This window comes from Lysobacter sp. TAB13, from assembly GCF_052113885.1.
Lineage (GTDB): Bacteria > Pseudomonadota > Gammaproteobacteria > Xanthomonadales > Xanthomonadaceae > Lysobacter > Lysobacter gummosus.
This window is the reverse complement of record NZ_JBFRDR010000002.1, coordinates 1-437,500: the sequence shown is the minus strand read 5'-3', so window position 1 is coordinate 437,500 and position 437,500 is coordinate 1. Positions and strand designations below refer to the sequence as shown.

At 66.7% G+C, this 437,500-nt stretch carries 348 protein-coding genes, 9 pseudogenes and 1 riboswitch; of the genes and pseudogenes, 155 read left to right on the top strand and 202 right to left on the bottom strand.

All coding sequences use genetic code 11. The features are described from left to right. Positions 1 to 522 precede the first annotated feature (522 nt). On the bottom strand, positions 523 to 1,746 hold the full coding sequence (tyrS, locus tag AB4Y92_RS04610) for a tyrosine--tRNA ligase (RefSeq protein ID WP_235112014.1): 1,224 nt from the start codon (positions 1,744 to 1,746) through the stop codon (positions 523 to 525). Positions 1,747 to 1,940: 194 nt separating this feature from the next. Here tyrS and AB4Y92_RS04605 point away from each other — a divergent pair, with 194 nt between their 5' ends. Together AB4Y92_RS04605 and AB4Y92_RS04600 are read left to right on the top strand one after the other, a co-directional pair. Next, positions 1,941 to 3,410: a M23 family metallopeptidase gene (locus AB4Y92_RS04605; RefSeq protein WP_441818579.1), complete on the top strand. Its 1,470-nt coding sequence runs from the start codon at positions 1,941 to 1,943 to the stop codon at positions 3,408 to 3,410. A gap of 216 nt (positions 3,411 to 3,626) precedes the next feature. After that, positions 3,627 to 4,805 carry an anhydro-N-acetylmuramic acid kinase gene (locus tag AB4Y92_RS04600; RefSeq protein WP_441818578.1) on the top strand — a complete coding sequence of 393 codons (1,179 nt, stop codon included), beginning with the start codon at positions 3,627 to 3,629 and terminating at the stop codon, positions 4,803 to 4,805. 100 nt (positions 4,806 to 4,905) lie between these two features. Here AB4Y92_RS04600 and AB4Y92_RS04595 read toward each other — a convergent pair whose 3' ends face one another. The 3 genes from AB4Y92_RS04595 to AB4Y92_RS04585 all read right to left on the bottom strand — a co-directional run bounded on the left by AB4Y92_RS04595 (position 4,906) and on the right by AB4Y92_RS04585 (position 7,534). Further along, positions 4,906 to 5,244, bottom strand: a complete 339-nt coding sequence (locus tag AB4Y92_RS04595; RefSeq protein ID WP_386816693.1) for a hypothetical protein — start codon at positions 5,242 to 5,244, stop codon at positions 4,906 to 4,908. Positions 5,245 to 5,361: 117 nt separating this feature from the next. Continuing rightward, positions 5,362 to 6,771, bottom strand: coding sequence for an AmpG family muropeptide MFS transporter (locus AB4Y92_RS04590; protein WP_441818577.1), 1,410 nt, complete (start codon positions 6,769 to 6,771; stop codon positions 5,362 to 5,364). Continuing rightward, positions 6,761 to 7,534, bottom strand: coding sequence for an exodeoxyribonuclease III (locus AB4Y92_RS04585; RefSeq protein ID WP_441818576.1), 774 nt, complete (start codon positions 7,532 to 7,534; stop codon positions 6,761 to 6,763). Before AB4Y92_RS04585 ends, AB4Y92_RS04590 begins: the two co-directional genes overlap by 11 nt. A 56-nt stretch (positions 7,535 to 7,590) precedes the next feature. Between AB4Y92_RS04585 and AB4Y92_RS04580 the strand changes: the two genes are divergently transcribed. From AB4Y92_RS04580 to AB4Y92_RS04570, 3 genes are all read left to right on the top strand, one after another. Beyond that, positions 7,591 to 8,166, top strand: a complete 576-nt coding sequence (locus AB4Y92_RS04580) for a GNAT family N-acetyltransferase (protein WP_441818575.1) — start codon at positions 7,591 to 7,593, stop codon at positions 8,164 to 8,166. Next, the gene (gene pyrE, locus AB4Y92_RS04575; RefSeq protein WP_235112025.1) at positions 8,163 to 8,825 is read left to right on the top strand and encodes an orotate phosphoribosyltransferase; all 663 of its coding nucleotides are present in this window, start codon (positions 8,163 to 8,165) and stop codon (positions 8,823 to 8,825) included. The genes AB4Y92_RS04580 and pyrE overlap by 4 nt, the downstream gene beginning before the upstream one ends. 150 nt (positions 8,826 to 8,975) lie before the next feature. After that, positions 8,976 to 9,626 carry a hypothetical protein gene (locus AB4Y92_RS04570; RefSeq protein ID WP_441818574.1) on the top strand — a complete coding sequence of 217 codons (651 nt, stop codon included), beginning with the start codon at positions 8,976 to 8,978 and terminating at the stop codon, positions 9,624 to 9,626. A 498-nt stretch (positions 9,627 to 10,124) separates the two neighbouring features. On the opposite strand, the gene AB4Y92_RS04565 is transcribed toward AB4Y92_RS04570, so the two are convergent. The 4 genes and pseudogenes from AB4Y92_RS04565 to coaBC form a co-directional block, all read right to left on the bottom strand. Beyond that, positions 10,125 to 12,440, bottom strand: coding sequence for a phosphomannomutase/phosphoglucomutase (locus AB4Y92_RS04565; protein WP_441818573.1), 2,316 nt, complete (start codon positions 12,438 to 12,440; stop codon positions 10,125 to 10,127). 265 nt (positions 12,441 to 12,705) lie between these two features. Beyond that, entirely contained in the window at positions 12,706 to 13,164 is a 459-nt protein-coding gene (dut, locus tag AB4Y92_RS04560) for a dUTP diphosphatase (RefSeq protein ID WP_441818572.1), read from the bottom strand. 58 nt (positions 13,165 to 13,222) lie between these two features. Beyond that, the gene (locus AB4Y92_RS04555) at positions 13,223 to 13,504 is read right to left on the bottom strand and encodes a hypothetical protein (RefSeq protein ID WP_057941371.1); all 282 of its coding nucleotides are present in this window, start codon (positions 13,502 to 13,504) and stop codon (positions 13,223 to 13,225) included. 28 nt (positions 13,505 to 13,532) lie between these two features. Continuing rightward, a pseudogene (coaBC, locus tag AB4Y92_RS04550) lies at positions 13,533 to 14,749 on the bottom strand (bifunctional phosphopantothenoylcysteine decarboxylase/phosphopantothenate--cysteine ligase CoaBC). Between the two features lie 193 nt (positions 14,750 to 14,942). Here coaBC and radC point away from each other — a divergent pair. From radC to AB4Y92_RS04530, 4 genes are all read left to right on the top strand, one after another. Continuing rightward, the gene (gene radC, locus AB4Y92_RS04545; protein WP_441818571.1) at positions 14,943 to 15,617 is read left to right on the top strand and encodes a RadC family protein; all 675 of its coding nucleotides are present in this window, start codon (positions 14,943 to 14,945) and stop codon (positions 15,615 to 15,617) included. 205 nt (positions 15,618 to 15,822) lie between these two features. Continuing rightward, positions 15,823 to 17,511, top strand: a complete 1,689-nt coding sequence (argS, locus tag AB4Y92_RS04540; protein ID WP_441818570.1) for an arginine--tRNA ligase — start codon at positions 15,823 to 15,825, stop codon at positions 17,509 to 17,511. After that, entirely contained in the window at positions 17,512 to 18,411 is a 900-nt protein-coding gene (locus AB4Y92_RS04535; RefSeq protein ID WP_441818569.1) for an SPOR domain-containing protein, read from the top strand. Between the two features lie 336 nt (positions 18,412 to 18,747). Beyond that, complete coding sequence (locus AB4Y92_RS04530; protein WP_441818568.1) at positions 18,748 to 19,161, top strand: hypothetical protein; 414 nt, start codon at positions 18,748 to 18,750, stop codon at positions 19,159 to 19,161. A gap of 131 nt (positions 19,162 to 19,292) precedes the next feature. Here AB4Y92_RS04530 and AB4Y92_RS04525 read toward each other — a convergent pair whose 3' ends face one another. The 3 genes from AB4Y92_RS04525 to speA form a co-directional block, all read right to left on the bottom strand. After that, positions 19,293 to 20,171 carry an NAD(P)-dependent oxidoreductase gene (locus AB4Y92_RS04525; protein WP_057941366.1) on the bottom strand — a complete coding sequence of 293 codons (879 nt, stop codon included), beginning with the start codon at positions 20,169 to 20,171 and terminating at the stop codon, positions 19,293 to 19,295. A gap of 255 nt (positions 20,172 to 20,426) precedes the next feature. Next, entirely contained in the window at positions 20,427 to 20,678 is a 252-nt protein-coding gene (locus AB4Y92_RS04520; protein ID WP_057941365.1) for a YciI family protein, read from the bottom strand. A 17-nt stretch (positions 20,679 to 20,695) separates the two neighbouring features. Continuing rightward, entirely contained in the window at positions 20,696 to 22,585 is a 1,890-nt protein-coding gene (gene speA / locus AB4Y92_RS04515; RefSeq protein ID WP_441818567.1) for an arginine decarboxylase, read from the bottom strand. A 278-nt stretch (positions 22,586 to 22,863) separates the two neighbouring features. On the opposite strand from speA, the gene speE reads away from it, so the two are divergent. After that, positions 22,864 to 23,715: a polyamine aminopropyltransferase gene (gene speE, locus AB4Y92_RS04510; RefSeq protein WP_441818566.1), complete on the top strand. Its 852-nt coding sequence runs from the start codon at positions 22,864 to 22,866 to the stop codon at positions 23,713 to 23,715. A 261-nt stretch (positions 23,716 to 23,976) separates the two neighbouring features. Here the strand turns inward: speE and AB4Y92_RS04505 are convergent, their stop codons facing one another. Beyond that, positions 23,977 to 25,047: a YeiH family protein gene (locus AB4Y92_RS04505; protein WP_441818586.1), complete on the bottom strand. Its 1,071-nt coding sequence runs from the start codon at positions 25,045 to 25,047 to the stop codon at positions 23,977 to 23,979. Positions 25,048 to 25,153: 106 nt separating this feature from the next. On the opposite strand from AB4Y92_RS04505, the gene AB4Y92_RS04500 reads away from it, so the two are divergent. Next, the gene (locus AB4Y92_RS04500; protein WP_441818565.1) at positions 25,154 to 26,059 is read left to right on the top strand and encodes a LysR substrate-binding domain-containing protein; all 906 of its coding nucleotides are present in this window, start codon (positions 25,154 to 25,156) and stop codon (positions 26,057 to 26,059) included. A 142-nt stretch (positions 26,060 to 26,201) separates the two neighbouring features. Here AB4Y92_RS04500 and AB4Y92_RS04495 read toward each other — a convergent pair whose 3' ends face one another. Beyond that, complete coding sequence (locus AB4Y92_RS04495) at positions 26,202 to 26,540, bottom strand: P-II family nitrogen regulator (protein ID WP_057941360.1); 339 nt, start codon at positions 26,538 to 26,540, stop codon at positions 26,202 to 26,204. A gap of 351 nt (positions 26,541 to 26,891) precedes the next feature. On the opposite strand from AB4Y92_RS04495, the gene ubiK reads away from it, so the two are divergent. The 7 genes from ubiK (at position 26,892) to AB4Y92_RS04460 (ending at position 32,584) form a co-directional block, all read left to right on the top strand. Next, positions 26,892 to 27,158: a ubiquinone biosynthesis accessory factor UbiK gene (gene ubiK, locus AB4Y92_RS04490; protein WP_057941359.1), complete on the top strand. Its 267-nt coding sequence runs from the start codon at positions 26,892 to 26,894 to the stop codon at positions 27,156 to 27,158. A 10-nt stretch (positions 27,159 to 27,168) separates the two neighbouring features. Further along, positions 27,169 to 28,692, top strand: coding sequence for a YifB family Mg chelatase-like AAA ATPase (locus AB4Y92_RS04485; protein ID WP_441818564.1), 1,524 nt, complete (start codon positions 27,169 to 27,171; stop codon positions 28,690 to 28,692). 68 nt (positions 28,693 to 28,760) lie between these two features. Continuing rightward, positions 28,761 to 29,249 (top strand): hypothetical protein, encoded by a 489-nt coding sequence (locus AB4Y92_RS04480; RefSeq protein WP_441818563.1) that lies wholly within the window; start codon positions 28,761 to 28,763, stop codon positions 29,247 to 29,249. 160 nt (positions 29,250 to 29,409) lie between these two features. Further along, positions 29,410 to 30,240 carry a helix-turn-helix domain-containing protein gene (locus tag AB4Y92_RS04475; RefSeq protein ID WP_441818562.1) on the top strand — a complete coding sequence of 277 codons (831 nt, stop codon included), beginning with the start codon at positions 29,410 to 29,412 and terminating at the stop codon, positions 30,238 to 30,240. 110 nt (positions 30,241 to 30,350) lie between these two features. Next, positions 30,351 to 30,506, top strand: a complete 156-nt coding sequence (locus AB4Y92_RS04470) for a hypothetical protein (RefSeq protein WP_441818561.1) — start codon at positions 30,351 to 30,353, stop codon at positions 30,504 to 30,506. A gap of 4 nt (positions 30,507 to 30,510) precedes the next feature. Then, positions 30,511 to 31,392: an alpha/beta fold hydrolase gene (locus AB4Y92_RS04465; RefSeq protein WP_441818560.1), complete on the top strand. Its 882-nt coding sequence runs from the start codon at positions 30,511 to 30,513 to the stop codon at positions 31,390 to 31,392. A gap of 181 nt (positions 31,393 to 31,573) precedes the next feature. Further along, a complete protein-coding gene (locus AB4Y92_RS04460) occupies positions 31,574 to 32,584 on the top strand; it encodes an alpha/beta fold hydrolase (protein ID WP_441818559.1) in 1,011 nt (336 codons plus the stop codon). A gap of 72 nt (positions 32,585 to 32,656) precedes the next feature. Here AB4Y92_RS04460 and AB4Y92_RS04455 read toward each other — a convergent pair whose 3' ends face one another. Then, positions 32,657 to 33,724 carry an NAD(P)H-dependent flavin oxidoreductase gene (locus tag AB4Y92_RS04455; protein WP_441818558.1) on the bottom strand — a complete coding sequence of 356 codons (1,068 nt, stop codon included), beginning with the start codon at positions 33,722 to 33,724 and terminating at the stop codon, positions 32,657 to 32,659. Between the two features lie 127 nt (positions 33,725 to 33,851). Next, positions 33,852 to 35,039 (bottom strand): putative peptide maturation dehydrogenase, encoded by a 1,188-nt coding sequence (locus AB4Y92_RS04450; protein ID WP_441818557.1) that lies wholly within the window; start codon positions 35,037 to 35,039, stop codon positions 33,852 to 33,854. 37 nt (positions 35,040 to 35,076) lie between these two features. Here AB4Y92_RS04450 and AB4Y92_RS04445 point away from each other — a divergent pair, with 37 nt between their 5' ends. Next, positions 35,077 to 35,436, top strand: a complete 360-nt coding sequence (locus tag AB4Y92_RS04445) for a hypothetical protein (protein ID WP_441818556.1) — start codon at positions 35,077 to 35,079, stop codon at positions 35,434 to 35,436. Further along, positions 35,397 to 35,762, top strand: coding sequence for an NHLP-related RiPP peptide (locus AB4Y92_RS04440; RefSeq protein ID WP_235112047.1), 366 nt, complete (start codon positions 35,397 to 35,399; stop codon positions 35,760 to 35,762). The genes AB4Y92_RS04445 and AB4Y92_RS04440 overlap by 40 nt, the downstream gene beginning before the upstream one ends. Here the strand turns inward: AB4Y92_RS04440 and AB4Y92_RS04435 are convergent. The 4 genes from AB4Y92_RS04435 to aceB all read right to left on the bottom strand — a co-directional run bounded on the left by AB4Y92_RS04435 (position 35,693) and on the right by aceB (position 42,875). Beyond that, the gene (locus AB4Y92_RS04435) at positions 35,693 to 38,323 is read right to left on the bottom strand and encodes a putative peptide modification system cyclase (protein WP_441818555.1); all 2,631 of its coding nucleotides are present in this window, start codon (positions 38,321 to 38,323) and stop codon (positions 35,693 to 35,695) included. The two genes, AB4Y92_RS04440 and AB4Y92_RS04435, sit on opposite strands and share 70 nt — an antisense overlap. Positions 38,324 to 38,346: 23 nt before the next feature. Beyond that, the gene (locus AB4Y92_RS04430; protein ID WP_441818554.1) at positions 38,347 to 39,396 is read right to left on the bottom strand and encodes a GGDEF domain-containing protein; all 1,050 of its coding nucleotides are present in this window, start codon (positions 39,394 to 39,396) and stop codon (positions 38,347 to 38,349) included. Positions 39,397 to 39,864: 468 nt separating this feature from the next. Continuing rightward, positions 39,865 to 41,166, bottom strand: a complete 1,302-nt coding sequence (gene aceA / locus AB4Y92_RS04425; protein WP_057941339.1) for an isocitrate lyase — start codon at positions 41,164 to 41,166, stop codon at positions 39,865 to 39,867. A 77-nt stretch (positions 41,167 to 41,243) separates the two neighbouring features. After that, the gene (gene aceB, locus AB4Y92_RS04420; protein ID WP_441818553.1) at positions 41,244 to 42,875 is read right to left on the bottom strand and encodes a malate synthase A; all 1,632 of its coding nucleotides are present in this window, start codon (positions 42,873 to 42,875) and stop codon (positions 41,244 to 41,246) included. A 135-nt stretch (positions 42,876 to 43,010) separates the two neighbouring features. Between aceB and AB4Y92_RS04415 the strand changes: the two genes are divergently transcribed. Then, on the top strand, positions 43,011 to 43,979 hold the full coding sequence (locus AB4Y92_RS04415) for a LysR family transcriptional regulator (protein ID WP_215057559.1): 969 nt from the start codon (positions 43,011 to 43,013) through the stop codon (positions 43,977 to 43,979). A 226-nt stretch (positions 43,980 to 44,205) separates the two neighbouring features. Here the strand turns inward: AB4Y92_RS04415 and AB4Y92_RS04410 are convergent, their stop codons facing one another. Then, positions 44,206 to 46,851 (bottom strand): collagenase, encoded by a 2,646-nt coding sequence (locus AB4Y92_RS04410; protein WP_441818552.1) that lies wholly within the window; start codon positions 46,849 to 46,851, stop codon positions 44,206 to 44,208. A gap of 614 nt (positions 46,852 to 47,465) precedes the next feature. Between AB4Y92_RS04410 and AB4Y92_RS04405 the strand changes: the two genes are divergently transcribed. Then, positions 47,466 to 48,173 (top strand): GntR family transcriptional regulator, encoded by a 708-nt coding sequence (locus AB4Y92_RS04405; RefSeq protein WP_441818551.1) that lies wholly within the window; start codon positions 47,466 to 47,468, stop codon positions 48,171 to 48,173. A 225-nt stretch (positions 48,174 to 48,398) separates the two neighbouring features. Here the strand turns inward: AB4Y92_RS04405 and AB4Y92_RS04400 are convergent, their stop codons facing one another. Together AB4Y92_RS04400 and arfB are read right to left on the bottom strand one after the other, a co-directional pair. Beyond that, positions 48,399 to 49,037, bottom strand: coding sequence for a 1-acyl-sn-glycerol-3-phosphate acyltransferase (locus AB4Y92_RS04400; protein WP_441818550.1), 639 nt, complete (start codon positions 49,035 to 49,037; stop codon positions 48,399 to 48,401). Positions 49,038 to 49,049: 12 nt separating this feature from the next. Continuing rightward, complete coding sequence (gene arfB, locus AB4Y92_RS04395) at positions 49,050 to 49,454, bottom strand: alternative ribosome rescue aminoacyl-tRNA hydrolase ArfB (protein ID WP_057941335.1); 405 nt, start codon at positions 49,452 to 49,454, stop codon at positions 49,050 to 49,052. A 204-nt stretch (positions 49,455 to 49,658) separates the two neighbouring features. Here arfB and AB4Y92_RS04390 point away from each other — a divergent pair, with 204 nt between their 5' ends. Continuing rightward, positions 49,659 to 50,354, top strand: coding sequence for a hypothetical protein (locus AB4Y92_RS04390; protein ID WP_441818549.1), 696 nt, complete (start codon positions 49,659 to 49,661; stop codon positions 50,352 to 50,354). 61 nt (positions 50,355 to 50,415) lie between these two features. Here the strand turns inward: AB4Y92_RS04390 and AB4Y92_RS04385 are convergent, their stop codons facing one another. Continuing rightward, positions 50,416 to 51,174 carry a pseudouridine synthase gene (locus tag AB4Y92_RS04385; protein WP_441818548.1) on the bottom strand — a complete coding sequence of 253 codons (759 nt, stop codon included), beginning with the start codon at positions 51,172 to 51,174 and terminating at the stop codon, positions 50,416 to 50,418. A 110-nt stretch (positions 51,175 to 51,284) separates the two neighbouring features. Here AB4Y92_RS04385 and AB4Y92_RS04380 point away from each other — a divergent pair, with 110 nt between their 5' ends. Then, a complete protein-coding gene (locus AB4Y92_RS04380; RefSeq protein ID WP_441818547.1) occupies positions 51,285 to 54,092 on the top strand; it encodes a M16 family metallopeptidase in 2,808 nt (935 codons plus the stop codon). Positions 54,093 to 54,312: 220 nt separating this feature from the next. Here the strand turns inward: AB4Y92_RS04380 and ubiB are convergent, their stop codons facing one another. Then, entirely contained in the window at positions 54,313 to 56,001 is a 1,689-nt protein-coding gene (gene ubiB, locus AB4Y92_RS04375; RefSeq protein WP_441818546.1) for a ubiquinone biosynthesis regulatory protein kinase UbiB, read from the bottom strand. Between ubiB and AB4Y92_RS04370 the strand changes: the two are divergent. Continuing rightward, a pseudogene (locus AB4Y92_RS04370) lies at positions 55,973 to 56,131 on the top strand (DUF6053 domain-containing protein); the annotation flags it as partial. The gene ubiB and the pseudogene AB4Y92_RS04370 sit on opposite strands and share 29 nt — an antisense overlap. 39 nt (positions 56,132 to 56,170) lie before the next feature. Here the strand turns inward: AB4Y92_RS04370 and AB4Y92_RS04365 are convergent. From AB4Y92_RS04365 to AB4Y92_RS04340, 6 genes and pseudogenes are all read right to left on the bottom strand, one after another. Then, positions 56,171 to 56,833, bottom strand: a complete 663-nt coding sequence (locus AB4Y92_RS04365; protein WP_441818545.1) for a ubiquinone biosynthesis accessory factor UbiJ — start codon at positions 56,831 to 56,833, stop codon at positions 56,171 to 56,173. Positions 56,834 to 56,896: 63 nt separating this feature from the next. Next, on the bottom strand, positions 56,897 to 57,058 hold the full coding sequence (locus AB4Y92_RS04360) for a DUF1328 domain-containing protein (RefSeq protein ID WP_083512241.1): 162 nt from the start codon (positions 57,056 to 57,058) through the stop codon (positions 56,897 to 56,899). A gap of 80 nt (positions 57,059 to 57,138) precedes the next feature. Next, positions 57,139 to 58,149 (bottom strand): 2-alkyl-3-oxoalkanoate reductase, encoded by a 1,011-nt coding sequence (gene oleD, locus AB4Y92_RS04355; protein WP_441818544.1) that lies wholly within the window; start codon positions 58,147 to 58,149, stop codon positions 57,139 to 57,141. A gap of 126 nt (positions 58,150 to 58,275) precedes the next feature. Next, a pseudogene (locus AB4Y92_RS04350) lies at positions 58,276 to 58,389 on the bottom strand (hypothetical protein); the annotation flags it as partial. Between the two features lie 12 nt (positions 58,390 to 58,401). Continuing rightward, on the bottom strand, positions 58,402 to 60,066 hold the full coding sequence (gene oleC / locus AB4Y92_RS04345; protein WP_441818543.1) for an olefin beta-lactone synthetase: 1,665 nt from the start codon (positions 60,064 to 60,066) through the stop codon (positions 58,402 to 58,404). A 7-nt stretch (positions 60,067 to 60,073) separates the two neighbouring features. Beyond that, positions 60,074 to 60,976, bottom strand: coding sequence for an alpha/beta fold hydrolase (locus AB4Y92_RS04340; RefSeq protein ID WP_441818542.1), 903 nt, complete (start codon positions 60,974 to 60,976; stop codon positions 60,074 to 60,076). A gap of 417 nt (positions 60,977 to 61,393) precedes the next feature. On the opposite strand from AB4Y92_RS04340, the gene AB4Y92_RS04335 reads away from it, so the two are divergent. Beyond that, positions 61,394 to 62,248 (top strand): HpcH/HpaI aldolase/citrate lyase family protein, encoded by an 855-nt coding sequence (locus AB4Y92_RS04335; RefSeq protein ID WP_441818541.1) that lies wholly within the window; start codon positions 61,394 to 61,396, stop codon positions 62,246 to 62,248. 89 nt (positions 62,249 to 62,337) lie between these two features. Next, positions 62,338 to 64,782, top strand: coding sequence for a sodium:solute symporter (locus AB4Y92_RS04330; protein ID WP_441818540.1), 2,445 nt, complete (start codon positions 62,338 to 62,340; stop codon positions 64,780 to 64,782). Between the two features lie 113 nt (positions 64,783 to 64,895). On the opposite strand, the gene AB4Y92_RS04325 is transcribed toward AB4Y92_RS04330, so the two are convergent. Then, entirely contained in the window at positions 64,896 to 65,702 is an 807-nt protein-coding gene (locus AB4Y92_RS04325; protein WP_441818539.1) for a phytanoyl-CoA dioxygenase family protein, read from the bottom strand. Positions 65,703 to 65,887: 185 nt separating this feature from the next. On the opposite strand from AB4Y92_RS04325, the gene AB4Y92_RS04320 reads away from it, so the two are divergent. From AB4Y92_RS04320 to AB4Y92_RS04305, 4 genes are all read left to right on the top strand, one after another. Further along, complete coding sequence (locus AB4Y92_RS04320) at positions 65,888 to 66,769, top strand: LysR family transcriptional regulator (protein WP_235112094.1); 882 nt, start codon at positions 65,888 to 65,890, stop codon at positions 66,767 to 66,769. 321 nt (positions 66,770 to 67,090) lie between these two features. Continuing rightward, complete coding sequence (locus AB4Y92_RS04315) at positions 67,091 to 69,367, top strand: TonB-dependent receptor (RefSeq protein WP_441818538.1); 2,277 nt, start codon at positions 67,091 to 67,093, stop codon at positions 69,365 to 69,367. Between the two features lie 196 nt (positions 69,368 to 69,563). After that, positions 69,564 to 71,126, top strand: coding sequence for a serine hydrolase domain-containing protein (locus AB4Y92_RS04310; RefSeq protein WP_441818537.1), 1,563 nt, complete (start codon positions 69,564 to 69,566; stop codon positions 71,124 to 71,126). Then, positions 71,123 to 72,085 carry a ribokinase gene (locus AB4Y92_RS04305; protein ID WP_441818536.1) on the top strand — a complete coding sequence of 321 codons (963 nt, stop codon included), beginning with the start codon at positions 71,123 to 71,125 and terminating at the stop codon, positions 72,083 to 72,085. Before AB4Y92_RS04310 ends, AB4Y92_RS04305 begins: the two co-directional genes overlap by 4 nt. Here AB4Y92_RS04305 and AB4Y92_RS04300 read toward each other — a convergent pair. Then, positions 72,064 to 72,129: pseudogene (locus AB4Y92_RS04300) on the bottom strand (hypothetical protein); the annotation flags it as partial. The gene AB4Y92_RS04305 and the pseudogene AB4Y92_RS04300 overlap by 22 nt on opposite strands. Positions 72,130 to 72,159: 30 nt before the next feature. Between AB4Y92_RS04300 and AB4Y92_RS04295 the strand changes: the two are divergent. The 3 genes from AB4Y92_RS04295 (at position 72,160) to AB4Y92_RS04285 (ending at position 77,580) form a co-directional block, all read left to right on the top strand. After that, positions 72,160 to 74,340: a formylglycine-generating enzyme family protein gene (locus tag AB4Y92_RS04295; protein WP_441818535.1), complete on the top strand. Its 2,181-nt coding sequence runs from the start codon at positions 72,160 to 72,162 to the stop codon at positions 74,338 to 74,340. Between the two features lie 3 nt (positions 74,341 to 74,343). Next, positions 74,344 to 76,230, top strand: a complete 1,887-nt coding sequence (locus tag AB4Y92_RS04290) for a glycoside hydrolase family 127 protein (protein ID WP_441818534.1) — start codon at positions 74,344 to 74,346, stop codon at positions 76,228 to 76,230. A gap of 132 nt (positions 76,231 to 76,362) precedes the next feature. Beyond that, positions 76,363 to 77,580: a CaiB/BaiF CoA transferase family protein gene (locus AB4Y92_RS04285; RefSeq protein ID WP_441818533.1), complete on the top strand. Its 1,218-nt coding sequence runs from the start codon at positions 76,363 to 76,365 to the stop codon at positions 77,578 to 77,580. A gap of 199 nt (positions 77,581 to 77,779) precedes the next feature. On the opposite strand, the gene AB4Y92_RS04280 is transcribed toward AB4Y92_RS04285, so the two are convergent. From AB4Y92_RS04280 to AB4Y92_RS04230, 11 genes and pseudogenes are all read right to left on the bottom strand, one after another. After that, complete coding sequence (locus tag AB4Y92_RS04280) at positions 77,780 to 78,487, bottom strand: phospholipase D-like domain-containing protein (RefSeq protein WP_441818532.1); 708 nt, start codon at positions 78,485 to 78,487, stop codon at positions 77,780 to 77,782. 11 nt (positions 78,488 to 78,498) lie between these two features. Continuing rightward, complete coding sequence (locus AB4Y92_RS04275) at positions 78,499 to 83,847, bottom strand: DNA repair ATPase (protein ID WP_441818531.1); 5,349 nt, start codon at positions 83,845 to 83,847, stop codon at positions 78,499 to 78,501. Positions 83,848 to 83,954: 107 nt separating this feature from the next. Then, a complete protein-coding gene (locus AB4Y92_RS04270; protein ID WP_441818530.1) occupies positions 83,955 to 85,997 on the bottom strand; it encodes a hypothetical protein in 2,043 nt (680 codons plus the stop codon). 80 nt (positions 85,998 to 86,077) lie between these two features. After that, positions 86,078 to 86,758 carry a hypothetical protein gene (locus tag AB4Y92_RS04265; protein ID WP_441818529.1) on the bottom strand — a complete coding sequence of 227 codons (681 nt, stop codon included), beginning with the start codon at positions 86,756 to 86,758 and terminating at the stop codon, positions 86,078 to 86,080. A 52-nt stretch (positions 86,759 to 86,810) separates the two neighbouring features. Further along, positions 86,811 to 87,524: a PspA/IM30 family protein gene (locus AB4Y92_RS04260; protein ID WP_441818528.1), complete on the bottom strand. Its 714-nt coding sequence runs from the start codon at positions 87,522 to 87,524 to the stop codon at positions 86,811 to 86,813. Continuing rightward, positions 87,524 to 88,150, bottom strand: a complete 627-nt coding sequence (gene bacA / locus AB4Y92_RS04255; protein ID WP_441818527.1) for a biofilm formation regulator BacA — start codon at positions 88,148 to 88,150, stop codon at positions 87,524 to 87,526. Before bacA ends, AB4Y92_RS04260 begins: the two co-directional genes overlap by 1 nt. A gap of 298 nt (positions 88,151 to 88,448) precedes the next feature. Beyond that, complete coding sequence (locus tag AB4Y92_RS04250; protein WP_441818526.1) at positions 88,449 to 88,811, bottom strand: hypothetical protein; 363 nt, start codon at positions 88,809 to 88,811, stop codon at positions 88,449 to 88,451. 353 nt (positions 88,812 to 89,164) lie between these two features. After that, positions 89,165 to 90,187, bottom strand: a complete 1,023-nt coding sequence (locus AB4Y92_RS04245; RefSeq protein ID WP_057945198.1) for a 3-oxoacyl-ACP synthase III — start codon at positions 90,185 to 90,187, stop codon at positions 89,165 to 89,167. Positions 90,188 to 90,452: 265 nt separating this feature from the next. Beyond that, positions 90,453 to 90,773 (bottom strand): annotated as a pseudogene (locus AB4Y92_RS04240) (DUF4156 domain-containing protein); the annotation flags it as partial. 108 nt (positions 90,774 to 90,881) lie between these two features. Continuing rightward, positions 90,882 to 90,977 (bottom strand): annotated as a pseudogene (locus AB4Y92_RS04235) (hypothetical protein); the annotation flags it as partial. Positions 90,978 to 91,106: 129 nt separating this feature from the next. Then, positions 91,107 to 93,992, bottom strand: a complete 2,886-nt coding sequence (locus AB4Y92_RS04230) for a M16 family metallopeptidase (protein WP_441818525.1) — start codon at positions 93,990 to 93,992, stop codon at positions 91,107 to 91,109. Between the two features lie 196 nt (positions 93,993 to 94,188). On the opposite strand from AB4Y92_RS04230, the gene AB4Y92_RS04225 reads away from it, so the two are divergent. Further along, a complete protein-coding gene (locus tag AB4Y92_RS04225; RefSeq protein WP_441818524.1) occupies positions 94,189 to 94,668 on the top strand; it encodes a tRNA (cytidine(34)-2'-O)-methyltransferase in 480 nt (159 codons plus the stop codon). Between the two features lie 130 nt (positions 94,669 to 94,798). On the opposite strand, the gene AB4Y92_RS04220 is transcribed toward AB4Y92_RS04225, so the two are convergent. The 4 genes from AB4Y92_RS04220 to AB4Y92_RS04205 all read right to left on the bottom strand — a co-directional run bounded on the left by AB4Y92_RS04220 (position 94,799) and on the right by AB4Y92_RS04205 (position 98,578). Continuing rightward, complete coding sequence (locus AB4Y92_RS04220) at positions 94,799 to 96,091, bottom strand: phage tail tip lysozyme (protein ID WP_441818523.1); 1,293 nt, start codon at positions 96,089 to 96,091, stop codon at positions 94,799 to 94,801. A 36-nt stretch (positions 96,092 to 96,127) separates the two neighbouring features. Further along, positions 96,128 to 96,736: a hypothetical protein gene (locus tag AB4Y92_RS04215; RefSeq protein ID WP_441818522.1), complete on the bottom strand. Its 609-nt coding sequence runs from the start codon at positions 96,734 to 96,736 to the stop codon at positions 96,128 to 96,130. A gap of 290 nt (positions 96,737 to 97,026) precedes the next feature. After that, complete coding sequence (locus AB4Y92_RS04210) at positions 97,027 to 98,103, bottom strand: L-dopachrome tautomerase-related protein (RefSeq protein WP_441818521.1); 1,077 nt, start codon at positions 98,101 to 98,103, stop codon at positions 97,027 to 97,029. 70 nt (positions 98,104 to 98,173) lie between these two features. Then, the gene (locus AB4Y92_RS04205; RefSeq protein WP_441818520.1) at positions 98,174 to 98,578 is read right to left on the bottom strand and encodes a hypothetical protein; all 405 of its coding nucleotides are present in this window, start codon (positions 98,576 to 98,578) and stop codon (positions 98,174 to 98,176) included. A gap of 96 nt (positions 98,579 to 98,674) precedes the next feature. On the opposite strand from AB4Y92_RS04205, the gene AB4Y92_RS04200 reads away from it, so the two are divergent. Next, the gene (locus AB4Y92_RS04200; RefSeq protein ID WP_441818519.1) at positions 98,675 to 99,583 is read left to right on the top strand and encodes a LysR substrate-binding domain-containing protein; all 909 of its coding nucleotides are present in this window, start codon (positions 98,675 to 98,677) and stop codon (positions 99,581 to 99,583) included. A 311-nt stretch (positions 99,584 to 99,894) separates the two neighbouring features. Here AB4Y92_RS04200 and AB4Y92_RS04195 read toward each other — a convergent pair whose 3' ends face one another. Further along, entirely contained in the window at positions 99,895 to 102,369 is a 2,475-nt protein-coding gene (locus AB4Y92_RS04195) for a M4 family metallopeptidase (RefSeq protein WP_441818518.1), read from the bottom strand. A gap of 743 nt (positions 102,370 to 103,112) precedes the next feature. Between AB4Y92_RS04195 and AB4Y92_RS04190 the strand changes: the two genes are divergently transcribed. The 5 genes from AB4Y92_RS04190 to AB4Y92_RS04170 all read left to right on the top strand — a co-directional run bounded on the left by AB4Y92_RS04190 (position 103,113) and on the right by AB4Y92_RS04170 (position 109,405). Then, positions 103,113 to 104,309, top strand: coding sequence for an aminotransferase-like domain-containing protein (locus AB4Y92_RS04190; protein WP_441818517.1), 1,197 nt, complete (start codon positions 103,113 to 103,115; stop codon positions 104,307 to 104,309). 80 nt (positions 104,310 to 104,389) lie between these two features. Beyond that, positions 104,390 to 105,625, top strand: a complete 1,236-nt coding sequence (locus AB4Y92_RS04185) for a cytochrome P450 (RefSeq protein ID WP_441818516.1) — start codon at positions 104,390 to 104,392, stop codon at positions 105,623 to 105,625. A gap of 184 nt (positions 105,626 to 105,809) precedes the next feature. Next, positions 105,810 to 107,183 (top strand): CoA transferase, encoded by a 1,374-nt coding sequence (locus tag AB4Y92_RS04180; protein ID WP_441818515.1) that lies wholly within the window; start codon positions 105,810 to 105,812, stop codon positions 107,181 to 107,183. After that, positions 107,102 to 108,076 (top strand): NAD(P)-dependent oxidoreductase, encoded by a 975-nt coding sequence (locus tag AB4Y92_RS04175; protein WP_441818514.1) that lies wholly within the window; start codon positions 107,102 to 107,104, stop codon positions 108,074 to 108,076. Before AB4Y92_RS04180 ends, AB4Y92_RS04175 begins: the two co-directional genes overlap by 82 nt. Positions 108,077 to 108,112: 36 nt before the next feature. Next, positions 108,113 to 109,405, top strand: a complete 1,293-nt coding sequence (locus AB4Y92_RS04170) for a Rieske 2Fe-2S domain-containing protein (RefSeq protein WP_441818513.1) — start codon at positions 108,113 to 108,115, stop codon at positions 109,403 to 109,405. Positions 109,406 to 109,501: 96 nt separating this feature from the next. Here AB4Y92_RS04170 and AB4Y92_RS04165 read toward each other — a convergent pair whose 3' ends face one another. The 12 genes from AB4Y92_RS04165 to AB4Y92_RS04110 form a co-directional block, all read right to left on the bottom strand. Then, a complete protein-coding gene (locus tag AB4Y92_RS04165; RefSeq protein WP_441818512.1) occupies positions 109,502 to 110,734 on the bottom strand; it encodes an MFS transporter in 1,233 nt (410 codons plus the stop codon). 9 nt (positions 110,735 to 110,743) lie between these two features. Next, positions 110,744 to 111,583 carry a Rossmann-like domain-containing protein gene (locus AB4Y92_RS04160; protein ID WP_441818511.1) on the bottom strand — a complete coding sequence of 280 codons (840 nt, stop codon included), beginning with the start codon at positions 111,581 to 111,583 and terminating at the stop codon, positions 110,744 to 110,746. A 109-nt stretch (positions 111,584 to 111,692) separates the two neighbouring features. Further along, positions 111,693 to 112,979 (bottom strand): ATP-grasp domain-containing protein, encoded by a 1,287-nt coding sequence (locus tag AB4Y92_RS04155; protein ID WP_441818510.1) that lies wholly within the window; start codon positions 112,977 to 112,979, stop codon positions 111,693 to 111,695. Between the two features lie 25 nt (positions 112,980 to 113,004). Continuing rightward, positions 113,005 to 114,057, bottom strand: coding sequence for a pyridoxal-phosphate dependent enzyme (locus AB4Y92_RS04150; RefSeq protein ID WP_441818509.1), 1,053 nt, complete (start codon positions 114,055 to 114,057; stop codon positions 113,005 to 113,007). 20 nt (positions 114,058 to 114,077) lie between these two features. Further along, positions 114,078 to 115,013, bottom strand: a complete 936-nt coding sequence (locus AB4Y92_RS04145; protein ID WP_441818508.1) for a GHMP family kinase ATP-binding protein — start codon at positions 115,011 to 115,013, stop codon at positions 114,078 to 114,080. 46 nt (positions 115,014 to 115,059) lie between these two features. After that, positions 115,060 to 116,994: a TonB-dependent receptor domain-containing protein gene (locus tag AB4Y92_RS04140; RefSeq protein WP_441818507.1), complete on the bottom strand. Its 1,935-nt coding sequence runs from the start codon at positions 116,992 to 116,994 to the stop codon at positions 115,060 to 115,062. A gap of 3 nt (positions 116,995 to 116,997) precedes the next feature. Next, positions 116,998 to 118,524, bottom strand: coding sequence for a DUF3526 domain-containing protein (locus AB4Y92_RS04135; protein WP_441818506.1), 1,527 nt, complete (start codon positions 118,522 to 118,524; stop codon positions 116,998 to 117,000). Beyond that, the gene (locus AB4Y92_RS04130) at positions 118,521 to 119,924 is read right to left on the bottom strand and encodes a DUF3526 domain-containing protein (protein WP_441818505.1); all 1,404 of its coding nucleotides are present in this window, start codon (positions 119,922 to 119,924) and stop codon (positions 118,521 to 118,523) included. The genes AB4Y92_RS04135 and AB4Y92_RS04130 overlap by 4 nt, the downstream gene beginning before the upstream one ends. Then, the gene (locus AB4Y92_RS04125; RefSeq protein WP_441818504.1) at positions 119,921 to 120,667 is read right to left on the bottom strand and encodes an ABC transporter ATP-binding protein; all 747 of its coding nucleotides are present in this window, start codon (positions 120,665 to 120,667) and stop codon (positions 119,921 to 119,923) included. Before AB4Y92_RS04125 ends, AB4Y92_RS04130 begins: the two co-directional genes overlap by 4 nt. Further along, complete coding sequence (locus tag AB4Y92_RS04120) at positions 120,664 to 122,847, bottom strand: TonB-dependent receptor (RefSeq protein ID WP_441818503.1); 2,184 nt, start codon at positions 122,845 to 122,847, stop codon at positions 120,664 to 120,666. Before AB4Y92_RS04120 ends, AB4Y92_RS04125 begins: the two co-directional genes overlap by 4 nt. A gap of 432 nt (positions 122,848 to 123,279) precedes the next feature. Beyond that, the gene (locus AB4Y92_RS04115; RefSeq protein WP_441818502.1) at positions 123,280 to 124,062 is read right to left on the bottom strand and encodes a peptidoglycan-binding domain-containing protein; all 783 of its coding nucleotides are present in this window, start codon (positions 124,060 to 124,062) and stop codon (positions 123,280 to 123,282) included. Positions 124,063 to 124,319: 257 nt separating this feature from the next. Continuing rightward, a complete protein-coding gene (locus tag AB4Y92_RS04110) occupies positions 124,320 to 125,084 on the bottom strand; it encodes a 2OG-Fe(II) oxygenase (protein ID WP_441818501.1) in 765 nt (254 codons plus the stop codon). Positions 125,085 to 125,441: 357 nt separating this feature from the next. Between AB4Y92_RS04110 and AB4Y92_RS04105 the strand changes: the two genes are divergently transcribed. After that, entirely contained in the window at positions 125,442 to 126,056 is a 615-nt protein-coding gene (locus tag AB4Y92_RS04105; protein ID WP_441818500.1) for a porin, read from the top strand. A gap of 145 nt (positions 126,057 to 126,201) precedes the next feature. Here AB4Y92_RS04105 and AB4Y92_RS04100 read toward each other — a convergent pair whose 3' ends face one another. The 7 genes from AB4Y92_RS04100 to AB4Y92_RS04070 form a co-directional block, all read right to left on the bottom strand. Next, on the bottom strand, positions 126,202 to 127,071 hold the full coding sequence (locus tag AB4Y92_RS04100) for a hypothetical protein (RefSeq protein WP_441818499.1): 870 nt from the start codon (positions 127,069 to 127,071) through the stop codon (positions 126,202 to 126,204). 67 nt (positions 127,072 to 127,138) lie between these two features. Further along, a complete protein-coding gene (locus AB4Y92_RS04095; protein ID WP_441818498.1) occupies positions 127,139 to 127,447 on the bottom strand; it encodes a hypothetical protein in 309 nt (102 codons plus the stop codon). Between the two features lie 297 nt (positions 127,448 to 127,744). After that, on the bottom strand, positions 127,745 to 128,785 hold the full coding sequence (locus AB4Y92_RS04090) for an NAD(P)H-dependent glycerol-3-phosphate dehydrogenase (RefSeq protein WP_441818497.1): 1,041 nt from the start codon (positions 128,783 to 128,785) through the stop codon (positions 127,745 to 127,747). 29 nt (positions 128,786 to 128,814) lie between these two features. Further along, positions 128,815 to 129,327, bottom strand: a complete 513-nt coding sequence (secB, locus tag AB4Y92_RS04085; protein ID WP_441818496.1) for a protein-export chaperone SecB — start codon at positions 129,325 to 129,327, stop codon at positions 128,815 to 128,817. A gap of 294 nt (positions 129,328 to 129,621) precedes the next feature. Then, the gene (locus tag AB4Y92_RS04080) at positions 129,622 to 130,059 is read right to left on the bottom strand and encodes a rhodanese-like domain-containing protein (protein WP_057941295.1); all 438 of its coding nucleotides are present in this window, start codon (positions 130,057 to 130,059) and stop codon (positions 129,622 to 129,624) included. 214 nt (positions 130,060 to 130,273) lie between these two features. Continuing rightward, positions 130,274 to 130,696: a hypothetical protein gene (locus AB4Y92_RS04075; RefSeq protein ID WP_441818495.1), complete on the bottom strand. Its 423-nt coding sequence runs from the start codon at positions 130,694 to 130,696 to the stop codon at positions 130,274 to 130,276. A 48-nt stretch (positions 130,697 to 130,744) separates the two neighbouring features. Beyond that, the gene (locus AB4Y92_RS04070; RefSeq protein ID WP_441818494.1) at positions 130,745 to 131,203 is read right to left on the bottom strand and encodes a YiiD C-terminal domain-containing protein; all 459 of its coding nucleotides are present in this window, start codon (positions 131,201 to 131,203) and stop codon (positions 130,745 to 130,747) included. 117 nt (positions 131,204 to 131,320) lie between these two features. Between AB4Y92_RS04070 and AB4Y92_RS04065 the strand changes: the two genes are divergently transcribed. The 3 genes from AB4Y92_RS04065 to AB4Y92_RS04055 all read left to right on the top strand — a co-directional run bounded on the left by AB4Y92_RS04065 (position 131,321) and on the right by AB4Y92_RS04055 (position 134,597). Further along, positions 131,321 to 132,130, top strand: a complete 810-nt coding sequence (locus AB4Y92_RS04065) for a uroporphyrinogen-III synthase (protein WP_441818493.1) — start codon at positions 131,321 to 131,323, stop codon at positions 132,128 to 132,130. Positions 132,131 to 132,301: 171 nt separating this feature from the next. After that, a complete protein-coding gene (locus AB4Y92_RS04060) occupies positions 132,302 to 133,300 on the top strand; it encodes a uroporphyrinogen-III C-methyltransferase (RefSeq protein WP_441818492.1) in 999 nt (332 codons plus the stop codon). A 46-nt stretch (positions 133,301 to 133,346) separates the two neighbouring features. Continuing rightward, on the top strand, positions 133,347 to 134,597 hold the full coding sequence (locus AB4Y92_RS04055) for a heme biosynthesis HemY N-terminal domain-containing protein (protein ID WP_441818491.1): 1,251 nt from the start codon (positions 133,347 to 133,349) through the stop codon (positions 134,595 to 134,597). Positions 134,598 to 134,660: 63 nt separating this feature from the next. On the opposite strand, the gene AB4Y92_RS04050 is transcribed toward AB4Y92_RS04055, so the two are convergent. From AB4Y92_RS04050 to AB4Y92_RS04040, 3 genes are all read right to left on the bottom strand, one after another. Next, entirely contained in the window at positions 134,661 to 135,119 is a 459-nt protein-coding gene (locus tag AB4Y92_RS04050; RefSeq protein WP_441818490.1) for a helix-turn-helix domain-containing protein, read from the bottom strand. 1 nt (position 135,120) lies between these two features. Continuing rightward, a complete protein-coding gene (locus tag AB4Y92_RS04045; RefSeq protein ID WP_441818489.1) occupies positions 135,121 to 135,435 on the bottom strand; it encodes a hypothetical protein in 315 nt (104 codons plus the stop codon). Between the two features lie 343 nt (positions 135,436 to 135,778). Beyond that, positions 135,779 to 137,359: a CocE/NonD family hydrolase gene (locus AB4Y92_RS04040; protein WP_441818488.1), complete on the bottom strand. Its 1,581-nt coding sequence runs from the start codon at positions 137,357 to 137,359 to the stop codon at positions 135,779 to 135,781. Positions 137,360 to 137,849: 490 nt separating this feature from the next. Between AB4Y92_RS04040 and AB4Y92_RS04035 the strand changes: the two genes are divergently transcribed. Continuing rightward, positions 137,850 to 138,770 carry a hypothetical protein gene (locus AB4Y92_RS04035; protein ID WP_441818487.1) on the top strand — a complete coding sequence of 307 codons (921 nt, stop codon included), beginning with the start codon at positions 137,850 to 137,852 and terminating at the stop codon, positions 138,768 to 138,770. A 248-nt stretch (positions 138,771 to 139,018) separates the two neighbouring features. Here AB4Y92_RS04035 and AB4Y92_RS04030 read toward each other — a convergent pair whose 3' ends face one another. Then, positions 139,019 to 139,753 carry a hypothetical protein gene (locus tag AB4Y92_RS04030; protein ID WP_441818486.1) on the bottom strand — a complete coding sequence of 245 codons (735 nt, stop codon included), beginning with the start codon at positions 139,751 to 139,753 and terminating at the stop codon, positions 139,019 to 139,021. A 121-nt stretch (positions 139,754 to 139,874) separates the two neighbouring features. Here AB4Y92_RS04030 and AB4Y92_RS04025 point away from each other — a divergent pair, with 121 nt between their 5' ends. Beyond that, entirely contained in the window at positions 139,875 to 141,329 is a 1,455-nt protein-coding gene (locus AB4Y92_RS04025; RefSeq protein ID WP_441818485.1) for a sulfatase-like hydrolase/transferase, read from the top strand. Positions 141,330 to 141,394: 65 nt separating this feature from the next. Here AB4Y92_RS04025 and AB4Y92_RS04020 read toward each other — a convergent pair whose 3' ends face one another. Continuing rightward, positions 141,395 to 142,672 carry an acetyl-CoA C-acetyltransferase gene (locus AB4Y92_RS04020; protein ID WP_441818484.1) on the bottom strand — a complete coding sequence of 426 codons (1,278 nt, stop codon included), beginning with the start codon at positions 142,670 to 142,672 and terminating at the stop codon, positions 141,395 to 141,397. A gap of 115 nt (positions 142,673 to 142,787) precedes the next feature. Here AB4Y92_RS04020 and AB4Y92_RS04015 point away from each other — a divergent pair, with 115 nt between their 5' ends. Beyond that, entirely contained in the window at positions 142,788 to 143,705 is a 918-nt protein-coding gene (locus tag AB4Y92_RS04015; protein WP_441818483.1) for a hypothetical protein, read from the top strand. Positions 143,706 to 143,781: 76 nt separating this feature from the next. Here the strand turns inward: AB4Y92_RS04015 and AB4Y92_RS04010 are convergent, their stop codons facing one another. From AB4Y92_RS04010 to AB4Y92_RS03975, 8 genes are all read right to left on the bottom strand, one after another. Further along, the gene (locus tag AB4Y92_RS04010; protein ID WP_441818482.1) at positions 143,782 to 144,486 is read right to left on the bottom strand and encodes a hypothetical protein; all 705 of its coding nucleotides are present in this window, start codon (positions 144,484 to 144,486) and stop codon (positions 143,782 to 143,784) included. A gap of 35 nt (positions 144,487 to 144,521) precedes the next feature. Then, the gene (locus AB4Y92_RS04005) at positions 144,522 to 145,004 is read right to left on the bottom strand and encodes a GNAT family N-acetyltransferase (RefSeq protein WP_441818481.1); all 483 of its coding nucleotides are present in this window, start codon (positions 145,002 to 145,004) and stop codon (positions 144,522 to 144,524) included. Positions 145,005 to 145,214: 210 nt separating this feature from the next. Further along, positions 145,215 to 145,790 (bottom strand): superoxide dismutase family protein, encoded by a 576-nt coding sequence (locus AB4Y92_RS04000; protein WP_441818480.1) that lies wholly within the window; start codon positions 145,788 to 145,790, stop codon positions 145,215 to 145,217. A gap of 243 nt (positions 145,791 to 146,033) precedes the next feature. After that, positions 146,034 to 147,437 carry a nitrogen regulation protein NR(I) gene (gene ntrC / locus AB4Y92_RS03995; protein WP_441818479.1) on the bottom strand — a complete coding sequence of 468 codons (1,404 nt, stop codon included), beginning with the start codon at positions 147,435 to 147,437 and terminating at the stop codon, positions 146,034 to 146,036. Continuing rightward, positions 147,434 to 148,489 carry a two-component system sensor histidine kinase NtrB gene (locus AB4Y92_RS03990; protein WP_441818478.1) on the bottom strand — a complete coding sequence of 352 codons (1,056 nt, stop codon included), beginning with the start codon at positions 148,487 to 148,489 and terminating at the stop codon, positions 147,434 to 147,436. The genes ntrC and AB4Y92_RS03990 overlap by 4 nt, the downstream gene beginning before the upstream one ends. 178 nt (positions 148,490 to 148,667) lie before the next feature. After that, the gene (locus AB4Y92_RS03985) at positions 148,668 to 149,984 is read right to left on the bottom strand and encodes a TniQ family protein (RefSeq protein ID WP_441818477.1); all 1,317 of its coding nucleotides are present in this window, start codon (positions 149,982 to 149,984) and stop codon (positions 148,668 to 148,670) included. Further along, the gene (locus AB4Y92_RS03980; protein ID WP_441818476.1) at positions 149,977 to 150,999 is read right to left on the bottom strand and encodes an ATP-binding protein; all 1,023 of its coding nucleotides are present in this window, start codon (positions 150,997 to 150,999) and stop codon (positions 149,977 to 149,979) included. Before AB4Y92_RS03980 ends, AB4Y92_RS03985 begins: the two co-directional genes overlap by 8 nt. After that, positions 150,999 to 153,419, bottom strand: a complete 2,421-nt coding sequence (locus AB4Y92_RS03975) for an integrase catalytic domain-containing protein (protein ID WP_441818475.1) — start codon at positions 153,417 to 153,419, stop codon at positions 150,999 to 151,001. Before AB4Y92_RS03975 ends, AB4Y92_RS03980 begins: the two co-directional genes overlap by 1 nt. Before the next feature lie 589 nt (positions 153,420 to 154,008). Between AB4Y92_RS03975 and AB4Y92_RS03970 the strand changes: the two genes are divergently transcribed. The 4 genes from AB4Y92_RS03970 to AB4Y92_RS03955 all read left to right on the top strand — a co-directional run bounded on the left by AB4Y92_RS03970 (position 154,009) and on the right by AB4Y92_RS03955 (position 160,409). Beyond that, positions 154,009 to 154,902: a hypothetical protein gene (locus AB4Y92_RS03970; RefSeq protein WP_441818474.1), complete on the top strand. Its 894-nt coding sequence runs from the start codon at positions 154,009 to 154,011 to the stop codon at positions 154,900 to 154,902. A 671-nt stretch (positions 154,903 to 155,573) separates the two neighbouring features. Then, positions 155,574 to 157,520: a Z1 domain-containing protein gene (locus AB4Y92_RS03965; protein WP_441818473.1), complete on the top strand. Its 1,947-nt coding sequence runs from the start codon at positions 155,574 to 155,576 to the stop codon at positions 157,518 to 157,520. A gap of 13 nt (positions 157,521 to 157,533) precedes the next feature. Then, a complete protein-coding gene (locus AB4Y92_RS03960; RefSeq protein ID WP_441818472.1) occupies positions 157,534 to 159,312 on the top strand; it encodes an ATP-dependent nuclease in 1,779 nt (592 codons plus the stop codon). A gap of 71 nt (positions 159,313 to 159,383) precedes the next feature. Then, positions 159,384 to 160,409: a DNA cytosine methyltransferase gene (locus tag AB4Y92_RS03955; protein ID WP_441818471.1), complete on the top strand. Its 1,026-nt coding sequence runs from the start codon at positions 159,384 to 159,386 to the stop codon at positions 160,407 to 160,409. Between the two features lie 926 nt (positions 160,410 to 161,335). On the opposite strand, the gene AB4Y92_RS03950 is transcribed toward AB4Y92_RS03955, so the two are convergent. The 6 genes from AB4Y92_RS03950 to arsH all read right to left on the bottom strand — a co-directional run bounded on the left by AB4Y92_RS03950 (position 161,336) and on the right by arsH (position 166,003). Further along, positions 161,336 to 162,295, bottom strand: a complete 960-nt coding sequence (locus AB4Y92_RS03950; RefSeq protein ID WP_441818470.1) for an alpha/beta fold hydrolase — start codon at positions 162,293 to 162,295, stop codon at positions 161,336 to 161,338. Positions 162,296 to 162,462: 167 nt separating this feature from the next. Beyond that, on the bottom strand, positions 162,463 to 163,191 hold the full coding sequence (locus tag AB4Y92_RS03945; protein WP_441818469.1) for a LytR/AlgR family response regulator transcription factor: 729 nt from the start codon (positions 163,189 to 163,191) through the stop codon (positions 162,463 to 162,465). Continuing rightward, the gene (locus AB4Y92_RS03940; protein WP_441818468.1) at positions 163,188 to 164,249 is read right to left on the bottom strand and encodes a sensor histidine kinase; all 1,062 of its coding nucleotides are present in this window, start codon (positions 164,247 to 164,249) and stop codon (positions 163,188 to 163,190) included. Before AB4Y92_RS03940 ends, AB4Y92_RS03945 begins: the two co-directional genes overlap by 4 nt. Positions 164,250 to 164,255: 6 nt before the next feature. Further along, on the bottom strand, positions 164,256 to 164,564 hold the full coding sequence (locus AB4Y92_RS03935) for a hypothetical protein (RefSeq protein ID WP_441818467.1): 309 nt from the start codon (positions 164,562 to 164,564) through the stop codon (positions 164,256 to 164,258). Positions 164,565 to 164,805: 241 nt separating this feature from the next. Then, positions 164,806 to 165,225, bottom strand: coding sequence for an arsenate reductase (glutaredoxin) (gene arsC, locus AB4Y92_RS03930; protein WP_441818466.1), 420 nt, complete (start codon positions 165,223 to 165,225; stop codon positions 164,806 to 164,808). Between the two features lie 7 nt (positions 165,226 to 165,232). Further along, positions 165,233 to 166,003, bottom strand: coding sequence for an arsenical resistance protein ArsH (gene arsH, locus AB4Y92_RS03925; RefSeq protein ID WP_441818465.1), 771 nt, complete (start codon positions 166,001 to 166,003; stop codon positions 165,233 to 165,235). A 40-nt stretch (positions 166,004 to 166,043) separates the two neighbouring features. On the opposite strand from arsH, the gene AB4Y92_RS03920 reads away from it, so the two are divergent. The 3 genes from AB4Y92_RS03920 to AB4Y92_RS03910 all read left to right on the top strand — a co-directional run bounded on the left by AB4Y92_RS03920 (position 166,044) and on the right by AB4Y92_RS03910 (position 170,485). Then, a complete protein-coding gene (locus AB4Y92_RS03920) occupies positions 166,044 to 166,388 on the top strand; it encodes an ArsR/SmtB family transcription factor (RefSeq protein ID WP_441818464.1) in 345 nt (114 codons plus the stop codon). A gap of 402 nt (positions 166,389 to 166,790) precedes the next feature. Next, entirely contained in the window at positions 166,791 to 169,589 is a 2,799-nt protein-coding gene (locus tag AB4Y92_RS03915) for a TonB-dependent receptor (RefSeq protein WP_441818463.1), read from the top strand. Positions 169,590 to 169,678: 89 nt separating this feature from the next. Next, positions 169,679 to 170,485, top strand: a complete 807-nt coding sequence (locus tag AB4Y92_RS03910) for a rhamnogalacturonan acetylesterase (protein WP_441818462.1) — start codon at positions 169,679 to 169,681, stop codon at positions 170,483 to 170,485. Here the strand turns inward: AB4Y92_RS03910 and AB4Y92_RS03905 are convergent. Beyond that, positions 170,482 to 172,068, bottom strand: a complete 1,587-nt coding sequence (locus tag AB4Y92_RS03905) for a carboxylesterase/lipase family protein (RefSeq protein WP_441818461.1) — start codon at positions 172,066 to 172,068, stop codon at positions 170,482 to 170,484. The genes AB4Y92_RS03910 and AB4Y92_RS03905 overlap by 4 nt on opposite strands. 7 nt (positions 172,069 to 172,075) lie before the next feature. Continuing rightward, positions 172,076 to 173,245 carry a pectate lyase family protein gene (locus AB4Y92_RS03900; protein ID WP_441818460.1) on the bottom strand — a complete coding sequence of 390 codons (1,170 nt, stop codon included), beginning with the start codon at positions 173,243 to 173,245 and terminating at the stop codon, positions 172,076 to 172,078. Positions 173,246 to 173,639: 394 nt separating this feature from the next. Here AB4Y92_RS03900 and AB4Y92_RS03895 point away from each other — a divergent pair, with 394 nt between their 5' ends. Beyond that, the gene (locus AB4Y92_RS03895) at positions 173,640 to 174,707 is read left to right on the top strand and encodes a LacI family DNA-binding transcriptional regulator (protein ID WP_441818459.1); all 1,068 of its coding nucleotides are present in this window, start codon (positions 173,640 to 173,642) and stop codon (positions 174,705 to 174,707) included. 369 nt (positions 174,708 to 175,076) lie between these two features. Further along, the gene (locus tag AB4Y92_RS03890) at positions 175,077 to 175,517 is read left to right on the top strand and encodes a cupin domain-containing protein (RefSeq protein WP_441818458.1); all 441 of its coding nucleotides are present in this window, start codon (positions 175,077 to 175,079) and stop codon (positions 175,515 to 175,517) included. Between the two features lie 30 nt (positions 175,518 to 175,547). Here the strand turns inward: AB4Y92_RS03890 and AB4Y92_RS03885 are convergent, their stop codons facing one another. Next, positions 175,548 to 176,603 (bottom strand): LacI family DNA-binding transcriptional regulator, encoded by a 1,056-nt coding sequence (locus AB4Y92_RS03885; RefSeq protein WP_441818457.1) that lies wholly within the window; start codon positions 176,601 to 176,603, stop codon positions 175,548 to 175,550. A 525-nt stretch (positions 176,604 to 177,128) separates the two neighbouring features. Between AB4Y92_RS03885 and AB4Y92_RS03880 the strand changes: the two genes are divergently transcribed. The 3 genes from AB4Y92_RS03880 (at position 177,129) to AB4Y92_RS03870 (ending at position 180,592) form a co-directional block, all read left to right on the top strand. Next, the gene (locus tag AB4Y92_RS03880; protein WP_441818456.1) at positions 177,129 to 177,923 is read left to right on the top strand and encodes a pectate lyase; all 795 of its coding nucleotides are present in this window, start codon (positions 177,129 to 177,131) and stop codon (positions 177,921 to 177,923) included. A 180-nt stretch (positions 177,924 to 178,103) separates the two neighbouring features. Continuing rightward, positions 178,104 to 179,603: a pectate lyase family protein gene (locus AB4Y92_RS03875; protein ID WP_441818455.1), complete on the top strand. Its 1,500-nt coding sequence runs from the start codon at positions 178,104 to 178,106 to the stop codon at positions 179,601 to 179,603. 359 nt (positions 179,604 to 179,962) lie between these two features. Further along, positions 179,963 to 180,592 (top strand): DNA-3-methyladenine glycosylase, encoded by a 630-nt coding sequence (locus AB4Y92_RS03870; RefSeq protein WP_441818454.1) that lies wholly within the window; start codon positions 179,963 to 179,965, stop codon positions 180,590 to 180,592. A gap of 74 nt (positions 180,593 to 180,666) precedes the next feature. Here AB4Y92_RS03870 and AB4Y92_RS03865 read toward each other — a convergent pair whose 3' ends face one another. Beyond that, positions 180,667 to 182,121: an XVIPCD domain-containing protein gene (locus tag AB4Y92_RS03865; RefSeq protein ID WP_441818453.1), complete on the bottom strand. Its 1,455-nt coding sequence runs from the start codon at positions 182,119 to 182,121 to the stop codon at positions 180,667 to 180,669. A gap of 87 nt (positions 182,122 to 182,208) precedes the next feature. Here AB4Y92_RS03865 and AB4Y92_RS03860 point away from each other — a divergent pair, with 87 nt between their 5' ends. Continuing rightward, positions 182,209 to 182,772: a hypothetical protein gene (locus AB4Y92_RS03860; RefSeq protein ID WP_441818452.1), complete on the top strand. Its 564-nt coding sequence runs from the start codon at positions 182,209 to 182,211 to the stop codon at positions 182,770 to 182,772. Positions 182,773 to 182,814: 42 nt separating this feature from the next. Here the strand turns inward: AB4Y92_RS03860 and AB4Y92_RS03855 are convergent, their stop codons facing one another. Beyond that, entirely contained in the window at positions 182,815 to 183,555 is a 741-nt protein-coding gene (locus AB4Y92_RS03855; RefSeq protein WP_441818451.1) for a FadR/GntR family transcriptional regulator, read from the bottom strand. Positions 183,556 to 183,865: 310 nt separating this feature from the next. On the opposite strand from AB4Y92_RS03855, the gene AB4Y92_RS03850 reads away from it, so the two are divergent. Further along, entirely contained in the window at positions 183,866 to 186,082 is a 2,217-nt protein-coding gene (locus tag AB4Y92_RS03850) for an alpha-galactosidase (protein ID WP_441818450.1), read from the top strand. A gap of 13 nt (positions 186,083 to 186,095) precedes the next feature. Here AB4Y92_RS03850 and AB4Y92_RS03845 read toward each other — a convergent pair whose 3' ends face one another. The 10 genes from AB4Y92_RS03845 to AB4Y92_RS03800 form a co-directional block, all read right to left on the bottom strand. Beyond that, a complete protein-coding gene (locus AB4Y92_RS03845) occupies positions 186,096 to 186,992 on the bottom strand; it encodes an aldose 1-epimerase (protein ID WP_441818449.1) in 897 nt (298 codons plus the stop codon). 16 nt (positions 186,993 to 187,008) lie between these two features. Further along, the gene (locus AB4Y92_RS03840) at positions 187,009 to 188,208 is read right to left on the bottom strand and encodes a glycoside hydrolase family 27 protein (protein WP_441818448.1); all 1,200 of its coding nucleotides are present in this window, start codon (positions 188,206 to 188,208) and stop codon (positions 187,009 to 187,011) included. A gap of 29 nt (positions 188,209 to 188,237) precedes the next feature. Further along, a complete protein-coding gene (locus AB4Y92_RS03835; RefSeq protein ID WP_441818585.1) occupies positions 188,238 to 189,800 on the bottom strand; it encodes a sodium/sugar symporter in 1,563 nt (520 codons plus the stop codon). A gap of 95 nt (positions 189,801 to 189,895) precedes the next feature. Then, positions 189,896 to 190,780, bottom strand: coding sequence for a 2-dehydro-3-deoxygalactonokinase (locus AB4Y92_RS03830; RefSeq protein ID WP_441818447.1), 885 nt, complete (start codon positions 190,778 to 190,780; stop codon positions 189,896 to 189,898). Continuing rightward, on the bottom strand, positions 190,777 to 191,700 hold the full coding sequence (locus AB4Y92_RS03825; RefSeq protein ID WP_441818446.1) for an SMP-30/gluconolactonase/LRE family protein: 924 nt from the start codon (positions 191,698 to 191,700) through the stop codon (positions 190,777 to 190,779). The genes AB4Y92_RS03830 and AB4Y92_RS03825 overlap by 4 nt, the downstream gene beginning before the upstream one ends. After that, positions 191,700 to 192,848 (bottom strand): galactonate dehydratase, encoded by a 1,149-nt coding sequence (dgoD, locus tag AB4Y92_RS03820; protein ID WP_441818445.1) that lies wholly within the window; start codon positions 192,846 to 192,848, stop codon positions 191,700 to 191,702. Before dgoD ends, AB4Y92_RS03825 begins: the two co-directional genes overlap by 1 nt. Next, complete coding sequence (locus AB4Y92_RS03815) at positions 192,845 to 193,462, bottom strand: 2-dehydro-3-deoxy-6-phosphogalactonate aldolase (protein ID WP_441818444.1); 618 nt, start codon at positions 193,460 to 193,462, stop codon at positions 192,845 to 192,847. Before AB4Y92_RS03815 ends, dgoD begins: the two co-directional genes overlap by 4 nt. An 11-nt stretch (positions 193,463 to 193,473) precedes the next feature. Next, positions 193,474 to 194,259 (bottom strand): SDR family oxidoreductase, encoded by a 786-nt coding sequence (locus tag AB4Y92_RS03810; RefSeq protein ID WP_441818443.1) that lies wholly within the window; start codon positions 194,257 to 194,259, stop codon positions 193,474 to 193,476. Beyond that, positions 194,256 to 197,474, bottom strand: a complete 3,219-nt coding sequence (locus AB4Y92_RS03805; RefSeq protein WP_441818442.1) for a glycoside hydrolase family 2 TIM barrel-domain containing protein — start codon at positions 197,472 to 197,474, stop codon at positions 194,256 to 194,258. The genes AB4Y92_RS03810 and AB4Y92_RS03805 overlap by 4 nt, the downstream gene beginning before the upstream one ends. A 74-nt stretch (positions 197,475 to 197,548) precedes the next feature. Then, positions 197,549 to 200,281, bottom strand: coding sequence for a TonB-dependent receptor (locus AB4Y92_RS03800; RefSeq protein WP_441818441.1), 2,733 nt, complete (start codon positions 200,279 to 200,281; stop codon positions 197,549 to 197,551). Between the two features lie 788 nt (positions 200,282 to 201,069). On the opposite strand from AB4Y92_RS03800, the gene AB4Y92_RS03795 reads away from it, so the two are divergent. From AB4Y92_RS03795 to AB4Y92_RS03745, 11 genes are all read left to right on the top strand, one after another. Then, complete coding sequence (locus tag AB4Y92_RS03795; RefSeq protein ID WP_441818440.1) at positions 201,070 to 201,933, top strand: TetR/AcrR family transcriptional regulator; 864 nt, start codon at positions 201,070 to 201,072, stop codon at positions 201,931 to 201,933. Between the two features lie 170 nt (positions 201,934 to 202,103). Continuing rightward, the gene (locus AB4Y92_RS03790) at positions 202,104 to 202,676 is read left to right on the top strand and encodes an RNA polymerase sigma factor (RefSeq protein ID WP_187313115.1); all 573 of its coding nucleotides are present in this window, start codon (positions 202,104 to 202,106) and stop codon (positions 202,674 to 202,676) included. A 139-nt stretch (positions 202,677 to 202,815) separates the two neighbouring features. Further along, positions 202,816 to 203,895, top strand: a complete 1,080-nt coding sequence (locus AB4Y92_RS03785; RefSeq protein ID WP_441818439.1) for a FecR family protein — start codon at positions 202,816 to 202,818, stop codon at positions 203,893 to 203,895. 443 nt (positions 203,896 to 204,338) lie between these two features. After that, positions 204,339 to 205,022, top strand: a complete 684-nt coding sequence (locus AB4Y92_RS03780) for a hypothetical protein (protein WP_441818438.1) — start codon at positions 204,339 to 204,341, stop codon at positions 205,020 to 205,022. Between the two features lie 253 nt (positions 205,023 to 205,275). After that, a complete protein-coding gene (locus AB4Y92_RS03775; RefSeq protein ID WP_441818437.1) occupies positions 205,276 to 205,839 on the top strand; it encodes a hypothetical protein in 564 nt (187 codons plus the stop codon). 3 nt (positions 205,840 to 205,842) lie between these two features. Next, complete coding sequence (locus AB4Y92_RS03770) at positions 205,843 to 207,702, top strand: XVIPCD domain-containing protein (RefSeq protein ID WP_441818436.1); 1,860 nt, start codon at positions 205,843 to 205,845, stop codon at positions 207,700 to 207,702. Between the two features lie 317 nt (positions 207,703 to 208,019). Then, entirely contained in the window at positions 208,020 to 211,421 is a 3,402-nt protein-coding gene (locus tag AB4Y92_RS03765; protein WP_441818435.1) for a TonB-dependent receptor domain-containing protein, read from the top strand. A gap of 178 nt (positions 211,422 to 211,599) precedes the next feature. Continuing rightward, entirely contained in the window at positions 211,600 to 212,184 is a 585-nt protein-coding gene (locus AB4Y92_RS03760) for a hypothetical protein (RefSeq protein WP_441818434.1), read from the top strand. A gap of 238 nt (positions 212,185 to 212,422) precedes the next feature. Next, positions 212,423 to 213,337 carry a hypothetical protein gene (locus AB4Y92_RS03755; protein ID WP_441818433.1) on the top strand — a complete coding sequence of 305 codons (915 nt, stop codon included), beginning with the start codon at positions 212,423 to 212,425 and terminating at the stop codon, positions 213,335 to 213,337. Positions 213,338 to 213,405: 68 nt separating this feature from the next. Then, complete coding sequence (locus tag AB4Y92_RS03750) at positions 213,406 to 214,389, top strand: hypothetical protein (protein ID WP_441818432.1); 984 nt, start codon at positions 213,406 to 213,408, stop codon at positions 214,387 to 214,389. 36 nt (positions 214,390 to 214,425) lie between these two features. Next, a complete protein-coding gene (locus AB4Y92_RS03745) occupies positions 214,426 to 215,391 on the top strand; it encodes a hypothetical protein (RefSeq protein ID WP_441818431.1) in 966 nt (321 codons plus the stop codon). A 75-nt stretch (positions 215,392 to 215,466) separates the two neighbouring features. On the opposite strand, the gene AB4Y92_RS03740 is transcribed toward AB4Y92_RS03745, so the two are convergent. Together AB4Y92_RS03740 and AB4Y92_RS03735 are read right to left on the bottom strand one after the other, a co-directional pair. Further along, the gene (locus AB4Y92_RS03740; RefSeq protein ID WP_441818430.1) at positions 215,467 to 215,871 is read right to left on the bottom strand and encodes a hypothetical protein; all 405 of its coding nucleotides are present in this window, start codon (positions 215,869 to 215,871) and stop codon (positions 215,467 to 215,469) included. 228 nt (positions 215,872 to 216,099) lie between these two features. Continuing rightward, the gene (locus AB4Y92_RS03735) at positions 216,100 to 218,301 is read right to left on the bottom strand and encodes a carbohydrate-binding protein (protein WP_441818429.1); all 2,202 of its coding nucleotides are present in this window, start codon (positions 218,299 to 218,301) and stop codon (positions 216,100 to 216,102) included. Between the two features lie 328 nt (positions 218,302 to 218,629). Between AB4Y92_RS03735 and AB4Y92_RS03730 the strand changes: the two genes are divergently transcribed. Then, positions 218,630 to 219,061 (top strand): hypothetical protein, encoded by a 432-nt coding sequence (locus tag AB4Y92_RS03730; RefSeq protein ID WP_441818428.1) that lies wholly within the window; start codon positions 218,630 to 218,632, stop codon positions 219,059 to 219,061. A gap of 592 nt (positions 219,062 to 219,653) precedes the next feature. Next, on the top strand, positions 219,654 to 220,067 hold the full coding sequence (locus AB4Y92_RS03725) for a hypothetical protein (RefSeq protein ID WP_441818427.1): 414 nt from the start codon (positions 219,654 to 219,656) through the stop codon (positions 220,065 to 220,067). Positions 220,068 to 220,136: 69 nt separating this feature from the next. Here AB4Y92_RS03725 and AB4Y92_RS03720 read toward each other — a convergent pair whose 3' ends face one another. Next, on the bottom strand, positions 220,137 to 220,817 hold the full coding sequence (locus AB4Y92_RS03720; protein WP_441818426.1) for a hypothetical protein: 681 nt from the start codon (positions 220,815 to 220,817) through the stop codon (positions 220,137 to 220,139). 230 nt (positions 220,818 to 221,047) lie between these two features. Here AB4Y92_RS03720 and AB4Y92_RS03715 point away from each other — a divergent pair, with 230 nt between their 5' ends. Further along, on the top strand, positions 221,048 to 221,824 hold the full coding sequence (locus tag AB4Y92_RS03715; RefSeq protein WP_441818425.1) for a trans-aconitate 2-methyltransferase: 777 nt from the start codon (positions 221,048 to 221,050) through the stop codon (positions 221,822 to 221,824). A 98-nt stretch (positions 221,825 to 221,922) separates the two neighbouring features. On the opposite strand, the gene AB4Y92_RS03710 is transcribed toward AB4Y92_RS03715, so the two are convergent. The 3 genes from AB4Y92_RS03710 to AB4Y92_RS03700 all read right to left on the bottom strand — a co-directional run bounded on the left by AB4Y92_RS03710 (position 221,923) and on the right by AB4Y92_RS03700 (position 226,962). Beyond that, a complete protein-coding gene (locus AB4Y92_RS03710; RefSeq protein ID WP_441818424.1) occupies positions 221,923 to 224,988 on the bottom strand; it encodes a TonB-dependent receptor domain-containing protein in 3,066 nt (1,021 codons plus the stop codon). Positions 224,989 to 225,176: 188 nt separating this feature from the next. After that, a complete protein-coding gene (locus tag AB4Y92_RS03705; protein WP_441818423.1) occupies positions 225,177 to 226,283 on the bottom strand; it encodes a FecR family protein in 1,107 nt (368 codons plus the stop codon). Further along, entirely contained in the window at positions 226,261 to 226,962 is a 702-nt protein-coding gene (locus tag AB4Y92_RS03700) for an RNA polymerase sigma factor (RefSeq protein WP_441818422.1), read from the bottom strand. The genes AB4Y92_RS03705 and AB4Y92_RS03700 overlap by 23 nt, the downstream gene beginning before the upstream one ends. 129 nt (positions 226,963 to 227,091) lie before the next feature. Here AB4Y92_RS03700 and AB4Y92_RS03695 point away from each other — a divergent pair, with 129 nt between their 5' ends. Both AB4Y92_RS03695 and AB4Y92_RS03690 read left to right on the top strand, forming a co-directional pair. Further along, positions 227,092 to 228,153 carry a cyanophycinase gene (locus AB4Y92_RS03695; RefSeq protein ID WP_441818421.1) on the top strand — a complete coding sequence of 354 codons (1,062 nt, stop codon included), beginning with the start codon at positions 227,092 to 227,094 and terminating at the stop codon, positions 228,151 to 228,153. A gap of 43 nt (positions 228,154 to 228,196) precedes the next feature. After that, complete coding sequence (locus AB4Y92_RS03690) at positions 228,197 to 229,255, top strand: isoaspartyl peptidase/L-asparaginase family protein (protein WP_441818420.1); 1,059 nt, start codon at positions 228,197 to 228,199, stop codon at positions 229,253 to 229,255. 159 nt (positions 229,256 to 229,414) lie between these two features. On the opposite strand, the gene AB4Y92_RS03685 is transcribed toward AB4Y92_RS03690, so the two are convergent. The 4 genes from AB4Y92_RS03685 to AB4Y92_RS03670 all read right to left on the bottom strand — a co-directional run bounded on the left by AB4Y92_RS03685 (position 229,415) and on the right by AB4Y92_RS03670 (position 233,641). Next, positions 229,415 to 230,281 carry a DNA alkylation repair protein gene (locus AB4Y92_RS03685; RefSeq protein ID WP_441818419.1) on the bottom strand — a complete coding sequence of 289 codons (867 nt, stop codon included), beginning with the start codon at positions 230,279 to 230,281 and terminating at the stop codon, positions 229,415 to 229,417. A gap of 123 nt (positions 230,282 to 230,404) precedes the next feature. After that, the gene (locus AB4Y92_RS03680) at positions 230,405 to 231,373 is read right to left on the bottom strand and encodes a TerC family protein (RefSeq protein WP_441818418.1); all 969 of its coding nucleotides are present in this window, start codon (positions 231,371 to 231,373) and stop codon (positions 230,405 to 230,407) included. Between the two features lie 372 nt (positions 231,374 to 231,745). Further along, positions 231,746 to 233,224, bottom strand: coding sequence for an alpha-L-fucosidase (locus tag AB4Y92_RS03675; protein WP_441818417.1), 1,479 nt, complete (start codon positions 233,222 to 233,224; stop codon positions 231,746 to 231,748). 42 nt (positions 233,225 to 233,266) lie between these two features. Further along, positions 233,267 to 233,641 carry a hypothetical protein gene (locus AB4Y92_RS03670; RefSeq protein ID WP_441818416.1) on the bottom strand — a complete coding sequence of 125 codons (375 nt, stop codon included), beginning with the start codon at positions 233,639 to 233,641 and terminating at the stop codon, positions 233,267 to 233,269. Here AB4Y92_RS03670 and AB4Y92_RS03665 point away from each other — a divergent pair. Continuing rightward, on the top strand, positions 233,619 to 234,953 hold the full coding sequence (locus AB4Y92_RS03665) for an alpha-L-fucosidase (protein ID WP_441818415.1): 1,335 nt from the start codon (positions 233,619 to 233,621) through the stop codon (positions 234,951 to 234,953). The two genes, AB4Y92_RS03670 and AB4Y92_RS03665, sit on opposite strands and share 23 nt — an antisense overlap. A gap of 240 nt (positions 234,954 to 235,193) precedes the next feature. Next, complete coding sequence (locus tag AB4Y92_RS03660) at positions 235,194 to 235,652, top strand: hypothetical protein (RefSeq protein WP_441818414.1); 459 nt, start codon at positions 235,194 to 235,196, stop codon at positions 235,650 to 235,652. Positions 235,653 to 235,744: 92 nt separating this feature from the next. Here the strand turns inward: AB4Y92_RS03660 and AB4Y92_RS03655 are convergent, their stop codons facing one another. From AB4Y92_RS03655 to AB4Y92_RS03635, 5 genes are all read right to left on the bottom strand, one after another. Continuing rightward, complete coding sequence (locus AB4Y92_RS03655; RefSeq protein ID WP_441818413.1) at positions 235,745 to 237,493, bottom strand: DNRLRE domain-containing protein; 1,749 nt, start codon at positions 237,491 to 237,493, stop codon at positions 235,745 to 235,747. 468 nt (positions 237,494 to 237,961) lie between these two features. Next, the gene (locus AB4Y92_RS03650) at positions 237,962 to 238,738 is read right to left on the bottom strand and encodes an FKBP-type peptidyl-prolyl cis-trans isomerase (protein ID WP_441818412.1); all 777 of its coding nucleotides are present in this window, start codon (positions 238,736 to 238,738) and stop codon (positions 237,962 to 237,964) included. A 37-nt stretch (positions 238,739 to 238,775) separates the two neighbouring features. Further along, a complete protein-coding gene (locus AB4Y92_RS03645; RefSeq protein ID WP_441818411.1) occupies positions 238,776 to 240,413 on the bottom strand; it encodes a multicopper oxidase family protein in 1,638 nt (545 codons plus the stop codon). A gap of 167 nt (positions 240,414 to 240,580) precedes the next feature. Beyond that, positions 240,581 to 241,069 carry a hypothetical protein gene (locus tag AB4Y92_RS03640; protein ID WP_215057684.1) on the bottom strand — a complete coding sequence of 163 codons (489 nt, stop codon included), beginning with the start codon at positions 241,067 to 241,069 and terminating at the stop codon, positions 240,581 to 240,583. A gap of 987 nt (positions 241,070 to 242,056) precedes the next feature. Then, positions 242,057 to 245,251, bottom strand: coding sequence for an efflux RND transporter permease subunit (locus AB4Y92_RS03635; protein ID WP_441818410.1), 3,195 nt, complete (start codon positions 245,249 to 245,251; stop codon positions 242,057 to 242,059). Positions 245,252 to 245,516: 265 nt separating this feature from the next. Between AB4Y92_RS03635 and AB4Y92_RS03630 the strand changes: the two genes are divergently transcribed. Together AB4Y92_RS03630 and AB4Y92_RS03625 are read left to right on the top strand one after the other, a co-directional pair. Further along, positions 245,517 to 246,104, top strand: a complete 588-nt coding sequence (locus AB4Y92_RS03630; protein ID WP_441818409.1) for a TetR/AcrR family transcriptional regulator — start codon at positions 245,517 to 245,519, stop codon at positions 246,102 to 246,104. Positions 246,105 to 246,454: 350 nt separating this feature from the next. Next, complete coding sequence (locus AB4Y92_RS03625; RefSeq protein ID WP_441818408.1) at positions 246,455 to 247,129, top strand: hypothetical protein; 675 nt, start codon at positions 246,455 to 246,457, stop codon at positions 247,127 to 247,129. 17 nt (positions 247,130 to 247,146) lie between these two features. On the opposite strand, the gene AB4Y92_RS03620 is transcribed toward AB4Y92_RS03625, so the two are convergent. Then, positions 247,147 to 247,521, bottom strand: coding sequence for a hypothetical protein (locus tag AB4Y92_RS03620; RefSeq protein WP_441818407.1), 375 nt, complete (start codon positions 247,519 to 247,521; stop codon positions 247,147 to 247,149). Here AB4Y92_RS03620 and AB4Y92_RS03615 point away from each other — a divergent pair. From AB4Y92_RS03615 to AB4Y92_RS03600, 4 genes are all read left to right on the top strand, one after another. Beyond that, entirely contained in the window at positions 247,520 to 249,271 is a 1,752-nt protein-coding gene (locus AB4Y92_RS03615; RefSeq protein WP_441818406.1) for an ABC transporter permease, read from the top strand. The genes AB4Y92_RS03620 and AB4Y92_RS03615 overlap by 2 nt on opposite strands. A gap of 62 nt (positions 249,272 to 249,333) precedes the next feature. Further along, on the top strand, positions 249,334 to 250,656 hold the full coding sequence (locus tag AB4Y92_RS03610; RefSeq protein ID WP_441818405.1) for an ABC transporter ATP-binding protein: 1,323 nt from the start codon (positions 249,334 to 249,336) through the stop codon (positions 250,654 to 250,656). 64 nt (positions 250,657 to 250,720) lie between these two features. After that, entirely contained in the window at positions 250,721 to 251,437 is a 717-nt protein-coding gene (locus tag AB4Y92_RS03605; RefSeq protein ID WP_441818404.1) for an MgtC/SapB family protein, read from the top strand. Continuing rightward, positions 251,413 to 251,562 carry a DUF6053 domain-containing protein gene (locus AB4Y92_RS03600; protein WP_441818403.1) on the top strand — a complete coding sequence of 50 codons (150 nt, stop codon included), beginning with the start codon at positions 251,413 to 251,415 and terminating at the stop codon, positions 251,560 to 251,562. Before AB4Y92_RS03605 ends, AB4Y92_RS03600 begins: the two co-directional genes overlap by 25 nt. 16 nt (positions 251,563 to 251,578) lie before the next feature. On the opposite strand, the gene AB4Y92_RS03595 is transcribed toward AB4Y92_RS03600, so the two are convergent. From AB4Y92_RS03595 to AB4Y92_RS03555, 9 genes are all read right to left on the bottom strand, one after another. Next, entirely contained in the window at positions 251,579 to 252,490 is a 912-nt protein-coding gene (locus AB4Y92_RS03595) for an alpha/beta fold hydrolase (RefSeq protein ID WP_441818402.1), read from the bottom strand. Positions 252,491 to 253,351: 861 nt separating this feature from the next. Then, complete coding sequence (locus AB4Y92_RS03590; protein ID WP_441818584.1) at positions 253,352 to 254,611, bottom strand: RNA polymerase sigma factor; 1,260 nt, start codon at positions 254,609 to 254,611, stop codon at positions 253,352 to 253,354. 164 nt (positions 254,612 to 254,775) lie between these two features. After that, entirely contained in the window at positions 254,776 to 255,216 is a 441-nt protein-coding gene (locus AB4Y92_RS03585; protein ID WP_441818401.1) for a VOC family protein, read from the bottom strand. Between the two features lie 158 nt (positions 255,217 to 255,374). Beyond that, on the bottom strand, positions 255,375 to 255,803 hold the full coding sequence (locus tag AB4Y92_RS03580) for a YciI family protein (RefSeq protein WP_441818400.1): 429 nt from the start codon (positions 255,801 to 255,803) through the stop codon (positions 255,375 to 255,377). A gap of 279 nt (positions 255,804 to 256,082) precedes the next feature. After that, positions 256,083 to 258,851, bottom strand: a complete 2,769-nt coding sequence (locus AB4Y92_RS03575) for a TonB-dependent receptor (protein ID WP_441818399.1) — start codon at positions 258,849 to 258,851, stop codon at positions 256,083 to 256,085. A gap of 742 nt (positions 258,852 to 259,593) precedes the next feature. Beyond that, positions 259,594 to 262,362: a TonB-dependent receptor gene (locus tag AB4Y92_RS03570; RefSeq protein ID WP_441818398.1), complete on the bottom strand. Its 2,769-nt coding sequence runs from the start codon at positions 262,360 to 262,362 to the stop codon at positions 259,594 to 259,596. A 363-nt stretch (positions 262,363 to 262,725) separates the two neighbouring features. Continuing rightward, positions 262,726 to 263,040 (bottom strand): hypothetical protein, encoded by a 315-nt coding sequence (locus AB4Y92_RS03565; RefSeq protein WP_441818397.1) that lies wholly within the window; start codon positions 263,038 to 263,040, stop codon positions 262,726 to 262,728. A 67-nt stretch (positions 263,041 to 263,107) separates the two neighbouring features. Then, positions 263,108 to 263,305 carry a hypothetical protein gene (locus AB4Y92_RS03560; RefSeq protein WP_441818396.1) on the bottom strand — a complete coding sequence of 66 codons (198 nt, stop codon included), beginning with the start codon at positions 263,303 to 263,305 and terminating at the stop codon, positions 263,108 to 263,110. A gap of 86 nt (positions 263,306 to 263,391) precedes the next feature. Continuing rightward, positions 263,392 to 263,748, bottom strand: coding sequence for an ArsR/SmtB family transcription factor (locus AB4Y92_RS03555; protein WP_057941224.1), 357 nt, complete (start codon positions 263,746 to 263,748; stop codon positions 263,392 to 263,394). A gap of 344 nt (positions 263,749 to 264,092) precedes the next feature. Between AB4Y92_RS03555 and AB4Y92_RS03550 the strand changes: the two genes are divergently transcribed. Further along, positions 264,093 to 265,208, top strand: a complete 1,116-nt coding sequence (locus tag AB4Y92_RS03550) for a glycosyltransferase family 4 protein (RefSeq protein WP_441818395.1) — start codon at positions 264,093 to 264,095, stop codon at positions 265,206 to 265,208. A gap of 254 nt (positions 265,209 to 265,462) precedes the next feature. Here AB4Y92_RS03550 and AB4Y92_RS03545 read toward each other — a convergent pair whose 3' ends face one another. Next, a complete protein-coding gene (locus tag AB4Y92_RS03545; RefSeq protein WP_215121772.1) occupies positions 265,463 to 265,687 on the bottom strand; it encodes a hypothetical protein in 225 nt (74 codons plus the stop codon). Between the two features lie 475 nt (positions 265,688 to 266,162). On the opposite strand from AB4Y92_RS03545, the gene AB4Y92_RS03540 reads away from it, so the two are divergent. Beyond that, positions 266,163 to 267,392: an MFS transporter gene (locus AB4Y92_RS03540; RefSeq protein WP_441818394.1), complete on the top strand. Its 1,230-nt coding sequence runs from the start codon at positions 266,163 to 266,165 to the stop codon at positions 267,390 to 267,392. Positions 267,393 to 267,402: 10 nt separating this feature from the next. On the opposite strand, the gene AB4Y92_RS03535 is transcribed toward AB4Y92_RS03540, so the two are convergent. Then, positions 267,403 to 268,515 carry an acyltransferase family protein gene (locus tag AB4Y92_RS03535; protein ID WP_441818393.1) on the bottom strand — a complete coding sequence of 371 codons (1,113 nt, stop codon included), beginning with the start codon at positions 268,513 to 268,515 and terminating at the stop codon, positions 267,403 to 267,405. A gap of 217 nt (positions 268,516 to 268,732) precedes the next feature. On the opposite strand from AB4Y92_RS03535, the gene AB4Y92_RS03530 reads away from it, so the two are divergent. Together AB4Y92_RS03530 and AB4Y92_RS03525 are read left to right on the top strand one after the other, a co-directional pair. Continuing rightward, a complete protein-coding gene (locus AB4Y92_RS03530) occupies positions 268,733 to 268,951 on the top strand; it encodes a hypothetical protein (protein WP_441818392.1) in 219 nt (72 codons plus the stop codon). Between the two features lie 92 nt (positions 268,952 to 269,043). Next, positions 269,044 to 270,309 (top strand): hypothetical protein, encoded by a 1,266-nt coding sequence (locus AB4Y92_RS03525; RefSeq protein WP_441818391.1) that lies wholly within the window; start codon positions 269,044 to 269,046, stop codon positions 270,307 to 270,309. A gap of 43 nt (positions 270,310 to 270,352) precedes the next feature. Here the strand turns inward: AB4Y92_RS03525 and AB4Y92_RS03520 are convergent. From AB4Y92_RS03520 to AB4Y92_RS03450, 15 genes and pseudogenes are all read right to left on the bottom strand, one after another. Continuing rightward, a pseudogene (locus AB4Y92_RS03520) lies at positions 270,353 to 270,397 on the bottom strand (DUF6053 domain-containing protein); the annotation flags it as partial. Positions 270,398 to 270,422: 25 nt separating this feature from the next. Then, positions 270,423 to 271,172, bottom strand: a complete 750-nt coding sequence (locus AB4Y92_RS03515; protein WP_441818390.1) for a DUF6683 family protein — start codon at positions 271,170 to 271,172, stop codon at positions 270,423 to 270,425. A gap of 86 nt (positions 271,173 to 271,258) precedes the next feature. Beyond that, on the bottom strand, positions 271,259 to 271,570 hold the full coding sequence (locus AB4Y92_RS03510; protein WP_441818389.1) for an EscF/YscF/HrpA family type III secretion system needle major subunit: 312 nt from the start codon (positions 271,568 to 271,570) through the stop codon (positions 271,259 to 271,261). A 152-nt stretch (positions 271,571 to 271,722) separates the two neighbouring features. After that, the gene (locus AB4Y92_RS03505; RefSeq protein ID WP_441818388.1) at positions 271,723 to 272,199 is read right to left on the bottom strand and encodes a hypothetical protein; all 477 of its coding nucleotides are present in this window, start codon (positions 272,197 to 272,199) and stop codon (positions 271,723 to 271,725) included. Between the two features lie 105 nt (positions 272,200 to 272,304). After that, positions 272,305 to 273,090 (bottom strand): hypothetical protein, encoded by a 786-nt coding sequence (locus tag AB4Y92_RS03500; protein ID WP_441818387.1) that lies wholly within the window; start codon positions 273,088 to 273,090, stop codon positions 272,305 to 272,307. Positions 273,091 to 273,101: 11 nt separating this feature from the next. After that, positions 273,102 to 273,599 (bottom strand): hypothetical protein, encoded by a 498-nt coding sequence (locus tag AB4Y92_RS03495; RefSeq protein ID WP_441818386.1) that lies wholly within the window; start codon positions 273,597 to 273,599, stop codon positions 273,102 to 273,104. Beyond that, entirely contained in the window at positions 273,596 to 274,948 is a 1,353-nt protein-coding gene (locus AB4Y92_RS03490; RefSeq protein WP_441818385.1) for a FliI/YscN family ATPase, read from the bottom strand. Before AB4Y92_RS03490 ends, AB4Y92_RS03495 begins: the two co-directional genes overlap by 4 nt. A gap of 52 nt (positions 274,949 to 275,000) precedes the next feature. Next, a complete protein-coding gene (locus AB4Y92_RS03485; protein WP_215059541.1) occupies positions 275,001 to 275,747 on the bottom strand; it encodes a FliH/SctL family protein in 747 nt (248 codons plus the stop codon). 52 nt (positions 275,748 to 275,799) lie between these two features. Next, positions 275,800 to 276,447, bottom strand: a complete 648-nt coding sequence (locus tag AB4Y92_RS03480; RefSeq protein WP_441818384.1) for a hypothetical protein — start codon at positions 276,445 to 276,447, stop codon at positions 275,800 to 275,802. Next, positions 276,444 to 277,205, bottom strand: coding sequence for a type III secretion system inner membrane ring lipoprotein SctJ (sctJ, locus tag AB4Y92_RS03475; protein ID WP_441818383.1), 762 nt, complete (start codon positions 277,203 to 277,205; stop codon positions 276,444 to 276,446). Before sctJ ends, AB4Y92_RS03480 begins: the two co-directional genes overlap by 4 nt. A gap of 67 nt (positions 277,206 to 277,272) precedes the next feature. Further along, positions 277,273 to 277,695, bottom strand: a complete 423-nt coding sequence (locus AB4Y92_RS03470) for a hypothetical protein (RefSeq protein ID WP_441818382.1) — start codon at positions 277,693 to 277,695, stop codon at positions 277,273 to 277,275. Between the two features lie 182 nt (positions 277,696 to 277,877). Next, on the bottom strand, positions 277,878 to 278,267 hold the full coding sequence (locus tag AB4Y92_RS03465; protein WP_441818381.1) for a hypothetical protein: 390 nt from the start codon (positions 278,265 to 278,267) through the stop codon (positions 277,878 to 277,880). Between the two features lie 180 nt (positions 278,268 to 278,447). Next, on the bottom strand, positions 278,448 to 279,899 hold the full coding sequence (locus AB4Y92_RS03460; RefSeq protein ID WP_441818380.1) for an FHA domain-containing protein: 1,452 nt from the start codon (positions 279,897 to 279,899) through the stop codon (positions 278,448 to 278,450). A gap of 127 nt (positions 279,900 to 280,026) precedes the next feature. Further along, complete coding sequence (locus AB4Y92_RS03455; protein ID WP_441818379.1) at positions 280,027 to 282,090, bottom strand: FHIPEP family type III secretion protein; 2,064 nt, start codon at positions 282,088 to 282,090, stop codon at positions 280,027 to 280,029. Between the two features lie 397 nt (positions 282,091 to 282,487). Then, positions 282,488 to 282,991, bottom strand: a complete 504-nt coding sequence (locus AB4Y92_RS03450; RefSeq protein WP_441818378.1) for a flagellar biosynthetic protein FliO — start codon at positions 282,989 to 282,991, stop codon at positions 282,488 to 282,490. Positions 282,992 to 283,156: 165 nt separating this feature from the next. Between AB4Y92_RS03450 and AB4Y92_RS03445 the strand changes: the two genes are divergently transcribed. The 6 genes from AB4Y92_RS03445 to sctT all read left to right on the top strand — a co-directional run bounded on the left by AB4Y92_RS03445 (position 283,157) and on the right by sctT (position 288,336). Continuing rightward, positions 283,157 to 284,248 carry a sensor histidine kinase gene (locus tag AB4Y92_RS03445; protein WP_441818377.1) on the top strand — a complete coding sequence of 364 codons (1,092 nt, stop codon included), beginning with the start codon at positions 283,157 to 283,159 and terminating at the stop codon, positions 284,246 to 284,248. A gap of 215 nt (positions 284,249 to 284,463) precedes the next feature. Next, the gene (locus tag AB4Y92_RS03440) at positions 284,464 to 285,066 is read left to right on the top strand and encodes a response regulator transcription factor (RefSeq protein ID WP_441818376.1); all 603 of its coding nucleotides are present in this window, start codon (positions 284,464 to 284,466) and stop codon (positions 285,064 to 285,066) included. Next, on the top strand, positions 285,059 to 286,171 hold the full coding sequence (gene sctQ / locus AB4Y92_RS03435) for a type III secretion system cytoplasmic ring protein SctQ (protein WP_441818375.1): 1,113 nt from the start codon (positions 285,059 to 285,061) through the stop codon (positions 286,169 to 286,171). Before AB4Y92_RS03440 ends, sctQ begins: the two co-directional genes overlap by 8 nt. A 3-nt stretch (positions 286,172 to 286,174) precedes the next feature. Further along, positions 286,175 to 287,101: a hypothetical protein gene (locus AB4Y92_RS03430; RefSeq protein WP_441818374.1), complete on the top strand. Its 927-nt coding sequence runs from the start codon at positions 286,175 to 286,177 to the stop codon at positions 287,099 to 287,101. A gap of 136 nt (positions 287,102 to 287,237) precedes the next feature. Then, a complete protein-coding gene (sctS, locus tag AB4Y92_RS03425) occupies positions 287,238 to 287,504 on the top strand; it encodes a type III secretion system export apparatus subunit SctS (RefSeq protein ID WP_057941203.1) in 267 nt (88 codons plus the stop codon). Positions 287,505 to 287,550: 46 nt separating this feature from the next. Next, entirely contained in the window at positions 287,551 to 288,336 is a 786-nt protein-coding gene (gene sctT / locus AB4Y92_RS03420) for a type III secretion system export apparatus subunit SctT (protein ID WP_057941202.1), read from the top strand. Positions 288,337 to 288,543: 207 nt separating this feature from the next. Here the strand turns inward: sctT and sctU are convergent, their stop codons facing one another. Beyond that, a complete protein-coding gene (gene sctU, locus AB4Y92_RS03415) occupies positions 288,544 to 289,644 on the bottom strand; it encodes a type III secretion system export apparatus subunit SctU (RefSeq protein ID WP_057941200.1) in 1,101 nt (366 codons plus the stop codon). Positions 289,645 to 289,925: 281 nt separating this feature from the next. Here sctU and AB4Y92_RS03410 point away from each other — a divergent pair, with 281 nt between their 5' ends. The 4 genes from AB4Y92_RS03410 (at position 289,926) to AB4Y92_RS03395 (ending at position 292,271) form a co-directional block, all read left to right on the top strand. Next, positions 289,926 to 290,249, top strand: a complete 324-nt coding sequence (locus AB4Y92_RS03410) for a hypothetical protein (RefSeq protein ID WP_441818373.1) — start codon at positions 289,926 to 289,928, stop codon at positions 290,247 to 290,249. Between the two features lie 158 nt (positions 290,250 to 290,407). Continuing rightward, a complete protein-coding gene (locus tag AB4Y92_RS03405; RefSeq protein WP_441818372.1) occupies positions 290,408 to 291,088 on the top strand; it encodes a hypothetical protein in 681 nt (226 codons plus the stop codon). A 99-nt stretch (positions 291,089 to 291,187) separates the two neighbouring features. Further along, positions 291,188 to 291,811 carry an SCO family protein gene (locus tag AB4Y92_RS03400; protein ID WP_441818371.1) on the top strand — a complete coding sequence of 208 codons (624 nt, stop codon included), beginning with the start codon at positions 291,188 to 291,190 and terminating at the stop codon, positions 291,809 to 291,811. Between the two features lie 7 nt (positions 291,812 to 291,818). Continuing rightward, positions 291,819 to 292,271 carry a copper chaperone PCu(A)C gene (locus tag AB4Y92_RS03395; protein ID WP_441818370.1) on the top strand — a complete coding sequence of 151 codons (453 nt, stop codon included), beginning with the start codon at positions 291,819 to 291,821 and terminating at the stop codon, positions 292,269 to 292,271. A gap of 141 nt (positions 292,272 to 292,412) precedes the next feature. Here the strand turns inward: AB4Y92_RS03395 and AB4Y92_RS03390 are convergent, their stop codons facing one another. Both AB4Y92_RS03390 and AB4Y92_RS03385 read right to left on the bottom strand, forming a co-directional pair. Further along, the gene (locus AB4Y92_RS03390; protein WP_441818369.1) at positions 292,413 to 293,006 is read right to left on the bottom strand and encodes a response regulator transcription factor; all 594 of its coding nucleotides are present in this window, start codon (positions 293,004 to 293,006) and stop codon (positions 292,413 to 292,415) included. A gap of 184 nt (positions 293,007 to 293,190) precedes the next feature. Then, the gene (locus tag AB4Y92_RS03385; protein ID WP_441818368.1) at positions 293,191 to 295,791 is read right to left on the bottom strand and encodes a glycoside hydrolase family 3 N-terminal domain-containing protein; all 2,601 of its coding nucleotides are present in this window, start codon (positions 295,789 to 295,791) and stop codon (positions 293,191 to 293,193) included. Positions 295,792 to 295,924: 133 nt separating this feature from the next. Here AB4Y92_RS03385 and AB4Y92_RS03380 point away from each other — a divergent pair, with 133 nt between their 5' ends. After that, the gene (locus tag AB4Y92_RS03380; protein WP_057941196.1) at positions 295,925 to 296,950 is read left to right on the top strand and encodes a LacI family DNA-binding transcriptional regulator; all 1,026 of its coding nucleotides are present in this window, start codon (positions 295,925 to 295,927) and stop codon (positions 296,948 to 296,950) included. Between the two features lie 125 nt (positions 296,951 to 297,075). Here the strand turns inward: AB4Y92_RS03380 and AB4Y92_RS03375 are convergent, their stop codons facing one another. The 8 genes from AB4Y92_RS03375 to glnA form a co-directional block, all read right to left on the bottom strand. Then, entirely contained in the window at positions 297,076 to 298,638 is a 1,563-nt protein-coding gene (locus tag AB4Y92_RS03375; protein WP_441818367.1) for a sodium/sugar symporter, read from the bottom strand. 394 nt (positions 298,639 to 299,032) lie between these two features. Then, positions 299,033 to 301,675, bottom strand: coding sequence for a TonB-dependent receptor (locus AB4Y92_RS03370; protein WP_441818366.1), 2,643 nt, complete (start codon positions 301,673 to 301,675; stop codon positions 299,033 to 299,035). Positions 301,676 to 302,218: 543 nt separating this feature from the next. After that, on the bottom strand, positions 302,219 to 303,616 hold the full coding sequence (locus AB4Y92_RS03365) for a S8 family peptidase (protein ID WP_441818365.1): 1,398 nt from the start codon (positions 303,614 to 303,616) through the stop codon (positions 302,219 to 302,221). Positions 303,617 to 304,114: 498 nt separating this feature from the next. Continuing rightward, positions 304,115 to 305,458 carry an ammonium transporter gene (locus AB4Y92_RS03360; protein WP_441818583.1) on the bottom strand — a complete coding sequence of 448 codons (1,344 nt, stop codon included), beginning with the start codon at positions 305,456 to 305,458 and terminating at the stop codon, positions 304,115 to 304,117. Between the two features lie 64 nt (positions 305,459 to 305,522). After that, positions 305,523 to 305,861 (bottom strand): P-II family nitrogen regulator, encoded by a 339-nt coding sequence (locus AB4Y92_RS03355; protein ID WP_057941192.1) that lies wholly within the window; start codon positions 305,859 to 305,861, stop codon positions 305,523 to 305,525. Positions 305,862 to 305,898: 37 nt separating this feature from the next. Continuing rightward, complete coding sequence (locus AB4Y92_RS03350) at positions 305,899 to 306,708, bottom strand: TorF family putative porin (protein ID WP_441818364.1); 810 nt, start codon at positions 306,706 to 306,708, stop codon at positions 305,899 to 305,901. A 199-nt stretch (positions 306,709 to 306,907) separates the two neighbouring features. After that, complete coding sequence (locus AB4Y92_RS03345) at positions 306,908 to 307,366, bottom strand: GNAT family N-acetyltransferase (RefSeq protein WP_441818363.1); 459 nt, start codon at positions 307,364 to 307,366, stop codon at positions 306,908 to 306,910. A 118-nt stretch (positions 307,367 to 307,484) separates the two neighbouring features. Further along, entirely contained in the window at positions 307,485 to 308,894 is a 1,410-nt protein-coding gene (gene glnA, locus AB4Y92_RS03340) for a type I glutamate--ammonia ligase (RefSeq protein WP_057941189.1), read from the bottom strand. A 275-nt stretch (positions 308,895 to 309,169) separates the two neighbouring features. Between glnA and AB4Y92_RS03335 the strand changes: the two genes are divergently transcribed. From AB4Y92_RS03335 to AB4Y92_RS03320, 4 genes are all read left to right on the top strand, one after another. Next, positions 309,170 to 309,976: an undecaprenyl-diphosphate phosphatase gene (locus AB4Y92_RS03335; RefSeq protein WP_441818362.1), complete on the top strand. Its 807-nt coding sequence runs from the start codon at positions 309,170 to 309,172 to the stop codon at positions 309,974 to 309,976. A gap of 32 nt (positions 309,977 to 310,008) precedes the next feature. Continuing rightward, positions 310,009 to 310,524: a DUF2750 domain-containing protein gene (locus AB4Y92_RS03330; RefSeq protein WP_441818361.1), complete on the top strand. Its 516-nt coding sequence runs from the start codon at positions 310,009 to 310,011 to the stop codon at positions 310,522 to 310,524. Positions 310,525 to 310,618: 94 nt separating this feature from the next. Next, entirely contained in the window at positions 310,619 to 311,467 is an 849-nt protein-coding gene (locus AB4Y92_RS03325) for a DUF4377 domain-containing protein (RefSeq protein ID WP_441818360.1), read from the top strand. A gap of 71 nt (positions 311,468 to 311,538) precedes the next feature. Next, on the top strand, positions 311,539 to 312,090 hold the full coding sequence (locus AB4Y92_RS03320) for a hypothetical protein (RefSeq protein WP_441818359.1): 552 nt from the start codon (positions 311,539 to 311,541) through the stop codon (positions 312,088 to 312,090). A gap of 18 nt (positions 312,091 to 312,108) precedes the next feature. Here the strand turns inward: AB4Y92_RS03320 and AB4Y92_RS03315 are convergent, their stop codons facing one another. The 11 genes from AB4Y92_RS03315 to AB4Y92_RS03265 form a co-directional block, all read right to left on the bottom strand. Next, a complete protein-coding gene (locus AB4Y92_RS03315; RefSeq protein WP_441818358.1) occupies positions 312,109 to 312,573 on the bottom strand; it encodes an RDD family protein in 465 nt (154 codons plus the stop codon). 98 nt (positions 312,574 to 312,671) lie between these two features. Next, complete coding sequence (locus AB4Y92_RS03310) at positions 312,672 to 313,265, bottom strand: hypothetical protein (RefSeq protein ID WP_441818357.1); 594 nt, start codon at positions 313,263 to 313,265, stop codon at positions 312,672 to 312,674. Between the two features lie 145 nt (positions 313,266 to 313,410). Next, entirely contained in the window at positions 313,411 to 313,884 is a 474-nt protein-coding gene (locus AB4Y92_RS03305; RefSeq protein WP_441818356.1) for an RDD family protein, read from the bottom strand. Positions 313,885 to 313,960: 76 nt separating this feature from the next. Beyond that, positions 313,961 to 314,725, bottom strand: coding sequence for an SDR family NAD(P)-dependent oxidoreductase (locus tag AB4Y92_RS03300; RefSeq protein ID WP_441818355.1), 765 nt, complete (start codon positions 314,723 to 314,725; stop codon positions 313,961 to 313,963). A gap of 4 nt (positions 314,726 to 314,729) precedes the next feature. Beyond that, on the bottom strand, positions 314,730 to 315,356 hold the full coding sequence (locus AB4Y92_RS03295; protein ID WP_441818354.1) for a YbhB/YbcL family Raf kinase inhibitor-like protein: 627 nt from the start codon (positions 315,354 to 315,356) through the stop codon (positions 314,730 to 314,732). Positions 315,357 to 315,531: 175 nt separating this feature from the next. Further along, positions 315,532 to 317,604 (bottom strand): tetratricopeptide repeat protein, encoded by a 2,073-nt coding sequence (locus AB4Y92_RS03290; protein WP_441818353.1) that lies wholly within the window; start codon positions 317,602 to 317,604, stop codon positions 315,532 to 315,534. A gap of 126 nt (positions 317,605 to 317,730) precedes the next feature. Beyond that, positions 317,731 to 318,765: an NADP-dependent oxidoreductase gene (locus AB4Y92_RS03285; RefSeq protein ID WP_441818352.1), complete on the bottom strand. Its 1,035-nt coding sequence runs from the start codon at positions 318,763 to 318,765 to the stop codon at positions 317,731 to 317,733. 112 nt (positions 318,766 to 318,877) lie between these two features. Continuing rightward, on the bottom strand, positions 318,878 to 319,477 hold the full coding sequence (locus tag AB4Y92_RS03280) for a TetR/AcrR family transcriptional regulator (protein ID WP_441818351.1): 600 nt from the start codon (positions 319,475 to 319,477) through the stop codon (positions 318,878 to 318,880). A 76-nt stretch (positions 319,478 to 319,553) separates the two neighbouring features. Continuing rightward, entirely contained in the window at positions 319,554 to 320,543 is a 990-nt protein-coding gene (locus tag AB4Y92_RS03275) for a YheT family hydrolase (RefSeq protein WP_441818582.1), read from the bottom strand. 7 nt (positions 320,544 to 320,550) lie between these two features. Then, positions 320,551 to 321,357 carry a lysophospholipid acyltransferase family protein gene (locus AB4Y92_RS03270; RefSeq protein WP_441818350.1) on the bottom strand — a complete coding sequence of 269 codons (807 nt, stop codon included), beginning with the start codon at positions 321,355 to 321,357 and terminating at the stop codon, positions 320,551 to 320,553. A 262-nt stretch (positions 321,358 to 321,619) separates the two neighbouring features. Then, a complete protein-coding gene (locus tag AB4Y92_RS03265; RefSeq protein ID WP_441818349.1) occupies positions 321,620 to 322,936 on the bottom strand; it encodes a sugar MFS transporter in 1,317 nt (438 codons plus the stop codon). A gap of 194 nt (positions 322,937 to 323,130) precedes the next feature. On the opposite strand from AB4Y92_RS03265, the gene AB4Y92_RS03260 reads away from it, so the two are divergent. From AB4Y92_RS03260 to AB4Y92_RS03230, 7 genes are all read left to right on the top strand, one after another. After that, complete coding sequence (locus AB4Y92_RS03260; protein WP_441818348.1) at positions 323,131 to 324,426, top strand: glucokinase; 1,296 nt, start codon at positions 323,131 to 323,133, stop codon at positions 324,424 to 324,426. A 193-nt stretch (positions 324,427 to 324,619) separates the two neighbouring features. After that, entirely contained in the window at positions 324,620 to 327,292 is a 2,673-nt protein-coding gene (locus AB4Y92_RS03255; protein ID WP_441818347.1) for a TonB-dependent receptor, read from the top strand. Between the two features lie 242 nt (positions 327,293 to 327,534). Next, positions 327,535 to 330,147: a TonB-dependent receptor gene (locus AB4Y92_RS03250; protein ID WP_441818346.1), complete on the top strand. Its 2,613-nt coding sequence runs from the start codon at positions 327,535 to 327,537 to the stop codon at positions 330,145 to 330,147. Positions 330,148 to 330,512: 365 nt separating this feature from the next. Next, entirely contained in the window at positions 330,513 to 332,882 is a 2,370-nt protein-coding gene (locus tag AB4Y92_RS03245) for a family 20 glycosylhydrolase (RefSeq protein ID WP_441818345.1), read from the top strand. A gap of 221 nt (positions 332,883 to 333,103) precedes the next feature. Continuing rightward, positions 333,104 to 333,742: a tetratricopeptide repeat protein gene (locus tag AB4Y92_RS03240; RefSeq protein WP_441818344.1), complete on the top strand. Its 639-nt coding sequence runs from the start codon at positions 333,104 to 333,106 to the stop codon at positions 333,740 to 333,742. A gap of 281 nt (positions 333,743 to 334,023) precedes the next feature. Further along, positions 334,024 to 335,205 (top strand): EAL domain-containing response regulator, encoded by a 1,182-nt coding sequence (locus AB4Y92_RS03235; protein ID WP_441818343.1) that lies wholly within the window; start codon positions 334,024 to 334,026, stop codon positions 335,203 to 335,205. 6 nt (positions 335,206 to 335,211) lie between these two features. Further along, positions 335,212 to 338,070, top strand: a complete 2,859-nt coding sequence (locus AB4Y92_RS03230) for an ATP-binding protein (RefSeq protein WP_441818342.1) — start codon at positions 335,212 to 335,214, stop codon at positions 338,068 to 338,070. Between the two features lie 213 nt (positions 338,071 to 338,283). Here AB4Y92_RS03230 and AB4Y92_RS03225 read toward each other — a convergent pair whose 3' ends face one another. The 4 genes from AB4Y92_RS03225 to AB4Y92_RS03210 all read right to left on the bottom strand — a co-directional run bounded on the left by AB4Y92_RS03225 (position 338,284) and on the right by AB4Y92_RS03210 (position 342,900). Beyond that, positions 338,284 to 338,946 carry an ankyrin repeat domain-containing protein gene (locus AB4Y92_RS03225; RefSeq protein ID WP_441818341.1) on the bottom strand — a complete coding sequence of 221 codons (663 nt, stop codon included), beginning with the start codon at positions 338,944 to 338,946 and terminating at the stop codon, positions 338,284 to 338,286. A gap of 301 nt (positions 338,947 to 339,247) precedes the next feature. Continuing rightward, the gene (locus AB4Y92_RS03220) at positions 339,248 to 340,726 is read right to left on the bottom strand and encodes a hypothetical protein (RefSeq protein ID WP_441818340.1); all 1,479 of its coding nucleotides are present in this window, start codon (positions 340,724 to 340,726) and stop codon (positions 339,248 to 339,250) included. A gap of 413 nt (positions 340,727 to 341,139) precedes the next feature. Further along, positions 341,140 to 341,799, bottom strand: coding sequence for an ankyrin repeat domain-containing protein (locus AB4Y92_RS03215; RefSeq protein ID WP_441818339.1), 660 nt, complete (start codon positions 341,797 to 341,799; stop codon positions 341,140 to 341,142). Positions 341,800 to 341,919: 120 nt separating this feature from the next. Next, entirely contained in the window at positions 341,920 to 342,900 is a 981-nt protein-coding gene (locus AB4Y92_RS03210; protein WP_441818338.1) for a hypothetical protein, read from the bottom strand. A 171-nt stretch (positions 342,901 to 343,071) separates the two neighbouring features. Here AB4Y92_RS03210 and ggt point away from each other — a divergent pair, with 171 nt between their 5' ends. The 3 genes from ggt (at position 343,072) to AB4Y92_RS03195 (ending at position 346,944) form a co-directional block, all read left to right on the top strand. Continuing rightward, positions 343,072 to 344,820 (top strand): gamma-glutamyltransferase, encoded by a 1,749-nt coding sequence (gene ggt, locus AB4Y92_RS03205; protein ID WP_441818337.1) that lies wholly within the window; start codon positions 343,072 to 343,074, stop codon positions 344,818 to 344,820. 578 nt (positions 344,821 to 345,398) lie between these two features. Then, a riboswitch (S-adenosyl-L-homocysteine riboswitch) is annotated at positions 345,399 to 345,478 on the top strand. Between the two features lie 75 nt (positions 345,479 to 345,553). Further along, positions 345,554 to 346,474 carry an ATP-grasp domain-containing protein gene (locus tag AB4Y92_RS03200; RefSeq protein ID WP_441818336.1) on the top strand — a complete coding sequence of 307 codons (921 nt, stop codon included), beginning with the start codon at positions 345,554 to 345,556 and terminating at the stop codon, positions 346,472 to 346,474. A gap of 116 nt (positions 346,475 to 346,590) precedes the next feature. Continuing rightward, positions 346,591 to 346,944 carry a gamma-glutamylcyclotransferase family protein gene (locus tag AB4Y92_RS03195; protein ID WP_215057791.1) on the top strand — a complete coding sequence of 118 codons (354 nt, stop codon included), beginning with the start codon at positions 346,591 to 346,593 and terminating at the stop codon, positions 346,942 to 346,944. Positions 346,945 to 347,108: 164 nt separating this feature from the next. Here the strand turns inward: AB4Y92_RS03195 and AB4Y92_RS03190 are convergent, their stop codons facing one another. From AB4Y92_RS03190 to AB4Y92_RS03160, 7 genes are all read right to left on the bottom strand, one after another. Next, positions 347,109 to 348,449: an XVIPCD domain-containing protein gene (locus AB4Y92_RS03190; protein WP_441818335.1), complete on the bottom strand. Its 1,341-nt coding sequence runs from the start codon at positions 348,447 to 348,449 to the stop codon at positions 347,109 to 347,111. Next, on the bottom strand, positions 348,439 to 349,080 hold the full coding sequence (locus tag AB4Y92_RS03185; protein ID WP_441818334.1) for a hypothetical protein: 642 nt from the start codon (positions 349,078 to 349,080) through the stop codon (positions 348,439 to 348,441). Before AB4Y92_RS03185 ends, AB4Y92_RS03190 begins: the two co-directional genes overlap by 11 nt. A gap of 445 nt (positions 349,081 to 349,525) precedes the next feature. After that, positions 349,526 to 350,011 carry a DUF4189 domain-containing protein gene (locus AB4Y92_RS03180; protein WP_441818333.1) on the bottom strand — a complete coding sequence of 162 codons (486 nt, stop codon included), beginning with the start codon at positions 350,009 to 350,011 and terminating at the stop codon, positions 349,526 to 349,528. A gap of 4 nt (positions 350,012 to 350,015) precedes the next feature. Continuing rightward, a complete protein-coding gene (locus AB4Y92_RS03175; protein WP_441818332.1) occupies positions 350,016 to 351,158 on the bottom strand; it encodes a type IV secretion system protein in 1,143 nt (380 codons plus the stop codon). A 48-nt stretch (positions 351,159 to 351,206) separates the two neighbouring features. After that, positions 351,207 to 351,989 (bottom strand): hypothetical protein, encoded by a 783-nt coding sequence (locus tag AB4Y92_RS03170; protein WP_441818331.1) that lies wholly within the window; start codon positions 351,987 to 351,989, stop codon positions 351,207 to 351,209. Positions 351,990 to 352,037: 48 nt separating this feature from the next. Further along, positions 352,038 to 352,670 (bottom strand): response regulator, encoded by a 633-nt coding sequence (locus AB4Y92_RS03165; RefSeq protein WP_441818330.1) that lies wholly within the window; start codon positions 352,668 to 352,670, stop codon positions 352,038 to 352,040. Between the two features lie 529 nt (positions 352,671 to 353,199). After that, positions 353,200 to 353,823: a TetR/AcrR family transcriptional regulator C-terminal domain-containing protein gene (locus AB4Y92_RS03160; protein ID WP_441818329.1), complete on the bottom strand. Its 624-nt coding sequence runs from the start codon at positions 353,821 to 353,823 to the stop codon at positions 353,200 to 353,202. Between the two features lie 81 nt (positions 353,824 to 353,904). Between AB4Y92_RS03160 and tet the strand changes: the two genes are divergently transcribed. Together tet and AB4Y92_RS03150 are read left to right on the top strand one after the other, a co-directional pair. Continuing rightward, positions 353,905 to 355,119: a Tet(A)/Tet(B)/Tet(C) family tetracycline efflux MFS transporter gene (gene tet / locus AB4Y92_RS03155; RefSeq protein WP_441818328.1), complete on the top strand. Its 1,215-nt coding sequence runs from the start codon at positions 353,905 to 353,907 to the stop codon at positions 355,117 to 355,119. An 82-nt stretch (positions 355,120 to 355,201) separates the two neighbouring features. Further along, positions 355,202 to 355,732, top strand: coding sequence for a hypothetical protein (locus AB4Y92_RS03150; protein ID WP_441818327.1), 531 nt, complete (start codon positions 355,202 to 355,204; stop codon positions 355,730 to 355,732). A 10-nt stretch (positions 355,733 to 355,742) separates the two neighbouring features. On the opposite strand, the gene AB4Y92_RS03145 is transcribed toward AB4Y92_RS03150, so the two are convergent. Then, the gene (locus AB4Y92_RS03145) at positions 355,743 to 357,230 is read right to left on the bottom strand and encodes an AAA family ATPase (protein WP_441818326.1); all 1,488 of its coding nucleotides are present in this window, start codon (positions 357,228 to 357,230) and stop codon (positions 355,743 to 355,745) included. Between the two features lie 198 nt (positions 357,231 to 357,428). Between AB4Y92_RS03145 and AB4Y92_RS03140 the strand changes: the two genes are divergently transcribed. The 7 genes from AB4Y92_RS03140 to AB4Y92_RS03110 all read left to right on the top strand — a co-directional run bounded on the left by AB4Y92_RS03140 (position 357,429) and on the right by AB4Y92_RS03110 (position 364,444). After that, positions 357,429 to 358,337: an AEC family transporter gene (locus AB4Y92_RS03140; RefSeq protein ID WP_441818325.1), complete on the top strand. Its 909-nt coding sequence runs from the start codon at positions 357,429 to 357,431 to the stop codon at positions 358,335 to 358,337. Between the two features lie 113 nt (positions 358,338 to 358,450). After that, positions 358,451 to 358,939 carry an ankyrin repeat domain-containing protein gene (locus AB4Y92_RS03135; protein WP_441818324.1) on the top strand — a complete coding sequence of 163 codons (489 nt, stop codon included), beginning with the start codon at positions 358,451 to 358,453 and terminating at the stop codon, positions 358,937 to 358,939. 177 nt (positions 358,940 to 359,116) lie between these two features. Then, positions 359,117 to 360,292: a hypothetical protein gene (locus AB4Y92_RS03130; RefSeq protein WP_441818323.1), complete on the top strand. Its 1,176-nt coding sequence runs from the start codon at positions 359,117 to 359,119 to the stop codon at positions 360,290 to 360,292. A gap of 55 nt (positions 360,293 to 360,347) precedes the next feature. Continuing rightward, positions 360,348 to 360,980 (top strand): nucleotide-binding protein, encoded by a 633-nt coding sequence (locus AB4Y92_RS03125; protein ID WP_441818322.1) that lies wholly within the window; start codon positions 360,348 to 360,350, stop codon positions 360,978 to 360,980. 213 nt (positions 360,981 to 361,193) lie between these two features. Next, positions 361,194 to 361,670: a SixA phosphatase family protein gene (locus AB4Y92_RS03120; RefSeq protein ID WP_057941152.1), complete on the top strand. Its 477-nt coding sequence runs from the start codon at positions 361,194 to 361,196 to the stop codon at positions 361,668 to 361,670. Between the two features lie 44 nt (positions 361,671 to 361,714). Continuing rightward, entirely contained in the window at positions 361,715 to 362,455 is a 741-nt protein-coding gene (locus AB4Y92_RS03115) for a YceI family protein (RefSeq protein WP_441818321.1), read from the top strand. A 12-nt stretch (positions 362,456 to 362,467) separates the two neighbouring features. After that, positions 362,468 to 364,444, top strand: coding sequence for a phospholipase D family protein (locus AB4Y92_RS03110; protein ID WP_441818320.1), 1,977 nt, complete (start codon positions 362,468 to 362,470; stop codon positions 364,442 to 364,444). A gap of 125 nt (positions 364,445 to 364,569) precedes the next feature. Here the strand turns inward: AB4Y92_RS03110 and AB4Y92_RS03105 are convergent, their stop codons facing one another. Together AB4Y92_RS03105 and AB4Y92_RS03100 are read right to left on the bottom strand one after the other, a co-directional pair. Further along, positions 364,570 to 365,004 carry a hypothetical protein gene (locus tag AB4Y92_RS03105; RefSeq protein WP_441818319.1) on the bottom strand — a complete coding sequence of 145 codons (435 nt, stop codon included), beginning with the start codon at positions 365,002 to 365,004 and terminating at the stop codon, positions 364,570 to 364,572. Next, on the bottom strand, positions 365,001 to 365,849 hold the full coding sequence (locus AB4Y92_RS03100) for a hypothetical protein (protein WP_441818318.1): 849 nt from the start codon (positions 365,847 to 365,849) through the stop codon (positions 365,001 to 365,003). Before AB4Y92_RS03100 ends, AB4Y92_RS03105 begins: the two co-directional genes overlap by 4 nt. A gap of 407 nt (positions 365,850 to 366,256) precedes the next feature. On the opposite strand from AB4Y92_RS03100, the gene AB4Y92_RS03095 reads away from it, so the two are divergent. The 3 genes from AB4Y92_RS03095 (at position 366,257) to AB4Y92_RS03085 (ending at position 368,322) form a co-directional block, all read left to right on the top strand. Next, complete coding sequence (locus tag AB4Y92_RS03095) at positions 366,257 to 366,448, top strand: hypothetical protein (protein WP_057941148.1); 192 nt, start codon at positions 366,257 to 366,259, stop codon at positions 366,446 to 366,448. A gap of 287 nt (positions 366,449 to 366,735) precedes the next feature. Then, the gene (locus AB4Y92_RS03090) at positions 366,736 to 367,206 is read left to right on the top strand and encodes a hotdog fold thioesterase (protein WP_441818317.1); all 471 of its coding nucleotides are present in this window, start codon (positions 366,736 to 366,738) and stop codon (positions 367,204 to 367,206) included. A 69-nt stretch (positions 367,207 to 367,275) separates the two neighbouring features. After that, entirely contained in the window at positions 367,276 to 368,322 is a 1,047-nt protein-coding gene (locus AB4Y92_RS03085; RefSeq protein WP_057941147.1) for a LacI family DNA-binding transcriptional regulator, read from the top strand. 188 nt (positions 368,323 to 368,510) lie between these two features. Here the strand turns inward: AB4Y92_RS03085 and eda are convergent, their stop codons facing one another. The 5 genes from eda to zwf all read right to left on the bottom strand — a co-directional run bounded on the left by eda (position 368,511) and on the right by zwf (position 374,785). Continuing rightward, positions 368,511 to 369,158 (bottom strand): bifunctional 4-hydroxy-2-oxoglutarate aldolase/2-dehydro-3-deoxy-phosphogluconate aldolase, encoded by a 648-nt coding sequence (gene eda / locus AB4Y92_RS03080; protein ID WP_441818316.1) that lies wholly within the window; start codon positions 369,156 to 369,158, stop codon positions 368,511 to 368,513. Between the two features lie 207 nt (positions 369,159 to 369,365). Further along, complete coding sequence (locus AB4Y92_RS03075) at positions 369,366 to 370,046, bottom strand: HAD family hydrolase (RefSeq protein WP_215057773.1); 681 nt, start codon at positions 370,044 to 370,046, stop codon at positions 369,366 to 369,368. Between the two features lie 356 nt (positions 370,047 to 370,402). Next, the gene (gene edd / locus AB4Y92_RS03070; RefSeq protein WP_441818315.1) at positions 370,403 to 372,235 is read right to left on the bottom strand and encodes a phosphogluconate dehydratase; all 1,833 of its coding nucleotides are present in this window, start codon (positions 372,233 to 372,235) and stop codon (positions 370,403 to 370,405) included. A gap of 293 nt (positions 372,236 to 372,528) precedes the next feature. Then, positions 372,529 to 373,284 carry a 6-phosphogluconolactonase gene (gene pgl, locus AB4Y92_RS03065; protein WP_187313109.1) on the bottom strand — a complete coding sequence of 252 codons (756 nt, stop codon included), beginning with the start codon at positions 373,282 to 373,284 and terminating at the stop codon, positions 372,529 to 372,531. Then, complete coding sequence (zwf, locus tag AB4Y92_RS03060) at positions 373,268 to 374,785, bottom strand: glucose-6-phosphate dehydrogenase (protein ID WP_441818314.1); 1,518 nt, start codon at positions 374,783 to 374,785, stop codon at positions 373,268 to 373,270. Before zwf ends, pgl begins: the two co-directional genes overlap by 17 nt. Before the next feature lie 148 nt (positions 374,786 to 374,933). Between zwf and AB4Y92_RS03055 the strand changes: the two genes are divergently transcribed. The 3 genes from AB4Y92_RS03055 to nagA are packed head-to-tail and all read left to right on the top strand — an operon-like array spanning position 374,934 to position 377,877. Further along, on the top strand, positions 374,934 to 375,686 hold the full coding sequence (locus tag AB4Y92_RS03055) for a GntR family transcriptional regulator (protein ID WP_441818313.1): 753 nt from the start codon (positions 374,934 to 374,936) through the stop codon (positions 375,684 to 375,686). Between the two features lie 35 nt (positions 375,687 to 375,721). Further along, positions 375,722 to 376,732, top strand: coding sequence for an SIS domain-containing protein (locus AB4Y92_RS03050; protein WP_441818581.1), 1,011 nt, complete (start codon positions 375,722 to 375,724; stop codon positions 376,730 to 376,732). Between the two features lie 11 nt (positions 376,733 to 376,743). Next, positions 376,744 to 377,877: an N-acetylglucosamine-6-phosphate deacetylase gene (gene nagA, locus AB4Y92_RS03045; RefSeq protein WP_441818312.1), complete on the top strand. Its 1,134-nt coding sequence runs from the start codon at positions 376,744 to 376,746 to the stop codon at positions 377,875 to 377,877. A 143-nt stretch (positions 377,878 to 378,020) separates the two neighbouring features. Here the strand turns inward: nagA and AB4Y92_RS03040 are convergent, their stop codons facing one another. Further along, a complete protein-coding gene (locus AB4Y92_RS03040; RefSeq protein ID WP_441818311.1) occupies positions 378,021 to 379,472 on the bottom strand; it encodes an amidohydrolase family protein in 1,452 nt (483 codons plus the stop codon). 463 nt (positions 379,473 to 379,935) lie between these two features. Between AB4Y92_RS03040 and AB4Y92_RS03035 the strand changes: the two genes are divergently transcribed. The 3 genes from AB4Y92_RS03035 (at position 379,936) to AB4Y92_RS03025 (ending at position 386,026) form a co-directional block, all read left to right on the top strand. Further along, positions 379,936 to 381,630, top strand: a complete 1,695-nt coding sequence (locus AB4Y92_RS03035) for a phosphoethanolamine transferase (protein ID WP_441818310.1) — start codon at positions 379,936 to 379,938, stop codon at positions 381,628 to 381,630. A 66-nt stretch (positions 381,631 to 381,696) separates the two neighbouring features. Continuing rightward, on the top strand, positions 381,697 to 382,053 hold the full coding sequence (locus tag AB4Y92_RS03030) for an Imm51 family immunity protein (protein WP_441818309.1): 357 nt from the start codon (positions 381,697 to 381,699) through the stop codon (positions 382,051 to 382,053). Positions 382,054 to 382,333: 280 nt separating this feature from the next. Then, on the top strand, positions 382,334 to 386,026 hold the full coding sequence (locus AB4Y92_RS03025; RefSeq protein WP_441818308.1) for an indolepyruvate ferredoxin oxidoreductase family protein: 3,693 nt from the start codon (positions 382,334 to 382,336) through the stop codon (positions 386,024 to 386,026). Between the two features lie 498 nt (positions 386,027 to 386,524). On the opposite strand, the gene AB4Y92_RS03020 is transcribed toward AB4Y92_RS03025, so the two are convergent. Continuing rightward, positions 386,525 to 387,283 carry an anti-sigma factor family protein gene (locus AB4Y92_RS03020; protein WP_441818307.1) on the bottom strand — a complete coding sequence of 253 codons (759 nt, stop codon included), beginning with the start codon at positions 387,281 to 387,283 and terminating at the stop codon, positions 386,525 to 386,527. A 124-nt stretch (positions 387,284 to 387,407) separates the two neighbouring features. Continuing rightward, positions 387,408 to 387,923, bottom strand: a complete 516-nt coding sequence (locus AB4Y92_RS03015) for an RNA polymerase sigma factor (RefSeq protein WP_441818306.1) — start codon at positions 387,921 to 387,923, stop codon at positions 387,408 to 387,410. A 128-nt stretch (positions 387,924 to 388,051) separates the two neighbouring features. Here AB4Y92_RS03015 and AB4Y92_RS03010 point away from each other — a divergent pair, with 128 nt between their 5' ends. Next, positions 388,052 to 389,146 carry a catalase family peroxidase gene (locus tag AB4Y92_RS03010; protein WP_441818305.1) on the top strand — a complete coding sequence of 365 codons (1,095 nt, stop codon included), beginning with the start codon at positions 388,052 to 388,054 and terminating at the stop codon, positions 389,144 to 389,146. Further along, complete coding sequence (locus AB4Y92_RS03005) at positions 389,143 to 389,736, top strand: cytochrome b (protein ID WP_441818304.1); 594 nt, start codon at positions 389,143 to 389,145, stop codon at positions 389,734 to 389,736. The genes AB4Y92_RS03010 and AB4Y92_RS03005 overlap by 4 nt, the downstream gene beginning before the upstream one ends. A gap of 51 nt (positions 389,737 to 389,787) precedes the next feature. Here AB4Y92_RS03005 and AB4Y92_RS03000 read toward each other — a convergent pair whose 3' ends face one another. The 4 genes from AB4Y92_RS03000 to AB4Y92_RS02985 form a co-directional block, all read right to left on the bottom strand. Continuing rightward, a complete protein-coding gene (locus tag AB4Y92_RS03000) occupies positions 389,788 to 390,090 on the bottom strand; it encodes a putative quinol monooxygenase (protein WP_441818303.1) in 303 nt (100 codons plus the stop codon). 441 nt (positions 390,091 to 390,531) lie between these two features. Next, a complete protein-coding gene (locus tag AB4Y92_RS02995; protein WP_441818302.1) occupies positions 390,532 to 392,427 on the bottom strand; it encodes a M61 family metallopeptidase in 1,896 nt (631 codons plus the stop codon). A gap of 206 nt (positions 392,428 to 392,633) precedes the next feature. Then, complete coding sequence (locus tag AB4Y92_RS02990) at positions 392,634 to 394,070, bottom strand: serine hydrolase domain-containing protein (RefSeq protein WP_441818301.1); 1,437 nt, start codon at positions 394,068 to 394,070, stop codon at positions 392,634 to 392,636. 120 nt (positions 394,071 to 394,190) lie between these two features. Beyond that, positions 394,191 to 395,879 carry an NAD(P)/FAD-dependent oxidoreductase gene (locus tag AB4Y92_RS02985; RefSeq protein ID WP_441818300.1) on the bottom strand — a complete coding sequence of 563 codons (1,689 nt, stop codon included), beginning with the start codon at positions 395,877 to 395,879 and terminating at the stop codon, positions 394,191 to 394,193. A gap of 263 nt (positions 395,880 to 396,142) precedes the next feature. Here AB4Y92_RS02985 and AB4Y92_RS02980 point away from each other — a divergent pair, with 263 nt between their 5' ends. Beyond that, the gene (locus AB4Y92_RS02980; RefSeq protein ID WP_441818299.1) at positions 396,143 to 397,732 is read left to right on the top strand and encodes a glucan biosynthesis protein; all 1,590 of its coding nucleotides are present in this window, start codon (positions 396,143 to 396,145) and stop codon (positions 397,730 to 397,732) included. Positions 397,733 to 397,904: 172 nt separating this feature from the next. Continuing rightward, positions 397,905 to 398,438, top strand: a complete 534-nt coding sequence (locus tag AB4Y92_RS02975; protein WP_441818298.1) for a YybH family protein — start codon at positions 397,905 to 397,907, stop codon at positions 398,436 to 398,438. A gap of 288 nt (positions 398,439 to 398,726) precedes the next feature. On the opposite strand, the gene mnmG is transcribed toward AB4Y92_RS02975, so the two are convergent. From mnmG to AB4Y92_RS02960, 3 genes are all read right to left on the bottom strand, one after another. Beyond that, positions 398,727 to 400,613 (bottom strand): tRNA uridine-5-carboxymethylaminomethyl(34) synthesis enzyme MnmG, encoded by a 1,887-nt coding sequence (gene mnmG / locus AB4Y92_RS02970; protein WP_441818297.1) that lies wholly within the window; start codon positions 400,611 to 400,613, stop codon positions 398,727 to 398,729. 646 nt (positions 400,614 to 401,259) lie between these two features. Then, positions 401,260 to 401,766: a hypothetical protein gene (locus AB4Y92_RS02965; protein ID WP_441818296.1), complete on the bottom strand. Its 507-nt coding sequence runs from the start codon at positions 401,764 to 401,766 to the stop codon at positions 401,260 to 401,262. A gap of 135 nt (positions 401,767 to 401,901) precedes the next feature. After that, positions 401,902 to 402,057 (bottom strand): hypothetical protein, encoded by a 156-nt coding sequence (locus tag AB4Y92_RS02960; RefSeq protein WP_441818295.1) that lies wholly within the window; start codon positions 402,055 to 402,057, stop codon positions 401,902 to 401,904. A 501-nt stretch (positions 402,058 to 402,558) separates the two neighbouring features. On the opposite strand from AB4Y92_RS02960, the gene AB4Y92_RS02955 reads away from it, so the two are divergent. The 10 genes from AB4Y92_RS02955 to AB4Y92_RS02910 all read left to right on the top strand — a co-directional run bounded on the left by AB4Y92_RS02955 (position 402,559) and on the right by AB4Y92_RS02910 (position 413,277). Beyond that, entirely contained in the window at positions 402,559 to 403,233 is a 675-nt protein-coding gene (locus AB4Y92_RS02955; RefSeq protein ID WP_215057750.1) for an ABC transporter ATP-binding protein, read from the top strand. Between the two features lie 4 nt (positions 403,234 to 403,237). Then, the gene (locus AB4Y92_RS02950) at positions 403,238 to 404,224 is read left to right on the top strand and encodes an HlyD family secretion protein (protein WP_441818294.1); all 987 of its coding nucleotides are present in this window, start codon (positions 403,238 to 403,240) and stop codon (positions 404,222 to 404,224) included. After that, positions 404,221 to 405,186 carry an HlyD family secretion protein gene (locus AB4Y92_RS02945; RefSeq protein WP_441818293.1) on the top strand — a complete coding sequence of 322 codons (966 nt, stop codon included), beginning with the start codon at positions 404,221 to 404,223 and terminating at the stop codon, positions 405,184 to 405,186. The genes AB4Y92_RS02950 and AB4Y92_RS02945 overlap by 4 nt, the downstream gene beginning before the upstream one ends. Further along, entirely contained in the window at positions 405,183 to 406,562 is a 1,380-nt protein-coding gene (locus tag AB4Y92_RS02940; RefSeq protein WP_441818292.1) for an efflux RND transporter periplasmic adaptor subunit, read from the top strand. Before AB4Y92_RS02945 ends, AB4Y92_RS02940 begins: the two co-directional genes overlap by 4 nt. Further along, positions 406,559 to 407,809, top strand: a complete 1,251-nt coding sequence (locus AB4Y92_RS02935; RefSeq protein ID WP_441818291.1) for an ABC transporter permease — start codon at positions 406,559 to 406,561, stop codon at positions 407,807 to 407,809. Before AB4Y92_RS02940 ends, AB4Y92_RS02935 begins: the two co-directional genes overlap by 4 nt. Positions 407,810 to 408,091: 282 nt before the next feature. After that, positions 408,092 to 409,111: a pyridoxal-phosphate dependent enzyme gene (locus AB4Y92_RS02930; RefSeq protein WP_441818290.1), complete on the top strand. Its 1,020-nt coding sequence runs from the start codon at positions 408,092 to 408,094 to the stop codon at positions 409,109 to 409,111. Positions 409,112 to 409,332: 221 nt separating this feature from the next. Beyond that, complete coding sequence (locus AB4Y92_RS02925) at positions 409,333 to 410,136, top strand: V4R domain-containing protein (protein ID WP_441818289.1); 804 nt, start codon at positions 409,333 to 409,335, stop codon at positions 410,134 to 410,136. A gap of 145 nt (positions 410,137 to 410,281) precedes the next feature. Then, positions 410,282 to 411,031 (top strand): MHYT domain-containing protein, encoded by a 750-nt coding sequence (locus AB4Y92_RS02920; RefSeq protein WP_441818288.1) that lies wholly within the window; start codon positions 410,282 to 410,284, stop codon positions 411,029 to 411,031. Between the two features lie 177 nt (positions 411,032 to 411,208). Next, positions 411,209 to 411,637 carry a ketosteroid isomerase-related protein gene (locus tag AB4Y92_RS02915; RefSeq protein WP_441818287.1) on the top strand — a complete coding sequence of 143 codons (429 nt, stop codon included), beginning with the start codon at positions 411,209 to 411,211 and terminating at the stop codon, positions 411,635 to 411,637. Between the two features lie 368 nt (positions 411,638 to 412,005). After that, positions 412,006 to 413,277, top strand: a complete 1,272-nt coding sequence (locus tag AB4Y92_RS02910; RefSeq protein WP_441818286.1) for a clostripain-related cysteine peptidase — start codon at positions 412,006 to 412,008, stop codon at positions 413,275 to 413,277. Positions 413,278 to 413,815: 538 nt separating this feature from the next. Here the strand turns inward: AB4Y92_RS02910 and AB4Y92_RS02905 are convergent. The 5 genes from AB4Y92_RS02905 to AB4Y92_RS02885 all read right to left on the bottom strand — a co-directional run bounded on the left by AB4Y92_RS02905 (position 413,816) and on the right by AB4Y92_RS02885 (position 421,093). Then, a complete protein-coding gene (locus AB4Y92_RS02905; RefSeq protein ID WP_441818285.1) occupies positions 413,816 to 415,267 on the bottom strand; it encodes an efflux transporter outer membrane subunit in 1,452 nt (483 codons plus the stop codon). After that, the gene (locus AB4Y92_RS02900; RefSeq protein WP_441818284.1) at positions 415,260 to 418,430 is read right to left on the bottom strand and encodes an efflux RND transporter permease subunit; all 3,171 of its coding nucleotides are present in this window, start codon (positions 418,428 to 418,430) and stop codon (positions 415,260 to 415,262) included. Before AB4Y92_RS02900 ends, AB4Y92_RS02905 begins: the two co-directional genes overlap by 8 nt. A 235-nt stretch (positions 418,431 to 418,665) precedes the next feature. Further along, positions 418,666 to 419,886: an efflux RND transporter periplasmic adaptor subunit gene (locus AB4Y92_RS02895; protein WP_441818283.1), complete on the bottom strand. Its 1,221-nt coding sequence runs from the start codon at positions 419,884 to 419,886 to the stop codon at positions 418,666 to 418,668. Next, complete coding sequence (locus AB4Y92_RS02890; protein ID WP_441818282.1) at positions 419,883 to 420,857, bottom strand: SDR family NAD(P)-dependent oxidoreductase; 975 nt, start codon at positions 420,855 to 420,857, stop codon at positions 419,883 to 419,885. Before AB4Y92_RS02890 ends, AB4Y92_RS02895 begins: the two co-directional genes overlap by 4 nt. Then, positions 420,854 to 421,093 (bottom strand): DUF2798 domain-containing protein, encoded by a 240-nt coding sequence (locus AB4Y92_RS02885; RefSeq protein WP_441818580.1) that lies wholly within the window; start codon positions 421,091 to 421,093, stop codon positions 420,854 to 420,856. Before AB4Y92_RS02885 ends, AB4Y92_RS02890 begins: the two co-directional genes overlap by 4 nt. A 561-nt stretch (positions 421,094 to 421,654) precedes the next feature. Here AB4Y92_RS02885 and AB4Y92_RS02880 point away from each other — a divergent pair. Next, positions 421,655 to 422,614: pseudogene (locus AB4Y92_RS02880) on the top strand (LysR substrate-binding domain-containing protein); the annotation flags it as partial. A 463-nt stretch (positions 422,615 to 423,077) separates the two neighbouring features. On the opposite strand, the gene recD reads toward AB4Y92_RS02880, so the two are convergent. From recD to recC, 3 genes are read right to left on the bottom strand one after another with little or no spacing between them, the layout of a single operon-like run. Beyond that, positions 423,078 to 424,913 (bottom strand): exodeoxyribonuclease V subunit alpha, encoded by a 1,836-nt coding sequence (recD, locus tag AB4Y92_RS02875; protein WP_441818281.1) that lies wholly within the window; start codon positions 424,911 to 424,913, stop codon positions 423,078 to 423,080. Next, positions 424,910 to 428,473, bottom strand: a complete 3,564-nt coding sequence (recB, locus tag AB4Y92_RS02870) for an exodeoxyribonuclease V subunit beta (RefSeq protein WP_441818280.1) — start codon at positions 428,471 to 428,473, stop codon at positions 424,910 to 424,912. The genes recD and recB overlap by 4 nt, the downstream gene beginning before the upstream one ends. Then, entirely contained in the window at positions 428,470 to 431,886 is a 3,417-nt protein-coding gene (recC, locus tag AB4Y92_RS02865; RefSeq protein ID WP_441818279.1) for an exodeoxyribonuclease V subunit gamma, read from the bottom strand. Before recC ends, recB begins: the two co-directional genes overlap by 4 nt. 464 nt (positions 431,887 to 432,350) lie before the next feature. Between recC and AB4Y92_RS02860 the strand changes: the two genes are divergently transcribed. From AB4Y92_RS02860 to AB4Y92_RS02830, 7 genes and pseudogenes are all read left to right on the top strand, one after another. Beyond that, entirely contained in the window at positions 432,351 to 433,139 is a 789-nt protein-coding gene (locus AB4Y92_RS02860; RefSeq protein WP_215060904.1) for an ABC transporter ATP-binding protein, read from the top strand. Further along, the gene (locus AB4Y92_RS02855) at positions 433,139 to 433,888 is read left to right on the top strand and encodes an MlaE family lipid ABC transporter permease subunit (protein ID WP_441818278.1); all 750 of its coding nucleotides are present in this window, start codon (positions 433,139 to 433,141) and stop codon (positions 433,886 to 433,888) included. Before AB4Y92_RS02860 ends, AB4Y92_RS02855 begins: the two co-directional genes overlap by 1 nt. A gap of 259 nt (positions 433,889 to 434,147) precedes the next feature. Next, positions 434,148 to 434,711 (top strand): outer membrane lipid asymmetry maintenance protein MlaD, encoded by a 564-nt coding sequence (gene mlaD / locus AB4Y92_RS02850; protein WP_441818277.1) that lies wholly within the window; start codon positions 434,148 to 434,150, stop codon positions 434,709 to 434,711. Further along, positions 434,708 to 435,370: an MlaC/ttg2D family ABC transporter substrate-binding protein gene (locus AB4Y92_RS02845; protein ID WP_215060897.1), complete on the top strand. Its 663-nt coding sequence runs from the start codon at positions 434,708 to 434,710 to the stop codon at positions 435,368 to 435,370. Before mlaD ends, AB4Y92_RS02845 begins: the two co-directional genes overlap by 4 nt. Before the next feature lies 1 nt (position 435,371). Next, entirely contained in the window at positions 435,372 to 435,653 is a 282-nt protein-coding gene (locus AB4Y92_RS02840; RefSeq protein WP_235112608.1) for an STAS domain-containing protein, read from the top strand. Between the two features lie 194 nt (positions 435,654 to 435,847). Beyond that, positions 435,848 to 437,005, top strand: coding sequence for an MlaA family lipoprotein (locus AB4Y92_RS02835; protein WP_441818276.1), 1,158 nt, complete (start codon positions 435,848 to 435,850; stop codon positions 437,003 to 437,005). A gap of 396 nt (positions 437,006 to 437,401) precedes the next feature. Beyond that, positions 437,402 to 437,500, top strand: a pseudogene (locus tag AB4Y92_RS02830) (IS1595 family transposase); the annotation flags it as partial.

The following is a 437,500-nucleotide window of genomic DNA, read 5'->3' as shown; positions in this document are numbered from 1 at the left end:
CCGCACACTATACAGCAGTTTTCGTGAACGTCAACCGAACTGCGGGCCGCGCATCCTACAGCATGTTTCCGATGCGTCAACTACCCATCAAAACCGCTGTTTTCTGCGCCCCAACCACTCGATGAACAGGGCGGCGGGCCGCGCATCTTACAGCATCATCTTCGACCGTCAACTCCTGCCGAATCCGCTGTCTTCCGCGCTTCCCACCGGCCGAACAACTTGCCGTTGGGAGCCGCACATTATGCGGACATGAACGGGGCTTGGGAAGGGGGTGGGGCGAGAAATGAACAGGGAATCGTCGGCCGGCGGTCAGACGCCTGATGCGGCAAGGTTTGGGTGGGTCTATGCGGACTGGGAGGCCCTCACCCCGGCCCTCTCCCGCAGGCGGGAGAGGGAGTTGGAGCCACCACGGGTCAGGAAGGCATCTCTGAACGGGGCTTCGCGGCTCGCTTAAGTAGTTGCGAGCCTTCCACACGGCTCGAAGGCCGCCACTGGCCTCTAACTACGCCCCTCTGCCGCCGATCAAGCCGAAACCAGGCGCACCCGGGCGAAATTGCGCTTGCCCACGGCCAGAACACCCTCGAACCCCGGCGCGAACACCAGTTGCGGGTCTTCGACCACATTGCCGTCCACCCGCACCGCCCGCTCCTTGAGCTTGCGGTTGCCTTCGCCGTTGCTAGGCGTCAGCCCGGCGGCGACCAGCAGGGCGGCGATCCGCAAGCCTTCGGCCGGGACGGCGACGTCGGTCAGCGGCAGCGAGGTGATGTCGCCCTCGCCGCGCACCGCCGCGTTCCAGCCAGCGACCGCGGTTTCCGCCGCCTCGCTGCCGTGGAAACGCGCGGCCAGCTCGCGCGCCAGGCGCAGCTTGAGGTCGCGCGGGTTGAGCTGGCCGGCCTCGATCTCTTTCTTGAGGCTGGCCGCCTCGGCGATACCGATCTCGAAGCTCAGCAGATCGATCCAGCGCCACATCAGCACGTCGTCGATCTTCATGGTCTTGGTGACGATGTCGATCGCCGGCTCGTTGATGCCGATGTAGTTGCCCAGCGACTTGGACATCTTGTTGACGCCGTCCAGGCCCTCCAGCAGCGGCATGGTCAGCACGATCTGCGGCGGCTGGCCGTGGTGCTCCTGCAGGCCGCGGCCCATCAGCAGATTGAATTTCTGGTCGGTGCCGCCGAGCTCGACGTCGCACTTGAGCGCCACCGAGTCGTAGCCCTGCACCAGCGGATACAGGAATTCGTGGATCGCGATCGACTGCTGGGCGGCGTAGCGCTTGGCGAAGTCGTCGCGTTCGAGCATGCGCGCCACGGTGTGCTGGCCGGCCAGGCGGATCATGTCGGCCGCGCTCATCTGGCTGAACCACTCGGAGTTGAAGCGCACTTCGGTGCGCTCCTTGTCGAGCACCTTGAACACCTGCTCGGCGTAGGTCTCCGCGTTGGCCAGCACGTCTTCGCGGGTCAGCGGCTTGCGGGTGACGTTCTTGCCGCTGGGATCGCCGATCATTCCGGTGAAATCACCGATCAGGAAGATCACCTGATGGCCCAGGTCCTGGAACTGCCGCATCTTGTTGAGCAGGACGGTGTGGCCGATATGCAGGTCGGGCGCGGTCGGGTCGAAACCGGCCTTGATCCGCAGCGGACGGCCGAGCTTGAGCCGGGCTTCGAGCTCCTCGCGCTTGAGGATTTCGTCGGCGCCGCGGGCGATCAGGTCGAGGGCTTCTTGTACGGAGGGGGACGCGCTGTTCAAAGGCTGGACTCGGGTACGGCCGCGACCGGCTTTTGTTAACGCCATCACGGATTCGGGTTAAGTGGAAGTTAAACGAAACTGTACTGGTCGGTGACGAAAAACCCCATTCAGGTCAAGGGTTTGACGCGTACTGCTCGCGTGTCTATGGTAACGCCGCAACGTTGCCTTCACACCTCGCGCGAGGGATCCATCCAATGACAGTACCCGAGCAGGCTTCCAGTGTGGGCGCCGAGCGCCGAGAACGCCTGAAAGCCTTGCGCGAGGCCGCACTGAAACGTCCGGTGCTGGCGCGTCATTTGTCGGATGGATTCAACGGCCGCTGGACCGGGCGCCAGTGGGTGCAGGCCGGTCTGTTCGCGACCCTGGGCATGATGGTCGCCGCGATCGTCCCCGGTTTCAGCCAGTCCACCGCATCGGTGCGCGCACATGAGCCGCGCCAGTCGCTGGCCCTGGCGTTGCCGCCGCTGACCCTGGCCCGCCTTAAGGGCGAAACCGGCGACAGCTGGCAGCTGGTCCGCGTCAACCGCGGCCAGACCCTGGGCGCGGTGTTCAAGGAAATGGAGATTCCCACCTCCACGATGCACCAGATTCTCGAGCAGCCGGGCGCGAAAGAAGCCCTGATGCGGATGAAGCCCGGCACCGAGCTGGGCTTCGACATGCCGGTCAACGGCGCCCTGCGCACGTTCCGTTACGACAAGGACGACAGCCACCGGGTCGAGTTGAGCCTGGCCGGCGACAAGATCACCCAGAAGGTGATCAACCGTCCGACCGAAACCCGCACCGTGGTGCTGAGCGGCAAGGTGGGCAAGTCCTTGTTCCGTTCGGCGCGCAAAGTCGGCCTGACCGCGGCCAACATCAACACCCTGACCGACGACATCTTCAAGTACGACATCGACTTCAACGAAGACGTCGGCACCGACGACCGTTTCAGCGTGGTGGTCGAGCAGACCTGGCGCGAAGGCGAATTGCTCAGCACCGGCCCGATCCTGGCGGCGACCTTCACCAGCGAAGGCAAGCTGCACACCGGCTTCCGCTTCGATCGCGGCGGCAAACCCGAATACTTCACCGGCGACGGCCGTCCGCTGAAGAAGAGCTTCATCCGCATGCCGATTCCGTATGCGCGCCTGACCTCGGGCTTCGGCTCGCGCCGTCATCCGGTGCTGGGCAATATCCGCATGCACATGGGCGTGGACTACGCCGCCGGCACCGGCACGCCGATCATGGCCGCGGGCGATGCGCGCGTGCAGTTCATCGGCTGGAAGGGCGGTTACGGCCGCGCGGTGATCCTCGATCACGGCCGCGGCTACACCACGCTGTACGGGCACATGTCGAACTTCAGCAAGGTCAAGCCGGGCCAGCGCATCGCCCAGGGCACGGTGATCGGCTACGTCGGCAGCTCGGGCCTGGCGACCGGTCCGCACCTGCATTACGAATTCCGCGTCAACGGCGTGCACCGCAATCCGCTGTCGATCACCATGCCGCCGCCGGAGCCGCTGAGCGGCGTGGCGCTGGCGCAGTTCCGCAATCAGACCGGCGTGGCGCTGGCGCGCATCCGTCAGGTCGAGAACGTCATCTACGCCGATGCCAGCCCTGTGCAGACGGCGCCCACGGCGCCGGCCAAGACGGTTGCGGTGGCGGCGAAGAAGAAGACCCGGCGCGGCTGACTGGTGCGCGGTGGGTAGCGAAAAAAGGCCTCTTCGGAGGCCTTTTTTGTTTTTGGAGTGCCGTTGAGAGCCGTCGTTTTGGCGCGAGCGGCGGCGACGGAATCGTGCTTGCTTCGCCTGTGCGATGTCGCGCCGCTCCCGCAATGAGTGTCCGATGCTGGCGTCGATAAGCCGGATACTGGAGCATCGGTCTTTCAGGACTCAGGACGCTTCGCAATGATTGAGAACTCTTCTGTCCCGGCGGTTACTGACGCGAGTCAACCGCCTTCAGGCCTTTATCTTGGACTGATCTCCGGCACCAGCGCCGACGGCATCGACGCCGCGCTGGTGCGCTTCCAGGCCGGTGCGGAACCGACTCGCTGCGAGTTGCTGCTCGGCCGAACCTACGCGTGGAACGAAGCGCTGCGCGAACGTCTGGTCGCCCTCGGCCAGGGCGGCGATGCGCGTTCGCTGGAGGAACTGGGCACGCTGGACATCCAGGTCGCGGAAGCCTTCGCCGATGCCGTGCGCGCATTGATCGACGAAGCCGGCGTGAGCACAGGCGACGTGCAGGCGATCGGCTCGCACGGCCAGACCGTGCGCCATCGCCCGGCCGGCGCGCGTTACGACGGCCAGCATCCTTTCACCTGGCAGATCGGCGACGGCGCGGTGATCGCCGAACGCAGCGGCATCGCCACGGTCGCCGATTTCCGCCGCCGCGATGTCGCCGCCGGCGGCCACGGCGCGCCGCTGATGCCGGCCTTCCACGCCGCGCTGCTGCATTCGCCGGACGAAGACCGGGCCGCGTTGAATCTCGGTGGCATCGCCAATTTCACCCTGCTGCCGTCGCGCGGCGCGGTGCGCGGTTTCGACACCGGCCCGGCCAACTGCCTGATGGACGCGTGGGCGCTGCGCCATCTGGGCCAGGCCTTCGACGCCGACGGCGCGTTCGCGGCGCAGGGTCAGATCGACACGGCGCTGCTGGCGCGGTTGCTGGATGAGCCGTGGTTCGCCCAGCCGCCGCCCAAAAGCACCGGCCGCGAACAGTTCCAGCTGGCCTGGGTGGAATCGCGCCTGAGCGGCGTCGAGCGGCCGCAAGACGTGCAGGCCAGCCTGCTCGAACTCAGTGCGATCACCATCGCCGACGCGCTGCGCGCGCATCAGCCGGCGACGAGGCGGGTCTTGGTGTGCGGCGGCGGCGTGCGCAATCGCGCGCTGCTGGACCGGCTGGCCGCGCAACTGCCGGGCGTGGTCGTGGAATCCACCGCGGCGTTCGGGCTGGACCCGGATTTCGTCGAGGCGATGGGCTTCGCCTGGCTGGCGCGGCAGACCATCGCCGGGTTGCCGGGCAACCTGCCCAGCGTGACCGGCGCGCGCGGCTTGCGGGTGCTGGGGACGGTGCATCCGGCCGCCTGAGGTCGGGCGGTCGAAGGGGCTCCGGTAACGGGAAAGCGGCGTTCTGGCGCTCGGGGCCTATGGCTTCGATGCGCTGCGCTGACGGGCGTCGCTGCGGTGCTTACGCCGGGTCGCGGCGCGGACGGAATTCTTCCAGCAACTCCAGGCCGCTCAGGTCGGGCCCGGCCACGCGCTTGGTCGGCGCTTCCTGCGGCTCGGCGCGGCCGATCAGGGAGAAACCCGGGTCGCTGGGGATGTCCTGCAGGGCGGCGATCGCCTCCTGCAACACCCCGGCGTCCTGGTCGCTGAAACGCCCGACCATCTCGGCCTCGACCACGAACAACCCGCTCTCGATCAGGTGCAGCGCGGTGCGTTGCAAACTCCACCCGCGCGCCTCCGCGACCCGACGCAGGCGGTCGGCCAGGATCGAATCCAGGTTGTGCAGGATGATGTCGGTCACTGGCGCCAAATTGCACCGTTCCGGTCACGTTCGCAACACGAAAGTGGCGAAAACACGTTCAGGAACACTACCGCCGCGGTCGTCTTGCGCTGTCGCCAAGTAACGCAAACGGCACGTTCAGGCCAGCGGCGGCGTCACCAGCGGCGGCTTGCGCACGGCCAGGACGATGCACAGCACCAGCGCCGGAATGCCGATGACCGCGGTCGCCACGAAGAACAGCGCGTACGCCTCCAGCAGGCTGCGCCCGGCTTCCAGATGCTCGACCGCGAAGCCGGACAATCCCTTGAGCATCTTGCCCAGCAAGGCATAGAACGAGCTGAGCAGCGCGTACTGGGTGGCGGTGTAGCCGGCGTTGGTCAGGCTGGACATGTAGCCGACCAGGGCCACGCCGGCGTAGCCGTTGCAGAAGTTGTCGATGACCATCGCCGCGGTGAACACGCCGGTGTCGCCGCCGTGCAGGGCCAGGTAGGCGAAGGCCAGGTTCGAGCCCGGGCCGAGTACGGCGCCGGCGATCAGGGTGGCGATGAAGCCGAAGCGCACCGCGCTCAGGCCGGCGACGGCGACGCCGGCGATGGTCGCGATCAGCCCGAACGAGCCGCGCACGGTGCCGACGGTTTCCTTGTCCACGCCCAGGTCGGCGTAGAACGGGTTGGCCATCGGCCCCATCAGGAAATCGGGCAGCCGGAACAGGCTGATGGTCAGCAGGATCAGCAGCGCCCAGCGGCCGTGCTGGCGGAAGAAGGCGATGAACGGACCGACCAGGGCGTCGAACAGGCCGCGCGCGGTGAACAGCGCCGGATGCGGCGTGGCCGCGGCGAGCACGCTGGCCGCCGGCTCGCGCGCCGCCAGCACCGCCAGCACACCCACGCCCATCAGCACCGCCATCACGTCGTAGGACAGCGACCAGCCGGCGTGCGCGGCGAGAATCAGGATCAGCGAGTCGGTGACCAACAACGCGCCGCGATAGCCCAGGGTGGAGGTCGAAGTCAGCAACCCCTGCTGCTCGGCGCTGTCGGCGCTTTCGATGCGCCAGGCGTCGATCACGATGTCCTGCGTGGACGAGGCGAATGCCACCACCAGCGCCAGCGCGCCGAACACCAGCAGCTGATCCAGCACCACCCCGCCGATCAGCAACTGGCCCTGGCGCGGTTCGACCCAGGCCATGCCGACCAGGGCGATGGCGGCGACGATCTGCGACAACAGCATCCAGCCGCGGCGCCGGCCGAGCCAGCGGCCGAACAGCGGCGCGTCGAGCTTGTCCACCAGCGGCGCCCACAGGAACTTCAGCGAATAGGCCAGGCCGACCCAGGACAGCACGCCGATCATCGACAGCTCGATGCCGTTCTCGCGCATCCAGAAGCCGAGCGTGTTGCCGACCAGATAGATCGGAATGCCCGAGCTGAAGCCCAGCAGCAGCATCACCAGCACCTTGGGCTGGCGCAGGTTGCTCAGCACCAGTCGCCAGCCCGTGCGCGCGGGCTTGGCGGCCGGGGCGGCGGAATCCGAGGCGCCGGCCTCAGAGGTCATAGTCGACGCTGAACGGTGCGTGGTCGGAGAAGCGCGGTTCTTTCAGGATCGAACATGCGCGCAGCTTGTCGCGCAGGCCCGGGGTGGCGAGCTGGTAGTCGATGCGCCAACCCACGTCGTTGGCGCGCGCCGCGCCGCGGTTGCTCCACCAGGTGTAGTCCTGGGCGTCGGCCTTGAGCGCGCGGTAGGTATCGACCCAGCCCGCATCGTCCGTGCACAGGCCGTTGAGCCAGTCGCGCTCGGGCGGCAGGCAGCCGGAATTCTTCTGGTTGCTGGTCCAGTTCTTGATGTCCAGGCGGCTGCGCACGATGTTCCAGTCGCCGCACAGCACGTACTCGCGGCCGCTGGCTAACCACTCATCGAGGATCGGCTTGAGCCAGTCCATGACTTCGAACTTGAAGCCCTGGCGCAGCTCGCCGGAGGAACCCGAGGGGATGTAGAACGACACCACGCTCAGGTTGCCGAAGCGCGCTTCGATGTAGCGGCCCTCGTCGTCGAACGGCGCCCAGCCCAGGGCGGTGCGGACCTCGTCGGGTTCGCGCTTGGCGTAGATCGCCACGCCGCTGTAGCCCTTCTTGGTGATCGCATCGCGGAAGAAGGCGCGATAGCCGTCGGGCAGAAACGCAGGGCCGGTGAGCTGATGTTCCTGCGCCTTGGTTTCCTGCACGCAGAGCACGTCCGCGTTCTGGGTCTTGAACCAGTCGAAGAAACCCTTGGTCGCGGCCGAGCGCAGACCGTTGGCGTTGAAGCTGATGATGCGCATGCGCGCTCCAGGGCACGAAGTGCGCACGATCATAGCAACGGCCGGGCGCGGGTATCATGCCGGATATGACCGCTGCGACCGACCGACCCATCCCGGCTGCCGCGCCCGCGCCGGTGCGCGTGAGCGTGGTCTCGCCGATGCTGGCGCCGGCCGTGCGCGCACTGCAGGTCGCGCCGGAGCAGCTGCAATTCGTCGGCGACACCGGCTACAACCTCGACCAGACCCGGCTCGACCCCAACAGCGAAGCGATGGCGGTGCTGGCCGGCGAGCGCGTGGTCGGCTTCTACCGCCTGGATTTCAGCGTCGCCGCGATCGCCGGACGCGCCCTGGGCGAGCCCAGCGTGGGCCTGCGCGCCTACGTCATCGACCAGCGCGAACAAGGCCGCGGCTACGGCACCGCCGCGATGATCGCCTGCGCGCAGGACCTGCGCCGCCGCTACCCCGAGCGCCGCCTGCTGGCGCTGACGGTGAACGTGCGCAACCGCTCGGCCTACGGCGTCTACCTGAAAGCCGGTTTCGCCGACACCGGCGAGCTCTATCACGGCGGCTCGGCCGGCCCGCAGCACCTGATGCTGCTGCGCCTGGCGCCGGCGCCCACCTCTTCCCCTTCCCCCGACCGTCCGCTTCCATGACCGACCATCGCACCCGCTTCCTGCAACTCGCGCTCAAGGCCGACGCCCTGCGCTTCGGCGAGTTCACCCTCAAGTCCGGGCGCGTCAGCCCGTACTTCTTCAATGCCGGGCGCTTCGACTCCGGCGCCGCCCTGGCCGGCCTGGGCGCGTGCTACGCCGACGCCATCCAGGCCCACGGCCTGGACTTCGACCTGCTGTTCGGCCCGGCCTACAAGGGCATCCCGCTGGCGACGGCGCTGGGCTGCGAGTACGCGCGCCGCGGCCGCGACCTGCCGCTGGCGTTCAACCGCAAGGAAGCCAAGGCCCACGGCGAAGGCGGCATGCTGATCGGCGCGCCGCTGGCCGGGCGCCGGGTGCTGATCGTGGACGACGTCATCACCGCCGGCACCGCCATCCGCGAAGCGCTGGCCCTGATCGGCGAGGCCGGCGGCACCGTGGCCGGGATCGTGATCGCGCTGGACCGGCAGGAAGCCGTGGACCCTGCACAATCCCGACGCTCGGCGGCAGAAACTGTCGCAATCGAACACAGCCTTCCGGTGGTCGCGATCGCCACGCTCGACGATCTGCTTGCCTTCACCGGCGAAAGCGCGGAATTTTCCACACAGCGCGAGCGCCTGCTGGCCTACCGTGCGGCCTATGGGCGCGACGCGCAGCACTGAGCGCAGCACGCGATGCGGGCGGCCGGCATTCGCCGCCGCATCGACCCGAAATCGATTTGTGATCGATCGCACACGCCGGAGGCAGACGATGGCCCGACTCTTGCTTCATGCCTTGTCGCAAACCCTTTGGTTCGACGGCGAGAACGCGACATGAAAGCACTGCACACCCTGATCGCCGGCGCCATCGTATTCGCCCTGGCCGCGCCGCTGGCCTTCGCCCAGGACGGCAAGCCGGCCAAGAAGCTGTATTGCTGGAACGAAGGCGGCCGCAAAGTCTGCGGCGACGCACTGCCGGCGCACGCGGTGGACAGCGCGCGCACCGAGATCAGCGCCAAGAGCGGCCTGGCGACCGGCCAGGTGGACCGCGCCCTGACCCCCGAGGAACGCGTGGCCGCGCAGCAGGCCGAGCGCGCGGCGCGCAGCGCGGCGATGGCCGAGGAAGCGCGCAAGCGCCGCGACCACGCCATGGCCGAGTCGTACGCGACCGAGCAGGACCTGCGCAATTCCTTCCAGGAGCGCATCGTGCTGCTGGATGAGACCGTCAAGGCCTCGCAGTTGGGCATCGAAGGCCGTCGCCAGACCCTGCTGAGCCTGCTGCGTAAGGCCGGCGAAGCCGAGCTGAGCAGCAAGCCGGTGGGCAAGGTGCTGGCCGACAACATCCGCAACCAGCACGACGAACTGCTGCACCAGCAGGCGACGTTGAAGCAGCAGCAGCTCGAACGCAGCACCGCCGACCAGGATCTGGCTTCGGCGCTGGAGCGTTACAACACGATCAAGGCGGCTAAGCCGGGTCGGGGGTGAGGTTGTAGGTCGCTGGTTGTAGGTCGCTGGTTGTAGGTCGCTGGTTGTAGTTCGTCGGTCGTCGGTTGTAGCTCGCCAGTCGCCAGTCGCCAGTCGCCAGTCGCCAGTCGCGACGCTCTCACACCTCGTCATTCCCGCGAACGCGGGAATCCAGGGCCTTTCGTGCGAGAACGCCTGAAGTCGCTGGATTCCCGCGTTCGCGGGAATGACGGCCTGGAACGATGGCGCTGAAGCCTCTGGATTCCCGCCTTCGCGGGAATGACGGTCTGGAAGGATGACGCTGAAGTCGCTGGATTCCCGCGTTCGCGGGAATGACGGCCTGGAAGGATGGCGCTGAAGGCTCTGGATTCCCGCCTTCGCGGGAATGACGGTCTGGAGAGAGACGCTCAAGTCTCCAAAACACCAGCGCACCCAGCCTCATAAAAAAACGCCGCGGCAAGCCGCGGCGTTTTCGTATCTGGCAAGCACCGTCCGATCAGACCGGCGCCCATCGCCCAATCAGAACGGCAACTTCAAATCCGCCTTGATCGCATGCAGCTGCGTGCGGAACGCGGTCTGGATGCGGTCCATCGCCTCATGGCTGTCGGCGTCGAAACGCATGACCAGGATCGGCGTGGTGTTGGACGCGCGCACCAGGCCCCAGCCGTCGGGGTAGTCCACGCGCAGGCCGTCGATGGTGGACAGGCGCGCGCCTTCGAACGAGGCCTCGTTGCGGAAACGCTCGACGAAGGTGTGCGGGTCGCCGTCGGGCGCATCGACCTTGATTTCCGGGGTCGAGATGCCGTTGGGCAGGCCGTTGAGGGTCTCGGTCGGGGTCTGCGGCTGCGCGGCCAGGATCTCCAGCAGGCGCGCGGCCGAGTAGATGCCGTCGTCGAAACCGTACCAGCGCTCCTTGAAGAAGAAGTGGCCGCTCATCTCGCCGGCCAGCTCGGCGTCGGTTTCGCGCATCTTCGCCTTGATCAGCGAATGGCCGGTCTTCCACATCAACGGGCTGCCGCCGTGACGCAGGATGTGGCCCGGCAGGCGGCCGGTGCACTTCACGTCGTAGATGATCATCGCGCCGGGGTTGCGTTCGAGCACGTCGGCGGCGAACAGCATCAGCAGGCGGTCCGGGAAGATGTTCTGGCCGTCGCGGGTGACCACGCCCAGACGGTCGCCGTCGCCGTCGAAGGCGATGCCCAGGTCCGCGTCCAGGCGCGCCACCATCTTGATCAGATCGGCCAGGTTGTGCGGCTCGCTCGGATCGGGGTGATGGTTGGGGAATTCGCCGTCGATCTCGCAGTACAGCGGGGTGACCTCGGCGCCGATCGCGGCCAGCACGCGCGGGCCGATGTCGCCGGCCACGCCGTTGCCGGCATCGACCACCACCTTGAGCGGGCGGTCGATCTGGATGTCGGAGGCGATGCGCTGGACGTAGTCCTCGGAGATGTCGCGCGGGGTCAGCGTGCCCGGCTCGGCGGCGGTGTGCAGGCGGTTGCTGACGATGCGCTGGTACAGATCGGTGATCGCCGCGCCCGACAGGGTCTCGCCGCCGACCACGACCTTGAAGCCGTTGTAGTCCGGCGGATTGTGGCTGCCGGTGACCGACACGCACGAGCCGGCGCGCAGGTGATAGGCGCCGAAATAGATCACCGGGGTCGGCGCCATGCCGATGTCGATGACGTTGCGGCCGGCCTTGCGCAGGCCCGAGATCAGGCCCTCGATCATGGCCGGGCCGGACAGGCGGCCGTCGCGGCCGACCACGATCTCGGTCAGGCCCTGATCGTGCATGACCGAACCGATCGCATGGCCGATCATCTCGGCCACGCCGGGGTCCAGGGACTGGCCGATCACGCCGCGGATGTCGTAGGCGCGGAAAATGCCGCCGTCGATGCTCACCGCGCGGGGCGCGGCGCTGAGGGAGTTATCGGTCACGTTGCCTGCATTGATATCGAAGGGGGAAGCGATCATGGTCTCAGCCAGCGTCTGAACCGGACCTTCCTCCACCACCGGCGCCTCGTGCCCCAGGCGTTGACGCACGCGCATCAGCACGAACGCGAGCAGCGCCAGGATCACCGCGGCGATGAAGCACGGCAGCGCGCCCAGGCCGAGCGGGCCGCCGGCGATGTCCGGCACCGCGGCGGCGACGCGCAGGTCGCTGCCGGGGATCTTCGCCGCCATCGCCTCGGCGCCGTTGCTCAGCGCGGCGTCGCCGCGCTCGACCACGTTGTAGCCGCCCTGGCGCAAGGCCATGTAGCTGCTGCCGTCGACGTCGGCCTTGTCGATGCCGTCGCTGATGCGCTGCAGCGGCAGTTGCACATAGGCCACGCCGACCAGTTGCCCGCCGACCCGCGCCGGCGCGGCCAGCGCGAGCACCGGCTTGCCGCCGTCGCGCACGATCGCCGCCATCGGCTTGTCGGCGACGATCGCCGCTTCCATCGCGCCCAGCCGGCCGTAGCCGCTCTTGGGCAGATTCTCGTAATCCAGGCTCAGATCGGCCGGCAACACCGCGCCGGCGCTGGCGCCGGGCCAGTCCTTGGTCAGTTCCGCGGCGGCGGTCTTCAGATCGCCGGCGGTCAGGGCGGCCTGCATCGCCGGCGCGTCGAGGTGCTCGCGCAAGCGCTTGTGCTCGACCCCGAGCGCGTCGTGCGCGCTGGCGACGGCGGCGTCGCGCTCGCTGGCCAGATCCGAGCGGCGCGAGGAGTCCAGGTGCTGCTGCACGCCGGCCCAGCCCAGCCACAACGCCAGCACGCCGCACAGCAGCGCCAGCGGCAGCATGACGGGCTTGAGTTGCGCCGCCGACATCTGCGGCTTTTCGAATTTCACATCCACCATACCCAGAGCCCTTCCCCAGTGTGTCTCGTGTCGCCGAATGATCTGACCCGGATGATCCGGAGCCGATGGTTCCGACCGTGCAGCGGGCGATACCGCCCAGTTTGCACTGCCGCGCCTTGTCGGTTCCGTCTACTGCGCCTCGCGGCGCCGATCGCGGTTGCGATCGCGTCCGCGGCTTTGCAGCCGACGACTATCAGGCACGTGAATCTCTAGCACGATGCGTGCCAGCCGCCTCCCCACGGGCCGTCCGGCCAACGGCCGGCGATCAGCGTACGCCGGTATGGCCGAAGCCGCCCTCGCCGCGCTCGCTGGCCTGGAACTCATCGACCACCTGCAGGCTCGCGCGCACGATCGGCAGCACCATCAGCTGCGCGATGCGATCGCCGGGCTGGATCGTAAAAGCCTCGCGGCCGCGATTCCACACGCTGATCAGCAGCGGGCCCTGGTAGTCGGCGTCGATCAGGCCGGTGCCGTTGCCCAGCACGATGCCGTGTTTGTGACCCAGGCCCGAACGCGGCAGGATCACCGCGCACAAGGTCGGATCGCCCAGATGGATCGCCAGGCCCGAGGGCACCAGCGCGGCATCGCCCGGCGCCAGCAGCAGCGACTCGTCGAGCGCCGCGCGCAGGTCCAGGCCGGCGCTGGCCGCGGTGGCGTAGCTCGGCAACGGCCACTCACCGCCGAAGCGCGGATCGAGGATTTTCAGTTCCAGGGTGTGGTTCATCGGATCGAACGGGTCCAAAGAGACGAAAGAATTCAAAGCGCGGCGGCGCGACGACGACTCAGCCCGGCGCGGCGGCGTCCAGCGCCACGATCTGCTGCCTGAGCTCGGCCTCGCCGGCCATGAACCGATTGACGTCGTACACCACATAGACCGAGCCGCGGTTGGGCGCGCTCTCGAAGCCGATCGCCGGCAACACCTTGTCGTGCCGGTGCAGCGCGCGCACGACCCGATGGCAATAGGTCTTCGCCGGGCCCTTGGGCCCCTGCACGGCGACGAAGCCGTCGCGAATGACGGCGTGGACGGCGTCGAGCACGTCGTCGGTGGTGACGAAGATCTTCATCGGCGGGCTCGATCGAAAGGTCCGGCCATCAGGCCGGCCAACGTGTCAGGATCAGGTCGAGCAACTGGTCGGCCAGTTCGGTCTTGGGCCCCGGACCGAGCGCGCGCTCGCCGCCGGCCCAGTACACGGTCAGCGCGTTGTCGTCGCTTTCGAAGCCGCTGCCGGACACGCCGACGCGGTTGGCGGCGATCATGTCCACGCGCTTTTTCTCCAGCTTGCCGCGCGCGTAGAACTCCACGTCGTGGGTCTCGGCGGCGAAACCGACCACCACGGTCGGGCGGCGTTCGTGCACGGCGACCTCGGCCAGGATGTCGGGCGTGCGCACCAGCGCCAGGGTGAGCTGCTCTTCCTTCTTCTTGATCTTGCCCGGCGCGATCACCGCCGGCGCGTAATCGGCCACCGCCGCCGCGCCGACATAGACATCCGCCGGCAATGCCGCGATCACCGCTTCGCGCATCTGCCGCGCCGAACGCACGTCCACACGCTGCACGCCCGGCGGCGTTTGCAGCGACACGGGACCGGCGACCAGGACGACCTGCGCGCCGCGGCGCGCCGCGGCTTCGGCGACCGCGAAGCCCATCTTGCCGCTGCTGCGATTGCCGATGAAGCGCACCGGATCGATGTCTTCGAAGGTCGGCCCGGCGCTGACGACGATGCGTCGGCCGGCGAGGCTGGCGCCGCTCACGGGTTCACCTGCGCGAGCGCGGCGACGATATCCAGCGGCTCCAGCAGACGCCCGGGCCCGGATTCGGGTTCGGCCATGCGGCCCTCGCCCGGGCCGAGGAAACTGACCCCGCGGCTGCGCAGCGTGGCGACATTGGCCTGGGTGGCCGGATGGCCCCACATGCGGTGGTTCATGGCCGGGGCGATCGTCACCGGCGCCTCGGAGGCCAGACACAGGGTGCTGATCAGATCGTCGGCGAAACCGTGCGCGAGTTTGGCGATCATGTCGGCGGTGGCCGGCGCGATCAAAATCCGCTGCGCCCAGCGCGCCAGTTCGATATGGCCCATCGCCAGTTCCGCGGCTTCGTCCCACAGCGAGGTGCGCACCGGCTGCCCGGACAGCGCCTGGAAGGTCGCCGCGCCGACGAAGCGGGTCGCGTTTTCGGTCATCGCCACGCGCACCTGGGCGCCGGCGTCCTGCAGGCGGCGCACCAGATCGGCGGCCTTGTAGGCGGCGATGCCGCCGCAGACGCACAGCAAGATGCGTTGGGCGTGCAGCGGCTGGGTTGAGTCTTGCGCCATGTTCGGCCGGGCTCGCTGGTTGCTTGGTGTGCCGGGTGCGGGTCGTCGCCTGCCGCCGCAGGGTCCGGCGCGGCGCGTGATGCGATCGCGACGGCGCCCGGCAAATCCCTACACCCGCTCGGGCCACTAGCTTACCCGATGGGCCGCCCGCTCCCGATTCCGCCCGTGCCGCCCGCGCTTGCACGATGCGGCCATGAGAATCCACGAATGGCCCAGCGCGGAGCGGCCGCGCGAAAAACTCCTCGCCCATGGCGCCGGCTCGCTGTCGGACGCCGAACTGCTGGCGCTGATCCTGGGCTCCGGCCTGCGCGGCCACGACGCGGTCGGCACCGCGCGGCAACTGCTGGCCGAGCACGGCCCGCTGCGCGAGTTGCTGGAGCAACCGCCGGCCAAGCTGATGCGCATGCGCGGCATCGGCGCGGCCCGCGCCTGCACGCTCAAGTCGGCGCTGGAGCTGGCCGCGCGCTGCCAGTTGGCGGAGCTGGAACGCGGCACCGCGCTGACCGACCCGGAAGCCGCCGGCCGCTATTTCGCCCAGCGCCTGCGCGGCCTGCCGCACGAGGTGTTCGCGGCGATGTTCCTCAACAACCGCCATCGCGTGATCGGCTTCGAGGAAATGTTCCAGGGCACCCTCAGCGGCGCCGAGGTGCACCCGCGCGAGGTGCTGCGGCGCGCGCTGCAGCGCAACGCCGCGGCGGTGATCGTTGGTCACAACCACCCCAGCGGCAACGCCGAGCCCAGCCGCGAGGATCGCGAAGTGACCCAGCGCCTCAAGCAGGCGCTGGCCCTGGTGGAGATCCGCCTGCTCGACCATTTCGTGGTCGGCGACGGCAAGCCTGTGTCGATGGCGGCGCGGGGCTGGCTGTGAGGCGAGGAAAGAGTGCAGAAGAGTGAGGAGTGAGTGAAAAGCGGTGGGGCGGGCTCTACTCACTCCTCTGAACTCTTTCCTCGCCCCACCCCCGGCCCGATCGTCGAAAAACCCGCCCGCCCCAGCCCCGGCGCGGCGCCGCGCAATCGCCCGGAAACCAAGTAAAATGCCCGGTTCCGTAACGCCCTGCGAAAACGCATCCCCCGTGAAAGCCACCCTAAATGCGCTAGTCGCGCAGGCCATCGACGCCCTGCGCGCCGCCGGCACCGTCCCGGCCGACCTTCCGACGCCCGATTACGTGATCGAGCGCCCCAAGAACCGTGGGCAGGGCGACTTCTCGACCAACGCCGCGATGCTGCTGGCCAAGCCGGCGCGCAGCAATCCGCGCGAGATCGCGCAGAAGCTGCTCGACGCGCTGCCGGCCAGCGCCGACATCGCCAAGGTCGAGATCGCCGGCCCGGGCTTCATCAACTTCTATATCGACGAAGGCGCCTGGCGCCGCCAGCTCGGCGAAGTCTTCGCCCGCGGCGCCAACTACGGCCGCAACGGCAGCGGCGCGGGTCATCGCGCCGGCGTGGAATACGTCTCGGCCAATCCGACCGGCCCGCTGCACGTCGGCCACGGCCGCGCGGCGGTGATCGGCGACTGCATCGCGCGCGTGCTCGACGCCAACGGCTGGGACGTGATGCGCGAGTTCTACTACAACGACGCCGGCGTGCAGATCAACAATCTGGCCATCTCCACCCAGCTGCGCGCGCGCGGCCTCGCGCCGGGCGACGAAGGCTGGCCGGAGAACGCCTACAACGGCGACTACATCGCCGACGTCGCCCGCGCCTATCTCGACGGCGCCACGGTCGAATTCGAAAACCACGCCGTCACCGGCAAGGGCGACATCGACGATCTCGATGCGATCCGCCAGTTCGCCGTGGCCTATCTGCGCCGCGAGCAGAACGAGGACCTGGCCGCCTACGGCGTGAGTTTCGACATCTACTTCCTGGAAAGCTCGCTGTATGAGCAGGACAAGGTCGAGGAAACCGTGCGCGAGCTGATCGCCCACGGCCACACCTACGAGGAAGGCGGCGCGCTGTGGCTGCGTTCGACCGACTTCGGCGACGACAAAGACCGCGTCATGCGCAAGTCCGACGGCACCTACACCTACTTCGTGCCGGACGTGGCCTATCACCTGAGCAAGTGGCAGCGCGGCTACGAGCGCGCGATCACCGAACTGGGCTCGGATCACCACGGCTCGCTCGCGCGCGTGCGCGCCGGCCTGCAGGCGCTGGACATCGGCATCCCGCCGGGCTGGCCGGAGTACGTGCTGCACCAGATGGTCACGGTGATGCGCGGCGGCGAGGAAGTGAAGCTGTCCAAGCGCGCCGGCAGTTACCTGACCCTGCGCGACCTCATCGACGAAACCGGCCGCGACGCGGTGCGCTGGTTCCTGATCGCGCGCAAGCCCGATTCGCAGCTGACCTTCGACATCGACCTCGCCCGTTCGCAGTCGATGGACAATCCGGTCTATTACGTCCAGGTCTCGCATGCGCGCATGCACGGCCTGAGCCGCCAGCTGGCCGAGCGCGGGCTGTCCTACGATCAGGCCGACGGGCTGGCGCAGCCGCTGGACCTGAACGACGTCGCCGCGCACGAGCTGATCGTGACCGTGCTGCGCTTCCCGGACGTGGTCGCGGCCGCCGGACGCGACCTGGAGCCGCACCAGATCGCGGTTTACCTGCTGGAGTTGGCGCAGACCTTCCAGACGTATTACAACGACCACCAGTTCCTGGTCGACGACGCCCCCGTGCGCCACGCGCGCCTGGTGCTGGCGATGGCGACCCGCCAGGTCCTGGCGAACGGTCTGGAGCTATTGGGCGTCCACGCCCCGGAGGTGATGTAAGTGGCAGCACGACGCGGAAAATCGCAAGCCAAGCGCAATACCCAGAGCAACGAAAGCCTGCCCGGCTGGGCCTGGGGCGTGCTCGGACTGCTGCTGGGAGTCGTGGTGATCCTGGTCGCCCCGAAGTTCCTCAAATCCGACGGCGGCGACGGCTTCTTCCGTCCGCAGCCCAATCCCGACGCGCAACCGGCGGCGGTCACCGCCGACGAGGAATCGGTCGCGCCGGAGGGCAACAGCGGCGCCAAGCCGGCCTCGCACGCGGACGCGGCCGATCCCAAGCAGGCCAAGGCCGGCAAGAACGGCAAGGAAAGCTCCGGCTACGACTTCTACACCCTGCTGCCGGGCAAGGAAGTCGAGATGAGCGACGCCGAACTCGCCGCCACCGAGGCCGCCGAGGAACAGCGCCGCGCCGCGCAACTGCGCAAGAACCCGCAGACCGCCGCGGCGACGCCAGCCACGGCGCCGGCCACGGTCAGCCTGCCCAAGCCGGTCGATACCATCGCGCCCCCGGCGCAGCCGCCGGCCCAGGTCGCCAGCGCGACGCCGCCGAGTTCGGTCACGCCCAAGCCGCCGGCCGTGGTCGCGACCCAGGGCCCGGCCCCGGCCGCCGCGACGAGCGCCAGCGCCACCACCGCGAGCGCCGCCGCACCGGCCGCCGCCAGCGACAACACCCGTTACCTGCTCCAGGCCGGCGCCTTCCAGGCCTCCGGTCAGGCCGAGGAAATGAAGGCCAAGATCGCCATGCTCGGCCTGGGCGCGCGGGTGGAATCGGCGCAGATCAGCGGCAAGACGGTCTACCGCGTGCGCATGGGGCCCTACGGCACCGCCGGCGATCTCGCCGATGCCAAGCGCAAGCTCGCCGACGGCGGACTGCCGGGAATGGCGATCAAGGTGCAGTAAGCCCGGCGCCGTTCGCGTCATGCCAAGACGAAACTACAGGCCGGGTCGCAAGCCCGGCCTGTTTGTTTTTACGGCTCGGGCGCGGACATCCGCGGGAGCGAAGAACACGTCATCCAGCGGCCGGCCGCGACATGCCGCTACACCCGCCGGCACCCTCGCCGATCCGCTCGACCGGGCCGCGCGGATCGCAACCCGTAGTGTCGATCGCCCGCAACCGTGCGTCGGCGCGCGGCCGCCTTCCGGCGCCGCGCCCAGCGACAGCGCGACGACGGTCACCCTGCGCGCAAGCGGCCAGCCTTTAGACTTCGCCCGCTGATAGAAGTCGTTGGGGATGGGATGGACAAGCGCATTCTTCTGGGCTGCCTGAGCGCGGCAGGCATGTTGTTGCTGTTCGGAATCTGCACCAAGTTGTTCGGTCTGGACGCCCGTCAGGCGATCAACACCGGTTTCGGCCCGATCCCGGCGATCGACGTATTCGCGGCCTTGGTGGCGATGGGCCTGGGCGGCGCGATCGCGCGTCACGCCCACTTCCGCTGGGTCGCGCTGCTGCTGATGGTGGCGATGTGGACGCTGACCCTGTTCACCGTCGTGTCGATGGCCCTGCCCGACAGTCCCCTGCCGATGCGCTCGATGGCCGGCGCGCTCAAGTACAACGCGGTCGCGATCGTACTGACCCTGGCCGCGGCGTTCGGCGGCGCCCTGCTCGGCGAGCGTCTGGCGCGCCGCCGCGACGGCTTGTCGATGCGCTGAGACGGCGCAAAGCCCTTTCGCGGCATGCCGGCCTGCAAAATAAAAACGGCGGCATCTCATCGAGATGCCGCCGTTGTCGTGTCGGCGAAACCGCGCGCGGCGTTCGGCCCGCGCCTGCAGTGTCCCGCGGCTTACGCCGCGTCGCTCTCCACCGTCGCGCGCGCCCGCTTGAGCGCGATCAGGGCCGAGGTATCGGACTCGCCGAAGCCGCGCTCGATCAGCTCGAAGTAATCGGCCACGGCCTGATCGATGGTGTTGGTGCGGATGCCGCTGTCGCGGGCGATGCCCTGGACGATGCGCAAATCCTTGAGCATGTGCAGGCACTTGAAGCCGGGCGCGAACTCGTCGCGCAGCATCGTCGCGCCGCGCTTTTCCAGGAACCAGTTGCTGGCCGCGCCGGCCATCAGCGTCGGCAGCAGGCGCTCGGGTTCCAGGCCGAGCTTCTCGCCCAGCGCCAGCCCTTCGCACACCGCTTCGTTGATGCCCGCGACCAGGATCTGGTTGATCGCCTTGGTCGCCTGGCCGGCGCCGGTGATGCCCATGTGGGTGATGCGCGCGGCGTAGCTGCCGATGATGTCGTGCACGCGTTCGAGCTGCGCCTCATCGCCGCCGACCATGATCGACAGCTTGCCGTTGCGCGCGCCTTCCACGCCGCCGGAGACCGGCGCGTCGAGAAAACCGATGTTGTGCGCGGCCAGCATCGCCGCCGCGCGGCGCGCGGTTTCGATCGAGACGGTGGAGTGATCGACCACGATCGCGCCGGGCTTGAGCACCTCAGCCAGCGCCGCCACGTTCTCCAGCACGTCCGCGTCGAGCGACACGCACAGGATCACCACGTCGCAATCGGCGAAGTTGGCCGCCGAACGCGCCGCGCGCACTTCCAGTTCCGACGCCAGCGCGTCGGCCTTGGCCTGGGTCCGGTTGCCGACCGCGGTCAGCACCCCTTTGGCATGCACGTAACGCGCCATCGGCACGCCCATCGCTCCCAGACCGATTACCCCTGCTTTCATTTCGACCTTCTGCCCATCCGGGCGCTAAGTGTTACCCAAGCATGATGCGGCATCGCCGCGCCTGACGCGCGCCGAATACCGCGAACCGCGCCGCATCGTCGCGACCAGTCCGATGCGCGGACCCGGGCCTGCGCCCGTCCGCGACCTTGAAACCCCTGTTTATCCAACGCCCCTGGACGCCCCGCCGCTACGTTCCAGGAACGTCGCCGCGCCGGCCGCGTGAGCCGGTTCGCGCCCGGCGGCCTCAATGGCCGCTCACGCCAGCCATTCGTACACGTCGATCCGCGATGAACCCGTGAGGTGCAGCGGATCGCCGAACGCCAGCACCCGCGCCTGTTCCAGGTCGCTGGCGCGCAGCACGTAGGCGCCGCCGCTCTTGTCGGCGAAGCCGCCGGCCAGCTCCAGCCGACCCTGCTCGCGCAGCGCGTCGAGGAACTCGCGGTGCGGCCCGATCTGATCGGTGTCGAACTGCGGCAGGCGCATGGCCATGACCAAATAGCGATTCATAAGTCCCGTATCCCGGCTCAGGCCAGCGGCGCGTCGCTGAGGTAGGTGTAGCCGGTCAGACCAGTTTCCAACGCGTCTTCCAGGCGCTGCGCCTCATCGGCCGGCAGGTCCGCCGCGGCGACCTTGGAGCGATAAGCCTCGCGCAGATCGGCCAGCTTGTAGCCGACGTAATCGAGCATGACGTCGGTGGTATCGCCGCGGCGCTGCTGGGCCAGACGATAGCCGTCGCCGTCCACGCGCACTTCCACCGCATCGGTGTCGCCGAACAGGTTGTGGATGTCGCCGAGGATTTCCTGATACGCGCCGACCAGGAAAAAGCCCAGCCGGTAGCTTTCGCCGGGCTTGAGCGCATGCAGCGGCAGCGAGCTGTCCAGGCCTTCGGTTTCCACGTAGGTGTCGATCTTGCCGTCGGAATCGCAGGTCAGATCGGCGATCACGCCGCGGCGGTCGGGCACCTCGTTCAAGCGCTCGATCGGCGCGATCGGGAACACCTGATCGATCGCCCATACATCGGGCATGGATTCGAACACACTGAAATTGACGAAGTACTTATCGACCAGACGCTCGTTGAGTTCGTCGAGCAGATCGCGATGGCTCTTCTCGCCCACGTCCAGGCGCGCGCGCACCGCGTGCGCGATGGCGTAGAACAGATCGTCGATGCGGGCGCGATGGGTCAGGTCGATCTGGCCCAGCGCGTACAGCGACAGGCCTTCGCCGTGATGGTGCTGGGCTTCGTGGAACAGCTCCACCGCCGGACGCAGATCCAGTTCGTCGTGGATCTCGCGCAGATGGCGGATCACCGCCGGCTCGTCCTCGTGCGAGGGCGGCACGCGGCCTTCCGGCGCTTCCTCGATCTCCGACACGTTGGCCACCAGCACCGCGTGGTGCGCGGTCATCGCGCGGCCGCATTCGGTGACGATGCGCGGCGGCGTCAGGCCGTATTCCTGGCAGGCCTCGGCCAGCGGCTGGACGATGTTCGACGCGTACTGGTTGACGCCGTAGTTGATCGAGCAATAGCTGCGCGAACGGGTGCCTTCGTAATCGATGCCCAGGCCGCCGCCGACGTCCATGTAGCGCACGTTGGCGCCGAGCTTGGACAGTTCGATGAAATAGCGGGTGGCCTCGCGCATGCCGTTGGCGATGTCGCGCACGTTGGAAATCTGCGAGCCCATGTGGAAATGCAGCAGGCCCAGGCAATCCTGCAGGCCGCTGTCGCGCAGTTGCTTCCACAGGTCCAGCACCTGGCGCGGGCTGAGGCCGAACTTGGCCTTGTCGCCGCCGCTGTTCTGCCACTTGCCGGCGCCCAGCGAGGCCAGCCGCATGCGCACGCCCAGGCCGGGCTTGACCCCGAGCGCGCGGGCTTCCTCGAACACCAACTGCAGTTCCGAGGGCTTCTCGACGACGATGTAGGTTTCCATGCCCAGCTTGCGCCCGATCAGGGCCAGGCGGATGTATTCGCGGTCCTTGTAGCCGTTGCAGACGATCAGCCCGCCCGGCCGGCTCAGCGCCAGCACCGCCATCAGCTCGGGCTTGCTGCCCGCTTCCAGGCCGAACCCGTCGCCGGCGTGCGAGGCCAGGGTGCCGGCCACGCCGTGGTGCTGGTTGACCTTGATCGGATACACCGCGGTGTAGCCGCCGGCGTAATCCCAGTCGCGCATGGCCTGGGCGAACGCGCTCTGCAGGTTGCCCAGGCGGTCGCCGAGGATGTCCGGGAAACGCACCAGCATCGGCAGCTTGGCGCCTTGCGCGCGGGCCGCGTCCACGACCTCGGGCAGGGCCACGGTCGGGCCGCGCTCGCCGCGCGGCTTGACCACGATGCGGCCGGCGTTGTCGATATCGAAGTAGCCCTCGGACCAATGCGGGATCGAATAGGTCTTGCGGGCCTGATCGAGCGACCAGTCGGACATCGGCGCGTTTTCCGGAAAAGTGTGGGGAAGGCGCATTCTACAGGCCGCGTCCGCCGCGGGGGCCGGCGGCGGCGGCCGTCGCCGGCGGCGTTGCACGGCTTGGCGGCCGGATCGGCAAAACCGGGCGCTTCCGGGCCCATCGCGCGACGTGTGTTCATATGCGTCCGCTACAATCCGCGCCCCAAGCCCGGCCCTCGCCGGGCCCCGCCGGCCGGGCCCGCCCGCGCCCTCACCCCAGGCTGGCCGACCCAGCGATATCGCTTCGAAGGAGCAAGCGCATGACTGTTGATGCTAAGTGGCACTACGAGAACTTCGAACCCACCGGTTCGTCCATCGGCTATCGCATCACCCGCAAGCTCGATGAGGTGCAGTCGCCGTTCCAGAAGATCGAGATCTTCGAGACGACCGACTGGGGCAATCTGATGCTGATCGACGGCGCGGTGATGCTGACCACGCGCGACAACTTCCTCTATCACGAGATGATGTCGCACCCGGCGCTGTTCACCCACGCCGCGCCCAAGAACGTGGTCATCATCGGCGGCGGCGATTGCGGCACCTTGCGCGAAGTGCTCAAGCACGACGGCGTGGTCGAGGCGGTGCAGTGCGACATCGACGAACAAGTCACGCGCATGGCCGAGAAGTGGTTCCCGGAGCTGTGCGACCGCAACAACGACCCGCGCGCGCAGCTGTTGTTCGACGACGGCATCGCCTATATGGCCAACCGTCCGGCCGGCAGCGTGGACATCGTCATCGTCGATTCCACCGACCCGGTCGGCCCGGCCGAGGGCCTGTTCAACAAGTCCTTCTACGAAAGCTGCTTCCGCGCCCTGCGCGAGGACGGCATCCTGGTCCAGCAGTCCGAGTCGCCGCTGATGCTGCTCAAGCTGATCCAGGAAATGCGCGGCGAGATGGGCAAGGCCGGCTTTGCCACCTTCAAGACCCTGCCGTTCCCGCAGCCGTGCTACCCGACCGGCTGGTGGAGCTGCACCCTGGCGCGCAAGGCCGGCGGTTTCGAATTCCGCGAAGCCGATGCCAAGGGCAAGCGCTTCGACAGCAAGTACTACAACGCCGGCATTCACCACGGCGCGCTGTCGACGCCGGCGTTCGTGGCGCAGGCGCTGGGCGAGTAAATCCTCGCTCGCCATGCCTAACAAAAAGCCCCGCAATCGCGGGGCTTTTTTATTGCCGAAGCCGATCACTCCCAACCCCTCGCCACCCTGCCCCAACGGGTTCCCCCCTTTGAAAAAGGGGGGCCAGGGGGATTTGCTTTTGCTTCACCAAGATCCCCGCGAGCGCCAGCCAATCCCCCGGCGCAGCCGCTTCATCGCCACCCCGGCTTTCGCAAGCGCCAGCCCCCTTTTTCAAAGGGGGCGAATTTATGCGGTGCGGCCTTACATCGAGGAACCAAACAACCTCGCCGCCCCGACATTAAGCGCATACCCGCCCACCGTCAGCACGCAGAACAAAATCGCCGCCAGCACCATAGGCTTCGCCCCGGCCTGCTTGATCGCCCCCACATGCGTGCGCAGCCCCAGCGCGGCCATCGCCATCGCCAGCAGCACCGTATCGATCTGGATAATCGCCGCCTTCCACGCCGCCGGCAGCAGATGCAGCGAATTGAGCCCGCTGACCGCCACAAACAACAGCGCGAACCACGGAATCACGATCTTCGACTTCGCCCCGCCCTCGCCGGCCGCCGCGCCGATGCGCGAAGACAACAGCAGCAGGAACGGCGCCAGCAACATCACCCGCAGCATCTTCTCGATCACCGCCGCCGAGGCCGCCGATTCGCCGATCGCGCGACCGGCCACCACCACCTGCGCGACTTCATGAATGGTCGAGCCGGCGTACACGCCGTAAGCGTGCTCGCTCAGGCCCAGGTACGGATACAGCCACGGATACACGAACATGCCGACCGTGCCGAACACCACCACGGTCGCCACCGCAACCGACACCTTGTGCGCCTGCCCGCGCACCACCGGCTCGGTCGCCATCACCGCCGCCGCGCCGCAGATCGCGCTGCCGGCGCCGATCAGCATCGAGGTCTCGCGGTCCAGCTTGAGCCAGCGCGTGCCGATCCAGGTCGCCAGGCCGAACACGCTGGCCACCACCACCACGTCGATCGCCAGCCCGGCGACGCCGACTCCGGCGATCTCCTGGAACGTCACCCGGAAGCCGTACAGCACGATGCCCAGCCGCAGCAGCGTGCTCTTGCTGAAGTCCACGCCACTGCCGGCGGCCGCGGCGATCGACGGGAACACGGTATTGCCGACCGCGATGCCCAGCACGATCGCCAGGGTCAGCGCGCTGAGCCCGAACGACTGCAGCGCCGGCATCGAGGCCAGGCCCATCGCCGCCGCGGCGATCGCCGCCGCCAGGCCCAGCCCGGGCCAGAACCCGCGCTGCTGGTAGGCGCTGCGGGCGGCGGGGGCGGCGGCAGGAGCCGGCGAAATCGGGTTCAGGGCGGACATTGGCACACATTTAGTGACTTGGCGCCGGCAAATTAGGCCCGCGCAGCCGGGGAGTCCAATACATATAATTCAAGTATCCATGAGCTGGACTCATACGATGAACCTACACCTGCTGCGCGTATTCCTCACCGTGGTCGAGCAACAAGGCTTCTCGCGCGCGGCCGACACCTTGTTCGTCAGCCAGTCGGCGGTGTCCAAGGCGGTGCGCGAACTCGAACACCAACTGGACCTGCCGCTGATCGAGCGCACCGGCAGCGACGGGAAAGCCGTGCGCGGCGGCGCCGGCGGCATCGCCCTGACCGACCACGGCCGCGCGGTGTTCGAGCACGCGCGGGCGATCTTCGCCCTGGAGCGCATCGCCATCGAAGACGTGCGCGACCGGGTCGAACTGCGCCAGGGCCGGCTGCGCATCGGCGCCAGCACCACCGTCGCCGCGTACTGGCTGCCGCAGCAGCTCGGCCCGTTCGTGCGCCGGCATGCGGCGCTGGCGACCGAACTGGTGGTCGGCAACACGGAGGAAATCAGCCGCGCGGTGATCGACTGCGCGGTCGATGTCGGCTTCGTCGAAGGCGCGGTCGCCGACGCGCGCATCGCCGCGACCGTGTGGCGCAGCGAACCGCTGCGGCTGATCGCTTCGGCCGACAACCCCTTGGGCGCCAAGCGCCGCGCCTCGATCGCCGAACTCGGCCGTCAGACCTGGCTGCTGCGCGAACACGGCTCGGGCACGCGCCAGGTCGCGCAATCGCTGTTCGCCGCGCGCGGCATCGCGCCGGCGCGGGTGATCGAGATCGGCAGCAACGAAGCGATCGCGCGCGCGGTCGCCGCCGGCGCGGGCATCGCCCTGTTGCCGGCGACCGTGGTCGCCGATCTGATCCTGATGCAGCGCGTGCGCGCGATCGCCTTGAGCGACGAAGACACCCTGACCCGGCCGCTGTACCGGCTGGAACTGGTCAACCGCCCGCGCTCGCCGGCGCTGCAGGCGTTTTTGGATGAAGAGGATTGAGCGCGGGCGAGTCCGCTACGCGATGAAACAGACGAACGCCAAACGCAAGCCACGAAATCTTTTGTGGGAGGGTGCTTCTGCCCCGACCGCGAACCATCCCATCGCGCCGCAACCAGCGATGATTCGCCACAGCACTCAATCCTTACAGCGCATCACCATCAAGCTCGCCGGTACGAATACGCACCGCCCGCTCCAGATCCCAGACGAAAATCTTGCCATCGCCGATCTTGCCGGTGCCGGCCGCCTTCATGATCGCCTCGACCACGGTATCGACCAGATCGTCGGTCACCGCCACTTCCAGCTTGATCTTGGGCAGGAAATCGACCACGTACTCGGCGCCGCGATACAACTCGGTGTGCCCCTTCTGGCGGCCGAAGCCCTTGACCTCGGTCGCGGTGATCCCGGCCACGCCGGCCTCGGCCAGCGCCTCGCGCACATCGTCGAGCTTGAACGGCTTGATCACCGCCATGACCATCTTCATTCGTCTGTCTCCGCACCGCCTGTCGATTCGCGCGCAGGATAGCGCGCCGCCCCGCCGCCACCTAGCCGGCACGTACGCCGCGCCGCCGCCTGCCGCTTGCCGCACCTGAGCGGACCGCCGGTCGGGCGGCGTTCACATCGCCTGCGCAGCCGGCGTTGGACGATCTTGCAACGCCATATGAAGTACCGAGCCGTGCGAAGCCCAGAACGCTTGCCGGCGTCGGCGGCGCCGTGATGTAGTGACCGCGTCATCCACTTCGGACTTTTCCGACAGCGCGCCACGGCCCCGGCCGACGGCGTCGCCCCGGTCCGGCGGTCAAGCTGACCCCAACACCGGAGGAGCTTTCTCTACATGATCGACCTGAACCATATCGACGACCTTGCCCGCCGCCTCAGTTCCCTGCTTCCGCCGGGCCTGCGCGAAGGCCGCGAGGAAATGCAGCAGAACTTCAAGTCCGTGCTGCAGACCGGGCTGTCCAAGCTCGACCTGGTCACCCGCGAGGAATTCGAAGTCCAGCGCGCGGTGCTGCTGCGCACCCGCGAGAAACTCGACGAACTGCAGCGCACCGTAGCCGAGCTCGAAGCCCAGCTCGACAACGCCTCCGCGCCCCAGCACTGAGTCCGCCCGCATGAATCTGGCCCTCGTGCACAGCCGTGCGCGATCGGGGGTCCGTGCGCCCGCGGTCCGGGTCGAAGTGCATCTGGCCGGCGGTTTGCCGAGCATGTCCATCGTCGGCCTGCCGGAAGCGGCGGTGCGCGAAGCCAAGGACCGGGTGCGCGCGGCGATCCAATGCGCGCAGTACGAATTCCCGCAGCGCCGCATCACCGTCAATCTGGCGCCGGCCGATCTGCCCAAGGACGGCGGCCGCTACGATCTGGCGATCGCGCTCGGCATCCTCGCCGCCAGCGGGCAGATTCCGCTGGAACCGTTGCGCGATTGCGAATTCCTCGGCGAACTCGGCCTGACCGGCGAACTGCGCGCGATCGACGGCGTGTTGCCGGCCGCGCTCGCCGTCGCCGATGCCGGCCGCCGCCTGATCGTCCCGGCCGGCAACGGCGCCGAGGCCGCGCTGGCCAGCCAAGTGGAAGCGCGCACCGGCCGCACCTTGCTGGAAGTCTGCGCGATGCTGTGCGGCCGCAGCGAATTGCCGCTCGCCGTCGCGCCCCCACTGCAGCGTGCGCCGTGCCCGGACATGGTCGATGTGCGCGGCCAGGCGCAGGCGCGGCGCGCGCTGGAAATCGCCGCGGCCGGCGGCCATCACCTGTTGCTGATCGGTCCGCCCGGCTGCGGCAAGACCTTGCTAGCCTCGCGCCTGCCGGGCTTGTTACCCGAAGCCAGCGAAGCCGAAGCGCTGGAAACCGCCGCGATCGCTTCGGTCAGCGGCGCCGCGCACGGCCGCGGCCTCGACCCTTCGCGCTGGCGCCAACGTCCGTTCCGCGCGCCGCACCACACCGCCAGCGCGGTGGCTCTGGTCGGCGGCGGCGCCGATCCGCGTCCGGGCGAAATCTCGCTCGCGCACCAGGGCGTGCTGTTTCTCGATGAGCTGCCCGAATGGGAACGCCGCGCCCTGGAAGTGCTGCGCGAACCCTTGGAATCCGGGCGCGTGACGGTTTCGCGCGCGGCGCGAAGCGCCGAGTTCCCGGCGCGCTTCCAACTGGTCGCGGCGATGAATCCCTGCCCATGCGGCTGGGCCGGCGATGCCAGCGGCCGCTGTCATTGCGCTACCGACGCCATCCGCCGTTACCGCGCGCGCATCTCCGGCCCGTTGCTGGACCGGATCGATCTGCATATCGACGTGCCGCGCCTGCCGCCGCAGGCCTTGCGTCCCAATCTACCCGGCGGCGAAAGTTCGGCCGACATCCGCGCGCGAGTGACGCTTGCGCGCGAGCGCCAGTTCGCGCGCAGCGGCAAGACCAACGCGCAACTCGATCAGGCCGGCACCGCCGCGATCTGCCGGCTCAGCGAGCGCGATCAAGGCCTGCTCGAACGCGCCGTGGACGCCCTGCAACTGTCGGCGCGTTCGATGCACCGGATCCAGCGCGTCGCCCGCACCATCGCCGATCTGGCCGGCAGCGAGGCGATCACGACCGCGCATCTGACCGAGGCGATCGGTTATCGGCGCAATGATGCCGCCACGAGCGGCGCGCGATAAACGCGGATCCGAGGCCCGCAATCGCAGGTCCGCAGTCGTAGAATCGCCGCATCCATGGAGAGGACTGCATGTTTTCGACCAGGACGTTATCGACCGCCGCTGCACTGGTCGCGTTGCTGTCGGCTTGCGCCGGTGGCCCGCCGGCCCTGCCGCCCGCGGCCAGAGATCCGCAATGGGTGGATACCGAGCCGGCCGACTTTCCCTGGGCTTCGGCACACAACGTCGCCGGGGCCCGCTATGCGCGGGTCGACGACAACGAACTCACCCGGGCGATGGAGCGTTTGCGCGTCGCACCCATCGTCGCGCTGTCGAAGCTGCAACTCGACACCGACTTTCCCGCGACCGCCGCGACCCTGGCCGACAGCGAGCGATACCACCTGGTGAGAGGTTTTTCGGATCCGACCGGAGCGGCGTACTCGCTGCGCTACGCCGATGGGCGATTGACCGTCTACCACACAGAAATGGGCCCTTGCGCCACGCTGATCCGATCCGCCTTCATCGTCGCCATCGACGGCCCCGTGCGCGAGATCTATGGCGGCTGTTCCGGGGCCATGTAGACGCACAGGCCGTCGCGGTTCGGATCGCGACGGCGCGGCGGACCCGTTTCCAGCCGCCAACGCTCGCCACGCGAGGCGTATAGTCTGCCCGCACCAGCCGCGACCACGGCGGGCTCCGCTGGCCGGCCATGGTCATGTCGCATCCACCGAACCGGCGCGCATGTCCGAATTCAGCATCCACACATTGCTCCAGACGCCGACGGTCACCGTTCGCGACGTCTATTGTCCCGGCCTGTGCCGGCACATGAGCGAGGAAGAGCGCGCCGACGACACCCAGTTGGTGTTTCCGTACCGCGGCGTCTACGTGCGCCACGTCGGCGACAACCTGACCGTGGCCGAGGCCAGCCAGGTGTTGTTCTTCAACGCCGGCGAGATGTACCGCATCAGTCACCCGATCGAAGGCGGCGACGCCAGCTTGGCGTTGACGGTGGAAGAATCGATGCTGCGCGAGCTCGCGCCCAAGGAACTGCTGCAAGACGGCGAGGTGGTGCGGTTCAAGCAGCCGCGCCTGCGCATCGATCCGCGCGCGCAGGCGCTGGTGATGATGCTGCGCCACAGCCTGCGCGAAAACGTCGCCGAAGGGCTGGAAGGCGAAAGCCTGGCGCTGACCCTGGTGCAGCGCGCGCTCGGCCCGCGCACCACGCACGCGGCCGGTTCCAGCGTCGGCCAGCAGCGGCTGGTGGAACGCACCAAGCTGGTTCTGGCCAGCAATCTGTCGCGGCGCTGGGCGCTGGCCGAGATCGCCGGCGAAGTCGGCGTATCGCCGGTCTATCTCACCCAGGTGTTCCAGCGCGTGGAAGGCTTGCCGTTGTATCGCTACCAACTGCGTTTGCGGTTGGCGCGGGCTTTGGATTTGCTAGGCGAGTACGAGGACCTGAGCGCGCTCAGCCAGGACCTGGGGTTTTCCAGCCACAGCCACTTCAGCGCAGCGTTCCAGCAGACCTACGGCCGTTCGCCCACCGAGTTCCGCCAATCCGCCCTGCACCGCTGAACGCGGCCCCGGCCGGCCCAAAGGCGATCGCTAAATTTTCTGACAGCGCCCCGGACCCGGCGGTGGCCTACTGAGCTCGCCCAATCGCGGGCGTCAGCAGAGAAACCATCATGGCCGAGAAGACTTGCGCAGCTTGCGACTGCCCTTTGGACGAAAACTCCTTCCAGATCAAGATCGGCGGCAAGGCCGTGGAAGTGTGTTGCGATGAATGCGCGGTCAAGCTCAAAGAGGCGTATGCCTCCGCGACCGCGTCGGACCAGGGCTAAGACCATGGACGGCAGCGGCTATCAAAACGACGCTCCGCCCTTCGCCCGCGGCAGCGTGCTCACCCCTTCCGGGCGCATCGCCTACCGCGAACGCGGCGAAGGCCCGGTCGCCCTGTTCGTGCACGGAGTGCTGTTGAACGGGCATTTGTGGCGGCATCAGCTGCGCCATCTGTCCGATATCCGCCGCTGCATCGCCGTGGACCTGCTCGCTCACGGCGACAGCGAGATCGCCGCGGACCAGGACGTCTCGGTCACCGCCAACGCGCACATGCTCGCGCAGTTTCTCGACGCGATGGGCATCGACCGGGTCGATCTGATCGGCAACGACAGCGGCGGCGGCATCGCGCAGATCTTCGCCGCCCTGTATCCGCAGCGCGTGCGCAGCTTCGCGCTGAGCAATTGCGACACGCACGACAACTGGCCGCCGGAGGCGTTCAAGCCGTTCCTGGCGACCGCCGCGGCCGGCGGGCTGCGCGATGTACTGCAAGCGATGCTGGCCGACAAGAACGTCTACCGTTCGCCGCAGGCGCTGGGCCTGGCCTACGAGGATCCGGAGCAGGTCAGCGATCAGGATATCGATACCTACCTGACCCCGTTGCTGCGCAGCGAACAGCGGCTGCTGGATTTCCAGCGTTTCCTAGCCGCGTTCGATGCCTCGCACACTTTGCGCATCGAACCGCAGTTGCGCGCGCTGACGGCCCCGACCCTGATCGCCTGGGGCACCGACGATGTGTTCTTCGACGTGAAGTGGTCGCATTGGCTGGCCGAGACGATCGCCGGCACGCGCAAACGCATCGAACTGGAAGGCGCGCGGATCTTCTTCCCGGAAGAACGCTGGAGCGAGTTCAACGAATTGCTGCGCGAGCACTGGCTGGCCAGCGCCTGATCGCGCCGCCTCGCCGCTGGCCGTCCCGCGTCCGCGGCGACGGTAGCGGCGGCGCGAGCCGGAACGTTTCGCGACCCGGCCCGCGCAAGTAATCCCGACCCTTTGAAGCAGCAAGGCGGCGCATTCGCGCCGTCGTGGCGGACGGCTGCGCGCGTTTTTCGACTTTTGTAGGAGCATTGAGATGAACCGTAGACACTTCCTGCAATGGAGCGGCGGCCTGCTCGCCGGCGGCGCGGTGCTGGCCAGCTTCGGGCACGGACACGGGCACGAAGCCGCGTCCGATGAATCCGCCGACGGACTGAGCGCGGCGCAGTTCCACACCAGCCGGCGCTATGCGGCGACGCCGTTCGGACGCATCGCCTATGTCGAGCGCGGCACCGGCCCGGCGGCGCTGTTCCTGCACGGATTTCCGCTCAACGGGTTTCAGTGGCGCGGCGCCTTGCCGCGGCTGGCGCCGTATCGCCGCTGCATCGCCCCGGATTTTCTCGCGCTGGGCTACACCCAGGTCGCGCCGGGCCAGGATGTAGGCCCCGAGTCCCAGGTCGCGATGCTGGTCGCGCTGATGGATACGCTCGGCATCGACGATGCCGACATCATCGCCAACGACAGCGGCGGCGCGATCGCGCAGTTGCTGCTGGCGCGCCATCCGCAGCGCGTGCGCACGTTGCTGCTGAGCAATTGCGACAGCGAGCACGACAGCCCGCCGGCGGCCTTGCATCCGGTGATCGAGCTGTCCAGGCAGGGCCGCTTCGTCGATGAGTGGCTGGCGCCGTGGTGGCAGAACCCGGTGCTCGCGCGCTCGGCGCAAGGCATCGGCGGCATGTGCTACGCCGATCCGTCGCAGCCCGGCGACGAAGCCATCGACACGTATTTCGGGCCGCTGCTATCGACGGCGCGGCGCAAGTCGCTGGTGCACGAGTACGCGATCGCGCTGGAACGTAATGCGCTGGCCGGTATCGAAGGCGCGCTCAAGCGCAGTACCGCGCCGACCCGCATCGTCTGGGGCTCGGCCGACACGATCTTCGCCGCCGACGGTGCGCAGCGGCTGGAACGCAGCTTCGGCGCATCGCGCGGGGTGCGCGTGCTGCAGGGAAGCAAGCTGTTCTGGCCGGAAGAGCGGCCGCAGGTCATCGCCGAAGAAGCGCAGCGGCTGTGGAACGCGTGGGTGCCGCAGCGGCCGGGCTGGCGCTGAAGGTGTATCGCCGAAGCTGGTGGCGGATAACCTCCGCCGCCAGCGGCGCCGAACAGCGCGGCGATTTCAGCGCTATTGCCGGCTTAGCAATTGCAAGGTTTCGCGCGCCAGCGTCAAGGTCAAATCGCGCGCCGACAATTCATGCGCACGGCGCGCCTGCCCCGACCACAGCGACATGAAGCCATCCGAACCGGCAGCCTCGGCTTTCGCCCGCAGCGGCGTCAGCGCTCCGCCGGCCAGCGGAAACGCCGGCGACAGATCCGACATCGGCCCGACTTCGCGCATCAGCCGGTTGACGATGCCGCGCGCGGGGCGGCCGGTGAACACATTGGTCAGGGCGGTGTCGTCGCCGTCGCCGGCGAGCAAGGCCTGGCGGTGCAGCGGCGGCAACTTGGCTTCCGGGCAGAACAGATACGCGGTGCCGATCTGCGCGGCCGCCGCGCCCAGGGCGAACGACGCCACGATTCCGCGCGCATCGAAAATGCCGCCGGCGGCGATCACCGGAACCCGTACCGCATCGACAACTCGCGGCAGCAGCGCGAACAGGCCGGCCTGAGTGGTGATGTCCTCGCTCAGGAACACGCCGCGATGGCCGCCGGCTTCGGCGCCCTGCGCGATGATCGCATCGCACCCGCGCTGCTCCAGCCAGCGCGCTTCATCGACCGTCGTCGCCGACGACACGATGCGCGCGCCGCTGGCGCGCACGCGTTCGAGCAGCCGCGGCTCGGGCAGGCCGAAATGGAAACTCGCCACCTCCGGCCGCAGTTCCTCGACCAGTTCGCACCACGGCTCGTCGAACGGCGCGCGCGCGCTCGGCGCGACCGGCATCGCCGGGTCGAGGCCGTATTCGCGGTAATACCCGGCCAGGCGTTCGCGCCAGGCCGCTTCTCGCGCCGGATCGGCCGCACCCGGACGGTGGCAGAAGAAATTCAGATTCAGCGGCGCATCGGTGGCGGCGCGGATCGACGCGCATTGCTCGCGCACCTGCTGCGGGCTCAGCATCGCGCACGGCAGCGAACCCAGGGCGCCGGCCTGAGCCGCGCCGATGACCATGTCGGCCTGGGTGGGTCCGGCCATCGGCGCTTGCACGATGGGCAGGTCGATTCCGAACAGGTCCTGGATACGGTGGTCGGGCCACATGGGGCGTGGGTTCCGTGGGGGTTAGAGGGAGGATGGCATCAGCTTGTGGGCCGTGTCTTGGTTGCAGGTGGCGATGCGGATTGCGGGAGGTGTTGGATAGGGGGGCTTGGGCGGGGGGTGCTTTTTCTTAAGGGTTTTTCGGCTTTTTGTTCCAGACCTCTTCGGTTGGATCAAATTCCGAGGTCCGCATGTGTTCGCCGCGCCAGCCGAATCCGCAGATCGCCAGCGGCCCTTCCACCAGCGGATCGAGTCCGAAGGCCTGCTCGATGTCGATCTCGTTGATCGCCGAAGTCACGAACGCGCCCAATCCCAGCTCGGTCGCGCTCAGATACAAGGTCTGCGACAGATGGCCGCTGTCGAGCACCAGCGCGCGATAGGCCTTGGCGTGCCGGCGGTATTTCCAGAAGCTGCGCGCGTAACGCGGCGTCAGCACCGTCATCGCGTGGGCGTCGGCGAACCAGTGCTGGCCGGCCAGCGCGCGCGAGGCGAATTGCGCCAGTCCCATCGCAGGCGGCGCCATGGGCTCCAGAGCGTGATCGGTGGGATGGTAGTGATACAGCCCCGGCGCCACGCCTTCGACGTTGCGCACGATCAGATACGCCTCGGTCGCATGCAGTCCGCCACCGGAGGGCGTGTGCTTCTTCAGAAAGATGGTGTCGTCCTGAATGCGCACCTGCGCCTGGGCGGCGAACACCCGCTGCAGCATGCGCACGAACAAGTCGTAGGGCAGCGCGCGCGCCGGGTCGAAGTTGCGACAGGTCGCGCGGCGCGCGAGCAGGCGTTCGAACTCGCCGTCGGGCAGACGCGGCAGCGGCAGTCGCTGCGACGGTTGCGCGCGTTCGACCGTGTGCGCGGGCGGCGGACCGAGTTGGCGGCGGATGTCGGCGGCGGTGCTCAATTCGCTGGCGTCCATCGCCGCGGCGCTGTCCAGCCCTTGCCAGCGCGCCAGGCGGTGCGCCAGCGCGGCCGGCGGCCACCAGTGCGCGGCGCGCAACGCTTCGTCGCGTTCGCGATGGCCGGCATGGCGTTCGTCGTCGCCGGTCACCAGACCGCTGTCGAGCAGGCGCGCCAGGACCGGGCCGTGCTGCGCCTGCCAGGGTTCGGCCTCGACCCAGGCGCCAGGGCTGAGCTGCCCCAGCAGTTCGCGTTCGTCGGCGTCGATTTCGATTTCGATTTCGCCTTGCAGATGCGGCGCCAGCGCCAACCAGCGCAGGCGGCGCTGGATGCCGGCCTGACCGGCGAGCAAGGAGGCCAGGGCGAAGCCAGCGTCCTCGCGCGGCTCCAGATAGACGACGGCGCAACGGCGGATACGCATCAAGGCCTCAGCGAAACGGTACGGACGAAGTGGCGGCGTGGATCGCGATCGCGACGGCGCCTGCTCGGCGCGATTGTCGGCGCGCCGCCGCGGCACGGCAATCGCCAACGGATCAGATTTGCGCGGGGTTCGCGTCGGTTCGGCAGCCTTGCCGAAGATGGCGGAAATCGTTCGCGTTCAGCCGGTTCATCAACGCCGGCGCGGCGCACCGGCGTCTACAGGCAAAGCGTTGCAGGCGCATGTCGCGACCGAAGACGGCGATTGCACCGGCTTGTCCGATGATTTCGGGTTGTTCCGTTGGAGAGACAAGGTTAGATTCCAACGCTGTATAACGCATGAGCAAAGGGGAACGGGGAAATGGCAAATACTGAATCCGGCGAAGGCCACACGCCGCTGAGTCCGGAAGTCGTGGACAAACTGCTGGATCTGCTCAGCAACGACAACGACTTCCGCACGTTGTTCCAAAAGGACGCGACCGCGGCGCTGGCCAAGGCCGGTCATCCGCCCGCACAGGAAATGGTCGCCAAGGGCGAGTACTCGCCGAGCGCGTTCGGTTGCATGGTGACGGCCAATGTCGCCCCGGCCGCTGAAATCCAGGCCGCGCGCATGGAGATCAAGAGCTTCTTGACCTCCGACGCCTCACACACCAATCCTCATTGTTTCGAGGCCGGCCAGATCGAATCGACCCTGCGCAGCATCGACAAGGGCAACCCGACCTCCTGAGGCCAGGCGCGGCGGAAGGCTTCGGCCTGCTGCCGCGCTTCGGGTTCGCGCCCCAACCGCTTAAGGTCTTCGGCCTGGTCGAGCAAGGCCAGCGTGGTATCGGCCACGTTGACGATCTGCAGCGTCTGGCTGCCCGAGGTTTCGATGTACGCCAGGCCGCGATGGGCCGCCAGCCAGCGGTCCTCGCGCAGCGCGTCCTCATCCTGCCCGGCCGCCGCGAACGCCGCGCGCAATGCGCTGTGCGCCTGGAACAACTCATCGCCCTTGAGCAGCGGACGCAGCATGCGGATCGCTTCCACGGGCTTACCGCTCAGCCGCAGTTGTCCGGCCTGGACGATGGTCAGCAATTGCACCGCCGCCGGATCGTCGATGGCCTGCACCAGCGGTTCCATCCGCGGCAGCAGTTGCTGCGCGACCGAGGCATCGCCCTGGCGCTGGCCAGCATAGGCCACGGCCAAAGCGACATAGGCGTGTTCGTTGCGCAGCGGATCGGCTTCGTCCGCGGCGCGCTCGGCGGCCTTGCGGCCGATCGCGAGCAAGGCATCGGCCGGCGCGGGACGGCCGCGCAGACCTTCCACCATCAGCCGGATCAAGGCGAACTGATTGCTCAGCACCGGCGTGGCCTGCTGCGCGTCGCGCTCGGCGCGGATCGCCAGCTTTTCCGCCTCGTCCCAGTGGCCTTGATCGAGTTCGACCGAAATGCGTTCGAGGTAATTGGTGATGCCGCTGGTGCTGGAGTCGGCCGGCAACTGGCGCAACACCTTGCCGGCTTCCTCGAAGCGGCGCAGGGTCGCCAGCGCCGCGGCGCGGCGACGGTTGGGCCCGTAGCGACCGACCTTCTCGCCCTGGATGAAACTGGCCAGCGCCGCGTCGGCCTGACCCTGCGCCAACTGCGCGCGGCCCATCAGTTCGATCGCACTACTGCGCAACGGATTCTGCGTCGCGGTCGCGGCCTTGGCGTACTTCAGCGATTCGGCGTAACGGTTGTTGGCGAACGCGGCCCAGGCGTAGTTGTAATGGCCGGCGTAATAGTCCGGGTACAGGCCGGCCAGCAGTTTCCATTGCTCCGGCGCGCGCACGGCCGGTTTGGGACCGTATTCGGCCGACCACGCGTCCAGGTACAGCGCGTCGCGCGGCGTCAGGTGCGAACGCAGCGCGATCGCTTTTTCCAGATAGGGTTTGGCGGCGCGGTTATCGGCTTCGCCGACATAGATGCGCAGCGAACCCAGGTAGGCCAAGGCGAACTCGGGATCCAACGAGGTGGCCTGATTGAAATAACGCAGTGCCTCGGCGTTGCGGCGCTCACCGTAGGTCTTCACGCCCAGTGCGTAGGCGCGCAGGGCATCGAGATTCTTCGTCGCGACCTTCGGCAACGGCTCAGAATCGCGTTCGATCGACTTCATCGCCTCGCCGAGCTTTTCGCGCAGTGCGGCGGTCACGGTGTCGATCGAGCCGAGCGTGGACTGCGCGCCGGAGCCGTCGGCGGATTCGGCGTAGACGGTGGTCTGGGTGTGCGGGTCGATGACTTCCGCGCTGACCCGCACGCGGCCGCCGACTTCGGCCACGGTCGGCAGGATCACCGCGCGCGCGCCGTCGCGCAGGGCGATCTCCGAGGCCACCGCACGGTCGAGCACGGTGTCGGGCTTGCGCTGCATGCGGTCGAGGGTGTCGCGCGCTTTCAGGTCCGACAGCACGTTGACGTAGCGCGACTGCTCCAGGCTGATACGGAAGGCCTGTTCCAGCGAATCGTCGAGCACGCCCTGGCCGGTGAGGTTGCGCAGGTCGCCGACCACCACCCAGTCACGCTGGTTGAAGGCGATCGCCGGCTGCGGCCGGGTCGCGAACCACACGCCGGTGCCGATCACCGCCAGCACCGCGATTTCGGCGGCGAGCGCGGCCGGACGCCGCCACAACGGCACGTCGCGCCAGGCTTTGGGGCCGTTGGGCGGCGCGCGCAGCGGGGCGATGCCGGGTTCGCCGACTTCATAGATTTCCTGCGGCTCGGGCACGCCCTTGAAGCGCCAGCGCCCGTGCGATTTCCACAGCAGCTGCTGGCCGCGTTCGCCCAGTTCGCGCGCGGCGCGATGCGCCAGCGGCTCGGCCACCGCCGACAGCAATATCTGGCCGGGGCGCGCGGTCGCCATCAAGCGGCCGGCCATCGGCTTGGCCAGACCTTCGACTTCCACCGGCTTGGCGCCGACCTTCACCGCCTCGTCGCTGTTGCGCCAAGTCAGCACTTCGCCGACGTGCAGTCCGGCGCGCGCCTTGAGATCGAGTTTGCGCGCCGTGCCCATCTCGCGCAGGCCGCGGGCGTAGTCCAGGGCGAAGCCGAGGCCGTCGATGGGGCGCTCGAACAACAGCAGCAGGCCGTCGGAGCGATCGATCAGGCGGCCGCGCCAACGCTGCTGCAGGACCAGCACCAGACGGTCGTGCTCGCGGAACAGGTCGGCCGCCGGCCCGTCGCCGAGACGCTCGACCAGGGTGGTCGAATCGCACAGGTCGGTCAGCAGCAGCGTTCGCAGCTGCGGACCTTCGGCATGGGGGCGGTGGGCATCGTTCATCGCGGCATCCTTGTCGGCCTGGCTCATGCCGGCGTCAGTTCGGCGTCCTGCCATTGCACGCGATTGCCGCCCAGGCGCTTGGCCTGGTAGAGCGCGGCGTCGGCGTGGGCGTACCAGTCGTTCCATTCGTGCTTGGAGCTGATCAGGCAGGCGCCGACGCTGACCGGGCAGATGGTCGGCGGCGACTGCGGGATCATCAGCAGCCCGTGCACGGTGTGGACGATGAAGTCGGCGAAGCGCATCACGTCCTGGCGCGTGCGCGCGGCGACCAACAGACAGAATTCGTCCCCGCCCAGGCGGCAGGCGATGTCTTCCGCGCCCGCGACCGAGCGCAGGATGTTGGCCACGCTCTGCAGCACGCGATCGCCGGCCAGATGGCCGTGGTCGTCGTTGACCTGCTTGAAGCGGTCGCAGTCGATCAGCACCAGCCCCATCGTCTCGGACATGCCGACCGCGCGCGCTTCCTGCAGGTGCAAGGTCAGGCCGCGGCGGTTGTACAGGCCGGTGAGGTCGTCGGTGCGGATCAGCTCTTCGGTCTGGTTGAGCTGGTGGGTGGTGGCGTAAAGACTGTCGAGCGCGGCTTCCAGGTCCTGGTTGCGGCGGCGCAGGCGGCGGATCAGGCTTTGCTCGTTGAGCACCACGCGCATGATCGCGCGGCGCAGGAAATAGGAAACCAGGGACGGGTCGCGATCGACCAGGCGCTGGAATTCTTCATGGCGCAGTTCCACCAGCAGGCCGTCGGTGGCCGCGATCGCGTCCGCGCTGCGGGCGTGATCGCCGATCAGCAGGCCCAGCTCGCCGAAGAATTCGCGCACGCCCAGGCGCTTGGTGACCAGGTCGTCGCCGAAGTCGAGGATGATCGCGCCGCGCGCGATCACGAACATGGTGGTGCCCAACTCGCCGCGGCGGAACAGCACCTGCCCGGCTTCGATCCGGCGCGGCCGGCCGATCTCGGCGAACAGCTCGAATTCGCCCGGCGTCAGCACCGCCATCGCCACGTCCGTCGGCGCCGCGGTCGCAGTCGAATTGTCGGTCTCGCGGCCCACTGCAGGCGCCGCCGTGTCGCGATTCATTCCGATCTCCCCGCACCCCCACGTCCTGTGGAGCCTTGTCGGCAGGATAGCACCTGGTCTGAGCAGCTAACGCCGCCAGGGGGTCAAAACGGCCACCGTCGGATCGACGCATTCAGCGCCTAATCCACGTGCCGCAAGGGCATTGCGACTCTACGAATACGCAGCGTTTCGCACTTGCAACATGGTAACGGCGCGAATGCGGCGGGCGCGAGGTTGGCGGATGCGATGCCGACGGACGGGGGCGGCGGGCCGGCGTGCGGAAAATGATGTGCGAGGTCGGGGCGCGGGCTATCGCGCGCCGTTCTGAATGATGAACGCGCCGGTCTTCGAAACGACGAAGGACCCCTCTCGGAGCCCTTCGTTTCGAAGCCGTATCCCCGGGTAGCGATCAGGTCCGGCGCCCACCGCCCCTCGCGGTTACGGCGCCGGCCTGAACCTATCCGGGTCGGGGAGAAGAAACCGGCCGACTCAGGCCGCGGCCTTCTTCGCGTCGTGGAACTGTTCTTCCTCGGTCGAGCCCTTCAGCGCCACCGTGGACGACTGCCCGCCCTGGATGGTCTGGGTCACCGCGTCGAAGTAACCGGTGCCGACCTCGCGCTGATGCTTGACCGCGGTGAAGCCCTTCTCGGCCGCGGCGAACTCGGCTTCCTGCAGTTCCACGAACGCGCTCATCTGCCGGCGCGCATAGCCGTGGGCCAGGTTGAACATGCCGTAGTTCAGGCTGTGGAAACCGGCCAGGGTGATGAACTGGAACTTGTAGCCGTAGCTGGCGATTTCCTTCTGGAACTTGGCGATGGTGGCGTCGTCCAGGTTCTTCTTCCAGTTGAAGCTCGGCGAGCAGTTGTAGGCCAGCAGCTTGCCCGGGAACTTGGCGTGGATGGCCTGCGCGAACTTGCGCGCAAACTCCAGGTCCGGCTTGCCGGTTTCGCACCAAACCAGATCGGCATAAGGCGCGTAAGCCAAGCCGCGGCTGATCGCCTGATCCAGACCGTTGCGGGTCTTGTAGAACCCTTCGTTGGTGCGCTCGCCGGTGGTGAAGGGCTGATCGTTGGGATCGATGTCGGCGGTCAGCAGGTCGGCGGCTTCGGCGTCGGTGCGTGCGACGATCAGAGTCGGCACGCCCATGACGTCGGCGGCCAGGCGCGCGGCGACCAGCTTCTCGACCGCTTCGCGCGTGGGCACCAGCACCTTGCCGCCCATATGGCCGCACTTCTTGACCGAGGCCAGCTGATCTTCGAAATGCACGCCCGAGGCGCCGGCCTCGATCATGCCCTTCATCAGTTCGAAGGCGTTGAGCACGCCGCCGAAGCCGGCTTCGGCGTCGGCCACGATCGGCTGCAGGAAGTCGATGTCGCCGGTGCCTTCCGCGCACTGGATCTGATCGGCGCGCAGCAGGGTGTTGTTGATGCGGCGCACGACCTGCGGCACCGAGTTGGCCGGGTACAGCGACTGGTCGGGGTACATCTCGCCGGCGATGTTGGCGTCGGCGGCGACCTGCCAGCCCGACAGATAGATCGCCTTGAGCCCGGCCTTGACCTGCTGCATGGCCTGGTTGCCGGTCAGCGCGCCGAGCGCGTTGACGAAGTCCTCCGTGTGCAGCGAGGTCCACAGCTTGTTGGCGCCGAGCTTGGCGATCGTGTGTTCGACCGGCACCGTGCCGCGCAGGCGCACCACGTCTTCGGCCGAATACGGGCGGGTGATACCGGCCCAGCGCGGATTGGTCGCCCAGTCCTGGCGGAGTTGATCGGCGGTCGGCAGCGTGTGGCTCATGACTTCGATTCCTTAGCGTGTGGGTCGTATTGACGTGGGGGAGTGGCGTTAATCGTTTGCGACGGCGGCAGCGGCGTTCAGTCGATGCGTTCGTAAGCGGGCAAGGTCAGGAACTCTTCCAGCGTGTCGGCATGGGTGAGTCGGTCGAGCATCGCGATGGCTTCGTCGAGCTTGGAGCCGCCCGGCAGCTTCGAGCGGTCGGCGAACTTGCTCGGCAGGCCGATCAGCGCGCGTTCGAGCAAAGCGAAATCCAGCGGCGTGCCGTCGTCGAGGAACAGGCCGTCGGCGTGCAGCCATTGCCACAGCTGGGTGCGGGCGATTTCGGCGGTGGCCGCGTCTTCCATCAGCCAGTGGATCGGCACGCAGCCGTTGCCTTCCAGCCACGCGGCCAGATAGCGCACGCACACCTCGACGTTGCCCTCGAAACCGGCGCGGGTGATGGTGCCGAAGGAGGGCTTGATCAGATCCTCGCGGATGATCAGCACGTCCTCGCGCAGCACGTGCTGCTGGTGCGGGGTCGGCATGCGCTCGTCGAAGATGCGCATCGCCAGCGGGATCAGCGCCGGATGCGCGACCCAGGTGCCGTCGTGGCCGGCGGTGACTTCGCGCAGCTTGTCGGCGCGGACCTTGGCCAGCGCGGCTTCGTTGGCGGCTTCATCGCCGCTGATCGGAATCTGCGCGGCCATGCCGCCCATCGCGTGGGCGCCGCGCTTGTGGCAGGTCTGGATCAGCAGTTCCGAATAGGCGCGCAGGAACGGCTGGGTCATGGTCACCTGGCCGCGCTCGGGCAGCACCTTGTCGCGGTGCGCGCGGAAGGTCTTGATGTACGAGAACACGTAGTCCCAGCGTCCGCAGTTCAGGCCGGCGATGCGGGTGCGCAGCGCGTGCAGGATTTCGTCCATCTCGAACACCGCCGGCAAGGTCTCGATCAGCACGGTGACCTTGATCTGCCCCGGCGTCAGGCCGAGTTCGCTTTCGACGTGGCCGATGACCTCGTTCCACAGCTGCGCTTCTTCCATCGACTGCAGCTTGGGCAGGTAGAAGTACGGGCCGCGGTCCAGCGCGGCGAGCGCGTGCGCGTTGTGGAAGGCGAACAGGCCCAAGTCGAACAGGCTGCCCGACATCGGCGCGCCGTCGATGCGCACGTGCTTCTCGTCCAGGTGCCAGCCGCGCGGGCGCACCATCAGCACGGCCTGCTCTTCGAAGGGCTTGAGGGTGTAGTGCTTGGCGCCGTCGGGCGACGACCAGTCCAGGGTGCCGGCGACGGCCTTGCGCAGCGAGCGCTGGCCGGTCAGCAGGTTGGCCCAGGTCGGCGCGGTGCTGTCCTCGAAGTCGGCCATGTACACCTTCGCGCCGGAGTTCAGCGCGTTGATGACCATCTTCGGATCGACCGGGCCGGTGATCTCGACGCGGCGGTCGAGCAGCGCGGTCGGCAGCGGCGCGACGCGCCAGGCGCTGTTGCGGATCGCGGCGGTGTCGTCGCGGAAATCGGGCAGGCCGCCGGCATCGAAGAACGCCTGGCGTTGTTTGCGCGCGGCCAGGCGGGCCTGGCGGGCGGGTTCGAAACGGCGATGCAGTACGGCCAGGAATTCGAGAGCGGCCGGGGTCAGCAGAGCGTCCTGCCCGGCCGACTGGGCCGTGAGCTCGATGCCGCCACCCGGCTGACGTTGCCCGGGATGGTCCTGCCACTGCGCGATCACTGCCGACATGGTGCGACTCCTGTGGGGATGGGGACCGCTCCCAACGAGCGTGTCCCTGGACCCAGACCATGCGGCGCCGTCTAGTATTTGACAATCAAGTTTTTTCAATGCATATCATTTTCTTAGCTTATATATGATCTTCATGTGGCCACGACGCGCTCGCTAAGTCCGCGATTTGCATACAAAGGGGATCGGCTGAAGCCCCTGCGGGCGTTCTGCCAGACCGCGCGTCTGGGCTCAGTCTCACGCGCTGCTGAGGCTCTGTACCTCAGCCAGCCGGCGGTGACCCTGCAGTTGCAGGCGCTGGAGCGCGAAATGGGGGTGCGCCTGCTCGAGCGCAGCGGCCGCCGCCTGACCCTGACCCGCGAAGGCCAGGAGCTGTACGAACTGGCCCGGCCCCTGGTCGAGGGCCTGGACAGCCTGGACGGCGCCTTCCGCGAACGCATCCGCGGCCTGGACGCGGGCGATCTCAACGTCGCCGCCGGCAGCTCGACCATCCTGTATCTGCTGCCGAAGATCGTGGAGGCATTTCGCGCCGCGCATCCGGAGGTGCGGCTCACGCTGCACAACGTCACCGGCGCCGGCGGCTTGGACCTGTTGCGTTCCGACGGCGTCGATCTGGCGGTAGGTTCGATGCTCGACGTGCCCGGCGACCTCAGCTACGCGCCGGTCTACCGGTTCGAGCCGATGCTGATCACCCCGCGCGACCACCCGCTGGCCAAGCTCGACCGGGTGACCCTGCAAGACCTGAGCCCGTTCGGCCTGATCCTGCCGCCGCAGCGGTTGACCACCTATCGCATGGTCGATGTGGTGTTCCAGCAGAACCGGGTGCCCTACACCGTCGCGCTGGAGGTCGGCGGCTGGGAAGTGATCAAGCAGTACGTGGCGATGGGCCTGGGGATCAGCATCGTCACCGCGATCTGTCTGACCGACGCCGATCGCTCTCGGTTGTCGGCGCGTTCGCTGGCCGAGTATTTCCCGTCGCGCAGTTATGGCGTGGTGGTGCGCAAGGGCAAGTATCTGTCGCCGCAGGCGCGCGCGTTCACCGAGTTGATCCAGCCGGATTTGTTTGTGCGCGGGGATTACTACGCGACCGGGCAGTCGGATCGCTGAGCCTGCCCTCATCCGCCCTATCGGGCACCTTCTCCCGCAAGCGGGGTGAGGGGCCGCTGCTTGCGAGCCATCGGCTCGCGCGGCACCGAACGCCCGAACGCTATGCGTTCGGGCGGGGGTGGAGTTGGGGCAAGGACCGCTCAGTAGCGCGCAGTTACCCGCACGCCATTGAACAACGCCCGAACGCTATGCGTTCGGGCGGGGGTGGGGTTGGGGTGAGGGCCGCTCAATAACGCGTAGTCACCCGCACGCCATTGAACGCAGTCACGCCATACAAGCTGACGTAGACGTACCCGGCCGCCGGCTGCGAAATCGTCACCGACTCGGTGTTGCCCGCATTGGTCGAACGGTACTCATACGATTCGCGCGTCGCCCAGTTGCGGGTGCTGACGTAAAGATTGGCGTTGCCGCTGCCGCCGGCCACGTCGATGCGCAGTTGCGCGGTTCCGGCCGGCACGTACAGATAGAAGTAGGTGTAGTTGCCGACCGTGCCGACCACATTGCTGCGCGTGCAGTTCTTGCCCAACACGCGGATGTCGCTGCCCGCGCACTCGGGCAGGCCGGTATCGCTGACGGTCACCGTGCGCGTGGTACTGCGGCTGGCGCCGCGATCGTCGGTGACGGTGAGCTGCACGCTGTAGCTGCCGGCCGCGGCATAGGTCTTGCTGGGATTGGCCGCGGCCGAGGTGCTGCCGTCGCCGAAGTTCCAACTGCGCGCGACGATGCGGCCGTCGGCGTCGGTGGAGGTATCGCTGAAGTTCACCCGCAAACCGCTGGCGGCGAAGTTGAAGCTCGCCACCGGTGGCTGGTTCGGCGTGGTGCCGCAACCCGGCGCATCGGGCTGGGCCACGCACGGCAGCCAGGCGCTGAAGGCCGCGTCGTTGCTCGCGCCGATGCCGGCCATGTAAGTGGCGTAGCCGCTGTAGTTGCCGGGGCGGAAATACCCCAGGATCGCGTTCACCTGATCACGGCGCTGTTCGAACATGAAACGCACCGCCAGATAGCCCCAGCGATACACCAGGGTCTGGCCGCTGTTGTAATCGTTCTGGTAGACGCGGCTGAGCGCATAGGTGCCGCGCGCGGCTTCGGCCTGGGCGCCGTCGTTGACCACGCCGCGATAACGGTAGGACAGATATTCGGCGAAGCCTTCGACCCACCACACGGTCTTTTGCTTCATCGCCGCGGCGAAATCGCCCCACATGTCGAAGCGGCCGTCCAGGTAGTGCACGTACTCGTGGGTCAGGTTCCAGATTTCGAAGGTCTGCGGACGCAGCCACTCGGCCTCGTAGGCGATGAAGCGCGCCTGGTTGCCGGGCAAGGACGGATTGCCTTCCAGGTACATGCCGCCGTTGTTGGTGTCGATGCCGTAGATCGCGCCGGCATAGATGGCGTAATCGTCGCTGCTGTCGAACACGGTCATTTCCAGGCTCGCGTTGCCGTCGCCGGCGACCGGCACGCCGCCGGTGGCGAGTTCGCGGTGGAAATAGGCTTCCTGCCCGGCCACCGTGGCGCAGGTCGAGGCCAGTTCCGCCGCGCTCATCGACTGCGCGCGCAGGCGCAGCGTCGCGCTGCAGGTGTGCTGGATCGGCAGCGCCGCCGCCTGCACCCGCGCGACGAAATCGCACAGGCCGTATTGCGCGCAGTTGCCTTGATCGTAGTAATCGGCCATTTCGCCGACGCCCACCCACAAGCGCGCGGTCGGGCCGGTGACCGCGGAGCGGTCGAGCAAGGTCTTGACCCGCGCGCGCGCCAGCGTCTTCAGCGCGCCGTCGTATAGCAGGAACCGCCCCAGCTCGCGGCCGGCGTTGGCGACCAGATAGTCGTTGTCCTGGCCGAGCATGGCGAAGTTGCGGTCGGCGAAGTTGTACAAGGTCTCGACGATCGAACTGTCGGACTGCACCAGCGCGCGGAAGGCCGCGTCCTGATGGCCGCGGAAGGTCACGGAGTAGGCGTTGTTGACCGCCACCTTCATCCAGTAATACGCATCGAAGCCGCTGTTGTAGCTGTCGAGCAAGCGCTTGACCACATACACATAGCGCGCGTTCTCGGTCGAGCTGTCGATCAGGGTGACGAACTCGGCCAGCACTTCGCCGTGAACATCGTTGACCCGGCCGAAGTTGGCGTTGGCGGCGAACGCGTCCAGGGCCGGACGGATCGCGTCGCGCAGCGCGTTGCCGTAGGCGCCAACGCTGCTGTCGTAGTACTGCACGTAGTAGCCGGCGCGCAGGAACAACACCAGTTGCAAGGTGCTGTCGGCGTTGCTGCCGTCGTAACCTCGCGCCGAAGTGGCGAAGGCGTTGGCGATGCTGACCATCTGCGCTTCGCGGAACGTGGCGTAGGCGTTGGCGCCGGTGACGCCGAACAACTGGTTGATGCAATCCGCGCTGGCGGCCTTGACCGCGCTGACCAGCGCCGCGCCGCTGAGCGCGCCGAAGGCGTTGACGTCGCAAGCCGCGGCCTTGAGCGCGGGCGAGGTGCGCGCGAACGAAGGACGGCGCAACAGATCGCGGCGCAATGCGGTGCCGTCGTAGGCGCTGTCGCGGCGATCGACCAGGAACGGTTGCTGCGGCGCGCGCCGCGCCGGGGCCAGCGCGCGATCTTGCTGATGTTCGCCGAACAACTGGCGCTCGGTCGCCGGCTGCCGGCGCGATGCGCCTTGCTGCAAAGGTTGCGCGCGCGGGGCCGAGCCTTGCGCGCGCGCGGCGGTGCCGGCGGCATGCGGGCTCGCCGCGGCATGGGCGACGGGCGCGGGCGCGGCGGGTTGCGCCGGCTCGAGCATCGACGCCCACGGCAAGGCGTAACTGAGGAAACTCACGGCGGCGACGGCCAGGCCGAGCAACAACGCCTGGGTCGGTTTGGGTACGAAGGACATCGACGATCTCCTTTGAATGCAATGGCGGCGCACGGCGGCGCCCGCGCGAATGCGCGGCGCGGCGGGCCGGTGGTGGAGCGGTGTCTCGCCTTGCGGCGGTAAGGCCTTGCGAATGCGACCTTGCGGATGCGGCCTGGCAAGGACGGGCTAGCGGTCGGACGGTTGGATGGCGGTCGGCTCTCCGGCGTCGTACGCGCGTGCGGCGGCCGCGCGGGCCCACGGAGCGGCGGCGGTGCAGGAGACCGGCGCGAATCCGCGATCGATGGGACACGACCGGGCCGACTGCGCCGGCGCCGGGCACGGACACGCGCCGGCGCGGCCGCTGAGCGGCCAGGCTGCGTGAATCCGCTGTCGGCGACGGCCACCCCCGATGGCCTGGATCGCCCGATCTGCCGCGGCCTTCCCCCTGCGTGTCATAGCGACGACACGGAAAGCTGCTAATCGGTATAACGTATACGATATAGCGATAAGCCGCCGATTCCGTGATTCAGGTCGAGGGTTGGCGTGTCCGGGCGCCGGGCAGGCGCCGCGCCGACGAACGGTCTGCCGGGGCCGGGCCGAGATCGTGTCGCGGCCGCAGTAGAGCGCGGCCGGCGGTTGGGTAGACTGATCGCATGAGCATCGTGCCCCGTTCGCTGTCCGACCAAGCCTTCGAAGTGGTCCGCGAACGGATTTTGTCGACGCAGATTCCGCCGCTCGCGCCGATCCGCCAGGAACTGCTGGCGGAGGAACTGGGCATCAGCAAGATTCCGCTGCGCGAAGCGCTGGGCCGGCTGGAACAGCAGGGCCTGCTGGCCTCGCACCCCAATCGCGGCTTCTTCGTCCCGGCGCTGACCGCGAACGAGGCCGAGGAAGTGTTCGCGCTGCGCCTGAAGATCGAACCCGAGGCCGCCGCCGACGCCAGCCTGGCCGCCGACGACAGCGAACACGCCGCCGCGCGCGCGGCGCTGGCGGCGCTGGAAAACGCCGGCACCGACGACGCCCACGCGGTGGTGCGCTTCAATCGCAGTTTCCACCTGGCGCTGGTGCGCCCGGGCGGACGCCAGATCACCGCGCAACTGGTCGAACGCTTGCAGGTGCTGGCCGAACGCTACGTGCGCAAGCACCTGGAACCGGCCGGCCGCGAGGCGCGCGCGGCCAGCGAACACCGCGCCATTCTCGACGCCTGGCTGCAGCGCGACGCGGCCCTGGTGAGCCGGTTGCTGTCGGAACACATCCTCACCACCCTGCACGACCTGCGCGTGCAGTTGGAACAGATCGGGCCGGATGAGCCGGCGAAGACGCCGCGGCGGCGGCGGCGCGTGGCGGCGGCGGCCGACTGAGCGAAACGGGCTTTTGGATTCCCGCGTTGCGCTATTGCTCGTCATTCCCGCGAACGCGGGAATCCAGGGCTTTTCGTGCGAGAACGTTTGAAGTCACTGGATTCCCGCTTTCGCGGGAATGACGGCCTGGAAGGATGGCGCTGAAGTCACCGGATGTTCGGCTCCGCCGAAGTAAAGCGGAGCCCGCCTTCGCGGGAATTACGACCCCAGACTTCCAGCAAGCCCTCAAACAGTACCGTGATGCTTGCCCTGCCAAGGCTTGTACCAATCGCGGATCCGCCGCATGTCCGCGTCCATGTCCTCGCCCAGATGGAACATGTCGCCGATCCCGATGATCTTGTCCGGATAGTGGAAATACGCCGGCACCACCGGCACGTCGGCGGCCTTGGCGATCTTCCAGAACCCGGCCTTCCAGCGCTCCACCGCCTTGCGCGTGCCTTCCGGGGCGATGCCCAGCCAGAAACGCTCGGCGCCGCGGATCATCGAGGTGGCCTGCTCGATCACCCCGTGCGCCGCGCTGCGGTTGATCGGGATCACCCCCATTCCCCGCAGCAGCGCGCCTAGCAGCGGCACCCGGAACAGCGAATCCTTGGCGATGATCTTCACGTCCAGGCCCATCGCGGCCTTGGCCGCGAAGCCCCACACGCCGTCCCAGTTGGACGAATGCGGCGCGCCGATCAGCACCGCGCGCGGGATGTCGGGAAACTTGCCGACCATGCGCCAGCCGCCGATGCGCAGGATGCTGCGGCCGATCCAGCGGGTCAGGCGGTTGCGCCTGACCTGCGGCACGTTGGGCGGCAGCCGCAGCACCACGCCGTCGGCGTCGGGCGGAAGGGATGGCTTGGCGTTCGGATCAACTGGCATGCACGCTCCGTGTCAGTCCCAATCGGTTTGCGAACGATTGCGCTTGGTCGCGCCGCGTTCTTTCTTGGCCCCGATCCGGCGCTCCTTGGCGGCACGGCTGGGTTTGGTGGCGATGCGCGGCTTGGGCGCGCGCAGACCGCTGTCTACGAACGCCGCCAGACGCTCGCGCGCGTCCTGGCGGTTGCGATCCTGGGTGCGGAAACGCTGCGCGCTGATCACCAGCACGCCCTCGCCGGTCACCCGCCGGTCGCGCTTGGTCAGCAGGCGCTCGCGCACGGCGTCGGGCAGCGAAGGCGACTGCGCGATATCGAAGCGCAGTTCCACCGCTGTTGCGACCTTGTTGACGTTCTGCCCGCCCGGGCCGGTCGAACGTACGAAACGCTCGACCAATTCCTGCTCGGGTATCGTGATAGCCATGCTCTCCTCCGCCTGGGATTGTAGTCGGCGCCGGCATTTCGTCCATTACGCACCGTTGACGGCGCGACCGGGCTCACAGCGGCCGGCGCGCGCGACGCGGGAAAACCCGCCGCGGCGCGGCTGCGGGCGGTCCGGCGGCGGCCGTCGTTGACGCGGCTGGGCCAGGGGGGGACCATGCCCGGACCGGTCCAAGGAGGAACCCGCATGAAGCGCCTGCCCCCATCGCCGCGACGCAAATCGCTGGCCCTGCCGCTGCTGGCCGCCCTGATCCTGGCCGCGCCGGCGTTGTCGGCGCAGACCATCGATCAGCGCTACGACCCGGCCAACGTCAACAACAACATGCGCAACATCGCCAATCCGCAGTTCCAGCGGCGGATGACGCAATCGGCGCAGTCGGTCGCCGAATCCCTGGTCGGCCGCCCCGCCAACGCCACCGATCAGCGCATCCTGGGCCAGTTCACCGAGCAGCAGACCCGCTTGCTGCAGCAGATGCAGAACGCCGCCAACGCCATGCCCGACACCGGCGCCGGCGCGGCCTACAACCGGCCTTCGGCGGGCTACGGCAACGACATGCAGTTCGCCACGCCCGAAGAACGCTATCTGTATGAAGAACGGGCCCGCGCGCGCGAAGAGAGCTCGCGCAGCAGCTACCGGCAGAACAGCGACTACCCGCAAGGCGCCTACCAGCCCAACGGCTACCGCCAGAACAACGGCTATCCGGGCAATGCCAGCCCTTACGACGGCTATCAGAACAACGGCTACCCACAGCAGGGCGCGCGCTCCAGCACCGGGCAGGCGCTCGGCGGCGCGGTGCTGCTGGATCTGACCAACGCCGCGATCCAGCGCGCCACCCAGCCGAAGATCATCTACCGGCAGGCGCCGCCTCCGCCGCATCGCTGAGTCGCACGCGCGGGGTTGAACCCACTCATCCCCGCCGCGGCCGAATCCGGCCGCCGCAACCTCAATCCAGTTCGACCGGACCGAACAAGGCCAGCGCCTTGGCGAATTCCGCGTCCGGCGGCGCCGTCACGCGCAGCCGCTCGCCGCTGCCCGGATGGATGAACGCCAGCCGCTGCGCGTGCAGCAGCATGCGGTGGATGCCCATCATGCGGAAGCTGCGGTTATGGCGGCCATCGCCGTGGCTGGTGTCGCCGATCATGTGATGCGACAGATGCTTGAGATGGCGGCGGATCTGGCGAAAGCGCCCGGTCTGCGGCTGCGCGCGCAGCAAGGCGTAGCGCGAGGTCTCGAACCCCGCCGACGGCAGCGCCAGCTCGGTCCGCGCCAACACCTGGAACCGCGTCTGCGCCGGCTTCTTCAGCGGCTTGCCCGGGCCGCCGTCGAGATCGTGATCGACTTCGAACGCATCCTCCGCCGGCCAGCCGCGGCACACCGTCAGATAGTCCTTCTGCACTTCGCCCGACATCAGCACCTTGCCCAGCGCCGAAGCGGTTTCGCGATCGAACGCCAACAGCAGGCAGCCGCTGGTGGCGCGATCGAGCCGGTGCACGAGGAAGATCGGCCGGCCGAACTGCTCGCGCAGGCGGTCGGCGGCGAAGTCGGTTTCCCCGCGCGCCAGCGCGCTGTCGTGAACCATCAGCCCCGCCGGCTTGTCGATAACTGCCAGAGACGTGTCGGCGTACAACACCGGCAGGCCGGCGCCGGCGATATCCTGCGATGTCTGCGGCGGCGGCGTGTTGGAACTGAACGTCGAGGGCATGCGGTCGGGACTGGCGCTGGGTGATCGGCCGCTAGTGTCGTCTATTGCCCCGCGTGCTCACAGCCTCATCGTCTTCCCTTCGCGCCGCGTTCCCGTTTCCAGGAGTTTCCATGCCGCCACGCCGTCCCGCCGCCATCGCCGCGCTCGCCTTCGCCCTGAGCCTCGCCCTCGGCGGCGCCCACGCGCAGGCGCCGCAACCGCCGCCCGCGGGTTTCCAGGCCGGGCCCTGCGTGGAAGGCATCTGCGAATACCGCATGAGCAACGGCCTGCGCGTGCTGCTGTTTCCCGACGCCACCCAGCCCACGGTCACGCTCAACCTGATCTACGCGGTCGGCTCGCTGCAGGAGAACTATGGCGAAACCGGCATGGCGCATTTGCTCGAACACATGCTGTTCAAGGGCACGCCGAGCCATCGCGACATTCCCGGCGAAATGAAGAAGCGCGGCATCGGCTTCAACGCCCAGACCTCGCTGGACCGCACCAACTACTTCGCCTCCTTCCCCGCCAACGACGCCACGCTCGACTGGCTGCTGGGCCTGGAAGCCGATCGCATGGTGCATTCGGACATCGCGCGCAAGGACCTGGACAGCGAGATGACCGTGGTCCGCAACGAAATGGAGAACGGCGAGAACAGCGAAGTCTCGGCGCTGTCCGAGCGCGTGCGCTCCACCGCGTACCTGTGGCATCACTACGGCAACAGCACCATCGGCGCGCGCAGCGATGTCGAGCACGTGCCGATCGAGCGCCTGCAAGCCTATTACCGCGCCTGGTACCGGCCCGACAACGCCACCTTGGTGCTCACCGGCCGCATCGATCCGGCCAAGACCCTGGGCACGGTCGCGCGTTATTTCGGCGCCGTGCCCAAGCCGGCCGAACCGATGCGCGCCTTCTACACGCGTGAGCCGGCGCAGGACGGCGAACGCGAAGTCACCGTGCGCCGCGTCGGCGATCTGCGCCTGCTGATGGCCGCGTACCACATCCCCGCCGCCACCCATCCCGACGCCGCGCCGCTGGGCATTCTCGACGACATCCTCGGCCATACCCCGGGCGGACGCCTGCACAAGGCGCTGGTCGAAACCGGACTGGCCGCCAGCATCGGCGTGGGCGGCGAACAAATGCCCGACCCCGGCCTGCTGACGGCGCTGGCCGCGCTGCCCAAGGACGGCGATGCGGCCAAGGCCGAACAGGTGTTGATCGAGCAGCTCGAACAAATCCAGAAAAAGCCGATCACCGCCGAGGAAGTGGAAGCGGCCAAGCAGCGCGCGCGCAACAGCTTCGAACGCGCTTACACCAACGTCGGCGCGGTGGCGATGGCGCTGTCGGACCCGGTGGTCGCCGGCGACTGGCGCTTGTATTTCCAGTACCGCGACGCCCTGGAGAAAGTCACCGCCGACGACGTCAATCGCGTCGCCCGCGCCTATCTGCAATCGAGCAACCGCACCTTCGGCCGCTTCGTGCCGACCCAGGCGCCGCAACGGGTCACTATCCCCGAGGCGCCGACGGCGGCGAGCGTGCTGCAAGGCTATACCGGCAAACTCGCGCTGGAAGCGGGCGAGCATTTCGATCCCACGCCGGCCAACATCGAAGCGCGCACGCAGACCATCACCCTCGACACCGGCGTCGGCCAGGGGCTCAAGCTCGCCTTGCTGCCGAAGAAAACCCGCGGCGGCACCGTCATCGTCTCGGCCAACTTCCACTTCGCCGACACCGATTCACTGCGCGGCCGCGACACCGCCGGCAACGTCGCCGGCGCGCTGATGATGCGCGGCAGTCAAGAGCTGAGCCGCGAGCAGATCGACGCGCGCTTCGAAGCGCTCAAGACCACCGCCCGCATCGGCGGCAGCCTGCAGTCGGCGCGGGTCGGCTTGACCACGCGCCGCGAGCAGTTAAGCGATGCGCTTGCGCTGGCGGCGAAAGTGCTGCGCACGCCGACCTATCCGGACAAGGAATTCGAGCAATACCGCCTGCAGGCGATCACCGGCCTGGAAGCTTCGCGCCAGGAGCCCGGGCAGATCGCCAGCCAGGCGCTGGCGCAGCACTTCGACCCGTGGCCGGCCGGGCACCCGCTGCATTTCAAATCGCTGGACGAATCGCTGGCGGCGATCAAGGCGCTCAAGGTCGAGGACGTGCGCGCCTTCCATCGCGAGTTCTACGGCAGCGCCGAAGGCGAGATCAGCGTGGTCGGCGATTTCGATCCGGTCGCGGTCAAGCAGCAGTTGCAGGCGCTGTTCGCCGACTGGAAACCCAAGCACGCCTACGCGCCCATTCCCACGCATTACATCGACGTGGCGGCGGAACAACGCCGCTTCGAGACTCCGGACAAGCCCAACGGCGTGTTGTTGGCCAACGTCAATCTGTCGTTGAAGGACATCGACCCGGATTATCCCGCGCTGGTCGCGGCCAACTACATTCTCGGCGGCGGCACGATCAAATCGCGCCTGGGCGATCGCATCCGTCAGAAAGAAGGCCTGAGCTACGGCGTGGACAGCGACCTGGACGCCGACGCCAGCCGCGACGGCCGCGACGACGCCGGCAGCTGGTCGGTGCAGGCGATCGCCGCGCCGGAGAACCTGGAGCAGGTCGAGCGCGCGATGCGCGAAGAACTGGCGCGGCTGGTCAAGGATGGCGTGGGCGCGGAGGAATTGAAGGACGCGGTGTCGGGCTTGCTGACCCAGCGCGAACAGGCGCGCGCCTCCGACCCGGCGGTCGCCGCCGGGTTGGTGAGCAATCTGTTCTACGGCCGCACTATGCAGTTCGCCGCCGACCTGGATGCGAAGTTCAAGGCGCTGACGGTGGAGTCGGTGAATGCGGCGATCCGCAGGCACCTTAAGCCGGAGCAGTTCAGTGTTTATGCGGCGGGGGATTTTGCCGCGGCGAAGAACAAGGCGCCGACGAAGGCGAAAGCAGCAGGGCCATAACCGCGCCACCGCAAGTCCCCACACCTCAACCTACCGAGTTCCCCCCTTTGAAAAAGGGGGGCTAGGGGGGATTTGCTCTTACCGTCCGAAGCCGAAAGATTCACCCGCAAGAGCAAAAGCAAATCCCCCCTGGCCCCCCTTTTTCAAAGGGGGGAACCCGCCGGGGGGATTCGTTGGGGTTTCGTCGGGGGGATTCGTTAGGGGAACGCTTCGGGAGAGATCAACGTGTGTCGCGCTTCCGCCGCGGCCACGCCGCCAACAACGCCCACAACCCGCCCAGCCCCGCGATCCACGACGACGCCGGGATCGACCAGAAGCGCGGCCCGCCCGATTCCAGCCCATACAACACCGCCGCCACGATCAACAGGCCAGTGCCGAGAATCGCCGCGACCGTGCGGCGCACCGCATCCTTGATCGTGCGATTAAGGTCGGTGATGTCGCTCGACCGCATCTTCAACTCATGCTGCCCCGACACCTGCTGGCTCAGCCAGGCATGCAGCAGGCGCGGCATTTCCGGCGCGCGGGTCACGAACTCGGGCAGGCGCTTGCGGAATTCGCTCGCCAGACGCTGCGGGCTATAGCGATCGAGCAAGATGCGCTGCAGCACCGGCCGCGCCACCGCCCAGATGTCGAGCTTGGGATCGAGCAGCCGCCCCACGCCTTCGATGTTGAGCAAGGTCTTCTGCAACAAGATCAACTGCGGCTGCAAAGTCAGCTCGTAGCGCTGCGCGGTGCGGAACAGCTTCACCAGCACTTCGGCCAGCGAAATCTCGCTGAGCGGACGGGTGAAATACGGCTCGCACACCGCGCGCGTGGCCGCTTCGAGTTCGTCGATGCGGATGTGCGCGGGAATCCAGCCGGCCTGCACGTGCAGCTCGGCGATGCGGCGATAGTCGCGGTTGAAGATCGCCATGAAGTTTTCCGCGAGGTAGTACTGATCCTCGTCGGACAGCTGGCCCATGATGCCGAAGTCGAGCGCGATGAAGCGCGGGTTGCTGCGCCGCGACGGATCGCTGTCCACCCAGATGTTGCCGGCGTGGGCGTCGGCGTGGAAGAAGTTGTCGCGGAACACCTGCGTGTAGAACACCCGCACGCCCTTGGCGGCGAGCGCGCGGCGGTCGATGCCGGCCGCGTCCAGGGCGGCGATGTCGTCGGAGGGAATGCCGTACACCCGCTCCAGGGTCAGCGCGCGCGCGCTGGTGTGCGACCAGATCACCTCGGGCACGTACATGTCGTCGCTGTCGGCCCAGAACCGGCGCAGCACGCTGGCGTTGGCGCCTTCGCGCTGCAGGTCCAGCTCGGCGGCCAGGGTGCTTTCGATCTCGGCCACGATCGCGCGCGGACGGATCTTGTCCGCGGCCGGATGGGCGCGATCGACCAGCGCCGCCAGCGCGTTCAACAGCGCGATGTCGCCGGCGATCTTGCCCTCGATGTCGGGCCGCAGCACCTTCACCACGACTTCGCGCGCCGGCCTGCCGCCTTCGGCCGGCAAGCGCGCGGCGTGCACCTGGGCGATCGAGGCCGAGGCCAGCGGCTCGATGTCGAACCGTTCGAAGGCGTCTTCGATCTTGCGTTCCAGCGTGCCTTCGACGATGCGGCGCGCGGTCTCGCCGTCGAACGGCGCGACCCGGTCCTGCAGCAGCGCCAGTTCGATGGCGATATCCGGCGGCACCAGATCGCGGCGGGTGGACAGGATCTGGCCGAACTTGACGAAGATCGGCCCGAGTTCCTGCAAGGCCAGGCGCAGGCGCGCGCCGCGCGACATCGCCGCGATCTCGACCGAAGCGCGCGGCACGAACGGACGCGCGAGCTTGAGCCAGCGCTCGGCCGGCGTGTCGTCGAGCAGGTCGTCGAGGCGGTAGCGCAGCAACACGCGGCCGATGCGCCAGGCGCGGATGGCGGACCTCATGCGCGCACTTCCTCGCAGAGATTCCGCAACTGCGAAGTCTTTTGTAGGAGGGGCTTCAGCCCCGATGCTTTCCGGTCAGGAGCGACGGAGTTACGCAGCGAGCGGAGCCAAGAGCATCGGGGCTGAAGCCCCTCCCACAAAAGACCTCGCAGGTTCGAAGCACCCCAGCTCATGCGCTGCGCCTCGCGCGATCGCGCAAGCGCCCCACCCGCGCCGCGGCGCGCTCGACATCGTCGCGCAGGGCATCGACATCGTCGTGAAAGGCGTTGAGCTCATCGCGCGGCACGACATCGCGCGATTCTTCGGTGACGTATTCGGCCGCGTTGCCGGCCAGAGCGCCGGCCGCCTCGCGCGCATGCCGCAGCGCGCCGGCGACGCCGTTGGCGATCTGCACGCCGGCCACCTCGCCGAACACGGCGACGAAGGGTTGCTGCCAATCCGGATCGAAGCGTTCGGCCAAGCGCTGCAAACGTCGCGCAAGGTCGGCATCGCCTTCGATGCGCAGCTTGCCGACCGGCGCGGCCTGTTCGTTGCGCGCGGCGCCGAGCAGATTCGGCAGTTGCGACAAGATCGCCCCGAGCGTGCTGCGCACCGACAGATCGGGCTCATCGCTGTCGCGCACCGGCCCGACTTCGAGCCGGCCTTCGACCACCAGGATGCGCAGCGCCAGCGGCGGCGAGGCCAGGTGCAAGGCGACGCTGCGGCCGTCGAGCGCGCGCAGGCTGTCGCGGGTATCGGGGTCCAGCGCCAGCGCGCGGTTGAGCGCGGCTTCCAGCGCGCGCCCGGCCAACGGCTTGAGCGAGGACAGGAACGAGGGGTCGGAGGCGGTCATGCCGCCATTGTAGCCCCCCGCTCCGGTCCGGCCACGCGGTCGGTGGCGCTCAAGCGGCGGGCGTCAGGCGACGCGACGGCCGCGGAACAGCGAGATGATCGCCAGGACCACGAACACGACGAACAAGATCCAGGCGATGTTGCTGGCCGCGCCGGCGATGCCGGTGAAGCCCAGGACCGCGGCGATGATCGCGATGACGAAAAATACGGCGGCGTAATGAAGCATGGGGAACCTCCTGGCATGAAAGAAAGCCCCATCGGGGCAGGTCCCGATGGCACGCTTCGATCCTCGGCCAGCGCAGGTTGTCAGACGGTGACGGCGGGCGTTTGCGTCCAGGCGGCCTTCAGGCGGGTGAGCCCTTCGTGAAAACTGACCTTGGGCACGTAACCGAAATCGCGCGTCGCCGGCGCCATGTCGTACCAGTGCGTGGTCGATAGTTGTTCGGCCAGAAAACGCGTCATCGGCGGCTCGCCCTGCAACGGCAGCACATGCCACAAACCTTCGCAGACCGCGCCGATGGCGTAGGCCGCGCCGAACGGCAGGGTCTTGTCCACCTGCGGCGCGCCGACCGCGCCGAGCAGGCCGTTGAGGGTTTCGCGCAAGGTCTTGGGTTCGCCGTTGCTGATGAAGTAGGCGCGGCCGGCGCAGGCCGCGTTCGGGGCGAGATGTTCGAACGCATCGAAGTGCGCCTGCGCGGCGTTGTCGATGTAGGTGGTGTCGATGCGGTTGTTGCCGTCGCCGACGAAGCGCAGGCGGCCGGCGTTGGCGCGCGCGACCAGACGCGGCAGCAGTTGATTGTCGCCCACGCCCCAGATCAGGCGCGGACGCAGCGCGACGGTGGCCAGCTCGGCGCCGTTGGCGGCGAGCACGGCTTTTTCCGCGATGGTCTTGGTGGTCGCGTAGGCGGCCTTGAAGCCTTCGCCGTAGGGCACGGTGTCGGCGGTGCCGCCTTCGACCGGATGGGTGGCGCGATGGGTCACGCTCGGGGTCGAGGTGTAGACCAGTTTACCGATGCGGTGGGCGCGGCAGGCGGCCAGCACGTTGTCGGTCCCAACCACGTTGGCCTGGTGATAGCTGTCGTAGCTGCCCCAGGCGCCGGCCTTGGCGGCGTTGTGGAAGATCGCCTCGCAGCCTTGCGCGGCGGCGATCACCGCGTCGCGATCGGCCAGGTCGCCCTGGATCTGGATCACGCCTAGCGCATCGAGCGCCGGGTAGTGGCCGCGATTGAAGCTCACCACCTGGTGGCCGCGCGCGATCAGGCCGCGGCACAGGGCCTGGCCGAGGAAACCGCCGCCGCCGGTGACAAGGATTCGCATGGCGCAGGTCCGAAGAAGAGAGAGGGGAATGATAGACGCCGGTAGGCGGGGCGGTTTGTCGGGTAGGCGACTATCGCTGGTGCTGAGAGAAAAGCATCGGGGCTGAAGCCCCTCCCACAAAAGACTTCAGAGCTGCGCTGCTTTTTCAGGAAGGGCTGAAGCTCCTCCTGCAAGAGACTTCGAAGCCGCGCTCGTTCTTGTGGGAGGGGCTTCAGCCCCGACGCTCTCGTCCCCGATCGCGCCGAACCCACATCAACGGCTTTCGATCGCCTGCGCCTGCAGCGCCAGCTTCTCGCGCCCGATCTTGGCGTTATGGCGAATATCCACCGGAAACCCCGGATGAAAGCGGAAACGCTCGATCCCGGCGGTATGCGCATGCCGGGCGCCGATCTCGCGCAGTTCCTCGACGATGCGCTTGCGCTCGGTATCGCCGACGCGCGGCTGATGCAGCTCCACCCACAGCAGCGGCACCTGCGCGCCGAACGTGCCGGTGCCGACCAGCGCGGTGCGCCGCACCTTCGGATGGGTGTTGAACACCGGCTCGACCTGCTCGGTGTAGAGCGGGCCGCTCGCGGTTTCCACGCGATGGGTCTTGCGCCCGCAGAACCACAGCCGGCCTTGTTCGTCGAGATAACCCACATCGCCCATGCGATGGACGATGCGCTCCACGCCGCCGGCGTTCTCGCGGATCTTGGCCAGCCGGGTCATCGAATCGCGATTGAAATAGCTGTCGGTGGCGGTGGGACCGGCGACGGTGATTTCGCCGACCACGCCGGCGCCGACCAGCAGATCGTCCGACCATTGCGCGATCGCCGCGTCGTCGATGCGGATCACCCGCACCTCGTTGCGTTCCACCGCGCGGCCGACGCAAGTGCCGGCGCCGGCTTCGGTGGCCGCGCGCGTGGACTGCAGTTCGCGGCCTTCGATCACCGCCACCGGCAGGCATTCGGTGGCGCCGTAGGGCGTCCAGAACTGGGCGTCGTCGGGCAGCAGTTCGCGCAGGCGCGCGACCGTGTCCGGCGGCACCGGCGCGCCGGCCGAGGTGACGCGCTTGACCGTCGGCATCGGCTGGCCGTGCCGGGCCAGCACCGCCATCAACGCGGGCGAGCCGAACAGTTGATCGCAGCCGAAACGGGTCACCGCTTCGAGCAATTTGACCGGATCGGCCTGCGCCGGCCGGGTCGGGTCCATGTCGGGAATGATCGAGGTCAGCCCCAGCGCCGGATCGAACAAGGCGAACGGCGGGAACGTCGGCAGGTCCACGCCGCCGGGCACCATGCCGAAGGCCTGGCTCATCATTTCGATCTGCGCGACGAAGTGGCGATGGCGGAACACCACGCCCTTGGGCACGCCGGTCGAGCCGCTGGTGAACACGATCGCCGCGACTTCGTCCGGCTGCGTATTGGCCAATTGCGAACCCGCGCCGGCGCCGGCGCGCTCGACGCGTTCGAGCGTGTCGTCGGCCAGGAATGCGCGCTTGCCGGTGGTGATGCGGATGCGCGCCGACTTCGCCCAGCCCAGCACCACGCGCGCCACATGCGCCAGCGGAATGCCGATGAAGGCTTCCGGCGCGGCTTCGTCCAGGCATTGGCGCAGCGCGCGCTTGTCGATGCCCGGATCGATCAGCACCGGCACCGCGCCGGCCTTGAACAAGGCGAACATCAGCAGGAAGAACTCCGGCGACGGCCGCACCATCACCGCGGTGCGGGTGCCGCGGACAATGCCGCGCTTGGCCAGGCCGGCGGCGATGGCGTCGCTGCGCGCGTCCAGCTGCGCATAGGTCAGCACGACGTCGTAACTGGCCATGCCGTCGGCGCGGCGCGTGCCGGGGCAGCGCATCGCCACGCGTTCGGGCGATTGCGCGGCCAGCGTCGGCAGTATCGCGGCGATGTTGCAGGTGGGTGCGGCAGCGTCCATGCGTGTCTCAGTCGAGAGGGTGGCGGTCGAGGAAGGCGCGGATGTCCGGCACCAGAATCTCGCTCTTGTCTTCCAGCACGTAATGTCCGGCGTCCTTGAACGCCTGCACCTGCGCCCGCGGCAGCGCGTCGGTGAAGCCTTTCAGGAAGTGATGATCGAAGACGAAATCGGCCAGGCCCCAGCCGATGAACACCGGCCGGTCGGCGTATTCGGGCAGCTTGCGGCCCATCGCCTGCACCAGCGGCCAGGCCTTGTCGCCCTCGCCCAGCGGAATGTCCTGGACGAAACGCGAGGTGGCGATGCGGTTGGCCCAGGAGTCGTAAGGCGCGACATAGGCGCGGCGCACCTGCGCCGGCATCGCCTTGACCACGCCCAGGCGCGAGGCGCCGCCGGCGAAGGCGTTGAAGCCGCGGATCAGGCCGGTGCCGATCGACGAATCGCGGCCCAGGCGCAGGCGCTTGGGCAGCGGCTTGGCCGCCGGCAGCGGGAACGCGCCGGTGTTGGTGATCACCAGCCGCTTGATCTGATCGGAATGCTTCAGGCCCCAGCCGAAGCCGATGCCGCCGCCCCAGTCGTGCACGGCCAGGGTCATCGGACCGGTGACGCCCAGGTGCTGCAGCAGCCGTTCGACATCATCGACCCGCGATTGCAGGGTGTATTCGTAGCGATCGTCGCCGGGCTTGTCCGACAGGCCCATGCCGACGTGGTCGGGGACGATGCAGCGGTAGCGGTCCTTCAGGCCCAGCACCAGCTTGCGCCAGTAATAGCTCCACGACGGGTTGCCGTGCAGCATCACCACGACCTCGCCATCGCGCGGGCCTTCGTCGAGGTAGCTCATGCCGATGCCCGGACGGACTTCGAAACGCTGCGGCTGGAAGGGGTAGTCGGGGAAGCTGGAGCTGGACGTCATCGGCGACTCGGTGAGCGGCGCGCGAGCGGGGCGCGGCCTGGACGGAATGGGCGCCATTATCGGGCCGTGCCGGGCCGATGGGGGATTTTGCTCGCGGCGCGGGCGGGGCGGGCCCGGAATTTGGCGGAATCTGGCGGTTTTGGGGGTGGCTCGGTGGAGGGCCGGGCTTGGGTGGGTGGCCAGGCCAGTTGAGCTTGCGCGGCTTCGGGGGTCGGGGCTGAAGCTCCCTCCCACAAAACACCTCGTGGCTTCGGCGCGGCTGTCGGCTCGCTTATCCCAGCCCTGCATCCATTCTCCATTCCCGCCCCGATCAAAACAAAACCTATCGTTTGAACATGCCACCCCTGTGCGATTGCCACTGTTTGCTTGACGCACACTCCGGGGCCATGACGATTCGCAATCCGCCGCGGTGGCTCCATGCGTAGCAAGTTGTTCGTGCCCGGCACGCGGCCGGAGCTGTTCGACAAGGCGCTGGCCGGTCCGGCGGACGCGTTGTCGTTCGATCTGGAAGACGCGGTCGCCGAGGAGCGCAAGGCGGCGGCGCGCATCGCGGTCGCCGGCTTCGTCGGCTCCGAGGCGGCGCTGGCCTCGCGCAAGCTGATGATCGTGCGCGTCAACGCGCCGGACTCGCCGCACTTCACCGCCGACATCGCCGCGGTCGCGCGCGACGGCGTGACCTTGATCAATCTGCCCAAGATCGAATCGGCGGCGTCGTTGCGCGCGGCGGTCGCGGCGATCGAACGCGCCGAGACGCTCAACCGCATCGCCCAGCCGATCGGCGTGCTGGTCAATATCGAAACTCCGCGCGCGCTCGCCAACGCCTCCGAGATCGCCTCCGCGCATCCGCGCGTGGCCGGCCTGCAACTGGGGTTGGCCGATCTGTTCGAAGCCGCGGGCGTGGAGCGCTACGACATGGCCAACGTGCACGCGGCCATGTTCGCCGTGCGCATGGCCGCCGCGCAGGCCGACGTGTTCGCCATCGACAGCGCCTACGCCGATCTGCACGACGAAGCCGGGTATCTGGCCGAAGCGCGGATGGCGCGGCGGCTGGGCTTCATCGGCAAGAGCTGCCTGCACCCGGCGCAGGTCGGACTGGCGAACAAGATCTTCGCCGCGACCGCGGCCGAGCTGGACGCGGCGCGGCGCATCGTCGCGGCGGCGGCGGCCGCGCCGGACGCGGGCCGCGGCGTGTTCGTGGTGGATGGACGCATGATCGATCTGCCGTTTCTCAAGCGCGCGCAGGCGCTGCTGGCGGCGGCGGAGCGCGCCTGAGCCGCCGCGATGCGGGCGGCTACAGTGCAGTCGGGGTAAAACTGCGAGCCGGGGCGATCCGGTCCGCATCGATGACGGGGCGGTATTCGATGTCGCAATTCTTGTGGGCGCTGGCGCGTGCGGGCCGGACGATCCGGGCGCGCGGTCTGGTCGCGTTGCTGTGCGCCGGCCTGATGCTGGCAGCGACGGCGGCGCAGGCCGAGCCGCTGACGCCGCTGCAGGCCGGCACGCTGCCGTCGCTGCAGAACGCCTCGCCGCTGATCGGGCTGGCGACGGTCGATGGCCGCACCCTCGCGATCGGCCGCGACCACGCGTGGCGACTCGATAACGATCGCCACGCCTGGCTGCCGCTGCAATGGACCGCGGCGCCATGGGCCGGCGCGGTGGTCGGCGACGGCACCCGCGCGTATCTGCTGCCGTCCGATGCCGGTGCCTCTGTCGCGATCGCGCGCATCGACGCCGACGACAACGGCGCGCGCCTGCGCCCCTTGCCGCCGCTGCCGGCGCCGCTGTCGCAACTGCGCGCGACCTTGTCCGACGACACGCTCTACCTCGCCGGCATCGGCGCCGATGGCAAGGCGCATGTGTTCCAGCGCCCCAGCGCCGACGCCGGCATCGCCTGGACCTCGCTTCCGGCCTGGCCCGGCGGCGCCGCGCCGCGTTCGCTGATCACCCAGACCCGCGCCTTGTTCCTGATCGTCGCCGATCCGCGCGGCGGCGCCGACCGCCTGCTGCGCTGGTCGGCCGATAAAGCCTGGAGCGACGCCGGCCGCGTGCCCGGCCAGGTCGTGCCCGGAACCGGCCGCGCGACCGGTCAGGCGCACGTGCTGTATCCGGTCGCCGATCCCGCCCTCGCCCACGCCGCGGCCAAGCTGATGATCTACCAGACCATCACCGGCTCCTGGGCGACGCTGCCCGGCGCCGAACTGCCCACCGGCGCCGGCGCCACCGCGCACTGGCCCGACGGACTGGTCTGGGCCCAGGCCTCCGCCGACGGCGCGCATACCGCCTTCGCCACCGCTCAGGTGCAGTCGAGCAAGTTGCGATTGCACTGGCTGGATTGGGTGGTGATCGTGGTCTATCTGGCCGGCATGATCGGCATCGGCCTGTTCTTCTACCTGCGCGAGAAGCGCGGCTCGACCAGCAGCTTCTTCGTCGGCGGCCGCAGCATCCCGTTCTGGGCCGCCGGCGTGAGCCTGTACGCGGCCAACACCAGCTCGATCAGTTTCATCGCAATCCCGGCCAAGGCCTTCGAAACCAACTGGCAGTACCTGGCCAACAACATCGTCGCGGTGTTCGGGTTGATGTTCGTCGCGGTGTGGATCGTGCCGCTGCTGCGCCGGCTGGACCTGATGTCGGTGTTCTCGTACCTGGAAACGCGCTTCCATCCGGCCATCCGCATGCTCGCCAGCGCCTTGTGCATCGTGGTGCAGATCGGCAGCCGCATGAGCGTGATCCTGTTCCTGCCCGCGCTCGGCATCGCCACCATCACCGGCATCAGCGTGTTCTGGAGCGTGATCCTGATGGGCGGCTTCACCATCGTCTACACCGCGATGGGCGGCATGAAGGCGGTGATCTGGACCGACTTCGTGCAGGTGATCGTCAAGATGGGCGGCGCGCTGTTCGCGATCGGTTTCATGATCTGGCACCTGCGCGGCGGCTTCGGCGAGTATTGGTCCACGGCGATGTCGCTGGGCAAGATGCACACCTTCGACTTCAGCTTCGACATGACCAAGGCCACCGTGTGGGGCTTCATCTTCCTGGTGGTGTTCGAAGTGGTGCTGACCTTCCCGAAGGATCAGGTGCTGATGCAGCGCACCTTGTCGACCAAATCCGACAAGGAAGCCGGACGCTCGATCTGGGCGTTCGCCGCCATCACCATTCCCGGCGGCATCATCTTCTACACCATCGGCACTTCGCTGTTCGTCTACTACAAGAACAATCCCGAGCGGATGAATCCGCTGCTGCCGATCGACGCCACCTTCCCGATGTTCATCGCCGCCGAACTGCCGGTGGGCGTGACCGGCTTGATCATCGCCGGCATCTTCGCCGCGGCGATGGCGACCTTGTCCGGCATCATGAATTCGGTGGCGACGCTGATCTCGGTGGACTTCTACGAGAAGCTGGCCAAGGACCGCAGCGCCAAGAAGAGCGTGTTCTTCGCCGAGATCATGACCGTGGTGGTGGGTTTGATCGGCATCGCCACCGCGCTGCTGCTGTCGAAGTTCAACGTGCATTCGCTGTTCGACCTTTCGATCGAACTGGCCGGCCTGCTGGGCGGCGGTTTCGCCGGCGCCTACACCCTGGGCATGTTCACCCGCCGCGCCAACTGGCAGGGCGTGGCGATCGGCATCGCCGCCAGCATCGCCCTGACCCTGGTGATCTGGACCTTGCAGATGGTCCATCCGTACTACTACCTGGCGATCTCTATCCTGTTGTGCATCGTGATCGGCTACGCCGCCAGCCTGTTCTTTCCGGCGCCGCAGCAATCGTTGAAGGGTTTGACCATCTATCGCGACCGGGCCAGCGATTGAAAGCGCGCCGCCTTCGTCGTGCGCGCGAATGCGACGGCCTGCGCCATCGCATGCGGGTTACGGCAAGCGCGCCGCGGCTCAACGATCGCAGCGATCGCGCCCCACGAATTCAATCAGCGCTGCGGACCGCCCATGCCGCCCATCATTCCCGGATCGTGCGCTCCGCCCGGCACCGTGCGCTCGCCGGTGGCTTGATTGACCTTCACCCGCCACGGATAGTGATCGCCGGAACCGCCGGTGCCGGCGGCCTGCAGATGGTTGGTCACCGCCTTGCGCCAGGCCGGGCCGGTGTTGGCGTTGCTCATGTGCGGGGTCTTGGAATGATGGAAGGCGACATCGCCGCGCGCCATCGGACAGGCCACGGCGCGGCCCTCGTCCACCTCGCACACCAGCAGATCGCTTTGCACGCCTTCGACCAGGCGATGGGTCAGCACGCCGTCGCGATGGCCGCCGTCGATGAAATGCATGCAGCCGTTGACGGTGTCCACGTCCTGCAGCGGAATCCAGCCGGTGATGCCGCGATCGAACAGATTGCCGCCCCAATAGCCTTCGTCCTGATGCCAATAGGTCGGCGCGCTCTTGCCCGGCGGCTTGCCGAGAAACTGGTCGTACCAGAATGCCATCTCGCGCGACATCAGCGCGGAGGCGAAACTCGCCAGCCACGCGCGATACGGCTGCGCGGCGATGTCCGGCCAGACCAGGGTCGGCGAGGACTGCACGATCCGGAACGAGCGCTGCTCCTTGCTTTCGCTGCGATCCCAGGCCCAGTCGTTGGCCAGGCGCTCCTTGTCGGCCAGCAGCAGATCGCAATGCGCTTCGATCCGGTCCAGTTCCTCCGCCGGCAGTGCTTGCCGCACCACCAGATAACCGTGTTCGGCGAAGGCGGCGATGTGCTCCGGGCTGGCGACGGGATACGGCATGACGGCGTTCCGATGGCGGGCGAAGTTCGCGCCGATTGTTCGCCGCCGCGTTCCGAGCGCCAAGGCGCGCGGACTATATTCACACGCAGGCTCCGCTTGACTCCGGGAAAACGCCGTCCGGCGCTCGGCACATGGCGCCGGTGCGCACGCTCGGGTAGCCTGCCGACAACAACCAGCGGGGCGCCGTGGAAACCCAGTTCCTACATACTTTCGTGACCGTGGTCGATCAAGGCTCGATGGCCGCGGCCGCGCGCGTGCTCAACATCACGCCGGCCGCGGTGGCGCAGCAGATCCGCACGCTCGAACGCGAGATCGGCGCGCCGCTGATCGCCCGCGTCGGCCGCACCGTCAGCGTCACCGAGGAAGGCGCGCGCATTCTGCCGCGCACGCGCGAGCTGCTGCGCAACGTCGCCGACCTGCGCAGCGTCGCCAACGAAAGCGAAGTCGCCGGCGAATTGCGCCTGGGCGCCTGCCCGACCGCATTGGCCGGCATGCTGCCCGATGTGCTCGCGCGCATGGTCGAATCGTTCCCGGGCATCAACGTGTTCATCCAGCCGGGCTATTCGGCCGATCTGTACCACTCCGTGGAGAAGGGCGATATCGACGCCGCGGTGGTGCTGCAGGCGCCGTTCCCCTTGCCCAAGACCTGCGAGTGGCAGTTGCTGCGCGAAGAGCCGCTGATCGTGCTGGCGCCGCTGAGCATGGCCGATCGCAATCCGCACGAACTGCTGTCGACCCAACCGCTGATCCGCTACGACCGTCACCATTGGGGCGGACGCCAGGCCGACGAATACCTGCGCCAGGCCAATATCGTTCCGCGCGAGCGCTTCGAACTCAACGCGCTCAACGCCATCGCGGTGATGGTCGACCGCGGCCTGGGCGTATCGCTGGTGCCCGACTGGGCGCCGCCGTGGCCGGAAGGATTGAAGCTCGCGCGCATTCCGCTGCCCGACGCGTCGGCCAAGCGTTGCATCGGCATCGTCTGGTCGCGGTCGAGCGTGCGCGTGCGCCTGGTCACCGCGTTCCTGCGCGAAAGCCGCAAAGTGGTCGCGGCGCAGACGCATTGAGCCGCGCGCCGCCGCGCCGGCGGCGCGATTCCAGCATTGCTCGTACAGCGCACGGCAGCCGCGTGCGTCGTCCGATGCTGCGCCGCGACAAAACTTTCTCTATCGATCCATTCGGCTTAAGCCAACAAAACCTAGTCTGTGAACATACCCCGCATCGGTTCCAACCGTGACGGGGAGCGCATAGGCTCGCGTCGAACCTGCTCAAGACACTCGGTGCGAGAGGGAAGTCGCGATCCGCGACAGCGCCGGCGTCCGCGCACGTCACCGAGCACGCGCCGCAACGGTATGCCCGCGCGATCACCGGCACTCAACGAGACAGACATGGTCAAGCCACTTTCCGCCGCGATCCGCAGCATCGTGCTGCTTTCCACCTTTGCCGGCGCCGCGCAAGCGCAGGACGCCGCCGTCCCCGCGCAGGACGGGCAAAAGCAAGACACGCAGGCCGTCAATCTCGACAACGTCGTGGTCACCGGCACGCGCAGCCCCAAGGCGGTCGACAAGATTCCCGGCGCCATCACCCTGGTGTCCAAGGCCGAACTGGCGCGCTCGCTGGTGTTGACCGAAGACGCGACCGCGGTGCTGTCGCGCTCGGTGCCCGGTTACGCCGAATCCTCGCAGGCGATGAGCAACACCGGCGAAAACCTGCGCGGCCGCGTCGCGCTGCGTTTGTTCGACGGCGTGCCGCAGGGCTCGCCGCTGCGCGAAGGCACCCGCAACGGCACCTTCACCGACATGGGCATCGTCGGCCGGATCGAAGTCATCAACGGCCCTTCGGCGTCAGAAGGCATCGGCGCGGCCGGCGGCATCATCAACTACCTGTCCGCGGCGCCGACCAAGGAAGGCAACGAGTTCACCATCACCTCGCGCTACACCACCCAGTTCAAGGACGACAGCGCCGGCTGGAAGCTCGGCGCGACCTTCGCGCGCAAGGCCGGCAATTTCGACATGATCGCCTCGGCCTCGTTCCTGGACCGCGGCATCACCTACGACGGTAACGGCCGCCGCATCGGCATGAACACCAGCGGCTCGCTGGCCGACACCGAATCTCGCAACCTGTTCATCAAGGCCGGATACAACTTCGGCGAAGACGGCGTGCAGCGCATCGAAGGCTCGGTCAGCCACTTCAACATCGAAGGCAAGGCCAACTACATCCAGGTGCTGGGCTGCCGTCCGGACGAGCGCGCGCTGTGCGGCGAAACCCGCACCAACACCTCCGAGCGCGGCAGCGTCTTCGGCTCCAAAGCCGCGATCAACGATTTCAAGCAATACCAGCTCAGCTACATCCATTCGGATTTCTTCGGCGGCACGCTGACCGTCAACGGCTACAAGGCCGATCAGGAAATGCGCTACCTGCCGGAGAACACCATCGACCGACAAGACCCGCTGATCGCGCCGGTCAACACGCTTTACGATCAGTCCGAAATCGTCACCAACAAGAAGGGCCTGCGCACCTCGTGGACGCGGCCCTCGCTGTTCTCGGTCAGCGGCCTGGAACTGCGGGTCGGCCTGGACCTGGTCAAGGACACCGCGCAGCAGCGCCTGGCGCTGACCGATCGCCTGTGGGTGCCGCCGATGGAATACAGCAGCCGCGCACCGTGGATGCAGCTGTCCTGGGACATCGGCCCGGTGACGCTGTCCGGCGGCATCCGCCGCGAAGACGGCGAGCTGCACGTGGACAGCTACACCACCACCTGGTATCGCGACCGCCGCAACGTCGGCGGCGGCTCGCTCGACTATCAGGAAAACCTGAAAAACTTCGGCGCGGTCTGGCGCATCGACGACAAGTGGTCGGTGTTCGGCTCCTACGGCGAGGGCTTCACCCTGGCCAATGTCGGCATTCCGCTGCGCAACATCCAGTGTTCCGGTGATGGCGGCAGCATCCAGACCAACGGTTGCCCGAACGATCCGCCGATCAGCGTCGAGGATCTGCTGGACCTCAACGCCATCGTGGTGAAGAACACCGAGTTCGGCTTCAACTGGCGCGGCGAGCGCGGCTCGCTGAGCGCCTCGCACTACGACTCCAAGTCCGACTACGGCCAGTCGCTGGCGATCGATCCGGCCACGAACGACTTCGTGCTGCTGCGCGCGCCGGTGCGGATCAAGGGCTACGAGCTGTCGGCCGACTGGCGCTTCAACGAAGACTGGCGGGTCAGCGCGGTGTACTCGCACACCCGCGGCATGACCTCGTTCTGGGCCGCCGATGCGGCCGGACGCTACGGCGCCGGCGGCATGAACAAGCCGATGGGTGTGCTCGACATCAATCCGGACAAGTTCGCCTGGACCCTGACCTGGAACTTCATCCCGCGCGGCGACATCAGCCTGGGCGCGACCACGCTGTTCTCGCGCAACCTGTCCGGCAGCGACGTGCGCGGTTTCGACAACCGCAGTTTCAGCTTCAACGAAAGCACCCACGGCTACACCTTGTTCGACCTGGGCATGAACTACCAGACCGAGCGCTACGGCAAGTTCTCGCTCGGCATCGAGAACCTGTTCGACAAGCAGTACATCCTGAGCTGGTCGCAGCCGCCGGGCGGATTCCAGAACTACTGGGCCGGACGCGGACGCACCGTTTCGATCAGCCACACCTTCAAGTTCTGAACCGCCGCGCGCGTCCACGAACCTTCCTTTCGACCGCCGCCGGCCCGGACGCCGGCGGCGGTGTTTTTCCGCTTTCCCAGGACCGCCTTCCTTGCCCGTTTCCCCCGCCCTTCGCCGCTGCCTGTTGATCCTCGGTGCGGGCTGGACGGGTGCAGCGTGGGCGAACGGTGTTGCGTCCATTGCGCAAGACGGCTCGATGTCTGGCATCGCCTCCACTGCGCACGACAGCTCGATGTCTTTTGTGGGAGGGGCTTCAGCCCCGACAGTCGAAGCGACGCACGCGCAGCCCGCGCCGCCGCGATCCGAACCCTTATCCATCCCCGCCGTGACGCCCGACTTCAACGCGCTGCACGCCTTCATGCGTAAGACCACCGATGCACGCGGCTACCTCGGCGCGGTCACCCTGATCCTGCGCGACGGCCGCATCGTCGATTTCCAGTCCTACGGCCAGCGCGATCTGGCGCGGCGCGAGCCGATGCGCAAGGACGCGATCTTCCGTATCTATTCGATGAGCAAGACCGTCGCCTCGGCGGCGGCAATGCTGCTGGTCGAGCAAGACCGCGTGCGATTGGACGATCCAATCTCGCGTTACCTGCCCGAACTGGCGCAGCGGCAAGTAATGACCGCCGGCGACGACGGCGCGCCGACCTTGCGGCCAGCCACGAGCGAGATCACCGTGCGCCACTTGCTGACCCACACCGCCGGTTTCGCGGCCGGGCTCAAGGGCGACGGCGCGGCGATGGCGGCGATGCAGCGCAACGATCCGCACGACGCCCCGGATCTGCGCGGCTTCGTCGAGCGGCTGAGCCACGCGCCGCTGGCCGCCGATCCGGGCACGCGCTTCGGCTACGACGGCGCGGCAATCGAAGTGTTGGCGCGCATGGTCGAAGTCGTATCCGGCCAGCCGTTCGACGCCTTCCTGTACGAACGCATCTTCCAGCCGCTGGGCATGCGCGACACCGGTTTCGCAGTGCCCGTCGCGCAACGCGGAAGAGTGGTCGATATCACCACGATGGGCGATGACGGCCAGTTGCGCATCGCCGACGGGCCGAGCGCGCGTGAACCCGGGGCCGCCTTGAATGGCTATCCCAGCGGCGCGGGCGGTTTGTATTCCACCGCTTGCGACTATGCACGGTTCGCGCAGATGTTGTTGGATGGGGGTGTGATAGCGGGTCGGCTTGGCGATAGTGATTGCGATGATGGTTTGTCGGTGGATCGGCACGCGTCGAAAGATGCTCCACACGCGGAAGACGCTCGGCTACCGACACACCCCAAGCCGTCATTCCCGCGAACGCGGGAATCCAGCGACTTTCGTGCGGCGACGTCAAAGTCACTGGATTCCCGCGTTCGCGGGAATGACGGGGTGAAGGAGCGGCGCGGCCTGATAGCCCCGCACAAGCAGCCCCGCCTGCTGCGAGCCGAAACCGTCGCCCTGATGCTGAGCAACCAACTGACCATGCTCGACCCGCCCGTCCATCAATACAGCCCCAACGAAGGCTTCGGCTTCGGCGGATCGGTGGTCATCGACATCGGCCGCGACGGCCGGCCCGGTTCGCTCGGCCGCTTCGGTTGGCCCGGCGCGGCCTCGACCACCTACGCGATCGATCCGGCGCAACACAGAGTCGCCATCGCCCTGCTGCAGCACCTGCCACGCAGCGAAGCCAAAGCGGACCTGCCGCGAATCAGCCGCGACTTCTATCGGCTCGTGGATGAGGCGATGACTCCGCGCAGCACGTCGAACGCGAAGACACAGCCATGACCGAACCGACCCGCCGCTTCGTCCTGATCGCCGGCTCAGCCAACCTGGACTTCGTAGTACGCGCCAGCCACGTCCCGGCGCCGGGCGAAACCGTGCTCGGCCGCGAACTGCACACCTTCCCCGGCGGCAAGGGCGCCAATCAGGCTATCGCCTGCGCGCGCGCCGGTGGCGCCGCTACGCGCATGCTGCTCGCGCTCGGCGAGGACGCCTACGCCGAACCGATCGAACGCTCGCTGCGCGATGCCGGCGTCGAACTACTGATCCACCGCAGCCGCGAACACGCCACCGGCACCGCCTTCATCTGCGTGTCCGACGAAGGCGAGAACGCGATCACCGTCGCGCCCGGCGCCAACGCCACCTTGCGCGGCGAGGATCTGCCCGAGTTGAACGAGGTCAGCCACCTGCTGCTGCAACTGGAATCGCCGCTGGACGCTGTGGAGACCTGGGCGCGCCGCGCCCGCGCCGCCGGCGTGCGCGTGGTGCTCAACGCGGCGCCGGCGCGGGCCTTGCCGGCGTCGCTGCTGGACTGCGTGGACTTGCTGATCGTCAACGAAGGCGAGCTCGCTGCGATCACCGGCATCGCTAATGATCTCGACGCAGCGCTGGCGCGCGTGGGCGTGGCGAACGTCGTGGTGACCCTCGGCGCGCGCGGCTGCCGCGCGCGCTTCGACGGCGAGTATCTGCAGCAGCCCGCATTCACCGTCCAGGCGCTGGACACCACCGCCGCCGGCGACACGTTCTGCGGCACACTGGTCGCGGCGCTGGCCGCCGGCGCCGCGTTCGCCGACGCGCTGCGCCGCGCCTGCGCGGCCTCGGCCCTGGCCTGCACCCGGCTCGGCGCGCAGACCAGCGTGCCGGCGCAGAATGAAGTCCTGGCGCTGTTGCACACTGCTGTTGCGCAAGCGGTTGTGGGAGGGGCCTGCGCCCCGACGCCTTCCGGCCAGAACGCCATGATCTGAAACAAGAGCATCGGGGCACAAGCCCCTCCTACAACAGCCTGCATTCCGAACGTTTTCGCGAATCCGAGTCGCCCATGTCTCACTACGATCCCGCCGCCGACGCCGCCCCCGAAGACGAACGCCCGCGCGTGCGCCACGAATACAAGTTCTCGCACGTCACCACCCAGCGCTATCTGCCGCTGCCCGGCAAGGCGCCGGGCTGGCCGTTCGCCGAGATCGGGCATTGGAAGATGGAGGTGGACGCAACCCTCGACGATTGGATCGCCGAGCTCAAGGACTGGCGCCGCGAACATCTGATCCGCATCGGCTACGACGACGCCCATTACCGCCGTCCCGAGCTGCAATGGGCGCAGCGCAATTTCGTCCACGCCCAGATGATGGCCGAGGACCGCTATTTCTACGATCCCATCGAAGGCCGCTACACCGTCGACCGGTATCTCGACGATCTGCAGCGCCGCTACGGCGGCATCGACAGCGTGCTGATCTGGCATGTGTATCCGAACATCGGCGTGGACGATCGCAATCAGTTCGATCTGGCCGCCGATCTGCCCGGCGGCCTCGAAGGCCTGCGCGGAGCGATCGCGGATTTCCATCGCCGCGGCGTGCGCGTGTTCCTGCCGACCATGCCCTGGGACCAGGGCACGCGCGACAGCGGCCGCCCGGATTGGGAGTGCGTGGCCGAACTGGTCGCGGCGGTCGGCGCCGACGGCGTCAACGGCGACACCTACAACGGCGTGCCGCGCGCGTTCTTCGATGCCTGCGACCGACTCGGCCATCCGGTGGTGCTGCAACCCGAGTCCACGATCAGCGCCGAGGAAGCGCTGATCTGGAACGTGCAGAGCTGGGGCAAGAAGGCGCCGAACGAAGTCGTGCCACCGGTGGCCAAGTTCAAGTGGCTCGAATCGCGACACATGATCAATTACGAGAACCGCTGGGGCCGCGACCGCAACCACGACCTGCAATACATCTTCTTCAACGGCGTGGGCTACAACGCCTGGGAAAACATCTGGGGCCTGTGGAACCAGCTCACCGACCGCGACGCCGAAAGCCTGCGTCGCATCGCCATGATCGAACGCGAGTTCGCGCCGAACATGGTCAGCCCGGATTGGCGGCCGTATGCGCGCACCCTGCAGGCCGGCGTGTTCGCCAGCCGCTTCCCGCATCAGGGCGCGACGGTGTGGACCGTGGTCAATCGCCACGAATACGAGATCGCCGGCGAGCAGATCGCGGTCGATCACGATGAGGGCACGCGTTACTACGACCTGTGGAACGGCGAGGCGCTGACGCCGCGCATCGACGGCGCTCGCGCGGTGCTGGAGTTCGCCGTGGAAGGCCGCGGCTTTGGCGCGCTGCTGGCGCTGGCGGCCGGCGCCGAACATCCGGAGCTGGACGCGTTTCTGGCGCGCATGCGCGAACGCGCGGCGACGCCGTTGCACCGCTACTCGGCGCAGTGGCGCTCGCTGCAGCAACGCCTGCTGCCGATCGATCCGGTCGCCGCGGTCGCGTCGGCGCCGCCGGGGATGATCGAAATCCCGGCCGGCGAATTCGACTTCAAGGTCGGCGGCGTGCAGATCGAGGGCCAGAGCTGGGACGGCGTGGACGTGCAATACCCGTGGGAAGACAGCGCGCGCCGCAACCATCGCAAGCGCATGCGCCTGCCGCGCTATTTCATCGACCGCACGCCGGTCACCAACGCCGAGTATCTGCGCTTCGTCCAGGCCAGCGGCTATCGGCCGCGCGATACGCACAATTATCTGCGCGACTGGATCGACGGCGCGCCGCGTCCGGGCTGGGAGCGTCGTCCGGTCACCTGGGTGTCGATCGAAGACGCGCGCGCTTACGCGCAGTGGGCCGGCAAACGCCTGCCGCGCGAGTGGGAATGGCAGTACGCCGCGCAGGGCGGCGACGGCCGTCTCTACCCGTGGGGCAACGATTGGCGCGACGACGCCGTGCCCGCGCCCAATCGCGGCCGCCGCCTGCGCGCGCCCGATGAGGTCGATGCGCATCCGGCCGGCGCCAGCCCGTTCGGCGTGCTCGATCTGATCGGCAACGTCTGGCAATGGACCGACGAATACCACGACGAACACACCCGCGCGGCGATCGTGCGCGGCGGCAGTTCCTATCAGCCGCAGACCTCGCATTGGTATTTCCCGCAGGCCTATCGCCTGGATCAGCACGGCAAGCTGCTGCTGATGGCGCCGAGCAAGGACCGCTCGGGCTGCATCGGTTTTCGTTGCGTCGCCGATGCGAGCTGACCGATGACACGCGACGATTTCCATCCCGCGATCGACCCGGCCGGCATCCATCTGCGCGGCCTGCTTGGCGACGCGCTGGACGCCAACCGCGCCGGCCGCCTGTCGCATTTCATCCTTGATGAAACCAGCCCGGCGATCGCGATCTTCGCGCCGGCGCAGCGCGCGCAGAACCTGGAAGGCGACTGGTACGGCGAACACGCCGGCAAATGGCTGGTCGCCGCGGCCAAGGCCGCCGCGCGCAGCGGCGACGCGGACTTGCGCGCGCGCGTGCACCGCGTCGCGGACTTCCTGGTCTCCACGCAGGAAGCCGATGGTTATCTGGGCACCTACGCGCGCGAGCGCCGCTTCATGCGCAAGCAAGCACCGGCACCGTTGAGTTGGGACGGCGCACCGAGCGTGCGCACCTGGGACATCTGGACCCACGCCTATCTGATCCTGGGCCTGCTGGAAGTGCACCGGCATTTTCCGCAGCCGCGTTATCTCGACGCCGCGCGCAAGATCGGCGATCTGTGCCTGCGCACCTTGAGCGCGGGCGGTATCGACATCATCGAACTGGGCAACCATCACGGCATGTCGGCGACGGTGCTGCTGGACCCGGCGGTGGAGTTGTATGCGGCCTGCGGCGATCGCAGCTATCTGGATCTGGCCCTGACCGTGCTCGGCCAAGCCGACGCGCATCCGCCGCTGGCCTTGCTCACGCGCGCGCTGGCCGGCGTGGACGCGGCCTGGATCGCGACCGGCAAGGCCTATCAGCTGGCGTGGAATTTGGTCGGCCTGGCCAAGCTATACCGGGTCAGCGGCCACGCCGATTATCTGACCGCGGTCGAGTCGGTGTGGCGCAGCATCCGCGATCATCACCTCACCCTCGGCGGCGGGCCCTGGGGCGGCGTCGCCCACCGTTCGCGCGAAGCCTTCAATCCGGCCGGCGTGTTCAGTCCGCAGGGCTATGTCGAAACCTGCTCGACGCTGGCGTGGATTCAACTCAATCGCGAGCTGCTGGCGATCACCGGACAGGCCTGTTACGCGGAAGAGATCGAACGCTCGGCCTATAACGACCTGCTCGGCGCGCAGGCGCCCAACGGCGAGGACTGGTGCTACTACGTCTTTCCGAACGGACGCCGCGTGCACACCACGTACTGGCGCTGCTGCAAGTCCAGCGGTGCGATGGCGTTGGAGGAATTGCCGGGCGTGGCCTATGTGCGCGCCGATCCTGAAACCATCGCAGTGAATATCTATGGCGAAGGCTCGGCGAAAATCGCGCTGACGGCGGCGGGCAGCGTCGCCATCGATCAACGCACGCAGTATCCGTTCACCGGCGACATCCGGCTGCATATCGAGCCGCAGCGCGAGGCCGAGTTCGCGCTGAAGCTGCGGATTCCGTCATGGGCGCAGGGCGCCCGCGTGACGGTCAACGGCGCCGCCGTCGATGAGGCCGTCGTCGCCGGCGACTACTGCACGCTGCGGCGCCGGTGGCGCCCGGGCGACGAAATCGCCCTGCAATTGCCGATGACGCCGCGCACGCATGTCGCGGTCAACCGCAACGTGCAGGAATCGCGCGCGCCCGACGGCAGCGCGGTGGCGCAGGAGGTGCTGCATTACGAGTACCTCGCCGTGACCTGCGGCCCGCTGGTCTACGCCAGCGGCTTGATCGACGGCTTCAAGACGGAGGAAACCCTGCGCCTGCCGCAAGCGCCGCCCGCGCAGTGGCTGCGCTGGTCGCCGCCGGATGCCGGGCACGCGCTGCCGCGCATCGAACTGAGCCCGGGTTATCGCGCGCCGCTGGTGTTTCAACCGTATTACTGCGCCGGCGGCCGCGTCGATGGCGCCTGGCGCCTGACCTGGATGTCGCTGTCGCCGCTGGCGGCGGATGCGGCGGCCGATAACGCATGATTTCGCATCCATTTCACACGCGCCAAGCAAGAATTTGTGGCGCCAGAACATATGCCCCCTGCCTGTTTATCCGCGCCCGGCCGGCGCAGAGTTGAATCGCCGCAGGCACCCGCTTCCGGAATGACGCACCGCATGGATCCCAACGCTCCCGACTTCGCCGGCGAACACCGCGGCGGCGCCACGCAAGGCCCGCTCGCCGGTATCCGCGTGCTCGATCTGAGCGCGTATATCGCCGGCCCCTTCGGCTGCACGTTGCTCGCCGACCAGGGCGCGGACGTGATCAAGATCGAACCGCCCGACGGCGACAACCTGCGCCAGTATCCGTCCACCCTTGCCAGCGAGAGCCGCGCCTTCATCGGCGTCAATCGCAGCAAGCGCGGCATCGTGCTGGATCTCAAGCAGGCCGCCGACCACGCCGTGCTGTTGCGGCTGGTGCGCGAGGCCGACGTGCTGGTGCACAACTTCCGCCCCAACGTGCCGCAGCGGCTGGGCATCGATTTCGAGCGCCTGCAGCTGATCAACCCGCGCCTGATCTATTGCGCGGTCACCGGTTACGGCGAAACCGGTCCGATGAAGGACAAGGCCGGCTACGACCAGGTGCTGCAGACCATGACCGGCATGTGCGCGCTGCAAGGCCCGCGCGGTGGTCCGCCGGAAATCATCTACGGCTCGGTGGTCGATTACTACGCCGCGGCCCTGCTCGCCGCCGGCGTGTCGTCGGCCTTGTTCGAGCGCGAACGCAGCGGCCTGGGCCAGTTCGTCGGCGTGTCGCTGCTGCGCGCGGCCTTGACCATGCAATCGGCGCGGATGATCTGGGCCGAGGGCGAGAGCCTGGACATCGGCCGCGACATGCGCTCCGGCGGCGTCACCGGCATCCATCCCACCCGCGACGGCCACATCTACATTTCCGCCAACACCGCGCGGTTCTGGAAGAGTCTGTGCGAAAAGACCGGCCTGAGCGAACTGGCGGACGATCCGCGCTACGACAGCGTGCGCAAGCGCGCCCAGGCCGCGGCCGAGATCGTGCCGCGCCTGCACGAGGCGCTGGCGGCGCGCACGGCGATGCAGTGGGAGGTCTTGTTCGGCGATGAGGTGCCGTGCGCGGCGGCGCGGCGGATCGAGGACATGTTCGAACATCCTCAGGTCGTGGCCGAGGGCATCGTCGGCGTGATCGATCACCCGCAGGTGGGGCCGTATCGCGGGGTCGCGCAGTCGATCAAGTTCGGGCGCACACCGGGACCGGCGCCGTTCGCGGCGCCGATGCTGGGGCAGGATACGCAGACGGTGAAGGATGAGTTGGCGGAAAGCGGTGGCGTGAGTCGCAGGCGGCGTGGCCGCGGCGGGGACTGATCGGCTGTTTTTGTGGGAGGAAGCGCTCTTGTGGGAGGGAATGCTCTTGTGGGAGGGAGCTTTAGCCCCGATGCTTTTGGCTCAGATGATTGAGTGTTCGCCAGTAGCTGGGCACGCGCTGCGGCATCGCGGCGATTTGAGCGGAAAGCATCGGGGCTGAAGCTCCCTCCCACAAAAGCGCTCTCTCCCGCACAAGACTTCAGTACCGCGCCGCGTTCGCCCCTGGCGCGAACTTCTCCCACAGCTCCTCGAACTGCCCGGAAAAACACCGCACCAGATTCGCATCGTCGGTCACCACGAGGTTCTCCTCGTTGCTGGTGGTAGCGCTGCGCGTCCAGTTGAAGCTTCCGTTGGCCAGCACCCGCCCGTCGAACAGGGCGAACTTGTGGTGCATGTGGAACGGGCTGTCGTCGATCCGCACCGCCACGCCCGCCTCGCGCAGACGCAGCACATCGCTGCCTTCGTCGAACTTCTTGTCGTTGTCGCTGATCACCCGCACTTCGATCCCGCGCTTGTGGCAGGCGAGTATCTCCTCGCTCAGCCGGTCGTCGGAGATCGTGTAGACGCAGATCGCCACGCTGCGCTTGGCCGCCCGGCACAGCTCGCGCAACTTGCGCAGGCAGGCGTCGCCGGGAGCGAAGTAGGCGCTGGACACCACCGCTGGCGCGGCCGCGACCACGTCAAGGGTCTTGACCACCTGCTCCAGCCAACGCAGCGCATCCATCGTATGCAGCGGCTCGGCCAGCATCAGCTCGCGGGCCATGTCGAAGGCGCGGTTGCGCAGGTAGCGCACGCGGTCGCCGCCGATGCTGCCACCCAGCTCGCGCAGCTCGAATTTCTCCTCGTTGTCCAGCGCGTAGTCGGCGAGGCTGTCGCGCAGTTTCTGATCGAGTTGTCCGAAGTCCATCGCCGGCCCCGTCAGCGCTGCACGCGGCCGTTGAGCCGGTCGGCGAAATCGTTGAGCGCGCGCTGCAGTTCGCGTTGTTGCTCGGTCATCGCCGCGCGCGTCGGCGCGTCGGCGATTTCGCGCTCGCCCAGATGCTTGAACAACTCCACCAACGCCTCGTTGATCCGGGTCTGGCGCTCGGAGTTGTCGTGCAGGCGATCGACCAAGGGGTCGAACGCCTGCTGCAAGGTCGGTCCCAACTGACTCAACAAAGCGCCGAAGTCCGGTGCCGGCGCCGCCACCGGCGCCGCAGCTTGCGGCTTCGCCTGGGTCTTCGCCACGCGTTCGAGCAAAGCGACGATCTCCGCCCACGGCGCAGGATTTTCCACCGGCGGCGGCGCGACCGGCGCGCGGCTGGCGGCGTTGTCGAGCGCGCGCACGCTCTCGACCAGATCGTTGAGTTGCGCCACCACGCGTCCGCCGACATCGGCCTCGCCCGCGCCCATCGCCTTGTTACGCAGGAAATCGCGCTTGATCTGGGCCCAGCGCGCGTCCTGTTCGGCGTCGAGCACGCCGCGCAGTTCGCCGAGCTTGAGCAGATTCTCTTCCGCGCCGGAGGTCAGCAACTGCGCCTCGCCCAGGTAGTGATCGCCGATCAGCTGTTGCAGCTCGGCCTCGTTCATCACCGGCGAAATCTTCTCGGCCAGCTTGTTCATGTTGCGATAGCTGCCCTGCAGCTTGAACGCCGGCTCGGTGCGGTAGCTCTGCGCCTGCGCGGCGCTGGCGATGTACTGCTGGTTGACCTTGTAGACCACGTCGCGGACCTTGATCAGCCGCTCCAGGGTGGCGACGATCTCGTTGATCTCCGCGCCGCTGTAGGCGTGGCGCAGTTCGTTGGCCGAGAACGCGCGGCCTTCGGCCTTGTCCACGAAGCGGTACAGATCGGCCATCTCGCGCGTGGCCAGCGGCGCCAGCACCGGGTTCGAGGTCAGGCTGTTCTCGATGTAGCTCAGCAGGAACGAAGCCTCCATGCCGCCGAGCACGTCGCCGAGGTTGTAGATGTCGGCGCGGTTGGCGAGCATGTCCGGAATCTTGAACACCTCGCCCGACTCGGTGTACGGGTTGCCGGCCATGACCACGCAGAACTTCTTGCCGCGCATGTCGTAAGTGCGCGTGCGGCCTTTCCACACGCCCTCGATGCGGCGGGTGCCGTCGCACAAGGAGATGAACTTCTGCAGGAATTCGGGATGGGTGTGCTGGATGTCATCGACGTACAGCATCACGTTGTTGCCCATTTCCAGGGCCAGGTTGAGTTTCTCCAACTCCTGGCGCGAGGTCGCGTCCGGCGCCTGGACCGGATCGAGCGAACGCACCTCGTGGCCGAGCGCGGGGCCGTTGATCTTCATGAAGATCAGGCCCAGCCGGTGCGCCACGTATTCCATCAGCGTGGTTTTGCCGTAGCCCGGCGGCGAGATCATCATCAGCAGACCCATCAGGTCGCTGCGCTTGCTCTCGCCGACCGTGCCCATCTGCTTGGCGAGGTTGTCGCCGATCACCGACAGATAAACATCGTTGATCAGCTTGTTGCGCACGAACGAGCTCAGCGGCCGCGGCTTGAATTCGTCCAGGCGCAGCGCATGGCGCTCGCGCCCGACGATCTGCTGGCGCAGCGTCTGATAGCGCTGGAAGCCGGGCACGAAGTGTTCGCGATGATGACGCAGGCGCGCCGACCAGTCGTCGATCGCCAGCGTCATCCGCCCTTCCTTGACCCGCGGATGCTCGCCGAGCAGGCCCTGCACGCTGGCGCTGAGTTCGGTTTCGGTGACCTTCTTCGCGAACTCGCCGTCCAGCAGCAACAAGGTCGCGGCCTCGGCGGCGTAGGCGGCGATCGGCGTCAGCTCGGGGCTGCGCGCCATCGCTTCGATCCAGTTCATCGCCAGCGCCCAGCGCGCCGCCGGGCGTTCGCGCAGGCCGTCCAGGGTCTGGGCGAAGCCGTCCCACATGCGCGCGGCGGTCAGTTTCTCGCGCAGTGCGTTCAACAACTGCTGCGCGTATTTGCTGAACACGAACTGCGGGCGCTCGGCCGACAGCTCCAGCACCAGATACTCGGCCGCGCGCGGCGTCAGCGCCGGGTCGATCGGCAGGCTCTGCGCCTGCGCATAGGCGTTCATCGCCGCGGCGACTTCGCCGCGCAACGCTTCCAGCCCGGCCGCGCTGCCGAACAGACGCTCGATGTCGGCCGCGGTGCGCGCGCGTTCCGGCCATTGAACCGCTTCGCCCTGCTCGCCGGTGTGCGACCAGAACAGCGCCGCCCAGGCGCGCGCGGCCGGTTCGAAGGCCAGACTGCCGGCGCTGTCGCGCAGCGGCAGCAGGGCCTGCAGGATCAGCGTGGCGTCGTGATCGTGGATGCCCTTCTCGTAACCTTCGCGGTAACGCGGCGCGGCGAAGTCGCGCACGCTGCGCGCCAGCGCTTCGGGCTGCGCCAGCTGTTGCCGCAGCAGATCCATGCTCAGCCCGTCGCGGTTGCCCAGCGCGGCTTCGATCACCAGCCCGGCCAGATACTCGCCACGCGAGAGCTGCGGCGATTCGGAATCCATCGACACGCCCCAGTAGGCGCGGGCGGCGTCCAGGTCGGGGTTGTCCAGCGGCTCGAAGAAATCCGTGCCGGTCAGATGCAGGTTGAGGGTCTCGCCGCGCGGCAGCAGGGTCAGGTCCAGCTCCTGCGTGTTGACGCTGAAGCGATGGCGCGGGCCGAGCTTGATCACATCGCCGCCGGCCTCGAACAGCTCGCTGCGGTCGCGCAGCGCGCGCACGGCCTGATCGCGCGCGCCCTTCAGGCGCGCTTCGACGTCGTCGGCCTTGACGCTGTCCTTGAGTGCGCGCAGCCGCTCGGCCAGCTCGCGCAGCTTGAGGATCAGCGCATCGCCGGCGAAGAAGGCATTGAGCTCATCGGCGCTGGCGAAGCGCGCGGTGCGCCGGCCCAGCCCTTCGAGAATGCGCGTGGCCGCATCCATGACCGCCTGCGCCTTGCGCTGGCGATCGTCGAGCAGGGTCTGCTTGTGCGCTTCGAAGGTTTCCAGCAGTTCTTCGCGCTTGGACAGGATGTCGCCGAGGAAGGCTTCGTGCTCGCCGAACTGGCTCTCCAGCTCTTCCAGTTGCACCATCAGCCGCGAGAGTTGTTCGTCGGCCTTCTCCGGATCCTGCGCCAACGACAGCGCGCTGGCGATGCTCTGCCCGAACAAGGTGAACTGCGCGCCGAACTGAGCCACCGATTCGGCCGAACCCAGGCTCTTGCGGCGCTGATCGGCGCGCGCCTTGGCCTGGTTGAGCTTGGCGTAGATCTGCGAGATCGATTCGACGATGCGGGTGCGCTGTGTCGCGTCCTCCACCTTCAGCGTCGCCATCAAGGCCGAGAGCATGTCCAGATCGCCGGACATGGCCTGCATCTGCGTCAGCGGCTCGACCAGTTGCGACACCGTGCTGGCCTGCTGCGCCTGCGCGTCCAGCGCCTGCAAACGCTCGGCCAGCGGCGCCAGCGCCTTGTCGCCGGCGAGGAAGGCGCCGGTGGCCGCGCCGATGCGCTCGTGCTCGGCGACCAGCGTCTTCTCCATCGCGTCGATCGCGCCGACATCGATGTAGCGGTATTCGCGAATGGTCAGCAGATGCCCGCGCTGCGCGGTCAGGCCGTTGAGCGCGTCGACGAATTCCTGGACCTTCTCCCAGTTCTCCGGCTGCAGGCTGTCCAGCAAGGCTTTCTGCTTGCTCTGGGCCTCGCGCATGGCGCGGTCGGACTGGCTGCGGATGCCTTCGACTTTCTCGTATTCGTCCAGCACCGACTCGGCGGTGGCGGCGATCTCGCGCAACAGCGGCGCGACATCGCCGCAGTTCGGGTCCGACAGCCAGTGATGGGCATCGAACAGGCGCCGCGTGTTCTGCGCCAGCAGGCCGTAGCGCTGCGCCGACACCTCGGTGGCGTCGATCTCGCGGCTCAGGCTGATCAGCTCCGACACCCCGCGCACCAGTTCGGCGTTGCCGATCTTGCCCATGAAGGTGTTGCCGGCCGGCTGGCGCGCGGCGTATTCGTCGCTGGCGTACGGCGTCTGCCAGACCTGCATGGGATGCACGCGGGTGGGCTCGTCGCTTTCGGTGGCGAAGATCACCATGCGCCCGTCTTCCAGGCGGGCGTAGCCGTGACCGAAGATCGGCGTCTGCAGGCGCCGCTCGATCATGTTGTAGGTGAACATCGCGGTGCGGCCCTGTTCGGGCTCGTAAAACAGATAGAGCACGTCCTCGCCGTTGGGCGAACGGATGCTGCGCTTGTAGCGCATGCCGTCCATCGACTGGTCGAAGCTCTTGTGCTCGCCGTTTTGCAGGTAATAGCCGCCCGGGAAGATGATGCCGTGGTCTTCCGGCAACTGGATGCAGGCCAGGCCGATCGCGTCCAGGCGCAGCACCTTGCGGGTCAGGGTGTTGAACACCAGATAGCGCCACTGCTCTTCGCGATAGGGCAGGATCTTGAGCAGGATCAGGCTGCCGACCTTGGCGAAATCGACCTGCGCGTCGTCCAGCGACTGGGTCTTGTCCGCCACCGGCTCGCGATAGATGCCCTGGCCGTCCTCGGTGTTGTTCTCGATCTTGACGGTGAGATCGCCGTTGACCGTCTCCACGAACACGCTGTCGAGAATGTTCAGATGCGGATGGCGGCCGTTGACCACCATCTCGCGGGTGGCGCGGGTCCATTCGAAATCGAACGGCGCCGGCAGCGCGATGTCGCGCTCGCCGCGGTTGTCGATGTAGCGCACCTCGCCGTCGGGCGAGACCGACCAGCGGAACACGCGCAGGTCGGTGATGCGTTCGCCGATCTGGAACGCCGCCAGCAGCTTGCTGTCGCGCACGATCAGCTGAATCAGCCGGGTGTGCTTGTAGTACGCGTACAGCTCGCGGAAATCCTGCACGAAGCTGTCGATGCCGAGGAAGCTGCCCTTCAGATCGACCGGGGTGACGTCATAGCCCTCCGGCCCCTGCACCAGCTTGTACAGGGAAAACACGTCCGCGACCGTGGTTTCTTTCTTCAGGCCCAGGAACACGTTGTAGCCGAACACCAGATGTTCGCCGACCTGCACGATGTCGCGCGCGACGCAGTTGTTCTCGGTGCGGATGCGGAAGCGCCCGATCACTTCCATCTGGCTGCCGCCGAACTCGCTCAGCCGCTGCTTGTTCAAGCCGTCGGCGATGCCGCGCAAGCGCAGGCCCTGTTCGGCCAGGCGCTTGCTCAGCACCTCGTAGGCGCCGCCCTGGGCGACGGCTTGATCGACCGCTGCCGCCTTCGCGCTGTCGTTGGAAATCTCGCCCGCAGCCGCGGTCGGCTTGGTCTGCGCCATCAGTGGTTCGTCCTACCGGTCCTGCCCGCGACGCGACATGCGCGCGCCGCGGACGTCAATCCGATGCGCCGCCGCGAGGGCGGCGCATTCCCTGGTCAGGCGCGCGCTCAGGAATCGAGCGTGGTTTCGCCCGCGGCTTTGCTGTCGCTCTTGCCGTCGGCCTTGGCCAGCAGGCGCTGCAGCACGTCCTGCACGATCGGGCTCTTGCCGGCGACGCCTTCGATCGCCTTGCCGACCGACAGGGCCTTGGCGAAGGAATCGAAGAACGCGCCTTCGCCGCCGACGATGTCGATGTTGGCCTTGCTGAGCGCCGCGGCCAGCACGTCGGACTGCTCCTTGGCGATTTCCTTGTTGGCGGCGATGCCGGCGATGGCCTGCTCGAAGTTCTTTTCCAGCTGCATGCGGAACTCTTCGTGGGCACGGGACTGATCGCTGAGCGAATCGAGCGCGCCGAACTTCTGCGACAAGCCCTCGGCCTCGGACTTGAATTTCTGCAGCAGCACCTCGGCCTCGGACAAGCCCAGGTCGCGGTTGGCCTTGGCCTTGGCCGCGCCGAGTTGCTCTTCGCCGCGCGCCTGCGCGAACAGATTCTCCTCCAGCACCTTGGCGTCGGACAGGCCCTGCTTCTGCTTGGCGTCGGCTTGCGCTTCCATCACCCGCGCCTGCGCCATGCCCTTTTCCTGGTCGCCCTTGGCTTCCGCGCCCATGGTCTCGGCGACCACGCGTGCCTTGGCCATGCCCTCCTTCTCGATCGCCGCGGCGGTGACTTCGCGCACCCGCGCATCGGCCAGACCCGGCGCCGCGCGCTCGGCCTCGATGCCTTCGGCCATCTTCTTCTTGGCTTCGGACTGCTTGCCGGCCGATTCCAGCTCGGCCTGCGCAAGGGTGGTCAGCTCCACCGCCTTGTGCCGGGACGCGGTCTCGTCGGCCTCGGCCTGCTTGACCTGGCGCACCAGCTCTTCTTCGGCCTTGGCCTGGGCGTGCAGCACCATCACCTGCTTGGCGCGGTCGGCCTCCGACACCTGGCGCACTTCCTTGATCCGCTCTTCTTCCTGGGCCACGGTCTTCTCGACCGCGATGCGGTCGCGGATCACGTTGGCGATTTCCTTGCGCTGTTCTTCCAGCGCCTTTTCCTTCTCGATCCGGTTGAGCTCGACCTCGCGTTCGCGCGCGACGATTTCCAGATCCTTGGCGCGGGTGACCTTCTCGACCTCGATCACCACCGCGCGCTGGCGGTTCTGCTGCGCGACTTCGACTTCGCGCTGGCGGTTCTGCTCGCGGATGTCCAACTGCTCCTGCACCGAGATGCGCGCGTTCTCCGACTTCAGCCGCTCTTCTTCCTGGACCTTGGCGGTCTCGGCCTGTTCGCGCGCCTGGATGGTCTGGATCTCGCGCTTCTGCCGCGCCTCGGCATCGGCCTGCTGGCGCTCGAGCGCGAGCATGGCTTCGCGGGTCTCGACGTTCTTCTTGGTGATCGCCAGCTGCTCGTTGCGCTCAAGCTCGTTGGTGATGACGTTCTGCGCCGCGGTCAGCTCGGTGATCTTGCGGATGCCTTCGGCGTCGAGGATGTTGGTCGGGTCCAGCGACGACTTCGGGGTCTGCTCCAGATAGTCGATGGCGACGTCTTCCAGCACATAGCCGTTGAGATCGTTGCCGATCACCTCGATGATGCGGTCGCGGAATTCCTGCCGGTTCTCGAACAGCTTGACGAACTCGATCTGCTTGCCGACGGTCTTGAGCGCCTCGGAGAACTTCGCGTTGAACAGCTCGTTGACCGCGGTGCGGTCGGAGGCGCGGTCCACGCCGATCGCCTTGGCGACCTTCAGCACATCCTGCTGGGTCTCGTTGACGCGCAGGTAGAACGCGACGGTGATGTCGGCGCGCATGTTGTCCTTGCAGATCAGTCCGTCCTTGGCGCGGCGATCCACTTCCAGGGTGATCAAGGAGATCTGCATGAACTCCTTCTTGTAGATCACCGGATACACCAGGGCGCCGGTGAAGTGCACCTTCGGCGTGGCGGACATGTCGTTGACGATCAGGGCCGTGCCCTGCGGGACCTTGATGTAGAAGGCCTTGAACATCAGCAACATCACGAACACGATCAGCACGGCGACGCCGATCAGCGTCAGCACCATGATTGCAGTACCCATTTGCATCTCCCTATGACTCGACTACTTGTGTTACGGACGCGGCGGCCGTAACGGTAAGGACGCAATGTCGCCGTGAGGCGTCAGGCGCCGCGGAATTCGTCTTCGCTGACCACGCGGTAGGCGTTCTGGTCTTCGATGTATTCGATGAGCACGACGCGGTCGCCGCGCTTGAAGCGCTCCGGATCGTCTTCGCGGATCTGCAGGATCAACCCCGCGCCGCCGTCTTCGACGCTGGCGGTGCCGGTCACGCGGTTGACCGGCGAGCGGATCACCGCGGTCTGGCCCAGGATCGGCCGCGGCGGGCCGGGCTGCATCTTGCGCAGCAGCTTGCGCACCGGGCGCAGCACGAAGGCCGCCACCGGAATGGCCAGGGCGAAGGCGACGATGATGACCACCGCGCCGCCGACAATGCGCAGCAGCGCGGTCGGCAGCAGGTTCAGCAGGTACACGTCGGCCAGGTAGGTCAGGCCCCAGGACACTCCGATCAGCGTGCTGAGCACGACGGTGATCGGAATGCCGCCCAGGCCCAGGCGCATCAGCGGATCGAACACGCCTTCGTGATGCTGATGGGCGCCGTCGGCGAGAGTGTGATCGCCCAGGCCATGGCCGTGGCCGTGCAGATCCCCGCCGATCCAGCCGTCGATCATCTCGCCGCCGACCAGTCCGAGCGCGGACAGCAGCCAATAGCAGATGACCACGCCGAACAACACCGTGTAGAACGCCGTCGGCAGCGTGAAAATCGTACTGAAGAATTCCAACATTCGCTTCCCTCCCCCGCTCGCCGTCGTCCTGACGGCCCCTGCATCGAACCGGTCAGTCCGGCATTTTTTGTCGCAACCTCAACAGCACCGCCTCGGCGCCGGCGTCGTCGGGCATGATCCCGGCGTCGCGCAATTTTCGTTCCAGCGCGTCGCCGCGATCGCCGCGCGCCAGCTCGGCCGCCGCGTCCATGCGCGCGCCGCGCTCGGCCTGTTTTTGTTTGATCCGCGCCAGCGAGTCGATCGCGGTCTGCAGTTTGTTGTTCGGGCCGGTGTAGCGTTGCGCGACCGCGGCTTGGGCGCGCTGCACGCTCTCGGTGGCTTTTACGGTGTCCAGCTGTTGTTTCAGGCGGCGGATGTTGCCTTCGGCCATGGCTACGGATTTGCGTAGTTCGGCGGCGCTGGCGGCTAACTCTTGAACATGGCGTTGATCGTCGCTTCGGCTGGATTCGAGCTGGACGATCTTGTCCGCGACTTCGCGTGCCAGGGCCTCGTCGCCGCTTTCCATCGCCTTGATCGCATAGCCTTCGTATTCGCCGACCTTGTCGCGCAACTCGCTCAGCGCGCGCTCGGCCAGGGTGTGGCGCGCGAGCAGATGCGCGAGCGACTCGCGCGACTGGCGCAGGTCCAGATCGCAATCGCGGATTTCCTGATCCAGGATGCGCAGCGCGCGGCTGTCCACCCAGCCGTCGCCTAGCTCCTGCGCGCCGCCGCGCAGCGAGGTCAGCAGCTTGCTCCAGATATTGCCGCCGCCTTCGGACCTGGACATCAGGCGGCCTCCAGCAGCTGCATTTCATAGGCCTCGGTGGCCTTGATGACGTTGTCGGCCAGCGTCTCGATCTCGTACAGCACGTTGGACAGCGACGAGGATGCGCTGAGCGAGCCGAACATCATGTACGCGTCCTCGCCGTCGGCCAGGGTTTCGATGCCGATGGTGGACAAGGGAAAGATCACCTTGTGAGTGCGCAGCACTTCTTCGTTGAACGCGGCCGGGTCGCGCACGTGCGAAACCGGCCACAGCAGCGCCTCGACCACGATCTGCTCGCCGACCACGGCCAGGAACAAGGGCAGATCGCCGTACTCGGCCATCACCAGATGCAGACTGGCCTGCGCACCGTCGATCAGTTCGATCACCGAATCGCCGTAAACGAATTCCTCCGCCTGCGACAAAGCGTCGTACAGACCGGCGGACGTCCAGACCTTGCCGTCGTTCATGTTGCTCTCCACGCGTCCACGCCCCGGCGCCGCACCGCGCGGCTGCCGCATCCGCTTCTCCACCGCGCCCAGTTCGTCCGCGAACTCGGGCAGTACCCACAACTCCTTCTTGATCAGCCCCTTCTCGCGAAGACGTTCGCGATGACGGCGCTGGTAGTAAGCGGAGGATCGGCGTTCCATGTCGTTCACGTTAATTCATCACATGTGACACTGGCAACACATGACATGTAAGAACCGACGAACGGCGCGGCGAACCGCGTGACGCGATGTCGATTCTTTAATATTCAATGACTTGAACAGGCATATCCGGCGAGCCAACGACGCCCGGGCGGGCGCGGCACCGGAGTCGGAATCGACCCGGTAACCGCAAAGCTCGGGGTTTGCGGCACGAACGGCTCATGGCCCGCGGGCCGGCCGCCGCGGACGGCGGCGCGGCGGACCCGGGCGATGGCGGCGGCCTTGCGACCGCCGCCGGGGCTCAGGCCGAAATACCGTGCAGGGCGCGCGCTTCGTCGATGCGGCGCTTCACCTCGGCGTCGAGCTGGCCGAGTTCGGCCTGCTTGAAGATATTGCCGAGCACGCGCTTTTCGTCTTCATCGACGATCTTGTCGCGCAATGCGAGGTCGAGCAGTTTCTGCAGTTCGGCGACGTCGAGCGTGCCGTCGTTGGTGAACACGGGGATCGAGGCCAGGGCGATCTCGAGGTGGCTCTTGGGCTGGGCCATGTCGGCAACTCCGTTGCGGGTGATGAATCGGTCCTTGGCGCGGCGGCCGTTGCGGCGTTCGCGCGGATAAGCATCGACTATAGCAAGCGTGAGCCCGGTCCCGTATTGCGAAGTCATACGCGCGGTGCCGATGGGCACGGACTTTCTGGGAGGGCTGCTCTTTCAGGAGGAGCTGCTCTTGTGGGAGGGGCTTCAGCCCCGATGCTTTTCGATCAGATGGGTCGAATCCGCTTGAGCGATTATCGCGATCGGAACGAAAGGCATCGGGGCTGAAGCCCCTCCCACAAAAAAGCTGAAGCCCCTCCCACAAAAATGGGCTGAAGCCCCTCCTACAAAAGAGGGCTGAAGCTCCTCCGCAAAAGCGCATGCGCGGTTCGCATCGGCCTGAAAGCAAAAGGCCCGATGCTTTCGCACCGGGCCTTCGCAGCTTTCATCGTCGCGGCGTCAAGGCCGCGCCGATCATGCGGCCTTTACCAGACCACTTCGGCCATCGAGCAGTTCAAGCCCGAACCGATGCCGAGCAGCGCGACCCGGTTGCCCTTCTTCAGGCGGCCCATTTCGCGCAGCTTGCTCAACACGATCGGCACCGAGGCCGGGCCGATGTTGCCGTGCTCGCCGAAGATGGTCATGACCTTCTTCGGGTCGATGCCGAAGGCCTTGAGGAAGGCCTGGGTGTGCGCGCGGCTGACCTGATGGATCACGAATTCGTCCAGCTCTTCCACCGCCCAGCCGAGCGCGGCGCGCGCGGCGGCGAAGGTCTTGTGGCCGAGCTTGAGGCCTTCGATCATCAGCATGCGGCCGTCGGCGATCATGCGGTCGTGGTGCAGATCGCCCACGCACAGATGATTCCACTCGGTCGCCGAACGGGTCACGCCGCCGCGGTAGCGCGGAGCGCCCGGAGCGAGTTCGGACCGCGCCAGCACCATCGCCGCGGCGCCGGAGCCCAGGGTCAGCGTGGCCATCTCATCGCGCAGTTGCGATTCGGTGACACCTTCGCCGCTGAGGCGTTCGAGGGTCTTCTCGTAGGCCTTGTTCGCGGTTTCGCCATCGACGATCAGGGCGTAGTCGATCTCGCCGCGCTCGATCATGCGGCTGGCGATGTCCATACCGTTGATGAAAGCCAGGCAGGCGTTGGCGACGTCGAAGTTCTGGCAGTTCTCGCCCAGGCGCAGATTGCCGGCGACGATGCTGGCCGTGGACGGTTCCAGGTAATCGCGGCTGACCGAGGTGTTGACCAGCAGGCCGATACGGTCGGTATCGATGCCCGCGTCGGCGAGCGCCTTGACGCCGGCCAGGGTGGCGGCGTCGGAGGGCTTCATTTCGCCGTCCCACAAACGACGCTCGCGCACGCCGGCGACGTTCTGCAGAACATCGACCTTGATGCCGAGGCGATCGAGCGTCGGCTTGAGCCGGGCGTTGATCTCCTCCGAGGTCAGCTTTCGCGGGGCATCGACGTGAGCGAGGCCAGCGATGGCTACGTGTTGGAACAGCATGGGCGACAAACCCTTCGCGGACAGAAAGTGCGACAGATTAGCGCCTTCCCTGACCACGCGCATTAGCTAATGTCCGGCGCAAACCGGGTCCGCGGCCGCCGCTTAGCCCACAAATGCTTTCAAAAACAATCGATTACTTCGATTAAATCGCTCAGAAATATCCGTACGGCCGCGTTTGGAAACCCGCTTAACCGCCGATCGGGTAGGTCTGGGCGCTGCCGGAAGCAGGATTTTGCGCAGCCGGGCTCGCCGGAGCGGCACCGGAACCGCATCGATAAGCTGCAAAACGCTGCTGTCCCTGCGAAGGTTCGGCCAGCGGCTGGATGGTGTCGGCCTGCAGGCCGGGGGCTTCGTTGCGGGCCAGGGTTTCCAGTTCCTCGCGCACGCGCAGCGCGTTACGCTCGTAGAAGGCGACGTTGTGCTTGACCGCCACCGCCACTTCGCCGCGCTTCTCGCACGAAGGCGCCGCGCCGGGGGAAACCACGCGCACCGCCTGCGCGCCGGGCGCCATGTTCACCCAGGTGCATGCCGAAACGCTCAGGGCCAGGACGGTCGCGGCCAGGGACGGAAGTGCGGGTGCGCGCATGAGGACCTCGGATAAGGGTTCGGTTCGACCGGGCGCATTGTCGCCGGAATCGGCTGAGCGCGGTAGGAATGCGGGGATGTTGCGAGGTTGGAAGTCTTTTGTGGGAGGGGCTTCAGCCCCGATGCTCTTCGCTCGGGTCGCGGTGATCTGCATGGACATTCGATTCGGCTGATCGGAAAGCATCGGGGCTGAAGCCCCTCCCACAAAAGCCTCCTCCCACACAAAGAGGTCCCGGTCCTGCGATGCGGTCCCACAAACGCGACGGGCCGCATCCGAAGATGCGGCCCGCGCTTTTCGTCATCGATCGATGACGGCCTCACACCATCGGCGTACTCATCGCACCGGCTTGCCGTCGTTGTCGATCACCTGCACCTCGCCGATGCCCAGCGCGCGCACCGGCTGTTCGATCTTGGACAGGTCGCCCACCACCACCCAGGTCAGCGCCTTCGGCTCCAGTCCCCTGGCCGCGGCCTGGGTCAGCGCCGGCGTCATCGCGTCGTTGCGCGCCTTGTACTTGAGGATGAAGTCGCTCGGACGGCCGTAACGCAGGTCCGAGGCGACCTGCGCCATCAGCGCGTCGGTGGTTTCGTACGCGCCCGGCAGGCTCAGGGTGTTGGCGGCGCGGATCTTGACCACTTCGGTTTCGGTGATCGGCTTGCTGCCGCTGGTGAAGGCTTCGATCTCGCGCTTGAGCTCGCCCAGCGATTCCACCGTCTTGTCCGACTGCACCGCCGCCTGCGCGATCCACGGCCGCTGGCCCAGCGCATTGCCCGAGCCGCTGTAGGAACCGTAGGCCCAGTGCTTGTCCTCGCGCAGATTCATGTTCAGACGCGAGCTGAATTCGCCGCCGAGCACGCCGTTGGCGAAATCGAAGTCGATGGTGCCGGCATCGCCGGTCGGCGCGATCAGTTCGCCGACGTAGATGTTGGACTGGATCGCGCCGGGCTGATCGACCAGGAACACGCGCGGCTTGGCCGGACGCGCCACCTGGGCCAGATTCGGCAGCGCCGGCGCGTCGCTGGCGCCCTTCCAGTCGCCGAAGCGGCGTTCCAGCTGCGGCACGATCTGCGCCAGCGTCGTATCGCCGACCACGATCACCCGCGCGCGCTGCGGCTGCAGCCAGTCGCTATGGAAAGCGAGCAGATCCTCGCGCTTGAGCGCGGCGATCGAGCCCTCGGTGCCGGTGCCGGTGAACGGAATCGCGTAGGCATGGCCTGCGCCATACAGCAGCGGCGGCAGCACGCGCAGCGCCGCGGTCTGCGGACGCGCTTTCTCCTGCTTGATGCCGGCCAGCCACTGCGCGCGCACGCGTTCGATTTCGGCCGCGTCGAAACGCGGACGGCGGATCACGTCGGAGAGCAGATCCAGCGAGGGATCGAGTTTGTCCGTCAACGCCGACAGCGCGACGCTGGCGCTGTCGAGGCTGGCGTTGCTGCTCAGCTCCGCGCCCAGGGCTTCCTTGCGCGCCGACAACTGCAGCGCGCCGTAATCGCCGGCGCCTTCGTCGAGCATGGCCATGGCGAAGCTGGCGGTGCCGGCCTTGCGGCCCTGATCGGCGCTGAAGCCGCCGGGGAATTCCACCTGCAATTGCACGATCGGGGTTTCGTGGCGTTCGACCAGCACCACCTGCATGCCGTTGCTGAGCTGCGCGGTCTGCTGGGCGGGGAACTTCAGCGCGGGGAAGCTCTGCGTCTGCGGCACGCCCAGGCTGCGGTCGAGATCGGACTTCACAGTCTTGAAGCGCGGATCGGCCGCCGGAATCGGCGCGGGCTGCTTGGCCGGCGCCGCGCTCGCCGTTTCCGGCAGCGACGAAGCCGGCTTGTCGCCGGGCTGCACCACGATGGTGTGCGAGCCCACGCCCAGCCATTTGCGCCCGGCCGCCTGCACGCTGGCGATGCTGGCCTTGTCCAGGTCCTTGAGTTCGTCGCGATAGCAATCGGCCTTGCCGAGGAACACCGCGCAACGCGCCAGCACGTCGGACTTGCCGCCGAATCCGCCGATGCGCTCCACCCCGCGCACGAACTCGGCGCGGGTGGCGGTCTTGGCCTGTTCCAGCTCCTGCGCGCTCGGGCCCTGCGCGATCAGGCGCTTGATTTCCTCATCGATGGCCGCGCGCACTTTCGCCGGGTCCACGCCTTGCTTGACGTTGGCCACGACCACCAGGGTGCCGCTGATTTCGGCATCGTTGATCGACACGCTGGCGCTGTCGGCGATCCGGTCGGCGTGGACCAGGCGCGCATCCAGGCGCGAGGCCGCGCTGCCGCCGAGTACCTGCGCGAACAACTGCAGGTCGGTGCCGTCGGCCGCGCCGTATTGGGCGACCGGCCAGCCGCGGTACACGCGCGCCTGCGGCACGCGGTCGGGAATGGTTTCTTCCGTGTCGCGATCGCGCTTGGGAATGCGCGTGGCCATGTCGGGCAGAGTCGCGCTGGCGGGAATGTCGCCGAAGAAACGCAGCGCCTTTTCCTTCGCCGTCTTCAGGTCGATATCGCCGGCCAGCACCAGCACCGCGTTGTTGGGGCCGTACCAGCTGCGGAACCAGGTCTTGACGTCGCCGAGCGAGGCCGCGTCGAGGTCGGCCATCGAGCCGATGGTCTGCCAGCTGTAGGGATGATCGGCCGGATACAGCGCCTCATACAGCCTGGCGCTGATGCGCCGGCCGTAGGGCTGGTTCTCGCCCTGGCGCTTCTCGTTCTGGACCACGCCGCGCTGTTCGTCGAGGGTCTTTTGATCGATCGCGCCGAGCAGGTGGCCCATGCGGTCGGACTCCATCCACAGCGCCATGTCCAGCGCGGTGGTCGGCACGTTCTGGAAATAATTGGTGCGATCGACGTTGGTGGTGCCGTTCTGGTCGGTGGTGCCGACCAGTTCGAACGGCGTGAAGAACTCGCCCTTGTAGTTCTCCGAACCCTGGAACATCAAGTGTTCGAACAGATGCGCGAAGCCGGTGCGGCCGGGCTGTTCGTTCTTGCTGCCGACGTGGTACCACACGTTGACCGCGACGATCGGCGCCTTGCGGTCGGTGTGCACGATCACGCGCAGGCCGTTGGGCAAGGTGAATTCGTCGAAGGCGATGCTGACATTGGCGTTGTCCTTGGCCGCGGCCGCCGCCGGCGCGATCGCTCCGCCGACCAGGGCGACTCCCAGGGCCAGGGCGAGCGCGGCCACGCGCGGACGGGCGCGGCGCGGCGCGAGGGCGGACGACGGGGACTTCGACATGACAACTCCGGCAGGTAAGGCGTCCGCGGACGGACCAAAGCGGCCATCTTAGGCGCCGCCGCCGCGACGGGCATGGGCCGGCGGTCACAGGGGGAGGCCGGGCGCTTCTGCGTTCATGGCGTCCAGGCGCAACGCCGGCATCGGGCCCGAGCGCGTGCGCGGGGACCGCGCCGCGGCCAGGCCGCATAATGCGCGCATGTTCAACGTCATCCTCTACCAGCCCGAGATTCCGCCCAACACCGGCAACGTGATCCGCCTGTGCGCGAACACCGGCGCCCGCCTGCACCTGATCGCGCCGCTGGGTTTCACCTTGGAAGACAAGCAGCTCAAGCGCGCCGGCCTGGACTATCACGAGTACGCCAGCCTGCGCGTGCACGACAGCCTGGACGCGGCGCTGGCCGCGATCGGCGAAACGCAGGGCGCCGCGCCGCGCCTGTTCGCCTTGAGCACGCGCAGCCGCACCCGCTTCGACACCCCGCATTACGCCGCCGGCGATGCGTTCGTGTTCGGCCCGGAAACCCGCGGCCTGCCGCAGGAGGTGCTGGAGTCGATCCCGCCCGAACAACGCCTGCGCCTGCCGATGCGTCCGGACAATCGCAGCCTGAATCTGTCCAACACCGTCGCGGTGGTGGTGTTCGAGGCGTGGCGGCAGTTCGGGTTTGTGGGTGGGGAATAAGTTCGGCGGCTGGGTCGCAGGATGCGAATCGCCCGGAGCATCCTCTACAAGTTCAGTCCTGCTGCCGAAACATCCGATGATCTGAGCGGCCATGCCTTCGAGCATGACCGCCGGCGCCCAAGCGCCGCGCTCAGCCCATGACCGGCCGCGCCGACTGCGTCTGTTGCTCAGCAGATTGGGACGCCGGCGACGGTGCGTCCTGACTCAACTGCCGCGTGGACTGCTCCACCGATTGCCCGACGGCCTGCGCTTTGTCCGCGACCACGCGGTGATGCGCGGGGTCCTGCAACTCGCCCTGCACCGCGAACAGCCGCGATCCATCCGCGCTTTGAACCACGTGGTCGATGCGATTCAAACCGCTGACGCGCGCCTCATAAGTCAGGACCCCGGCCGCGCGCTCGAGCGCCTGACGATCGGCGAAGCCGGCCTGCGGCCCCAGTTTCTCCAGGCCGGCAACGGCTTGTCGATACATCGCGTTATCGGGATGCGCGCGATCGGACAACAACGGCGCAGGCGCGGCCTCAGCGGCGGGCGCCGGTTGCGCGGCGGCTTGCTGCGGCTGCGCCGACTTCAACGCATTGAGCGTATCGCGCCCGGCGATGCCGTCCGCATCCAGCCCCGGTTGCGAACGCTGGAACGCTTCCACCGCTTGCCGGGTGCTCGGCCCGAAATCACCGTCGGCCTGCAGCGGCCGTCCTTGGGCATCGGTGACGCCAAGCCGGTTGAGCTGTTCCTGCAATGCTTTCACCGAAGGCCCGCTTTCGCCCTGGCGAAGCACGCCGTCGGCGTCCGCCGCGCGTGACTGTCGAGTTCCAGACGCGCGTTCGGCGGGTTGCTCCGGCGCGGCGAATCCGCGCTCGCGCTGGTGCTCGCGCACGAACGTCTCGTAGTCGTCGATGTACGGCGTCACCTTGTCCTTGCCGATGGCCAGTCCGCCGTAATCGCGCGCGGGGCCGTCGTGGTGATACTTGTAGACGAAATCCTCGCCCTCGCCGCGCGACTTCGCCAACGCGGCGTTGTCGAGGTAGTGCGACACCAGCGCATCGGCCTGCTTGTCCAGATTTCCGCGGGTGCCGTCGTTGAGGCCATAGGCCTTGCCGGTATCGTCCACGAACTGGCCCAGCCCATAGGCCGACGTGGTGCCGGCGGCGGCATCGGGATTGAAGCCCGACTCGGCCCGCGCGATCGCCAGCACATGCGCGGTCTGGCGCGGATTGAGCCCGGCGCGTTCGGACGCGGCGATCAGCGCATCGATGGCCTGCGACTGCACTTCGGGGCTGGCGTCGCCCCAGACATGCGAATTACCCGCGGCCCGGCCCGCGGCCTGATCGATTGGCTCGCGGTAATAGCTCCACGGCTCGATCTGGCTGTCGCGGTACTTCGGCCCGACCGGTTGGATCATCGTTTCATGGACTGTGGCCATGCATCACTCCTTGATCAATGGCGTTCTACGGGTGACTCAGTGCTCAGCGACCGGCAAGCCATCGACCTTGGGTCGGCCGAGTCCGAGCTTGCGGTGCAATGCGGTGAACTCCTGGTTGTTGGGCGCCTGCGCGTCCGGCGCGGCGGCCTCGCCGGTCAGGATCGGCGGATCGCTGTGGGTCAGCGCCTTGCCGTTGCGGTCGTAAAGATGGAACCACTCGCAGAACGCACAGCCATAGGGCAGTTCGCCGTACTTCACTACGAAGTAATGGCTGTCGTCCTTGGCCGTCAGGCAGCCCACGCCGACCGCGGTGTAGGACTCCATCCCTTTCGGCTTGGCCGCTTCGCTGACGTTGCCCTGGGCATCCACATAGCGCAACGAGCTGGCAGTGCAATCCTTCGACGCCACGGCGCACTGCAACGCCATGCGCGCACCGCCGCATTCGGCGACCACGCCGCCGGCTTTCACGACCGCGGCCGCGTCGAAGCTGTGTTCCGCGGGTTTCATCGCGGGGGCAGCGGCACTCGCCGGCGCAACCGGAGCTGTCGCAGGTTTCGCGGCCGCATCCGACGCGGCGCCGCCGCCTTGGCAGGCGCTGGAAAACACCGCGACCGACAGCAGGCCGATGATCTGAAACTTGTTCATGAGTGTCCCTTCAATTACGGATCAGAGCCGTCGATGGCAACTGTGTTGAATTCCGCTCGCTTCGATTATGGGAATTCCGATCGCGTGGCGCAAAGCCCGGATGCTTTGGGTGCATGGGGCGCGCGTTAAATCCGTATTGATAGTCAGGGTTTCACTGCGCGGTGCATGACTCGCCACTTGAAATGCGCCGAAAAGAACCCTCTCCCTTACGGGCTTCCGGGAGAGGGCAAATCAAGGTGACGGGCAAAGCATCCGCAGCGCGCCGCTACGTCGGCGCTAGCCCCCACCACTCAACGAGGCATAAACCGATACAGGTAATACGGCGGCTTGCCCTCATCCGCACCGCCGGTAAAGCTCGGCGTGGTGTCGAGCTGATTGGCCGAGACATAGATCCAGCCGCGCGGGCCGAAGCTGATGTTGTCCGGCCATTGCAGGCGCGGGTCGCGAATCAGCGAATGCTCGGCGCCGTCGCGGTCGATGCGGACGATCGCGTGCGCCTGCACGTCGGTGAAGTAATGCGCGCCGGCCGCGTCGGTCAGGGCGCCGTCGCTGATCGGCTTCTTGCCGGCGGGCTTGATCGCCGCGCCGATAGCGGCGTCGTCGGCGCCCTCGCGCAACAGCCGCGTCGGCAGCTGATACCAAGTCGTACCGTTCATCGCACCGAAGTACAGGGTGTCGCGATCGGCCGACAAGGTGATCGGATCGATCGCCACGCGCGCCGGCTTGCCGTTGAACTGGATCACGCGGCCGTCGATCACCATGTCGATGTCCTGCGCCTGCAGCGAGGCATGGCCGCCGAAACGGCGCGCTTTTCCGGTCTTCAGGTTCAACGCGATGATGCCCGGGTCGGCGATGTCGGCCAGATAGGCCCAGCCGCGCTTTTCGTCGATGACGAAGTCCTGCACGAAGCTGCCCTTGGGCGCGACCCCAAGGGGCAACTCGATCTTCTCGATCACCGCGTTCTTGCGCAGATCGAAGGCCCACAAGCGGGTCTTGCCGAGGTTGAGGCCCATGTCGATCACCCACAGCCGGTCGCGCCGGTCCACGCTCAGACCGAGCATGGCGTCGAAGGTCGCATCCGAGGGCGCGGCGCCGTTCTTCTGCAAGGCCAGATTCGGATACGGCACGATGCGGCCGCCCTTGACCTCGCCGAGCTGAATCTTCGGATTGCCCAATGCGTGGAAGGTGGCGAACACGCGCCCCTTGGCCGAGACGGCGACATTGCCCGGACGCGCGTCGGATGCGGCGACCACTTCCAGATGCGGTTGCGTGCCGGCGACGACGGCAGAATCGGCGGCATGCGCGCAGAACGCCGCGCACGACCACGACAACGCGGCGGCGAGCGACAACAGGGTCGGAATTTTCATTGCGATGTGAATCCTGTGAGAGGGGGGAGAAGTGCGCATCGAACGGGCCGGCGGCGCCGGCCCGGGTGAACTAAGCCGGCGCATCGAGTTCGATCACCAACCCACCGGGGAGCGCGACGAAGAACTGCACGCAGCCGGTTTCGGGCACGACCTCGATCTCGAACGCGAGCTCGGCGGCGCGCAGCCGGTCGAGCACGCAGGCGGCGGGCTCATCGGTGCGGAAGGCGATGTGACCCAATCGCAGCGATCCTTCCCGCGTGCCGCGCGGCTGCACCAGATGCAGCCAGGCCTCATCGCCGCGATACAGCCACTGGCCCGGAGACCGAAACGGCGGGCGAAAGCCCTGCCGCAGTCCCATCACCTCGCCGAACAGGCGCGTCAGCGCCGAATCCGGCGGGCCCTGCAGATTGAGGTGATCGAAATGCCACATCGGCGCCACGGCGCGATCGACGGCATGAGCGATGGCGGTGGGCATGAGACGGTTCCAGCGAGGCGATAGACACAGCCTGGGCGCTTGCGCGGCCCGGAAAAACCCGGCATAAGCCGGTTCTGTTTCGCCCGGATGTTGAAAATGAAGGCCTTCGCCGACCTCACCGTGTTCGTGCGCGCGGCCGACGCCGGCAGCCTGTCGGCCGCGGCGAGGGCGCTGGACATCAGTCCGGCCGCGGCCAGCGCCACCATCAAGCGGCTGGAGGCGGAACTGCACACGCAGTTGTTCGTGCGCTCCACCCGCAGCCTGCGCCTGACTCTGGAAGGCGAACGGTTCCTGGCCCATGCGCGCGAGGCGCTGCGCGCCATCGACGACGCCGAACAGGCGCTGCACGGCGACAAGGCCGATCTGCGCGGCCAGCTGCAGTTGTCGATGCCGTCCGACCTGGGCCGCAGCCTGATCCTGCCGTGGCTGGACCGCTTCATCGCCGAACACCCGCACGTGCAGTTGCGCGCGAACCTGTCGGACTATTTCGCCGACGTCTACCGGCAGCCGGTGGATGTCGCGCTGCGCTACGGGCCGCCGCCGGATTCGAGCCTGATCGCGCTGCCGCTGCGTCCGGACAACCGCCGCGTGCTGTGCGCCTCGCCGCAGTACCTCGCGCGCCACGGCGCGCCGGAGCATCCGGACCGGTTGGTCGAACACAATTGCCTGCGGCAGATGATCCGCGGCGAAATCCACGAGCGCTGGCGCCTGCGCCGCGGCGAGGACGACCGCACCATCCGCGTGCAGGGCGACCGCGTCGCCGACGACGGCCACGCGGTCAAGCAATGGGCGCTGGCCGGGCATGGCATCGCGTACAAATCCTGGATCGACGTTTCGCAGGAAGTGCTCAGCGGCCGGTTGCAAGTGCTGTGCCGCGACTGGCGCGGCGAAGACGCGCCCTTGAACCTGGTCTGCCCCGACCGCCGCTTGTTGAGCCCGCTGGTGCAACGCCTGCGCGAGTTCCTCAAGCAGTGCTGCGATGAGTTGCCGGCGATTCCGCAGTAGGCGCGGCGGCGTGATGCCTTCGGATTTGATGATTTTCGCTTTTGCTCGTCATTCCCGCGAAAGCGGGAATCCAGCGACTTTCGTGCGAGAACCTTTGAAGTCACTGGATTCCCGCTTTCGCGGGAATGACGATCTTGTTTACTGGTCGGTCCATACCGCCCTGCCGTCTTGAATCAGGCCGTGAAGTTCTCGGCGCGCTCGCCGACCGGCGTCCACGCGGCCCTTGCGAGCAGCGAAAAGCCCGGCCCGGGATCGACCCGGGCCAGGCTGGTACGAGAACGCGCGCGGCTGATGAGCTTTGCGCGAGGCGCTCAGTGGTACTTGAGCTCCCACCGCGTCAATGCGCCGGTGTCCTGCAGCTTGCCGTCGCTCATGCGCAGTTTCCAATTGCCGTTCGTCGGCTCGCCCAGCATATTCACCGGCACGTCCACGAGCCTGAGATTGTCGGTGCTGCCGCCGGTGCGGTTGTGGACGGTCTGCACCTTGCCGGTCGGCGAAATCAGATCGACCTTCAGGTCGCCGATGAAGGTGTGATCGATGTTCACGCTGACCGACGCAAAGTATTTGATTTTGTCTCCGCTGGGCGACTGGCTGACCGAAAGCGTGCTTGTGGCTTCTCCTGCGTCCGGGATCGCCAGCCGCTCGATCTTGGTGATATCGGAGGGATACGTGAAGCTGCCGACCAGCGACACGCCCGAGTAACTGCCCTTGAGCAGCACATAGACTTTGCCCCCGTTCGGCGCGGAAGCAATGACACAGGATTTCGCGCCGGCGCCGGTGGACCTGCAGGTGTAGCTGGTGGTGGTCGGCGCCTCGCCCAGCTTCACGTACAAATCGTAAGTGCCGGTACCGCCTGATGCGGCGATGCGAATGTCGCGCGCGCCTTGATAAACGTTCATGCTGAAGGGCAGGTCCCCGCCGTAGAGGTTGTTCCAGGGCGCGCCGTTGGTCAGTACGTTGGGCGTGAGCAGGATGTAGTCGAACCTGGAGTGGCTCAGGCCCTGGTTGTCCTTCACCGTCAGCGTGACCCGATAAGTGCCGGCCGCCGAATACAGCTTGACCGGGTTGGTCTCGGTGGAGGTGGTGCCGTCGCCGAAGTCCCAGCTGCGCGAGACGATGCTGCCGTCCGGGTCTTTGGACCCGTCGGTGAAGCGGGCCATCTGGCCCTGCGCGGTGTAGGTGAAGTTCGCAGCCGGCGCGCTGGTGGCGTCGCTGCACAGCGAGCCCACCTGCCCCGGATCGATGCCGACCGGCTTGAAGGCGTTGACGACGTCCTGACCCTTCATGCCCATGTCACAAGCTGCACGCAACACGCCGGCGCCGCCAGCGTTGAAGCTGGTGTTTTCCGTCCAATAGTCGCGGTTGGCGCGGGCGAAGACCTGAAACGCGGTCTTGGTGTTCCAGCCCGGCGTGGTGGCCAGAGTGTAGAACGCCTTGTTGTAGATGCCCGAGCTTTGGTGATTGTCGATGCCCTTGGCAGGCATCTGATTGACGTGGTCCAGCGACCTGCCGTCCTTGCGCGGCTCGGCGAAGTAACGCAACGCGACGCCGCTCTTCATGATGTCGGCACCGACCAGGAAGTCGTTGCTGCCCTTCACGTAGTACTCGGCCGCTTCGCCGGCGATGTCGGAATACGCTTCGTTCAGGGCGCCGGAGTCGTACTTGTCGTAGATCAGGCCCGAATTGTGATTGGTGTAGCCGTGCGAGACCTCGTGCGAGGTCACGTCCAGAGCGGTCAACGGGTAGAACTTGTCCTTGCCGTCGCCGAACAGCATGGTGTTGGTGAGGCGATCGTACGAGGCGTTCTCATAGTTCGTGCCGTAATGCACGGCCATCTTGAGTTTTTCGGGGAGCGGGGCCGCCCCCATGTAGGCCTGGTACATGTTGAACACGACGCCGCCGAAGTAGTGCGCGTCGTTCAGCGGCGAGTACGCGCCGTTGATGGACTTCACCGTATTGCGCGGGCAGGTGTACTTATGCGCCGCGAAAGCGTCGACGTCGATGTCGCCACTCGCGTGGTTCAGGTCGACGGTCTTGACGTTGGCGTTCTCCAGAGAACAGCTCGTGCCCGACTGGGTGACATCGAGATAGTCGTAGTCGGTGCCGTACTCGTACTGGCCGGTCTTCTCGTTGCCGCCCGGGCCGGTGCCGTCGGCGTGTTGCAGGTTTTCCCACTGTTCCAGGATGCGGCCGGTGTTGGCGTCGACGATCACGTTCGGCAAGGTCGGGTTGCCGCCGGTCTGGCTGTCGGCGAAGAACTGAACCACATAGGCCAGGCTGGCGCGGCCGCTTCTGTCCACGTAGATGTTGAGCTCGGCCTGCGCGTTGCGCACGCGGGTGCGGCCGCCCAGAGCGGCGCGCTTGCCGGCGCCGATGGCATCGGCCTTGCTGATCTTGGGCGTGATGGAAGAGATTTCGCTGGCCAGGCCGGCGATCTTATGGCCGAACAGGGCGCGGGCCTGGCCGCTGGCGGCGTCTTCGCTCACCACGACGCTCTCGCCGAAGATCGGGATGCCACGGAAGGTCTGCTTGTAGCGGGAGTTGCGGGCACCGAGGTCGGTCTTGCGGGTCTTCAGCACCAGGTGCGATTCGGTATCCAGGCCAAGCAGGCGCGCATGACGGGCGTGGGTCATGGCGGGAACGCCGCTCTGCGCGGTGACGCTGTTGTATTGCTGCTTGAGCTTGCCCAGGTCCTGACTGACCAGCTCGACGCGTTGAGCGGCGAACACCGGGGCGCAGGCCAACGCCAGCGGCGTAATGGCCAGGATGAAATTGCGACTGTTCACGACGTTGTCTCCATAAAGCGGTTGGCGCCGTGTCGGCGACACGGCGATATCCGACGCGGATGGGTGGTCCGACGGCCGATGCCGCAGGACAGCTGGTTCCGAACTGCGACTGCCCCGCACAAGCACGGGAACAGCAATCGACGACCGTTTCGCGCTGAGCGGCCGGTTACTGCAAGAACAAACACGACGTCGGCGGAGCCGGCGCGTCGGCCGGTCCGACCGCCATGGCGGTTGCATGGACGTCGGGAGCCCAAGCGAATTCGGCCGATCTGCTCGTCGCGGGCTTTGCGCCCGGCGCGCACGATCGCAAACGGCCGCTTGCGCACCGCCATGGACACTGCGTTCGTGTGATCGCTCAGGCCCCCTTCGCGATGCCGATCACTTCCCTGCGCCGCAACCTACGCTCGCGGCGATGTGTCGCGCATCCCCCGAAACCAGGGTGGGGTGGCGCGCAGCGTCTCAACTTCCAAGTCGGGCGCCGCGGACCAAGGCGGTGTGCCTGGCCATCGGCCTGACGATGAGCGCCGGGAAGGAAGCACCGGGTCTGTGTCTCGCCCTGACCGAAGCGGCCGCGTTCTGGCTCGTATAGCGGCATATCGAGTCCGTCGCCCCCCTGATTTCGGGGTATGTGCACGCGTGGCGTCGTAGGTAGCGTAGGAGCTCACCAGGAAGCCGATCCGAATATCCGATAGCGGCAACGCCGATGGTCTCAGGATTCTTGGTCCACGCATCGAAGGGAATTCATGGAGCTCGCCGAACGACTTTATCGAATCGAATCCTTCGGTACACCGCAGATCTTCAAGGCGCTGCAACGGCCGGACATGATCTCCTTCGCCGGCGGCGTGCCCGACGGCGAACTGTTCGATGTCGAGGGAATCCAGGAATCGACGAATCGCGTGCTGACCGACACGCCGCTCGCCGCCTTGCAGTACGGCCTGGCCCTTGGATTGCCGGCGCTGCGGCGTGAACTGGCTTGCTACATGGATGTGCGGGAAATCACGATCGATCCGGATCGCCTGCTGGTGACCTCCGGCGGTCAACAGGCGTTGGACCTCGCCGGCAAGGTCCTGCTCACCCCGGGCGACCGGGTGCTGGTGGAAACGCCGACCTTCGTCGCCGCGATCGAGTGCTTCCGGCTTCATGGCGCCGAGGTGATCGGTTTGCCGGGCGATCACGACGGCGTCGATATCGAGGCGCTGGAAGCGCAATTGATTCGTCACCAACCCAAGCTGGTGTATCTGGTTCCCAGTTTCGGCAATCCAAGCGGCCGCACGTTGAGTCTGGAAAGGCGGCTGAAGGTGTTGGAGCTGGCCGAACGCCACGGCGCGTTCGTGGTCGAGGACGATCCCTACAGCGAATTGTATTTCGCTGCCCCGCCGCCGCTTTCGCTGCTGGCGCTGGCGCAGCGGCATGGTCTTGCGGCCGACCGGGTCGTGTACTGCGGCACCTTGAGCAAGGTGCTCAGTCCCGGGCTGCGCGTGGGATGGCTGGCGACCACGAAGCCGGAGCTGTTGGACGCCGCCGAGAAATGCAAGCTGCTGAGCGACACGCACTCCAACGCGCTGAGCCAGGCGGTGGCCGCGGATTACCTCGGCCGGGGACGCCTTGCGCCCATGCTGGTGCAGTCGCGTCGCATCTATGCCGAACGCGCATCGGCCATGGCAGACGCCATGGAAACCAACCTCGGCGGCGATGTGACGTTCCAGCGGCCCGCGGGCGGATTGTTCCTGTGGTCGCGCCTGACCGATGCGGACGCACACCGGGCCGACGCCGACCGTCTGTCGTTGCGCGCGCACGACCACGCCGTCGCCATTCTGCCGGGCTCCTTGTTCTATCCCGACAAGCCGGACAAAGCCACGTTCCGCCTGTGCTTCGCGTCCGTCGGGCGGGACAGGATCCGCGAAGGAATCGCACGCTTGCGCGGCGCATTGGCGGCCTGAGGGACGACGTCGTTATCCGCCCGATTCTTCAAACGACCGCGCGTCCGCCCCCGACTGGACGCGAGGAAGGAGGTTGCACCGTGACACTCATCGCCCAACACCGTATCGACACCGGCTACGACCTGCTTTCGCCCAAATTCAGGAGCGATCCGTATCCGACCTATGCCGACATGCGCAGGAACGCGCCGGTCTACTGGAGCGAACAGATCAACGCCTGGCTGGTCATGCCCTATGAGGAGGTGATGACCTGCCTGCACGATCCGCGCATCTCCGCCAACCGGATCGTCCCGCGCATCCAGCAGCTGCCGGCGGAACTGCGCGAAACTTTCCGGCCGATCGAACGCACGTTGTCGATGTGGCCGCTGATGATGGAACGGCCGCAGCACACGCGGTTGCGCAGTCTGATCAACAAGGCGATCACGCCGGCGATCGTCAGGAGTTTCGTGCCGACCATCCAGCGGCTGATCGACGAACTGCTCGATGCCGCTCAGGCCAACGGCGGCATGGACGCCATCGCCGATCTCGCCCTGCCGTTTCCGCTCTACGTGGTGTCGGAAATCATCGGCGCGCCGGTCGAGGCGAGAAACCTGCTGAAGGCCTGCGCCGTGGACATCGTGAACTTCTTCGGCTGCCCTCCGCATCTGTATGTGGAGAAGGGGGGAATCGCCATGCGAAGCATCGCGGACACCACCGAATACCTGCGCGGCGTATTGAACGAGCGGCGCAGGCAGCCGCGCCAGGATCTGATCAGCGGCCTCATCGCGGCGGAGGAGCGCGGCGATGTGATGAGCGAGGACGAAATCCTGGCGACCTGCCTGATGATGGTGTTCGCCGGTTTCGAGACCACCACCAATCTGGTCGGCAACGGCCTGCTGCTGTTGCTGCAACGTCCCGACCAGCTGCGTGCGCTGCGCGCGGATCCGGCGCTGATGAAGACCGCGGTCGGCGAGATGCTGCGCTACGAAAGCCCGGTCCAGCGCCTGTCGCGGATGGCATTGGAAGATTTCGAACTGGGCGGCCATTGCATCCGCGCCGGCGACCTGATGTTCCTGAGCGCCGGCTCGGCCAATCGCGACGAGCTCAAGTTCGCCGATCCCGACCGCTTCGACATCCGCCGCGACACCCGCGACCACCTGGCGTTCGGCCATTCCATCCATCTTTGTCCGGGCAATACGCTGGCTCAGCTCGAGGCGCAGATGCTGTTCGCCTCGCTGCTGCAGCGGGTGCAGCGGTTGCGGTGGACCGACGGCGAGGCGGACTGGCAGGACAACCTGTCCGTGCGTTCGCTGAACCGGTTGAACGTGGCGTTCGACTGATGCGCAGGGAGTAGACCAGATGCTGGCAGAGCGAATTCGTGCGGCCCGGGGGCGTCCGGCGACCGCGGGCGATGGTTTCGATATCCACGCCGAACTGGAGCGGGTACTTAACGGCGTCGGCTTGTGCGGCGCGGACTGCGGCGGACGCATCGATTTCTTCGGCCGCGACCCGGTGGTTCCGAGCGTGTTCCGGCTGGCTTCGGCCGCGGCCATCGGTCTGGTGGCCAAGTCGGTGGCGATGGCGCGGTTGTGGCGGATGCGTACCGGCGAGCGCCAGAACATCGGCGTCGATCTCGGGCGGGCCTTGCGCCGGCTGTCGCCGTTTTACGAGAAACGCTGGGAGCTGCTGAACGGCTATCCGCCCGGCATGCCGTCGGATCCGGCCTGCCCTTTCATGCCGCGCCACTTCTACCGGACCCGCGACGGGCGGCATGTTCTGGCGCTGAACATCTATCCGCGCCTGAAGACGGGCGCCTTGCGCTTTCTCGGCTGCACCGACGATGTGGACGCGATCGCGCGCGCCATCGGCGCATGGAACGCCGAGCCGCTTGAGCAAGTGGCGGCCGAACAGGGTCTGCAGTTGACCGTGGTGCGCACCATCGACGAGTTCCTTTCGCTCGAACAGGGGCGCCTTCTGGCGCAGCAGCCGCTGATCGAGATAGAGAAGATCGGCGACAGCACGCCCGAGCCTCTGCCGTCCAGTGGCGAGCAACCGCTGGATGGGATACGCGCGCTGGGGCTCGGGCATGTGATCGCGGGCGCCGCGCTCGGGCGCGCGCTTGCGCTGCATGGCGCGGACGTACTCAATGTCTGGCGGCCGGGCGACTTCGAGTTCGATCTGATGTACTGCACGGCCAACGTCGGCGTGCGCTCGGCCACGATCGATATCGACGATCCGGCGGAATTGAATCGGTTCACCACCTTGCTCCGCGACGCGGATGTATTTTTCGCCAATCGCCGGCCCGGGCGATTGGCGCGCTACGGTCTGGAAGCCGAGCAGGCCGCCGAGCTGCGGCCGGGCATCGTGCATGCCTCGATTTCGCTGTACGGGCGGCATGGGCCCTGGCGCGATCGCATCGGTTTCGATCAGGCCGCCGGCGCGGCCACCGGCATTCTCGCGCTGGAAGGCGAGCCGGGCGCGCCCAGGCTGCCGGAGATTTTCGTCGTCAACGATTATCTCGTGGCCTGGCTGACCGAACTGGGCGTCGCCGCCGCGTTGGCGCGACGGGCGCTCGAAGGCGGCAGCTACCGGGTGCACGTATCGCTCGCGCGGGTCGCGATGTGGATTCACAGTCTGGGAACTTTCGACAAGCCGTATGCGCAGGCGACCGCGGGTTCCACCTCCGATCATGCCTATCGCGAGCCGGAACTGTTTTCGGCGCAGACGCCCTGCGGCCTCTACCAGGGAGTTACCGAGCAGGTGCGGATGAGCCGCACGCCGGGTCATTACCGTACCGTGCTCGTTCCGCGCGGCTCATGCCCGCCTGCGTGGCTGGATCGGAACCCAGGCTCGGCGCAGGGCAGCGATCCGAACGGAGGGCCGACACGATGCGCATAGGATTTTGCGGAACCGGATTCATGGGCGCGCCGATGGCGCGCCGTCTGCTGGCCGCCGGCCACGAAGTCCACGTGTGGAATCGCACGTCGGACAAATGCGCGGCCCTGGTGGCGGCGGGAGCGGTCATGGCGGCTTCGCCGCTGGAGGTCGCGACGCAATGCGAGGTGGTGTGCCTGTGCCTGCTCGACGACACCGCGGTGGGGACGGTGGTGTTCGGTCGCGACGGCCTCGCACAGGCGGGAGCTGTCCGCCTGATTGTCGATCACTCCAGCATTCCGCCCGATCGCACCCAGAGCTTCGCGCAGCGGTTGCAACACGCTTGCGGTGCGCAATGGGTGGACGCGCCGGTATCCGGCGGCGTGCCCGGCGCGGAAGCGGGCACGCTGGCGATCATGGCCGGAGGTTCGGCCGACGCCGTCGACGAGCTGCGCCCGCTGCTGGCCGCTTATGCCTCGCGCGTCACCCACATGGGACCGTGCGGCAGCGGGCAGGTCGCGAAGCTGTGCAACCAGATCATCGTGGCGGCCGGCGTGTTGGCCGTGGCCGAGGCGATCGGCCTGGCCGAATGCAGCGGCATCGATGCGCAGCGCCTGCCCGAGGCGCTGGGCGGCGGACTGGCCGATTCGCGGTTGTTGCAGATATTCGCCGCGCGCATGTTGCATCCCTCGGCGGCGAAGACCGGCGCGCTGACCACCATGCTCAAGGACATAGACGCGGTGACCTGTCACGGCAGCCGGACCCAGGCGGCGTTGCCGATAACCTCGACGGTGAGGGAACTGATGCGTCAAGCATTGCTCGGTTCCGCGCCCGGCATGGATCTGTGGGAAATCGTCCGGCTTTACCGGCCATTGGACCGCGACGCTTCGATGTGTCCGACATGCCCGAAACAATGAGGTGAACCGCGAATGCTCAGCGAAGAGAAGAACCGGTTGCTGACCGAAGTCGGGCCCGGCAAGCCCATGGGCGAATTGCTGCGGCGCTACTGGCATCCGGTGGCGGGGACGAGCGAGTTCGAACGCATGCCGGTCAAGGCGGTGAGGCTGTTTGGCGAGGATCTGGTGTTGTACAAGGATCTGGGCGGACGCTACGGCCTGCTGGACCGTCACTGCCCCCACCGCGGCGCGGACCTGTCCTACGGCTACGTAGAGCCGGAAGGACTGCGATGCAACTATCACGGCTGGCAATACGACCACGGCGGACGATGCCTCGCGCAGCCCTACGAAGACATGCAGGATCCTGCGGGCACGCTGCGACGGAACACGCGCGTCAAAGCCTATCCGGTCCGCGAGAAGGCGGGATTGCTATGGGCCTACCTGGGACCGGCCCCCGCCCCTGAACTGCCGGATTGGGATCTCTTCAACGCCCCGAACGGCTTCGCCCAGGCGGTGTTCTCCGAGGTGCCGTGCAACTGGTTCCAATGCCAGGAGAATTCGATCGATCCGGTGCACTTCGAATGGATGCACAACAACTGGAACGTACGCCTGCGCGGCGACCACGGCCCCTACGTGCCGACCCACGTGAAAGTGGAGTTCGAGGAATTCGAATACGGTTTCGTCTACAAGCGCCTGCGCGAAGGCGAATCCGAGGACAGCCCGATGTGGACCATCGGCCGCGTCGCATTGTGGCCGAACGGCTTCTATCTGGGGCACCACTTCGAATGGCGCGTGCCTATCGACGACCACAACACGCTGAGCGTGTTGTGGGTGCTGAGCAAGATCCCCAAGGAGCGCGAACCGTTCGTGCAGGAACGCATTCCGTCGTGGCATGGGCCGATCAAGGACCCCGCGACCGGGCGCTGGATCACCAGTCACGTGGACAATCAGGACTTCGTCGCCTGGGTGGGACAGGGCGCCATCGCGGATCGTACCCGCGAGCGGCTCGGGCGCAGCGACAAGGGTGTGGTGATGATGCGCCTTCGCTTCTTCGAACAACTGGAAGCCTTGCAGGAAGGGCGCGAACTGAAAGGCACGATCCGCGATCCGGCGCTCAACCGCAATGTCGTGTTGCCGTCGGTATGCCGGGAAGAAATGCTCAACGGGGTTCCCCTCGCAGAGCTGGAACACCATCCGATCCTCGGCGGCATGCTGCAGGACTTCTTCTTTCAGGCCGGTCAACCCGACGAAGTCAGGGAAGCCTACGAGCAGGCGGTCGGGCGCAAGACCCGAGGGGAGAAGTTCTTCAAGCTCCACGAAGGCGGCAGCTTCGCGCACAAGGGTGAATGAACGACGACACGCATCGGCCCGAGGGGCCCGTCGGCAAAAAAAACCCTCTCCCTTGCCGGAGTCCAGGAGAGGGCAACTAAAGCAACGGGGAAAAGATCAGGAGTGCGCGGCGGCGGCCTCGATGCGCCCGCGCGCGCGGGTCGCCCAGTGCAGGCCGGCGGCGCTGAGCAGGCCGACGAGGCAGAACACCGACCACGGCAACCACGGCCATTGCCGCGCCGCCGACAGATCGATCAACCAGCCGCCGGCGATGTTGCCGATGCCGCCGCCGACGGCGAGGCTCAAGGAACTCACGCCTAGAAAAGTGCCGAGCGCGCGCGGATCGGCGAGCCCGGCGATCAAGGTCTGTTGCGTCGGCCGGGTCATCAGCGCGCCGATCGAGAAACCCGCGACGCAGACCAGGAAGCCGGCGAAATCCGCGACGAAACCGATCGCGCCCGCGGCCAGCGACATCACCGTTACGCCCAGCACCAGCACCTGCGCGCTGCTCAGATGCTTTTCCAACCAGCGCACCAGGCCGTACTGCAAGGCCACCGTGAGGCCGGCGCTGAGCGCGAACATCGCGCCGACGCTATCGACGCTGCCGGTCAGGCGCTGCGCCAACAACGGGAAGCTGATGTTGATCTGCACCGCGACGAACCAGTACAGCATCATCAACCCGACCAGGCGGATAAACGGCCGATTGCCGCGCACCAGATCCAGGCCGTGCCGCAGCGGCGGCGGTTGCGGCGGCATCTCGACCTGCGGCAACAAACGCAGCGCGATCAGAAAGTTCAGCGCGAAGCACGCCGCCGCGGTCAGGCACACGATGCGGAAATCGAAATGCAGCAAAGCCACGCCGAGCAACGGGCCCAGGGTCGTAGCCACGCCGCTGACCCAGTTGCTGATCGCGTAGTAACGCGGCCGGCTGCCTTCGTCGGTGAGCGCGGCGATCGAGGCCTGATACGGCGCTTCGAACATCGCCCCGCCCAGCGCCGACAACACCATCGCCGCCAGCAGCACGGGCAGATCGGCGGCGAAGGCGAGGCTGGCGAAACCGGCCGCGCGCAGCAGCACGCCCAGGCAGATCATCCGCCGCGCCCCGAAGCGATCGGAAAGCACGCCGCCTAGCAATGCGAGGCCTTGCTGGGTCAACTGCCGCACCGCCAGCGCCAGGCCGACCGCGGCCGCGGCCAGGCCGACGTCGTTGACGTAATGCACCGCGACCAGCGGCATCAGCATGGCGAAGCCGGTCACCATGAAGAAGGTGTAGACCAGCAAACCGTTGAGTCCGCGCCGGCGCGCGGCCTCGCTCAGTTGCGTGCTTGCGCTCGCCTGCTCGATCGACATCGGCTCGGCTCAGGCCGCCGCGCGCGCGTCGGCGCCGGCGTCGCGATACAGATGGATCGGCGTCGGGTCGGCGCTGAACTGCGAGAACGGAAACGGTTCGGCCGACACCGCGGCCACGCCGTGGCCCAGGAATTGCGGCACGATCGCGCTGCCGGTCTGCGCGTAGACGATCAGCGGAATGTCGCGCAGGCGCACCGCGGCGAGGATTTCGTCGAACGAGCCGTTGCTCAGGGTCATACCGGTGGCGATGACCAGATCGGCCTGCGCCAACACCGGCGCCATCTCGCGCGCGACCTCGGTGCCGTCGGCGGTGCGTTGCATATTGAAGTCGCAGGGCAGGCAGATGCCGCCGTGCGCGCGGATGGCGTCCACCAGCGGATTGACCACGCCGATCAGGCCCACGCGCATGCCCGGAGCGATGTCCAGCAAGCCGGCGATGGCTTGGTCGCGCGCCTTCGCGCGCTGCAGCGGGGTGCCGTGCGGGAGCATGAACACCTGCGCCTGCGCGGCTTCGCGATGCGGACGGGTCAGCGACAGGTAGGCGTCCAGCGCGGCGATGCGCACCGGCGTGCGTTCGTCGCGCAGCAGCTGGGCGACGCTGCTGCCGGAGAGTTCTTCCGCGATCACCGAATCGAGTTGGTCGCGCTCCACACAGCAGCCGCCGAAGCCCGATTCCACCCGCAGCACCAGGTAGTAGTTGCGGTACTTGGTGTCGGTGCCGGGGAACTGGGTGCTTTGGCGGACCCAGAAGGCGCCGACGGCGTGCAGGGTCTCGGGATCGGGGCCGTAGTCGCCGCGGAGGACGGCGGCGGTGAGGTCGGCGACGCTGGTCAGGGGGGTGGAGGGCATGGTGTTGGTCTCGGTGGTGTGGTGCTGGGGAGCGGGAGCAAGAGCAAGAGCGAATCCCCCCTAACCCCCTTTTTCAAAGGGGGGAATGCATTGCGGGGGCTTGAGGGGGTTAGGCGGCGCTGGAGATGGCGGGGGTTGGGGCTTCGGCGTAGGTCAGGGTTACTCGCGCCAGTGCGCGTTCGGCGTAGTCGCGCGCTTGTTGGCCCTCGCCATCGCTGGCGATCACGTGGCCGATGTAGCAGGCGTTGTCGATCGGCGCGGCGACGTCGCTGCCGGCGACCGCGGCCATGCTCCAGCGTTCGATGTTCGGATCGCTCTCCAGGGTCTGCGCGCCTTCCATCGCCACGACGTGGCCGGCGCGCGGCGGCACCAGGAATTTGATCGCCGCGCTGGCGATGCCGGTGTCGCGGCGGCGCAGGTCCGGTTCGCGCCCAAGGGCGAGTTCGATCTGCGCGTCGAGAAGATCGATGCCGGTCACGCGCTGGATCAGTTCGGCGATGTAGTTGCCGCCCGGGCGCGGATTGATTTCGACGATGCGCGGGCCGTCGGCGGTCAGCTTGACCTCGGTGTGGCTGATGCCGTGATCGTGGCCGACCGCATCCAGGGCGCCGCGCACCAGCGTTTCGATCTGCGCGGCGATGCCGGCGTCGAGTTTGGCCGGGAACATATGCCCGTCTTCGATGAAGTACGGAAACCCGGTCAGGCTCTTGTCGGTGATGCCGATGATCGTGGTCCGGCCGCGATAGGTGCAGGCCTCGACGCTGACCTCTTCGCCGCGCATGTACTCCTCCAGCAACAGCAGCGGCACCCGTTCCTGCTCGCGGAAGTTGCGCGGGAACTGTTCCAGCGCGTCGAAGGCGGTGCACAGTTCTTCTTCGTCGTGTACCAGCCGGACGAACGCGCTCGACGCCAGATCGGTGGGTTTTGCGATCAGCGGATAGCCGATCCGCGCCGCCTGCGCGCGGGTGTCGTCCCAGCCGGAGGTCACGGCGAATTTCGGATTGGGCAGGCCGGCGCGTTCGATCGCCTCGCGCACCTGATCCTTGCGCCGCTCCATCACCACATTGGCCGAGAACGCCTGCGGCAGATCCAGCGCCTGCGCGACCTCGGCGACGGTGCCGATGTAGTAATCGCAGATCGTCACCACGCCGTCGAACTTCAGCACCGCGTGCTGCGCGCGCAGGAAGTCGATCAGCGCGGGAACCTCGTTGGTGTCGAAGCTCAGCACGTGATCGGCGTGTTCGATCACCGGGTGGATTTCGCGCGAACGTGGGTCCTGGTAATGGCCACGATTGCGGGTGACGAAGGTGTAGCGGTGCCCGAGCCGGGCGATCGCGGGCGGGAAGATGCGGCCGGTGCCGCCGACCCAGCTTTCGATCATCAACAGATGCGCCATGGGGAAGTCCTTTGGAGTGCTAAGTTCAGTGCGCCGCGACCGCCGCGCTGTGCGGCGCGCGCGTGTCGGCGGAATCGGGAGTGGGATCGAAGCCGGCGCGGTTCCAGGCCATCGCCGACCACGGCAGGGCCAGTTCGTCGAGCGATGCGATCGGCGTGGGATGCAGCGCGCGCGGGTCCAGCGCCTGTTCGTAATGGGCGAACACGCCCTCGACGTAGCGATGGCCGGTGTCGGCGGCCAGGAAGATCACCTTGCGTTCGGGATGCAGGCGCGCTTCGCGTTGCGCGACCAGATAACAGCAGCCGGTGGACAGGCCGGCGAACACCGCGTGCTCGCGCAGCAGCGCGACCGAACCGGACAGGCCGTAGTCGAAGCTGACCCAGTGCACCTGGTCGTACAGATCGTGGCGCACGTTGCGGAACGGAATCGAGCTGCCGATGCCGGCGATGATGATGCCGGGATCTTCGATGTGTTCGCAGCCGAAGGTCATGCTGCCGAAGGGCTGCACGCCGATCAGCTGCAGCGACGCATCGTCTTCGCGAAGGGCGCAGGCCAGCCCGCCGGTGGAACAACCCGAGCCGACGCCGCCGACCACACTCAACGGCCCGGCGCCGACCGCGTCGCGGATCTGCTCGGCGACCGGCTGGTAGCCGTGGTAGTGGATATCGTCGTGGTACTGCTGCATCCAGTGCACCTCCGGATCGGCCGCGAGCAGTTCGCGGATGCGCGCCACGCGCAGGCTCTGATCCATCTTCAAGGTCGCCTGCGGCTCGACCTGCTCGATGGTCGCGCCGAGAATCCGCAGCTGCACCATCAAGGTCTTGTCCACCGTCTTCGAGCCGACGATGTGACAGCGCAATCCGAACTTGTGGCAGGCCAGCGCCAGCGCGTAGGCGTAGATGCCGCTGGAACTGTCCATCAGCGTCGCGCCCGCGCGGATGCGGCCACTGGCCAGCAGGCGCTCGACCGCGACCAGGGTCGAATACACCTTCATGGTTTCGAAGCGGGCGACGAACAAGTTCTCGCCCAGGCGCACCAGATCCGGCGCCTTGATCGCATCGGCGATATGCGTATGCACAGGACTCGTCGCGCGCGCCATCACAACCCCGTCTCGGCGAAGCGGCACTGGCGACCCAGTCCGCGGAAGAAGGACGACAGCTCGCTCATGCGCGCCGCGTCCGGACGCGACACGAACAGATAACCGAGCAGGCTGCCGGTATGGGCGACGACGATGCCGTCGGCGCCGAGTTCGCGCCGGCGCTGCGCCAGCGCTTCGAAATGCGCCTTCGGCGTCACCCACTGCGCCAGTTGCGCGCTGTGCGTGGCGCATTCGCAGATCGCCGCCGCATCGCCGCCGTCGAAGGCCTCGATGGCCTGCTGCAAACCGCGGCGGTACGACGGCAGATGGCGCTGGTAGTGGCGCAGCAGCGGATCGGCGAGCTTCTCGGTCTCCACCGTGCCGCCTTCGTCGATGTAGCAGGCATGCAAGCGCGGCGACGTATCGAAGCTGCGCACGATCTGCTGGCGGCCGCTGAGGTACAGCGCGTAGCGATCCAGGAACACGCTGTCGGAGCGCTCGATGCCGCGCAGCAGATCGGCCACTATCGGCACCGGCGTGTCGAGGCCGAAGACGCGGTCCAGGCAGCGGATGGTCGCGACCAGATCGGCGGTGGAACTGGCCATGCCTTTACCCAGCGGCAATTCGGAATCGTGGCTCCAGCGCCCCGGCGGCAGGCTTTTGCCGTGATGCTGCAGATACAAGTCGATCGCGCGCCGGCATTTGTCCTTGCCGGCCAGATCGGCGCCGTCTTCGCCGTCTTCGCCGGGCAGATAGTGCATCCAGCTGTACTTGCGCACCGGCAGCGAGATCAGGCCGATATGCAGTTCGCCGTCCTGCTCGCACGGGCCTTGCCACAACTCGCCCAAGGTCCCGTGACACACGCCGCTGTACACCGTGCGCGCGCTCGCCGATTGCGCGGCCGAGAACAACGCGTCGCGCGCCGTGGGCGCCGCACTGCTATTCGAAATCCCCATTCGATCCTGCCGCAGCATGGCCGCGTCTCCCCGTTGCGCTTCGGACTCAGCCGTCGAAATCCACCGCGAGCTGCGCCACATAGCGCCGCCCGTCGATCAGGCCGAAACTATTGTTGCCGTAGATGTTCCAAGTAAACGTGTCGCCGGCATTCGCCACCAACAGGCGCAAGGTCGCCGGCGCGGTGCCGAGCTTGAAGCGATAACGCGCGCCGACATCCACCAGCGTGTAGGCCGGAACGCGATTGAAACCGTCGCGCGAGGCGACGCGTTCGCCGTAATGGCTCATCGACACATCGAACGACCAGCCCGGCAGCAGCGGCGGCCGGTATTCGACATCGCTGCGCAGGACGCGCTCGGTCTGGCCAATCGGACGATCGCCGACGCGGCCCAGCCGCACCGCTTCGCCGCTGACGCGCGGATGCATCAGCACCGCGCCGGCGACCAGACTCCAGTGCTCGGCCGGCTTGCCGCTCAGGCTCAGCTCGACGCCGCGATGGCGCACTTCGCCGATCGCGCCGTAGACGTTGCGCTCGTCGGTGGTGAAGTACGGCTTGCGCACGTCGAAGGCGCCGGCGACCAGTTTCAGGTCCTGGCTCAGCGACCAGCGCACGCCGGCATCGGTCTGGCGGGTGCGGATCGCCGGCAGCGCCTGATTGCGGTTGGCGGCATCGTCCGGCGCGATCCCGGTTTCCTCCAGCCCGCGCGTGTGGCCGGCATACAACGCCAGCGTCTTGCTCAGATACACCGAAGCGGTGGCGTTGGGCAGCCAGGGATCGTCGCGGCTGCTGGTGCGCGCCAGACCCGGTTGATCCACGTGTTTTCGATAGCGGCTGCGCTGGATGCCCAGGCTCAGTTCGCCGACATCGCGCCAGCGCCCTTCATACGCCAGCCCGCCGGTCCATTGCTCGACGTGATCGCGGGTGCGCGGGCCGAAATCGAACGACGGCGGCGGCACCGGCCGCGGTTCGCCCAGAGGCCGCCAGCCGTAGTCGATCGCCGGCGCCGAACCGCCGTACTCGCTGTCCAGCCCGCGTCCGCGCACGGCCACTTGCAGCACGTGCAGGCGCGGGCCTTCGCGGAAACTGCGACTCAGGCGCAACTCGCCGCTGGTGGAGGCGTAGCGCTGGCGCGGATCGGCGATGACTTTCTCGCGCGTCATGCCGTCCGCACGAGTGTCGGTGAACAACTCGGCGAAACCGCTGGGCTGGTTGTTGATCGAACGGAACACGCCGCCGGCCAGCGCCCAGTCGCCGCCCAGCCGGGCCTTGCCGAGCACGCCGTAGTTGCGGCTGTCGTATTCGTTGTCCGACCACGCCTGGCCGAAATGACGGCGGCGCTCGATCCGCGGCGGCCGGTACGGCCCGGCGGTGATGATGGTCGGCGCGACTTCTTCGTCGCGGCCGCGCGAGATGCTCCAGAACGGCAGTATCTCGATGTTGTCCGTCGGCCGCCAGCGCGGCACGAATCCGGCGCGGACATAGCGCGCGTCGGCGCCGTCGTAATACTCCTCGCGCGCCAGGGCGATGTTGGCGGCGATGCCGAAGCGGCCGTCCACGATCGGCAGCTTGGCGTCGAACTCCAGCGCCGGCGCGCCGTAGGCGTTGATCGCGCCGAGCAGGCTCAGCACGCGTTCGTCGCCGGCTTTCTTCAGGCGGTAATCGACGATACCGGTCGGCGCCGGGAACGGATAGTTCAGCGCCGACAATCCGACGCGGATGGTCGAACCTTCCACCAGGGCCGGCGGCACCGTGCCCTGGCGATCGAAATAGATGCCGTCCATGCGCACGTTGCCGGCGTCCACCGGCGAGAAGCCGCGCACCTGCTTGCTGCTGTACAGGCCGATGGTTTCATTGCCCAAGGTCGCGCCGAACGCGTCCTCAGCCGCGGTCACGGCGTTGTCGCCGGCGCGCTGCGCATCGGCGGCGGCGGCGAAAGCGGCCAGGCCGCAGCCCAGGGTCCATGCGAGGCTCGCGCGTTTCATCGCTCAAAGCTCCGTCGGCCAGCGGCGCAGGCGATGCAGGGCGAGCGCGCACAAGCCGGCGGCCAACAACAGCAACCATGCCGCCATCGGCGCGACGCCGGCCGCGCGCGCCAGCGGCGGCAGCTCGGCGCCGGTGTACACGGGGATGTCCGCATACTCGTTGAAGTTCATCCGCCCGTAGCTGTTGGCGATCGGCCGTGGCGTGGGCAGGGCGATCTGGCGTTGGATGCGCGGATAGAACCATTCGCGCAAGCGCAGTTGATAAACGCGGGTCTGGTGTTCGAATCGGCGCTGGCGCGGCGCGTCGGTGCCGGCCAGCAGCGACAGCGCCTGCTCCATGCCCAGCGGCGGCGACAGATAACCGGCCCACTCCGATACCGTTTCGCGCAGATCGCGCGCGTGCTCCTGGCGACGCTGCAAGGGCTGCAGGCGGCGCTCGGTTTCCGGCGCGAGGAAACTCATGCGGGTGGCGTAGTCGATGCTGGCGACCTTGTCGATGGCCGGCGCCAGATCGGCGCGGGCGCGGAACATCGCGCCGACGATGGCATCGCGCTCGGCGGCGATGGCGTCGTTGGCGCGTCGCGTCGCATCGACATAGGCCACCGGCGTGGGCGCATCGCCGACCCGCTGCGACAGCGCGCTGCCGAGCAAGGGCAGGCCGATCGCGAGCAAGGCCCACAACGCGCTCATCAGGCTGATCGCGCCGGCGGCGCCGGACCACGCGGACACCACGACGAAGCCCAGCGCGGCCCAGAACGACAGGTAGGCCACCACCAGAGCCGCCGACGCGAACAGTTCGGGAATCGCCGCGGACAGATTCGCGCCGGCGACCGACAACGACAGACACAGCAGCGCCAGCGTCGCCGGCATCAGCCACGCGACGATCGCCGCCACGCGCGCGCCCAGCCATGCGCGCGGGCCGACCCGCTGCGCGGCGATCAGGCGCAACATGCCGTGATCGCGCTCGAAAGTGGACAACAGGCCGATCAACACGATCACCGCGATCGGTAGCAGATACACCAGCACGAAGCCCAGATCGAACCGGCCCAGGCCGAGTCCGCGCGGATTCTCGAAATCGTAGGCCGGCTCGACGCCGAACGGCGTTTCCAGTTTCACCGGCAGACGGCTCGGCATCAGATCGCTGCCGCCCACCGCCAGCGGCGACAGCGGCAGGTTCGGCTTGTAGCTGTGCGCGCGCAGGAAGTAGCGGCTGAAGCCGGCGATATCGGTTGGGTCCTGCCAATACGGCACCGAAGCCGGCGCCGGCTCGGCGTAACGCTGCGCGCGTTCGCGGATCTGCCGCATCCATTGCGCGTCGCTGGCGCGGCTGCGTTCGATCGCCGCGTCCTGGGCGCGATGCAGCGCCGCGCCGCTGTAAGCGCCCCACAGCATCGCCGCAGCCAGCAGGCCGATCACCGTCCACAGCAGCCGGCTGCGGCCGACGTGGCGCAGTTCCCAGGCCAGCAGGGTGGCGAAGCCGACGCGCGCGGGTGCGGCAACGTAGTTGGTTTCCAATGCGATCGCGCTCATGGCCGCAGCCTCCTTGCCGCCAACGCCAGCAAGGCCAGTGCCGCCAGCGACCACGCCAGCAGCGCGGCCGCGGCCGGCGCGGTGTGGCGCCAGTTCGCGCTCAGCGACGGCGCGGGATGATGGAATTCGGGAATCTGCGCCCACAGCGACGCATCGTTGGTGTGCTTGGCGCCGCCCTCGCCGGTCGGATGCGCCATCACGTCCTGATTCATGCGATTGACCAGCGCGCGCCGGTAACGCTCGGCGCCGTCGATGAAACGGCGGTGATGGACGAAGTCGCTGCCGGCCAGCATCGGCGACAGGCTCTGCATGGCCGCGGTCGGCGACAGCCAGCCGAGCATGGCGTAGGCGCGATCCTGGGCGACAACGCGATCGTAGAAACCGCCGAGCACGCGGTCGAACACTTCGTGCGAGTGGCGCTCGCTCAGATCCAGCTCGGCGCCGCGCAGGTCCACGCGCAGATCGGCCGGGTCCTTGGCGCCGTACTTGGCCAGCAGCGTGGCCTGATGTTTCTTCGCGTCCTCGGCGGTCCAGTACGACGGCGCTTCGTCCAGCAATTGCTGCTTGACCGTCTGCGTCGACGGCAGCGGCTGCGCGCTTTCCACCGCACTGTTGGCCCAGCGCGGCAGCGCCAGGCCGAAGGCGATCCACAGGCCGAACAACACCGCCAGCGCGCCGCGCACGCTGCCGGCGAGCATCGACACGGCCAGGCCGAGCGCGGTCAGCACACCCAGGTACACTGCCATCGCCGCCGCCCACAGCACCAGGCGCAAGGCCGCGGTCGCGTCCAGCGCGCCGAGCGCGGCGGTGGCGATCGCCGCAACCGCGGTCACCGGCACCACCAACACCCAGACCAAGGCCAGCCAGATCGCGGCGGCCTTGCTGGCGACGATTTCGCGCGGCCGCAGCGCCGCGCCCAAGGCCAAGCGCAAAGTGCCGCGTTCGCGATCCATCGCCACCGCGGTGAAGGCGAGCAGGAACGCCACCAGCGGCGCGAAGCCGATCAACAGACTGGCCGGGCTGCTCAAGCCGGCGCGCTGCAGCGCCGAGGCCTCGCCCTGCGGCCGGTACAGCATGTCGTTCTGCACGTGCGCTTCCAGCCACACGGTCTGGCCGACGAAGGGCTCCACGCCCAGATCCAGCGCCGCCAGCGGCGAGGTCGGCTTGAACGCGAAGATGCTGTAGTGCGCGGCCGAATGCGGATCTTTCTCGCCCTGCCCCAGCCAGCGCCCACGCTCGGCGCGGGCGATGTCGGCCTTGGCCGCGTTGGCATCGGCGATCGCCGCCAGATCCACCGCGAAGGCGATCAACACCAGCGCGCCCAGGCACAGCAGCGCCCACCACGCGCGGCGGTCGCGGCGCAGCAAAGTCCATTCGAAACCGGTCAGCGACGCGCTCATGCCGCCGCCGTGTCTTGGCTGGCGAGCAATTCCAGATACAGCGCCTCGATCTGCGCCGCGGACAGTTCCGCGGTGCGGCGCTGCGCGAGCAAGCGCCCCGCGCGCAGGATGCCGAGACGATGGGCTACGTCCTTGACCCGGTACAGATCGTGCGTCGCCATCAACACCGCGATGCCGCGCTGGGCCGCGGCGCGCACGCCTTGCGAAAGATCGTTGGCGGCGCTGGCGTCCAAGCCCGAGGTCGGTTCGTCGAGCAGCAGCAGTTGCGCGTTCTTGGCCAGCGCGATCGCCAGCCCGACTTTCTGCCGCATGCCCTTGGAGAAGCCGGCGGCGCGGCGCGCATGCGCCTCGGGCTGCAGGCCGGCCTCGGCGAGTAGATCGCGCGCCTGCGCCGCATCGATCCTGCGTCCGCCGAGCAAGGCGAAGTAAGTGAGGTTCTCGATCGCGCTCAGGCTGGGATGCAGCATCACCGTTTCCGGCAAGTAAGCGATCTTGGCGCGCGCGCCCAGCGGATCGCGGCCCACGTCGATGCCGGCGACTTCGATGCGGCCGGCCTCGGGCTGCAGGAATCCCAGGATCAGGTTCAAGGTCGTGGTCTTGCCGGCGCCGTTCGGGCCGAGCAGCGCGTAGACCTCGCCGGGCGCGATCGCGATCGACAGTTCGTCCAGCGCATGCCGGTCGCCGAAATCCTTGCGCACCGCGTCCAGGCGCAGCGCGTCGGTACGGGTCTGCAACAAGCTCATAGGTTCACCTTGAAAGTCAGCTCGACGCTGCGCGGCGCGCCGATCACCAGTTGGTCGGCCGCGCCGCCGGACCAGTCGGCATAGAACGCATCGCCCAGGTTGCGTCCGTACAGCGCGATCTCGCCGAACGGCAGCCGGTAGGCGATCGACGCGTCCCACACCGTGTGGCTGTCCACGCGGATGCTGTTGGCGTTGTTGGTGTAGTACGCGCCGACGTAGCGCGCGCCGGCGCCGACGGTCACCGGTACCGGGTCGAAGCGATAACTGGCGTAGAGGTTGGCGATGCGCTCGGGCACGTTCGGCGGCACGTTGCCGGCGCGATCCACGCCGCCGGCTTCGCGCAGACGGTCGAAGCGCGCGTCCAGCGCGGCGATGCTGGCGTCCAGGCGCAGCGCGCGGGTCAGCGCGGCCGAGGCGGACAACTCGATGCCGCGCGAGGACTGCGTGCCGCCCTGGATCGACAGATTTGCGTTGCGCGGATCGCGGGTGACGATGTCGTCCTGCTCGATCCAGTACGCGCTCGCGCTCAGATCGATGCGGCCGTCCCACAGGCTGCTCTTGATGCCGGCATCGGCCGCGCGGCCGCGGGTGAGTTCGAAGCGCGAGTTCGCCAGCGACAGCAGCGGCAGGCTGCCGACCGGCGCGACGGCGACGCTGTACTGCGCGTACAGCTGGGTTTTCGGCGCCAGGTCGAATACCGTGCCCAGGCGCCACGACAGCGGCTCGTAACTGCGTTCGAACCGGGTCCGGCTGCCGGTGTTGTAGTCGCGGATTCTGCGTTCCAGTTCGATTCGATCAAAGCGCAGCCCTGCCAACAGCAACCAGCGCGGCGTCAAATTGAGCGCGTCTTCGGCGAACACCGACACCACCCGCGTATTCGAATCGAAATCGACGCGATTGCCAGCGCCGGGAAAGTTCAGCGCGGTATCGGCGAAGGACACGCTGCCGCGGCGCGGCGCGAACGGATCGACCGGCGTGGTGGCGCCGAAGCGGCGCATCACCATGAAATCGCCGTCGCTGATTTCCACGCCCACCGAAGCCCGGTTACGCCGGGACCCGATGGTGCTGTCGGAAAACAACGTAGCCCGCTCGACCCAGAACTGATGGTCGTGTTCGATCCGCGTAGTGCCGCGATCGAGCAAGCCGCTGCGCGCGTTGTAGGTGTACGTCTCCGAATTCAACCAACGCCGATGCGCATCGTAATAACTGAACTCATTGCCGAAGCGCAGGCCGTCGCCGATCTGCCAGTTGACCCGCGTGCGCAGCCAGTCGCTGTGCGAATCCTGCACGCCGTTATCGACGTTGTAGTTGCGCCGGGCGATGGCGCGGTCGAGCACCAGGCCGTTGCCGCTGCGCACCAGATCGCTGGGATCGCGCGCGATCGCCGCCGGAATGAGCGGCGTGCCCCAATACGCGGTGTCGTAGTCGTCCTGGTAATGATCCAGGGCGATATCGACGTCCAAGGTATCGCTGGGACGCCAGCGCGCGGCCAGCGTGGCCGAGGTCGAATCGCTGCCGGTGCCGTCCACGTAACCGTCGCTGCCGCGCCGGCTGACCACCGCGCGCACGGCGAAGTCGTCGCTGAGCGGCACGTTGGCGTCGACGGCGTAGCGCTGGCTGCCGAAGCTGCCCCAGCCGGCCAGGGCTTCGAAGGCGCGGCCGTCGAAGTTCGGCCGCTTGGGCACCAGGTTGATCGCGCCGGCCAGCGCGCCTTCGCCGTACAGCACCGAGGCCGGGCCCTTGAGCACTTCGATGCGGTCGAAGCTCCAGCTGTCGAAGTCGCGCGTGATCAGCGGCGCGGCGGTCTGGCGCACGCCGTCGTAGAGCAACGCGATGGCGCCGCCGGTGAAGCCGCGCATCGAGGTCATGCCCGGCGAGGACGGCAGTTGCCCGGCGAGGACGCCGGGCGCGGCGTTGAGCGCCTCGACGCTGCCGCGCAGGCCGCGCGCCTGGATCTGGTCCTGGCTCAGCACCTCGATCGCCGCCGGGGTCTCGCGCGGGCTCAGGCCCAGGCGCGAAGCGGTGGCATTGGGCCGGTCCAGCGGCGCTTCCTGAGTCGCCACGCCTTCGACGGTGACCTTATCGAGCAGCTTGGGCAGCGGCGCGCCGCCGGCGCTTTCGGCGGCGGTTTGTTGGGCGTAGGCGGCCGGCGCCGCGCACAACACGAGCAGCAGGGCCACGCCAAGGCGGCTCGGGGCGACGCCGTGCCGGCGGGCGGCGGCCATGCCGGGGCGAGCCACGCAGATCGCGCCGCGCCCGGGCCGGTTCCGCCCGGGCGACCGGCGCCCATGAAGCAACGCGCCGCCGCGCGGCCGCACGTCCTGGCTGGCTTCCGATCCGGCCGCGCATACGCGGCGCCCCTGACTGCGTGTATCCACTGTGATCCTTGCCCCGGCCGAATGTGAAATGAAACGATATATCATTTCATTTAATCGGCAATGTAAGGCCCAGTGCGCAGGCGCGTCAATACGCGCGGACAAGATTTCGTCTGGGGCAGCCAGCGGCACGCATCGCGCGCTCTTGCTGTGATCTCAAGGCTCAACCAATGCGCACGGCCCGCCCTACCGGCCTTGCGCCGGTAAGCGGGCACTGCTGGAAGACGACGACGCGGCTCAGCCCAAGCGGATGAAGTCGTTGGCGCCGGAGCGGCGGGTGCGGCGCGCGACCTCGAAGCCGTTGGCCGAACCCTTGTGATCGGTATTGCCTTCGATGCTCAGGAAACTCTCCGCGTCGCCCTCGAAGGCGAAGCCGGTGTGGATCCAGTCGCTGGCGGTCTTGCGCACCAGGAAGATGCCGCAGGCGCCGAGTGCGGCGAAGCCCGGATCGCCGCTGGCCACGGCCTTGCCGGACACGAAGCGGCCGGCGTCCTTGGCTTGGCGAGCGAGTTCGTCGCAGCCGAAGCTGCCCGCGATCGGCGCGCTGCGTCCAGCCTTCTCCGCCGCCTGCTGCAGCACGAAGCTGACGAAGCCGGCGCACCACAGCATCGACTCGCCCTCGCTGCCCTTCATGTACATGCGCACCCACGGCCCGCGATTGGCGCCGCCCAGTTCGACCGGATGCGCGGCCAGATGCTGTTCGGCGAACCAGCGCACCAATTGCGGATACGGCTTGCCCGGCGCGACGCCGGGCAAGGCGATGATGCGCGCGATCGGCTCGGTCAGCGCCGCCCACACCGCCGGCGTCAGGCTGCCGGCGTAGGCGATCTGCTTGCGCGTGGCGAAGGCCTGGATCGCGCGATCGGTGGCCGGGCCGAACTTGCTGTCGATCGGCGTGCCGTTGCCGTGATAGCCGAGCCATTCCTGGATCCGCTTGACCGCCACGCCGCCGGCGCCCTGAGTCACCGCGCCGGGGAAATCCAGCTCGCGGCGGATGTAGGCCTGATCCTGCAAAGCCATGTGCGTGCTCCTTGACAAACCTTGCGTCCATGGGCGCGCGGACGCGGCGGCGCGGCGCAGGCATGCGCGCGCCGCGACGCAGTCCGGTCGCGGTAGTCGCGGCGCGCTCGCACTCCATCGAGTCGGGCCGCGACTCCATAGCCAACGCCGCGACGGCGCGCAGGCGGTCAGTGCGGATCGATTCGAAATTGAATCAAACGCCGGCGCGCGAAGCCGTGGCCGCGATGCGCGCGCTTCGACGTTGCGGCGGCGCGCGCTCAGCTGGCGTCGTGGAAGATCACCCCGAGCGTATGCCGCTGGCCCGCATGCAGGCGGCTGACGCCATGGCGCAGATTGACCCGGTAATGCCCGCGCACGCCGCTCACCGGGCGTTGATGCACGGCGAACACCACCGCATCGCCTTGATGCAGCGGCACCACGTCCACGCGCGATTGCATGCGCGGACGCTGTTCGGTCAGCACGAACTCGCCGCCGTCGAAATCGCGGCCGGGCTGCGACAGCAGGATCGCGACCTGCAGCGGAAACACATGCTCGCCGTACAAGTCCTGGTGCAGGCAGTTGTAGTCGCCCTCGCCGTATCGCAACAGCAGCGGTGTCGGCCGGGTCTGGCCGGCGTCATGGCAACGCGCGAGGAATTCATCCAGACGCGGCGGATAGTCCACCGCCACGCCCATCTGCCGGTTCCAGCGCGAAGCGATCGGCGCCAGGCGCGGATACAAGTTCTCGCGCAAGGTCTGCACGGTGTCCGGCAGCGGATAACGGAAGTAACGGTATTCGCCGCGGCCGAAGCCGTGCCGCGCCATCACCACGCGGCTGCGGTAGCGCGCGTCGTCGTGGTACGCCTGTGCGATCGCCGCGCACGAATCTTCGTTCAGCAATCCGGGCAACAGCGCGCGGCCGGACGCATCGAGTTGCGCGGCGGCCTCGGTCCAATCGAAGTTTTCGATACGTTCGATGATCGAATCGAACGGTTTTAGTGCCGAGGTATGCGCGTCGATCGGTTTCGTTGCGTTTGCGTTCATACACAGGCCTGCGCGGAAATTCAGACCATCATCGAGGCAAGCGGTAGTGACAACTATCCGCTTCTTGCACTGCAACGGGCTTCGCATCGCGATCTTGCCGATCGTGTTCGCTCGAATATTCAGCCGCGAGCAAGACTGCCGCGCACTTCGATTTCAAATGCGGGAAAAATCCGTGACTTCCGGCCTAGAACGAACTCCAGTTACCGTAAACAGAACGTTTAGTTCCTGTAAAAAACTCGGAGAAATTCAGGTTCGATTGAAGCGCGATCACGATACTGCGCTCACCGAATCCACATGGACGCCTTATCCCCGAGGCGCGTGGTGCCGGAATAAAACCAATAAGAGGTTAATAATTTTATGAAGCGTGCATTGCTTGCCCTCACCCTCGCCGCCGCGCTGCCGTTCACTGCTTCGGCCGCGGAAGGCATCTCGTACAACTACGCCGAAGCCGGTTACGCCAAGACCGATGCGAAGTACAGCCAGGCCGATTCCGACGGCTGGGCGATCGGCGGTTCCTACGCGTTCCTGCCGAACTTCCATGTCTTCGGCAACTACAGCAAGCAGGAAACCGATTCGTGGAGCTTCCCCTATAACGGCGGCCTGGTTCGCGTTCCGGGCTTCGACGTCGATACCTGGCGCGTGGGCGTGGGCTACAACCACGAGCTGAGCAAGCGCGTGGACCTGGTCACCCGCATCGCCTATGAGCAGGCCAAGTCGGACTACGGTTACGGCTACAGCAACAAGCTCAAGGGCGGCAGCGTCGAAGCCGGCGTGCGCGGCTCGCTGACCCCGAACTGGGAAGGCTATGCCTTCGCCGGTTACCAGGATTACGACAAGCACTACGACGGCAAGTTCTACGGCCGCATCGGTACCCTGGTGAAGTTCAACCAGAACTGGGGCATCACCGCCGACGCCAAGTTCATCGACGGCGGCGAGAAGGAGTTCTTCGTCGGCCCGCGCTTCAGCTTCTAAGAAAGCGCTACCGGCAGAACCCGGCAACACCCGCGATCGATTCTCTCTCTCCCCCGAAACGTCGCGATCGAGCCCGGCCGAAAAGCCGGGCTCTTTTTTTGCGCGAAGCTCGCGAAGGCGGCGCGGCTCGCCGCGCCGGCCGCGCTCAGGCCCTGGAGAAGGAGGGCTGCGAGGTCTGCTGTTGCTGCTGCTGATCCTGCGCTTGCTGCGCAAGCTGCGGCGCCTGCGCCTGGCGATGCGCGGCCAGTTGGGTATCGACTTCGGCCGGCGCCGGAATCGGCTGCTTCATGTCCACCGCGGCGACGAAGCCCGGGGTTTGCCCGGCGACGAACAACTTGCCGTCGCGCACCGCGACCTCGCCGATGTCGCCCGGCTTGGCCACGCCGGCGTCCTGCTGCGCCTTGAGCACGGCATAGGCCACCGCCGTATCGGGCACATCGCCCGGCGCCTTGGCGCGGATCGCCTGATAGATGGCGTTGTCCTGCGCGTTGCCCAGGGGACCGGCGGGCGCGTCGTTGGCCGACAGCGAGCTCGATCCCTCGCCGGGCTTGATCGGCGGCGCGCCCTTGTCGGGCGCGGTCGGCTGCTTCTTTTCCAGTTCCTGGATGCTTTCGTACAACTGCCGCGGCGTGCCGGTCATGCCGAGCAGTTCGCTGGCGCTGACGCGCTGGCCGGTGGTTTTCTCGGTGACGTCGCTGGCCCAGGAAGCGCAGGTGTTGGTGTAGCCCCACTCCACCTTTTCCTTCAGCGCGGCATCGAACTTCTTTTCCTGTTCGGGGGTGAGCTCGAAGTAGCGGCTCGCCGCGGCCGGAAAGCCTTTTTCGATGTCCTTGCGGATGTTGCTTTCCGGGTGCGGATTTTCGTTGGCGAAACGCGGGTGCTCGTTGGGCCACAGACCGTAGTACTCGGTGTGGCCATTGCGGGTGATCGACACCCAGGCGTGACCGTCGGTCAGGCCCGCGCCTTCGCCGGCGTTGGTGTGGATGCCCAATATGGGTTTGTCGGGACCAGCCATGTTCGTTCGCTCCATCGATCGGATCGGGCTATTGCGGACTCCGGATCAGGCCTGGCGGCGCCCGGTCTCAGGGAAAAATCTGTTCCTCGGCGTCGGCGTGCACCAGCACGACCTTGCCGCCGCGATAGGGCAAATGCACTTCGGCTTCCCACTTGTCGTCGAGCGGGATCAGCGTCTTGGCCATCGGCGCGCACTTGTCGCTGATGCCGCAGCGGTCGATGACGACCTTCAAGGTGTCGCCGCTGGCTTCGTAGTTGACGCCGCCGGAGTAGTACGAGCTTTCCGGGAACACGTGGTAACGCAGGCTGATCTGGTCGTCGGCCAGCTTCTGCACGACCACCGGCTCGACGTTCTTCTTGGTGTAACTGGGCTTCATGTCCACTCCTGTGCATGCGGCGACGAAAGGAAACAAGGCGAGCAGCGCCATCGATCTCTTCCACATAGGACGCTCCATCCACGCGCGAGACCGCCGGCGGCGGGGATGCGCGCCGGCGACCGGCCCGCGGCGGCCGCGCAGCGCGGCCAGACGGGCGGTGTGTTTGAGCTTGAACGAAAGCGCCGCGGCAAACCAGACAAACCGGCGCAAAAACGCGCTCTCGCGCCTGTTCAGGCGAGGCATGGCCGGCCGTGCCGGCGCGGCCGGTGCGGCGGGAAGAAAACCGGATGCGGCGGCTCAACCGAACAGGTCGGTCGGATACTCGGGCTTTTGTTCGCGCGAAAGCAGCTTGCGCAGGCCGTCGGACGGGGTGATCTCGCCGTGCAGCACCGCGCGCACCGCGTTGGAGATCGGCAGTTCGATGCCGTGGCGTTCGGCCTGGCGCATCACTTCGTCGGCGGTCTGCACCGATTCGACGACCTGACCGATTTCGCGCACCGCGTCCTCGATCGACTGGCCGCGTCCGAGCGCCAGGCCCAGGCGGCGGTTGCGCGACAGATCGCCAGTGCAGGTCAGCACCAGATCGCCGAGACCGGCCAGTCCCATCAGGGTTTCCGGCTGGCCGCCGATGGCCTGATTGAGGCGCAGCATTTCGTTGAGGCCGCGGGTGATGAGGCCGGCGCGCGCATTGAGGCCGAGCTGCATGCCGTCGGCGACGCCGGTGGCGACCGCGAGCACGTTCTTCATCGCGCCGCCGAGTTCGGCGCCGAGCATGTCGTCGCCGGTGTAGGCGCGGAATGCCGGGCCGTGCAGCGCGTCGGCCACGGCCTGGGCGAAGTCGGCGGTATCGGAGTGCACGGTCAGCGCGGTCGGCAGGCCCTGCGCGACTTCCTTCGCGAACGACGGGCCGGTGACCACGGCCAGCGGCACGTCGGCGCCGAGCACTTCTTCCGCGACTTCGTGCAGGAAGCGGCCGCTGCCGGGCTCGAAGCCCTTGGTCGCCCAGGCCACGCCGGCGTGCGCGGGCCGGTACGGCGCGAGCATGCGCAAGGTCTGGGCGAAGGCGTGCGAGGGCACGACCACCAGCACCAGGTCGGCGTCTTTCATCGCGACGGCGAGGTCAGTGGTCGCGCGCAGCGATTCGGGTAAGGCGATGCCCGGCAGATAACGCGGGTTTTCATGCCGGGTATCGATGGCCGCGGCGCCGTCGGCGTCGCGGCCCCACAGCACGGTCGGATGACCGTGGCGGGCGATCAGGGCCGCAAGCGCGGTGCCCCAGGAACCAGCGCCCAATACCGCGATGCGCGGCTTGGACGGGGTCGTGGTCTGCGAACTCATGCGCGCTGTGCGGCCCTTGGGTTCAAAGCTCAGGCGTTGCCGGCGGTTTCCGCGTCGGCGAGGTTCTCGCCGTTCTGGCCGCGCTGGCGCAGGCCTTCGGCGTAGAGCGCGTCGAAGTTGATCGGCTGCAGGAAGAACGGCGGGAAGCCGCCGGCCTGGATCAGGTCGCTGACCAGCTGGCGCGCGTAGGGGTACAGCACGTTCGGGCAGTGGGTGCCGAGCATCGCGTCCAGGGTCTGGCCGTCGAAGCCGATCAGGCCGAACACGCCGGCCTGCTTCACTTCGGCCAGGTACATCGGCTTGTCGTTGGCGGTGCAGGTCAGGGTCACGCCGAGCACGACTTCATAGGCGTTGTCGCCCACGCGCTGCACGTTCTGCGACAGGTTGAGCTGCAGCTGCGGCTGCGCGGCTTCGGCGAACACCGCCGGGGCGTTGGGTACCTCGAAGGAGACGTCCTTGACGTAAATCTTTTCGACGGTGAACGCGGGGCCGGTTGCGGCTTCGGCCGGCGCGGTGGCGCCGTTGACGTTTTCTTCGGACATCGGGTAACTCCCCCAGCAAAATGAAATTCGGTAGTAGGCCGATTATGCCCGCTCGCGCTGGGCCGGACCAAACGGCCCCGGCATCAGCGCTTGCAGCGTGGATCGGCCGCGAACGATCTGGATTGAGGCGGGCCGGCGCCCAATCAAGGGCCGGGACGGACCGCCGCACAAAACGGTGTTGCCTGACGCGCCGTGGCGCCGAGTCAGTTTCGCCAAGCGCCGGCGCAAGGCGCGAGATTGGCGGCCCCGGTCACGCTACCGGCCGGCGATGGCGGCGGCGCGACAGGATCGGACTCAGTTGCGGCCCTTCACCAGCGGCAGTTCGGCCTGCTGCCAGGCCTGGATGCCGCCCTCGAGCCAGTAGACCTGCTCGAACCCGGCCTTCTTCAGGCGCTTGGCCGCATCGGCCGAGGCCTGGCCGGTGCGGCAGACCGCCACCACCGGCAGTTGCTTGGCGTTGGCCAGCAGCTTGCTCTCCGGATCGAACTGGCTGATCTGGACCGAGCGGCTGCCGGCGATGTGGCCTTTTTCGAACTCGCCGCTGGCCGACAGGTCGATCACCAGGGCGTTGTCGCGGTTGATCAGCGCCGTCAGTTCGGCCGGGCGCAGGGCCTTGTAGCCGCGGAACAGGCTTGCGACCTCGGTGTAGATCAGTGCCACGGTCAGGCCGACGAGGCCCAGCGACAGGTACATGTGGCGGCCGGCGAATGCCAGCAGTTCATCAAAGCTCACGGGATCGGGACTCACGCACAGGGCGAATCGGGGCGGGGCCGGCACGGCCCACGCGGGGCGGCGATTGTCGCCCAGGGCGCGCTGCGGCGCAAAAGAACCGCCGGCGGGCCGGGGGGGAGCCAGAAACCAGTGAAGAGGAGTGAGGAGTGAGCAGGGCCTGAGCCGGGCCCGGCTTTTCCTCGTTTCTCACTCCTCTCCCCGCATTCCTGAGCCTTTACTGGCCTTCCCAGAAATCCGGCAGACCGCTGATCAGCCACCACACCTTGACCTCCGGGTCCCATTCCCAGGCCTCGGTGTAGCGCACGTTGCGCTCGGCCAGGGTGTGGCGGTTGATCACGCCGATGTTGATCAGGCGCACCGCGGTGCCCTTGGTCTTGTCCATCTCGGTGCCGACGTCGTTGTAGCCGGAGACCTGGATCTGCTTGTAGCGCTCCAGTTGCATCGGCGTCGGCGCCAGCTTGGCGCGCAGCTCGGGCTTGATCATGTTGACCGCGCCCTCGAAATCGCCCCAGCGGATCGCCGCCGAGTAGGCGTATTGCTGCTCGGTGATCTTGTTGTTCTGGGTTCCGGTGGTCTGGCAACCGGCCAGGGCGAGCGCGAACAGGCAGGACAGCAGCACGAATTTCAGCAGACGCATCGCGGACTCCGGCGGAGGGAACGTTCGGCGTGCATCGTACCTGCCGCGTCAGGGCTTAGCGATGGCTACGTAGCGGGCCGTGAACTCGGTCGCGACCCCGCCTTCGGGCAGCAACGCGCGCGCGATCAGCGCGGTGCGGGCGCGGCCGCGTTCGCGCAGAGTGGTCAGGAAGCTGCGCCAGTCCGCTTCCGGGGCCAGCTCGGCGTGCACGTCCAGATCGGCGAACAGCGGCGCCAGGTAGCGGATCTGGCTGTCGGCGACGAACACCTCCGCGCGCAGATCGGCTTGTTCGATCCCCAGCGACATCACCCCCCAGGAGGCCAGGGTCATCATCGAGGCCAGACTGCCGCCGAAGGCGCAACCCTTGTCGTTGATGTGGTGCGACAGCGGTGCATGCAGTTGCAGGCGCTTGCCGTCGTAACCGGCGATGCTGACTTGCATCGCCGCCACCGGCGGCATGGATTGGTAATGTTGATGGAGGCGTTGCAGGGCGTCGTGTGGACTCATCGGGAACGGCTGACTGTCAGTGGGGGAATTCGATGGCGAAGGCATGTAACGCAATCTGGATGACACCGCGACCGTTCGCAGCTGCCATCGATGCAGGCGCTGTGCGAAGCTGATCGCATGAGCCGCGAGCCGCTGCGACCGCCGCGATGGTACGTGATCTCGTTGCGACCTAGCGACGAGCACGAAGACTTGCGCCGCATCGTTTCGCAATACGGCGGCGCATTGATTGCCTTGTCGCCTTGGTCGATCCGCACGCGCAACACTCGCGACGCGCGCGATGCATTGGCCGCGGCGTTGCAGGCGCCGCACGTGGTGGTCACCAGTCCTAACGCGGTGCGCGCTTTGCGCGATCTGTTCGCACATCAACCTCGTCATGCGCATACGCATGCGCATGCATGGCCCGCATTGCCGTTGCCGGGACAAGCCTGGTACGCGGTCGGCGCCGCGACCGCGGCGGCCTTGCGCGAGTTCGGCATCGACAATGCAATCGCGCCCGAACGCATGGACAGCGAAGGTCTGCTCGCGTTGCCGCAGTTGCAAAGTTTCGATGGCGCATCGCTTGGGCTGCTGACCGCGCCCGGCGGACGCGGCGTGCTCGCGCCGGCGTTGCAGGCGCGCGGCGCGCGCGTGTTGCGCGCCGACATCTATGTGCGCGAACCGGCGACGCTGGCGCGCGGCGAAGTCGCGCGGCTGATCGCGCTGGATGCGCCGGCGGTGCTGGCCTTGTCCAGCGCCGAGGCCTTGCAGCGGGTGCTGGCGCAATTGCCGGCGGCGGCGCTCGAACGGCTGCGCGGCGTGCGCGTGAGCGCGGCCAGCCAGCGCCTGGCCGGGCTGGCGCGCGAGATGGGCTTCAGCGACATCGGCATCGCCGCCGGTCCCGGCGCGGCGCAGTTGCTGGCCGGCTATGGCGACGCACTGGGGGGATGAGCCCGGCGGGTTCGATCCGAAACCGGCCGATCACCCGCCCCAAGCGGACCCGCGTGCGCATCCGCCGCCGATCCGGGCCGGCGCGCGGCCCGGGCGCACCGGCGATCGATGCGCGAAAGCGGACCGCGTCAAGACTGTCTTGATGCCTGCATCCGGTAGCATGACCGGGTCATGAGCGAACCATTCGATACCGTGTCCACTCCCCCGTCCGCCTCCCCCGCCCCGCGCCGCGGCTCCAACGCTTGGCTGTGGCTGTTGATCGTGCTGCTGATCGCCGGCGGCGGCGGCTGGTACGGCTGGCGCGAATGGCAGCATCGCCAGATCCGCGAGCGCGAAGCCGCCGCCGATGCCGACCAGCGCCTGGAAGCGCTGGACCAGCGCGTGGACACCCTGCGCACCAACCAGGAAGCGCAGAACCGCCGCATCGTCCAGGCCGACAGCACCAACCGCGTGCTGCGCGATGAGCTGCACGGCATCGGCCAGCGCGCGGCGCTGATCGAGGACAGCGTGTCCAAGCTCGCCGATCCCGACCGCCACGGCGCCCAGGCCATGCGCCTGGACGAAACCGAGCTGCTGCTGACCCTGGGCCAGCAGCGCCTGCTGATCGCCGGCGACCTGGAGGGCGCGCGCCGCGCCTACGCATTGGCCGGCGGCGTGCTCGACGGCATCGACGATCCGGCCTACCTGAGCCTGCGCCAGACCCTGTTGCAGGAAACCGCCGCGCTCAAGGAGCTGGGCATCGAGCCGCGCATGCAGGCGATGGCCAAGCTCGACGCGCTCGCGCAGACCCTGACGCTGCCGGAAGAAACCGCCAAGCAGGCCGCGCCCGCGCCGGCGCCGTGGTGGCAACGCGCGTTCGGCAGCCTGATCGAAACCCAGCCGGTCGATCGCACCGTCGCCTCGCATCCCAGCGACCGCGCCGCCGCGCTGGCCGGGCTGCAACTGGAAATCTCGCTGGCGCGCGCCGCCGCCGAACGCCGCGACGCCGCCGGTTACCGCGTCGCGCTCAAGCGTGCCGAGCGCTGGGTGCAGCGCCTGTCGGCGCCGTCGCCGGCGCAGGAACGCCAGCTCGCCGCGTTGCGCGAATTGGCCGCGCTGCCGCTTTCACTCTCGGTTCCGACCCTCGGCACCACACTGCAGCAGCTGCGTCAGCTGCGCACAGCCCATTGATCGGGCCATCTCCCTGCGCGCTGATCGGGTCTAAGGAGTCGCCGCGATGAATCTGTTCCGCAATCTGTTGTTCTGGATCGTGCTCGCGCTGGTCGGCGCGCTGGCGGCGCAACTGCTGGTGCAAGACCCGGGCAAGGTCGTGGTGACCTACGGCGGCGTCAACTATCTGACCAACCTGCCCAAGGCGCTGCTGATGCTGATCGGCGGCCTGCTGGCGCTGTGGCTGGTGTGGAAAGTGCTGAGCCTGCCGTTCGTGGCGATGCGCCGGCGCCGCAAGAAGCAGGCGCGCGCGCGCTTGATCGACGGTCTGGACGCGCTGCACCAGGGCCATTGGAGCCGCGCCGAGAAATCGCTGGCGCTGGCCGCGCGCAATCGCGACGTGGCCGCGATCGCCGGCATCGGTGCCGCCCGCGCCGCCGCCGCGCGCGGCGATGCCGCCGCGCAGACGCAACATCTGGATGCGCTGGCCGACGATCATCCGGTCGCGCGCGCGCTCACCGTCGCCGAGCTGGCGCTGTCGGAACAACGCCCCGCCGATGCGTTGACCGCGCTCGACGCGCCCAACGCGCAACCGCTGCCGCCGCGCGGGCTCGCTCTGCGCGCGCAGGCCCTGGCCGCGCTCGGCCGCGCCGGCGAGGCCTATGGCCTGCTCGGCTCCTTGCGCCAACAAAACGCATGGCCAGCCGATCAGTTGAGCCGGCTCGAAGCCGCCTGGGCCGAAGCCGCCCTGCGCGAAGCCGCCGACGCCAACGTGCTGGCCGATCATTGGGAACGGCTGCCCAAGCCGTTGAAGACCGATCCGGCCGCGGTCGCCGCCTACGCCGAACGCGCCGCCGCGCTGCGTTGGGAAGAAGCCGCGGCCAAGAGCCTGGAACAGGCCCTGGACGCGCGCTGGGACGAATCGCTGGCCTCGTTGTACGGCCGTCTGCCGATCGGCCGCCTCGACGCGCGCCGCGCCCAGGCCGAACGCTGGCTGGGCACGCATTCGGGCAGTCCCGGCCTGTTGCTGAGCCTGGCGCGCATCGCCCGCGCGCAAGGCCAGTGGCCGCAGGCCGAAGCCTATCTGCACCGCGCGCTGGCTCAAGGCGCCAATAGCGAAGCCTGGGAAGAACTCGGCCACGGCTTCGCCCAGGTCGGCGACGAAAGCCGCGCCCGCCTGAGCTACCTCAACGCCCTGCGCGCCACGCGCGGCGAAGCGACCACCGAACTGCCGGGCCGCGATCTGCGCCAGAAGCTGTTCGACGAAGCGGTGACCGAAGAGCGCGACGAGTTTGGGATGCCGCGCTTGCGCGGTTGATCGGTCGCACAAAATAAAGCCCCGTAGCGATACGGGGCCTGTGTTGGATCGAAGACCGCCGAATCAGGCCCGTATCCGTTCCGAGCGGGCGCTCCAGCTGGCGTCTTTTTCGCTCGCTACGAATTTTCTCGGCGCAGGCGGCGTGGATTCGAGTTCCTGCAGCGATTCGAGCGCAACCGCCAGTTTCTTCTCGCCCAGCTTGGCCTGCTTGTAGAACAAGCGCAGCAAGCGCTCGGCCGGCGCATCCACCTTGGAGCGCCCCTTTTCCCAACGAGCCACCGCTTGCTCGTTGCAGCCCAGCAGTTGTCCGAGCATCTTCTGCGACAACTCCAGCTCGGTCCGGATGAAACGGAATTCGGCCCCGCTCAACGGATCAGGACTGCCGACGATGGTGGAGCCAAGCGCCTGATGCAGGCCATCCAGGTCATGAATGGTCACGCCTTCGCCGTAAGGCGTCTTGACCATTTCGTAACCGTTTCGCAGGAATACGTTGGGCAGGCCACAGCCCACATAGCGATACATTTCAGTCCTCCGAAAGGATTACGTACAACTTCTCTACCCGCGCGCCGTCGACCGATGCCGCGACCTTGATAGAGAACCATTGGCTTGCGGCATACCGTTTCATCCTGAACTCCCATAGGCCGTCTTCCGTGAATACCGGTTTTCCAGAGATCCTGCCTTCTCTCAAACAGGACATCGCCTGTTGAAACAGCATGGCTCCGGCCATGCTTCGCTTCTCGGGAGCGGGAATGAACACGACGTTCGCGGAATCTTTAGCGGCTTGGCGAACCCGAGGCTCCAACGCATTCGCTGTGATCCTGAAACGACTGATCACCATCCCTGCCTCCAAACCTCATACTATCAATTTGATAGTTATTGGCAACACTGGTTTTCGCAACGGTGGCGGCCGTTGGCGCTGCCGTTAATCGTGCTCGCCGCCAAGTGCCGCCTCTGGCGACTAACGGCACAGCTTTCCCAACATCCAGACCGGTCACCCGGTTCAGCGGAAGCGATCGCGGATTTCGTCCGGGTCAATTGCACAATCGCGATCAAGTGCGCAGCCAGGACACGAACCTGTTTCACGTCTGCGACGCGGCTGTACTGCGATGTTCGACCGCCCGTGAAACGAAGACGGCGCCACTAGGGCGCCGTCGTTATTCGCACCACGAAAGAACCGAAACTCAGTGCAACGGCACCGTCAACGTCGAAGGATTGGACGCCGGCGAGCTGAAGCTCACCGTGCCACCGATCGTGCTGGCGCTGGTGTAACGCGGATCGGTGGTGTCGACCACCAGCACCAGCCGGCGTCCAGCCGGGATGTCCCAGCTGGTCGCTTCCAGGCGCAGATCAACGCTCTGGGCAACGCCGGGGCGGGCGCCGCGCAGCGAGTACGGTTTGTGGCTCAGCAGCGAGCCGTTGCCGAGCAGGTCCACGCTGTACAGATACGCAAACAAGGTGACCTCGCTCTGGCTCGGGGTGACGGTGACGTGCAACTGCGGCATGCCGCTGAGCTGTTTGCCGGTCCAGTAGATCGGCGTCTGCCACACGCCGGCGCCGGCGCGCGCGACCAGCGGGATCGATGCCTGCGGCGCCACCTGCACCGATTGCAGAAAGCCGCTGATGAAGGCCACGCCGGAATCGGCCAGGGTCGGCAGGCCGGTCAGGATGGTGTGGTTCCAGCCGGTGCTCGGCCCGCTTTGCAGATCGCCGGTCGGCGCCAGCAGGCCGCTGGGCCGGCTCAGCGCGAACACCGTCGCGCCGCGCTGGACCGCGTTCCAGTCGGCGTAGCCGCGCCAGTCGCCGTCCTGCGACTTCAGCCGCACCGCCGGTTCGCGTTCCACGCCGTTGGCCGCGCCCTTGAGGTAACGATCGAACCAGCGCCCGGCCGCGTCGTAGATCTCGTTGGGCAGGCCCAGCGCGCCCGGCGCTTCGACCGTGGCGTGATCGCCATGGCTGAAAAGCAGTTGCTTGGGACCGCTGAGGCCGTTGTAGAAATCGATGTACTGCCCCGGCGGAAACAGGCTGTCGTTGAAGGCGTTGGCCAGCAGCACCGCGGTGCCGTTGCGGTTGAGCGCGGCGGCCTCGGTGGCCGGGCTGCGCTGCGGCACGACCGGCAACAGGTCGGCGACGGCGCCGTCGAAGTCGCCGTGGGCGATGCGCGCGGTCGCGGCGGCCAGTTCCGGCCCCGGACGCCCGGTCAGCGCGCCGGCCACCACCAGCAGAGCGGTGCCCTGTTGGCTGACGGTGCGGTTGGCGTACAGCGAGGCCTCCAGATCGGCCCAGCCGCTGAGCGCGGCGACCGCCTTGATGCGCGGATCGCGCTCGGCCGCCAGCAGGCTGATGCCGGCGCCGTAGGAAATGCCGCTGGCGCCGATCTTGCCCGGGTCCGACGGCGTATGCGCCAGCGCCCAGTCGATCACCGAGCTGACGTCCTCGACCGTGCCCGGCCCGGCGATGTCGATCTGTCCGGCCGAGTCGTAGAACCCGCGCGAGGTGTAGCTGACGACCACATAGCCCTTGCCGGCGAGTGCGGCGCCGCGGCCGACGTATTCCAGATTCGGCGCGCCCCAGCTGGCCGGCATCACCAGCAACGGGAACGGGCCGGCGCCCTGGTCCTTGGGCACCATCACGAAGGCGCCCATTTCCGCGCCGTCCCAGCCGGGAATGCGCTGGTAACTGCCGGTGAATCCGCCCGCGAACGCCGGAGCGGCGGCCGCGCACAACAACAGACACGACATCGACCACGAACTGATCTTGCGCATGAGTTCGTCCCCTCCCAAGGACTATCCCGCACGAATGGATACGTTTGCGTATGGTTTGCAGCGGATCGACCGTACCATCGCGAATGGAGGCGCAACAACTGTGTCGGGCGGGCTGCTTGATGAATCTGGACGATGGGGGTCACAGATTGGGGTCACGGTTTTTGTGAATGCGGGGCGTGCGGTGCGATGGATCGCGGTCGGCTATCGGGTCGGCCGTTGCGTTGCGGCGAAGGGCTTCGCTCATCACGGCGAGTCGTATCGAAGCAGCCACGCCCTCACTGAGCGCAACGCGCGAGACGCGCGCCGATGGCGCCGACACGCAGCCGCGCAGCGAAGCGGACCGATCCGCCGACCGCCTATGCCACCATGAGCCGGCCGGCGCCGAGACGCCGCGCAACGAACGACACTGCACCGCGCGCAGGACTCGCGCCCGGCTGGATCGGCACCTCGCGACACCCGGCAACGACGCAACACCATGGAAGGCGACCGCATGATTGGATTGAACGAGCGCGATCTGACCGTTCTCGGGCACTACGTCCGGCAGGGCAATCTCGAACTGTATTGGAACTTCCTCGCCCAACAGCCCGGCAACGACGGTTACGGTCTGCTCGCGCTCGGCGTGGTGCGCAACGACAACGCGGCGGGAAAAGTCGCCAACCTGCACGCGGACCTGCGCGCACGCAGCGGCGGCCGCCACCTAAGCGAACGCGACTGGCAGAACTTCAGCGTCGATCTGATCGGCCGCGATCTGCAATTGCGCCGCGCGCACTGGCGTGCGGGCCGCACCGAACGCGCCTTGAATCTGCCGGCGCGCGATATCCAGCAGGCGCATGACCGCGCCTTCGACCAGGCCGGCATCCATCCCGATGCATGGACGCCGCGGCAACTGCTAGAAGCCGCGCGCGCCAGGGCCGGAGAAGCCGAGGCCGCGCGGGTGTGGTCGCACATGCTCGATCACGGCCTGCGCGGCCTGGAACGCAGTTGGGACACCACCGCCGACGCCTATCGCAACATGGGTCTGGTCGCGGGCAGCGCCTACATCGCCGGTCTGGCGGCGATGCGCACGGCGGCGGCGCTGGGCAGTCATCCGCACACCGATCCGGACACCATCGGCGGACATCCGCTGACCTATGTCTTCGACCGACGCGAACGCCGCTGGTTCTCGATCAGCGGCGACGGCGCCGAGGTAGCGCCGCTGCGCAACGCCGGCAAGATCGCCGAACTCGACGACGTGCGCGCGGTACGGCTGCTGCGGCTGCGGCTGCGCGGGGAATTTCATTCGGACGATCCGCACCGTAATCGCGCCATCGCCGGTGGTCAGCGGGCGATCGGCGATCACGCGCCGCTGCAAACCTCGCCGGATGCGATTGCACACGAACCGCAACGCCAGCCGGCGCACGGCTTGGCCTGAACTTGCGAGGACAGCGCTGACGCGCAGCCTCAACGCTTATTCAAAGCCTTTGCATCGGGTTTCGAGCATCTGCGTTTTGCTCGTCATCCCCGCGAACGCGGGCTCCGCTTTACTTCGGCGGAGCCGAACATCCAGCGACTTCAAACGTTCTCGCACGAAAGGCATCGGATGTTCGGCTCCGCCGAACTAAAGCGAAGCCCGCCTCTCGGGAACGACGAGCCTGTTTTCCCAGGAACTTCGACGGTTCCTCAGAAATCCACGATCTCGCCGTCCTCGTCCAAACGCGCATGCGCCGTGCTGCGCGCGCGGATCAACTGCAACTGCGCATCGACCACCTTGCGCATATACGCCGCGGTGTCCGCATCCTCCTGCTTGCCGGGAAACGCGCGATCGTCACGCAAGCCGTCGAAGGTGGCCCGGGCTTCGTCGAAACGGCCGAGCCGGCGCTGCAGTTCGCCGACCAGCATGCGCGCGGCGTAGACGTCCTGGCCGCCGGCATCGCGCAAGACGCGGCGCTGCCACAGCGCCAGGGCTTCGGCGGCGTAGCGCGGATAACGCGGGCCGGCTTCCCAGGTCGCGGCGAGCACCACGCCGGCAATCGAGTCCTCGGATTCGCCCAGAAACGCCATCTGCTTGGCCAGCCGGTAATACGGCGTGTCGTTGGCGACCCAGCCGCGGTAGTCGGCCGATTCGACAAAGGCGCGCAGCCGCGTCAACTCGTCCTGGCTGTACTTGCGCGTGTCGTCATCGACGATGAAGCCGCTGCCCGGACACGCCGGCAACGGCGCCGGCGAGGCGATCGCGCCGAAGCGCTGGCGGTCGAAATACATGCCGAAGGAGGTGCCCGAACCCATCACCCGCGCGGGGAAGGGCTTGCCGTCGATCGGGCAGATCACCTGGACATCCATGAAGGTCATCGCCGGGGCCGCCAGCGGCGACAGGCTCAGGGCGAGGGCGAGGGCGAACGCGGTCGGGCGGCGCATGACAGATCCTTGTCGTGACGGAGCGCACATATTGCCTCAAGCCCGGCGCCGACGCGATGCGATCGCAGTCCTCCCCGCCGCCCGCTTCGCGTTCGTACCTGCATTCCCACGGAGCGACGTCATGGCCCTGAGCGATCTGTTCGCCGACGGTAACCGGCCCAACCTGCTGCTGATCATCACCGACCAGCAGCGCAGCCTCGCGCAATGGCCGGCGTCGTACCAACCGACGCTGGCGGCGGCGATGCCGGCGATGCAGAAACTGGCCGGGCAAGGCCTGGACTTCGCCAACGCCTTCACCGGCGCGTGCATGTGTTCGCCCAGCCGCGCGACCTTCCTGACCAGCCAATACCCCTTCGTCACCGGCTGCACCCAGACCGGTGGGCAACCGCTGCCGCCGCCGTCCAAGTTCCCGAATCTGGCCAGCGTGCTGACCGCCGCCGGCTACGGTTGCTACTGGATCGGCAAGTGGCATCTGCTCGGCGGCGAAGAGCCGGGCTCGACCAGCGCCGACCTGCAGCCCTGGGGATTTTCGACCTGGGACCCGGAAGACGCCGGACTGAGCCTGGGCCCGACCTACCTGGGCGGCGGCACCCTGAGCACCGCGCCGGCCGCGACCAATTGCAACGATCAGCGCTACCTCGCCGATGCGCTGGCGTTCCTGGCCGATCCGCCGGCCTCGCCGTATTGCCTGGTGGTATCGCTGGTGAACCCGCACGACTCGCACCTGGGCTACATGAACCAGGCCTCGACCTTCTACGACGCCACAGACTACACCGCGACCGGCGCGCCGATTCCGGCCAATTCGAACGAAGACCTGTCGAGCAAGCCGCGCGCGCAGGCCAACTACACCTTCGCCAAGATGAGCGGCGGCAGCGGCGCCAGCGAGCAGGACTTCGTGGATTTCTACGCGTATCTGGTCGAATACGTGGATTCGCAGATCCTGCAGATTCTCAACGCGATGAGCACCGAGCAAACGAACCAGACGCTGATCGTGCGTTTCGCCGATCACGGCGAACTGGGCCTGTCGCACGGCATGGTGGAGAAATTTGTCAACGCCTACGACGAAGCGATCCACGTGCCGCTGCTGTTCTCCAACCCGGTCGCATGGCCGCAGGGCGCGCAGACGCAGGCGCTGGCGAGCTCGGTGGATCTGCTGCCGACCTTGGCGAGCCTGTTGAACGTGAGCTCGCAATTCCCCGACATGGTCGGCGCCGACTTGAGCGGCGTTCTGGAAGGCAGCAGCGATTCGGTGCAGGACTACGTCCACTACACCTACGACGACATGACCCAGGGCGGCCCGAGCGTGATCCGCGCGATCCGCTCATCGCAATGGCTGTACGCGGTCTACGTGCCCGCCGCCGGCACGCAGAGCCAGGGCGGCGATTGGGAGATGTACGACCTGTCGGCCGATCCGCAGCAGAACACCAATCTGGCCGGCAATCCGGACTGCGCCGAGCAGCAGTGGATGCTGGAAGCGGAGCTTGCGATACAGATGAAGGAGAAAGGCACCACGCCGCCGGGCTGGCCGCCGCAGTATGTCGCCGGACAAAGTCGCGGAGGGCCGGCGGGGAGCTGAGCTGAACTTCTTTTACTCCCTCTCCCGCTTGCCACCCAAGGTGACTAGCGGGAGAAGGGAACAGATCAACGCTCCAAAATCGCCACCACGCCCATGCCGCCGGCGGTGCAGATCGAAATCAGGCAACGGCCGCCGCCGCGCTGTTTCAATTCCTTCGCCGCGGTGGCGACGATGCGCGCGCCGGTCGCGGCGAAGGGATGGCCCGCCGCCAGCGAGGAACCGTTCGGATTGATCTTGGCCGGATCGATGCGCCCCAGCGGCGCGTCCAGGCCCAGGCGGGTCTTGCAGTATTCCTCGCTCTCCCACGCGCGCAGCGTGCACAGCACTTGCGCTGCGAAGGCTTCGTGGATTTCGTAGATGTCGAAATCCTGCAAGGTCAGGCCGTTGCGCTTGAGCATCTCCGGCACCGCCACGGTCGGCGCCATCAGCAGGCCTTCGCCGTGGACGAAATCGACCGCCGCCACTTGCGCATCGCGCAGGTAGCACAGCACTTCGTGGTTATGCGCCTGCGCCCACTCTTCGGACGCCAGCAGGCAGGCCGCGGCGCCGTCGGTCAACGGCGTCGAATTAGCCGCGGTCAGGGTGCCGCGGCCGGAGGTCTTGTCGAACGCCGGCTTCAGCGTCGCCAGTTTTTCCAGGCTGCTGTCGGTGCGCAGGATGTTGTCGCGCGAGACGCCGCGGAAACTCACCACCAGATCGTCGAAGAACCCGCGCTCGTAGGCCGCGCCGAGTTTCTGGTGCGAGGACAGCGCCCATTCGTCCTGCGAATCGCGCGAGATGTTCCACTGCTTGGCCATGTCCTCGCAGTGATCGCCCATGCTCTTGCCGGTGCGCGGCTCGGCCACGCCGGGAAACTCGGGCTTGAGCTCGCGCAGGTGGAAGCCCTTGAACGCGGCGATCTTGTCCTTGGTCGTGCGCGCGCGGGCGGCCTGCAACAGGCGCCGGCGCAGGCTGCGTCCGTAGACGATCGGAACGTCGGAGGTGGTGTCCGAACCGCCGCCGATGCCGGCCTCGATCTGGCCGACCGCGATCTTGTTCGCGATGGTGATGATCGAATCCAGCGACGTGCCGCAGGCGCGCTGCAGGGTGATGCCCGGCGTCAGCGGCGACAGGCCCGAGGACAACGCGGCTTCGCGGCCCAGGTTCCAGTCGCTGCTGTGCTTGATCACCGCGCCCATCGCCACTTCGCCGAGCTGCTGGCCGTGCAGGCCGAACTTCTCGACCAGCGCCCCCAGCGTGCGCACCGACATGCCCAGATTGCCGACGTCCGCATAAGCGGTGTTCTGCCGGCAGAAGGGAATACGCACGCCACCGAGCACGGCGACGGGACGGTTTTGGCGCATCGGCAATCCCTCTTGAGGTTCTCGCACAGGGCCCGTCGCGGCGGAGCGGGCATAATGGGGCTCAGTGTAGCGCCGCACACGCGCTCTACCAAACGCCAGCGTATCCTCGGTGACCATGACCTCTGCCAGCCCCTCCGCCAGCGCGTCCGACGCCCCCCTGCACGTCCTGGGCGCCCTCGCCCTTGAGCTCAAGGGCGACGCCGCGGTGAACCGCAGCGCCCTGCCCCGTCAGGACGCCGGCACGCTGTCGGAAAAGATCGCCCGCGACCTGGCCGGCTTCGCCAAGGACACCGCGGCGCTGGACCTGATCACCGTGGGCGCCCATTACGATCCGGTCGAACTGCTGCGCCCGGGCTGGCCGCTGCACCGCGAACTCGACGACTTGGCCGCGCGCGCGCCGCGCGAACGCGGGGCCGAACAGGCCGGCCGGGTCATCGCCTTCGGCGCTCACGACGAACGCCTGCCCGGCACCCTGACGCCTTCGCCCGACTACGCCGGCGGCCCGCTGCGGCTGGTGCCGTTCGCGCTCAGCGGCGCGCCCGAACTGGTCGCCCGGGTCGGCGAGATTCTCGAATCCAGCCTGCTCGAACGCGGCATGGCCGGCGCCGACACGGCCCTTGCCGCGCAGGAGGCCTTCGGCCTGCAGGTCGAGCACGCGCGCTACCTGACCGTGCACGATCTGGCCGCGATGATGGCCATGCAATACGACCACGCCGGCCTGGGCCCGCTGTGGCCGCTGCTGGAAACCGCGCTGCTGCAGCCCGAAGGCGAACAATGGCTGGACGCCCCGCCCGAACCGCTGGTGCACTACGCCGACGGCGAAGCCCGCATCGCCCTGTTCTCGCCGGCCGCCTGGCACGAGCGCTACGCGCCCGAAGCCCCGTGCGGCACCGAGGAATGCCGCGAGAAACTCAACCGCCGCTATCAGCACTTCGAAGCGCGCCTGAAGCAGATCGCCGCGGTGCTGGGCGCACACGGCGTGCCGGTGACGTTCGTGCATTGCGATGGGGCGCCGGAGCCGGGGCAGCTGTAAGCGCGATTCGCGCGCGGCGATAAGCCGCTCGAATTCCGGCGGAAGCCGCCGGTGCGAATCCGACCGGCAGGCCGGTCTAAGGCTTGGCCGCCGCGGTATCCGGCGGCTCCACCACGTAGTCGTCGCCATACAGCGAGCAGTAATCGAGCCAGCGCTTGGCCGGCGGCGCGATCGTGCGATATTCGCCGCCGACCTCGCGGCTGAAACGGCAGCGCGTGCGCTCATCATCGGCGTCCCGCGCGAAATCGCTGCCGGCCAGGATGATGAAATCCGGCCTCGGGCCGAACACCGGGCGTTGCCGGTTCAACACGCGGTAGACGTGATATTCCCAGGCGCAGCAACTCGCACGGCCGGATTCGACCAGATACTCGCCATCGAAGCTCACCTCGGCCCAGCCGCCGGCATGCATCAGATACAGCGCGCGCCGCTTGGGGTCGAAGCGATGGATTTCGCCTTCGCAGTTCGGCCCCGCGCCGCATTCGCCGCCCTTGCGAAAATCGAACCACCCGTCGTGGTCGAAATCGACCAGATTCGCCGCCCAGGTGCCGGGCCGGTTGGCCGACTCGTAACGCATCAGCTCGCGCGCCTTTGCACCGGGCTTGGCGCGAAACCACAGCTCGGCCGACATCTGATCGCTGCCGTCGCACGAGCGCTTGCGCAACTCCAATTGCGAGCCGTCGCGATTGTGCTCGATCTGTTTATCGACGCTGCATTCGCCGGCATCGGCCGGCGGTTCTTCCGCGAATGCGGGCGTGACCGCCACCAGCAGCGCGCAAAGCATTACAACCGAACCGAACATCCGCCGCCCCACTGCGCTCAGGTGGCCTGTTCGTAGATGTGATAGCCCGCATCGGCCATGCCCATCGCCTCATACGTGCGCTGCGCATTGGCATTGGCCCGTTCGACATACAGCCGCAAGCCCACCACGCCCGGCGTCGCCTGGGCCAAGGCCGCGACATGACTGTGCAAGGCGTTATAGACGCCCTGCCGCCGATGCTCCGGCGCGACATACACACTCTGAATCCACCACCAGTCGCCGTTGCGCCAGTCGCTCCATTCGTGGGTGAACATCAAGGTGCCGGCGGGAACCGCGATGGTTTCGCCGCCCGCGACATCGGCTTCGCGCATGGCGACGAAATAGCGCGCCTTGGCGCGATCGGCCAGGCCCGCTTCGACGCCGGCGTGCACGGTCGGCGGGTCGAGGTGTTTGTGTTCGGTTTCCAAGGCCATCGCAATCATCCACTCGGCGATGAGATCGCGGTCGGTCGGGACGGCGTCGCGGATGCGCAGGCGGGTCATGGCGTTGTACGTCTCGCAGGATATGCGCTCAGCATATGACGCGCGCGCGAACGGCGATAGCTGGCGCAAACGCGGGCAATGCGCCGCGTGCGCGCGATGAGAGCGGCATCGCGAAACGCGGGCGCCGGCCGCGCCTCATCGCGTTGCATGACGATGAGACGCTTGCATCGGCCGTCCGGATTATCCCGATCGCGGGATGCCGGCCTTGGGCTATCGACCGATCTTGATCACGCCGCAGGCCAGTCGCCCGCCCGCGTTGCCGGTCGGCTGGGTCTTGTAGTCGTCGGCTGAGGCATGGACGATCACGCCGCGGCCGGCGATGTCGTTCGGCGCGCCGCCGCCGAGGGTGACGCCGCTGGCGTGTGCGTTGACCTGGGCCACGCCTTCGGCGTTGGCGACCAGATTGTCCATGTCGCCAGCGTGATGCGCGCCGTGATCGACCTGCCCGTGCGGCTGCCCGGCCGGATTGAAGTGACCGCCAGCGCTGCTGGCGTCGGCGGCGCTGCAATCGCCTTTCTCGTGGATGTGGATGGCGTGGGTGCTGTTGGGCGCGAGGCCGCCGATTTCGCCGGTCAGATGCACGCCGTCGCCCATCGGACGCAAGGTCAGTTTGCCGCTGACCAGACTGCCGGACGCGGACGCGAGCACCACCGTCGCCGATTGCGCGGTCGAGACCGGCTTGGGTCCGGCCGCCGGCGGCGGCGTGGGCTTGGTGGTCTGTCCGCCGCAAGCGGCGAGCGCGGCGACGGCGGCGGCGATCGTGGCGGTGCGAAGCAACGTCTTCATGCGGAAGCTCCTTGTCGTCGGCGTCGTCCAGCGACGCCCGGAATCGTGGGGTCCGACGCTAGTCCTGCGCAGGTTCAGCGCAGGTGAAACGCGCTGTGCGTCGCCGGAGCCGGCGCGGTGGTGGCGGTACGCGGCGATTATGGCGGCCGGCGGATGCGTCCGTGCGGATCCATGTCGATTCGCCAAGCTGCGCATCGTTGCGATGCGGCGCGATCGGCCTTTCTTTGCGCCCGATGAAATCGCTCAGCTGCGGTGGCGCCCGGGCCCGAGCTTGCGCGTCAGCGTATTGCGTCCGAGCCCGAGCCGCGCCGCAGCCTCAGTCCGCCGCCCGCCGGTATGCGCCAACGCCGCTTCCAGCAGGGCGCGATCGAAACGCTCGCGCGCATCGGCATGCAGGTTGGCGCGGCCGTCGGCGAGTTGCGCGCGCGCCCACGCCGACAGCTGCGCTTCCCATTCGCTGGCGTCGGCGGCGGGCCGCGACACCACGTCGAGCACTTCGTCCAGATCCTCGCGCGTGACCGTCTCGCCCGGCGCCAGCGCGGCCAGGCGCCAGCACACGTTCTCCAGTTCGCGCACGTTGCCCGGCCAGTCGTGCGCCATCAGCCGCTCCAGCGCCGGCTTGGACAAGCGCTTGGCCGGCGCGGCGAAGCGCGCCGCGGCGGAGGCGAGAAAACGTTCGGCCAATTGCGGCACGTCGGCGCGCCGCTCGCGCAGCGGCGGCAGGCGCAGGCGCACCACGTCCAGGCGATGCAGCAGGTCGGCGCGGAAGCGGCCCTGCGCGACCAGGGTTTCCAGATCCTGGTGAGTGGCGGCGATTACCCGCACATCTACGCGGATCAGTTCGCGCCCGCCGACGCGGAAGAATTCGCCCTCGGCCAGCACACGCAGCAAGCGCGTCTGCAACGGCAGCGGCATATCGCCGATTTCGTCGAGAAACAAGCTGCCGCCGTCGGCCTGTTCGAAGCGGCCGATATGGCGCCGTTGCGCGCCGGTGAATGCACCGGCCTCGTGGCCGAACAATTCGCTTTCCAACAGCTCGGCCGGAATCGCCGCGGTGTTGAGCGCGACGAACGGCCGGGCGGCGCGCGGCGACTCGCGATGCAACGCGCGCGCAACCAGTTCCTTGCCGGTGCCGGTCTCGCCGGTGATCAGCACCGACAGCGGCGCCTGGGCCAGACGGCCGATGGCGCGGAACAAAGTCAGCATCGCCGGGGTGTCGCCGATCAGGCTGTCGTCGGCAGCGAGTTCGCCGGTTTCGGCGAGGTCTTCGGCCGGCGTGGCCGAGGCCAGCGTGCGCGCGGCCAGCGCCACCGCGTCGTCCAGATCGAAGGGTTTCGACAAGAACTCCTGCGCGCCGCCACGGAACGCGCCGGCGGTGCTGGCCACATCGGTGTAGGCGCTCATCACCACCACCGGCAGCGACGGCGCGCGCGCCTTGAGTTTCTCCAGCAGCACCAGGCCGCCGTCGCCGGGCATGCGCACGTCGGTGAACAACAGATCCGGCGCGCCGCGCTGCTCCAGCGCGAACAGGGCGTCGGCCGCGTTCTCGAAGCCTTCCACGTTGTAGCCGGCCTCGCGCAAGGCCGTGGCCAGGACGAAACGCACCGAACGATCGTCATCGACGACCCATACCCGCGCCGCGCTCATGCGCCGTCCTCTTCGTTTTCGATATGCATCGGCAGCAGCAGAGTGAAGACGGTGTGGCCGGGACGCGAGCGATACGCGAGCGAGCCGCGATGCTCGCGCGAGACCTGCTGCGCCAGCGCCAGTCCCAGCCCGCTGCCTTCGGCGCGACCCGACACCAGCGGCAGGAACAATTGCTCGGCCAATTCTTCCGGCACGCCGCGGCCGTCGTCGATGATTTCCAGGCGCAACGCGATCGGATGCGCCGCATCGGCGATGCGCACGCCGTGCTCGATGCGCGTACGCAGATGCACGTGGGTGGCGCCGGCCTCGATGGCGTTGCGCACCAGATTCCACACCGCCTGCATCAACCGATCGGCGTCGCCGGCGAATTCGGGCAGGCTGGGATCGTAATCGCGCACCAGCCGCACCGCCCAGCCGGCATCGGCTTCGGCCAGACGCAGCACGCGTTCGAGCACGGCGTGGATATTGAGCGGCGTATGCGGCCGCGGCGGCGCCGGCGTGAGCAGACGATCGACCAGCCCGGTCAGACGTTCTACTTCGCTGTCGATCAAGCCGATCAGTTCGCGCGAATCCGCATCGTCCACCCGCCGCGCCAACAACTGCGACGCGCCCTTCAGCCCGGCCAGCGGATTGCGCAATTCGTGCGCGAGCCCCTTCAACGACGCCGACAGCGCCGACGGCAGCAGCAGCGCCGGATCGTCGCCGGGAAATTCATCGACCGGATGCGCTTCCAGCAACCAGCCGCCGTTGTCGCGCCGGCTCAGCCACAGATCGGCGAAACGGTCCTCGCCGTCGGCGTAACGCAAGCGCATCCGGCGCATGCGCAGCGGCGCTTCGTCGCCGCCTTCGCGCGACAGCGCCAGCGCCAGCCGGCCGTCGCCCGCATCCAGCCCCGCCAGCGGCCAGCCCAGCAGGCGCCGCGCGCCGATCCCGAACCAGCGCGAGAACGCGGTATTGCAGCCGCTCAACACGCCGGTGCCGTCGCTCCACGCCAGCGGCGTGGTCAGGCTGTCCAGACTCAGATCGGTCGCGGGCTGGGGGTCGGAGGGCATTGCACCATAGTAGTGCAAAGTGGTTGCGGGCGGCGTCGGGAACGGGGCTTGAGCGGTGGTCAAAAGGCCATAGTTTGTGCGTTTGACCAAACTATGCCGAACGGGGTGCGCACAAACTATGCCAAACGCCTTTTTACAGGCCATTTGTGAGGCTAGGCTGGCATAGCGCCCCGGCTACTCATGACTGTTGACGCAGAATCGCCTTAGCGTCCCAGAGGGCAGATCCACAAACCCACGCGGCTTGGCAGGCCTCTCGCGCCTCCGCCCCACGAATGTTGGCGATCCTGGCGATCCTTGTTACGAAGGCGGCCGACGGCCCTCGAGCACTTAAGCGCTTCCCCGTTAAGTCACGGATACAGGCCATTGCGGCTGCAAACGCTCTATCTGTGTGGATCAGGGTCGAATACGGTCCCTGTCGCAGCCTTGCAATCTTATAGCTCTGATAGAGATCAACACTGCGTTCGAGAGCCAGATCTTGATTAAGGCCAATGGCCTTCAATAGAACAGCTATCGAGGGTAAATACATACCCTCGGATTGCCCGAGAATACGGCTAAGGCAGATCCTAAAAGCGGATATTTTTTTGGAATGCCGCTCATCGTCCTGAAAATCTATCGAACTGTAGTCTCGCCAATGATCTAGCAAGGGGCGTGACGCAGCAAAGCGCGGATCGTTTAGAACGTCCACTATTGAAATTCCCTGCAACGCGCAAAGGTTAACCAGAGTACGCAAGGTAGTTCTATCGCCAGTTGCCGGGTCGTTAAGGCGATCAATCGCAGCTACCAATGGTGCTGGCATTGCGTCGACATTGAGGGCGACTTGCGCCAAACCCTCAGTGAAAACCCTAAAAACGTCAGCGCCAACCTCATCTTGTTGCGGTGTAGAACAGAATTTTACGAGCTCACAGACCTGCTGCTCTATCCATATGTCGTGGACAGATCTTTTAGTCCTCCGCCCTGGCCCGCCTAGCGACTTGCCACAAGACCGGCATTCGCGGCGCTTGGCGTAAGCAGGCGTATCCGCAGGGAGAGTGTGGCAACGCGGGCATATCCCCATCAGCCGACAGCCGTGCAGTGGGCAGACATGGATCAGATCTATTCGCCATATCAATGGCTCCCAGGATGACTCGTCACTCCACTCCGAGTAGCAAATCGGGCACCATCGATGGCCAGTCAAGAATCTGCCCGCGGCGCCTGTGGACAGGAGTCGGTCCAACACGAAGAACGATCCGCACCGTATGGTATCGACACCGGTCAATAGTTCTAGACTTCTGATTCGTTGCCGATACGTATCCCCTGGACCGCAAAATCTAGACGTCTTTCCTACGGTTCCCGTTCCACCTTCACCGAAGGGAACAGGTAACTTGCATATCTTGCTTACAGTTGTTCCCGAGAGCCATGCAAGCCGGGACATGTAGTGCTCGACCGATTCAACCAAGCAAGTTCCCACTCCCAACAGAGGAACCGGAGGCAGCACTGTCCAACCAGGGCTACCCATTTTTTGACTTCGCAGATGAATCTTTCAGCTTCCATCTTGCGTTGACACTCATCGATCGCTTGGATACGTCGCCGCTTGACATCACTTGCTCGAATGCATCGATGTCCCTCCACAGCGTAGCAAGGTCTTCATCTCCGTAGTACGCGCTTTCTATATGTCTCTTCAAGAGGCAGTGCGAACCAGATTCTTTCATTAGCGCGCTAGCGCGCTCCAGCAGTTGCATAACCTCAGCGTAGACACCGCCGGTTGCCGCCATAACATCACCCGCCATCTGCAACAACAAGTCCTCGCGGCTGAGGGCGTATCTCTGGCTTAGCGACTTAAGTAGCCTCAGAAAAGCATCCCTATCTGATGGCCGCTTATCGCTATAAGGTGGAACCCAAACTGTCACTACGCGCCTGCGCAGCTCTGAGTGCACCGCCCATAGCCTCGCCGCGCTTTGCACGCCCGTCATGAGAAACATCACGCCAGCCGATTCAGCGAGAGCCATAAGGTGCAGAGTGTGATCAGCTGGAGAAGTGTCTCTATGGTTAACCAGCAATGCTGTTACCTGATCTAGCGACACGTATTTGCACCCTCTCGTAGCAAGACCTCGTTGGAAAAGAGCCCAGCACTCTCCTTCAGTAGTTCGCTTTGGGCGTAACGCCTCCCAGATCTCCGCGCACTTATCCAGCTCAGCGCGAAACACGCGCCGAACTTCAGGCTTCATATCACCACGCAAAAGCCACCCCAATTGCGGAGCATGGAGTTCGTTGACCAACGCCTTGGCTAGTTCTCGTGAACTGAAATACGCACTTTGCGGGAGCATCGCAAAGGCTTCAACGATTGGCGTTCGCCCCTTACCCCAGTACGCAGGATCGCCGAACATCTCCCTCATTACAGAGTGGCGTATCGTTGTCTTTCCAACTCCTGAGGGGCCAATAAGAAAGACCATATGGCCGGGGCGATGGTTGTCCAGCGCATCTTGTAAGCGCCTCCGTGGCCCTTCATACCCTGGGTGCTGAATGAGCCTCATCAGAAGTCATCCGTCTCATCGTAGATAGAAATCTCGCGAAGATTCACTGCGCATAGATCTTCATCCTCTATCGGCCGTTCTTCCTCGGCCATAAGTGCTGGAGCAAGATGCAAGGTCGCCGGATATGCTGCTTCCGCAATCTTCATTCGATCTCTTCTAGCCCGTGATATCCCTTCTTTGGTCAGCCTGGAAGCCGATCGACTAAGCGGCGCCCACAAGAGCTCAAACAACCTCTCCCGATCGCCTAGGGCCGCGCGGCTTTGAATATGACTGTGGAACGCCTTTAGCCACACTCCATCGATGCGAACGTACAGAACATCTGGTCGGCAGCAATCTCGTCGCAGTTCTTCAACGTGACCGGTTCGCAGCGCTGCCTGAAGCTCACTACTTACATAACAACCATCAGCTGTTCTAACGCCTCGCCGTTGATCCACCCTCAGTTTCGTAGCTACCCTTATAGAAGTTCGGATGAAGAATTCATCGTCCATCTCACATAGATCACCCAGAACCCCATAACTTTCGAGGCTTTCCTGCCTCGCTTCTACGGGAGTCCTTCCATCCGCTCTGGGCGTCGCAGGAAGATCATCGTAGATGAACGATTCAAAGCGACAAAGAATTTCAGCAAATGCAATCTTCGCTTGCCGTTTGCTCTTGAACCTCCCATCGACACGACGCCCCATTTGATCTAGTTCGGTACTGCCAGGCGACACATGGGCAACCTGATCGTTGACCTGCTTGATCGCATTCTCAGCAATGCCGTTCCATGCACTGGCTGCCGTTGGTGAATGACGCAGGCTGATTCGTCCTTCGCAGAACTCATCAATCCATTGAGAAGTGTTCTCGGGCCCGCGATCCAGGTGAATCATCTTTGGAAGAAACCCATTTCTCTGAACGCACTCGCGCATCAACAGCGCCAAGCCATCTGTCCGAGCGGAGCCGAATATCAATGCATGGGCGAGGGTGTCGCCTGTCGCACCATCTATCCCTATGTAGAACTTTGCCTTCTGCGATGGAAGCATTCTCAAAAGATCGGGCGCAAATCGCACATCTAGATCTGAAGAATCTACGTGCATAACTTGCCCATACCCCAGTGGGGCAAGCGATCTTGACCGCGGGTCGGTACTTGGTCGAATGGCGTGATAGGCGCGAAACCCTCCAGTCGCCAATGCATGTCGAAGTGGGCTCTCGTGCCGCCTCCTCGCATCAAGTCGCGCGCGACCGCATGGCTCAACCTGTAGGCGAGCGCACTCCTCTTCGAGCAGGAACAGCAGTTCTTTGGGCCGTCGAGCCTTCCCAGTGTTCCAGTACTTTGAAATAGTGACTTCGACAGCCTCCTCCTGCTGCGGAAGAAGTCTTGATGTTCTATTTCCACTTCGGGAGTACTTGGTCAGGCAGGCCGAAAGCGCCGAGCCCCCTCGGGCTATCTCCTTGCTTACCTCTATCGCCAACTGTCTCATTCGACGTGTTGGAAGAATCTCTCCGGATTCTATTTTTGAGAGACGCGCTAGCCTCTCACGCGCCTTCGCCAGGTCCGTTGATGAGGCCCTTAAGATGGGATCAAGTACATGGGGCTGCGACATCTCTCGGCCCCTTTCCTGAAGCAGAGCGAGGTCCACCTGCTTTGCGTGTTGCTCAACAGCGTAGAGACGGAAGTCATCCGGCCTCCCGAGACTGACGCTGCGCCAAGGACCGAATGCTTTCGCATTTGCCAGCATCCAAAGCGCAATTCGCTCTCCAAATCCAGCGACCATCTTTGAGAGGTCGCTGATGGTCTGTGGCTTCCGCTCGATCAGGGCCTGAGTGATCCTCACAAGCCGACTTTCACCCTCAGACAATTGATCGTTGATCACGTCATAGCAAGCGCTGAGGTTCTGCAAATAGATCGCTGGATGCTCCGGCCCTACCCATACTGAAAAATCCAAGCCTCTCTGCTTCGCCCAGTGAGCGTAAGGCTCATAGCTCCAGTGAGAGCCAACGTTGCACCAGCGACTGTTCGGCTTTGCACACTCTGCTTCAAGCCAACCTAGCTGCTTGCATTCAACAAGCTCGACGCTACTTTTTCTGAAAACCAAAAAGTCTAGATGCGCCGTCGATACGTGCTTACGGCCATCCCGGGTCGTGCGGATCACCCGAGGACATTGAGCTTGTACGTAGTAGCCGAGCACATCTCGATCGAACTCTAGTTCGTAGGCATGGATCAACTCGCAGGTGTGGCTTTCGAGAACTCTTGCGTGACCGTTTTTGACCGAATTGAAGCGCACGCGAACGTTCGTTAAAGCCCCTCGCCCAACCGAGCGGGACCCACTTTCTTGAACCATCTTTTCAATCTGACTTACCTCGGGGGTAGTCAGACCCATACGAGCGTAGACAAGATTTCGGTCGCCGCTGGATGGCCCACCAATGATTGGGTCCGTAGACATGTCGGCTCCTGCCCGAGGGGCCGGCGTCGGCGCTCTGCCGGCTCATTTCCAGGCCGGCATCAAGCACCGCCCGTGCCCAGCCCTCGCAGGCTTGACAGAGGAGATAAGGAGGGAGAGAGTGCCGACAACGGCTAGCGACCTTTGCCGACCCTGAAAGCCTGCGAGTTCGAGCTCGTGGGCTTTCTTTTTTCCCGTTTGAGGGGCTTCGGAGAGGGTCAGGTCATGGCACTTCCCCCCACCCTCTGATGCCCAATCTGCTGCATTCGCAGGTATGCACTGACATCGCAGGCTTGGGCGAACATACCCCGCCGCCCCTGAATTCTGAACAGCGGAAGCGGGAGCCTGCCCGTCGAGTGCGCTCTTTTCAGCGCCGCCTGCGTGCTAAATCCGAGCAGGTGCCATAGCTCTTTAACGGGCACGATTCCACCGTAGTTACGCGCCACCCAAGCGGTAGATAGTTCATCCTGGTCACTCATAGGTGCGCCCAACGCCTGCTCCGTGCTAATCAGTACCTTGAACTTAGCCCTCAGGGCGTGTCGCTGCACCCACAAAAAATACGTTCTCGAAGGCGAATTTCTGTGGAGGTTTTATGGGCGAGTTCGATGAAGCGGTCGGGCGGTTGTCTGGGGCGCGTCGTATGGGCAAAGGCAGGCCTCGCCGAAGCGAGAGTGATGTACTGCATGCGCGAATTATCTGGACCGCCTGGGAGAACGCCGAAGGCGGCCAGCAGTTGATGCGTAGCCGTTATCTGATGCGCCGCGGCAGCGAGGACAGCCCTCTAGTAATGCGCTCGGATGAGTATCGCCAGCATCAAGATGGGGTGAAGTCCCTGTCCCGACTACGACTACAAGCGCTCTTAGCTCGGCATCCCCATCTGGCCAACCTGATCGACTGGCCTATAGGTCTACTAGACTTGAGCAAAGGGCATCGCCCCATACACCGAGCGTGGTTCAAAAGATATACAGAAAAGTACGCGGATGAGTTCATACCTTTCGATATCTATCGCTTCCCCGATGGAACATCTTGCACGACGTCTGACAAAGAAGCGCTCTACGAACGAGGTGACGCCTACGGCTTTTTAGGCCTACTCATTGCGTATCGAAACTCTCATCAAGAACATAGAGTCGATTCGCAGTGGTTCACTGCTACTTGGCTGATTCGCGCGCTACCTGCGTTCTGCCGGGATTCGAGCGTTAGACCTCACGCACGGAAAGTGATCGAGCTAACCATGAAACTCTTAATTTTGCTTCCAGACACTTGCTTCCGGATTCGCGTAACCGAGAAAATCCTTTGGGATCAGATCAACGGCATAACCCACGAGCCAAGTCGAAGGAAACGTTTGGCGGCCGCCCAGGACGACCATCAAATTCCCGAGCCAATCGACCCAATAGTTCCTTATAGATATCAAAGGTGTCGGACTGATCAAGTTCCAATACTTCTAGCAGGAATAAATCATCGACTCGAACGCCCGGACGAGCCATAAAAAAAATACCGCGTTGCCCCCGGGCTAATCTCCAAAGATGGACCGGCCGCTTCTTGCCACTAGACGCTATCTCACCTCAATCAATGATGGCGCCCATCCGGTCACAGAAGATGATTTTTTCTAGATCGCTGAGAAATGCTGCCCAACAGGAACCGTAGTTGCACGGATGGCCGTCTTATTACATGATGCAAAGCGAGCATGCGCGTCGGGGAAGGCCACTTCGGCCAAACGCGCTTCCCAATGGATATGGGCATTCAAAAGCAAGAATTCTACGAAGGCGCTGCCCTGCACATTCTGCTACGTGGCGGAACAGGTGCTCACCTCGCGTACAAAAACCCTTTTTTCTTAATCGATGGAAAGCACTCCATCCATCTTAAGTATTCGACAGGTATCCGTAGCCCTTGGGGCTTCACCTTTACTGCCGAAGAACAGCGATTACTTTCCCAAGAATCTGCCCAGACTCCTCTAACAATCGGGCTTATCTGTGGCAATGACGGGGTCGCAGCACTTCCGTTCCAGTCGTACGTGAAGATTGCCCCGCTTATAGACTCAGCCCTCCGCATCTCATGCGTCCGAAGGCATCGAGAACATTTTGAAATCAGTGGCCCGGCTGGCACTTTAGGGCGAAAAGTGCCACCTTCCGATTGGAGCAAACTACTTAGTGAGGGTATATGAACCACAGGGACCAAGTGCTCAACTTACTCCGTACTCAGGTAAGCAACCTTTCAGAAGTAGACGATATTCAACGGACCGCGGAGGAAGTTGCAACCAATTGGATCAAGCCTCTCAGCGGCGGCCAAGAGCAGATTAACGGTCTAATCTATGGGCTGGTGCAGAGCGGAAAAACGGGCGTCCTCACTGCAACCGGGGCAATTGGAGCGGATGAGGGCTATAAGACAATAATTATCCTAACGTCAGATATTGATCCTCTCTACGAACAAACATTCGCGCGGGCGCAAGAAGCTTTCCCAGGAATGGACATCCTCGGGAAGAAAGATATCAGGCATTTAGACTCCTTCATCCAACGCATCAAAGGAGAAACTTGCGCGATTGTGATCACCAAAAATGGCGGTCATCTCAAGACACTTATTGAGAATTTTAAACGAAGTTCCTTACGCGGTGTCAGCTGCCTGATTATCGATGACGAAGCGGACCAAGCAAGCCTCAATACGCGGGCGCGCAAGGACGACGGATCTAGAAGTAAAATAAATGAGTTAATCGAAGAAATTCGAGCTTTTTTTTATAAGAACACCTACTTGCAAGTGACGGCTACGCCACAGGCACTCTTTCTTCAGCCTGAGCACCACTCTTTCCGTCCTAAATTTACGGTACTCAGCCACCCGGGCGCTGACTACGTCGGTGGCGATGATTTTTTCTCTGACACATCTTCGTTAGTCAAAGAGTTCCCTATCGCCGACATAACAAGCTTGGCACCTGGCTCACAGCCAACGCCGTCGCCCATAATCCCTTCGTCGCTGCTCCGAGCACTCGATACATTTATGATTGCGGCGACCTACAAGCGTCTCTCAGAACCAACTCAAAACTGCGCATTCCTTTGCCACGTCAGCACGAAGACGAGTGACCACAATCATATTGTTAGCCTTCTAAGAAAATATAAAACAGATCTAACAAGCAACTTAAAAGCAAACGATCAAAAGGTAGTCTCACGCCTTAGTGCTGCGTATGATGATTTGGCGGCCACACATGAACCACTGAGACAATGTAGCTTTCAGTCAATAATTAAAGCAATTGCATTCTTTAGCCCGGGCATAACGGTAAAACTCGTAAACGGGGAAACTGACGAAGATGTCGCAGTTCGCTCTCCGTATAACCTATTCGTAGGTGGAAATAAGCTCGGCCGTGGCGTAACGATCAAGAATCTTCTCGTTAGCTATTACGGCCGCAATCCTCGCACGCCACAGGCTGACACTGTCCTGCAGCACGCACGCATGTACGGTTATCGGCGTAAGGATATTGGCTTGCTCCGACTGTTCCTACCACCCCAGTTGCACACTGTATTTCAGGCGATCAATAAGATGGAGCGCAGCTTGCGAGATCTGGTTGCTAGCCAGGCTCAAGAAGAATTTCGCGGAATTTATCTCGAAGGAAATTTGCAACCTACTAGGAAGAATGTGCTCGTTCCGGGTGCTATCGGAGTTTACACCGGAGGCGGAACATACAACCCCGCACAGGTTCGACGCGACATTAATGAATCGCTAGAGCTGGCTGCTATCGACGCTAAGCTTGCAAATATTTCCGACCGTAGTTACCACGAGCTACCTATTGAGACTATAAAAGAGCTCATCCATCTTACTTGCCCGGACCCGAACGAGGCCGAGTTCGTATGGGATAAACTGGCAATTGTAGAATCACTAGCCCAGTGCGCAAAGCTCCGAGACTTGCCGACGGGTTATGTATATGTCGATCGCGATCGTGACTTGGTGGGCAGTCGCCGAGAGACTCAGGGCATCTTGACGGGCGGAGAAGCGAAGCTCGTCCCAGATACGAAGCCCACCTTGTTTATGCTTCGAACAGCCGCAAAAAACGGACGCAGCGCAGCTTGGTGGCCTCAGATCAGATTTCCGGCCGGCCGATACGCATTCGCCTTTTCTATGTAGGGACAAATGAGCGATGGCTACGAACGACGAGATCTCAGCACTCGTTGCTACGATCAAGGGCTTCAAACCAGGCGGCGCCTTAAAGAGCTACATCACGCACATCACGTTTCCAAAGTTCAAGAACATAGAGCCGAAAACAACAATCAAATTCGATTTTCCTCTGACCGCGCTAGTCGGAGCGAATGGAATTGGCAAGAGCTCAGTGCTTCATGCTTTGTGGGGAGCTCCATTCGGATACTCCACTGCAAAGTATTGGTTCGCTACCGAACTCGATCCAATCGAAGGAAATCAAAAGAACCCGCAACGTTTCTTTTATGGCCATTGGAGCGATTCCTACAACGGCATTGTTGAAACAAGAAAAGCGCGCATCGGGAAGAAGCGGGGTGCAGACTACTGGGAGCCATATCGTACCAGCGTCCAAGATGGGATGAAGCAGCTACCAGAAGGAAACTTCGATGGCAAAGCTAAGGACCGCTGGAATCCAGTTAAGCGCACATGCGTTTACATCAATCTAAAGACCACCTTTGGATCGTTCGATAGATACTTCTACTTCGACGATGGCATAACTGGAGGGGATAAACGCGAGGCTATGCTACGGGAGGCTAAACGCCTCAATAGGATTGTCCAGGATGATCGGCAGTCATACAAGCTGGGAGGAGGAAGTGAGCGTGTATTTGAAAACAGACTGCTCACCGATGCAGAACTCTCGAATGTGTCTGCCATTCTTGGTCGTGAATATCAATCTGCGCGTCTAGTTAGGCATTCACTGTACCCCGGCAAAAGAGGCGAAGATCTAAGTGTGATCTTTAATCGGGGCACGCAGTACTCCGAGGCCTTCGCTGGCAGCGGCGAAATAGCAGCTGTAAGCGCTGTCGTGCGAATTCTAAATGCTCCGCCCCAATCACTTATCTTGCTTGACGAGCCCGAAACCTCACTCCATCCAGGAGCTCAGAGGGCTCTTTTGAAGTTTTTGCTTGAACGCATCAAGATCGACAAGCATCAAATCATTATCTCAACTCACTCCATGGAATTCTTACGCGGGCTTCCACATAACGCCATTAAAGTTTTTGAGGACGGTGGCGCCGGCCGCTCACGTGTATTGCCGCAGAGCAGCCCGTCCGCTGCCCTGAAACGTCTAGGCAAACCGCCAGAGAATGTTAGGCGCGTGTTAGTTGAGGACGCAATGGCCGCAATCCTGGTTGAGCATGCAGCGAAAGGCCTTGACCCTGGAGATGCGGAGACTCTAGAAATCCGCATAGCTCCGGGAGGTGCTGACGCAATTCTAGCCAACCTCGGCCCCTCTGCGATGACTTCAGGAGACGACGTTTTCGTGCTTCTAGACGGGGACAAACGTAACGTCCCTCACTTTAGTGATCCGATGGGCATTCCTCCCGCCAAGTACCCAGAGCTTGATGATCTATTGAAGAAAGAAACGGGCGTAAAGCCAAACCTACATATTCCCGGGGGAGCGGATCAGGCTGGGCATAATAATGCCAAGGTCCAAGCCCAATTGGACTACCTAACTTGGTTGCGCGCCCGTCTTGACTATTTGCCTAAAGCCACTCCTGAGCATATTGCGCTTGAGGCCCTGCAACCAGCAGGAGGGCACTCAACCAAGACGCCAAAGGAAGCGAAGAAGGCGTTCAAGGCCTATCTGGATAAAGGACTTGATGTGGCCCTTAGCGCTGAGGACATCATTGGTTTGGCTAAGGTAGCGATTGYACAGGTTCCGCAAAATAATCTAGACATTGTTTCGGTGCGTGACAGGTTAGAAGTTTGGCTTCACCATTAGGCGGACCCTAGGCGCCTGACGCACAATCCGCTATGACGCGCACGCGAACCCAGCAACTTCGAGAAAGCGTAATGACACTTAAAGCTATTGATCTATTTAGCGGTTGCGGTGGCCTAAGTCAGGGCTTGAAGGACGCAGGCTTTTCGGTCGTCGCCGCAGTCGAGATAGACGCGAAAGCTCAGGAAACCTACAGCCTCAACCATCCCGAAGTGGCTCTATATGGAGCCGACATCCGAGCTCTGGATCCACTTTCAGTTGCCTTAGCCGCGAAGCTTCAGCCCGGAGAGCTTGATCTGCTTGCAGGGTGCCCTCCCTGCCAGGGCTTCTCCCGACTCAGAACTAAGAATCAAAAAACTTCTGTGCAGGATGATAGGAACGATTTGGTTCTTGATTTTTATCGCTTCGTTGTCGCGCTTCTTCCAAAGACCGTCATGCTCGAGAATGTGCCGGCGCTCATGCGTGATGATCGTTTTGAGCAACTTAGGGAAAAGCTGAGTCTGCTCGGCTACAGCTCGGTCGTTGAGGTGCTCGATGCGTCAAATTATGGAGTACCCCAACGTCGCAAGCGGCTTATCCTGCTCGCCTCTAGAGTTCACTCTCCGAGCCCCGGGAAAATAGTGCAACAGCGTGTAACTGTACGTCAGGCAATCAGCCAATTGGATGCGCCGTCAAAGACAAAAGATAGTCTTCACGCTTTGAAAGAAAATCGTTCTCCAGCAATACGCAAGCTCATCTCGTTGGTTCCAAAGAATGGCGGGAGCCGAACAGATCTACCGAGCAAATACAAGCTCGCTTGCCATAAGAAAAGCGATGGCTTTCGCGATGTATATGGTCGCATGGCATGGGATGATGTCGCTCCAACCATTACGAGCGGCTGCCATAACCCCTCAAAAGGCCGATTCCTACACCCCTCTCGCAATAGGAATATTACGCTGCGGGAAGCAGCGATCCTTCAGGGATTTCCCGTCAGTTATCACTTTGATGTGTCTCATGGAAAGGAGTCAATTGCGCTGATGATCGGCAATGCTTTGCCGCCGCCGTTCATCTGCATCCATGCGAATTCGCTCAAAGCTGGAATAGTCGCGTCCACCCAATGAGCCAAATTTCATTAATGTTTAACGCGCAGCAGTGCTGCCAGGATAAATAGATTTGACGCGGGGCCTTAGGCAATCTTCAAAATGGCTGATGCGATGACTAAGAAGCAGCCAGGCTCGCCGGTTGAACAGCAGACTTCATGCGACTCCGTGAACCGATCATGTGCTCACTATGCTCGGTGCAACGGCTGGCTACGGGCGTCGAAGTGACCCCAACCTGCGGCGCCATCTCGCCCCATAGTTGACACGGCCGCGTACTGGCGGCTAAATTTTGCGCACCACTCCGCCTTCGTCGTCGTCATTCAGTTGACCAAACGGCTTGGGACGAATAAACCGCCGCAAGGCGGTTTTTTCATGTCTGTAAGAATCCAAACCGCGTCATTTCGACTAGGGCGACTACCGTCAGCATCAACGGCTACAACCTCACTACGTCCGAAATCGCGGCGTGAGCTACAAGTGGCTCGGCGTAGTAGCGCTGAGCGTTCGGCAAACCGCGCCGCTTTCTTTAATCGCGCAAGTAATCGAGTACCTGCTGCTCAGTACGAGTATGACGAGGCTGATACGGCGCAAGCGTCTGATCCTCTCACTTGCACCAGCGCACGCACTTTGTCGACGGCGGAGGCGACCGTCAAGCTCGCAACTAGCTGACTATTAAGAAAATGCACAAACTATGGTAGGCGGATCGTCTTCAATCCACGACCGCGGATGCGTGCATGCACAGACTATGCCCGCGCCAAGACACAGACTTTGGCTTTGTGTCCAGCGGCGGGTGCAGCGGCAAGGTTTGTGCCTGATGCACTGACGTGGGTGAATGACCGAGGCGGACGTCAGAACGAACCTGGGGCAAATCTGCGAATCACCTGACTATGCCCATCCGCCCAGATTCCTTTAAGCGATAGCGGATGGCTTTGGCGCCCCCGACCGCGCCCCTAGACGCCCCACAGCGCTCGCGCCTCTTCGGCGACCAGCTCGGGCAATTCCTCCGGCCAGAACAGCTTCCCGCCTTCCACCAGCCGAATGCCGCGGGATCCAGGCAGGGTCTTGTCGAGCCATGCCGCCCACGAAGTCGGGAAGAGCGGGTCTGCCGTGCCCCATACCATGCGTGTGGGCGCGTTCAACCGGCGCAGGGCCGGCTCGATCGCGGGCAAGGGGTTGGGGTCGAGCGCCACCAGATAGCCATTGAGCTGGGACCTGCGCAGCGACGATGCGACCAGTGGCCTGAAGTAATACTCAAGCGCTTCATCGGTGACCTGCATCGGATTCATGTAGGCCGAGCCGATGATGCCCTTTTCTGAGCGGGCGTAGGCCCGATCGTCCAGATGCCGCTGCATGCTCCGGTCGTACGTACCGGCCCTGGCGGCGTTGATTGAATTGCGCAACTGCATGGGCGGGGAGTTCTCATGCACATCGCAGTTTGTCAGAAGCATCGTGCGAACCCGCTGCGGGTGTTGCGCCGCGAGCAGCTGCGCGATCGTGCCGCCGCTGTCGTTGGCCACCAGATCGATCGCCGGGATCGAAAGGCCATCGAGAAACGCCACAAGCATGTCGGTTTGCGCTTGCGGGGAGAGGTTTTGTTTCTCTGAAACCTCCGTATAGCCAAGCCCCATAAAGTCCGGTGCGATGCATCGCCGGTAGGAGGAAAGCAGCGCAAGCGATCCACGCCAATGGAAGCTGTTCAAGGGCAAGCCGTGGAGGAACAGCGCTGCGGGACCGGCGCCCATCTCTACATAGGCGATGCGTCCGAACGGCGTTTCGGCAAAGCGGCGAATGGCGGCGAACCCCGTCGTATCCAACACCATCGCAGTCTTGCCCGGCGTCGTGCGGCAGGCGGAAAGGACCGCTGCGCCCGCGATCGACGCACAGGCGCCCAAAAAGTCCCGTCGTTTCATCTCAGCTCCTAAGCCGCAGCGCCAGGGGTTCAATGATTCGAATCGAACCGCGCTTGCGTGGCCGGGACAAGCCATGTGGGACGAACGACTTGAATTCGGGCGTGAGCGGCAATTGCCCGTATGGCGCCGGGCCGCCAGCACCTGTGCTTAAGACGGCGTCCCAAGCATCAGGAGGCTTCCGATGCCGAAATTCCGAGCGCCTTTCGCAGCCGGTCGCGATAGCTTCGCCCACCGGATAATTTCTGACCGTTGTGCAGACGAAGCAGATACTGCCCTGACGGCAATATTTCCATGTCCCGCACCGCACCGATGCGGACCATGCGCGAGCGATGGATGCGCACGAACTGCGAGGGATCGAGCCGGGCTTCGATGGCCGTCAGTGTTTCCCTGGCCACCAGTCGCTCATGTCCACAGTGCACCTCAACATAGTTGGCGCTGGCTATCAGCGAATCTATGGTCTGCACCGGCACCGAGCGCAAGCGGGCGCCCGCCTGCAACGAAAGGCGCTCTGGGAAGGCCGGCCTGCGTGCATTCAAGCGCTCGCGCAGGCGCGCCAGCGTGGCCTGCAGGCGGCGCACGGTGAACGGCTTCAGCAAATAGTCGACCGCGCCGGTCTCGAACGCATGAACCGCATGCTCGGAATGAGCGGTGACATACACCACGCAGGTATCGCCGGTAGCGGCGTTGGCGGACAGCTGCAGCCCATCGATCCCGGGCATGCGAATGTCGAGGAAAGCGACATCGGGGCAGTGCGCGCGAAGCGCCGCCACGGCGGAAACTCCCTCTGCGCATTCCGCGACGACTTCAACCCCGTCCTCCTCGCGCAACAGGCGCGAAAGGCGAGCCAGCGCCATCGGCTCGTCATCCACCACGATGGCGCGTATATGCCCGTTCATACCGCCTCCGAAAGCCGCTGCAGCGGCAGGTCGATAGCAACGCAGGTGCCGCTGCCAGGTGTTGTCTCCACCTCGAAGCGGAAGTCATCGCCGAAAAGGCATTGCAATCGCGCACGCGCGCTCGCCAATCCGACGCCTTGTCCCGGCAGCACGATCGCACCGCTGTTGCCATCGTCGCGAACCTTGAGAAGCAGCCGATTCTCGCGGCGCTCGGCGGTGACCCGGATGCTTCCGGGTTCCATGGATGGAGCGATAGCGTAGCGGATCGCATTCTCGACCAGAGGTTGCAATAAGAGCCGCGGCACCATGACCGAATAAAGCGATTCATCCGCATCCAGGTAAAAGCGCAGCCGCGCCCCTAAGCGGACCTGTTCAATGCCTACATAGTCTTCGAGCAATTCGATTTGCTCGCCCAGCGTAGTGTGCTGTGTCGCCGCGCCGTCGATGCTTTGCCGCAGCAAGCCGCCAAGTCCCACCACCATGCGGTCCGCGGCGGCCACGTCGCGATGCATCACCTCGCTGATGGAATGCAGCGCATTGAACAGGAAGTGCGGATCGAGCCGCGCCGCGAGCGCTTCGAAGCGCGCCTGCGACAACTGCGAATGCAGTTCGGCATGCTGCTGTTGACGCAGCCGTTCGCGCCGCGCGAACAACAGCGCGTGCGCTACGCCGATGATCATCCAGGCCGTAAGCAAGTCGCTGAGAAAGCTCGTGCGCAGCAGCACAGGCCAACTGGGTAACTGGGCATGCCAGCCGATCCATGGATTGAACAAAGCCACGCACAGGGCGCGCATCACGATGATCCCGGCCACGGCCAGGGCCAGCCATCCGATTGACCGGATCGTGGCGCCGCGCTCTATGGGATGGCGACCCACCCACCAGATAAGAAACATGGTGAACGGGATCCATAGAACCGCCTTGGCCATTTCCGTGCGCAACAGGTAGGACGAGGCGACCTGCCCGGAAAAGGCCTCATACATCTGCCCGGTCCATACCAGCCCGGTGAGCAGCCACCAGGCACTCGCACTAGCCCACGTCAAAGCCGTTTGTCGTTGCATGGCGGATTATTTTCGATCGAACGCGTCAGGACCGGCCGGCTGCGGCGTCTGCGGGGCGGCGGCTCCAGGAGGCGCCATCACCGCCTTCACGCCAACGCTCGGGCCGGTGCGATTTGAAGTCTGCGCTTCCGGCAACATCCTGCGCCATTTCCACAGGCTGACGACCGTCCAGCCGGCGGCGGCGATCGCCACGCAGATGATAATCACGCCTGCGAGCAGGATCGCGACGATTTCGGAGACATCGATCGGCATTCGATTCTCCATCGCGATCATTTCGGCAATTATCGCGGCAACTATTACGGGATCGAACGGCATTCGCTTTCACTCCCTGGGCAGCGTCGCCATCGCTCCTTGGTCCGCGGAACGGCAACTGTGGCCATGATGAACGGCCCAGCTGAGCATATTCAATGATTCGCGGCCAATGAGCCCGCGGGAGGGGGAATGCGCGCACCCGCACAAGGCGCACGTTGCCGCTGGTTACCCAGCTCGCCGGCGAGCTCGTATTCTTCGCCGAACGATCCACGGCACGGCCGACCGGCACCGCCGATCGCCGCGGCTAGCGAACGCGTCGCCCGTGGCTGTCGATGACCACTTCGCCGTCTTCCTTCACGAATGGCGCGGTCAGCGGCGGCAAGAGGTCCAGAACCACTTCCGACGGACGACACAGGCGAATGCCCTGGTCGGTCTGCACGAACGGGCGATTGATCAGAATCGGCGTGCGCAGCATCGCGTCGAGCAATGCCTCATCGCCAAGGCCCGGATCGTCCAGGCCCAGATCCAGATACGGCGTGCCGTTCTGGCGGATGGCCTCGCGCACGCTCAGGCCGGCGCCGGCGATCAGTTCGCGCAGACGCTCGCGGCTGGGCGGATCGCGCAGGTAGTCGATCACCTGCGGCTCGATGCCGGCATGGCGGATCAAGGCCAGCGTGTTGCGCGATGTTCCGCATTGCGCGTTGTGATAGATGACGGCGTGCATGTCGGCCTCAGTTGCAAGCGCCCGCGCAGCAGGGCGTCGGGCGGGTTGTCGGCGGAGTGATCGCGGCGGTTTCGACTGCCGCGGCGGCCATCGCGAGCTGTCGCGCCGCCAGGTCGCCCTTGCGTTCGCTGTAGCGGTCGGTGAGGTAATCGGCGCGGTCGCGCGTGAGCAGGGTGAACTTGACCAACTCTTCCATGACATCGACCACGCGGTCGTAGTACGCCGACGGCTTCATCCGGCCGTGCTCATCGAATTCCTGCCACGCCTTGGCCACCGACGATTGATTCGGGATGGTGATCATGCGCATCCAACGCCCCAGCAGGCGCAAGGCATTGACCACGTTGAACGACTGCGAACCGCCGCAGACCTGCATCACCGCCAGGGTGCGGCCCTGGGTCGGGCGCACGCTGCCTTCTTCCAGCGGCAACCAGTCGATCTGGTTCTTGAACACCGCGGTCACGCCGCCGTGCCGCTCCGGACTCACCCACACCTGGCCTTCGGACCACAACGACAGCGCGCGCAGTTCCTGCACTTTGGGATGCGTGGCCGCGACGCTGTCCAGCATCGGCAATTCGTGCGGATCGAACACGCGGGTGTCCGCGCCGAAGCGCTGCAGCAATCGCTCGGCTTCCAGCGCCAGCTTGCGGCTGAAGGACTGCGGGCGCAGCGAACCGTAAAGGATCAGGATGCGCGGCGGCTGCGCAGCCGCGCTGAGCCGGAGCGGATCGGGCAACTCCAGCGCGTCCGGATCGATATGGGGCAACTGCGGATCGGTCATGACGGTTGCTCGCGGCTGTCTATTCCACTATTCTAGATTAATGGAAATGATGGACGCAACCCAATCCCTGGCCGCGCTCGGGCATGCCTCGCGGCTCGCGATCTTCCGCGAGCTGGTTCAGGCCGGCCCCGACGGCCGCATGGCCGGCGAACTGGCGCAGGCGCTGTCACTGCCCGGCGCCACCTTGTCGTTTCATCTGAAGGAACTGGCGGCCGCCGGCCTGATCCAGGGCGAGGCCCGGGGCCGCTACGTCAATTACCGCGCCGACTTCGCGGCGATGAACGGCTTGATCGAATTTCTGACCCGCAATTGCTGCGGCGGCGATACCGAGGTCTGCGCGCCCGGCGCGCAGAGTTGTTCGCCGACGCCGGCCAGCGCTCCGTAAGAAAGCCCCTGATGACATCGCGGCCGCCCGGCCAACGGCTGATTTGTTCTGGCCGATCTGCCGGGGTCGGCGCGCATGCTCGTCGTGTTCGCGACGACTCGCTCGTCTGATCAAGTGCCCGCTCCCGCAGGCAGCACCGCCCCGTCCGCCGGCGCCGCGTGCCTGGGTCCCTACTCGCCGAAACACACCGCCCCGGCCTCATCCGGCCTCCCCAAGCCGCCCGGCCCGCTCATCCGTGACCGGGCTCCCGAAAGCATTGGCGCACCGCAGCATGCTGTTCGCGCCAGGTTTTGTTAGGGTTTTGACCAGCGGTGTCATTTTCGTTCATGGACACCATAACAGGCGCAGAAAGCCCGCCAAAGCCGCGCAAAAGCGGCCTGGCACCTTTGGGAGGGGAGCGGAATGCAGGTACAGTCAGTGATTGAAAAGACACCGGTTACCATGCTGGCCGGCGCGATCGCGCTGGCTCTGTCGATCGCACCGGTGACCGGCCGCGCGCAGACGGCCGCCGCCCCGGCGCCGGCCGCACAGGCGGACGCGGCCCCGGCCCAGGACGCCAAGAACCTGGACGCGGTGGTCGTTACCGGCTTCCGCGCCAGCCTGCAGCAGGCGCTGGACATCAAGCGCGAGGAAGTCGGCGTGGTCGATGCGATCGTCGCCGAGGACATCGCGGACTTTCCCGACCTCAATCTGGCCGAATCGCTGCAGCGCATCCCGGGCGTATCGATCGCGCGTGATGCCGGCGAAGGCCGGCAGATTTCGGTGCGCGGCCTCGGGCCCGACTTCACCCGGGTGCGCATCAACGGCATGGAGGCGCTGACCACCGCCGGCGGCACCGACAGTTCCGGCGGCGCCAACCGCGGCCGCGGCTTCGACTTCAATGTCTTCGCCTCGGAATTGTTCAACAGCCTCAAGGTACGCAAGACCGCGTCGGCCGACGTGGAGGAAGGCTCGCTCGGCGCCACCGTGGATCTGCAGACCGCGCGGCCCTTCGACTACGACGGATTGACCTTCGTCGCCGGCGGCCAGCTGGGTTACAACGATTTGTCCAAGGACACCGATCCGCGCGCCACCGCGCTGATCAGCAACACCTGGATGGACGGCCGCTTCGGCGCGTTGCTGTCGGTGGCCTACACCGACCGCCGCCTGACCGAAGAAGGACACAGCACCGTGCGCTGGGACAACGGGCCGAGCAGCGGCGGTTTCGCCGCCAGTTCGCCGTTCGCCGCCGCGCGTCTTCCGACCACCTTCCACCCGCGGATTCCGCGTTACGGGGTGATGGAACACGATCAACAACGGCTGGGCGTCACCAGCGCGTTGCAGTTCAAGGTCAGCGACAAGACCGAACTGGGCCTGGACCTGCTGTACGCCAAGTTCGACGCGACCCGCACCGAAAACTTCCTCAACGGCATCTCCTTCAGCCGCACCGGCACCGGCAAGCCGCAGACCGTGGTGCTCGACGGCGAAGTGGACGAGCACGGCAACCTGGTCTACGGCCGTTTCAACAACGTGGACGTGCGGTCGGAAGCGCGTTACGACGAACTCACCACCAAGTTCACCCAGGCCAACTTCTACGGCGAGCACAAGTTCAGCGACGACTTCGCGCTCAGCGGCCAGATCGGCCGGGCCAAGTCAGAGTTCGACAATCCGATCCAGACCACGGTCACCCTGGATCGCAACAACGTGCAGGGATACAGCTACGACTACCGCGGCAACAGCCGCCTGCCGGTGATCGACAACGGCTTCGACGTCAACGATCCCAACGCCTGGAGCTTCGCCAACGGCGTGTCGGAAATCCGTCTGCGTCCGCAGGCCTCGGAGAACACCTTCGACAATCGGCAACTGGATTTCCGCTGGAACGTGGCCCCGGGCTTCAAGATCAAAGGCGGCGTGCAGTCCAAGAAATACCAGTTCCAGAGCAGCGAGAGCCGGCGCGCATCGGAACTGGTGGTGCCGGCGCTGCCGCCCGGCACGAATCTGGCCGACCTGACTAAACAGGTCGGCCTGCAGGGCACCAGCGTGGGCGGCAACAACGATTCGAGCTGGCTGATTCCGGACATCGACGCGTTCAACCGGTTGTTCGGCATCTACAGCAACAGCGGGATCTTCGCGGTATCGCCCGATGTCGCCAGCGCGCGCGGCAACAATCGCAGCGTCGAGGAAAAAGACCTGGGCTACTACCTCCAGGCTGATTTCTCCACCCAGGTGGGCCGGATTCCGCTGAGCGGCAATTTCGGCGTGCGCCACGTCAAGACCAAGCAGTCCTCCACCGGTTTCGCCCTGGCCGGCACCACGCCGGTCCTGACCACGGTGGGTCGCGACTACAGCGATACCCTGCCCTCGTTGAATCTGGTCGCCGACATCACTCCGGATTTCCTGATCCGCTTCGGCGCCTCCAAGGTGATGTCGCGACCGGGACTGGGCAATCTCACCCCGGGCGTGACGGTGAGCGTAAGCGGCGGCAATCGAGTGGTGTCCGGCGGCAATCCGCTGCTCGAACCGTTCCGTGCCAAGACCTACGACCTGGGCCTGGAGTGGTACTTCGCGGAAGAATCCCTGCTGGGACTGGGGTTGTTCTACAAGGACATCGACACCTTCGTGCAGACCTCGCGCGAGATCCGGCCCTACAACACCTCCGGCCTACCCGACGAACTGCTGGCCGGAACCGGCGCGCTGCCGACCGACGAATTCCAGTTCAACATTCCGGTCAACACGCCGGGCGGAAAACTGCGCGGCCTGGAGCTGAGCTATCAGCAGCCCTTCACCTTCCTGCCGAGTTTCTGGCACGACTTCGGCGTGCAGTTCAACTACACCTACGTCGATTCGAAGATCCAGTACGTCACCGCGGCCGGCGCCTCCTCGCTCAAGACCGATCTGGTGGGCCTGTCCAAGAACGCCTACAACGCGACGCTCTACTACGAAGGCGAACGTTTCAGCGCGCGCGTGTCGGCCGCGTATCGCGACGACTACCTGACCACCGTGCCCGGCCGCAACAACGCCGATGTCGAAGGCACCAAGGGCACGACCACCATCGACATGTCGGCCTCGTGGAAGATCAACGAGCAGTTGGAGCTGACCCTGGAAGGGCTCAACCTCACCGACGAGTACAACGACCAGTGGGTCGATTCGACCGCCGATCGGGTCTCGGTCTATCACCACACCGGACGCCAGTACTTCCTCGGTTTGCGATTCAAGTTGTGACGCGCCCGGTTGCGGCCCGGAACCCGCGTTCGGGTTTCTCCGCGCGCTGGCCGCAAGCCATCGCGCGGGTAACGGCTGACTTCACCGGTTTGGCGCCTCTGCGCGCGATCGTGTGGCTCGCCCTGTGGCTGAGTGGCTTGCCGATTAACGCGATCGCCGCCGATGCGCCGACGCTGCATTTGGCCGGCGACTCGACGATCGCGGTCAAGCGCGAGGAAAAACGTCCGGAAACCGGTTGGGGCGAAGCCATCGGCGAGGCTTTCGCCGACGGCCGCGTCCGCATCGACAATCGCGCCATGAACGGGCGCAGCACGCGCACGTTCATCGATGAAGGCCGATGGCAGGCACTGCTCGATACCGTCGCCGCCGGCGACTACGTCTTGATCCAGTTCGGCCACAACGACCAATCCCGGAACAAGCCCGACCGCTACACGCCGCCGGCCGACTATCGAAGCAATCTGGAACGCTTCGTCGATCAGACCCGCGCCCGCGGCGCCACGGCGATCTTGCTGACCCCGGTCGCGCGGCGGCGATTCGATCCGGCCGGCGCGGTGGCGCACAGCCACGGCGAGTATCCGGACATCGTGCGTGCGGTCGCGGCCGAACGCGAGGTGGCCTTGATCGATCTGGAACGGCGCAGCGAGGCCGTGCTGGCCTGGCAGGGCGCGGAGGATTCCAAGCGCCTGTTCCTGTGGCTGCGGCCCGGCGACAGCGCCAACTACCCCGACGGCTTGCAGGACGACACCCATTTCTCGCCGCAGGGCGCGCGCTGCATGGCCGCCGAAGTCGCCGACGGCCTGCGTTCGCTGCGCCTGCCGCTGACCCGGATGCTGAAACGGCCGCTGCCGGCGCGATGCCTGCGAACGGGCGGCTCCACCACGCCTTCGCCGCGCTAGAACGTTCCGCGCTGGATAAACGGCACGCGCTCGTAGAGCCGGCGTTCGCCGCCGCGAGGATCGTGCGCCAACCGCGGCGGCACATCGAACAACAGCGTCTGGCGCCGTTGCAGCGAGTACTGGGGCCACGCGGGCAGCCCGGCGTGGCCCGGGTCGCCATGCCGCGCCAGCGCCAGCAGCGCATCGCTCATCAATCCGGCCATCGTCCGTGCCTGCGCGCCGTCGCCGGTATTCGCTCCCGGCTGCGCGGTGTTGTCGAACACCAGCGCGATATCCAGCGTGTGCATGGCGCCGAAGCGGCCTTCATTCAACGGCGAGCCCCAATCGAGTTGATAGACCCAGGTCGGCGCGCCCTGACGCGCGCGCGCTTCGGCTTCCAGGATCGCCGCGCGCCACGAACGCCCGGCCGTGGTCGCGGCGAAGAACACCTGCGACGGCGTGTAATCGGGGTACAGCCGCCGATATTCGGCGATCACCGTGTGCGGGTCCAGATCGACGTACTGATGATCGCGCAACTTGTCCGGCAACTGCTCCCAGCTCAAGTCGAAGTTGGCCGGTTCGCGGCCGAGGAAGGCGCGGGTCTCATCGCGGGTATTGCCGATCAGCATCGGGATTTGCGCCGATTGCCCGGGCGCCTCGGGGTAGAACGGATGACGGTGCAGCGACTTCGCGTCGAGCACCGGTCCGAAGTACAGCGACATGTCTTCGATCGGCGAGGGATCGCGCACCCGGCTCGCCTCGACCAAGCGCTCGAACGGCAACGCGCAAAGGCGTTGCAGATCCTTCGGCGCGATACTCAGCTCATCTAAGAACCGCTGCGCGCGCTGGGTCGCCGCGCGCGGTCCGGCCGCGGTGACCTGCTGCCCGCTCATGGTCATGGCGCGATGGAACAGGCCGCGCGCGGCCGGCATCGCCATCAGGCTGGCGATCTTGGCGCCGCCGCCGGATTGGCCGAACACGGTGACGTTCGCGGCATCGCCGCCGAACTCGGCCGCATGCTCGCGCACCCAGGTCAGCGCCTGGATCAGGTCCAACTGGCCGACATTGCCGGACCAGGCGAAGCGGTCGCCGCCGAGTTGCGCCAGATACAGATAGCCGAACGCGTTGAGGCGATGATTGAGCGTGATCACCACCGCATCGCCGCGCCGGCACAGGTTGACGCCGTCGTACAGCGGGCTGCTGCCCGAGCCGCTGTCGTAGCCGCCGCCATGCAGGTAGACCAAAACTGGCCGGCGGGCATCGTCGCGCAACGCCGGCGTGAATACGTTCAAGTACAGGCAGTCTTCGCTGATGCGGCCGTCGGCGCGCTTCTGCGGCGCGGACGCCGCGTATTCGACGGCATCGCGCACGCCCTGCCACGGGACCTCGCGCAACGCCGGCATGAAGCGGCGCGCGGCGGTGTCGGCGCCGTAAGGCACGCCCTTGAATACCTGGATGCCGCGATCGCGATAGCCGCGGATACGGCCGCTGCGCGTGTCGGCCAGCGGCGCGGTGTCGCCGCGGCCGGCGAACGCGGCATGCGGCATCCAGCCCGCGGCCGCGACGCCGCCCGCTATCGCCTTGAGCACATCGCGCCGACGCATGCGGGCCTCAGCGCAACGGCGCGCGGCGCGGCAGCGGCTTCAACGGCTCCATCGTCGCCAGGTTCCAATCGGCCGGCACGAACGCTTGCCGGGTTGGCTCGACTTTGGGATAGCCGCCGACTTCGTTCTCGCTGTCGATGATCTTGCCGCGGCCCTCGATGGTGTCGGCCAGGATGCGGCGATCGATGTCGTCGCGATCCCAAGGCCGCGCACCGGCCTCGGCCACCACCGCATCCTGCACCTGCGCCGACGGCAGCAGCTTCACCCCGAAGGGAAGCTCCGGCGCCTGCGTGAGTTCGTGCAATTTCACCGGCGCGGTGGTGTAGCGCCCGGTCTGCGGCAGCGGCTGGCCGATGCGATCGACGGCCAGGTTGTCGTCGGAGTAGTAATCCAGATCGCCCGAGCCGCCGATGCTGAAGAACGCCAGCGTCTGCGTCGAGGGACCGGCGCGCATCACATTGCCGCGCACCGCCATCTGCCCGACCGAATACGGATGGCCCAGCCATTCCTCGGCGATCAGGTTGTAGTGCACGGCGCGCTGGCCGGGGTTGTAGATCAGGTTGTTGATCACCTGTCCGCGCGCGCCGCCCTTGAACAGCGGGTTGCGCTCGTAGTTGTGCGCGTACAGATTGCCGACGATCAAGACGTCGTTGACGTGGTCGTGGATCAGCGAGCCCTTGGAGTGCTCGCCCTTGCCGTGGGTGGCGTTGGCCAGGCCCTCGGCGATCAGGTTGTTGCTGAAGGTGATCCGCCTGGACGCGGCGCGCATCCAATCGGCCTGGCTTTCGCCGAAGAAACGCGTGCTGGAGGCCGACAGGTTCTCATCGGTAGCCCAGCTCAGCGAGCAGTGGTCGACGATAACGTCGGCCGCGCCGCGCACCGTGTTGATCGCGTCGAAATCCACGCCGGCGCGCTTGGCCAGACCCGCTTCGCCGGGGCGCACGCGGATATGGCGGATCACTACGTCGTGGGTGGCGATGGTCAGGCCGCCGCGGATGAAGGTGATTCCGGGCTGGGGGGCGGTTTGTCCTGCGATGGTCAAATACGGCTCGCTGATCCGCAGTTCCTTGCGTTCCAGATCGATCACGCCGGCGACCTCGAACACCACGATGCGCGGCCCAGGCGTGGCGATGGCCTCGGCGAACGAGCCCGGCCCGGTGGACGCCAACGTGGTCACCCGCAGCAGTTTCCCGCCGCGACCGGCGGGCGTATGCGCCGCCCATCCCTGCGCGCCTGGAAACGCCAATTCGGGGCTTTTCTGCGAAGAAATCCGCTCTTTTGCGATGACGCCGGCCGGCGCGGCCACCAGCAGGGCGAGCAGAAACCCTCGCGCGACGCCTTTGCGGCGATGAGTCGGGCCCGCGTGCGCGGCAGCGCCGACGAGGCCCCATAGAACGTGTCCGATCCCCATCCCAACCTCCCAGGTCGTGAGCCAAGCATACGGGCCGATTGTCAATGACACCGGTTTCCTATACAACAGCCAGCGACAGGATTTGCCCAGGATCGGCTCAAGCATGGCGAACCGGCATGGCGGGCTAGAATCCCTCAACGATCCCCCGGTTCCATCGCCCATGCCGCGCAATAAAACTGAAGCACCTGCTCCGGCCCGGGCGCGGACGGTCCCGGATCGGGCCAAGACCATCAACGACATCGCACGTCTGGCAGACGTGTCGAAGAAGACCGTGTCGCGGGTGCTCAACCAATCGTCGCTGGTGCACCAGGAAACCCGCGAGCGGGTCGAAGCGGTGATGCGCCAGTTCAACTACACGCCCGATCCGTTCGCGCGCGGCTTGGCGTTCCGGCGTTCGTTCCTGATCGGCATGGTTTACGACAACCCGACCGCGCAGTACATCGTCAACATGCAGTACGGCGCGCTCGATGCGATCCGCGACTCGGGCTTCGAACTGGTCGTGCATCCCTGCGACAGCCGCAACCCGGGCTATATCGACGGCGTGCACCGCTTCGTCCAGCAGCAGAAGCTGCACGGGGTGATGCTGGTGCCGCGCGTGTCGGAAGATCAGGCGCTGGCCGACATGCTTGCCGACATCGGCTGCCGCTATTCGCGTATCGCCTCGGTGTCGCTGGACGAAGCCTCGCGCATGGTCATCACCCACGACCGCGACGGCGCCGCGGAAGCGGCCGATTATCTGCAATCGCTGGGCCATCGCGACATCGCGCTGATCACCGGCCCGTCCAGCTACCGTTCCGCGCACGAACGCACCGCCGGTTTCGTCGAGGCGCTGAGCAAGCGCGGGATCGAACTGCCGGCGGCGCGCATCGTCGAAGCCGGTTACACCTTCGAATCGGGCGTGGCCGCGGCGGAGTTGCTGCTCTCCGGCAACAATCGCCCCAGCGCGATCTTCGCCGGCAACGACGAAATGGCCGCGGGCGTGTACAAGGTCGCGCTGCGCGCCGGCATCAACATTCCGCAGCAGTTGTCGGTGGTCGGCTTCGACGACAGTCCACTGGCGTCGCGCTTGTGGCCGGCGCTGAGTTCAGTGCGGTTGCCGGTGCGCGACATCGGCCGAATCGCCGCATCGATGCTGCTGCAGTCCGAACCCGGCGCCGCTTCGGTGGCCTCGGCCAGCGTGCGTCCGCATCTGGTCGTGCGCGATTCCTGTCAGCCGCCGGCGTACTGACGCCTCCGTGAAATTCGCGCTGCGGGCTGCCGCGCGCCTCACCCTAAAGCCCTGTGCGGCCGCCGCGCTCTTGCACTGCGCAGCCGACGAATTCTTCGCTTTCTGACCCTCCCGCGATGGCGCTTTCCGCTCGTATGACACCGGTTACCATTCGGGACTAGAATCGTCCAAAGCCCCTCGTCCACTCCACGAGCGAGCGCACTCCGGGAGTTCTCCGATGTTCCGAAAGACCTGTCGCGCGCCCCGCCCGGACGTATGGGCGGCGCGGCGGTGTTTCTTGCCAGTCGCGCATCGGATTACGTCAGCGGCGTGGCGTTGCCGAGGGATGGAGGATGGTTGGCTCGCAAATCCGCATTCGGAGCGATCGCTATGAAACCCAAGGTCTTCAGGCAAGCCCTCGTCATCGCATCGGCGCTGACGGCGTTCCCGGCCCCGGCCGCCGAACCCGACCTGCCACCGCGCTCGGATTCCTACATCGAGCGAGCTGCCGACATCGCGGTGCAACAGCCCGGGCCGCACGAAGGCGACGGCACGACCACCGCGTATCCGTTTTTCGAACGCGCAGCCGGCTTCGACATCGTGTTCCGCCAGCGCGCGCTGCATCCCGGCGCGTCGATAGGCGAACATACGAACGACAAGGACGAGATCTACTACATCGTGTCGGGACAGGGCGAGCTGACCCTGGACGGAAAGCGAAGCCTGGTGGTGAGTGGCGACGCCATCCTGACCAGAAACGGCAGCCGTCACGGCCTGCGCCAGACCGGCTCGCGGGACCTGACCATCATCGTCGTCTACAGGCGCAAGCGCTGACGGTTCGATGCAACGACGAGGCCTGCCGAATCAGTAGGCCTCCAACGGCCGGCCGGCCGGGATCCCGGTGGAGTCGCGGATGGTGAGGCGAGGCGTCACCGCCGCCTGCAGACCCGGCATCGCGCTCGCGGCTCTTTCGGCGGCCGGGCGCCCCAGCAACGACTGCACCGCCAATCGTCCAACCTCGGAAATCGGCAGATGGATCGTGGTCAGACCGGGCGACAGCTGGGAGGCCAGCGAGCTGTCGTCGTAACCGACCACCGACAGGTCTTCGGGGATCGACAGCCCCAGACGCATCGCCACTTTGTAGATGCCCGCCGCCATCTCGTCGTTGCAGGCGAAGATCGCGGTCGGCCGCGGCGTCTGCGCCAACAGGTACTCCGCGCCGGCCACGCCGGATTCGAAGGTATAGCCGCCCAGGTATACGCATTTCGACGACAGCCCGACGTCGTTCACGGCCAGATGCTGGGCGAAGCCTTCCGCGCGTTCGATCGACGAACGATAGCGGCGCGGTCCGGTGATCACGCCCAGTCGCCGATGCCCCAGCGACATCAAGTGATGGGCCGCTTCCACGCCGGCCTGGCGATCGCGCGTAAGCACGGTACGCATCGGGTCGTCCAAGGGAATCGAGGCCACGCGGACATAGCGACATCCCGTCTCGCGCAAGGCCGTCGCCAGCAGTTCGTCCTCCGATACGCGCGGGATCAGGATGAGCCCATGCAATTTGTGCTGCAGGGTGAACCGGCGCACGCCGTCGACGTAATCGGAGCGGTTGCTGTCGCACGGATGCACGACCAGTTCAAAACCGCTGCCCTTCAAGGCATCCAGCACGCTGCGCTGGATCTCAATGACGTAGTGCGCGGTGGGGTTGTCGTAGACCAGGCCGATCAACTTCCGCCGCGAAGCCGCCACCACGGGCAGCTGACTGTCGCGCGGGTCGCGCAGTGCGCCCATGAGCGCGAGGATGCGGTCGCGGGTGTCCGCATTGACCAGCGGCGATTTGTTGATCACCCGCGAGACGGTCTTTGCCGAGACATTGGCCATCCGCGCGATGTCGTCCACCGTCGAGGTTCCGGCGATCGTCATGCGGCCCGCGCGCGCCGATCCGCTCGGCGTCCCGCCATGAAGCCCGCACGCGCGTTTCATCCTGGACATGTCGTTTTGCATCGTCCTGACCGACAGAAGATGACACCGGTGGCCATACGCTAGCAGAGGCCCGTGCCGGGCGCATGCTGCGATGCGGGAAAAGCGCTGGTGCCGCTTGCAGGCAGGCGCGGATCAAGGAGCGGCGTCCACGCGCCCGCCGGCCGGTTCGTCGACCGCGCTCACGGTCTGGATTCGATCGCCGGAATCGTCTCCGTCGGATTCGCTCTTCCCGCTGCGACATGCATCGAGGAAACGGCGAACGCGAACGCGGCTTGGAAGACTTGTCCCCGGACAACGCGCTTGTCCGAAGACATCGCACGGACCTCGATCCGATGCAGGCGTTGTGACTCGCATCATCATGCTGCGCCGCATGAGCTCCCTATAACTGACGCCCGCTGCGGCAGCACGACGACGTCGATGCAGCACCCGATGGCATCCCTATCAACTTGCTGAAGGAGTTCGACCATGAACAAGGCACAAGGCTTCCGGCACTGCATCTATCTGGCGCTGCTGTTGGTTTCTCCTTCCTGCTTCGCGCTGGATCTTCCGAACGTATGCAAGACCATCGACATAGGCAGCGGCAGCAGCATCAAGACCATCACCGTGGATGGCGAAACTTTCGACGCGGCCCAGCGCAACAACTGTCCCGCCGGTACCGCGGTGCGTTATGTCGGCGACCCCGGCGATCAGACCGAAAAGCAGAAACCGACCTTCATCCTGCGCAACAACGCGGTGCTCAGGAACGTGGTGATCGGCGACGGTTCGAAATCCGGCACCGAGCGGAATTATCGCGGCCGCGGTGGCGACGGCATTCACTGCTACGGCACGTGCACGCTCTCGGAGGTGTACTGGGACGATGTCGGCGAAGACGCCGCGACCTTCAAGAACAACAAGGCCTCCGACGTGTTTCTCGTCCAGGGCGGCGGCGCGCGCCTGGCGAAGGACAAGGTCTTCCAGCACAACGGCCCTGGCACGATGAAGATCGAATACTTCGAGGTCGAGAAGGCCGGCAAGCTGTACCGCTCGTGCGGCAATTGCTCGACGCAGTACAGCCGGACCGTGCAGATCACCAATGTCGTCGCCGCCGACACCGGCGCGATCGCCGGGATCAACTCGCGTTACGCCAACGGCGTGGCCGGCGACAAGGCCGTACTCACCAGCGTTTCGACCTCCGGGCGCAAATGCGTCGAGTATCTCGGACTGACCAGCGGCGAACCCGGCGAAATCTCGCCGGTTCCCGGCGCCTGCACGATCAGGTAAGGCCACGCGACGGGCACCGGTCGCGCCGAGCCCTCGCCTCGATCCCGAAGATCAACCCTACAACCGCGCGTATCGCGCGCGGTTACTGGAGTTCACATGCAAACCCTCGCCAGTCGCCGTGCAAAGCACATCGCGCGCGCAGTCGTTCCAGCGCCCAGCGCCGGATCGCGCCATCGGACCATGGGACGCCGCGGCCCGATCGCGGTGCTGATCCTCGCTATCGCGAGCCTCATGCCGGCCGCCGCGGCTGGGGTCTCGATGTACAACATCGAAGGCTATGCGGCGGCGAGCGTGACCGGGGGTGGATACATCGCCGAATCCGACGCCAAGTACCGGCGCGTGACCACGCCGGCGGGCTTCATCGCCGCGCTGCGCGCCGCGCGCACTTCCAGCTCCACTCCGGTCAAGGTCATCGAGATCGCGAACGATCTCGACATGGGCTGGAACGAGGTCGATGACGCGGCCCGCGCCGACGGACTGCTGCGCCAGAACAAGGCGCCCAAGAAGCATCCGTCGTTGATCGCCAGCGGCGTGTCCCTGCTCGATGTGACGAACTTCAACGGGCTGACGATCTATTCCAAGAACGGCGCCGTGCTGCGCCATGTCGAGCTCAACATAAAGAGCGGAACCAATCTGGTCCTGCGCAACCTGCGCTTCGACGAACTGTGGGAATGGGATGAGGGTACGCACGGCGATTACGACAGCAACGACTGGGATTTCGTCACCCTCGGCGACGGCGGCGGCGTGACCTCGGGCATCTGGATCGACCACTGCAGCTTCAGCAAGGCCTATGACGGCGTCCTCGACATCAAGAAGGGCGCGAACAACATCACCGTGTCGTGGATCGAAACCCTTCCTCCGGCCAGCGGGCCCGGCAGCTTCGTGGCGCGGCAGTTCGACTACCTGGAGGCCAATCGCGCGGCCAATGCGATGTACGACTTTCTGCGCGGCTTCTTCACCAAGCAGCAGATCATCGATATCTCGCTGCCGCAGAAGAAAGGGCACCTGATCGGCTCGAACGATCTCGAGGGGATTTCGTCCTACACCGTGACCTTGCATCACAACCATTATCGCGACCTGCAGGACCGCATGCCCCGTCTGCGAGGCGGCGACGTGCACGCCTATAACCTGTACGTCGACAGCTCCAATGCGCGGATCATGAAAGCCACCCGCGACGCCGTCGTCCAGGCGAACCCGGCGTTGCGGGCCAAGGTCGAGGGCAGTTCGCCGACCTACAAGTTCGACGTGGTGTTGAATGGCTCGGTGTCCACCGAAGGCGGCGCGGTCCAGGTCGAGCGCAGCTTGTTCTGGGGCGTATTCACGCCGTTGCGGAACAATCAGACCGATCCCAACGATTCGCGCTACACCGGCGCGATCCGCGCCTTCGGCGTCCGCCATGTGCTGTTCGCGAGCGATACCAACTACATGCCGGTGTCGTCGCAGCAGGCGACGTTCGTCGATCGCGGCATAGTGTGGGCCAGTTGGGAAGGAAACAGCGGCGCGGCGGGCAGCACGCTCGGCCCCGCCCAGGCGGCGCAGGTGCCGTTCGTCTGGCGCAACGGCGCGCCCTCGTACCCGATGACGCTGCATGGGGTCGATGAGCTCGGCAACCTGCGCGCCTCGATGGGCGCCGGAAAGGTGAGCATGACCGCGCAGCAGTGGATGCGGGTCGTCAACTAGGTTCTCTGGAGCTCTTTCGGCTCAACGCTCTTGACGGGGTTAGCCGGTACCTGACGACGCACTGGAGGCGCGACGGCTTCGCTGCGCGCCTGGAACTGGCGGGCCCGACGATCACCAGCGCCGGTCGCGACGACCGGCGCTGATATACCTTTCTCGCGCGTAAGCGTCGAGCGCGTTGCACCTGGCGACCGAGCGAACGGGCCCGCCGCGCCGGCGATCCAATCGGTACCGCCGCGATCGTTTGCGGTTGAAGGCAGCGAGCGCACGAACACCCGGAGGGCGTTCAGGTCGGGAAGGCCGCGACGCTTTGGCGCACAATGCGCCAAGCATTCACCGGCGGCGCTTCGCGGAGAGTTCCAGTGCCCCCATCATCCACCGCATCGATCGTCTGGCCCGGCGAACTCTTGCCGCGCGCGTTCTTCGACCGGCCCGCGACCACGGTCGCGCCGCGGCTGCTCAACAAGATCCTCGCGGCGGCGGACGGACGCGCCGGCCGCATCGTCGAGGTCGAAGCCTATGCCGGCGCCGCCGATCCGGCGGCGCATACCTATCGCGGCAAGACTGCGCGCAACGCGAGCATGTTCGGGCCGCCGGGGCATATGTACGTCTACTTCACCTACGGCATGCACTGGTGTTGCAACTGCGTGTGCGGCCCGCAGGGCGACGGCAGCGGCGTGCTGATCCGCGCCCTGGAACCGCTGCGCGGACTCGCGCAGATGCGCGCGACGCGCCCGCGGACGAAAAGCGATCGCGATCTGTGTCGCGGCCCCGCGCGCCTGACCCAGGCGATGGGCATCGGCGCGGCGCAGGACGGAATCGATCTGATCGGCGGCCACGCCGGTTTCGCCATTCTCGACGATGGTGTCGCCGAGCCGGAAGACGCCGTCGGCGGGCCGCGCATCGGTATCAGCGTTGGCAAGGATCTGCCGTGGCGGTGGAGCGTGCCTGGCAGCCGCTATGTATCGGGTACGGCGCGGCGGCAAGGCTGAAGATCGAACGTTACCGCGCGCGGATCAATCACGCTACAAGGTGCGAATCGTTCAAACGTTCCCTGACGCCGGCCTTATCGAGCGGGTCCGTCGCGGCTCGGATCGTCGGGCCCACGCTGTATCGCTTCCATCGCCAGACGCTGCTCACGCTCCTGATCGAAAGTTTGCGTTTTCCGTACGGTTTCCTGCATCGCGGGCACCTGCGCCGTTACGTCCACCGCCGCGTGGAAACCCGGCGTCGTACCCATGACACACAAGTGGTCGCCGCTCATCGTCACGCTGGCCAGCTTGTCTACGGTGTCGATGCCGTCTCGCTTCGCCAGCAGCATGGCATTGGCCACGGAATCGTCGGAAACATGCGGCGGCGCGCCTGCCCTGATCATGTCGAAGATGGCCCGGTCGTTCGCCGACAACTGTTCCGATGCTTCCGCTTGCTCGCGTGTGCGCCCGGCGGCTGGCGCGTCGCTGTCGTAGTGGGAGGAGAATGCTAGTGCGAGCTGCATCGAGCTTTGTTCGATGGGTTGCGATGACAACTGAGCGGCGTCGATCCCGATGCGCCGCTCGCTGCTGTCGGGCTCGCCGTAGCGCGGACGCGCCACTATATCTATGAGTCCTTTGTCGTTCTTTTCGACGAATACCTGGTTGGGATCGAGCTTTTCGCGCGCGGCCAAAGCGGCGATGGACGCGGCGAGTTGTTCGCTATGCGGTCCCGATTCAATACGGTTTTGCGCCTCGAACATGCCGACGCGATGCAGTATTTCCCGATAGCCGCGATGACCGGGATGGTCCGGCTCGCGCATGTCGTGCAGATTCAAGGTCTTCGGCGGCGCGTCCGGTTCCTTCGGGTGGCGTAGCAGTGCTTGATAGTCCCGCAGGTAGAGATCGCGCTGAGTCAGCCTGCCGTCTTGGTTCTGGTCGGTGAGGCCATCGCTGCGGGTGTAGGGGAAGTCGGCGACGGTCTTGGCTATTTCCTTCACGACAGATTCGTCGTCCAGGTTTCCGACGCTCCATTGCTGATACAGGAGCCCCCAACCCAGCCCGCTGGAGTCGTAACCGACCTCATCTAGTTTTGGACGAAATTGAGGATCGTTCCTTGCCAAGTCAGCGAAGATCGGGAATGAGTTGAAGATCGCCCTGGCCTCCTTTTCGCTGCGGAATTGTACGTACTGCTCGACCGTTCCGCTCGGCGGAAATTTCGCTTGGCCGTCCTTGTCATGGCCGATTTCATGGGCAAGGATCGAGAACAGTCCAGTGGCGGAATACCAACCTTCTGGCAATCGGGCAAATTCATACCGGTTACGATTGACATGAATTTCCGGGCGCGGCTCGGCACGATAAGATGCCTTTTCTTCAGCACCTTCGGCGACGATCCTGCCGCCTTTGGCAAAGAAATCGTTGAAATCCGCCGTGGCATTCGGCGACTTCAGTATCCATCCTTGTATGCACGTCGGCATGTCGGTGAACCCGCTGTTACCCCGCAGGAACTTTGCGTTGGCTGCGTACCGTTCCTCGCGTTCTTTGTCGTTCACGTGAAAAGTCTCAAGCTGATCCACTGGCGACATCAATCACTAAAGTAGCCGTTCGCTACCTGATCGAATCATCGAAGGAATCGGCACATGACGACAAGCCTGAAAATCGGTGCAAAAAAATGGAGCTATTTGTGCTTTTTTCTCTTTCTGTCAATTGCCGGCTGTGCGAGTGACCCGCAGGTTTCCACACCCGTAGCGAGGCTGGGCCTTGGAATCGAACAAGTGTTGCGCCTCCCCGTTACGAAGGGGCATGCGGGCGTGGATGAAGTGGTGCACGCCATCCAAGCGCTGTACGGCGTCGATACCGACACGCAATTGCCACCTTCGAACAACGTCAAATCACCCATTACGTTGGCGGATGGAACCGTGCTTGCTCAGGCGTTGACGGACCCAAGATTGCGCACGCCGAAGTGGAACGAACTGGCGATCGAAATAGCCGACAAGCCATGTTTCCCCATCGAAAATGCCGCCGCCTTGATCGGGGCAAAGAAAATGGCCGAGTCCGTAGGTGACGGCGTCGGCCATGCGGGCAGCGTCGAATATTCCTTCAACAATCGCGATGTTCGCATCGATCTGGCGGCCCCCTATCGGGCACCTCACTGCCTGCGTACCGTTTGGATGTACAAAAATGCCGTGCAAAAATCGCCCTGATCGCCAGTCCCGCGATCCGCATAGCGGCGTAACGCGCCGAACTTACTTCTTAGAACGCGCCGGCGTTTTTTCCACGCGCTTGCGCGCCTTGCCCTGATCGGTCTCGCGCGATTGCGCGTCTTCGATCAGCACCAGCACGTCGGCGATGATGCTCGACATCGCCGCATGCGCGGCCACCGGGTCGCCGGCCTTGATCGCGTCGAACACGCGGCGGTGCGCCGGGATGCTGGCGGTGTGGCCCTTGATGCGGTTGGTCAGCTGGATCGAAATCCGCAGCGCGGTGTTCACCAGTTCGTGCAGCTGCACATAGAACGGGTTGCCGGTGGCGTCGAGTATGGCGACGTGGAAGGCGACGTCGGAGGTCAGGTGATCGTCTTCGCCACGCTCGGCGGCGATCATGCGCTTGAGGCCGCGCTCGATGCCTTCGATGGCCTGCGCGTCGGCGTTGCGCGCGGCCAGCGCCGCGGCGGTGGGCTCGATGCCCAGCCGCATCTCGGTGAACGAGCGCAGCAGCTTGTAGGAGAACTTGCGCTCCAGCATCCAGCGCAGCACGTCGGCGTCGAGCAGGCTCCAGCTGCGCTCGGGCTGCACCACGATGCCGCTGCGCGGCCGCGCCGACAGCATGCCCTTGGAGGTGAGCATCTTGATCGCTTCGCGGGTGACGCTGCGGCTGGTCGAATAGGCTTCGGAAATTTCCGCTTCGGTGGGGAAGCCGGTTTCGGCGAAACGTCCCAACACGATCTCGCGGCCCAAGGCGTCGAGCAGCTGTTCCGTCAGCGTCATGCGGCCGCTCAACTGAGATCGTCCGGCGGACTCGATAGGGGGCATCTTCCAAGCTGCTCGATGTAGGGTAAGTACGATTCTTACGGCACGCAGCGGTTCCGGCAAGAACCATCCCACGCCTTCTTCGCCACCATAGCACGGGCCTAAACGGCGGCCGGAGCGGCCCGCGCACCGGTCAGCAAGTTAATACGGCCGGTGTGATCGCGGTGGCATCGCGGCGCCGGCGGATCAGACCCGCGCCGCGCGCCGGCGGATCGACACGATTCTATTTGTATGATAAATACGATAAGAGCCCGAGGGAGAGGTCTGCATGCGTTCGTTCCTGCTTCGCGCCGCCGCCGGCGCGGCTTTGATCGCGCTTGGGTCGATCGCCGACCCGGCCCTGGCCTCGGTGCGCTACGACGCGCAGACGCGGGTGTTCCGCCTCGACGGCGGCCGTGTCACCTATGCCTTCGCCATCAACGACGCCGAGCAGCTGCAGGCGGTCTACTTCGGCGGCCAGCTCGGCGACGGCGACCGCCTCGGCCCGGTCAAGGCGCTGCCCGGCCATGCCAGCTTCGACCTGTCCGCGTCGGTGACGCCGCAGGAATTCCCGGCCCAGGGCGGCGGCATCTTCAGCGAGGTCGCACTGAAGGTGGCCTACGCCGACGGCAACCGCGACACCGTCCTGCGCTACGTCTCGCACCGGATCGAAGGCGACGGCGTCGCTATCGTCATGAAGGACATCAGCGCGCCGCTGCAGGTGACGCTGCGCTACAGCATCGACCCCGGCACCGGCGTGGTCGGCCGTTCGGCCCTGATCGAAAACCTGGGCACGACGCCGCTGCGCATCGACCAGGCCGCGTCCGCGTCCTACACCCTGGCGCCCGAGGGCGACTATCGGCTGCGCCACCTCAGCGGCCGCTGGGCCGGCGAGTGGACCTTGCAACAGCGCCCGGTCAGCGAAGGCGCGAGCGTGTTGGAAAGCCGGCGCGGCTCCACCGGCCAGCAGAACGCGCCGTGGTTCGCCATCGACCGCACCAGCGTGTCCACGGAAGAAAGCGGGCCGGTGTGGTTCGGCGCGCTGGCCTGGTCGGGCTCGTGGCGGATCAGCATCGACAAGGACCAGCTCGGCGCGGTGCGCGTGGTCGGCGGCTACAACCCGTACGATTTCGCCTATCGGCTCGCGCCCGGCGAACGCCTCGACACGCCGGTGTTCTACGCCGGCTATTCCGACGCCGGCATGGGCGGCGCATCGCGCCTGTTCCATCGTTTCCAGCGCGAACAGATCCTGCCCGGCCACGGCAAGCCGCGCCTGCGCCCGGTGCTCTACAACAGTTGGGAGGCGACCGAATTCGCGGTCGATGAAGCCGGACAAATGGCGCTGGCGGAGAAAGCCGCGCGCATCGGCGTGGAGCGCTTCGTCATGGACGACGGCTGGTTCGGCGCGCGCAACAACGACAAGGCCGGGCTCGGCGACTGGACCGTCAACCCGGCCAAATTTCCCAACGGCCTCAAGCCGCTGATCGACAAGGTGCACGGCCTGGGCATGGAATTCGGCCTGTGGGTCGAACCGGAAATGGTCAACCCCGACAGCGATCTGTATCGCGCCCATCCGGACTGGGCGATCCAGTTTCCCGGCCGGCCGCTGACCCAGGCGCGCAATCAGCTGGTGCTGAACCTCGCCCGCCGCGACGTACGCGACCACTTGTTCCAGGTGCTGGACGAACTGGTCACCCGCAACGACATCCAGTTCCTCAAATGGGACTACAACCGCAACTGGTCCGAGCCGGGCTGGGCGCAGCTGGCGCCGGAGGATCAGCCCAAGCTCTATGTCGAGTACGTGCGCAACCTGTACTGGATTCTCGCCGAGCTGCGCCGCAAGCATCCCAAGCTTGAGATCGAATCGTGTTCCGGCGGCGGCGGCCGCGTCGATCTGGGCATCATGGCGTTCACCGATCAGGTGTGGCCGTCGGACAATACCGATCCTTACGACCGCCTGAGCATGCAGGACGGCTTCAGCCACGCCTACGCGCCGGCGGTGATGATGGCCTGGGTCACCGATTCGCCCAATTGGGTCAACAAGCGCGAGACCTCGCTCGACTACCGCTTCCTGTCGTCGATGCAGGGTGGGCTGGGCATCGGCGCCAACCTCAATCATTGGAAGGACGCCGACTTCGCCACCGCCAAGCGCATGGTCGAGGCTTACAAGCAGGTGCGCCGCACGGTCCAGCAGGGCGATCTGTACCGGCTGATCTCGCCCTGGGACGGCGGCCGCCGCTCGGCGACGCTGTCGGTGTCGGCCGACCGGCGCCAGGCGGTGTTGTTCGCATTCCTGCACAGCGGCACCAAGGCCTTGCCCGATCCGGCGATTCGCCTGCGCGGGCTGGATCCGGCCAAGCGCTATCGCATCTCGCGTCTGGGCGGCGCCGCCGCGCCGGACTCGGTGCCGGCCGAAGCCAGCGGCGCTTACTGGATGAACAACGGTCTGGCCGTCGCCATGCGCGGGGATTTCCAGGCGGCGGGGTTCGTGTTCGAGGCGAAGTGAAGCGCGCGGCGGCTCAGCTGTCTGCGCGCACCGTGAATCGATAGCGCCGCTGCATTCCCTCGCCCGGCGCCAGCACGGTCATGCCGTGAGCGGTGGCGCCGCCGGGCAGGTGAACCGCGTCGATCGCGTGATCGACCGGTTCGAAACAGAAGAAATCCGCGTCCAGCGGCGTGAACAGCACGAAGTTGCCCGCATCGGCGGCGATATCCAGGCGCAGGCGCCGCCGCGGCCAGTGAACGCTGGCCTCGCCCGACCAGCCGACGAAGGCGTGATCGGCGCAATCGCGCGGCAATCCGCGCTCCTCGACGAAGCGCCAATGCTCGGGAATGTCCGCCAACTGCGTCGGCAGCGGCGTGCGGCCGTCGTTGAGCCACACCTGCCGGGCCGGCGCGCGCAAACGGGTATCGGCATCGCGCACGAAGAACGGGTGCAGGCCCAGGCCGAACGGCATCGGCGCCGGGCCGGTGTTGACGACGCTCAGGCGTGCTTCGAAGCGGTCCTCGCGTAGCTGGTAGTGCAATTCGGCGCGATAGCGGTAAGCCTGCGAGGCGTCGTCTTCGTCGAGCACAAGGATCGCCTCGCCGGCATCGGCGTGCGCGACATGCCACGGCCGCTGCCAACCACTGCCGTGGATCGGCCACGGCTCGTCGCCGCGATTGCGCGGCAACTCGATGCGGCGGCCGTCGAATTCGAAACCGTCCGCGGAAATCCGGTTCGACCACGGCACCAGCGGATAGCAGGCGAGCGTATTGGGATCGGGGCCGGGCGCCGACGGCGCCGGCCCCGATTCGAACTCGCACGCGCGCAGCAACGGCACCGCGCCCTGCGGCGTGAGCGCGTCCAGCCGCACCACGCCGCCGCCCCAGGCGGGCGCGATCCGCGCCCGCAACGAGGCACTGGCCAGTATCATCCGTGCCGCCCGCGGCTCAGCGCGCGCTGATCCGATACAGCGCGGTCGCATGCGGCGCGAGCGTGACCCGCACCGAGCCGTCGCCTTCGCTTTGGTCGTGCTGCCACAGATCGCGCACGGCGTACTTGCCGGCCTTGTCCAGGCCGAGTTCGGCGGCGCTGACCGTCGCGTCCTTGGCCGCGTCGGTTTCGTTGAAGATCGCCAGCGCGCGGTCGCCGCCTTGCAGCGGCTTGACGATGACGTGCACGCCGCCGGCGTCGCGGATGCGCTTGCCCTGCACGCCCAGCGGGTCCTGGTCGATCGCGATCACGTCCTTGTTGAGCAGGATCTTCAACGGCTCGGGCTTGATCGTGCGCAGATCGGTGCCGATCAGCAGCGGCGCGGCCATGATCGCCCACAGGCTGAAATGGCTGCGGTATTCGACATCGGTCATGCCGCCGTTGCCGACTTCGAGCATGTCCGGATCGTTCCAGTGCCCGGGCCCGGCGTACTGGTCCAGCACCACGTTCTTCTTGAAGATCCCCACCATCGAGGCGTAGGTGTCGGTGATGTCGCCGGTGGTGCGCCAGGAGTTGCCGCCGACCTCGCTCTTGCCGGCCCACAGCCACGGCTGGTTCTCGCCCCATTCGCACACGCTGTAGAAGATCGGCCGGCCGGTCGCGCGCAGCGCGTCGCCCATCGCGGTGTAGCGCGGCTGCGCGGGTTTCTTTTCGTTGTTGCAGTTGTCGTACTTGAGGTAGTCGATACCGTAGGAGGCGAACAAGGCCGCGTCCTGCTTCTCATGGCCCAAGCCGCCGGGGAAGCCGCGGTCTTCCTTCTTCGGCTCGCAGGTGAAGGAACCGGCGCTGGTGTAGATGCCGAACTTCAGGCCCTTGCTGTGCACGTAGTCGGCGACGGCCTTGATCCCGCCGGGGAAGCGCTTCGGATTGGCTTTCAGGTTGCCGTCCTTGTCGCGCTTCCAGTAGGCCCAGCAGTCGTCGATATTGACGTACTGGTAACCGGCGTCCTTCAGTCCCAGCTCAATGAACTTGTCCACCACGCCGCGGATCATCTTCTCGTCGAACTCGGCGCGGCAATGGGTGGAGTTCCAGTTGTTGAAACCCATCTGCGGCGTGGCGCCTACTTCGGCGGCGAACACGGGCGAATGCAGGGATGCGATGGCGGTGCACGAAGCGAAGGCGAACGCCGCGGTCTTGCCGGACGACTTGAAGCTCATTGGGGTTCTCCGTAGAAAATCAGCCGCCATCACCAGAACACGGCGTAGAGCACGGCCACTATCGCGATCACCAGGATCGCGCCGAGGTTGAAACTGAGCGGCGTGCGATAACTCACGTCGTCGGTTCGGATCAGGTCGCTGCCGCTGCGGGTCTTGCTCATCAGCGACACCACCACCGCCAGCACCAGCGCCAGCAGGAACACCACGCCGACGCGGTTCATGAACGGATACTCCGGCCACATCACCCGCACCGCGATCGACAGCGCCACCGAGCCGATCGCCGCGGCCAGCGCGCCGGCTTCGTTGGCGCGCTTCCAGAACAGGCCGAGCAGGAAGATCACCGTGATGCCCGGAGTGAAGTAACCGGTGAAATCCTGGATGTACTGGAAGGCCTGATCGAAGCTGCCGAGCAAAGGCTTGGCCGCCAGCATGCCCAGCGCGACCGCGACTAATGAGGCGATGCGTCCGACCCGCACCAGCTTCGCTTCGGCCTGGCCGGGGCGCAGCTTGGTGTAGAAATCCAGGGTGAAGATGGTCGCGACCGAATTGATCTTCGACGCCAGCGACGCCATGATCGCGGCGATCAAGGCGGCGAACACCAGGCCCAGCACGCCGGCCGGCAGCAATCCCATCATGGTCGGATAGGCCTGATCGGGCTTGCTCAGTCCCGGCGCCAGCACCACCGCGGCGATGCCCGGAATCACCACGATCACCGGCACCAGCAGTTTCAGGAACGCGGCGAACAGCACGCCCTTCTGCGCCTCGCCGATGTCCTTGGCCGCCAGGCCGCGCTGGATGATGTACTGGTTGAAACCCCAGTAACTGAAATTCATGATCCACAGGCCGCCGAGCAGCACGCCCAGGCCGGGCAGATCCTTGTAGTAAGGATTGTCCTTGCTCAGGATCATGTGGAAGCGCTCCGGCTGCGTCTGCAGCAGGTGCTGGAAGCCGGCGATCACGCCGTGGCCGTCGCCGATGCGGTTCAAGGTGAGCGCGGTGATCATCAGCCCGCCCAGCACCAGCAGCGAAACCTGCACGATGTCGGTCAAGGCCACCGCCTTGAGCCCGCCGTAGAACTGATACGCCAGCGCGAACGCGCCCAGCACCAGCAAGGCGTAGGACTGCTCCATGCCGGTCACCTGACTCACCGCGATCGAACCCAGCCACAGGATCGAGGTCAGGTTGACGAACACGTACAGGATCAGCCAGAACACCGCCATGACCAGGCGGATCTTGCCGCCGTAACGGTTCTCCAGGAACTGCGGCATCGTGTAGATGTCGTTGCGCAGGAACACCGGCAGGAAGAACTTGCCGACGATCAGCAAGGTCAGCGCCGCCATCCATTCGTAGGACGCGATCGCCAATCCCAGCGCGTAGCCCGAACCGGACATACCGATGATCTGCTCGGCGGAAATGTTCGCCGCGATCAGCGAGGCGCCGATCGCCCACCACGGCAGCGCCTTGCCGGCCAGGAAATAATCCTGCGCGGTCTTCTTGTGCCCGCTTTTCTCGCGCGACACCCATTGCGCCAGGGCGAAGATGCCGACCAGGTACGCCAGTACGATCACGATATCCAATGCAGACAACATTATTCGCCTCTCTCTTCTTCAGCGCCGGCGATGCATGTCGGCGTCCACCATCGAGACCACGGAAACATCGGATGCGCCCTGGACCGCGGCGCGGTGGATCAAGCCGCCGGTAACCCACGCCTTCGCGCCAGCGCGTACAGGCCGCGCGCGGACACGTCTTCGCCATGCGCCTGCACGCGATGGCCGCGCCGCGTCAGCGCGGCGGTGTAGGGTTCGGCCAGCGAAGGCGCGGCGATCAGGTGCACCGGTTCCGGCCGCGCCGGCAGGCGGCGCAGTTCGTGGCCGATCAACAGACCGGACAGGAACGAACGCAGCGCCGTCGCCGGCAACACGTTAAACAAGCCGTGCGTGCGCACCGCGAACACGTGCTCCAGCAGATCGCCGTCCAGCGCGGCGTGATCCACGCCTTTCAGGAAGGCCGCGGGGTCGTGCGGGCCCGGCTGCATCAGCCGGCCGAGAATGCTGTGCTCGCTCAACACCTGGAACATCTCGCCGGTCATGGCGGTGGCGAATTCCTGGATACGGCCGTTCTCGATCAGCACGTGCTTGCAATGAGTTCCGGCCAGGCAGGCGCGGTGCGAGCCCGGCCCGAGCCGGTCGATCAGGCCGCAGATCTGGGTTTCCTCGCCGCGCATGACATCGTGCACGCCGTGGTCGTGGCGCACGCTCAGGCCCGGCACGATCCAGACCTCGCGATCGCCCAGGCTCGGCGCTTGCACGCGGGTCATCCGCGCGGCGATCTCATCCAGCCCGGCCGGGCAATCGAGGTAATTCACTTCCTGCCAGCCCTGGCGGCTGCCGACCATGCCGGCCATCGCCACCACGCGTTCGTCCCAGCCTTGCAGCGTGTCGCGCAAGACCTCTTCGAAACGCCCGGCGCAGGCGAGCGCGCCCTGGTCGGAGCGGCGCGAGTCGATGATCTGTCCCTGCCCGTCCAGACGGAACGCACGCAGGCTGCTGCTGCCCCAATCGATCGCGATCATCGGTCGTCGAACCTCGCTTCGGCCAATCCGCGCACGCCGGGAACGCTGGCGCGGAACACGCCGCCCGCATCGGGCTGCGCCCGCCGCTGAGCATCGTCGAGTTCCTCGCGCGCGGTGGTGATGTAGATCTCGTCCAGCGCAGCGCCGGCGAAGCTCAGGCAACTGACGTTGGAGGCCGGCACCTCTACCACGCGCTCGACGCGGCCGTCGTGGCCGTAGCCGACCACGCGGCCGACGCCCCATTGCGCGCTCCACACCCGGCCTTCGCTGTCCACGGCCGCGCCGTCGGGCGAAGCCGGCGCCTGCACTTCGGCGAACAGCTCCGGCGCGCCGACCCGGGCGCTGTCGGCGTCGTAGGCGGCATGCATGATGCGGCCTTGCCGCGAGTCGCAGTAATACAGGGCGCGGCCGTCGAGATCGAAACACAGGCTGTTGGCGATCGCCACGCCCGGCAGCGCCAGCGGCCGCAGGCCGTGGCGGCACGAGTATTGGTAGAAGCGTCCGATCGGCGCGCGCCGCGGATCTTCGTTGAGGGTGCCGAAGACGAAATTACCGGAGCGGTCGCAGCGTCCGTCGTTGATGCGCAGCGTCGGTTGGTCGGCTTCGACCGGCGCCAGCAGCGTCGGCGTCAGCGCATCCAGATCTTCCGCCGCGCTCGGATCGATGCTGTACACGCCCTTGGCCAGGCCCAGCAACAATCGCCCCGATTCGCACAGCGCGAACGATCCGAGCCGATCGGGCAGTCGCCAACAGCGGCTGCGGCGGTCGCCGGGCGTATGTCGCCACAGTCGCGCCGATTGAATGTCGGTCCACCACAGCGCCTGCCGGCGCTCGCACCACAGCACACCTTCGCCCAGGCGGCAGCGGCTGTCCACGGCCAGCCTCGCGCGGGCGGCATCGATCGCCACGGCCGCGGTCATCACCACTCCGCCACGCTGCCGTCGCGATGCCGCCACAGCGGATTGCGCCAGTCGCCGGCCTGCTTGCTGCGTTCGATCACGTGCGCTTCGTCGATCTCCACGCCCAGTCCCGGCAGGGTGAACGGACGCACGCAGCCGTTCTCCAGATCGAAGGCGTCCTTGTTGATCACGTAGTCGAGCAGTTCGCCGTCGGCGTTGTAGTGGATGCCGATGCTCTGCTCCTGCAGCATCGCGTTCCAGCTGACGAAGTCCACATGCAGGCACGAGGCCAGCGCGATCGGGCCCAGCGGGCAATGCGGCGCCAGGGCGACGTCGTAGGCTTCGGCCATCGCCGCGATCTTCATGCATTCGCTGATGCCGCCGGCATGCGACAGATCCGGCTGCACGATCGCCAGACCGCCGGCATGCAGCACGTTCTTGAATTCGAAGCGCGAGTACATGCGCTCGCCCGCGGCCAGCGGAATGGCGGTGTGCGCGGCCAAGCGCGGATAGTATTCGGCCTGTTCGGCCAGCACCGGTTCTTCGATGAACAACGGCCGGTACGGCTCGAGTTCGCGGATCAGCGTCTTCGCCATCGGCCAGCCGACGCGGCCGTGGAAGTCCAGGCCGAACTCGATGCTGTTGCCGAACACCGAACGGATCTCGGCGACCTTGGCCACCGCGGCGTCGATGGCGCGGCTGCTGTCGAGCAGGCTCAATTCTTCGCAGGCGTTCATCTTGAACGTGTCGAAGCCCAGCGCGACTCGGCTGCGGATCTGCTCGATGATGTCCGCGGGGCGATCGCCGCCGACCCAGCAATAGGTCTTCATGCGATCGCGCACCAGTCCGCCCAGCAACTGGTACACCGGCACGCCCAGGGCCTTGCCCTTGATGTCCCACAGGGCCTGATCGATACCGGCGATGGCGCTCATGAACACCGCGCCGCCGCGATAGAAACCGCCGCGGTACATGGTCTGCCAGTGATCGTTGATGCGCGCCGGGTCCTGGCCGATCAGCAGCTCGCCGATTTCGGCGACCGCCGCCTCGACGCTGCGCGCGCGGCCTTCGACGACCGGCTCGCCCCAGCCGACGAGGCCCTCGTCGGTCTCGATCTTGAGGAACATCCAGCGCGGGGCGACGCGGTACGTGGTGAGTCGGGTGATTTTCAAGGGCGCGCGCTCTGGTAGGCATCGACGAAAAGACCGCCGCGTTCGCGGGTGACCGAAGGCGCCTGGCCGGGCGCGTACAGATCGCTGCCCAGGCCGGCGCCGGCGCAACCCGATTGCAAGTAGCCCGGCAGGTTGTCCGGAGTAACGCCGCCGACCGCGAACACCGGCACCTGCGGCGGCAACACCGCGCGGATCGCGCGCACGTAGCCGGGACCGAAACTGGCCGCCGGAAACAGCTTGAGCGCCTGCGCGCCCGCGGACAGCGCGGCGAAGGCTTCGCTGGGCGTGGAAAATCCGGCGGCGCAGATCAGGCCGCGCTCGACCGCGTGACGGATCACCGCGACATCGGTGTTGGGCGTGACCATCAAACTCGCGCCGGTCGCGGCCAGCGCGTCCACGTCGTCGCGGTTCAGGACCGTGCCGGCGCCGATCAGCGCGCGCGCTCCGGCCGCGGCGACCGCGAGCTCGACGCTGCGCAGCCATTGCGGCGAGTTGGTGGGAATCTCGATCAGGCTGATGCCGGCGTCGATCAATGCCTCGACGTGCGCCTCGATCTGCGCCGGCGTAATGCCGCGCAGAATCGCGATCAAGGGGCGCTGGGTTCTCCAATCCATAGACGGCTCGATCATTCGTGATACAGCTGGGTGCGGCCGCCATCGATGACGATGTCGGTGGCGTTGATGAAGCGCGCCTCGTCGCTGGCGAGGAACAAGGCGGTGTAGGCGACTTCGTCGGGCTCGCCGATCCGGCGCGGCGGCAGCAGTTCGGTCTGGCGGCGGCGCGCGGCGTCGGGATCGGGTTGCGAGGACAGCCAGCGCTCGATGCGGTCGGTGAGAATCAGGCCGGGCGAGATCGAATTGAAACGCAGGCCCTGCGCCGCGTACTCCAGCCCCAGCGCCTTGGTCAGCCCGATCAGCGCGTGCTTGGCGACCGGATACGGAAATGCGCCGGGAATGATCTTGTGCCCGTGCACCGAAGCGATGTTGACCACCGATCCGCGCCCCTGCGCCAGCATCATCGGCAGCGCGGCGCGGCTGAAGTTCCAGGCGCCGCCGAGGTTGATCGCCAGATTGCGCCACCAGTCGTCCTGCGCCAGGGTCAGCGGATCGCTGAACACATCGACGCCGGCGTTGTTGATCACCGCATCGATGCCTCCCAACCGCTGCGCCGCATCACTCACGAACGCGGCGACCGCCTCGGCGTCGGCGACATCCCCGGCGGCGAAGAATTCGCACGGCGAGGCGTGTCCGTCCGGCGGCGGCGCGCGGTCGTAACCGGCCACGCGCGCGCCGTGGGCGACGAACAGTTTCGCGATCGCCGCGCCGATGCCGTTGGAGGAGCCCGACACCAGCACGCATTTGCCGGCCAGACGTTGCCCGGGCGCCGCCGCGGGGGAATTGCTGTCGCTCATCGACTCGCCTCGGTGCCGGCCACGGCCGGCGCTATGCGGAATTGGTAGCGCGAAGGCGCCACCGGGATACGGTACTGCGAATGCGGCTGGCCGAACTTGCTCCACTGATCATCGCCGCCCAGGCCGATCTGGCGCTCGTCGATCATCAGCGAAACGTGCTCGCGCGGGCGGATGTCGCTGCTGTGGGCCTGCCCGACCGGTTTGCGGTCCAGGTCGGCGTAGGGAAACGCCAGCGCGTTCACCGACAGCGGCCTGGCCCCGGTCACCTTCAGGCCGGCGCCGTCGGCGGCGGTCAGGCTGAGCCAGCGCACATCGACCTTGTTGCCGGTTTCCTGCGGACGGATGTAGTCGTGGTTCTGTTCGGCGATCTTGCCGGCGTACACGCCGATCTCGCCGCTGCCGTAGCGATCGGAGTAAGTCTCGTGCGGGCCGCGGCCGTACCAGCTCAGATCGGTGATGCGGCTGGGCAGGGTGAACATCAGGCCCAGGCGCAGCGGATCGGGCAGGCCGGCGTACAACGGCTTGAACTCGCCGCTGACATCCACCGAACCGTCGCGCGCCATCGCGTAGCTGACCGTGTATTGCACGTCCGGCGTGGTATCGCCGCCGATGTCGAATTCCACCCGCACGCGCGCGCCGCCGTCGCCGCCGCCGCGTTCGACCTGCACGCTGCGCACGCGCCGGCTTTCCGAGAGCGATTTCCAGATCTGATGGGTGGCATACAGACCAGTGCCGATGTCGTTGTCGGTGGGCGCGCGCCAGAAGTTCGGCGCACCGCCTTGCAGAAGGGTCTGGCCCTGATAGGCGTAACGCTCGATCAATCCGCTGCCGCGGTTGACGCTGAGTTCGGCGCCGGCGGCGCGCAAGGTCGCCGCTTGCGCGCTGTCGCTCACCGTCACTGCCGCACCCGATGTTGCAGGCGCGGGCAGCGCCGGCGGCGGCGACAAGGCGAACTGCTCCCACGCCACCACCTGCCCGGCCGGTACCAGCGGCACCGTGGCGGCGCGAGCGCGCGCACGCAAGGTGATCAGGTATTCGGCGCCCGGCCGCTTCGCCAGCGCCGGCAGCGCGTAGTCGACTTCCTGGCTGGCGTCGGCCGCGGTCGCCAGCGACGGGCCCTTGCCTTCCTGCACGACGCGGCCGTTCTCGCGGATCTGCCAGTCGAAATCGAAGCCGCTCAGATCGATGAAGTTATGCCGGTTGCGCACGCGGAACCGTCCCGCCGCCGCGTCCACCGCTTCGAACTGGATCGGGCCGTAGACCTTGGCCAGTTCGTGCAGATGCGGATTGGGCGTGCGGTCGGACTGCAGCAGGCCGTCGCCGAATTCGATCGCGTCCGCGCCGGAGGGATTGGGGCCGTAGTCGGCGCCGTAGGCCCAGAACGGGCGGCCGTCGGCGGTGTGCTTGATCATGCTCTGATCGACCCAGTCCCAGATGAAACCGCCCTGCAGGCGGTCGTGGGCGTAGATCGCATCCCAGTACCCCTTGAGGTCGCCCAGGCTGTTGCCCATGGCGTGGGCGTATTCGCACTGGATCAGCGGCTTGTCCGCATACTCCGGATGGGTCGCGTAATCGACGATGCGTTCGATCGAGTCGTACATCGGCGCGTAGAAATCCACGTACGGCTCGGGCCGATGCTGTGAGTACAGCGTGCCCTGGCCGAGATAGCTCACCAGGCGGGTCTTGTCGCGCGCGTGGACCCAGCCGGCGGCCTTGGCGAAGTTGGGCCCGGTGCCGGCCTCGTTGCCCAGCGACCAGAACACGATCGAGGGATGGTTCTTGTCGCGCTCGACCATGCGCTGCACCCGCTGCAGATGCGAGCTTTCCCACTTCGGATCGAAACCCAGCTGGACCTTGTCGCGCGGCCGCATGCCGTCGTCGCCCATCTGCATGTAGCGGTGCGATTCGATGTTGGCCTCGTCCATCACGTACAGGCCGTATTCGTCGGCCAGCGCGTACCACAGCTCGGCGTTGGGGTAGTGCGAGGTCCGCACCGCGTTGATGTTGTTCTGCTTCATCAGCTCGATGTCGCGGCGCATCGAGGCTTCGGAGATGACGTGAAAGCTGACCGGATCGTGCTCGTGGCGGTTGACGCCACGGATCTTGATCGCCTTGCCGTTGACCCGGACCAGGCCGCCGGACACTTCCACGGTACGAAAACCGATCCGGGTCGAGGTGGCTTGCAACAGGCGGCCGTCGGCGTCGTGCAGTTCCAGCAACAGGGTGTAGAGGTTCGGAGTTTCGGCGCTCCAGGCTTTGACGCCGGCGATCGCGCCGGACAGGCTGAGCGCGCGCTCTTTCGCCGAGGCCGGAACGCTCAGATTGCGCGTCAACACCACTTGATCGCCATCGAGCACGCTGGCTTTGATCGTCGCGGCCCGGGCCTCGCCGCTGACGTTCAGATCCAGGTCCAGCTGACCGTTCTTGTAGGTCTTATCGAGCGTGCCGCGAGCGAAGAAGTCGCGGATCCAGGTCTTCGGCGGCGCCATCAGATAGACATCGCGCTCGATGCCGCTGACGCGCCAGAAATCCTGATCTTCCAGATAGCTGCCGTCGGCCCAGCGATACACTTCGATCGAGACGTTGTTGGCGCCAGCGCGCAGGTGGCGGGTGATGTCGAACTCGGCCGGCAGCTTGGAGTCTTCGCTGTAGCCGACCTTCTGGCCGTTCACCCACACGTAGTACGCGGCGCCGGCCGCGCCGATATGCAGCAGCACTTCGCGCCCGTCCCAGTCTTTCGGGACGGTGAAGTCGCGCCGGTACGATCCGACCGAGTTGATGTCGTGCGGGATGTACGGCTGATTGGCCGGAAACGGATAGGCGATGTTGTTGTATAGCGGCTGGCCGTAACCCTGTGCCTGCCACATCGACGGCACGGGGATGGTCTTCCAGGCCGACACGTCGAAATCGTCGCGGTAGAAATCCGCCGGGCGCCGATCGACGCTCGGCGAAAAGGCGAAGCGCCAGTCGCCGTTGAGCGTCTGGAAATAGCGCGAATCGGCCATGCGGTTGGCCCGGGCCAACTCGACCGACTCGAACGGAAACGAGGTCGCGCGGATCGGCTCGCGGTTGATTTCGTTGATGTCGGGGCGCTCCCATTCCAGCGCCGCCTTGCCATCCTGAGGCGCGGTCGCCGCGGCCAGAGTGCCGGCGAAGCACAGCGACCACGCCAGCATGGTCGCGCGGAGCGCCCGCGAGGAGCGCGCGATTTTCATCGGCTCCCCGCCAGGGGCGGCGGACAACGCCGCGCCGCCCGGATGCCCCGGTTCATCGCCCAAGTCCGCCCGCATCACCACGACCCGCGAATGCCGAACGACAGCGCGCGACCATTGTCGGCGACCCATTGCGCGCGGCTCTCATAACGCGAGTACGCCGCTTCGGTTTCGTTGTTGACGTTGGTGGCTTCGGCGAACAGCGACACGTGATCGTTGAGCTTGTAGCTGGCGCTCAGATCGATCTGGCCGTACGGCTTCACCGTGGTCGGTTCGCCCTGCGATCCGCGCACCGCCGACAGATACTCGTCGCGCCAGTTATAGGCCGCGCGGAAGCCGATCGGCCCCTTCTCGTAGAACACGATCAGATTGCCCGAGTTCGCCAGACCCACCACCGCGAACTGGCCGGTGGCGATCGAAGGATCGAAGGTCTGCTTGCTGTCTACGTAGGTGTAGTTGGCCTGCATGCCGAGTCCGTCGAACGGCGCCGGCAGGCGATCGAAGGTGTACTGGAACGAGAATTCCGCGCCCTTGACCACGGCCGTGTTGGCGTTGACCGGCAGGGTCTCCATGAACGGATAGCCCTGGATCGTGGTCGGCCGGGTGACGTTGGTGACGAAGTTTTCGACCTTCTTGTAGAAGCCGGCCAGACCCACGTAGCTGGTGTCGTTGAAGTACCACTCCGCGCCCAGATCGTAATTGCGCGCCTTGTACGGCTTGAGATCGATGTTGCCGGTATTGATCGTGCCCGGTCCAGGCGGGCGCACCCCGATGTCTTCGCTGATGCGCAGGCTGGTCAGGGTCGGACGGGTCAGGGTGTCGGATGCGGAGGCGCGCAGCACGAGGTTCTCGCGCACGTTGATGCGGAAGTTCATCGACGGCAGCCAATCCTGGTAGCTGGTGCTGCGCGCGATCGGAATCGGCGGGGTGAAGTGCACCTGCGCATTGGTCGGATCGCCGGGCGTGCCGGTGATGGATTCGACTTGCGAGGACACCGCGCGCGAGGTCGCGTCGGTCTTGACGAAGCGGATGCCGATATTGAGCTGCCACGGCATGTCGTGGAAGGTGTTCTCGAAGTTGGCCTGGGCGAAGGCGGCATAGGATTTTTCTTCGACCAGCCACTGGCTCTGCGGCACCGGCAACGCCTTGAAACCGCCGTACTTGGTCAGCGCATCGGCGATGCGCTGCGCGCGGTTGGGATCGTTGGGATCGTAGAATTCGCCGCCGGGCGCGAATTGGTTGTAAGCGGCCGGGCTGGACAGATAGGCCAGATAGGCTTCCGGATCGAAGGTCAGCCACTGGGTCGGCGCGCCCAGCGATGCGCCGTTGACCAGCGAGCCGGCATTGAACACGCTGGCCAGACTGCCCGGCACCCGCGCGGCGTAACCGCAGTAGGCGCAGTTCAGATCCGCGTCGGAGGAGCGCACGGTGACGCTTTCCTTGGTGCGCTTGGAACCGGAGACGCCGAACTGCAGCTGCGACAGAGTGCCTTCGAAGAAGTTCTTGGTCAGGCTGATCTTGCCTTCGTACAGCTCGTCGCTGCGGTTGTCGCCTTCGCGATCGACGAAGTGCGCGCGCAGATCGTTGGTGTCGGTGCTGGGCAGCAGATTGCTGTAGCTCGGGAACGCGCCCGGATTGAGGTTCCAGGTCGGGTTGACGCCGACGTTGCGCGCGCCCATCACCAGGAAATAGCCCTTGCCGCCGCTGTTCTCCTCGGCTTTCGAGTAAGACCCGTCGAAGTCCAGCTTGGTCGAATCGGTGAGGTCCCAGGCGACATTGACGCCGACCTGCTTGTTGGTGGAATCGCGCGGGTTCGAGGAAACGATGTGATCGTTGGCGAGCCCGCCGGTGTTGCCGCGCACCGCGCTCAGCGCGGTGCCGTTGCCGTCTGCGGTGATCTGCTTGACGTCGGCGGGGTCCATGAACAGACCGAAGCCGTTGGCGTGCGCATCGATCTCGTACTTGGAGTACATCGCGTCCAGGGTCACCCGGACTTTCTCGCTGGGGAGCCAATCGATCGCCGCGTTGACGCCGGTGCGGGTGCGGTCCTCTTGGTTGACCTTGTATTCGATCGTGCGCGGTATCGCGATGCCGTTGACGCCGTTGGTGCCGGTCAACCAGCCGCCGTCGTCGATGCTCTCGCTGAGGTGGTTGCGCTGATAGCGCACGAATCCGAGCAAGGCGCCGAAGGTGCCGTCGGCGTTGGTGTTGCTGATCAGGCCGGAGAACTTCGGCTTGGTCTCGCCCGACATGCTGTCGTCCACGGCCGACACGCTGCCGGCGATGTGGAAGCCCTTGTCGTCCAGCGGACGGCGGGTCTTGATGTTGACCGTGGCGCCGATGCCGCCTTCGCTGAGGTTGGCTTGCGAGGTCTTGAACACTTCCGCGGTGCTGATCAGCTCCGACGGCAATACGTCGAAGCTGAATTCGCGCCCGGAATTCTCCGTCGCCATGGTGCGGCCGTTGAGCAGCACCGTGTTGAACTCGGGGCCGAAGCCGCGCACGGTGATGTAGCGCGACTCGCCGCCGGAGCGGTCCACCGAGACGCCGGCGATGCGCTGCAGCGAGTCGGCGACGTTCTGGTCGGGGAACTTGCCCACGTCCTCGGCCGAGACCGCGTCCACGGTGCCGACCGCGTCCTGCTTGAGCGCCTGCGACTTCTGGATGCTGGCGCGGGTGCCGCTGACCACCACGGCGCCCAGCGTCGTCGCGTCTTTCTGCGCGGCGTCCGCGGCGCCGGCCCCGGCGGCCGGTGAGGATGCGGGTGCCGATTCCTGCGCCATCGCGCCTTGAGCGGCGAAGACGGACATCGCGCACAGAACCATGAGTGCATTGCGGACCGATACAGTCAGTACTGATTGATGCATTACCCTGCCCCTCGCGAACAACCGCGGCTGTTGGTTGACGATCCTCCGGGCCGCCCCTGATACCGGCCCCCTCCCTGCCGGCGCCGCTCTACAGGCCTGCACCGACTGAATTCCTATTTGTATGATAAATAGTATTTATCAGGTCACGGACGACGCAAGCTGCAGCGCAACATAGATGGAAGGCAGCGGGACGGGCTGCTCGTTGCGGCGTCGCTATAGGCATCTCGCGGCCGCAATCCAAACAATTGGATGGGCCTGCACCGAATCCGATACGTGTAAATGGTTGCCCCTTTGAAAGAGGGAAACAGCGCCCGGCGATAGCTCGAAGCCTTGTTCATTAGATGGTGGCGCTGGGATTTGCTTTGCCGGCAGAGCAAAAGCGAATCCCCCCTGCCCCCCTTTTTCAAAGGGGGGAACTGCAAGAGCGAAGGGATGCGGGTGCGGGCGTGGACGCGATGCGCGTTCAAAGGCACGCGCTCAACTCAGCCGCACGCAAACACCAAACGCCGCTGAACGACTACTCCATTGACCGTGGAATCAGCGACTTGGGCGATCGGACCGAGACGTGGCGCTATGAAATACTGCCCACATCGGTCACAAATATTGCGCTGCAGCGTGCATCGGCCAATTTGATCTGATTAGGCTAACAGCCGTTTCAATTCGGGTATTCAAACCATGAATTGGAGCAACCCGTCAGCTGATCGAGCTGGAGCCATCCCCGGATGTCGGCCGTGAACAGTCACAGCGCTAGTCCAGGCAATACCCGGGGACGTCTGCTCGAAGCGGCGGAGCTGCTGTTCATCAGGCACGGCTACGAAGGCATGTCGCTGCGCCAGATCACCAGCCACGCCAAGGTCAACCTGGCGGCGGTGAACTACCACTTCGGCAGCAAGGAAGCCCTGGTCCAAGAGCTGCTGTCCGCGCGCCTGGACCGGCTCAATCAGGAACGCCTGCAACTGCTGTCGGTGTGCGAAGCGCGCTACGGCGAGCAGGCCATGGACGCCTCCGCTGTCTTCGGCGTGTTGTTCGTCCCGGCCATCCGGCTCAGCCGCGACAGCGCCGGCGGCATCGCCTTCATGCGTTTGCTCGGACGCGTCTACAGCGATCCGTCGCAATTCATCCGCGACTATCTGCACGAGCACTATCAACCGATCTACGAGCGCTTTTTCGAAGCCTTCGCGCGCGCATTGCCGCATCTGTCGCGCAAGGAACTGGGCATGCGCCTGCATTTCGCCCTCAAGGCGCTGGCCGGCGTGCTCGCCAGCGAAGACATGGACGAACTGATCTCGGCGATGTGCATGGGCGAGCCGGTCAGCGATTCGCTGATGCTGGCGCGGTTGATCGCGTTCATCTCGCCGATGCTGACCAGCCGCTTCGACAACGGCGAGCAGATCCGCGGCGTCGAGCAGGTCATGGCCCTGGCCGCCGCCGCCGCGCAGGCGGCCGATTCCAGGATGCAGGCCGAAGGCGACTTCCCCGCGCTGCGCAAGCCGCGCGGAATCCTGCCGCTGTGGGCGGAAAAAGTAGTGGGCGATGCGAACGCGGCCGAACCGGCCGCGGCGGTTGGGGGGACCGAAGCCTTGCCGGTGCGGTAACTCGGCGATCGATGCCGAACACGTTGCAAGAACGCATCGTCCGGCGGTGATCCGCCGACGCGGTGCGCGATGGTTGGCCGCACCGCCCGGGCTACGCCGGTGCGGAGGATCGCGCCGATACGCGGGCCGGTACGGCCAGCACCATTCCATGCGGTATGGGGATACAGACAATGACCGATCCGGCGTCATGGCCGCAAGAGTCCGCATCGCTAGCCGAGTACGGAGAGGATTGCGTCAAGCAGTGGAATAACGTGTCGCTGCGTTATCGCATGCCCTTGCGCGGCTTCTTCTCCAAGCGCGTGAAGGACGCCGCCGAGGTCGAGGACCTGACCCAGGAAGTCTTCCTGCACCTGATCCGGCGCGCCCGCGGCGGCCCGATCGAGCACGTGGAACAGTACGTATTCCAGGTCGCGGCCAACACCTTGCGCGACTGGGGGCGGCGCCGGCGGGCCCGAAACCAGGACGCCCATGAATCTTTCGACGCCGAAATGCACCAGCCTGTTACGGATATTTCGCCCGAGCGCGTCTTACTGGGTAAGGAGGAGATAAAACGGGTCAATGCGGTGCTGCGCGGGCTGCCCGAACGCACCCGCGACGTGTTCGTGCTGCGCGCGCTGGAGAAGAAGAAATATGCGGAAATCGCGGTCATGATGGGCATATCGGTGCGGGCGATCGAAAAGCACATGGCCAAGGCGCTGGCGCAACTGGGCAGCGTCGTGGACAAGGCGGGAGAGCAGGACTGATTGGCGCCGGCCGGGCCGCGACGGCGGGCGCAATGTGTGCGAACGCGCATGCTTGGATTGAGCGGTCCGGCACGGATCGACTCGCAGGTCTGATGGGGCTGAAAAAAGTGGACCGGGTCTTGCTGAGAGGTAACACCAGATGAAATGTAAAATCTCGCCAATGTGGGAGGGCTCGGCGGAGCTCGCGCCGGAGTGCGTCGATGAAGTCGCCGCCTGGTGGAGCGAGGTGCTGCGCGAGACCCCCAATCAGCAGACCTACGCCTCCTTCGAGGCCTGGCGCGGCCAGTCGCAGGAACACGCGGCGGCGTTCGAGCGCGTGCAAGCCGCTCATGCCCTCGCGGTTTCGCTCGCCCACACTCCGGAAATGCAGGCCCTGCGCGATGAAACCATGGCGCGCGTGGCGAAGGCCGGCGCGCGCCGTACGCGCAGCGCGCGCTGGACCGCGATCGCCGCCTCGCTGCTGGCCGCCGCCGGGTTGGGCGTGCTGGTCATGAACATGGAGGCGCCGTGGAAGACCGCGCCCGGCAGCGACGACGCGATCGCCGGCAACGTTTATCAAACCGGTGTCGGCCAACGCTCGGTGGTGACCCTGGACGACGGCTCGGTGATCACGCTCAACACCGACAGCCGGATCTCGGCGCATTACCGGGCCGGCATCCGCGCGGTCACGCTGGAGCGCGGGCAAGCCTTGTTCAAGGTCGCCAAGGACCGCAGCCGCCCGTTCGTGGTCAGCGCCGCCGGCCGCCAGGTCACCGCGCTCGGCACCGAATTCGATGTGTACCTGTCCAAGCGCGCCTTCGAAGTGACCTTGCTGGAAGGCCGCGTCACCGTCACCCGCGACAGCGCGCGCAGCAAGGCCCCGGCCGGCGCCGCGCCGCTGCTGGACGAACTGCAACCGGGCCAGCAATTCATCGCCGTCGCCAAGACCCGTCCGCAAGTACGCAGCGCCGACGTCAAGCGCGTGGTCAGCTGGCGCCATGGCCAGATCGTGTTCGAGAACGAGCGCCTGGAAGACGCGATCACCGAGATGAACCGCTATTCGCGCAAGCAGATCGTGCTGAGCGATTCGCATCTGGCCTCGCTGAAGATCAGCGGCGCGTTCAACACCGGCGACACCAGCACCTTCGTCGAAGCGCTGACCGCGTATTTCCCGATCGAGCACACCTCGGCCGATAGCGGCACCATCGTGTTGAAGCCGCTGCCGCCGGTTCGGGGGTAAGGGCTGGGGCTTGGCGTATCGGCCGCATGGGGATGCGGTCTTGGAATGAGGTTGGGTGTCGGAGGCCGGCCTCAGGTGTTGGTTCGGCGTGGGTTGCCGCTGAACGTGCTGATGCCGCGCGGCTTAGCGCGTAACTGGGGTGCCGGCATGATGACTATGGGGAGTGGCTGAGGTCGCTCTGGGTCTGCTGGTGCGGGCACTATTCGATGACTTCTATGCGCAGACGCAAGCGAACTTGCGGCCGGAGCGCGCGTGTTCCGTGCAAATCCGCATAGATTCTGTGTGCCGTTGCGCATGTCAATCGCACTGTTTGCGACAAGCACCTAGGCACGATCTTTCATTTAAGTTTCCTGTGGCATATTCCAGCTATCTGAGGAAAGGATGCCGCAGGGCCTTTCATGATCGAGTCTGGATTTTTCGCTACTCGCCGCGGATGGCGTGCGATGCCGCGTCCTATCCGGCGCCGCAAGAAATTATCAACCGTCCATGCGGCATCGGTCGTGTTCGCCGGGCTCGCGCTTGCTGCTTGCGCACATTCACCGGCGCAGGCTCCAAAGAATTCCGTCGCTGCAAGCACGCAAACGTCGAGAGCCTATCGACCCAGCACGCTTGAAGAGCATCCTGAGTTGACACCGGAGGAAGTGGGCCATCGTTTCCTGAAACTAATCGATAGTTTGAAGTCGCTCGATGACATCTCTGACGAACGAATCCAAAAAATAATGCGACTTCCAATGGTCAGCACTCCCGAGACTTTTGGGAGCTTCCTGACCATGAGCCTGCCGGAATCAGGTTGGCAATACAGCTTCAGCTACAGAATCGATCCAAAATATCGTGACTCGACGAATGCAAAACTGGAATTTCACAACGAGAAAGAACGAATTGATAGGAGCCTGGTCGAAGACATGGGGCCGGTTTGCACTTTTGACTTCAATGCGTATGAAAAGTCTTTGCACCAGATCGGCTTCAAGAGCATAGATTCCACTTATGACGAAATTGGACGACTGATTGCACTGCACTACATGCGCGATGGTATTCATGTTCAAATCGGAGAGAGGCGCGAAGCAAACACCCCGGATGGCAAGCTCAAGCACGCCTGCGTCGAATCGATCAGTATTAACGGACTTTGAGCCGCATCAATCACCACTTGTTAAATTCGTACTGTCATCCTCCACACATGATCAAGTATCGTCGCCGTCCGCGAAAAGACCACCATAGCGGTGACTTTGTCTCCCGATGGCTTCGAGTTCAACGGAAGCTCTCTTGATGAGATATCCGATTTCCCGCCTCTCGCTGTCAGCGCTCGCTGTACTTGTGCTCACCGCATGCGCGCATTCGCCTGCGCCAAAGGCTCCGGCGCCAGCATCCAAGGAGGTAGCCGCCGTGAACACCGCCTCGCCCGCCCCTTATCAGCCCAGCACGCTGGCCGAGCATCCAGAGTTGACGCCGGATGAAATTGGACGGCGCTTCTTGAAATTGATCGATAGCCTGAAGTCGTTCAATGAGCTATCGACCGATCGTGTCCGCCAAGTGATGCGTTTGCCGATGGTTGAGGTGCCCGAAGAAGATGGCGGATTCCTGGCGATGACGCTCCCTAAGTTCGCTTGGAACTACATTTTCAGCTACAGCGTTGACCCGAAATATAGGCGATACACGAATGCAAGATTTGAGTTTCGCAACGAGAAGGAGCGCGTCGATGTGCGATTGCTTGAAGACATGAACCCCGTCTGCGGAATGGACTTCAACGCCTACGAAGCCGCGCTGATGAACGCGGGCTTCAAGAATGAGCACGCATCTTATGGCGAGCTAGGACAGTTGCTTGCGCTGCAATACGTGCGCAACGACGTAAGAGTGCAAATCATGCCGCGCCGTGAAGCCAATGCGCCCGATTCCAAGCTCAACCACGCTTGCGTCGAATCGATCAGCATTCATCCACTCGACCCCTAAGCCATGTCGTCCATCAACACTCAACTACAGGCATCGATCGCGCAATTCGCCCATCAACCGGGCGTAACGCCGGACCAACAGGCGCAATTGCGCGCGACGATCATTTCCGATGCCGATCTTCTGCAGCGCTTGAACCAAGCCGCCGTCAATCACCAACTGACCGGTTTCGCACTGGCATCGGCAGGCGCCGGATCGAATATAGCGGGCACATACGACAAAGCCTCCGGCGTGGTGACGCTGCCATCCAATAGTTTCCCGCCCAATGGAACAGCCGCCAACCCGGACTTGCGAGCCAGCTTGCGCTTGCAGGAGATCAGTCTGCGCTTTGCTCACGGCACCTATGTCGATGCTGCTGGGGCAACGCAGCCGATATCGCAGGACATGGTGAGCAATCTGCAATTCACCATCAACGGCTCTCCGACTCTGGCTGCGGAGATGAAACGTGCGGCGACGACGGTCGACCCGTCCGACAGAGGCCATCGGATGCTGCTGGAGAACTTTGCGCCGCTCAGCGGTACGGTCGCCGGCGGCACCTACAACGGCGATACCAAGACCATGAGCTTGCCGCCGAGCGTATTGGCGAGAGCACCCGCTGGCTTTCAAAGATATGACTCACCGGACATGACCTTCGTACTGGGCCACGAAACCCAGCATGCCTTCAACCATCCCGACAAGATTGCCGCCTATCGGGCGTTCGATACCACCGCGAGAGCCATCGCCACCGACAGCAATCCGGTCAACGATTACACAGCGCCTGTCGGCCAGCTTATCGGCGCCAGCCGCGATGACGAAGCCAAGGCGCAGATCGCCGGCTGGAATGCGCTTGTCAGCCGGGAGCAACAAGCAAATCCGTCCAGCAGTCTTTCAAGCATGCTGAAACTCAATACGCCCCGAGTGAAGGATTTCATCGAGCCGCATACGACTCACCTCCTACAAGCCCAAGCCCGCCCAGGTCTCTCCTTCAACCCAGACAGCACCTTGCCGATGACCCCCGGCAACATCGCCACCCAAGCACAATATTATTTCGACAAGCCGCCCGCAGGCACGCCGGGCTTGTCGAGCAGCCAGACTACCGGCATCGGCCATCACGGCGATTCGGACTATCCGAATTTCTACGGCGCTGGCGCGGTCAGCCGCGCGATCCACTTCGAGCGCAACTACGCCCATGCCGTGCACGGCATGGCGCCGCAGATGCAACTCGATCTGGGCCAGCTGAGGCTGCGCGAAGACCTGCTCGAACGTAACGGCATCACCCTGTCACCCTCCAGCAGCGGCACGCCGCAAGCCTATTTGGACACCACCACGAACCCGCCCCGAGCGGGTTTGTTTCAACATACGGCCAGCACACACCAACACCTCAGTCCGATCCCGCCGTTTCCGCTGGAAGGCTCGCCATCTTCGCCTCCCCTAACCGCTTCACCGACCCGCGGCCCAACCGACCTCGACACCCACGATCGCGCCCTGCTCGAAAAGATTCGCGACAGCGTGCGCGACATCGATCGGCAAATCGGCAAGCCGTGGGACGAGCAGAGCGAGCGCATCAGCGCCAGTCTGCTGACGCGGGCGGCGCAGATGAAATTCTCCGCTCACGACGATGTCCGGGTGACGTTCAACCAGGCCACCGCGAGCCTGGCTCCGGGCGAAGTCGTGCATGTGTACCGCGTCGGCCATGCCTCGCCCGATCCGGCCGCGCACCATGCCCACATGACCACGGCCGACGCGCTGTCGATGCCAGCGGACGAACGCTATCGCCAGGTCGGGGCGATCCGGCAAAGCCAGAACGCCGAGGCGCAACGCCAGCAACAGGAACTGACGCGCGGCATGAACGGGCAAGATCAGAGCGCGCAGAAGTTGGCGATGTAATCCCGCACGGTCGTGCTTTCTCACATAGGGAGCGCTCGCTCGCCGTAGCCTCCGTGTTGCAGCGCAATGCGAATCCGCCGGTTCGCGCAAGGTTGCGCATCGCACCATCCCGACACACTCGCCGATGCAACCGTCGCAGGCGGCGCACGGCCACCGATCACGTCGCGCGGTGTTGCACCGCAAAACTAAACTCCCGGGTTCAACAACGACGCGATGCGAATCCGCGTGCATTCGCAGGTTCGGGTTTTGATGTCCGTCGCGTCTGTACTTAAGACAGGTCGCAATCAAAGACGACCCGCAACCCGAGGGGAGAGCGAATGCAATTGCAAGACACCCGACGTCCGTGGAAGCGTGCCCTCAGGCCGTGCGTGCTGTTCTTGGCGCTGCTGCCTTGCTTGAGCGCCTATGCCGAAGGCAGCGCCGCCACGGCCAAGTTCGATATTCCGCAGCAGAAGCTCGACACCGCGCTGTCGGAGTACGCGCGCCAGAGCGGCACCCAGTTGCTGTACTCGCCCGAGCTCGCCGCCGGCAAGACCGGGCATGCGGTACGCGGCGAAAAGAGCGTGCATGAGGCGCTCGACGAATTGCTCGCCGGAACCGGCCTGGACTACGCCACCAGCGCTTCGGGCGCGATCCTGATCAGCGACACCGCCAGCGGCGCCGGCGCGGCCGGGAAGTCGATGCCCGGGGAGAAGCAGGGAAACGTCCAAGAGGTCGCCGAAACGCAGCCGACGGCGCCCTCCCAAGAACCCCAGGCAGAACAAACGGCGCCCGAAACGACGACAAACCCCGCTAAGCGCACCAGCGCGACCACCCTGGACACCATCGTGGTCACCGCGCAGAAGAAGGTCGAGAACATCCAGAAGGTGCCGATCGCGATCAGCGCCTTCGGCGGCAAGGATCTGGGCGACCGCCGCATCGAGACCGGCGGCGATCTGGTCACGGCCACGCCCAACGTCACCTTCTCCAAGACCAATTTCGCCAGCTACAACTTCCAGATCCGCGGTATCGGCACCCAGGCGCTGTCGGTGACCACCGACCCGGCCGTGGCGGTGAGCTTCAACAGCACGCCGATGATCCGCAACCGCCTGTTCGAACAGGAATACCTGGACGTGGAACGCGTCGAGGTGTTGCGCGGACCGCAGGGCACGCTGTACGGGCGCAACGCGACCGCCGGCGTGGTCAACATGATTCCCAACCTGGCCAACCCGGACGGGTTCGAGGCCAACGTCAAGGGCGAGATCGGCAACTACAACACCCGCCGCGTCAACGGCATGCTCAACGTGCCGCTCAGCGATACCTTCGCCTTCCGCGTCGCTACCCAGTACACCAAGCGCGACGGTTACGACGAAAACACGGTGACCAATCGCAACGTCAACGATCGCGACCTGCTGTCGGTGCGCACCTCTTTCGCCTTCAAGCCCAGCGACAAGTTCAACGCCAGCCTGGTCTGGGAGCATTTCCAGGAAGACGACCGCCGCGCCCGCACCGGCAAGCAGCTGTGCCATAACGATCCGGGTCCGGCCAAGATCGGCGCGACCACGGTGTCGGCGATCGACCGCAACTACATGAGCCAGGGCTGCACGGACGGCTCGCTGTACAACAACGGTGCGTTCGGCGTTCCCAACGGCGCGAGTATTCCGTTCGTGCTGGGCGCGCAGAGCACCGCCATCGGCTATCTGCTGGACCCGGACGGCAACTTCCTCGATGTCGCCTCGATGATTCCGCGCGGGCTCGATCCCTATGCCGGCGTGACGCAGTCGCACGACATGCGCAAGATCGCCACCACCTACGATCCGAAGTTCGAAGCCAAGAACGACATCTTCCAGCTCAACCTCGACGCCAATCTGACCGACCATCTCAGCCTGGTCTCGCAGACGTTGTACACGCGGGATCAGTACTACTCGACGCAAGATTACGGCCGTTTCCAGTCCCAGCCGATCTTCACCAACACTTCCAACGGCGTGTCGGCGTTCGGCCCGAACGGTCCCGAACCGGCCTACAACGCATTTCCCGACGGCAAGTATTGCGATCCGCAACTGGGTTGTTCCGACCGCTTGCTGATCGCCGACCTGGTCGATTCCGACAGCAGGCAGTGGTCGCAGGAGTTCCGGCTGCAGTCCTCGTTCGACGGCGCGTTCAACTTCAACGTCGGCGCCAACTACCTGGAGTACAAGGTAGACGAAAGCTACTACGTCTTCAGCAACGTGTTCACCTCGCTGGCCGACCTGTTCTTCAACGGCAACGGCGCGGGCACCGCGCCGGGCAAGTGCCCGGCCGGCGTGGCGACGCGGCTCGACCCGAACACCGGCCAGATCATTCCCTGCGTCTACATCGACCCTAATCCGCTGGGCGCGATCGACGGCCAGGGGCACAACTACTTTCGCAGCCGCAATCTGGCTGAAACCCGCTCCACCGCGATCTTCGGCGAAGGCTACTGGAAGCTCAACGACACCCTGCGCCTGACCGTCGGCCTGCGCTATACCAGCGACCGCAAGACCACCACGCCATTCCCGACCCAAACCTTGTTGTCGGATTCCACCGGTACCGCCGGCGTCCCGCAGTTGTTCGGCGGCTACGTGGGCTACGGCTATCCTTCGCTGCCCAAGATCCGTCAGAAGTGGAACAAGCCCACCGGCCGGCTGGTGCTGGATTGGTCGCCGGACCTGTCGTTCACCGACAGCACAATGATCTATGCCTCGGCCTCGCGCGGCTACAAGGCCGGCGGTACCAATTCGCCGGGCATCGGCGCCAATCCGCTGGCGCTGAGCTTCGAGCAGCGCGATCCCGAGTTCAAGCCCGAGTTCGTCAACGCCTTTGAAGTCGGCATGAAGAACGTCATGGCCGGCGGCCGGTTCATCCTCAACGGCACCTTGTTCTACAACGATTACAAGGACTATCAGGTCTCGCAGATCCAAGACCGCGCCACCCTCAACGAGAACTTCGACGCCAAGACCTGGGGCGCCGAGCTCGAAGCGGTGTGGAAGCCGAACGACGCCTTCCAGCTCAGCGGCAACGTGGGTCTGCTGCGCACGCGCATCGGCTCCAACCAGTACTCCATCGACGTGATGGATCGCACCGCCGGCAACTCCGACTGGGTGGTGGTCAAGCCCTGGCTGCAGCTGGCATCCAACTGCGTCGCGCCCAAGGAGTATGTCGAAGCGGTGCTGGCGGCGACCTATCCGCTGGACCCGCCGTTCAACAACGCCGCCAATATCCTCAACAGCTTCTGCTCGACCAATTTGCCGCTGAACGGGAAAGGATTCTCGTCCGGCGGACCCTACGACGGCCTGTACGGCTTCACCTACGATCCGGCCAAGGACGCGCCCAACGGCGGCGCCGGTTTCGCGAAGAACGTCGGCGGCAACGAGTTGCCCAACGCGCCGCACATCACCGTCAGCCTGAGTCCGCAATACACCTTCATGACTTCACGCGGCGATCTGATCCTGCGCGCCGACTTGTATTACCAGGGTCCGAGCTGGGCGCGCATCTATCAGGACAAGATCGATCGCCTGCACGACTGGGGCAACGTGAACCTGTCGCTGACCTGGCAGAAGATCGAAAGCGATCTGGCCGTGCAGCTGTACGTCAAGAACGCGTTGGGCGGCAAGGCGATCACCGGCACTTTCGTCAACAGCGACGACACCGGCCTGAGCAGCAACGTCTTCCTGCAAGACCCTCGCATCATCGGCTTGTCGGTGCGTAAGGGCTTTTTCTGAGTTGAGTGTCGTCGCCCCTCGCCTTCGGCGAACGGGCGGCGACGAGCAGACGCCTGACGGCTACGGACCGCTCACCGTAGCCGTCAGGCAGCGCAGCCACGGCGCCCGCTTCATCCGTGACAGCCCGTTAGGACACGCTCGTGTCCGTATACCTCGACGCATCACAGGAGAAAACGTAATGTCCAAGCTCAAGAATTCCCTTCTCGCCCTGGCGACCGCTGCGGCCGTCTTTGGCGCGAGCTCGGCCTCTGCTGCCTCGTTCGAACTCTGGAACGGCAGTGGCTGGGCCAACAACGGCACGCTCACCTTCTTCGGCCCGACCACCGCGAGCTACGTCGGCGTCGGTGTACCTTGCAACGCCAGCTTCACCGTCACCTTGACCGGCGGCAACGCCACGGTCACCGCGGCGAGCTTCAGCGGCTCTTCGGCCTGCAACGGCATCACTGCCTACAACCTGCCGTGGACGATGACTCCCAGCGCGTATACCGGCGCGAACCCGCCGTTCACCGGCTCGCCGACCCTGACGCCGACGCTGTGGGGCGTGGCCATCAGTGGCGTGCGGATCTACATTCCCTCGCCGTTGAACGTCTATTGCCCCAGCCAGACCGGCTCGGGCAGCATCAACGGCGTGCTGGATTCCACCTCCACTGCCACCAAGAACAATCAGTTCGTATTCAAGGGCGCGCTGGGCGCTTGCTCGGTGCAGACCCAGAACAACGGCGCGCTGAGCGCCAGTACACTGGTACGCGTGGTGGGTCTGTAACCACCCGACGACGTCCGGCACCGGCCGGCGATCCGCGGCGCTTCATGCGTGGCGCGCGGATCGCGGTCTCGCGTACCCCTCCGGACACGTCGATGAGCCGAGAAGGATTTCGGCACAGGGGAGGAGATTTTCCTCCCCTTTTTGTCCCCATCAGCGCAGCGCGGCCGTCGCGGCCGCGAGCAGGCCCGGCCGCGTGGAACACGCGCCGGCCGCACTCAACTTTCAGGAGAATCCGAGAATGCGCAAGACTCCGCTTTGCACTGCCGCGGCGGCGGCATTGCTGACGCTCGCGAGCGCGTCGGTGGCCAACGCCGGTACGCCGTCGGGCCCGTATGCGATGTTCAAATACTGCCCGTACACCGATCCGGCGGTAGGCAGCTGCGTCATCAACACCACCAATTCCGGTTCGCTCACCATCGGCAGCACCACCATGCCGATCGACAAGCCGATCGTGCTGCAGGGCGGTATCGAGACCATCGGCGCCTCGCCGCTGTACGACGCGGTCGGCGCGCCGACCTTGAAGTCGCCCGCGGCCAAGGTGCCCGGCGGCCTGCTCGGCATCGTCAACCCGGCGCCGAACTGGCCGGGCCCGTTGTGGACCGCGTTCTGGGCATTGGTGGCTACCGTCAACGACGTCAACGCCACCATCGAGCCGGTGCAGCAGATCCAGACCAACTTCGGCAATGCGCTGTTCCCGCCCAGCGATGGCAGCGACCCGACCGTGGCCCGGCTGGCGGTGCGCGTGCACCTGCAGAATCCGTTCCTCGGCGACAAGTGCTACATCGGATCGGCGCAGACCCCGGTCGTGCTCAAGCTGCAGACCGGCACCACCGCGCCGCCGCTGCCGAACCTGCCGATCTCGGGCAATCCGGGCACGGCGACCACGGTCTGGACCGACGAGCCGAACTTCATCGGCTACCTGCAGATCGACGGCACCACCCTGGTCGATAACTCCTTCGCTGTACCGGCGGCGAGCGGTTGCGGCAATATCGCGCTGGGCCTGCCGATCCTCACCCCGATCCTGGATGCCCTGGTATCGGGCGCGGTGAATCTGAAAGTAGGCCTGCCGGCCGTCGCGGGCAAGAACACCGCGATCATGACCGGCAATGCGTCGATCGCGGCATCGGCTTACGTTCTCGATAGCGAAAGGTAATCGTTGGTCAGGATGCATCGATCAGGCCATCACCGGCAGGCGAAGCGGTTCGCACGAACCGCTTCGCCGTGGCCCGCCTGATGCGCGGCCGCGCGCTGGCGACGATCGCCGCCGCGCTGGTCGTCGCGGCCGGCGTGTACGGCTTCGGCCTGATCCAGGGCCGCTCGCCGGGTGCGCCCGCTGCGGCCTCGCCCAGCGCGAGTCCGGCGGCGAACCAAGCCGCCACGGTACCCGGTAAAGCGGCGCGCAAAGCCGCCGCGGATGCCGCCGCCAACTCGCCCAAGCTGACCGTCTCGCTGAAATCCGCCTTCGCCGATCTGCGGAGCCGTGCCGCCGCCGGCGACATCGCCGCGGCGACCCGCCTGTATCGCGACCTCAGTCTGTGCCGGCGCTTCGAACGCCTGGATCGCGACAACGCCCAACTCTCCGATGAGCTGCTGGGGCAAACGGTGGCCTCGATGAGCTCGCAACAATTGAAGAACTACCGCGCCCAGCTCGATGCCATCGAATCGCGCAAGCAGGCGCTGGATGGCATGCGCGCGCTGTGCGATGGCGCCGATCAGGAAATGCTCGACCAGCTGCTGCCCAACCTGCAGCGCGCCGCGCTGGCGGGCGAGCCGTATGCGCGCGCTTGCTATCTCGAGCGCGGGCCGAATTACGATCCGGGCAGCCTGCTCGATCATCCCGAGCGTCTGGGATCGTATCGTCGCGATGTCCAGGCGATGATCCAGGCCGGCGTCGAGGACGGCGACTGGCGGGTGATCAGCGCGCTGCGCAACGCGTATCAACCTGGCGCGTCCACCCTGCTCTCCGCTGCGGTTGGAACCGATGCCTACTCGCGTTACCGTTACCTGAAGCTGTTCCGCCTCGGGACGCCGTCGGACCATGACGAGATCGATCGCGACATCCAGGCGGCGGCGAGCCGGCTCAGTGCGGCGCAGGTCGCGCAAGCCGATGCCTGGGCGGCGCGAACTTTCGATCACGATTTTCAGGGCAAGCCGATCGATGCGGACGGGCCGTTATGGGACCCCTGCGTTTTTCCCTACGAATGAACAGGCCGGCGACGGCCGATGGCGAAGCGCGACGATATGCAGACCAAACGCTCACTGTTGATCGCTGTCGCCGTGCTGGCCGCGGTGGTCGGCGCCTACTTTCTCGGACGCGCGGATACTCCGCAGCCGCGCGCCGCGATGCATGTGAATGTCGCCGATGCCGCGGCGGCACAGGGCACGGATGACGAGGCCGCCCTCGGATCGAGCCCCCTAGCCTCCAAGCGCGGCCTGCTGCCGCCGCCCAACACGCCGCTGAAGAACAGCTTCGCCGAACTGCGCGCGCGCGCCGCCGGCGGCGATGCCGACGCGGCCAAGCGCCTGCTGCGCGACCTCGACCGCTGCAGCCGCCTGCGCAGCTCGCAATGGAAGAGCGATGGCGCGACCAACGATCTCACCCGCAAATCCACCGACGGCATGAGCGCGGCGCAGCTACGCACCTACCAATTGCAGCTCGACGCGATGGAGCTGCGCCAGCAGGGCGTGCGCAAGAACCAGGAGCTGTGCGCCGGCGTCAGCGACAAGATGCTCGACGCGCTGGTGCCGAGCATCGCCCAGGCCGCGCGCCTGGGCGACGAGCAGGCGCGCGCGTGCTATCTCGATCGCGGCCCGCTTTACGATGCGCGCAGCCTGATCAAGCATCCCGAATCCTTGCGCAACTACGGCAATGCCGCCTCGGCCTTGATCGACAGCGGCCTGGCCGCCGGCGACTGGCGCGTGGTCGATCTGCTGCAGCAAGCCTACGAGCCGGGCGCGCAGAGTCTGCTCGCCGGCCTGATCGGCGCCGATCCGGTGCAGCACTATCGCTACCTCAAACTGTATCGCCTCGGCGCGGAATCGCATCGCGTCGCTCAACTCGACCGGCAACTCGAGGCGATCGCATCGAACCTCAGCCCGGGGCAGCTGGTCGAAGCCAACGAGTGGGCGCAGACCACGCTGCGCCAGAATTTCAAGGACAGCTCGACCCAGACCACGCCGCTGGGTTGGGATTCCTGCGAGTTCTGAGCGCGCGCGGGTCGCGGCCCGCATGCGCCGGAACCGGCGATGCCGTCGTGATCCGACGACATCGCCGCGCGGCGGTCAGGGTTGCTTGACCGCGTTCGAAGAACCGTTGCTGACATACAGGCTGGTGCAATTGCCCGAGCCGTCGAAGCTGAAATCCACGTAGGAATCGGCGCTGACCGATTGCGCGACCGCGACCAGCGCCGCGTTGTAGGTCGTGCATTGGACATAGGTGCCGGCGGCGTTGCGCGCTTCGCACGCGGCCACCACCGTCGTCCCGGTCGCGCTGCTCGCGCAACCGATGGTCTGGTTGACGCCGGCGCTGGCGCGCGCGCTGGCCAGCATGCCGAACGCACGGACCGCCTGGCCCTGAGGATTGGTGGAAATGCTGACGGGCACGTTGCTCTTCTCGCCCGCCTGAGCCAGCCCCGTCGCCGCGATCATCGCCGCCGCGGCGACCATTGCCATTGCCAGTGACTTCATTGTGTTTCCTCCTTGAAGGCCTTCCACCATGGAAGGCGCGCGCGCAATGAAGCACGCGCCCAAGGCCGAAACCATCACGCGTTGACGCACATGTGAGAGCGATTGCGGCAATGCCGCGTGCGTCTCGCAAGCGGCGTGCAAACCGTCGCAAGACGCCGGATGGCCGGCACCTCACACGTCATTACGCGATGCGCGCGGGACGGACCCGCGCGCATCGCGACCCCAACGCTATTTCACCAGTCGCACCGTGGTATTGGCCGAGTTGGCGCTGTCGCCGTATTGGTTGATCACATGAGTGATCTCGCCATAGCCGCCGCCCAGCGACACCGTGGTCATGTTGTGGAACATCGCGCCGTTCAAGCCCGCGGCCGGCGCTTCGATCGCGCTGAACAACTTGACGCTGCGGTTGACGTTGAAGAAGCAGTAGATGCCCACGCCCCAGGCGTCGTGGCTGGTCACCGAGTCGGCGACCTTATACGAAGCGAAACCGTTGACGCCGTTGTTCATCCAGCTGCCCTGGTTCGGCACGTCATAGGGAATCTCGCTCTGATAGAAATACACCCGGCCGTTGTTGCCGTTCCAGAGGGTCTGGTACTGGTGGAAATGCTCGACGAACAAACCATAGGCCGAGACGTTGTTGCCGTTGACGATCAGGCCGTTGACCGTGGTGTTGAGATCCCAGCCCCAGCCGGTGCCGTGATCGGCGCGCCACAGCCACAGATGGTCGGCGATCACGTCGTGGCTGTTGATCTTCAGGCTCACCGAGGCGCGGCCGACCGCGGCCCCGCCGATGCGGAAGAACACATCGTGCAACGAAGTCGGATTGGCGGCGTGGCCGGCGGAACTGCCGTTCGGGCCGACTTCCAGCAACACTTGCGAATTGGTCACACCGGCGTCGAACAATATGCCCGCGATCTTGACGCCATCGACATCGGCCACATTCATCGCGTTGACGCCGTTATCCGCGACCAGCGTCGCCAGGCCCAGACCGAGCACCACGGTGTTGGCGCGGGTGACGCGCAAGGTGTCGTTCAAGCGATAGATGCCAGGCGTGAGCAACAGATTCTTGCCCTGGTTCAACGCCGCGTTGAGCGTATTCGCATTATCGATGCCGGCCTTGCCGATATGGAACGACTCGATCGGAATCGATTGGCCGGCCGCCGCGCCGTTGCCCCAGGTCGTTCCGCTGCTGTTGCTGCGCAGGGCGGGGACGAACACGCTGTAGCGATTGGACGCGTCCACGGTCAGGAACGGCTTCTCGCGCACCACCGGCACGGTCGCGCGCACGGTGTTGGGCGGGTTCGGCCACGATGCGCCGTTGGGCGCGCCGCCGACCCCGGCGAAGACCATGTTCCAGTTCGAACCGGCCCAGCTGCCCAATTGCGAATTGCGCGTGAACCACTGCTGCTGGCCGCCGGAATTGACCTGGCCGTCGACCCGCGTATCGGCCATGAAACCACCGCTGGACCAACCGTTATCGTCCAGCGCCATGTTGCCGCGCACATGCACGCGTCGGAACGGCGCCGCCTGCGACACCGCCCAGCGATTCACGCCGCCACTGGGATTGATCGCCAGATTCTCCGCCACCCGCCAGAAATTATGCGTGGCATTGCCGTCGAACCAATCGGCCTCGGCATGCACCGCGCCGTTGATGTTGACGTCGTCCGGCGACGCGCCCAGGCCGAGCACCTGCGTGTAGAAACCGACGTTGACGTCGATGTTGTACGTGCCCGGCTTGAACAGGATCGCGTAACGATCCGGTCCGAACTGATTGCGCTCCTGCAGCCGGAAGATATCGTTGGCCGTGGCCTGCATCGTCGATGGCGACAGGCCCGGATCGAAGATCACCACGTTGGGTCCGAAGTCCGGACCGGCACCGGCGCCGCCGATCGAGAACCAATTGAAATTGCCGCTGCTGCCGTTCGCGCCGACACTGTCCATCCGCAGTTGGATCACGTGCGTGCCGGCCGACAGATTGATGCCGGTCGAAAGCGTCCGCCAGTTCTGCCAGCCGCCGGTATCGGGCACGCTCAACGTCGATGTCGCCACCGCGCCATCGACGTTGAAATGGAAACTGCCGCCCGCGCCCTGGCTGGCCACGCGCACTAGCAGCGTGTAGTTGCCCGCCTGCGCGACGTTGACGGTGTAGTTGAGCCACTCGCTCGCCACCGTCCAACCGACATTGAAACCGCCGCCGGTATCGCCGCTGGCCTCGATACCGACGCCGTCGCTGCGATACTGGCCGCCCGGATTGGTATTGCCCGGATTGAAGTAACCCACGTTCTGCCCACCCAGGTCGAAATTCTCCGCCTGCACCGTCCCGGGCAACGCCCACGCAGTGCCGCCGTACGGCGACCCCGCCCAGGCACTACCGAAGGGCACGCTGAGCGCGAACGCAAAACCGATCACGAGGCCGAATGCTGTTTTCACGGTGAAATCTCCAGGCAGAGTCGCGGTAACGGACACAGAAGTTGGCCGCCGTTCTACGCAGATCCACCGACCGATCCGCTGCCTACGTTGCGAATTAGCCGAAGGTAGTAGGCCGTGCGCGCGATTGCCGGCCGAAATTGCTGATACAGGTCGCGATTCGCGCGTCGAATCGGAACGGATTTTGTCCCGCGGACATGCGGGGCTGTGCGGTCGCACATTTGGTTACGGATGATTCGATTGGCGGCGGGTGCGGGCAATCGAATGGCGGCGTGGTTCGTCTGCCGCTGTGTATGGACCGATGTTGCGGGCCGCGCGTTCGAGATTCACGATGGCGATCGTGCGTATTCCGGCAGGAGACCTCGAGATGACCGACCACCCATCGATTCCACCCGCGATCCTGACCCGCCTCAACGCCATCTGCCTCGGGTTACCCGAAGCCTACGAAGTACCCGCTTGGACCAGCACTCGATGGATGGTGGGGAAAGGGAACTTCGCCCATGTGGTGGTGATCGCCAAAGACTGGCCGCCGGCTTATACCGAGGCCGCTGGCACTATGGGACCTGTGACTACGCTGACCTTTCGGCCTACCGATTGCACGCTTGGCGGCGCCGAAGTTTTCGAGGCCGTCATTTTACGACTTTATCGTCGGCCCGAATGGGTTCACAACGCGGACCACCTGCACGGCCTCCTCTTCTTCGAAAACACCTGCAACCGACCACGTGCTCTCACGAAGTTCCCAATCGAGCTGGGCTCCGCGTAAACCCCCAAGAAGCTCATCCTTCACGACTATCATTTGTCGCGGCTGCCCGGCGATGCCCCCCTTAATACGATTCGTCGATACTTCAACCCACTCGATATCTAGAAACGGGATCGGTCCACCCGGCCCCTCCAGATAGCCATCCACCGGTATTGTCAGAAGCTGCCCCCAATGCCCCGTTTGTCTCGAAGCACCATCTTTCCAAGCGATGCGAACCCAACAGCGGAGTTGCAGTACCAAGTGGCACAACGGCGACCAATACGAAGATGCGTCTTTCATTTCATATCCTCGATACGGCGATCGGTAGGTCAAGTGCTCGCCATTTGGACCATGGTAATGCGGTAACTCAAACTCATTCTTGTCACTGAAGAAGTGTTCGCTTGGGTGGCGCTCAAATCTCATGATCTCTCCGTTCGAGTCTAGCTCACTGATTAGCTCCCATGGTTGACCCTTTGGCCCAATCAGGTTTGGATTCTTCCCATACATCGTCGCGACCTCAACAATACTCGGGTCAATACCATGACGCGCAAACGCCTCTGGGCATCCGCGCGATCCACGAGATCGCATATCTATCCAATCGATAGGACTACCCGCGATGGTGGACCATCTGCCAGTACCGCTCCCGATCCTGACCCGCCTCAACGCCATCTGTCTCGGGTTACCCGAGGCCTACGAAGAACCCGCCTGGACCGGCACCCGCTGGATGGTGGCGAAGAAGAACTTCGCCCACGTCGTGATGATCGACAACGGTTGGCCGCCGGCGTATGCCGAAGCCGCCGGCACTACGGGCCCGATGGTCGTGCTGACGTTTCGACTGCCGATTGCGCGTTTGGCAGCGCCGAAGTTCTCGAAGCCGCCGTTTTTCAGGCCGGTGTGGTTTGCGAACATCGTCGGCGCGGCGATCGATATGGGCAGCGACTGGGAGGAGATTGCCGATCTGCTGACTGAAAGTTATCGCGTATTGGCGCCGAAGAAGCTTGCCGTTCTGCTGGATCGATTTGGCGACTGAAATTCGACCATGAACGCCACTCATGGCCGTGCGGCCGTGCCCTGTGACACGAGCACTATCCGCCCAGCACTATCTCCACCCCTTCTTAAGCGCAATATTGAGATCCGCTGCCGAAACGACCTCCATGCCCGCCAGCCTGTCCAATACTTGATGAATTATCGATCGGATATTGGGGTCGATACTGCTCATGTACTCAAGCAACGCCGTATCGAATACGGTGTTGGGGTCGGAACCAGTCTCGCCTGTCTGGCGTCGGACCCTGTAAAGAAACTGAGTCCAATGCATGACCTTCTCATCTTCGCTCCATCCAGCATATTCCTGAGGGAACATGAGCTTGTCGAGTGCGTCATCGACTACATCGACGATGGCGCGCATAGTCGGAACGAACACAATCTGTTCACACTCCAAGACTGTCTGCTGACTCTCAGGATCGCAAACCGCATAAGTCTCATAAAGACAATCCGTGCCTTCTTCTAAACGAAAGCCTTTTACGATCGAAAAACCGCGAACCTTGAGAGCTAATTTTTGCGAGGCCGGAAGCATCTTCTCGCGCTCCTCGCGGTCAAGAGACCGCCCCAGCTCTACCGAAAATTCATTTTCCTGCTGTTTTCCAAGGAATCGGTTACGCGTCCATAAGATGTAGTTCCCGGAGTCGGGCAATGCATATGCCTTGATGAAATCGTCGGTTTCAACGATCGCCCTGACCTCGGCGGGCAAGCTGGCAAAGGGAACTCGTTCGCGCATGGCCATCAGCGCTTTTCCTCCAGAATCATGCGTCCGTTACCATCATACCCAGACTCCGAATAATCCGATCTCAGCGGCATGCCGGGTTCGCACTGACGATCTTCCGGTACCGGTAGCCTTGCCAGCTTTCGCAAAGCCTTTGGATTCACCAAGCAAAACGCCGACAACCGCCGCACACGCCATCTCGACCGGCCACTCGTATAGTGCTGTTTTCGCAATCAAGCTGGAGCCGCCGCATGTGGGACCCGGGCAAGTACCTCGACTTCGCCGACCTGCGCGGCCGGCCGTTCTTCGATCTGACCGCGCGCATCGGTATCGAACGTCCGCGGCGCGTGGTCGATCTGGGCTGCGGGCCCGGCAATCTGACGCTCGCGCTGGCGCGGCGCTGGCCCGAGGCGCAGCTGGAAGCCAGCGACAACTCGCCGGAGATGGTCGAGGCCGCGCGCAAGGCCGGGATCGCCGCGGAGTTGATCGACGTGCGCGAGTGGACGCCCAAGGCCGATACCGACGTGGTGATCTCCAACGCGGTGCTGCAATGGGTGCCCGAGCATCGGCAGTTGCTGGAACGCTGGGTGCGCGAGTTGCCGCCGGGCGCGTGGATCGCGATCCAAGTGCCGGGCAATTTCGATGCGCCTTCGCATGTGCTCACACGCGAGCTTGCCGCGAGCGCGGCATGGGCCGAGCGCCTGCGCGAGGTCGGGCTGCGCGAAGACGACGCGGTCGATTCGCCCAAGCAGTACGCCGAACGCCTGGCCGCGCTGGGCTGCATGGTCGATGCCTGGGAAACCAGTTACGTGCAGCGCCTGTCGGGCGATAACGCGGTGCTGGAATGGATCACCGGCACCGCGCTGCGGCCGGTCAAGGCGGCGCTGGATGCGGCCGATTGGCAACGCTTCCGCGCCGAACTGGCGCCGATGCTGGACCGCGCCTATCCGCCGCGCGGCGACGGCACAACGTGGTTCGAATTCCGCCGCATCTTCGTGGTGGCGCGCACGCCGGGCGGCGAGCGCTGATCCGATCGCCGCCGCGCGCGCGGCGACGAGGTCCGTTTTGAACATCACGTTGCCGTAAAAGTCGCGCCGCCGCGTCCCTGCGGCGACACGTCAGGCAATCAAAGCGCGCTGCCGCCGAACTTGTGCGTGTATTGCACGAACACCTGGCGGCCGACGGTGTCGAACCAGGACACGTCGTAATACGGGTAGCTGCTGTAGCTGGCGTCTTTCGGCGGCAGTTTGTCGAACAGGTTGGTCACCGACAGCGCCAGCTGGGCGTGATCGGTGAAGCGGTACTGCAGCGACAGGTTGTAGCGGTAGGTCGCGCCGATCCACGGGCTGCCGCCGTCGGCCGGGTCGTAGCTTTCCTGATAGGAATCGTAGTTGGGCAACTTGCCCAGGCGCTCGCCGTGCAAGGTCGCGGTCCAGCGGTCCTTGTCCCAGCTCACGCTGGCGCTGGCCTTGCTGCGCGGAATGTCGAAGCCGCTGTTGACCGCGAACTGATCCTCGACCCGGTCGCCGGCGTACTGCTGGCTTTCGTGTTCGCGCACCCAGCTGTAGTTGCCGTTGAAGCGGAATGTGCCGATCGAGGTTTCCAGGCGGTAGCGCGCGTTGAAATCCACGCCGTTGGTGCGCTCGCGGGCGATGTTGATCGGATTGACGAAGGCGCTGTAGAGGCTGCCGTCGTCGCTGCGGCCCACGCGCGCCAGCGCGTCGATACAGGTCGGCGAATTCGCGTCCACCGCGCTGCCGTCCGGGCGCTGGCCGAGGCGGCAGCTGGCTTCGTCCTGCAAGATGCCGTCGATGCGCAGGTCCTGCACCTGGTCGCGCAGGTCGATGTTGAAGTAGTCGAGCGAGAAATCCAGATTGGCCAGCGGCGACCAGACCAGGCCCGCGGTCCAGGCGGTGCTGGTTTCCGGATCGAGCTTGCGGTTGCCGCGCCGGGTCACCACCACGTTTTCGTCCGAGAACGAGCAATCGCTCAGATCCGTGCCCGGCTCCTCGCTGCGGCAGCGGTAGTAGTCCACGCCGGAGGATTCCGAATTGCCTTCGCCGGCATACAGGTAATGAAGATCCGGCGCGCGGAACGCGGTGCCGTAGGAGCCGCGCAGCAGCAAGGACTCGACCGGGCGCCATTCCAGGCCGGCGCTGTAGGTGAACTTGTCGATGCTGTGGCCGCTGTAGCGGTATTGGTCGTAACGCCCGGCGAGGCTGAAATTCAGGCTGTCGAGCAAGGGCAGGCGCAATTCGCCGGCCGCCGCCCAGCGATCGCGGCTGCCGTGGCCGTCGGCGTCGCGCCAGCTGTAGTAGTAGTACTGCGTGGCCAGCGGATCGGGCCGCAGGTTGTAGCTCTGGCTGCCCACTTCCAGGGTGCCGGCGAAACCGGCGGCGCCGGCCGGCAGGGTGAACAGCTCGGTGTTGGTAAAAGTCAGCGACAGCGCGTCGGTGCGCGACTTAGGTTGGTAGGTGGTGCGCGCGGCGATCGAGTCGTACTCGGCGCGGGTCAACGGGCGATACAGGCGCTCGGGATCGGCGTTGAAGATCGGCAAGCCGTCGTCATCGGTGCCCAGTTGCGGCCCCAGAAACAGATCGTTGGCCTTGGACGCGACGATCTGCGGCCAGCTGATGGTGGACTGGTACTGCGAATGGCTCAGCGCGGTTTCCCAATCCCAGTGCTCGCCCCAGCGGCCCTTGAAGCCGGTGGTCAGGCTGAAGGTCTTCTGCCGGTTGCGGATGGTGCCGGCGCTCAGGCCGCCCATTTCCTCCGGGGAAAACTGGCGCTGCCAGTATTCGACCTGATCGGTAGCCTGGTTGAAGAAATAGCCTTGTTCGTTGCCGTCGGGCGCCTGGTAGCTCCAGTTGCTGACGTCGCGGAACATCGACAGCTTGTGATAGCCCAGCTGCAGATCGGCGAACCACTCGGTGTCGTTGTCGAAGCGATAGCTCAGCGATGCGTAGGCGTTCACGCCTTCGCGCTCGCTGATCATGGTGCCGTAGCCGATCGCCGCTTCGCTGCCGCAATAGAAACCGTCCTCGCCGCCTACGCCCCAGCCCGGGCGCGAAGCGCGATGGGTGCTGCCGCCGTTGAGCCGCGCCAGCCCATCGCAGGCGGCGCCGGGATCGAGGTATTCGTCGTCCCAGTTGGTGCGCAGGAACGCGCGCCGCGCCGCACGTGCGGAATCAGTGGGCGCATCGCGGGTCGAGTCCTGGCGCGCGCGCTCGTAGGCCCATAGCGGATTCTGCGATTGCAGCTCGAAACCGTAGATCGCACTGAAACGGTCGTTGCTGTAGCCGCTGGACACGCTGAGGTTGAACGACTCGCCGCCGCCGCGGGTGGTGTCGCCCATGCGCATATCCACCGTGGTGCCGTCGGCCTGCTTCTTGAGGATGAAGTTGACCACGCCGGAGATCGCGTCGGAGCCATAGATCGCCGACGCGCTGCCGGTCAGGATCTCGATCCGATCGACCATGCCCAGCGGGATATTGGAGATGTCGGTGAAATTGCTGCGGCCCTTGAACGGCATCGGAAAGTCGGCGATGCGGCGGCCGTTGACCAGCACCAGGGTGTGGTTGGGCCCCAGTCCGCGCAGATCGACCTGCTGCGCGCCGGGCGAGAAGTCGGCGCCGCTGGCCGACTGCTGGCTCTGGGTCTCGCCGCCGTTCTGGGTCATCGCGCGCAGCACGTCGGGCACGGTGGTGAAACCGTTGGCCTTGATCTCCTGCGCGGTCATCACCGTGACCGGCGCCGGGCCTTCGATCTGCGCGCGCGGAATGCGCGAGCCGGTGACCTGGATGCTTTCCAGCTCGGTCATCACCGGCATGTCCGCGGCCGCGCCGTCGGGCGTGCGCGGCGTGTTGCGCGGTCGCGACGGCGGCGCGGCGGGAGCGGCGCTCTTGACGATCACCATCGCCCCGGACGCATCGCGGCGCGCGGCGTAGCCGCTGCCGCGCAGCAGACGGTCGAGCGCGTCGGCCGGTGCCATGCTGCCGTGCACGCCTTGGGTGCGCAGGCCCTTGAGCTGATCGGCCGAGTAGACGAACTGCACGCCCGATTGCCGCGCCAGCGCATCCAGCGCGGTCACCAGATCGCCGGCGGGAATGTTCACCGCCGCGCCTTGCGCCTGCGCGGACAGGGCGGCGCTACACGCCAAACTCAACAGCAGCACACGAAGACGACCCACCATCGGCTTTCCCCTCCCCAGTCGGCGCTGACCGCGCCTTTGTTATCAGACGAACGAACTCGGCAAATCCCGCACGCGCGCCGGGCAAAGCCGCCGCGCGCGCGGCGCGTAGTGTGCCCATCGGGATGCGCGCGCGACAGCGCGCACGGGCGCGATCGAGAACCGGCGCGGATAAACGCCGCGCGCGGCGCTCAACGGCTGTGCAGCACGATCCGGTCGTGCAAGCGCTCGGCCCGCACCGGCATCGCCTGTTCCAGCAGGCCGACGAAGACCTCGGCATTGGACCAGCGGAAATTGCCGCCCACGCGCAGCTCGCCGGCGGCGGTGTCGCCGATCACCAGCTTGCGCGCGTTGTAGCGGTTGAACTCGGCCGCGGCCGCGGCCAGCGGCGTGTCGCGGAACACCAGATAGCCGTTGCGCCAATCCACCACGCGCTCGGCCTCATCGACCGACACGCTGCGCACCAGCACGCCGTTGGCGCCGGCCAGGGCGATGCTGCCGGCCGGCAACAGCGTGGTCGGCTGGCGATGGCCGTCGATGGGTTCCGATTCCAGGCGCACCGTGCCTTCGGTCACAACCACACGCAGGTCGCCGCCGTCGCGGCGCACGGAGAAATGCGTGCCCACCGCGACCACGCGGCGGCCGCCGGCTTCGACCGCGAACGGCCGGCCCGGATCTTTCGCGACATCGAAGAAGGCCTCGCCCTGCTGCAGCTGCACCCGGCGCTGCGCGCGCGACAAGGCGACGTCGATGCGGCTGTCGCTGCTGAGCGTGGCGCGCGAGCCGTCGGCCAGCGGCACGGTCGTCAGATCGCCGATGGCGGTGCGATAGGAGGCCTGCTCGACCGTGCCGTAAAGCGACCAGCCCCAAAACATCGACAAAGCGACCACGCCCACCGCGGCGGCCGCGGCCAAACGCGCGCCGTAGCGGCGAGGCGCGCGCGGACGCGGCGCGAACACCAGCGCATCCGCGCGCACCGGCGATCCCGCCGGCGCAGGTTGAGCGGCGTCGGCATCGCCATCTTCGGCATCGGCCGCGGGTTCGGCGCGCGCCGCGAACGGCGGCGCCGTCCACGCGCCGCGCTCGGGCATCTGCCCCGGCTCGGTTCCCGCCGCCAGCGCCTTGAGCCGGTCGCCCTCGCTCCAGGCCGCGCTCAGGCGCAGGAACGCGACCCGGTGCGCGGTCGATTCCGCCAGCCAGGCATCGAGTTGCGCTTGCGACTGCGCCGACCAATCGCCGCCGTCGCGGCGGGCGAGCCAATCGGCGGCCGCCTGTTCAATCTGTCTGCTTCCTGCCATGTCCGCGATTCCTGTCGTCCGGCGGTTGCCGCGTGTTGTCCTGCCGAACCTGCTGCGCGGCCGCGCGCGGCGATGCCGGCGGCAGCGCTTCGCCCCGCTTCGAGCGCCCCGTCCCCGGGCCCCCGCCTGCCTCGATCGCGCTCGCCGGCTCCATCTCGGCCAGGGCCTGTGCGCCGCCGTAGTAATGCTCGGCGAGCAGGCGCATGCCCTTGGCGATCTGTTTCTCCACGGTCTTCTCGGTAATGCCCATGCGCAGCGCCACCTGTTTCTGCGGCAATTCCTCCACCCGCCGCAGCCACACCACCTGCCGGCAACGTTCGGGCAGGCGGTCGAAGGCTTCCGCCAGGCGCCGCAGGTTCTGCCGCGCGCCGTGCCGGCGTTCGGGAGAGACCTCATCTACCAAGACGTTCAAGGACTCGAAATCACCCACCGGCTCGATCGACACCACCCGGCCGCGGCGCAGGCGGTCGGTCATCAGGTGCCGCGCGGTCGCGAACAGAAACGATTTGGGCTGGTGCGGGCGGGATTTGCCCGCGGCCTCGTAGACCCGCACATAGACTTCCTGGCGCAGGTCGTGGACCTCGTCGCCCTGCGACCACCAGCGCCGCAGGTAATGCACCAGCGCCTCTTCGTGCACGAGGATTTCGCTGGTGAACCAGGCGTCGAGGGCGGTGTCCATGCGCCGACATTAGCCCAGCGCCGGGGCCGCCGTCATGCTCGCGCGCCGCTCACGGCCGATGCGCGAGCGTCGTGGGGGATCGTTGCGCCCTGCTTCGTCATGGCTAACGATCCGTCCCGGAGACCGAGCATGCAGGGTTCGTCGAAGTGGTTTGGGGGCGCGATGGCGCTGATGCTGGCGTGGCTGTGCGCCAGCGGCGGCGCGGCGGCGCAGATGCCGGCGACAGCGCCCGCGAGCGCCGCGCCGGCCGACGACGCGCAGCGCGAGGGCTATCGCTACTACCAGATCGGCGATCTCGCCGCGCCGCGGCCGGCGCCGACCCGCGCCGGGATGATGCTGGTCGGCGGCGGCGATTGGCCGCGCGAGGCCTTCGCCTGGATGATCGAGCGCGCCGGCCACGGCCGCATCGTGATCCTGCGCGCGTCCGGCGCGGCCGAAGCGCAGAACGAATTCTTCCGCGACCTCGGCGGCATCACCGCCGCGCAGACCTTGGTGTTCGAAGATCGCCGCGCCGCCAGCGATCCGCGCGTGCTGGAGATCGTGCGCGGCGCCGACGGCATCTTCATCGCCGGCGGCGATCAATCGCGCTACGTGCGCTACTGGAAAGGCACGCCGCTGGCGCGCGCGCTCGACGCCCACGTGCGCGCGGGCAAGCCGATCGGCGGCACCAGCGCCGGGCTGGCGATCCTGGGCGCCTACGCCTACGGCGCCATGGACGGCGGCAGTGTGGTTTCGCAGGCGGCCTTGGACGATCCCACCGGGCCGAAGCTGACCTTAGTCGACGATTTCCTGCACCTGCCGTATCTGCAGCGCGTCATCACCGACAGCCACTTCGGCAAGCGCGACCGCCTGGGCCGGCTGATCGCCTTCCTGGCGCGGCTGTCGCAGGATCATCGCCGCGACGATCTGGTCGGCCTGGGCATCGACGAATACACCGCGCTGTGCATCGACGCGCACGGCGAGGGCCGCGTGTTCAGCGGCAACGGCGGCAAGGTCTGGCTGGTACGGCCGAGCCTGCGCGCCGATGTCTACGCGCAGGGCGCGCCGCTGAGCCTGCGCGCGGTGCCGGTGATCGGCGTCGGCGCGGACAGCACCTTGCGCATGCGCGACTTCAAGGTCGAACGGCCGGCGTTCTCAGAGCTTTATGATGTCGAATCCGGGCAACTGATCCGCCGCGAGCCCACCGCCTGAGCGCGCCGGCCCCGACCGCCCGTCCCGCCCCTGGAGCCGAAAGATGAAGAACCCGCCGCGCCGCCGCTGCTCGAACCGTTTGTTGGGATCGGCCGCATTGTCGATCGCGTTGTCGCTGGCGCTGGCGCCGGCGGCGCTGGCCGCGCAACCGGTGCTGGTGATCCACGGCGGCGCCGGGGTCGAACGCGCCGGCCTGAGCGAGCAGGACGAAAAAGACGCGCGCGCCGCGCTGGAGCAAGCGCTGCGCGCCGGCCACGCGCAACTGGCCGCCGGCAAGCCGGCGCTGGAGGCGGTCACCGCCGCCATCACCGTGCTGGAGGACGCGCCGCAGTTCAACGCCGGCCGCGGCGCGGTGTTCACCCACGACGGCAAGAACGAACTCGACGCGGCGGTGATGGACGGCGCCAGCCTGCGCGCCGGCGCGATCGCCGGCGTGCATCGGGTCAAGAACCCGATCCTGCTCGCACGCACGGTGATGGAGAAATCCAAGCACGTGATGATGACCGGCGACGGCGCCGAGGCCTTCGCGAAGGAAAACGGCGTGACCCTGGTGGAGCCTTCGTACTTCCGCACCGAAAAGCGCTGGCAGCAGTTGCAGAAAGCGCTGAAGGAAGAAGCCGCCGGCCAGGCCCACGCCGACATCGAAACGGCGAAGCATTTCGGCACCGTCGGCGCGGTCGCGCTGGATGCGCAGGGCCATCTCGCCGCGGGCACGTCCACCGGCGGCATGACCAACAAGCGCTACGGCCGCGTCGGCGACGCGCCGATCATCGGCGCCGGCACCTACGCCAACGCGCGCTGCGCGGTCTCGGGCACCGGCTGGGGCGAGTACTACATCCGAGCGGTGGCCGCGCACGAGATCTGCGCGCGAGTGCAGTACGCCGGGCAAAGCATCCGCCAGGCCTCCGAAGGCGTGATCAACACCGACATCCCCAAGGCCGGCGGCGACGGCGGCGCGATCGCGCTCGGCAGCGACGGCAGCTTCGCCTTGCCGTTCAACACCGAGGGCATGTACCGCGGCTGGATCGGCGAGGACGGCGTGCCGCATGTGGCGTTGTTCAAGGATGAGAAGTTGGCTGAGCCGGGGGCTAAGGCTCGCTGACACGCTACTCGGAAACATCTGTTGGAGCCCCTCTCCCGCTTGCGGGAGAGGGGTTGGGGTGAGGGCCGCCCGGCGACAGAGCTTCAAGCAACGGCATTCGCGCCTGCGGCGCTCATCCCCTCACCCCAGCCCTCTCCCGCGAGCGGGAGAGGGAGTTGATCAAGATCTTTTGACGGCCCGAGGTTTCTTCGCCAACCGCGCCAACACCGCCGCGCTGCGCAGTTCGCGCAGCGCGTCCTTGCCGACCCAACGCGGCGCGGCTTCTTTCGAGTCCGCCAACCGCGTTGCCACCGCGACCGCGGCGCCATGCAGGGCGAGGTTGCGCTTGCCGATCGAGCGCAGCGCCCAGTTGATCGCCTTCTTGACGAAATTGCGTTCGTCGCCGGCGTGCGCTTCGATCAGTTCCAGGCCGCGCAGGAACAGCGCGTCCTCGGCCGCCTTGTCGTGCACGGTCTTGCTGGCCAGCATCGCGAACGCGGCGCGGCGCACGTATTCGTCGCGGCGCGGCGCCCATTGTTCGATCTTGCGCCAGGCCAGCGGGCTGCGATCGAACAAGGCGAAGCAGATCGTGTCGCAGACCGCCCAGTTGTCGAAGTCGCGGCTCCAGGCGTCCATCTGGGCGGCGGTGACTTGGGCGGGATCGTCGAGGTAGGACGCGAGCAGCCGCGCTTCGTACCAGCCGCTTTTCCATAGCGCGGCGGCGAGTTCGTGGTCGCGGCCCAAACGTTTGGCGATGGCCTGGATCGAACCCATGGGCACGCCGAAGGCGCGGTCGGTTGGAATGGCGTAGCGCGCCAAGCCGTCGCGATAGGCTTGGCTGGACGAGGTCCTGAGTTGATGCAAGGCGTCGTCGAGACGGTGCGCGAGCGGCGGCGCGGATGCGGTGGGGCGAGGTGCGGCCTTCTTCGCGGGCGTTTTCTTCGCCGCTGCTTTCTTCGCGGGCGCCTTCTTTGCAGGCGCCTGCCTGGACGCGACTTTCTTCGCCGCGGCTTTTGCGATGGTCTGGCTGCTGGCGGTTCGGGCCATGTCGCGACACCGTCGAAAGGGTGGAAACGAAAAACGGACCGCGACGCCAATGTAACCATCGGCGCCGCGGCCCGCCATGTCCCTTTATCGGCGTTTCGGCCGCTCAGCCGGCCGCCGCGGCGATCAGCTCGCGCCGGCGTCCGGCTTGGCCGGCGCCGGCTTGATCAGGCTGAGCACCACCGAGCTGCCGATGATCGCCGCCACGCCCAGCAGCGAAACCAGGATCGGCACCTTGTAGATATCGATCAGCAGCATCTTGGTACCGATGAATACCAGCACCAAGGCCAGGCCGTACGGCAACAGGTGGAAACGGTCGGCCATGCCCTGCAGCAGGAAGAACATCGCGCGCAGGCCCAGCACGGCGAACACATTCGAGGTCAGGACGATGAACGGATCGCTGGTGATGGCGAAGATCGCCGGGATCGAATCCACCGCGAAGATCACGTCGGTGACGCCGATCAGCACGATCACCGCGAACAACGGCGTGAACCAGCGCTTGCCCTCGCGCATGATCGACAGCTTGCTGTCGTGGTAGTCGTCGGTCAGGCGCAGATGGCCGCGCATCCACTTGAGCACCGGATTGCTGTCCAGGTCCGGCGCCTTGCCGGCGGCGAGCAGCATCTTGATGCCGGTGATGACCAGGAACGCGCCGAACACATACAAAATCCAGTGGAACTTGGCCAGCAGCAAAGCGCCGGCGAAGATCAGGATCGCGCGCAGCACGATCGCGCCGAGCACGCCGATCACCAGCACGCGCTGGCGCTGTTCCTCGGGCACGGCGAAGTACGAGAACAGCATCAGGAACACGAAGATGTTGTCGATCGCGAGCGACTTTTCGACCAAGTAGCCGGTCAGAAATTCAAGCCCGACCCGGTTGCCTACTTCAGCGCCCGCCTGCTGGCTCACCCACCACCAAAGCCCGACATTGAACACCAAAGCCAGCGCGATCCACCCCACGCTCCACCAAGCCGCTTCCTTGAAGGTCACCTTGTGCGGCCCGCCGTGGCGCATCAGCACCAGATCGACGAGCAGCGCGACCACGACGAAGGCGGCGAACGCGCCCCATAGCATCGGACTACCGATGGTTTCCATTTGTATCTCCCGGATAAAAGAAACGCCTCATGGCCGCGGGCCACGAAGCGTCATCCGGTGGAGATCGGGAGACGTGCCTTCGCCGCTTGCGGCGAAGGTCTTGCTCGCATCCGGCCGACGCGTGGCCGGGGGTCGGATGCCTGTCGCACCGGGGTCGTGGACCCGTAATGACGATACGACAGTTGGGAGCTACTCCCCTTCTGGTGCAACCATAGCATGTGGGAGGCTGAATTGCAGTTCAGAATCACGGACTTAGCGCGCCGAGGTCTCTGTAGGAGGGGCTTCAGCCCCGATGCCTTTCGATCAGGCGCGGCGATCGGAGCGGAAAGCAACGGGGCTGAAGCCCCTCCCACAGAGATATCTCGGTTCAGATCACGCCCGGCCGCTGTGATACAAGGCCACCGAACTCAGCGCCGGGGTCGCATAGGCGAACTCGACCTCCAGGCGCAGCCGCTGCGCGCGCACCGGGTCGAAACGCTCCAGGCGCTTGCAGCCCACCGTCGTGCCCCAGGCGAAGGTCTGCCAGCGCCCGTCGCGCCAAGCGTCGAAGCGGTGATTGGCGATGTGCTGTCCGTGTTCGATCGCCTCGGTCAGGCACAGCGTGTCGAACTCGATCGGGCGGTCGAATTCGAACTCGATCCAACCCGCGCGCGCCGGCACTGCCGGCATCCAGTAATGCTGCAGATCGCGGTGGAGCACATGCGCGGGCGGATGCGCGTCGGCGCTGGAACTGGCGCGCACGCGCGCGGCGGCCAGCAGATTGCCGCCGGCGAAGATCGCTTCGCGTTTGCGCGCGAACTGCGCCAGGTTCGCCACGTCGGTATCGTGGAAGCGGCCGGCGCGGGTCGGCGGCACGTTCAGCAGCAGCTTGCTGTTGCGGCCGACCGAGCTGAAATACAGATCGATCAAGCCATCGGCGCTGCGAACCTTGGCGTCTTCGGCCGCGTGCCAGAACCAGCCCGGACGGATCGACACGTCGGTTTCGCCCGGCCGCCACACCGCGCCCTGCGGATCGCCCTGCTGCAAGGCTTCGCCGATCCAGGGCCGGTCGAAACCGGCGTGCGGCACGCGCGCGGGATCGACCATCGACCAACAGGTGCTGCCGGCCACGCCGCGTTCGTTGCCGATCCAGCGCAGGTCCGGGCCGGCGTCGGAAAAGATCATCGCCTGCGGCTGCAGTTCGCGCACGGTGCGATGGATGCGCGGCCAGTCGTAGGCCTGGCGCTTGCCGTTGGGGCCCTCGCCGTTGGCGCCGTCGAACCAGACTTCGACCACCGGGCCGTAGTTGCTCAGCAGTTCGCTGAGTTGCGCGATGTAGAAATCGTCGTAGGCCTTGCCGCTGCCGTAGCGCGGCTCGTGCCGGTCCCAGGGCGAGAGATAGAACCCCACGCCGAGGTTTTCCGCGCGGCAGGCCTCGACGAACTCGCGCACCACATCGCCCTGGCCGCCGCGCCACGGGCTGCTGCGCACGCTGTGCTCGGTGGTCGCGCTGGGCCACAGGCAGAAGCCGTCGTGATGCTTGGCGATCAGGATCAGGCTGCGAAAACCGCCGGCCTTGGCCGCGCGCGCCCACTGCCGCGCGTCCAGGTCGCTGGGATCGAACACCCGCGGGTCTTCCGTGCCTTCGCCCCATTCGCGATCGGTGAAGGTGTTGACGGTGAAGTGCACGAACATCGCCAGCTCTTCGCGCTGCCAGGCCAGTTGCTGCGGGCTCGGCCGCGGCCGCGATGGCGCCGCGTCGGCATCGTTGCGCGCCTGCGGCGCCGGAGCGCCGGCCAAGGCATCGGCCAAAGGTGCCGCGCCCAGCGCGGCGACGGTGGAGGTGGTCACGAGAAAGCGGCGACGATCCATGAAACTCCTGCGGTCGGTGAACGCGACGATGATGGTCGAAGTCTAGTGCGGATCGGTGCGAGGTTCGCCATCGGGCGACGCGATGGCGTCAACATGCGGCGTTTGGATTTCTTTTGACGCATGCGCGCACTTTTGATTTTTCCGCGCATGTCCAAATCGATTCAAACATCGACAAAACCCGGTCGCCGATTCATGGCGCTGACGATGCGCAACGGTTGACTGCATCGCCCCGCATTTGTTCCGATGCGGTTCGCCCTGTGCCGGAAGCGCTTCGATGTCCTTCGCGATTGTCCAAAGTTTCGCTTCGCGCGCCGTGAGCGCAGCGCTGGCCTGTGCTGCGTTCGCCTCGCCCGCAATCGCCGCCACGCCCGCCGCGGCGGTGCCGAAGCCGGTGGTGACCGCGCCCAGCGAAAGCAAGGCCGCGTTCGACGCACGCATGCGCTGGTGGCGCGAGGCGCGCTTCGGCCTGTTCGTGCACTGGGGCCTGTACTCGGGCGCGGCCGGACGCTGGAACGGCCAGCCGATGCAGGGCACGGCGGAATGGATCGAGCGCACCGCGCACGTGCCCACCGCCGAATACGCCCGGCAGATGCTGCCGCTGTTCAAGCCCAAGCCCGGCTTCGCCCGTGAGTGGGCGCGGCTGGCCAAGCAATCGGGCGCGAAGTATCTCGTGTTCACCAGCAAGCACCACGAAGGCTTCGCCCTGCACGACAGCGCGGTCAGCGACTTCGACGCCAAGGACGCCACCGGCCGCGATCTGGTCCGCGAAATCGTCCAGGCCGCGCGCGCCGAAGGCCTGAAGGTGGGCCTGTATCACTCGGTGATCGACTGGCATCACCCGGCGTATCCGTATCGCGATTTCGCCCGCCTGGAACACCCGCTGCCGCATCCCCTGGAAAAAGCCGGCGACAAGGAAGATCCCGACTACGCCAAGCGCGCCGACCTGAAGGCCTATCAGGACTTCCTGCACGCACAGGTGCGCGAGTTGGTAGAACACTACGGCCCGATCGACGTGCTGTGGTGGGACTACTCCAATCCCGGCGCCGAAGGCGAAACCTGGCGCGCGAGCGAACTGATGGCGATGGTGCGCAAGGCGCAGCCGGGCATCGTCATGAACAATCGCCTGTATCGCTCGCTCGGCTACGACGATCCGCAGGGCAGCCTGCAGTGGTTCGATCGCGCCCACGGCGATTTCACCACGCCCGAGCAGGCGATTCCCGCGCGCGGCGTGGCCGGCGTGGACTGGGAAGCGTGCATGACGATGAACGGCACCTGGGGCTACAGCGCGCTGGATACGAAGTGGAAGTCCACGCGCGAGCTGGTGCGCGATCTGGCCGACACCGCCAGCAAGGGCGGCAATCTGTTGCTCAACATCGGGCCGATGGCCGACGGCACCGTGCCGCCGGCGAGCGTGCAACGCCTGCGCGAGATCGGCGCGTGGCTCAAGCGCAACGGCGATTCGATCTACGCCACCCAGGCCAATCCGCTCGATGCGGTGGACTGGGGCCGGATCACCGCCAAGGACGGGCGCTTGTACCTGCACGTGTTCGAGCGCCCGGCCGGCGGCGAGCTGCGCGTGCGCGCGGCCGGCGCGCAGCGCGCGCGATTGCTCGACGGCGGTCGCGAACTGAGCGTTCGCCGCGACGGCGGCGACGCGCTGATCGCATTGCCTGCGACGCTGCCCGATAGCATCGACACGGTGATCGAATTGGCTCCGGCCGAAACTTGAGACTTTCGGAACCACAACTCGTTCATGTATCTGATCGATGCTCGCCCGCGCGGGTGCCGTAACGCGTACGGCTTGTGTCGCGCCGGGTCAGTTTGTCATGGTTCCGCCGGCCTCCATCACAATTCACACGCGATCAAGCGCAAGAAATAGGCTTTATTTTTCAAATTCTTAGCACTTCATTCATCACGCCGTCTTTACGTAATGCCCTCGTAAATAGCAAGGACGTCAGGGGCGTCATTCATGAAAAACATCGAAGTTTTCAGCATTGCCACTGCTCGGATCTGCGCCGCGGCGCTCGAGCAGCATCCCGTCGTAGCGCGCTTCAACGCCGAGGAATCGGCGCGTCACATGCCGGGTGTCGACCCGTCCAATCGCGAGGCCATGGCCGCGGCGGTGCTCGCCTGCGGCGCGACGTTCGAGTGGTTGATGGACGAGGGATATCTGCGCAGCACCGCCTGCGTCAAGGAGTCGTTGAACGGCGTTCCGTTCGTGCACGTGGCGCTGCGCTATCGCCTGACCGAAAAAGGCCTGGCGATTCTCGGCGCACACACCAGCACCGCCGACGAAAGCCGGACCATCGGCGAGCGTCTGATCGCCGCGGTCAAGCTCGGCGGCGCCGAACGCATCAAGGAATCGGTCAAGCTCATGCTCGGCACCGGCGCCAATGCCAATACGCGTCCGGTTTTGCAGATGAGCTGAATCGAACACGCGGCACCACCGATGCAAACGACAACGCCCGCGATTCGCGGGCGTTGTCGTTGTTGCTGCGCGAGGAAGATCGCTGCGTGCGTTTACGGCGTGGTGTAGCTCAGCAGCAGCTGCGGCGCGTTGGCGCCTTCGCGAGCGGACCAGTCCACGCCGTCGGTGACGCCCGAGGCCGGCACCAGGATCACGCCGTTGTTGGCGACCGCGCCGGAGGCCCAGTTCTTGACCAGTTGCAGGCCGGCGGCGTTGAGGGTGACGTACTGCGCGCCGGTCGCGTTCGGCGTGACCGAACCCAGCTTGGTGCCGTAGGTGGCGCCGCTGTAGGTCGCGTTCGCTTCGGTCCAGGCGGCGGTGACCTGATACAGATCGTAGGCGCCGGCGGACTTGTCGCTGACCTGCAGCTTGACCTGCGCGCCGGTGAGGTTGAGGCCGTTGGCGCTGGACACGTTCCAGCCCATCAGGCCGCGCAGCACCTGACCGCCGTCGCTGCCGTCGGCGAACAAGGTCGCGCTGTTGTCGCGGGTGCCGCCGGATTTGACCGTGACGTCGCGCACCGCGTTGAGCGTCAGCGACTGCGACGGGCTGCCGCCCTTGTTGCAGGTGCCGGTGAAGTGATCGGTGTAGCTGCTGCCGGCGCGCGGCACGAAATCGCCGGTGTAGCCGCTCGCGGTCAAGGTCAGCTTCAACACGCCGAAGGTGCTGGCGTTGCTGGCTTCCAACAGCGGGTGGCTGCCGCTGATGCTGTAGAACGCGCGTCCGCCGGTGCCGACCAGCACCTGGCGGATGCCGTCGCTGGCCGCGGCCTGGCTCGGATTCATCTTGCCGTAGCGCTGGTAATTGTGGTCGTGGCCGACCAGCACCAGATCGGCCTTGGCCGCGTACAGCGCGTCCCAGAACGGCTTGACCTGGGTGTAGCCGCTGTAGCTGCCGCGGCTGACCAGCGGATGGTGGAAGTAAGCCGCGGTGCAGGGCTTGGTGTTCGCCGCCAGATCGCTCTTGAGCCAATTGATCTGCGCGGACGCGACGGTGCCGCCGCTCATGGTGTTGAGGGCGATGAAATGCCAGTCGCCCACGTCCCAGCTGTAATAGCCCTTGCTGCGATCGCCGGCCGGGCCGGTCTGGTTGCCGACACCGTTGAAGTAGTCGAAGTAGCCGCTGGCTCCGGTGGTGCTGTAGTCGTGGTTGCCCGGCGACGGGCTGGTCAGCGCCTTGAAGCGGCCCCAGGTCGGCGCGTAGCGGTTGTTGTACTCGCTCAGCGTGCCGCTGTTGTAGGCGTTGTCGCCGGCGGTGAACACCGCGGTCGGATTGATCGAGACGATCAGATCCGACGTGCCCTGGCAGGCATTGCCGCTGGTGTCGCAGATGTCGCCGGCGCCGGCCACGACCACGGTGGCCTTGTCCAGCGGCACCGCGCTGTATTCGTAGCGATCGAGCTGGAAGGCGCTGTCGGGCTGGCTGAAGTAAGGCTTGATGTCCACGCACTCGCCGCGCAGCGCGCGGGTGGTGAAGCTGCGCTGGTTCCAGTGCTGGCCTTCGAACACCAGCTTGTCGCCGCCGCTGCTGGTCAGCACCAGCGAGTCGTAGCCCGACAGCTTGAGCTGCTTGAAGCCGACCCGCAGCCACTTGGCGCCGGTCTCGCAGACGCGGTCGGAAACGGCCTGGGCCAGCGGCGTGGCGCGCAGCGCGGACGCGGCGGCGATCGGCTTGCTGTGGGTGTCGTCCTCGGACAGTTGCAAGGTGCGCTGGCCGGCCTGCGCGGGGGCTAGCACGGCGGCGCCGATCAATAACGTGGCGATGGCGCCATGGGCGGTCGCGCCCTTGAGCTTGAGGTTCACTGGCTGTCTCCGAAGACGGGGAGTGGCTGGGACGGGATCGCGACGTTGCGACATGCGATGGCTGCGGAGTGTGGCCGGAAAACTGCTACACGATTGCGACGGATTTCGCGGCCGTTGCTCGCCTGGCTGAGGTTGCGGTCACAAGTTGGGCGCTTGGGCGGGTGGAATGTCGGGTTGTGGCGATCTGAGCGAAAAGCGTCGGGGCTCAAGCCGCTCCCACAACAGACTTCGCGGCTTCGCGCGATCGTTCTGAAAAGTGTGCCTGCGCGGTGTGGCTATCGATGTCAGTGTCGATGAATAGTCACAGCGATAGTGCCAACAGGTGAGCGGCCCATCGGCGCGACAGGCCAACGACGTCTGTTGTGGCAATCGAGGCCGGTTGTGGAAATAACTTCAGCCCCGATGCTTTCGCTTTGTGGGAGGGAGCTTCAGCCCCGATGCTCTCCGCTCAGATCGCGAAAACCCGCCTCACTCATCATGCACAGGCACACCCTCGCCCGCGATCTCCAACAACTCGATCTCGAAATCCAACACCGAATTCGGCTCGATCTGCCCGGCCAGGCCGCGATCGCCATAAGCCAGCTTGGCCGGAACCCAGAACCGGTACTCCGCGCCCGGCGACATCAGTTGCACGCCTTCGGTCCAGCCGGGCATCACCTGCGCCAATACGAATTCGGCCGGATGATCGGTGTCGTAGGTGCTTTCGAACTTGCTGCCGTCGAGCAGCCGGCCGAGGTAATTCACCCGCACCGTGTCGCTGGCCTTGGGATGCGCGCCCTTGCCTTCGCGCAGCACCTGATACTGCAGACCCGAGGCCGTAGTCTTGACCCCGGCGACCTGCGCGTTCTTCTTCAGGAACGCGTCGCCGGTTTCCAGATTGCGCGCGGCCAGCGCCTTGACCTGCGCATCGTGCGCGCCACGCAGATGTTCGCTGAAGCCTTCGCGGATCTTCTTGCTCTGCGCATCGTCGAACAAGGACGCGCGCCCGGCCTGGGCGTCGCGGATCGCGCGCAGCACCAGCTCGGTATCGAGTTCGCCGCGGATCGGCTCGATGCTGGCGGCGAAATCGCGGCCGACGATGTAGCTGATTTTTGCTTTCTCGCTGCTCACCTGCGCCGCGGTCAGCGCCGGGGCTGCGGCCGCGTTTTCGGCGCCCTGGTTCGAATCCTTCGAAGCAGTGCAGGCGCTCAGCGCCAACAACGACGACAACGACAGCGCGAGCGGGGACAGGGACGGACGCGGCATACGAAAGCTCCAGGAAACGGCGTGCGGATTATCGGGATCAGTCCGTCACCGCGAACGTCAGCATCATGCCCATGTCCTCGTGTTCGAGGTTGTGGCAATGAAGCATGTAGCGCTGGGTGCCGGTGAAGGGTTGCGAGAAATCGATGGCCAGCCGCACGATCTCGCCGGGCCAGACCACCACGGTGTCGTTGAATCCCATGTCCTGCGGATTCAAACCGCCCGGCGTGACCTGGCGGCCGCGGATGTCGGGCGGGCTGATCGCGCGCGACAACACGCGGAACTGGAAGCCGTGCAGATGGATCGGGTGCGGCATGCTGGTCATGCTGTTGCGGATTTCCCAGACCTCGCGGCTGCCGCGCTTGATCGAGAACGCCGGCTCGTGACCGTTGATGTGGAAGTTCCAGTCGTTGATGAACCAGCGGCCTTGCTCGTCCATGCGCAGGCGCAGCGCGCGCAGCGGCCAGTCGCCGGTGTCGGGCAGCGGCGCGATCTTCGAGATCGCGCTCAGCTCCGGCAACCGCGCCGGCGGACGGTCGCGCGGCGCGCAATCGATCACCCGCAGCTCCATCAGGTCCAGCGCCTCGCCCATCGCCGCAGCGCCGGGGTGGTCGCCCATCGGATCGGGCAGGAACGCGCCCGACTCGTCTTCGTTTTCCATCGCCACGTATTCCAGGCTGCGCAGCACGACCTTGTCGCCGGGCGCGAGCGCGCTGAAATCGACCAGCACATCCACACGCTGGGCCGGCGCCAGGAATACGTCGTCGATCGGCCAGGCGCGTTCGAGCAAACCGCCGTCGCAACCGATCAACTGCATCGGCAGCACCTTGTCGCCGGCCTGGAAGCACGGCCGCAGCAGGCGCGCGTTGGCGACGTTGGCCAGGCGGAAGCGGTACCAGGCCGGGATCACCTCCAGATACGGCTCGGGCGTCCAGTTGACCAGCACGCGGTTGCCGATCCAGTCGTCGGCGCCGTCCTTGTAGACGATGGCGTTGTCGGCGGCGACCTGCTTGTCGCTGATCATCAGCGGCAGATCGCGTTCGCCCCAACGCATGCCCAGGCGGGCGCGCAGGGCGAGTTCTTCTTCGTCCTCGATCAACAGCAGCCCGGCCAGACCGCGCTGCAACTGCACGCCGGTGCGGCCGTGCGGATGGGCGTGATACCAGTACAGGCCGGCGCGGTTGTCGATGCGCAGGCGATAGCGGCGGCGCTGTCCGGCCGCCAGCGGATGCAGGCCGCTGCCGTCGTTGGCTTCATCGACCGACAGGCCGTGCCAGTGGATGGTGGTGGCTTCGCTAAGGCGATTGTCGAGGCCGACGTCGATGACATCGCCGCGGCGCGCGCGCAGCAGCGGATTGATCGCCTCGCGTCCGCCGACCTTGCCGACGTAGGACCACAGCGTGGTCGCCGCGCCCGGGAACAGGCCCTGGGCGATGCTCTGCGCGCTCAGGTCGAGGGCGTGGTTCAGATCGATCTGCGCCATCAGGCCTTCGCCGCCGGGCAGGCGCAGCGGCTGGACGAAGCGCGCCTGAGGCGGCAGCAACTGCAGATCCGGCGCCGAGGCCAGCGTGTGGCCGTGGCCGCCGGTCCAGCGCCACATCGCCACCGGGCCTGCCACGGTCGCCGCTCCGCCCACGGCGAGGCCGATGAGGAAACGGCGGCGTTGCGGATCGCTCATCGGTACGCGGTCCCCATGGTCTGGCGGGTTTCGGCTGGGCGGGTCGGACGGTTCGCGCATGGCCTGCGCGAGCGACCCGCCATCATCCACGTCGCAGGTTGCAGTTTCCGCCGGCGCGCTGCGCTTCTGTGACGCGGGTCAATGCCGGAGCCCCGCCCGGCATTGGCTCAGAGCGAATCGTCGAGCTTGGCCTGCCAGACGCGATCGCCCATTTCGTGTTCTTCCACGCCGGCGAAGAAGCTTTCGCCCAGGACCTCGTAATCGGGCTCGCTGTCGCCGCGCCAGTCCAGGAACTTGGGCCGGTGCACGGCGAAGCCCTGCGGGTGGGCGGCGTTGCGATAGGGGATGGCCAGGGTCATGGCGAGGTCGTTGGCGTAATCGCGCACGGCCAGGATCAGCGCATCGGTGCGACCCGAGGGCAGGGTGATGTAGCCGTCGTGGACCATGACGGCGTGGCGGGCCTCGTCGGGATTGAGCGCCAGCCGCGCGCGCGCCTCGCCGACGCCGGTCTCCGGTTCTTCGGTGGCGTAACGGGCCATGTGCCGCGCGCCTTCGGCGGTTTCGAAGGCGTACATCGGAATCAGGGTTTCGCCGTCGGCGACGCTCCACACGCCATGCGCGGCGAAGAAGCCGGCCAGTCGGATTGCTTGTTGCACTCGTATCCCCTCGACGCGATCGCGATCGTCCCCCCACCGGGCGGACCCGGCGGCGTCACTTTACACGGTGGGGGCGGGGGTTTGCCTCCTGAAAAAGCGGCTGATCTGTTCTTGCCTTGCCTTGCCTTGCTTGGCCTTGCCTTGCTTGGCCTTGCCCTGCTTGGCCTTGCTCAGCCTTGCCTTGCTTAGCCTTGCCTGGCTTTGCCTTGCTTAGCTTTGGCTGGGCGCCGCTAGTAACTCGCGAGACCAGGGACACCCGGAGGGCGGCGCACATGGACGTGCGCCGGGTCCCACCTTGGGCAGGATGCCCAATGTGGGACCTGCCTGCGTCGGCATCGCACTCGTGGCTTTTGACTCGAAACAGTCAATGCGTTTTCTTTGGTTACTTTCTTTGTCGCTTTGGACAAAGAAAGTGACCCGCCGCTCCATGGCGGAAGCTTTAGGCGTTTGATCTTGCCTGAGGCTTCTAAGAGCCTGAGGCCATGACAGAAACAACCAGTCCTGCGCACTGCCTCCTACCGTCATTCCCGCGAACGCGGGAATCCAGTGCCTTTCGTGCGAGAACGTTTGAAGTCTCTGGATTCCCGCGTTCGCGGGAATGACGAGCAAAAGAAGCTTGAAGCAAGATCAAACGCTAAACGCTTCCGCCATAGAGCGGCGGGTCACTTTCTTTGTCCAAAGCCACAAAGAAAGTAACCAAAGAAAGGGCTTTAGGCTGTTTCGAGTCAAAAGCCACGAGTGCGGTGCTCGCGCGGGCAGGTGCCACATTGGGCATCCTGCCCAAGGTGGCACCCGGCGCACGTCCATGTGCGCCGCCCTCCGGGTGTCCCTGGTCTCGCGAGTTACAAGCTGCGCCCAGCAACGACAACAGCAACAGCAACAGCAAATCCGAAGCACACAGCTAAGCGAAGCTGAGGCAAAGCAAGATCTCGGCAACAACAACACCAACAGCAACGGCAACGGCAACGGCAACGAGCAATGGTTCGCTCAGGCAAGAGGCAGCGTCGCCGCGGGATTTACAGACGCCGGAAGCTGCGGTACTCGCTCCTGCCCCAACGCCCTCCGGCTCACCCACTTACGCAACGCCACATAAAACACCGGCGTCAGAAACAAACCGAACAAAGTCACCCCCAACATCCCAGCGAACACCGTCACCCCAGTCGCCGCACGCACCTCACTGCCCGCGCCCTGACCAAACAACAGCGGCACAGTGCCGGCGATAAAGGCGATCGAAGTCATCACGATCGGCCGCAAACGCAAGCGGCACGCCTCCAACGCCGCCTCGACGATCCCGCGTCCCTGCAACTCCAGTTCGCGCGCGAACTCGACAATCAGGATCGCGTTCTTGCACGCCAACCCCATCAACACCACCAGCCCGACCTGCACGAACACATTGTTGTCGCCGCCGCTCAGCCACACACCGGCCAGCGCCGACAGCAAGGTCACCGGAACGATCAGGATCACCGCCAACGGCAATGTCCAGCTTTCGTACAACGCCGCCAGCACCAGGAACACCAGCAGCACCGCCAACGGAAACACGATTAACGCCGCGCGGCCCTGGGTCGCCTGCTGATAACTCAGGTCGGTCCATTCGATCTGCATGCCGTTGGGCAAGGCCTTGCGCGCCAGTTCGGTCAAGGCGTCCATCGCCTGCGTGGACGACAGCAGGCGCGGATCGGCTTCGCCGACCAGGTCCGCGGCCGGGTAGCCGTTGTAGCGGATCACCGGGTCCGGGCCGTAGGTTTCGCCGAAACTCACCATCGATCCCAGCGGCACCATCTCGCCGCGATCGTTGCGCACGCGCAGTTGCGCGATGTCCTCAACACTGTCGCGATGCGCGCCGTCGGCCTGGGCGATGACCTGATAGGTGCGGCCGAAACGGTTGAAGTCGTTGACGTAGGCCGAGCCCAGATAAGTCTGCAAGGTATCGAACACCTCGCTCAGCGGCACGCCCTGGGCCTTGGCCTTGAGCCGATCGACGCGGGCATCGAGCTGCGGCACGTTGGCCTGATAGGTGCTGATCGGATAGCCCAGGCCCGGCACCTGCGCGATCGCCGCGTTGTAGTCGTTGAGCGCGTTCTGCAAGGCGCCGTAGCCTTGGCCGTCGCGATCCTGCACATACAGCGCATAACCCGAACCGGTGCCCAGGCCGAGGATCGGCGGCGGCATGAACGAGAACGCCAGCCCCTCCTGCAACGCGGAGAATTTTTCGTTGAGCTCGGCGTTGATCGCCTCCGCGCTGCGGCCGCGCTGGGCGAAGGGCTGCAGTTCGAAGAACAAGGTGCCGGTGTTGGGCGTGTTGGTGAACTGCAAGGGGTTCAGGCCCGGATACCCTTCCGACGCGTGCACGCCTTCGGTCTTCATCGCGATCTCGCTCATGCGCCGGATCACCGCGTCGGTGCGCGACAAGGACGCGCCCTCCGGCAGCTTCACGCCGCCGATCAGATACAGTTTGTCCTGGGTCGGAATGAAACCGCCCGGCACCGCCTGGAACATCACCCCGCTGCCGACCAGCAGCGCCAGATACACCGCCAACACCGCGCCGCGACGGCCCAGCAGCCGCGCGATCGCGCCGTGGTAACGCTGCGAGCCGGTCTTGAACCAACGGTTGAACGGACGGAACAGCCAGCCGAACAGGCGCTCGATCCAGCGCGACGGCGCATCCTTGGCCGCGCCGTGCGGCTTGAGCAGCTTCGCGGCGAGCGCGGGCGACAAGGTCAACGAATTGATCGCCGAGATCACCGTCGATATGGCGATGGTCACCGCGAACTGCTTGTAGAACTGGCCGGTCACGCCCGACAGGAACGCCATCGGCACGAACACCGCGCACAGCACCAGGGCGATGGCGACGATCGGCCCGGACACCTCGCGCATCGCCTGATGCGCCGCCTCCAGCGGCGTCAGGCCCTGCTCGATATTGCGCTCGACGTTTTCCACCACCACGATCGCATCGTCCACGACGATGCCGATCGCCAGCACCAGACCGAACAGGCTCAGGGTGTTGATCGAAAATCCGAGCACGTACAAGGCGGCGAAGGTGCCCACCACCGACACCGGCACCGCGATCAGGGGAATGATCGACGCGCGCCAGGTCTGCAGGAACAAGATCACCACCAGCACCACCAGCAGCACCGCTTCGCCGAGCGTGGTCACCACCGCCTTGATCGAATCGCGCACGAACACGGTCGGGTCGTAGACGATGCGGTACTCCAGCCCCGGCGGAAAACGCTTGGCCAGTTGCGCCATGCGCTCGCGCACTGCGTCCGACAGCGCGATCGAATTGGCGCCGGGCGATTCGAAGATGCCGATGGCGACCGCATCGACGTTGTCGAGCTGCGCGCGCATGGTGTAGTCGCCGGCGTCGAGTTCGACGCGGGCCACGTCCGCCAGCCGCACGATCTCGCCGCCCTCGCCGCTCTTGATCACGATCTGCTCGAACTCGGCCTCGCTCTGCAGCCGGCCCTGGCTGTTGATCGGGATCAGGAATTCGTTCGCGCCCGGCATCGGCTCGGCGCCGAGTTGCCCGGCCGAAACCTGCACGTTCTGTTCGCGGATCGCGCGCACCACGTCGCCGGCGCTGAGCCCGCGCGCGGCGATGCGGCCGGGGTCGAGCCAGATACGCATCGCGTAGTCGCCGCTGCCGAACATCTGCGTCTGGCCGACGCCGGGCAGCCGCGCCAGATCGTCCTTGAGCTTCAAGGTCGCGTAATTGCGCAGGTACAGCGAGTCGTACTTGCCCTGCGGCGAGACCAGATGCACCAGCATGGTCAGCGTCGGCGATTGTTTCTGCGTGGTCACGCCCTGGCGGCGCACGTCCTCGGGCAATCGCGCCTGCGCCTGGCTGACGCGGTTCTGCACCTGCACCTGCGCTTGGTCGGGATCGGTGCCGGGCTTGAAGGTGACCGTGGTGACCAGCACGCCGTCGGTGCCGGCCACCGACTTCATGTACATCATGTCCTGCACGCCGTTGATCGCTTCCTCCAGCGGCGTGGCCACGGTCTGCGCGATCACCTTGGGGTTGGCGCCGGGATAGACCGCGCGCACCACCACGGTCGGCGGCACCACGTCGGGGTATTCGCTGACCGGCAGCATCGGCAGCGCGATCAGGCCGGCGGCGAAGATCAGGATCGACAGCACCGCGGCGAAGATCGGGCGGTCGATGAAGAAGCGGGAGAAGTCCATGGCGGGTCCGTGGGCGGCGCGAAGCCGCAAGAGGTCGCAACCGGCGTGGCGACGCCGATCGGTGGCAAGGTTCGGTTGGGCGCGGCGATGCGCGGTTTAGACGGCGAAAACGCGGGTATTCATAGGCCGGACACCTGAGGGTTGCGAGGTCGCGGCGTCGCCCCGCACCGGGGCTGCGCCACAAGCTACGATTGGTAAGTTACCAACAGTAAGATACGATTACCCCCGCGCTGTCAAGCGCTTCGTTCCCACGAGACCGCCCCGCATGACCGAGACCACCGCCCGCCGCCTGCCCAAGGCCGAGCGCCGCGAACAATTGCTGGAAACCGCGATGACGATCGTGCGCGAGCAAGGCACCGATGCTTTGACCTTGGGTTATGTGGCCGAACGCGCGGGCGTCAGCAAGCCGATCGCCTACGAGCACTTCGGTACCCGCTCGGGGCTGCTGATCGCGCTGTACAAACAGATCGACGAACGCCAGGCGTCACGGCTGGCGCAGGATTTCGAACGCACGCCCAAGCGCCTGAGCGATGTGGCCAAGCTGATGGGCGACAGCTACATGAGCTGCTTCCGTACCGCCGGCCCGGAATGCCACGCCATCTTCGCCGCGCTCAAGGGCGATGAGCAGATGGAGCGCGTGCAGCAGGAACTGGTGGCCGGTTACGTCGCGTCCTATCGCGATCTGCTCGCGCCGTATTCGAAGGTGGACGAAGAAGAACTGCGCCGCCGCTGCGTCGCCATCATCGGCGCCGGCGAAGCGCTGTCGCGCGAGATGAGCCATGGCCGCGTCGAGGAAGCCGAGGCGGCGGCGACGCTGACGGCGTTGATCCAGGGATTGATGGCGCGCGGCTGAGCGCCGCGCCCACCGTATTAACCGACCCTGGCGAATCGCGCCGCCCGCATCGTAATGGGGTTGACCCGGCCGCGCGGCGCGAGGATCATGCGCCCCGCTAACCCCCTTCCCCGCCCTCCAGAGGCCAACACCTTGGACAGTCGATCTAGACCTACGCTGCAGCGCACTCGCTGACGGATCGCCACAGGTCTGGGATGTCCCAGGTCGGCACCGTTCGCGAAGAACGGAGCCGCAATCGCCGAACCCCACTCGCCCGCCGGGGTTCGCGCGTCTCTACCCGCACTGCAGTTTCCATCTGAAGACACCTGCCAAGGTGGCCTTTGGCGTTTCCGTTCGTCCGGAGATCGCCGATGTCCACGAAGACCGCATTCGTCCTGATGGCGGCGTTCTCGCTCGTGCCCGTGGGCGCGGCGCGCGCCGGCGCCAGCCTGTACGTCGATGACGCCGCCATCGTGCCGGCCGCGCAGTGCCAGCTCGAAAGCTGGCTGCGCGCGTCCGCGCCGGGTCGCGAGCTGACGCTGGTGCCGGCCTGCAATGTCGCCGGCACCGAGTTCGGGCTGGGCCTGAGCGATTACGCCCATCCTGCGCAGGCGCATGTCGCCGCGTTCGGCGCCAAGCGCGTGCTGCATGAGGCGCCGTCGCGACGCTGGGCGCTGGCTGCGTCGCTGGGCGCGAATTGGAACGCGCCGCGCGGCGGCTTCGACGGCTGGAATTTCAATCTGCCGCTGAGCGTGGCCGGCGATGCCGCCGGCCGGACGTACTGGCATTTCAATCTGGGCTGGAACGCGCCGCGTCGCGGCCGCGATATGGCCAGCGCCGGCATCGGTGTGGAGCAGGCCTTGCGCGATCGATGGAGCGTGCTGGCGGAAGTTTTCGCCGAGCGTCGCGGCGGCCGCATCGCCCAACTCGGGCTGCGCCGCGGGTTCGGCGCCGATCACAGCGTCGATGTGCTGATCGGCGATCACAGCGACCACGGGCGAAGTCCGTGGCTGACCCTGGGTTTCAATTTCGCATTGCCGCGCTGAGCGCCGGCGCACCTCACTCATCGAGGTCGATCATGATCATCAAGCGTTTCGCCGTTGTGCGCGCCATCCACGGCGCACAGATTCAACACCTCCTTCAATCGCCCGTTCAACCGGCGATTCAACCGCTGTGCGTCGAAGCCATGGCGACGAACGTCGCCTCGCATCCGCGCGCGCAGAACCTTCCGGCCGATAACAACCCCAAGTTGATCGCACGCTGGCAACGCAACCCCGTCAACGGCCTCCTCGAATGCCGCTGGCTCAGCGCCCCGGTCGCCGCCGGCGACGACGAACCTCCGCCTGTCGCCTGCCCGCGCGCAATTTTCGCTCGCGCCGCCGTCCGCGCAGATCGCACCGGCGGCGCCGTTCCACTGAGCCGAATCGAGGTTCGCCATGAAGTCCGCACTCCGTCCACGTTCGCAGTTCCCGCTCCTGGCCGCGCTCGCGCGCGCCCGGGTGTGGCCCAATGTCTATGACCTGATCGCGTTCGCGTTGCTGATCGCCGCCGCGGCCTTGCTGGCGCACGGCGCGGCCGCGGCGCGCGATCCGCTGGCGCTGCTGTCGCAGCATCCGGTCTCGCTCGCTCCCTCGCACCTGCCCGAGTACGCGCTGCGCACCACCTTGCGCATGTTCGCGGCGATGCTGGCCTCGCTGTTGTTCACCTTCCTCATCGCCACCTGGGCGGCGAAGAGCCGGCGCGCGGAACGCATCATCGTGCCCGCGCTCGACATCCTGCAGTCGGTGCCGGTGCTCGGTTTCCTGAGCTTCACCGTGACCTTCTTCCTCGGCCTGTTTCCTGGGCGCCAGCTCGGCGCCGAATGCGCGGCGGTGTTCGCGATCTTCACCAGCCAAGCCTGGAACATGGCGTTCTCGTTCTATCAGTCGCTGCGCACGGTGCCGCGCGATCTCGACGAGGTCAGCCGCGGCTTCGGCCTGAGCGCATGGCAGCGCTTCTGGCGCCTGGAGGCGCCGTTCGCGGCGCCGGGGCTGGTGTGGAACATGATGATGTCGATGTCCGGCGGCTGGTTCTTCGTGGTCGCTTCCGAGGCGATCACCGTCGGCGACACCACGGTCGAGTTGCCGGGGATCGGTTCGTATCTCGCCATGGCGATCGCGCAGAAAAATTTCGCCGCGGTCGGCTGGGCGGTGGCGGCGATGGCGGTGTTGATCGCGCTCTACGATCAGTTGCTGTTCCGGCCCATCGTCGCCTGGGCGGACAAGTTCCGGGTCGAGACCACCGCCGGCCAGCAGCGCCCGCGTTCGTGGGTGTACGAGTTGGCGCGTCGCACGCGCCTGGTCAAGCGCGCGCTGCGGCCGCTGGCGTGGCTGTGGCAGCGCGCGATGCGGCTGCGCTGGCGCCGACGCGCGATCGCCGCCGCGCCGTCCGCCGCGCGCGCGACGAACTGGATCGATCGCCTGTGGCTGGCCGCGGTGCTGGCCCTCGCCGCCTGGGGCGCGTGGTACGCCTTCGACTACGGCCGCCAGACCTTGAACGCCAGCGATGTCGCGCAAGCCTTCGGCGGCGCCCTGGCGACCTTGCTGCGCGTGGCGGTGCTGATCGCGATCGCGAGCCTGATCTGGGTGCCGGTCGGCGTGTGGATCGGATTGCGTCCGCGGCTGGCCGCGCGCGTGCAGCCCTTGGCGCAGTTCCTTGCCGCGTTTCCGGCCAATGTGCTGTTCCCGGTGGCGGTGATCGCGATCGTCTCCACTGGCGCCGATCCGGACATCTGGCTGTCGCCGCTGATGGTGCTGGGCACGCAGTGGTACATCCTGTTCAACGTCATCGCCGGCGCCAGCGCGTTTCCCACCGACCTGCGCGAAGCCTCCAGCGTCTACCGCCTGCGTTCGTGGACCTGGTGGCGGCGGGCGATCCTGCCGGGAATCTTTCCTTACTACGTCACCGGCGCGCTGACCGCGTCGGGCGGCTCGTGGAACGCGAGCATCGTCGCCGAACTGGTGCATTGGGGCGATCAGCGCGTGCAAGCGCACGGGCTGGGCGCCTACATCGCCCGCGCCACCGAGGCCGGCGATTTCCATCGGGTGATGCTCGGCGTGGCGGTGATGTCGCTGTTCGTGACGCTGTTCAATCGCGCCGTGTGGCGGCCCATGTACGTGTACGCCGAACGCCGGCTGCGGCTGGATTGAGCACGCACCCTCTTTTCGTTCAAAGCGAGCCGCGCGCTCGCGGATTTCATCGGAGCAACACCATGAACTTCTCCCACACCCTCAACACCCAATCCGCCGCGCTGGTCGAAGTGCGCGGCCTGCGCCAGAGCTACGACAAGGCCGGCGCGGCGCCGCTGCTGGTGCTCGATCGCGTCGATCTGACGTTGCGCGCCGGCGAGATCGTCGGCCTGCTCGGCCGTTCGGGCTCGGGCAAATCCACCTTGCTGCGCGCGATCGCCGGGCTGATCCGGCCCAGCGAAGGCGAGGTCGCGTTCTGCGGCACGCCCTTGTCGCAGGCGCCGGCCGACATCGCCATGGTGTTCCAAAGCTTCGCCCTGTTTCCGTGGCTGACGGTGCTGCAGAACGTCGAACTCGGCCTGGAAGCGCGCGGCATCGCGCCGGCGCTGTGCCGCCAGCGCGCGCTCGCGGCGATCGACCTGATCGGTCTGGACGGCTACGAAAGCGCGTATCCGAAGGAGCTGTCCGGCGGCATGCGCCAGCGCGTGGGCCTGGCGCGCGCGCTGGTGGTGCAGCCCAAGGTGCTGTTGATGGACGAGCCCTTCTCGGCGCTGGACGTGCTGACCGCGGAAACCCTGCGCACCGATCTGCTGGATCTGTGGAGCGAGGGCCGCATGCCGATCCAGGCGATGCTGATGGTCACGCACAACATCGAGGAAGCGGTGCTGATGTGCGACCGCATCGTGATCTTCGGTTCCAATCCGGGCCGGGTGGTCGATGAGATCCGGGTCGATCTGGCGCAACCGCGCGACCGTCTGGATCCGGTGTTCCGCGCCCTGGTCGATGCGATTTACGCGCGCATGACCGGCTCGCCCTCGGCGGTGGCGCCGCGCGAAGGCGGCGGCGCGCGCGCCGTTCTGGCCGCGGCCTTGCCGCAGGTGTCCAGCAATCTGATCGCCGGCCTGATCGAAGCCGTCGCCGCCGCGCCCTATCGCGGCCGCGCCGACTTGCCGGCATTGGCCGCGCATCTGCAGATGGAGGTGGACGAACTGTTTCCGATCGCCGAAAGCCTGCAACTGCTGCGGCTGGCCGAACTCGACGATGGCGACCTGCGCTTGAGCGAAGCCGGGCAACGGTTCGCCCAGGACGGCATCGACGCGCGCAAGCGGCTGTTCGCCCAGCAGTTGGCCGCCTACGTGCCGTTGGCCGCGCATATCCGCCGCGTACTCGACGAACGCGCTAGCCATCGCGCCCCGGCCGGGCGCTTTCGCGACGAACTCGAAGACCACATGTCGGCCGATTACGCCGCCTCGACCCTGCGCGCGGTCACGGCGTGGGCACGCTATGCGGAGTATTTCGCTTATGACGAAGACGCCGACCGCTTCAGCCTGGACAACCCCAGCTGAGCCGCGGCGGCCGCCGCTTCGCCTTCATCGCCCGCCGTACCGATCGCACCGAACGGAGTCGTCCATGCGTTTCATCCAGACCTTCCAGTTGTATCCGTTTCTCGACACCGTGCTGAGCCTGGCCGCGGCCTTCGTGCTCGGCACCTTGATCGGCGCCGAACGCCAGTACCGCCAGCGCACCGCGGGATTGCGCACCAACGTGCTGGTCGCGGTCGGCGCGGCGGCGTTTGTCGATCTGGGCATGCGCCTGGCCGGCAGCGTCGAGGCGGTACGGGTGATTTCCTATGTGGTGTCCGGCATCGGCTTTCTCGGCGCCGGCGTGATCATGAAGGAAGGCATGAACGTGCGCGGGCTCAACACCGCGGCGACCTTGTGGTGCTCGGCCGCGGTCGGCGCCTGCACCGGCGCGGACATGATCGCCGAAGGCGCGCTGCTGACCGGGTTCGTGATCGCCGGCAACACCTTGCTGCGGCCGCTGGTCAATGCGATCAACCGCATTCCGATCGATGAGCAGACCTCCGAGGCGACCTACGAGGTGCGCCTGACGGTCGAGCCCGAACTCGCGCCGGCCGCTCGCGAGGCCTTGGTCGAGCATCTGGAAGCGGCGAACTATCCGGTCGGCGATGTCGATCTGGACGAGCACGGCGAGACCTCGGTGGAGATCGTCGCGGTGTTGGTCAGCACCGCGGTCGATGCCGCCGAGTTGGATGCCGTGGTGGAGCGATTGCGTCGCCTGCCGGGGGTGACGCATGCGGCTTGGGAGTCGAGTACGCGCGATTGAAGTGCGCGGCGATCGGAGCGAAGAGCGTCGGGGCTGAAGCCCCTCCCACAACATACCTCGCAGTTTTTGTGGGAGGGGCTTCAGCCCCGACGCTTTCCTCTCAGCCGCGGGAAAGCGGCTTCTGAAAACGATGCAACGGCCCTAGGGCTTGTCGATGAATGCGCGCACCGCGGCAACCGTGGGCTGCGGGGCTTCTTCCATCAGCCAGTGGCCGGCGCCGGGAATGACGACCTCGCTGACATCGGTCGCGGCATTGCGCATCATCGACGCCACATCCGCGCCCGAGGATTTTTCGCCGCCGACGGCCAGCACCGGCATGGCGAGTTTGTTCGCCAGCACCGCGCGATTGTCCAGCGCGTCCTGGCGCATGGCGTGGAATTGGGCGAAGACCGAATGCATGCCTCCTGGGCGTGCGTACAACGCGGCGTAGTGACGACGCGTGGCTTCGTCGATCTTGCCCGGGTCGCCGGCGAACTCGTTCCAGAAACGGTCGAGGTAAATCCGCTCGCGGCCCGCCACCAGCCGCTCCATATCCTTGCCGCCGAAATCGAAGTGCCATTTCCCCGGATCGCGCAAGGTCTGCTCCCACGGCGGAATGCCCGGCAGGGGCGCGTCCATTATCACCAGCTTGTCGGTCAGTTGCGGGTAACGCACGGCATAGGCGAACGCGACCATGATTCCGATGTCGTGTCCAACCACGACGGCGTGGTCGATCCCCAGCATCTCCAATACCTGACGCACGTCGGCGGCCTGATTTTTCTTGTCGTAGCCGCCTTCCGGATGCGAAGACAGCCCCATGCCGCGCAGATCGGGTATCACCACCGTGTGGTCGCGCGCCAGCACGCCGGCCAGCGGCGCCCACATGTCGCCGGTGTCGCCCATCCCGTGCAACAACACGACGGCCGGGCCCTGTCCGCCGATGCGCACGTGCAAGGTGGCGCCGTTGGCGGCGATGTCCTGCGTGCGGAAAGACGCGGGAAAAGGCGGTACGCCGGCGGCGACGGGGAAACTCAGAGCGAACGCTAACACCGTGCCGATCAATGAACGCAACATGGCGATACTCCTGGGCGGGTGAGGTAGGCGCGAGCGATCCGAATCGGTGGAGCGCGGCGCCGCCTTGAATACTCAGGAGTTGCGCAACAACCATCAAGGTCTTGAGCGGTGCGTATCGAGCAACGCGGTAGTTCCGGTTTTCGACCTCCGGCCCGGTTTGCATCGCAATCGGAGGCGCTTTCGCGTCACCGCTTTGAAGAGATTGAGATGGCGGCGATCGTAGCGAAGAGCATCGGGCCTGAAAGGCCCTCCCACAACAGACTTCGCGGCCGCGGATATTTTTGTGGGAGGGCCTTCAGGCCCGACGCTCTTCGCTCAGTTGCTCGGAACTTTCGAAGCGATCTGGCCGTTGGCTCTTCGATATCGCGAAGTCTTTCATGCGCGATTGAGATAACAGCGATCGGGCCGAAGAGCATCGGGCCTGAAAGGCCCTCCCACAACAGACTTCGCGGCTGCGGATATTTTTGTGGGAGGGCCTTCAGGCCCGACGCTCTTCGCTCAGTTGTCCGGCGCTATCGAAGCGATCCACGGATTGATTCTTCAACATCGCGATGTCTTTCACTCGCAATTTGAAATAACAGCGATCGGGCCGAAGAGCATCGGGCCTGAAAGGCCCTCCCACAACAGACTTCGCGGCTGCGGATATTTTTGTGGGAGGGCCTTTAGGCCCGATGCTTTCCTCTCAGCTATCCGGCGCTATCAAAGCAATCCGCAGATTTATTCTTCAATATCGCGAAGTCTTTCGCTCGCGATTTTAGATGTCGGCGATCGGGTCGAAGAGCTTCGGGCCTGAAGGCCCTCCTACAAAAGACCTCGCGACACCGCTGACGGCGATGCCGCAAGCTCAACGCGATCCCGCGTTCACACGCTCTGCGCGGCGCGCCCCAACAGCAGCTCGCGCTCGCGCGCATTGCGCGTCAGCGCGGCGGCACGCTCGAACTCGGCTCGCGCTTCTTCGCGCCGGCCGAGTTTGAACAGCAGGTCGCCGCGCACGGTCGGCAGCAGGTGGTAGTGCTTCATCGACGGTTCGTCGAGCAAGGTGTCGACGAGGTCCAGGCCGGCCTGCGGGCCGAACGCCATCGACAGCGCCACGGCGCGATTGAGTTCGACCACCGGCGAGGGCGTGCGCAAGGCCAGTTGCTGATACAGCGCGGCGATGCGCGGCCACGGGGTGTCCTGCGCGGTGACCGCGCGCGCGTGGCAGGCGGCGATCGCGGCCTGCAGCGCGTACGGGCCGTTGGAACCGCTCAGCTGCACCGCGCGTTCGAGCGCGCTCAGGCCGCGCTGGATCTGGATGCGGTCCCAGCGCGAGCGGTCCTGGTCCAGCAGCAGGATCGGCTGGCCGTCCGGGGCGGTGCGCGCCTTCGCGCGCGAGGCCTGGATTTCCATCAGCGCGACCAAGCCGTGCACTTCGGCCTGGTTCGGCATCAGCCCGGCCAGGATGCGGCCCAGGCGCAAGGCGTCCTCGCACAGCCCCGGGCGCATCCAGTCGTCGCCGGCGGTGGCCGAATAGCCTTCGTTGAAGATCAGGTAGATCACTTCCAGCACCGAGGACAGGCGCTGGGCCAGTTCCTCGCCGCGCGGCACTTCGAACGGCACCTGCGCGTCGGCCAGGGTGCGCTTGGCGCGGACGATGCGCTGGGCGATGGTCGGTTCGCTGGCCAGGAACGCGCGCGCGATCTCATCGGTGGTCAGGCCGCCGAGCAGGCGCAGGGTCAGCGCCAGCCGCGCTTCGGTGGACAGCACCGGATGGCAGGAGATGAAGACCAGGCGCAGCAGATCGTCGCCGATGTCGTCGTCGAGCTTGTCGAAGAACGCTTCTTCGACCTCGTCCAGGCTGGACTCGATCTCGTAGCCGATTTCCTCGTGCTTGCGGTCGAGCAGCTTCTTGCGCCGCAGCCGGTCGATGGCGCGGTTCTTGGCGGTCTGCATCAGCCACGCGCCCGGGTTGTCGGGCACGCCGGTCTCGGGCCATTTCTCCAGGGCCACCACCAGCGCGTCCTGGGCGAGTTCTTCCGCCAGGCCGACGTCGCGCACCATGCGCGTCAGGCCGGCAATGAGTTTGGCCGATTCGATGCGCCATACGGCGTCGATGGCGCGGTGGGTGTCGGTGGCCGTCATGGCGACGGATGACACCACCTCGCGCGCCGGGTCGCAAGGGTCGTGGGCCGTAAGGCGTGTTTATGTTTACGAAAACCGCGCCGACGGCGATCCGTGCAGCGCCCACGACGGCGGGCGCGACGGCGCGAAGCCGCGCGCGCCGCGCCGTCGCAGCGGCGCCGGGTTCAGGCGGCCTGATCGGTCTCGACGCAGCCGATTTCCTCGACGCAGTTGATCATCCACGGCACGCCGAAGCGGTCGGTGACGATGCCGTAGGCCTTGGCCCAGAAGGTTTCCTGCAGCGGCATCTGCACGTTGCCGCCGTCGGCGAAGGCTTCAAACACGCGGCGCGCGATATCGGCATCGCCCAGGGTCAGGGCGACATGGGCGCCGTTGACGCCCTGGTACGGGTACAGCGGCGTGGCATCGGTGCCCATCAGGAAGAAGCCGTCGAGCTCGTAGCAGCCGTGCATGATCTTCTCGCGCTCCTCCGCGCTCAGCGATTCGCAGCCGGGGGTGTCGCCGAACGGCATCAGCGCGTGGATCTTGCCGCCCAGGGTCTTGAGGTAGAACTCGAAGGCCTGGCGGCAGTCGCCGTTGAAGGAGAGGTAGGTATTGAGTTGCATGGTGGCGGTGTCCTTTTGAATGTGTGTCGGGGGAACGCCGGTTCGTCGGCAGTCGCAGCGGCGCGCGGGCGGGGGAGGAAAGCGCGGCTGCTGTACTGACGACGAACCGGAACGGCATGGATCGACAAGGCGCGGCGAAAATTTTCCGCGCGCCGTGTTCAGGCCGGGCGGCCGGCGACCTGTTCACGCAGGCTGGCTTCGGCCGCGCGCAACTCCGGAGTCAGCTCGTCGCCGAAATCGGCCGGGTCGAACAACTGGCGCACTTCGATCTGCCCCTGCTCGCCCTGCAGGTTCGGTACGCGCTTGACCCACTCCAGCGCTTCTTCGAGCGAGCGCGCCTGGATCAGCCAGAACCCGGCGATCAGTTCCTTGGCCTCGGCGAAGGGCCCGTCCACCACCCGGCGGGCGCGGCCGTCGAAATACACCCGCGCGCCGCGCGAGCTGGGATGCAGGCCTTCGCCGGCGAGCAGGACCCCGGCCTTGACCAGTTCTTCGTTGTAGGCGCCCATGGCGGTGAGCAGTTCGGTGTCGGGCATCACCCCGGCTTCGGTGTCGGCAGTGGCTTTGACTATCAGCATGAATTTCATGGTCGTGGTCCTCGGGCTGGCAGCCACCGCGGCGTCCCGGCGGGACGCGGCGCGGCGGCTTATCAGGACGACGAACGGGTCGGCGCGGAATCGACACGGCCGGAAGCCGGCGAGCGGCGCGGACCCGGGTTCGGACCGCCGAACCGCGACGCGGTGCCGGTTTTCCGGGCCGCCGCCGCGCGCAAAAGAAAACGGCCCGTTCCGCCGCCAGGGGAACGGGCCGCAGCAGCGCAATCGCAGGACGGCGCACGCGCAGGCCTGAACGGCCGGAGAGACCGATCAGTCGAAGCTGTACTTCACCCCGACGGTGAAATAGCGGCCGATCGCACCGCTGGAGTGCATCGGGTTGTAGTTCACCGCGCCGTAGGTGAAGGCGTCGAGCGGGGCGATCTTGTCGGTCAGGTTCTGGATCGAACCGAACACCTCGATGCCGTCCACCGCCTTCCAGCGGCCGGACAGGTCGAAGGTGGTGAACGAGGGCAGGCGGCAACCGACGTTCGCCGTGCAGGTCTGGCTGGCGTCGTAGACGTTGCGGATGCCGGAGACATAATTGGCCACCGCGCTCAGGCTCATGCGGCCGTAGTCCCAGGTCGCGCCGAGGTTGATGCGGTCCTTCGGCGTGCCGATGCAGTTGGTCGCATCGCAGTTGCCGTGGCTGCCGACGAACTCGATCGTGCGGCCGTCGGCCTCTTCGCGCTCGAACTTGCTGACGTGGCTCCATTGCAGGTCCAGGCCCAGCTTGCCGTAGTCGCCCAACTCGAAGCTCTGGCGCACGTCCAGATCCACGCCCTGCACCGTGGTCCGGTTCGAGTTGATGTAGGCCGCCTGCGCGGCCAGCAAAGTGCCGGTGCCGGGTACGCCGCCCAGCAGGTCGTCGTTGCGCAGGATACGGCCGGCGGCGATCGCCGCGGCGGTGGTTTCCACGTTGATCTCGTTGCTGCGCACGATCTTCCAACCGTCCAGGGTGATCGTGGTGGTGGAGGTAGGTTCGAACACCAGGCCGACGGTGTAGCTCTTGGACTCCTCCGGCTTGAGCTGCGAATTGGGACTGATGATCAACGCCAGCGGCGTCGCGCAGTCGCTGGCGTTGGCGCCCGGTGCCGGTGCGCCGCCCGGGCAACGCACCGGATCGCGCGCGGTGGTGAACCCGACCAGGCCGCCCTTGCCCGACTCGGCCGGGTTCGGCGCGCGGAAGCCTTCGGCGTAGGTGCCGCGCAGCGAGAGCTGCTCCACCGGCTTCCACTTGAAGCCGAACTTCGGCGTGGTCGCGCTGTCGCCGTCCTTGTAGCTGTCGTAACGCACCGCGGCGGACAGTTCCAGGCTATCGAGCACCGGCGCCACCGCTTCGACATAGGCCGCGGCGACTTCCTGCTTGCCCGAGTACGCCGAATAGCCCAACCCGATGATCTGGCCCTGGTCGGTGTAGCTCTGCGGCGTCAGCTCGACCGTCTGACGCCGGTACTCGGCGCCCAGGGCGATGCCGAACGCGCCGCCGGGCAGATCGAACAGCGTGCGCGAACCCTTGGCGTCGAACAGGTCGAGCTTGGTCCGCGCGTCGGCGTGGATGGTCGGCGAAATATAGTCGTACAAGGCCTTGCTGTTCGCAGAAGCCTGCGTGCCCAGGCGCCAGTAGCCGCCCGGATTGGTGCCCGTGGTCAGCGCCTCGCGCACGCGGCCGTAGTGCAGGAACCCGGTGCGCTCGTTGCGCAGCGAGGTTTGCGAATGCAGGTAGGCGACATCCACGTCCCAACTGCCGGCGCTGCCCTTGATGCCGGCGAGAAAGCGGCTGAAACGGTTGTCGTTGCGTATCACGGCCGGACCGACGTCCCAGGCCGAGTAGCGCAGATTCGGCCGCTGCCCCGGGAACGGATTGTCCGGATGCGATTCGCCCAGCACGACCGCACCGGCACCGCTGCTGGCGTTGACCGGGCCACCGGGATAACCCCAGGCGCCCGACACTTGCGACGGGGTATTGACGAAGGTGGTCTTTTTCTTCGAATAACCGGCTTCGATGTAGGCCTCGAAGGTGTCCGACACAGTGAAAGTGCCGCGGCCGAACAGGTTCACGTACTTCTCTTCCGGGGTCAGGCTGCGGAACTCGCCGTGCTGCCACACGCAACCATGGCCCGGATCGGGCGCGAGCGAAGAGAACTTCGCGCAATCGGCCGCCGTGCCCAGCGATTGGTATACGCCGCCCGGACCGCGCACGTTGCCGACCGGGGAAGAGCTCGCCGAGGCGCCGTCCGGGGTGATGTAGCCGGACAGGAACTGGCTGGTGATGTCGTAGCCCCAGCGGCGGGTGTCGCCGGTGCCGATCCACTTGCGATCGGCGCGGTCGGAGACCTGGATTTCGTCGGTCTGGCTGCCCTCGATGTTGAAGAACATGTTGTAGCCGTCGTCGGCGAGCTTGCCGAAGCCGTGCGTAATCGAAGCCTTGGTCTGCTGGCCGTCGCCTTCCCCGGATACGCCGTAGGACATGCGCACGGTGCTGCCGGTGTATTCCTTGCGCAGGATGATGTTGATCACCCCGGCGATGGCGTCGGAGCCGTAAATAGCCGAAGCGCCATCCTTGAGCACTTCCACGCGCTCCACCGCGTCCATCGGAATGGTGCTCAGGTCGGTGAACACTTTCTGGCCGTCGTCGGCCAGGCCGAACGGCGCCATGCGGCGGCCGTTCAACAGCACCAGGGTCGAGCCCGCGCCCAGGCCGCGCAGCGATACCGCCGTGCCGCCGCCGGCGAAGCCGTTGCCGAAGCTCTTGGGAACCGAGCCGGCGCCGTCGGAGGTCAGCGTCTGCAGATATTCGGCGATGCTGGCCTTGCCGGTGCGGTCGATCTCCGCGCGCGTCACCACCTGCACCGGCGATGCGGTTTCCATGTCGCCGCGGCTGATATTGGAACCGGTGACTTCGATCCGGTCCAGCGTCGTCGCGTTGTCCTGCGCCTTCGGCTGCGGTGACTCCTGGGCCACGGCCATCGCCGGCAGGGCGATGAGACCGGCGGCGATGAGTGCGCGCCGGATGGCGTGGCTGAGCGTTGCGTACTGCATGATCGACTCCATGAGATTGAATTCAACGAACGGACGACAGAGATTTGAATGAGGCCGTACCCATTCGCAGCCGCCGCGCGGCTTAGATTCCGGCACTCGGCATGACATGAGCGCACGCGATGGAAGCGCCCGTGATCACCGTTGGATTCGCCCCCGCGACGACGCGCCTGACACGCGTCGCGCAACGAAAACTAAACGCTTGCGTCGCTACAGTCCATCGACCAAACCCCTTGAAATTCAGAGGTATTTAGTCTTCTGTGCCGGATCTGATCACGATGTGTGATGCGATGTTGATGGAAGAAATATTCAGTCCACATCGCCCGTGTTTTTATCGGCGATCTTTATTTTTTATATGCGACTCGATGGCGATTCGCCGGCACTGAAAGTCCGCATCGCGAGCGCGGGCCGCGACGCGCCGTATCGATGCGGCGCCCCATTCGCTACGCGGATTCATGCATCGGCGATGTTCGCAGCGGCGGCGATGCGCACGCTGGCCGCGATGGCGATCGCGACGGCGATCAAGCCGTGATGGTGATGATCAAGCCGTTGCGGCTTCGATCAGGCAGGGCCATCCGGCCGCGTTGCGCGGCACCGGCCTGGGGAACGATTCAGTCGGCGCATCGCCCGACGCGCCGCCGCGCGCAAAAGAAAACGGCCCGTTCCGCCGCGAGGGGAACGGGCCGGCAAAAGCGCGCCCACGAAGATGAAACGCGCAAAACGCCTTAACGGCTGGAGAGAGGGCTCAGTTGAAGGTGTATTTCACTCCGAGGGTGAAGTAGCGGCCGATCGCGCCGCTGGAGTGCATCGGGTTGTAGTTGATCGCGCCGTAGGTCAGCGGATCCAGCGGCGCGATCTTGTCGGTCAGGTTCTGGATCGAACCGAATACTTCCACGCCGTCCTGCGCTTTCCAGCGTCCGGACAGATCGAAGGTGGTGAACGAAGGAATCCGGCAACCGCCCGGCGCTTCGGTGCCGTCGGCGTAACGGCTGGCGCAGGTGCCGCCCTTGGAGCGCACGTTCTTGAAGCTGGAGACGTAGTTGGCGATGCCGCTGAGGCTGAAGTTGCCGATTTCCCAGGTCGCGCCGAAGTTGATCTTGTCCTTGGGCGTGCCGATGCAGTTGGTGACGTCGCAATTGCCGTGGGTGCCGGCGAATTCCAGCTTGCTGCCGTCTTCTTCCTCGCGCTCGAAGCTGCTGACGTGGCTCCACTGCAGATCCAGGTTGAGCTTGCCGTGCGCGCTCAGATCGAAACGCTGGCGCACGTCCAGATCGACGCCGCGCACCGTGGTCGAGGCCGAATTGACGTAGTTGGCCAGCGCGGCGAGCAAGGTGCCGCTGTTGGGCTGGCCCGGCAGGTTGTTGTCGCTGCGGATCACGTGGCCGGCGGCGATCGCCGCGTCGGTGGTTTCCACGTTGATCTCGTTGGTGCGCTCGATCTTCCAGCCGTCCAGAGTCACCGTGGTGTTGGGCGTGGGCTCGAACACCAGGCCGACGGTGTAGCTCTTGGATTCTTCCGGCTTGAGGTCGGGGTTGGGGCTGGTGATCACCGCGATCTGGATGTCGCAATCGCGCACGCTGCCGCCCGGCGCCGGATTGCCGCCGGGGCACCGCAGCGAATCGGCGGCGGCGGCGAAACCGGCCAGGCCGCCCTTGCCCGATTCGGCCGGGTTGGGCGCGCGGAAACCTTCCGCGTAGGTCGCGCGCAGCGCCAGTTGCTGGATCGGCTGCCACTTCACGCCGAACTTGGGCGTGGTGGCGTTGTCGCCGCCCTTGTAGCTGTCGAAGCGCACCGCGCCGGACAGCTCCAGGCTTTCCAGCACCGGCGCGACCACTTCGGCGTAAGCCGCGGCGACTTCCTGCGTGCCGCTGTAGGACGAATAGCCCAGGCCGATGATGTCGCCGATGTCGGTGTAGGTCTGCGGCTTGAGTTCGGCCTTCTGCCGCCGCCATTCCGCGCCCAGGGCGACACCGAGCGAGCCGCCCTTCAAGTCCATCAGCGAGCGCGAGCCCTTGATGTCGAACAGATCCAGCGTGGTCTTGCCGTCGGCGTGGATGGTCGGCGAGATGTAGTCGTACAACGCCTGCGAGTTGAGGTTGGCGTTCTGGCCGATGCGCCAGTAGCCGCCCGGGCCGGTGCCGTTGGTGAGCGCGTCGCGCACCGCGCTGTAGCGCAGGAAGCCGTCGCGGGTGTTGGTCAGGTCGCTCTGCGAATGCAGATAGGCCACGTCCATGTCCCAGGCGCCGGCGGTGCCTTTGATGCCGGCGAGGATGCGGCTGAATTCGCTATCGCTGCGGATGATGCGCGGGCCGACGTCGAACGCGGCGTAGCGCAGGTTCGCGCTCTGGCCGGGGAAGGGATTGTCGGGATGATTCGGTCCCAGCACCACCGCGCCGTCGCCGGAATCGGCGTTGACCGGGCCGCCGGGATAGCCCCAGGCGCCGGAGACGGTCGATGGAGTGTTGTAGAAGGTGCTCTTCTTCTTCGAATACCCGGCTTCGACATACGCCTCGAAATTATCCGAAATGGCGAAGGTGCCGCGGCCGAACAGATTCACGTACTTCTCTTCGGGCGTGAGGCTGTTGAACTGGCCCGACTGCCACAGACAGCCGCCGGCCGGGTCCTGCGGCGTCACTGGCGAGAGCTGCGCGCAGCCGGGCAGGCCCACGTACTGGCCGGTGCCGGGATTCTTGACGCTGCCGGCCGGCGATTGCGTGGCATCGCCGTCGAGGATGTAGCCGTTCATGAAACGCTTGGTCTGGCTGTAGCCCCAGCGGCGCGCATCGCCGGTGCCGATCCACTTGCGGTCGCGGCGGTCGGCGACCTGGATTTCGTCGGTCTGGCTGCCTTCGATGTTGAAGAACACGTTGTAGCGATCTTCGGCGAGGTTGCCGAAGCCGAAGGTGACCGAGGCTTTCGCCTGCTGGCCGTCGCCTTCGCCGGACACGCCGTAGGAACTGCGCACGGTGACGCCGTTGAATTCCTTGCGCAGGATGATGTTGACCACCCCGGCGATGGCGTCGGAGCCGTAAATGGCCGAGGCGCCGTCCTTGAGCACTTCCACGCGTTCCACCGCGTCGAGCGGAATGGTGCTGAGGTCGGTGAATACTTTCTGGCCGTCGTCGGCCAGGCCGTAGGGCGCGGTGCGGCGGCCGTTCAACAGCACCAGGGTCGAACCCGCGCCGAGCCCGCGCAGCGAAATGCCGGTGCCGCCGGCGGCGAAACCGGTGCCGTAGCTGCGCGGCACCGAGCCGGAGCCATCGGTGGTGAGGGTCTGCAGGTATTCGGCGATGGTCGCCTTGCCGGTGCGGTCGATCTCTTCGCGACTGACGACCTGGACCGGCGATGCGGTCTCCATGTCGCCGCGGCTGATGTTGGAACCGGTGACTTCGATGCGGTCGAGCGTGGTGGTGGGCGGCGCATCCTGCGCGTAGGCCGCAGCCGGTGCGACGCTGGCGATGGTGGCGGCGAACAGCGCGCGGCGGATAGCGCGGCTGAGGGTGGCGTGCGGCATGGTCGGCTCCTGTGACTGGATTCCCTGGGGTACTGCGATGACGACGATCAGTTTCAAAAATACCGGCGCGCGCCGTTGTGCAGCGCGATAAACAACGCTGCGCGCGAGCACGTAACCGGATGTGCATCGGTTGCGAAATCGCGGGAAATACGGCTTTTTCTGTCGATCCCCTGCATCGACGCCGAACAGCGGCGCGTCGCGACCATGGCCGCGACGCGCGAACACCGACGTTAATGCTTGGCGGTGAACTCGTACTTGGACGAAGGTCCGTTTCAGCGTCACGCAACTTTGCGGAGTGTGTCGAACGGATGCGCGGCGCGATGCGATCGCGTGTCGGCGGTGGCGATGCGCGATGAAGAGTTGCTAGGTACGGGCGGCTTGCGTGAGGGGCGACGCGTGCGCGGCGCTGCAGGATGCGAGGCGATGCTGAGCGTGTTGGATATGCATCGAAATGCGATCGCTGCAGTCGCGCCGACCGTGATGCGGCGATGCGGCATGAACGCCGCACGCTAACCGCGACAACGCACTCGTATCGCCCGCACACACGGCGATGTGCTCGGATTGCGATTGTGCTTGGCTGCGCTTGCGATTGCCTTCGATGCGATGACACACATCGAGCACAAGGTGCACGAAGCGCACGACATGCTCGGTCACCTCAGGATCGACGAACGCGTGCACGCGCCAACGCCGGCAGCATCACGGCGCGCGCCGCCGACAACCGTTGATCGAACCGCGACGCCGCGACTCAGGCGCGCGCGGGTTTGCCCGGTTTGGCCGCAACCTCGGTCGCGCCGGAATTCGCAGGCGCAGCCGGTGCAGCATGCGCGCCGACGGTCACCCGGATCGCGCTGGCGAGCGGACTGGGCAAGCCGCAGCACGGCGCGCGCGCGGACGGGTCCGGCGCGCCGCCGGGCTTGCGCGCGGGCGAGCCGGCGTCAGCCATGGGCGTGCTCCGGCCGGCGCGCGGCAAGGATGCGGGCGCGGCCCATCGGGAGCCGGCCCATCGGGAACTGGCCGAACCGCAGCCGGCTACTCGGTTTCGTGCCCATGCGATGCCTCTGCGCTGGCCTGCAACTGGATCAGGTAGTCGTCGAGCCGCTGCAGGCGCTGGTCCCAGAACTGCCGGTAGCGGTCCAGCCAGCCTTCGACCTCCTGCAGCCGCGCGGTTTCCAGCCGGCACGGGCGCCACTGCGCCTCGCGGCCGCGCGCGATCAGGCCGGCGCGCTCGAGCACCTTGATGTGCTTGGAGATCGCCGGAAGGCTCATCTGGAAAGGTTCGGCCAACTCGGTCACGCCGGCTTCGCCGCTGGCGAGGCGGGCCAGAATCGCGCGCCGGGTCGGATCGGCCAGGGCGGCGAACGTGGTGCTGAGCGAATCGGCGGGCATATGAACTGAACCAATAGGTTAAATAGCTCGGGTAATAAAGGCCCGACCGCCTCAGGGTGTCAAGCGCGTCGTGACGGCGCCGTCAGACGCCGGCCTGAACCGGGACCCGATTTCGTTCAGCATCTTCATGAACGGACTCAAAGATGACTGCTCTTACGATGGCCGGTGGTCACATAATAAATGTGACGATGTTCGCACTAATGGAGAGAAGCTGACTCGGCTGCATGTCCCGTTAGTCGTTCTGCCCAGGGCCTGCAGCAACCGATGAAGCTTCCGTATTCCAACGCGATCTTCGCTTCCGCGCGGCCGGGCATCCCGGCGCCGCCCTCGCCCGCGAGGCCGGCATGCGCATAGGCCTGGACTACCGCGCCGCGACCGCGGCCCCGCACAGCGCGCCCGGTCGCCAGGTGCTGGCGCTGGAACGCGCCCTCCGCCGCCGCGCCGATACCGAGACGGTGTTGTTCACCGAAGCCCCGGTCGGCCACCCGCACCGCGCCATCGCGGTCGCCGCCGACCTGCTGCCCGCCTCGCTGGCGGACGAACCCGGCCTGCGCCGGCGCTGGCGCTACGAGGCCGGCTTCCTGCCCTCGGCGCTGCGCGAGGAGCGCATCGACGTCTATATCGCTACCGCCAACGGCGGCCTGCCGGTCTGGCGCAAGCCGGCGGCGGTGCGTCAGGTGTTGTTGCTGCACGACCTGTTCCGGCTGACCCTGCGCCGCCCGCACACCTCGCGCTGGCGCGCGCTGGCCGCGCGGCTGATCGACGAGGCCCGCATCGGCCGCTCGATCGCCGCCGCCGACGCGATCTGGACGCCCTCGCGCTATACCACCGCCGAATGCGGCCGCCTGTACCCGGCGCATGCGCACAAGCTCTACGTGCTGCCCGATTCGGTCGCGCCGCTGCCGGCGCCGGCCGAACGCGGCCAGATGGAGCTGCCGCTGCCGCCGCGTTACTGGCTGCTGGTCGGCACGCGCGAGCCGCGCAAGAACGCCGACTTGTTCCTGCGCGCGTGGCTGGACGCGCGCCGCCAGCACTACGACACCCCGGATCTGGTTGTGGTCGGCGCCGCGCACGATGTCGCGCCGGAGCTGCAGCGGCTCAACGGCGTGCACTGGTTTTCGATGGTCGACGACGCCGAACTGGCGCGCCTGTACCAAGACGCCGAGCGCCTGTGGCAGCCGTCCTACGCGGAAGGCTTCGGCCTGCCGGTGCTGGAGGCGCTGGCCGCCGGCACGCCGGTCGCGGTGGCCGAAGGCGGCGCGCTGGAAGAAGTCGCGCCGGTGGATATGCCGCGCTTCGATCCGCACGACCGCCACCAGCTGGCGCAGTTGATGATCCGGCTGAGCCGCGAGTCGGTGGTCGGCAGCGCCGAACAGCGCCGCGCCTTCGCGCAACGCTTCGCGCCCAATGCCTATGCGGCGCGGGTGGCTGCGTTGCTGGATGAGTTGCTCAAGAAGTAGGGGCTGCGCCAATTCGCCAAGCCGTCATTCCCGCGAACGCGGGGCTGCGCTTTACTTTGGCGGAGCCGAACATCCAGAGGCTTCAGCGTCATCCCTCCAGAACGTCATTCCCGCGAAAGCGGGAATCCAGCGACTTCAGGCGTTCTCGCACGAAAGGCCCTGGATTCCCGCTTTCGCGGGAATGACGAGCAAGAAGCACCTCGAAGATTACGAACAACCTTCAAGCCACCTTCGCGATCATGATCGCCGCCACCTCACTCGTAAGGCGCGTGCTGCAGACCCTGCCTGGCGATCATGCGATTGATGTTGGACACCACGTGCCCGCGTTCGGTCCGCGGGGTCACCGTCAGCAGGCGTTCGATCAGGCTGTCCACGCGCGGCCAGAACACCGTGTCGTCGCGCCAATGCCGGCGCCATATCGGCAAGGCGGCACTGAGCTGGCATAGATCGCCATCGAGTTCGGCGCGGGTTCGGTGCATGGTCACTCCCCTGGCTGCGGCGGGAAAACCCGCCCTTCGGTACGACAGTCGCGGCTCGCGCCGGACAGTTGGATTCACCGTTCCTGCCGGGGGAAGCAGGGCGGACCGATCAGGACGGCAGGTCGCGGACAACACCGGGTATCACCGGCGTGCCATCCACCTTCCTGGATGCTCACTGACACGAACGCGTTTATGCGCAGCTTGCCCCACCTTAGATCACCAAGTTTTTGTAAGAAAAGTGACAGTAGTCACGCCTTGCGTGCCTGGTAACGACGCGCTGCACTGGGGAGCAGCGTAACCGGGCACGGTCTGCGCGGCTGCGACGGGCCGGCGCGACGGGTCCGCCCGGGTCGCAGCGGCTCGCGCTAGAAGGCACCGGCCCGCCGTGGATCGCACTGTTCCGGCGTCTCGCGTTGACCTGAAGTTTGGTTGAGGTCGCAAGGTGGCCGCCATCGTCCCCACAGCGACCGCGCGCATGAAATCCCTGGCCCTGACCTCTCCCCTCCCCGCCGCTCCCGCCATCGCGCGCACCGACTGGCTCGCGGTCGCGGCGGTGTTCTTCGGCGGACTGGTCGCCGCGCTGCAGGTCGGCAAGACCGCCATCGCCCTGCCCGCGCTCAGCGCCGACCTCGGCCTGGATCTGCGCTCGGGCGGCTGGGTGATGGCGGTGTTCGGCCTGCTCGGGCTGTTCGCCAGCATGCCGGCCGGCGCGCTGGTGGCGCGGCTGGGCGATCGCAGCCTGCAGGTCGCCGGATTGGCGGCGATGGCGCTGGGCAGCGCGCTCGGCAGTCAGGCCCACAGCCTGCAGGCGCTGCTGGCCACGCGCGTACTCGAGGGCGCCGGCTTCCTGCTGTTCGCGGTCGCCGGCGCCAGCGTGCTGCAGCGTCTGTCGAAGCCGCAGGACCGCAATACGGTGTTCGCGATATGGAGCTGCTACATGCCCGCCGGCATGGCCCTGGCGCTGGCCACCGGCGCGGCGCTGGACGGCTGGCGCGGTTACTGGGAACTCAACGCGTTGCTGTGCGCGGCGGCCGCGGCGGTGCTGTGGTTCGGCGTGCGCGGCGCGCAGACGCCGGCCGCGCCGGCGCCGTGGCGGCAGACCGCGCGCGACGCGCTGGCGGTGGCCGGCGCGCGCGGGCCGCTGCTGCTGGCGCTGGTGTTCGCCCTGTACGCGCTGCAGTTCTACGCGATGCTGAGTTTCCTGCCGACCTTGCTGATGCAGCGCATGCAGGTCTCGGCCGCCGACGCCGGCCTGCTCAGCGCGGTCGCGGTGGGTTCCAACGTGATCGGCAATCTCGCCGCCGGCGCGCTGCTGCGCCGCGGCGCGCAGCGCTGGATGCTGATCGCGCTGGCGAGCGCGGCGATGGGCGCCAGCGCGGTCGGCGCGTTCGCGCTGGGCCTGCCGGCGCCGTGGGTGTTCGCGTTGTGCGTGCTGTTCTCGATGGCCGGCGGCCTGCTGCCGGCCAGCACGATCGGCGGCGCCGCGCAGTTGGTGCCCAGCCCGGCCCTGATCGCGGTGGCGGTGGGCCTGCTGATGCAGGGCAGCTACCTGGGCCAGGTGATCGGGCCGCCGCTGTTCGGCAGCGTGGTGCAGGCGGCCGGTTGGCCGGCGGCGTCGATTCCGGTCGCGCTGGCCGCGCTCGGCGCGATCGCCGCGGCGTTCGCGCTGCGGCGCAGCTTCGCCCACGAGGCCGCGCGCGGCTGAGCCGCCGCGCTCAGGCGTTGGCGGTCACGGCGGCGTCCGCCGATTGCGCGCGGCGATGCGCCAGCCGCTCGCGCAGGCGCAAGAACGGCCGCTCCACGGCGTAATGCAGCAACGCGCCGCTGAGCAACGCGGCCGCCGCATATGCGCCGAAGGCGAGCAGGCCGTTGGCTTCCAGCGATTCGCCGTAAGCGCGCGAAACCAGGCCGAACATCGCCTTGTGGGTCAGGTACAGACTGAACGAAGTCGCCGCCAACCAGCCCGCGCCGGGCACGCGCAGGCGTCCGGTCCAGCGTTGTTCCGACGCGCCCGCCGCGACCAACAGCGCCAGTCCGAACGACACCAGTGGGAATCCCAGCACCGAGGACATCAGGCCCAGACGATCTTGCGATACCGCGATCGCCGCGGCCACGCCGATCACGCCCAGCAGCGCCAGCCAACCCGAGCGGCGCATCATCGCTTCCCACCAGCGCGGCCGATACGCGCGAATCGCCGCGAGCACGACGCCGAACAGCAGACCGTCCAGACGCATCCAGGTCGGGTAATAGACATTTTCGACCCAGGCGTTGGAACCGTCGGGCAGGCTGATCCGCCAGACCCAGGCGCGCAGCAGCATGCCGCCGCCGACCAGCAGCGCCACCACCAGGCCGGTCTTCCATAGCGCCGGCTTGCGCGTCAACGCGATCGCCAGCAGCGGAAACACCAGATAGAAATGCTCTTCCACGCACAACGACCACGCGTGCGAGAACGCCTTGTTGTGTTCGTAGTCGATCAGCAGGTTCAGGCTGAAGCTCAGGAACTGCCAGGCCGGCTGCATGCCCGGCCGTTCGCGGAAGTCCGGCCACAACAGGTACAAGGCCAGCACCACCCAGAACGCCGGCAGCACGCGGAAGGCGCGGCGCAGATAGAAATCGCCGAACGACAGCCGCCGGCCCTGGCTCAGCGGCCGCAGCACCTGCCAGCCGATCAGATAGCCGCTGAGCGCGAAGAACAGGTCCACGCCCATCCAGCCGAACTGCGACATCGGCATCCACGGCGAGCCCAGCCCGGCCATCGCGGCATGAAAGAACATCACCCAAACGATCGCGATCGCGCGCAGCAGATCGAGGCCGGGCAGTCGGCTCATCTTGATTCCAGTAGTGGGGTTACGACAGAGGGCGTGGCTGCGAGACATCGCGATCTTGCGTTGCGAACTTGCGTCGCGAGCGAAGACCGCGTGCACAGTCTCGCGTAAGCACAACGAGGCGACAAGAGCATTTGCGCGCGCCACGCGTCTGCGTTGCCACCTTTGCGCAGCGTTCTGCGCGGGCGGCGCGCGGCGTGCCGGCAAGTTCGATTCGACGATGATTTTTCGTCGCGCGATTCGCATCGCGATGGCCGGTGCGGCGACGACGACGCCGATCGAAGCCGCGGCCGATGAGCCGCGCGCTGATGCCGCGACGCGGCGTGTCTCGACCGTTGCCGAGGCGACGGACGCACCCCGCACGCACATTCATCGTGGCCGTTGCGCAAGCCTTCCTTCGCGATGCTTGAATGACATCGAAGGCATGCCGCGAACCTAGGGTCGGCCCGAGGATGTCCCGGCGCGTGTCCGGCATTACCGTCGAACGGCACGCCACGCTCTTGGCGGATGTTCCTGCGCACGAGTACGGCCATGTCCGGTATCAACTTCAATCCAGGTTCGGGCAATCCTCTCGGCAACCTGCTGGGCCTGGGCGGCGGCAAGCCCGGAAACCTGCCGGGCGGCCCGCAACCGCCCAGCCTGAACCTTCCCGGCGGCCCCGACCTGGGCGTGCCCGGGCCCGAAGGCGGATTGCCGGGTCCGGACGGCCACCTGCCGCTGGATCTGTCCAAACCCCACGACGGCCTGCCCAACAACTCCCTGCCGAACAACGGCCTGCCCGGCACCGATACCCAGCCCGGCAGCAATCTGAGCAACAACCCGCTGCTCAATCCGGACAACCCGTCCAGCCGCCTGCTGCAGGGCCAGTCGGCGCAGGGCAACAACAACAACGTCAATCCGTTCAACAACGGCCCGACCCAATACCCGGCGCCGACGCTGTCCGAGCGCGCGCTCAACAACGCCGCGCAGTACGCTCAGCTCGACCGCCCGGTGGTGAACTACGGCGCGGTCCAGGCGAGCGGCGCCAGCGCCCAGAGCGCCAACGCCCAGACCGCGACGATCGGCGCGCCGATGGCCTCCAACGGCGCGGCCTCCGGGGCCGCGGCCGGCTCGGCGGCGGCCGCCGCCAACACGACCACCACCAACGTGGCGCCGACGCTGACCCTGGTCGCCAACAACACGCCCAACGCGATCCCGGCCGCGCCGATGGCCGGCTCGCTGTCGCAGGACGCGCTGGCCGCGCAGCAGAGCATGTTCGCGCGCATGAACACCCTGCAGCACGCCAACGCGCCGGCCAACACCGCCGCCAACGCACCGCCGCCGCCGTCGGAGACTTCCGCGACGCTGCAGTCGGTCAGCACCAACACCATCAACAACGATCCGCGCTCGCTGCCGCTCAACGCCAACGACCGCGCGGTCCAGCAGCGCGGCGACAACGCGCCCAACCAGATGACCTACACCGGCGAAGGCTCGACGCGGCGCGCGGGCCGGCGCGGCGGCGGCGTCGACAACGCCACCTTGACCCACTGGCTGTGGAGCTTCGGCCGCGGCGGCACCCACCGCCCGACCCACGACCGCGAGCCCGAGCGGGAAGTGGTGCGCGCGCTGCAGTGGCTGTTCTGGGTGCTGACCGTGGTCGCCTACGCCTGCCTGGCGTTCGCGGTGATCCTGCTGCTGCCCAGCGGAAGCCTGGTCAGCGAGCGCGTCAGCACCGGCGGCAGCGGCCTGGCCCTGTTCCTGGGCGTCGCCGTGGCGGCCGGCGCGTGGTGGCTGGGACGGCGCCTCAACCGGCGCTAGCGCGCTGGTGGGAGAGCCTTGAGCAGGCGCTTATGGAGGAGCTTCAGCCGGCTGTTGTGGGAGGGGCTTCAGCCCCGATGCTCTTCGCTCAGACAACGAAGAAGCCCAAAGCACTACCGCACCAACCCCTCGGCAGTGAAGCGATACCCCTGCAGATCGATACCGAGCGTACGGCGAATATCCTCGCGCGCCGCCTGTGCGAACAGCGTCTGCGTCTGCGGCTCGGGCTTGCGCGCGAACCCGTCCACCTTCTCGGCCAAGTTCAACGACCGGAACAGGAAGTCGTCCGCGACCCACTGCCGCTGATCCGGCGCCAGCTTGGCCAGCACGCCGTTGTCGGCGAACGAGCCGCGCATCTGATCGCGCAAGGCCAGCAGCGCCTTGCCGGCGGGCATCGGCGCCTGATGCACCAGCGCCCAGTTCACCGCGACGTGATACGCGGCGATGTCGGCGAGGTTATCGTTGGACAGGCCCTGGCCCGGCAGGGTACGGGCGAAACGCTGGCGGTAGTCGGCGCCGGCCGAGCGGCGGGCGAAGTCGTCGGCGACGGTCTTGCTCTGCTGGCGCATCGCCGCGATCAGCGCCGCGCGCACGCGCTCGGTGGTGGCCGGATCGCGGCGGAACGCCAGCTCGGCCGCGGCCTTGGCGACGGCGGGCTTGGCGCTGCCGGCGCTCGCGACCGGGGCGCCGCTGCGCTTGCTCAGCGAACGGTTGATCGCCGCGTTGACCGCGGCGGTGCCGGCCACGTTCTGCATCGACTGCATGGACGCATTGAACGCGTCCATCTGCGGCTGATAGTCCTGCGCGAAGGCCGCGCCGGCCGACATCGACAAGGCGCAAGCCAGCGCGGAGACACCGCGCACTGGCGATCGCCAGGACCGCACAAACGCGAAAGGAGCGAAGCCAGGCTTCGCTCCTTTCTTGAGCCGCGGGTAACGCGGCTGTGTCATCAGCCCTTGCGAGCGGTGTTCGCGTTGGTGTCGCCGATGGTCTTCACCACGTTGGTGAAGGTGTTCATCATCAGCTGGAACTCCGACACCAGGGCCTGAGTCTTGAGCATGTCCGAGGGCTTGGCGTCGGCCGGCAGGTTCTCGATCGACTTGGTCATCTCGGCGGCCTTCTTGTCGGCCAGCTTGCCGGTCAGTTCGGCGATCGCCATCAGCCAGCCCTTCGCGCCGCTGGACTTGGCTTCATGGGTCTTGTTCTCGACTTCCTGGTTGGCCAGGGAGTTGACGAACATCGCATTCACGTCGTTGCTCATGGTCTTCTCCAATGCAGTGCGTTGTTTGAGATAGAGCAGTTCCGCCGTGTGGTGCGAACCAGCCCCTGCTTTCTGGTGCCCATATTCCGGGGCGCCCGGGGGGCCTACAAGCTATGGCGTACCCTAGGTGCCGCAGTGCGTCAGGACGCGTTTCAGCCGCCGTTTCCCCAGGGATTGCGCGGCGCCGGCTTGCGCGCGGAGGCGCGCGAATCCGAATTTGCGACCGGCGTCGCGACCTGGCTGGCCTTGCGCTGCGCATTGCGCTGATTCAGCCATACCGCGGCGGCCTCTTCGCCCTCGTCGCGGCGGCGGCGCGAGTACTCCACCGCGTCCTTGACCGCGTCGCGGCGCAGCGGCTCCAGGGTGTCGTCGAAGCGGCGGATCTGGAACTCGCGCTCGCTCGCGTCCACGCCGGGCATCAGCACATCCACGGCGGCGGCCCAGTCGTTGCGCAGGACTTCCGGATCGAGCTCGATCGGCGCGTCCAGATCCTGCTGGTCCAGCGCTTCGTTGAAGTGATGCAGCAGGAAGCTGCGATCGTCAGCGCTGAGCTCGGCCTGTTCCTGCAACAGGTTTTCGAAGGAAGCCCGCAACTGGCGGCGCTGGTCGTCGGCGTTCGGGGTGGTCATGGTGGTGGCGATCCATCGGGTTGGGTGAACGGGGCGTCCGCGCGCAGCGCGGACAGTGAGGCCGTCAGCCCGGGCAGAACCGGGCCGGCGGCGAAGGCGGGGCGGTCAGTCGTGGAAATGCGGATCGATGCTGAGCTGGCCCAGGTTGCGCGAGGCGAAGCGGCGCATCAGTTCCGGGCCGGCTTCGCGGATCGCGTCATAGCTGGAGCGCGAACGCGAATCGGCGCGCAGCTGCCAGCCTTCGGCGGTCTTGGTCAACAGCAGATCGGTGCCGGGCAGGGTCTGATCCGACAGCCGCAACAGCACCTGGCCTTTCTCGCCGCCGGCGCCGCCGTCGCTGACCGCGAGCTGGCGCACGTGGCGCTCGATCAGGTCGGCGAACGCGGCCGCGTTGGAATTGGGTTGCATCGGCGCGGCCGGAGCGGCGTTGTCGGCGCGCATGGCCAACTGCGCCTGCCACATCGCGGAGGCTTCCGAGGTCGGCTGCTGGTTGTTGTCGGGGCGGTCGAATCCGACGGTGTGGCGGGTCTCGTCGCGGTTCTTGCGCTCGGCGACCTGCTGGCGCGCCTGATCGGTCGCGGCCTGGTTGCGGGTTTCGTCCGCGCTCGCCTCGCGCTCGTCGCCGCGCCGGGCCTGGCCCTTGTCGCCGACCAGATCCTTGAGCAGCGATTGCTGGCCCTCGCCTTCGGCTTCGCCGCCGACCTGGCCGTCCAGGCCGGGCTTCTGGCCGAGCGCCTGACGCTGCTGCATCAGCGAGCGGAACTGATCCACCGTCTCGGCCGCCGGCGGCTGACGCGGCCCGTCCTGGCGCTGGGTCTTGCTCGCCTCTTGCGCCGCTTCGGTGCGCTTGGCCGATTCATGGTTCGAGGAGCTGTTGCGTATCGTGCTCATGGCGACCTCGGTCAGAAATTGCCGTTGTTGCTGGAGTTCTGGCGCGCGGCCAGCAGCAGATCGGCGGACAGGGCTTCCTCGCGGCGCTGGGTGATCGCGTTTTGTTCCTTGCGCCACACGTCCTTACGTTTTTCCAGTGCGTCCAGCCGCGCCTTGGCGCGGAAGAAGGCTTTGCGCGATTCGTCCAGCGCCGCTTCGGCTTCGCGCAGCTTGCCTTGCGCGTCGGCCAGGCGCTGGCGCGCGGCCACCACCAGTTCGGCCAGATGGTCGATATGCGCTTCGCGCTGCGACATCGCCATCGGCCAGGACACGCCCGGCGGCGGCGGGTCGAGCAGGCGCAGGCGCTGGTCGGCGCGCTCATGCTGCAGGGAAGTGATTTCGCCCTCGATCGCGGTGCAGGCATCGCGCCGCTCCTGCACCTGGCGCTGGCGTTCCAGCACCACCATGCGCGCGGTCTCGACCCGGTGCGCGCGCAGCTGCAGCAATGTATGCAACGGATAGCGTTTCATCCGAACAACCTGCGCAGAGCGTCGATGGATTGTTTGTAGTCGGCCAGATCGTTGGCCGACTGCTTCAGCAACTTGCGGATCGGCTCGATCTTCTCGATGGCGATATCGGCCTCGGCGTCGCTGCCGCGCTTGTATTCGCCCAGCTGCAGCAGCAGTTCGATGTCCTGATGCTTGGCCAGGTACTTGCGCAGTTGGCCGGCGGCGCGCTGATGGCCTTCGTCGGCCACCCGCGGCATGGTCCGGCTCAAGCTGGTCAGCACGTCGATGGCCGGGTAGTGATAGGCGGCGGCGAGCTTGCGCGACAGCACGATGTGGCCGTCGAGAATCGAGCGCACTTCCTCGGCGACCGGATCGTCGCCGTCCTCGCCTTCCATCAGCACCGTGTAGAACGCGGTGATGCTGCCCTTGTCGTTGTTGCCGGCGCGCTCGAACAAACGCGGCATGGCGCTGAACACCGACGGCGGAAAACCGCGCCGCGCCGGCGGTTCGCCGATCGCCAGGCCGACATCGCGCAAGGCGCGGGCGAACCGCGTCACCGAGTCCACCAGCAGCATCACCCGCTTGCCGCGATCGCGGAAATACTCGGAGATGGCGGTGGCCACCCAGGCCGCGCGGCTGCGCTCGAGCGCGGGCCGGTCGGAGGTGGCGACCACGATGATCGACTTCTTCAGGCCTTCTTCGCCCAGATTGTCGTGGATGAATTCGTTGACTTCGCGGCCGCGCTCGCCGACCAGGGCGATCACGTTGACGTCGGCGTCGCCGCCGCGCGCGAGCATGCCGAGCAAGGTGCTCTTGCCGCCGCCGGCGACGGCGAAGATGCCCAGGCGCTGGCCGACGCCGGCGGTCATCACCGTGTCGATCGCGCGCACGCCGGTCGCGAACGGCCGGTCGATGAGCGTGCGCGCCAGCGGATTGGGCGAGGCGGCGTAGATCGGAATCTGCACGGTCGGGCCGAACGAGCCGCGGCCGTCGATGGCATCGCCGTTGGCGTCGAGAATGCGGCCGAGCAAACCGTCGCCGGCGCGCACCGAGGCCTGGCGGCCGGTGGCGATGACTTCGGTGTCGTGCGACAGGCCGTCGAGCGCGCCCAGCGGCGTCAGCAGGGTGTGCTGGCGCGACACGCCGACCACTTCGGCCATCAGGCGGAAACCGCGGTCGCGCGGGTTACGCAGCTCGCACAGCTCGCCGATCATCGCCTTCAGGCCGGTGGCGCGGATCATCGTGCCGTAGGCTTCCGCGACCTTGCCCACGCGCACCACGCTGGGCACGCGCGCCAGCGCGGTCAGCAGCGGATCTTGCTGCGCCGGCGCGGGCACCGGTTGCAGGATGGTGCGCTGCAGGTTGCTCATCGCCCGCCTCCGCGCGCGCGGCACTCGCACCTTGGCGCGAGCGCGCGAGCGTTCATTCGCCGTGCTCCGCGCCGTATTCGGCGCCCGACAGGGCGATGCGGATCGCTTCGATCTGCTGGGCGACGCCGGCGCGCACTTCGCCGACTTCCGACACCACCACGCAGCTGAGCCGGTCCAGGCTTTCGTCGTCCACCAGTTCGATCACGCCGACCACCGGATGCGCCTGGCGCACCAGGCCCAGGCCCTTGGCGACGTCCTCGCGCACGCTGGGGTGCACGCGGATCAGCAGGAATTGCTCAGCCTGCGCCGATTCCACCGCCTGCATCACCAGCGGCGGCACCACGCTGCGCGCATCGAATTCCGGCGAGATCCGCGCGACGATCGCGCAGGCCAGTTCGGTCACGCGGCTGCCGGCGTCGGCGAGCACGCGCGCGCGGCGTTCGTTGAGGTCGGCCAGCTGCTGCGCCATCTGTTGCTGCGCGCGCGCCAGGCCTTCGGCGAATCCGGCCGCGTAGCCGGCTTCGCGCGCTTGCTTGATCTCATCGCCGGCCAGCGCGTAGAGCTCGTTGACCCGGGCCAGCATCTGGTCGAGTTCGGCGACCGCGTTCCACTGCTTGGCCGGCACCACGGTGCCGGCGAGCGCGCGGTCGAACTGCTTGCGCTCGAACACCGCGACCGTGCCGCCGGCGCGGCCCAGGTCGCGGCGCGCGCCGGGCTCGGCGGCGCCGCTCACCGACGCACCCACGGCCGCGAGGGCGGCGGCGGACGGATAGTCGGAACGGAGCGGGTCGGCGGGCATGGGGATTCCGTTGTCAGAGCGTGCCGTGGAAAAGCGGGCGAGGCGGCGGCGGTCAGGCCGTCAGTGGTCGCGCGCCGTGATGGATATGCAGCCGCTCGACGACGTCCGGCGGCAGGTGCGCGAACAAGGCCGGCGCGTTGTCGTGCAGCTCGCGCGGCAACAGCAGGCGCGACCAGTCGGCCAGGCCGGGATCGCGGCGTTCGGCCCACAGCCGCAGTTCGGCGCGGCCGCGGCGGTCGAGCAGATCGAACAGCGGCTGATCGTCGCCAGCGCGCAGCGCCTGATCGATCTCGGCCGCCAGCTGCGCGCCCAGGTTGGCCTGGACCTTGCCGTCCCAGACCAGACTGTCGAGCGCGAGCAGATAGGAATTGTCCAGCGCCACTTTCAACCGGCGCACCGGCTCGCGGCGCACTTCGGCGCGGATCGCCGGCGCGTAGGCCAGCGCGCCCAGGTCGCGCACCAGACGCGCCATGCGCGCGCGCGGCCAGCGCAACGCGGCGGCGCCGAATCCTGCGCCCGGTTGCGGCGCCAGCAGGGCCGGCGCGTCGTTGGCGGCGAGCCAGCGCGCCAGCATGCGCCGGCCGATGGCGCTGTCGCGGGCAGCGGCGAGCAGCTCGGGAGCGATCCGGTCGTTACCGGTCCCGTGCCAGCTCGGATCGACCTCGGTGAGGATCGTCCGCAGCGCCGCCGCCGTGCTCATCCGTTCCAGACCCCGCTACGCGCGTTGGACGGCTGCGGTTGCGGCGCCGGTGCGAAGCGCGCGCGCAGGCGGCCGAAGAAGAACGCGACGATCGCCAGCAGCACCAGCACCACCGCGCCGATGATCACCGCGCTCAGGTCGATCGAGCCGATCACCGCGTTGAGCGGTCCGCCGGCCTGATGCACCTTCGGCGGCGCGACGACGGTGAAGAACTTCACCGTGACCTTGTTGACGTCGTCCAGGCCTTCGACGCTGTCCTTGACGAAGACTTTGATGTCGGTCTCGCGATCGCGCAGGCTCTGGCCCGGGCGTTCGAAGATCAGCACCGAGGCGGAGGAATCCTGCACGTTGCCGCCGAGCGGATCGCGATCGGGCAGGGCGATGTGCACGCGCGCCTCGACCACGCCGTCGATGCGGGTCAGCGTGCGCGACAGCTCCTGCGACAGGCCGTACAGATAGCGCGCCTTCTCTTCCAGCGCGGAAGAGGCGAAGCCTTCCTTCTTGAACACATCGCCGAGCGAGCGGTACTGCGCGCGCGGCAAGCCGCGCGAGGTCAGCACCTGCATCGCATACGGGATATCGCCGCGGTTGACCATGACCTCCCAGCCGGTCTTGCTCGGCGAGGGGTCTTTTTCCGCTGGAATGCCCGCATCCAGCAGGGCCGCCATCAGTTCGTTGGCCTGCTGCTCGTCGAGTTGGCTGTACAGCGGTGTGCGCGTGCAGCCGACGATCAGCAGGCAGGCCAGCAGGGCCGCCATGACTCTTACCGCATTGAAGCCTGACGCCCTACCCATGCATCCCCCGTGGTGTGATGTGCCTTGCTTGTTACGACTGCTGCCGGAACAACTGCTGGATGCCGTCCGAGGTGCGATTGGCGACGTTGGAGGTGAGCGTCGAGGTGAACATGAACTGATGGCAGCGCATGGTCATCTGGATCATCTCGCCCGGCGTCAGCTCGGCGGCGTTGGCGGAAATGCTCTGGCTGGCCGCACCGATCTTGTCGGCGCCGCCGTCGAGGTTGTCGAGCGCCGCCAGCACCGCGCGGGTGCCCTGCGATTGCTCGGCCGGAGCGGTCTGCGCGACCTGGCCGGCACCGCCCGCGTTCTGCGCGCCACCGGCGGGCGCAGCGCCGCGATCGAACGCGGCCGCGAACTCGCGGATGTCGTAAGCAGAGGCCTGCGGCGACTGCGCCGGCGATGCGGCGGCCGGCTGCGCGGCTTCGGCCGCGACTTGGATGGCTTCGATCATGGCCCTGGTCTCCTTGAAACGTTAGGTCCGAACGAAAACAAAAAACATCGAATGCGCTATCGACGAACTGCCGCGCGATCGGCCGCGTCGCGACGCTGGCCGCCGCCCCGTGGGCATCCGGATCGACCGATCCGGATGCCGCAACGGCGCAAGGCGGCGGACGTCGGGCCGCGCCAGACCGGTCAGGCCTTCGACGCCAGCTTCTCGATGCCCTGGGCGACGCTGTTGATCGAGGTCGAAGCGCTGTTGGAGATGAACTGCATGCGCAGGCTCTCGGAGGTCAGCGCGATCATGCTCGAAGGCTGATCGTTGCCGCCGCCGATGGAACCCGACAGCTCGGTGATGCGCGAAGCCTGGGCGTCCATGGTGGATCCCCATGCCTTCGCCATCGCTTCGTACCAGCTGGCGCCACCACCGCCGCCGCCACCGCCCGCGCCGGAAATTCCGCCGCCTGCGCTGCTGCCGCCGGCACGCGAGCTCTTGCCGTTGCCGATAGCGTCGTTCTTGTTCACATCAGCGATGAAGCTGCTGACCAGGCCGGCGGTGCCGCCTGCATTGACTGGGGTACTCATGACGTCTCTCCTGCTCGTTGCGGCGAGGCCGCTGAATGGCGTGGAACAACGGATGGCACAAAACTGACTACGGGATACATACGCTTACGTATGGCGAATTACAGATGCATGGTGCCGATGTTGGATTTAATCGGTGATGCAGTGGTGAAACCAGCTAGTGCTAACCCGGGGGTGCCCTGTTCACTGACGGTTGCCGGGACGCGCGGACGCCTCGGCGACGGTGGGTGAGGCGGCCGGCTTGGCCGCGGGCTTGGCGGCCGGCACCGAGGCCGTCGGCGCCGCGCCCGGACTGGTCGCGCCGGCCGGCACGGCGGCCGGCGTCGCGGATTTGCCTGCCGGCGTCGCCGGGGTGGCCGCGGCTGCGGCCGGTGTGGTTGTCGTCGTCGCGGTCGCGCCGGCCGCGGCCGGATCGGCCGCCGGCGCGGTGCCGTTGGCGATCGCCAGCTCCGCCGCGGTCAGCGGCTGGGCCTTGAGCTGCTCGGTCAGGCCGGTGAGCTTGTTCAGCGCCCAGGCCTTGTCGCCGATCGCGATCAGGCTGCGGCCGTCGGGCATGACATCGCCGACCGCGTATTCGACGCCGTCGATGTCGATCACATGCGGATTGGGCCCGCGCACGATCTGCACGATCCGGGTCGGCTCAGTCACCGCCGGCTTGCTCGGCGCTTCCGGCGCGGCCACGGTCGGGCCGGCGACGTGGGTCTCTTCCGACAGGTTGCGCGGAATCACCCGGCGCACGCCGTTGACGTCCTGCATCGCGCGCGAAGCGACCGCGCGCTTGAACACGTTTTCGTCCGCGAAGCGGCCGGTGACTTCGACATCGCCGTTGCCCAGGTACTTGGTCTGGGTGCTCAGGCCCTGGCTGCGCAGCACTTCGCGCACGTCGGCGGCGATGTCGTCGCCGGTGCGCAGGTCCAGGCGCGCGTCTACTTGATCGGTCGCCAGGCGCTTGCGGATCATTTCGCGGACCGAGGCGTCCTTGACCGTGCCCGACAGCACCAGGCTACCGTCTTCGTTCTCGACCAGGCGGCCGCCGGCGATCTGGAATTCCTTGATCAGCGGCTGGACCACTTCGGTCGGCGTGGGTTCTTTTTCGAAACCGGGCATCACCGCCGCGGCAATCGCCACCGACACCAGCGACAGCGCCGCCAGACCGGCGATCAAAGGCAGATGGCGCATCGCCGATTTCGGCGCCTTGGCCACTTCGCCCAAGTTCGGCAGCATCGTCGCCCAGCCCGGATCGTCGGCCGAACCGACCGCGAACGAGGCGCTGCCCAGATCCACGCGCTGCATCGCGGTGAGCTCGGCCGGGTCGCCGGGATTGAGGTTCTGTCCGTCGATCAGCAGCGGCGCGTCGAGCGCGCGCAGCGACACGGTGCCGCCCATGCGGGTGAGAAATGCGTGGCGCGGCGCGACGCCGGGATCGGACAGGACGATGTCGCAATCGCCGCTGCTGCCGATCAGCACGGTTTCCTGCGCCGACAGCGGCCGGTTGCCGCCGGTGTGCAGGCCCGAGACGATGCGCAACACGCTGATCGCCGGCGACACCCGGATCTCGTTGCGCGATTCGGGCTTGGTCTCGGCGGCGGCGGTTACCTCGCCGGGATTGTTCGGGTTTTCGTCGATGGAGGACATGGCGAACTCCTGTCAGGCGCCGTCGCGAAGGACGGCGTGTACGGTCGGGACGCGCGATACGCGCGGGCCAATCGGCCGATGAATGGGGCGAGATTTGCGAAGTTGTCGGTTCATTCGTCTGGGCTCCTCAGGCGTTGACCTGGCCTGCCTGCACGATGCGCAGATCGGGTGCGAGTTCCTGGTAGGACAACACCGGCAGTTCGAAGAAGTCGATCTCCAGCAGCTTGCGCAAATGACGGCGAACATCCAGTGAACACAGCAGCACCGGCTTAACGCCTTCAGCTTGGCGCGACAGGTGCGAACGCACTTCCGCGCCGAGACGGCCGGCCAATTCCGGCGAGATCGCCAGCTGGGTCGCGCCGCCCGCCACCCGCACCGACTGGCGCAGGCGGTCTTCCAATTCAGGATGAATCAGCAATACCTGCATAGTGCGTTCGCTGTCGGCGTAGCGATCGGCGATTTCGCGCTTGAGCGCCACGCGCACGTATTCGGTCAGCAGCACCACGTCTTTCTCGCGCCCGCCGACGTCGGTGATGGCTTCGAAAGCGTCGCGCAGATTGCGGATCGGCACGCCTTCCTCGACCAGCCGGCGCAGCACGTCGGCCACGCGCTGCGGCGCGACCACGCGCAGCATTTCCTTGACCAGGTCCGGATAGTCGCGCTGCATGCGCCCGAACAGGTTGGAGGTTTCCTGGATGCCGATGAAGCTGCCCATGCGCCGCTCCAGCGCGGCGCGGCAATGTTCGACCACCGTGCCCAGCGCGTCGCGGATGCCGGCGCCGGCCTGACCGGTCCACTCGCCGGCCAGCGGCGGAAAGAATCCGGGCAGCTTGGGCGCGTTGGCGTCGCCCAGGCGCGCCGGGCGGAACTGCGCGTTCGGCGACAGCCGGCCGAAAGCGATGCGCGCGCCGAACGCGGTCAGGCGATAACCGCCCAGGCCGTCGCCGCTGTCCAGGTCCGCGGCCAGCTTGAGCACCGGCACCGGCAACGGCACGCCGTATTCCTCGCGCAGACGGCGCGCGACATCGATCATGCGTTCGCGCGTGAGCTGCTCGCCGAACACCGCCGCCAGCGACGGCGACAATTCCAGCTGCAGCGCCGCCGGCGGCGCGATCTCGTCTTCGTTGATGATTTTTTCATCGACCCCGCGCTCGCCCTCGGGCACCCGGAAGGCGCGGCGCAGCATCACCGAGCCGTGACGGTAGCGCCAGGCGGCGAAGCCCAGCAGCACCATCGACAGCATCAGGAACACCAGCTTCGGAAAGCCCGGCACGAAGATCAGCAGGAACGCCAGGATGCCGGTGATCAGCAGCACGCGCGGCTGGCCGGTGACCTGGCGGGTGATCGATTCGCCCAGGTGGCGATCGTCTTCGTCGCCGGCGGTGCGGGTCACCACCAGGCCCGCGGCGATGGTCGCCAGGATCGCCGGAATCTGCGAAACCAGGCCGTCGCCGATGGTCAGGATGCTGTAGGTGTGGGTCGCGTCCGCCAGCGGCATGCCCTTCTGCAGCACGCCGATGGCCAGGCCGCCGAGCAGGTTGATGATGATGATGACGATGCCGGCGATGGCGTCGCCCTTCACGAACTTCATCGCGCCGTCGAGGCTGCCGTGCAGTTGGCTCTCGACTTCCAGCAGGCGGCGTTTGCGCTTGGCCTCGTCCTTGTCGAGCATGCCCGCGCGCAGGTCCGAGTCGATCGACAGCTGCTTGCCGGGCATCGCGTCCAGGGTGAAGCGCGCGGCGACTTCGGCCACGCGCTCGGCGCCCTTGGCGATGACGATGAACTGGACCACGGTGATGATCAGGAACACCACGAAGCCGACCACGAGGTTGCCGCCGGCGACCATGCTGCCGAATGTTTCAACGATGTGACCGCCGTTGGCTTCGAGCAGAATCGAGCGGGTGATGGCGATCGACAGCGCCAGCCGGAACAAGGTGGTCAGCAGCAGCACGCTGGGGAAACTGGAGAACGCCACCGGCGTCGGGATATACAGCGAGATCAGCAGCAGGCCGAAGCCGATGGCGATGTTGACCGCGACCAGGGTGTCGATGATCGCCAGCGGCAGCGGCAGGATCATCACGCCGATGATGGTGACCGCGGCGACGGCCAGGACCAGATCGCTGTAGCCGGCGCGCCGACGCGGGGTCGTGCCGGGCGAAGCGGCCATCAAGGAACTCAGCAATGCACGCATTCGGTCAGCCCCGGACCCTGGAAATTGACGTCCCGTCGGGGGACTTCGCGGCGGCGAGCGTACGCGCAGAGGCGACCGCGCCGTCCCGCGGGTATCCGCCGCAGGCTGCGATCTTGTGATGGATTGCGCTGTCTCGAACGCTGAAAGCAGTCACTGCTCTGCCACGTACCCCTGAGCACCCACGCATGGCGCTGTCCTCAAACACGATGCCGGTTCGGACGGCCGATACTAAGTGCTAATTGTCACCCGTTGTATGAACAACAACGTTCTTATGCCACATCTGCACAATCACTATTGTCTGCATTCCACCGCATAACATTCGCGCGCATTCATCATTGTTTTTGTGAACTTGTGCGCAATTGCGTCATCGCATTCGACTAACGTAAGCGTGAAACGCTCACGATTCGCGCTCCGTGGGGGAGGCTGCGACAGACGTGGAAGAAGTTGCCGTTGAAACCGTCGTATCGGCCGCGCCGGGCGCGGGCGCCCGCGGCGCCGGTTCGGCCGACGCGATGTCCGCCGGATCGAGTTCGGCGATGAGATTCAGCGACTGCCCGCCGACGCCGACCGCCAACGCCCGTCCGCTGCGCGTGCGCAGCACCACGATGCGTTCGCGCGGACCCACCGGCAGGATCTGCAGGATCGACAGCGGCGCATCGCGCGCGGTCAGGCCGTGACGCTTGCGCAAATACAACAGCACCGCGACCAGGCCGCCCAGGACCACTACCACCGGCAGCAGGATCGCGACCAGTTCGAAGAACAACGACGGCGGCGACGCGGCCGGAGCCTTCGCCGCGACAGGCGCGGCGGAGGTCGCGGCGGCAGCCAGCGCAGCCAGGGGCGCGCAGGCGGCCAGGGCGCAACAGCGAACGAGAAAACGCAGCAGGGACAGGGTCGGCATGGCGAGTCAGTGCGATACGCAGGGTCGGAACGGAACGGGCGCCGGGAGCATCTGCGGCCGCGCGGAGGCGACATACCGTAGCAGTACGCGGCCGCTTTCAGGCATCGCCCCGCCTCGCCGCCGGCTTCACGTCGGCGGGCCGGCCCGCATGGCATTGATGTAAGCATGGCCTCCGCGAAATCCACCGCCCACCCGCAAGGCGCGCCGGCGCGCGACGCGCAGCCGCAATCGGCCGGCCTGCTCGGCGCGGTGCCGTTCGCCTGCGCGATGTTCGACGACGACGGCGTTCTGCGCGGCGGCAACGCGCGCTTTGCGGAAGAATTCGGCGAACTGCCCGAGCACAGCGAACGCGACGCGCTGCTGGCGCGCCTGCAGGGCGAAGCCGGCGCCGGCGAGCGTCCGCGCGAAGTGCGCGCCCCGCACAGCGGCCGCTGGTACGCATTGCACTGGGGCCGCGCCGAACACGACGGCGCACCGGTCGATGTGCTGACAGCGGTGGACATCAGCGAGCGCATCGAGACCCTGGACTCACACAAGACCCGCCAGGAAAAACTCTTGTTCACCTCGCGCCTGATGTCGGTCGGCGAAATGGCCGCGACATTGGCGCACGAACTCAATCAGCCGCTCGCGGCGATCATGAATTATCTGAACGGCAGTCTGCGTCTGGTCGAGCAGGCCGGCGGTCCAGTGCAGGTCGAACGCGCGCTGCAGGCCGCGCGCACCCAGGCCGAACACGCCGCCGCGGTGATCTCGCGGGTGCGCGAGTTCGTGCGCGCGCGCGAACCGCGGCGCGACGCCCACCAGCTGAGCAAGATCGCCGAAACCGTGCTGGAACTGCTGCGCCTGGAGGCCGAGCGCCTGCAATTGCGGATCGACCTGGGCCTGCCGGCCAACCTGGCGCCGGTGTTCGCCGACCGGGTGATGGTCGAGCAGGTGCTGCTGAACCTGGTCAAGAACGCGATCGAGGCCATGCGCGAAATCCCGACCGCGCGGCGCGAGCTGCGCATCGACGCGCGCATGAACCTGGACGATCAGATCGAAGTGCGCGTATCCGACCGCGGCGCCGGCCTGAGCCCGGCCGAGCAGGATCAACTGTTCTCGCCGTTCTTCACCACCAAGACCGACGGCCTGGGCATCGGCCTGGCGATCTGCCGCTCGATCATCGAATACCACGAGGGCCGGCTGTTCTTCGAGCCGCGCGAAGGCGGCGGCAGCGTATTCGGCTTCACCCTGCCGCGTTATGAGGCGCGCACTTGAGCGGCGCGCGGGCGCCGTCCGGCCGGGCCTGGGCATCGCGAGATGACAAAGGTCAGCATCGCCGCCCCCGCCCGCCGGGTTATACCGTGCGGCTGGCGCGCGACCGGGCGAGGTCCGCGCGCGCCCCGCTCCATACGCTTTTCGCTTTCACCGTAAAGGTTCACGCAAGGACCCGTGCGCGTATGCGCGCATCGCTATGCCGGGAGTGAGGCCGCATGACCGAAGCACGCATCTACCTGGTGGACGACAACGACGGCTTCCGCGAATCCACCGCGTGGCTGCTGGAAACGGCCGGGTTCGAAGTGCAGGCCTATGCCTCGGGACCGGCGTTCCTGCAGGCCTACGCCGGCGAGCGCCATGGCGGCGCGGCGCCGTGCATCGTCTCCGACATCCGCATGCCGCTGATGAGCGGACTGCAATTGCAGGAAGAACTGCGCCGGCGCGGCATCGCCCTGCCGCTGGTGTTCGTGACCGCGCACGGCGACGTGCCGCTGGCGGTGGAGGCCATGCGCAAGGGCGCGGCCAACTTCCTGGAAAAACCTTTCAGCGACGACGCCCTGATCGACGCGATCCGGGCCGCCATCGCCAATGCGCGCAACCACGCCGGCAGCGAGGCCGGCGACGACCGCCTGGCCCGGCTCAGCCCGCGCGAACGTCAAGTCATGGACTTGGTGGTGGCGAGCAAGCCGAACAAAATCATCGCCGACGTGCTCGGCATCAGCGTCAAGACCGTGGAACTGCATCGATCGAACATGATGAACAAACTCGGAGTACGCTCGCTGCCCGAACTGATGAAGGTGGCCCTCGGCCATGGGTGAGCCGCACAGCATGAGCAGCGAAGACAGCGCGCCGGCGCAAGCGGCCGCGGCCGCGCCGCCGCCCCTGGAAGGCACCTCGATCCGCGGCCGCGTGGCCTCGTTGCCGCTGTGGCAGGCGCAGGCCATGTGCGCCCTGTTCGGCGCGGCGCAGCGCTGGCCGCTGCGCGAAGGCGGCTGGCTCAGCTTCGCCCAGGCCTCGCCGATCGACGGCGAACTGGTCACGCTGGAAGGCGACGGCGCGCGGGTCAAGCTGCAGCTCGACAGCGGCCTGTCGCTGGATCACGACACCGGCCTGCACTGGAGCGACTACCAGGGCCGCTCGCGCGTGCTGGCCTGGAGCCTGGCCCACGAATCGCAACTGATGCGCCTGAGCCAGGCGATCGACATCGCCCTGATTCCGGTGGTGGACGACGGCAACACTTCGCTGCAAAGCCTGCAGGCGCTGACCAAGGCCGACCTGGACGGGCTGTGGCTGGCCTTCACCATCGCCGACGCCGGCGGCCAGCCGCGCGTGCGCGGCAATCTGCGCATTCCGCCGGGCTGGGTCGACCGCCTGCTGCAGCGCGCGGAAATTTTCGAACGCCCGCACGGCGACGACAGCGACGGCTATCGCGACTGGTCCGACCTGCCGATCCCGATCGCGCTGCGCTGGGACGGCCCGCAACTGCGCTACGCGCAATGGCGCCAGCTGCGTCCCGGCGACGTGCTGGTGATCGGCAACTACCAGCGTCCGCCGCCGGTGCGCGCGCAAGTGCCCGGCTATGCCTGGCCGCTGCTGCCCGACGCCGGCGGCTGGCGCATCGACGGACCGCCCTTGACCCTTTCCACGCATCAGGAGACTTCCCCGATGAGCGACACCGAGTCCGCCCCCGACACCGCCGAAGCCACCGGCCCGGATGTTCCGGTCCGCCTGGAATTCGATCTGGGCCGGCTGGAATGCCGCTACGAGGATCTGTCCGGCTTCCAGCCCGGCTACGTGTTCGCCCTGCCTTCGCGGCTGGAAGGCGCGAACGTGGTGATCCGCGCCAACGGCCGCGACGCCGGTCGCGGCGAGATCGTCGCGGTCGGCGACACGCTGGGTGTACGCCTGCTCTCCTGGAGCTGAGTCATGGATTTCAGTTCGTTCTCGCCGGCGCTGGTGCTGCTGACGGTCGTCAGCCTGGCGCTGGCGCCGTTCGTCGCGGTGATGGTCACCTCCTTCACCAAGATCGTGGTGGTGCTGAGCCTGTTGCGTAACGCGCTGGGCCTGCAGCAGGTGCCGCCCAACGTGGTCATCAACGGTCTGGCGATCGTGTTGTCGATCTACGTGATGTATCCGGTGATCCTGGAAACCCACGACGCGGTCAACGCGCGCGCGAACGGCACCACGGTCGCCGCGACGCAGGGGCAGCCGCCTGGGACCGCGGCCGCGGTTCCTGCTGCCGGCACGGCACCCGTGGGCACCGCGCCTGCCGGTGCGGCTCCCGTCGCCGCTGCTACGGTGCCGGCCGCCGCCAACACCGCCGTGACCGCCGCACCGGTCGCGGTCGCCTCGGTCGCCGCGACGCCGGCCGCGGGCGCCAACGCCAACGCCGCAGCGGCCGCCGCCGGCGCGAAGAAACCCGCGGCGCCGTCGGCCTTGCTAGGCGGCGGCAAGATGGACGCCGCGCGCATGCTCGCGCTGATGGACGCCGGCAAGGAACCGCTGCGCGGCTTCCTGATCAAGCATTCCAGCGACGCCGAGCGCGCGTTCTTCCTGCGCAGCGCGCAGCGCCTGCTGCCGCCGGCCTCGCGCGGTGACATCAGCGTCAACGACTTTCTCGTCGTCATCCCCGCCTTCACCGTCAGCGAACTCACCGCCGCGTTCCAGATCGGCTTCCTGATCTTCCTGCCGTTCCTGATCATCGACCTGGTGGTGTCCAACATCCTGTTGTCGCTGGGCATGATGATGCTGTCGCCGACCACGGTCTCGCTGCCGTTCAAGCTGCTGCTGTTCGTGCTGATCGGCGGCTGGGCCAAGCTGGTGCATGGATTGGTGCTGACGTATGGCGCGTAGCTGCCACGGGAATCGGGAATGGGGAATCGGGAATCGGAAAAGCGGCGTTCGCCGCATTACCGACGTCCCACCCGCCGCCTGAAATCCCGCTCTTCCGATTCCCGACTCCCCATTCCCCATTCCCGGCTTTTTATCTATGGGCGACATGCTCGAAATGACCAAACAGGCGTTGTGGCTGACGCTGCTGCTGTCGGGCCCGCCGGTGGTCGCCGCCGCCCTGGTCGGACTGGTCGTGGCCTTCATCCAGGCCGCGACCCAGTTGCAGGAACAGACCTTCGCCTACGCGATCAAATTCACCGTGATCGTGGTGACCTTGTTCGTGACCGCGTCGATGATCGGCGGCACCCTGTACACCTTCGCCGACCGCATCTTCATCGATTTCCCGGGCATGGTCCGGCACTGATGCGCGGCGGCGACACCCGCATCGCGCGGCCCGGCCGCGGCGCGCGATGAATATCGATTCCTACGGCAACGTGCTGATCGCGCTGGGGCTGGTGCTGCCGCGCGTGATCGGCTCATTCATGATGTTGCCGCTGATCACCAGCGAGAACATGCCGCCGCTGGTGCGCAACAGTTTCATGGTGAGTCTGGCGATCATCGCCATTCCGGTGGCGATGAACGGCGTGCCGCTCAATCAGCTCAGCGCGCTGAATTTCGCTCCGATCATTCTCAAAGAATTGTTCATCGGCGTGTCGATCGGCTTCTGCTTCGGCATGGTGTTCTGGGCGATCAGCGCCGCCGGCAATGTCGTCGACACCCAGGTCGGCATGACGCTGGCGCAGGTGTTCGATCCGATCCAGGGCCATCAGGCCTCGCTGCACGGCACGTTCCTGTCGCAGTTCGCGGCATGGCTGTTCATGGCCAGCGGCGCGTTCCTGGTGTTTCTGGACTTGCTGTTGTCGAGCTACGCGATGTGGCCGGTGGTGTCGTTCTTCCCGAACCTGCATGCCTCGGGCATGGAGTTGTACGTCGGCCAGTTCAGTTATCTGATGACCGCGCTGCTGGTGATGGCCGCGCCGGTGATGGTGGTGCTGCTGCTGATCGACCTGTCGTTCGGCCTGGTCAACCGCTTCGCGCCGCAGCTCAACGTGTTCACCATCACCATGCCGATCAAGGCGTGGCTGGCGACCTGGATCATTCTGCTGATGCTGGGTGTGTACGTGGAGATCGTGCTCGATCGGTTGGGTGGGAACCGCAGTCTGCTGCAGGCGTTGCATCGGGTGTTTGGCGGCTGAGTCGTCTCAGACCTCGGCGGCGCTATTGCTGTTGCCCCCTTTGAAAAAGGGGGCGGACGACCGCGAAGCGGACGCGGGGGATTTGCTTTTGCTTTGGCTGTTCGCGAGCAAAAGCAAATCCCCCCTGCCCCCCCTTTTTCAAAGGGGGGAATACTTCGGGGAGGATGGGTAGAGCGGGAAGCTTCGCGGCTTTGGCCACGCCGGCGCTCATTCAACCGGCGGCGGCAGCTCCATCTCGCTGGTGTCGCCCTCGCGCAGACGGCGCACACCCTCGGCCCAATGCAACACCTCGGCCACCGCTTCGAAGAACTCGCTGCCGATGTAATCGTCCAGCGCCACATGCTCGTGCAGCCCGCGCGCCAGTTCGATGTTCTGCAGGATCGGCACCCCGGCCTCGACCGCGGCGCGCTTGATCTGCTCGGCCATGTAGCCCTCGCCCTTGGCCACCACCACCGGCAAATCGGTGGTGCCGTGCTCGTACTGCAGCGCGATGGCGATGTGGGTGGGGTTGGTCACGACGACATTGGATTGGCGGACGGCATTGAGCATGTTCTGCTGCGACCACTCCTGATGCAACTGCCGGCGCCGGCTCTTCACGTGCGGGTCGCCCTCGCTCTCCTTGACCTCCTGCTGGATGTCGCGCCGGCTCATCCGCAACTGCTTGGTGTAGGAGAACTTCTGGTACCACACGTCGATCGCCGAGACGAAGAAGAACACGAAGATCGTCCAGATCACGATCCGCACCAGGCCATGCCAGATGCCCGCGCCCATCGCCTCCGGCGGCGCGTACGGCAGCAGCATCAGCTGGGCCAGCATCTTGTAGATCACGAACACGCCGATGCCGATCAGCGCGCCGCTCTTGATCACCGACTTGACCAGCTCGACCAGGTTGTCCACCGAGAACATCTTCTTGATGCCCTCGGCGGGATTCATCTTGTCCAGGCTGGGCTTGACCTTGCCCAGGCTCAGGATCGGCCCGACCTGCAGGAATTCGATCACCACGCCCAGAAACACCGCCATCGCCAGCAACGGCAGCGACAGCCACAGCAGCGCATCGAACGCGGCCGCGCCGACTTCGCGCAGCGCATCGCCGAAGGGCTGGTTGATCGCGCCCAGGCTGGTTTCGAACAGGCGGATCAGCTTCATGCGCATGAAGTCGAGCATCAGCCAGCCGCACACCACCCAGCCGAGCACCAGCACGGTGCTGGTCAGCTCCTTGCTCTTGGCGACGTTGCCTTCCTTGCGCGCGTCGCGGATCTTTTTCTGGGTAGGCGGCTCGGTCTTGTCGGCGCCCTGGTCCTTCGACATGCGCGGCCCTCTGCGAGAGGACGAGGAGGCTAGCATGGGCCCCACGACGCGGTAGTGGCGGGTGTCAGCAATCCACGCGCCATCGCCCGAAGCGGCCGGCCCGGCCCGAACCGTGAACCCCTGGGCACCCGTACACTGACGCCGGACCCGCTTGCGCGCCCGCCGCGGCCGGCGACGAATGAACGGGCCGGAACCCACCTAGGGTCACCCCGAGTTGGCCCTTTCCCCCCCGGGCGCTACATTTCGCCCATCCCCCCGACTTCACCCGACAACCGCCCCGCATGAGCACCATCGGCCCCGACTCGCGCATCGACCGCACCGGCTTAGACAGCCAGGCTGCGCTCGAGAGCCTGCGCAGTCGCGAACCGGCCGCGCAAGACCCGATCCAGCACGCCAACGCGGTCTCCGAGGCCGTTCCGGCCTACGCCCCGCCCGCGGTCGATGCCGGCGAAGACGTCCTCAACGCCGATGCCTGGCACGGCGTGCCCTCCGGCGAGCGCCTGCTGGCCGGCGACAGCCGCCTGGAGCACGAACTGGGCGCGCTGGACCTGTCCGCCGCCGCCGATCGCGGCGCCGACGCGGTGATGGACTCGTTCACCGTCTGAGTTTTCCCGGCGCCCCCGCGCCCGGACCGACCGATCCGCGACGCATCCTTCCCGATCGCCTCCTGCCGGCCCCGTCGCGGCCGCCGCCGTCCGCATCGCCGCGCGAACGCCCGCTGGGCTAGGCTACCGATCTCCCCACTGCCCGCCTGCGTTGCGCCGTGACCGACGCCGTTCCCTCTCCCGAAGCCTTGCGCGCCGCCGCCGACCGGCTGATTTCGGCCCTGGCCGCGCACAGCGACCCCGAGTACCGGCTGACGGTGCTCAAGCGGGTCGTGCGCCGGCTCGGCGAGGAACGCTATCCCTTGTTCATCCGCCTGCTCGGCGTGGTCGCCGAAAGCGACGACGCCCGCGCCCAGCGCCTGCTCGCGGACACCTTCGGCACCGCGTTGCGGCGCATGGACCTGCCCGGCGGCGCCTTGAGCTCCTGGGGCGCCACCCGCCTGCCCGATTCCACCGGCCCGGTCGCGGTCAGCGCCTTGTCCGGGCATTTCTTCGGCGCCACGCCGCGGCGCCTGCTCGGGCCGGTCGAATACCTGACCGTGTGGCATCTGCAGCGCACCCAGCGCACCGCGCTGGGCGCGGACACCTTCCGCACCGCGCTGTCGCGGCTGATCGCTCTGCTCAACCGCAGCGAAGACGCGCGCACGCTGTATCCGCAGAAGCTCGCCTCCGATGCGCAGAACGAACTCGAAGGCGCCTACACCCGCGCCACCCGCGAGCGGCTGGCGGCGATCGCCGCGGCCTGGCGCGCGGGCAAATCGCCCGATGCGGTGGCGCAGGCCGCGCTCGATACCGACGCCTCGCCGCATCCCAGCGGTTGGGTGGTTCGCGACTTGTAAGCCCGCGGCGATAGCGCACCGGCGCCTGCGACACTGGGCCACATCCGCGCCCGCAACGACGGTGCTGCAATGCGGTCTTCCGCATCTTCGAGGTGAATCGTGCGCGATCACCGCATTACGTCCGTCCTCGCTCATCGGCATGACCGCACGCGCCGTCGCCTGCTCGCCGGCCTGGGCGCGGCGACGCTGCTGTCGGCCTGCGGCCGCGCCGCGCCGTTGTCGCTGCACGGCATCGACCTGAGCCATCGCAGCGGTTTCGGCCACGATTTCCGCCTGTTCGATCCGCAAGGCCGGGCGCGCACGCTGGCCGATTTCCGCGGCAAGATCGTGCTGTTGTTCTTCGGCTTCACCCTGTGCCCCGACGTATGCCCGACCGCGCTGACCCGCGCCGTGCAGATCCGCAAACTGCTCGGCCGCGACGGCGAGCGCTTGCAGGTGGTCTTCATCACCCTGGACCCCGATCGCGACACGCCTAAGGTCTTGCAGGCCTACACCCAGGCCTTCGATCCGAGTTTTCTCGGCCTGACCGCCGACGCGCAAACCATCGACGCGACCGCGAAGGCCTTCCGCGTGGTCTACGCCAAGGTGCCGACCGGTTCGACCTACACCATCGACCATTCGGCCTTGAGCTATGTCTACGACGCCGAAGGCGCACTGCGCATGGCGTTGCGGCACGAGCAAAGCGCGGCCGATTGCGTCCATGACATTCGCCAGATCCTGTGAGGCCGGCATGACTTCGATCCATTCCCTCGCCGCGCTCGCGGCCGCGGTATTGCTGAGCGCATCGGCCGCGGTGTCGGCGCAAGTGACGGTGGACGCGCCGTGGGTGCGCGCCACCGTGCCCCAGCAACAAGCCACTGGCGCCTTCATGCGCCTGACCGCGGCGCGCGACCTGCGTCTGGTCGCGGCGCGCTCGTCGGTGGCGCGGACCACCGAAGTGCACGAGATGGCGATGCAGGGGCAGATGATGCGCATGCGCCAGGTTCCGGAGCTGGCCTTGCCGAAAGGCCGCGCCGTCGCGCTGGTGCCGGGCGGCTATCACATCATGCTGATCGATCTGAAGCGGCCGTTGAGCGCGGGCGAACAGGTCGCGATCACGCTGGTGTTCGCCAATGGGCAGGGCAAGCGCAGTGAGCAGCTTGTGCAAGCCCCGGTGCGGCCGCTGGGCGCCGCGGCGCCCTGAGCAAGCTTTTTGCTTTGCTGTAGGAGGGAGCTTTAGCCCCGATGCTTTTGGCTCAGCTCGCGATGGATTCCGGCAATCGGAGCCAAAAGCATCGGGGCTAAAGCTCCCTCCCACAAAGCTCTATCCACAAAACCTTCGTACCTATAAGCCGATCAAACTGCGCTCCGGCCCCGGCCGCTTGCCGAGCTTGCGCTGCAAGGACCGCCGATGCATGCCGAGCAAGCGCGCGGTCGCGGAAATATTGCCGCCGGTATCGTTGAGCGCCTGCTGGATGTGCTCCCACTCCAAGCGCCGCAGCGGCGTCATCGTGTCGGGCGCTTCCGCCACGGCCGGCGCGTCGGCCGATTCCAATCCCAACGCGCCCAGGATCGCCGCCACGCTGGCCGGCTTGGGCAGATAGTCGTCGGCGCCGCGCTTGATCGCATCCACCGCGGTGGCGACGCTGGCGTAACCGGTGACCAGCACGATCCGCATCTGCGCATGCAACTCGCGCAGCGGCCGGATCAGCTGCAGCCCCGACTCGCTGCCCAGCTTGAGGTCGATCAAGGCGAACGAAGGCGGCTGCGCCATCGCCAGATCCAGCGCCTGCCGCACGCCGGCGGCGGTGCGCGCCTCGATGCCGCGTCGCGCCAGGCTGCGCTGCAAGGTCGCGGTGTAGGCCGCGTCGTCGTCCACGATCAAACCGCTCACGGCATGCCCGTTGATCGCGGCGCGGGAGAAAGTCGTTGCGTTCATGCGCCGCATCCTAATCCCGCCGCCGCGCGGCGGGACTGCGGCAAACTGCCACAGGACAAACTGTCCATGGCTGTGCTGGACGGCGGAATTCCGCCATCGCCCTTCTCCCGCGAACGGAAGAAGGGCGATCGCCTCGCGCCGCCGAAACGGCGGCGCGGGCTACCGCTTCAATGCACGCCGGCCGTCACTGCCGCTTGCAATCCACCACCTGCTCGGCATCGGTGCCGTAGGCGACTTCGTGCAGCGTGATCGAAGTTCCCTTCGACGCCTGCAAACCGAACGGAACCTCCAGCTTGCCCATGTCGGCGCCGGCCGCGCGCACGCACTTCAGCGGAATGCCGATGCGCTGCCACTGCCCGCGCGGCAAGCCGCGCAAAATATCGCCGAGCGGCATCTTCGCTTCGCACTTCGGGCCGGTGCACACCGCGATCAGATTGGTATCGCCGGCGCCGACCGAATCGACCTTGAGCGTGATCAACAGCTGCACATCGCCGTTGGTTTCGCGCACCAGCTCCATCGGCGTATCGGCCACCCATTCCACGCGCGCATCGCCCTTCCAATCGATACGCCAGGCGTCTTCCTGCGCCTTGTAATCGACCGCCGACACCGCCACCGCGCCGTCGGCGGTGGCCAGCGGCGGCTTGATCGCATCGGCGCGCTTGCCCTGCGAATCCACGCGCAGCTTCCAGCCGCGCGGCAATGCGCCGCGGCCGAGGAACTGCATCGCGCGCTGATCGATATCGGCCGTGCCCGGATCTTCCGCGAGCGCGCCGACCTTGCCCGGCTTGGCGTAGCTCAAGCCGTAACCGAAGGCGAACTGCGGCGAATAGTCCTTGTCGCCGACATTGGCGATCTGCACCGCCGTGCGCGGCCACGAATACGACAGCTTGCCCTTGAAGTCGTGAGCGACGCCGCCGGCGCCATTGCGCAGCAACACATCGGCGATGCCGCCGCCTTCCGAACCCGGCAGCCACGCGGCGACGAAGGCATCGGAGGCGTTAATCTCGCGATTGACCCACAACGGCCGTCCGGAAAGGAATACGCTCACCACCGGGATGCCGTAGGCCTTGAGCCGCTTGATCGTTTCCAGCTCGGGATTGCGCGTCGGCCGGAACGTCACCGTGCGCAGATCGCCTTGGAATTCGGCGTAAGGATCTTCGCCATAGACGAAGATCGCCACGTCCGGCTTGGTCTTGTACTTGCCGTCCGCGGCCAGTTCGGCCTGTCCGCCGGCGGCCTGGATCTGCTCGCGCAGTCCGCTCCAGATCGACTGCGCATGCGGGAAATCGCTGGCTTTCAGCCCGGTTCCCTGCCAGTTCAAGGTCCAGCCGCCGGACTGCTTGGGCAGGTTGTCGGCGCCTTCGCCGAGCACCAGCACACGCGCCTTGGGCGAGATCGGCAGCACGCCGCTGTCGTTCTTCAACAGCACCAGCGACTCGCGCACGGCCTGGCGCGCGATCGCGCGATGCTCGGCGCTGCCGAGCAATTCGAACTTGCCGCCGAGCGGCCGCTGCGACGGCGCGCCGGCTTCGAACAAGCCCAGACGCAGCTTCACCCGCAGGATGCGGGTCACCGCATCGTCCAGGCGCGCCATCGAAATCTCGCCGCTTTTGACCTGCTTGAGCGCGTTGTCGTAGTAACCGCGCCAACTGTCGGGCGCCATCAGCATGTCCACGCCGGCGTTGAACGCAGCCGCGCAATTGTCGTTGCTGCAACCGGTCACCTGGCCGTGCGCGTTCCAGTCGCCGATCACGAATCCGTCGAAGCCCATGCGCTGCTTGAGCACGCCGGTCAGCAAGGCCTTGTTGCCGTGCATCTTCTGGCCTTGCCAGCTGGAGAACGAGGCCATCACCGTCTGCGCGCCGGCCTTCAACGCCGGCGGATAACCGGCACCGTGGATGTCGCGCAGTTCCTGTTCGCTGATTTTGGCATCGCCCTGGTCGCGGCCTTCGAAGGTGCCGCCGTCGGCGAGGAAGTGCTTGGCCGAGGCGATCACATGACTGCCGTCGAGGAACTGCTTGGTCCCGATCTTGCCCTGCAGGCCCTCGATCGCGGCGGCGGCGTAGCTGGCGACCACGCGCGGATCCTCGGAGTAACCCTCATAAGTGCGGCCCCAGCGATCGTCGCGCGGCACCGTCAGGGTCGGCGCGAAGGTCCACTCCATGCCGGTGGTGCGCACCTCGGCCGCGGTCGCCGCGCCGATCCGCCGGATCAGCTCGGGATTGCGCGTGGCGCCCAGGCCGATGTTGTGCGGGAACAAGGTCGCACCGATCAGATTGTTATGGCCGTGCACCGCGTCGATGCCGAAGATGATCGGCACGGCGACCTTGCCGTCGCTGTCGTCCATCGAGGCTTTATAGAATTTGTCCGCCACATCCAGCCATTCCTGCGGCGCCGCGGCGTAGTTTCCGCCCGGCTCGGAGATGCCGCCGGGCTCGGAATTGCCGCCGGCCAGCACCGAGCCGATGTGGTATTTGCGCACGTCCTCGGGCGTGGCGCTGTTGATGTCGGCCTGGACGATCTGGCCGACCTTCTCTTCCACGCTCATCTTCGCCAGCAGATCGGCGATGCGTTTTTCCAGGCGGGCGTCGCGCGCGATCGGCGGTTTCAGGGCGGCCCAATGCGCTGGGGCCACGGTCGCGGCGGCCGCCGGCGCCCCGTCGGCCGCCGCCAGCCCGGGCAGCAGGGCCAGCGCCAGCGCGCAGACCAGCCGCCGGCGCCGGGGATATCGCGATTGGATCGAAAGAATCGCTGCGCGCTCGTGTGCGCTAAGCTCTGCGTTCATGCACTGCTCCTGGTGGCCTGAAAACGACGCGCGGCTTGCGCATGAAAATAGCGAAAGCCGGGCGAAATGGATGAGTATTGGCCGCGCGTTCTGGCAAAATACGCGTAACGCGCAGCAAGGGAAACGACCGGTTATGCGGGTTCGCATCGAAGATGTGGCGGAAGCGGCGGGCGTGTCGATGAAGACCGTCTCGCGCGTGCTCAATCAAGAGCCCAACGTCAGCGAGGACACGCGCAAGCGCGTGGAAGCCGCCGCGCGCAAGCTGCAATACCGGCCCAATCCGTCGGCGCGCAGCCTCGCCGGACAGCGCTCGTTCCTGGTCGCGCTGCTGTACGACAACCCGTCCAGCAACTATCTGATGGAAGTGCAGGCCGGCATGCTCGATGCCTGCATCGCCCAGCACTACAACCTGATGCTGGCGCCGGTCACCTACGGCGAGCGCAAGTTCCTCGCCCACGTGGACGAGATCATCCAGCACTCGCGCGCCGACGGCCTGGTGCTGACGCCGCCGCTCACCGACCACCCCGGCCTGATGAAGCGCCTGGGCCAGCTCGGCATTCCCTACGCCAACATCTCGCCGAAGCTGCGCGGCGGGCGCATCGGCGTGGTGCTCGACGAAGAACGCGCGGTGCGCGAAATGATGGCGCACCTGGTCTCGCTCGGGCACCGGCGTATCGCCCACATCAAGGGCCATCCCGAACACGGCGCCAGCCAGTGGCGCTTGAACGGTTACCGCGACGGCCTGGCCGCGGCCGGCATCGAGTTCGATCCGGGACTGGTGGTGGAAGGCGACTTCCACTACGACACCGGCGCGATCTGCGCCCAGCGCCTGCTGCTCATGGACAACCCGCCGACCGCGATCTTCGCCGCCAACGACGACATGGCCGCCGGCACCATCCGCACCGCCAGCGAAATGGGCCTGTCGATTCCCGGCGACGTGTCGGTGTGCGGCTTCGACGACACGCCGATCTCGCGGCAGATTTATCCGCCGCTGACCACGGTGCGCCAGCCCACCCGCGAAATGGGCCGGCTGGCGACCAATGAATTGTTCAAGCGGATCAAGGCGCCCGACGGCGGCCAGATGATCACCGCCGGCTACGAGCTGCAGCTGCGCCAGTCCACCGGGCCGATCGACAAGGGCCGCGCGCGGCGGCGCTGAAATCGCTTGAGCCGAATCCGACGCCGCGGCGTCGGACTCGATCGCGATCGCGATCGCATTAGTTTGCGCGCGCACCGCGCCCTCACGCACGACGCGCGAAGCCTGGATGCTGCGCGCCCCCGCCTTCACCAGAACAGCGCGTACAGCGCGATCAGAATCGCGACCACGGCGATCGCGGCGACGTTGAACGAGGGCGTGGTGGCGTAGCTGACGCCGTCGCTCTGGATGCGGTCGTGGCCGGCGCCGGAGCGCGTCGACAGCGACACGATCACCGCCAGCGCCGCGGCCAGCACGAACACCACGCCGACGCGGTTGACGAACGGAAGTTCCGGCCATGCCAGCTTCAGCGCCACCGACAGCACGAACGAACCGATCGCCGCGGCCAGCGCGCCGGCTTCGTTGGCGCGCTTCCAGAACAGGCCGAACAGGAAGATCACCACGATGCCCGGAGTGAAGAAGCCGGTGTATTCCTGGATGTACTGGAAGCCCTGATCGAAGCCGCCGATCAGCGGACGCGCGGTGACGATGGCGATGGCGATCGCGATCGCCGCGGCGATGCGGCCCACCCTCACCAGCCGCTGTTCGCTCGCCTGCGGCCGGTACTTGGCGTAGAAATCCAGGGTGAAGATGGTCGCGACCGAATTGATCTTCGAGGCCAGCGAAGCGACGATCGCCGCCACCAGCGCCGCGAACACCAGGCCCAACACGCCGCTGGGCAGCAGCGACATCATCGCTGGATACGCATCGTCGGAACGCTTCAGGCCCGGCGCCAGCATCACCGCGGCGATGCCCGGCAGCACGACGATGATCGGCAGGATGATCTTCAGAGCGGCGGCGAACACGATGCCCTTCTGCGCCTCGCGTAAGTCCTTGGCCGCCAGCGCGCGCTGGATGATGTACTGGTTGAAGCCCCAGTAACTCACGTGCATCACCCACAGGCCGCCGAGCAGCACGCCGATGCCGGGCAGGTCCTTGTAGTGCGGATTGTCGGGCGACAGGATCATCTTGAAGTGATCCGGATGGGTCGCGATCAGCTTGTTGAAACCGGCGATCACGCCGGCGCCGTCGCCGATCTTGCTCAGGGTCAGGCCGGCGACCAGCAGGCCGCCGAGTACCAGCAAGGTCACCTGCACGATGTCGGTCAGCGCGACCGCCTTCAGGCCGCCGTAGAGCTGATACGCCAGCGCGAACGCGCCGAGCAAGGCCAGCGCCAGCATCTGGTCCATGCCGGTGACTTGCGAGACCGCCAGCGAACCCAGCCACACGATCGAGGTGAGGTTCACGAACACGTACAGGCCGAGCCAGAACACCGCCATCAGCGTGCGGATGCGGTTGCCGTAACGCTCCTGCAGGAACTGCGGCATGGTGTAGATGCCGTTGCGCAGGAACACCGGCAGGAAGAATTTGCCGACCACCAGCAAGGTGGCCGCCGCCATCCATTCGTAAGACGCGATCGCAAGGCCCAGCGCGTAGCCCGAGCCGGACATGCCGATGATCTGTTCGGCGGAGATATTGGCCGCGATCAGCGAGGCGCCGATCGCCCACCACGGCAACGCCTTGCTCGCCAGGAAGTAGTCCTTCGCGGTTTTCTCGTGCCCGGATTTTTCGCGCGAGACCCATTGCGCGAGAGCGAACACGCCGGCGAGGTAGATCAGGACGATCAGGGTATCGAGCAAGGGAAGTTTCATGGAGCTCCGCTGGGTCTGGCGGGGTTGAGGGGGCGTTGCTCGTGCGCGGTGCTTTGTTGCTGGTGTTGCTGGTGTTGCTGGTGCTGCTGGTGCTGCTGGTGCTGCTGTGTGTTGTTGCTTAGTGATGCTGCGTGAGTATCAGCCGCATCGCATCTATCAGACCGTCATTCCCGCGAAAGCGGGAATCCAGGGCCTTTCGTGCGAGAACCTTTGAAGTCGCTGGATTCCCGCGTTCGCGGGAATGACGTACTGGAAGGATGACTCTGAAGTCTCTGGATTCCCGCCTTCGCGGGAATGACGACCTGTACAGACACCCCGCCCCCCGGCCCCGCGCACCGTGGGGGTACGCGCGCGGAAGCCGGAGCGGCGAGGGTGGGACGCGGCGACGCCGTCATCAGAAGTTCCAGCGCACCCGCACGCCGTAGCTGCGCGCGTCGTTGAGGAAGCGCGTGTTCACGCCCGAACCCACCAGCGCCTTCTGCGATACGTCTTTGTTCGTCAGGTTGCTGCCCCAGGCCTCCACCCGCCAGGCGCCGCTGAGCGAGCTGAAACCGATGCCGGCGTTGATCTGGGTGAAGCCCTTCTGCTTGTCCGGGAAACCGGCGGTGGTCGCGTCCTCGACCCGGGCCACCGCGCCGGACGCGTCGCGCAGGAAGGTCACGTCGCGGTCGTTGTACTGGGTCAGGAAGAACGAAGATCGATGCGCGGCCAGGATCTGCCAGTCGAAGGTGCCGCGGCTGAAATCGATCGCCTGCTGCAGGCGCGCGTTGAAGGTGAACTCCGAGGACAGCGGCAACTCGTTGCCGGTCAAGTCGATCTGCGAGGTGATGCCGCCGTTGCTGTAATCCTGGCTGCGCACGTCGGCAACCACGCCCTGCTTGATCTCGGTCTTCAGATACAGCGCGCTGAGGTCGAGGGTGAATCCGGCGCCGAAGCGCAGCCGGCTCTCGGCCTCGATGCCGTACAGCTCGGACTTGCCGACGTTGCGGTTGACCAGGGCGAAGCCGTTCGGCTTGCCGTCCGGGTCGAACGCGATCACGGTCAGGTCCTGAAACACCTGATCCTGGTAGTCGTAGTAGAAACCGCTGACGTTGAAGGTCGACGTGCGCCCGAAGAATTCGAACGAGTTCTTCGAACCGATCTCCAGCGCCGTCAGTTCTTCCGGCTTGTAGGTTTCCGGAATGACATTGACGTCGAAGCTGTCGTTGAAGCCGCCGGCCTTGTGGCCGGTGGAGACGGTCGCGTACAGCAGGTTGCGATCGCTCAGGTCGTACTCGAAGCCCAGGCGCCAGTCGAGGAAATCGAATGCGCTCGAACCGTGCTGCTCGGAGGGAATGCCGAGCGAGATGAAACTGTGCTGGCCGTTAGCCGGGCAGTTGACGGTGTTGCCGCCGATGTCGGGACGATCGATGCAGGTGCCGTTCGGACGGCTACCATCGACGATGCCCTGCAACTGCTGCTGCATCGTGTCGCGCGCGCCGGCGCGCAGGATGCCGTCCAGCAGATAGCGCGCCTTGTCGGCGTTGGTGACCAAGCCGGTGGTGTGGAAGCTGGGGCGATTGAGCAAGCTCGGCATGAAGCCTTCCGTGCCCAGGCGGGTCTGGAACACGCCGCCGTCGCCGCCCAGGCCGATCGTCCAGTTGCCGCCGATGCCGTCGCGCGACTTGCGCTCGTCGGTGTAGCGCAGGCCGCCCTTCACGCGCAGGCGATCGTTGACGTCGAAGGTGCCGTCGCCGAACACCGCCCACGATTTGCCGTCGACATCGGGCATGGTGAATTCGGTGCCCGAGTAGAACGCGCCCTTGTCGGCCAGCGCCATGAAGCCGACCTGCTGCTTCTCGTGGAAGTAGAAGCCGCCGGTGGTCCAGCGAAAGCGCGCATCGTCGTCGGACGACAGGCGCAGCTCGTGGGTCTGCGATTGCGAACGCGCCTGCAGATAGTTGGTGCCGAAGTTGTCGTAGTCGATGCCGCCCCAGGTCCCCGGCTGACCCGGCGGACGCTCGCGCAGATCGCGGCCCGGCCAGGTGTTGCCTTCGGCGGCGGAGTTGATCTGGAAATAATCGACGTCGCGATAGCTGCCGTTGTATTCCAGGTTCACGCCGCCGAAGTCGTAGCGCACCGTGCCCTGGAAACCCCACAGCTTGTTATCGACCTTGCCCTGTACGCCGCGATACACCACCGAGCGCATGTCGATGTCGTCGGGCTTGAAGCCGGCCCTGGCCGCTTCGAACACGCCCGCGCCCGGATAGCCGGTGCCCAGCTCGCGGCCGACGTCGAGCATGGCGAACACCGACAGCTTGTCGTCGGGCTCGTACAGGAACGACAGGCGTCCGGCGCTGTCGTCCTGGATGCCGGCCGGTTGGATGTGCTGCCACAGGCCGGCGTTCTTGAAGCCGGCTTCCTTCTCGACGTGATAGCCGGCGAAGCGCAACGCGGCGTATTCGCCCAGCGGAAAATTCACCGCGGTCTCGTAACCCTTCTGGTCGCGGTTGCCGACCTCGCCCTGCACATAGCCGCTGAAGTCGCCGCCCAGTTCGGGCTTCTTGGTGATGATGTTGAGCGTGCCGGCCAACGCGTTGCGGCCGCGCAGGGTGCCTTGCGGGCCCTTGTTGATCTCCACGCGTTCCAGGTCGTAGAACATCGCGCCCAGGCCGCGCGGACGCGGGATGTAGGCGCCGTTGACGTGCGGCGCGGCGCCCGGGTCGCCGAGTTCGGTGTTGTTCGACGAACCCACGCCGCGTATGAAGACTTCGGTCGCGCCTTCCTGGTTGGCGATGCTCAGGCCCGGCACGGCGACCTGGATCTGGCGCAGTTCGTTGTTGATGCCCAGCCCGCGCAGATCGTCCTGCGACAGGGCCTGCGCGGTGCCGGCGAATTTCTGCAGACTCTGCGCGCGGCGTTCGACGGTGACGATCACCGAATCCAGATCGGTCGCGTCCTTGCCGGCGGCCGACTCGCGCGCGGGCGCGTCGGCGGGCGCGGCGTCCTGGGCGGCGGCGTTGCTGGCGATCAGTGCGGCGAAGACGGCAAGGCTCAACCTCGAACAGCGGTTACGCACGGTCATCAGAACATCCCCTCCCCGGGGCCGGCTTCGCGGCCGATCATGTTGTGGGTGTCGCGGCGAATCCGGCGCTCACGCTCCGTGGGAGCCGGCCGGTGGTGCGGGACAGCTTGTAGCGCGGCTATGACAGCGCTGTCAACAAAACGGACAGCATGCGGCAGCGCAGCATGGTTGCGCGCGACAACTGTCGTTGCCGCGCAGAAGGCAGCGTGGTCGGGCGGTTGCGTGATGCGAATCACGCGCACGGCCCGTTCATGCGTGCCTTGCGCGCATTCGCCGCTTCGATGAAGACGGCAGGTTTAGACCAAAGTCGCGCCGGCGCGCATGTGCGAGCGCAGGCAAGAGAATTTCCGGTCGGGCGCCGGATTGCGCAATGCATCACCGCCGATGCGCTCGGCGCCGGAGAGGGCGCGGCGGCACAACGAAGAACCCCGGCCGAAGCCGGGGTTCAAGATCGCCAGTGCGATCGTTCGCTTCAAGCGCGGCCCGGCCGTTGCCGCCGGCCGGTTCTCGCCGCGATCACGGCGTGGCGTCGGTGGCCTTGTCCGCGTTGACGATGCCCGAGCCGATCGCCGGGCTCTGCACCACCGGGAACGGGGTGATGTTCGCCACCGCCTTGATGATCGCCTCGGCCTGCGCCGGCGTGCGGTCGACACCCGGCTTGGATTGCATCAGCGCGACCACGCCGGCCACGAACGGCGAAGACATCGACGTGCCGCTGTAGCTCGCATAGCTCGCCGCGCCCGGCACGGTGGTGCCCGAGTTGAGCGTCGACAGAATGCTTTGACCCGGCGCGGCCACATCCACCAGCGGCCCCCAGTTGGAGAAGCTGGCGCGCACGCCGGCCGAGGTGGTCGCGCCGACCGTGATCACGTTGGCGCAGCTGGCCGGCTGGAAGCCCGCAGCGTTGGCGTTGTTGTTGCCGGCCGCCACCACCACGGTCACGCCGCGCGACACCGCGCCGTTGATCGCGGTCTGGAAGGTCGAGCTGCACGCGCCGCCGCCGCCCAGGCTCATGTTGATCACCGTGGCCTTGTTGACGCCGACCGCGGGCACGCCGCTGACGGTACCGCCCGACGCCCAGGTGATCGCATCGGCGATATCCACCAGCGTGCCGCCGCAGGCGCCGAGCACGCGCGCGCTGAGCACCTTGGCCTTGAACGCGGTGCCGGCCACGCCGACCGCGTTGTTGGTCACCGCCGCGGCGATGCCGGTCACGTGAGTGCCGTGCCAGCTCGAATTGGTCGCGGGGAAACCGGCGCCGCACTGGCCGGCGGTGGTCCAGTCGCCCTGGTCGGCCGGATTGGCGTCGCGGCCGTTGCCGTCGCGCGCGGCGGTGGCGTTGCTGATGAAGTCGTAACCGGTGGGCGAGGTCAGATTCTGCGCGAGGTCGGGATGGCTGGTGATGCCGGTGTCGATCACCGCGATGATCTTGCCCTGGCCCTGATAGGTGTTGTCCCACGCGGTATTGGCGCGGATGCCCCAGGTGCCGCCCAGGCCGAACTGCGAGGGATAGCTGGGATCGTTCGGGGTCAGCGCCGGGTAGAACATCGAGTTGGGTTCGATGTATTCGACATCGGGATTGGCCGCGATCTGCTGCATCAGCGTGGTCGCTTCGACCACGTCGAGCGGACGGTTGACTTCGATCAGCTCGCCGCCGGTCGATACCGCGCGCACGTGCTTGATCGTCAATCCCTTCTGCCCCAGCGTGCCGACCGCGGTGCTGAGCTGGCGCTGCAGATCCAGGCCCTTGGGCGTGCCGGACTTGTACGCGACGATGAAACCGGCGACCGGCTGCTGAGGATCCAGGCTGGTCAGATTGACGCGGTCGGCGGCGAAGGCCGGCGCGGTGGCGATGACGGAAACGGTGGCGGCCGCCAGCAGGTGCAGGCGGAAATACTTGGATTGCTGAGCCATTGCGAAACTCCCGTGAGGTTTCGTTGAGCCGCAGAATGCGGCGGAACCGTCCTGGTCCCCTCTCGCGATCGAGCCTGTTTGGAATGACGTTGCCTTACGCGAGCGCGTCCGGACGTGTCGGCGGACAGCGCTATGTCCGCGTTAGGCAGACTAGGCGGAAATATTTATTCGACAATGCGTAAAAGACTATTCGTCACACCGCGTTCGTTGATGCGGATCATGGATTGCGCATCGGCGACTGCGCCGGTTGCATGAACCGGCGCGCGAGCGCGCAAGCGGCGAAAAGCAAACTGCGACGCGCATTGTGAAGCGGCGATAGCGCTTGAATCGTGCGGAAATCGATTACCCAACTCAGAGTTGTGCGGTGGCCGGATCGGTGGGCCGCAAGAAAAAAAATGGACTCGGGCTTGCGCCGGAATCCATTCGATCTTGCCCGCAAAGCGCATCGCGCGCGCCCGCCTCAACCCCTCCCCCGCGCACGGGAGAGGGGTTCGCCGATCAGCTCTCGTACGCCGACTCGCCGTGCGTGGTGATGTCCAGGCCTTCGCGTTCGGCTTCTTCCGGCACGCGCAGGCCGATCACCAGCTTGACGATCGCGAACGCGACCACCGACACCACGCCCGACCACACGATGGTGATGCCGACGCCGAGCGCCTGCACGCTCAGCTGCGAAGCGATGCTGTCGTTGCCCGCGCCGAAACCGAAGCCGCCCAGCGACGGCGCGCTGAACACCGCGGTCAGCAACGCGCCGATGATGCCGCCCAGGCCGTGCACGCCGAACACGTCGAGCGCATCGTCCGCGCGCAGCAGGCGCTTGAGCCCGTGCACGCCCCACACGCAGACCGCGCCGGCGATCGCGCCGATGGCGATCGCGCCGAACGGACCGACCGTGCCGCAGGCCGGGGTGATCGCGACCAGTCCGGCGACCACGCCGGAGGCGCCGCCGAGCATCGACGGCTTGCCCTTGATCACCTTCTCCACCAGGCTCCAGGCCAGCGCCGCGGCCGCGGTCGCCAGCAGCGTGTTGAGGAATGCCAACGCCGCGCCCGCGGTCGCTTCCAGGTTGGAGCCGGCGTTGAAGCCGAACCAGCCCACCCACAGCAGCGACGCGCCGATCATGGTGAAGGTGACGTTGTGCGGCTTGATTGCCTCGCGCCCGTAACCCACGCGCTTGCCGACGAAGTAGGCGCCGACCAGACCGGCGACACCGGCGTTGATGTGCACCACCGTGCCGCCGGCGAAGTCGATCGCGCCCTTGGCGAACAAGAAGCCGTCCGGCCCGTACCAGACCATGTGCGCGATCGGCAGATAGGCGAAGGTGAACCACAGCACCGAGAACAGCAGCACCGCCGAGAACTTGATGCGCTCGGCGAAGGCGCCGACGATCAACGCGCCGGTGATGCCGGCGAAGGTCGACTGGAAGGCGATGAACACGTACTCCGGCAGCGACACGCCGGCGCTGAAGGTCGCCGCCAGCGATTCCTTGTTGACGCCCTTGAGGAACAGCTTGTCGAGGTTGCCGATGAACGCGTTGCCGCCGTTGAAGGCCAGCGAGTAACCGTAGACCACCCACAGCAGGACCAGCAGCGAGAACACCGCCAGCACCTGCATCAGCACCGACAGCACGTTCTTGGAGCGCACCAGCCCGCCGTAGAACAGCGCCAGGCCGGGTACGGTCATCAACAGCACCAGCAGGGTCGAGGTCAGCATCCAGGCGACATCGCCTTTATCGACGATGGGTTTCGCAGCGATCGCGGCCGCGGCCGCTTCCTGCGCATGCGCCGGCACGAAAGCGAGCAGCGCCGCCGCCGGCAATGCGCTCCAGGCCAGGGTTCGCAGCATCCGCTCGCGCGAGCGGGGTTCGAGCATCGTGTCGTACTTCATGTTCGTCTCTCGCAGGCAGGGGTCAGAGGGCATCGTCGTCGAGCTCGCCGGTGCGGATGCGCACCGCGCTTTCAACCGGCAGGACCAGGATCTTTCCGTCGCCGACCTTGCCGGTGCGCGCGGCGTTCTGGATCGCTTCCAGCGCGGCGTCGAGCAGGCTCTCGGGCACGGCGCATTCGATCTTCAGCTTGGGCAGGAAATCGACGACGTACTCGGCCCCTCGGTACAACTCGGTATGGCCCTTCTGGCGCCCGAAGCCTTTGACTTCGGTGACGGTGATGCCCGACACGCCGACTTCGGTCAGCGCTTCGCGCACCTCGTCGAGCTTGAACGGGCGGATGATGGCGGTGATCAGTTTCATCTCGCGGCTCCGGTGGTTTCGATCAATGCGCGCGGCGTCAGAACGCCTTGCTAACGGTCAAGGTGAAGGCGCTGTCGGCCAGGAAGTTGTTGTGGGCGTTGGTGTAGAGCGCCTTCTGCGCATCGGTGTCGCTATAGGCCGCGGCCACGGAGAAGCCGCTTTCGAAGGTTTTCGTCACCCCGAGCTTCCAGTCGGTGTATTCGAAGGCCTCGTTGTTCTCGATCCACTGCTTGCCGCCGTGCAGGTTGAGCGTCCAGCCCGGCTGGAAGGTCCAGTTGAGGTTGGCGTCGATATAGCCGCTGCCGTCGGAATCGGCGTAGCCGAACAGGTCGGTGACGGCGTAGGAATACTTCAGGCCGATCGACACCGTTTCGCTGGGCGCGAGCGTGCCGCCCAGATAGATCTCGGTGGTGTTCGGGCTGTTGAAGCCGGACGGGTAGTCGCCCGGGTAGTAGTAGGTCAACACGCCGACGTCGTACGAGAAGATCTCCCCGGCCTTGCCGCGATAGCCCAGATAACCGTCGAGCTCCAGGCTGCTGGAGATGTCGTCGCCGACGACCACCGTGTCCGACAGCCAGCTGATGTTGCTGCCCCAGGCGCCGACGTAGAAACCGCTGTCGTGCGCGTATTCGATACCGCCCTGCAGAGCCGGCTCCTGATTGGTCTGCGAGACCCCGCGAAACAGGTAGTCCGAGGTCAGACTGATCGAGCCCGTGGTTCCGGCGCGCGCTTGCGTAGCCGCGAGCGCGGCGCAACCGAGCGCGAGTGCGAGCGTCGCCTTGGCGACGGCATGGGCGTGCGTCGCGTGAGCGGCGTTGTGGTTTTCAGTCTTGAGATGAGACGACATGACGCAGGCTCCTCATAAGCGGTGGCCCCTCCCCGGTCATTGCGATGTGCGCGGTGATCGCGGAGCGCTTCGTTGGCGCTCTCGCGGTTTTTCGGAAACAAGCCGCCCCGCGGCGGGCCTGGCCCGTCGTGCGTGTCCTCATGGGTTGTGGGTGGAAAACGAAAACGGCCCGGGGCATTCGCCTCGGGCCGTGTGTGGGTTACAACGCTTTGCTCATGAACACGCTGTTGGGATCGTCGCGATATCCGGCGAAGGGCCCGCAGTAGTCGAAGCCGTAACGCGCGTACAGGCTGCGCGCCGGCTCGAATCCATCCATCGAGCCGGTTTCCAGGCTCAGCCGCCGATACTTGCGCCGGCCGGCCTCGCCGAGGATGTGTTCGAGCATCGCCGCGGCGATGCCGCGACGTCGATGCGCGCTGGCGGTGCGCATCGATTTGATTTCCCCGTGCCCATCGTCGAGCCGCTTGAGCGCGCCGCAACCGAGCAGATCATCGCCTTCGCCCCAGGCGCTCCAGAACGTGATGTCCGGATGCTTGAGCCCGTCCAGGTCGAGCGCGTGGATGCTTTCCGGCGGCGAGAGTTCGGCCATGCCCCGCAGGTGTTCGCGCAACAGCGCGATCACTTCGGGATGGTCGAGTTCGCCGGTACGGATGTGCATCGGGCGTTGCTCTCCTGGTTCACGACGGAGCGTGTCATTACTCGGCGTATCGGCGGCGTATCGGTCCGCGACGGCGAGAACATTGCCGTTGCGGACCTGATGCGCACGCCGTGGCCGCTTAGACGGCGTAGTACATCTGGTATTCGAGCGGGTGAGTCGCCGCGCGGAACTTCGTGACTTCCTGCATCTTCAGCGCGATGTAGCCGTCGATGAAGTCGTCGGTGAACACGCCGCCGGCCTTGAGGAACTCGCGGTCCTTGTCCAACGCTTCCAGCGCCTGGTCGAGCGAATGGCACACGGTCGGGATGCCCTTCTCTTCTTCCGGCGGCAGGTCGTACAGATCCTTGTCGCTCGGCGCGCCCGGGTCGATCTGGTTCTTGATGCCGTCAAGGCCGGCCATCATCAGCGCGGCGAAGGTCAGGTAGCCGGACTGGATCGGATCGGGGAAGCGCATTTCGATGCGGCGCGCCTTCGGGTTGGCCACGTACGGAATGCGGCAGCTCGCCGAACGGTTGCGCGCCGAATAGGCCAGCATCACCGGCGCTTCGAAGCCCGGGACCAGGCGCTTGTAGCTGTTGGTGCCGGAGTTGGTGAACGCGTTGATGGCGCGCGCGTGCTTGAACACGCCGCCGATGTACCACAGCGCCATCTGCGACAGGCCGCCGTAGCCGTCGCCGGAGAACAGGTTGACGCCGCCCTTGGCCAGCGACTGGTGCACGTGCATGCCGCTGCCGTTGTCGCCGACGATCGGCTTGGGCATGAAGGTCGCGGTCTTGCCGTTGCGGTGGGCGACGTTCTTGATGATGTACTTCATCGTCAACAGCTCGTCGGCCTTGGCGACCAGCGAGTTGAACTTGGTGCCGATCTCGCACTGGCCGGCGTTGGCGACTTCGTGGTGGTGCACTTCGACTTCGATGCCGACCGCTTCCAGCGTCTTGCACATCTCCGAGCGGATGTCGTGCAGCGAATCGAGCGGCGCGACCGGGAAATAGCCGCCCTTCACGCCCGGACGGTAGCCGCTGTTGCCGCCTTCGTATTCCTTGCCCGAGTTCCACGCCGCTTCTTCCGAATCGATATGGAAGAAGGTGTGGCCCATCTCATTGGCGTAACGCACCGAATCGAAGATGAAGAATTCCGGTTCCGGGCCGAAGAAAGCCTGATCGGCGATGCCGCTGGACTTCAGGTAGGCCTCGGCGCGCTTGGCCACGCCGCGCGGATCGCGCGAATAGGCCTGCATGGTGGCCGGGTCGAGGATGTCGCAGGTCAGGATCAGGGTCGGATCGGCGGTGAACGGATCCAGGACCGCGGTCGAAGCGTCGGGCAGCAGGATCATGTCCGACTCGTTGATGCCCTTCCAGCCGCTGATCGAGGAGCCGTCGAACATCTTGCCGTCTTCGAACAGCGCCGGCTCGACGATCGACTTGGGGAAGGTCACGTGGTGCTGGACGCCACGCATGTCGGTGAAACGCAGATCGATGAATTCGACCTTGTGATCCTTGACGAGCTTTTCGACGTGTTCGAGAGACATTGGGTTGGATCCGGGAATGAAGGGAATAAGGGGGAGGGGAATGGTTGGAACGCGGTAGACGGGTTGTATCAAGCAAGAGGTGTGCCAACGCAAGATTCATATCAAGCAACTGATTTATAAAGGTATCCGGCGGCCAGTCTTTTTGGATAGCACCATAACAAGGCGTTAAAGTTAGGCTTCGCACCTTTTTGGTGCCAGACCAAATCGGCTATCCTGCCGACCGCTCCGCGCCACCCATCCCCCTCCCCCTCATTCCCTTCATTCCCCGCCCCCCAATGACCGATCTGCTCGCCGCCCTCCTCCTCGGCATCATCGAAGGCATCACCGAATTCCTGCCGATTTCCAGCACCGGGCATCTGCTGATCGCGCAGCACTGGCTCGGCCATCGCTCGGACCTGTTCAATATTTCGATTCAGGCCGGCGCGATCCTGGCGGTCGTGGTCATCTACTGGAAGCGGCTGTGGGGGCTGGCGACCGGCTTCACCCGCCGCGACAACCTCGACTACCTGCTCAAGCTCGGCCTGGCCTTCGGCATCACCGCGGTGCTTGGCATCTTGGTCAAGAAGGCCGGCTTCGAGCTGCCCGATCACGTCACCCCGATCGCCTGGGCGCTGGTGCTGGGCGGCGTGTGGATGATCGCGGCCGAGCATTTCGCCGCCAAGCGCGCGGCCGCGCTGGGCGAACGCAGCCAGATCACCTGGACCGTGGCCGCGCTGGTCGGCGTGGCCCAGGTCGTGGCCGGCGTGTTTCCGGGCACCTCGCGTTCGGCGGCGACGATCTTCATCGCCCTGCTGGCCGGCACCACCAGCCGCGCGGCGGCGACCGAGTTCGCCTTCCTGGTCGGCATCCCGACCATGTTCGCGGCCACCGGCTATGAGCTGATGCACGTGGCCGGTACCCCGGCCGCGGCCGGCGAGGACTGGAGCGCGCTCGCGGTGGCCTTCATCGCCTCGGCCGTGACCGCCTTCATCGCGGTGAAGTGGCTGTTGCGTTATATCCAGAGCCATCGCTTCACCGCGTTCGCGATCTACCGCCTCGCCTTCGGCGCGGCCTTGCTGCTGTTGATGCCCTCGGGCAGCTGATCCGCAGCCGATCCCTTGCCGGAACCCCGCCGATGAACGAACAAGACCGCCTCGCCGAACAGCAGCTGCTGGAGTACGTCCAGCTGTCCAGCCCGGAGCGCTACGCCGCGTTCCTGGAATCGGTGGCGCGCACCGGGCGTTTCTGGATCGCGATGTCGGGCGAGTTCGTGCTGACCTTGTTCGACGAAGACGGTCAGGAACTGCTGCCGGCCTGGCCCTCGGCCGCGACCGCGCGCGCCTCGCTCGCGCAGGCGCCGCAGCTGCGCGAGTACGCCCCGGCCGAGCGCGAGCTGGGCGCGTGGCGCGAGCACACCGCCGCCGCGCTGAGCGAGGCCAAGGTCGCCGTCGGCGTGTTTCCCAGCGACCGCATGCAGAGCGTGACGGTCGATGCGGGGCTGCTGCTTTCGCATATCGATGAGGTGATCGCGGAGGATGCCGCGCTCGACGACGACACGCTGGACGACGAGGCGGACGGCAACGGCGGCCTGGATCTGCAACGCGCGCAGCGCGAGCTGATGCAGAAGTTCGCCAAACCGCCCAAGTCCTGAGCGCCGCCGACCGCCCGCTGAACGCGCGCAACCCCATCGCCCGCGCCGGCCCGTTGATCCTGTCTTCGCAACGCAACCCGGATCATTGCGCCCCATGAACATCACCCGCCCGCTCGTCCTCTCCGCCGCCGCGCTGTCGCTGGCCCTGCTCGCCGCCTGCGCCGCGCCCTCGCACAACAACGCCGACGGCGCCGCCGCCGCGCCCGCCGGCGATTCCGCCAACACCGGCGCGGCCAAGTCGTCCATCGACCTGGGCGCGTATCGCTGGAACCTCGACACCGCCAGCGACGCCACCGGCAAGCCGATCGGCGTGCTGCAGCGCGAAGGCAAGTACGGCCTGCAGCTGAGCTTCGTCAAGGACCGCCTGGGCGTGTCCGGCGGCTGCAATCACGTCGGCGCGAGCTATGCGCTCAAGGGCGACAAGATCGAGGTCAAGAATTTCCAGACCACGCTGATGGCCTGCCAGGACCGGCGCCTGATGCAGATGGACAGCGAGATTTCCAAGCAGCTCGAAGGCAGCACCCAGTTCGCGATCGAAGGCCAGGCGCCGCAACCGCGCCTGCTGCTGACCACCGCCTCGGGCAGCAAGCTGGTCCTGAGCGGCCAGCCGACGCCGGAAACGCGTTACGGCAGCGCCGGCACCACAATGTTCTTCGAAGTCGACGCCCAGCGCCGCAGCTGCCCGCATCCGCTGATGCGCGACTACCAGTGCCTGTGGGTACGCGAGCGCAAGTACGACGCCAACGGCGTCGCCCTGGCGCCGGCGGAGGATTGGCATTTCCTCTACCAGGACATCGAGGGCTACACCCACGAAGCCGGCGTGCGCAACGTCGTGCGGATCAAGAAGTTCGACATCAAGAACCCGCCGGCCGATGCCTCGTCGGTGGCGTATGTGCTCGACATGGTGGTCGAGAGCGAACTGGTTCCGCCGCCCAAGTCCTGAGGCGGCCGCGCGGGCGCGCTTTGATGCGCGTCCGCGCTATCGCGGCGATCTCATGGATAGAGGAATTGACGATGCTGGACCATCGCCGCGTTGCACGATCGCATCCTTCGTATAGCCTCGCGCTGGCATTGATTGTCGGCGCCCTGGCGTCATGCAGCACAACCGGAGCAAGCGTGTCCGGGCCGCAACCATTTGCGGGCACGAAGGACTCGGTAACCATCGAGCAATTATTGCGATGGTCGCTCGCCGGTGAGGCCGGCAAGAACAAGATCGAAGCAGCGCTGGGCAACGTCCTGGATTTGAAGCCGCTTCCTGGACGCGATTTTTCCGGCCAAGGGCCGGCGACGCTGAAAGACGGCTACGTCCTGAGCTTCGGCTCGATAGGGCAGTTGACGGGCCAGATCGATATCGGCGTCGCATCGGAGCCCTGCCTTCCCCCGAAATTCGCCTCCGAATTGATCGGCGCGCAAGGCGCGCCGACGGTCGATGCGCATGGCGAAGATCGAGGAAAAACCTACACGACGCAGCGCGCCGGTAACTGGATCAACTTCACTACCACGCCGCTGACTTACCGCTGCGTCGACTCGATCCATATCTATCCGATACGCGCTTCGCATCCCTGAGCAGGAACGCTCAAGCGATCACGGCTTCCTGACCACCCGCGTCTCGGACAGACGATCGTGCCAGGCGATGCGATCTTCGCCGGAGAAGAAGATCGAGAACGGCTCAAACGGAATGCAACGGCCCAGGCTGCGCACGATGATGCTGCCCCAACCGGGCGGCTGGTCTTCGTTGTCGACGACGCGCGTGCCGGTGACGAACTTGCCGACGGTCGCGCCGAACAAGCCCTCCATCATGATGTAGTAGACCATCATTATCGCGAAGGTGAAGAACACGTCCTTGAGCGGCGAGTGATAGATCGCCGAGCGACCGACGGCGATGATGATCGCGACCTTGATCATGCCGGCGATCGTCGAATCGATTAAGTAGTTGAAGAAACGCCGGCCGTAGCTGGCGGCCTCGTAGTCGGCCTGCGCATACGCGGTGGGGAGGGGCGCGGCGCTGACGCGCGAGACTACCTGGTAGGGATTGTGTTCGTCGCTCATGGCTTCAACCTGCTTCCTTGTATGGCCGCGCTGTCCGCGGCGCTTCAACTAAATCCGGCCTGCGAACGCGCTAACCGGCGCGGCGCTCGGCCGAAGACTCATGCGTCGTGCCACGGCACCCATTCGATACTGCCGACCCGGCCTTGCTCGAAACAGAAGGTCACCGCGTCTTCGCGGACCGGATCGACGTACTCGTTGCATGCGCCGCGCGCGATGCCCTGCCCCAGCGCGCGCACGATCCGGGCCTGCGTCGCGCCCACCCCGAGTCCTTGCCCGACCGGCCAGCGGCTGTCGCTCAGGCGCAGCCTGAGCACCTGCGGATCGCGATACGGGTGCGCGGATTTTCCGACCGGCGCCGGCGCTTCGAGCAGGTACGACAGTTCAATCGTCAGTCCGTCGAATTCCAGCGTGCGCTGATCGATCTTGAAATCGTTGCTGGTCTCGCGCCGTGTCTTTTGCGCGCGCTTCGGCGCCTGCCCGCCGCAGTGGCGCGGAAGTTCGCAGCGCCGCAGCGTGGCGGCCATGCCTGTAGAGGCGAAGCGGCTCGCCGCCTGCCGTTGCGCGGGGGAGTCGGCTGTTGCCAGAGCGAGCGAAGGGATCGGAACCAAAGCCAGCACGAGCCACCGCGAAAGGCGGCTCGCAAACAAGCGGGCGGCCGGCGACGCATCGGCCGTCGTGCCGCGATCAGGCAATGCGCTTGTCCATGCGCCAAACCGCCACCGTTCCATGGGCCTGCCCTGAGTGCTCTGCGGCGACTCTAAGCCGCGCCCGCGGCCGGCGCAACGAGGCCGATGGCGCGCCCCGCGTTCAGTCGCGCGATGCGCGGATGAACGCGCTTCAGCGCGCCCGCACCACCAAGGTCTTGGGCAGGCGATCGTGCCAGGCGGCGACGCGCTGCGTTCCGGAGAACAGGATGGTGAATTGTTCGAACGGGATCAGCCGCGCGGCGGTGCGGCCCAATACCTGGCCCCAACTCGGCGGGCGGCCTTGTTCGTCCACCACTCGCGTATTGGTGACCAGCTTGCCCAGGGTGACGCCGAACATGCCTTCCATCGGCACGTAATAGATCAGCAGCGCGATCGGCGTCATGACCCAGTCGCGGAACATGTTCGGCTCGCGCAGCGAGTTCACCACGGCCGGATCGTAGGCGGTGTACAGCGTCAGCGCGCAGACGATCAAGGCGACGCAGGCCAGCGAGTCGATCAGGTAGTTGATCAGGCGCTGGCCGCGCGTGGCGGTGACCAGTTGCGCGATGCGTTCGGCGCGCACTTGGGTTTGCGGCGCGTCGTAGGGATTGTGCGGGTCGTTCATTTCGTCGCTCGGTGAAGAATCGCCGCGCCGCGGATCGGCGGCGGCGCGGTCGGTCAAAGGTAAGCCGGATCGGCGCTCACAGGGTGCGGGTCTGGCCGCCGTCGACATCGACGATGGCGCCCTGCATGTAACTGGCCGCGTCGGAGGCCAGGAACGCCACCACGCGGGCGATTTCCGCCGGCTCGCCGAAACGCGCCACGCCCAGCTGCGCCGCCAGCGCCTGCGCGGCCTGCGCGCGGTCGATGCCGCGTTCGCGGGCGAGCGCGTCGATCCGCACCTGGGTGCGGCCAGTGGCGATGGAACTGGGGTTGACCGCGTTGACGCGCACGCCGTCGCGCACGCCGCGATCGGCCAGGGCCTTGGTCAGATTCAACAGCGCGGCGTTGACCGCGCCGCCGATGGCGAATTCGGCATTGCCGGTGCGCCCGCCGATGCCGGCGATGTTGACGATGCAACCGCGCGACTGCGCCAACGCCGGCCACGCCGCGCGGCACAGCCGCATCGCGCCGAAGAATTTCAGACCGAACCCGGCCTCCCAGTCGGCGTCGCTGAAGGCGAGAAAATCCCCGCGCGGAGTCGCGCCGGCGTTGTTGACGAGGATGTCGAGCCGGCCGTATTCGGCCAGCGTCGCCTGCACCAGTTGCGCGGCGGCCGCCGGCACGGACAGATCGCCGGCCAACACCCGCGCCGGACCCGGCAATTGCGCCGCCAGCGCTTCGAGTTCGTCGCGCGAACGCGCGGTCAAGGCCAAGGCCACGCCGGCGGCCGACAGCTCGCGCGCGATGGCCGCGCCGATGCCGCGGCTGGCGCCGCTGACCAAGGCCACTCGCGCCGCGCTCACTGGCTCAGCCCTTCACCGCGGGATTGAGCGAGTAGGTGCCGTAGATCGACGCCTCGCCCAGCACGTGGCTCTGCATCGCATTCAACACGGCGGCGGCGGTGAAGCGCGCGTCGAGTTCCAGCCGCTCAACGTCGAGAGCGAACACGCGGAAGAAATAGCGATGCAGGCGCAGATCGTTCGGCGGCGGGAACGGGCCGTCGTAGCCGTACCAGTCGCCAGCCATGTCCGGATCGCCGGCGAACCAGCCGGTGTAGTCGTTGAGGCCCTGGCGCGAGCCGCGCGGGCCGGCCGGATCGCGCTTGCCGTGCGCGGTCACGCCGTCGCTGCAGCTGCCGGCGGCGATCTCGCGCACGTCGGCGGCGATGTCGGCGATCACCCAGTGGATGAAATCGGTGCGCACCTGATGCTCGGGAATCTGCACGTCGCTGCGTCCGACCATCTCGGCCACGGTCGGCACGTCCGGGTCGATGCACACCAGCGCGAACGAACGCGTTGCCTGCGGCACCTCATCCCAGGCCAGGTGCGGGTTGCGGTTCGGCGCGAAGCCATAGCCGTCGCCGCTGGCCTGGCCGGCGGCGAATTCGACCGGCAGGCGTTGACGGTGCTGGAAGCTGTTGCTGTGAATGCGCATGAAGGGCTCCTGGGCGCTGCTGATTCGCGGTGCGGGCATCGCACCAAGACAGTGAGGGTGCACGTTAACGCGCGGAATCGATCCGCTAGGGATCGATCCGCCCGGCGAAGTATTCCGCAGCCGGCCGCCGCGAACCGGGTGGTCGATCGCAGCGGCCGTCGCTACCGGCGCGCGCTCAGGCCAGCGGATAGCCCAGACGCTTGGCCACCGGCGCGAGCAGCGCGAACGCTTCGCCCAGCGCGCCCTGGTAGGCGCGCCAGCGGCCGTTGCCGAGGCGCTCGCTCATCGCGATGCCGCCGGGCAGCGACACCTGCACGCGCAGGGTGTCGGCGATGATCTGCGCGATCGCACCGGCGTCTTCGCCGGTTTCGTCCAGGCGCACCAGGTTGTGCGGGAACAGATTGCCTTCGTGCAGATCGGCGATCTGATCCAGGCACTGCGCCAGCCAGCGCGCGCCGTCTTCCGGCGTGGGCAGCGCATACGGCGTCGGGCTGCCGGAGGCCAGCCAGTCCAGCAGCATGTCGCGCGGATCGCGGATCGGAATCAGCAGGAAGGCCTCGGACAAGTACGGACGCAGCGCGCGCAGCAGCGCGTTGTCCCACCACAGCAGCCAGTCGAACACCGGACCGTCGGCGGCGCCGCGCGCGGGCAGGGCGGCGCGGTACATCTTGATCAGGAAGGCCGGATCGAGCGAACCGGCGAGCAGTTCCTCGACCGTGCCGTAGCGCTGCATCGGATCGGTCGGCGGCTGCGGGCCGTAGCGATCGACCAGCAGCGGCGCGCCGACCGCGCCGAGCACCTGGGCGATGCGCTCCACCCGCGAACCCGGCGCGCCCCACAGCAGCAAGATGCCGCGGGTGCCTTCGGCGATGGTGCTCATCGCCGGCCAGTCGCCGCCGCTGCGCGCGCTGATGGTGTTGAACGGCAGGCGTTGATCGACGACTTCGGCGTGAAGCTCGGCCCAGGTCGCCGCGGCCGCTTCGGGCTGCGCGGCCAGATCCAGAGTGCGGCCCAGCAACTGCCGCAGCTCGCGCTTGGCGGCCGGATCGACGGCCTGTCCGATCAGGCGCTCGATGCGCTCGGCGGCGGCGTCGGGATCGCGTTCGGTCAGCCCCTGGACGATGCGCATCTCGGCGGCGACATCGCCCGGGCTGAGTTCGACGATGCGTTCGGCGATGGCCTCGGCCTGGCTGTGTTCGCCCAGTTGATCGTGCACCGCCGCGCGCGCTTCCAGCGCGGCGAGATTTTCCGGCATGGCCTGCTGCCAGCGGTCGAGGACCGCCAGCGCCGACGGCTCGCCGAACGGCTCCAGCACCAGCCGCGCGCGCCACAGATCCTGCTGCTGCGGATGCTTGGCGAGCGCGGTTTCCAGCGACTGGCGCGCGTCGTCGACGGCGCCGAGGCGGCGCCAGGCTTCCATGATCGCGTTGAGCGTGCGCGGATCGTAAGGCTGATCGTCGAAGGCCTCGCGCAGCAGCGACAGGGCGCGGTCGTTGCGGCCGGCGTCGAGTTCCAGCTCGCCGGCCCAGCGGCGCACGCCGAAGCCGGCGTCTTCGCGCTGCGCCACCGGCGCGATGCGGTCGGCGGCTTCGGCATAGCGCGATTGCAGGCGCAGCAGATCGGCGATCAGCAATTGCAGCGTGGGCTGGTCCGGACTGCGCTCGGCCAGCGCGGTGAAGGCTTGTTCGGCGAAGGCCAGATGGCCCTTGGCCAGATAGGCGAAGCCCAGGCCGTGCAGCACCTGCGGATCGTCCGGCGCCAGCGAGGCGGCGTGGCTGAGGATCGCCAGGGCGCGGTCGGCGTCGCCGCGGCGCAACGCCAGCACGCCTTCGATCGCGGCGACCTGCGGGTGATTGGGGGCGATGCGCGCGGCGGTGCGCCCCAGGCGCTCGGCTTCTTCCAGGTCGCCGCGCACGATGGCGAGCTGCGCTTTGACGACATAAGCCGGGAACTGGTTCGGGTCGAGCCCGATCGCGCGCGCGAGCGAGGCCTGGGCCTCGTCGAGGTGGCGGCCGTCGAGCAGCGCGCCGGCGCGTTCCAGATGCAGTTGCGCATCCTCGGGCGTGAGGCCGATGGCGCGGTCCAGGGCCGCCACGGCGCCGTCGCGATCGCCGTTCAGACGCAGGGCGGCGGCGTGCAGGCGATGCAGGCCGGCGTCTTGCGGGTCGGTGCTCAGCGCTTGTTCGGCGGCGGCCAGCGCTTCGGCGGGGGTGCCGCTGCGCAGCGCGTCGAGAATGGGTTCGTACATTCGTGTGCTTCGGACGGGATAAGAGGAGGGGGATTGTAGGGGCGCGCGCGGTTTCGCGCTTTTTATGCGCTGGCCGCTGGCCGCGACCGCTCCCCGGCCCCCTCGCCCTATCCCGCCCGGCCGGGCTCAGGCCTCGGCCACGCGCACCACCAGCTTGCCGAAGTTATGCCCCTGCAGCAGGCCGATGAACGCGGCCGGCGCGTTCTCCAGGCCTTCGACGCGGTCCTCGCGCAGCTTGACCCGGCCGGCGGCGACCCATTCGCCCATCTCGCGGCGGAAGGCCTCGAAGCGCTCGGCGTAGTGGTCCAGGATGATGAAACCCTGCAGGCGGATGCGTTTTTGCAGCAGCGTGGTCATCAGATGCGGCAACGGGTTGGGCACCGGCGGCTGCGCTTCGTCGTTGTAATGCGCGATCACCCCGCACACCGGCACGCGCGCGTGGTGGTTGAGCAGCGGCAGCACCGCCTCGAACACCGCGCCGCCGACGTTCTCGAAGTACACGTCGATGCCGTCCGGGCAGGCCTGGGCTAACTGCTGCGCCAATTGCGGATCGTGGCGGTCGATGCAGGCGTCGAAGCCGAGTTCTTCCACCGCGTAGCGGCATTTGTCCGCGCCGCCGGCGATGCCGACCACGCGCGCGCCCTTGAGCTTGGCGATCTGCCCGACCACCGCGCCGACCGCTCCGGTCGCCGCCGCCACGACCACGGTTTCGCCCGGCTTGGGCTGGCCGATGTCAAGCAGGCCGACGTAGGCGGTGAAGGCCGGCATGCCCAGGCCACCCAGCGCCAAGGAGGGTTGGGCCATGTCGCCGAGCGCGGTCAGGTCGGCGCCGTCCGACAGCGCGTAGTCCTGCCAGCCGGCATTGCTCAGGACCAGATCGCCGGCCTTGAACTGCGCGTGGTCGGAGCTCACCACCCGGCTGACCGTGCCGCCCACCACCGGCGCGCCCAGCGCGATCGGCGGCGCGTAGCTGGTGCCGGCTTCGTCCATGAGGTTGCGCATGTACGGGTCCAGCGACAGGTACAGCGTGCGCAGCAGCAACTGGCCCGGGCCGGGCGTCGGTGCGGCGGTTTCTTCCAGGCGCAGGTCCTGCGCGGTCGGCACCCCGGTCGGGCGGGTGGCGAGGACGATGCGGCGGTTCACGGGTTGCGGCTGCGACATGGGGGCTCCTATCGGGTGGGTGGGTTCGGACGACTTGTTTGGTTACAAATAGACCGGTCGCCTAGTGATTGGGTGCAAAAAATAACGGGGCCAGCCTTCACGCCGTCCCGCTTCAAACGTTTTGGGTCAGACCGAGCAACTGCCGGGTGCCGGCCATGGCCGTGTCCAGCGGCGCGCGATCGCGGGCGATCTTGGCCAGCAGGCTGGCGCCGAGCCAGTTCTGGTAGAGCGTCACCGCCGCGGCGCGGCTGTCGGCCGGCGCCGACAGAGAGCCGTCGGCGCGGCCGGCGTCGATGCAGCGCGCCAGGCGCTCGGTGATACAGCGGGTGCCGCGCTCCAGCGCCGCGCGCATGCTTTCGGACAGGTCGCTGACTTCCGCGCCGAGCTTGACCACCGGGCAACGGCTGCTGGCTTCGTCGCCGGTCTGCGAGTCGAGCCAGTCGTTGAAATAACCGCTCAGCCGCTGCGCGGCCGTGCCCGGCTGGCTCAGCAGCTGGTCCATGCGCGCCAGATAACCGGCGAAATAGGTCTCCAGCACCGCCTCGCCGAAGGCTTCCTTGGAGCCGAAGTAGTGATAGAACGAGCCCTTCGGCACCTGCGCGGCGGTCAGCACCTCGGTCAGGCCGACCGCGGTGAAGCCTTTGCGCAGCAGCAGCGGCAAGGCCACATCGAGGATGTGCTGGCGGACGTCGCTGGGGGCGGTGGAGGTCATGGCGGGCACTCTAGACTCAATTAGACCGGTCGTCTAGTGATGCCGCAAACGATTTCGCCGGGCCCGCCGCGACGGCTCAGACCGAAGCCAGTTTCTCCATGCGATCGGCGATCCAGCGCTCGGCGAAGCCGTCCAGCTGGGCGTTCTCCAGGAACCCGCAATGCCCGCCCCAGGACGCGACTTCCAGGCGCGCATTGGTCGGCAGTTCCAGTTCGCGGAAGCCGGCCACCGGAATCACCGGATCGTCGGCGGCCATCAGGATGCTGACCGGCACCTGCAACTGCGCCAGGCGCCGGCCGGCGACCGAGTAGCCGTCGAAGTAGCGATCCAGGGTGCCGAAGTCGGTGTGGCGCTCGACCATCCATTGGGTCAGCGGACGCATGCTCAGGCCGAGCGTGCGGTCGTCGAAGTCGTGCACGCCCGGGAACAGCTCGCGCTTGCGCGCCAGCGAGTCGCGCCATTTGCGCTCGAAGTACCACAGGTAAAAACGCAGGCCGTTTTCCATCGACTCCATCGTGCGCGCCGGGTCCAGCACCGGACACACCGAGGCCACGTGCGCCAGCGGCAGCCCGGCCTCGGGCGCGCGCAGCGCCAGGCGCAGGGCGAAATTGCCGCCGAGCGAATACCCGGCCACCGACAGCGGCCGCAGCGGAAACATCCGCGCGATCTGCGCGGTGGCCTGCACCACTTCGTCGATGCGGTTGGAGTGGAACAGGCCTTCGTTGAGGTGATGGGTGTCGCCGTGATCGCGGAAGTTGAGCCGGAACACTTCGAAACCGCGCGCCAGCAACTGCGCCGCGGTCAGGCGCATGTAGTTGGAATCCACGCTGCCTTCCCAGCCGTGCAGCAGCAGCACCAGTCCGCGCGGCGTGACGCCGTCCACGGCGCTGTGCAGGCCGTGCAGGCGCACGCCGCCGTCGGTTTCGATGATGTGCGCCTGGGTGCGCGCGCCGATCGCCGCCAGCCGGCGTTCGGCGTTGCGCCGGCGCAGAGGACTTGAACCCAGCGCCGATTGCACGTGGGCGTTGCGCAGCCAGCGCGGCGGGGCGTAATCGGCTGCAGTCAACATGGGATCAGCTCGCCATCGCCTCGATAATGCGCAGCCGCGCCAGTTCGGCGATGCGACGGCGTCCATCGGCTTCGCCCGGGCCGATCGGTGTCAGGAAGTGGATTTCGGCCACGCGCCCGGGTTCGCCGAGCAGACGCAGGAAGTTGGCGAAAAAGCTTTCCTTGTCCTGGAACGCGACCACCGCCTGGGCGTCGCCGCGTTCGCCGTAGCGCAGCGCCACCGGCTGCACCGGCACGCCGGCTTCGACCGCGGCCAGGAAGATGCGCGCGTGGAACGGGCCGATCTCGCGACCGCCGCGGGTACCGCCTTCGGGAAACACGCCGACCGAACGCCCCGCGCGCAGGCGCGAGAGCATTTCGTGCAGCACGCCGCCGAGCGATTCGGTGTTGCCGCGGTGATGGAAGATGGTCTGGCCGCGCGCGGCGAGCCAACCCACCACCGGCCAGCCGGCGATTTCGCGCTTGGCGACGAAGCCCATCATACGTTGGCTGTGCAGGATCTCGATATCGACCCAGCTGACGTGATTGGCGACGAACAAGGTCGCCCCGGCCAGCGGCGTGCCGATCCGGCGCAGGCTGAAACCGAAGATGCGCATCAGGCCGCCGGCCCAGGCGCGGATCAGGCGCTCTTCCAGGGTTTCGCCGCCCAGCGGCAGCCGCGAGGTCGGCAAGGTGATGAGCAACAGCACCAGCGGCAGGTGGATAAGCAGATGCCACACCAGCAGCGGCACACGGATCAGGTAACGCAGCGCGCGCGCGGCCGACGCACCGGGAGGCGCGACCGCGCCGGCGTGGGGAGGCGGCGCATTCATTGTGTGCACGATACCGAAGCGCCGTCGCAGCGGCCAGCGGCGATTGCGGGCGGCGCCGGCGTTTTAAACGCGGTGGTAAAAATTTGACCGTCCGGGTGGGGCTGAATGGGCTGGGATGGGGCTTAAGAGCAAATCCCCCCTGCCCCCCTTTTTCAAAGGGGGGAACAGCCTCGGCAACGGTGGGTCCGCAGAGCCGGCCGGATTCCCCCCTTTGAAAAAGGGGGGTAGGGGGGATTTGCTTTTGCTCTCCCCCCAGCAAACCTCAATTCGAAGAAGCCGCCACCGCCCCCTCCGACACCGCGCCGCGATCGCGCAGCCCGACCTTATGCCCGGCCTTGGCGAAGTACAGGATGTACAGATAGCAAGGCACCATCAGCAGCAAGAACACCAGCTGGAAGTCCATGTGCTGCTTGAGCGCGGCGAACAGCTGCGGCACCACCGCGCCGCCGGCGATACCCATCACCATCACCGCCGAACCGACCTCGGTATGCCGGCCCAGACCGCGAATGCCCAGCGGAAAGATCGCCGGCCACATCATCGCGTTGGCGAAACCCAGCGTGGCGACGAAGGCCACCGACACATAACCGTGAGTGACGAAGGCGCCGATCGACAACACCACGCCGAGCACCGCCGACAGACTCAGGTAACGCTCCTGCGAGATGAAGCGCGGAATCACGATCAGCCCGACCACGTAGCCGACCAGCATCCCGCCCAGCGTCAGCGAGGTGAAGAACTTGGTCTTGTCCAGCGGCAGACCGAAGCTGTGGCCGTAGGTGCCGATGGCGTCGCCGGCCATCACTTCCACGCCGACGTAGACGAAAATGCACAGCGCGCCCAGCCACAGGTGCGGGTACTGGAACAGGTTGGTGCGGCCGCCGTTTTCGCCGTTCGAAGCGCGATTGGCCTCGGCCGCGCGCAGTTCCGGTAACGGCGAAAACAGCACGCCGACCGCCAGCAACGCCAGCAATCCGGCCATGACCAGATACGGCGCGTGGATGCTGGAAGCGAAGGTGTCGAGCAACTGCGCCTTGGTCGCAGGATCGGCCGCCTTCACCTGCGCGGCCAGATCGCCCATGCCGTGCAGCACCAGCGCGCCCAGCAGCAGCGGCGCCAGGATGCCGGCGACCTTGTTGCAGATGCCCATCACCGCGATGCGCTGCGCCGCGCCTTCGATCGGGCCGAGGATGCTGATGTAGGGATTGACCGCGGTCTGCAGCACCGCCAGGCCCGCGCCGATCACGAACAGGCCGCCGAGCGCGCCCGGATACCAGCGCTGGGTGGTGTACTCGCCGAACACCGCCGCGCCGATCGCCATGACCAGCAGGCCCAGCGCCATGCCGCGCTTCATGCCGGTGCGGCGCAGGATCGCCGACGACGGCAGGGCCAGGAAGAAGTACGACAGATAGAACGCCATCGGCACCAGGAAGGCGCCGACCTCATCGAGGTCGAAGGCGAGCTGGGCGAAGGTGATCAACGGCCCGTTGAGCCAGGTGACGAAACCGAACACGAAGAACAGCGCGCCGATGATCGCGATCGAGCCGAGATACCGCGGCTGAGCGCTGGCGTTGGAAACCGACATGAGACATCCCCTCCCAGAGCAGCGGGTGACGCCCGCCACGCGTCGCCTGTCCCGGTTGACCGGCACGACAAGCGACGGCCCAACGTTGTCACATCTGCCCGGCTCCTGCCAACCGAACCGGGACGAAACGGCTGAAACCCGCGCCAGAACGTGATCTCCGGCGCGCGGCCGCATGTTGCGTCGCATCATTAAAAATGGCGCGAGTACACGGTTTGCGCAGCCGGATGACACTTTTGACGACGTTTGTTGACAACGTTGTCAAAGCCGGAGCAATCTCGGCGCCGCCAGGGGAAACCGATGGGCAGCCGTGGAGGGCGCATGCAGTGGGACGGGCTGTTGAAGGCATTGTTTGGGGGAAGCAGGCACGGGGTTTCCATGCCCCGGCACGAACGCATCGGCGCGACCGCGCCGGGCGGATGGGTGCGAGCATGAGCGCTGCGCCTCAGCTCAAGCGAACGATGCCCGCGAACATGAATACTTTTATCGCCGCCGATGTCGGCGGTACGCACACCCGTGTCGGCCTGGTACGTCCGGGCCATGGCGGCGAATCCACCGTGGCCGTGCTCGCGCACCGCAAATACGTGTGCGCCGACTACCCCGGCCTGGCCGCGATCCTGGCCGAATTCATCGCCGGCAACGGCGTCGGCGTGGACCGGGTGGTGATCGCCACCGCCGGCGTCGTGCTCGACGACGAAGTGGTCAATTCCAATCTGCCCTGGCGCATCTCGCTGTCGCAGTTGCGCAGCGAACTGGGCCTGCACGAAGTGCTGGTCATCAACGACTTCCAGGCCAACGCCAACGCCGCGCAATGCATGGCGCCGGACGACTCCACCCTGCTCACGCCGGGCGTGAGCGAAGCCGATTCCGGGCCCGGTCCGGTGCTGGTGATCGGCCCGGGCACCGGCCTGGGCGCGGCGCTGCGCATTCCGCACGGCCATTCCACCGTGGTGCTGCCGACCGAACCGGGCCATACCGCGTTCGCGCCGGGCAACGGCCGCGAAGTGGAAATGCTGCGCCTGGCCCAGCAACGCGGCCAGACCCACGTGCCGACGGAATACTTCGTCTCCGGCCCTGGGCTGGTGAACCTCTACAGCGCGCTGTGCACGCTCAGCGGCGTGGAAGCCTCGCTGCGCGCGCCGGCAGCGATCACCGAAGCCGCGCGCCGCAGCGAAACGCTGGCCCGCGAAGCAGTGCTGACCTTCTGCGCGCTGCTGGGCAGCGTGATCGGCGATCTGGTGGTGATCAGCCGCGCCAACGCGGTGTTCATCGCCGGCGGCATCCTGCCGCAGCTCAAGGACTTCGTGCCCGACAGCGCGTTCCACGCGCGGATGCTCGACAAGGGCGTGATGCGTCCGGTGCTCGAACGCGTGCCGGTGCGGTTGATCGAGAACGAACGCCTCGGCGTGATCGGCGCGGCGAGCTGGTACCTGGAACACCTGGCGCAGTCCGGGCAAGACGCTCTCGGCGCGCCGCGACAACACCCGCAGTAACCGCGCATTCGCCACGCCGCCCGCCACCGCGAGCGGGCGGCGAACGCGAAACACCGCTGCACACCGGGCGACGCCTGCCCGGAACGGTTCGGCAACAACCCGCTGCACGCCTGATTTCGCACAACCGGCTTCGCGACGAACCGACCTGCCCGGTCGATCGCCGGGCCAATCAATGTCGAGGGAGGAGTAGCCAATGAAAGCGCGCAAAACCATCCTGTCCGCAAGCATCTTCGCGATTCTGGCGATGGCTTCGTCCATCGCCCCGGCACAGGACGCCGCGCAGCCCACCTCCGCCCAGGACGCCAAGCCGGCGACGGATGCGACCGACATCGACGCGGTGGTGGTGCAAGGCATCCGCGCCAGTCTGCAAAAATCGTTGGAGACCAAGCGCAGCGCCGATGCCGTGGTCGAGGCGATCACCGCCGAGGACATCGGCAAGTTTCCCAACACCAACGTCGCCGAAGCGATGACGCAGATTCCCGGCGTCACCATCGACCGCCGTTTCGGCCAGGGCGAGCGCGTCAGCATCGACGGCACCGACCCCAGCCTCAACCTGACCTTTCTCGACGGCCATCCGCTGGCGCAAACGCCGTGGCTGCACGGCGAGCAGCCCAATCGCGGCTTCGACCACACCCTGATCGCGTCCGAGTTGATCGGGCGCATGGAAGTCTACAAATCGCCGGAAGCCAAGCTGCCCGAAGGCAGCCTTGGCGGCACCGTGCTGATGTATACGCGCAAGCCTCTGGACCTCGACGCCAACACTTTCAGCGGCACCGTCGGCTATAGCTACAACGACCAGGCCAGCAAGGGCAAACCCACCGCCTCGGGTTTGTACAGCTGGAAGAACGCGCAGGAAACCTTCGGCTTCAACGTCGCCGCGCAGCATTTCGAAGAACGCGTCGACCGCCAGGGCGTGGAGATCTTCAGCTACGTGCCGCCGTCGACGTTTCCCAACGCCGCCGCGCAAGTGCCGGCCGGCGCGCGCGTACCGAACTTCGTCAACGCCGCCTGGTTCCAGCAGGATCGCGAACGCGACAGCCTCGCGCTGAACCTGCAGTTCAAGCCCAGCAGCGCGCTGGAGTTCAACCTCGACACACTGTACATCAAGGAAAGCTTCGACAACTACAACCAGTCGGTCTACAACTTCCTCAGCGATCGCGCCGACTCGGTCGATCAGCTCAAGCTCGGCGCCAACAACGTGGTCACCAGCGGCCACTCCGGGCCGAACGCGCGGGTGTTCTACGACGCCAACGCGCGCGTGTCGGAAGTGGAAACCAAGGGCGTGGACCTGCGCGGCAGCTTCCGCGGCGATGGCTGGAAGGTCAACGGTCAGGTCGGCCAGAGCAAGGCCACCAACGACAACATGCGCACCTACCTGCTGCAGTCGACCTACACCGGCCCGTATCGCTGGGACATCAGCAAGGGCGTGTTCTTCGACGATGTCGCCGGTTCGCGCGATCCGCGCAACTGGGGCGCCACCGATTCGATCGGCAACGTCAACTTCTTCCAGATCGAGGCCAAGGACCGCTACGCCCAGGTCGATTTCAGCGTCAACTTCAACGGCTTCTTCAACCAGCTGGAAGTGGGCCTGCGCCGGCACAAGCACGAGGAGTCCAACAGCCTCAACGTGTTCGACATCGCCGCCAACACCACCCTGGCCGACATAGGCACTTCCGGCTACACCGACATCCTCAAGGATTTCGGCGGCTTCTCGCCCAGCCATGCGCATCACCTGCAGCTCAGCCGCAGCGACGTGATCAACTGGGTCAACGGCCGCAACATCGATTACTCGTTCAACAACAGCGATCCGGGCAATTACCTCAACAACACCTTCCACGTCGAGCAGACCAACACCGCCGCCTATGCGCAGCTGAACTTCAGCCAGGACCGTCTGCACGGCAATCTTGGCGTGCGCCATGTCCAGGCCGATATCGAGACCAGCAGCTACGAGCTCGCCGGTAGCCAGCCGGTGCTGCCGCCGCAGGCCGGATGGTGGGTCACGCGCAGCAACAAGAACGACTATTGGCTGCCCTCGCTCAACGTGGTCTACGACATCGCCGACGACTGGGTGATCCGCGCCAGCGCCTCCAAGGTGGTGGCCTGGGCGCCGTACCGCCAGCTGGTGGACGCGACCTTCCTCGACGACGGCCTGCTCACCGGCACCGGCGGCAACTCCAAGCTCGATCCGTATCAGTCCAACAACTTCAACGCATCGCTGGAGTGGTACTTCGCGCCCGAATCCGCACTGGCCTTGTCGGTGTTCTACAAGGACATCAGCAACTTCGTGAACCTGGACAACGGCAAGGAGCGTTACTTCAACTCCCTGCGCGACATCGATCCGGCGCGCTGGAACAGCGCCCTGCTCGGCCGCAACGGCTGCACCGCCGACGGCTTCTGCGATTACGCCGTGCTGCGTCCGCGCAACGGCGGCGCGGCGACCATCAAGGGCTTCAACCTCGCGCTGCAGATGCCGTTCGGCGAAACCGGGTTCGGCATCACCAGCAACTACACCTACGCCAAGGGCAAGAGCGAGCAGGGCGATGAGCTGCCGTATCAGTCCAAGGAATCGGTGACGGTCAGTCCGTACTACGAAAAGGGCCCGCTGACCGCGCGCATCAGCTACGGCTGGCGCAGCCATTACCTGGCCGGCGGTTATGTCGCCGGCGCGCCGCCGGCGAGCGTGGACGACTACACCGACCTGGGCGCCAGCGTCGGCTGGGCGTTCAACGAGCACTGCACCGTGCGCCTGGACGCGCAGAACCTGCTCAACGAGAAGTACACGCAGTACCTGGGCGACAAGAGTCTGCCCTTGAACGAATACACCAGCGGCCGCCGCTACATGGCGTCGATGAGTTTTTCGTTCTGACCCCACCTTCGTCGCCGGCGCGGCCTGCGACGCAGCGGTAAACGGCGCACCGCCGCGCATTGCACGCGGCGGCGCGACGAAGCGGTAAGCGGTATCGGCAACACCCGACGCGGCCGGGCGGTCACCCGCCACCGCATCGCGCAAGGCATCGAATCAAAAACGTTTCGCAACGAAAACAGGACTTCGCGACGAACCGGTCCCCGGACGATCGCAGAGCCATCACCGCCCGAGGGAGGAACAAAATGAAAGCGCGCAAGACCATCTTGTCAGCCAGCATCGTCGCAGCTCTATGCATGGGTCCCGGCCTGGCGATCGCTCAAGACGCCCAGCCGGCCGCAACGCAGGCCACCGACCTCGACACCGTCGTCGTCACCGGCATCCGCGCCAGCCTGGAAAAGTCGCTCGACACCAAGCGGGCCAACGTGACCGTGTCGGAGGCGATCACCGCCGAGGACATCGGCAAGTTCGCCAACACCAACGTCGCCGAAGCGATGTCGCAGATTCCCGGCGTCTCGCTCGATCGCCGTTTCGGCCAGGGCGAACGCGTCAGCATCGACGGCACCGACCCCAGCCTCAACCTGACCTTCCTCGACAACCATCCGGTCGCGCAATCGATCTGGCTGTACGGCGAGCAGCCCAACCGCGGCTTCGACTACACCCTGCTCGCGCCGGAAATCCTCGGCCGCCTGGAAGTGATCAAGTCCTCCGAAGCGCGCATCACCGAAGGCAGCCTGGGCGGCACCGTGCTCATGCACACCCGCCAGCCGCTGGACATGGATGCCAACTCCATCGCCGGTTCCCTGAGCTTCAACAAGAACGATCAGGGCGGCGACACCCGGCCCAGCGGTTCGATCGTCTACAGCTGGAAGAACAGCGACAGCAACTTCGGCTTCAACATCGCCGCGCAGCATTTCGAAGAAGACGTCGATCGCCAGGGCACGGAAGTGTTCGGCTACGTCAAGGCCAGCGCGTTCCCGAACCAGACGGGCGCGGCGGCCAACATCGACGTGCCGAACTTCATCAACGCCGCCTGGTTCCAGCAGAGCCGCAAGCGCGACAGCCTCAACGTCAACCTGCAGTTCAAGCCCAGCGACGAACTGGAGTTCGGCCTGAGCGGGCTGTACATCAAGGAAAGTTTCGACAACTACAACCAGTCGGTCTACAACTTCCTGACCCAGCGCCCGGCCGCGGTCGATCGCCTCACCACCTCCGGCGGCGTCGCCACCGGCGGCCACAGCAACGCCAATCCGGTGTTCTACGACAACAACGTGCGCGCGTCCGAGCCGGTCACCAAGGGCGTGGACCTGCACGGCAAGTATCAGACCGATACCTGGGGCGTGTCCGCCCAGCTCGGCGCGAGCAAGTCCGACAACACCCTGGAACAGTGGTTCATCGAACCGGTCTTCATGGGCGGCTACAGCTGGGACGCCAAGCGCGGCCTGAGCTTCGACAACCCGGCCGCGGCGCAGAACCCGGCCAACTGGGCCGGCGACGGCTTCATGGGCAACTACGGTGTGATCGACACCGAGACCAAGGACAACTACGCCCAGGTGGACTTCAACGTCCGCTTCGACAGCGTGTTCAACAACCTGCAGTTCGGCGTGCGTCGCGGCAAGCACGAAGAAGACTACGTGCAGAACGTGTACGTGGGCCTGCCGGTCGCCGATCTGAACACCGTCGGCACCATCGGCCCGACCAGCCTGCGCGATCTCAACAACGGCTCGGGCCGCCACGTCCAGGTCGGCCGCCAGAACGTCATCGACTACGTCAACCAGTACCGCGGCATCCTGCGTCCGGACGCCGGCAGCTTCCTCAACAACACCTTCAACGTCGAGCAGACCAACACCGCCGGTTACGCGCAGTTGGATTTCTCTTCGGGCGGATGGCGCGGCAACTTCGGCGTGCGTTACGTCGAATCCAAGACCGACGCGGTGGCCTTCGAGCCCGGCGGCGCGCCGAGCCTGGACAACCTCGCGTCCAAGCAGCGCCACACCTCGAAGAAGCAAGACTTCACCCTGCCGTCGTTGAACGTGGTCTACGACACCGGCGCGGACGTGCTGTTCCGCTTCGGCGCGGCCAAGGTGGTGGCGTGGGCGCCGTACAACCAGCTCACGCACAACACCTTCCTCAACGATTCGACTTTCACCGGCTCCGGCGGTAATTCGGACCTTGACCCGTACGAATCGACCAACTTCAACCTGTCGGCCGAGTGGTACTTCGCCCCGCAGGCGGTGTTGGCGGCGTCGGTGTTCTACAAGGACATCGACAATTACATCTCCAGCGACGCGGCGACCGAGCGTCAGTTCAACTCCAACGCCCAGACCACGCCGGCGCGTTACCAGAGCCAGATCGTCGGCACCAACGGCTGCACCACCGACGGCTTCTGCGACTACAGCATCATCCGTCCGAAGAACGCCGGCAAGGGCAAGGTCAAGGGCTTCAACCTGAGCTATCAGCAGCCCTTCGGCGACACCGGCTTCGGCCTGACCGCGAACTACACCTACGCCGACGGCGAAGGCTCCGGCGGCACCAAGCTGCCGTACCAGTCGCGCGACAGCGTCGCGATCAGCCCGTACTACGAGCACGGCCCGTTCGCGGCGCGCCTGTCGTACAACTGGCGCAGCGATTACCTGGCCGGCGGTTACGTCGCCGGCGCGCCGCCGGCCAGCGTCAACGATTACGCCGAACTCGGCGCGAGCGTGAGCTGGACCTTCGACGAACGCCTGACCGTGTCGCTGGAAGGCATGAACCTGCTCGACGAAGAGTATCTGCAGTACCTGGGCCGCGAAGAACTGGTGGCGCAGCGTTTCCACACCGGCCGCCGCTTCATGGCCTCGTTCCGCTTCAAGTTCTGATCGGTACGTCCTGCGATCGATGCAATACCGCGCGCGCCGGCCATCGGGCCGGCGCGTGTCGGGGGCGAGGCGAAAGCGTTCGCGCAGTCGTTTAGCCGGTCACATCCGAAGCCCGGTACTCGCGTGCCGGGCTTCGGCGCTTTGAAGACGCCTGATTCCTGATTCGTTGTCGCGGAATCTTTTGTGAGAGGGGCTTCAGCCCCGATGCTCTTCTTTCTGATCACCGCGTCGGAACGAAAGGCATCGGGGCTAAAGCCCCTCCCACAAAAGACCTCGCACACTTTTCTTCGCACGCCTCAAACAGCGCCGATCGAACACCGCTTTCCGATCTGTTCGCACGACGCCTTCCACGGAGCCAGTCCACGATGAAGACGCGCACGACCCGCCACCTGTTCGCCGCCGCCACCCTCGCCGCCGCGTTGGCCGCCTGCACCAGCGCCACGCCGCGCAGCGACAGCGCCGCGACCGGCGACCAAGCGGCCGCGCCCGCCGATTCGAACGCCGCGCATCCCAGCGCGATCATTCCCCGCCCGCTGCAGATCGTCGCCGGCCGCGGCAGCTTCGTCTTCGATGCGAATACGCCGATCCGCATCAAGCCCGGACAGCCCGGCGAGCGCCGCGTCGCGGACTACTTCGCCCAGCGCGTGCAGGCCCTGCGCGGCTTCGCTCCGGCCGTCACCGAAGCGCCCGGCGGCCGCGGCGCGGTCTGGCTCAACATCGATCCGAACCTGACCATCGGCGATGAAGCCTATGAGCTCGACGTCCAGGCCGACACTGTGCGCCTGAGCGCGCGCACCGAAGCCGGGCTGTTCTACGGCGCGGTCAGTCTGTGGCAGCTGGCCACCGCCGACGGCGGACAAGGCGCCACGCGCATCGCCGCGCAGCGCATCAACGACGCGCCGGCGTTCGTCTGGCGCGGGCTGATGCTGGATGTCGCGCGCCACTTCCGCAGCGTCGATGAAGTCAAATCGGTGCTCGACCAGATGGCGCTGCACAAACTCAATACCTTCCACTGGCATCTCACCGACGACCAGGGCTGGCGCATCGAGATCAAGCAATACCCGCGCCTGACCGAAGTCGGCGGCTGCCGCGTCCTGGCCGGCGCCAACGGCCGCGGCGCCGACGGCAAGCCGCAGCAGTACTGCGGTTACTACACGCAAGAGCAGATCCGCGACGTGGTCGCCTACGCCGCCGCGCGCCACATCACCGTGGTGCCGGAAATCGAAATGCCCGGGCATGCGCAGGCGGCGATCGCCGCCTATCCCAAGCTCGGCGTGAACGACGTGGTGCGCAAGGCGCCGCGGGTGTCGCCGGACTGGGGCGTGCACACGTATCTGTTCGGTGTGGACGATTCGACTTTCACTTTCCTTGAGAACGTGCTCGACGAAGTCGCCGGGCTGTTTCCGTCGAAGTACATCCACATCGGCGGCGACGAGGCGGCCAAGGATCAGTGGATCGCCTCCAAGCAGGTGCAGGCGAAGATCAAGTCGCTGGGCCTGAAGAACGAGATGGCGCTGCAGAGCTGGTTCGTCGGCCGCATCGGCAAGCATCTGCAGGAACACGACCGGATCTTGCTGGGCTGGGACGAAATCCTCGAAGGCGGCAAGCTGCCGGCGAGCGCGACGGTGATGTCCTGGCGCGGCGACGCCGGCGCGCTGGAAGCGGCGCGCGAAGGTCACGACGTGGTCGTCGCGCCCGATCGCAAGCTGTATCTGGATTACGTGCAGAGCGATCGCGACGACGAGCCCAGCGGCCGCTTCCCGGTCAGCACGCTGCGCGCGTTCTACGACTTCCAGATGATTCCGCCGGGGCTCGATGCGCAGCAGGCCAAGCGCGTGATCGGCGGACAGGGCAATTTGTGGGTCGAACATAGGCGCACCTTCGATCTGGTCCAAAAGGCGCTGTACCCGCGCCTGGACGCGTTGTCGGAAGTGGTCTGGTCGCCGGCGTCGAGCCGCGACTGGAACGATTTCCAGCACCGCCTGGCGCCGCAGTTCGCGCGCTATCGGGCGCAGGGCGTGCAGGCCAGCGACGTCGCCTACGCGGTCGACTTCAAGGCCGACAACGCGCAGCTGACGCTGTCCAACCAGGCCGGGTTCGGCGAAATCCGCTACCGCACCGACGGCGCCGCGCCGGACGCCAACTCGCCGCTGTATTCGCAGCCGCTGCCGGCGACGCCGCCGCTGGACCTGATCGCGACCACCTTCCTGGACGGCCGCGCGCTGTCGGCGCCGCGCCGGTTCAGCGCCAAGGACCTGTCCGACCTCAGCGCCCGCAGCAGCGCCGCGCTCAAGCCCTGCCGCGAAGGCTACAACCTGCGCCTGGAGGACGACGCCGCGCGCGACGGCGGCCGCGACGGCGCGCGCGCCGCGCTCACGGTCAACCTGATCGACCCGTGTTGGATCTACCCGGCAGTGCAGCTCGACGGCGTGGCCCGCATCCAGGCCACGGTCGGGCAGGTGCCGTACAACTTCCAGCTGTGGCACGACACCAGCAAGATCGTGACCCGCAAGGCCACCCTCGGCGGCTCGCTGGAAGTGCGCCTGGACGACTGCAAAAGCGCGCCGATCGCGCGCCTGCCGCTGGCCGCGGCGCGCAAGTCCGACGGCCTGACCACCCTGGAAGCCGAACTGCCCAAGCTGGAAGGCCGCCACGACCTGTGCTTCGTGTTCGCCAGCGGCGGCCACGATCCGCTGTGGGCGCTGGACCGGGTGGTGCTCAAGCCGGCTGAATAGTCCGCGCGGCGCGGCGATTTTGCATGGGACGGCCCGGCACCGGGCCGCCCCGGCACGGCCACTGGGCCCGCGGCGGGCGCCGTGAACTGCGTCGCCATTCGCCGCTGCGAGCACGCCGGGTCAGTCCTGCGCCAGCATTGGGTAAAGAAATTATGTGCGCGGATTCATAGATCGTGCATATCAGCGGTTAGCATGTAGCCGCCCAAGGGGGACCCACGTACATGCCTATCCGCAATCTGCTGTTGGCCGCGGCACTCGCCACGGCTCTCGCGTCCGGCGCCGCCGGCGCGCAAAACCTGCCCAAGCCTAACGAATTCTATTTCGATGCCGACGCCCAGACCGTCAAACCGGTGATCGCCGTGCGCGAAACCGGCGAAGCGGCGATGGAGCGCCTGGCCAAGATTCTCGAACGCAAGGCCCACGCGCCCAACGAAGCCGCCCAGCTGGGGCATCTGGCGATGGAAGCCGGACGCAACGAACTCGGCCGCCAGCTCTACGCACGCGCCCTGCGCGAAGTGGACAGCGGCAGCACCTACTGGCGTTCGATCACCTGGAACTACGCCTGGGATCTGTACCGCTCCGGCGCCGGCGAGGAAGCCTTCAAGCAGTGGACGACCCTGCACAACGCGCGCACGGTCAACGCTTCGTGGATGCCGCCGACCTACGCCGTCGCCTTGTGGACGCTGGGCCGCAAGGACGAAGCGGTGCAGTGGTACGCCGCCGCGGTGCGCAGCGAGCCGGACCAGTGGCGCGACACTTCGGCCTACGCCAGCCTGCTGCCGGACTGGCGCGTGGCCGATCGCGCCACCCTGGCCGAAGTGCAGAAGGCGTGGGCGGCCAATCCGCCGGCCTGGCCCTGAGCCGGCGCTGACAGCGCGCGATGCGCGGGCGTCGGCGAAGCCCGTTTCCCGCCTCGGCTTGGAACACGCGCGGGCGTCGATGCGACGCCCGATGCGCAACCGCTACAAGGTTCACACCGCGCCCGCGGCGCGATCGGTAACGTCGATGGCGACCGTTCGTCGCCGCCGTTCCCGTTGACTCAGGGACGCGGCTAAAGTCGGCCGTCCAAGACCGTGCGCGCGCTGCGTAGCGCCGGTCTGTCGTTGCATGCGCGGTCGGGGAGCGGATGTCCATATCGGCATTGAGTGTCCTGGTAGTCGAAGATCACGGCTTCCAGCGCCGCATGGCCCTGCGCCTGCTCGCCGAACTGGGCATCGACCGCCTGCTGGAAGCCGCCGACGGCGCCTCGGCCTTGCGCCTGCTGCAAGCGCAGGCGCAGCCGCCGGACGTGGTGATGGTCGATCTGGACATGCCCGGCATGGACGGGATCGAATTCATCGACCATCTGGCGCGCGAACAACTGGCGCGCTCGATCCTAGTGGTCAGCGCGCTGGACGCCGCCCTGCTCCACACCGTGCAGACGATGGCCCGCGCCTGCGGTCTGCGCGTGCTCGACGCGGTGCCCAAACCGCTGACGAAAGCCAAACTGTTCGACGCCCTATCCTCCCTGGGCCAGACCAAGGCCAGCGTGGAAGAAACCCCGCCGGGCGAAATCGCCCCCGCCGAACTGCGCCGCGCCCTGACCAACGGCGACATCGTCCCCTGGTTCCAACCCCAGGTCGAACTGAGCAACGGCCGGGTCATCGGCGTGGAAGCGCTGGCGCGCTGGTGCCACCGCGACGGCCGGGTGATCCTGCCGCAGTACTTCATGCCGGTGCTGGAAGGCGAAGGCCTGCTCGACGAACTCACCGAACGCATGCTCGCCCGGGCCTGCCGCTGGAAGCGCGAATGGGACCGCGACGGCCTGCGCCTGAAACTGTCGGTCAACGTCTCGGCCTCGACCCTGGACGACGCCGGCGCCGCCGACCGTTATCAGCGCATCGTCCGCGAGGCCGGCGTGGACGCGGGCGAAGTGGTGCTGGAACTGACCGAAAGCTCGCTGATGGCCGACGCCGCGCGCGGGCTGGGCGTGCTGGCGCGCTTGCGGCTCAAGGGCTTCGGCCTGTCGATCGACGACTTCGGCACCGGCTGGTCGTCGCTGTCGCAACTCTCGCAGGTGCCGTTCACCGAATTGAAGATCGATCAGGAGTTCGTCGCCGGCGCCTGTCAGCAGCCGCGCAAGCGCGCGGTGGTCGAGGCCAGCCTGGACCTGGCGCGCAAGCTCGGCCTGGACGCGGTGGCCGAGGGCGTGGAAACCATCGAGGACTGGCAGATGCTGGCCGAGCTGGGTTGCGCGATCGCGCAGGGGCGGCTGATCGGCGACGCGGTGCCCGGCGAGGAATTGCCGGCCATGCTCGGTCGCTGGCGCCGGCCCGAGTACTGAGGCGCCATGTTCGCCTGGCTGGACCGCTACAGCATCCGCCGCCAGCTCTGGGGCTTGTTCGCCCTGTTCCTGCTCGCCGGGACCAGCGTGCTGCTGCTCGACGAGTTCGAGCAGTACCGCGCGCGCCGCACCCTGCAGACCTTGCAGGACGACGCCCTGCTCGGCCTGCGCCTGATCAAGACCGTGTCCGACGCCTACGGCCTGGACGTGGTCGATACCACCTTCCGCGTGCGCAACGATCTGGTCGGCTGGGACGAGGGCCTGGAGCGGGTCGATAACGCGCGCCGCCGCATCGATCAGGCCTGGCTGCGCCTGCAATCGCTGCCGCACACACCGCAGGAAAGCGAGCAACTGCACGCCGCCGCGCAGGCGCGCCGCACCGCCGACGCCGCCGCGCTGGAACTGCGCGGCATCCTGCACCGGCGCGACATCAAGGCGCTGGGGCAATTCGCCGATCACCGCCTGTATCCGGCGATCGATCCGCTGACCCAGCGCATGCAGATGCTGTCGGACCTGGAACTGGTCCAGGCCGACAAGGTGGTGCGCGCCGACATCGTGCGCAGCGAGCGGGTCAGCATGCTGCGCATCGCGGTGTCGCTGCTGGCGCTGGCGATCGCCGCGCTGGTCGGCCGGCGCGTGCTGCGCAACGCCTCTCGCGGCATCGACAAACTCACCTGGCTGGCGCGACGCATGCGCGAGCACGACTACACCGCCGAACCCGGCGAACTGCCGCCGGGCGAGTTGGGCGTGGTGATGCAGGCCTTCATCGACATGCGCCGCGACGTGCTGGGCTTCGAGACCGAGCTCACCGGCCAGCTGATCCGCAACGAACGCACCCGCGCCGAACTGGAACGCCGCGAACGCTTCCAGGCCTCGCTGCTGGATTCGGCGCAGACCGCGATCCTGGCGGTCGACGCCGAGGGCCGCTTCAGCCTGGTCAATCCCTTCGCCGAACGCCTGCTGGGCATCCGCGAATCGGAGTTGATCGGGCGCGAGCATCTGCATCGCATCTTCGAAGCGCGCGCCTTGCAGACGCTGGCGAGCGAGCTGAGCGAGCAACTGGGCCGCCCGGTCGCCGCCGACTGGACCGCGCTGCGCGAACTCGCCCGCGCCCAGGCCGAGCCGCGCGAAACCCGGCTGCGTCATCGCAACGGCACCTGGGTGCCGGCGCTGGTCGCGGTCTCGGCCACCGGCGACAGCGAGGACGAAGCACCGGGCCTGCTGGTGGTCGCCGCCGACCTGAGCGCGCTCAAGCGCCTGGAGCGCGCGCTGCGCGCCAGCGAAGCGCGCGCGCAGGACGCCAGCCGCGCCAAGTCCTCGTTCCTGGCGGCGATGAGCCACGAGATCCGCACGCCGATGATCGGCGTGACCGGGATGATCGAAGTGCTGTCGCATTCGCGCCTGGATCCCGAGCAACGCCGCGCGCTGGAAGTGATCCAGCAGTCCTCGCAATCGCTGCTGCGGATCATCGGCGACATCCTGGATTTTTCGAAGATCGAAGCCGGACGGCTGGAGCTGTCGCCGGAACCTGCCGACCTGTCGGCGCTGCTGCGCACCACGGTCGCCGGTTTTCTCGGCGCGGCGGCCAGCCGCGGCGTGCAGATGAGCTGCCACATCGACGCGGCGATCGCGCCGGCGCACTACGCCGACGCGCTGCGGCTGCGGCAGATCCTCGGCAATTTCCTTTCCAACGCGGTGAAGTTCACCGAGCGCGGCATGATCCAGGCGGCGCTGGAATACGAAGGCCCGGCCGAAGCCGACGAAGCCGGTCGGGCGCGCGATCGCCTCTGCCTGCGCGTCACCGACACCGGCATCGGCGTCAGCGCCGAACAGCAGCGGCATTTGTTCGAGCCGTTCCAGCAGGCCGAAAGCGACACCACGCGCCGTTACGGCGGCACCGGCCTGGGGCTGGCGATCTGCCGGCGCCTGGCCACGCTGATGGACGGCGAGATCAGCATGGACAGCGAACCGGGCGTCGGCACCACGATGCGCCTGCGCGTGGCGCTGCCGCGCGCGGCCGCCGACGCGCTGGCCGCGGCCGACGCGGCGGCGCCGGCCAGCGAAACCTTGATTCCGCGCGCGCTGCCGGACCTGGCGACGGCCGAGCGCGAGCGCAGCCTGATTCTGTTGATCGACGATCATCCGACCAATCGGCTGGTGATCGCGCGCCAACTCGCCCTGGCCGGTTACGCCTGCGAAGCGGTCGACGGCGGCGAAGAAGGCCTGCAGCGCTGGCGCAGCGGCCGGTACGCGCTGGTGCTGTCGGACGTGCACATGCCCGGGCTGGACGGCTACGGGTTAGCGCGGGCGATCCGCGCGGAGGAAGCGCACTCCAGCGAGGCGGCGCGCACGCCGATCGTCGCGCTCACCGCTTCGGCGTTGAAGGGCGAGGCCGAGGCCTGCCTGGCCGCGGGCATGGACGATTGTCTGGTCAAACCGGTCGCGGTCGCGCGCCTGGCCGCGACTCTGCGCCGCTGGTTGCCGCATACCGCCGCTGTCGCCGACAGCGCGCCGTCGGCGCTGGACGAAGGCCACGATCGCGTCCGCGTGCTCGATGTCGGAGTGTTGCAGCATCTGCTCGACGATGTCGGCGGCGACGCGGCGCAGGTGCTGGCGGATTTCATCGGCGCCAGCGAGCAGGATCTGCATGGCCTGCAGACCGCGCGCAACGAGAGCGACCTGTCCGGAGTGCAGCGGCATGCGCACCGGATCAAGGGCGCAGCGCTGCTGGTCGGCGCGCAGGAACTGGCCGAAGCGGCGCAGGCGCTGGAACAGGCCGCGCAGGCGCAGGATTGGGGGCTGGTGCTGCCCTTGCTCAGCGATGTGGAGACGGCGCTGGAGCGGGTGCGGCGGGTGCCTCGGTAGTTGACGGGTGCGGGAAGAGCAAATCCCCCCTGCCCCCCTTTTTCAAAGGGGGGAACAGCAACAGCTCAGTGGGTCATGCACCATCGCGGATGGGGCATGCACAGTCGGATGAAGCCCACGACAATTCGCCCCCTTTGAAAAAGGGGGCTGGCGCCTGCGCGCCACCCCATGCCGAGACCCCCGCTGCGCCGGGGGATTTGCTCTTAAGCCAGACTACTTAGCCTGCGCATCCTCAATAGGAATCTGATGCTCGCGCAGCCAAGCGATCACCGCCTCGCGCTCCCCGCGAGTGCGCGAGTTGAGCGTCTTCTCCGGCGTCATGAACATGAAACGCTGGAAACTCGCACCCTGCACATTGCGCGCGTTCGGGCTGGCGCCGGCCTGCAGCAATTCCAGCGCGTGGCCGAATTCGTTGATCTTCGCCGCCTGATGCAAGGGCGTGTTGCCCATGCGATCGGCCGCATCGGGCTTGGCGCCGGCCTTGAGCAAGGCCTCGAAGTTCTGCGCGCGCTCGCCCATCAGCGCCGACACCAGCGGCGTCGCCTGGGTCACCGTGTTGGGCGTGTCGGCACTGGCGCCGTGTTCGAGCAGCAATCGCAGATAACGCGGGTCGTCGGCCATCGCCGCCAGATGCACCGCGGTCATGCCGTCGTCGGCGCCGACCGCCGGATCCGCGCCGGCGCTTAGCAAAGCCTGCATACCGGCCACGCTGTGCTTGTACAGCGCCCACTGCAGCGGCGTGACGCCCTTGGCGCCGCGGTCGTTGGCGTTGGCGCCGGCCGCGACCAGTTCGCGCACGCGCGCCGCGTTGCCGGCGGCGGCGGCTTCGGCCAGTTCCGCGCTGCGCACATCGGTGAAGACTTCGCTGGCTTGCATCGATCCTTTCCCCGGGCCCGCACACGCCGTGCAGACCTGCAGCATAAGCAAGACGGCGGCGGCCATCACCCGCGATCGCACGCGGCGCGGCATCAATCGAGCAAGGAACATGGCGCGAGGCCTCCGCTGTGGTGACCGTGGCCGGATCGTAGCGCACTGCCGCGGCGGGTAATGCGAAGCGCGCCGGGTTCGCGCCGCGCGCGGCGCGACCGGCGCGCGGGACGGGCGTCCTGGCGCGATGCGATCACAGGGGAGCGCCGGCGGCGACGCTTACGCATCGCCGCCGCGCGAACGGGCCGGATCAATCGAACGGATTGAGGAAGCTGCCGACGTCCTTGACCACATTGACGCCGCCTTCGACCACGTCGCCGGCGAAATCGAAGGTCGCCTCGGCCGCGGTGCCGACGCCGTCGATCACGGTTTCGGTCAGGCCGCCCAGGTCTTCGGCGCGATTGCCGAGCCATTCGCCGCCGTCCTCGACCCAACCGGCGACGGTTTCGCCGGTGCCTTTCAGGCCGACGTATTCGCCGACGTCGCGGATCAGTCCGCCGGTCAGCTCGCCGGCGCCCTGCAAGGTGTCGCCGGCCAGGTTGAACGCGCCGTGGGCGGAATCGCCGGCGAAGTTCAGCACGCCTTCGGTGAGATCGCCGGCCAGCTTGAAGGTGCCGTCGAAGTAACGGCCGTCGGCGTATTCGTTGTTGGCCACGTTCTTGACGTCGTCGACGAAGTTGGCCCCGTGCTGGTAGCCGTTCACCATCAGCTCGCCGAACTCGTTGCCGGCGTCGCCGACCAGGTCGAGCGCGGTTTCCGACACGTCCTCGGCGGCGCGATCGAGCAGGCTCAGTTCGTCGCCCTCGATGCTCGGAGTCGGCGTGGGGGTCTGGGTCTTCATCGCTTCGATCACCGTCGCGCAGCCGTGCGCGGTGAGCGGGTTGGCCCAGCCGCCGGGATGGGCGAGGTTGAGTTCGTAGCCGACCGCGTCGGGCATGCCGTTGATCAGTTCCACGCCCTGCTGCGCGCCGGTCAGCGGATCGCCATCGACGTTGTAGCGGCGGATCTGGCCGTTCTCGGCCTGGGAGCGGGCGTCGTGCGGGGTGAAGCCCAGATCGCGCAGGGTGTCGTTGCTCAGACCGGCGGCATTGAAGGTCACCGCGGTGTTGCCGGTGGCCAGCGCGGCGGTCGAGGCCAGGCCGCCGCCGAGCGAGTGGCCGGTGAACACGACGTTGTCGCCGAACGCGGCCTCGGCTTCCTTCGCCAGGGTCACGGCCTGGTTGTACTGCGGCGTGTTGATGCCGAAGCCCTGGCCGCCGTCGGCGATGAGGTCGCCGCCGGCGTCGTTGGTGCCGGCGAAGGCGACCACGTACTGGCCGTCGCCGTTGGTGTAGACCGCGGCGCGGAAGCCGGTGCCGGTGGTGTCCAACGAGGCCGGGTCGATGCCGGCGGGCTTGCCGTCGGCGCCCTTGAGGTTGATCAGCTGATCGGGGGTCAGCTTGGTCCAGCCGGCCGCGCCGGTGCGCGAGGGCTCGTAGACATCGCTGGACAGTTCGGCCAGGGCGGTATCGATTTCCTTCTGCGGCTGCTGGCCGCGCAACTGATCGCTGAAGGGCGTCTGCTGCGCCTGCGGCACCGGCACGTGCGGCGAATACGGCAGCTCGACCTTGGCTTCGACCGGCGGCAGCGGCACGGGCGCGGGCAGGGGCGGCGCCACTGGGAGCGGCTGCTGGTGCAGATACTGGTCGATCGCGAAACGCAACGGATTGGTGATATCGGTCCAGCTCATCGGTGCCGTCTCCTCAGTCTTGACGGCAGCGTATGGGGAGAGATTGTGCAGAAATAGCTGGTACGGGCCCGAGCTAGGGTTGGCCCTAGGGTTGGGAGGGGGCGGCTGTGCCCCGTGGGCAAGGCGCACCTCCCTACCGTCATTCCCGCGAAGGCGGGCTCCGCTTTCGCGGGAATGACTGACTGGTGGGATCGCGCTGAAGGCTCTGGATTCCCGCCTTCGCGGGAATGACGTTCTTGAGGATGACGCTGAAGGCTTTGGATTCCCGCCGTCGCGGGAATGACGGCCTTGAGGATGGCGCTAAGGCGCTGGATGTTCGGCTACGCCGAAGTAATGCAGAGCCCGCCTTCGTGGGAATGACAGATCGGAGATTCGCGGGAGCGACTCTGTCTGACAAGACGCCGCAACGCCCCTCAGCGCCCGCCCGTCTCCAACTCCACCTCATGCTCCTCCAACCATGCCACCACCGCAGCGCGCTCGCGCCGCGCCTGCGGGTTGAGCTTGTCGTCGGGCAGCTTGAACAAAAAGGCCTGGAAGCTGGCGCCCTGGCGGTTGCGCGCGCGCGGGTCGGCGCCGGCCTTGAGCAGGGACAGCACTTGCCCGGAGGCGTTGAGCTTGGCCGCCTGATGCAACGGCGTATTGCCCATGCGGTCGGCGCGGCCAGGGTCGGCGCCGGCCTTGAGCAAGGCGTCGAACTGGGCCTGATAACGCGGGCCGGCCGCGTCCGCCAACGGGGTTTCGCCGGTTTCGGCGTGGGCCGTGTTGGGGTCGGCGCGATGCGCCAGCAGCAGGTCGAGGTATTGCGGATCGTTGGCGATCGCCGCGCCGTGCACGGCGGTGCTGCCGCCCATGCCCGGCCACGACGGGTCGGCGCCGTTGTCGAGCAGGGCCTGCAGGCCGCTCGGGCTATGCGCCAGCATCGCGTACTGCAGCAGGTTCACCCCGCGGTCGCCGTGCGCATTGGGATCGGCGCCGGCCTGGACCAGGCTGCGCACGCGCGCGGCGTCGCCGTCGGCGGCGGCCTGCGCCAGTTCGGCGCTGCGCGGATCGGGAAAGGCCTGCTTGGCGTCCATCGCTTCTCCTCGGCAAGCCACGCCAGCCAGGGCCAGGCATATGATCGTCAACGGGGGAAGCGTGGCGGCGCGCATGCGGCGATTGTCACCACGCAGGCACGGCCTGCCAAGCCAAACGTGTCACTTCCACGGCTGCTGGGTCTGCATCGCCTCGATCAACGGGCCGATGGCGTGCAGCTCGCCCGGACGCTTGGCCTTGTCGGCCACGTACTCGGCGGTGCGCTTGGCCATCTCGATCGGATTCCAGGTGAAGTCGGGCGACTTCGGCGGATGCGGATCCTTCAAGGTGATCTCATGCCCGGGCGCATCGGGAATCTTGTTGAGCAGCGGCACGTCTTCCTGCGCCGCGGTCAGGATTTCGCCGCCGACGTTGTAGCGGCGGATCTGGCCGTTCTCGGCATCGCTCTTGACCGCGCCCGGGTCCAGGCCCAGCCCGCGCAAGGTGTCGTCGTGCACGCCGGCGGCGTTGAAGGTCACCGCGGTGGTGTCGGTGGCCAACGCCGCGGCCGCGGCCAGACCGCCGCCGAGCGAATGGCCGGTGATGACCATGTTCTCGCCGAAGGCTTGTTGTGCGTCGCGCGCCAGCTGCACGGCCTGGTCGTACTGCTTGGAATCCCAGCCGATGCCCTGGCGCGCGTTGTTGATCCAGTCCTGCAGATCGTTGGAACCGGCGTAGGCGACCACGTACTTGCCGTTGCCGTCGCTGTAGATGCCGGCGCGGAAGCCGGTATCGGAATTTTCCAGCGACTTGGGATCGATGCCGGCCTGGCTTAGCTGGGCATCGTCCAGGCGGGTCCAGTTGCCGACCTGCTTGGTGTCGGGGTTGTAGACCGCCTGCGACAGCTCGGCCATCTGCAGGTCGATCGGCTGCGAATCCTTGCCGCGCAGTTGCTGATCGAACGACAGCGGATCGGGCGCGGCGTTCGCCGCCGGCCCCGGCCGCGCGTTCACGCCCAGCAGTTGCGGGTGATAGCTGGCTTCCAGGGTGAACGGACCGGCCTCGGGCTGCAGCGGCGGCAGCGGCTGCGCCGCGGGCGGCAGCACCTCGGCCGGGTTCTGCCAGTTGGGTTGAAGCTGGGTCGGCTGCAGCTGGACGCTCATCTGGTGCTACTCCCCGGTCGCTTGATCGCAAACCTACGCGGCCGTACGCGCAGGCGACAACTGGGGCGGACCCGAGGAACGCGCATTCATGTTCGACCGACCTCGACCTTCGGCCTACGCGGGCGGGCGCATGCCTGCGCTATCGTCGGCGTTCATCTGGAGAGACCCGCAATGTCATCACCGAACACCGCACCGCGTCGCCGCACGGCGTTGCTCGCGCCGCTCGCGCTCGCCCTGGCCTGCGTCTTCGCCCTGCCCTCCACCGCCAGCGCCGCCGACCGCATCAGCGGCAAGCCCTTCGCCACCCGCAGCGAGGTCTACGCGCCGCACGCGATGGCCGCGACCTCGCATCCGCTGACCACGCAGATCGCGCTGGACGTGATGAAGGCCGGCGGCAGCGCGGTGGACGCGGCGATCGCCGCCAATGCCGCGCTCGGGCTGATGGAGCCCACCGGCAGCGGAGTCGGCGGCGATCTGTTCGCGATCGTGTGGGATCCGAAAACCAAAAAACTATACGGCTACAACGGCTCGGGCCGTTCGCCCAAGTCGCTGACCCTGGCCGAATTCCAGAAACGCGGCCTCAAGGAAATCCCGCCGACCGGGCCGCTGCCGGTGACCGTGCCCGGCGCGGTCGACGGCTGGTTCGCCCTACACGAACGCTTCGGCCGCAAGCCGATCGCCGAAGACCTGGCGCCGGCGATCCGCTACGCCCGCGAAGGCCATCCGGTGCACGAGGTAATCGCCTACTACTGGAACGCCTCGGTGCCCAAGTTGTCGAAGTGGCCCGGCTTCAAGGAGCAGTTCACCATCGACGGCCGCGCCCCGCGCGTGGGCGAGATGTGGAAGAACCCGAATCTGGCCAACACCCTGGAACAGATCGCCAAGGGCGGCCGCGACGCGTTCTACAAGGGCGACATCGCCCGCACCATCGATGCTTACTTCAAGGCCAACGGCGGGTTCCTGAGTTACGAGGATCTGGCTTCGCACCACGGCGAGTGGGTCGAGCCGGTCAGCAGCAATTACCGCGGCTACGACTTATGGGAACTGCCGCCCAACGGCCAGGGCATCGCCGCCCTGCAGATCCTCAATATTCTGGAAGCCTACGACCTGAAGTCGTACGGCTTCGGCAGCGTCGAACACGTGCACTTGTTCACCGAGGCCAAGAAGCTCGCCTTCGCCGACCGCGCGCGCTGGTACGCCGACCCGGCGTTCGAAAAATCCTCGCCGGTGGCCAAGCTGATCTCCAAGGACTACGCCGCGCAGCGGCGCAAGCTGATCTCGATGGACAAGGCCCTGCGCGAAGTGCAGCCGGCCACGCCCCAGCAGCTCGATCAGGGCGACACCATCTACATGACCGTGGCCGATGCCGACGGCATGATGGTGTCGCTGATCCAATCCAACTACCGCGGCATGGGCAGCGGCATGGCGGCGCCGGGGCTGGGTTTCATCTTCCAGGACCGCGGCGAGCAGTTCGTGCTCAAGGAAGGCCATCCCAATTCCTTCGCCCCGGGCAAGCGCCCGTTCCACACCATCATTCCCGCGTTCGTGACCAAGCAGGGTAAGCCGTGGCTGTCGTTCGGCGTGATGGGCGGTGCGATGCAGCCGCAGGGCCATGCGCAGATCCTGATGAACCTGATCGACTTCGGCATGAACCTGCAGGAAGCCGGCGACGCACCGCGCATCCAGCACGACGGCTCGACCGAACCGGCCGGGCAGGCGGAGGCGATGAGCGACGGCGGCGAGGTGGATCTGGAAACCGGATATCCGTACGAAACCATTCGCGAGCTGATGCGGCGCGGGCATAGCGTGCGCACGGCGCTGGGGCCTTATGGCGGGTATCAGGCGATCATGGTAAATCCCAACGGCGGGTATGTCGGGGCGAGTGAGTCGCGTAAGGATGGGCAGGCGGCTGGGTATTGATCGGAAAGGTTGAGGTGAATGCAGTGCGCTGACGGTTTGCATTGGCGCGATTCGTTTGGCTTCGGCTCGATGCCGTGGCTTCCCTCGTCCCAAGAGATGTCGCCCTTTCAAGAGCGAGTTCCCCCCTTTGAAAAAGGGGGGCCAGGGGGGATTCGCTTTTGCTCTTGCTCGTCATTCCCGCGAACGCGGGAATCCAGTGCCTTTCGTGCGAGAACGTTTGAAGTCGCTAGATTCCCGCGTTCGCGGGAATGACGGTCTGGAAGGACCACGTTGAAGTCTCTGGATTCCCGCCTTCGCGGGAATGACGGTCTGGAAAGATGCCGCTGAAGCCTCAGCACTCCCATCTCGCGCGAACGCCCGCTTCACCGCAACACACTCAAGCCCGCGCGCATCCAAACAGCGCCAAATTCTTGCACCCATCCAAACCCGCGCGCGAAGCTTTCGCCATTTCGCGCCGTCGCCGCGATCGCGCGCCGAATCGGGTTGACACATCGCGACCGCCTGTCGAACCATTGGTCCCGCATCGCCCGCAACGCGATGCATTCCACGCGCCGCCGGCCCTCGGCCGCGGCGCGATCCGGGCCGAGGGGTGCTGCGACGGAGTCCACACGCTCCGCCACGCTCGATCCGCGATGCCGAGCAAGGGCGCCCTCCCGATCAAGGAGGCGTTATGCCTGCGTCCAATGTTCCCACTCCCGGTTCCGTCTCTCCCACCGCCGTATCGGGCGACCCCATGCCGATCCCATCGCCGCACTTCGATCCACCGCTGTCCATCGCCTTGGTCACCTCGCAAGTCCATCCCGACATCGACGACGACGACCACGGCCTGGTCGCCGCGCTGCGCGCGCACGGCATCGAGTCCACCCCGCGCATGTGGAACGACCCGTCGGTGGACTGGTCCGCGTTCGATGCGCTGCTGGTGCGCAGCACCTGGGATTATTTCCAGCACTACACCGAGTTTCTCGGCTGGTACGCGCGCATCGCCGAGCTCGGCGCGGTCATCGTCAATCCGCTACCGCTGCTGATCTGGAACAGCGACAAGCGCTATCTGCTCGATCTGGCGAAACTCGACGTGCCGATCATCCCGACCACGCTGGCGCGCGGCGCCGAGCTGGAAACGGCGCTGGCGTCGATGAGCGGCGAGGTCGTGGTCAAGCCCAGCGTGAGCGGCGGCGCCTGGCATACCGTGCGCGGCCGCGTCGGCAGCGCCGAGTTCCAGCAAGCGCTCGCGAGCCTGCCGCGCGAGCTCGACTATCTGGTGCAGCCGTTCATGCCGCAGATCGTCGAGGAAGGCGAGTGGTCGCTGCTGTTCTTCGGCGGCGTCTACAGCCACGCCGTGCTCAAGAAGCCCGGCAGCGACGACTACCGCGTGCAGACCTATTTCGGCGGCACCGCCGATGTCACCGCGCCGAGCCCGCACATTCTCGCCTCGGCGCAGCGCGCACTGCAGGCGGTGGCTGAACTGGGCCATCGCGATCAAGCCTACGTGCGCGTGGACGGCGTCGTGGACGCAGGCGTGTTCCGGATCATGGAGCTGGAATTCATCGAGCCGTTCCTGCACTTGCGCGCGCATCCGCCGGCCGCGACCTTGTTCGCCGCGCAGTTGGCGCAGCGCTGGCAGACCTTGCGCAAGTCCGCGGCCGCCGAGGCCTGAGGCTGCAGCACCGCGTCATCGTCACGGCGTGCGCGCCGTGGCGATGACGCGATCGCCGATGCGGTCCGCGCCCGAGCCGCGTATCGTCGTATCGACTTCGCCGCAATGGAGCCCTCATGAGCGACAGCTTCGTCGTCCGCCTGTTTTCCTACGGCACCCTGCAATTGCCGTCGGTGCAGCAAGCCACCTTCGGCCGCGCCTTGCAGGGCGAGGCCGACGCCTTGGTCGGCTATCGCCGCACGATGGTCAAGATCGACGACCCGCAAGTGGTCGCGACCAGCGGCGAGGCCTACCACCCCATCGTCGAAGCCAGCGGCGACGCGAACGATCGCGTGGACGGCACGGTGTTCGCCATCAGCGCCGAAGAACTCGCCCGCGCCGACGATTACGAGGTGGACGACTACGAGCGCGTCGAAGCGGCGTTGGCGTCGGGCCGGCAGGCGTGGGTGTACGTGAAGCGCGTGCGCTGAGCCACGGCTCGAGCGGACTCATACCGAGCGCGTGGCGGAAATAATCGGCGCAGCCAGTTCCGTCGCAGTGGCGTCATGCACAGCCAGGAATGAAATCGGAACACGAAGCGCTCCTGGCCGTCCCTTGCAGGGCGGTGCGGCCGAGGCCGGGCTGGAGAGGAAACTTAGACGGTGTGGGGCGCTTGGCTTCGGGTTTGTTCCTGGCTTTGCTCTTGAACCAAAGCCGCCCGTTGCTCAGCCGCCGCCAGCTTTTGGAAAGACACTTCGACGGGAATCTGCGCGGCGATCACGGTGTTCACATGAGCACGTTTGTGCGCCGGATCGTGCAGCTCGCCCTGTACCGCGAAGACATCGGTTCCGGCCGGCGTGTTGCGGCCCGGAACCACATGGTTGATCTGCTCCAGCCCCGCCAGTCGCGAACTCACCAGCAGCGCTGCCGTGGTGCGCTCGGCGGTCGCATCCAGCGGACGTCCCTGTTCGGCGAAGACACGCCCGACACCCGCGTCGAGGGTGCTGTGCATCGAATGGTTCGGATGGTCGGGATGGCGCGGATCGGGTACACGGTTCTCCGGCGCAGGCACTGCACCGTGCGCGTCCTTGAACGGGCTTTCGGTCGCCTTCTCGGGCAGGCGCCGCCCGATCTCTTCGGCGATGCCCATCGGTCCACGCAGGACGGCCGACCCGATCGATGCGCCTTCCCGCGTGGCCCAAATGTCGCCACGGAACTTGTCGATCATGGGTTCAAAGCGATAGGCATTGACTCGGGCTTCGGGATCACGCAACACCGAGATGTCCTTCGTCTGCCCTGGCCCTGTATCGCGGAAATTGTGCAAGCTGTGCGACAGCGCGCCAGACGCCAAGGCCATCGGCAGGTTTCGCTCATCGGTGAGGCGCGCATCGTTGTTGGCGTAGCCCGCGACCGACAGCGTATTGATGTCGTGCCGGCTCGCGTACACCCGCACCTCGCCGAAGTGGTGGCTGCCGGAACTGACGAAGTCGGCGGCCATGACGTGGTTGACGACTTGATGGCCGCCTTCGGGGATGCGCATGTTCAGGTCGGCCGCGCCGTAGGCGTTGAAGGTCTCGCCTTGCAGGCCCAGCTTGGCGGCGGTGACCTGGGCCAGGCAGCCGCCGAGGGAGTGGCCCGTAACCGTGACAGGAGGAAGGCCTTTGGCTTCTGCTTTGTCCATGGCTCTACGCGTAAATTCAATCGCGTCTTCGGCCTGCTGGTTGGCACGCCGCCCCACCATACCGCCGTCCGCACGCAACACGTCGTCGATGAACTCGCGCGCGAATTCGGTACCACGGTGAGCGACGACGATTTCGCCAGTGTCCTCACGCTGAATCATCACGCCTTGGTAGCCAGATGACTTGTTGTCCGCTACCTCTAGTACGTTGAATGTAACGCCGCCGATGTCGATGTTGCGCTTACCATCCTTGCTAAACGGTGGCGGATCATAAGCAACTTCGGACAACTCTGCGTATTGCTGGCTACTAATCGTCATGACCCTGTTCCTTGGCCTCTAGCATGATGATGAAGGTGTTAGTTGGCTCGGTTTTGTACCTTGTCCTAAATTGCTCTTTCTTGAGGGCTGACTCGAATGCAAATACGGGGTCAGAGGGCTGGGTGCCATAAGAATCACGCCGGACATACAGGGAAATGGGCAGTTGATCGATAACCTCCGAATGGCCTATGTGTGCGACGAACTTCTGCTCTTTGGGATTGTTGGTCGGCTTCAATGTCAAGTTGACACTCTCGATTTCCCAAGTGCACACGCCCTTCCCGAAGTAATCTCTTTCGGCAACTGCATCCAGATACACATCGAACCGGTACTCGGCTTCTGAAATCCTGCGCAATGGCGGGACGACATCGAAACTGCTCGGGGTAGGGAATGTGCCTGAGAATGGCTCAGCATCGGGCATGCATTCCTGAGTGGGGCCCACCTTGTAACGGATGTCGGCCGAGGCGTCCTTGAACGGTCCTGGCGCCCCCTCGATCTTTGCGGTGACGACGTACTTCTGGCGCGGGTTGGGATTGCGCTCGTACTTCGGGTCCATGACCGCGTTGGAGCAGCCGGTTAGCATCACCGCCATTGCGATGAGTGCGAGGACAGCATGGGGCGCGTTCGGCTTCATCTGCGATTGACTCGATTCGTATGGCGCTGGTTGAAGGGCTGGGTTCCGAACGTCGCATCTCGCCTGCCGGCACCGGCTCAAAGCCAGACGGCGCCTGTGCTTGGACTCGACGCTCTGAAGCTAATAACAAAAGAACGAGTTCTGGATGCGTATCGCGCGGTGAACAGCGAGCGCGCGCCCTTTCCGAAGGGGCCAACCCACAACATCGGGAAAAGCAGCGCAAGCGGCCCTAATGGTACGGCCAAGAGGGCCGCGCTCTGACTGACGAAGCCCAGCAATGTTCCGTACTTCGCACGCGAATACAGCCCGCTTCCCACATGGTCCGGGACTGTCTTCAGCGCTTTTAGAGACTCCCAGCAGAAGCCTCCCAGGCACCCCATGGACATGGCGTGCAGAGCTGCTTGATGCCGTTTGATACTCATTGCGATGACTTTTCTTGATATGTTCAACGAACTCGAACAGGAAGGCTGCACCCACTGTAATAAATCCAGCATTCGCTTTCGCCGCTTTTGCTGCACGCTTGACTCGCGCTTTCCAATGCTTCCTCGATCGTTGCTGCACTTTCGGAGAATGATTCCGTGCGCGACGCCACCACCACGGCGCACTGGTTTTTGTATGCAAAAGACAGACGGCATTTATTCTTGGCGCTGCGGTCGCGGCATTCCTTAAGCGCTTGAGCCTTGGCTGCGGACTTGCTGTCGAGCTGGGCAACAATGCCAAATGCGCCGGCGTCATCGGTAGCAATGGCTCCCCACCTGCTTGCCCATGAAGGGCCAGGGGATGCAGGAGTGCTCCCCCCTTGAATCGGACCGCAAGAAGCCAGCGATGTACCGCTGTAGGGGATTTGTCCCGCGGGGCATCCACCTTCCGCCCTTGACGGGCCAGTTGGAACAGCAACCAGCACGGCAAGTGAGAGCACTACCTTTTTCATGGCATTAATCCCTCTTCGCTTCGTCAGCAGACTTGATGCGCTGCTCATGTACCGGCGGCGCCCCGGTAATTCGATTGCTGTGGTTGTATGCGGCACTAGCCGCCCTGGTCGGTGCGTAGGACTTGTCTGACTGGTGGCTATCGTTGCGGGCCGTCGGTGAGTAAGAACCTGGAGGTTGCCCTTGCGGCCCCGGCGAACCGCCACCGCCACCCGCGCCGCCTGAGAACGCAGAGAAGTGCATGAAACTGCCGAGTTGCCCCTGGAAGAAGTTGGCTAGCGATTGGGGAACTGTGATCAGCAGCGCTGTCGCCAGCAACCCGACGCCCCCTTGTTGCAGGGCTTGACTGCTGATGCCCTCGACCTCGATACCCACTATCGAAGCCAGCTTCGCCACCCATAGGCCAGCCGCGATGCGCGCGACGAGTTCCAGAATCACGCCTGACATCACGCTCAGGCATCCCATCGAGAAAATCGTCCCTATCGTGTAGTTCAGCCATTTCACGAAATGGCCCTTTGTCTGGTCGAACATCAAACACAGGATGAATATGGGCCCCAGGGCCATGGAGAAGGCCGTCGTGCATTTGAATGTGAGGTACAGCACGCCGGCAACCATGGCGGGCCCGGCCAGCCCGAATCCGGCGAACAAAAGTGCACGGGTCTTCTGAGCTTGCAGGGTCGGATCGTCTTTTGAAACTTGCACTGCATCTATCGCCGTAAGCGCGACTTGCAAGTACCCGAGATTCTTGTCGATGGCATCGGCGGTGGTCTGGTTCTCATGCCCGGAAAACAGGCCATGCACGGTCCGGTCCATATCTTGCGTAAACAGTTGAGTCAGATTGGTACCGCCGAAGGACATTGTGGTTGCGGCTGTAATGATCAGCACGTTCCGTAGAGATCCAACCAACAGGCTCCTCAAGGTGCCGTTCGACTGCCCCGTGACCATGCGGTAACCCATGATCATGATCCACAGCACGACGAGCGTTCCCGCGATGCTGGCCGCCCATGACATCGTCCTCTCCATCATGGCGAAGCCGATGTCGTCGATTTGGCGAGTCAAGTAGTCGTTGATGATGCGAAAGATCGCGTATTCGCCGAGTCCCGCCTGGCTTGAAGGGGACAGCAAGTCCGACATGCGGCTGAAAGTCATGGTTTGAATCCGTTCTGGAAAGGGCAGGCGTGGGCGTCGGCTGGCACGTCAGTTGCCGAGCGCTGCCTTGATGGCAATGGCCTGAATGACCTGCCCGCCGATTCCGGTTTTGTTTCCCTCCAGGGCGCGTTTGGCCAAGCGAGCCTGGTCCCGTTTGAGCGACTCGATGTAGTCCTCGTAGGCCTTCATGCGCGCCTGCCAGTAATCGAGGTCCAGCTGATTTCGCGCGACGAACCGATAGGCCTCGTTGTCGTTAGCGGCTAGCGCGCCCTGGCTGCCGTTGACGCTGTCGCGCTGGCTCTCGATCTGCGCGAATTCCTGGTTTCGCCGCATGAGCCTGCGCAACATCTGCACCGACTCGTTGTACTTCATGTTTTCCGCATGGACCATGCGCTGACAGATGGATTGCTGCTCGCCGATAACGTTCCCGCCAAGCTTGGGCGCGGCTTGCTGAAACACGGTCGTCAACTGTCCCTTGATGCCTTCGCCCCTTCCCGGACACATGTCCTCCATACCGTAGTCGGCCGGGCGCGGCGGGAAGCTGTCTTCCATGCGCGACTGCCCAAAGTTCAGCCGCTGCAGTCGGATCAACTGTTGCTGGTAATGGGTCACGGTCTTCTGATACTGGCTCGCCGTTTCCTGCCAGCGCTTGCTCTGTTTGCCGTATTCGACAGAGTCTTCGCTCATCTGCTTCAACTTCGCCATGAGACCGAACGGGTCCTTGACGATCATCTGTGCGCTGGCTTGATGGCTCGTGAGAACGCCCAAGGCGATGGCGGTGATTGCAGCCTCCCTGATGGAGCGACGATTCACCCTGCTGCGATTCCTCATGTTCGACTCCGTGTCGTGTTGAAGGTACGGCCGACATCGGCCTGTCGTTCAGTCGTCCAACAGATGCATCAGCCCTTTTTCGTAGAAGCACTTCGCCAACTCGGCTTCGTGGCGGATGCCGAGCGCCTTCTTCGCCTTCGACCAGTGGGTCCAGATCGTGTCGTAGGTCTTGCCTTCGCGTTCGGCGATCCGGCCGATCGATCCGTGGCGCAGGATCGACACGCATACGCGCTGCTGCTTCGGCGTCAGCGACGACCACGGATCGGCGTCGGCGCGGCCGAAGTCGATGCGCGGATCGCAGAAGGTGTCGCCGGCCCGCGCCTGCTGGATCGCCTGCAGCAGGAATCGCGTCGGACTGGTCTTCAGCACGTAGCCGCTGACGCCTTCGGCGATGACCCGCGCCGCCAGGAACGGGCTGTCGTCGCTGGCGTAGACGATGAGCCTGGCCGGCGGGCAGCACTGCCGCAGCGCGCGCAGCAGCGCGATGCGTTTCAAGCCAGCGATCGCCGGATCGACTATCACGATGTCTGCTCTGGCCTCCGTTGCGATCAGGACGTCGAACAACCGCTCGCTGGATCGCACCGCGTGAATCTCGTCGGCGATGGCTCCACGCGCACTCTTCAACAACCGCTCGACCAGCATCGCCATCGCGGGCTGGTCGTCTGCGACCACGTACTTCATGCACCAATCCTTATGCTCGTTCCGTTTGGCATCCTGCCAACTCTCAGTGGGCATAGTGTTGCCAAACAGACGGCCTCTTGCCAAGCCGGAAAAACTCCACGAATCGATACGGCGTCGCACGAGTTTTATTGGCACGCAGCGATACATCGCTCGGCACATCGTTGGCCGAACGCTCGCATTTATCGTGGTTTTTTTACCGAACTGTTCGCGCGCTCGGCGCGCACCTCAGTCTGTCGGCGAACGCCGGATGGAAGCGGCGATGTGTTTTCGCTCGCGTCGCGATGCGCGCCCGGATGCGATGGGAATGTTCGATGCGAGCCGCCGGCCGATACGGCGCGCGGCGCGCCCGCTCCGCGCGGGCGGCGCTAACGACCGCTGCGGGCGAAACCGACGGATGAAGATGCGCAGCGCCCGCAGCGCGGCGAAATTCCCAGGCGCTTGTTTCCAGAGCGCGCGCGCGTCCGACCGCGCCTGAAATTCGCCGCGGCGGCTTTGGCCCCGAGCGCTTGCGCGCCGCCTCTTCGCCTGCTCAGCCGCGCGAACGCGCGAGCAAGGCGTCGAAGCCGTCGATGAGCGCGCGCAGGCCGAATTCGTAATCGGTGTCCGGATCGTTCTGGCTCAACACCGACTGCGCCTGCGTGAGCAGGGGATACAACTGCGGATCCGGCGTCGGCAAGGCCTGGCCTGGGCCGCGGCCGGCCTCGGTTGCGGCTTGTTCTTCCAGCACGCAGCCCACGGTGTAGTAACTGAGCGAAATCATCGCGCGCACGGCGTCCTGCGGGGTGAAACCGGCGTCGAGCAGATAGCCGACTTCGGCTTCGCCGTCGGCGTAGTCGCTGAGCTCCGGGCGGGTGCCCACGTGCACGCGCGCGCCGTCGCGATACGCCAGCAGCGTGCGGCGGAACTCGCGCGATTCGCGCGCCATCCAATCGCGCCAGTCGGCGCAGGCGGCGCGGTCCGCCCGCCGGTGCTTGTCCAGCATCGCCTTGGCCAGGGCGTCGAGCAGCTCGCGCTTGCTCTTGAAGTGCCAGTACAGGCTGGGCTGCTGCACGCCGAGCGCGTCGGCCAAGCGGCGGGTGGTGAGCCCGTCCATGCCGACCTCGTTCAGCAGCTTCAGCCCGGCGGCGATAACGGTCTGGCGTTGAAGTTTCATGCGGACGCTCCGGGGCTTGCTCTCTCTATCGCCGATAGATTAGCATCCATCCCGAAATCTATCACTGATAGAGAGACCGCCGTGAACCGCCCTACCTCCTTCGCCTTCGTTCTCATCCTGGCCACGGTCACGCTGGACGCCGTCGGCGTCGGCCTGATCGCGCCGATCCTGCCGCAACTGCTGAAATCCTTCGGCGTACAGGGCCGCCTCGCCCTGCACGTGGGCGCGTTGACCGCCTTGTATGCGCTGATGCAGTTCATCTGCGCGCCGGCCCTGGGCGCGCTGAGCGACCGCTTCGGCCGGCGCCCGGTGCTGCTGGTGTCGCTGGCCGGCGGCGCCCTGGATTACCTGCTGATGGCGTGCGCGCCGTGGCTGTCGTTGTTGTATCTGGGCCGGGTGGTGTCGGGCATCAGCGGCGCCAGCGCTTCGGTCGCCGGCGCCTACATCGCCGACATCTCGGACGAATCCCAACGCGCCCAGCGCTTCGGCCTGATGGGCGCCTGCGGCGGCCTGGGCTTCATCGCCGGTCCGGTGCTCGGCGGTGTGCTCGGCGCGATGTGGCCGCGCGCGCCGTTCGTGGCCGCGGCGGCGTTGGCGACGGTCAATTTCGCCCTGGCGTGGTTCGTGCTGCCCGAACCGGAGCGGCGGCGCAGCCCGGCCATCGTCTGGCGCGAACTGGTGCCGTGGACCACCTTGCGCGAGCTGGCGCGCTTGCCGTCGCTGTCGCCGCTGCTGTGGATCTATGTGGCGATGCAGTTGGCCGGACAAGTGCCGGGAACGCTGTGGGCGTTGTACGGCAGCAACCGCTTCGGCTGGAACGCGACCGCGGTGGGCCTGTCGATGGCCGCGTTCGGGATCTTGCATGCGCTCTTCCAGGCCGTGGTCACCGGCCGCGCCACCCGCCTGCTCGGTCCGCCGCGGACCTTGCTCGCCGGCATGGTGGCCGATGCCGCCGGCTATGTGGTGTTCGCCTTCGCCCAGCGCGGCTGGATCGCCGCGCCCGGCTTGTTGCTGGCCGCGGCCGGCGGCATCGGCGCGCCGGCGCTGCAATCGATGGCCAGCGCGGAAACCCACGCCGATCGCCAAGGCGCGTTGCAAGGCGTGCTGGCGAGTCTGGCCAGCCTGGCCGCGGTGATCGGCCCGCTGTTGTTCGGTGCGATCTACGTCGCCGGCGCCCGGCATTGGGACGGCTGGGTCTGGATCGTCGGCGCCGCCATGTACCTGCTGTGCGCTCCGGCCTTGCGCGTGGTGCTGCGCAAACCGCGAGCGCTGCAAGCCGCGGCGGCGGACGCCTGAGCGTATGCTCCCTCCCCTGCGGCCGCGTCGGCCCCGAAGCGACGGCCGAATCCAGCCCTTACGCAACGGCCGGCGTACCCGCTTGCACGGCCCCGGCCCCTCGATAGCCAGAATGACCTCGCTGCCCGATTTCATACTCGACGCGTTGCCTAACCCGATCGATCACAGCCGCGATTTTTCCGCTGCCGTCATCGAATTGAAGCAAGTCCTCCAGGCGCGGCTGCGGACTGTGTTTCGTCTGGACCAGGACATGAACTACAACCCGGCTCAATCGCTGGCATGCACCTTGAAGGACAAGGTCGGGCTGCAAAAACAACCGTATGAATTCGACGTGCGCTTCTATCTGTCGTCCAAGGCGCCGTTGTTCGCCGTCTATTGTTTCGATCGCCAGTGGGGCATGACCGACCGCGGCGACGTCAATCACCCCATCGCCCAGGAGCGGCTGCCCGAACGCATCCAGGCATGGACGGACAAGGCCAAAGCGGTGCTGATCGACAAAGGATGGACCGAGGTCGAGCACGCCTGCTTCCACCTCGCCGCTCCCGGCTGCAGCACGCAACTCGACGGGCTGCCGGCGACGGTCTTCGAAAGCCTGTTCGCGGAAATCGTCTGAAGCCTGCGCTTCAGTCGGCCGACACCGTGCGGCCGCGCGCCCACTCGCGCAAGGATTCGACCTGCTCGGCCATCAGCACCGACAGCGGCCGGGTTTGCTTGAGTTCGGCGCGCAATTGGAAGTCCGACAGCGGCGCGCCGGCGGCGTGGGCGGCGTACATCGCCGCGACGATGGCCTGCTCGATCTCGGCGCCGGAGAATCCGTCGCTGGCCGCGGCCAAGGCCGGCAGATCGAAGGAGTCCGCGCTCAGCGAGCGCCGCCGCAAATGGATCGCGAACAACTCCGCGCGCACCTCGGCCACCGGCAGATCGACGAAGAAGATTTCGTCGAAGCGGCCCTTGCGCAGCAGCTCCGGCGGCAAAGCGTCGATCTGGTTGGCGGTGGCGACCAGGAACAGGCGCGACTTGCGTTCGGCCATCCAGGTCAGCAGATAGCCGAGTACGCGCCGCGACACCCCGCCGTCGCCTTCGCCGCTGTCGCCGGCCAGGCCTTTTTCGATTTCGTCGATCCACAGCACCGCCGGCGACAACTGCTCGGCCGAGGCCAGCGCCGCGCGCAGGTTCTTTTCGGTTTCGCCGTGGAATTTGTCGTACAGCGTGCCGAAGTCCAGCCGCACCAGCGGCACGCCGAAACCGGCCGCGACCGCCTTGGCCAGCATCGACTTGCCGCAGCCCTGCACGCCCAGCAGCAGCATGCCCTTGGGCGGATCGAGCCCGGGCGGCGCCTCGCCGCTGACGAACACGGCGCGGCGTTGTTCGACCCAGCGCTTGAGCCGGCGCGCGCCGGCGACATCGCTCATGCGCGCGGCGTCGTATTCGTAATGCAGGTGGCCGGAGCGGTTGAGCAGCTCGAACTTCAGCTTGGCCAGCTCGGGCAGGTCGTCGGCGTTGAGCGCGCCGTCGCGGAAGATCAGATGGCGAGCGATGCGGCGCGCATCGACCGGATCGATCCCGCGCAGGTTGCGCACGATCTGCTTGACCGCTTCGCCATCGACCTCGACCCGGCGGCCGCCGTTTTCGCGCGCATAGTTTTCCGCTTCCTCGCGCACCAGTTTCAGCAGCGCGTTGGCGTCGGGCAGGCTGGGCGTGTAGCGCACCGCCAGCGAATCCAGGTCCGGCGGCAGTTCCAGCTTGTGGCCGATCAGCACCAGCACGTGCGGCTCGCAATCGCGGCGCTGGGCGATTTCGCGCAGCTGACGCTGAGTGCTGGCGTAGCCCAGATAGGGATGAGCGTCGAACAGCAGGTAGATGCCACGCTGATCGGCGTCGCGGATCGCCTGCAAGGTGGTGGAGATGTCCGGGGCGACGTCGGTTTCTTCCTCGCGGTCCAGATCGACCCGGCGCAGGCCCTCGGTGATCGACCAGCGGTACAGCGCGCGCCACACGTTCATCAGCGCCTGGCGGAACAGTTCGAGCACGCGCGCCTCGTCGCGAGTCTCGATCACGATCAGCGGGGTGTTGGAACGGATCAGCGCGGTCAGGTCTTGCAGGTCGCTCATGGGACAGGGTCTTCCGTGGACGCGACATGATACGGCCCGGCGCCCTCCGGCACTCGCGGGCTGGATCCGGCGCGCCGAAGCGGCCGCGGCGGCCGATACCGCGGCATCACAGGTAAGCCGAAAGCCGGGTTGAGCCCGGGCCGGGCAACCGCGACCATGGCCGCATCGCGCCGCTGCGGCGCGCGGAGTCGGTCCGCGATGGCTTTCGACGCTTTTGCCCTGGTGCTGGCGATGCTGGCGCTGGGTTACCTGTTCCAGCGGCTGCGCGCGCTGCCCGACAACGCCGCGCAGACGCTGAATCTGGTCGTGCTGTACGTCTGCCTGCCGGCGGCGGTGCTGCGCTATGCGCCGCGCCTGCATCTGGAGCCGGCGCTGCTGGGCGTGGCGGCGGTGCCGTGGCTGCTGCTGGGCGCGACCGTGCTGCTGGTCGGCGCGCTGGCGCGCGTGCTCGGCCTGCGCCGCGACGAACACGCCGTGCTGCTGCTCACCGTCGCCCTGGGCAACACCAGCTTTCTGGGCTATCCGCTGACCCGCGCGCTGATCGGCGAACACGCGCTGCCCTACGCGGTGGTCTACGACCAGTTCGGCGCGTTCCTGATCCTGTCCACCTTCGGCCTGTGGGTGCTGGCGCGTTACGGCGGCGACGCCCCGCCCGGCGCGCGGGCGATGGTGCTGCGGGTGTTGAAGTTTCCGCCGCTGTGGGCGCTGCTGATCGGCTTCAGCGTGATGCCCGAGCAGCCGCCGAGCTGGATCGCCGGCGGCCTGCAGCGCCTGTCCGACGCGCTGCTGCCGCTGGCGATGCTGACCATCGGCCTGTCGGTGAAACTGGCCTTGCCGCGCGAGGAACTCAAACCGCTGATCGCCGGGCTGGGCCTGAAACTGGCGCTGATGCCGGCGCTGGCCTGGGTGCTGGTGCCGTGGCTGGGGCTGCACGGCGAAATGGCCCGTGCGACCGTGCTGGAAGCGGCGATGCCACCGATGGTCACCGCCGGCGCATTGGCGATCGCGCATCAACTGGCGCCGCGGCTGGCCGCGGCGATGGTCGGCTATGGCCTGCTGCTGTCGTTGCTGACCTTGCCGTTGTGGGCGCAGGTGGCGGTGGGCTGAGCGCGCCTTCGACGACGACGCCCCTGAATGCCACCGGGCCGACGCGGCCGAATGCGCAGATCCAGCCGGGTACCTTACGATCCCATCGGACTGACAGGCGCGGGCCATTGCCTATGCACGACAAATTCCACCGCGAGATGCAGGCCGCCTTCGTCATCGACGATTTCGCGGCGATGCGGGCCCTCATCGCCGACGGCGCCGATGTGAATTCGCTCGACGCCAGGGACGACAGCCCGATCCTGCAGCGGGCCGTGATTGGAAACGACCTCGGCATGGTCGGCTTCCTGATCGATCGCCGCGTCGATCTCGACCGGCCGGATCGCAGGAACATGACCGCGCTTCACTATGCGGCGCTGCATAAGCATCTCGACGCGGCGAAGGCCCTGATCGACGCCGGCGCCCTGATCGATGCGCGCGATCGCAACGGCAGCACGCCGTTGGCCTTCGCCATCAGCGACCGCAAGCCGGGATACCAGGAAATGGCCGAGTTGCTGGCGGCCAACGGCGCCGATTGCGATATCAGGAGCCGCGACGGCACGCGGGTGCTCGAACTGTATGGAATCTCGTTGCAGCGCTCCGCCCCGCCCACGCCGTCTGCCTGAGCCGAAGCCCCGCCAACGGTCCTGTCCGGCGCGAACGCCCGTATAGCGGTCACTGGCAGACGGGGCTGATACGCGCGCATCCGTCGCCACGCCGCGATCCGGCCCGGGCCTAGCGCGAACAAGCGCGGGTATGCTGCGCGGACCGCGGCGTCGCACCGCCGCCGCATCGAGTTCGCCATGACGCCCGAAACGACGCCCCGACCGCGCCGCCGTTCCATGTGGATGCTCGCCGCGCTGGCGATCGCGTTGAATGCCGGCGCCTGCGATCGCACCGAACCCGCCGCGGCTGCGCCTGCGTCCAAGGACGCATCGCTGTTGTTCCCACTCTCGCTGTCGGACGCCGCGCCGAAGTGGAACCAGGCCTACCAGCGCGCGCTGCGCGACCGGCTGGCGGCGCTGGCGCAACGCGACGACGCGATCAGCCAGCTCGATATCGTCCGCCTGCAGCCTTTGCTGGACGGCTACTACACCGCGCCGCCGTCCGGGGTGCACCAAGAACGCGAACGGGCCCTGCGCCGCGCCCAGGCCCTGGCAGCGCCGGGCGACGACACCGCGTTCTGGTACGAGGCGGCGATCTGCGCGCACGCCGAACCCATGCCCGGAATCCAGTGCGATCCCACCCTGGCCCTGGCTCATCTGCAGCGCAGCGACGCCGACAACGCCGCCGTGTGGCTGATGAGCGCCGATACGGCCGCCGCCCGTGGCGATCAAGCCGGAATCGATACCGCCTTGTTGCTCGCTGCAAAGGCCCGGCGCTACGACATCCGTTATGGCCGCAACGCGGCCGAGACGATGCGCGCGCTCGGCGAACTGGAATTGCCGGCGTTGGACGAGCCGGCGCGCGCGGTCCTGAATTCCGACGGCCTGCTCGCGGACGCGAATCTGCAGGATGCGCGCATGGCGCTGGCCGGCTGGGCCTTCCCGCTGCCTTCGCCGCTGGCCTTCCAGCGCCGCTGCCGCACGGCCGCGGCCGCCCCCGCCGGCACCGATGCCGAACTCCGCGCGGCCTGCGCCGCAATCGCCACGCGGATGGCCGATTCGGACACGATCATCGGCCAGATGTTCGGCTTGGCGATCATGGCCCAGCTGACCGCCCAGTCTGCCGACGGCGCGGCCTGGCGCGAACGACTGCGTACCCACTATTGGCAGAGCGCGCACCTGCAACAACGCCCCAACCTGATCCGCGATCTGCCCCGGGTCTGGCGGGTGGGCGAAGTCGCCGTGTTCGACGAGCGTCTGAAAGCGGCCGGCCTGGACCGTCCGCCGCCCGGCTGGCTGCCGGAATCTCCTCTGCCGCGCTCGCTGGTCCTCACCGGCCGCTACATCGACCGGCCACCGCCCGCACAGCCGTGATGACCCGCTCCACATCCCCGGTGTAGGCTGCGCTTTCCATCCGGAGGGAGCTCGCATGAAGACCGTGCTGGTGGCCAGTTCCAAGGGGGGCGTCGGGAAGACCACGATCGCCACCCACCTCGCCGCACAAGCGGCTCTGGAAGGCCTGCGCACGGCCTTGATCGACGCCGACCCACAAGGCTCTTCGACCCGTTGGGCGCAGCGCCGCTCGGTCCTGGAAAGCGCGGTGCTGGCGCTGGACGGCACCCGCCGCAAGGCCTGGCGCAAGAACCTGCCCGAGGACGCCCAGCGCGCGATCATCGACGCCCCGGCCGGGGCGATGGCCGACGACCTGGAAAACTTCCTCGAGTTCGCCGACGCGGTGGTGGTGCCGGTGCAGCCCTCGACCCTGGACATCGAAGCCACCGTGCCCTTCCTGGATTCGCTGGCCCAGCACCCGCGGGTGCGGCGCGGGCAACTGCGGGTTGGCCTGATCGGCAACAAGCTCAAGCCTTGGACCAACGCCTCGCAGCAGGCGCTGGAGCTGCTCGGCGAATGGCCGTATCCGGTGGTCGGGCAGATCCGCGACAGCCAGGCCTATGTGGTCATGACCGCGCTAGGCAAGAGCCTGTTCGACTACCACTCGCAACAGATCCGCGAGCACCAGGCCGACTGGCAGCCGCTGCTGAAGTGGCTCAACAAGAAGTGAGGCCGGGCCGATAGACGCCGCCGTGCAACGCGACCGGACCCGTCCGCGCCGCGCGCCCGCGCGCGCCGTGCGCCGGCCGGGGCATTGCCATGGCCGCGCTGCCGGCCGGCCGGCGAGCCCGCCCCTCGCCCCCGCTACCCATCCGCCCCCTCGACAGGCATCCTCTACCTTGCGTTCGCGCACTCCCCTCATCACTCGTTCTGGCTCTGACTCATGCGCGAATTGATCCTGCTCCGCCACGCCCACGCTGAACCCGCGGGCCAAAGCCAGGCCGACCTCGACCGGCCGCTGTCCGCCGAAGGTCTGGCCGAAGCCGAAGCCGCCGGCCGCTGGCTGGCGGAGAAAAAACTGATCCCCGACTGCGTGCTGTGCTCGCCCTCGCGGCGCACGCGCGAGACCCTGGAAGCGGTGCTCGGCGCCATCGGCTATGTCGAACAGCGCATCGAGCCGTCGATCTACGACGCCACCCCGGGCACCCTGATCAGCCTGGCCGACACCCACATCGAGGTCGAGCGGCTGATGCTGGTCGGCCACAACCCCGGCCTGGAACGCCTGGCCGCGCTGCTGCACAGCGGCCAGTCGGGCGATTACCGCGGCATACCGCCGGGCGGCGTCGCCGTCCTCAGCGTGCCGGCCGGCACCGCGTTGGAACCGGGCGTCGCTCAGCTCAGCGAGTTTTGGTGGCCGTGAACCGGTCGCCGCCGCGCTTGCGGCGGCGGCACGGTCGAATCGCCGTGATCCGCTGCATCGGGGCCGGCCTGGCCCTGATGTCGGTCGGGCTTATCGCCCAGGCCGGTGTCCAGCAGTCGTCCCCGGCCGAAACGCGCGCCTGGGCGCCGCGGCCGTCGGAGCCGCGTGCCGCCGAGTTCCGCGCCACCGACGCCAGGCCGCCGGAGCCCAAGCCGGTGCAGCAGGGCTTCGATCCGGAACACACCCGTTTCAGCTTCGAACTGCGCACCCGCTGGGGCCAGCGCATCGCCGGCGAGTTCCCGCGCTACGACGGCGAACTCACCCTCCTGGCCGACGGCCGCCATCAGGTCCGCATCCGCCTGGCCACCGCCTCGGTCGTGGTCGGCGAGTCCGAGCGCTACGCGCGCATGGCCCGCGGCGAGCGCTTCTTCAACGCCCCCAGCTATCCCTTCATCGAATTCCTGTCCGAACCGCACCCGGCCGACCTGGCCCGCACCGGCGGCGTGCTGCGCGGACGGCTGACCCTGCACGGGGTGAGCCGCATCGAAAGCTTCGTCCTGGCCCCGGCGGCCTGCGCCAAACCGGGCGAAGACTGCGACGCGATCGCTCACGGCAGCGTCAGCCGCGAGGACTACAACCTCGACGGCTGGCAACTCGCGCTCGGCGACCGGGTACGCTTCACCATGCAGGTACGCCTGCAATCCGCGCAAAATAAGCTGATCCCGTCGAAACCCGCGCCGCCCAGGACTCCGGAACCCTTTCCGTCCAGGGTCCCGACGCGTTAAGGAGCCACCCTGTTGAACCCCGTGTTGCGCGGCCTCGCGGCCCTGCTCGCCCTGTCCCTGTCGGCCTGCGCCTCGCTGAGCCCGGCCCAGCGCGACCGCGCCAGCGCGATCGCCGCCGCCGCGCGTTCGCAGCAGATCGACTGCCAGGGCGAGAACGCCTGCGCCCAGCCTTCCCCGCTGTACGAGCTGGGGCGCAAGGCGATGGCGCAGTCCACGCCCGAGCGTCCGCGCCACTACGCGCTGATCCTCGACCGCGGCCCCGACGCCCTGCTGGCGCGCATCAACCTGATCCGCAGCGCCACCCACAGCCTGGACCTGCAGACCTACATCTTCGACGAGGACGACGCCGGCAAGCTGGTGCTGGACGAAGTCCTGGCCGCCGCGCGCCGCGGCGTGCGCGTGCGCCTGCTGCTCGACCAGCTGGCGGCGATGCGCCACATCGACACCCTGGCCGCGCTGTCGGGCGCCCACGCCAATTTTGAGGTCAAGCTGTACAACCCGGTGCTGCACCGCGCCCGCATCAACTACCCGCAGTACGTGCTGGCCGCGGCCTGCTGCTGGCGCCGGCTCAACCAGCGCATGCACACCAAGCTGCTGCTGGCCGACAACCGGGTCGGCATTTCCGGCGGCCGCAATTACCAGGACGACTATTACGACTGGGACGACCAGTACAACTTCCGCGATCGCGACGTGCTGGTCGCCGGCCCCGTCGCCGACATCATGGGCACCGACTTCGAAGTGTTCTGGAGCGATCGCCGCAGCGTGCCGGTGGAGCGCCTGGCCGATGTGGGCAAGCGCCTGATCGACGGCGGCGTGCCGGTGCTGCCGAAGACCGAATTCGAACGCCCGCAGCGCGCCCAGGCCATGCGCGATGATGCCGCCGACGAAGCGCAGATCAACGAACGCCTGGTCTCGCACGCGATCGAAGTCGGTGCGGTGCGCTACATCTCCGACACCCCCAACAAGCACCGCGAGAACAGCGACGCCAACGCCCTGGCCTCCGATTCGCTGCGCAGCCTGATCACCCATTCGAAAGAAGAAGTGATCCTGCAGACGCCGTACCTGGTGCTGTCCAAATCCGCGCAGCAATTGTTCCGCAGCCTGCACGACCGTCCCGACCGGCCGCGCGTGATCGTGTCCACCAACAGCCTCGCCGCCACCGACGCCTTCATCGCCTACGCGCTGTCGTACAAGTACAAGCGCCGCTATCTGCGCGAGTTCGGTTTCAACATCTACGAGTACAAGCCGTTCCCGGCCGACGCGCCGATCGATATCGCCGCCACCGGCGCCAAGCTGCCCGACCTGGGCCTGGACGGGCTGGCCGAGCGCGACGGCCGCGGCGAGCCCGAATCGTTCCAGGGCGCCGGATTGACCGAATCCCGAATCCCGCGCCGCGAACTCGACCGCAGCAGCGTGCTCTATCGCCAGCGCTACCGGCAGCCGCTGGCGCGCGAGTACGCGGCGATGCGCTACGCGCGCCGCCGCACCAACGAACCGGTGCCGCTCAAGCGCGCCGGCGTGCGCATCGGCATGCACGCCAAGTCGATGGTGATCGACGAACGCATCGGCGTGATCGGCACGCACAACTTCGATCCGCGCGGCGATCACTACAACACCGAAAGCGCGGTGGTGATCGACGATCCCGTATTCGCCCAGGCCCTGGCCGCGAGCATCCGCCGCGACATCGCCCCGGCCAACTCGTGGGTGATCGCGCGCCGCGACAAACCGCCGATCTTCTCCGGGCTGGAGTATTCGATCGCGAAGATTTCCGAGCACCTGCCGATCTTCGACCTGTGGCCGGTGCGCTACGCCACCAGCTACGAATTCGTGCCCGGCCCGGACTGCCCGTCGCCTCTGTACCGCACCGACCCCGGCTTTCGCGCCTGCTACAAACCGGTCGGCGACTTTCCCGAGGTCAACCTCGGGGTGAAGAGCCTGACGACGCGGATGTTCACCGCATTCGGGGCGGGGTTGGCGCCGATTCTTTGAGGTGCCCGCTCTGCGGGTTGGTCCCACCATTAGAAAACAACCATCCAGACCATCGCCGAAAAACAGCACGCCCCGCTCGACACGGGGCGTTCTCATCTGAAATTTTCCGCTACTGGCGATCCGGATCAGGGCTGAATCGGTTTCTCTGTTCCAACGATGACCTTGCCCTCGCACTCGCCCTCGCAACCTCCGCCGCCGACGCCGGACCAACTGCCGCCGCTGCCGCCTCCACCGCCACCTTCGCCGCCTGATCCACTGCCACTACCGCCACTACCTCGCGGCGTCTTGGCGATCTGCTGCATGCCTGCGACTCCTCCGAAAACCGACGTCATCAAATACGTCGAACAAGCGGTCGCATTGCAAATGGTGACCGTATCCTTGGCTTTCCATTGATTGACTTTTTGATTCACCGTCGACTGAATAAATACGACCGTATCCGGGTCAGGCGTGGGTCCGTTCAACGTGCAACCCGACGAACAGATAAACGTTCCGTAGTGCGAAGCGATCGCCACCCCTATCCCGACTATTCCGGCCAACCCTGCAACCCATCTGGACTTCATCTACTACTGCTCCTGTTGACTGCGCCAGCCGACATGGCTTCCGCGCTCCTTATCTGTTCGGCCGTAAGCTCACGACCCCACAGATCCAAATACTTCGCCGACACCTCGACACCACCGCGCTGTTGCAAAGCACGCATGTACGCATACGCCTTTACCGGATCGCGCTTGGCCAAGGTCCCTTCCTGGTAAGTGTTGGCAAGGTTGAACAGCGCCGTGCGATCGCCCCGCGAGGCCGCTGATGTCAAATGCACCAATGCTTCGGACTTGATCCGCGCGAATTCCTCGGCGTTAGCGACCACTTTCTGCGGTGTATCGAATTTCTCCGTGGCGACAGAGAAGTAGGCGACTTGCGCACCGACATGTCCCAAGCGCGCGGCCTTCGTGACCCAGTATTCTTTCGATGCGAGCTGATTCTTGCTCAGTCCGGCGCATACCGCGCGATCTTGCGCCAGTTCTCGAACCACGTTCGCTTCCAGGACTTTGTCCCTGGATACGGCAGCGAGATCTTCCAAGGACTCCTTGCGCGCCTGAATCGATGAACATCGCAAGACGTCCTCATACAACTGAAAAGCGGCCATCGCGTTTCCGGACTCTGCCTGTTCCGCCAGCATCGAGTACGTGTCGGCATAACGCCGCCTGTCAGCAATAGTCCTTGTCACGGTTTGCGCTTGGTTCGCGACAATCTCAGGCTCTTGCGGGGCGCCTTTCCTGGGAGCGCTTGGGGACTGGCTCATGACGGTGGACCGCGTCGATTCACGGTCGCCGCGATCGCATCCAATCGCCGTGACCAGGACGGTAAAGAGAAAGACAGCGCGACAACTTCCGCGGAGCATCGTTAGCTTCATTGCGATATTCAATTCAAGGGCCGTGTGGCTACCGTATACCGATGGAGCTCATCGTCTCGAGTGTTGAAACGTCCGATCGCACGGATGTCCCGACTCAGATTCGTCCGAAAAGCGTCGCGTAGGCCTCGTCGCCACAAATCAGCGTCCTCGGGACCTTCTCGCGTCCCGGCCACACCCGCCCCGCCCTGTAGGTCGTCAGTCATGGGTACGCGATTGCAACCCTCGGCGCCCCCGGCTCATCTCTATTCGTGAACCCGGACGGTGCGCCCCACCGCCCAGCCAGCCCCGGAAGCTCCAGGGCATGACTAAAGGGGGATATGACTTCCAGCACATATCAAGTTCTACCTAGGTGTTGTAGATTACCAACACACCGAAGCACTACAACCCCACGACACAGGACACCCGCCATGAACGCTCTGACCACCCGCACCGTCACCACCACCCCGAATTCGGCTCCGGCCACCACCGTCAACGCCGCCCCGGTCCGTCACCAGCACCGCCAGCGCGACTTCGGCGTCGGCTACGGCAACAGCAGCGGCTACGCCAGCAACCGCAGCTACACCAGCAACTGGGTCCAGCCGCGCTTCCGCTTCGCTTGATCCCGGATTGCCGTACATGGACCGGCCGTCCGTCGTGAACACCGACCGTTTCGCTTTCCGACCCGGACCGGCGCGCATAGCTCCCTGTTTCCCCTGCGCGCCGTTCCGGGCTTTTTGAAACGCCCGGCGTTCCCGGCCAGACCCCGCCCGTCCCGCCGTACCCGCACACCGCACACCCGGCCGTAACGCTGCACCGATCAGGCCCTTCCGCCGCAACGGCGGTCCCGACGCCTGGTTTCCCACGCCCCCGGCTGGTCCGGCCGCTGCATCGCCGCTATCGTGAAGCGATGAACGCATCCGACCCGACCCGCCCCGAGGCCGCGACGCCCGTCGCCAAGTCCATCTTCCGCAGCGCCGATACCGTCGATGACCTCAACCGGTATTCGCGCAACACCTCGATCGAACAACTCGGCATCGTCTTCACCCAGATCGGCCCGGACTACGTCCGCGGCACGATGCCGGTGGACGCCCGCACCCATCAGCCCTACGGCCTGCTGCACGGCGGCGCCTCGGTCCTGCTCGCCGAAACCCTGGGCAGCAGCGCCGGCAATCTGTGCTGCCCCGAGGGCAAGATCTGCGTCGGCATCGAGATCAACGCCAATCACGTCCGCGGCGTGCGCAGCGGCACGGTCACCGGCACGGCGCGGCCGATCCACGTCGGCGGCAGCACCCAGGTGTGGGAGATCCGAATCGAGGACGAAATCGGCGCGCTGGTGTGCGTCTCGCGCCTGACCCTGGCCGTGGTACCCAAGCTGTAAGCCGGCGAGTAGGCTAGAGCACCGTCCGGCACGCAGTTACCGCCGGCACCGCGCCCTACGCGAGGCCCCGTGCGCCGACCGACCATCAAAGATGTTGCCGAACTCGCCCAGGTCTCGCTGAAGACCGTCTCGCGGGTGATCAACGACGAATCCGGCGTGCGCGCCCGCACCCGCGCCCGCGTGCACGAGGCGATCGCCGAACTCGAATACCGGCCCGACCCGTCCGCGCGCAGCCTGCGCAGCGCTCAGCCGTATGCGCTGGGAGTGGTCTACGACAACCCGAATCCGTACTACATCATCAGCGTCCAGAACGGCGTGCTCGCCGCCTGCCGCGAAACCGGCTACGGCCTGCAGATCCATCCCTGCGATTCGTCCTCGCCGTTGCTGGCCGCCGACCTGATCGATCTGGTCCAGGGCGCGCGCCTGGCCGGGCTGGTGCTGGCGCCGCCGATGTCCGAGCGCATGGAACTGGTCAGCGAGTTGGTGGCGCACGGCATCAAGCTGGTGCGCATCGTTTCGGCCGCGGAAGATCCCAAGGACGGCTCGCCCTGCGTGTGGGTGGACGACCGCGACGCCGCCTATGACATCACCGAACACCTGATCCAGCTGGGCCACCAGCGCATCGGTTTTCTGTGGGGTGGCAAATCGCACCGCTCCAGTTGGGAGCGCTACAAGGGCTACGCCCAGGCGCTGAACGACTACGGCATCGCCGAAGACGAAAACCTGGTGCTGCCGGGCGACTATTCCTTCGACGACGGCTTCCGCGGCGCGCGGCGTTTGTTCGCGCTGCCCGACCGGCCGACCGCGATCTTCGGCAGCAACGACGAAATCGCCGCCGGCGTGCTGGCGGCGGCGAAGTCTTCCGGCATGCACGTGCCCTACGACCTGTCGATCGCCGGTTTCGAAGACAGCCCGTTCTCCAAGCAATCGTGGCCGACGCTGACCACGGCGCGGCAGGCGACGGAAGAAATCGCGCGCCATGCGGCGTATCGGTTGATCGCGGAGTTGCGGCGCGAAGGCGGGGACAAGCCGATGGACGTTCCGGCCAACGAAGGTTTCAGCCCGATCCTGGTGGTTCGCGGATCGACGGCGCCGCCGCGTCCGGCGCAAGGCTAAGGCGCGCGACACGCGCGCCGCGGATTTTTTCGTCCCGATATTCCCCCCGCTTTTGCTGTTCCCCCCTTTGAAAAAGGGGGGCAGGGGGATTCGCTGTTGCTGTTGCTGCTAAGGGCAAAGGCAAAAGCCAATCCCCCCTACCCCCCTTTTTCAAAGGGGGGAACAGCAAAAGCCGGCGCGCTACTTCTTTAGCGCCCCAACGCCGCCGCTTCCCTCGCCAGCACCTCGATCTTCGCCCAATCGCCGGCCTTCACCGCCGCCGTCGGCGCCACCCACGAACCGCCCACGCAAGGCACGTTCTTCAGCGCGAGATACTCGTGCGCGTTATGCACGCCGATCCCGCCGGTCGCGCAGAACCGCAGTTCCGGCAACGGCCCGCCGAGCGCCTTCAACGCCGTCGCGCCGCCGATCGACTCGGCCGGGAAAAACTTGAGCTGGGTGTAGCCGTGCTCCAGCAAGGCCATCGCTTCCGACGCCGTCGCCGCGCCCGGCAGCCACGGCAGATCGATGTCGCGGGCGGCCGCGATCAAGCCGGCCGCGCTGCCCGGCGACACCGCGAAGGTCGCGCCGGCCTTCAGCGCATCGACGAAATCCGACGGCCGACGCACGCTGCCGACGCCGACCGCCGCGCCTTCGACCTCATTCGCGATCGCGCGCACCGCGTCCAACGCCACCGGCGTGCGCAAGGTCACCTCGATCGCCGGCAAACCACCTGCGACCAGAGCCCGCGCCAGCGGCACGGCGTCCTTCAGTTCGTCGATCACCAACACCGGCACCACCGGCGCCAGCGCTAACACCGCGGCGATACGCGTTTGCAGACCCTGCATCGAACTCATTGCCCTGGCTCCAGTCGTTTTCGGAACGGTGATGCTGTTATTTATCGGCGTGGACGAACGATGTTCAGCCACGCATCTCTCATGCCGTCATTCCCGCGAAAGCGGGCTCTGCTTTACTTCGGCGGAGCCGAACATCCAGTGACTTTCGTGCGAGAACGTCTGAAGTCACTGGATTCCCGCTTTCGCGGGAATGACGAGCGAAGGCACTCAGGGCCGCGCCGCCACTTCATCGATGTGCTTGAGCAGATCCGCCGGATCTTCGTACACACGGAACCCGCCCGCGCGTTCGAGTTCATCCTGGCCGTAACCGCCCGACAGCAGCCCCACGCCGAGCGCCCGCGCGCGCCGCGCGGCGAGCAGATCCCAGATGCTGTCGCCGACCACGACCGAGTGCTCGATATCGGCGCCGAGCTTGTCCGCGGCGGCGAGGAACAAATCCGGATCGGGCTTGGCGTACTTGACCATGTCGCGGGTGATCACCACCGACACCGCCGGATCGACGCCGAGCGCGACCAGATTGTGGCGCGCGGTTTCCATGCGGCCGCTGGTGGCGATCGCCCACGGGATCTTGTTTTCGGTCAGATAGGCGAGCAACTCGACCGCGCCCGGCAGCGGGCGAATCTGCGTGGCCTGCTGGCCGTAGGCCTGCGCATGCAACCGATGCAGGCGCTCGATCCGTTCCGGGGTGATGTCGATTCCGGTCTCGCGCAGCAGGATGTTGGTGAACAAGCCGCCGCTCATGCCGATCTTGCGATGGATGCGCCAGACCGACAGCGGAATGCCGTCGGCGTCCAGCGCCTGTTTCCAGGCCAGCACGTGCTGGTAGACGCTATCGACCAGGGTGCCGTCGAGATCGAACAGGAAGGTGGTGCGTGCGGGGGCGGGCATGGCGTGCTCCTGGGAGCGGGAATTCGGAATTCGGGATTCGGGATTCGGGATTCGGGATTCGGGATTCGGGATTCGGGATTCGGGATTCGGGATTCGGGATTCGGGATTCGGGATTCGGGAACAGCGTACTTACCTGTCGTCATTCCCGCGAAGGCGTGAATCCAGCGACTTCAGGCGTTCTCGCACGAAAGGCACTGGATTCCCGCCTTCGCGGGAATGACGACTTGGTGGGATGGCGCTGAAGTCTCTGGATTCCCGCCTTCGCGGGAATGACGGCTGGGCGGATTCGAAATCGGTCATCAGCAGCGCCGCATCCGCGACATCGCAATCAACCAAACGATCGCATCCGCCAACCCTCAAAGCGTCACCGTCCCGAACACCCCCGCGCCGCGATCGGCCGGTGCAGCGTAATCGCGGAACGCGGCGAACAACTCGCGCCCCACGCCGGCATGGTGCGAAGACAAATCGGCGGTCACGCATTCGCGCGAAGCCCAGTCGGCCGGCTCGATCACCTGCAAGGTGCCGGCCACCGCATCCACCCGCAGCACGTCGCCGTCGCGCAGCTTCGCCAGGGCGCCGCCGCTCATCGCTTCGGGGGTGACGTGGATCGCCGCCGGCACCTGGCCCGAGGCGCCGGACATGCGGCCGTCGGTGACCAGGGCGACGCGATGGCCGCGCTTTTGCAGCACCGACAAGGTCGGGGTGAGCTGATGCAGTTCCGGCATGCCGTTGGCGCGCGGGCCCTGGAAACGCACGACCACGATCACGTCGCGATCCAGCTCGCCGCGTTCGAAGGCCTGCTTCACTTCATGCTGTTCGACGAACACCCGGCACGGCGCTTCCACGACCCAGCGGTCTTCCGGCACCGCCGAGACCTTGATCGCCGCGGTGCCCAGGTTGCCGCTGAGCACGCGCAAGCCGCCGTCGGCGCGGAACGGTTCGGCGACCGGACGCAGCACCGCGGTGTCGCAGCTTTCGCGCGTGCTCGGCACGTACACCACTTCGCCGTCGTCGCCCAAGCGTGCTTCCACGCGATAACGCGCCAGGCCCGTGCCGGCGACGGTTTCGACATCGCCGTGCAACAAGCCGTGATCGAGCAGTTCGCCGATCAGGTACGCCAGCCCGCCGGCGGCGTGGAAATGATTCACGTCGGCGCTGCCGTTCGGGTAGACGCGCGCCAGCAGCGGGATCGCCGAGGACAGCGCATCGAAATCCTCCAGGCGCAGATCGATCCCGGCCGCGGCGGCCATGGCGATCAAGTGCAACAGGTGATTGGTCGAACCGCCGGTGGCGTGCAGGCCGATCACGCCGTTGACGATCGCGCGCTCATCGACGATGCGGCCGATCGGCCGGTAGTCGTCGCCCAGCGCGGTGATCTGCGCGGCGCGATGCGCCGCCAGCGCGGTCAGCGCATCGCGCAGCGGCGTGTTGGGATGGACGAAGCTGGAACCGGGCAGGTGCAGGCCCATCAGTTCCATCAGCATCTGGTTGGAATTGGCGGTGCCGTAGAAAGTGCAGGTGCCCGGGCCGTGATAGCTGCGCGCCTCGGCTTCCAGCAACTCCTCGCGCGAGGCCTCACCGGTCGCGTAGCGCTGGCGCACGCGCGATTTTTCGTCGTTGGGCAGGCCCGAGGTCATCGGCCCGGCCGGCACGAAGATGCCCGGCAGGTGGCCGAAATGCAGCGCGCCGATCAACAGCCCCGGCACGATCTTGTCGCACACGCCCAGGTACAGGCCGGCGTCGAACATGTCGTGCGACAGCGCGATCGCCGTGGACATGGCGATGACGTCGCGCGAGAACAGCGACAACTCCATGCCGTCGCGGCCCTGGGTGACGCCGTCGCACATCGCCGGCACGCCGCCGGCGACCTGCGCAGTGGCGCCGCAGTCGCGCGCGGCGGCCTTGATCAGATCGGGAAAGCGCTCCAGCGGCTGGTGCGCGGAGAGCATGTCGTTGAACGAGGTGACGATGCCCAGGTTGGGTGCGTAACCGGTCCGCAGCGCGGCTTTGTCGCCGCTGGCGCAGGCGGCGAATCCGTGCGCGAGATTGCCGCAAGACAGGCGCCGCCGGTGCGGGCCGCTGCTCTGCGCCGCGTCGATGCGGGCCAGATAAGCATTGCGGCGCGCGCGGCTGCGTTCGGCGATACGGTGCGTGACTTGCGCGACAACGGGATGCAGTTGGGTATTCACGAGTACTCGGTCGGTGCGAGGCCCCTTCCGCAGGGGCCGAACAGTTCCCCCCTTTGAAAAAGGGGGGTTAGGGGGATTTGCTCTTCCTACACCTTCCTAAGAAGCAAAGGCAAAAGCAAATCCCCCCGCGCCCGCTGCGCGGACGCGGCCCCCGTTTTAAAGGGGGCGACAGCAAAAGCCGCAGCTGGGAGGGGAGGGAGCTATGGCTTGGCTGTCTCAAGAGCCCAATGTGTCGCGGGCCCCAATAAAACGCTTGCGCTTGGCCAGTTCGAACTCAACCGGCTTCGGCCGAATCAAGGACTCCAATAAAGCGTAGGCGCCACCGGCGCGCCGCTGAGCACCGAGCGGATCGGCAGCGCGCTGCGCGGATCGCGCTGCGCGCCTTCGAGCACGGCGCGCTTGCTCTCGCCTTCGATGTGCAGATAGATCGCCGGCGCGGTGAAGATCGCGCTCAGGGTCAGGGTCATGCGCGGCTCGGGCATCGCCGAGGTGCGCACCGACATCACCGGCGCGCGGCCGCGCGGCTGCAGGCCGATCTCGCGCAGCGCAGGATTGTCGTAACCCAGGTCCGGGAACAACGAGGCCACGTGGCCGTCCTCGCCCATGCCCAGCACCACCACGTCCAGCGGCAGGCCTTCGTTGGCGATCTTGGTCAGCACCGGCATCAGCGCCATTTCCGGGGTCGGCGTCGGCCGGTACATCGGCAGCAGTCGGGCGACGGCGGCGTTGTTCTTGAACAGATGCTCGCGCAGCAGGCGCTCGTTGGAACGCGGATGCTCCGGCGGCAGCCAGCGCTCATCGACCGGCAGCACGGTCACCCGCGCCCAGTCCAGCGTCTGCGTGGACAGCGCGTCGAAGAAACGCTTGGGCGTATTGCCGCCGGACAAGGCGATGCACGCCTCGCCGTGCCGCGCCAGCGCGCCGCGCAGATCGGCCGCGACCTGTTTGGCCAGGGCCTGCGCGAGCTGTTCGCCATCGTCGAAAAGGCGTTCGTGCAACGGCAGCGGCAAGGGTTCGATCACTTTGAGTCGCTCAGCCTGCATCTTCATGCCACGTTCTCCCATCGCGTTCGATCAGCGCCACCGCGGCGCTCGGACCCCAACTGCCGGCCGTGTACGGGCGCGGCGCTTCGGCGCCCGCGGCCCAGGCGGCACGGATCGGGTCGATCCATTTCCAGGCCGCGTCGACTTCGTCGCGGCGCATGAACAACATCGGATTGCCGCGCACCACGTCCATCAGCAGACGCTCGTAGGCGTCGGCCTGACGGCCGCCGAAGGCCGCGGCGAAACTCATGTCCAGCGGCACGTGACGCAGACGCAGGCCGCCGGGGCCGGGCACCTTGTTCATCAGCCACAGCTTCACGCCCTCGTCGGGCTGCAGGCGCAGCACCAGCTTGTTCGGTTGCAGGCGGCTGGACGGGTCCTGATCGGTCAGATCCTCGAAGATCGAATGCGGCACCTGACGGAAAGTCACCACGATCTCCGACACCCGCTCGCCCAGGCGCTTGCCGGTGCGCAGGTAGAACGGCACGCCGGCCCAGCGCCAGTTCTTCACTTCGGCCTTGATCGCGACGAAGGTTTCCGTCAGCGACTGCGCGCCCAGTTCCTGTGCGTAGCCCGGCACCGCGGTGCCATCGACCGCGCCGGCCTTGTACTGGCCGCGCACCGTGGACTGCGCCGCGTTGCCGTTGACGATCGGGCGCAGCGCGCGCAGCACTTTCAGTTTTTCGTCGCGGATCGCGTCGGCGGCGAGCGAGGACGGCGGCTCCATCGCCACCAGGCACAGCAGCTGCAGCAGATGGTTCTGGACCATGTCGCGCAGCGCGCCGGATTTGTCGTAGTACGGCGCGCGCGATTCCACGCCCACCGTTTCGGCCACGGTGATCTGCACGTGGTCGATGTGCTCGGCCTTCCACAGCGGCTCGAACAAGGCATTGCCGAAGCGCAGCGCGGTGAGGTTCTGCACCGTCTCCTTGCCCAGGTAATGGTCGATGCGGAAGATCTGCGCCTCATTGAACACGCGCGCCAGCGCGTCGTTGATCGCATCGGCGCTGACGCCGTCCTTGCCCAGCGGCTTTTCCACCACCACGCGGGTCTTGGGACTGACCAGGCCGTGCGACTGCAGGCGATCGGCGACCACGCCGAACAAGTCCGGGCCGACCGCGAGGTAGAACACCCGCACGCGTTCGTCGCCGGCGAATTCGGCGGAGAACTCCGGCCAGCCGCTGTCGGAGCTCAGATCCAGGCGGCGATACAGCAGCAGCGACAGGAAGCCTTCCACCGACTGCGACTCGCGCGCGTCCAGATTGGCGAACTTGGCCAGCGCGTCGCGCACCCGGCCGCGGTAGTCCTCGTCGCTCTGGGTGTCGCGGGCGATCGCCACGATGCGGGTGCCGGCGACGATCTGGCCGTCGGCATACCGATGGAACAACGCCGGCAGCAGCTTGCGCAGGGCCAGGTCGCCGGTGCCGCCGAAAATCACCAGATCGAACGGGGCCAGCGGCGCCAGATGCGGGGCTTGCGAGGGAGTCGGCACGGAGTAGACGCTCATGGACGGGCTCGGACAGGTCTGGATGGAACCATACCAGCAAAGATACCAGTAAGATACCACTTCGGCAAATTAACTATAAATCAATTGGTTACAATGGCGTTACAGGCCTTTGTTGCCGTCAATGGTCTGCGACTGGTATCTTTTTGCCATGCAGGCCTATCTGGAAAGCGAATTCCGCCGCCAGTCCGACGCGCGCCGCGCGCCGGCCTACCAGCACCTGCGCCGGACCCTGCAGCACGCGATCGACAACGGCGAGCTGACCGCCGGCCAGGCCCTGCCCGGCGAGCGCGAGCTCGGCAAGCTGCTGGACCTGTCGCGGGTGACGGTGCGCAAGGCCATCGCCGGGCTGGTCGAGGACGGGCTGCTGGTGCAGCGCCAGGGCGCCGGCACCTTCGTCGCCGAGCGCATCGTCAAATCGTTCTCGCGCCTGACCAGCTTCACCGACGACCTGCGCGCGCGCGGGCTGGACCCGCGTTCGACCTTCCTCGAACGCGGCGTCGGCGAGGTCACGCCGGAAGAAGCCATGGCGCTGAATCTGTCGCCGGGCGCGCAGGTGATCCGCTATTACCGTTTGCGCACCGCGGAGAACGTGGCGCTCGCACTCGAACGGACGGTGGTCCCTGTAGCGGTTCTTCCGAATCCTGACTTGGTGGAAAACTCGCTGTACGAAGCCTTCGCCAAGCTCGGCATCCGCCCCGCCCGCGCGCTGCAGCGTCTGCGCGCGATCGCCTTCGACGCCGAACAGGCGCGGCTGATGAATCTGCCCGAAGGCGCGCCCGGCTTGTTCATCGAACGCCGCACCTTCCTCGACGACGGCCGCGTCGTCGAATTCACCCGATCCTTCTACCGCGGCGACGCGTACGACTTCGTCGCCGAACTGCAGAGCGAAACCACCCCGTGAGCACCGACACCTTGCTGGACGCAACAAGCACGCGCATGTACGCCGAAGCCAACGAGTCGGGCGACGCGGTCGCGCGCCAGTTCGCCGCCAACGCCGACATCATCGACGACCTGGTCGAACGCCTGCGCAAACAGCCGCCGCGCTTCATCGTCACCTGCGCGCGCGGCAGTTCCGATCACGCCGCCACCTATGGCAAGTACCTGTTCGAAACGCAGCTGGGCTTGGTCACCGCCTCGGCCTCGCCTTCGGTCGGTTCGGTGTACGCGATCAAGCCCAAGCTCGACGGCGCGCTGTTCGTGGCGATCTCGCAGTCGGGCAAGAGCCCGGACCTGCTGCGCAACGCCGAGATCGCCAAGGCCGCCGGCGCGCACGTGGTGGCGCTGGTCAACGTCGCCGATTCGCCGCTGGCGCAGTTGGCCGACACCGTGCTCGGCCTGCACGCCGGCCCGGAGAAAAGCGTCGCCGCGACCAAGAGCTATCTGTGCTCGCTGGCCGCGCTGCTGCAACTGACCGCGCGCTGGAGCAACGACGCCGGCCTGTTCAACGCCGTGCACGCACTGCCCGAAGCGCTGCGCGAAGCCACGCGCCAGGACTGGTCGCCGCTGGTCGAAGGCCTGGTCGATGCGCGCAATCTGTTCGTGCTCGGCCGCGGCCTGGGCCTGGCCGCGGCGCAGGAAGCGGCGCTGAAGTTCAAGGAAACCTGCGGCCTGCACGCGGAAGCCTTCAGCAGCGCCGAGGTCAAGCACGGGCCGATGGCGATCGTCGGCCCCGGTTTCCCGGTGCTGGCGTTCGCGCAGGACGACGGCACCGGCGACAGCACGGTCGCGGTCGCGCGCGAGTTCCGCGCGCGCGGCGCGCCGGTGTGGCTGGCCGCGCCGGGCGTCAGCGGCGGCGATGCCTTGCCGCTCGCGCGCTCTTCGCATCCGGCGATGACCCCGCTGATCACCGTCGCCAGCTTCTACAAGGCGGTCAACGCGCTGTCGGTGGCGCGCGGGCACAACCCGGACCTGCCGCCGCATCTGAACAAAGTCACCGAGACGGTTTGAGGAACGCCCGCATGTCCGCCACCGCCTTCGTCAACGGCCGCGTGCTCACGCAGCGCGGATTCGAATCCGATCTGAGCGTCATCGTCGAAGACGGCCACATCGTCGCGGTCCTGCCGGGCGCGGCGCCGGCCGGCGCGGACACGGTCGATCTGCACGGCCGCTACCTCGCGCCGGGCTTCATCGACACCCAGGTCAACGGCGGCGGCGACGTGCTGTTCAACGATGCGCCTACCGTCGATGGCCTGCGCCGCATCGCACAGGCGCATCGCAAGTTCGGCACCACCGGAATGATGCCGACCCTGATCAGCGACGATGTCGCGGTGATGGTGCGGGCGATCGACGCGGTGCGCGAAGCGATGCGGCAGAACGTGCCGGGCATTCTCGGCATCCATCTGGAAGGCCCGTACCTGGCCGCGGCGCGCAAGGGCGTGCACAACCCGGACAAGTTCCATACCCCGGGCGAGGACGAACTGAATCTGGTCGCCTCTCTCGGCGTCGGCAAGACCATGCTGACGCTCGCGCCCGAGCGCTTCGGCAACGACACCCTGCAGGCGCTGGCCGCACGCGGCGTGCTGGTCTGCGCCGGCCACACCGCCGCCGATTACGGCCGCCTGCGCGAAGCCTTCGCCCACGGCGTGCGCGGCGTCACCCACCTGTTCAACGCGATGACCCCGCTGGGCAGCCGCGAACCCGGCGGCGTCGGCGCCTGCATCGAAGATCCCGATTCGTGGTGCGGCGTGATCGTCGATGGCGAACACGTCCACGACGCCTCGCTGCGCATCGCCATCGCGGCCAAGCCGCGCGGCAAGATCATGCTGGTGACAGACGCGATGCCGCCGGTCGGCGGCGATCAAGAGGACTTCGTCCTGTACGGCGAAACCATGACCTGCCGCGACGGCAAGTGCACCACCGCCGACGGCACCCTGGCCGGCTCCGCGCTCGACATGGCCGGCGCGGTGCGCAACACCGTGCAGCGCCTGGGCCTGCCGCTGGACGAAGCCTGCCGCATGGCTTCGACCTATCCGGCGCAGTTCCTCGGCCTGGGCCATGAGCTAGGCCACATCGCCCCGGGCTATCGCGCCGATCTGGTCGCGCTGGACGATGCTCTGCACGTCACCGACAGCTGGATCGGCGGCGCGCGCTGAGCTCGCTCGCGAGGCTGCAAGACCCGCGCGCAAGCACCGAAATCTTTTGTGGGAGGGAGCTTCAGCCCCGACCAACGAAGCCGCGCATCAATGAAATCGCCGGCACCTCATGGGCAAATGATCTGAGCCTTCCAGCACAACGCTCAGTGCAACCCCACCTTCCCCTTCATCGCCTCGAAAATCGCCTCGGTCCTGTAGCCCTTGCCCGCCTTGAACACCAGCGGCATGCGCTCGATCGCGCGCGCATCGCGGGTCGGATCGCCATCGATCACGACCACATCCGCGCGCTTGCCGACTTCCAGACTGCCGACGCTCTTGTCGCGCCCCAGATAGCGCGCGCCGTTCAAGCTCGCCACGCGCACCGCCTGTTCGAAAGTGAAACCGGCCTCGACCATCAACTCGAGCTGGCGCTTGCTCGCATACCCCGGAATCACGCCGCCGTAGCCGGTCGGGTCCGTGCCGGCCATCAACAACCCGCCGGCGGCGACGAAACGCCGCTCCCACTGTCCGAGCTTGGGCAGCAACCGCGCCCAATCCTGGCCGACCGGCTTGGATTGCATCGCCGTCCAGCCCGCTTCGTATTGTTCGCGCACTTCCGGCAACAGCAACGACAGCGCCGCTTCCGACACCTTGGGCCGCTGCGCCGCCAGGGTTTCGATCACGGGCAAGGTCGAGGTCAGCGCGACCTTGCGCTCGACCAGCAGCTCGATCAGCCGCTGCATCTGCGGCGCGTCCACGTCCAGGTCGGCGAGCGATCGGGTGATCGACGCTGGGCAGACATCGGGCTGCTTGTCGGTAACGAAGTCCGAGGCGAAGGAGAAGCCGTGCTCCAGATTGTCGATGCCCATCGCCGAAGCTTCGGCGAACGTCACCGAACACAAATGCGCGGTGACCTTGCGCGAACGCCGGTGCGCGACCTCGATCATGCGCTGCAATTCGTCGCGACGAATCTGCATGTAGGCTTTATATGAATCCACGCCCTCCTCCGCCCAGTAGTTCACCGCACGCTCGGCATCGTCGGCGCCGTCGAGCACTTTCACCGCCAGCACCGGCAAGCCGGGGCCGTTGAGCAGGGGCGAGGTCACTTCCATGTCCGGGCCGACGATGGCGCCGTCGGCGATCTTCTTGCGCATGTTGAGATCGGCGTAGGGCTGCATCGCCGCGGCCGTGCGCAAGGTGGTGACGCCGCCGGCCAGATACAGCGACGGGAAGCTGTACACCATCTCGGAATAGTTGCCTTGCCCGGTCGGGTAGAACATGTGTTCGTGCATCATCACCAGGCCGGGCAGCAAGGTCTTGCCCTTGGCGTCGATCACAGTCGCGCCCTTGGGCACGGCGATCTTCGCGCTGGCGCCCACGGCGCGGATTTTTCCGTCTTCGATCAGCAAGGTCTGATCGCGCCGGATCGGCGCGCCGGTGCCGTCGATCACGTCGGCGTGGGTGAACGCCAACAGCGGCTGATCGTAAGCGACGAACGACGGGCCGGCTTTCGCCGCAGGCGCGGGCGGCGCCGCGGGTGGCGCTGGTTCATGGGCGATGGCGAGCGCGGACAGACCGCAGGACATCAGCAAGGCGATCGAGCCTTTCCACTTCATGAAGATTTCCGTCCGGCGGCGAATTGAACGACGGCGATCAGCGTATCGCATCCGTTGCGGCATATCGATGTCGCATGGGGTCGCGGCGGAGCGATGCGGATGACGAACACCATTCGGCAGCGTTCGCGCAATCGCGGCTTGTCGTGGCCTCGCAGGCATCGATACGGTTGCGTTCGCAGGCACCGGCGACGCGCGCGATCGAAAAAGTTCGAACTCGCTTGCGGCATGTGCAATCGCGACTGCATTTTTACACATCGACTTGCAGATATTCCGGCAAATATCCGTAGTGGCGTTGTCTGCGGAAATGAATGCCGATTAAGAGTTGTCACGCGCGATCTAGCATTTACGCATCCAAACGATACCGCCGCCGCACACACGCCCGCGTACGCCGGCCCTCGGCCGATCCGGATCGCATATCCAGCCCCTATGGTGTCGCGCCAATCCTTCGGCGATCACCACGCCCATGCGAGTTCTGCGGGAACCGGCCTTACTCGCGCAGCCCGGCCAATGCGGCCGGGTATCGCTGTCGCGGCGCATCGCGCTGTTGCTGTTGGTCAGCGCGGCGAGCACTTCGCTGCTGTTGCTGGACGATCGCCTGCAGCAACTGGTCAATCCGCACAACCTCGCCGTGGTCAAGCCGGGTTGGTGCGCGGCCTTGATGCTGATCGTCGCCTGCCTGTGGCTCAGCGGCAGCCGGGTCGTCGCCAATGCGGTGATCGCGATGTTCGCCGGCATGCAGTTGTTGCAGCTGTGCCACATCGCCGCGATCGGCCGTCCGCTGTCGCCGTTGGACATCGCGATGATTCCGCATCAATCGCGCGACATCGGCGCGGCGGTGCGCGCCGAGATCGGCCAGAACTGGCCGAGCCTGCTCGCCGGCGGCGTGCCGTATGCGCTGCTGTTCGCGCTGTTCAATCTCGGCCTGCCGCGCGTGCCGCTGCCGCGCCTGCGCTGGGCGTGGCTGCTGGTGGTCGCGGCCCTGGCCTTCATTCCGTACAGCGCCGCGCATCGCAACATGACGCGCTTCATGCCGCAGCCGCAGCGCAGTTCGCTGCACAATTCGCTGATGGCGTTCGGTTACTACGCCGCCAATCTGAGCGGCGCGTCGATGCGCAGCGATATCGATCCGTACCGCCCCTACCTCGTCGCGCGCGATGCGCGCAACGACGCGGCCCGGCCGCGCTCGATCTGGCTGGTGATCTTCGACTCCACCCGCACCGATCACTGGGGCGTGGCCGGCTACGCACGCGACACCACGCCGGTGATGTCGCGCTGGGTCGCGCAGGGCGATGCGCGCTGGCATCGCGGCGTCGCCGGCGCCGCGGCCACGCGCGCCTCGATGGCGCTGCTGCTCAACGGCGTGCGCGAACCCGGCCACCTCGAACAACTGCGCTCGCATCGCGGCAATCTGTTCGGCCTGGCGAAGCAGGCCGGCTATCGCACCTACTGGCTGTCGACCCAGTACGGCGGCGATCTGCTGGAAGACCAGGACAAGGCGAGCATCGACGTTACCCGCATACGCGAAACCGATCCGGAGCGGGTCGCCGCGGTCGGCGACGATGCCATCATCGACATGCTCGCGCCGCTCAAGCCCGGCGAGCCGCGATTGATCGTGCTGCTGCTGCGCACCGCGCATATTCCGTACGAAGACGCGTATCGACGGCGCGCCACACCGCCGCCGCAGTGGCCGGATACGGCATCGTCCTCATCTGAGCAGAGCAAGATCGACGCCTACGATCACGCGATCGCCTATCAGGACGATCTGGTCGGCCGCCTGTACCAGCGCTTCGAGGCCTTGGACGAGCAAGGCCTGTTCGTGGTGACCTCCGATCACGGCCAGATGCTCGGCGAAGACGGCGTGTGGGGCCACAACGTGCTGACGCCGCAGATCGCGCAGGTGCCGATGCTGGTGCGCGGCCGCGGTCCGGCGCAAGCGCCGCTGGGCGAGAACGGCGAATGGATATTCCACAACCAGCTCGCGTTCGCGCTGGCCGCGCGCATGGGCTATCGCATCGACAATCCCAACGCGCATGCGGGCCGGTATTTTCTGCAAGGCCCGGACGCGTTCGGCGACATCCTGTTCCGCGAAGCGCGCGTGGCCGATGGCCAACTGGTGCTGGGTGAATTGTCGGGCCTGCGGCCGGCGCCACCGCGCTGACGAACCGACACGGCCGCGGACTATCATCGGTCACGGACACCACCGCCTCTCAAGGAAGGATTCGACATGAGCGACGACCGTACCGACCACAGCAGCTACGCCCCTTTCATCCTCATGGACCGCGGCGGCTACCGCTCGCTGCTGCTGACCGAACCGGGCATGGAAGCGAAACAGCATGTGTTCGCCGAACACGAGGCCGCGGGTTGGAGCGGCAACGGCTACGACTGGAGTTCGATCGCGCAAGTGGTGGTGGCCGAACGCCTGCCGCGGTTGCAAGACCGGCTGTCGTTCGACCCCGAGGCCGGCATGCTGTCGGTGTCCGGCGAACGCGCCGATCTGGAAGCGCTGGGCACGGCGATGCGCGCGGTGTATCGCGACGAAGCCGACCTGCGCGACCTGCTCTCGCGCGCGGAACTCGACTGACGCGCGACGCGGTCGGCGCCTGCGCGCACGGGCTTCGTTGCCCGCGCCATACCTGAACAGGGATAGCACCGCATCCGATCATCTGCAGGGCGAATCCGTGCGCGCGGTCATGCCCCGCCGATCCGCGCCCACAGGGCACACCGGTGCCACCTAGCGGCCCGATTGAGCACACAAGCTATAATTCCGAGTCTTTGCTCGGTCCCGGCGCGCCACCGCCGGTCCGCGCGGATCGCCGAACGCCCCCGCCAGCCAACCCGCGGCACCGCCGCGAGAGCCCGCCATGACCAGCACCGCAGAACTCAGCTCGCCCTCGTCGGCGAATACTTCCCTGACCAATTCCGTCCTCGATCCGGATTACTCGCTCGAGCACAAGTACACCCGTCAGGAAGGCCGCATCTATCTGTCCGGCGTGCAGGCGCTGGTGCGTCTGCCGCTGATGCAGCGCCTGCGCGACCAGGCCGCGGGCCTGAACACCGCCGGCTTCATCTCCGGCTACCGCGGCTCGCCGCTGGGCGGCTTCGATCTGGAGCTGTGGCGCGCGCGCAAGCATCTGGAAGCGGCCGGCGTGAAGTTCACTCCAGGCCTCAACGAAGACCTGGGCGCGACCATGGTCTGGGGCACGCAGCAGACCAATCTGTTCCCCGGCGCCAAGGTCGAAGGCGTGTACGGCATGTGGTACGGCAAGGGCCCGGGCGTGGACCGCACCGGCGACGTGCTCAAGCACGCCAACGCCGCCGGCACCAGCAAGTACGGCGGCGTATTGGCGCTGGCCGCGGACGATCACGCCTGCCGCTCCTCGACGCTGCCGCACGGCTCCGAAGGCGAGTTCACCAGCGCGATGATGCCGATCCTCAATCCGGCCGGCGTGCAGGACATTCTCGACATGGGCCTGATCGGCTGGGCGATGTCGCGCTACACCGGCCGCTGGGTCGGCTTCAAGACCATCGCCGAAACGGTCGAATCGTCCGCCTCGGTGGACGTGAATCCGCTCGCGCTGAACATCCTCACTCCGGACGATTTCATCCTGCCGCCGGGCGGTTTGAGCATCCGCTGGCCCGATCCGCCGATGGATCAGGAAATGCGCCTGCACCAGTACGCGGTCAAGGCCGCGCAGGCGTTCGCGCGGGCCAACAAGATCGACCGCATCGTCATCGATTCGCCGAACGCGCGGCTGGGCATCATCACCACCGGCAAGAGCTACCTCGACGTGCTGCAGGCGCTGGAGTACCTGGGCCTGGATGCGCGCGCGTGCTCGGACCTGGGCCTGCGCGTGTACAAGGTCGGCATGACCTGGCCGCTGGAACCGGTCGGCCTGCGCGCGTTCGCGCGCGGCCTGGACGACATCCTGGTGGTCGAGGAGAAGCACGCCTTCATCGAAAGCCAGATGAAGGAATCGATGTACAACTGGGACGGCGAGCGCCGTCCGTCGATCGTCGGCAAGTACGACGAAAGCGGCGAGTGGATCCTGCCGTCCACCGGCGAGCTGACCCCGGCGCGCATCGCCGGCGTGATCGCGCGCCGCATCCAGCGCTTCCACAACTCCGAGCACATGGAAAACGTGCTGCGCTGGATGGAAGAGAAGGAGAGCGAACTCGCCCTGCCGCGCGCCTCGTTCCCGCGCGTGCCGCATTACTGCTCGGGCTGCCCGCACAACACCTCGACCGTGGTGCCGGAAGGCTCGCGCGCGCTCGGCGGCATCGGTTGCCATTACATGGTGACGTGGATGGACCGCGACACCAACACCTTCACCCACATGGGTGGCGAAGGCGTGACCTGGTCGGGGCAGGCGGCGTTTACCGAAACCCAGCACGTGTTCCAGAACCTCGGCGACGGCACCTACTTCCACAGCGGCTCGCTGGCGATCCGCCAGTCGGTCGCCACCGGCGTCAACATCACCTACAAGATCCTCTACAACGACGCGGTCGCGATGACCGGCGGCCAGCCGGTCGACGGAACCTTGTCGGTGCCGCAGATCGCGCACCAGGTGCGCTCCGAGGGCGTGCACACCATCGTGCTGCTGTCGGACGACATCGCCAAGTGGAACAAGCGCGAACTGTTCCCCAGCGACATGGAATTCCACGATCGCAAGGAGCTCGACGCGGTGCAAAAGCGCCTGCGCGAGGTCAAGGGCACCAGCGTGCTGATCTTCGATCAGACCTGCGCGACCGAGAAGCGCCGCCGCCGCAAGCGCGGCAAGATGGTCGATCCGCAAAAGCGCGTGATGGTCAACACCCTGGTCTGCGAAGGCTGCGGCGATTGCGGCAAGAAGTCGTTCTGCGTGTCGGTGCTGCCGAAGGAAACCGAGTTCGGGCGCAAGCGCGAGATCGATCAGTCCAATTGCAATAAAGATTATTCCTGCGTCAACGGCTTCTGCCCGAGCTTCGTCACGGTGGAAGGCGGCGGGCTGAAGAAGAAGAAAGGCTCGTCCGCCAAGGATCGCCTGAACAATCTGCCGATGCCGCCGCTGCCCGCGCTGGATCAGCCCTGGAACATCCTGATCACCGGCGTCGGCGGCACCGGCGTGGTCACCATCGGCGCGTTGCTCGGCATGGCCGGGCATCTGGAAGGCAAGGGCGCGAGCGTGCTCGACCAGACCGGCCTGGCGCAGAAGGGCGGCGCGGTCACCACGCATATCCGTATCGCCAAGACCCCGGCCGACATCCACGCGGTGCGCATCGCCGCGGGCGAAGCGGATCTGGTGCTGGGTTGCGACATGGTCGTGGTCAACGACTACTGGGCGCTGTCGAAGGTGCGCGCCGGCCGCAGCCAAGTCGTGCTCAACAGCTACGAAGCGATGCCGGGCACCTTCACCACGCGTCCGGACATGCAGTTCCCGGCGACCGACATCGTCGCGGCGATCAAGCAGGCGCTCGGCGGCGAAGATCCGCTGATCGTCGATGCGACCCAGCTGGCCACCGCGCTGCTCGGCGACGCGATCGCGACCAATCTGTTCATCCTCGGCTACGCCTGGCAGCGCAGCCTGGTGCCGATCGCGTTCGACGCGCTGATGCGCGCGATCGAGCTCAACGGCGCGGCGATCGAAATGAACAAGACCGCCTTCGCCTGGGGTCGCCTGGCCGCGATCGATCCGCAGTCGGTGGCGCAGGCCGCCGGCGTGACCCGCAAGGTACAGACCACCGCCGAAGCCACCCCGCACGACCTGCCGCATCTGGCGCCGGGCGAATGGGAAGGCAACGAATGGGGCGCGACCTCGGCGCCGCGCGCGACCCGCAACGAAGACGAACTGCGCCACGTGCCGGCGCGCGCGGACAGCGACAACGTCGCTTTCCTGCCGCTGGACGATCTGCGCCTGTCGCGCTCGCTGGACGAACTGATCTCGCGCCGCGTGTCGTTCCTCACCGAGTACCAGGACGCCGCCTACGCCAAGCGCTACTCCGATTTCGTCGCCAAGGTGCGCGAAGCCGAGCAGAGCAAGGCGCCGGGCTCGACCGATCTGGCCGAGGCGGTCGCGCGCTACTTCTTCAAGCTCATGGCCTACAAGGACGAGTACGAAGTCGCGCGCCTGTACACCAGCGGCGAATTCCAGCGCAAGCTGGAGCAGCAGTTCGACGGCGACTACAAGCTCAAGTTCCACCTCGCCCCGCCGCTGCTGGCCAAGAAGGACGCGCAGGGCCGTTTGATCAAGCAGGAATTCGGCCCGTGGGTGTTCACCGCGTTCAAGTGGATGGCCAAGCTGCGCAAGCTGCGCGGCGGCAAGCTCGACATCTTCGGCTACACCGAAGAACGCAAGATGGAGCGCCAGCTGATCGCCGACTACGAGCAGACCGTCGGCGGCCTGCTGGCGTCGCTGGACGGCGGCAACGTCGATCTGGCCGCTGAAATCGCCAGCATCCCCGAGCACATCCGCGGCTACGGCCACGTCAAGGAAGACCACCTGCACAAGGCCAAGGCACGCGAGGCGGAGTTGATCAAGGAATTCGGTAATCCGTTGCGGATTGTGCAGGCGGCTTAAGGTTCGGTTGGTTTGGATTTAGGCGAAGGCCCCGCGGAAGCGGGGCTTTTGTTTGGGCGGGTGTTTTTGGTGGGTGTTTTTGGTCGGTGGCTTGCCGTTGCTCGTCGTTCCGCCTCCGCTTCGGCTTCGGCTTTGGTTTCGGCTTTGGCCTTTGCTCGTCATTCCCGCGAAGGCGGGAATCCAGGGCCTTTCGTGCGAGAACGTTTGAAGTCACTGGATATTCGGCTTCGCCGAAGTAAAGCGGAGCCCGCGTTCGCGGGAATGACGGCCTGGAGAGATGACGCTAAAGGCTCTGGATTCCCGCCTTCGCGGGAATGACGTTCTGAAAGATGACGCTAAAGGCTCTGGATATTCGGCTTCGCCGAAGTAAAGCGGAGCCCGCCTTCGCGGGAATGACGTTCTTGGAAGATGGCGCTGAAGTCTCTGGATATTCGGCTTCGCCGAAGCAACGCGGAATCCCACTCGCGGCAACGACGACGTGAATAACGTCGCCCCAACTCAAATCGCCTGCAACGCCCGCTTCACCACCCGCGTGCTGCCGTCGTCGCTGCCGCTCACCATCGCGTAGTTGTAGCCGCCGCGCGACCAGTACTGCGCAAGCAGGTCGCCGTCGCGGCGGTCGCCGCGCGGCAGCAGGTGGCGGTGCGGGCCGGGCGGGCGGATGTAGAAGCTGATCGCGTTGCCGGCGGCGTCTTCGTACACGATCAAGGCGGCGGCGCCCTGGTCGGTGGCGAGCAGGCGGCCGCCGACTTGCCTGAAGCCCGAGCCGCTCAGGTCGGGCAGTTTCATGGGTTGGCGGAAGTTCGCTTCCAGCCACGGCTGCAGATCGGCGGCGACGCGGTCGGGCTGGAGGTCGTGACGCACGGCGAACAGGCGATGCGCCTGGATCGCATCGGCCATCGGCGCCGCGCTCGCCGATGCGGGCGGCGCGGCCGGCTGCGACCATTCGCGTGCCTGCCAACCGCCGAGGCAGCCGACGCCGATGCTCAACAGCACCGCCGCCGCCATCGCGTAGCGCGCGCTGCGCCGGCGCGCGAGTGCACCGCGCACGCGCGCGGGATCGAGTTCGGGCGGCGGCGCCAGGCTTTCGCCGGCCAAGGCCGCGCGCAGTTGCTGCGCGTCGCGCTGCCAGGCCTGGATTTCCGCCAGCCGTTCGGGATGGCGGCTCAACCACGCCTCGACATCGGCGCGGCTCGCGGCGTCCAGGCGTCCATCGACGTAGGCGTGCAGATCGTGTTCGTTCGGGGGCGTGCTCATGAGGCGCTCATCGGGGCGATATCGAACCGATCGCGACGGCGACCGGATTGCTTGCGATCAAGGGAAGCGATGTCGGCCGCGCATCCGCGCACGCAAGGCCGAACTACGCGAAGGCCAGAACCGCTCATTTCAGCAGCCTCAACGCCGGGGCCGGCGTTTCGCCGTCGCTGAGCCGGCGCAAGGCCTGGCGCGCGCGCGACAGCCGCGACATCACCGTGCCGATCGGAACCTGCAGAATCTCCGCGACCTCCTGATAGCTCAGGCCCTCGACCGAGATCCACAGCAGCAGGCTGCGCTGCTCCACCGGCAGCCGTTGCATCGCTTCCAGGGTGGAGCGGGCGAGGAACTCGCGTTCGGCCGACGGTTGACTGTCGGCGCCGGCGATGCCCAGCCGCGCCAGCAGGCCGGCATAGCGCTGCGAACGGCGCTGGCCGTCGAGGAATTGGCGGTAGACGATCGCGAACAGCCACGGCCGCAGCGCTTGCTCGTCGCGGCGGCCGGCCCAGCGGGTGATCGCGCGCTCCATCGCCGCCTGCACCAAATCGTCGGCGGCATGCGGGTCGCGCGCCAGCCAGCGGGCGAAACGCCGCAACGAGGGCAGCTGTTCGCGCAGGGCGGCATCGATTTCGCTGGCGGACATGGCGCGGGACCGGCTGGAGGGGACTGTCCTGAGTGGGACGCCGCTGGCCGCAGTTTATTCCGCCGCCGATGGAATAAACCCCGGCGACGCGCGTCGTACCGGTATCGCGCCCCCACCGAGAAGCCCGCATGCCGCCGCCCGATCCCATCGACACCGCCCGCTCCGCCTCATCCCCGCCGCCGCGACCGCTCGGCCGCTGGGCGCTGATCGCCTTCGCGGTGAGCGCGCTGGCGGCCGCCTTCGGCTACGTCGCCGGCCCGCTCGATCCGAACCGGCTCACTCCGAAGCGCGTGGTCGATACCCTGCAGAACAACGGCGGCCTGCATCCGGGCTACCGGCGCAATCACGCCAAGGGCGTGTGCGTGATCGGCCGCTTCGACAGCAACGGCCAGGCCGCGGCGTATTCGAAAGCGGCCTTGTTCGCGCCCGGCGCCACGCCGGTGGTCGGCCGCTTCGCCCTGCCCGGCGGCAATCCCTACGCGCCCGACGGCGGCGTGCCGATCCGCAGCTTCGCCCTGCGCTTCACCCAGGCCGACGGCCAGCAGTGGCGCACCGGCATGAACAGCATGCCGGTGTTCCCGGTCGCCACGCCGCAGGCGTTCTTCGAGCAATTGCAGGCCGGCGCGCCCGATCCGGCCACCGGCAAGCCCGATCCGGAGAAACAGAAGGCGTTCTTCGCCGCGCATCCGGAAACCGCCGCGTTCCGCGCCTGGGCCAAGGACCGCAAGCCCTCGGCGAGCTACGCCACCGAGGCCTACTACGGTCTCAACGCGTTCTACTTCGTCGATGCCGGCGGCGCGCGCCATGCGGTGCGCTGGCGGGTGGCGCCGGACAACGGCGCGGCCGCCGCGCCGCTGTCGGCGCAGGATCACGATGTGCTCGCGCGCGAACTCGACCAGCGCCTCGCCAGCGGCCCGCTGCGCTGGCGATTGCTGGTGACCCTCGCCGCCGCCGGCGATCCGACCGACGACGCCACCCGCGTGTGGCCGGCCGACCGCAAGGAGATCGACGCCGGCACCGTGGTGATCGAGCGCGCGCAATCGCAGGACGCCGGCGAATGCCGCGACATCAACTACGACCCGTTGATCCTGCCCGACGGCATCGCCGGTTCCGACGACCCGCTGCTGCCGGCGCGCTCGGCCGCCTATGCCGATTCCTACCGCCGCCGCACGTCCGAGGAAGCCCGGGCCGGCGGCCGTCCGCCGCAGGAGACGCCGCGATGAGGCGCGATCATGAAATGTTTTCGCTGCCGGCGCGGGTGCTGCACTGGCTGATGGCGGCGATGATCCTGACGATGCTGTTCGTCGGCGCCGGCATGGTCGCGACCGTATCGGACAAGCACACCTGGCTGCTGGCGCTGCACAAGCCGCTGGGCATCGCGATCCTGGCCCTGGCGGTGCTGCGATTGCTGCTGCGCCTGGCGCGCAAGCCGCCGCCGTTGCCGGCCGACATGGCGCCGCTGCAGCGCTTCGCCGCGCTCGCCTCGCACTGGCTGCTGTATGGGCTGATGTTCGCGCTGCCGCTGGTCGGCTGGGCGATGCTGTCGGCCGGCGGCTATCCGGTGAGCCTGGGCGCGGGCGTGCAACTGCCGCCGATCGCGCCGTTCGACGCGAGCGTGTTCGCGACCTTGCGTTGGTTGCATCGCGCCCTGGCGTATCTGCTGTTCGCCACCGTGCTGATGCACTTGGGCGCGGCGCTGTACCACGGGCTGATTCGCCGCGACGGGGTGCTGCGCAGCATGACGTGGCGGAGTCGAGCGCGCGATGTGGCGACGGCGGATTCGCAGGCGCGGCCGGTCGTGCCCGGCGATTGATCGACGCGCGTCGCGGCCTGCGCCGTCGCTACGCGCCGGCTCGCGGCCGCGTCAGCGCGCCGCGGTCAGGCCGTGGCCGCCGACCGGTTCGGTTTCGAAATGCGCCTCGAAGCCGGCGATCATCGGCTTGGCGCGCTCGATCGCCGCGCGCACTTGCGGCAGCGACAGCGAGGCGCGATGGCTGTCGGCGTTGTCCCAGACTTCGCTGATCCAGATCGCATCGGCGTCCTTCGGGTCGCGGGCGACGATGTAGTTCAGGCACCCGGGCATGGCGCCGACGTCTTGCAGCAGCACATCGATCAGCGCATCGCGCTGGCCGGCGGTGGCTTTCATCTTGCCGATCAGTCCGTACATGGCGGCGGTGTCTTCAGGTGGAGGGAAGGGAGCGCCGGCGCGAGCGCGGCGGCGGCGGTCGTGACGATTAATTCGTATCGGCCGGGGTGCATGCGGGCGCAGTGCGGTGAACGTCGCGGCGACTTTAGCGCGCAATTGCGGACAGATTGCGGACATGGCTGGAGGTTGAACTCGGTCGCCAGAACTGTCGCTTTCAGCTCCCTCTCCCGCTTGCGGGAGAGGGAACGGTTCGCGGTCGCGTGGAGAAGAGATTTCTCGATCGATCAGCCGCGCGCATCCGGCAACCGCTCCCGCCCCAACGCATACGCCATCAGCCGCGCGATGTTGCGCGCATCGTCGATGCCGCGATGATGGGTACCGGCGAATTTCAACTGCGCCATCCGCACCGCGCCGCCGAGGCCGGGCTTCAGATAATGGCGATCATGATGGCCGCGCCGCGCTTCACTTCGGCGCGAAGATCTTCGACAGCCGGTCCGGCGTACCTTCGATCCGCTCGAGCTTGGGATAACGCAAGCCGCCGCGGTAGTCGATGCGCACGGTCTTGATCACGTCGGCGTTCTTGATGATCAGCTCGATCGGATGCTGCCCGTCCTTGGCCGCGGTCACCGCGTCCTTGAGCCGCTCGCCGTTGCCGGCGTAGCCGTTGACCGCGATCAGCGTGCTGCTCGGCGCGATGCCGGCGTTGAACGCCGGTCCGTCCCAGCGCACCGCGTTGATGGTGCCGTCGCTGGCCAGATTCAGGCCCAGCGAATAGGTCAGGTCGGTGTACTTGCGATCGGCCTCGGCGAATTTGACGAAATCGCCCGGCGTGTCGGTGTAGGCGAGCTTCCAGCCGCTCGCCGCCACGCCGTCCAGCGGCGAGGCCTTGGCGCCGATGCGCTCGCGCAGGAAGGCGGCCCAGTCGAAACGCGCGACCTTGTTCAAGGACGCGACCACGTCGTCGAATTCGTACGGCTTGACCTGATAGTCGCCGTTCTCGCCGCCGAAGAAATCGCGGGCGAAATCGTCGAGCGAACGCTTCTCGCCGGTCAGCGCGCGCAGCTTGGCATCGACGGCCAGCCAGACCAGCTGGCCGCCGCTGTAGTAGTCCTCGCTGAGCTGATAGCTCTGGTACGACTTCGGCCGGCGCATCGCGATCACCGGGTCCATGGTGGTGTCCTGGATCGAACGCCAGGCCAGGCCGGGACGATCGTCGGCGTAGCGCGCCACCACCATCGCCAGCGCCTCGCGCGCCATCTCCGGCTTCCACAGCCCGGCGCGCGCGGTCAGCACATAGCCCCAGTACTGGGTCTGGCCTTCGTAGACCCACAGCAGGCCGTCGCTGAGCGGCTGGTTGAAATTGGTTGAGGTCACGCCGGCCGGACGGCGGTATTTGCCGTTCCACGAATGCACGAACTCGTGCGCGAGCAGATCGCGGCCGGTGACGCTGGCGCCGTCCCAGCCGGTGAAGTAATCCGTGTCTACGCCGTTCTCGCTGGAACGGTGATGCTCCAGGCCGTTGCCGCCCATCTGCGCGGACAGCGAGAACAGGAAATCGTAGTGATCGTATTGATGCGAGCCGAACAGCTTGTAGGCCTGCGCGACCAGTTCGCGATGCGGCTTGATCTGCTCGGGCTTGGCTTCGAGAAACTTCGCCGCGTCGGCGACGACATTGAGCCGCACCGGGGTTTTCGCGCCCGGGTCGAGATCGATCTGCTTGTAGTAGCGGCCGGCGTAAACCGGCGAGTCGAGCAGGGTGTCGAACGGCACCGTGCGATAGCGCAGGGTGTCGCCCTGGCGCGATTCCAGTTCGAGCGCGGTGCCGGCCTGCCAGCCGGCCGGCAACTTCAGGGTCGGCGCGATCTGGATGCCGCGCGCGTAGTAACCGGCCGGATACAGCGCGACCTGGTTCCATTGCACGTTGAGCATGTCCGCGGTCATCACCACCCGGCCCTGGTTGTTGCCGGTCGGGGTGAGCATGTCGAAGTTCAGCTCGATCTCGCTCACGCCCTGCGGCACGTCGAGCTTGAAGGCGTACACATCGAGCGGATCGCGCGCCCATTCGATGGGCTGGCCGTTGCCGCTGATGCGCAGGCCGGCGAGCTTGTCGATCGGCCCGGTCGGCGAGTGATTGCCCTGGATCCACTGCGGGAACAGCAAGGTCAAGGGGCCGGCCTGGACCGGGATGCGCTGATGCGCGTGCAACACGCGCCGGGCGATGTCGGTGGCATCGACCTGCAGCTGCAAGGTGCCCGGATACGGCGTATCGCGCGGCGCCGCGGTCTGCGCGCGCGCGGCCGACAGCGGCAGCGCCGCGGCGATCATCAGGGGCAACAGGGCAAGGCAGGGTCGAAGCATGGACGGAACTCCGGCGACGCGCGGGACTGGATTGAGCATCCTAACCATGCGCCCGCGCTTGCCCCCTGCCATTGGGCATAGAACGGCACCGCTGGTCCGGGGCGACTGATTGCGCACACCGCTTGCACATGATGGGGACATCCTTGTGCGCGGCGCGGCCGGCCGCGCGGCGCCGCCTCAGGCGCCGCGACGGCCCGGTCGATGGCTCACGGCTTGGGCAAGGGCTCGTCGCTGCGCGCGGTCAGCTGGCTCTCGCCGACGCCGTCGCCGAAGTAACGCATGGCGGTGACGGCGCCCTTGCCGTCGCGCTGCAACTGCAGCCGCGACAGGCCGTTGGGATAGGCGTAGGTATCGCGCCCCACCGGCGTGAGCGCGATGCGCGAGCCGCCCAGGCGCTGCTGGGTCAGCACGCCATCGACCACCCGCAGCGCCCAGGCGAGCTGCGGATTCTTCCGGTAAACGCCTTCGGCCTGCTTGAGCGTGGCCGCATCCACCGGCACAGCCACTATCGCCGGATACCGATCGCCCAGCGCGACCGCGGCCAGCCTGCGCGCCAGTCCTTCCGGATTGACGCCGTCCTTGAGCGCGGAATCGGAATTGGACAACACCGCCACCGTGGTCTGGCCGTCGGGCAGATAGAGCAGGAACGTGGCGAACCCGAAGATGCCGCCGCCGTGGCCCCAGCCGCCATGGCCGTGCGCATAGGCCTTGCCGATGCCGTAACCATAGCCGTCTTCGCGCGCCTTGCCTTCGGGCGTGGTCATCGCCCGATAGCTGTCGGGCTTGAGCACCTGGCCGTTGTGCAGCGCCAGGTTCCAGCGCAGCAGATCGTCGAGCGAGGACACCAGCGCGCCGGCCGCGTGCGGCTGGCTCATGTCGAGATAATTCATCGGCGCGTTGCCGCCGTCGCCGCGGGTGTAGCCGCCGACGTAGCCCGGAATCAGCGCGTGCACGTCGCCGTAACGCGTGTGCTTCAGGCCCAGCGGCTTGAACAGGGCTTGGTCGAGATAGTCGTACCAGCGCTGTCCGCTCGCCGCCTCGATCACCGCGCCGACCAGCACATAGCCCGAGTTGTTGTAGGCGTAGCCCTGCCCCGGCGCGAAATCCACCGGCAGGTCCTTGAACACATCGATCAGAGCCCGGGTGCTCAGATCGCGCTTGATCGACTCGTCCATGTAACCGTCGATGCCGGTGTAGCTCTTCACCCCGGAGGTGTGATTGAGCAACTGGCGCACGCTGATCGCGCCGCCGTTGGGGAAATCCTTGACGTACTTGGACAGCGGATCGTCGAGACCGACCTTGCCGGCTTCGACCAGCTTCATCACCCCGGCGGCGGCGAATTGTTTCGTCACCGAGCCCAGGCGGAATACTTGATCGGGCGTCAGCGGCACGCCGAGTTCGATATTGGCCAGCCCGCGCGCGCCGCGATACAGCACCTGATCGCCGCGCGCGACCAGGACCACGATGCCCGGCCCGCCCTCGGGGACGCTGTCGGCCAGCAAGGTCTGCGCATAAGTCGCGACTTCGGCCGCGGAGGCAGGCTTGGAGGCCGCGGTTACCGCCGTCGCCGTGTCCGCCGATGCGAACGACAACGGCGCGATACACAGGCCGGCGCACAGCGCGGCCGAGAACCACAGGCGCATGACCACTCCATTTGCGGGGATGTGGCACGACCATACGTGGCGCGGCCGCGCCGCGACATGGCCGGAAGTCAGGGCGCGCGGCGACGCGACACGCCGATCGGACGGCGCGCGCGCCGCGGTTTACGCCGAGCGCACCGCGCCGGCCATGATGCTCATCGCCACCGCTTCGGCGGTCTTGATCCCGTCCACCGCCGCCGACAGGATGCCGCCGGCGTAACCGGCGCCTTCGCCGGCCGGGAACAGGCCGCGCGTGTTGAGGCTGTGGCCGTCGGCGCCGCGGGTGATGCGCAGCGGCGAGGAGGTGCGCGTCTCCACGCCGGTGAGCATCGCATCGGCCATGGCGAAGCCCTTGATCTGCTTGTCGAAGGCCGGCAGCGCTTCGCGGATCGCGGCGATCGCGTAATCGGGCAGCGACGCGCTCAGATCGCTCAGGCGCACGCCCGGCGTATACGAGGGCTGCACCGCGCCGAGCGCGGTCGATGCGCGGCCGGCGAGGAAATCGCCGACGCGCTGGCCCGGCGCTTCGTATTCGCCGCCGCCCAGGGCGAAGGCCTGCGCCTCCCAATGCCGCTGCAAGGCGATGCCGGCCAGCGGGCTGCCGCTGTCGTCATAGGGCTTGAAGTCGTCCGGAGTGATGCCGACCACGATCGCCGCGTTGGCGTTGCGTTCGTTGCGCGAGTACTGGCTCATGCCGTTGGTGACCACGCGGCCGGGCTCGCTGGCGGCGGCGACCACGGTGCCGCCCGGGCACATGCAGAAACTGTAGACCGAACGGCCGTTGCGGCAGTGATGCACCAGCTTGTAGTCGGCCGCGCCGAGAATCTCGTGACCGGCCTGCGGGCCGAAGCGCGCGGCGTCGATCAGCGATTGCGGGTGTTCGATGCGGAACCCGATCGAGAACGGCTTGGCCTCCATGAACACGCCGCGCTCGTGCAGCATCTTGAAAGTGTCGCGAGCACTGTGGCCGACCGCGAACACGACGTGGTCGGCGCGCAGTTGCGCGCCGTCGGCCAAGGTCACGCCGCGCAGCTGTCCGTCCTCGATCAGCACGTCCTCGACCCGCTGCGAGAAGCGGATTTCGCCGCCCAGCGATTCGATCGTCGCGCGCATGTTCTCGACCATCGACACCAGGCGGAAGGTGCCGATGTGCGGCTTGCTGACGTAGAGGATTTCTTCCGGCGCGCCGGCCAGGACGAATTCGGTCAGCACCTTGCGGCCGTGATGCAGCTTGTCGCTGATCTGGCTGTAGAGCTTGCCGTCGGAGAAGGTGCCCGCGCCGCCTTCGCCGAACTGCACGTTCGACTCGGGATTGAGCACGCGCTTGCGCCACAGGCCGAAGGTGTCCACGGTGCGTTCGCGCACGGCCTTGCCGCGTTCCAGGATGATCGGCTTGAAGCCCATCTGCGCCAGGATCAGGCCGGCGAACAGGCCGCACGGGCCCATGCCGATCACGATCGGGCGCAGCGGCAGCGCGGCCGGCGCGCGGGCGACGAATTTGTACTCGGTGTCGGGCGTGGGCAGCACCTTGCCGGCGTCGGCGGGAGCGGCGTTCTTGCCGCTGTTCTTGCCGGCCTTGGGCGCCGGCGCGGCGGGGCCCAGGCGCTGGAGGAGTTCGGCCTCGCGCGGCGTGTCCACGTCCAGCGAATAGATCAGCACGATGCCGCCGCGCTTGCGCGCGTCGTAGCTGCGCTTGGCGATGGTGTAGCCGGTGAGGTCCGCCGCGGCGATGCCCAGGCGGGCGAGGATGGCGTCGGTAAGCGCGCTGGCCGGGTGGTCGAGCGGCAGGCGGAGGTCGGTGAGTCGAAGCATGGGCGATATTCTAAGAGGCTTCGGTGGTGGGTGTTTTTTTGCCGAGGTTGCGCGTGCCCTCACCCCGGCCCTCTCCCGCAAGCGGGAGAGGGAGCAGACACAGCGCGTCCCTTCTCCTGCATGCGGGAGAAGGTGCCCGAAGGGCGGATGAGGGCCCGCGTCCGCAACCGCGACACACACCCCGCCCTAAACACCGCGCTAACCACCACGGCACCCGGATTGGCTAGCATGCTCAACCCCCCAGCCACGACGTCGCCGGCCCCATGATCCGACGCCAGTTCCTCAAATCCGCGGCCGGCGCCCTGGCCGCCTTCGGCCTGCCCCTGCCCGCGCTCGCCCTGACCGGCCCGGCCGCGACCAAGCTCGGCGCGGCGCAGCCGTTCGACTTCGCCACCCTCAAGGGCCAGGCCCGCGCGCTGGCCTCGAAGCCCTACGCGCCGCGCAGCACCACCCTGCCGCCGGCGTTGGCGGCGTTGAACTGGGACCAGTACCAGTCGATCCGCTTCCGCCGCGATCACGCCCTGTGGGGCGGCGGCGACGGCAAGTTCCTGGCGCAGTTCTTCCATCTGGGCCTGTTCTTCAAGTCGCCGGTGCGCATGTACGAACTCGCCGGCGGCCAGGCGCGCGAGATCGCCTACGACCCGGAAATGTTCGACCGCGCGCGCAGCGGCATCCAGGGCAAGCCATTGCCGGCCGACCTGGGCTTCGCCGGTTTCCGCCTCAACACCCGCAAGGATCCCGAGCGCGATTTCGCCGCGTTCCTGGGCGCGAGCTATTTCCGCGCGGTCGGCGTGGAAGGCCAGTACGGCCAGTCCGCGCGCGGCCTGGCGATCGACACCGGCACCGGCCACGCGGAGGAATTCCCAGACTTTATCGCCTACTGGCTGGAACGACCCTCGGCCGATTCCGACACCGTGGTGGTGTACGGCCTGCTCGATTCGCCCAGCGTCGCCGGCGCGTACCGCTTCGCGATCACGCCGGGCGAAGTGCTGCTGATGGACATCGATTGCGCGCTGTACCCGCGCAAGAGCATCGAGCGCCTCGGCCTGGGCCCGTGCACCAGCATGTACCAGACCGGCGAGAACGACCGCCGCATGGACTGGGACTGGCGCCCGGAAATCCACGACACCGACGGCCTGTCGATGTGGACCGGCAGAGGTGAATGGATCTGGCGCCCGCTGTGCAATCCCGAACACCTGCGCTTCAACATGTTCAGCGACGAAAACCCGCGCGGCTTCGGCCTGCTGCAGCGCGACCGCAACTTCGACCATTACCAGGACGACGGCGTGTTCTACGACAAGCGCCCTTGCCTGTGGGTCGAACCCAAGCAAGGCTGGGGCGCGGGCTCGGTGCAATTGGTCGAGATTCCGACCCTGGACGAAACCTTCGACAACATCGTCGCGTTCTGGAATCCGCGCGAGAAACCGCAGGCCGGGCAGGAACTGCTGTACGGCTATCGCCTGTACTGGGGCGCGCAGCCGCCGGCGGTGCCCAAGCTGGCGCATTGCGTTTCCACGCGCACCGGCCTGGGCGGCCGCATCGGCTTCAAGCGCGATTATTTTTCCCAGCGCTTCGCGGTGGATTTCGCCGGCGGATCGCTGGCGCAGTTGGCCAAGCGCGACGCCACCGTCGAGCCGGTGATCCAGATCGGCAAGGGCAAACTGGAAACCGTGTCCTGCCGACCGCTGCACGAGATCGACGGTTATCGGGTGATGTTCGACGCGGTGCCGCCGGGGGATTCGACCGAGCAGATCGATTTGCGCCTGTTCCTCAAGAACGACAGCGGCGCGCTCAGCGAAACCTGGCTGTATCAGTGGTCGCCGCCGGCCAAGGCGGATCGCAAGGTGTATTGAGGCACGGCCGCGCCGCAACCGTCGGCGCAGCGGCGGCTTGCGGCGGGCGCGATCGCGCATTGCCGCCGTTCGGCACACCGAAGGTTCTGCTACTTCCGGCCGATACCGTTCGCCCCGCGAACGCGCGAAGCTGCGCGCTCTGCCGCGCGGCGGCGACATCGGTGGAGCGCACATGAACAAGCGATGGTCGGCGATGCTGCTGGCATGCGGTGTCGGCCTGGCGGGTCCGTTGTCGGCGGCGGCGCCCTCCGCGCCGCCGTCCACGCAAGCCGCCCCCGCCGCGGCTTCGGTCCCCCTGGCCGGCGACCGCGCGCGCGCCCGGCAAGTCTGGGACACCTTCGAGCGTTGGCTGGCCGCCTACGCCGCGGCCGACCAGAGCCGGGTCATGGACATCTTCGATCCCGACCTGCGCTTTTCCTTCCAGGGCGCGCGCGATCAGACTTACGCGCAGATGCAGGCCGCCTACGCGAAGGAGTTCGCCGCGCGCGACACGAAGAAACGCTGGGTGCCGCAGGTCGAGGAAATCTACGCCGACGGCGACATGGCCCTGGTGCGCGCGGTGTGGGAGCTGCGCGTGACCGGCGCCGACGGACGCGAGGAATCGAAGGCGCGGAATCGCAGCATGGATGTGTTCCGGCGTTCGCGCGAGGGGGAGTGGCGGATTTTTCGGTCGATCAACTATCCGGAGAAGGCGGCGAGTGGTTGAGGGTTATGCGTGCTGAGTGGAGCAAGAGCAAATCCCCCCTGCCCCCCTTTTTTAAAGGGGGGAACAGCAACAGCAGCAGCAACAGCAGCGGCAGTGGCAGCGGCAGCGGCAGCGGCAGCGGCAAGCTACGTAGCTCGTAACCATCAACCAAGCACGTCAATTCGCCCCCTTTGAAAAAGGGGGCCAGCGCCCGACGAAAAAGATTGCCGCGCGAAACCTCAGCGCGGGGGATTTGCTCCAGCGACGAAACAGTTCGGTGACCGAACCGCCCTCATCGCCCGCGGAAAATCACGCCACCCGAGCCCGCCGCGCCCGCGTCAAATGCACCAGCAGCAGCGAAATCGCCGCCGGCGTCATGCCCGGAATGCGCTGCGCCTGGCCCACGGTCTGCGGCCGCACGCGCTCCAGCTTCTGCTGCACTTCCAGCGACAAGCCGCGCACCGCGGCGTAGTCGAATCCGTCCGGAATCGGCGTGCTCTCGTTGCGCTGCTGGCGCTCGATCTCATCGCGCTGACGGTCCAGATACCCGGCGTACTTCACGCCGATCTCGACCTGCTCGGCAACCTCGGCCTCGGCCACGGCCGGACCCAGCGACGGCACCTGCATCAGCTTGGCGTAGTCGATCTCCGGACGCTTGAGCAGATCGCGCGCGCTGCATTCGCGGCTGACCTCGATGCCCAGGGTCTGCGCGATCTCGCGGCCGAGCGCGTTGTTCGGCGCCGCCCACACGCCCGCCAGGCGCGCGCTCTCGCGCTCGACCGCCTCGCGCTTGCGCTCGAAATGCGTCCAGCGCGCCTGCTCGACCAGACCCAGCTCGCGCCCCACCGGCGTCAGGCGCAGATCGGCGTTGTCCTCGCGCAGCTGCAGCCGGTACTCGGCGCGCGAGGTGAACATGCGATAGGGCTCGCCGGTGCCGTGGGTGATCAGATCATCGACCAGCACGCCGATGTAGGCCTCGTCGCGGCGCGGGCTCCAGCCGTCCACCCCGCGCACGAAGCGCGCCGCGTTGACGCCGGCCAACAGGCCCTGCGCGGCGGCTTCTTCGTAACCGGTGGTGCCGTTGATCTGGCCGGCGAAGAACAGGCCGGCCACGGCCTTGGTCTCCAGCGTGGTCTTGAGGCCGCGCGGATCGAAGAAGTCGTACTCGATGGCGTAGCCCGGCCGGGTGATGTGGGCGTTCTCGAAGCCGCGGATCGAGCGCACCAGGTCCAGCTGCACGTCGAACGGCAGCGAGGTCGAGATGCCGTTGGGGTAGATCTCGGCCACGTCCAGGCCTTCGGGCTCGACGAAGATCTGGTGGCTGGCCTTCTCGGCGAAACGCACCACCTTGTCCTCGATCGAGGGGCAGTAGCGCGGGCCGATGCCTTCGATCTGGCCGGTGTACAGCGGTGAGCGGTCCAGCGCGCCGCGGATGATCTCGTGGGTGCGCTCGCTGGTGTGGGTGATCCAGCACGAGACCTGACGCGGATGGTCGGCCCGCGTGCCCATGAAGGACATGACCGGACGCGGATCGTCGCCCGGCTGCTCTTCCATCACCGAGTAGTCCAGGCTGCGCCCGTCGATGCGCGGCGGCGTGCCGGTCTTCAGGCGATCGACCGCGAACGGGCCTTCGCGCAGGCGCGCGGCCAGCGCGGTGGCGGGCGGATCGCCGGCGCGGCCGGCGCCGTAAGTGGTCTGGCCGACGTGGACTTTGCCGGCGAGGAAGGTGCCGGCGGTCAGGACCACGGCCGGCGCGTCGAAGCGCAGGCCGGTCTGGGTGACCACACCGGTCACGCGGCCGTTGTCGAAAGCGATGTCGTCCACCGCGGCCTGAAACATCGTCAGCCCCGGCTGCGCTTCGACCGCGCGGCGGATGAAGGCGCGATACAGCGCGCGATCGGCCTGGCAGCGGGTGGCGCGCACCGCCGGGCCCTTGCTGGCGTTGAGCCGACGCCACTGGATGCCGGCGGCATCGGCCGCGCGCGCCATGACGCCGCCGAGCGCGTCGATCTCCTTGACCAGATGGCCCTTGCCGATGCCGCCGATGGCCGGGTTGCAGCTCATGGCGCCGACCGTCTCGACCGAATGCGTCAGCAACAAGGTGCGCGCACCCGCGCGCGCCGAGGCCAGCGCGGCTTCGGTGCCGGCATGGCCGCCGCCGATCACGATCACGTCGTATTGATAGAAGTCGCTCATGGGGCCGGGGAATCGGGAATCGGGAATCGGGAATCGGGAATCGGGAATCAACAGCGTAAAGCCGCGATTGCTCGCCGGACATGATCTCACGCTGCCGCGCTTTACCTATTCCCGATTCTCAATTCCCGATTCCCGGCCCGCCTCACTTGGCACGGTTCATGCGTAGCTACTCATGCACCTTGCGGGGCAGGCGCTAGACGCCGGCTGGAATTGGAACAGGGGCTGGCCAAGCGCTCGCGGGGGAAGCCGGGGGGCCGAATGTCGGGGGACATTCGGCCCCTTTTTATTGCCCGCGCCCAGCGCGTCGGGCCGCTGCCTGTCGGCCACGCCACGGCGTCCGCCGATCTGTGGGCCTCGCAGCCAACTTACTGATCTCAAACGAAAAAGCGCGCGTGGATACGCGCGCTTTTTCGTTTTGCCCCGCTCGCGGGGAAATGGGCGCCGACGCCTGACGGGGACGGAACAGGGGGGATCCGTGATTCCTCGCCAGGCGCCGACATAGAAGCCTGTGCTTACCGAAAACGTCCAAATACGACGTAAGCGGTCAGTAGCGGTAGATTGCGGTCACTCCGACCCGAACGCAAGTGCGCCCCGTTCCAATTTCGGCGACTGCCGGGGCTAACCCCGGCAGCCGGCAAGTCACTGTTCAGCGTTCGGCGTTGCGCCATTCCTTCCAGCTGCGGCCACCGTCGGCGCGTCCGGACGGTGCCGAGGGCGCCGACATCCGCGGTTGCGGCATCGAGCGCTGCTGCGGCGCGAACCGCGGCTGCTGCATCGCCGGGTTGTCGTTGCGCGGAGCCCAGGCGCCGCCGCCGATCGGACGCGCGTCGCGCCAGGACACGCCGCCGTCGGCGCGCGTGGACGGCCGCGACGGATAGCCCGGGTTCGGGTTCGGATTGCTGGGCGGCCGATGCGGACGGTTGGGGTAGTAGTAGCGCGGGTAGCCGTAACCGTACGGATAGCCGTTGTAGTACGGATAACCGCCGTAGTAGCCGTAACCACCGTTGCGATAGCGATAGGACTCGCCGTACGGGTAGTACCCGTAGCCGGGCGCGTAACCGCCGTAGCCGCCGTAGTAGTTGTAGTCGACGCTGGGACGGCCGTAGTAGTACGAACCGCCGCCGCCACCGCCGCGCAGGGAATAATCGGACACGCAACCTGCCAGCAGGCCGGCTGCGACTAATGGGACTATAAGTTTACGGATCATGGCAGACCCCCGGGTAGGAATTCAGAGTCTGCCTGATGCGTTGAACTCGGGCTTAACTCAGCCCGGCATCGCCTATACGGTTCAGGCCTGGGTTCCGCCCGGCGCGGCGGGCGTATCGGCCTTCAGGTCGATGTGCGCCGGCACCTTGGTGACGCCGTCGATCGCCGGCGGCGGCTCGCAGCCGGTGAGCAGGACGACCAGACCGATGGAAAGGCAGAGCGAAAATTTGCGGAACATGGCGGAATCCCCTGTTGTGGGTCTCGGGTGAGTCGTACTGAATAGGTCCGGTCGCTCACGGCGCGGCGACGGACATAACGCCGGCTTCCCTGATGGTCCCGACCGCGGACAATCCCGTCCGCGCGAACCGGAAGCTCTGAAGGCTCCGCCAGCCGATTCCTCGCGAGGCACCGTGCAGCAAAACCTTCGATCAGCGCAATACCTAAACTAACGATGACTGACCTCGCAATTGCGGCACGGGTTCACAGTTCGCCGGGTGTAAGACGTTTGCTCTATGTCGCCGCTCAATGGGCGCGACGGCGGCGCGGTAAGCTAAACCGCGCAGGGCGACGGGCGCGGCGGAAGGCTTGCGCGACCCACGCGCGCGGCCGGGTTCGGCGTCGCGGGCGTGTCGGGCCGGGAACCTGCGCGCGGCTTGCGCGGTCACTTCCTCGATGACGGTTCGACGGCCGCCGCTTGGGCCCGTCGCGGTGCTTTCCTTGAATTCTGGCCTGGTTTTCGATGATCGAATTGGATGCGGTCCATCGTCGCTACGAGATGAATGGGCAGGCGGTGAACGCATTGGCCGGAGTGGATCTGAAGATCGCCGCCGGCGAGTTCGTGGCCATCACCGGCGCATCGGGTTCGGGTAAATCCAGCCTGCTAAATATTCTCGGCTGCCTGGACCGCCCCACCCGCGGGCGCTATCTGATCGAAGGCCGCGACGTGGCCGAATTCGACGACGAGGCCGCCAGCGACATCCGCAACCGCCGCATCGGCTTCGTCTTCCAAAGCTTCCATCTGCTGCCGCGGCTGAGCGTGCTGGAGAACGTGCTGCTGCCGCTGCGCTTCCATCGCGAACCGCCGGCGGACGCGCACGCGCATGCGCACGAACTGCTCGGCCGCGTCGGCCTGGGCGATCGCAGCAGCCACCGCCCCAGCGAGTTGTCGGGCGGCCAGCAACAACGCGCGGCGATCGCCCGCGCCCTGCTGCTGCGGCCGGCGCTGCTGCTGGCCGACGAACCCACCGGCAACCTGGATTCCAAGAGCGCGGCCGACGTGCTCGATCTGATCGGCGAAGTCCACAGCGGCGGTCAGACCGTGGTGCTGGTGACCCACGACCGCGACCTCGCCGCGCGCGCGCCGCGCGAGGTGCGCCTGCACGACGGCAAGGTCGATCATGATTCGGCGGCCTGAGCGCATGCGCGCGCGCGTCGGCGCATCCCTCGCCGTCGGCGCGGCGCTGTCGGCGCTCGCGGGCGCGGCCTGCGCCGCGGTGCTGACCGGCGAAGTGCGCTCGGTCGGCGCGCAAGTCATCTATACGCCGCAAGCCAACAGCGCGCCGGTGGCGATCCGCTATTTCGTGCCCGAAGGCCAGTCGGTCAAGGCCGGCGAGGTGGTGCTGCGCATCGATCCGGGCCAGGCCGGCACGCAGATTCCCGAACTCGAAGCCAAGATCGAGCAGGCGCGGGCCAAGGCGGCGAAAGAACTGGCCGAACTCGAGGTCAAGGCGGTCGATGCCGAAGTCGCGGTGGCCGAAGCCGAAGCCGCGCTGGCCACGGCCAAGATCGAAGCGGCGATTCCGCGCACGCTGATCTCGCAACTGGACTACGACCGCCATCAGGGCGATCTGGACAAGACCACGCGCGAAAACCGGCTCAAGCACGAACTGCTCGACACCGCCCGCGCCGCGGTCGCGCGGCGCCGCAGCGACGGCCAGCTGGAAGTGGATAAGCTGGTCATCCAGCGCGATTACTACGCCGCGCTGCTGCGTCAGTCGGAAGTGCGCGCCGAGCGCGACGGCGTGGTCCTGCACGGATTCAACAACAACTGGATCGGCGGGCGCATCGACGAAGGCAGCTCGACCATGCCCGGCAGCCGCGCCGGCGAAGTGGTCGGCAGCGGCGGCGGCATGCAGGTGCGCGCCTGGGCGCTGGAACCGGACCGGCGCGGCCTGCGGGTCGGCCAGCGCGTGCAGCTGAGTTTCGACGCCCTGCCGCGCCAGCGCGTGCAGGCGACGATCCGCGCGATCGCCGGCGCGCCGGACCGCAAATCCGAATGGGGCGAAGGCCGTTACTTCACCATCGACATCGATCTGCCGCCCAGGCACGGCCTGCCGCTGTTGCCGGGCATGAGCGTGCGGGTGACCGCCGTCAGCGCCGCGCCCGCCGCCGGAGCGCAGCGATGAAGCGCCTGTGGGCGGTGTTGTTGCTGGCATCGAGCCTGCCGGCCGCGGCCGCGCCGCTGCGCGTGGACGGCGAGGTCTATGCGCGACGCACTTCGGCGCTGATGCCGCCGAGCGTGGAGCGCATGTGGCAGTTCAACATCACCCAGCTCGCCACCGACGGCGCGCCGGTCAAGCGCGGCCAGCAGGTGATCAGCTTCGACAGCAGCGACGTGATCAAGCAGCTTACCGAGAAGCAAAGCCAGCTCAAGGAAAAACACAGCGAGCTGGAAAAACTCGACCTGGAACTGGCCGAACGCGAACGCAGCGAGCGCCTGGCCACTTCCGAAGCGCAGGCGGCCCTGGATAAAGCCCAGCGCAAGACCCAGCAACCGGCCGAGCTGATCGCCGGCATCGAATACCGCAAGCTGGTGGTCGCGCGCGCGCAGATGGAACGCAAGATGGCGCTGGCGCAGCGACGCGAAGTATTGTCGGCCGAGCAGCGCCGGCAGGAACGCCGCCTGCTCGCGGCCGAACGTGCGCAACTGCAGGCCGATGTCGATCGACTGCAGCGCTCGCTCGGCGCCTTGAACGTGATCGCGCCGCGCGACGGCCTGATGATGCATCGCAGTAATTTCGAAGGCGAAAAATACGACGTGGGCTCGCAAGTCTGGGTCGGCCAGACCGTGGCGGAGATTCCCGACATGAGCACGCTGGCGGTGCGCGCCGAACTGCCCGAGCGCGACTTGCAGAAAGTCAGCGTCGGCGCGCCGGTGCGCATCGTCGTCGAAGGCGGCGCCGGCAGCGTGCTGCGCGGGCATATCGCCTCGGTCGGCCGCGCGGTGCGCAGCAAGTCGCAGGTGCAGCCGGTGCCGGTGCTGGATCTGGACGTGCAGCTCGACGACCCGCGCGCGCCGCTGCGTCCGGGGCAGGCGGTGCGGGTGGAGATCGCCGCGCCGGTGGCGGCGAAGGGTGCGGCGCGATGATCGTTGCGCTGGGCGAATGGATTGCGACGGTGCGCGCGGGTGCGTGCGGCGATCTGCGCGCGATGGGGTGTCGCGGTCTTGGAAGTGCGCAGGCGGTGGTCATCAACCTCTTCGGTTGGCTCCTACCCTTGCTGTGGCTGAGCGGCTGCGCCGGCGACATCGCCCCCGCGGCGACCGAAACCCTCGCGCAGGCGCCGCTGCAGCTGAGCGTGCGCGGCGAAGGCGAACTAAAGTCGGCCAAGTCCACTCCGCTCAACGTGCCCGGCCGCAATTGGGCCGCGCGTCAGGTCGAGTGGATGCTGCCCGAAGGCAGCGCGGTCAAGAAAGGCGACCTGATCGCGCGCTTCTCGGCCGACCAAGGCAAGCAGGAACTCGCACAGACCCTGATCGACGTGCAGCGCAATCTGCTTGCTCGCGCGGCCAAGCAGGGTGATCTGGAAACCGCGCAGAGCAAGGTCGCGGTCGATCTGGCCCAGGTCGCGGTGCAACTGGGCATCGCCGACCGCTACGCCAGCGCCGACCTGAGCACGATGGCGCGCAACGAGGTGCTCGACGCCGTGCAGGACCGGCGCTTTCTGACCGAGAAACGCGAAACCCTGCAATGGCAGCGCGGCCAGTCCGGTGTGCGCGGCGGCGCGGAGCTGGCGGTGCTCGACGCGCAGCGCGCGACCTTCGACATCGCCGCCAAGACCCGCCAGGCCGACCTGGACGCGCTGGAGCTGCGCGCGCCCAACGACGGCGTGCTGATGCTGGCGAGCAACTGGTCCGGCGACAAACCCAACATCGGCGCGACGCTGCGCGCGGGCTTCGACTACGGCAGCCTGCCCGACGCCTCGTCAATGGAGCTGGACCTGAGCCTGCCGCAGATCGAAGCGCAAGGCATCCATGTCGGCAACGCCGTGGAGATGTTTCCGGTCGGCCGGCCCGAGCAGAAGATTCTCAGCAAACTGTCCTGGGTCGCCAGCGCGGCCAAGGTGCGCAGCCAGGAAAGTCCGGTGAAGTATCTGAGCATGAAGGCGCCGATTCCGGCCGAGGCGATCGCGCGCTACAAACTGGTGCCGGGGCAGCGGCTGCAGGCGCGGGTGATTTTGTTCGACGCGCGCGCCTTGAGCGTGGCCAACGTGGCGATCGACAGCGACGACGGCCGCGACTACGTGCGCGTGCGCGACGGCGGCGATTTCCTGCGCCGCGAGATCAAGCTGGGCGTGCGCGGGCCGGCGCGCTCGCAGGTGCTGTCGGGCCTGCGCGCCGGCGATGAGGTATTGCTGGCCGAGGCCGGCGCTGTCGAAACCGCGGCGCCGTCGAAAGAACCCTCGGGCAACGACGCCGGCGTGAGCAAGCCGGCCGCGCGCGCGACTCCGGCGGCGCGTCCGTGAGCCGCGCCTTGCGCTGGCTGCCGCCGATCTGGCGCGAAGCGGTCGAGGAACTGTGGCGGCGGCGTCTGCGCACCCTGCTGACCTTGCTCGGCATGATCTTCGGTGTCGGCGCGATCGTGGCGATGCAGGCGGTCGGCGAAGGCAGCCGGCGCGAAGCGCTGCGCCTGGTCGAAAGCCTGGGCCTCAACAATCTGATCGCCGAGGCCAAGCCGCAGGACGAAAACAGCCTGCGCGAAACCCGCGCGCGCAGCCTGGGCCTGAGCCTGGCCGATGCCGACGCCGCGCTGGCGGTGGTGCCCGGCGCGAAGCGCTACGCCGCGGAGAAACCGGTCCGCACCCATTCGGTCTTCAGCGACGCCGGCCGCAGCGACGCCCAGGCCAGCGGCGTGAGCCCGGATTATTTCGACTTGTCGTCGCTGCGCATCGCCAAGGGCCGCGCCTTGACCGACGCCGACGATCGCGCCTTGGCCGCGGTCGCGGTGCTGGGCCATCAGGCGGCGGCGGATCTGTTTCCCGGCGTCGATCCCATCGGCCAGGACCTGAAGGTCAATCATGTGTGGCTGCAGGTGGTCGGCGTGCTGGCCGATCGCGACTTGAGCAAGGATCAGTTCGAAGGCGTGCAGTTGGGGCTGGAGAGCAACCGCGTGTATCTGCCGCTGGCCAGCGCGCGGGCGCGCTTCAAGTTCCAGCCGCAGGAGGACGAGGTCGATCGCTTCGTGCTGCGCTTGCGCGATCCCTCGCAACTCGCCGCCGGCGCGCGGGTGCTGTCCACCGTGCTCAATCAGCGCCACGCCGGCATGCCCGACTTCCGCCTGGTGGTGCCGCAGCAATTGTTCCAGCAGCATCAGAAGACGCAGCGCATCTTCCGCGTGGTGATGGGCGCGATCGCCGGCGTGAGCCTGTTGGTGGGCGGCATCGGCATCATGAACATCATGCTCGCCAATGTGCTGGAGCGGCGGCGCGAGATCGGCCTGCTGCGCGCGCTGGGCGCGCGGCGGCGCGATGTGATCGCGCAGTTCCTGCGCGAGGCGACGGTGATCTGCGTGTCGGGCGCGGCGCTGGGGTTGTTGTTCGGGGTCGCGCTGGCGTATCTGATCGCCGCCTTCGCCGGCTGGCAGGTGGCGTGGGCGCCGATCCCGGTGTTGCTGTCGGCGCTGTTCTGCGCCGCGGTGGGTCTGGGGTTCGGTGTGTATCCGGCGCGGCAGGCGGCGCGGCTGGACCCGATCGCGGCACTGCGCCACGACTGACGTCGATGCGCCCCCCTTCGTCGATGCAGTTCCCCCCTTTGAAAAAGGGGGGCTAGGGGGGATTTGCTTTTGCTTTAAAGCACAGCAGAGCAAATCCCCCGCGCTTGCGGCCAAGTACAGCAACCATGCTATCGCCGGGCGCTCGCCCCCTCTACAAAGGGGGCACATTGACGTGCTCGGCCGGGATGGACGATGCATCGCACGCCATCCCCGCGGACACCGGTCCACCCTTCCGCCACCCCGCGCACCCCGCCTTCCACGCGCCTGCGCTACGCTTGGCCCATGAACAATCTCTCCGCTCCGCAAGGCGTCGAGCCCGCGTCCGCCGTCACCGATCCGGCCGCGCCGACCTATTCCGATATCCTCGCCGCGGCCGCGCGCATCGCCCCGCATGCGCACGCCACGCCGGTCATGCGCTCGCGCGTGATCGACGAAGCCGCCGGCTGCGAGCTGCACTTCAAATGCGAGAACCTGCAACGCGGCGGCGCGTTCAAGTTCCGCGGCGCCTGCAACGCGGTGTTCTCGCTCAGCGACGAGGAAGTCGCGCGCGGCATCGTCACCCAGAGTTCGGGCAACCACGGCGGCGCCATCGCCCTGGCCGCGCGCCTGCGCGGCGGCCGCGCCACCGTGGTCGCGCCGCACAACACGCCCAAGGTCAAGCTCGCCGCGATCCGCGCCTACGGCGCCGACATCGTCTATTGCGAACCCGAGCAGTCCGCGCGCGACGCCGCTACCGCCCAGGTGCTGGCGCGCACCGGCGCCGTGCTGGTGCATCCGTTCAACGATCCGCGCGTGATCGCCGGCCAAGGCACGGCCACGCTGGAACTGCTGGCCAGCGCGCCGCAACTGGACACCGTGATCGCGCCGGTCAGCGGCGGCGGACTGCTGTCGGGCACGGCGATCGCCGCGCACGGCCACGATCCGTCCATCGCCGTCTACGGCGCCGAGCCCGAGGGCGCCCGCGACGCCCACGATTCGCTGCGCGAAGGCCGCCGCATCACCGGCCGCAAGACCGACACCGTCTGCGACGGCCTGCGCGCGGAACTGGGAACGCTCACCTTTCCTATCCTTCGCTCACACCTGCGCGACATCTGCCTGGTCGATGATCGCCAGGTGATCGCCGCCATGCGCTTGATCTGGGAGCGCATGAAGCTGGTGGTCGAGCCGTCCGGCGCGGTGCCGCTGGCGGTGGTGCTGGCCTATCCGGCGTTGTTCGCGGGCCGTCGCGTCGGCCTGATCGTGTCAGGCGGCAACGTCGATCTGGATCTGGCGGCGCAATGGTTCGCGCCGCAAACGCTTTGACCGGTTTCCGACACGCTTTGCGTTTGTTATGCGGTCGGTTCCTCGACACGCAGTGTTAGCCGCATAAACTGCGTAAAAAACGGGCTTTTCTGTGATCTTCGTTTGCGTTTTTTGTTAACGCAACTGGCACGCTGCGCCATCGCGCGCCAGTCCCTTGGTCATGGCCGCGCTCGTAATGAGTCGGGACACACGGACCTGCGCACAGGCCAGGGGAGTACTACATGGTGGATGTCGAGTTTCGCGTGGTGTCCGACCGCCGCGACGGCCTCTTGCTCGCCTTGGGGCAGGTGGTCATCGCGAACGGATTCACCCTGCTGCGCCAGCGCATGCTCAACAGCGATGAAGGCGTGGTGCTGGTCATGGTCGTGCGTGGTCCGGCCGATGCCTTGCTGATGCTCGAAGAGAAGCTGGGCACGCATCATCTGGTGCAGAGCTTCGAGGCTTCGCCCTACGAGCCCGCGCCGAGCGCGCCGGCTCCGGTCGCGCGCAACAACGGCAATGGCCATGGTCATGTGGGACAGACGTCCGCTGCGCCGGCGCCGGTCGCGTCGGCGGGTGCGGCGGGGGGGCATGCGGCTGCGCCGATCGATACGCAGCGCGTGGAGACTCTGCTACCCCAGTTGGCGCGCAACTACCCCAACATCCTGCTGCAGCTGGTCGCGCTGGAACGCGAACTGCCGCCGACGCAGCGCGAGGCGACCTTGCGCTACATCGGCCAGCGCGTCGGCGCCTGGGTCTACAAACGCGATTTCGCCCTCGGCGGACAGTTGCCGCTGGCCGACTCGGTGCGCCGCATCGCCCTGCCGGCGATGCGCCAGCTGGTCCAGGCCGAACTGCACGAGGACGTGCTCAAGGTCCGCAACAGCCCTTTCTGCCATCGCGGCGAGAGCGGCGAATGCTGCCATTTCCTGCGCGGCATGCTCGGCGGGCTGCTGGAAGGCCAGCACGGCACCCACGTGCACGTCGTGGAAAGCCAATGCCGCAATACCGGCGCGGAGACGTGCCGGTTCGAATTCGAAAGCTGACCGGTTCGCCGGTCGACCGCCACGGTCAAGGACCGCCGTGGCGCAGGGCACGCCGGGCATGCGCCGACGTGCTTTATCGCAGCGGCGCGGGACGGCGCCGCGGCGATTCATTGCAGCTCAACCCATCCACCTCAGGGGGTTCGCCATGCCGCTCGATCACGCCATCCAATGCATCCATGACCCATTGCTGGTCATCCTCTCCTACGTAGTGTCGGTACTGGGCTCGTTCACCGCGCTGCAGCTGGCGATCGCGATTCCCAACACTAGCGGCCCGGCGCGATGGCGCGCGGTCACCGCGGCCGGCATCGCGATGGGCGGCGGCGCGATCTGGGCCATGCACTTCATCGCCATGCTCGCCTGCCGCATGAACGTGGAGGTCACCTACGACCTGCCGGTCACGCTGGGCTCGGCGGTGGTCGCGGTGGTTTCGTGCATGGCCGGACTGGGCATCGCCGGCACCGGCGTATTCAACTGGGGCAAGCTCATCATCGGCGGCGTGCTGATGGGCCTGGGCGTGACCGGCATGCACTACGCCGGCATGGCCGCGATGCTGATGCCGGCCGATACGGTCTACGACAGCGCGCTGGTGATGACCTCGGCGGCGATCGCGATCGTCGCCTCCATCGTCGCCCTGTGGCTGGCCTTCAACCTGCGCGGCTGGGGCCAGATGCTCGGCAGCGCGCTGGTGATGGGCGTGGCCGTGTGCGGCATGCACTACACCGGCATGCTCGCGGCCAGCTTCGTGCCGAACCAGGCCGGCGCCGCGGCCACCGCCGGCGGCGTCAGCGGCGGCTACCTGGGCGTGGGCATCTTCGTGGTCACCACCGCGCTGCTGGCGGCGGTGCTGACGATCAGCCTGCTGCGCCAGCGCCAGCGCGCGATGGTGCGGATCTGAGTCCGCCCCGCGCCGCCTGAACGGCGCGGCGGACATCGCCGCGGTACACGAAGGGCCCGCCAAGCGCGGGCCCTTCGCTTTGGCGCCGAACGGCGGCGAACCGCGCCGCCGGCGGTTCCTCGACCCGGCCCGAATGCGCCATGATGCGGCTGCCCCGCCCTACCCGCAGGATCGCTCATGAAGATCGACGGCACCCGTCTGCACGACCGCGCCACCGAAGTGGTGCTGTCCTATTACGCCGCCTTCAATCGCGGCGACTGGGCCGGCATGCTCGCCACCCTCGGCGAGGATGTCGTGCACGATCTCAACCAGGGCGCGCGCGAATCCGGCCGCGAGGCCTTCGCCGCGTTCATCGAGCGCATGGCGCGGCATTACCGCGAGCAGTTGCGCGATATCGTGGTGATGGTGTCGCCCGACGGTGTCCGCGCGGCGGCGGAGTATGTGGTCCACGGCGAGTATCTGCTGACCGATCCCGGCCTGCCCGAAGCGCGCGGCCAGCGCTATGTGTTGCCGGGCGGCGCGTTCTTCGAAATCCGCGAGGGCAAGATCGAGCGGGTGACCAACTACTACAACCTCGATCACTGGGTCGCCCAGGTCGGCGGTTGACCCCGCGCTGTCGCCGATGCGCTGCTTCACCATGAGCCTGGGCACGCGCGACATCGCTGCGATGTGGAGCATCGGCATCGGCGATATGCGATAGCGCACCGCGCATATGCATCGCGGAATTGCATGCCATTCACCGTGCCGCATGCGACGGGTTCGTCGCATGTCCGCGTCCGCGCCGCATCGCGGCCATCGGTGTTGCGTTACTCAATAGACGTCACAGTTATCGGCTCGCAATCCTCGCCACTGCAAGGGGGGAAGAGGGGCCGGCTTGCGCTTCTATCTTCAGCGAATGCCTATTCGCTATTCGCCGCGCGAACCAAGCGCATCGCGCGCGCGGCCTTGCTTCTTCATTTCAGGAAAACGAACCGATGAAATCCTTAGGTAGAGCATTACTTGCCGCGGCACTGTTCGCGTGCTGCGGAGCGGCGATCGCCGCGAAAGTTCCCAGCGGCGCGAAGGCCACCCAAGCCGAGTGGAACGTGCTGGTGTTCATGAACGGCAAGAACAATCTGGAAGAGTACACCGTCCACAACTGGGACCAGATGGCCAAGGTCGGCAGTTCCGACAAGGTCAACATCCTGGTCGAATACGGCCGCATCAACGGCTACTACACCGGCAACGGCAACTGGACCGGGGTCAAGCGCTACCGCGTCAAGAGGGGCGACAAGCCGACCGCCGCCGGCGCGTTGATGGACCTGGGCCGGGCCAAGTTGAACACCGACATGGGCGATAAGCAGACGCTGGCCGATTTCATCAAGTGGGGGACCGAAAAGTATCCGGCCAAGCGCACCATGCTGGTGATCTGGAACCATGGCCAGGGCTTCCGCGCCGCGCCGAGCCAGAAAGCCACCCACCGCTCGGTGTCCTTCGACGACCAAACCGGCAACGCGCTCTACAACGCCGACGTGGCCGCCGCGATCAAGACCGCGCTGGGCGACAGGAAGCTCGACATCGTGTCCTTCGATGCCTGCCTGATGGCGATGATCGAGCCGGCCTACGAGTTGCGCAATCGCGCCAACTTCCTGGTCGGCAGCGAAGAACTCGAACCCGGCGAAGGTTGGGACTACGGCTTCCTCGCCAGACTGAACGCGCAGCCGGCCACCACCGGGGCCGAGTCTCTGGGCAAGTTCGTCGTCGACAGCTACCGCGACTACTACACCAACAACCCTTCCGGCCATACCACGCTGTCGTCGATCGATCTGAGCAAGGCCGGCCTGGTCGCCGACGCGCTCGATTCGGTCGCCGAAAGCCTGACCACCAGCACCGAGCGACAGGCCGCGCGCAGCGCGCGCGCGGGCATGACGCCTTACGACGGGTCGCTGGGGGTGGACATCGGCGGCTGGCTGGGCCTGCTCAAGACCAAGGCGATCGACGCCGACAGCAAGGCCGCGATCGGCGACGCGCAAGCCGCGTTGGCGCTGGCGGTCAAGGCCAACTACAGCAGCGGCAACAACATCGGCGGCCGCTACAAGGGCGACACCGGCCTGGCCGTGTTCTTTCCGCAGAGCGCGAAGGAATTCAATTCCGACGCGGCCAGCGGCGGCTACAAGGTCAGCAATACCGACCGGCCGATCAGCTACGTGCGCGAATCGGCCTGGCCGGGCTTCCTGAAGACCGTGTTCTCGGCGCCGACCGACTGATCGCAACGAAGGCACTCGCGGCGGCGGAAGCGCTACCTCGCTTCCGCCGCCGGCATGGTTGAATCGCCGCGGCAATGCGGCGCAACGATGCGGCGCGCATGTCGCCGCTTGCGCGCGACGGACGACGCGGAAGACCGACGAGGCGGCCGCGGCGCCTGCGGCGGTTGCGCGCTACCAGGTCGCGCAGCCGTCCGTCCGCAGGTGGCCGAACCCAGTGCCGCGCCGCGGTGGCGTCGCGACCGGCCCGTCGGAGCTTTGGGGGCCGGGATTCGGGATTAGTGATTCGGGATTCGCAATGCAAAAGCCGGCGTTCGCGGCTTTACCAATCACGAATCCCTAGGCCCGAATCCCGGCCCAAAATAAAAAGACCGACGACAGGACGCGGCGAAAGAGAGGGGGAGGGGCATCGCCGTGCCTGGGGTTCGTCGGTCAAGGGGGAACCGCGGGCTCTGGACTCGGAATCCGGGATCGAACAACAACGAAGGCGACCTCGTGCTTTTTTCGAATCCCGAATCCCAAATCCCGAATCCCGGCTACATCAATTGCGCGCCACGCCTTCGCGCACCGGCTCGCGGCCCGGCCAGCCGCCGGCCATCGCCTTGTACAGCGAGATCGCACCGGTGACGCTGCGGGTACGGCCGTCGGCGAAGGCGTCCTGCGCCTGCAGCTGCGTGCGTTCGGCGTCGAGCACTTCGAACAGGTCGGCGGCGCCGGCCTCGTAGCGCACGCGCGCGAGCTTGGCGGCCTTCAGGCTGTCCTGCGCGGCGCGCTCCAGGTGCTGGTCCTCGACGCGGGCGCGCGCATAGCGCACCAACGCGTTCTCGGTGTCTTCCAGCGCCAGCAGCACGCTTTGCTGATAACGCGCCAGTTCGCCTTCGGCGGTCGCATCGGCGGCCTTGATGCGCGAACGCACACGGCCGATATCCAGGAACGACCAGTCGATGCCCAGCGCGACCAGGCGGGTTTCGCTGGCGCGTTCGAACAAGGCGGACGTGTCGATGGCCTGCGAACCGATCAGCCCGCTCAGGGTGAAGCGCGGGAACAGATCGGCGGTGGCCACGCCGATGCGCGCGGTCGCCGCGTGCAACCGGTGTTCGGCCGCGGCGACGTCGGGACGGCGGCGCAGCAGTTCGCCCGGCGTGCCGGCGTCGAGCCGCTGCGGCAGCGCCGGCAAGGCGCCGGCCTGATCCAGCTCGGCGATCAGCGCGTCCGGCGTCTGCCCGGTCAACACCGCCAGGCGATGCTCGGTGATCGCGACCTGGGCTTCCAGGTTCGGCACCCGCGCCAAGGTGGCTTCCAGTTGAGCGCGCGCACGCGAAGTATCGAACTCGGTGCCGCGCCCGGCGTCGAAGCGCGCCTGCACCAGACGCAGGGTCTCGGTCTGGTTCTCGGCGTTTTCGCGCGCGACCCGCAGGCGTTCCTGCAGGCCGCGCAGCTCGACGTAGCTGCGCGCCACTTCGCCGACGATCGACACCTGCATCGCCTGCAGATCGGCGGCGCTGGCCCAGGCGTCGGCGCGCTGGGATTCGATGTTGCGGCGCACGCGGCCGAACACGTCCAGTTCCCAGCTCACGTTGGCCTGCGCGCTGTAGCTCTCGTTATCGCGCGCCGAGTTCGGCGCGCCGGGCATCTGGTCGGAGCTCGAACGCGTGTCGCTGCCGCTGGCGCTGCCGGTGATGGTCGGGAAGCGGTCGAACTTGGCGCCGCGCAGCAAGGCGTTGGCGCGGTCGTAGTTGGACAGGGCGATGCGCAGATCGTGGTTGGCCGACAGCGATTCCTCGACCAGCCGCGTCAGCAGCGGGTCGTTGAAGCCGCGCCAGAACTCGGCGTCGGGCTCGGGCGCGACGGTGCCGTCGGTGGCCGCTTGCGCATCGCCGCGGGCGAACTTGTCCGGCGTGGACAAGGTCGGCCGGACATAGTCCGGACCGACGGCGCAGGCGGCCAGCGCGAGCGTCAGCACGGCGATCGCGGGGAATTTCAGATTACGCATGGACTTTCTCCGTAGCGTTGTGATGGTCGCCGTGCGAGACCAGCTTGTTGCCGGCCATCTTGCGCAGAGCGACGTAGAACACCGGGGTCAGGAACAGACCGAACAAGGTCACGCCCAACATGCCGGCGAACACGGTGATACCAGTGACCGAGCGGACTTCCGCGCCGGCGCCATGCGACAGCACCAGCGGAACGGTGCCGGCGATGAAGGCGATGGAGGTCATCACGATCGGGCGCAGACGCAGGCGGCACGATTCCAGCGCGGCCTCGACGATGCCCTTGCCCTGCAGTTCCAGTTCGCGAGCGAACTCGACGATCAGGATCGCGTTCTTGCACGCCAGGCCCATCAACACCACCAGGCCGACCTGCACGAACACGTTGTTGTCGCCGCCGGTCAGCTTGACGCCGATCAGCGCCGACAGCATGCACATCGGCACGATCAGGATCACCGCCAGCGGCAGGGTCCAGCTTTCGTACAGCGCCGCCAGCACCAGGAAGGCCAGCAGGATGGCGAGCGGGAACACGATCAACGCGGCATTGCCCTGGCTGGCCTGCTGGTAGCTCAGGTCGGTCCATTCGATTTCCATGCCGTTGGGCAGCACCTTGGCGGCCAGATCGGTCAGCAACTTCATCGATTCGGCCGAGGACATCACCTTCGGATCCACGCCACCGGCGATATCGGCGGCCGGGTAGCCGTTGAAGCGCAGCACCGGGTCCGGACCGAAGGTCTGCTTGATGTTGACCATCGAGCCGATCGGCACCATCTCGCCGCGATCGTTGCGGGTACGCAGGTTGCCGATGTCCTCGATGCTGTCGCGGAAGGAACCGTCGGCCTGGGCGATCACCTGCCAGGTGCGGCCGAACTGATTGAAGTCGTTGACGTAGGCCGAACCCAGATAGGTCTGCAAAGTGTCGAACAACTCGGTCAGCGGCACGCCCTGCGCCTTGGCCTTGACGCGGTCGACTTCGGCGTCGAGCTGCGGCACGTTGGCCTGATAGGTGCTGTTGGGATAGCCCATGCCCGGGGTCTGCATGATCGCGCCCTGGAAACCGGACACGGCGTTCTGCAACGCGCCGTAGCCCAGGTTGGTGCGGTCTTCCACGAACATCTGATAACCCGCGCCGTTACCCAGGCCGAGGATCGGCGGCGGCATCAGCGCGAAGGTGAAGCCTTCCTGGAAACCGCCGATCTTCTGGTTGATCTCGGTGGTGATCTCGGCCGCGCTGCGATGGCGCTGCGCGAACGGCTTGAGCGGAAGGAACGCGACGCCGGTGTTCGGGGTGTTGGTGAACTGCACCGCGTTGAGGCCGGGGAACGCGATCGAGTGCTCGACGCCCTCGGTCTTCATCGCCACGTCGGTGACTTTCTTCAACAACGCGTCGGTGCGCGAGATGGACGAGCCTTCCGGCAACTTCACGCCCGCGATCAGGTACAGCTTGTCCTGCAGCGGAATGAAGCCGGCCGGCACGATCTTGAACATGAAGCCGGTGGCGACCAGCAGCACCGCATAGACCACGAACACCGCGCCGCGCTTGCCCAGGATCCGCGAGATCGAACCTTGGTACTTCTGCGAGCTGGACGCGAAGAAGCGGTTGAACGGACGGAACAACCAGCCGAACAGGCGGTCGATCAGACGCGTCGGCGCATCCTTCGCCGCGCCGTGCGGCTTGAGCAGAAGCGCGGCCAGGGCCGGCGACAGGGTCAGCGAGTTGATCGCCGAGATCACCGTGGAGATGGCGATGGTCACCGCGAACTGCTTGTAGAACTGGCCGGTCACGCCCGACAAGAACGCCATCGGCACGAACACCGCGCACAACACCAGCGCGATCGCGACGATCGGGCCGGACACTTCCTTCATCGCCTGGTGCGCCGCTTCCAGCGGGCTCAGGCCTTCTTCGATGTTGCGCTCGACGTTCTCCACCACCACGATCGCGTCGTCCACGACGATGCCGATCGCCAGCACCAGGCCGAACAGGCTCAAGGTGTTGATCGAGAAACCGAGCAGATACAGCGCCGAGAACGTACCCACGATCGAGACCGGAACCGCGATCAGCGGAATGACCGAGGCGCGCCAGGTCTGCAGGAACAGGATCACCACCAGCACCACGAGCAGAATCGCCTCGAGCAGGGTCGTGACCACGGCCTTGATCGAATCGCGCACGAAGATGGTCGTGTCGTACACCGCTTCGTACTTGATGCCGTCCGGGAAGGTCTTGGCGATGCGGTCCATGTTCGCGATCACCTTTTCCTGGATGTCCAGCGCGTTCGCGCCGGGGGCCTGGAAGATACCGATGCCGACCGCGTTCTTGCCGTCGAGCTGCGAGCGCAGGCTGTAATCGCCGGCGCCCAGTTCCATGCGCGCGACGTCGGACAGACGCACCAGCTCGCCGCCCTGGCCGCTCTTGATCACGATATCGCCGAATTCCTTCTCGCTGCGCAGGCGGCCCTGGGCGTTGATCAGGGTCAGGAAGTCGCTCTTGGCGATCGGCTCGGCGCCGAGCTGGCCGGCGGAGACCTGCACGTTCTGCTCGCGCATGGCGCGGACCACGTCGCCGGCGGTCAGGCCGCGCGAAGCGATCTTGTCCGGGTCGAGCCAGGCGCGCATGGCGTAGTCGCCGCCGCCGAAGATCTGCGCATCGCCCACGCCCGACAGGCGCGCCAGGGAATCCTTGACGTGCAGACGGGCGTAGTTGCGCAGATACAGCGTGTCGTACTTGCCGTTGGGCGAGGTCAGATGCACGACCATCAAGAACACGGGCGACTGCTTCTGAGTGGTCACGCCTTGCCGGCGCACGTCCTCGGGCAGTCGCGCCAGCGCCTGGCTGACGCGGTTCTGCACGCGCACGGCGGCGTCGTCGGCGTTGGTGCCCGGGCGGAAGGTCACGGTGGTGACCAGCACGCCGTCGGAACCGGCGACCGACTTGATGTAGATCATGTCTTCGACGCCGTTGATCGCTTCTTCAAGCGGCGTGGCGACGGTTTCGGCGATGACCTTGGGGTTGGCGCCCGGGTACACGGTGCGCACGACCACCGAAGGCGGTACCACTTCGGGATATTCGCTGATCGGCAGGATCGGTATCGCGATCAGGCCGGCGGCGAAGATCACGATCGACAGCACGGCAGCGAAGATCGGCCGATCGATGAAAAACTTGGAAAAGTCCATGACGGATTCCTTGGTGCGGGGTTGAGCCGCATGAGTCCCCGGCCGAGTCCGTGGGGGAGGTCGGCCTTGATTGCTTGAAACCTCGCGTTCGCGTTTGCCTTGGCTCGTCGTTCCCGCGAACGCGGGAATCGGGAGACTTCAAACGCTCTCGCCCGAAAGGCCCTGGATCCCCGCGTTCGCGGGGATGACGGCAGGAACCCTTCGAAGGTTCGGGATGTCGCTCAGCGCACGGCGATCACAAAGCCCCGGCCGCCGCGCCCGGCGCCGCCGGCGCGGGCGCCGGAGCGCCCATGGCGATGGTCTTGGGATTGACCGGCATGCCCGGGAAGAACACCTTCTGCACGCCGTGGACGATGACCTTGTCGGTCGGCGCCAGGCCCGAGTTGACCACGCGCAGGCCGTCGATCATCCGGCCCAGCACCACGTCCTTGCGCACCGCGGCGTTCTTGTCGCCGAGCACGTAGACGTACTTGCGGTCCTGGTCGGTGAGCACGGCCTTGTCGTCGATCAGCATGGCCTTGAACTCGCCGCTGCCTTCCAGCTGCACGCGCGCGAACAGGCCCTGGGTGAAGGCGCGATCGGCGTTGTCCACCACCGCGCGGGCGCGGATGGTGCCGGTGGTCGGATCGACCTGGTTGTCGGTGAAATCGACCGTGCCCTTGTGCGGGTAGCCGGTTTCGCTGGCCAGGCCGATGCGGACCGGGTTCTTGTCGCCTTCGCGTTCGCCCTTGCGCGCCAGTTCGTTGTAGCGCAGGTAGGTCTGCTCGTCGCTTTCGAAGTAGACGTACATCGGGTTCTGCGAGACCACCGAGGTCAGGATGGTCTGGTCGGCCGAGGCCAGATTGCCCACGGTGACCATGGCCCGGCCGGCGCGGCCGTTGATCGGCGAACGCACTTCGGTGAAGGTCAGATCGAGCTGGGCCGAAGCCACCGCGGCTTCGGCCGCGCGCACCGCGGCGTCGCCGCCGGTGCTGGCGGCGCGGCGGGTTTCGAACTCTTCGCGCGAGATCGCCTTGGCTTCGACCAGGGTCTGCGCGCGCTTGTCCTGGGTCTGGGCCAGACGCGCTTCGGCGCGCGCCTGTTCCAGCTGCGCCTGAGCGCGGTTGAGCTCGGCGCGGTAACGGCGCTGGTCGATCACGAACAGCAGGTCGCCCTTCTTGACCTCCTGGCCTTCCTTATAGGCGATGCGATCCACATAGCCGCTGACGCGGGCGCGCAGCTCGACCGACTCCACCGCGCTGACGCGACCGGTAAATTCGTCCCACTGCCGCACCTGCTTGCTCAGCACCTGGGCGACGCTGACTTCCGGCGGCGGCGGCGCGCCGCCCTCGTGGGGCGCGGCCTGGCTGCCGCAGCCCACGGCTGCCAAAGCGATGACGAGACTCGCGGCCAGCGCGAGCACGGAGAGTCCGACGGCGGGTCGGCCGGAACGGACGTTGAAATGACTGGTGCTCATCGGGGGGTGGGTTCCTGTTTGGGATTCTGGGTGGTCAGCGACTTCAGCAAGGCGCGCGCGTCCTGGAGGCAGCGTTGCGTTTTTTCATCGGACGGGCTGTCCGGACCTTGCGCACATGCATCGGGCGAAGTCGTCTTTGGAACGGTGTTGAGGCTGGTAGTGGTCGGATACGGCTCGGTGCTGCGAAGCTCGGTTTGGCTGGCTGGCGCGCGGGTATCGCTGCGGCTGGCGGGCGGTGAAGGGACACGGGCGCGCGGCGGCAACACCGAGGGCGAGACCACGCGCGAGGCGTAGGGCACGATCGGCCGCGGCGGCTCGTCGCTGATGTCGTGATCGATCAGCGCCATCGCGCGCTGGCCGACCGACAGGGCGCTGGGCCATTCGGGGCAGGAATGACGCTGGTTGAACTCGGTGCACACCGGCGTGTCCACGGCCAGCAACTGCACGCGCACCGACAGCTGGCGCGCTTCGTCGTGCAGCACGCGCGCGAGCATGCGCAGCGCGGCCGCGCCGATCGAGCGGTGGCCGTAGCCGGCCCACGGGTGCTCGCTGCCGGGACCGCCGACCAGCACGTAGGTGCCGCCGCGATCGTGTTCGGCCAGCAACGGCAGCAGGTGGCGCGCCGCGGCGAGGTGGGGGAGCAGATCCTCGTCGAGCTTGCGGCGCAGGAACTCGGCCGGATTGTCGAGCAGGCGGCCTCGTTCGGCGCTGCCGCACACGGCCGCCACCACGCCCGCGAGCGGGCGGCCGAGCTTGCGCAGGGCGCGGGCAAGCTTGGCGCCGGCGGCGTCGTTGGCGACGGAACCGGCGACGGTGGTCAGGTCGGCGTGGGGGTAGCCGGCCTTGAGCGCCTTGAGTTCGCCTGCCTGACGCGCCACCGCGATGACCGGGCGGCCGCTGTCGATCGCGGCCTGCACGACCCCGCGGCCGACGCCGCCGGTGGCACCGAGTACAACCAGCGGGGCTTTCATTGTCCCGCTCCTGGGACTTTTTCTCCCGTGACCGGGACGATCACGTGACGCTTGTCATCCCGGGTGAAGTGCGCGAGTACAGCGCTCACCGCCGGCATCAGCAGCATGGCCGCGGGCAGGGCGATGGTGAAGGCCAGCACCCAGGCCAGCATCCAGGCTTCTTCCGCGCCCTGGGCCAGGCCCTGGCGGAAAACGACCACGGCCAGCCCGATCAGGGCGGACATGGCCACCAGCATTAAAGGTAGAAAGGCGAATCGGGCTTGGCGGGGGCTCAACATGGCGGGGGCCTCTTGTCGATATGCGGCACAGAGTAGAGATGAGAACAGCACTTGATTAGCCCGCGATTAAGGGAATAATTGTCCCGGAAACGGTCCAATATCCCTCCGACCCCCTTGAACGGCTCGCGGGCGACCCCTACGCAATAGAGCGGGGGTGGTCCTGGACCCTCAGATGGGGCTCCACGCACTGACAGGACGACGGCGCCACTGTCGGCTTTCCGCGGCCGCCCCGGCAGTGGACGAGATCAGCCAACGCCGGTGACAGCCGTCACCCACGACCCAGGCCGGGCGGAACCGGCCGCCGATACGCGACGGATCGCGCAACGCAACCGATCAGGCAACGCATTGAACCGGCCGCGAGGCCGGGGCGATATCCGAATCCTTCCCGATCCGGCCCGCCGCAGCTCACATACACCGTCCACGCTCTTCGCTCAGCGCACTTCCGTCGTCGCATCCCGCTGCAACCGCTTTCGCTCGCGCCGTCTCTCTTCCGACCCATTACCAAGGAGGCCATCCCCCATGGCTCACGATCTCAACGACACCCTGATCTTCGTGAAGGTGGTCGAAAGCGGCAGCTTCATCGCGGCCGCGCGCGTTCTGCGCCTGCCCAAGACCACGGTCAGCCGCAAGGTGCAGGAACTGGAAACGCGCCTGGGCGCGCAGCTGCTGCATCGCACGACGCGCAAGCTCGGCCTGACCGAAGCGGGCAACATCTACTTCGAGCACTGCCAGCGCATCGCCCGCGAACTGGCCGAAGCCGAAAGCGCGGTCGGCCAGCTGCAGGGCGGCCCGCGCGGCTGGTTGCGCATCACCGCGCCCTATTCGGTCGGCATCACCTGGATCGCGCCGCTGCTGGGCGAGTTCCACGCGCGCCATCCGGAAGTGCGGGTGGAGATGAACCTCAGCAACGAAACCGTGGACATGATCGACAAGGGCATCGACGTCGCCCTGCGCGTCGGCGACCTGCCCGACTCGAACCTGATCAAGCGCCGGCTGGCGATCTTCCGCACCCAGATCTACGCCAGCCCGAACTACCTCGCCCGCCACGGCGAACCGCTGCATCCCGACGACCTGCGCCATCACCGCACCCTGGCGATGCCCAAGTCGCGGCGCAACAACGAATACATCTGGACGCTCAGCGACGGCGAGCGCAACGTCGATTACGTGATCGACCCGGTCATGGTCGCCAACGACCCCGGCCCGCTGCGCGGCGCATTGCTGTGCGGCGAAGCGCTGATGCTGGCCGCCGACGTCACCGTCAAGGCCTTCGCCGAACAAGGCTACGTGCAGCGCGTACTGGCCGGCTGGACCGGGCCGGAGTACGAGTTCAACGCCGTATTCCCGCGCGGGCAGGTGCAATCGCCGAAGGTGCGCGCGTTCGTCGACTTCCTGGTCGAGCGCCTGAACTTCGACGCCGACTACATGCAGGTGCTGTGCCCGGACGCCAAGCGTTTCCGCAAGGTCTCGGAAGAAGCCGAAGCCACCCTCGCGCACAGCCTGGCCAAGGAAGCCGGCGAACCGCGCACGATCGCGGTGCCGGTGGTGGAAGCGATCGAAGCCATCGCCGAAGCGGTGGACGCCAAGCGCTCCGGCAAGACGCCCGCGCGCGCCGCCAAGCGCGCCGAGGATGGGGTGGCGCGCCGGGACGATACGCCTAGTGATGAGGATGCGGCGTTGGTGTAGGCGGCGGCGAGGTTATCGAAACCTCCCGATCGATTGCACCGATTCCCAACGCCCCACCTCGCGACAGCGAATCCCTCCTACCGGTTCCCCCCTTTGAAAAAGGGGGCCAGGGGGGATTTGCTTTTTGCTCTTGCTTGTCCCAGCCAAAGCAAAAAGCAAATCCCCCGCGCTGAAGCCACCCTCGATCCCGATCAACGCCGGGTGCCCGCCCCCTTTTTCAAAGAGGGCAACAGGTCGTCGCTTCGTTGTTGATGAAAAGCTACGCCCCCAACCGCCACGACAACCCCGACACCCGCGCCGCGTGCCGCGACAACGCCAACCGCAGCACCGTTTCGCTGGCGGCGATGTGCAACTCGCGCCGCGCCCGGGTCAGGCCGGTGTAGATGAGTTCGCGCGACAGGTGCCGTGCGTCCTGGCGCGGCAGTTGCAGCCACACGCTGTCGAATTCCGAGCCCTGCGCCTTGTGCACGGTCATCGCGAACGCGCCGCCGTGTGCGGGCAAGGCCGAGGGATGGAAGCCGCGCACGCCGTCGCTGCCGCCGGCGAACCACGCCACCGTCGCCGCGCCCGCGTGTTCGTCGCCGCGCGGCCGCAAGCACACGCCGATGTCGCCGTTGAACAGGCCGTGGCGATAGCTGTTCTCGGTCACCAGCAACAGGCGGCCGTGGAAATACGCCGGGCGATGGCTGCCGGCCAATGCTTCCTCGATGCGCGCGTTCAAGGGCGCGGCGCCCTGGCCGCCGTCGCGCATTGCCGTCAGCAGACGCAGTTTCGCCGCCAGGGCCAGCGCCTGCGCCGGATCGTCGGCCGCGCCGATTTCGCGCCACACCGACAACAGACGATCGCGGCCGCCGCCGGCCAGCGGATCGTGCACGTCTTCGTGGAAATGCACGCCGGCCAAAACGCCGCTGCGCAACAGTTCGAGCGCGGTGTCGGCATCGCCGGCGCGCGTGGCTTCGGCCAGCGGCGCCAGATCCAGGCTCTCGGCCTGACGGTAGCCGCGGCGCAGATGCACGCGGTACGCGCTCAGCGGCTGCGCTGCGTCCTGGATCGGCGTGTCTTCACCGAGCAAGGGCCGCAGCTGCGCGGCCCACGCCGCCGGCAGGCCGTCGTCGTCGCCGGCCGCATCGACGATCGCCGCGAGCACGTCGCCGGCTTCCACCGACGGCAGTTGATCGCGGTCGCCGAGCAGAATCAGCCGCGCGCCGTCGGGCACGGCTTCGACCAGCTTGCACATCAGCGGCAGATCGACCATCGAGGCTTCATCGACCACGATCACGTCGAAGGCCAGCGGATTGCGCGCGTCGTGACGGAAGCGCGGGCTGTCCGGCACGCTGCCGAGCAAACGGTGCAGAGTGCTGGCCTGGCGCGGCAAGGCATCGCACAGCGAGGCGTCGACCGCGTCGAGTGTGCACAGGCGTTCGGCCGCCACGCGCAGGCTTTCGGCCATGCGCTCGGCGGCGCGGCCGGTCGGCGCGGCCAGGGCGATGCGCGGCAGCGGCGCGCCGTCCACGCGCGCTTGCGCGATCAACAGCACCAGCAAGCGCGCGATGGTGGTGGTCTTGCCGGTGCCGGGGCCGCCGGTGGCGAGCAGCAGCGACTGCAGCAGCGCCAACGCCGCCGCGCGCGCCTGGCGGTCGTCGTCGCGCGCATCGGGAAACAAGGCCGCGAACAGCGGCGCCAGCGCGGGCAGATCGGCCGGCGCCGGCGCGAACGCGGCGATACGGCGCAGGCCTTGCGCCAGACGGCGTTCGTATTCGCGATAACGGCGCAGATACAGCAGCCCGCGTTCGAGCACCAACGGCGCCGCCGGATCGGCCGGCCGATCGGCCTGCGGCGTCGCGATCCAGCGCGAATCGGCCAGCGCCGCCAACCATTCGTCGCCATCGGGCCATTCGATCGCCGCTTCGGTCAGCAATTGCGGGCGGCGCGGATCGAACGCGGCATGGCCGCGCGCGATCGCCTGCGAGGCCAGCGCCGCGGCGGCGAGCACGCGGTCGGGCGTGTCGCGATCGAGTCGGCGCAAGGACTGCGCCAGGGCGTGATCGACCGTGCGCAGCGCGCCTTCGCGGTAGAGGCTGTCGAGCAGGCTCATGGCGCGATCCTGCGGCCGGCGAACAAGGCGTCGATGGCGTCGACGAGTTCGCGCGCGGGTTTGTCCGCGTGCACGCCCGCGGCCGGATCGCCCGGGTCCAGGCCGCGGCAGAACAGGTAACGCACGCCGCCGAAATCGCGCGCGTAGTCGTAGGCCTCGCCGAGGCGGAAGCGCAGCCAGCGATGCAGGGCGATGGTGTAGATGAGCGACTGCAAGGTGTATTCGCTCTCGTTCATGGCCCGCTCGATCTGCGCCGGCTCGTAGTCGGGCAGCCGGTTGGTCTTGTAGTCGAGCACGTAATAGCGGCCTTCGAAGGCGTAGACCAAGTCGATCTTGCCGGTCATCAGGCCTTCCAGGCGGCGGCGCAGACCGAAGGCGCGGCGATCGCGCAGCCAGCCGTGCGCGTGCAAGGTCGCCAGCAGCGCATCGACCGGCGCCGATTCCAGGGCGAAATGGAATTCCATTTCGCTGCGGCGCTGGTGCTCGGCCACTTCGCACAATCGCGCGCCTTCGGGCATGCGCGCGGTCAGGGTCATACCGACCAGCGAGGTCAGCAGCGGCAGGCCATCGTCGATGTCGGCTTCGACATAGCCTTCGCCGCGCATCGCCGCGGCCAGGATATCCGGCGCGCCGTCGGGCGCCGGCTGCTCCGGCGTCCACTCGCGCCAGGCGGCGAAATCCACGCGTTCCAAGGCGTTGTGCACGACATTGCCGAAGCGGCTGCCCGAGTAGCGCGCATCGCCCGGCGTCAGCGCCACCGCCGCGGTCTGCGGTTCGTCTTCGGCGCCGCGTTCGTCCTGCGCGGCCTGGGCCACGCCGCCGTCTTCGTTGGTCAATTGGGTGAAGCTGTAGACCCACCAGTCGCGCGGCACCGAACGCCGCGCCTCGCGCGCCGGCGGCACCGCGCCGCTCGCCAGCGGCGGCAACGGCGTCGGCGTCGGTTCGGGCGGCGCGGCGTCGATGACGATCTCGCCCTCGTGTCCGCGCGCGAGCGCATCCAGGTCGGCCAGCATCGGCCGCAACGGCGAGGCCGCGGCCAGATACAGGGGCCCGGTCGCGATCCACAGCGCATGCCGGGCGCGGGTCAGGCCGACGTAGAGCAGGCGCGCGTCCTCGGCGCGCGCCTCGGCGGCGGCGCGTTCGCGCGCGCTGTCCCAATCAGGCGTGCGCGGATCGGACACCTGCGTCTGCAACTGCATGATCCGGCCGTGCTGCGGATCGGGGTATTCGCACCAGCGTCCGCCGCGCGGCTCGCGGCCGATCGCGACGAAGGGCATGAACACCAGGCCGAACTCCAGGCCCTTGCTCTTGTGCAAGGTCAGGATCTGCACGCGGTGCGCGTCGGACTCCAATCGCAGTTGCTGTTTCTCGTCGCTGTCGTCGGCCTCGGCGATGCGCAGTCGCAGCCAGTCGCGCAAGCCGTGCAGGCCCAGCGAACGGGTGTCGACTTCCTGCAGGGTTTCGCCCAGTTGCAGGGTGTTGGTCAGGCGCCGCTCGCCGTCGTTCAAGCCGAGCAGGCGCGGCGCGTGTTCGGCGCACAGATCGGCGATCAGCGCGAGCGGGCCGTGGCGCTGCCAGCGTTCGCGCCAGGCCAGCGCGTGCAGTTGCCAGTCGCGCTGCAGGTCTTCCTCGCGCGCCAGTTGCGCTATCGCCGCGCCGTCCAGGCCGATCAGCACGGTCGCCAGCGCCGCGCGCAGACGGCCACCGTCGCCCGGATGCAGCAGCGCGTCGAACAAGGTCAGCACTTCCATCGCCTGCGCGGTCGCGAACAGGCTGCGCCGGCCGGCGGCCACCGCCGGAATACCGGCGGCGATCAGGGCCTGCTGGATTCGCGCGGCTTCGTCGTGGCTGCGCACCAACACGGCGATGTCGGCCGGTTGCAGCGCGCGCGCACCGATGTTGGCGCGGCCTTCGCGCGCATCGCGCAGCCAGCCGTGGATCGCCGCGACGCAGGCGCGCGCGGCCAGGTCGCGCGATTCCGGCGCGCTCCATTCGGGCTTCTTGCGGCCGTCGTCGGGCGCCGGCAGCGCGCGCACGGTCAAGGCCGGCGCGGTCGCGCTGTCGCGCTGCAGGTCGGTGTCGGCGACCGCGCCGCCGGCCTGGACTTCGCGGAAGGCGATGCGCGTATCGACGAACGCGGTCTCGCCGGCCTGCGCGTACAAGGCCGAGATCGCGCGCAGCAGCGACGGCCGCGAGCGGAAGTTGTGATCCAGCGGCGGCGCCTGATCGGCCAGTGCGGCGGCCGTCAGATAGGTATGCACGTCGCCGCCGCGGAAGCCGTAGATGGCCTGCTTGGGATCACCGATCAGGAACAGCGCGCGCTGGGCGAACACGCGCTGGAAGATCGCCCACTGGCGCGGATCGGTGTCCTGGAATTCGTCCACCAGCGCCACCGCGTACTGCTCGCGCAGGCGCTGCGCCAGAACTTCGCCTTCGGGGCCTTCCAGCGCCGCGGCGACGTCGCCGATCAGATCGTCGAAGCTCTGCACCCGGCGCACGCGCTTGAGTTCGGCCAGGCGTTCGCGCGCGGCGTCGCGGATGCGGTGCACCAGGCTCACCGCCTGTCCCGCTAACCATTGATCGCGCTGCGCCGCGGCGTCCAGGTACGCCGCGACCGCCTCGAACAAGGGCGAAGCCGGCGTCGCCGCGTCCTTGCCCTTGTTGGTCTTGGCGGCCAGCGCGGCCGGCGTGAGTTTCTCGATGCGCTCATCCAGCGGCTGCGCGGCGTCGCCGTTCGCGCTCCACTGCTTCAACACCGACCACAGATCGCGCGGCAGATTCGCGCGGTAGCTGTTGCCGTTGAGCACCTTGCCGGCGATGGCGGCATCGAGCGCGGCGAAGGCGTCGTCGCCGTGTTGGGCGAAGCTCGCGCGCAGCGCGGCGGCGGCGAGCAGCAGGTCCGGCAGCGGATCGGCCGCTTCGGCCGGCGCCGGCGGCAACAGCAGCGGCGCGCGCAGCAACGCGCCCAGGTCGGACGCCAGCGACGACGGCCCGCCCGGCCATTGCAGCGACAGCAATTCCGCCGCGGTGGCCTCGCTGCCGAACGCGCGCCACAGGTCCAGGGCGATTTCGTCGAGCAGCTCGCGCTCGCTGCCGATCATCTCCGGCGCGGCGAAGGCTTGTCCGGTTTCCAGCGCGTGTTCGGCCAGCACCCGCGCGCAGAAGCCGTGGATGGTGACCACGGCGGCCAGATCGATCTCGCGCGCGGCGCGCTGCAGGCGCGTGCGCAAGGCGGCGGCGCCTTCGCTGTCGGCTTGCGCGCGCACCAGTTCGCGCGTGATCGCGCGTTCGGCGTCGTCCTGATCGGCCGGCAAGGCCGGATCGTCGGCGGCGATGCGCGCGGCCAGCAGCAAACGGCGGCGCAGGCGCTCGCGCAACTCCTGCGTGGCCGCGTCGGTGAAGGTCACCGCGAGGATTTCGCTGACCCGCAGGCCGCGTTCGATCACCAAACGCGCGACCAGCGTCGCCAAGGTGTAGGTCTTGCCGGTGCCGGCGCTGGCCTCGATCAGGCGCAGGCCGTCCAGCGGCAGGTCGAGGAAAGGATCGCGCGCGAGGTTCATGCGCCGCCATCCTCGTCGCGTCCGTGCACGACCGCGTCGAACACCAACCGGGCGATGCCGCGGAATTGTTCGCCCAGTTCCGGGTCCAGGAACGGATCGCGCCCGCGCAGCGCCAGTTGCACGCCGGCCGGGCTGGCCTCGCCCCAACTGCGCGCGCTGCCGTGCCATTGCGCTTCGGCCTTGTTCCAGCCGGCGTGACCGCGGCCGTCCTGGTCCTGGGATTCGGCTTCGTACCACAGCCATCCGGCGCGCGGCAGGAACGGCAACGGCATGCGCAGGCCGTAGTCGCGCAATCGCAGCAAGGCGCGCAGCGCGGCCTGCGCGGCCGGCGGCGACAGCGCCGGACGCAGATGCGGCCCGGGGCCGTCCGCGGCCTGCGCGAACTGGGCCAGCGGGCGCGCATCGCCGAGCGCGGACAGCACCAGCCAGTCCAGGCCGTGGGCGATCTGCGAAGGCCCGTGCAAGGTGTCGAAACGCAATCGCGCCAGGCCGCCGGCATAGACATCGTCGAGCCGGCCGCGCAGTTGCGCTTCGCCCAGATCCAGATCGAACGCCAACGCCTGCGCCTCGCCGCTGCGCCAGCGCGCGAACGCATCCGCGAACGGCCGCACCTGCCCCAGCAGTGCGTCGAGCTGACGCCGGCCGAGCGGCCCCGACGGCAACAACGCGCGCGCGCGCAGCGCGGCCTGCAAACGGTCGCGATCGACCGCGCCGTCGCCGGCCAGCAGATCGTCGAACACCGCGCGCTGCAATTGCTGGCGGAACAGGCCCGGGCCGGGCAGCACCAGCGGTTCGACATCGTCCGCGCTGTCGATCTCGTCCGGCAGTTTCAGGCCCAGCCGTTGGCGCAGGAAGGCGCTGGGCGGATCGCGCAGGAAGCTGCGCAGATCGCGGTAGTCGATGACGCCGTCGTTGCCGCCGGCATCGGCCGGCGGCGGGTCCGGCGCCAGCGGATCGTCGAGCCACGGGCCCAGTTCGAGCCGCTGCGAGCGCGCACCGGCGTCCACCGCCGGACGCCATTCGCCGCGATAACTGAAACGCCGCGGCTCCGGCTCGGCGCTTACGCCGGCGTCGGCGCCGAACGCGGCCGGCGCGAACGGCTGCAGCGGTTCGCGCACGGTGAACTGCGCGCGCACCCGCGCCGGGTCGGCGTGGTAGCGGGCGATCACGTCGAGCAGCTCCGACACCAGCGTGGACGGTTCGCGCTGGCTGCCGTCGCGCGGATCGGCGCCGAGGTAACTCAGATAGAAGGTGTCCGAGGCGGCGGCGAACAACTGCAGGAACAAGAAGCGGTCGTCGTCGCGCAGCGAGCGGTCGCCGTGACGGCGCGCGGCGGTGCCCAGTTCGGCGGCGAGGCGGTTGAGGCCGCCGGCCGGATCGCGGCGCGGATAGTCGCCGTCGTTCATGCCGAGCAGGCAGATCGCGCGGAACGGGATCAGGCGCATCGGCACCATGCGGCCGAAGCTGACGCCGCCGGTGAGCAGCGGCGCGCGCGTGTCGGCCTCGGCCAGCGCGGCGCGGAAATGCGCGCGCACCACTTCCGGCGGCACCGCGCCGTCGTAGCCGGCGTGCGCGGCGTCGCTGGCGAAGCGCTCGATCAAGCTGCGCAGGCGTTCGAGCGTGCGCTGATCGGCGGCGTCGCGCAGGCGTTCGGGCAGCAGCGCGCGCAGCAGGCCGAGCAGGCGCTCGGACCATTGCGCAGGCGTGAGATCGGCGGCCAAGCCGCGCTCGAAGCGCGCCAGCACGCGCAGCAAACGGATCAGCGCATCGAGCGCGTCGAGCGAGGCGCCTTCGAGTTCGGCATACGGGGCGATGCCGGCGACCATGTCGTGGCTCGCCTCGTCGCCGCCGGCGGCGTGACCGATCAGCAGGCGGTCGAGCGCGAACGCCCAGGTGTAGGCATCGTCGCCGGGCGCGTCGTGGCGGCTGCGATGGGCCGCGTCGATGCCCCAGCGCGCGCCGGCATCGCCGAGCCACAGGCGCAGGCGGTCGAGGCCGGCGCTGTCCAGGCCGGCCTGCTCGGCGATCGCCGCGGTCGCCAGCAGATCGAGAATCTCGCTGAGGCCGAAGCGCGACACCGGCAGCGCCAGCAAGCGCAGGAACACTTCCGCCAGCGGTTCGGCGGCGAGCGGGCTGACGTCGGCCAGCGCATAAGGAATAAACCCCGGCCGCCCGGCCAGGCCGCCGAACACCGCGGCGATGTGCGGCGCGTAGGGATCGATGTCGGGCGCCAGCACGGCGATCTCGCGCGGCTGCAGCGGCGGATCGAAGCGGCGGCCTTCGGGCGAATCGCGGTCGAGCAGCGCCTGCAGTTGATCGTGCAGCACCTGCACCTCGCGCAGGCGGGTGTGGCAGGCGTGGACTTGCACGCTGGCGTCGGCGCGGTCGAGCTGCGCGCGCCACGGCCGCGAGGGTAGCGCGCGCCGGTGCAGCAGGTCGCGTTGCAGGCGTTGCAGCAGGCTGTCGCGCGCCGGGTCGTCGTGGCGGCTTTCTTCCGGATCGGCGTAGGCGGCGATTTCGCCGGAGGGATGCACGACTTCGTAGCCGCCCAGCACCGCCATGAAATCGCGCCCGGCCGCGCCCCAGGCCTGCAGCAGCGGGTTGTCGTCCTCGCCGAAGGCGGCGTCTTCGCCCTGGCGCAGGCGCTCGGCCAGGGTGCCCAGGTCGCCCCAGTACTTGCGCGTGGGCGTGGGCAGATAGAAATGCAGAGTGCCGGCCAGCGCTTGCGTGGCGATCACCCGCAGTACGTCGGGCGAGATGTTGAGGGTGGCGAAGGCGAACAGCCGCGGCGGCAGGCCGCGCGGGATCGTCGCCGGGCCGCCGTGATCGGCGCCGAAGCGGGCGAGGTAGTCGTCGATGCGGCGCGCGCGGTAGCGGCGGCCGGCGGCGACGCGGCGCCACAACGCGGCCTGCGCGTCGTTGCGCTCGTGGCCGGCGTCCCAGGCCAGCAGCCAGTCGCGGCGCCAGGCCTGGTATTTCTCGAACAGCGAAGCCAGTTCGCCCGACAGCGACCAGGCTTTGATCGGATCGTCGCCGTCGAGGTAGGCGCGCAGCGGCGCGAGCGCGGGTTCGCGCAGTTGCGCGGGCTGGGACAAGGTGGCGTAGACGCGCCAGTGCAGGGCGGCGGCGTCGAGGTCTTCGCCGCGCTCGGCCTGGGCGCCGGTTTCGTTCGCCTCCAGCGCGCGTTGCACGAATTCGCCGGGGGTGAGGAATTCCAGATTGGCGGCGATGCCGTGCGCCTGCGCCAGCGTCGCCTGCAGCCAGCGGCGCATCGCCACTTGCGGAATCAGCACGGTGTCGGGCGTCAGCAGCGCCTGTCCGGGCGCCGGCGTGCGCAGTTCCTGCGCCAGCATTCCGGCCAGCACGTCCAGCGCATTGGAGTGATAGAGACGGAAATCGGGGCGCGCGGACATTCGGACATCTTGCCGCATGGGGGCTCGGGGTGCAGGAGCGGGATGTGGCGTTTTTGCTTGGGAGTCAAAAGCAAATCCCCCCTGGCCCCCCTTTTTTAAAGGGGGGGAACGCTTCTATGTGGTGCGTGGTGTTTGACGGCGGCGCGGGCTCGGACTCGACGAAGCGACGATCGATTCGTTGCCACGTCCCCTCAAGGTGAGTTCCCCCCTTTGAAAAAGGGGGGCCAAGGGGGATTTGCTCTTAGCGACGATCAACCGCAACGCTTAAAACCGTTTTAATCCACCCCCGTCACGCTTCCACCCCACACACTGCACCGACCTTTCTCCGACCCATCGCCGGGCGCAGACCGCTAAGCTGCAACAATGGCGCCACGCTCCAACCCCGTTCAGCCTCGCTGGGCCAAGCTGCGCCGTTTTGTAGACGTACCCGCTTCGCTCCCGCCCGCACCGGATTGTCTTTCCGCATGACGACGTCATCGCCCATCGTCCGCCTGACCGACCTGCGCCTGGATCGCGGCGGCCGCAGCGTGCTGCGCGGAATCAATCTGTCGGTGCCGCGCGGCAGCATCGTCGCGGTGCTGGGGCCGTCGGGCAGCGGCAAGTCCACGCTGCTGTCGGCGCTGACCGGCGAGCTCGCGCCGGCCGCGGGCAAGGTCGAGGTGTTCGGCCAGCAGGTGCCGCAGAACCAGCGCGACCTGCTCGAACTGCGCAAGGGCATCGGCGTGCTGCTGCAAGGCAACGGCCTGCTGACCGACCTCACCGCCGCCGAAAACGTGGCGCTGCCGCTGCGCGCCCACACTAAACTGCCTAATGCGCTGATCCGCCGCCTGGTGCTGATGAAGCTGCACGCGGTCGGCCTGCAGGCCGCCGCCGACGCCTACCCGCGCGAGCTGTCCGGCGGCATGGCCCGCCGCGTCGCCCTGGCGCGCGCGCTGGCGCTGGACCCGCCGCTGATGATCTACGACGAACCGCTGACCGGCCTGGACCCGATCGCCTCCGGCGTGGTCATGAGCCTGGTCCGCCGCCTCAACGACACCCTGGGCCTGACCAGCATCGTGGTCACCCACCACGTCCACGAAACCCTGCCGGTGGCCGACCACGCCATCGTCATCGCCAACGGCGGCATCGTGTTCTCGGGCACGCCGGCCGAGCTGGAACACAGCACCGACCCGCTGGTCCGCCAATTCCTGCGCGGCGAGCCCGACGGCCCGATCGGCTTCGATGCCGCGCCGCGCACTTCGGAGGCTGCTTGATGCCCTTGATCGAGGCCACCCGCTCGCTGGGCCGTGCCGGCCTGTTCTCGCTGTCGGTGCTGCGCGCGTCCAAGCCGACCGCGGACTTCTTCCGCGAGCTGATCCGCGAGATCTACAAGATCGGCGCGCGTTCGCTGCCGATCATCGCCGTTGGCGGCGCGTTCGTCGGTCTTTCCGTGACCCTGCTGGGTTATCGCGCGCTCGACACCTACGGCGCGGCCAATCAGGTCAGCGCGATGCTGGGCCTGGGCCTGTACCGCGAACTCGGGCCGGTGCTGACCGCGCTGCTGTTCATCGGCCGTGCCGGCAGCTCGATCGCGGCCGAACTGGGCCTGATGCGCGCAACCGACCAGATCACCGCACTCGGCCTGATGGCGATCGACCCGATCGGCAAGGCGGTGGCGCCGCGGTTCTGGGCGGCGGTGCTATGCGTGCCGCTGCTGACCGGGTTCTTCTGCAGCCTGGCCATCACCGCCAGCTACTTCGAGTCGGTGCACGTGATCGGCATTGAGGCCGGCACATTCTGGCAGGTGCTCAAGGACAGCGTCGATTTCTATAACGACTTCCTGATGGCGTTCGTGAAGTCGGCGGTGTTCGGCGCCACCGCGGCGCTGGTGGCGGCGTATGTGGGTTACCACGCCGAGCCGACCATCGAAGGCACTTCGGTGGCGACCACGCGCGCGGTGGTCAATGCTTCGTTGCTGGTGCTGATGTTCAACTTCGTGATGTCGGCGCTGCTGTTCAAGTAAGCCGATTTCCTTCTCCCGAAAGCGGGAGGAGCGCTTTGTTTTTCCCTTCTCCCGCAAGCGGGAGAAGGTGCCCGACAGGGCGGATGAGGGCTCGGGTGAGGTTGCAGCGCGGAAATCGCGCGCCCTCACCCCAACCCCTCTCCCGCCAGGCGGGAGAGGGGCTTCAGAACCCGACCCTTTCGCAATACCCACACCGTTCCAGACATACCGTTTCCACAGCCGCGTTGATCCGCGCGGGCTTTATCCCCAAGGTGATGCCATGTCCGTCCGCAGTCCCCGCATCGAGTTCGCCGTAGGCGCGTTCCTGCTGCTCGCCCTGGCTTCGCTGCTGGTGTTGGCCATCGCCTCCACCAACGGCAAGTTCGGTTTCGGCGGCGATAGCTACAACATCACCGCCAAATTCACCACGATCGGCCCCCTGCGCCCGAATGCGCCGGTCAAGATCGGCGGCGTGACGGTGGGCCAGGTCACCGATATTTCGCTGGACCCGGTGAAGTACAACTCGGTGGTCACCCTGGCCATCAACAAGCGCTACACCCTGTCCGCCGACACCTCGGCCGGCATCCTGACCAGCGGCCTGCTGGGCGAGAGCTATGTCGGCCTGACCCCGGGCGGCGACCCGGAAAACCTCAAGCCCGGCGGGGAGATCTTCCTGACCCAGCCGGCGGTCGATCTGATCCAGCTGGTCGGCAAGTACATGTTCAGCGGCGGCGGCGCACAAGGCGGCAATGGCGGCGGCGCGTCCGCGGCCAAGCCGGCCGATGCCGACGTTCCCGATTACCTCAAGGGCGAAGCCGCCCCCTCCGACGAGAGCAAGAAATGAAGCGCATCCTGATCGCCACCGTCCTCGCCTCGGCCCTGATCGCCGGCGCGCCCTCCCTCGCTTTCGCCCAGGCCACCGCGGCCCCGGGCCAGGCCGCGCCCGCCGCCGGTTCGCCCAGCGCGATGGTGCTGGCCAACAGCACCCGCATCCTGTCCACCCTGGAATCGCGCCGCGCCGAGTTCAGCAAGAACCGCGCCGCGCTGAGCCAGTTCATCACCACCGAATTCAACACCGTCTTCGACCGCGACTACGCCGCACGCCTGGTCCTGGGCACCCACGGCCGCGGCGCGTCCGACGCCGAGGTGAACCTGTTCGCCGACGCCCTCACCGGCAGCCTCATGCAGCGTTACGGCTCGGCCCTGCTCGACTTCAACACCCGCCTGCAGGTCCGGATCAAGTCCGAGACCCCGCTGCGCGGCGGCGCCATCGTCAAGGTCTCCAGCGAGTTCCTGCGCCAGGGCGGCGAGCCGATTCCGGTGGACTACCTGCTGCGTAAGAACGGCGCGCAGTGGAAGGTGTTCGACGTGATGGTGGAAGGCGTCAGCTTCGTGCAGACCTTCCGCAATCAGTTCGACACCCCGCTCAATCAGAAGTCGATCAGCCAGGTCGCCGCCGACATCAAGGCCGGCAAGCTCCAGGCCCAGGCGAGCAGCAACTGAGATGAGCGCGGCGAGCGTTCGCAAGGACGGTGAGGCGCTGGTGTTCGCCGGCGCCCTCGACCGTGCCGCGGCCGCCGCGTTGTGGCCGCAGGCGCGCGCGCTGGCCGCGGGCGCGCGCCGTTTCGATCTGACCCAGGTCAGCTCGGTCGATAGCGCCGGGCTGGCGCTGCTGGCCGAACTGGCCGCGCAGGCGCCCGACGTGGCCGTGGTCGGCGAACCCGCCGGCCTGGCCGAGTTGCGCGCGGCGTACCGGCTCGATGCTTCGCTCGGTTTCGGTCACTGACCCACGACCGGCGTCGCATTAACCCATTGTTGCGGTCGCCGACGCCCTCCTGACGAGGCCTGGCCGCCCCCACCGTTGTCCTGGAAGACTAGACTGCAACCATGCGCCCCCACGCACTCCCTTTAGCGCTGGCCCTGGCTTTGGCCGCGCTGCATTCCGTACCGGCCCTCGCGCAAGACGCGGCGCCGGCCTCCGTGGCTGCCCTTCCCGAATCCTCCGCCGCCGATGCGCTGGCGCTTGAACCGGCGGCGATCGAATCGCAGCCGGGCCAGGTCGCGGCCGATCCGCAACCGATGCCCGTGCACGCGGACGCTACGGCCGCGGTGCAGACCGATTCGGCGATCGCGCTGTCGGCGGCCGGGGTGAGCCCGGACTCGGCCGACGCGCCCGCAGTCGAAGCGACCGTCGAACCGGCCGTTGCCACCGACGCGCTGGCGACCCGCGGCATCGACCTGGATCCGATGTCGCTGGACTACGCCCTGGCCCAGATCGATCCGTCGAAGGCGCCGCCGGCCGGCGCCTCGACCGATCCGAGCGACCCGCGCACCGACGCCGAACGCGATTTCGACGACATCTACGGCGTGTCGGCTTACGACCCGGTCGCCGATCCCACCCTGCCGGCGCCGGCCAACGTGCCCGGCGCCTACGATCCGTGGGAGAAGTACAACCGCAAGATGCACCGCTTCAACATGGCGGTGGATCGCGCCGTGGCGCGGCCGCTGGCGCGCGCCTATTCCAAGGTGGTGCCGCGTCCGATCCGCCTGGGCGTGAGCAACTTCTTCAACAACCTCGGCCAGCCGGTGTCGATCATCAACGCGCTGCTGCAGGGCAAGCCCAAGCAGGCGGCGCAGTCGCTGGGCCGTTTCGCGCTCAACAGCACGCTGGGCATCGGCGGCATCTTCGACCCGGCCACCGCGGCCAAGCTGCCCAACCGCAGCGAAGACTTCGGCCAGACGCTGGGCGTGTGGGGCTGGAAGCGTTCGCGCTACGTCGAGCTGCCGTTCTTCGGTCCGCGCACCGTGCGCGACACCTTCGGCATGATCGGCGACGCCCCGCTGAGCCCGCTGCGCCAGATCGAACGCGACCGCATCCGCATCCCGCTGCAGGGTTTGCAGTTGGTGGACGTGCGCGCGCAGCTGTTGCCGCTGGACAGCCTGCGCGACGGCGCCGAGGACGAATACGCCCTGGTCCGCGATTCGTGGACGCAGCGCCGCGATTACCAGATCTTCGGCGACCGCATGGAAAAGAACGGCGACACGCAATTGCCGGACTATCTGCAGGACGACAGCAACCCGAGCGTTCCGGCTGATGCGATGCCGATGATGCCTACCGATGGTACTGGCGTGCGTTGATTGCGTTGCGGCCTACTGCCGCGGCAGTAAAAACAGGAACGGCCCGGATGCGAATCCGGGCCGTTTTTTGTTGGTGGGGATTGCGCGCTGAATCCCCATCCTTGCGCTCCACACACACGATCGCACCGTGCAGTTCCCCCCTTTGAAAAAGGGGGGTTAGGGGGGGATTTGCTTTTTGCCGCGGTAACTCGCGAGTCCCGGCAAATCCCCCGCGCCGCTACTGCATCGGCTCACGGTTCCACGCAGGGCGCTCGCCCCCTTTTGCAAAGGGGGCAAATTGACGTGGCTTCGTTGAAAGACGAAACACTCGCTTGCTTGGAAGCCCTCATGCAGTTCCCCCCTTTGAAAAGGGTCTTAGGAAGCAAAGCTGTCCCATAACGCAGCTATCTTCCTGAAATGCAAAAGAAAAACAGGTACTACAGCCGTTCGAAAATCAGCGAGGCCCGATTTCGGGCGCTCGTGCGCTGTTGGGCACTGGATCTCACCGCCACCAAC

What these genes read in the sequence shown, in the direction of transcription:
- AB4Y92_RS04605 (WP_441818579.1), top strand. Translation starts at nt 1,941, where the DNA reads ATGACAGTACCCGAGCAGGCTTCCAGTGTGGGCGCCGAGCGCCGAGAA.
- AB4Y92_RS04600 (WP_441818578.1), top strand. Translation starts at nt 3,627, where the DNA reads ATGATTGAGAACTCTTCTGTCCCGGCGGTTACTGACGCGAGTCAACCG.
- AB4Y92_RS04590 (WP_441818577.1), bottom strand. Translation starts at nt 6,771, where the DNA reads ATGACCTCTGAGGCCGGCGCCTCGGATTCCGCCGCCCCGGCCGCCAAG.
- AB4Y92_RS04585 (WP_441818576.1), bottom strand. Translation starts at nt 7,534, where the DNA reads ATGCGCATCATCAGCTTCAACGCCAACGGTCTGCGCTCGGCCGCGACC.
- AB4Y92_RS04580 (WP_441818575.1), top strand. Translation starts at nt 7,591, where the DNA reads ATGCCGGATATGACCGCTGCGACCGACCGACCCATCCCGGCTGCCGCG.
- pyrE (WP_235112025.1), top strand. Translation starts at nt 8,163, where the DNA reads ATGACCGACCATCGCACCCGCTTCCTGCAACTCGCGCTCAAGGCCGAC.
- AB4Y92_RS04570 (WP_441818574.1), top strand. Translation starts at nt 8,976, where the DNA reads ATGAAAGCACTGCACACCCTGATCGCCGGCGCCATCGTATTCGCCCTG.
- AB4Y92_RS04565 (WP_441818573.1), bottom strand. Translation starts at nt 12,440, where the DNA reads ATGGTGGATGTGAAATTCGAAAAGCCGCAGATGTCGGCGGCGCAACTC.
- dut (WP_441818572.1), bottom strand. Translation starts at nt 13,164, where the DNA reads ATGAACCACACCCTGGAACTGAAAATCCTCGATCCGCGCTTCGGCGGT.
- AB4Y92_RS04555 (WP_057941371.1), bottom strand. Translation starts at nt 13,504, where the DNA reads ATGAAGATCTTCGTCACCACCGACGACGTGCTCGACGCCGTCCACGCC.
- radC (WP_441818571.1), top strand. Translation starts at nt 14,943, where the DNA reads ATGAGAATCCACGAATGGCCCAGCGCGGAGCGGCCGCGCGAAAAACTC.
- AB4Y92_RS04530 (WP_441818568.1), top strand. Translation starts at nt 18,748, where the DNA reads ATGGACAAGCGCATTCTTCTGGGCTGCCTGAGCGCGGCAGGCATGTTG.
- AB4Y92_RS04525 (WP_057941366.1), bottom strand. Translation starts at nt 20,171, where the DNA reads ATGAAAGCAGGGGTAATCGGTCTGGGAGCGATGGGCGTGCCGATGGCG.
- AB4Y92_RS04520 (WP_057941365.1), bottom strand. Translation starts at nt 20,678, where the DNA reads ATGAATCGCTATTTGGTCATGGCCATGCGCCTGCCGCAGTTCGACACC.
- speA (WP_441818567.1), bottom strand. Translation starts at nt 22,585, where the DNA reads ATGTCCGACTGGTCGCTCGATCAGGCCCGCAAGACCTATTCGATCCCG.
- speE (WP_441818566.1), top strand. Translation starts at nt 22,864, where the DNA reads ATGACTGTTGATGCTAAGTGGCACTACGAGAACTTCGAACCCACCGGT.
- AB4Y92_RS04500 (WP_441818565.1), top strand. Translation starts at nt 25,154, where the DNA reads ATGAACCTACACCTGCTGCGCGTATTCCTCACCGTGGTCGAGCAACAA.
- AB4Y92_RS04495 (WP_057941360.1), bottom strand. Translation starts at nt 26,540, where the DNA reads ATGAAGATGGTCATGGCGGTGATCAAGCCGTTCAAGCTCGACGATGTG.
- ubiK (WP_057941359.1), top strand. Translation starts at nt 26,892, where the DNA reads ATGATCGACCTGAACCATATCGACGACCTTGCCCGCCGCCTCAGTTCC.
- AB4Y92_RS04485 (WP_441818564.1), top strand. Translation starts at nt 27,169, where the DNA reads ATGAATCTGGCCCTCGTGCACAGCCGTGCGCGATCGGGGGTCCGTGCG.
- AB4Y92_RS04480 (WP_441818563.1), top strand. Translation starts at nt 28,761, where the DNA reads ATGTTTTCGACCAGGACGTTATCGACCGCCGCTGCACTGGTCGCGTTG.
- AB4Y92_RS04475 (WP_441818562.1), top strand. Translation starts at nt 29,410, where the DNA reads ATGTCCGAATTCAGCATCCACACATTGCTCCAGACGCCGACGGTCACC.
- AB4Y92_RS04470 (WP_441818561.1), top strand. Translation starts at nt 30,351, where the DNA reads ATGGCCGAGAAGACTTGCGCAGCTTGCGACTGCCCTTTGGACGAAAAC.
- AB4Y92_RS04465 (WP_441818560.1), top strand. Translation starts at nt 30,511, where the DNA reads ATGGACGGCAGCGGCTATCAAAACGACGCTCCGCCCTTCGCCCGCGGC.
- AB4Y92_RS04460 (WP_441818559.1), top strand. Translation starts at nt 31,574, where the DNA reads ATGAACCGTAGACACTTCCTGCAATGGAGCGGCGGCCTGCTCGCCGGC.
- AB4Y92_RS04455 (WP_441818558.1), bottom strand. Translation starts at nt 33,724, where the DNA reads ATGTGGCCCGACCACCGTATCCAGGACCTGTTCGGAATCGACCTGCCC.
- AB4Y92_RS04450 (WP_441818557.1), bottom strand. Translation starts at nt 35,039, where the DNA reads ATGCGTATCCGCCGTTGCGCCGTCGTCTATCTGGAGCCGCGCGAGGAC.
- AB4Y92_RS04440 (WP_235112047.1), top strand. Translation starts at nt 35,397, where the DNA reads ATGGCAAATACTGAATCCGGCGAAGGCCACACGCCGCTGAGTCCGGAA.
- AB4Y92_RS04435 (WP_441818555.1), bottom strand. Translation starts at nt 38,323, where the DNA reads ATGAACGATGCCCACCGCCCCCATGCCGAAGGTCCGCAGCTGCGAACG.
- AB4Y92_RS04430 (WP_441818554.1), bottom strand. Translation starts at nt 39,396, where the DNA reads ATGAATCGCGACACGGCGGCGCCTGCAGTGGGCCGCGAGACCGACAAT.
- aceA (WP_057941339.1), bottom strand. Translation starts at nt 41,166, where the DNA reads ATGAGCCACACGCTGCCGACCGCCGATCAACTCCGCCAGGACTGGGCG.
- aceB (WP_441818553.1), bottom strand. Translation starts at nt 42,875, where the DNA reads ATGTCGGCAGTGATCGCGCAGTGGCAGGACCATCCCGGGCAACGTCAG.
- AB4Y92_RS04410 (WP_441818552.1), bottom strand. Translation starts at nt 46,851, where the DNA reads ATGTCCTTCGTACCCAAACCGACCCAGGCGTTGTTGCTCGGCCTGGCC.
- AB4Y92_RS04405 (WP_441818551.1), top strand. Translation starts at nt 47,466, where the DNA reads ATGAGCATCGTGCCCCGTTCGCTGTCCGACCAAGCCTTCGAAGTGGTC.
- AB4Y92_RS04400 (WP_441818550.1), bottom strand. Translation starts at nt 49,037, where the DNA reads ATGCCAGTTGATCCGAACGCCAAGCCATCCCTTCCGCCCGACGCCGAC.
- arfB (WP_057941335.1), bottom strand. Translation starts at nt 49,454, where the DNA reads ATGGCTATCACGATACCCGAGCAGGAATTGGTCGAGCGTTTCGTACGT.
- AB4Y92_RS04390 (WP_441818549.1), top strand. Translation starts at nt 49,659, where the DNA reads ATGAAGCGCCTGCCCCCATCGCCGCGACGCAAATCGCTGGCCCTGCCG.
- AB4Y92_RS04385 (WP_441818548.1), bottom strand. Translation starts at nt 51,174, where the DNA reads ATGCCCTCGACGTTCAGTTCCAACACGCCGCCGCCGCAGACATCGCAG.
- AB4Y92_RS04380 (WP_441818547.1), top strand. Translation starts at nt 51,285, where the DNA reads ATGCCGCCACGCCGTCCCGCCGCCATCGCCGCGCTCGCCTTCGCCCTG.
- ubiB (WP_441818546.1), bottom strand. Translation starts at nt 56,001, where the DNA reads ATGAGGTCCGCCATCCGCGCCTGGCGCATCGGCCGCGTGTTGCTGCGC.
- AB4Y92_RS04365 (WP_441818545.1), bottom strand. Translation starts at nt 56,833, where the DNA reads ATGACCGCCTCCGACCCCTCGTTCCTGTCCTCGCTCAAGCCGTTGGCC.
- AB4Y92_RS04360 (WP_083512241.1), bottom strand. Translation starts at nt 57,058, where the DNA reads ATGCTTCATTACGCCGCCGTATTTTTCGTCATCGCGATCATCGCCGCG.
- oleD (WP_441818544.1), bottom strand. Translation starts at nt 58,149, where the DNA reads ATGCGAATCCTTGTCACCGGCGGCGGCGGTTTCCTCGGCCAGGCCCTG.
- oleC (WP_441818543.1), bottom strand. Translation starts at nt 60,066, where the DNA reads ATGGACGCTGCCGCACCCACCTGCAACATCGCCGCGATACTGCCGACG.
- AB4Y92_RS04340 (WP_441818542.1), bottom strand. Translation starts at nt 60,976, where the DNA reads ATGACGTCCAGCTCCAGCTTCCCCGACTACCCCTTCCAGCCGCAGCGT.
- AB4Y92_RS04335 (WP_441818541.1), top strand. Translation starts at nt 61,394, where the DNA reads ATGCGTAGCAAGTTGTTCGTGCCCGGCACGCGGCCGGAGCTGTTCGAC.
- AB4Y92_RS04330 (WP_441818540.1), top strand. Translation starts at nt 62,338, where the DNA reads ATGTCGCAATTCTTGTGGGCGCTGGCGCGTGCGGGCCGGACGATCCGG.
- AB4Y92_RS04325 (WP_441818539.1), bottom strand. Translation starts at nt 65,702, where the DNA reads ATGCCGTATCCCGTCGCCAGCCCGGAGCACATCGCCGCCTTCGCCGAA.
- AB4Y92_RS04315 (WP_441818538.1), top strand. Translation starts at nt 67,091, where the DNA reads ATGGTCAAGCCACTTTCCGCCGCGATCCGCAGCATCGTGCTGCTTTCC.
- AB4Y92_RS04310 (WP_441818537.1), top strand. Translation starts at nt 69,564, where the DNA reads ATGTCTGGCATCGCCTCCACTGCGCACGACAGCTCGATGTCTTTTGTG.
- AB4Y92_RS04305 (WP_441818536.1), top strand. Translation starts at nt 71,123, where the DNA reads ATGACCGAACCGACCCGCCGCTTCGTCCTGATCGCCGGCTCAGCCAAC.
- AB4Y92_RS04295 (WP_441818535.1), top strand. Translation starts at nt 72,160, where the DNA reads ATGTCTCACTACGATCCCGCCGCCGACGCCGCCCCCGAAGACGAACGC.
- AB4Y92_RS04290 (WP_441818534.1), top strand. Translation starts at nt 74,344, where the DNA reads ATGACACGCGACGATTTCCATCCCGCGATCGACCCGGCCGGCATCCAT.
- AB4Y92_RS04285 (WP_441818533.1), top strand. Translation starts at nt 76,363, where the DNA reads ATGGATCCCAACGCTCCCGACTTCGCCGGCGAACACCGCGGCGGCGCC.
- AB4Y92_RS04280 (WP_441818532.1), bottom strand. Translation starts at nt 78,487, where the DNA reads ATGGACTTCGGACAACTCGATCAGAAACTGCGCGACAGCCTCGCCGAC.
- AB4Y92_RS04275 (WP_441818531.1), bottom strand. Translation starts at nt 83,847, where the DNA reads ATGGCGCAGACCAAGCCGACCGCGGCTGCGGGCGAGATTTCCAACGAC.
- AB4Y92_RS04270 (WP_441818530.1), bottom strand. Translation starts at nt 85,997, where the DNA reads ATGGGTACTGCAATCATGGTGCTGACGCTGATCGGCGTCGCCGTGCTG.
- AB4Y92_RS04265 (WP_441818529.1), bottom strand. Translation starts at nt 86,758, where the DNA reads ATGTTGGAATTCTTCAGTACGATTTTCACGCTGCCGACGGCGTTCTAC.
- AB4Y92_RS04260 (WP_441818528.1), bottom strand. Translation starts at nt 87,524, where the DNA reads ATGTCCAGGTCCGAAGGCGGCGGCAATATCTGGAGCAAGCTGCTGACC.
- bacA (WP_441818527.1), bottom strand. Translation starts at nt 88,150, where the DNA reads ATGGAACGCCGATCCTCCGCTTACTACCAGCGCCGTCATCGCGAACGT.
- AB4Y92_RS04250 (WP_441818526.1), bottom strand. Translation starts at nt 88,811, where the DNA reads ATGACTTCGCAATACGGGACCGGGCTCACGCTTGCTATAGTCGATGCT.
- AB4Y92_RS04245 (WP_057945198.1), bottom strand. Translation starts at nt 90,187, where the DNA reads ATGCTGTTCCAACACGTAGCCATCGCTGGCCTCGCTCACGTCGATGCC.
- AB4Y92_RS04230 (WP_441818525.1), bottom strand. Translation starts at nt 93,992, where the DNA reads ATGTCGAAGTCCCCGTCGTCCGCCCTCGCGCCGCGCCGCGCCCGTCCG.
- AB4Y92_RS04225 (WP_441818524.1), top strand. Translation starts at nt 94,189, where the DNA reads ATGTTCAACGTCATCCTCTACCAGCCCGAGATTCCGCCCAACACCGGC.
- AB4Y92_RS04220 (WP_441818523.1), bottom strand. Translation starts at nt 96,091, where the DNA reads ATGGCCACAGTCCATGAAACGATGATCCAACCGGTCGGGCCGAAGTAC.
- AB4Y92_RS04215 (WP_441818522.1), bottom strand. Translation starts at nt 96,736, where the DNA reads ATGAACAAGTTTCAGATCATCGGCCTGCTGTCGGTCGCGGTGTTTTCC.
- AB4Y92_RS04210 (WP_441818521.1), bottom strand. Translation starts at nt 98,103, where the DNA reads ATGAAAATTCCGACCCTGTTGTCGCTCGCCGCCGCGTTGTCGTGGTCG.
- AB4Y92_RS04205 (WP_441818520.1), bottom strand. Translation starts at nt 98,578, where the DNA reads ATGCCCACCGCCATCGCTCATGCCGTCGATCGCGCCGTGGCGCCGATG.
- AB4Y92_RS04200 (WP_441818519.1), top strand. Translation starts at nt 98,675, where the DNA reads ATGAAGGCCTTCGCCGACCTCACCGTGTTCGTGCGCGCGGCCGACGCC.
- AB4Y92_RS04190 (WP_441818517.1), top strand. Translation starts at nt 103,113, where the DNA reads ATGGAGCTCGCCGAACGACTTTATCGAATCGAATCCTTCGGTACACCG.
- AB4Y92_RS04175 (WP_441818514.1), top strand. Translation starts at nt 107,102, where the DNA reads ATGCCCGCCTGCGTGGCTGGATCGGAACCCAGGCTCGGCGCAGGGCAG.
- AB4Y92_RS04165 (WP_441818512.1), bottom strand. Translation starts at nt 110,734, where the DNA reads ATGTCGATCGAGCAGGCGAGCGCAAGCACGCAACTGAGCGAGGCCGCG.
- AB4Y92_RS04160 (WP_441818511.1), bottom strand. Translation starts at nt 111,583, where the DNA reads ATGCCCTCCACCCCCCTGACCAGCGTCGCCGACCTCACCGCCGCCGTC.
- AB4Y92_RS04155 (WP_441818510.1), bottom strand. Translation starts at nt 112,979, where the DNA reads ATGGCGCATCTGTTGATGATCGAAAGCTGGGTCGGCGGCACCGGCCGC.
- AB4Y92_RS04145 (WP_441818508.1), bottom strand. Translation starts at nt 115,013, where the DNA reads ATGGGGATTTCGAATAGCAGTGCGGCGCCCACGGCGCGCGACGCGTTG.
- AB4Y92_RS04140 (WP_441818507.1), bottom strand. Translation starts at nt 116,994, where the DNA reads ATGAAACGCGCGAGCCTCGCATGGACCCTGGGCTGCGGCCTGGCCGCT.
- AB4Y92_RS04135 (WP_441818506.1), bottom strand. Translation starts at nt 118,524, where the DNA reads ATGAGCGCGATCGCATTGGAAACCAACTACGTTGCCGCACCCGCGCGC.
- AB4Y92_RS04130 (WP_441818505.1), bottom strand. Translation starts at nt 119,924, where the DNA reads ATGAGCGCGTCGCTGACCGGTTTCGAATGGACTTTGCTGCGCCGCGAC.
- AB4Y92_RS04125 (WP_441818504.1), bottom strand. Translation starts at nt 120,667, where the DNA reads ATGAGCTTGTTGCAGACCCGTACCGACGCGCTGCGCCTGGACGCGGTG.
- AB4Y92_RS04115 (WP_441818502.1), bottom strand. Translation starts at nt 124,062, where the DNA reads ATGGCTTTGCAGGATCAGGCCTACATCCGCCGCGAGCTGGATTTCCCC.
- AB4Y92_RS04110 (WP_441818501.1), bottom strand. Translation starts at nt 125,084, where the DNA reads ATGAACGCAAACGCAACGAAACCGATCGACGCGCATACCTCGGCACTA.
- AB4Y92_RS04105 (WP_441818500.1), top strand. Translation starts at nt 125,442, where the DNA reads ATGAAGCGTGCATTGCTTGCCCTCACCCTCGCCGCCGCGCTGCCGTTC.
- AB4Y92_RS04100 (WP_441818499.1), bottom strand. Translation starts at nt 127,071, where the DNA reads ATGGCTGGTCCCGACAAACCCATATTGGGCATCCACACCAACGCCGGC.
- AB4Y92_RS04095 (WP_441818498.1), bottom strand. Translation starts at nt 127,447, where the DNA reads ATGAAGCCCAGTTACACCAAGAAGAACGTCGAGCCGGTGGTCGTGCAG.
- AB4Y92_RS04090 (WP_441818497.1), bottom strand. Translation starts at nt 128,785, where the DNA reads ATGAGTTCGCAGACCACGACCCCGTCCAAGCCGCGCATCGCGGTATTG.
- secB (WP_441818496.1), bottom strand. Translation starts at nt 129,327, where the DNA reads ATGTCCGAAGAAAACGTCAACGGCGCCACCGCGCCGGCCGAAGCCGCA.
- AB4Y92_RS04075 (WP_441818495.1), bottom strand. Translation starts at nt 130,696, where the DNA reads ATGCGTCTGCTGAAATTCGTGCTGCTGTCCTGCCTGTTCGCGCTCGCC.
- AB4Y92_RS04070 (WP_441818494.1), bottom strand. Translation starts at nt 131,203, where the DNA reads ATGAGTCCACACGACGCCCTGCAACGCCTCCATCAACATTACCAATCC.
- AB4Y92_RS04065 (WP_441818493.1), top strand. Translation starts at nt 131,321, where the DNA reads ATGAGCCGCGAGCCGCTGCGACCGCCGCGATGGTACGTGATCTCGTTG.
- AB4Y92_RS04060 (WP_441818492.1), top strand. Translation starts at nt 132,302, where the DNA reads ATGAGCGAACCATTCGATACCGTGTCCACTCCCCCGTCCGCCTCCCCC.
- AB4Y92_RS04055 (WP_441818491.1), top strand. Translation starts at nt 133,347, where the DNA reads ATGAATCTGTTCCGCAATCTGTTGTTCTGGATCGTGCTCGCGCTGGTC.
- AB4Y92_RS04050 (WP_441818490.1), bottom strand. Translation starts at nt 135,119, where the DNA reads ATGTATCGCTATGTGGGCTGTGGCCTGCCCAACGTATTCCTGCGAAAC.
- AB4Y92_RS04045 (WP_441818489.1), bottom strand. Translation starts at nt 135,435, where the DNA reads ATGGTGATCAGTCGTTTCAGGATCACAGCGAATGCGTTGGAGCCTCGG.
- AB4Y92_RS04040 (WP_441818488.1), bottom strand. Translation starts at nt 137,359, where the DNA reads ATGCGCAAGATCAGTTCGTGGTCGATGTCGTGTCTGTTGTTGTGCGCG.
- AB4Y92_RS04035 (WP_441818487.1), top strand. Translation starts at nt 137,850, where the DNA reads ATGATTGGATTGAACGAGCGCGATCTGACCGTTCTCGGGCACTACGTC.
- AB4Y92_RS04030 (WP_441818486.1), bottom strand. Translation starts at nt 139,753, where the DNA reads ATGCGCCGCCCGACCGCGTTCGCCCTCGCCCTCGCCCTGAGCCTGTCG.
- AB4Y92_RS04025 (WP_441818485.1), top strand. Translation starts at nt 139,875, where the DNA reads ATGGCCCTGAGCGATCTGTTCGCCGACGGTAACCGGCCCAACCTGCTG.
- AB4Y92_RS04020 (WP_441818484.1), bottom strand. Translation starts at nt 142,672, where the DNA reads ATGCGCCAAAACCGTCCCGTCGCCGTGCTCGGTGGCGTGCGTATTCCC.
- AB4Y92_RS04015 (WP_441818483.1), top strand. Translation starts at nt 142,788, where the DNA reads ATGACCTCTGCCAGCCCCTCCGCCAGCGCGTCCGACGCCCCCCTGCAC.
- AB4Y92_RS04010 (WP_441818482.1), bottom strand. Translation starts at nt 144,486, where the DNA reads ATGCTTTGCGCGCTGCTGGTGGCGGTCACGCCCGCATTCGCGGAAGAA.
- AB4Y92_RS04005 (WP_441818481.1), bottom strand. Translation starts at nt 145,004, where the DNA reads ATGACCCGCCTGCGCATCCGCGACGCCGTCCCGACCGACCGCGATCTC.
- AB4Y92_RS04000 (WP_441818480.1), bottom strand. Translation starts at nt 145,790, where the DNA reads ATGAAGACGTTGCTTCGCACCGCCACGATCGCCGCCGCCGTCGCCGCG.
- ntrC (WP_441818479.1), bottom strand. Translation starts at nt 147,437, where the DNA reads ATGAGCGCGGCGCGGGTATGGGTCGTCGATGACGATCGTTCGGTGCGT.
- AB4Y92_RS03990 (WP_441818478.1), bottom strand. Translation starts at nt 148,489, where the DNA reads ATGCCCTCCGACCCCCAGCCCGCGACCGATCTGAGTCTGGACAGCCTG.
- AB4Y92_RS03985 (WP_441818477.1), bottom strand. Translation starts at nt 149,984, where the DNA reads ATGGGTAGCCCTGGTTGGACAGTGCTGCCTCCGGTTCCTCTGTTGGGA.
- AB4Y92_RS03980 (WP_441818476.1), bottom strand. Translation starts at nt 150,999, where the DNA reads ATGAGGCTCATTCAGCACCCAGGGTATGAAGGGCCACGGAGGCGCTTA.
- AB4Y92_RS03975 (WP_441818475.1), bottom strand. Translation starts at nt 153,419, where the DNA reads ATGTCTACGGACCCAATCATTGGTGGGCCATCCAGCGGCGACCGAAAT.
- AB4Y92_RS03970 (WP_441818474.1), top strand. Translation starts at nt 154,009, where the DNA reads ATGGGCGAGTTCGATGAAGCGGTCGGGCGGTTGTCTGGGGCGCGTCGT.
- AB4Y92_RS03965 (WP_441818473.1), top strand. Translation starts at nt 155,574, where the DNA reads ATGAACCACAGGGACCAAGTGCTCAACTTACTCCGTACTCAGGTAAGC.
- AB4Y92_RS03955 (WP_441818471.1), top strand. Translation starts at nt 159,384, where the DNA reads ATGACACTTAAAGCTATTGATCTATTTAGCGGTTGCGGTGGCCTAAGT.
- AB4Y92_RS03950 (WP_441818470.1), bottom strand. Translation starts at nt 162,295, where the DNA reads ATGAAACGACGGGACTTTTTGGGCGCCTGTGCGTCGATCGCGGGCGCA.
- AB4Y92_RS03945 (WP_441818469.1), bottom strand. Translation starts at nt 163,191, where the DNA reads ATGAACGGGCATATACGCGCCATCGTGGTGGATGACGAGCCGATGGCG.
- AB4Y92_RS03940 (WP_441818468.1), bottom strand. Translation starts at nt 164,249, where the DNA reads ATGCAACGACAAACGGCTTTGACGTGGGCTAGTGCGAGTGCCTGGTGG.
- AB4Y92_RS03935 (WP_441818467.1), bottom strand. Translation starts at nt 164,564, where the DNA reads ATGCCGTTCGATCCCGTAATAGTTGCCGCGATAATTGCCGAAATGATC.
- arsC (WP_441818466.1), bottom strand. Translation starts at nt 165,225, where the DNA reads ATGCACGCCGTCATCTATCACAACGCGCAATGCGGAACATCGCGCAAC.
- arsH (WP_441818465.1), bottom strand. Translation starts at nt 166,003, where the DNA reads ATGACCGATCCGCAGTTGCCCCATATCGATCCGGACGCGCTGGAGTTG.
- AB4Y92_RS03920 (WP_441818464.1), top strand. Translation starts at nt 166,044, where the DNA reads ATGGAAATGATGGACGCAACCCAATCCCTGGCCGCGCTCGGGCATGCC.
- AB4Y92_RS03915 (WP_441818463.1), top strand. Translation starts at nt 166,791, where the DNA reads ATGCAGGTACAGTCAGTGATTGAAAAGACACCGGTTACCATGCTGGCC.
- AB4Y92_RS03905 (WP_441818461.1), bottom strand. Translation starts at nt 172,068, where the DNA reads ATGCGTCGGCGCGATGTGCTCAAGGCGATAGCGGGCGGCGTCGCGGCC.
- AB4Y92_RS03895 (WP_441818459.1), top strand. Translation starts at nt 173,640, where the DNA reads ATGCCGCGCAATAAAACTGAAGCACCTGCTCCGGCCCGGGCGCGGACG.
- AB4Y92_RS03890 (WP_441818458.1), top strand. Translation starts at nt 175,077, where the DNA reads ATGAAACCCAAGGTCTTCAGGCAAGCCCTCGTCATCGCATCGGCGCTG.
- AB4Y92_RS03885 (WP_441818457.1), bottom strand. Translation starts at nt 176,603, where the DNA reads ATGACGATCGCCGGAACCTCGACGGTGGACGACATCGCGCGGATGGCC.
- AB4Y92_RS03880 (WP_441818456.1), top strand. Translation starts at nt 177,129, where the DNA reads ATGAACAAGGCACAAGGCTTCCGGCACTGCATCTATCTGGCGCTGCTG.
- AB4Y92_RS03875 (WP_441818455.1), top strand. Translation starts at nt 178,104, where the DNA reads ATGGGACGCCGCGGCCCGATCGCGGTGCTGATCCTCGCTATCGCGAGC.
- AB4Y92_RS03860 (WP_441818452.1), top strand. Translation starts at nt 182,209, where the DNA reads ATGACGACAAGCCTGAAAATCGGTGCAAAAAAATGGAGCTATTTGTGC.
- AB4Y92_RS03855 (WP_441818451.1), bottom strand. Translation starts at nt 183,555, where the DNA reads ATGACGCTGACGGAACAGCTGCTCGACGCCTTGGGCCGCGAGATCGTG.
- AB4Y92_RS03850 (WP_441818450.1), top strand. Translation starts at nt 183,866, where the DNA reads ATGCGTTCGTTCCTGCTTCGCGCCGCCGCCGGCGCGGCTTTGATCGCG.
- AB4Y92_RS03845 (WP_441818449.1), bottom strand. Translation starts at nt 186,992, where the DNA reads ATGATACTGGCCAGTGCCTCGTTGCGGGCGCGGATCGCGCCCGCCTGG.
- AB4Y92_RS03840 (WP_441818448.1), bottom strand. Translation starts at nt 188,208, where the DNA reads ATGAGCTTCAAGTCGTCCGGCAAGACCGCGGCGTTCGCCTTCGCTTCG.
- AB4Y92_RS03830 (WP_441818447.1), bottom strand. Translation starts at nt 190,780, where the DNA reads ATGATCGCGATCGATTGGGGCAGCAGCAGCCTGCGTGCGTTCCGTCTG.
- AB4Y92_RS03825 (WP_441818446.1), bottom strand. Translation starts at nt 191,700, where the DNA reads ATGACCGCGGCCGTGGCGATCGATGCCGCCCGCGCGAGGCTGGCCGTG.
- AB4Y92_RS03815 (WP_441818444.1), bottom strand. Translation starts at nt 193,462, where the DNA reads ATGGATTGGAGAACCCAGCGCCCCTTGATCGCGATTCTGCGCGGCATT.
- AB4Y92_RS03810 (WP_441818443.1), bottom strand. Translation starts at nt 194,259, where the DNA reads ATGAGCGACAGCAATTCCCCCGCGGCGGCGCCCGGGCAACGTCTGGCC.
- AB4Y92_RS03805 (WP_441818442.1), bottom strand. Translation starts at nt 197,474, where the DNA reads ATGAAAATCGCGCGCTCCTCGCGGGCGCTCCGCGCGACCATGCTGGCG.
- AB4Y92_RS03800 (WP_441818441.1), bottom strand. Translation starts at nt 200,281, where the DNA reads ATGTCCGTCTTCGCCGCTCAAGGCGCGATGGCGCAGGAATCGGCACCC.
- AB4Y92_RS03790 (WP_187313115.1), top strand. Translation starts at nt 202,104, where the DNA reads ATGACCGATCCGGCGTCATGGCCGCAAGAGTCCGCATCGCTAGCCGAG.
- AB4Y92_RS03785 (WP_441818439.1), top strand. Translation starts at nt 202,816, where the DNA reads ATGAAATGTAAAATCTCGCCAATGTGGGAGGGCTCGGCGGAGCTCGCG.
- AB4Y92_RS03780 (WP_441818438.1), top strand. Translation starts at nt 204,339, where the DNA reads ATGCCGCGTCCTATCCGGCGCCGCAAGAAATTATCAACCGTCCATGCG.
- AB4Y92_RS03770 (WP_441818436.1), top strand. Translation starts at nt 205,843, where the DNA reads ATGTCGTCCATCAACACTCAACTACAGGCATCGATCGCGCAATTCGCC.
- AB4Y92_RS03765 (WP_441818435.1), top strand. Translation starts at nt 208,020, where the DNA reads ATGCAATTGCAAGACACCCGACGTCCGTGGAAGCGTGCCCTCAGGCCG.
- AB4Y92_RS03760 (WP_441818434.1), top strand. Translation starts at nt 211,600, where the DNA reads ATGTCCAAGCTCAAGAATTCCCTTCTCGCCCTGGCGACCGCTGCGGCC.
- AB4Y92_RS03755 (WP_441818433.1), top strand. Translation starts at nt 212,423, where the DNA reads ATGCGCAAGACTCCGCTTTGCACTGCCGCGGCGGCGGCATTGCTGACG.
- AB4Y92_RS03745 (WP_441818431.1), top strand. Translation starts at nt 214,426, where the DNA reads ATGCAGACCAAACGCTCACTGTTGATCGCTGTCGCCGTGCTGGCCGCG.
- AB4Y92_RS03740 (WP_441818430.1), bottom strand. Translation starts at nt 215,871, where the DNA reads ATGAAGTCACTGGCAATGGCAATGGTCGCCGCGGCGGCGATGATCGCG.
- AB4Y92_RS03730 (WP_441818428.1), top strand. Translation starts at nt 218,630, where the DNA reads ATGGCGATCGTGCGTATTCCGGCAGGAGACCTCGAGATGACCGACCAC.
- AB4Y92_RS03725 (WP_441818427.1), top strand. Translation starts at nt 219,654, where the DNA reads ATGGTGGACCATCTGCCAGTACCGCTCCCGATCCTGACCCGCCTCAAC.
- AB4Y92_RS03720 (WP_441818426.1), bottom strand. Translation starts at nt 220,817, where the DNA reads ATGGCCATGCGCGAACGAGTTCCCTTTGCCAGCTTGCCCGCCGAGGTC.
- AB4Y92_RS03715 (WP_441818425.1), top strand. Translation starts at nt 221,048, where the DNA reads ATGTGGGACCCGGGCAAGTACCTCGACTTCGCCGACCTGCGCGGCCGG.
- AB4Y92_RS03710 (WP_441818424.1), bottom strand. Translation starts at nt 224,988, where the DNA reads ATGGTGGGTCGTCTTCGTGTGCTGCTGTTGAGTTTGGCGTGTAGCGCC.
- AB4Y92_RS03705 (WP_441818423.1), bottom strand. Translation starts at nt 226,283, where the DNA reads ATGGCAGGAAGCAGACAGATTGAACAGGCGGCCGCCGATTGGCTCGCC.
- AB4Y92_RS03700 (WP_441818422.1), bottom strand. Translation starts at nt 226,962, where the DNA reads ATGGACACCGCCCTCGACGCCTGGTTCACCAGCGAAATCCTCGTGCAC.
- AB4Y92_RS03695 (WP_441818421.1), top strand. Translation starts at nt 227,092, where the DNA reads ATGCAGGGTTCGTCGAAGTGGTTTGGGGGCGCGATGGCGCTGATGCTG.
- AB4Y92_RS03690 (WP_441818420.1), top strand. Translation starts at nt 228,197, where the DNA reads ATGAAGAACCCGCCGCGCCGCCGCTGCTCGAACCGTTTGTTGGGATCG.
- AB4Y92_RS03685 (WP_441818419.1), bottom strand. Translation starts at nt 230,281, where the DNA reads ATGGCCCGAACCGCCAGCAGCCAGACCATCGCAAAAGCCGCGGCGAAG.
- AB4Y92_RS03680 (WP_441818418.1), bottom strand. Translation starts at nt 231,373, where the DNA reads ATGGAAACCATCGGTAGTCCGATGCTATGGGGCGCGTTCGCCGCCTTC.
- AB4Y92_RS03675 (WP_441818417.1), bottom strand. Translation starts at nt 233,224, where the DNA reads ATGGATCGTCGCCGCTTTCTCGTGACCACCTCCACCGTCGCCGCGCTG.
- AB4Y92_RS03660 (WP_441818414.1), top strand. Translation starts at nt 235,194, where the DNA reads ATGAAAAACATCGAAGTTTTCAGCATTGCCACTGCTCGGATCTGCGCC.
- AB4Y92_RS03650 (WP_441818412.1), bottom strand. Translation starts at nt 238,738, where the DNA reads ATGCCGCGTCCGTCCCTGTCCCCGCTCGCGCTGTCGTTGTCGTCGTTG.
- AB4Y92_RS03645 (WP_441818411.1), bottom strand. Translation starts at nt 240,413, where the DNA reads ATGAGCGATCCGCAACGCCGCCGTTTCCTCATCGGCCTCGCCGTGGGC.
- AB4Y92_RS03635 (WP_441818410.1), bottom strand. Translation starts at nt 245,251, where the DNA reads ATGGACTTCTCCCGCTTCTTCATCGACCGCCCGATCTTCGCCGCGGTG.
- AB4Y92_RS03630 (WP_441818409.1), top strand. Translation starts at nt 245,517, where the DNA reads ATGACCGAGACCACCGCCCGCCGCCTGCCCAAGGCCGAGCGCCGCGAA.
- AB4Y92_RS03625 (WP_441818408.1), top strand. Translation starts at nt 246,455, where the DNA reads ATGTCCACGAAGACCGCATTCGTCCTGATGGCGGCGTTCTCGCTCGTG.
- AB4Y92_RS03615 (WP_441818406.1), top strand. Translation starts at nt 247,520, where the DNA reads ATGAAGTCCGCACTCCGTCCACGTTCGCAGTTCCCGCTCCTGGCCGCG.
- AB4Y92_RS03620 (WP_441818407.1), bottom strand. Translation starts at nt 247,521, where the DNA reads ATGGCGAACCTCGATTCGGCTCAGTGGAACGGCGCCGCCGGTGCGATC.
- AB4Y92_RS03610 (WP_441818405.1), top strand. Translation starts at nt 249,334, where the DNA reads ATGAACTTCTCCCACACCCTCAACACCCAATCCGCCGCGCTGGTCGAA.
- AB4Y92_RS03605 (WP_441818404.1), top strand. Translation starts at nt 250,721, where the DNA reads ATGCGTTTCATCCAGACCTTCCAGTTGTATCCGTTTCTCGACACCGTG.
- AB4Y92_RS03595 (WP_441818402.1), bottom strand. Translation starts at nt 252,490, where the DNA reads ATGTTGCGTTCATTGATCGGCACGGTGTTAGCGTTCGCTCTGAGTTTC.
- AB4Y92_RS03590 (WP_441818584.1), bottom strand. Translation starts at nt 254,611, where the DNA reads ATGACGGCCACCGACACCCACCGCGCCATCGACGCCGTATGGCGCATC.
- AB4Y92_RS03585 (WP_441818401.1), bottom strand. Translation starts at nt 255,216, where the DNA reads ATGCAACTCAATACCTACCTCTCCTTCAACGGCGACTGCCGCCAGGCC.
- AB4Y92_RS03580 (WP_441818400.1), bottom strand. Translation starts at nt 255,803, where the DNA reads ATGAAATTCATGCTGATAGTCAAAGCCACTGCCGACACCGAAGCCGGG.
- AB4Y92_RS03575 (WP_441818399.1), bottom strand. Translation starts at nt 258,851, where the DNA reads ATGCAGTACGCAACGCTCAGCCACGCCATCCGGCGCGCACTCATCGCC.
- AB4Y92_RS03570 (WP_441818398.1), bottom strand. Translation starts at nt 262,362, where the DNA reads ATGCCGCACGCCACCCTCAGCCGCGCTATCCGCCGCGCGCTGTTCGCC.
- AB4Y92_RS03560 (WP_441818396.1), bottom strand. Translation starts at nt 263,305, where the DNA reads ATGGCTGACGCCGGCTCGCCCGCGCGCAAGCCCGGCGGCGCGCCGGAC.
- AB4Y92_RS03555 (WP_057941224.1), bottom strand. Translation starts at nt 263,748, where the DNA reads ATGCCCGCCGATTCGCTCAGCACCACGTTCGCCGCCCTGGCCGATCCG.
- AB4Y92_RS03550 (WP_441818395.1), top strand. Translation starts at nt 264,093, where the DNA reads ATGCGCATAGGCCTGGACTACCGCGCCGCGACCGCGGCCCCGCACAGC.
- AB4Y92_RS03545 (WP_215121772.1), bottom strand. Translation starts at nt 265,687, where the DNA reads ATGCACCGAACCCGCGCCGAACTCGATGGCGATCTATGCCAGCTCAGT.
- AB4Y92_RS03540 (WP_441818394.1), top strand. Translation starts at nt 266,163, where the DNA reads ATGAAATCCCTGGCCCTGACCTCTCCCCTCCCCGCCGCTCCCGCCATC.
- AB4Y92_RS03535 (WP_441818393.1), bottom strand. Translation starts at nt 268,515, where the DNA reads ATGAGCCGACTGCCCGGCCTCGATCTGCTGCGCGCGATCGCGATCGTT.
- AB4Y92_RS03530 (WP_441818392.1), top strand. Translation starts at nt 268,733, where the DNA reads ATGATTTTTCGTCGCGCGATTCGCATCGCGATGGCCGGTGCGGCGACG.
- AB4Y92_RS03525 (WP_441818391.1), top strand. Translation starts at nt 269,044, where the DNA reads ATGTCCGGTATCAACTTCAATCCAGGTTCGGGCAATCCTCTCGGCAAC.
- AB4Y92_RS03510 (WP_441818389.1), bottom strand. Translation starts at nt 271,570, where the DNA reads ATGAGCAACGACGTGAATGCGATGTTCGTCAACTCCCTGGCCAACCAG.
- AB4Y92_RS03505 (WP_441818388.1), bottom strand. Translation starts at nt 272,199, where the DNA reads ATGACCACCCCGAACGCCGACGACCAGCGCCGCCAGTTGCGGGCTTCC.
- AB4Y92_RS03500 (WP_441818387.1), bottom strand. Translation starts at nt 273,090, where the DNA reads ATGAGCACGATACGCAACAGCTCCTCGAACCATGAATCGGCCAAGCGC.
- AB4Y92_RS03495 (WP_441818386.1), bottom strand. Translation starts at nt 273,599, where the DNA reads ATGAAACGCTATCCGTTGCATACATTGCTGCAGCTGCGCGCGCACCGG.
- AB4Y92_RS03490 (WP_441818385.1), bottom strand. Translation starts at nt 274,948, where the DNA reads ATGAGCAACCTGCAGCGCACCATCCTGCAACCGGTGCCCGCGCCGGCG.
- AB4Y92_RS03485 (WP_215059541.1), bottom strand. Translation starts at nt 275,747, where the DNA reads ATGCCCGCCGACCCGCTCCGTTCCGACTATCCGTCCGCCGCCGCCCTC.
- AB4Y92_RS03480 (WP_441818384.1), bottom strand. Translation starts at nt 276,447, where the DNA reads ATGAGCACGGCGGCGGCGCTGCGGACGATCCTCACCGAGGTCGATCCG.
- sctJ (WP_441818383.1), bottom strand. Translation starts at nt 277,205, where the DNA reads ATGGCGGCCCTGCTGGCCTGCCTGCTGATCGTCGGCTGCACGCGCACA.
- AB4Y92_RS03470 (WP_441818382.1), bottom strand. Translation starts at nt 277,695, where the DNA reads ATGATCGAAGCCATCCAAGTCGCGGCCGAAGCCGCGCAGCCGGCCGCC.
- AB4Y92_RS03465 (WP_441818381.1), bottom strand. Translation starts at nt 278,267, where the DNA reads ATGAGTACCCCAGTCAATGCAGGCGGCACCGCCGGCCTGGTCAGCAGC.
- AB4Y92_RS03460 (WP_441818380.1), bottom strand. Translation starts at nt 279,899, where the DNA reads ATGTCCTCCATCGACGAAAACCCGAACAATCCCGGCGAGGTAACCGCC.
- AB4Y92_RS03455 (WP_441818379.1), bottom strand. Translation starts at nt 282,090, where the DNA reads ATGCGTGCATTGCTGAGTTCCTTGATGGCCGCTTCGCCCGGCACGACC.
- AB4Y92_RS03450 (WP_441818378.1), bottom strand. Translation starts at nt 282,991, where the DNA reads ATGCCGACCCTGTCCCTGCTGCGTTTTCTCGTTCGCTGTTGCGCCCTG.
- AB4Y92_RS03445 (WP_441818377.1), top strand. Translation starts at nt 283,157, where the DNA reads ATGGCCTCCGCGAAATCCACCGCCCACCCGCAAGGCGCGCCGGCGCGC.
- AB4Y92_RS03440 (WP_441818376.1), top strand. Translation starts at nt 284,464, where the DNA reads ATGACCGAAGCACGCATCTACCTGGTGGACGACAACGACGGCTTCCGC.
- sctQ (WP_441818375.1), top strand. Translation starts at nt 285,059, where the DNA reads ATGGGTGAGCCGCACAGCATGAGCAGCGAAGACAGCGCGCCGGCGCAA.
- AB4Y92_RS03430 (WP_441818374.1), top strand. Translation starts at nt 286,175, where the DNA reads ATGGATTTCAGTTCGTTCTCGCCGGCGCTGGTGCTGCTGACGGTCGTC.
- sctS (WP_057941203.1), top strand. Translation starts at nt 287,238, where the DNA reads ATGGGCGACATGCTCGAAATGACCAAACAGGCGTTGTGGCTGACGCTG.
- sctT (WP_057941202.1), top strand. Translation starts at nt 287,551, where the DNA reads ATGAATATCGATTCCTACGGCAACGTGCTGATCGCGCTGGGGCTGGTG.
- sctU (WP_057941200.1), bottom strand. Translation starts at nt 289,644, where the DNA reads ATGTCGAAGGACCAGGGCGCCGACAAGACCGAGCCGCCTACCCAGAAA.
- AB4Y92_RS03410 (WP_441818373.1), top strand. Translation starts at nt 289,926, where the DNA reads ATGAGCACCATCGGCCCCGACTCGCGCATCGACCGCACCGGCTTAGAC.
- AB4Y92_RS03395 (WP_441818370.1), top strand. Translation starts at nt 291,819, where the DNA reads ATGACTTCGATCCATTCCCTCGCCGCGCTCGCGGCCGCGGTATTGCTG.
- AB4Y92_RS03390 (WP_441818369.1), bottom strand. Translation starts at nt 293,006, where the DNA reads ATGAACGCAACGACTTTCTCCCGCGCCGCGATCAACGGGCATGCCGTG.
- AB4Y92_RS03385 (WP_441818368.1), bottom strand. Translation starts at nt 295,791, where the DNA reads ATGAACGCAGAGCTTAGCGCACACGAGCGCGCAGCGATTCTTTCGATC.
- AB4Y92_RS03380 (WP_057941196.1), top strand. Translation starts at nt 295,925, where the DNA reads ATGCGGGTTCGCATCGAAGATGTGGCGGAAGCGGCGGGCGTGTCGATG.
- AB4Y92_RS03375 (WP_441818367.1), bottom strand. Translation starts at nt 298,638, where the DNA reads ATGAAACTTCCCTTGCTCGATACCCTGATCGTCCTGATCTACCTCGCC.
- AB4Y92_RS03365 (WP_441818365.1), bottom strand. Translation starts at nt 303,616, where the DNA reads ATGGCTCAGCAATCCAAGTATTTCCGCCTGCACCTGCTGGCGGCCGCC.
- AB4Y92_RS03360 (WP_441818583.1), bottom strand. Translation starts at nt 305,458, where the DNA reads ATGCTGCGAACCCTGGCCTGGAGCGCATTGCCGGCGGCGGCGCTGCTC.
- AB4Y92_RS03355 (WP_057941192.1), bottom strand. Translation starts at nt 305,861, where the DNA reads ATGAAACTGATCACCGCCATCATCCGCCCGTTCAAGCTCGACGAGGTG.
- AB4Y92_RS03350 (WP_441818364.1), bottom strand. Translation starts at nt 306,708, where the DNA reads ATGTCGTCTCATCTCAAGACTGAAAACCACAACGCCGCTCACGCGACG.
- AB4Y92_RS03345 (WP_441818363.1), bottom strand. Translation starts at nt 307,366, where the DNA reads ATGCACATCCGTACCGGCGAACTCGACCATCCCGAAGTGATCGCGCTG.
- glnA (WP_057941189.1), bottom strand. Translation starts at nt 308,894, where the DNA reads ATGTCTCTCGAACACGTCGAAAAGCTCGTCAAGGATCACAAGGTCGAA.
- AB4Y92_RS03335 (WP_441818362.1), top strand. Translation starts at nt 309,170, where the DNA reads ATGACCGATCTGCTCGCCGCCCTCCTCCTCGGCATCATCGAAGGCATC.
- AB4Y92_RS03330 (WP_441818361.1), top strand. Translation starts at nt 310,009, where the DNA reads ATGAACGAACAAGACCGCCTCGCCGAACAGCAGCTGCTGGAGTACGTC.
- AB4Y92_RS03325 (WP_441818360.1), top strand. Translation starts at nt 310,619, where the DNA reads ATGAACATCACCCGCCCGCTCGTCCTCTCCGCCGCCGCGCTGTCGCTG.
- AB4Y92_RS03320 (WP_441818359.1), top strand. Translation starts at nt 311,539, where the DNA reads ATGCTGGACCATCGCCGCGTTGCACGATCGCATCCTTCGTATAGCCTC.
- AB4Y92_RS03315 (WP_441818358.1), bottom strand. Translation starts at nt 312,573, where the DNA reads ATGAGCGACGAACACAATCCCTACCAGGTAGTCTCGCGCGTCAGCGCC.
- AB4Y92_RS03305 (WP_441818356.1), bottom strand. Translation starts at nt 313,884, where the DNA reads ATGAACGACCCGCACAATCCCTACGACGCGCCGCAAACCCAAGTGCGC.
- AB4Y92_RS03295 (WP_441818354.1), bottom strand. Translation starts at nt 315,356, where the DNA reads ATGCGCATTCACAGCAACAGCTTCCAGCACCGTCAACGCCTGCCGGTC.
- AB4Y92_RS03290 (WP_441818353.1), bottom strand. Translation starts at nt 317,604, where the DNA reads ATGTACGAACCCATTCTCGACGCGCTGCGCAGCGGCACCCCCGCCGAA.
- AB4Y92_RS03285 (WP_441818352.1), bottom strand. Translation starts at nt 318,765, where the DNA reads ATGTCGCAGCCGCAACCCGTGAACCGCCGCATCGTCCTCGCCACCCGC.
- AB4Y92_RS03280 (WP_441818351.1), bottom strand. Translation starts at nt 319,477, where the DNA reads ATGACCTCCACCGCCCCCAGCGACGTCCGCCAGCACATCCTCGATGTG.
- AB4Y92_RS03270 (WP_441818350.1), bottom strand. Translation starts at nt 321,357, where the DNA reads ATGAATGCGCCGCCTCCCCACGCCGGCGCGGTCGCGCCTCCCGGTGCG.
- AB4Y92_RS03265 (WP_441818349.1), bottom strand. Translation starts at nt 322,936, where the DNA reads ATGTCGGTTTCCAACGCCAGCGCTCAGCCGCGGTATCTCGGCTCGATC.
- AB4Y92_RS03260 (WP_441818348.1), top strand. Translation starts at nt 323,131, where the DNA reads ATGGCGCGAGTACACGGTTTGCGCAGCCGGATGACACTTTTGACGACG.
- AB4Y92_RS03255 (WP_441818347.1), top strand. Translation starts at nt 324,620, where the DNA reads ATGAAAGCGCGCAAAACCATCCTGTCCGCAAGCATCTTCGCGATTCTG.
- AB4Y92_RS03250 (WP_441818346.1), top strand. Translation starts at nt 327,535, where the DNA reads ATGAAAGCGCGCAAGACCATCTTGTCAGCCAGCATCGTCGCAGCTCTA.
- AB4Y92_RS03245 (WP_441818345.1), top strand. Translation starts at nt 330,513, where the DNA reads ATGAAGACGCGCACGACCCGCCACCTGTTCGCCGCCGCCACCCTCGCC.
- AB4Y92_RS03240 (WP_441818344.1), top strand. Translation starts at nt 333,104, where the DNA reads ATGCCTATCCGCAATCTGCTGTTGGCCGCGGCACTCGCCACGGCTCTC.
- AB4Y92_RS03230 (WP_441818342.1), top strand. Translation starts at nt 335,212, where the DNA reads ATGTTCGCCTGGCTGGACCGCTACAGCATCCGCCGCCAGCTCTGGGGC.
- AB4Y92_RS03225 (WP_441818341.1), bottom strand. Translation starts at nt 338,946, where the DNA reads ATGCAAGCCAGCGAAGTCTTCACCGATGTGCGCAGCGCGGAACTGGCC.
- AB4Y92_RS03220 (WP_441818340.1), bottom strand. Translation starts at nt 340,726, where the DNA reads ATGAGCTGGACCGATATCACCAATCCGTTGCGTTTCGCGATCGACCAG.
- AB4Y92_RS03215 (WP_441818339.1), bottom strand. Translation starts at nt 341,799, where the DNA reads ATGGACGCCAAGCAGGCCTTTCCCGATCCGCGCAGCGCCGAACTGGCG.
- AB4Y92_RS03210 (WP_441818338.1), bottom strand. Translation starts at nt 342,900, where the DNA reads ATGAGCGTCCAGCTGCAGCCGACCCAGCTTCAACCCAACTGGCAGAAC.
- ggt (WP_441818337.1), top strand. Translation starts at nt 343,072, where the DNA reads ATGTCATCACCGAACACCGCACCGCGTCGCCGCACGGCGTTGCTCGCG.
- AB4Y92_RS03200 (WP_441818336.1), top strand. Translation starts at nt 345,554, where the DNA reads ATGCCGATCCCATCGCCGCACTTCGATCCACCGCTGTCCATCGCCTTG.
- AB4Y92_RS03195 (WP_215057791.1), top strand. Translation starts at nt 346,591, where the DNA reads ATGAGCGACAGCTTCGTCGTCCGCCTGTTTTCCTACGGCACCCTGCAA.
- AB4Y92_RS03190 (WP_441818335.1), bottom strand. Translation starts at nt 348,449, where the DNA reads ATGACGATTAGTAGCCAGCAATACGCAGAGTTGTCCGAAGTTGCTTAT.
- AB4Y92_RS03185 (WP_441818334.1), bottom strand. Translation starts at nt 349,080, where the DNA reads ATGAAGCCGAACGCGCCCCATGCTGTCCTCGCACTCATCGCAATGGCG.
- AB4Y92_RS03180 (WP_441818333.1), bottom strand. Translation starts at nt 350,011, where the DNA reads ATGAAAAAGGTAGTGCTCTCACTTGCCGTGCTGGTTGCTGTTCCAACT.
- AB4Y92_RS03175 (WP_441818332.1), bottom strand. Translation starts at nt 351,158, where the DNA reads ATGACTTTCAGCCGCATGTCGGACTTGCTGTCCCCTTCAAGCCAGGCG.
- AB4Y92_RS03170 (WP_441818331.1), bottom strand. Translation starts at nt 351,989, where the DNA reads ATGAGGAATCGCAGCAGGGTGAATCGTCGCTCCATCAGGGAGGCTGCA.
- AB4Y92_RS03165 (WP_441818330.1), bottom strand. Translation starts at nt 352,670, where the DNA reads ATGAAGTACGTGGTCGCAGACGACCAGCCCGCGATGGCGATGCTGGTC.
- AB4Y92_RS03160 (WP_441818329.1), bottom strand. Translation starts at nt 353,823, where the DNA reads ATGAAACTTCAACGCCAGACCGTTATCGCCGCCGGGCTGAAGCTGCTG.
- AB4Y92_RS03145 (WP_441818326.1), bottom strand. Translation starts at nt 357,230, where the DNA reads ATGAGCGACCTGCAAGACCTGACCGCGCTGATCCGTTCCAACACCCCG.
- AB4Y92_RS03140 (WP_441818325.1), top strand. Translation starts at nt 357,429, where the DNA reads ATGGCTTTCGACGCTTTTGCCCTGGTGCTGGCGATGCTGGCGCTGGGT.
- AB4Y92_RS03135 (WP_441818324.1), top strand. Translation starts at nt 358,451, where the DNA reads ATGCACGACAAATTCCACCGCGAGATGCAGGCCGCCTTCGTCATCGAC.
- AB4Y92_RS03130 (WP_441818323.1), top strand. Translation starts at nt 359,117, where the DNA reads ATGACGCCCGAAACGACGCCCCGACCGCGCCGCCGTTCCATGTGGATG.
- AB4Y92_RS03125 (WP_441818322.1), top strand. Translation starts at nt 360,348, where the DNA reads ATGAAGACCGTGCTGGTGGCCAGTTCCAAGGGGGGCGTCGGGAAGACC.
- AB4Y92_RS03120 (WP_057941152.1), top strand. Translation starts at nt 361,194, where the DNA reads ATGCGCGAATTGATCCTGCTCCGCCACGCCCACGCTGAACCCGCGGGC.
- AB4Y92_RS03105 (WP_441818319.1), bottom strand. Translation starts at nt 365,004, where the DNA reads ATGAAGTCCAGATGGGTTGCAGGGTTGGCCGGAATAGTCGGGATAGGG.
- AB4Y92_RS03100 (WP_441818318.1), bottom strand. Translation starts at nt 365,849, where the DNA reads ATGAAGCTAACGATGCTCCGCGGAAGTTGTCGCGCTGTCTTTCTCTTT.
- AB4Y92_RS03095 (WP_057941148.1), top strand. Translation starts at nt 366,257, where the DNA reads ATGAACGCTCTGACCACCCGCACCGTCACCACCACCCCGAATTCGGCT.
- AB4Y92_RS03090 (WP_441818317.1), top strand. Translation starts at nt 366,736, where the DNA reads ATGAACGCATCCGACCCGACCCGCCCCGAGGCCGCGACGCCCGTCGCC.
- eda (WP_441818316.1), bottom strand. Translation starts at nt 369,158, where the DNA reads ATGAGTTCGATGCAGGGTCTGCAAACGCGTATCGCCGCGGTGTTAGCG.
- AB4Y92_RS03075 (WP_215057773.1), bottom strand. Translation starts at nt 370,046, where the DNA reads ATGCCCGCCCCCGCACGCACCACCTTCCTGTTCGATCTCGACGGCACC.
- pgl (WP_187313109.1), bottom strand. Translation starts at nt 373,284, where the DNA reads ATGAAGATGCAGGCTGAGCGACTCAAAGTGATCGAACCCTTGCCGCTG.
- zwf (WP_441818314.1), bottom strand. Translation starts at nt 374,785, where the DNA reads ATGAGCGTCTACTCCGTGCCGACTCCCTCGCAAGCCCCGCATCTGGCG.
- AB4Y92_RS03055 (WP_441818313.1), top strand. Translation starts at nt 374,934, where the DNA reads ATGCAGGCCTATCTGGAAAGCGAATTCCGCCGCCAGTCCGACGCGCGC.
- AB4Y92_RS03050 (WP_441818581.1), top strand. Translation starts at nt 375,722, where the DNA reads ATGTACGCCGAAGCCAACGAGTCGGGCGACGCGGTCGCGCGCCAGTTC.
- nagA (WP_441818312.1), top strand. Translation starts at nt 376,744, where the DNA reads ATGTCCGCCACCGCCTTCGTCAACGGCCGCGTGCTCACGCAGCGCGGA.
- AB4Y92_RS03040 (WP_441818311.1), bottom strand. Translation starts at nt 379,472, where the DNA reads ATGAAGTGGAAAGGCTCGATCGCCTTGCTGATGTCCTGCGGTCTGTCC.
- AB4Y92_RS03035 (WP_441818310.1), top strand. Translation starts at nt 379,936, where the DNA reads ATGCGAGTTCTGCGGGAACCGGCCTTACTCGCGCAGCCCGGCCAATGC.
- AB4Y92_RS03030 (WP_441818309.1), top strand. Translation starts at nt 381,697, where the DNA reads ATGAGCGACGACCGTACCGACCACAGCAGCTACGCCCCTTTCATCCTC.
- AB4Y92_RS03025 (WP_441818308.1), top strand. Translation starts at nt 382,334, where the DNA reads ATGACCAGCACCGCAGAACTCAGCTCGCCCTCGTCGGCGAATACTTCC.
- AB4Y92_RS03020 (WP_441818307.1), bottom strand. Translation starts at nt 387,283, where the DNA reads ATGAGCACGCCCCCGAACGAACACGATCTGCACGCCTACGTCGATGGA.
- AB4Y92_RS03015 (WP_441818306.1), bottom strand. Translation starts at nt 387,923, where the DNA reads ATGTCCGCCAGCGAAATCGATGCCGCCCTGCGCGAACAGCTGCCCTCG.
- AB4Y92_RS03010 (WP_441818305.1), top strand. Translation starts at nt 388,052, where the DNA reads ATGCCGCCGCCCGATCCCATCGACACCGCCCGCTCCGCCTCATCCCCG.
- AB4Y92_RS03005 (WP_441818304.1), top strand. Translation starts at nt 389,143, where the DNA reads ATGAGGCGCGATCATGAAATGTTTTCGCTGCCGGCGCGGGTGCTGCAC.
- AB4Y92_RS03000 (WP_441818303.1), bottom strand. Translation starts at nt 390,090, where the DNA reads ATGTACGGACTGATCGGCAAGATGAAAGCCACCGCCGGCCAGCGCGAT.
- AB4Y92_RS02995 (WP_441818302.1), bottom strand. Translation starts at nt 392,427, where the DNA reads ATGCTTCGACCCTGCCTTGCCCTGTTGCCCCTGATGATCGCCGCGGCG.
- AB4Y92_RS02990 (WP_441818301.1), bottom strand. Translation starts at nt 394,070, where the DNA reads ATGCGCCTGTGGTTCTCGGCCGCGCTGTGCGCCGGCCTGTGTATCGCG.
- AB4Y92_RS02985 (WP_441818300.1), bottom strand. Translation starts at nt 395,879, where the DNA reads ATGCTTCGACTCACCGACCTCCGCCTGCCGCTCGACCACCCGGCCAGC.
- AB4Y92_RS02980 (WP_441818299.1), top strand. Translation starts at nt 396,143, where the DNA reads ATGATCCGACGCCAGTTCCTCAAATCCGCGGCCGGCGCCCTGGCCGCC.
- AB4Y92_RS02975 (WP_441818298.1), top strand. Translation starts at nt 397,905, where the DNA reads ATGAACAAGCGATGGTCGGCGATGCTGCTGGCATGCGGTGTCGGCCTG.
- mnmG (WP_441818297.1), bottom strand. Translation starts at nt 400,613, where the DNA reads ATGAGCGACTTCTATCAATACGACGTGATCGTGATCGGCGGCGGCCAT.
- AB4Y92_RS02960 (WP_441818295.1), bottom strand. Translation starts at nt 402,057, where the DNA reads ATGTTCCGCAAATTTTCGCTCTGCCTTTCCATCGGTCTGGTCGTCCTG.
- AB4Y92_RS02955 (WP_215057750.1), top strand. Translation starts at nt 402,559, where the DNA reads ATGATCGAATTGGATGCGGTCCATCGTCGCTACGAGATGAATGGGCAG.
- AB4Y92_RS02950 (WP_441818294.1), top strand. Translation starts at nt 403,238, where the DNA reads ATGCGCGCGCGCGTCGGCGCATCCCTCGCCGTCGGCGCGGCGCTGTCG.
- AB4Y92_RS02945 (WP_441818293.1), top strand. Translation starts at nt 404,221, where the DNA reads ATGAAGCGCCTGTGGGCGGTGTTGTTGCTGGCATCGAGCCTGCCGGCC.
- AB4Y92_RS02940 (WP_441818292.1), top strand. Translation starts at nt 405,183, where the DNA reads ATGATCGTTGCGCTGGGCGAATGGATTGCGACGGTGCGCGCGGGTGCG.
- AB4Y92_RS02930 (WP_441818290.1), top strand. Translation starts at nt 408,092, where the DNA reads ATGAACAATCTCTCCGCTCCGCAAGGCGTCGAGCCCGCGTCCGCCGTC.
- AB4Y92_RS02925 (WP_441818289.1), top strand. Translation starts at nt 409,333, where the DNA reads ATGGTGGATGTCGAGTTTCGCGTGGTGTCCGACCGCCGCGACGGCCTC.
- AB4Y92_RS02920 (WP_441818288.1), top strand. Translation starts at nt 410,282, where the DNA reads ATGCCGCTCGATCACGCCATCCAATGCATCCATGACCCATTGCTGGTC.
- AB4Y92_RS02915 (WP_441818287.1), top strand. Translation starts at nt 411,209, where the DNA reads ATGAAGATCGACGGCACCCGTCTGCACGACCGCGCCACCGAAGTGGTG.
- AB4Y92_RS02910 (WP_441818286.1), top strand. Translation starts at nt 412,006, where the DNA reads ATGAAATCCTTAGGTAGAGCATTACTTGCCGCGGCACTGTTCGCGTGC.
- AB4Y92_RS02905 (WP_441818285.1), bottom strand. Translation starts at nt 415,267, where the DNA reads ATGCGTAATCTGAAATTCCCCGCGATCGCCGTGCTGACGCTCGCGCTG.
- AB4Y92_RS02900 (WP_441818284.1), bottom strand. Translation starts at nt 418,430, where the DNA reads ATGGACTTTTCCAAGTTTTTCATCGATCGGCCGATCTTCGCTGCCGTG.
- AB4Y92_RS02895 (WP_441818283.1), bottom strand. Translation starts at nt 419,886, where the DNA reads ATGAGCACCAGTCATTTCAACGTCCGTTCCGGCCGACCCGCCGTCGGA.
- AB4Y92_RS02890 (WP_441818282.1), bottom strand. Translation starts at nt 420,857, where the DNA reads ATGAAAGCCCCGCTGGTTGTACTCGGTGCCACCGGCGGCGTCGGCCGC.
- AB4Y92_RS02885 (WP_441818580.1), bottom strand. Translation starts at nt 421,093, where the DNA reads ATGCTGGTGGCCATGTCCGCCCTGATCGGGCTGGCCGTGGTCGTTTTC.
- recD (WP_441818281.1), bottom strand. Translation starts at nt 424,913, where the DNA reads ATGAGCCTGCTCGACAGCCTCTACCGCGAAGGCGCGCTGCGCACGGTC.
- recB (WP_441818280.1), bottom strand. Translation starts at nt 428,473, where the DNA reads ATGAACCTCGCGCGCGATCCTTTCCTCGACCTGCCGCTGGACGGCCTG.
- recC (WP_441818279.1), bottom strand. Translation starts at nt 431,886, where the DNA reads ATGTCCGCGCGCCCCGATTTCCGTCTCTATCACTCCAATGCGCTGGAC.
- AB4Y92_RS02860 (WP_215060904.1), top strand. Translation starts at nt 432,351, where the DNA reads ATGACGACGTCATCGCCCATCGTCCGCCTGACCGACCTGCGCCTGGAT.
- AB4Y92_RS02855 (WP_441818278.1), top strand. Translation starts at nt 433,139, where the DNA reads ATGCCCTTGATCGAGGCCACCCGCTCGCTGGGCCGTGCCGGCCTGTTC.
- mlaD (WP_441818277.1), top strand. Translation starts at nt 434,148, where the DNA reads ATGTCCGTCCGCAGTCCCCGCATCGAGTTCGCCGTAGGCGCGTTCCTG.
- AB4Y92_RS02845 (WP_215060897.1), top strand. Translation starts at nt 434,708, where the DNA reads ATGAAGCGCATCCTGATCGCCACCGTCCTCGCCTCGGCCCTGATCGCC.
- AB4Y92_RS02840 (WP_235112608.1), top strand. Translation starts at nt 435,372, where the DNA reads ATGAGCGCGGCGAGCGTTCGCAAGGACGGTGAGGCGCTGGTGTTCGCC.